The sequence below is a fragment of the Modestobacter sp. SYSU DS0290 genome (genome assembly GCF_054050955.1).
In genome coordinates, this window is the sequence record NZ_JBJHAI010000001.1 from 169,598 (window position 1) to 623,651 (window position 454,054).

The following is a 454,054-nucleotide window of genomic DNA, read 5'->3' on the forward strand; positions in this document are numbered from 1 at the left end:
GAAGACCGCACTCAGCGTCGCCCCGCCCAGCGCAACGGGGACCAGCGCCGACCCGAGGAAGCCCAGCACCAGGACGTCGGCGCCCGAGAGCCGGACCGGGAGCGCCCGCCGCAGGGGGAACAGCGCCGCCAGCACCGCGAGCGTCATCAGCACCTGGGGCTCGAAGTACACGCCCACCTGGATCCCGACCCACACCGGCGCCGCGCAGAGCACGAGCAGCCAGCCGGCGAAGGCCAGCCGGGGCGCCCGGCGGAGCACGAGCATGCCCAGCACGGCGACGGCGGCGGCAGCCGCCATCCGGACGAGCGAGTCCACCTCCGCGCCGGCCAGGGCCAGCCCTCCGCTCACCGGGGCCCCCGCCCGCCGTCCGGATCGCCGCCGGGGCGTGCGGAGCGGCGCCGCAGGGCGAGCCGGGCGATGTCCAGCACCCCGCGCTCGTCGTCGCGGAACGGCCCGGGGGCGAGCCCCAGCAGGAGGAGGACCGCGGCGCCGGCCACCGCGGCGGCACCGAGCGCCGCCACCGGCGGGCCGGGCACGGCGAGGGTGGCCCCCCAGGAGGCGCTGCCGACCACCGCGGCCACCAGCACGATCCGGGCGCCGCCGGCGAGCAGGGCGGGCAACGGGATCGGCGCGTGCCGCGACAGCCACCAGAAGGACAGCGGCCAGGTCAGCGCGGGCGCGAGGGCGAACCCGGCGGCGACCCCGGTCAGCCCGAACCCGCTGCCCACCACGATGCACGCGATGCGCACCGAGGTCTCGAACAGCGAGAAGCGCACGAGCTGCCCGGTCAGGCCGCGGGACAGGTACACCCAGTAGCCGACGAACGCCAGCGTCTGGAACCCGCCCCCGAGCGCGAGCAGCCGCAGCAGCGGGGTCACCTCGTCCCACTGCGGGCCGAGGAACACCGCCGTCACCGGGTCGGCGGCGCCGGCCACCGCCCCCATCCCGACCACGAGGGTGTAGCCGAGCGCGAGCTGACCCCGCCGCAGGTAGGTCGCGTAGCGCTCCGGGTCCTCCTGCAGGGAGGACAGCACCGGCAGGGCCACCTGGGTGGTGGGCGCCCGCAGCTGGCCCAGCGGGACCATGAGCAGCTGGAACGCGCGGTTGTACAGCCCCAGCGCGCCGGCGCCGAAGCGGCCGCCGATCAGCAGCGAGTCGACGTTCTTGCCCGCGTAGCCGATCAGCTCGATGCCGACCATGTTCCAGCCGAAGCGGAGCAGCCCCCCCATGTCGGTCCGCCGGTCCGGCCGGCGCGGGAGCCACCGCCCGGCGGAGACGACGAGCAGCATCACCACCAGGTACTGCACCAGCTGCTGCACGACCAGGGCCCAGTACCCGGCCCCCAGCAGCGCCGCGGACACCGCGGCCAGCAGCGCCACGACCGGCGCCGCCACGTCGGCGACGGCGAGCCGGGCGAACTGCAGCCGGCGGGTCAGGTCGGCGCGGTACTGGGTGGTCAGGCCGTTGAGCAGGAACACCGGCGCCAGCGCCCGGGCCATGTCGGTGAGCTCGGGCTGGCCGTAGGCGGCCGCCAGCAGGGGCGCCACGGCGACGGTGGTGGCGCTGAGCAGCAGGCCGACGGCGGTGTTGATCCAGAACAGGTTGCTGCGCTGCTGCGCCGAGAGCGACCGCGCCTGCACCGCCGCCGTGGAGAGCCCAAGGTCGCGGAAGACGTCCGCGACGCCGATCACCGCCATCACCATCGCCAGCAGGCCGTAGTCCCGCGGTGCGAGGAGCCGGGCGAGGACGACGACGGACAGCACCTGCACGCCGATGCGCAGGCCCTGGGCGGTGAGGGCCACGGCGGCGCCACGGGCGGCGCGACCGCCCAGCGCGCGGCCGTCCACCGCGGCGACCGGGCCGGTGGGGCCGGCCGGTTCCGCCGGGCCCGCGGGGCCGGTGGGGCCGTCGCCGGGCGGGTGGAGGAGTGCTGACACCTGCTCCTCCGTCGCGATAGGGCCTGCCCGGGCACACCGGGACACGCCCCAGGCCGGACCATGCAAGCACGGTGCGGCAGGCGGGCAGCCCGTTCCGGACGGGAAGACCCCCGGAAGGGGGAAGCCCCGCGCGGCCCCGGCGGGGAGGATCGCTGGCGGGATCCGCGTCGCCGCCCGGCGGCCCCGACCACCCGTCAACGCCCCCCGTCGCGGGGGCACCCGGAGGAGCAACGTGTCGTCACGGCCACAGGGCCCGTTCGTGGTGCTGCAGTCCTTCCCGCAGCCGAGACCGACGACCAACCCCTACCTGGTGATGCTCGGCCGCAGCCTGGCGGCGCTGCCCGACGTCGAGCTCTGGACGTTCAGCCGGGCCCGGGCGCTGTTCGGCTCGTACGACGTCTTCCACGTGCACTGGCCCGAGACGCTGGTCACCGGTTCGACGCCGCTCCGGAAGCTGGTCCGCCAGCTGTTCTTCGTGCTGCTGCTGCTCCGGCTGAGCCTCACCCGCACCCCGCTGGTGCGCACGGTGCACAACCTGGACCTGCCCCAGGGCATCTCCCGGCGGGAGGTGCTGCTGCTGCGCTGGGCCGAACGCCGGACGGCGCTGCGGATCGCCCTCAACGAGTCGACGCCGGTGGCCGGGCCGGCACCGGTGGTGACGATCGTGCACGGGCACTACCGGGACTGGTTCGCCCCGCACCAGCGGGCGGAGGCGGTCCGGGGACGGCTGGCCTTCGTCGGGCTGATCCGCCGGTACAAGAACGTCGACGGTCTGGTCGCCGCGTTCGCCGAGACCGCTGCCGCGGCGGAGGGCCTGACCCTCCGGGTCGCCGGTCAGCCCTCCACCGACGACCTCGCCGAGGCCCTGCGCAGCGCGGCCGCCCGGGACGACCGGCTCTCGCTGGCGCTGACGTTCCTCGACGACGCCGAGCTGGTCACCGAGATCACCGGCGCGGAGCTCGTGGTGCTCCCCTACCGGGAGATGCACAACTCCGGCGGGGTCCTGGCCGCGCTGTCCCTGGACCGCCCGGTGCTCGTCCCCGACAACCCCGTCAACCGGCGGCTGGCGGAGGAGGTCGGGCCGGGCTGGGTGCACCGCTACCGGGGCAGCCTCACCGGTGCGCACCTGCTGGACGCCCTGGCGGCACTCCGGGCGACGCCACCGGCCCGGAGGCCGGACCTGCACCGCCGTGACTGGGACGCCACCGGTCGGGCGCACCTGGCCGCCTACCGCCAGGCCGTGCAGGCCGTCCGGTCCCGCCGGTCCTGACCGCCGGCCGTCCGGCCGGAGACACTCAGCGGCCGGGCGCGCTCAGCGGCTGAACCGGGGCGCCTTCACCAGGTCGCCGCTGGCCAGCGCGTCCCCCAGCGACCGGGCGGACAGCGACCGCTGGGCCAGGCCGCGCAGCACCCGGTCGACGAGATCGCCGCGGTCCACGACCGGCGGCGGGCCGTCGTCCACGCCGTCGTCCGGGCCGGCGATCCCGTCGTGCGCCAGCAGGACGGCACCGGCGGTCGACCCCGACAGGGCCTTCGCCACCCGTTCCTCCTGCGGGACGTCCCGCCAGTCCCAGGTCGTGGCCCCCCACATGACGGGCACCAGGCCGGCGCTGCGCACGGCCAGCCAGGACTGCGGCGTCTGCCGGCCGTAGGGCGGGCGGAACCACCGGACGGCGCGGCCCGTGCGGTCCTCGAGCGCGGCACGGCCGGCGCGGGTGCGCCGCGCGACCTCGGTGGCCCGGAAGTCCGGCAGCGGGCGGTGGTCCACCCCGTGCAGGCCGATCTCGTGGCCGGCCGCGACGACCTCGTCGAGCAGTCCCCCGTGCCGGGCCACCCTGGTCAGCAGCACGAAGAACGTCGCCGTCGCGCCGTGCTGGGCCAGCGCGGCGAGCACCCGGTCGGTCCCCCCGGGCTCCGGGCCGTCGTCGAAGGTCAGCACGACGTGCGGGGCGGCGGTGCGGACGCCGACGACCGACCCCGCGGGCGCGGCGAGGCGGTGGACCAGCCGGCCGGCCGCGCTCACGCCCGCACCGTCGACCACAGTGCCCAGCGTCGCTCACCGGCTCGGGCGTACTCCTGGTAGACCAGCCCGAGGGCACCGCCGACCATGCCGGCGCCGCGCAACAGCGTGCGCAGCCCCCGGGCCTGGTGCCGGGGCGAGCGCAGCAGCAGCCCCGCGCTCCAGCGGGCGGCGCCGCCGGCCACCCGGGTCGCACCGCGGGCGCAGCCCCGGGCCCGTGCCCGCAGCCGGTCCGCCCGGCCGTCGGCCAGCCGCAGGTCGGTCAGGGTGGTCGCGTTGCCGTGGCTCCAGGCGCGGGTCAGCACCCAGCGCCGGGTCATCCGCTCGGCCGGCACCTGGTCCACGACGACGGCCTCGTCGCACCAGACCATCGCGGCGCCGGCCCGGGCCAGGGACCGGCTGAACAGGGTGTCCTCGGCGCCGCCGAGCCCGAGGCCGGCGTCGAAGCGGACGCCGTGCGCGCGGACCTGACGGAGGTCCAGCAGCAGGTTGCCGGTGGCGGCGGTCCCGATCGCGGTGCCGGTGGGCAGGCTGCGCCGGCGGAAGAACTCCCCGGCGCGCAGCCACGGGTCCAGTTCGCCCTGGTACTCGGCCAGCACCCGCCCGGACACCGCGGCCGCCCGGCTCCGGTCCCACGTCGCCAGCAGCAGCTCCAGCCAGCGGTCCTGCGGCAGCTCGTCGTCGTCGATGAAGGCCAGCAGCGCCGACCCGGCGGCCTCGTCCAGCGCGCGGTTGCGCACGGCGGCGATGCCCGGGCGGGGCTCGGTCACGTAGCGCACCCCCGACGCCGCCCACGCCGCGGCGACGGCGGCGGCGGACCCGTCGGGGTCGTTGTCGACCACGAGCACCTCGACCGGGTGCCGGCCACCGGACCCGGCGGTCACCGCACGGGCCTGTTCCAGCAGCACCGGCAGCAGGGCGCGCAGGTCGTCCGGCCGCCGGAAGGTGGGCACGGCCACCGTGACGGGCAACGGGCGTTCGTCGGGCACGACCGTCATTCGACCACCGCGGACGCGCGAAGGCGTCCCCCGAAGGGGCTGGTCCGCCGCGCTCACCGGCGAGCGGACAGCGCGGCGACCGCGGCGACGACCTCCGCGCCGTACCGGCCCGGTGCGTGCCGCGCGCGGGCGGTGCCGGCGTCGGCGGTCGCGACCGCCCGCAGCTGGGACCAGCGAGCGGCCACGGACTCCAGCGCATCGGCCCAGGCGTCCACCGCCGCCGGCTCGACGACGGTCACGCAGCCGTACCCCGTGGTCGCCTCGCGGAGACCGTCGATCGAGCTGACCACCACCGGTCGCGCCGCGAGGACGCCCTCCACGGCGGTGTTGCCGAAGGACTCGTCGGTCTGCGACGGCACGAGCACGACGTCGGCGTCGGCGGTCATCGCCCAGATGTCGCGGTGGAAGCCGAGGAAGCGGACCTGCCCGGTCAGCCCGAGGGCGTCCACGGACTCCCGCAGCTCCCGCTCGTACCACTCGTAGCCCGCGAAGACCGCGCCGACCAGCGTCAGGTGCGCCTCGACCCCGCGGTCGCGCAGCGCGGCGAGCGCCGCGACGGCCACGTGTGGGCCCTTCCGCGGCGAGAGGCGGCCCACGTAGAGCAGCTGGAGCGGGCCGGTCAGCTCGGCACGCGGCGGGACCAGCACCGGGGGGCCGGCGACCGCGTTGCGGACGACCACGGTGCGGTCGAGGAGACCCGGCTGGACCTCACCGAGGACGTCGCGGGTGGTCGTGCTGTTGACGACCACCGTGCGGGCCAGCCGCAGCGGGAGCGCCATCGCCGTGCGGACCGCCCGCGGGGTCGACCGCTCCGCCTCGTGCACGTGGACCAGCACCGGGCGGCGGGCGAGCCGGCCGAGCACCGTCCAGGACGGGATGGTCACGGTGTTGACGTACACCCCGCCGCGGCCGTGCCGGCGGACCAGCCGCAGGGCCCGGGGCAGCGAGCGCACCGTGTCGGCCACCAGGCGCAGCAGGCCGGCCGGCCGCAGGGCCGATCGGCGCAGCACCGGCATCGGGCAGCAGACCACCTGCGCGCCCCGGGCCTCGAGCTCGGTGACCAGCGGGCCCGGCCCGGGGACGACGACGGTGACCGGGCGGGTCCGGGCCAGGGCCCCGACGGACTCCAGGAGCACCCGGTCCGAGCCGTAGAGCTCGGCGCCGGGGTGGGCGACGAGCACCGGCGCGGGCCCCGGGGTGGGCCGCCGCCCGCCGGCCGGGCCGGTGACGAGCGCCCGCAGGGCGATCAGCAGGCCGGCCAGGCTGCCGCGGACCGCGGCCAGCAGCGGCCCCGGTGACTCCACCAGCTGCCGGCGGCCGCCCCGCAGGAGGATGTCCCAGCTCTCGGCCGGGGTGCGCAGCACCCAGGCGAGGACCCTGCGGCGGGGCAGGTTCCGGGCGGCGAAGACCAGCCGGTTGCGGCAGTTGTACCGGTAGTACAGGTCGGACTTGGCGGTCCCGCTGCGCTCGCCCTGGGTGCCGCCCTCGTCGTGCACGGCGACCAGGTCCTCGCGCACGACCAGCCGGCCCCCGACGGCCAGCACGCGCGTGCTGAGCTCGACGTCCTCCCAGTAGAGGAAGTAGTCGTCGGCGAACCCGCCGGTCCGGTCGACCAGCTCTGCGTGCAGCACGAAGCAGGCGCCGGTCAGCCACTCCTGGACCGGCCCGCGCAGCGGGGTGCCGCTCTGCGGGGACCGGATCCGGCCGGAGGCCAGTGAGAGCAGCGAGCCGGCGAAGACGGTGCGGCCGGTGGAGTCGGTGATCCGGGGGGCGATCATCGCCAGGGGGTCGGCGAGGCTGGCCCGGCGCAGCTGGTCCAGCACCTCCGGGGAGACCACGGCGTCCGGGTTCAGGCAGCAGAAGGTGGTGCAGCCCAGCTCCCGGGCCCGCGCGATGCCGGCGTTGCTCCCCACGCCGAACCCGCGGTTGCCGGGCAGCTCGACCAGCGTCCAGCCCAGCTCGCCGGTCAGCTCGCGCACCGCGTCCCGCTCGGCGACGGTGCTCGCGTTGTCCACGACCACCACCCGCACGTGCGGGCCGAGCGGGCCGGCCGCGCCCAGGTTGCGGCGGATCAGCGCGGCGGAGGCGTAGTTGACCACCACGACGCCGAGCAGCCCGCCGTCCGCCGGCCGGCCCGTTGCCGGGGCGGTCACCCTTCGACCGGCGCGGTCCCGGCCCGGCCCGCCCACAGGTTGTCGATGCGCACGGTCGAGGCGGTGGTCGCCGAGCCGGAGACGTACGCCTGGAGGAACAGGGCCCCGGTCCGCGCCGAGCCCGGGGTGGCGTCCACCGCGGTCAGCGTCCACTCCACCGGCTCCTCCGCCGTCGCCGACCACACCTTGGCGCGCAGCGAGGTGGTGTCGGTGCCGCTGGCGTCGAAGCGGACCCGCAGCACCTCACCCGGCACGTAGGTGCCCGGCAGCAGGCGCCCGTTCAGCACCGTCTCGACCCCGTCGACGACCCGGATCAGCATGACGTCCACCGTGCCATCGGCGTGGAACCACAGCTTCACGCGGTGGTCGCTGGACCCTGCGCGCTGGGTGGCCAGGCTGAGGTAGGTGCCGCCACCGGTCGGCACCGTCGGCAGGGTGACGTCGACCTGCACGGCCACCTGCTGCTCGGCGAAGCTGCCCAGCAGCGCGGTCGCGCTCTGTCCGGCAGCGGCGCTCAGCTGGCCGGCGCCGTCGGTCACCGAGACCGTCCCCGGTGTCCCGGTCGTCGTCCACGCGCCGCCGCTGTCGGCCGTGCCCCACCCGGAGGGCACCTCCCGGTCGAAGCTGTCCGCGGCGAGGGGGGCCGGCGCCTCCGGGGTCCCCGGCTCCGGAGCCGCTGCCACGGTCACGTCGTGCGCCACCGTGCCGGTCGCACCGGCGCCGTCGGTGACCGTCAGCCGGACGGTGTGGGTCCCGGCCGCGGTGTAGGTGTGGGTCACCGTCGCGCCGGTGCCGGTGGTGCCGTCGCCGAAGTCCCAGGCGTGGGCGGCGACCGCGCCGTCCGGGTCGGCGGAGGCGGTGCCGTCCAGCGTGACCGTCAGCCCGGCGACGGACGAGGTGAACGACGCCGACGGCGCCTGGTTCTCCGCCACCGGCGGCTCCTCCCCGGCCGGCGGCTCCTCCCCGGCCGGCGGCTCCTCCCCGGCCGGCGGCTCCTCGCCGGTCCGCGGCGAGGTGACCGCCAGGTCGTCCACGGAGACCCGCATCTCGGCGGTGGCCGAGCCGGACTGGTAGATCGACACGCCCACCCCGCCGGGCCGCTGCAGCGCCGCGGCGGTGTCGGTGGCGCTGACCTGCCAGTCCGCCGGCTCGGCCGTCCCGGTCGCCCAGGCCTTCGCCGCCAGCGTGGTGGTGCCGGTGCCGGTCAGGTCGAGGCGCACCTGCAGCGGCGTGCCGGCCGTGTAGGTCAGGCCGGGCACCGTCACCGAGCGCAGCTCGGTCTGCGTGCCCGAGTCCACGCGCATCAGGGTCAGCACGACGAAGCCCTGGGAGCTGAACCGCGTCACCACCCGGTAGTCGGTGGAGCCGACGTGGCGGCCGACCACCGAGGCGTAGGTGCCGCCACCGGTGGCGGCCCGGTCCAGCGAGAGGGACGTGCGGATCGAGACGTCGCCGGCCGAGACCGAGTCCAGGAAGGCCGCCGTCGTCTGACCGGCCGGCACCTGGAGCACCGCGGTCCCGCCGGAGACCGAGGTGCGCGCCGTCGGGCTGGTCGTCCACGCGCCGCCGAGATCGGCGGCGCCGAGGCCCGCGGCGACCGAGCGCCCGAAGGCGTCCGTGGCGACGGACACCGTGGCGACCGGAACGGTCACCGTGACCGTCTGCACCCGCCGGGCCGTCGCGCCGTCGTCGTCGGTGACGGTCAGCGCCACCTCGTACGCGCCGGCGGCGGTGTAGGTGTGCGAGGTCGTCGCACCGGTGCCGCTGGTGCCGTCACCGAAGTCCCAGGCGTAGGAGGCCACCGTGCCGTCGGCGTCGGTGGAGCCGGTGGCGTCGAGCGTGACGGCCAGGCCGGAGACGGCCGAGGCGAAGGCCGCGACCGGTGCCTCGTTCGCCGGCGCCGGCGGTTGCCAGCCGGGCACCGGTGCGGTGCCGGCCGGGCCGGCCCAGACGTCGTCCACCCCGACCGTGGCCACGCTGGTGGCCGAGCCGGACTGGTAGATCGACACGCCCACGCCCCCGGCACGCTGCAGCGCCGCGGCGGTGTCCGTCGCCGTCACCTGCCAGGTGGCGGGCTCGGCGGAGCCGCTCAGCCACGCCTTGGCCCCCAGCGCGGTGGAGTCGGAGCCGCTGGCGTCCAGCCGCACGACGAGCCGGTCGCCGGCGGTGTAGCGCAGGCCCGGGACGGTGACCGTCCGGAGGTCGGTCTGGACCCCGGCCTCGACCCGCATCAGGGTGAGCACCACGGAGCCGTCGGCGGCGAACCGCGTGACCACCCGGTGGTCGGTCGAGCCGACGTGGCGGGCCACCAGGGAGGCGTAGACGCCACCCCCGGTCGGGGCCCGGTCCAGGGAGAAGGTCGTCTGCACCGCGGTGTCGCGGACGGAGACGGCGTCCAGCCACGCGGCGGTGGTCTGACCCGCCGGCACCTGCAGCCGGGCGAGGCCCTCGGACACCCGGGTCGCGGCCGTCGAGGAGACCGTCCACGCTCCGCCGACCGTGGCGGAGCCGAGGCCGGCCGACGTCGTGCGGCCGAAGGAGTCCGCGGCGAGCACCACCGGGGTGGCCACGGTCACCGGGCGCACCACGGTGCCGGTGGCCCCGTCGTCGTCGGTGACGGTGAGCCGGACCTGGTAGGTGCCGTCCGCGGCGTAGGTGTGCGTGGCCGTGGCGCCGGTGCCGGTGGCCCCGTCACCGAAGTCCCAGGCGTGGGCGGCGACCGTGCCGTCGGCGTCGGTGGAGCCGGTGCCGTCGAAGGAGACGCCCAGGCCGGCGACCGTGCTCGTGAAGGCCGCCTGCGGCGCCTGGTTCGGCGGCGGAGCGGTCACCGTCACGCGGCTGGTGTGCGTGGCCGTGGCACCCCGGTCGTCGGTCACGGTGAGGGTGACGTCGTAGGTGCCCGGCGCCGCGTACGTGTGGCTGGGGGTCACCCCGCCGCCGGTGGCACCGTCACCGAAGGCCCAGGCGTAGGAGGCCACGGTGCCGTCCCGGTCCGTGGAGCCCGAGGCGTCGAACGACGCCGTCAGGTCACGGACGTCGACGGCGTAGGCGGCCGTCGGCGCGAGGTTCGGTGCCGTGCCCGTCGCACCCAGGGTGTGGTGGGCGGCGACCACGTCGGCAGGCAGGACCGTGGGGTACACGGCGACCTCGTCGACCAGGCCGGCGAAGTAGCTCGCGCCGCTCCAGCTGCTGTCGCCGCCGATCCGCCAGTAGCCGCGGTAGGGCTCGGCGCTCGTGGCGTCGGTCCGCGAGCCGACGAGCGTGCCGTCGACGTACAGCGCCATCCCGGTGGAGCCCAGCGAGGCCACGACGTGGTGCCACTTGCCGTCGTTGTAGGCCGCCGAGCTGGTGACCACCCGCTCGACACCGGGGTAGACGCCGAAGTTCAGGCGCCCGCGGGTGTCCATGTAGACGTGCCGGTCGTAGCTGCGGCTCGCGCCGCTCGACGAGCTGCCGAAGCCGACGATCTTGCCGCCCGACCTGGTCGTGGTCTGGAACCACGCCTCGACCGTGAAGGTGTTCGGGCCCTGGACGGCGGTGGTCGTGGCGGCCAGGCCGCTGCTCTGGCCGTTGAACCGGTAGGCGGTGTCCGCGTCGCGGGTGAGGGCGCCCTTCTGGCCGCGCGTCACACCAGAGCCGACCCGCAGGTCAGCGGCGCCGACGTGGTCGAACCCGGCGCTGCCGGAGGTTTCGCCCAGCGGCCAGTACGACTGGGCACCGTCCGCCCGCACGGTGTCCGCGTACGGCCGGGGGGTGCTGGTGCCGCCGGTGGCGACGTCGACCGTCGTCCAGCCGGAGGTGACCGTGTTGCCGGCGGCGTCCGACGCCGTCACCAGGTAGCGGTGGCTCCCGGCGGCCAGGCCGGTGTCCACGTGGCCAAGGGTCGGCACGTCCCACCAGAGCGACGGGGCGGTCGTCTCGTACACCGGAGTGGTCGTGTTGCCGTCCCGGTACAGGCGGTAGACCAGGTGGTGGTCGTCGCGGTCGACCAGCCCCTGCCAGGTGACGCGCACGGTCCCGGCGGACAGGACCTTGGTGGTCGGGGTGAAGCCGGAGGTCTGCTTCGGTCCGATCGCGTTCGGCGCGATGCTGGGGACGGCGAACCGGACCAGCCCCTGCTGGTAGCTGGAGTTGACCGCGGGGAACTCACCGCCGTAGACGACGTACTCGCTGTTGCCGGCCACGCTCCAGCCCGCCTGGCCCTGCCCGGTGTAGCTGCCCGAGTAGAAGGTGGGCGACCAGGCCAGCAGCGAGGGCGCGGGCAGGCCGAGGAGGTTGTCGTTGGCGATGGTCGGCCGGGTCACCTTCCCGGTGGCCACCAGGCTGACCGCGGTGCCGTACATGTGGATCCGCGGGTTCTGCTCCACGAACGCGCCGATCCCCTCGCACGTGTGCGAGTGGCCGGCCGCGTAGAGGGCGCCGCCCATGGGGAAGCTCGAGTACGTGTCACCGTGGCAGTTGTTGATCCACTGGACCTCGCCACCTTCGGCGGTGGCGGCGAACGAGCCCTCGAGGTTGCCCGGCCCGTAGAAGTCGTAGGCGGTGCCGTAGACGTTCGTGCCGTCGGTGCTCAGGCTGTAGACGGCGGAGTTGACGCCCTGGTTGGTGAGCAGCCGGCCGATGGCGAAGGGCCGGGTCGCACCGGTCGAGGCGTCCAGGGCCCCGACGCCGGTGGACTTGACGCCGTTCAGGGTGTCGAACCGGCCGGCGGCCACGACCTGCTTGCCGCCGTGGGTCAGCACCAGCGCCATGACCGTGTTGCTCGTCGCCCGGTTGCCGTCGTCGTTGCCGTCGGTCGGCCCGGTGCCGGGCACCGGCGCCCAGGGCAGCAGGGAGCCGTCGGCGGCCGAGACGGCCGCCAGCCGGCTGCGCGCCGCGGAGCCGACCGCGTTGAACCAGCCACCGGCGTAGACCGTCTCGTTCGTCGCCGCGATCGCGGTCACCTGGCTGTTGAAGGCCGGCCGGAAGTCGCCGACCAGCTGGCCGGTCGCGGTGCTGTAGGCGGCGATCCGGTCGCGCGGCTGACCGTCGGCCTGGGTGAAGTCGCCGCCGACGTAGATCCGGGACCCGTCGGGCGAGGCCGTCACCACGAGGGCCTGAGCGTTCAGGCTCGGCGCGAAGGAGGTGATGAGCTCACCGGTGCGGATGTCGTAGGCGAGCAGGTTGTTGCGGGGCGTCTCCTGCTGACCGGCGGCGGCACCCGCCGGGCGTGCGCTGGTGAACTTGCCCGCCACGTAGACGGTGTTGCCGACCACCACCTGGGACCAGGCGACGCCGTTGATCTGCACCGTGGGCAGCGCGTCGGCGGTCACCGTGGCCGGGTCGGCCGCGGTGGGCGCGGGGAGGGCCACGGTGGTCGCGGCGGAGGCGGCGCCGGGCGCCACCAGGCCGCCCACCACACCGGTGAAGAGGAAGAGGCTGAGCAGTCCGGCCAGGACGGACCTGGACGTCACCGCGCGTGGTGCAGACATGGGGTTCCTCGCTCGCCGAGTGTGATGACGCAGGCCGTGCCGGCCAGCACGAGAACACTAAGCGTGAGGAGAGGGGGGCAACCATCCCTCTATGCGGTGACCGAACGCAGTCGACGGGCCCCCGAACGGGCGGATCAGCCACAGATTGTGACTTCTTGTTTTCCCGCGATCGCTCTCGGTCACCGCCCGGCACTGTGCGCGCAGTAACGCCGACGGCCCCCTCGACCAAGGTCGAGGGGGCCGTCGGCGTAGCGGACGTGCTGGAGTGCGGTGCCTCAGCGGGCCGCGCCGCGGAACACCGCCACGGGTGCGCCGGGCCGGTGACCGACCTCGACCGTCACCATGTCCCGGGCCGCCACCGGCACGCTGAAGACGTACACGCCCTCCGCGGTGTCGCCGGGTGCCAGCGTGCCGGCGAACGGCGCGGCCGACGGGTCGCGGAGCGGCGAGGCGGGAGTCTCGTCCGCACCGGTGGAGAGGTTGACCGAGACGGCGTCGAGGTCCTGGGGGGCCTCCGTGCCGTTGCGGGCGCGGACGGTGACGCGCAGCGCCGGGCCGGCCACGTTGCCCACTCCCACTCCGGTGCCGTCGATGGCCTCCACGGACACCACGGAGAGCGTGACCTCGTCGACGACGACCGGCTCGTCCAGCTGCACCGCCGCCAGCGAGGGCGGCGGCGCGTCCAGGTCACCGGTCGCCTGGTCCCCTTCGGGGGTGGCCACCGGCGCCTCGCTCGCGGCCGGGCCCTCGGTGGCCGGCGCCGACGAGCTCGCCGCGGCGCCGGACGAGGGGGCCGCGGTGGCGGTGCCGGCGGCCGCGCCACCGGACTCCCCGGAACCGCGGCCGAGCACCAGCGCCAGCACGACGGCGGCCACGACGACCACCACCCCGGCGGCGAGCGCCGCCCGCCGGCGGGTGGCGCGGTCCCGCGCCCCGGCGTCCGGGCCGTCGGTGGGTGCGTTCTCCGTCATCACGGCAACCTCGACATCTCACGGAACCAGCGGACCGAGGCGGCCGCCAGGTAGCCGGTCATGGCCAGGAACAGGACTGCGTAGCCGGCCAGGAAGAACGGGCCCGCACCGGCCAGCAGGAACACCCAGCACAGCGACCCGTAGTCGGTGGGGAGCACCACCAGCGACCGCAGCACGCTCGCCCGTTCCCCGGTCGGCTGCGCCCGGGTGGTCACACCGTGCTGGGCGCGCAGCGCCTCGTTGAGCATGATGCCGAAGAAGAAGACCGCGGCGACCACGCAGAACGCCAGCGGCAGCAGCAGCAGCGGGCCGCGCTCGAACCACTCGAAGCGGTACCAACCGATCAGGACGGCCAGGTGCAGGCTCGAGGTCTTCAGCGCGTCGACCATGTGGTCCAGCCACTCACCCGCCGGCGACCCACCGCCCCGCAGCCGGGCCAGCTGACCGTCGGCGGAGTCGAAGGCGTAGCCGACGGCCAGGCAGGAGCTGACCAGCAGGCCCATCCACCCCGAGGGCGGCAGCAGCGCCAGCGCGGCGATCCCCGAGAAGGTGAACAGCGCGCTGATGCCGGTGACCGCGTTCGGGGTCAGCCGGGCGTGGAAGGCGAGCGCGGCCAGCAGCCGGCCGAGCTTGCGGTTGACGAACCGCGAGTAGGCCGGTGCGCCCTTGGCGCCCTTCTGCGCCGAGCCCAGCCGGTGGAGCGTCTCCCGCAGCGTCTCCTCGCCCGGCCGGGGCCGGGCGGCCGGGGCCGGCGTCGTCGCCGGGCGGTCCAGGATCCCGCTCATGCCCCGGCCGACCGGACGGAGGGCGCATCGGCGGCCGCGGGGGCGGACGAGCGCTTCGAGTACTCGTCCGATGTGCGGGGGCCCGGCGACACCGCCGGCCGCGGCGGGGCGGGGACGGGCTCACCCGGGGTCGCGGCCGGGCCGAGCCGGAGCCGCCGGCCGCTGGGCCGCGACCGCGGGAAGTCCCGGGCCGCCAGCCGCTGGCACAGCGCCTCGTAGGCGGCGGCCACGTGGTCCCAGTCGTAGCGCACCGACAGCAGCCGGGCGCGCTTGCCGCGGCGTCGCGTGCCGGGGACGTCGGCCTCGGCCGCGGCGAGCGCCGCGGCGACGTCGCCGGCGGTCCGGAAGTACTGACCGCTGGTCTCCAGCACCTCGCGGTTGAAGGAGACGTCGTAGGCGATGGTGGCCGCGCCGGCGCCGATGGCGCGCAGCAGCGAGGGGTTGGTCCCGCCCACCGAGTGCCCGTGCAGGTAGGTGTGGCAGTGCCGGTAGAGCTGGTCGAGCAGCTCCTGGTCCCAGACGCCACCCAGGAACCGCACCCGGTCGTCGGCGAGTGCGTGCACGCGGCGGGTGTAGTCGTCGGCGTAGGGGGCCGAGCCCACGACGACCAACGGCAGGCGGGCGTCGCTGCGCCGGTACCCGTCGACGATGACGTCGACGTGGTTCTCCGGCTCGAAGCGGGCGACGACCAGGTGGAAGCCACCGGGGGTGAGGCCGGCGGCGGCGAGCTTGTCGGCGGCCGGGTCGTCGAGCTTCGGGGCGCCGTAGGCGATCTGCTCGGTGGGCGCGGAGAACTCGTCCCGGTAGTAGTCGGCGATGCCCTGCGCGTCGGCGATCAGCGCGTCGGACCAGCGGACCGACAGCGCCTCGACGACGCGGTAGTAGCGCTTCCCGACCCCACCCCACTTGGCGCGCTGCCACTCCAGGCCGTCCACGTGGGTGGCGACCGGGATCCGGGCGGCGCGCAGCAGCGGCAGCCAGGGCGCGTTCGCCGCGTTGAACACCACCGCGGCGTCCACCCGGTGGGCGAGCAGGTGGGCCACCGACAGCCCGGTGTGGCTCAGCGTCTCCAGCGAGCGCCGGCGCAGCGCCGGCAGGTGCACCAGGCGCATGCCCAGGTGCGTGGCCGGGCGCGGCTGGTCGGCCGCCGTCCGGCAGTAGACGACGACGTCGTGGCCGGCGTCGGCCAGCCGGCGGCCGACCTCCTCGACGGCGGTCTCGAAGCCGCCGTACCGGGCCGGGACGCCGCGGGTCCCCACCAGCGCGATGCGGAGCGGGTCCGACCTCCTGGATGGCATGGTCTGCGGCTCCGTTTCTCCCCGTGCTGCTGCTGACGCCCCTCGTCGAGGACGCCGCGTCCCGGTCCGGGACGGGCCCGGACGCGGAGGCCGGTGCCTGGGACCGGCCGTTCCTGGTCCGACCATCCCCCGACGGGGCGCCGGAGTCGCCTTCTGCGACGCCACCGTCACCCGGAGGGAGGAAGGGGCCGGCGGGGTTCCCGTCACCCGACCGGGTCCGCCGCGGCGGTCAGTACGCCCCGCTGGCGGAGACCACCGCGCGGGCGGTCTTCCAGAGGATCTGGGCGTCCAGCGCCAGCGACCAGTTCTCCACGTAGCGCAGGTCCAGCCGGACCGCCTCCTCCCAGGAGAGGTCGCTGCGGCCGGAGATCTGCCACAGGCCGGTGAGCCCGGGCCGGACCAGCAGGCGCCGGCTCACCGAGGAGTCGTAGCGGGCGACCTCCTCCGGCAGCGGCGGCCTCGGCCCGACCAGCGACATCGACCCGGTGAGCACGTTGACCAGCTGCGGGAGCTCGTCCAGCGAGAGGCGGCGCAGCCACCGGCCGACCGGGGTGACGCGGGGGTCCGAGCGCATCTTGAACAGCAGGCCGTCGGCGTCGTTGCCGTCGGAGAGCCCGGCGACCTGCCGGTGTGCGCCGTCGACCATGCTGCGGAACTTGAGCATGGTGAACTCGGCGCCCCCGACGCCCACCCGCTGCTGGCGGAAGAAGACCGGGCCGGGGCCGGAGAGCCGCACGGCCACCGCGAGGACGGCGAACACCGGGGCGAGCGCCACCAGGGCGGTCAGCGCGACCGAACGGTCCAGGGCGCCCTTGACCACCCGCCGCCAGCCCTCGAACCGGGGCTGTTCCACCGCGAGCAGCGGCAGGCCCTCGAAGGGGCGGATGTGCAGCCGGGGACCGGCCACCTCGACCAGGCCGGGGGCGACGAGCAGCTCCAGGCCGGTGCCCTCGAGCTGCCAGGACAGCGACCGCAGGTACTGGGCGGCGGTCTCCGAGGCAGAGGTCACCGCGATGGTGTCGGCACCGGTCCGGACGGCGGTCGCCACCACCTCGTCCAGCCCGGCGACGGGCAGGTCGACGGCCTGGGCCACCCGGCCGCGGTCGGCCGGGGTGACGCACAGGGCGACGACGTCCAGCCCGGCGTGGCGGGTGGTGCGCAGCCGGTCGACCAGCTCCAGGGCGGCGCCGCCGCGGCCCACGACGACGACCCGCTTGACGCACTCCCCGCGCATGCGGCGGCGGTGCAGCACCCGACGGGCGGCGTACCGCAGGACGAGGGTCGCCAGGGTCAGCAGCGGGACGGCGATGACGACCAGCGCCCGGCTCAGCTCGAGCGCGGCGGCGTAGCTGACGAAGCCGAGGCCGGCGAGCAGCAGCAGGCCGGCGCGACCGATGCGGCGGAACTCGTCGCTGCCCACGCCGAGGACCCGCTCGTGGTGCGCCCCGGTGGCACCCAGCAGCAGGGGCCAGACGACCACCAGCGACAGGCAGGCCCACCAGAGCGCGCCGCCGGCGACGCCCTCCCGGGCGACCAGCACGGCGGTGCCGGCGACGGCGGCCAGCGCTGCCTCGAGCCCCACCAGGCCGAGCCGGTGCCGGCGGACCCAGGCGGTCCCGGGGCGGTCGGCCCGCGGGGCGACCGCGAGCCGGGGGACGCGCGCGTCGCCGTTCCCGCGGGGCGCCGGCACGAGGGCCTCGCCGGCCTCCGTGGACTCGGTGCGCAGCAGCAGCATCGTTCCCCCTCAGACGGTCGTCTCGCTCACCCAGCGTGTGGGCGCTGCCGGCGGAACCGCACCGATCGGGTGTGGGTGACCGAGGAGCGGCCTCTGCAGCAACGCACAGTGACGATCACAGGACGTCACGGCCGGCAGCAATCGAGCGGGGGGACGTTCACCCGTTGGGACGCCGGAGTCACCCGTCTGCACCGGCGGGTGGTGACCGGTGGTTCAGCTGCGGGGGTGCACCACGTTCTGCGCGGCCTCCAGGCCGCGCTCCAGGAGCAGCTCGGTGGCGTCGGCGGCCTCCGCGACCAGCAGGTCGAGCGTCTTGCGCTCGGTGGCGGAGAAGTCCTTGAGGACGAAGTCGGCGGGGTCCTGACGCCCGGGCGGGCGGCCGATCCCGACGCGGACGCGCAGGTAGTCCCTGGTGCCGGTGGCGCGGGTGATGGAGCGCAGCCCGTTGTGGCCGCCCTCTCCCCCACCCCGCTTGAGCCGCACCGCCTCGAACGCGATGTCCAGCTCGTCGTGGACGACGACGAGGTCGGTGGCGGGGAGGTGGTGGTAGTCCAGCAGGCCGCGCACGGGGCTGCCGGACTCGTTCATGTAGGTCAGCGGCACGGCGAGGACGACCCGGCGGCCGGCCAGGCGGCCCTCACCGGACATCGCCCGCGAGCGGGGTCCCTTGCCGGCCGACAGCTTCACCCCGGCCCGCGCGGCCAGCTCGGCGAGCACCATGGCGCCCACGTTGTGCCGGTTGCCGGCGTAGCCGGGGCCGGGGTTGCCCAGCCCGACGACGAGGAAGGGCCCCTCGGAGACGGGAGACGCCGCAGGGGCGCCGGCAGCGCCGGCGCCCCTGCGGGTCGTGCTCTCGGTCAGCGGTTGCCTCAGTCGTCGCTGGACTTCTCGGCGGAGTCCATCGACTCGCCGCTGCCCTGGTCCAGGGGCTCGGGGACGACGTCGCCCTCGGGCGCCTCGGTCGCGTCGCTGCCCAGGTCGGCCTCGAGCTCGGCCGCGGACGGCGCACCCAGGAAGCCGATGACGAGCGCCTCGGGGTCGGTGATCAGCGTGGCCCCGGCGGGCAGCGTCAGGTCGGCGGCGGTGATGTTCTCGCCGGCGCCGCGGCCGGTGATGTCGACCTCGATCGACTCGGGGAGGTTCGTCGCGTCGGCCTCGAGGGAGACGGCGTTCAGCTGGTGGTTGCTGATCGCGTCGGGGGCCGCCTGGCCGGTGATGAGCACCGGCACGTCGACGGTGACCTTCTCGCCCCGGCGGACGACCACCAGGTCGACGTGCTCGTGCACGCGGGTCACCGGGTCGCGCTGCACGGCCTTGATCAGCGCGAGCTGCTCCTTGCCGTCCAGCGCGACGGAGATCAGCGCGTTGGTGCCGCCGTTGCGGAGCACCGCGGCGAACTCGAGCGCCGGCAGGGACAGGTGGACGACGTCCTGGCCGTGCCCGTAGAGGACGGCGGGGACGCGCCCGGCCCGGCGGGTGCGGCGGGCGCTGCCCTTGCCGAACTCGGTGCGGGGCTCGGCGACGAGACGGAAGTCGGCCACGGTGGTGTGCTCCTCAACAGGTGGATCGGGTCTGTGTGCTCAGCGCACGAGCGCGGCACACCCCGGAGGGCACACGCACGTCGATCACGGAGTCGGAGAACCGCTCCCTCGCCGGGCAACGGGAGCCAGGCTACACGCCGGGGACCATGACCCTGGAGCCGGGGACGGACGAACGTGACCAGCGCCCAACGGCTCAGCTCAGGTCGGGCACGGCTCCAGGCCGCGGTGCGATCCAGAGGATCGCCGACTAGCTAGCCCCACCGAACAGGCTCGTCACCGAGCCGTCCTCGAAGACCTCCTTGATCGCCCGGCCGAGCAGCGGGGCGATGGAGAGCACGGTGAGCTTGTCGAACTGGCGGGCCGGCTCGATGGGCAGCGTGTTGGTGACGATGACCTCGCTGACCCGGCTGTTCTTGAGCCGGTCGACGGCCGGACCGGAGAGCACCCCGTGCGTGGCGGCGATGATCACGTCCGCCGCGCCGGAGTCGAACAGCGTCTCGGCGGCCTTCGCGATGGTGCCGCCGGTGTCGATCATGTCGTCGACCAGGATGCAGACCCGGCCCTCGACCTCACCGACGACGCGGTTGGCGACGACCTCGTTGGGGCGGGTGACGTCCCGGGTCTTGTGGATGAAGGCCAGCGGGGTGCCGCCGAGCTTGTCGCTCCACCGCTCGGAGACGCGGACGCGTCCGGAGTCCGGGGAGACCACGGTGAGGTCGCAGTGCCCCCACTTGCGCTTGACCTCCTCGATGAGGAGGTCCATGGCGAACAGGTGGTCGACCGGCCCGTCGAAGAAGCCCTGGATCTGCGCGGTGTGCAGGTCGACGGTCATCAGCCGGTCGGCGCCGGCGGTCTTGAACATGTCGGCGACCAGCCGCGCGGAGATGGGCTCGCGGCCGCGGTGCTTCTTGTCCTGGCGGGCGTACGGGAAGAACGGCGCCACGACGGTGATCCGCTTGGCCGAGGCGCGCTTGAGCGCGTCGACCATGATCAGCTGCTCCATGAGCCAGGTGTTGATCGGCGCCGTGTGGCTCTGCACCACGAAGGCGTCGCACCCGCGCACCGACTCCTCGAACCGCACGAACAGCTCGCCGTTGGCGAACTCGTAGGCCGCGGTCGGGGTGGGGGTGACGCCCAGGTGCCCGGCGATCTCGTCGGTCAGCTCCGGGTACGCACGCCCGGAGAAGAGCATCAGGCTCTTGTTGGTGGTCTGCCGGATGGCGCTCATTGCCCCGCCCCTACTGGTCGGCCCCCGAGGCAGCGGACGGGGTGGTGCCCTCGTCCGTCGTCGGGATCGGTCCTGCGCCCGCCGCGTCCGCGGCCGGTGCTGCTGCTCGCTGCGCCGCTTCCGCGGCCTGCGCCGCGGGGGAACCCGGACGCCTGCGACTCACCCAGCCTGCCACATTCCGCTGAGTGGCCCGGGCCACGCCCATGGCACCCGGGGGGACGTCGCCGGTGATCACGGACCCGGCGGCGGTGTAGGCCCCGTCCCCGACCGTGACCGGCGCCACGAGCATCGTGTCCGAGCCGATCCGGACGTGGTCGCCCACGGTGGTGTGGTGCTTGGCGACGCCGTCGTAGTTCACGAACACGGTGGCGGCCCCGATGTTGGTGCCCTCGCCGATCGTCGCGTCGCCCACGTAGGACAGGTGCGGCACCTTGGACCCCGCCCCGACCTGCACGTTCTTCGTCTCCACGTACGCACCCACCTTCGCCCCGCGGGCCAGCGAGGTGCCCGGGCGGAGGTAGCTGAACGGGCCGACGGTCGCGTCGGGGCCGATCTCCGCGAGCTGGACGTGCGACCGGACCACCGAGGCGCCCTCGCCGACCTCGGTGTCGACGAGCGTGCTGTCCGGCCCGACGACCGCACCGGCGGCGACGCGGGTGGCCCCCAGCAGCTGGGTGCCCGGGTGCAGCACCGCTTCGGGGCCGACCTCGACGGTGACGTCGACCCAGGTGGTCAGCGGGTCGACGACGACGACGCCGGCCCGCATCAGCCGGTCGAGCACCCGGTCGTTGAGGGTGCGGCGGCGTGCGGCCAGCTCACGCTGGTCGTTGCAGCCGAGGGTGTCGGCCGGGTCGTCGGCCCGGTGCCCGGCGACCGGCCGGCCGTCGGCGACCAGCAGGCCGAGGACGTCGGTGAGGTACTGCTCCCCCTGCTGGTTGGCCGACCCGACGCGGGTCAGCGCCTCCCGGACGGCGGCGGCGTCGCCCACGTAGACGCCGGCGTTGACCTCGACGATGGCCCGCTGGGCGGCGTCGGCGTCCTTCTCCTCGACGATGGCGCGCACGGCGCCGTCGTCGTCCCGGAGGATCCGCCCGAGACCGGTCGGGTCGTCGACCTCGGCGGTGAGCACGGTGAGCACGGCCCTGGAGGCGCGGTGGGCGGCGACCAGCCCGGTGAGGGTCTCCGGGCGCACCAGCGGGGCGTCGCCGGTGAGGATGACCACCGAGCCGGTCAGCTCGGGGAGGGCGTCGAGGGCGACGGCGGCGGCGTGGCCGGAGCCACGCTGCTCCTCCTGCACGACCGGCCGGGCCAGCGGGGCCGTCCGCGCCAGGTGCTCCTCGACGGCCTCGCGCCCGGAGCCGACGACGACGACGGTCTGCGCGGCGCCCAGCGGCTCGGCCGCGGCCAGCACGTGCCCGAGCAGGCTGCGTCCGCCGATCTCGTGCAGCACCTTCGGCGTGCGCGAGCGCATCCGGGTGCCCTGCCCGGCGGCGAGGACGATGACCGTGTCGACTGCGGCAAGGGGGGCGGACGGGCTCACGGGTCTCCTCGGCGGGGTGCGGTGGTCGGCGCTGGCTGGGGGACTCGGACTCGAACCGAGACTTCCCGGCTCCAAAGGCCGGCGGGCTGCCGATTACCCCATCCCCCATCCGCCCGGGCCTCCGCGGAGCCCCGGGCGGGTGGCGCGGCCGGCGGTCGCGAGCGACCGGGGCCGCCCTGAGCGTAGGGCCGCGCCCCCATCGGGGCATCCACCACCGCCCGGCGCCCGCCGTGCGCGCGGACCCGGGTGGCCGCCCCCCACCGGCGCGACCCGGGCACGATGGGGCCATGAGCACCCCGGGACCGGCGGCCGGCAGCGCACCGACCGGGGGCGGCGCAGGCCGCCCCCGGGTGCGGATGACCGGTGCCCAGCGGCGCCGGCAGCTGCTCGACGTGGGCCGTGAGCTGTTCGCCGAGCGCGGCTACGAGGCCACCTCCATCGAGGAGATCGCCGCCCGCGCCGACGTCTCCAAGCCGGTGGTCTACGAGCACTTCGGTGGCAAGGAGGGGCTCTACGCCGTCGTCGTCGACCGGGAGATGCAGCAGCTGCTGGACCGGTTCAACTCCGCCCTGTCGATCGGTGGGCACCCGCGCGCGCTGACCGAGCGGGCTGCGCTGGTGCTGCTGGACTACATCGAGGCGGAGACCGACGGCTTCCGGGTGCTGGTGCGCGACTCCCCCGTCGCCGGCACGCGGGGCAGCTTCTCCTCGCTGATCAGCGAGGTCGCCAGCAAGGTGGAGCACATCCTGGGGGAGAACTTCGCGCTGCGCGGCTACGACCCGCGATTCGCCGAGCTCTACAGCCAGGCGCTCGTCGGCATGGTCGCGCTGACCGGCCAGTGGTGGCTGGACACCCGCTCACCGGACAAGCGCGAGGTGGCGGCCCACCTGGTGAACCTGGCCTACCACGGGCTGTCCCACCTCGACCCGGAGCCGCGGCTCGTCGACCGCCGCTGAGGCGGACGGGGCCTTCACCCGACCAGGCGCGCACCGTGGACCGGCCCGTGCACCGCCCGGACCGTCCGGAACACCCCGGCCCCGGCCAGCTCCGCAGCCAGCCGGACGGCGGCGTCGGAGCCCTCGGCGAGCGCGGCGACGGTCGGGCCCGAGCCGCTGACCAGCGCGGCGCGGGCGCCGGCCCCGGTGGCGGCGCGCAGTGCCCGGCCGAGCTCGGGGCGCAGCCGCAGCGCGGGGGCCTGCAGGTCGTTGGCGAGCACCGCGGCCAGCGCCGAGGGCGGCCCGCTGCGCAGGGCGGCGATCACCGGCTCGGTGCCGGCGTCCGCGCCACCGGGCGGCAGGGCACCGGACTCCCGCATGGCGTCGAGCTCGCGGTAGACGGTCGGCGTGGACAGGCCGTCCCCGGCGATGCCGAGCACCCAGTCCCAGCGGCGCCGGGCCAGCACCGGGGACAGCTGCTCCCCCCGCCCAGTGCCCAGCGCGACGCCGCCGAGCAGGCTGAAGGGGACGTCGCTGCCGAGCTCGGCGGCGAGCCGGGCCAGGTCCCCGCGGGTCGCGCGGGTGCCCCACAGCGCGTCCAGCGCGACCAGCGCGGCGGCGGCGTCGGCGCTGCCCCCGGCCAGGCCGGCCGCGGCCGGGATCGACTTGTCGATCTCCAGGTGGGCGTCGGGCCGCACCCCGGCGTGCCGGGCCAGCAGCTCGGCGGCCTGCCACACCAGGTTGCCCCGGTCGGTGGGCACGCTGCCCGCACCGGCCCCGGCCGCACTGCCCTCCCCGCGCACGCTCAGCGACAGCCCGTCGCCGGGACGCACCGTCACGGTGTCGAACAGCGAGACGGCGAGGAAGACCGTCTCCAGCTCGTGGAAGCCGTCCGGGCGCAGCGGCCCGACACCCAGGTGGACGTTGATCTTGGCCGGCGCCCGTGCGCTCACCGCACCGTTGCCGGCGATCCGGCCGGGCCCGCCGGCGGTCGCGTTGCTCACCGGAGCACCCTGCACGTCGACGCCGGCACGCGCTACCCGCCCGCCGGGTCGGTCGCCGCCAGCCGGGCGAACTGCTCGACGGAGAGCTGCTCACCGCGGGTGGTGGGGTCGATGCCCGCGGCCCGCAACCGCTGCTCGGCGGCGGCCGGGCTGCCCGCCCAGCGGGCCAGCGCCGCCCGCAGGCCCTTGCGCCGGGTGGCGAAGGCGGCGTCGACGGCGGCGAAGGTGGCGGCCCGGTCGCCGGGCGGGTGCGGGCGGCGAGCCAGGGCCACCAGCCCGGAGTCGACGTTGGGCACCGGCCAGAAGACCGGCCGCGGCACGTTGCCCGCCCGGCGGACGTCGGCATACCAGGCGGCCTTGACGCTGGGCACCCCGTAGGCGGGGCTGCCGGGCCCGGCGGCGAGCCGGTCGGCCACCTCGGCCTGCACCAGCACCAGGGCGGTGCGCAGCGACGGCAGCAGCTCCAGCAGGTGCAGCAGCACCGGCACGGCCACGTTGTAGGGCAGGTTGGCCACCAGCGCGGTGGGCGCCGGGCCGGGCAGCTCGGTGACCCGCAGGGCGTCGGCGGTCACCACGGTGAGCCGGTCGGCCAGGTGCGGCGCCCGGTCGGCGACCGTGCGCGGCAGCTGGTCGGCCAACCGGGGGTCGATCTCCACCGCGGTGACGTGCGCGCACGCGCCGAGCAGCCCCAGGGTCAGCGAGCCCAGGCCGGGGCCGACCTCCAGGACGACGTCGTCGTCGGTGAGGTCGGCGGTCCGCACGATCCGCCGGATGGTGTTGGCGTCGTGCAGGAAGTTCTGGCCGAGGGTCTTGGTCGGGCGCAGGTCGAGCTGCTGGGCCAGCTCGCGGATGGCGGCCGGGCCCAGCAGCCCGTCGGACTGCTCCGGGGTGGCGCTCAGCGGAGGCCGAGCTTGCGGGTGCAGCTGGGCCAGGCACCCCAGCCCTGCGAGGCCTGGACCCGCTCGGCGACGGCGATCTGCTCCTCGCGGCTGGCCTGGTGGGGCATGCCCGTGCCGCCGTTGGCCCGCCACGTGCCGGGATTGAACTGGAGGCCGCCGTAGTAGCCGTTGCCCGTGTTGGCAGCCCAGTTGCCGCCGGCCTCGCACTTGGCGAGCGCGTCCCAGACCCCGCCACCGGCGACCGCCGGAGCGGCCGGCTTCTCCTTGGTGCCGACGGTGACCAGCTGGTCGACCGGGGCCTTGGTGACGACGGAGGACACCTGCTCGCGACCGGTCTCCGCCCCGTCGGTGACGGTGACCCGCCAGGTGACGGTCCGCTCGCCGGGCACGCCCTGCTGGGTCACGGTCTTCTCACCGGTGAACGCGTCGGCGTCCGGGGTCTCCACGGTGGCGAAGTCGACCGGCTGCACCTCGGCGACCTCGGCGACCTGCACCCGGGTCACCTGCAGCACCATGGCGTCCAGCAGCGGCTGGGTCGGGTAGAGCGAGATGCGGTCGGTCGCCGACAGGGCGATCCCCTGCTCGGCGAGCAGGTCACCGGCGGTCGCGGCGGTGGTGGTGACGGTCCGCCGCTGCCCGTCGGCGACGAGCGTGACGTCCTTGCTGGTGGTGATCGCCAGGTCCATGCCGTCCAGCGGCACGCGCTCGCTGCGGGAGGCCGAGAGGACCAGGTTGTCGGAGCGGAAGCCGAGCTCGGTCAGCGCACCGTCGACCGAGAGGGCCGTGGTGTGCACCTCGCTGCGCACCCCGTCGACCGTCAGCGTCAGCGGGCGGGCCCGGTTGAGCACGACGGTGTCGCCGTCGTGCACCGCCGAGTCGGCCGTCGGCAGGACCACGTCGTGCGCGGCCGGCGTCAGCCCCTCGTCGGCGAGCACCTCACCGGCGGTGCCGGCGTAGGTGCTGATCTCCCGGGACTGGCCGTCGATGGTGAGGGTCACCGACTTCTGGGCGAGGTAGAAGGCAGCGGAGCCGCCCACCAGGCCCAGCAGGACCAGGGCGAACAGGCTGACTCGGAGCGATCGGCGCACAACACATCCAGGTTCACAGGACCCGGGCAGGGGAACCGGGCAGCAGGCGGTGGGCTCCACCGGAGGGTGGCGCCCGGGACCATGCGGACCCGTCGTCGTCGTGGCCCCCGGTCTCCCGGGACGGTGGACGACCACCTGGGCGTTCCCCACCCCGGCTGTCGGTCACGACACGATAACGAACGGGCTCGCTGACACAACCGTGCTGGAACAGCAGATCACCGTGTCGACACGTCGCTTCGCAGGCACGCCGACACGAGCCGTGACACTGGACGGCGTGTCGGCGGGTCGTCCACGGACCGGCGGCGTGGGCAAGCGCACAGGCCTGCCCGCCCCAGGAGGGTCAGGCCAGCGCCGGGGAGCGCTGCTGGACCGGCCGCAGCCAGGTGACCAGGAACCCGGCCACCGCCAGCCCGGCCACCAGGGTGGAGAAGCCACCGGCCACCAGCGCCACCGGCACCAGCCCCCCGGCGTCGGAGGTGACCCGGTCGTCGAGGTCGATGGCCGCCCGCAGCAGCAGCACCCCGGCCGGCAGCAGGGCGAGCACGCTGGCCGCCGAGACCACCAGGTGCGCTGTCCAGGTGCGCTGGGCCTCGTCGACCGGCACGTCGGCCCCCTCGGCGGGCAGCGACCGCAGCAGCACCCGCAGCAGCGCGACCTCGGCCAGCAGCCAGCCGACGAGCGGGACGGCCAGAGCCGCCGCCAGGACCGGTGCCGTGAGGTCGTCGCGCAGCAGCAGGGCGGTCACCACCTCGCCGGCCACGACGCCGCGCATCGTCCACAGCAGCCACGGGGAGATCTGGTCGGACCGGTGCGGACGGCGGGCCGGGGTGGCGTCGGCCCAGCGCGGGCGCGGGCGGGTGGCCTCGGCCAGCAGCACGCCGGCCAGCAGCCCGACGGCCAGCACCGGCACCCAGAGGAAGACCGACGCCTCGGCGAGCAGCACGACCGAGGCGACCACCCCGGCGATGCCGAGCACCAGCCCCAGCCGGCGCAGCCGGCGGCCGTGGGCCGCCTGGCGCTGCAGCTCCGCTGCCGTCCCGGCGCTCACCGGGACGAACGCGACGGCGGCCGCCGCGACGGCCCGCCGGCCGGCGGCGTGCACCCACGCCCGGACGAGCAGCGCAGCGGGTGCCATCAGGGCGATGAAGAGCACGACGGCGATGAGGCGACCCACGCGTCCAGTGTCCCCCGGATCGGCGGCAGGGGGGGTCCTTCGACTACCAGGGGCCGAAGACCCGCTCCGCGGTGGCGGTGAGGGCGCCGCACAGCTGCTCGAGGTCGGTGCCGGTGACCTCGGCCAGCGCCCGCACCGTGTGCGGCACCAGCCGTGCGGCGTTGGGCCGGCCGCGCAGCGGCACCGGGGTGAGGAACGGCGCGTCCGTCTCGACCAGCAGCTGGTCGCGCGGGGTCAGCGCGGCGGCCTCCCGCAGGTACCCGGCGCTGCCGAACGTGAGCGTCCCGGCGAAGGAGAGGACGTAGCCGCGGTCGATGCACTGCCGGGCGAAGGCCGCGTCGCCGGAGAAGCAGTGCAGCACCGTGTGCTCGGGCGCCCCCTCCTCCTCCAGCACCCGCAGCACGTGCTCGTGCGCGTCGCGGTCGTGGATGACCAGGGCGATGCCGTGCCGCTTGGCGATGTCGATGTGCGCCCGGAAGGAGGCCTCCTGGGCCGCCCAGCCGTCCTCGCCGGTGCGGTAGCGGTCCAGGCCCGTCTCCCCCACCGCCCGCACCCGCGGCTGCGCCGCGAGCCGGTCGATCTCGGCCAGCGCCGCCTCGGTGGCCGCGCCGGCCCCGGCGTCGTTGGGGTGCAGCGCGACGGCGGCGAGCACCTCCGGACGGCGGGCGGCGAGCTCGGCCGACCAGCGGGAGGAGGCGACGTCGACGCCGACCTGGACCAGCCGGGGCACACCGACGGCGACGGCCGCGTCGACCGCCTCGTCGACCTCCGCCTCGGTGGGTGCGCGGTCCTCGCCACCGACGGCGATGTCGAAGTGGGTGTGGCTGTCGACCGCCGGGGCCGGCAGTGGCTCCGGGAACGGCGGCGGCTCACCCCGCCGGTTGGCCCGGGACGCGGCCGAGCGGCTCATGCCTCCCCGTTCGCCGAGCCGCCCTGGCCGCCCTCCTCGAGCCGCCGGAGCTCCTCCTCCACGATCGAGTCGTCGAGCTTGGTGAAGACCGGCTTCGGCGGGGCGAGGGGGGTGCCCGACGGCGGCAGCGGGGTGGACGCCCAGACGGCCTGGCCGGCGGCGTAGTCGCCGGTGATGACCGGGTACGGCGCCCCGTCGTCCAGGTCCTCGGTCTCCACCACGCTCGGCGCGACCGACCAGCTGCCCGTGCCCCCGAGCAGCTCGTGCACCTGCTGCGCGGAGTGCGGGAGGAACGGCGTCAGCAGCGCGTTGCAGTCCTTGATCGCCTGCAGCGCGGTGTGCAGCACGGTGTCCCGGCGGGCCGGGTCCTCCTTGAGCTTCCACGGCGCCTGGTCCGACAGGTACCGGTTGGCCTCGGTGACCACCCGCATCGCCTCGGTGGCGGCCGCCTTCTGCCGGTTGCGCCCCAGCAGCTCGCCGATCGGGGCGAACGCGCCGGAGGTGGTGGCCAGCAGTGCCCGGTCGGCGTCGGTCAGCTCACCGGGGGTGGGGACGGCGCCGACGTTCTTCGCCGCCATCGACACCGTGCGGTTGACCAGGTTGCCCCAGCCGGCGACCAGCTCGTCGTTGTTGCGGCGCAGGAACTCCGCCCAGGTGAAGTCGGTGTCCTGGTTCTCCGGGCCGGCGACGGCGATGAAGTAGCGCAGCGCGTCGGCGTCGTAGCGGGACAGGAAGTCCCGGACGTAGATCACCACGTTGCGCGAGGAGGAGAACTTGCGCCCCTCCATGGTGAGGAACTCGCTGGAGACCACCTCGGTGGGCAGGTTGAGCCGCCCGTAGGAGCCCGGCGTCCCGCCCTTGTCACCCTCGCCGTTGTAGCCGAGCAGCTGGGCCGGCCAGATCTCGGAGTGGAAGACGATGTTGTCCTTGCCCATGAAGTAGTAGGCGTCGGCGTCCGGCGACTGCCACCACTGCCGCCAGGCCTCGGGGTCCCCGGAGCGGCGGGCCCACTCGATGGACGCCGACAGGTAGCCGACCACGGCGTCGAACCACACGTAGATCCGCTTGTCGTTGCGGTCGCGCCAGCCCTCCAGCGGCACCGGCACGCCCCAGTCGATGTCCCGGGTGTAGCTGCGCGGCTTGAGGTCCTCCAGCAGGTTGACGCTGAAGTTGAGCACGTTGGGCCGCCAGCTCGCGCGGGTCGCCAGCCAGTCACCCAGCGCCCGGGTGAACGCCGGCAGGTCGAGGAAGTAGTGCTCGCTCTCGACGAACTTCGGGGTCTCGCCGTTGATCCGGCTGACCGGGTTGACCAGGTCCGTCGGGTCGAGCTGGTTGCCGCAGTTGTCGCACTGGTCGCCGCGGGCACCGTCGTAGCCGCAGATCGGGCAGGTGCCCTCGATGTAGCGGTCGGGCAGGGTCCGCCCGGTCGACGGGCTGATCGCGCCCAGCGTCGTCTGCGGGAAGACGTAGCCGTTCTTCAGCAGCCCCAGGAAGATCTCCTGGCTCACCGCGCGGTGGTTGGCCGTCGTCGTCCGGGTGAAGAGGTCGTAGCTCAGCCCGAGGCTGGCCAGGTCGTTCACGATCACCCGGTTGTTGCGGTCGGCGATCTCCCGCGGGGTGATCCCCTCGGCGTCGGCGGCGACCGTGATCGGCGTCCCGTGCTCGTCGGTGCCGCTGACCATCAGCACCTGGTCACCGCTCATCCGGTGGAACCGGCTGAACACGTCCGAGGGGACGCCGAAGCCGGAGACGTGGCCGATGTGCCGCGGGCCGTTGGCGTAGGGCCACGCGACGGCGGTGAGGATGTGCCGATCAGTCACGGCACGAGGGTACGGGGAGGTCAGGGGGCGTCGACGACGGCGGCGGTGCTGGGCGCCGGGACCTCCGCGGCCGGGGCGCCCAGGAGGGCGACGGCGGTGAGCGCCAGGCCGATGCAGGCGACGGTGACCAGGCGGACCTGGCGGTGCTCCACGACGGGGGCGGCGCGCCGTGCCGGGCGGGGGCGTCCACCGGCGGCGACCCAGGCCGCGGCCGACGGGCTGGTGGCCAGCAGCAGCTTCCCGGTCGGGACGCCCAGGGCGACCAGCGCCAGGCCGGGCAGGGGCAGGCCCCCGGCAACGGTGAGCTCGGCACCCAGCAGACCGGCGCCGCCGAGCACCGCCAGCAGCGCGATCTCCGCGCAGCTGACGCCGACCAGCAGGCCGCGGCCCGCGCCGTCGACCAGGCTGGCCCCGCCACCGGCGGCGAGCACCACCCAGCCGGCCAGCACCAGCAGGCTGACCGCCACCAGGGCCCCCGAGGGCCGGATGCCGGTGCCGAAGACGCCGTCCAGCCCGGCCAGGCCGAGCGCGAGCAGGCCGAGCGCCTGCACCACCGCCAGCAGCCCCGCGGCGGCCACGGTGGCGGGCAGCCGGAGCGGGCGTGCCGCGGCCGGCGCCGACGGGCCGGCGACCGGGCGGGGGACGTCGAGGACTGCGCTGGTCACGGGGGATCGCTCCTGGCCGGGGACGGGTGTCACCGCTCAGGTCGTCCTGCCCCGGCGGGCGCCCGAGGACCGCGGACGGGCACCTCACCCGCAGGGGTGAGGCGCTGGTGCAGGGCTCGCTGGGCAGCGCCGGGCAGGAGCGGTGATCATCGACCTGGGAACGGGCCCGGGTCCCGGCAGGCGCCACCCCCCGTCCCACGACCACGAGGAGAACCGTGAGCGACACCCAGACCAGCCACGCGCGCCCGACCGGTGCCCCGCCGGCGGCGACGCTCCCGGAGACGGTCCGTCCACGACCGGCCGGGGCACCGCGGCTGCCCCGGGAGACGACGCGGGACACCCCCGACCCGGTCGTCGACTGCGCCGTCTACGTGCGGGGCGAGCGGCACGACGTCCCGCCCGAGCGGGCGCTCGAGGTGGCCCGCGAGCAGGGCGGGTACGTGTGGCTGGGGCTGTTCGAGCCCACCGAGGAGGAGCTCACCACGATCGGTGAGCACTACGGCCTGCACCCGCTCGCCGTGGAGGACGCCGTCTACGCCCACCAGCGCCCCAAGCTGGAGCGGTACGAGGACGCGCTGTTCATGGTGCTGAAGACGGCGCGGTACGTGGAGCACGACGAACTGACCGCCACCAGCGAGGTGGTGATGACCGGCGAGATCATGGTGTTCGTCGGCGCCGACCACGTGATCACCGTCCGGCACGGCAACCACAGCGAGCTCAGCCAGCTGCGCAAGGCGCTGGAGCAGCAGCCGGACCTGCTCTGCCACGGCCCGGCCGCCGTCCTCTACGCCATCGCCGACCACGTCGTCGACGACTTCGTCGAGGTGGCCGAGGCGGTCGAGGACGACGTCGAGGAGCTCGAGGTCTCGGTGTTCAGCCCGGCCCGGACCGACGACACCCCGCGCATCTACCAGCTCAAGCGCGAGCTGATGCAGCTGCGCCGGGCGGTCAGCCCGCTGGAGCTGCCGCTGTCCACGCTGACGGACCGGCCGCTGGAGCTGGTGCCCGAGGGCATGCGCTCGTACTTCCGCGACGTGCAGGACAACGCGCTGCGCACCCGGGACCAGGTCACCGGGCTCGACGAGCTGCTGTCGAACATCCTGCAGGCGGCGCTGGCCCGGATCTCGGTCGCGCAGAACGAGGACATGCGGAAGATCTCGGCCTGGGCCGGCATCATCGCCACCCCGACCCTCATCGCCGGCGTCTACGGGATGAACTTCCACTACATGCCCGAGCTGGACGAGGTGTGGGGCTACCCGGCGGCGCTGCTGCTGATGGTCGCCGTCTGCTTCGGCCTGTACCGCGGCTTCAAGCGCAGCGGCTGGATCTGACCTTCCCGCTTCTCGCCTCGTTCACTCCGCCGTTGTGCGCTGATCGTCGGCCCGCCGCTGCCGGACCGACGACCAGCGCACAACGGACGGCCTCTGTGGACGGTGACGGCGGGACCCCGGCCGGGACCGGCAGGGTGCTGCGGTGCTGCCCGTCCCCGAACACCTCCGTTCCGTCCCGTTCCGCGGCTCCGCGGCCGTCCGGGACGGCGCCCTGACCCCTGCGCAGTTGCGGAGGCGCTGCTGGGTCCGCCTCTTCCCCGACGTCTACGTGCACCGGGACGTCGAGGTCACGCACGAGCTGCGGGCTCGCGCGGCCGGCGCCCTGCTGTTCCCCGACGACGTGGTCACCGGCGTCAGCGCGGCCGTCCTGTGGGGTGTCCCGCTCGCGAACGCGGTCGACGACGTGGAGGTCACCCGCTGGCGCGGCAGCCACCCGGTACGCGTGCCGGGGCTGCACGTACGGCGCGCGGAGCTCGAGGACCGGACCGTGGTCTGGGACCGCGGCGTCCACGTGACGACGCCTGAGGCGACCGCCGTCCGGCTGGCTGCGGCGCTTCCGCTGGACGACGCCGTCATCGCGGTCGACCAGCTGGTGGTGGCCGGCGCCCAGCTGGACGAGGTGCGCTGGCAGGCCGGCATCGCGACGGGCCCCGGCTGCCGTCGTGCGCGGCGGGCGGTGGCGCTGGCCGACGGGCTGGCCGGCTCGCCGCAGGAGACGCGGGTGCGGCTGCTGATCGGCCGCAGTCCGCTCCCCGTCCCGGTCGCCCAGTTCGAGGTCCGGCACGACGGCCGGTTCGTGGCGCGGGTGGACTTCGCCTGGCCGGCACAGCGCCTGGCCCTGGAGTACGACGGGCTCTGGCACGCCGAGCCGGGCCAGTTCGCCCGCGACCGCGAACGGCTCAACCGGCTACGGGAGGCGGGCTGGCGGGTGGTGTTCGTGACCGCGGCGGACCTGCGGTGTCCCGAGCGGCTGGTCGCCCGCATCGCCGCTGCCCTCGCCGTTGTGCGGTGATCGTCGGTCCGGGCACGACGAACTGACGATCAGCGCACAACGGCGCACGGGGTCAGGAGGACTTGGCCGCGACCACGGCGTCGTAGACGACCCGGCGGGGCATCCCGGTGCGCTCGACGACAGCGCGGATGGCGTCCTTGCGGGTGGCCCCGGCGGCCTCCTCGGCGGCGACCTCGGCCGCCAGCTCCGCCGGCTCCAGCGACATCGGCCCGGCGACCGCACCGGCCACCACGAGGGTGATCTCCCCGCGCACGCCCTCGGCGGCCCACGCGGCCAGCTCCCCCAGCCCGCCGCGGCGGACCTCCTCGTGGGTCTTGGTCAGCTCCCGGCAGACGGCGGCCGGCCGGTCGGTACCGAAGGCCCCCACCGCGTCGGTGAGCGCGTCGGCCAGCCGGTGCGGGGACTCGTAGAAGACCATCGTCCGCTGCTCGGTGGCCAGCGCGGCCAGCGTCGAGCGCCGCTCGCCGCCCTTGCGCGGCAGGAAGCCCTCGAAGGTGAACCGGTCGCAGGGCAGCCCGGAGACGGCCAGGGCGGTGACGACGGCGGAGGGCCCGGGCACCGACGTGACCTCGATGCCGGCCTCGATGGCGGCGCGCACCAGCGTGTACCCGGGGTCGGAGACCGACGGCATGCCGGCGTCGGTGATCAGCAGCACGGTGCGGCCCTCGGTCATGGTGGCCACCAGCCCGGGCAGCCGGGCCCGCTCCACGGACTCGTGGAAGGTGACCACCTTCCCGCTGATGGTCACCTCGAGGTCCTTGGCCAGCCGGTGCAGGCGCCGGGTGTCCTCGACCGCCAGGACGTCGGCCTCGGCCATCGCCTGCCGCAGCCGCGGGCCGACGTCGCCGGGCTGGCCCAGCGGCGCGCCGCCGAGCACGAGTCGTCCAGTCACGGTGTCGAGCCTGTCACGCCCGGGCCCACCGGCCCGCCTGCAGGGGCCCGGCGCGAGCGGGCGAGTGCCGGGGGGCGGGCGGGTCCTTTGTCTACCCTGACCCGCATGGCGGTGCTGGCCCCGGAGCGGACCGAGTCGGCACCGGTGGACCCGGCCCCGGCGCGCCGGCGCATCCGTCCGCCGCGGCCGCGCCGGCAGGCGGTCCCCGCACTGCCCGGCGACCGCGTGCTGGCCGCGGTGCTCACCGCGCTGCTGGGCGTGGCCACGCTGATCTCCCGGCTGTGGGGCATCACCTACCCCCAGGACCTGGTGTTCGACGAGGCCTACTACCCGCCGGAGGGCGCCGAGCTGCTGGAGCTCGGCTACGAGTACAACCGCGGCTACACGTTCATCGTCCACCCGCCGCTGGGCAAGTGGCTGATCGCGGTGGGCGAGCAGCTCTTCGGCTACGACTCCCTCGGCTGGCGGTTCCCCAGCGCCGTCGCCGGGACGATCGCCGTCGTCGTGCTGGCCCGGCTGACCCGGCGGCTGACCGGGTCCACGCTGCTGGGCCTGGTCGCCGGCCTGCTGCTGGCCCTGGACGGGTTCTCCTTCACCCTCAGCCGGATCGGCCTGCTCGACGTCTTCCTGCAGGTCTTCGTGGTCTCCGCGGTCGCCTGCCTGGTGGTCGACCGCGACCGGGTGGCCCAGCGGGTCCGCGACGGCGCCGACCGGGTGACCGCGACCGGGTTCCGGCTCGGGCCGCGGGGCTGGCGGATCGCCGCGGGCGTGCTGTTCGGCTGCGCCTGCGGGGTGAAGTGGAGCGGCGTGTGGTTCCTGGCCGCCTTCGCCGTCCTGTCGCTGTGGTGGGACCGGGCGGCCTGGCGCGAGGCGGGCGCGGCGCGGCCGACGCTCGCCGCGCTGCGCCGCGGGCTGCCCGGCGCCACCTGGGCGCTGGCGGTCGTGCCGGTGCTCACCTACCTGGCCACCTTCACCGGCTGGTTCCGCGGCGAGAACGCGCAGGGCCGGCACTGGGCCGAGCAGAACCCGGACACCGACTGGCCGTTCGTCCCGGGCGCGCTGCGGGCGCTGTGGCACATGCACGGCGAGTGGCTGACGTTCCACAACGGGCTGTCCAGCCCGCACCCGTGGGAGTCCGGGCCGTGGTCGTGGATCGTCGACGGCCGGCCGATCCTGCTGTGGAACCCGCAGGGGCTCACCGACGCCGACGGCGGCCAGGTGGTCCGGTACATCCTCATGCTCGGCACGCCGACGCTGTGGTGGCTGTTCCTGCCGGCGACGCTGTGGCTGCTCTGGCGGATCGTCGCCCGCCACGACCGCGCCGCGGGGGTCGCCGCGGCCGGGATCGCCGCCGGGTGGCTGACCTGGTTCATCAACACCGACCGGACGATGTTCATCTTCTACATGGCCCCGGCGGTGCCGTTCTTCGTGCTGGCGGTGACGCTGGTGCTGCAGGACGTGCTGGGTCGCCCCGGCGCGGGGACGTTCCGCCGGCAACTGGGCCTGGGCGCGGTGTCCCTCTACCTCGCGGTGGTGGTGATGACGTTCGTCTTCTTCCACCCGGTGCTCACCGGCTCACCGCTGTCGCACCCGGAGTGGCTGCAGCGGATGTGGTTCCCCTCCTGGTTCTAGGAGCCGCCCGGCGCTGCTCCCCCTGACGTGGGACGGACCAGCCCCGGGAGGACGACGAGACCGGGCTGGCCGCCGAGGCCGCCACCGGCCCCGAGGACCAGGAGGGGTCCGGGCCGCCGCCGCGGGCTGCCCGGCCGACCTCCGCGGCACCGCCCGCGCCCCTGGTCCTGCCTGGGGAACGTAACAGGCCGGGCCCCTGATGGGACCCGGCCTGGGTGGTGGAGCTGAGGGGATTTGAACCCCTGACCCCCTCGATGCGAACGAGGTGCGCTACCGGTCTGCGCCACAGCCCCGTGGTGCGGGAACGAGGTTACCTCCCGCTCCCGCCGGCGCTGCCACGGGGGGTTGGCCCTCCTGCAGGGGCCCGCTGCGAGCCTGCGAGCAGTGGGGGGCAGGAGGGTCCTTCTTCAGCCGTTCGCGACCCGGCGCGGCTGGTAGACGTCGACGTCGGCGAAGCCGATGTCGTCGTCGTCCAGGCCCACGACCGCGCTGTGCTGCCAGCCGGCGGGCGCGGGGGTGCGGGCGGCGACGACCCGGCCGGGGCGCAGCGGGTGCACCGGGGCCAGCGGCAGGCTGGGGTGCTGCGCCGCCGGACCCTGCGGGGGGACGACGGTCGCGGCCGGACGGGCGTCGTCCCAGCCGGCGGCGGGACGGGCGCTCGGGTGGGCCGCCGGACGCGGCGCCGGTCGGCGCACCGGCCGGGAGGCGGCGCGGGCCGCGCGGCGGGCCGCGGCACGGCGCTCCCGCTGGGCGGCGGCGCGGGTCACCATCAGGTAGCCGACGACGGCGACGTCCAGCAGCACCTGAGGCGCCCACATCCAGCTGCGCCAGGCCAGCGCGCCCACGAGCGCCACCAGCGCGAGCGCGACCAGACCCGCCAGCGTGCGGCGGCGCAGCGCGTGCACGTCGACCTGCAGCTCACCGCTGCTGCGCAGCAGGGCGCGGTCGATGGACACCCGCTCGGTCTCGGCGTGGACCACCGGGTCCACCGCCCGCCGGCGCTGGAGAGTGCGCCCCGCGTCAGGAGCCGCCGTCCTGCCGGAGCCGTCGCCCCGGGTGACCACCATCGGCACCAGGACCACGAACCACAACACGACGAGAGCGGCCAGCAGTACGCCTGATCCCATCACGAACACCCCGATCCATCCCTGGCACCACGACACGACCCCGATCCCTGGGGCCACACGAGTCACATCAGTCACTCGCGTGAGTCAAGGTAAGGGCGCGGTCTGCCGATGAACGGGACGTTCACCGGTGTGTCGGCGCGATGCCTGCGCACACCGGCGTGTCGGCGTCCCCGGCGGATCTCGGACCGGTAACGCTGCGGCGCCGGCCGATCACGTCCGGTCGATGCCCGACCCCTGGTGGGGAGCGTCCGGAACGCGGGAGCGCCAGCGGCCGAGCACCCCGGCCGGCGCCTCCTCGGCGAGCAGTGCGTAGGCCAGGTGGTCCCGCCAGGCGCCGTCGATGTCCAGGTAGCGGCGGAGCAGCCCCTCCTGCCGGAACCCGAGCCGTTCCACCAGCCGCCGGCTGGGCCGGTTCTCCGGGCGGATGTCGGCCTGCAGCCGGTGGAGCCCCACCGGGCCGAACGCGTGGTCGCAGACCAGCGCCACCGCGAGCGAGGCGACCCCGCGCCCGGCGACGGAGCGGTCGACCCAGTAGCCCAGGTGCCCCGAGCGCAGCGCGCCGCGCACGATGTTGTCCACCGTCACCTGACCGACCAGCCGCCCCTGCCAGCGGATCGCGAACGGCAGCGAGCTGCCCGTCCGGGCCCGCCGCCCGGCGATCCGCCGCGTGGCCCGGTAGGCCGCCGGGGTGTGCCGCTGCGACCAGGGCACCTCCGACGTCGGCTCCCACGGCGCCAGCCACTGCTCGTTGTCCAACCGCAGCCGGGCCCAGGCTGCGGCGTCGGCGCGCCGCAGCGGGTGCAGCTCGACCGCACCCCAGGCCAGCCGCGCCGGCCAGCCCGGGTGCGGGACCGGGTCCAGCTCAGCCGCCCAGCAGCATGGGCATGACGGTCACCAGCCCGCCGGCGGCGACCTCGGTGACGTCCTCGTCCACGACGATCAGGCAGTTGGCCTTGGCCATCCGGGCGAGCATCGCCTGGTCGCCGTCGCCGATCGGCTCGACCACGTAGCCGCCGTCGGGGTGGCGCATGACCTGGCCGTGCAGGTACTGGCGGTAGCCCAGCGGGGAGAGCAGCTGCTGCGCGGAGACCGCCTGGACGGTGCGGCGGAACAGCTGCCGCTTGCCCAGCATGAGGCGGATCGCCGGGCGCACGAACACCTCGAAGGCGACCAGCGCGGCGACCGGCTCCCCCGGCACGCAGATCACCGGCACGTCGTTGGGCCCGAGCTTGCCGAAGGCGTGCACCGGGCCGGGGTGCATGGCGACCTGGGTGAACGCCAGCCCACCGAGCTCGGCGAGCGCCTCCTGCAGCAGGTCGGGGCCGGCGTTGGCGAAGGTGCCGGCGATGAGCACGACGTCGCTGCGCAGCGTCTGCCCCTCGATCAGCTCGACCATCCGGCGCCGGTCCTGGGGCAGGATGCCGGCACGGTAGGCCTCGGCCCCGGCGTCCCGGGCCGCGGCGGCCAGGGCGTAGCTGTTGACGTCGACCACCCGGCCGGGTGCCGGCGGGGTGCCCACGTCGACCAGTTCCTCACCGGCGGAGAGCACCGAGATCCGCGGCCGCGGGCGCACCGCGACCCGCTCGCGGCCGACCGCGGCCAGCAGGCTGATCTGGGCCGGGCCGATCGGGGTGCCGACCTGCACCGCGACGTCACCCGGGGCGACGTCGTCGCCGACCCGGCGCACGTAGCTGCCGGGCGCCAGGGCGGCGAACACCCGGACCCGGGCGACGCCCTGGTCGGTCCAGGCGGCCGGGACGACGACGTCGGCACCGGCGGGCAGCATCGCGCCCACGGCCACCCGCACCGCCAGCCCGGCGGAGATCGCCGGGGCCCCGGCCGATCCGGCCTCGGTGTCCCCGACGACCGCGAGGTCGACCGGCTCCTCCACGGTGGCGGCGGCGATGTCGACCGACCGCACCGCGTACCCGTCCAGACCGGCCTGGTCGAACGCCGGCAGCGCCAGCTCGCTGGCCACGAGCTCGGCGCAGAGCAACCCCTGCGCGTCGAGCACCGCCAGCTCGATCGGGTCCGGCTGGGGCACGGCACCGAGGATCACGTCGAGGTGGTGCTCCACCGTGCGCAGCCGCACCCCGGAGACGTCGACCGACCCGGTGTCGGCCTGCGGGTCGGGGGTGCGGTCCCCGGTGGCGATCGCCGGGGAGGGCACCCGGTCGGAGGTGAACACCGACCGGTCGACCTGCACGGTGTCCCGGCTCGGCGCCCGCGGACCGCTGCCGGGGCCGATCAGCTGGGTGTCCCGCGGTGCGGTCACGCCCACCGCCCCGGTCACCGGTCCGCCCGCCTCCCGGGTCCCAGCGGCCAACCAGCCTCGGGTGTCGTCCTCGCTCATCCCCACCACCGTCGTCCGACCGTCGTCGGTCATCTCCCGCCGGCCGGAGTGCCCGGCCGGGCCGCCGCTCGACGGACTGCTCCTGACGATGGTGCCCTCTGCGGGGTCCGGTCAGGCGGGCGACGCGCCCTCGGCGGGCAGGTCGGCGACGAACTCACGCAGCCAGGGCCCGAATGCCGGGCCGAGATCCGCGCGCTCGGAGGCCAGCCGGACGACGGCCTTGAGGTAGTCCAGCTTGTCCCCGGTGTCGTAGCGGCGGCCGGAGAAGACGACGCCGTGCACCGGGACGCCGTCCTCGACCAGCTTCAGCAGCGCGTCGGTCAGCTGGATCTCCCCGCCCCGGCCGGGCGGGGTGTCGCGGATGGCCGGGAAGACCTCCGGCGGGAGCACGTACCGGCCGATGATCGCCAGCGAGCTGGGCGCCTCGTCGGCCGGGGGCTTCTCCACCATGCCGGTCACCCGGAACACCTGGTCGCCGGCGGCGTCGCCGGACACCTGCGCGTCCTCGACAGCGACCGCGCCGTACTTGGAGATGTTCTCGGCCCCGACGTCCAGCAGGGCGATCACCGCGCCGCCGTGCTCGGCCTGGACGGCGAGCATCTGCTCCAGCAGGTGGTCCCGGGCGTCGATGATGTCGTCGCCGAGGAGCACGGCGAAGGGCTCGTTCCCGACGAAGCCGTCGGCCTGCAGCACGGCATGACCCAGGCCCTTGGCCTCGCCCTGGCGGACGAAGAAGACCTGGGCGACGTCGGTGGACTCGGCGACGGCGTCCAGCCGGCCCTGGTCTCCCTTGGCCTCCAGCGCCCGCTCCAGCTCCGGGGTCCGGTCGAAGTGGTCCTCGATGGCGCCCTTGTTGCGGCCGGTGACCATGAGCACCTGGCCCAGGCCGGCGCGGGCCGCCTCCTCGACGATGTACTGCACGGCCGGGCGGTCGACGACCGGCAGCAGCTCCTTGGGCACCGACTTGGTCGCGGGGAGGAACCGGGTCCCCATCCCGGCGACCGGGATGACGGCCTTCGTCGTGGTCGGGCGCTCGGCAGACTGGCTCGGCATGCGGGCCACCCTAACGAGCCTGCTCGCGCGGTCGACTCCCCCGAGGTGGTGAAGCGGGACGCGACGGTGCGCACACGTCACCGGGCACATGCCGGAGCACCCGCCACCGGGCACCCGGGCGTGCACGCGCGCGGACCGTGAGAGAAGGTGACCTCCGTCTCCGGGCGCCCAGCCCGTAAGAGCACCGCCCTGGAGGTCCCGTGTCACCCGAGATCATCTCGATCATCGCGCTGGTGGTGATCTTCGCGATCGCCACCGTCCTGCCGATCAACATGGGTGCGCTGGCGTTCGTCGCCGCGTTCGGGGTCGGCACCCTCGCGGTGGGCATGACCACCGACGACATCATCGCCGGCTTCCCCGGCGAGCTGGTGCTGACGCTCATCGGCGTCACCTACCTGTTCGCCATCGCGCAGAACAACGGCACCGTCGACCTGCTGGTCCGGGGCGCCGTGCGGCTCGTCGGCGGGCACGTGGCGGCGATCCCCTGGGTCATGTTCTTCGTCACCGCGGTGCTCACCGCCATCGGTGCGCTCTCCCCCGCGGCCGTGGCGATCATCGCGCCGATCGCGCTCGGGTTCGCCGCGCGGTACGACATCAGCCCCCTGCTGATGGGGATGATGGTCGTCCACGGCGCCCAGGGCGGCGGCTTCTCACCGATCAGCGTCTACGGCGTCACCGTCAACGACATCGTCGACCGGTCCGACCTCGAGGGCAGCCCCCTCGCGGTCTTCCTCGGCGCGCTGCTGTTCAACATCGCGATCGCCCTGGTGCTGTTCTTCGTGCTGGGTGGCCGCACGCTCCTCGGCCGCAGGGTCGCCGCCGGGCCCGTACCGCACACCGAGCACGCCCACGGCACCGTCGTCCGCGGGCACGGGGCCGCCCCCGGGCCGGGCGTGGGCGGCGACGACGACGAACACGTGCACCCCGACCAGCCCGGGCCGATCCGGGTCGAGCAGGTCCTCACACTGGTCGGCCTGGCGGCGCTCGCCGTCCTGGCGCTGGTCTTCAAGCTCGACATCGGCTTCGTCTCCATCACCGTCGCCGTGGTCCTGGCGCTGTTCTCCGCGCAGAAGCACAAGGGCGCCGTCGCGCAGATCAGCTGGTCGACCGTCCTGCTCATCGCCGGCGTGCTGACGTTCGTCTTCGTGCTGGAGGAGGCGGGCACCATCGACTACGTCGGCGACGCGGTCATCGGCCTGGGCGCACCCCTGCTGATCGCCCTGCTGCTGGCCTACATCGGCGGCGTGGTCTCGGCGTTCGCCTCGTCGACGGCGATCATCGGCGTCGCCATCTCCCTCGCCGTGCCGTTCCTGCTCGCCGGGGACATCGGGGCGGTGGGCGTCGTGGTCGCCGTGTCGGTGGCCTCGACGATCGTCGACGTCAGCCCGTTCTCCACCAACGGCGCGCTCGTCCTGGCGAACGCCCAGGACGTCGACCGCGACCGCTTCTACAAGCAGATGCTCGGCTACTCCGGGATCGTCGTCGCCGCCGGGCCGCTGCTGGCCTGGCTGGTCTTCGTCGTCCCGGGCTGGCTGTGACCCCTCGCAGACCCGCACCCAGGAGAGGACGACCGTGACCGGACAGCTGGAGGGCGTGCTCGTCGTCGACCTGACCCGGGCGCTGGCCGGGCCGCACGCCGGGATGATGCTCGGCGACCTGGGCGCCCGGGTGATCAAGGTGGAGAACCCCGGCAGCGGGGACGACAGCCGCGGCTGGGGCCCGCCGTTCGTGGAGACCGGCGAGGGGCGGGAGTCCACCTACTTCTTCTCCGCCAACCGGAACAAGGAGTCGATCACCCTCGACCTCAAGGACGACGGCGACAAGGCGGTGCTCACCGAGCTGCTGCGCCGGGCCGACGTGCTGCTGGAGAACTTCCGGCCGGGCACGCTGGCCCGCCTGGGGTTCGGCACCGACGTGCTCGCCGAGCTGAACCCGCGGCTGGTGCAGCTGTCGATCAGCGGGTTCGGGCACGACGGGCCCGAGGGGCAGCGGGCCGGCTACGACCAGATCGCCCAGGGCGAGGCCGGGCTGATGTCGCTGACCGGCCCGGGCCCGGAGGACCCGCAGAAGGTCGGCGTGCCGATCGGCGACCTGCTCGCCGGGATGTACGGCGCCTACGGAGTGCTGGCCGCGCTGTACGAGCGGGAGCGCACCGGCCGCGGCCAGGTGGTGCGCACCTCGCTGCTCGCCTCGGTCGTCGGCGTGCACGCCTTCCAGGGGACGGCGCACACGGTGGCCGGCCGGGTGCCCCGCGCCCAGGGCAACCACCACCCCTCGATCGCCCCGTACGGGCTCTTCCGGTGCGCCGGTGGCAGCGTGCAGCTGTCCTGCGGCAGCGAGGGGCTGTGGCGACGGCTGTGCGCCGAGTTCGGGCTGGACCCGGCGGCGCCGGGGATGGCCACCAACGGCGAACGGGTCGAGCACCGCGAGCAGGTGATCGAGCTGCTGGAGGGTGCCTTCGCCGAGATCCCCGCCGCCGAGCTGCTCGCCCGGCTGGACGCCGCCGGGGTGCCGGCGGGCAAGGTGCGCACCCTCGACGAGGTCTACGCCTGGGACCAGGTCGAGTCCCAGGGGCTGAAGGTCCGGGTCGAGCACGCGACCGCCGGCGAGCTGACGCTGCCCGGGCCGCCGCTGCGCTTCTTCGCCCCGGGCCCGGACGGCGAGACCGAGACCACCCGCCGCGACCACACCGCTCCCCCGGTGCTCGGCGCCGACGGCGACGCGATCCGGGCGTGGCTGGGCCTGCCGTGACCCGGCTGGACGCCCGCGCGCTGCGCGACCTGGTGCTCGATGCCGGGTCGTGGCGCAACTGGGACACCCCCGTGCAGCCACGGGACGCCGACGACGACTACGCCCGCGACCTCGCCCGCGCCGCCGAACGCACCGGGCAGGACGAGGCGGTGGTGACCGGCGAGGGGCTGCTGCGCGGACGGCGGGTGGCCGTGGTCGCCGGGGAGTTCGGCTTCCTGGCCGGCTCCATCGGCGTCGCCACCGCCGAGCGGCTGATGACCGCCGTCGAGCGGGCCACCGCCGAGGGCCTGCCGCTGCTGGCGGCCCCGGTGTCCGGCGGCACCCGGATGCAGGAGGGCACGGTCGCCTTCCTGCAGATGATCGGCATTACCCAGGCGATCGCCCGGCACAAGGAGGCCGGGCTCCCCTACCTGGTCTACCTGCGCGACCCCACGTTCGGCGGGGTGCTCGCCTCCTGGGGCTCCCTGGGGCACGTGACGATCGCCGAACCGGGGGCAGCGATCGGCTTCCTCGGCCCGCGGGTGTTCTCCGCGCTCTACGGCGAGGCGTTCCCGGAGGGCGTGCAGACCTCGGAGAACCTCGCCGCGCACGGCGTGATCGACGGCGTCGTGCCGCACGAGGAGGTCGCGGAGGTGGCCGACCGGGCGCTGCGGGTGCTCGCGGCCCGGGAGACCTGGCACCGCGGCGCGTCGGTCGAGGGCACGGTCGACGGCGACGGAACCGACGCCGACGACCCGGAGGACGGCCGCACCGCCTGGCAGGTGGTCACCGCCTCCCGGCGCACCGACCGGCCCGGTGTCCGGCAGCTGCTGCGCACCGCGGCGACCGACGTCGTCACGCTGTCGGGCACCGGCGCCGGGGAGAAGGACCCCGGGCTGCTGCTGGCGCTGGCCCGCTTCGGCGGGGCCCCGTGCGTGGTGCTCGGGCAGGACCGGCGCGGGCAGTCGCTGACCGCGCCGCTGGGGCCGGCGGCGCTGCGGGAGGCCCGGCGGGGCATGCGGCTGGCCGCCGAGCTGCGGCTGCCGCTGCTCACGCTGATCGACACCCCCGGCGCCGCGCTGTCGGCGGCGGCCGAGGAGGGCGGGCTGGCCGGGGAGATCGCCCGCTGCCTGCAGGACCTCGTGATGCTGCCCGCCCCCACGCTCACCGTGCTGCTGGGGCAGGGCACCGGCGGCGGCGCGCTGGCCCTCGTGCCGGCCGACCGCGTGCTGGCCACGGCCAACGGCTGGCTGGGTCCGCTGCCGCCCGAGGGCGCCTCGGCGATCGTGCACCGCACCGTCGACCGGGCCGACGAGCTGGCCGCCTCGCAGGGCGTGCGGGCCACCGACCTCTGGCGGGCCGGGATCGTCGACCGGGTCGTGCCCGAGCGGCCCGACGCCGCCGACGAGCCGGTGGAGTTCTGCCGGCGCCTGGGCCGGGTGCTCGCCGAGGAGCTCGCCGGGCTGCTGGGCCGGGACGACGTCGAGCGGATGCGCAGCCGCACCCGCCGGTACCGCCACCTCGGCCGCTGACGGAGGACCCCACTCCCCCTGCAACGGGGCCACCGTCGTACCCCCGGGCCAGGATGGCCGGCGTGGACCAGCGACCGATCCGCCGGATCAAGCCCGACCGCACCGCGCCACCCACCGCCGAGCAGCGGGCGCGCTGGCCGCTGACCGTGCCGGCGGTGGCCCAGCTGGTCGACGAGGGGCTGGAGCTGCCTGCCGGGGCGCTGGTGCTGGTCGGCGAGAACGGGTCGGGGAAGTCGACGGTGATGGAGCTGCTCGCGGTCACCCTGGGGCTGAACCCGGAGGGCGGCTCGGCGAACGTCCGGCACCGCACCCGGCCCAGCGAACCGGAGTCGCTGGGGCTGCTGGTCGAGCGCAGCCCGGGCGCCTCGCGCTGGGGCTACTTCCTGCGCGAGGAGACGCTGCACGGTCTCTACAGCTACCTGGAGTCGGTCGGCGGCGGCCCCGCCCTCCACGAGCTGTCCCACGGCGAGGCGTTCCTCGAGGTGCTCACCAGCCGGGCGAGCGGCCAGGGCACGTACCTGCTGGACGAGCCGGACGCCGCGCTGTCCTTCGGCGGCAGCCTGGCCCTGGTCGCGCACCTGCTGGCGCTGCTCGACCGGGGCGCGCAGGTGGTCATCGCCACCCACTCCCCCGTCGTCGCGGCGCTGCCCGGCGCCACGTTGCTGGAGGTCGGCGAGTGGGGCATGCGGCCGGCGGTCTGGTCCGAGCTGGAGCTCACCGCGAGCTGGCGGCAGTTCCTCGCCGGCCCCGAGCCGTTCCTGCGCCACCTGCGCTGACCCGCCACCGCACCAGCTGTGACGCGGCCCACTGTCCCGGGTCGGGTGTCCGGCGTGGACGGCGCGGGCACCCGCGGCGCATCATTGGCAGTCGCCGGGGTCGAGTGCCAGCCCGGCCACGAGACGAGGAGCTCACAGCACCGTGCCCACCTACCAGTACGTCTGCACCAACCCCGAGGTCAAGCACGAGTTCGAGCGCGTGCAGTCCTTCAGCGACCCCGCGGTCACGACCTGCCCCGAGTGCGAGGCACCGGTGCGCAAGGTCTACGGCTCGGTCGGTGTGGTGTTCAAGGGCTCGGGCTTCTACCGCACCGACAGCCGCTCCGGGAACGGCAGCAAGGACGCCGGCACCAGCTCCTCGAGCACCTCGACGGCGAAGAGCGGCGACTCCAGTTCCAGTTCCAGCTCGACGAGCAGCTCCAGCTCCAGCAGCAGCTCCTCGGGGTCGAGCAGCACCTCCGGCTCGGGCAGCAAGGCCGCCAGCTGAGCTGACGCCGGCCGGCCCCCGCCGACCGTCGTCCACAACCGGCCCCTCCGTCCCCAGGCCCCGGCACGACGGCGACAACCGCTCGCGCCGGGGCGACGCTGGGCCGGTGATCCGCCTCCGCCGCCCACGCTCCCCCGCACACCTGGTCCGCCAGGTGGCCGCCGCCGCGCTCGCCGGGCTGGCCCTGGTGCTCGCCCTGCAGCCGGCACCGACGCCCCCGGCCGGGCCGGTCACCGTGCCGGTCGTGGTCGCGGCTGCCGACCTGCCGGCCGGCACGGCGCTGACCGCCGATGCGCTCACCGTCGCCCGGCTGCCCGACACCGCGGCGCCCGCCGGCGCCGCCGCCGGGCCAGACGCGCTAGCCGGGCAGGTGCTCGCGTCCCCGGTGCGCGCCGGGGAGCCGGTCACCGACGTCCGGCTGGTCGGGCCCGGGCTGTGGTCGGCGGTCCCCGCCGGCCAGGTCGCCGCCCCGGTGCGGCTGGCCGACCTCGCGGTGGCCACCCTGCTGCGCCCGGGTGACCGGGTCGACGTGCTGGCCACCGTCGACCGGGGCGACCCGACCGAGCCGACGGTCGAGGTGGTGACCACGGGAGCCCTGGTGCTCACCACCCCCGCCCCGGCGGACGACGGCCCGGCCCCGGGCGCCGGCGGCGGCCTGCTGGTCCTGGCCGTCACCACGGACACCGCGGCGCGGCTGGCCGCCACCGCGGCCACCGGCACGCTCACGGTTACCCTCGGCCGGCCGTGAGCGCGGGGCCGCCACGGGCGCCCGCCCGACCGAGGGGTGCACCGATGCTGAGGGGCTTCAAGGACTTCCTGCTGCGCGGGAACGTCGTCGACCTGGCCGTCGCGGTGGTGATCGGCGCCGCGTTCACCGCGGTCGTCAACGCCTTCGGCGACTCGTTCCTCACCCCGTTGCTCGGCCTGCTGGGCGGCGGCGGGGAGCTCGGCGGCGAGGTCGTCATCGACGGGCAGCGCTTCACCTGGGGTGCGTTCCTCAGCCAGGTGATCTCGTTCCTGCTGACCGCCGCGGTGCTGTACTTCGTCGTGCTGCTGCCGATGCGCGCGCTGGTCGAGCGGCGCGAGCGCGGCGAGGAACCGGGGCCGGCCGCCCCTACCGACGTGGAGCTGCTCACCGAGATCCGCGACCTGCTCCGCGCCCAGCAGGGCACCAGCACGTCCGGGACGGCGACGCCGGCCGAGGGTCGCTGAGGCTCAGTCGCTGCCCCAGTGCGGCGGGCGGTCCTCCAGGTACCGCCGGTCCGCGTCGTCGGGGTCGGTCAGCCGCTCGCCCCAGCCGATGTCGCTGTCGTCCGGTGCCCGCTCGGGCCGGGGCGGCTGCACGGCGGGGCGGCGGGGCTGGTCGTCGGGTCCGGTCACGCGACGAGGGTAGGTCGGCTCGATCAGCCGACCGGCTGCCCCAGGCCCTCGAGCACCTCGGCGCCGGGGAGGCCGGCCAGCACCGCGCCGGGCACCGCGAGCTTGCTCCCCCGGGTGCCCGAGCCGATCACCAGCAGGTCGCTGGCGGCCACCGCGGCGTCGACCAGCACCGGCCACCCGGCCGGCAGCCCCACCGGCGTGATGCCGCCGTAGGCCATGCCGCTCTCGGCGACGGCGACGTCCTGCGGGGCGAAGGAGACCTTGCGCGCGCCCAGGTGCCGGCGGACCAGCCCGTTCACGTCAGCGCGCGTGGTGGCCAGCACCAGGCAGGCGGCCAGCGTGGTCTCCCCCGCCCGCCGGGCGGCGACCACCACGCAGTTGGCCGAGGCGGCCAGCGGCACCTGGTAGGTGTCGGTGAAGTCGGCGGTGTCGGCCGCGCCGTCGTCGATCGCGGCGACCCACGCCGGGCCGGTCAGCGACGGGACGGCGGCGGCCACGGGGGCGGCCAGCAGCTCGGGGTGCTCGGCGGCGGGCAGCCAGCTCAGCGTGCCCAGGGACGGTGCGACGTCGGCCATGCCCCGATCGTGCGGCACGCCCCGCCCCGGCGAGCGGCCGGGGTGCTGCGGTCGGTGGCCGGACCACCGCTGTCGCGGGCCGGGCACCCGGGAGAGGATGCCGGTCATGATCGGTCAGCTGCACTCGGTGGTCATCGACGCACCCGACGCCCACGCCCTGGCGACCTTCTACGCGGGCCTGCTCGGCATGGAGGTGCACGGCTCCCCCGGGGACGACTGGGTCACCGTCACCGGCGCCGGGTACCGGATCTCCTTCCAGCAGGCCCCCGACCTGGTGCCGCCGGACTGGCCCGACCCGGCCCGCCCGCAGCAGTTCCACCTCGACATCCGGGTGGCCGACATCGATGCCGCGGAGCCACAGGTGCTCGAGCTCGGCGCGCGGCGGCTGCCCGGCGGCGGTGGCGACTTCCGCGTCTACGCCGACCCGGTGGGCCACCCGTTCTGCCTGGTCTGGGACGCCGCGTGACGCCGGACCTGAGCACCGCCAGCGCGTTCGTCGCCGCCAGCGGGCTGGAGCTCGCCGAGGTCAGCGGCAGCCGCGTCACCGGCTCGGTGGAGCTGGGGCCGCAGCACCACACGCCGTGGGGCGTGGTGCACGGCGGCGTCTACTGCACGCTCGTCGAGTCCGCCGCGAGCATCGGTGCCAGCCTCGCGGTCACCGAGCGCGGACAGTTCGCCGTCGGGGTGAACAACAACACCGACTTCCTGCGCCCGGTCACCGCCGGCCGGGTCGAGGTGCTGGCCGAACCGGTCCAGCAGGGGAAGACGCTGCAGCTGTGGCTGGTCACCCTCACCCGCGCCGACGACGGCAAGGTCGTCGCCCGCGGGCAGGTGCGGCTGCAGAACGTGCCGCTGCCGGCGGAGTGACCGCCTCCGCGGATCAGGCGGTCGCCGCCGCGGTCGCCGTCGCCCGGCAGCACGGCATCCGGGTCGAGGACCCCGCGCTGCTGTCCTGGGGGGTCAACGCGGTGGTGCACCTGCCTCCGGCGCCGCTGGTGGCCCGGGTCGCGGTCTACACGCCGCTGCTCCGCCCGCAGGTCCAGGAGCCGTTCGCCCGGGAGGTGGCGCTGGGGACGGCGCTGGCCGCGGCCGGGGCGGCGGTCGTCCCGCCGTCGGACCTGCTGCCACCGGGCCCGCACCAGCACGACGGACTGACCGTGTCGTTCTGGCGACATGTCGACGTGTCGCCGGATCGACCGACGGCCCAGGAGGCCGGCCGTGCGCTGGCCGAGCTGCACGAGGTGCTCGAGACCCTGCCGCCGTTGTGGACCGGCTCGCCGCTGGACCGGCCGCTGGCGGACCTGGCCGTCTTCCTCGACCGCGGCACGGAGCTGGGCGCCGACCCCGCGGTGCTGCAGCAGGCCGGCGACCTGCTGGCCGAGCTGCGGCCGCGGCTGAGCGGCGAGGAGATGACCCTGCACGGCGACACCCACCCCGGGAACCTGCTGGTCACTGCCGACGGGCTGCGCTGGACCGACCTGGAGGACACCTCCCGCGGCCCCCGGGCCTGGGACCTGGCCAGCCTGCGCAGCACCGCCCGCCTCGACGGCCGGGCCGCGCTGGACGCCATGCCCGACCCGGTGCACGACGCCGAGCTGGCGCCGTTCGTCTGGTTCCGGCAGCTCTACGCGAGCGCCTGGTGGTTCGTGCACGCGGCGCGCGAGCCGGCGGACCTGCCCGAGGCCCGCACCCGGCTGGCCGCCGCGATCGCGGAGGTCGGCGCCGGCCTCCGGTGAGCCCCGGTCAGCTCTTCTCGGCCGCGATCTGGATCAGGTTGCCGCACGTGTCGTCGAGCACGGCGGTGGTGACCACGCCCATGTCCGTCGGCGGCTGGGTGAACCGCACGCCCAGCGCGGTCAGCCGGTCGTACTCCGCGGCCACGTCCGCGACGAGGAAGGACGTGAACGGGATGCCGTCGGCGACGAGCGCCTGCTTGAACGGCCGCGCCGCCGGGTGCTCGTCGGGTTCGAGGGAGAGCTCGGTGCCGTCGGGGTCCTCGGGTGAGACGACGGTGAGCCAGGAGTGCTCCCCGAGCGGGATCTCCCGCTTCGGCACGAAGCCGAGCACGTCGGTGTAGAAGCGCAGCGCCTTGGCCTGGTCGTCGACCAGCACGCTCATGACGTTGATCCTCATGGGTCCTCCTCCGGGTGGGGACCCGTCCACCGCCGTGTCAGCTCGCGCAGCGGCGCCGGGTCGAGATGGTGGAACGTGTAGCGGCCCTCCCGCCTGGTCCGCACGAGACCGGCCGACGTCAGGACGCCGACGTGTTGCGAGACCGCCTGCCTGCTCGACCCCAGGCCGTGCTTCGTGGCGAGGCGGGCGCAGAGCTCGAACAGCGTCTGCCCGTCCCGGTCCGTGAGCTCGTCGAGGATCGCCCTGCGGGTGGGATCGGCGATCGCCTTGAACACGTCACCCACGGGACGAGACGTTAGGCAAGCAGCGACTTGCCTGTCAACGGGTCCTGGCGCCGCAGGCCCTCGGGGACTGCACCCGGGTCCAGCACCACCCGGAACAGTGCCCGCGGGTCCTGCAGGGTGGCCGGTGGCCGGGCCGCCGCACGGGGCACCACCGAGGTGAACCGGGCCGCGCGCCGGTGCGGCAGCAGCTCGCGGCCGGCGAAGGCGTAGTCGCCGACCACCTCACCGAGCAGCAGCCCGGCGCCGTGCTCGATCGGCAGGCCGACCAGGTCACCGGGGGCCACCTCGTCCAGGAAGGCCGACAGCTGCCGCAGGTCCTTGGCCGGACGGCGGCCGGACAGCTCCTTGGACAGCGCCCGCAGCTCGGCCGGTGACATCCCGGTCGCGTCGACGTCGACGCCGGACTGGGTGCCCAGCCCGACCACCCCGGTGGCCAGCGCGGCACCCAGCTCGTTGTGCGCCCGCGGTCGCACGACCCACACCGGCACGCCCTCGGGCGCGGGGACCGGCGGGACGTCGTCCGCGCCGGGCCACTTGTAGGGCAGGTCGTCGGGGTCGGCGGGGAAGCGCGCGCGGTAGAAGCCCGGGTCCTTGGCCAGCAGGTTCGACCGGTGCGACAGGTGCAGCTCCTCGTCCCCCACCCAGCTCGGCAGCAGCCCGGCCGCGGCCGCCTCGGCCTGGGTCATCCGCGCCGCGTCCGGGGCGAACTCGCTGATGAGCGTCTCGGTGCTGTCGGCGAAGCCACGTTCGCGCCAGACGCGCACCATCGCCAGCGCGTAGACGACCAGCCCCGCCGTGTGCCCGCGCCACATGGTGACGACCGGGTGGTTGGCCCAGCCGTAGTCGGGCAGTTCCAGGGCGCGCAGCACCTGCAGGCACTCCACCCGCTGCTTGCCGAGGCGGGGGTTGTCCAGGAGCCGGGCGGACTCGGTGAAGTCGGCGACCGGCAGGAAGGTCTGCATCACCGTCCATCCTCGGTCAGCCGGCCGCGGCCCGCCGGTTCAGCGGCCGTCGTCGATGCGCCCCACCCGGCGGCTCATCCCAGCCGGCGGGCCAGCTCGGGCAGGACGACGCCGAGGGGCGCGTCGACCCGGACGGTGGCCTTCGCGTCGCCGCGGGTGGCCCCGGAGTTGACGATCCCCACCGGGATGCCGCGCTTGGCCGCGGCGATGACGAACCGGTAACCGCTCATCACGGTCAACGACGAGCCCAGCACCAGCAGCGACCGGGCCTCGTCGACCAGCGCGAAGCAGGTGTCCACCCGGTCGCGCGGCACCGTCTCGCCGAAGAAGACGACGTCGGGCTTGAGCGGGCCGCCGCCGCAGGCCAGGCAGTCGACCATCACGAACCCCGCCAGCGCCTCGTCGGGCAGCTCGACGTCGCCGTCCGGATTCACCTCATCGGTGACCTCCGGCCGGAAGCCGGGGTTGACCGCGCGCAGCCGGGCGTCCAGTTCGGCCCGGTCGGCGACGTCGCCGCAGGCCAGGCAGATGGTCCGGTCCAGCCCGCCGTGCAGCTCCAGCACGTCGCGGGCACCGCCGGCCTGGTGCAGCCCGTCGACGTTCTGGGTGATGACCGGGCCCACCGCGCCGGCGGCCTGCAGAGCGGCGACGGCGACGTGGACGGCGTTGGGCCGCGCCCCGGCGATCTGCCGCCAGCCGATGTGGCTGCGCGCCCAGTAGCGGTGCCGGCCCCGCGGGTCCCCGGTGAAGGTCTGCCAGGTCATCGGGGTGTGCCGGCGCAGCGAGCCGGTGGCGCCGCGGTAGTCCGGGATGCCGGAGTCGGTGGACAGCCCGGCGCCGGAGAGCACCAGCACGCCGCCGTCGGTGAGCAGGCCGGTGAGCTCGTCGAGGCCGTCGACGGCCGGAGGTGCTGCGGTCACCGCACCATCGTCCCCGGCAGAGGCCCGGCGCGCCCGTGCCGCGGTGGCTCAGCCGGCGGTGGCCAGCACGCCGCCGTCGACCAGCAGCCCGGTGACGTCGTCGGCGTCGACCGCCGGGGCGAACAGCCAGCCCTGGGCGGTGCGACAGCCCAGCCGCAGCAGCGCGTCGCGCTGCGGCTCGGTCTCCACGCCCTCGGCGATCACCGCCAGGCCCGCGGCCTCGGACAGGGCGAGCACCGCGCGGACGATGCCGGTGCTCAGCCGGGCGTCGTCGCCGTCCGTCCCGAGCTCGGCGACGAAGGACCGGTCGATCTTGAGGGTGTCGACCGGCAGGTCGCGCAGGTGCGCCAGGTTGGAGTAGGAGACGCCGAAGTCGTCGAGGACCAGGCCCACCCCCGCGGCCCGCAGCCGGTGCAGCTCAGCGAGCTGGCCGGCGGTCTTCTCCAGGCTCTCGGTGACCTCCAGCCGCAGCGAGCCGGGAGGTACGCCGTGCCGCCGCACGGTGTCCAGCACCCGGTCCACGAACAGCGGGTCCTCCAGCTGGACCGCGGACAGGTTCACCGACGCCCGCAGGTGCTCGGCGTCGGGCAGGGCGCGCCAGCGGGCCAGCTCGTGGCAGGTCTGCTCGACCACCCAGTCGCCGATCGGGCCGATCGCGCCGGTCTCCTCGGCCAGCGGCACGAAGACGTCCGGCGGGACGTCGCCGACGCCGGGGCGCCGCCAGCGCAGCAGCGCCTCGACGCCCTCGAGCCGCCCGTTGGCCAGCGCGACCATCGGCTGGAAGACCACGCGGAGCTCCCCGCGGGCCAGCGCCCCCTGCACCTCCTGGCGCAGCGAGAGCCGCTGCACCGACCGCTGGGCGGCGGCGGCGTCGAAGACCTGCACCCGCCCGCGCCCGGCCCGCTTGGCCTCGTACATCGCGGCATCCGCGTCGCGCAGCAGGTCGCTGACCGCCGCCGGGCCGGCCCGGTCGCCGAGCGCACCGCCGACGCTGGCCCCGATCCGGACCAGCTCGTCGTCGAGGGAGAACGGCCGGCGCAGCGCGCCCAGCATCCGCTCCCCGACGGTGGCCAGCACGGTCCGGTCCGCGTCGTCGGCCAGCACCACGACGAACTCGTCCCCGCCGAGGCGGGCCAGCAGGTCGCCGGGGCGGAGGCACTCGCGCAGCCGGTCGGCCACCTGGCACAGCAGGTCGTCCCCGGCCTCGTGGCCCAGCCGGTCGTTGACCGCCTTGAACTCGTCGAGGTCGCAGAAGAGCACCCCCACCGGGCCGGTCCGCGGCCCGGCCAGCCGGTCGGCCAGCACCCGGCGCACCAGGGCCCGGTTGGCCAGGCCGGTGAGCGGGTCAGAGGTGGCCTGCAGCCGCAGCTCGTCCTCCAGCCGGCGGCGCTCGCCGACGAAGCGGGAGGACAGCACGGTGCTGTCGGCGTCGCCGGGGGCGACCGCCAGCCGGGTCTCCACCCAGGCCCAGTCATCGGTGCCCTGGCGCAGCCGGTGCTCGACGCTGCTCACGTCCGGGCAGGCGGCGAGCGCCTCCCGGACGGCGGTGCGGTCGTCGGGGTGCACCCGGTCCAGCCAGTCGGTGCCGACCAGCTCCGAGGGGCCGGCGCCCAGCCCGCGGGCGTAGGACGGGGACGCCCAGCGGACCGTGCCGGGCCGCTCGACGACGGCGACCATGTCGCTGATCGCGTCGGTGAGCACCCGCAGCCGGGACTCGCTGTCGGCCAGGGCGGAGTACAGCCGGGCGTTGACCAGGGCCGCGGCGACGTAGCCGGCCAGCAGGCAGGCGGCGTCCACCGCGGCGGAGGTGAAGGCCCCGGGCCGGGGGTCGACCGCGTACAGCAGCGCCACCGGCTCGGCGTCCACGACCACCGGGATGCACAGCAGTGCCCGGCCGTCACCCCGCAGGTGTGCGGGCAGCGCACCCGGGCCGGCGGCCATGTCGTGGATGACGTGCGGCTCACCGCGGCAGGCCGCCGGCCAGGCCCGCAGCTCCTGGACCGGGCGGGGCCACAGCGCGACGTCGCCATCCGGCCACGCCGCCCGGGCGGTGAGCGACGCGACGCCGTTCTCGACGGTGACCGCGCTCGTCCAGCGGGCGTCGCTGACGGTGGCGAGGATCCGTGCCGCCTCCTCCAGCAGCGGCTGGCGCGTGAGGTGGCGGGTGAGCCGCGAGCCCGCGGCGGCCAGCCGCTCGACCGTGCGCCGCCGGTCGGCGTCCTCCAGGGAGGAGCGCAGCCGCTGGGCGATGGCGCGCAGCATGAGCAGGTCGGCCGGGCCCAGGCCCGACGGGGTGGAGAACAGCAGGAGCAGCGCCGGCCCCGGCTGGTCGCCCATCGCCACCGGGACGAGCACCACCTGCTCAACGGCCACCCCCGCGACGACCGGCGGGCGGGCGCCGGGCGGGGGCGACCACGTCACCGGGGTGCGGGCTGTGAACAGGTCGGCGGCACCGGGCAGCTCCGGCAGGGCGATGGCGTGCTGGTCCCCGAAACCGCAGGCGGCGGCGACGTCCATCCCGTCGGGGCCGGTGCGCCCCCACAGCACGAGGTCGGCGGAGAAGACCTCCGACAGCGCCTCGACCGCCCGGGCGGCCAGCTGCTCGGGGTTCCCGCCCTGTCCGATGACGTCCAGCATGCGGACCAGGCCGGCGGAGTGCCGGTAGGCGTCCTGTGCGGCCGACTGCGCCTGGGCGATCATCGCCCACAGCTCGCCGGACTCCGGCTCGGCTGCTGCCGAGCTGCCTCGCCACCGCAGCCGGGGCGGGGCAGCGGGGTCGGCGGTCACAACGCCAGCGCGGTCAGGGTGGCGTTGTGCACGCCACCGGCGCCGCGGGAACGGGAGAACTCGCCGTAGGTGTAGAGCCCGAACGCGGTGGCCTCGCCCGCCGCGCGCTGCAGCCGGTCGATCTCCGCCACGACGTCGTCGCCGAGGATGGACTGCCGAGCTGCGCAGTCGAAGGTGAGCAGCACCCGCTCCTGTCCGGTGGTCAGCGCCTGGGCGGCGACGTCGTCGACGACCGAGAGCAGCACGTCCCGCTCGGCGCTCATCACCTGGACGGCGGCGAAGGTGGGCACGGGCTCGAAGCAGGTCAGGTCGCCGGACTCGGCGGTGAAGACCGCCCGGACCAGGTGCGACCCGTCGGGTTCGAGGACCCCGAGGGCGTAGGAGCTCTCGACGGCAGCCTCGCTGAGCCCGCGGCGCAGCAACTCGTCCCGATCGACGGCCTCGCCGTAGACGGCGGCACCGGGCCGGCCGCCGATCTCGTGGATGACGGCCTGCTCGGCGTGGGTGACCAGCTGTGGTGGCCCGATCGGGGCCCAGCCGTGCGCGGTGGCCACGTGCAGCGGGCGCGGGGAGGCGATCCACACCCCGACGGCGACGTCGGTACGGGCGGCGCCGTCGACGAGGACGCTGGTGCGGGTCAGCTGCCAGTCGTCACCGGCGGTCCCGCCGACGATCGGCACGCTGGCCCCGGCCGCCCGGTGCGCCCCCGCGACGACCGACTGCTGGCCGCCGACCAGGCCGTCGGTGAGCAGCAGCAGCGCGGCGTGCGGCAGGTCGTGGTCGCCGCTGGCGGCGCGCGCGGCGCGGACCACCTCGGCACCGACCTCGGTGGGCCGGGTGCTCATGCCCTCGGCCCAGCCGACCCCGAAGCGGTAGTCCCCACCGGCGAGGACCAGGACGGCGACGCCGGTGCCCGGGCCCGCGACCTGCGCGCCGGCGAAGTGCCCGCAGCTGGAGGCCCCGACGAGCGGGGCGTCGCCGGTCACCGAGCGGACACCGGCCAGCAGCTCGGTGAGGTCGTAGCGGACCGAGGTGTAGACCAGCACGAGAGCGGGGCTCCCCGACGGCAGCCCGGCGACCGCCGCCGCGGCGGCGGCGCGGCCGGCCTCGGTGGCGTCCGGGTCCGAGCTGAGCCCGGTGCCGTGTCGGAGAGCGTTCACGGGGGTGTTGTCGACAGGTGCCCCCGGCTCCCTGACGGGGGCCTCATCCCCAGGGGGGAGACCGCTCAGCCGGTGGTGACGGCCTGCTCCAGCCGGTCGAGCACCGCGGTGTGGATCCGGCCGAGCCCCTTGGGTGCGAAGGTCCGCTCGAAGAACCCGCCGACGCCGCCGGCGCCGGTCCAGGTGCTGGTCACCCGCACCGTGCTCACCCCGTCGTCGGCGCGGGAGACGCGCCAGGTGGTGACCATGCTGGAGTTCGCGTCGGTCTCCACCAGCGAGCCGTCGGGACCTTCGCTGACGGTGACGTCCTGCACCCGCGCCCGCTTGGACGTCGCCTGCAGCCGCCAGTGCGCGCGGGTGCCGGCACCGGTCCCGCCGGCGTCCACCCGGTACTCGCTGTACTGCTCGGGGAGGATCCGCGGGCGGGTGACGGCGTAGTCGGCGAGCGCGGCGCGCACCTGCTCGGCGGGCGCGCGGACGATCCGTTCGGTGGTGGCGACGACCTGACCCATGCCGGCCATCCTCCCCCGCCGGGGTCAGGCCCCGCCCAGGCCCTCCTCGTTGTTGAGGTACTGGCAGCGGAACCGGGCGCCGGCCATCGCCTCGGTGAAGCGGGCCTCCCACAGCGGGTCACGGGCCGGGAACGTCTCGAAGACCCGCTCCTCGAGCACCTCGGGCCGTCCGTCCGGGCCGGTGCAGGCCCGGCGCAGCAACACCCGGGTCACGCCGTCGACCTCGTCGTGGGCGGTCGTCCAGCGCGCCGCGGCGATCGCCTGGGCGCGCAGGGCCCGATCACGGTCGTTGAGCGCCGGGGGCCCGCCCGGGCCGCGCAGCGCCACCGCACCCAAGGCCACGATGACGCCGAGCAGGGCCAGCACCACGACGACCGCGATCACCGCACCCATCCCTGCACGGTAACCAGCCGCGGTGCCCGGTGCTCCTGCTCAGGCGGCCGTGCGTGGCGTCAGGCCAGCTCCTGCACCACGGGGCGGAGTTCGGTCACCAGCGCCGTCGGGTCCCGGAGCAGCCCCGGTGACACGAGGACGTGCGCGTCCGCCACCCGTCGCCACGTCCGACCGGCGACGGGGACCTCGTCGATGCGCAGGGTGAACGGCTCGGCCGGTCGTCCCAGGGCCAGCTCGACCTCCGCGACCAACTCCCCGAGGGGCAGCCGGCGGCCGATCATGTACTCGGCATGGTCGCGCCTGCCGTTGCTCGACCAGCGCACGGCGACGTCGAAGTGCTGCCGCAGCAGCCGTTGCACGGCCGGGGCTGCGTCGAACGCCGGGAAGTCGGGCGGCTGCAGCTCCACCACTGCCCCCGGCCCGGTGGTGAGGGCGCGAGACCACCATGCGTCCCAGTCCGCCCTGGTCCCGGCGGGGGCGGAGGCGGCTTCGCTGCGTGCGACCGGCGGTGAGACCCCGGGCAGGTCGGCCGGGCCGGTCTCGCTGACCAAGCCGGCGACGTCCCGGATGTACAGCGCGATGGCGAGCACCTGCGGATGGTCGACGACGATCTGCCAGCTCGGTCTCCCCGCTTCTCGCACACCGACTCCCTTCCGTCACCGCTGGTGACGCCTGGGCTGCTCGCGACCGCTCGCTGCCGAACCTAGTCGGCGGCGAGCTCGGGGACGACGACCTCGGCGACCCGCTTCTCCACCCGACGCTGGGTCTCGACGTCGAAGACCTGGGCGAACTTCTCCCGGGGGCGGTGCACCAGCGGGCCGATGTTGTCGCCCTTCCAGGTCTCGAAGTCCTTGATCAGCGCCTGCGCCGCCCCGGCCCGCCCGGCGACCATCGCCGGGTCGTACGGCAGGCCGACGTCGGCGCAGGCCGAGCGGAGGACCTGCTCGGGGTGCCGGGCCAGCTGCGCGTAGGACAGCACGGTGTGCCCGGGCCGGCCGCGGTGCTCGGCGGTGATCGCCGCGCACTCGGCCCACAGGTCGACCGCCTGGTCGGGGGTGTAACTGCTCCCCCACCCCGCGGAGACCGAGCACAGGCTGGCCGCGACGTCGGCGCCGTCCCGCACGATGTGCAGGAACCGGGCGCCGGGCACCAGCTGCTGGATGCGGTCGACCGCGTAGAGGTTGGCCGGGGTCTTCTCCACCCAGGTGGTCCGGCCCCGGGACCGGGTCACCTCCTCCGCCGTCGCCAGGAACGCCTCCGCCGTGGCCCGTCCCGTCGCGGGCTCCGGCCAGTGCATCCCCGGCCGGCCGAGGAAGCCGGCGATCCCCGGCAGGTCGCGCGCCAGGTCCGGCGCCACGAGGGCGTCGAGGTCGGCCGGGAGCCGGTAGAAGAAGTGGGTCTCCGGGAACGCCTGCACGGCCGGGTGGGCGGCGAGGAAGGACTGCAGCAGCGTCGTGCCCGAGCGCGGGCAGCCGAGGACGAACAACCGCGGCAGGGTCTCCGGTGGCACGGAGGGTGATGCTCCCGGCCCGCCGGGGCGGCCGCCAGGCGAGCTGATCCGGGCGGGGCGGTCAGGCCGTCGCGGCGAGCGCACCGCGGGAGCGGACGTCGACGGTCAGCACGCTGGGGATGCGGTGCAGCCGCGCCTCCAGCAGGTCGAGCTCGTCCGGGTCGGCGATGACGTCGAGCCGGACGCTCCACCGCCCGGCGCCGGCCTCCTCGGCGTCGCACCGGGTGAGGGTGTGGTTGCGACCGATCAGCAGGGTGAGGACGCGCTGGACGCCGGGCAGGTCGGCGACCAGGACGTGCAGGACGGCGGCGTTCGGGGTGTGGCTGTGGCGTGGGAACACGGGGATACCTCCGAGTCCACTGGACTCCGGTCGGCGGGGGGCGCCCTCGGGAGCAGAGCTCACGGACCCGCCGGCACGAGGGTCACCCGCCGGCGAGCCCGCAGGTAATCAGCAGCCCGGCCACGGCGGCAGCGTACGTCGCCGGACGACGCGGGGCCAGGCCCGCGGCCTCGCGTCGTGAGGTGCCCCCGGCAGGATTCGAACCTGCGGCACACGGTTTAGGAAACCGATGCTCTATCCCCTGAGCTACGGGGGCGGCGGCGTCCATCCTGGCATGCGGCCCGCCCGCGCCCGACGAGGCGCGGGGCCGGGACGGGCGAGGGGCCCGACGGCGTCGCCGTCGGGCCCCTCACTGTCGCCGCGGTGGACGCGGCGGACGATCAGCTCTGCAGGGAGTCCACGAAGTCCGGGTTCTCCTCGAGCCAGGCGTCGACGGCCTCGGCGTAACGGCCCTCGCCGTACTCGTTGACGACCATGTTCTCCAGCGAGCCGTACTGCTCGTCGGTCAGGGAGAAGTTCTCCATCATCGACGCGACGTCGGCGCACCGGTCGGAGAAGCCCTCGGTGGCCAGGGTGTGCAGCCCCTCGGCGTCACCCAGCGCACCCTGCGGGTCCTCGAGGTCCTTGACCGGGAACTCGCTGTTGGCCCAGAACGGCCGCCACAGCGTGACGACGATGTCCTCGTTGGCCTCGGTGGCCGACTGGAGCTCGGCCAGCATCGCCGTGGTCGAGGACTCGACCAGGGTGTAGTCGCCCTCCAGCCCGTAGGCCGGCATGACGCTCTCCTTCGTCGTCCGGGTCAGCCCGGCACCGGGCTCGATGCCGACGATCCGGCCGTCGAACATCTCGGCGTTGCCGGCCAGGTCCTCGATCGAGGAGATGTCGGTGTACTCGGGGACGGCGAAGGTCAGCTTCGCGCCGTCGTACCAGGCGCCGAGGTCCTCGAGCTGGTCGCCGTACTCGGCCATGTAGTCGGCGTGGGTGACCTCGGACCAGGCGGAGGGGTAGACGTCGACGTCGCCACCGGCCAGGCCGGCGTAGAGCGGCGCGGCGTCGGCGATCTCGGTCATCTCGACCTCGATGCCCTGCTCGTCGAGGATGCCGTCCCACAGCCAGGCGATGCTCAGCCCGTCGGTCCAGGACGGGATGAAGCCCAGGTCCACCGACTCGCAGGCCGCGCCGCTGGTGGCGCCGCCGTCCGCGCTGGCGTCGGTGTCGCTGTCCCCGCCGCAGGCGGTCGCGGTGAGGGCGACCGCGGCGAGGCCGGCGGCGATCCGGGTGGTGCGGGTGGTCAGGTGCTTGTTCATCTGTTCCTCTCGTACGGGTGCCGGTCGAGTGCCCCGGCACCACTGGTGCTCCGGTCCACGGAGGGCCGCCCACGGGGTGGGCGGCCCGTGCGGTCACCGGGCAGGTTCGGGTTGCGGCGTCTCGGAGTGCGCCGTGGGCTGCTGCGTCGTGGGCTGCTGAGCGGGGGGCTGCGCGGCGCGCGAGGTGGTGCTGCTCCCCCGCCCGAGGAAGGTGCGGAAGCCGGCCAACCGACCCCGCCGCTGGCCGAACGCCCCGGTCAACCGGTCCAGGTAGATGGCGAGGATGACCACGGCAAGGCCCGCCTCGGAGCCGAGGCCGATGTCCAGCCGGGAGATGCTGGTGATCACCAGGCCGCCCAGCCCACCGGCGCCCACGAATCCGGCGATCACGGCCATGGACAGCGCCAGCATGATCACCTGGTTGATGCCGGCCATGATCGTGGGCAGCGCCAGCGGCAGCTGCACCCGGCGCAGGATCTGCCCGGGTGGGCTGCCGAAGGCGTACCCGGCCTCGACGAGCTCCGGATCCACCTGCCGGATGCCCAGTTCCGTGAGCCGGACGCCGGGTGGCAGGGCGAAGATGATGGTCATCACGACGCCCGGGGCGATGCCGATCCCGAAGAACACCACGGCCGGGATCAGGTAGACCATCGCCGGCATCGTCTGCATGAAGTCGAGCACCGGCCTGGCGACGGCGCTGACCCGGTCGTTCTTGGCCGCGGCGATGCCGACCGGGACGGCGATCACCGTCGCGACGACGGTGGCGACCAGGATCAACGCCAGGGTCACCATCGCCTCCTCCCACAGCCCGACGCCGATGACCAGCAGCAGCCCGAGCAGTGACAGGAGGGCGAACCGCACCGACCGCACGATCCCGCCGAGCCCGGCCAGCAGCACGGCCAGCACGATCGGGGGCAGGAACAGCAGACCGTCGGCCAGCCCGTCCACGGCGCTCTCGGTCACCGAGCTCAAGGCGTCGAAGAACGGACCGAGGTGGTCGTCCACCCAGTCGAACCCGGTGGCGACCCAGTCGCCCAGCGGGATCCGCGGCAGCGGCCCCGTTCCGTCGTCGGTCGCCGCCAGCAGCGTCGGCTCAGCCACGGATGTCTCCCTTCGTCGCGCCGCCGGTCGACGGTTCCGGCGCTGTCGGCTCGGCCGCTCCGGTCCTGCCGCCGAGCGCGGCCAGCACCGCGGTGGGTGGCACCACGCCCAGCAGCCGGTTGGTGTCGTCGACCACGGCGACCGGCTGCTCGTCCTGGCCGGCGGACACGAGCAGGTCGGCGAGCCGCGTCTCCGGCCCGACGGTCACCGACGGGTGAACGGCACCGTTGAGGGCCGGCTGCCCGGCATCGACCGCGGCCTGGGCAGCCCGCAGGCCGACCGTCCCGGTCAGCTGGCCGAGCCCGTCGACCACCAGCGCCGCCGGGGCGTGGTGGGCGCGCATGGCGTCCAGCGCGGCCGCCGGGGAGGCGGTCCCGGGCACCACGACCGGGGCAGGCGCCATCACGTGCTCGGCGGTGAAGACCCGCCCGCGGTCGACGTCGGCCAGGAACGAGGCCACGTAGTCGTCGGCCGGCTGGTCCAGGATCTGCTCGGGGGTGCCGAGCTGGACCACGCGCCCGTCGCGCATCACCATCACGCGGTCACCCAGCCGCATCGCCTCGTTGAGGTCGTGGGTGATGAACACGATCGTCTTGCCCAGGCGGGACTGCAGGTCCAGCAGCTGGTCCTGCATCTCCCGGCGGATCAGCGGGTCCAGCGCGCTGAACGCCTCGTCCATGAGCAGCAGGTCGGTCTCCGCGGCGAGCGCGCGGGCCAGGCCGACCCGCTGCTTCATGCCGCCGGAGAGCTGGTCGGGTCGCGCGTCCGCCCGGTCGGCCAGCCCCACCTCGGCCAGCGCCTCGCGGGCCCGGGCGTGGCGGGTGCGGCGGTCGACACCGCGCACCTCGAGGGCGTAGGCGGCGTTGTCCAGCACGGAGCGGTGCGGGAAGAGCGCGAAGTGCTGGAAGACCATGCTCATCCGCTCCTGGCGCAGGCGGCGCACGCCGCGGGCGTCCAGGGAGGTCAGTTCGGCGTCCCCGATCGTCACCCGGCCGGCGGTCGGCTCCAGCAGTCCGTTGAGCATCCGGATCAAGGTCGACTTGCCGGAGCCGGAGAGCCCCATCACCACGAAGATCTCGCCCGGTTCGACGGTGAAGCCGACGTCGACGACGGCGGGGGTCGCCCCCCGCTCGCGGACCTCGGCGACGGATGCGCCGTCCTGGAGCCGCCGGACGGCGTCCTCGGGACGGCGTCCGAAGACCTTGTAGAGCCCCTCGGCATGAACTGCGGGCACGGTCACCTCTCGTCGTCGGGCGTGGACCGGCCAGGAGGCCGTGCGTTCGGTGGGGCGACTCTGCCCGCGGGGCCGGGCGGTCGGCGGGCTGCACCCGGTACCGCGTTCATCCGGCGGCGCCCACGGGTGCACCGCCACCGCTCCTCCGGTGACGACGTGAACCGTCTACGCGCAACGTCGGTGTCGGCCACGAACGCCGGGTGGGGCCACGTCCTGGCCGGACTCACCCGTGTCCAACTTGCCGGCCGACGCTAGCAGCGCGGAGGGGACGGAACGGCCCCAGCAGGCAACCAGCAACCATTCCGTCATGGGCTCGCAATGCGGCCGGCGGACGTCCACATGCCGCGATCGACCCCGGGACTCGCCCCTGGCCTGCCGGTTCGCCGGTTCCGGCCTCGGCGACGGCACGGGCGGCCCGTGATCCGTTCGTGACCCGGCGTCGTTCCGCGCCGCCGCTCAGCCTGCGCGGCGCCCGTCGCGGGAACGTCCCGGCCCCGCGACGCGTCGGAACAGGAGCGGGCGGCAACGCGCTGCGACCGTTACCTTGTCTCAGCACGTGCGAGCCCCCGGCAACGGCGCCGGTGGCGCGGGAGGTGGAGAGCAGATGGACATCACGGTGGTGGACGTCCCGGAGAAGGGGCGGTTCGAGATCCGCGAGGGCGAGCGCGTCGTCGGCCTGGCCAGCTACCACGTCGACGGCGGTTCGATGACCCTGCCGCACACCGAGATCGACCCCCAGATGGGCGGCCGCGGTCTGGGCACCCGCCTGGTGCACGACGTCCTGGTGGCCGCCCGGGACCGGCAGCTGACCGTGCTCCCCTACTGCTCGTTCGTCCGCAAGTACCTGGTCGAGCACCCCGACGAGCTCGACCTGGTCGCCGAGGACGACAGGCCGATGTTCGGCCTGGAGACCGCCGACCACTGAGCGCACTCGCGGCGTGACCCGGCGGTGACCCGCGGTCGTCCCTAGGCTCGGCCGGGTGCCGACCGCGCTGCTCTGGTTCCGCCGCGATCTCCGGCTGGGCGACCACCCGGCTCTGCTGGCGGCGCTCGACGCGGCCGGACCACGCGGCGACGTGGTGCCGGTGTTCGTCTTCGACGACCACCTCTACGGCCCGTCCGGCGAGCCTCGGCGCCGGTTCCTGCTCGACTGCCTGGCCGACCTGCGCCGGCAGACCGGTGGCGCCCTGGTGTTCCGCTCCGGCGCCCCGGCGCAGGTGGTGCCCGCGCTGGCCACCGAGGTCGGGGCCTCGACCGTGCACGTCACCGCCGACGCCGGGCCCTACGGCCGCCGCCGCGACGCCGCGGTCGAGCAGGCGCTGGGCGACGTGCCTCTGGTCCGCACCGGCTCCCCGTACGCCGTCGCCCCGGGCCGGGTGGTCAAGCGCGACGGGACGCCGTTCCGGGTGTTCTCCCCGTTCGCGCGCGCCTGGCGGGAGCACGGCTGGCACTCCCCCGCTGCCCGCCCGGACGACGTCCCGTGGGCCACCGGCGTCCGGTCCGCGGAGCCACCCCCGGCCCCGGACCTGGCCGGCGTCACCCTGCCGCCGGCCGGCGAGGCCGCGGCGACCGCGGCCTGGGACCGGTTCCGCGACGAGCGGCTGCTCGGCTACGCGGAGGGCCGGAACACCCCGGGGACGAACGGCACCAGCCGGCTCTCGGCCTACCTCAAGTACGGCTGCATCCACCCCCGCACGCTGCTGGCCGACCTCTCCACCGAGGACTCCGAGTCGGCGCGCAGCTACGCGAACGAGCTGGCCTGGCGGGACTTCTACGCCGACGTCCTCTGGCACCGGCCGGAGTCCGCGCGGGAGTACCTCAAGCCCGAGCTGCAGACGATGGGCTACGACTCCGGGCCGGACGCCGACGAGCTGGTCGCCGCCTGGCAGGCCGGGCGCACCGGGTTCCCGATCGTGGACGCCGGCATGCGGCAGCTGCTGGGCGAGGCCTACGTGCACAACCGGGTGCGGATGATCGTCGCCTCGTTCCTGGTCAAGGACCTGCACCAGGAGTGGACGCTCGGCGCCCGCTGGTTCATGCAGCACCTGGTCGACGGCGACCTGGCCAGCAACCAGCACGGCTGGCAGTGGGTCGCCGGCACCGGCACCGACGCCTCGCCGTACCACCGGGTGTTCAACCCGATCACGCAGGGCAAGAAGTTCGACCCCGACGGCACGTACGTGCGGCGCTGGGTGCCCGAGCTGCGCGACCTGGACGCGAAGCACGTGCACGAGCCGTGGACCGCACCCGGTGGCGTCCCGGCCGGCTACCCCGAGCCGGTCGTCGACCACGCCCACGAGCGCCAGGTCGCCCTGGACCGCTACGCCCGCGCCACCCGCCGCTGACCCGATCCCCGGGCTTTCTGCACCGAAAGCCCGGTGCTTCCTGTACCGAGAGCACGGGGCCCGCCGTGGCAGACGGTTCTCCCGCAGGTGAAGCTGGACGGCGTGATCGTGCGAGGTGCCCGTGCCTGAGGGCCACACCCTGTTCCGGCTGGCGAAGGAGCAGGACGAGCTGTTCGCCGGACGCCCGGTGCACGTCACCAGCCCGCAGGGCCGGTTCACCGCCGGCGCGGAGCTGCTCGACGGCCGGGTGCTCGACGAGGTGACCTCCTACGGCAAGCACCTGTTCGCCCGGTTCGGGCCGGACACCGTGCACGTGCACCTGGGCCTCTACGGGAAGTACACGACCGGCACCGGCACACCGCCGCCGCCGAAGGGCGCGTTGCGGATGCGCTGGGAGGGCGACGGCCCGGACGGCGCCGGGGTGTGGACCGACCTGCGCGGCGCCACCGTGTGCGAGGTGATCACCGAGCCGGAGGTCTCCGCGGTCCTCGGCCGGCTGGGCCCCGACCCACTGCGCCGCCGGTCGGACCCGGGGAAGGCCTTCGCCCGGATCAGCCGGTCGAGGACGCCGATCGGCGCGCTGCTGATGGACCAGGAGGTGCTGGCCGGGGTCGGCAACGTCTACCGCGCCGAGATCCTGTTCCGGCACCGGGTGAACCCGTTCCGGCTCGGCAAGGACGTCGACGAGGCCACCTGGACGGCGATGTGGGCCGATCTGGTGACGCTGATGAGGGCCGGCGTGCGCGAGGGGCGGATCGTCACCACCGAGCGAGCCGACCGGGAGCGCAGGCGCGGCCCGGCCGAGCTCGCCGACGCGCACTACGTCTACCGGCGCACCGGGCTGCCCTGCCGGATCGACGACACCGAGATCCGCACCCAGGAGATGGTCGGCCGCAACCTCTACTGGTGCCCCACCTGCCAGGCCGTCTAGCGGTTCAGGCCCGCCCGACCACGGTCAGGTGCACCGTGACGACGGCGTCCAGGTGGTGCTCCGGATGCGGGCACGCACCGGGACCATCCCCCCGCCGCAGGTGACCTCCAGGACGGCGGCCTCCGGGCCGGTCACCGGGCGCCGACCGGGCGCCAGTCGTCGGGCGGGTCCTCCCCCACCCGGCCGTCGACCGCCTCGCGCAGCAGGTCGGCGTGGCCGGTGTGCCGGCCGTACTCCTCGAGCAGGTCGCACAGCAGCCGGCGCAGGCTGATCCGCCGGCCGTCGGGCCACCCGGTGTGCACCAGCTGGTCCAGCCCGCCGTCGGCCAGCGCGGCCGCGACGCGCTCCCGGGACCGGGCGACGGCGTCGTCCCACAGTGCGTAGAGCTCGGCCGGGGTGCCCTCCCCGGCGCAGGTCTCCGCCCAGCCCTCGGCGGTGTCCCAGCGGCTCGGGTCCCAGGGCGCGCCGATCGGCGCCCCGCTGAGCCGGTGGGTGGAGTACAGCGCCTCCACCGCGGCCAGGTGGGACAGCAGGCCGCCGAGGCTCAGCGACGAGGCGCCGATCCGGGCGCGCAGACCGACGGCGTCGAGGCCGTCGGCCTTCCAGCGGAAGGTCGTCCGCAGCCGGTCGAGCGAGCCGAGCAGGTGCTCGACCTCGGTACCGGCCATCGGCGGCACCCAGGGCGGGTCGTCGGTCATGCCGACACCCTGCACCCGGGCACCGACGGTCACCAGGTCAGACGGCGCCCTTCTCCGGGTCGCCGGCCGGCAGCGGGCGCAGCACGCGCACGGCCAGCGGCTGGGCCAGGGAGTCGGAGATCGTCGCCATCATGGTGCGCAGCGCCTCACCCTGGCCGTGCGCGGCCATCGCCTCCTCGCTGGCCCAGCGCTCGACGAAGACGAAGCCCTCCTCGTCCTCCTGCACCGAGTACAGCTCGCACCCGGGCTCGGCGTGCACCTGCGGGACGGCGGCCAGCAGGGCCTCCCGGATGGCGTCCCGGGTGCCGGGCTTGGGGTGGACGGTGGCGACGATGACGAACGACACACGGACCTCCTGGGGTCGGGGGGGGCGGCGGCGCCGAGTGACCTGGCGCACGGCCGCCGGGAGGACGACGATGCCAGACGTGGCGGAGCCGAGCGGGACCGGACCGCGCCCGATGCGGGTGGCCGTCGTCGGCGCCGGCCCCGCGGGCATCTACACGGCCGAGGCGCTGGCCGCGCAGGACGACGTCCCGGTCGCCGTCGACCTGATCGACCGGCTGCCCACCCCGTTCGGGCTGGTCCGCCACGGCATCGCCCCGGACCACCGGAAGATGCGGGCGCTGCGCGAGACGCTGCACCACACGCTCGACCACGAGCGGGTGCGCTTCGTCGGCAACGTGGAGATCGGCGCCGACCTGCCGGTGGCCGAGCTGCGCCGGCACGTCGACGCCGTCGTCTACACCTACGGCGCGGCCGGCGACCGCGGGCTGGGCGTCCCCGGCGAGGAGCTTCCCGGCAGCCTCGCCGCCACCGACGTCGTCGCCTGGTACTGCGGCCACCCCGACGCCGACCGGGTGCGGGTCGAGGAGGTGGTGGCCCGGGCCCGGGACGTCGTCGTGGTCGGCGTGGGCAACGTGGCGCTCGACGTGGCCCGGGTGCTGGTCCGCTCCCCGGCCGAGCTCGACCCGACCGAGATGCCCCAGCACGTGCTCGACGCGCTCGCCGCCGCGCCCGTGGAACGGGTGACGGTGCTGGGTCGCCGCGGCCCGGCGCAGGCCACCTTCACCACCCAGGAGCTGCGGGAACTCGGGCACCTCGCCGCCGCCACCGTGCTCGTCGACCCCGCCGACCTCACCGACCCCGGCGACGACGCGCTGGCCGCCGACGACCGGCACGTGGCCCGCAACCTCGCGGTGCTGCACGAGTACGCCGGGCACACCGCCGAGCCCGGCCGGCCCGTCGTCCGGCTGCGCTTCCACGCCCGCCCGGTGCGCCTGCTGGGCACCGACCGGGTCACCGGCGTCGAGGTCGAGCGGACCACCGTCGCCGCCGACGGTCGGGCCACCGGCACTGGCGAGCTGGACGTCGTCCCGGCCGACCTGGTGGTCCGCTCGGTGGGCTACCGCGGGCACCCGCTGGCCGGGCTGCCGCTGGACGGCGGCACGGTGCCGCACGAGGCGGGCCGGGTGCTGCGCGAGGGGGTGGTCAGCCCGGGTGAGTACGTGGCCGGCTGGATCAAGCGCGGACCGACCGGCGTGGTGGGCACCAACAAGCACGACGCCCGGGAGACGGTGGCCGGCCTGCTCGCCGACGCCGCGGCGGGGCGGCTGCACACCGGCGGCGACCCCGACGACCTGGTGCGCACGCTGCTGGCCCGGGGGCTGCAGCCGGTGCTGCTGGCCGACTGGCGGGCGATCGACGCCGCCGAGATCGCGCTGGGCGCCACCCGCGGGCGGGACCGCACGACGCTGCACGAGCGCGAGGCGCTGCTGGCGGCGGTCCGGGCGGCCGCTGCGGCACGCTGACCGGGTGGCCGCCCGCATCTTCGCCGTCTCGTGCCTGCTGTACGCCGTCGTCGTCGGCGTGCTGGCGCTGACCCTGCCCGACATGGTGCCGCTGCACTTCGGCGCACGCGGTCAGGTGGACCGCACGGGTTCGCGTGCGGAGCTCCTGGTCGTCGCCGTCCTGGTCGGCGCGCTGATCGCCGGGGTCTGCGGTGGGTTCGCCCGGTGGTCCCGGCGGCTGCCGCTGGAGCTGGTCAACGTGCCGCACGCCGGGTACTGGAAGAGCCCCGAGCACGAGGCCGAGTTGCGCCGCCGGATCGCGAGCGACACCTGCTGGTTCGGCGCGGCCACGATGGTCTTCCTCTCCACGGCGTTCACCCTGATCGGGCGGGCCGCCATCGCCGGCACCGGGCTGGACGGCTGGTTCTTCGGCGCGCTGGCGCTCTTCGTCGCCGGCACGGCCGCCTGGTGCGTCTGGCTGTGGCTCCGGCGGTACCGGCCCCCAGGTCACGAGTAGCGGGGGTACGGCAGACTCGACGGCGTGACCGGTCCCACCACCGACCAGACGCCCGAGACCGACCCGGCGACCAAGCCCGCCACCACGACGATCTCCTTCGCCCGTGGCGCCCCGTCGACCGACATCGTCGACGTGCAGGGCCTCAAGGACGCCGCCGTCGCCGCGTTCGACGCCGACCCGGCCGGGATGACCGGCTACGGGACGGCGATCGGCTACGTGCCGCTGCGCAGGTGGATCGCCGAGCAGCACGGCGTGCCCGAGGACCACGTGCTGGTCACCAACGGGTCGATGCAGGCCGACGCGTTCCTCTTCGACGAGCTGGTCACCCCGGGTGCGGCGGTGGTCACCGAGCGGCCGACCTACGACCGCACCCTGCTGGGGCTGAAGAACCGCGGCGGCGACCTGCACCTGGTCACGCTGGAGGAGGACGGCGTCGCGGTCGACGAGATCGAGCAGCTGCTGCGCAGCGGCGTCCGGCCCGCGTTCGCGCACGTCATCCCGAACTTCCAGAACCCGGCCGGCTACACGCTGTCGCTGGAGAAGCGGCGCCGGCTGCTGGAGCTGGCCCACGAGTACGACTTCCTGGTGTTCGAGGACGACCCCTACGTCGACATCCGGTTCAGCGGCGAGCCGCTGCCGCGGATGCTGGAGCTCGACGGCGGCGCCGACAGCACGCACGTGGTGTACGCCTGCTCGTTCTCCAAGACCGTCTGCCCGGGCATCCGGGTGGGCTACCTGGTCGGGCCGCCGGCACTGATCGAGAAGATCCGGGTGCGGGCCACGAACACCTACATCGCGCCGAACATGGTCGCCCAGGGCACGGTCTTCCAGTTCGTCACCGGGCCGCGGTACGCCGGCGCGCTGGAGACGGTGAAGAAGGCGCTGGCCGAGCGGGTCGGCCTGCTGGACCGGGCGCTGCGCACGCACCTGCCGCAGGCCACCTTCCGCCGTCCCGACGGCGGCTACTTCCTGTGGGTGTCGCTGCCGGCCGGCGAGGGCCACGACGTCGCCCGGATCGCCACCGAGGCCGCGGCCCGCGGGGTGGCGATCGTGCCGGGCACCGACTTCCTGCTCGAGGGCGGGGAGAACGCGTTCCGGCTGGCCTTCTCCGCGGTGCAGCCCGGCGACGTCGAGGAGGGCGTCCGCCGCCTGGCCGAGGCCATCGAGGCCGCCCGCCGCTGACAACGGCCCCGGGGCGGGCTTCCTGTACGGAAAGCCCGCCCCGGGGGTGTGTCATCCGGAGTTGCGCAGGGCGGTGGCGACGCCGTTGATCGCCAGCTGGATGCAGCGGCGGACCAGCTCGTCGTCGTCCCCGGCCCGCCGGCGGCGCAGCATCTCCACCTGCAGGTGGTGCAGCGGCTCCAGGTAGGGGAACCGGTTGCGGATCGACCGGGCCAGCGCCGGGTTGTCCGCCAGCAGCCGGTCGTCGCCGGTGATCGCCAGCAGCATCCGCACGGTCCGCTCGTGCTCGGCGGTGATCTGCCCGAACACCAGGTCGCGCAGCTCCGCGTCGGGCACCAGGGACGCGTACCGGGCGGCGAGCTCCAGGTCGGTCTTGGCCAGCACCATGCCCATGTTGGACAGCACGGTGCGGAAGAACGGCCAGCGCCGGTGCAGGTCCTGCAGCCGGGCGAGGCGCTCGGGGTCGCCGTCCACCCAGGACTCCAGGGCGGAGCCGGTGCCGTACCAGCCGGGCAGCATGATCCGGGTCTGGGACCAGCTGAACACCCACGGGATCGCGCGCAGGTCGGTGATCTTGTCGCCGGCCTTGCGGGACGGCGGGCGGCTGCCGATGTTCAGCTCGGCCAGCTCCCGGATCGGGGTGGCCGCGCGGAACCACTCGACGAAGCCCGGGGTCTCGTGCACCAGCGCGCTGTAGGCCCGGCGGGCCCGCTCGGCGAGGTCGTCGAGCAGCGCGTAGGTCTCCTCGGCGTCGTCGTCCAGGCCCTCGGTGTCCAGCAGCGTCGACTCCAGCGTGGCCGCGACCAGCGCCTCCAGGTTGCGGCGGGCGAGGTCGGGGGTGGAGTACTTGGCCGCGATCACCTCGCCCTGCTCGGTGATCCGCAACTGGCCGGCGACCGAGCCGGGCGGCTGTGCCTTGATCGCCTCGTAGCTGGGGCCACCGCCGCGCCCCACGGTGCCGCCGCGGCCGTGGAACAACCGCAGCCGGATGCCGTTGGCCCGCGCCACCTCGACCAGGGCCAGCTCGGCCCGGTACAGCGCCCAGTTGGCGGCCAGGTAGCCGCCGTCCTTGTTGCTGTCGGAGTAGCCGAGCATGACCTCCTGCTGGTCGCCCCGGTTGGCCACCAGCGCCCGGTACAGCGGCTGGTCGAGCATCGCGGTCAGCGTGGCGCCGGCGGCCTGCAGGTCGTCGATCGTCTCGAACAGCGGCGAGATCCCCACCGAGCAGCGCGGGCCGTCCGCACCGTCGGGGTCGAGCAGGCCCACCTCCTTGAGCAGGACGGCGACCTCGAGCACGTCGCTGACCGACTCGCACATGCTGATCACGTAGTTCGGGATGGTGCGCGGGCCGAGCAGCGCCACCTGCTCGGCGGCGGCGACCAGCAGGTCCAGCTCGCCGCGGGCCAGCTCGGAGAGCTCGGCGTCCCGGCGCACCAGCGGCCGGCGCATCCGCAGCTCACCGGTCAGCAGCTCGACCCGCTGCTGCTCGTCGAGGGCGGAGTAGTCCTCGCAGACGCCCGCCCAGGCCAGCAGCTCGCCGAGCACCTCCTCGTGCACCGAGGAGTTCTGCCGCATGTCCAGCCCGCACAGGTGGAAGCCGAAGACCTCCACCGCGTCGCGCAGCCGGGCCAGCCGGTCGTCGGCCAGCGCGCCCGCGCCGTGGCTGCGCAGCGACGTGTCCAGGGTCGTCAGGTCGGCCAGCAGCTCCTCCGGCGCGGCGTAGGGGTCGAGCACGATCTCCGGCTGCTGGCCGGGCACCGAACCGAGCACCCGCAGCGCGGTCGCCGCCAGCCGCCCGTGCATCCCGCGCAGCGCCCGGCGGTAGGGCTCGTCGGCGCGGAACGGGGAGTCGTCCCGGGCGGCGTCGGCCAGCGCGTACACCTCCGGCGTCGGGCGGACCAGCCGGTCGGACATCGACAGCTCGGCGCCCAGCGCGAGCAGCTCGGCCAGGTGGTGCTCCAGCGCCGTCGCCGCCTGCCGGGTGGTGGCCCGGCGGACGGCGTCGGCGGTGACGAAGGGGTTGCCGTCGCGGTCCCCGCCGATCCACGAGCCCGGCTGGAGCATCGGCTCGCGCAGCAGGTCGGCGTCGGGCCACCGCTCGCGCAGCGCGTGGCGCAGCTCGGTGTTGATCGCCGGGACGACGTCGAACAGCGACAGCTCGTAGTAGCGCAGCGCCTCGTCGATCTCGTCGGCCAGCCGCAGCCGGCTCAGCCGCAGCAACGCCGTCTGCCAGAGCGTGAGCACCTCGCGGGAGAGCCGGGCCGACCACGCCGGGTCGTCGGCGTCCCGGTGCCGGATCAGCTCGCTGACCTGCCGCTGGACCTGGGAGATGGTGCGCCGGCGGGTCTCGGTCGGGTGCGCGGTGACCACCGGGACGACCAGGGCACCGGCCAGCTCCCGCGCCACCGTGGCGCCGTCCAGGCCGGCCTGGTCGAGCAGCTCCAGCGACGCCGCCAGACTGCCCTTCTGCGGCGGGGAGCCCTCGCGCCGGTGGTGCCGGCGACGCCGCTCGTGGTGCACGTCCTCGGCGATGTTGGCCAGCAGCGAGAAGTGGCTGAAGGCCCGGACGACGTGGTTGGCGCTGCGCGGGTCCAGCCTGGCCAGCCGGTCGGCGAGCTGGGAGCGGTCCCGCTCGTCGCGGCGGATCTCGAACGCCTCGACGCGGGTGGACTCCACCAGCTCGAGCACCTCCGGGCCGGCCTGCTCGGCGATCACCTCACCGAGCACCCGGCCCAGCAGCCGGATGTCGTCACGGAGCTGGACCTCGTCGGTGCGGTCGTCGGGCAGGGCCGATGCTCCCGGGGTGCGGAGGTCGGCGACGTCGACAGTGGCTTCGGACACGGGACGAGTATCCGGGGTGGGTGTGTCCGGCGGGTGACGGGGCACGATCACCGCATGACCGGACTGACCGCCACGGCCGCCGACCCGACCCCCGCCGAGCACGGGGAGGGCCCCGTCTGGGACGCCGCCCGCGGCGAACTGCTGTGGGTCGACATCACCGCCGGCCTGGTCCGCCGCGGCCGGGTGGCCGGCGACGGCACGGTCGCCGAGCTGGCCGCGCACCGCGGCGGGGACACCGTCGGCGTCGTCGTCCCGGCCGCCGACGGTGGGTGGCTGCTCGGCGCCGGTGGCGGGTTCACCCACCTCTCCCCCGAGGGCGAGGCGCGGGTGCTGCTGGAGCTGTCCGCGGAGGGCGGCTCGACCGAGGCCGGTGGCACCCGGATGAACGACGGCGCCTGCGACCGCGCCGGCCGCTTCTACGCCGGCACGATGGCCTTCGACGAGCGCGCGGGCGCCGGCACGCTCTACCGGGTCGACCTCGACGGCACGGTGTCCGTGGCGCTGCCGGGGCTCACGATCTCCAACGGCCTGGGCTGGTCGCCCGACGACCGCACCGCCTACCTGTCCGACTCCGGCGACTCGGTCGTGTGGGCCTTCGACTACGACCTGGAGACCGGCGCCCTGACCGGGCGCCGGGAGTTCCTGCGGTTCGACGGCTCGACCGGCGTCGCCGACGGGCTGGTCGTCGACGACGAGGGCTGCGTGTGGACGGCGATGTGGGGCGGGCGCGCGGTGCGCCGCTGGTCCCCCGACGGCGAGCTGCTCACCGTCGTCGACGTCCCCACGGAGAACGCCACGAGCTGCTGCTTCGCCGGGCCGGAGCGGGACGTGCTGGTGATCAGCACCTCCGCGCACGGGCTGGACTACGCCGCCCGCACCGCGCAGCCGGGGGCCGGGCGGCTGTTCACCGCCCGGCCCGGGGTGAGCGGCCCGGCGGCGTACCCCTACCGCGGCCCGCTCACCGGCCTGCGCGAGGCCTGAGCCCCCGGCGGCCACGCCGCCGGGGGCCCGGGCTCACACGCGCTCGGCCTTGAGGGCCTCGCGCATGCTGACCTTGCCGCTGGTGCGCAGCAGCGCGCCGGAGTAGATCCGGCCGCCGATCCGCACCACCGCGGCGATCGCCAGCAGCATCAGCACGACGGCGACCGCCACCTCCCACCACGCGGCCTCCCCGGCGGCCATCCGCACCGGCATCACCATCGGCGAGAGGCCGGGGACGAACGAGGTGACCGTGGCCAGCGTGCTGGCCGGGTCCTGCGCCGCCTGGATGGCGATGACGAAGCCGGCCACCAGCAGGATCGTCGTCGGGGTGATCACCGTGCCCAGGTCCTCCTGCCGGCTGACCAGCGAGGCGGCCGCGGCGAAGACCGAGGCGTAGAAGGCGTAGCCGAGCACGAACCAGGCGATCACGGTGACCACCGGCCCGATGACGTCGCCGGGCAGCTCGACGACGTCGAAGGCCAGCGCCCCGACCACGCCGATGACCGCGACCAGCAGGATCTGCGCCAGCCCGAGCAGGCCCAGCCCGATCACCTTCCCGGCGAGCAGCTGCCAGGGCCGCATGGTGGCCAGCAGCAGCTCGACCACCCGGCTGGACTTCTCCTCGACCACGCCCTGGGCCACGAACTGCCCGAACAGGATGATCAGGCTGTAGAGCACGACCACGCCGACCAGCGCCACGATCGTGGCGGCCAGCCGGTCGTCGGCATCGGCGTCCAGCGAGACCAGCTCCACCTCCGGCCCCGGCTGGAGCTGCACCCCGGCCTGGTCGAGCTGGGTGGCCATCGCCAGGTTGGTCAGGGCGGCCTGGACCAGGGCCCGGGTGTCCTCACCGCCGCTGTCGACCAGCAGCTCGGGCTGCTGCCCCGACGGGCCCAGCAGCGCACCGTCGACGTCCTCGTCCTCCACCGCCGCCCGGGCGGCGTCCTCGTCGTCGAACTCGACGACGGTGACGTCGGTGCCCAGTGCATCCCCCTGGGACTCCAGGGCGGCGGTGACCGCCGGGTCGCCGCCGACGACGCCGATGCGCGACTCGTCGCCGCCGCTGTTGATGACCACCTGGAAGACCAGCATGCCGACGATCAGCACGATCAGGACGGCGGAGCCGATCAGGAAGTTTCTGTCGCGGATCCGGGTCGAGACCTCCCGGGCGGCGACCAGGCGGACCAGCGCCGCCGGGCTCTGCGGGCGGGTCTCGTGCCGCACCGGGGCGCTCACGCCGCCACCGCCACGGGGGTCGCCGGGCTGCTGACCGCATCGCGGAACAGCTCGACCAGGGTGGGTTCGCGCCAGGCGAAGTGGTTCACCCGCCCGGTGGCGACCGCGGCGTGCAGCACCTGCTGGTCGTCGGCGTCGTGCGCCAGCTCCAGCACCGTGTCGCCGCGGCTCTCCGAGACCACCCGGACCCCGGGCAGGCCGGCGGCCCAGCCGGTGGGGGCGTCGGGGACGACGACGCGCAGCTGCCGGCCCTGGGCCGAGGCGCGCAGCTCGGCGACGGTGCCGGTGGCGACCATCGAGCCGCGGGCCAGGATGCCGACGGCGTCGCAGAGCCGCTCGACGAGGTCCAGCTGGTGGCTGGAGAAGACGACGGGCACGCCGCGACGGCACTGGTCGAGCAGCGCCTCGGCGAGCGAGTCGACACCGACCGGGTCCAGGCCGGAGAACGGCTCGTCGAGGATCAGCACGTCCGGCTCGCTGACCAGCGCGGCGGCCAGCTGGACCCGCTGCTGGTTGCCCAGCGACAGCTTCTCCACCGGGTCGGCCAACCGCTCCCCCAGGCCCAGGCGCTCGCCCCACTCACCGGCCGCGCGGCCGGCGGCGCCGGCGTCCATGCCGTGCAGCCGGGCGAAGTAGGCGAGCTGCTCGCGCACCTTCATCTTCGGGTAGAGGCCGCGTTCCTCCGGCATGTAGCCGATCCGGCGGCGGACCGCCTCGTCGACCGGGGAGCCGTTCCAGCGCACCTCCCCGGCGTCGGCCCGGGCCAGGCCCATGGCGATGCGCATCGTGGTGGTCTTGCCGGCACCGTTGGACCCGCAGAACCCGAACATCTGGCCGGGTGCGACGGTGAAGCTCACCCCCTTGAGCACCTGGTTCTCGCCGTAGGCCTTGACCAGGCCGTCGATCTCGAGCACTGACCCTCCGGTCGTCGTCGCCACCCGGGGCAGGACCGCACCAGGCTGACTTTCCGTCCCGGAAAGAGTGGCGGACGACTTTCCGATCCGTCAAGTGAACAGCTGGGTGTGTCGCCCAACCGCCGCGACCGTAGCGACGTCCCGCGCTGCGGGACAGCACCGTTTCCGGTGTCATCGGGGCATGACGACGGAGAGCCACCCCGCGGAACCGCCGCAGGGCGTGGGGCTGGCCGGGCTCCGCGAGGCCGCCGCGGGCTGCCGCGCCTGCGAGTTGTGGGAGCCCGCCACCCAGACCGTGTTCGGCGAGGGCCCGGAGACCGCCCGCGTGGTGTTGGTCGGCGAGCAGCCCGGTGACCAGGAGGACCGCAGGGGTGAGCCGTTCGTCGGCCCGGCCGGGCGCCTGCTGGACAAGGCCCTGGTCGAGGCGGGGATCGACCGCCGCGACGCCTACGTCACCAACTCGGTGAAGCACTTCCGGTTCACGCCCACCCCCAAGCGCCGGATCCACCAGTCACCGGGGCCGGAGCACCTGGCCGCCTGCCGGCCGTGGCTGGAGGCGGAGTTCGCCGTGCTGCAGCCGGAGGTCGTCGTCTGCCTGGGCGCCGTGGCCGCCAAGGCGCTGATCTCCCCGTCGTTCCGGATCACCCGCGAGCACGGGCAGCTGATGCCGTGGACCCCGCCGGGCACGGAGCCGGTGCCCGAGGCCGACCAGGACGAGGACGCCCCGCACCAGACCTGGATCATCGCCACGACCCACCCCTCCGCCGTCCTGCGCACCCCGGACGAGGGCCGGCAGGCCGCCTACGACGCACTCGTCGCCGACCTGGAGGTGGTCGCCGCCGCCCTCGCCTGACGCGCCAGTGCGCGAGGAGGTCAGCCGCGCTCGGGTTCGGGGAACCGGGCGCCGGCGGGCAGCTCGGCGCCGTCCTCGACGTGCGCCCGCCGGCCGACGAGGGTGATCTCGCCGTCGCCGCCGACCGTGGCCCGCTCCCCCACGACGACGTCGTCGTCGAGCACCGCACGGGTCACGGTCGCCCCGGCGCGCACCCGGGCGCCGGGCAGCAGCACCGAGTCGATCACGGTGGCCCCCGGCTCCACGACCACGCCCGGGGACAGCACCGATCCGCGCACCTCCCCGGCCACCCGGGTGCCGCCGGAGACCAGGCTGCCCTCCACCGCCGCGCCGTCGAGCACCCGCGCGGCGCTGTGCCGGCCGCCGCGGGTGTGCACCGGCCAGCTCGCCTCGTCCAGGTCGATCGGCGGCTCCGGGGACAGGAAGTCGCGGTGCGCCTGCCAGTAGGCCTCGACCGTGCCCACGTCCCGCCAGTAGCCCGGCAGCGAGTAGGCCCTGGCCAGCCCGTCCCGGGTCTGCGCGGGCAGCAGGTGGGTGCCGAGGTCCTCCAGCCCCTCCTCACCCACCTCGTCGTCGAGCGCCTCGAGGCGGTCCAGGGTCGCGTCCGGGCTGAAGACGAAGACCTCGTTGGTGGCGGTGGTGGTGGCCGGCTCGTCGGGCTTGTAGGCGTAGTCGGTCACCCGGTCGCCGTCGGTCTGCACGATCCCGTACCGGCTGGCGTCGTCGGCGGCGACCTCGGTGGTCACCATGGTCACCTCGGCGCCGGACTCGAGGTGGGCGTCGACGACGGCGCGGTAGTCGAGCTTGTAGACGGCGTCGGAGCTGACCACCACCAGTGCGTCGGCGCCGAACTCCCGGATGAGCTCGGCCTGCCGCCACAGCCCGTCGGCGGTGCCCTCGGTGAAGCCCGCGCGCTCGCTGGTGGCCTGGAACGGCGGCAGCACCAGCAGCCCGCCGGTGGTCCGGTCCAGGTCCCAGGGGCGGCCGCTGGCCAGGTGCTTGGACAGCGACGTCGGCTGGTACTGCACCGACACCCAGACATCGGGGATCTGCGAGTGCTCGCAGTTGGACAGCGGGAAGTCGATGAGCCGGTAGACCCCGGCGAACGGGACGGCGGGCTTGGCCCGGGTCTCGGTGAGCAGCTCCAGCCGGCCCCCCTGGCCGCCGGCGAGCACGAGGACGAGGACCTTCGGGAGCGGCATGCACCCCTGCTACCCGCCGGCGCGGCCGCGCACGCCCGTCGGGACTCCCGGCGTCGGCCGTCCGGGCACTCAGTCGTCGGCGCGCTCGGCCATCCGGGCGCGCGCCTGCGCCGCGACCTCGTCCGCCCGCGAGGCCCGGAAGAACCAGAACGACGGGACGGCGACGGCGACCACGGCCATCGCGACCACGATCACCACGCCGCCGGAGACCATCGCCGCGGTCACCCCGACGCTGCTGGCCATGACGCCGGCGCGCAGGTCGCCCAGCCGCGGGCCGCCGGCGACGACCACGATGAACACCCCCTGCATCCGCCCGCGCATCTCGTCCGGCGCCGCCGTCTGCAGCATCGAGGAGCGCAGCACCGCGCTGACCATGTCCCCGGCGCCCGCGACGGCCAGGCAGAACACCGCCAACCACAGCGTGCTGGCCAGCCCGAACCCGATGATCGCCACGCCCCAGACCGCGATCGCGGCCAGCACGACGGCGCCCTGCCGGTCGACCCGGCTCACCCAGCCCGAGGTCAGGCCCATCAGCAGCGAGCCGATCGACACCCCGGCGAAGAGCCACCCCAGGCTGTTGGCGTCCGTGGCGTAGGTGGTCTGCGACAGCTCCGGGAAGACCGCCTGCGGCCAGGCGAACAGCATCGCGATCACGTCGACGACGAAGGTCATCAGCAGCACGGGCTGGGTGCGCAGGAAGGCGAACCCCTCCCCCACCCCGCGCACCGCGGCGCCCAGCCGCAGCGGGCCGGACACCCCCTCGGGGGGCAGCGGCGGCAGCCCGCGCAGCAGCAGCACGGCGGCGACGAAGCCGATCGCGTCGACCGTGTAGACGATCGACAGGTCGCCCAGGCCGATCAGCAGCCCGGCCAGCAGCGGGCCGACGATCACCCCGGCCTGCCGGACGGTCATCGCCAGCGCGTTGGCCGCGGCGACGCCGTCCGCACCGACCAGGGCGGGGATGACGGCGCTGCGGGCGGGCTGGTTGACCGCCGCGAACGCCGACACGGCGGCGGCCAGCACCCACAGCACCCACAGGTGACCGTCGCCGGGCAGCAGCGCCTGGACCGCCAGCAGCGCGCTGGTCACCGCGGCACCGATCGAGCTGATCAGCATCAACCGGCGGCGGTCCATCGCGTCGGCGATCGCCCCGCCCAGCAGGCCGAAGACCACCAGCGGCACGAGCGCGACCACCGACGTCAGGCCGACCATCAGCGACGAGCCGGTCAGGCTGTAGACCTGGTACGGGACGGCGACCAGCGTCATCTGCTGGCCGAGCATGGTCACCGCGACGCCGCCGAACACCCGGCGGTAGGCGCGGTTGCGCAGCGGCGTGGTGTCGATCGCCCAGCCCCGGCGGCGCGGCACCGGCGTCGGCTCCTCGACGCCCAGCCCGCCCTCGACCGGGTCGACCGGCGTCAACGCCTCGCCGGCATCCCCGCCTGTTCGGCCCCGCTGCAGGGGCCCGCGGCCAGCCTGCGAGTCGCGGGGGCCAGGCCCCGGCGCAGGGGCCCGCGCCGAGCTCGCGAGGTGTGGGGGGCGGCGGGGTCCTTCACCCTTCATGGGGCGAGGCGCTGCAGGACCCAGCCGCCGCCTTCCTCGTCGTCCCGCACGAAGACCAGCCGGTCGTGCAGCCGGTCGTGGCCGCCCTGCCAGAACTCCACCCGCGAGGGCACCACCCGGTAGCCACCCCAGCTCGGCGGCCGCGGCACCGGCCCGCCCGCGGTCTCGGCGTCCAGCAGCCGCATCCGCTCGACCAGCTCGTCCCGGGAGTCGACGACGGTCGACTGCACCGAGGCGACGGCGGCCAGCTGCGCGCCGCGCGGGCGGGGGTCCCACAGCGCGTCGGAGGCGGTGTCCCCGATCCGCTCGACGGTGCCGGTGACCCGGACCTGCCGCTGCTGGACGTGCCACGGGAAGACGACGGCGGCCCGCGGGTTGACCGCCAGCTGCGCGCCCTTCGCCGAGGCGTAGTTGGTGCCGAAGACGAAGCCGCCGTCGTCGTAGCCCTTCATCAGCACGATCCGCGCGTCGGGCACGCCGTCGGCGTCGGCGGTGGCCACCACCATCGCGTTGGGCTCGGGCAGCTCGGCGGCCACCGCGTGGGCGAACCAGCGGTCGAACTGCTCGACCCAGGTGGGGGCCACGGTCTCCTCGGAGAGCCCCTGGGCGTCGTAGTCCCTGCGCATGCGGATCAGGTCGGGCACGCCGCCATGCTGTCACCGTTGCGCCACGCACCGCTGGGCGACCGGGTGCCCGGCTGCACCGCGAGCACCCGGCACGGCCTAGGTTGTGGACCGACCTGCACCGGCGTCCACCCCCACCCGCGCGCAAGGGAGCATGCGAGATGGCTGACGACTTCGTCCCCGGCCTGGAAGGCGTCGTCGCCTTCGAGACCACGATCGCCGAGCCGGACAAGGACGGCGGCGCGCTGCGCTACCGCGGCGTGGACATCGAGGACCTGGTCGGGCAGGTCACCTTCGGCAACGTCTGGGCCCTGCTGGTCGACGGCCGGTTCGGCCCCGGCCTGCCGCCGGCGGAGCCGTTCCCCATCCCGGTGCACACCGGCGACGTCCGGGTCGACGTCCAGGCCGCGCTCGCGATGCTCACCCCGATCTGGGGCTACCGACCGCTGCTGGACATCTCCGCCGAGGAGGCCCGCGACGAGCTGGCCCGCGCCGCGGTCATGGCGCTGTCCTACGTCGCGCAGTCCGCCCGCGGCATCGGCGTCCCGGCCGTGCCGCAGAAGCGGGTCGACGAGGCCTCGACGATCGTCGAGCGGTTCATGGTCCGCTGGCGCGGCGAGCCCGACCCCCGCCACGTCGCCGCCGTCGACGCCTACTGGACCTCCGCGGCCGAGCACGGCATGAACGCCTCCACCTTCACCGCCCGGGTGATCGCCTCCACCGGCGCCGACGTCGCCGCCTCGCTCTCCGGCGCGATCGGGGCGATGTCCGGCCCGCTGCACGGCGGCGCCCCGTCGCGGGTGCTGCACATGCTCGACGGGGTCGAGCAGTCGGGGAACGCCGAGGCCTACGTCAAGGACCTGCTGGACCGCAAGGAACGGCTGATGGGCTTCGGCCACCGGGTCTACCGGGCGGAGGACCCCCGGGCCCGGGTGCTGCGCCGCACCGCCGAGGAGCTGGGCGCCCCGCGCTTCGAGGCCGCCCTGGCCCTGGAGCAGGCGGCGCTGAAGGAGCTTCGCGAGCGGCGGCCGGACCGGCCGATCGAGACCAACGTCGAGTTCTGGGCGGCGATCGTGCTCGACTTCGCCGAGGTGCCCAGCCACATGTTCACCTCGATGTTCACCTGCGCGCGCACCGCGGGGTGGTGCGCGCACATCCTGGAGCAGAAGAACACCGGCCGGCTGGTGCGCCCCTCGGCCCGCTACGTCGGCCCGGACCCCCGCAAGCCGCAGGACGTCGAGGGCTGGGACACCATCGAGCCCCTGACCACCCCCGCCTGAGAGAGGATCCCGGTGCCCCCCGCCACTCGCGAGCTCGCAGCGGGCCCCTGCACCGGAGCCACGCCGTCAACCGGAGGACGACCACGATGAGCATCCAGATCCCGACCGAGCTGCTGCCGAAGGACGGGCGCTTCGGATGCGGGCCGTCGAAGGTCCGGCCGGAGGCGCTGCAGGCGCTGGCGACCGTCGGCGCGGGCCTGATGGGCACCTCCCACCGGCAGGCGCCGGTGAAGGGGCTGGTCAAGCGGGTGCGCGAGGGGCTCACCCAGCTGTTCGACCTGCCCGAGGGCTACTCGGTGGTGCTCGGCAACGGCGGGTCGACGGCGTTCTGGGACGCCGCCACCATCGGGCTGGTGCGCCGCAAGAGCGCGCACGGCAGCTACGGCGAGTTCTCCGCCAAGTTCGCCTCCGCGATCGCCGAGGCCCCCTTCCTCGACGCCCCCACCATCGCCAAGGCCGCGCCGGGTGAGCTGGCGCTGCCGGCCGCCGAGGCCGGGGTCGACGTCTACGGCTGGGCGCACAACGAGACCTCCACCGGCGTGATGGCCCCGGTCGTCCGCCCGGCCGGGGCCGACGACGACGCGCTGGTGCTCATCGACGCCACCTCCGGCGCCGGTGGCCTGCCGGTCGACGTGCAGCAGGCCGACGTCTACTACTTCGCCCCGCAGAAGTCCTTCGCCAGCGACGGCGGCCTGTGGATCGCGCTGATGTCCGCCGCGGCGCTGGAGCGGGTCGCGGAGATCAAGGCCTCGGGCCGCTGGATCCCCGGCTTCCTGGACCTGTCCATCGCGGTGGACAACTCGAGCAAGGACCAGACCTACAACACCCCGGCGGTCGCCACGCTGTTCCTGCTGGCCGACCAGATCGAGTGGATGCTCGGCCTCGGCGGCCTCTCCGGGGCGGTGGCGCGCAGCCAGGAGTCCTCGAGCCGGCTGTACGGCTGGGCGGAGCAGACGGCCTACACGACGCCGTTCGTCGCGGACCCCGACCACCGCTCCCTCGTGGTCGGCACCGTCGACTTCGACGAGTCGGTCGACGCGGCGCTGGTGGCGAAGACCCTGCGGGCCAACGGCGTCGTCGACGTCGAGCCCTACCGGAAGCTCGGCCGGAACCAGCTGCGGGTGGGCATGTTCCCGGCGGTCGACCCCGACGACGTCAGCGCGCTGACCGCCTGCATCGACCACGTCGTCGGCCGCCTGTAGTCACCCGGGCAGCACCCAGGTGTCCTTGCTGCCGGCGTCCTCGTCGGCCAGCAGGGCGTCCTCGTCGGCCGCGACGCAGGTGAGCGGGGCGGGCAGCACCTGGGTGCTGCCGCCGGCGACGGCGAACACCCGCAGGCCCGCGCGCCGCGGCCGGACCACCCCGTCGACGACGGTGGGCACCGTGGAGGGCTCGACCGGCTCCCGGACGACGAAGCGGTGCGGCGCGGCCACCACCTCGGCGTGCAGCTCGGCCAGCTCGGCGGCCGAGCACCGCGGCCCGTGCACCACGCCCTGCCCGCCGTAGCCGTCGACCGGGACCACCACCAGCTCGTGCAGCCGGTCCCGGACCCGGGCCAGGTGCGCGTCCTCGGCCAGCGACCAGGTGGGCACGCCGGGCAGCACCGGTTCCTCGCCCAGGTAGAAGCGGATCAGCTCGGGCACGTACCGGTGCAGCGCCGGGTCGTCGGCGACGCCGTTGCCCGGCACGTTGGCCAGGGTCAGCCGGCCGGCCCGCACCGCCTGCCCGATCAGCACGCCCAGCGGCGGCCCCCCGGCGGTCAGGTGGCCGGCGAGCTCGCTCTCCTCGACCCGCCGGTACAGGACGTCGACCGGCACCCGCTCCCCGCGCAGCTGGACGGCGACCCCGCCGGCCGGCGTGGCCCACAGGGTGTCCGGGGTGGCCAGCGGCACGCCCATCGCCTCGGCGAGCAGTCGGTGCTCGAACCAGCTGCTGCTGCCCGGCCCGTCGCTGAGCACCGCCAGCCGGGGGGTGCCGCTGCACGCCGGCGGGGCGGCGTCGGCCAGGGCGGCGCGCAGCAGTGCCACGGCTCCGGCCGGGTCGGCCAGTCCCCGCGCCTCGGCGTCGGCGTAGAGACCGGGCAGGGCGGCCCGCCCGCTGTCCCGGCCGGCCAGCGCATGGCCGATGCCGACCGGCATGCGCAGGTCATCGGCGAGCACCACCCAGCCATCGGGCCCCTGCACCAGGTCGCACGCGACCACGGTGGCCCGGGGCCGGGTGGGGGTGCCGAGGTCCACGGCCTCGGGACGGTGACCGGGGCTGGCGGTCACCAGCCGGGCGGGCACCACCCCGGCGCGCACCACCTCCGGGCCGGCGTCCGGGTCGCTGCGGCGCCGGCCGGCCGGGCGGTACACGTCGGCGAGGAAGGCGTTGAGCGCCCGGGCGCGCTGCTCGACCCCGCGCGCGAGGTGCGCCCAGTCGGCGGCGGGGAGCAGCCGTGGCACCGGGCACAGCGGCAGCGGGCGTTCGGTGAGCCGCCCGTCCAGCCAGCTGCCCACGACGACGCCCCGCATCCGGCGTTCCTCCGCGACCGAGGCCACGGTGGTGGCGATCCCCCCGCTGCCCAGCTCGTCCAGTACGCGCGCCACCGGAGCCCACTCGGGGCGCACCCGGCCGGACTCGTCGACCGCCTCGTCGGCGGCCGACCCGGGGTAGCGCGCGAAGACACCCGCGGTCTCGCTCATCGCCGGTCGTCTCCTGCGGGGTGGACCGGGGGGCGGACCGGCGGCTGGCTCACAACCAGCGATCGAACCACTCGGTCACCCGCTCCGACAGGTGCAGCACGTTCTCCCGCCCCACGATCGTGTGACCCTCCCCCCGGAAGAGGAGCAGCTCCGCGGGGGCGTTGCGCGCCGCGAGCGCCTGGTGGGCCTGCACCGACTCCGCCACCGGCACGTTGGTGTCCCGGTCGCCGTGGGTGAGCAGCACCGGGGCGCGGAGCCGGTCGAGCATCGTCATCGGTGAGATCGCGGCGAGCATGTCCCGGTCGGCGACCGGGTCGCCGTACTCGGTGACCGACGCCGCCGCCATCCACGGCTCGGTGCCCGCGAAGAAGGTCCGCAGGTCGCTCATCCCGGCCAGCGTCACGCCGGTGGCGAACAGCTCAGGCCAGCGGGTCAGCGCGACCAGCGTCAGGTAGCCGCCGTAGGACCAGCCGTACGCCCCGACGCGCCCGGGGAGCGCGATTCCGCTGGTGACCAGGTGGTCGACGGTGGCCGGGACGTCGGCGAAGGACGCCTCGCGGGCGTACCGGTCGTCGGCGGCCATGAAGGCGTGCCCCCGGCCACCCGAGCCCCGGACGTTCGGTGCGAAGACGGTGAGCCCCGCCGCGACCAGCGACTGCGCGAGCGGCGAGAACGCCGGCCGCTCCTGCCCCTCGGGGCCACCGTGGAAGCTGACCACGGTGCGGTTGGGGCCCTGCACGTCCCGCGGGGTGTACAGCCACCCGTCGAGCTCGGTGCCGTCGGACGAGCGGTACTCGCAGCGCACCGGGGTGACCAGCAGGCGCGGGTCCGGCCGGCGGGGCGTGGAGGGCAGCGGCGCGGGCAGCTCCCCCTCGTCGTCCAGGGACACCCGGTAGAGCGCGCGGGGCGCCGTCGGACCGGTCAGCTCGGCGAGCAGCGTCCGCCCGTCGGCCGCCAGCGACCAGCCGGGCATGACCGGCTGCGGCAGCGGCACCGACCGGACCAGCCCGCCGTCGGCGACCCGGCGGATCTCCAGCTCGGTGACGCCGGCGACGTTCCACACGCAGATCACCGTGCCGTCGAGGCGGACCGCGTAGGCGTCCAGGTCGGCGTCGGGCCGGGCGATGAGCACCTCGGCCTCCCCGGGCACGCGCTCCTCCCCGTGCAGCGGCACCCGCAGCAGCGCCGTCCGGTCGCTGCGGGGCAGGCCCGGCCGGGCCGGCAGCGCGGCCCGCAGGAAGACCCCCGCACCGTCGAGGGCGAACCGGCCGTCCTCGCTGGCCGCCCCACCGGGCGCCCCGAGCGGGACGACCCGCCGCTGCACGCCGGAGGCGATGTCGACGATCACCACGTGCCGGTGTCCCCGGGGCCCGCGCCGGGCCAGCAGGGTGCGCTCGTCGGCGGCGACGGCGGTGACCGCGAGGAACCCGCCACGGGCCAGCGTGCGGTGCGCCCCGCTGACCACGTCGACCAGCACCACGTCGGCGTCGGGGCCGTCGCCCGGGGCGATCGAGCAGACGTAGTGGCCCGGTTGCAGCGTCCAGCCGCCGGCGAACACCGTCGCGCGCGGGTCCTCCCCGGCGACCAGGTGCCGGTCGGTGCCGTCCGGGCGCACCGCCCAGAGCTCGGCGCAGATCGAGCCGCCCGGGCTGACCAGGTAGGCCAGCCACTCGCCGTCCGGCGACCAGGCGACCGAGACGACCTCCTCGTCGGCGGCCGAGAGCACCGCCGGCGGGGTGTGCTGGTCGAGCGCGGCCACCTCCAGCCGGGGCAGCCCGGAGCGGTCGCTGACGTAGGCGATCCGGTCACCCGACGGTGCCAGCGCCGGCGTCCAGGCCCCGGAGGCGCCGGCGATCTCGGCGATCGCCAGCCGCACGGCGGTGGAGAGGCCGGTCCGGCGCAGCACGTCGGTCAAGGCGTCTCCTCGTCAGCGTCGGTCATGGACCCGGCCTCGGTCGGCGGCCGGCCCCGGGGGGCGTCGGAGAGTGGAGCAGACACCGGCGGCGCGGCCTTCCGCACCACGCCGCGAGCTCCCTCACACGCCGGTCAGCGGATCCCGTGCCGCTGCAGCCACAGTTCCAGCAGCCCCACCTGCCACAGCTGGTTGGCGCCCAGCGTGGTGCGGTGCGCGTTCGGGTCGGCGAGCAGCCGGTCGACGTGCTCGGGGCGGAACAGGCCCCGCTCCCGGGCCTCCGGTGCGTGCAGCGCCGCGCGCACCGTCTCCAGGTAGTCCCCGTGCAGGTCGATGATCGCCGGCACCGGGAAGTAGCCCTTGGGCCGGTCGATGACGTCGGCCGGGATCACCTTCCGGGCGGCGTCCTTGAGCACGCCCTTCCCACCGTGGGCGAGCTTCAGCTCCGGCGGGACGGCGGCGGCGAGCTCGGCGAACTCGTGGTCGAGGAACGGCACGCGGGCCTCCAGGCCCCAGGCCATCGTCATGTTGTCCACGCGCTTGACCGGGTCGTCGACGAGCATGACCGTGGAGTCCAGCCGCAGCGCCTTGTCCAGCGCCGTGTCCGCGCCGGGCCGGGCGAAGTGCTCGGCGACCAGCTGCCGGCTGACGTCGTCCGCGGTGAGCCACTGCGGGGAGAGCACCTGGGCCAGCCGGCTGTGCGGCTGGTCGACGAAGTGCCGGGTGTAGACGTCGAGGGCCTGGTCGGCGGGGACGTCGGCCAGCGGCGGGTACCAGTCGTAGCCGGCCATCACCTCGTCGGCGCCCTGGCCGCTCTGCACCACCTTCACGTGCTGGCTCACCTGCTGGGAGAGCAGGTAGAAGGCGACGGCGTCGTGGCTGACCTGCGGCTCGCTCATCGCCGCGATCGCCCCGTCGAGCCCGGCGTGCACGTCGGCGCTGGGGATCATCAGCCGGTGGTGGTCGGTCTCGAAGGTCTTCGCGACGACGTCGGAGTAGACGAACTCGTCACCCGAGCGCTCCCCCACCGCCTCGAAGCCGATGGAGAAGGTGGCCAGGCCCTTCTGGCCCTCCTCGGCGAGCAGGCCGACGACCAGGCTGGAGTCGATCCCGCCGGAGAGCAGCACCCCGACCGGGACGTCGGCGACCATCCGCCGGCGGACGGCGACCCGCAGCGACTCCAGCACCCGCTCCTGCCACTCGACCGGGTGCAGTCCGGCGAGCTCGGGACGCCGCTCGTGCACCGGGCGCCAGTACTCCCAGTCGGTCTCGGTGCCGTCGGGGAAGTAGGTGCGCACGGTCGCCGGCGGCAGCTTCCCGACCCCGGCCAGGATCGTGCGCGGCGCGGGGACGACGGCGTGGAAGGACATGTAGTGGTGCAGCGCCACCGGGTCGATCGTGGTGTCGACCCCGCCGGCGCGGACCAGGGCGGGCAGCGACGAGGCGAACCGCAGCCGGCCCGGGCCCCGGCTCAGGTACAGCGGCTTGATCCCGAAGCGGTCGCGCGCCATGACCACGCGCCCGGTGTCCCGCTCGACGACGACGAAGGCGAACATGCCGAGGAAGCGCTCGACGCACTCGCGGCCCCACCGGTGGTAGGCCTTGAGCACGACCTCGGTGTCGGAGGTGGAGAAGAACCGGTAACCGGCGGCCTGCAGCTCGGCGCGCAGCTCCTTGTAGTTGTAGATGATCCCGTTGAAGACCATCGTCAGCCCGAGCTCGGCGTCCACCATCGGCTGCGCCGCGGCGTCGGTCAGGTCGATGATCTTCAGCCGCCGGTGGCCCAGCGCGACCGGACCGGCCTGCCAGCCGCCGGAGCCGTCCGGTCCCCGTCGCTGCAGCTGGTCGCACATCGCGGCCACCGCCGCCATGTCGGCCACACCGCCGTCGAACCGGACCTCACCGGAGATGCCGCACACGTGCTCCCCTTCCGCTCGTCGCGGAGGCGCCGCACCGCGCCGTCCGTCTGACCACCATCCCCCGCGGGTGTTTCCTGCACATGACCCGGCCGGGGCTCGGCGAACGCCGAAGGGTCCATTCTGGTCGAGCCGTGGCCAGCCTGCGACCGCACCGTCGCGCTCGGTCGAGGGAACGGCGGCCCCCGTTGTCGAGGCGACGCGCCGGACCGGGCGTGTCCGTGGCGCGGGTCGCCCGGGCGGCCGATAGCGTTGTCCTGGTCCGTTCCCCCGGACCCGCACCGGACCCTGCTGGAGGTCGCCCCTCATGCGCGCACTGCGCCTCGTGGCGCTCTCCGACGACGGCAAGCACCTGGTGCTCGCCGCCGCCGCGGCCCTCCCCGCCGACACGTCGGCCCCGCCGGAGGACGGCGAGCGGTTCGAGCTGCCCATCGACGACCGCCTGCGGGCGGTGCTGGGCGAGGACTCCCGGCGCCCCGGGCAGACCGCGATCGACCTGGGCGACCAGCTGCCGCCGCGGGTGATCCAGGCCCGCATCCGGGCCGGGGAGTCCCCGGAGGAGGTCGCGCAGGCCTCGGGCACCCGGGTCGAGCGGATCATGCGCTTCGCCTACCCGGTGCTGCAGGAGCGGGCGCGGGTCGCCGAGCAGGCCCGCGAGGCGCGGGTGCGGCTGTCCGACGGCACCCCCGGCGTCCCGCTGGAGCACTTCATGTCCGAGCGGCTGCGGCTGCTGGGCACCGACGTCGACGCCATCCGCTGGGACGCCCACCGCACCGAGGACGGCTCGTGGCAGGTGCGCGCCGACTGGAGCGCGGGTGAGAAGTCCGGCAGCACTCGCTGGCGCTATGACATCCCGGCCAAGTCGGTCGCCCCGGTCGACGCCACCACCACCGACTTCGCCGAGGGCACGCGGCTGGTCCGGGTCGTCCCCGACGTCCCGGCCGGGCTGCCCGCCACGCCGGCTCCCCGCCGCGGGATCTCCGTGGTCCGCGCCGGCGAGGAGGCGGAACCGGTCCCCGCCGAGCCCCACCCCGCCGACGACGCAGCGGTCGACGCCGACGGCGACGCCGGCTCCCCCGCCGCCGGGACGGCCGTGGCCGCTCCCGGGGCCGCGCCGGTCGCCGCCGACGAGATCGACCCGGACACCCAGGACACCGTGGTGCTCGGCCGGCTCGCCGACCGCGACGGCGGGCACGAGTTCGAGGACGAGAACGACCCGCGCGCCCGGATCCCCGCCTGGGAGGACATCGTCTTCGGCGTCCGCCGGCGCCGCTGAAGAAGGACCTCCCTGCAGGGGCCGTAAACCGGTCGGAACTGTCCGTCTCCGGGCATAGCCTGCGCTGGCCATGACCGAGACCCCCGCGCCCGCCGACCCCGAGCGGGGGCGGCTCACCGCGCTCACCCGGCTGTGGCCCTTCGCGCGCCCCTACCGCCGGCTGATCGCGCTGACCTTCGCGGCGGCGCTGCTGGCCAGCCTGACCCAGCTGGTGGTCCCGCTGGTGGTGCGCGCCATCGTGGAGGGCCCCATCGCCGAGGGCGACCGCGGGGCGCTGGTCCCGCTGCTGGCCCTGACCCTGCTGTTCGGGCTCGCCGAGGCCGCGCTGTTCTTCCTGCGCCGCTGGGCGATGAACGTCAGCAGCCTGCAGATCGAGCGCGACCTGCGCGACACGCTGTACCAGCGACTGCAACGGCTCCCCGTCGCCTTCCACGAGGGCTGGTCCTCGGGGCAGCTGCTCTCCCGCGCCACCTCCGACGTCTCCACCATCCGGCGGTTCGTCGGGTTCGGGGCGGTCTTCCTGCTGGTCAACCTGATCACCTGCGTCGTCGTCGGCGCCCTGCTGGTGGCCATCCACTGGCCGCTGGGCCTGGCCGTGCTGGCCACCAGCGCGCCGCTGGTGGTCCTCGGGATGCGGTGGGAGAAGCGCTACAACACCGAGTCGCGCCTGGTGCAGGACGAGCAGGGCGAGCTGGCCACCGACGTCGAGGAGGCCGTGCAGGGCATCCGGGTGGTCCGGTCGCTGGGCCGCAGCGGCCTGGTCTTCGGCCGCTACGACCGCAAGGCGGTGCGGCTGCGCGACCTGCAGCTGGGCAAGGTCCGCACGCTGGCGCTGATCTGGTGCCTGTTCGAGTTCCACCCGCAGGTCACCCTCGCGCTGATCCTGGTCGGCGGCGCCCTGGCGGTGAGCAGCGGCGCCATGACCGCCGGTGCGCTGATCGGGTTCGTCGCGCTCTTCACCGTGCTGCTCTGGCCGATCCTCTCCCTCGGCTTCCTGCTCGCCCAGGCCCAGGAGGCCGCCAGCGCCTGCGACCGCGTCGGCGAGCTGCTCGACGCGCCGCTGACGGTCACCGACCGCCCCGGCGTGCGGCCGCAGCCGGTGGGCACGCCGGCCCGGCTGCGCTTCGAGCACGTCTCCTTCCGCTTCCCCGGCACCGGCGAGCCGGTGCTGCGCGACGTCGACCTCGACGTCGCCCCCGGGGAGACGGTCGCGCTGGTGGGCGCGACCGGGTCGGGCAAGACGACGGCGACGGCGCTGGTCGCCCGCCTGTACGACGTCACCGGTGGCCGGGTGACCCTCGACGGCTCCGACGTGCGCGACCTGCCGCTGGCGCAGCTGCGCAGCGTGGTGGCGACGGCGTTCGAGGAGGCCACGCTCTTCTCGATGAGCGTGCGGGAGAACGTCACGCTCGGCCGGCCCGGCGCCGGGGACGCCGAGGTCGAGGAGGCCCTGCGGATCGCGCAGGCCGGGTTCGTGCACGACCTGCCCTGGGGGCTGGACACCCGGATCGGCGAGCAGGGGCTGTCCCTGTCCGGCGGCCAGCGGCAACGCCTCGCGCTGGCCCGCGCCGTGCTCGGCCGGCCGTCGGTGCTGGTGCTCGACGACCCCCTGTCCGCCCTCGACGTGCACACCGAGGCGCTGGTCGAACGGGCGCTGCGCGAGGTGCTCGCCGAGACGACGGCGCTGGTGGTCGCCCACCGGGCGTCGACGGTGCTGCTGGCCGACCGGGTGGCGCTGCTCGAGCACGGCCGGATCACCGCGGTGGGGCCGCACAGCGAGCTGCTGGCCACCGTGCCGGCCTACCGCGACCTGCTCTCCTCGGCGCCGGAGCTGGCCGGGGCCGGCGAGGGAGGTGCCCGGTGACCACCCCGGGCACGGGGGCGGCCGCCACGACCTCCCCCGGCGGGGCGCCGGCGGACGCGCACGCCGACTGGCGCGGCGTCGCCGCGGAGGACGCCGGCGAGCTGAGCAGCTCGGCCAGCACCTTCCTGCGCGGTCGCTCCCGCCGGCTGCTGGGTGAGCTGCTGCGGCCGCACCGCCGGGCGCTGTGGGCGTTGCTGGCGGTCATCGTGGCGCAGAACGTCGCGTGGCTGGCCGGCCCGCTGCTCATCGGCATCGGCATCGACGTCGCGGTGCCGGCGCTGCAGGACGGCGACCCCTGGCCGCTGGTCTGGACCACCGCCGCGATGGTCGGCGCGGCCTGCGCCGACGCCGGGCTGCGCTACCTGTTCCTCACCGGCTCGGGCCGGGTCGGCCAGGCGGTGCTGCTCACCCTGCGCCGCCGGGTGTTCACCCACGTGCAGCACCTGCCGCTGTCGTTCCACGAGCGCTACACCTCGGGCAAGACGATCAGCCGGCTGACCAGTGACGTGGAGGCCCTGGCCGAGCTGCTCGACGAGGGCCTGGACGGGCTGCTCACCGCGCTGTTCAGCATCGTCGGCATCGGCATCGTCCTGCTGGTGCTCGACCTGCCCCTCGGGCTGGTCGCACTGCTCGGCTTCCCCGCGCTGTTCCTCATCGGCCGCTGGTTCCAGCGCAACTCGACCATCGCCTACCGCCGCACCCGGGAGACCGTCGCCGCGCTGATCGTGCAGTTCACCGAGACCTTCGGCGGCATCCGGGCGGTCCAGGCGTTCCGCCGCGAGCCGCGCAACGACGAGCTGCACACCGAGCTGAACGAGGCCAACCGGCGCGCCCACCACCACGCCTTCTGGCTGATCGCCGTCTTCGTCCCGGCGGTCACCACGGTGGCCAACCTGGTCACCGTGGGCGTGCTCGGGCTGGGCGCGCTGCGGGTGATGGACGGCGACCTGCGGGTCGGTGTCCTGCTGTCCTTCCTGCTCTTCCTGCGCCGGTTCTTCGACCCGCTGCAGGACATCGCGATGTTCTACAACAGCTACCAGTCGGCCAGCGCCGCGCTGGAGAAGCTGTCCGGGGTGCTGGAGGAGCGCTCCACGGTGCCCGAGCCGGCCGACCCCACGCCGCTCCCCTCCCCCGCCGGGGAACTGGTCTTCGACGGGGTGCGGTTCGGCTACGGCGCGGCCACCGTGCTCCCGGAGCTCGACCTGACCCTCCCGGCCGGGCAGACGGTGGCCCTGGTCGGTGCCACCGGCGCCGGGAAGTCGACCCTGGCGCGGCTGGCCGCCCGGTTCTACGACCCGGTCGCCGGGCAGGTGCCCGTGGACGGGGTGCCGCTGGACCGGCTGGCCGACGCCGACCTGCGCCGCGCGGTGGTGATGGTGACCCAGGAGAGCTTCCTGTTCTCCGGCTCGATCGCCGACAACATCGCCTTCGGCCGCCCGGACGCCACCCGCGCCGAGGTGGAGGCGGCCGCCCGGGCGATCGGCGCCGACACCTTCATCCGCGCGCTGCCCGAGGGGTACGACACCGACGTGCGCAAGCGCGGCGGCCGCCTGTCGGCCGGTCAGCGGCAGCTGGTCAGCTTCGCCCGGGCCTTCCTCGCCGACCCCGCCGTGCTGGTGCTCGACGAGGCCACCAGCTCCCTCGACGTGCCGAGCGAGCGGCTGGTGCAGCGCGCCCTGCAGACCCTGCTGGCCGACCGGACCGCGCTGATCATCGCCCACCGGCTCTCCACCGTGGAGATCGCCGACCGGGTGCTGGTGATGGAGGCCGGCCGGGTGGTCGAGGACGGCGCTCCCGCCGAGCTGGTCTCCGGCACCGGCCGGTTCGCCGGCCTGCACCGCGCCTGGGCCGACAGCCTGGCATGACCGCGGGCCCGGCCGGAACACGCCGTCCCCGGAGGTCGTTCCGGTGGTGAACGGTTCGTCGTCCGCGGTGGACGCACGGGTGCCCGGATCCTCCGGACGCCGCCGCCACCGGACCGACCCGGAACGGAGGAAGACGTGTCAGCTTCGGTCTCGATGCCGCTCGGCGGCGTGCAGGTGGGGTCCTACGACGACTACCAGCAGGCCCAGCGCGCGGTGGACCACCTCTCCGACCAGAAGTTCCCGGTGGAGAACGTGACGATCATCGGCAGCGACCTGCGGCTGGTGGAGAAGGTCACCGGGCGGCTCACCTGGGGCCGGGCCATCGGCGCGGGCGCGGCCAGCGGCGCCTGGTTCGGTCTGTTCGTCGGCCTGCTGCTGGGCATCTTCGCCCCCGACGGCAGCAGCTGGGTCGGCTCGGTGCTCACCGGCCTGCTGATCGGCCTGGTCTTCGGCGCCGTGTTCGCGGCGGTGGGCTACGCGGCCACCGGCGGCCGGCGTGACTTCACCAGCACCAGCCAGACGGTGGCCGGTCGCTACGACGTGATGTGCCACCCGCAGTTCGCCGAGCAGGCCCGCGCGGAGCTCGCGCGACTCTCCCTGCGCGGCTGAGCCTCAGCGGGACGGCGGCCGGGGAGCCGCCGTCCCGACGGGCGGGTCAGCTGCCGCCCAGGCCGATCCCGCCGCGCTGCCCCTGCGCGTCGGCGCCGCGGTAGGCGTCGACGTCGCCGCGCACCGCACCCCGGCTCACGCCCCCGGAGATGTCGCCGCGCACCCGGGCCCCGCGGGCCCTGGTGCGCCGGTCCATCCACCACGCGCCGCCCAGCAGCACGACCAGCACCAGCCCGGTGACCACCCAGAACGTCATGGCGGAACGGTAGTGGTCCGGATCACCGTTGACCAGCGCCTCGGCGGGCCGGTCAGCGCAGCGCCGCGAAGGCGATCGCCGCCGCCGCGGCCACACCCAGGGAGTCCACGCCGCTGCGCATCGGGATCCGGGCCCGCACCTGCGCCGCCGCCTGGGCCTCCGCGGTGAGCCCGGGGCCCTCCGCGCCGAGCAGCACCGCGGTGCGCGGGTGCGCGACCGGGTCCACCTCGGCGAGGTCGACCGCGTCCGGCGCGGGCGTGAGGGCGACCGTGCGGTAGCCCGCGGCGTGCAGCTGCGCCAGGCCGGCCGGCCAGTCCGGCAGCACCGCGAAGGGCAGCGACAGCACGTGCCCCATCGAGACCCGCACTGCACGCCGGTAGAGCGGGTCGGCGCAGCGGGGGTCCAGCAGCAGCCCGTCGACGCCCAGCGCCACCGCCGAGCGGGCGATCGAGCCGAGGTTCTCGTGGTCGTTGAGCGCCTCGAGCACCGCCAGCCGCCGCGGCGCCGCCGGGTCCGGGCCGGCGAGCAGCTCCGCCAGCGGCGTCGGTGCACGGCGGTCCGCGGAGGCCAGCACGCCGCGGGTCAGCCGGAACCCGATGACCTCCGAGAGCACCCACTTGTCGGCCTCGAACGCCGCGACGCCGTCCGGGAGGTCGAGTGCGGCGACCCGGCCGGGCACCCCGAAGACCGCGCGCACCCGGTACGGCGAGGCGAGCAGCCGCTCCACGGCGGGGACGCCCTCGACGATCACCGGCCCGGTGCCCCGTTCGGTGCCGGGGCGGCGGTCGCCGGCCACGAGGTCACGGAAGTCGGCCACCCGCTCGTCGGCCGGGTCGGTGATCAGCACGGGCTCGACGGACACGGCGCCGATCATCCCTGCCGCCGTCCAGCGGCGATCAGGTGACCTGATCGTGCGTGCTCCTGGCTCCCGCTGGGAGGTGAGCCAGGAGCACGCACGGTGAGCTGAGCTGATCCCGGGGCGGGCCCCAGCGGGCGGGACTGCGCCCCGCCCCGCAGGATCGCCGCGTGGACTCCCTGAGCACCGTGGTCATCGGCGCGGGCATCTCGGGCATCGCCTGCGCCCGGGCCCTCGCGGCAGCCGGCCGGCCGGTGCGGGTGCTCGACCGCGGGCGCCGGCCGGGCGGGCGGATGGGCGGGCGCACCCTGCACGGGCGCCCGGTCGACCTGGGCGCCTCCTACCTCACCGCCGGGGAGGACTCCCCGCTCCGCCCCGTCGTCGACGACTGGGTGCGCCGCGGGCTGGCCCACCCGTGGACCGACACCTTCGCCGTCGCCGGTCCCGGCGGGATCGAGCGGACCACCACCGGGCCGGTGCGCTACGGCACCCCCGGCGGCCTGCGCAGCCTCGTCGCCGACCTGGCCGAGGGGCTGGACGTGGTCACCGAGCGCACGGTGACGGCGGTGGGCAGCGGCGACATCCCCACGGTGGACGGCGACCCGGTGGCCGCCGCCGTGCTGGCGGTGCCCGACCCGCAGGCGGCCCGGCTGCTGGCCGAGGGCGACCCGGTGCGGGCCCGGCTGGACGCCGACGGCTGGCGCCCCGCGATCGCGGTCGCCCTCGGCTGGCCGGAGCGGCGCTGGCCGGCCGACCTGCACGGCGTATTCGTGCACGACCACGCCGACCTGGAGTGGGTGGCCGACGACGGCGCCCGGCGCGGCGACGGCGCCCCGGTGCTGGTCGCGCACACGACCGCGGAGCTGGCCGCCGGTCACCTGGACGACCCGGCGGGCGTGGTCCCGGCGGTGGTCGCCGCCGTCCGGCAGCTCCTCGGCGTCACCGGCGATCCGCAGTGGACCCATGCGCACCGGTGGGCGACCGCCCGGCCGGGCACCCCGCGCGAGGAGCCGTTCCTGCTCGCCGACGGCGTCGGGGTGTGCGGCGACGGCTGGTCGGCACCGCCGAGGGTGGAGAGCGCCTTCCGGTCCGGCACCGAGCTGGGCCGGGCCCTGGTCACGGTCACGGCGCGCTGACCGGGCGCTGGGACCCCCTCTCCCGGGGGAGGCCGCCGGTGCCGGGCCTGCGGTCGTGCGGCGATCGGGCCGATGCTCCCCCGGTGTCGAGCCGCACTCCACCTGAGGCCGGGGGAAGCCGTGCCCGGTGGGGCGTCTTCCCGCGGCTCGCCGTGGGCATGGCACTGCTCGGCCTCGCCGTCGGCGCGGTGTTCCCGCTGTTCGCCGAGCTCCTGGGCGTGCCGGCCCGGTACGCCGGCGCCCCCTCGTTCCGCACCGCCTGCCTGGCTGCCGGGCTGGTCCTCGGCGGCGCCAACTGGCTGCTGGTGCGGGCGGTGCTCGGCCGCCGGCTGCGGGTGCTCGCCGACCGGCTGACCGCCGTGGCCCGGACCGTCGGTGACCCGGTGGCCGGCGGCGGTGACACCACGAGACTGAGCCTGCCGGTCGAGTCGGCCGACGACCTGGGGACGACGGTCACGGCGTTCAACGCCTTGCTGACCGCCCTGGAGCGCGAGCGCCGCTTCCGGTCGGTGGTGCACGCGACCAGTGACGTGATGGCCCTGCTCGACGCAGCCGGGGAGGTCGCGTTCGTCTCCGACTCGGTCACCGACGTGCTCGGCTGGGCGCGGGAGGACGTCGTCGGCCGCAACGTGCGGCAGCTGCTGCACGCCGAGGACGGCGACCTGTTCACCCCCGAGGGGCACCTGGTCATCCGCGACCAGGACCGGTCGCAGGTGTTCGTGGTGCAGGCCCTGCACCGGGACGGTGGCTGGCGGCACCTGGAGGTCAGCTCCTCCGACCGCCGGGACGACCCGGTGATCGATGGTGTGCTGCTGACCGCCCGTGACGTCACCGAGCGGCTGGAGCTGCAGCGCCGGCTCTCCTTCCAGGCCACGCACGACGACCTGACCGGCCTGCCGAACCGGGCCGCGGTGCTCGACCGGGCCGACGCCCTCCTCGCGGACCCCCGCGGCCGGGGCCGGCTGGCCGTGGTCTTCCTGGACCTCGACGGGTTCAAGGAGGTCAACGACACCCTCGGCCACGGGCACGGCGACCAGCTGCTGGCCCAGGTCGGGCCCCGGCTGCGGCCGGTGGTGCGCGACGGCGACCTGGTGGGCCGCCTCGGTGGGGACGAGTTCGCCGTCCTGATGCCGGGGGTGAGCCCGGCGGAGGCGGTGTCGGCCGCGACCCGGCTGCGGGCGGCGCTGCAGCAGCCGTTCCCGGTGGAAGGCCACCAGCTGGACGTCGACGCGAGCCTCGGCATCGCGGTCTCCGGCCCCGACGCGGCCGACACCGAGACGCTGTTCCGGCAGGCCGACATCGCGATGTACCGGGCCAAGGCCGGCCGCACGGGGGTCGCGCTCTTCGGGGCTTGACGCCACCGGCCGCCGGTGCTGAACTCAACACGCGTTGAGTTCAGCAGTCGTTGAGTTCTGGGAGCCGGTATGGACGCCGCCGTGACCGTCACCGACCTCGTCGTGCACCGGGGGGACCGCCGGGTGCTGCACGGGCTGGGCTTCGCCGCGCCACCCGGTCAGGTCACCGGGCTGCTGGGCCCCAGCGGCAGTGGGAAGACGACGCTCCTGCGCGCCGTCGTCGGGGTGCAGCGGACCACCTCGGGACGGGTCACCGTGCTCGGCGAGCCGGCCGGGGCCCGGGCGCTGCGCAGCCGGGTCGGCTACGTCACCCAGGCGCCCAGCGTCTACCCGGACCTGACCGTGCGGGAGAACGTCCACCACTTCGCGGCGCTCGCCGGGCGGGCCGGAGCCGACGCCGACGCCGCGCTGACCGACGTCGGCCTGGGCACGGCGGCCCGCCAGCTGGTCGGTGACCTCTCCGGCGGGCAGCGCGGCCGCGTCTCGCTGGCCTGCGCCCTGGTCGCCCGGCCGGACCTGCTGGTCCTCGACGAGCCCACCGTCGGGCTGGACCCGGTCCTCCGGGTCGAGCTGTGGGAGCTGTTCCACGGCCTCGCCGCCGGCGGGACGACGCTGCTGGTCTCCAGCCACGTGATGGACGAGGCCGGCCGCTGCGACCGCCTGCTGCTGCTGCGCGACGGGCGGCTGCTCAGCGACTCCACGCCCGCACAGCTGCGCGCCGAGGCCGGCACCGACGACCTGGAGCAGGCGTTCCTGACCCTGATCCGGCAGACCGGGCAGGTGGCGGCGTGACCGCCCCGCTGCACCCCGCGCTGGCCGGGGCCACCGCCGCCCGGGTGCTGCGACAGCTGCGTCACGACCACCGCACGGTGGCGATGCTGCTGGTGCTGCCCAGCGCCCTGCTGGGCCTGCTGTACCTGGTCTACGCCGACGTGCCCGCCGTCCCCGGGCAGCCGGACACCTTCGACCGGGTGGGGCTGACCATGCTCGGCGTCCTGCCGTTCGTGGTGATGTTCCTGGTCACCAGCATCGCGATGCTGCGGGAACGCACCACCGGCACCCTCGAACGGCTGCTCACCACCCCGCTGTCCCGCGGTGACCTGCTGGCCGGCTACGGCGCCGCGTTCGGGTTGGCCGCAGCGGCACAGGCGGCGGTGACGGTGACCGTCGCGACCACGCTGTACGACCTGGACGTCGCCGGTCCGGCCGTCCTGGTCGTGCTGATCGCCGTCGTCGACGCCGTGCTCGGTGTCGCCCTCGGCCTGCTGGCCAGCGCCTTCGCCCGCAGCGAGTTCCAGGCGGTGCAGTTCATGCCGGTGGTCGTGCTGCCGCAGTTCTTCCTGTGCGGGCTGCTCGTGCCGCGCGAGCAGCTGGCCGGCTGGCTGCAGCCGGTGAGCGACGCCTTGCCGCTCACCCACGCCGTCGACGCGCTGCGGGAGGTGGGCGGCTCCGCCCTCGCCACGGGCACGATGTGGACCGACGTCGCCGTCGTGGCCGGCGCCGCGCTGCTCGCCCTCGGGCTGGCGGCGACCACGCTGCGGAGGAGGACCAGTTGAGCGACCCCGCACCCCGCCGCCGGTCCACCGGACGGCGCCCGGGCAACCCCGGCACCCGGGAGGCGGTGCTCGCCGCGGCGCGCGACGCCTTCGCCGAACGGGGGTTCGACGCCGCCTCGATCCGGTCGATCGCCACCGCCGCCGGGGTCGACCCCGCGCTGGTGCACCACTACTTCGGCAGCAAGGACAAGCTCTTCCTCGCCGCGGTCGAGGCGCCGGCCGACCCGGCGGAGCTGCTGCCCGAGGTGCTGGCCGGCGGGACGGCGGAGCTCGGGGCGAACGTCGTCCGGATGCTGCTGCGGGTCTGGGACGGCCCGGCGCGCGTCGGCGGCCTGGCCCTGGTCCGCTCGGCGGTGAGCAACGAGTGGACGGCCCGGTTGCTGCGCGAGTTCCTCACCGCCCAGGTGCTCCGCCGGGTGCTGGGCACGCTGGACCTGCCACCGGCCGAGGCGGAGGCGCGCGGCGCGCTGGCCGCCTCGCAGCTGGTCGGGGTCGTGATGACCCGCTACGTGCTGCGGATCGAGCCGCTGGCCTCCGCGGGACCCGAGGAGCTGGTGGCCGCGATCGGGCCCACGGTCCAGCGGTACCTCACCGGGGACGTGCAGCTGCCGGGGAACGGGCCGGGCAGCGCCTAGGCTCCCGCCCTGATGAGCGAGTCGGGCGCGGCGGCGGTCTGCCGGGGCGTGGTCAAGACCTACCGGACGGCGACCGAGTCGGTCACCGCGCTGGACGGCGTCAGCCTGGAGATCCCGCGCGGCCGGGTGACCGTGGTGGTCGGGCCGTCCGGGTCGGGCAAGTCCTCGCTGCTGCGGCTGATCGCCTGCATCGACTCCCCCGACGACGGCCAGGTGCTGGTCGCCGGGCAGCGGGTGGACCGGCTGCGCCCGCGGGCCCGGCGGCGGCTGCGCCAGCGCCAGGTCGCCTACCTGTTCCAGCGGCCCGGGGAGAACCTGCTCCCCTACCTCGACGCCCTCGCCCAGGTGCGGCTGGCCGCCCAGCTGCGCGGTGCCCCGGTGACCGACGCGGAGGCGACCGCCCTGCTGGACCGGCTGGGGCTGGGCGGCCGCGCCGACCACCGCCCCGCGCAGCTCTCCGGCGGTGAGCAGCAGCGGCTCGCGGTCGCCTGCGGGGTGGTCGGCGGCCCGGCGCTGGTGGTCGCCGACGAGCCCACCGCCGAGCTGGACACCGCCGCGGCCGAGCGGGTGCTCGCCGCGATGGAGGAGCTGGCCGCGGGTGGGGTGGGGTTCGTCGTCTCCTCGCACGACCCGCGGGTGATGGCGGTCGCCGACGGGTTCATCCGGCTCGACCACGGCAGGCTGGTGACCGCGTGAGCCGCGGCGGGTTCACCGGCACCGGGCTGGCCAAGCGGTACCGGCGGGGTGCGGAGACCGTGGCCGCGCTGGCCGGGGTCGACCTGTCGGTGGCCGCCGGGGAGTTCGTCGCACTGGTCGGCCCCTCGGGATCGGGCAAGTCGACGCTGCTGGCCCTGCTCTGCGGCTGGGAGACCGCCGACGCCGGGGAGCTGGCCTACGCCGGTGACCTGGCCGGCCGGCGCCCGGACACCCTCGGCTGGCCGGAGCTCGCCCTGGTGCCGCAGGCGCTCGGGCTGGTCGCCGACCTCAGCCTCGCCGACAACGTGCTGCTGCCCGCCCGGCTGCGCGGCACGCTGGCCGCCGACCAGCCGCGGGCCGCCGGCCTGCTGGCCGGCTTCGGCCTGGGCCACCTGGCCGACCGGTACCCGCACCAGGCCTCCCTCGGTGAGCAGCAGCGGGTCGCCGTCGCCCGGGCGCTGCTGCTGCGCCCGGCGGTGCTGCTGGCCGACGAGCCCACCGCCCACCAGGACCGCGGCCACGCCGACCGGCTGCTGGACGCCGTCCGGGCCGCCGCCGACGACGGCGCCGCCGTGCTGGTCGCCACGCACGACGAGATCGCCTGGTCCCGTGCGGACCGGGTGCTGTCGATGCGCGACGGGGTCGTGACCGAGGGGGCCCGCCCGTGAGCCGGCCGCCGCTGTGGCGGCTCGCGCCGTGGACCCGGGCGCCGCTGCTGGGGCTGCGCTCCCCCGCCGCCGTGGTCGCCGTCCTGGTGACCACCGCGATCCTGGCCTGCGCGGTCGCCTCCGCGCCGTTGTTCCTCTCCTCCGCCCGCTCCGCGGCGCTGCAGCAGCAGCTCGCGCAGCGCTGCGCCGAGGTCGGCTGGGGGCAGACCGGGGTCGAGTCGGTGCTCGCCGACCCCGACGACGGCACGCCGCTGTACGGCACCGACGGGCAGCGGCCCCCCGTCGACCAGGCGCTGCTCGACGCCTGGGCCGAGCGCGGGCGCACCGCCGTGCCCGCGCTGGGCACCGCGCTCATCGGCCAGTCCGGCGTCCAGGCGATCCCCCTGCTGCTGGCCGGGCCGGACGGCGAGCCGCTCAGCACCCTCGTGACCGCGCTGTACCGGCCCGACCTGGCGGGACACATCGAGCTGCTCGACGGCGACACGGGCGCCCCCGGGCTGCTCCTGCCGCGGACCGTGGCCGACGGTGACGACCTCGCCGTCGGCGACCAGCTCACCGCCGGCGGCGCCCTCTTCCCGGTCGCGGGGGTCTACACCGACCTGGCCGACACCCCGGACGACCCGTACTGGTGCGACTACGAGCTGCTGTTCCTCAACGAGGCCTCGGCCAACAGCGCGCCCCCGCCGGTGGTGCTGGCCACCGACGAGGAGACCTTCTACCGGCTGGCCACCGCCACCGTCGGTGCCCGCCGGCTGCAGCAGGTCCAGGTCGACCCGGGCACCCTGTCGGTCACCGACGCCGAGCAGCTGCTGACCGAGCAGGCGGAGGTGCAGGCCGTCGCCGACGCCGAGATCGCCCGCCTCGGGCCACAGGCGGCCGGGCCGGTGGTCAACGACCGGATGCCCGACGCGATCGAGCGGGCCCGGCTGATCGAGCGCGGCCTGCGCGGGCCGGTGATCCCGGTGGCGGTGGCCGGGGCCCTGCTGGCGCTGGTGCTGGTCGCCGCCGCCGGCAGCTTCTGGGCCGACCGACGCGTCACCGAGGTGCGGCTGCTCGCCGCCCGCGGCGTGGGCCCGGTGCCGCTGGCCGGCAAGGCCGCGCTCGAGCTCGGGGTGCCCGCGCTGGCCGGCGCGGCGCTCGGCTGGGCGGCGTCCCGGCTGCTCGTGGCCCGGCTCGGCCCGGCCGACGACCTGGACCCCGCGGCCACCACCGCGGCGCTCTGGGCCGGCGTGGCTGCGTTCGTCGTCGGGCTGGCCGCCGCCTCACTGGTCGCCGGGCTGCGCGCCCGCGGCACCGCCGAGCGGCCGCTGGGCGCCGCTCCCCGGTGGCCGGCCCGGGTGCCGTGGGAGGTGGCGCTGCTGCTGGCCGCGGCCTGGTGCTGGCTGCTGCTCGAGGGCCGCGAGGCCGTCGTCGACGAGGCCGGCGTCGCCCAGGTCAACGGGCTGCTCGTGGCCTTCCCGCTGCTGGCGATCGCCGGCGCCGCGGCGCTGCTCGCCCGGCTGCTCAGCGCCGGCCTGCCCCGGCTGCGGCGCTGGGCGGGGCGCCGCTCCCCCGCCGTCTTCCTCGCCGTCAACCGGCTCGGCGCCGCCCGGCTGACCACCACCACCCTGCTGGTCGCGGTCACCCTGCCGGTCGCCGTCCTGGGCTACACCGCCACCCTGACGGCGAGCGCGCAGACCACCCTGGAGGCGAAGGTGGGCGTGCAGATCGGCGCGGACGCCGCGGTCACCTCGCTCTCCCGGTTCGGCTCCACCCCGGCCATCGACACGGCGGGCACGCTGGTCGAGCGCTACGAGGCCGACGCCGTGGGCCCCGACGGGTCGCGCACCGACGTCCAGGTGCTCGGCGTCGACCCGGACACCTTCGCCGGCACCGCCTTCTGGGACGACTCGTTCGCCGACCGTCCGCTGGCCGACCTGCTGGCCGAGCTGACCGGCCCGACCGTCGACGGCCGGCTGCCGGTGGTCGCCGCCGGCCTGCCCGCCGGCGACGACCCCGGGCTGCGGCTGGGCCGGATGGAGCTGCCCGTGCAGGTCGTGGCCACCGCGCAGGTGCTGCCCGGCCGGCGGATCGCCGGCCCGGTCGTGCTGGTGGCCGCCGACCGGCTGCCCGACGTCCCCCGGGAGGCCGGCGCGGAGCGGCGGGGCGAGATCTGGACGAACGGCGACCCGGATGCCGCGGTCACCGCCCTGGTCGACGCCGGGGGCGCGCGCCACCGCACCCTCACCCCGCCGCTGGTGCTCAACACCGCGAACTTCCTCGGCATCACCTGGACCTTCGGCTACCTGTCGGCGCTGGCGGTCTTCGTCGGCGTGATCGCCGTCGGCGGGCTGCTGCTGTACCTGGAGGCCCGCTCCCGCACCCGGGTGTCGGGCTACGTGATGGCCCGCCGGCTCGGGCTGACCCGGGCGGCGCACCTGCGGTCGCTGCTCGTCGAGCTCGCCGGCGTGGCGCTGGCCGGAGTGCTGCTGGGCGCCGTGCTCGCCGCGGGCGCCATCGCGCTGGTGTACCGGCGGCTCGACGTCGACCTGCTGCGCCCGCCCACCCCGCTGCTCGACGTCCCGTGGACGGCGGCGGCCGCGACGGCCGTGGTCGTGCTGGTGGTGGCCGGGCTGGCGGCGCTCTACGCCCAGCGCGCCGCCGACCGGGCCGACCCCGCCACCGTGCTGCGCCAGTAGAAGGACCACCCTGCTCCCCAGCCCTCGCTCCGCTCGGCCCGGGCCCCTGCAGGATGGCCGTTCCATCCGCTAGCGGGGGGCGCGGGCGAGCTGGCGGCTCTGCGCGACCAGCCGGCCGGTGGAGTCCCAGATCCGGTAGTCCTCGTCCAGCCAGCCACCGGCGATCTCCCCGGCGCGGGCCTCCACCAGGCACCAGCCCGGCGCCGGCAGCGCGCGCAGGAGCACCTGCAGCTGCACCGTCGGGGCCCACCCGAACCGGCCCAGCGCCCAGCTGGTGGGCGGCAGCGCGTCGGCGAAGGCGACCAGCGCCAGCGGGTCCGGTTCCCGGTCGTCGGTGAAGCGCAGCCAGGCCCGCAGCACCGGCTCGGTCCCCGGCTGCCCCAACGCCCAGCCGGCGCTCGCCGGGTCCAGCCGGACGTCGATCCGGTGCACCAGCCCCGGCACCTGGATCTGCGGCGGCGCCAGGTGCGCGTGCTCGGCGATCGACAGGCACTGCTCGACCGGGGCGATCACCGGCCGCGGGGCGACCACCGACGGCGCCTCGTCGCCCAGGGTCGCCGTCGTCGCCTGCACGGTGATCGCCGGGCCGGCGTCGTCGGCGAGCACCACCTGGCTGTGCGCCACGGTGCGTCCGGCCGGGCCGGGGACGACGGTGAGCGACGCGGGGCCGGCGGCGGGCGCACGCAGGTAGCTGGCCGACAGCGCCACCGGGTGCGGGTGCGGCGACTCGAGCACCGCGGCCCGGGCAGCGACCGAGAGCAGGTAGCCGCCGTTGAGGATCCCGCCGCCGACGTCCCAGCCGGGGTCCAGCTCGGCGGTCAGGCCGCCGGCCTCGGTGCGGGCCACGGCGGTGGCGGCGTCGAACGCGGTGGCGGGCTGGTCTGTCTGCGTCACGCCGGACAGCGTGCCAGGCGTCCGGCGTCCCGGGTCAGCGGGCGACCGGCCAGGCGGTGACCCGCTCGTAGCGCGGCGACGGGCCGAGGTGGCTGCGCCACAGCACCACCTCGGTCACCGGCCACCCCGGTCCCCGGTGTCCCCGCAGCCGGTCGGGGAGGTCGCCGTCGGCGGGCTGCCCGGGGCGCCACCGGCCCACGGTCAGGTGCGGCCGGAACGGCCGGTCCTCCACGGGCAGGCCGACGCCGCGGGCGGCACCGGCGAGCCGGTCGGCCAGCACGGTCAGCGGCGCCACGTCGCCGGTGACCCCGACCCAGCAGACGGCGGGACGGCGCCGTGAGCCGAACCGCCCGCCCTCGGCCAGCGCCAGTGACATCGCCGGCGCCGCCGCGACGGCCGGCCCGACCGCGTCGAGCAGCGGCGGCAGCGCTCCGGCGGGCACCTGCCCGAGGAACACCAGGGTCAGGTGCCAGCGCTCCGGTGGCGTCCAGCGCGGCGCCCCCGGCGCCTCGCGCAGCGGCCGCAGCGCCCGGTCCAGCTCCGCCACGGCGTCCGGTGGTGGATCGACGGCGAGGAACAGCCGGCCCGCCGAGCCCGCGGTGGCCGGGCGGGTCAGCGGCCGACCACCAGCCCGGCGGCCTCCAGGGCACCGATCAGCCGGATCCGCTCCAGCTCGCGGTGCTCGGGGGGCACCGCGGCCAGCTGGTGGTCGACCTGCAGCAGGCCCGCGGCCTCGATGAGCACGTCGTCGTAGGCGGCCAGCAGTCCGCGCCGGCGGGCCATCGGCATTCCCCCGGGCACCATCGCCAGCTCGCGGGTCAGCCGCCGGACATCGGCCGCAACGGCCTCCAGCGGACGGCGGGCGGGCATGCCCGGATCGGTGGCGGGGCCGGCTCGCCGGCGGGCCGAGGAGCCGGCGGGGTGGGTGGCGGGACGCCGCGTGGGCGGCCGCGGTGGTGCCTGGCGGCGGGCGAGTTCGCGGGCCTGGGCCCGGCGGCGGGCCGCGCGTCGGTGCTGCAGCTCCCCGGTCGCCCAGCGGACGAGGAGGAGGATCACCAGCACGGCGACGGCGAGGAGCACGGTGAGCACGCCGAGGCGCATCAGCGACGTCCCGACGTCTGCAGAGCCCGACCCTCCCGACGGCACGTCGAAACGGTACGACGGTGTCGCCAAGACCACAACGTGACCAGGTCAGCGCAGCCGGTGAGCTGCCGTCCGAACCGGATCTCAGTGGCCCGGATCCCTCGCCACCTGCTCACCGGGCACCTCCCTGTCGGCCGCCTCGGCCAGCGCGGCGGCCGGGGCGGGCACCGGACGCCGGGCGGCGACGTGCAGCTGCGCGCGCGGCGGGCGGACGCGCAGCTCCAGCCGCACCCGCCGGCCCCGGGCCAGCAGCACCCCGGCGACGACCGCGGCCGCCACGCAGGCCAGCCCACCCGCGATGAAGCCCCAGCGGGCGCCGAGGTGCTCGGACACCCAGCCGATCACCGGTGCCCCCACCGGGGTGCCGCCCATGAAGCAGGTGAAGTACAGCGCCAGGATCCGGCCCCGCATCTCGGGTGCGACACCGAGCTGCACGAAGCTGTTGCTGGCCACGCTGAACACCAGCGCGGCGGCACCGGTCGGCACGAGCAGCACGGCGAACGAGGTCTCGGTCGGCATCAGGCCGGCCACGACGAGGAGCACGCCGAAGGCGCCGGAGGAGACCACCAGGAACCGCTGCAGCGGCCGGGTGCTGCGCCGGGTGGACAGCAGCGCCCCGGACAGCGAGCCGACGGCGTAGCAGGTGGAGAGGAAGCCGAAGGCGGCGGCGCCGAGCCCGTACTCCTCGCGGGCCATCAGCGCGATGGTGATCTGGGTGTTGAAGCCGAAGGTGCCGGCCACGAACGCCAGCGCCATGGCCAGGATCAGGTCGGGATGGCGGCGGGTGTAGCCGAGCGCCTCGCGCAGCTGCCCGCGGGACCGGGCCACCGGTGCGCTCCGGCGCAGCTCGCTGCCGCGCATGGCCAGCAGCGCGGTGATGGTCACCGCGAAGCTCGCGGCGTTGACCAGGAACGCCGGCGCGGTGTCGCCGCCGGAGATGCCGATCAGCGAACCGGCCACCGCCGGTCCGACGAGCCGAGCACCGTTGAAGACGGTGGAGTTCAGGCTGACCGCGTTGGCCAGCCGCTCGGGGCCGACCATCTCCGAGACGAACGACTGGCGGACCGGCATGTCCAGCGAGGACGCCACGCCCAGCGCGCCGGCGAGGAGGTAGACGTGCCAGAGCGCGATCGCGTCGGTGACCACCAGCAGGCCGAGCCCGAGGGCGAGCACCCCCATGACCGCCTGCGTGATCGTCAGGACCCGGCGCTTGTCGTACCGGTCGGCCAGCACCCCGCCGTAGAAGCTGAACAGCAGGGTGGGGGCGAACTGCAACGCGGTGGTGATGCCCAGCGCCACACCGCTGCCGCCGGACAGCTGCAGGACCAGCCAGTCCTGGCCGATCCGCTGCATCCAGGTGCCGGTGAGGCTGACCAGGTTCGCCGAGGCGTACAGCCGGAAGTTGCGGACCTGCAGGGCCGCGAACATTCCCGCCCGTCCCGGTGCGGCTGCCTCAGGCGTGGACGTCACCCACTGGCGAGCTCGTCCATGATCGCCGCGGCCTCGCGCAGCGTGGCGCGCTCCTCGGCCGTCAGCTGCTGGAGCTGCCCGGTCAGCCACGCCTCGCGGGCCCGCACCTCGTCGTCGAGCAGCTCCTCGGCGGCCGGCGTGAGCCCGATGACCACCTGGCGGCCGTCCGTGGGGTGCGGGGTGCGGGTGACCAGCCCCTTGCCCTCCAGCGCGACGACCACCCGGGTCATCGACGGCGGCTGCACCCGCTCGTGCGCCGCCAGCTCCCCCGGGCTCATCGCACCGTGCCGCTTCAGCGTGGACAGCGCGGCCAGGTGGGTGAGCGTCACCGAGGTGTCGACCCGCTGGTTGCGCAGCCGCCGGGAGAACCGCATGACGGCCAGCCGCAGGTCGTGGGCGAGCGCCGCGGTGTCCAGCGTCGTCCGAGCCACGTCACCAGCTTAACCGAGGTGCGAAGCGTGCCTAACGATCCGGCCCCGGCCGGACACGTCAGAGCAGCTGCTGGATCGGCTCCAGCGCGAAGTAGACGACGAACACCGCCGCCACCACCCACATCAGCGGGTGCACCTCACGACGCCGGCCGGTGACCACCCGCAGCAGCACGTAGCTGACCACGCCGGCCCCGATGCCGATGGTGATGGAGTAGGTGAACGGCATGAGCGCGATCGTCAGGAACGCGGGGATGACCAGCGACATGTCGTCCCAGGTCAGCTCGCGGATCTGACTGATCAGCATCGCGCCGACGATCACCAGCACCGGCGCGGCTGCCTCCGACGGCACGACCTGCACCAGCGGGGTGAAGAAGGCCGCGACCAGGAAGACCAGGCCGGTGACCACGCTGGCCAGCCCGGTGCGGGCGCCGTCGCCGACGCCCGCGGCGCTCTCGATGTAGGTGGTGTTCGACGAGACGCTGGAGGCGCCGCCCGCGGCCGCGGCGAGCGAGTCGACCAGCAGCACCGGCTGCGAGCGCGGCAGGTTGCGGTCCTCGTCGAGCAGGTCGCCCTCGGCGCCGACGGCGGTGACCGTGCCGACCGTGTCGAAGAAGTCGGCGATCATGATCGAGAAGACGATGAGCAGCGCGGCGACGACGCCGATCCGGGAGAAGCCGCCGAACAGCGAGAACTGGCCGACCAGCGACAGGTCGGGCAGGTCGAACCAGGAGTCCGGCCAGCGGGGCACCTGCAGCGCCCAGCCCCGCGGGTTGCTCGCACCGTCGGCACCGGTGCGCGGCCCGACCTCGGCGATCGCCTCGACGACCACCGCGAACACGGTGGTGACGACGATGCCGATCAGCAGAGCGCCCCGGGTGCGGCGCACCACCAGCACGCTGGTGACCAGCAGGCCGACGACGAAGGTCAGCAGCGGCCAGCCGGCCAGCTGGCCCCCCACGCCGAAGCTGATCAGCGCACCCTCCCCCGGCCGGACCACGCCGGCGTCGGCCAGGCCGACGATGGTGAGGAAGAAGCCGATGCCGACGGCGATGGAGACCTTCAACTGGGTCGGGATCGCGGTGAACACGGCCCGGCGGAACCCGGTGAGCACCAGCACGGCGATCAGCAGGCCCTCGAGCACGACCAGGCCCATGACCTCCGGCCAGGACAGCTGGGTGGCGGCGTAGACCGCGACGATCGCGTTGATCCCGAGCCCGGTGGCCAGCCCCAGCGGGTACTTGCCGAACACGCCCATCGCGATGGTCAGCACGCCGGCGACGACGGCGGTGGTCGCGGCCACTGCGGTGAACGGCAAGGTGTTCCCGTTCACGTCTACGCCGGACAGGATGATCGGGTTCAGCACCACGATGTAGGCCATCGTGAAGAAGGTGGTCAGCCCACCGCGGACCTCCCGGCCCACGGTGGAGCGCCGGGCGCTGATCTCGAAGTACCGGTCCAGGCCGTTGCGCGGCTTGACCCGCGGCCCCGGGCTGCGGCGCGCCGAGGAGCCCTCCGACGTGCCGAGGACCGCCTTGCCGTCGGCCGCGTCGGCCGCTTGCGGACCGGACGCGGGCGTGCGGGCGGGACGTGACCGATCGGGCATGGGGGACCCCCGGGGACGCGGGCCGGCGCGGCGCGGCAGGGCGACGGCGCACCTGGCGGACCGCCCGGTGCAGCTGGCAACGAGCGGCGACAGCGTGCCACACCCGGGCCGCGGGTGAGCAGGGGCGGCGCTGTGAGCGGCCGCGCGGCCCCTACGCTCGGGGCGTGCCCGCACCCACGCGCCCGTCCCCGCCGCCGCTGAAGGTCGACACCGCCCGCGTCGTCCTGATCGGGACCGCGCTGTGGGCGGTGGCGCTGGTGGTGCTGCTCCTGCTCGGCGACCGGGTCGACCGGGTCTGGACCTGGACCTGCGTGGCCGCCATCGTCCTCGCCGGCCTCGGCCTGGGCGTCATGCGCTGGCAGGGCCAGCGCTAGATGACGTCGAAGTCGGCGGTGTCGTAGCGGGCGGTGTTGGTGACCTCCACCGGGTCACCACCGGTCCGGTCGAGGGTGGCCTGGCTGTGCGCACCACACCCGTAGTCGACGGTCACCACGCGCCCGTCGGCCGGGGCGTAGGCGTTGCTGCACGCCCCGAACGACAGCCGCATCGACCCGGCCAACGGGATCCAGAAGCCGCAGGTGCCGCAGGGTCCGGGTGCATGCCGGGCCATCGCCGAGCGCGGGCCGAAGTCACCCTCCCGCCAGCGGTCGGCGGCCTTCCTGCGCCCGTGCGGGGAGAGCACTCGCTCACGCCCCAGCCCCAGCTCCTCGGCGACCACGCGCCCGGCCGGGTCGTCGGCGGTGTCGTCGTCGGCCAGGTAGGACGGCACCAGCCGCTCGTCGTCCTCCGTGGCGGGCAGCACGTCACCCACGGACATGTCGCCGGGCCGCAGCCGCTCGTGCCAGGGCACCCAGGCCGGCGCGAGCAGCGCCGAGTCACCGGGCAGCAGGACCACCTCGTCGACGGTCACCTCGTCGTCACCGGGGACGCGGGCGACGGTGACGGCCCAGTGCCAGCCGACGTAGCCGGGCAGCGTCGCGGCGAAGCTGTGGGTCAGGACCGCGCCGAGCACCTCCGCCGGCGGCTCCTCCCCGGCGGCGAGCGGTTCGGCCAGCAGCGGTTCGACGTGGACGCCGAGGTGGTCGCCGACCACGGTGGCGTCAGCGGCGACCTCGACGGCGGCGGCCCGGGCCAGGTCGACCGCGGCGGCCAGCACCTCGTCCGGCTGGGGACCATGGGCAGCGGCGTACGCGGAGTCGGACACGCAACCATTGTCCCGGATGACCGCCCCGGCGCACCCCACCGCACCTCCGCCGCACCGTTCCCGCCGGTCGCACAGGTGGCTGCGGCACGATGGGGCCGTGCCCGCCGCCTCCGGATCCCGCCCCTGGCGCGGCCGGCGCCGCTCGCGCAGCGAGCCCGAGCACGGGGTGGAGACCTCCCCGATGGGCATCCGCCGCCAGCAGACCGCACCGATGCCGGTGGCCACCGCCCGGCCCCCGGGTGACGACACCCCGACCGCCGTCCGCCCCACCCCGGCCCCGCCGCCCACCTGGCAGCAGACCCGGCCGGCGCCCCCGCCACCCGCGGCCACGCCGCCCCCTCTCCCCCCGCCCGCGGGCGCCACGGCCGCACCGCCCACCGCCGCACCGCCCACGGCCGGCACGCACCCGGCCAAGCTCACCGTGACCCGGGTCGCGGCCGCGCGGAGCCGGGAGCTGACCGCGGCGACGGTGCGGCGGGTCCGCGCCGCCGGCCGCGCCGACGGCGCCGGGCAGACCGGCCTGTCGAACCTGGTCTGGGTCAACGCCCTGCACGTGGCCGGAGACGCGATGATCATGGTCTCGCTCGCCGGCACGCTGTTCTTCTCCGCGGCCACCACCGACGCGCAGCGCTGGAACGTGGCCCTGTACCTGCTGGTCACGATGGCGCCGTTCGCGCTGGTCGCCCCGGTGATCGGCCCCGCGCTGGACCGGCTGCAGCACGGCCGCCGCTGGGCGCTGGCCGCCAGCCTGGGCGGCCGGGCGGCGCTGGCGGTGCTCATGGCCGCCCACCACGACGACCTGGCGCTCTACCCGGCGGCGCTGGGCGTGCTGGTGCTGAGCAAGTCCTTCAACGTGCTGCGCGCGGCCGTCGTCCCGCGGGTGCTGCCGGAGGCGCTGTCCCTCACCTCCGCCAACGCCCGGCTGTCGGTGTTCGGCCTGGCCGCCGGTGGCGTGCTGGGGGCCCTCGGCGCGGGCATCGCCTCCCTGCTCGGGTTCGCCTGGGAGCTGGGGGCCACTGCCGCCGTCTTCGTCGTCGCCGCGGTGCTGGCGGTGCGGCTGCCGCCGCACGTCGACGTCGCCGTCGGTGAGCAGCCGGCCGACGTGCTGCGGACGACGCCGATCCGGCTGCCCGGCCGCGACCGGCGGCCGGTGGTCCCGCACGTGGCCACCGCGCTGCGCGCCACCGCCGCGCTGCGCGGGCTCGCCGGGTTCCTCACCATCTTCTCCGCGTTCCTGGTGCAGGCCACCGTCGACGGCGGCTGGCAGGCGACCGCCGCGCTGGGCGCCATCGCCGCCGCGGCGGGGGCCGGCAGCTTCCTCGGCACCGCGGTGGGCTCCCGGCTGCGCACCGCCAGCCCGGACCGGGTCGTGCTGGTGGCCGCGGGGATCGCCGCCGCGATCACCGCACTGGCCGCCGCGCTGTTCAGCCTGCCGATGGCCGCGCTGGTCGCCGGGGTGGCCGCGGTGACCAACGCGCTGGGCAAGGTGGCCCTGGACGCGATCATCCAGCGGGAGGTGCCCGACGCGCTGCGCGCCTCGGCGTTCGCCCGCTCGGAGACCTGGCTGCAGCTGGCCTGGGTGCTCGGCGGCGCACTGGGCATCCTCCTGCCCACCACCGGCTGGCTGGGGTTCGCCGTGGCCTCGGGGCTGCTGGTGCTCGCCGTCGGCCTGACCCTGTGGAGCCTGCGCACCCGCGACGAGGGGGCCGGCGGCCGGGCCGCCGGCGAGGAGGCATGGACGTGAGCACGGCACGCGGCGCGACCGCGGTGGCACTGCTGGGTGGGCTGGTGGTGCTCTCCGGCTGCGGCGACCGGTCCACCGGCGACCCGGTGCCGACGGTCGCCGTCGAGGTGGGCCCGCAGCAGGTGACGCTGGACCCCACGCAGTACTGCCGCGACGGCGAGGGCGAGCGCTACGAGGTCACCCCGCCGATCCTGGAGGTCTCCCCGGACACCCCCGTCACCCTGGAGGTGCCCGAGGCCGTCGCCGAGGCCGGCTGGAGCGTCCAGGTCTTCGACGAGCGGCTGGAGGAGCAGCTCGGCGAGGTCGACGTCGACGCCGGGCAGGCCGTGTTCGACGGGATCAACACCTCCGACGTCGTCCCGCCGACGTACTACCTGGTGGTGGTCCAGCGCCGCGACCCCGACGCATGCGAGGGGCTGTGGTCGGGCGCCTGGCCGGTCGGCTTCATCCGGGCCGGCGAGGGCGCCGCGGCGGCCACCGAGGCGCCGCCCGTCGGCTGACGGCCCCCGACACCCGGGCGACGCCCTGCGTTCACCAGTCCGACCAATGTGGTCGTGTTCCGACCACTTCGGTTGACTTCCGACCACATCGGTCGATACTGACGTCATGACGCTTCCACCCCGGCAGACGCGCCAGCAGGTCGATGAGCACATCGTCGACCGCGCCGCGGCGCTGTTCGCCCAGCGCGGCTTCGCCAACACGTCGGTCCAGGCGATCGCCGACGCCGTCGGCTTCTCCAAGGCCGGCCTGCTGCACCACTTCCCCAGCAAGGAGGCGCTGTACGCCGCCGCCGAGTCGCTCACCCAAGCCCGGCTCGGGACGATCCTCGAGCGGGTCAGCCACCTGCCGGTGGGCCCCGAGCGGGACCGCCTGGGGCTGGAGGAGCTCGTCGACTGGGCCCTGGCCAACCCCGGCCAGGCTGCGCTCGGGCTGAGCTTCGTCGTCACCGACCTCACCGGTGGGGGCCCGTTCAACCGGCCCGCCGAGGATGCGGACGGCGTGCCGATCCTGCTGGTCTTCGGGGTCACCCCGTCCAGCGGTCAGGTGGACCCGGACCGGGTGATCCGCGTGGTCAGCGCGCTGAGCGCCGTGCTCGTCGTCCCGCTGATCGCGCACTCCACCGGAGGCCCGGTGGCCGGCTGGAAGAGGCACGTCGTCGCCGCGTCGTTCGACGCGCTCGGTCACCCCCGCGGCGACGTCGGCACTCGGGCCCCGTCCGACCCGGAAGCGGGCTGATCCCCGTGGCGCGCCTGCTGTCCCGGCTGGGTGCGGCTGCCCACCGGCACCGGCTCGCCGTCGTCCTCGGCTGGCTGCTGGTCCTCGTCGGGGCCGGAGTCGCCGCGGCCACTCTGCAGGGGAGCACGACCAGGACGTTCTCCATCCCCGGCCAGGAGTCGACGGAGGCCCTCGAGCGGATCGAGCGCGCGTTCGGCCAGGATCGGGACGACGCGACCGCCCAGGTCGTCGTCCGGGCGCCCGACGGCCAGACGCTGACCGCTCCGGAGAACGCCGCGGCCCTGGCCGAGCTGCTCGGGACCCTCGGCCGGCTGGACGGCGTGGCGTCGGTGACCGACCCGCTGGCCGCGCCGTCCGGCGCGCTCTCCGCCGACCAGCGCACCGCGTCCAGCACCGTCACCTACCGGGTCGGCCCGGAGGAGCTCACCGGCCCCCAGCGCGACGCACTGATGGACGCGTTGCGCGACGCCCGCGGTTCGGGGTTGACCGTGGAGGCCGCTGGCGAGGCCACCCAGCCGGTCGAGGGGGAGAACCCCGGTGAGGCGATCGGGGTGCTGGTCGCACTGCTCGTGCTGGTCGTGACCTACGGCGCGCTGGCGGTCGCCGGGATGAACCTGTTCACCGCACTGGTCGGGGTGGGAGTCGGCGTTCTGGGCATCCAGGTCGCCACCGGTTTCCTCACCCTCACCTCCACCACCCCGGCCCTCGCCACGATGCTGGGCCTGGCCGTCGGCATCGACTACGCGCTGTTCATCGTCAGCCGCTTCCGGCACGAGCTGCGCCGCGGCCTCCCCGTCGGCCCGGCCATCGCCACCGCCGTGGGCACCGCCGGCTCGGCGGTGGTCACCGCCGGGGTCAGCGTCGTCATCGCACTCGTCGGCCTGTCCGTGTCCGGCATCCCCTTCATCGCCCAGATGGGCCTCGCGGCGGCGGGCACCGTCGTCGTCGCCGTACTGGTCGCCCTCACGCTGGTGCCTGCGATGCTCGCGTTCCTGGGCCGCCGTGCGCTGCCCCGCAAGGAGCGGCGCGCCCCGGCCGACCTCGACGCCGACGGCGAGCCGAGGCCGCTGCGCCGGGAGCGCGGCTTCTTCCTCGCTTGGATCACGGGGGTCACCCGGCACCCGCTGCCCGCGATCCTGCTGAGCGTGCTCGTCCTGGGCGCGTTGAGCCTCCCGCTGATCTCCCTTCGGACGACGCTGGTGCCCGCGCCGGCCGAGGGCTCCACCCAGGCCCGGGCCGAGCAGCTGCTCACCGACGCCTTCGGCGAGGGCTCCACCGGGCCGCTCACCGTGCTCTTCGAGGGCGCCGGAGCCCCGGGGGCCGCAACGGCCGCCGTCGACGAGATCGCCGGCCTCGCCGACGTCGCCGCGGTCACCCCGCCGGTGCCCGGCGGCGACGGCACCGCCGCGCTGGTCACGGTCGTCCCGGCGTCCGGTCCGCGTTCGCCTGCGACCGAGGCGCTGGTGGACACCCTCCGCGATCAGCTGACCGACAGCGGCGCAGTGCAGGTCTCGGTCACGGGGCAGACCGCCGTCGGCGTGGACGTCGCCTCCACGGTGAACGGCGCGCTGCCGGTCTACCTGGCCCTCGTCGTCGGCCTGGCCTTCGTGCTGCTCGTGCTGGTCTTCCGGTCGCTGCTGGTGCCGCTCGTCGGCGTGCTCGGCTTCCTGCTCTCCGTCGGCGCTGCACTGGGCAGCACGGTCGCGGTCTTCCAGTGGGGCTGGTTGGCCGACCCACTCGGGGTGCAGGTGATCGGACCACTGATCAGCCTGACCCCGATCCTGATGGTCGGCATCCTGTTCGGGCTGGCGATGGACTACCAGGTGTTCCTCGTGGCCCGGATGCACGAGGCGCACACCCAGGGGCAGCCGGCCGTCACGGCGGTCCGCACCGGCTTCCGGCAGGCCGCACCGGTGGTGGTGGCCGCCGCGACGATCATGTTCGCGGTGTTCGCCGGGTTCCTGCCCAGTGACGACGCGACGTTGCAGAGCGTCGCGTTCGCCCTGGCCAGCGGCATCCTGTTCGACGCCTTCGTGGTCCGGATGGTGCTGGTCCCGGCCGGCCTGGCACTGCTGGGCGAGCGCTCGTGGTGGCTCCCACGCCAGCTGCGGTGGCTGCCCGCGTTGGACGTCGAGGGTCGGGCCCTCACCGGTCCGGGGAGCCCGGCCCCGGCCGACCGGATCAGGGCCGGCACGCACTGACCCCTGGCCCGGCTCGCGCCCCGGTCCGCTCCCGGCTCGCCCTCGCCGCGGGGCTCCCGCGGCTGCCGTCAGGCGTCGAGGTCGTCGGCGACGGCGCGCAGCACGGTGGCGACCTTCCGGGACACCTGCTTGTCCGGGTACCGGCCGCGCCGCAGGCTGGAGGAGGTGCCGTCCAGCAGCTTGATCAGGTCCTCGATGATCGGCACCAGGGTGTCGGGGTCCTTGCGGTGCCCGGCGACCGCGGAGGGCAGCGGGTCGAGCACCTGCACCTGCAGGGCCTGGTCACCGCGGCGTCCCTGGACGATGCCGAACTCCACGCGCTGGCCGGGCTTGAGCTCGGTGGTGCCGGCGGGCAGCGCGTCCTTGTGCACGAACACGTCCGGCCCGCCGTCGTGGGCGAGGAAGCCGAAGCCCTTCTCCGCGTTGAACCACTTCACCTTGCCGCTGGGCACGTCGATCCCTCAGTCAGTCGATCATTCGTCGTCGGGCCGGCTCACCGGGCCGGCGGTCCGCACGGCCGGCTCCCGGCCGCGACCTCCAGATTAGTCGCGGCGCGGCCGCCGGGCCGCCGACTTCCGCTCCCCTGCGGCCCCGGACCGCTGCGGCCGCGGGCCCTTCGCCGGGCGGGGGTCGACCGGGAGCGCCCGTGCGCCGGCACCGGCCGGCGGGCACCATGCCAGGGGTGATCCGCTCGGTGCGGTGCTGGCACTGCTGGCCGCCGCCGTCCGGCTGGTCACCACGGTGGTGGCCGGGCTGATCGCCCTGCACGCCGTCTTCGTCTTCTTCGCGGCGGACCCGGCCAACCCGCTGGTCGAGTTCGCCGCCGAGCTCCGGCACTCCCTCGGCGGCCTCACCGTCGGCCTGTTCACCCCGGCCGACCCGCGCCTGGCCGAGACGGTGAACGCGCTGGTCGCGGCGGCGCTGTGGGCGATCGCCGGAGGTCTGGTCAGCCGGACGCTGACCGGGTTGCTGCCGCGCGCCGCGAGCCGGGTCTGACGCCCGCCCGCGCTACCGCCCGAACGGGCGGCAGCGCGGAACGGATCAGCGCCGGTTCTCGGGCAGCTGCACGCCGGCCCGGTTGGGGCGGTCCTGCGGGTGCGCGTAGCGCAGCCGCTCGGCCGGCAGCGGGAAGGAGTGGTCCTCGCCGAACGGGGACAGGCCGCCGGCCATCTCGCTGACCAGCTCGGTCACCGGCGGCTCGCCCTCGGAGCCGGCGCCCCAGGTGGGCTCGACCAGGTGGGCGTGCTTGTCGTTGCGCTTGGCCATGTCGCCTCCGTGTGCGGTGCGGCCGGTCGGGACGCCGGCGCGGTTCCCGCTCATCTTCCCGTGTCGCGGGTCCGGGACACGCACCGCGTTCCGTGGTGTCGCACCAGGGGGTGGATCAGCGCTCGGTCACCCGGGCCCCGTAGACCGTGCCGGCGCCGTCCGCGGTGAGCACCCACTCCTGCGCCGACACCCGGGCCGCGGCGACCTCGGCGTCGGCCAGTCGCTGCACGGCGCGGGTGCGCCAGATCGCCGTGGAGAGCAGCCGCAGCCGCAGCGGCTCGTCGGTCAGGTCGTCGTACCCGACGGGGTCGATCTGCAGCGTCGCGGGTCCGGCGATCCGCAGCACCCCGGCCCGCCAGCCGGTGCCGGCCAGCGCACGGGTCCACCGCCGGGTGCGCACCAGCGCCCCCGCGCCCACGACGACGCCGGCCAGACCCGCGGCCACCAGGGCGACGGCGGCCAGCCCGGCGAACGGCGGCCGCTCCCCGCCGTCCCGGGCGATCCGGACCAGCGCCGCCGCGAGCAGGCAGCCCAGGACGACGGCGACCACGCCGCCACCGAGCCAGCGGAGCGCCCCGGCGCGGTGGGCGGCCAGGGCCGTGCGGGTCTGCGGATCGTCCAGGGCGGCCACCCCGGCATGGTGACAGGGCACTCGTGGCAGAGCAGGCACACCGGCTCGGGACGTAACGTGGGCCGGATGTCTCCGGACCAGCCGCCCGCCACGCTCGCCGCCTGGCTGCGCACCCGCACCGACGAGCAGCTGGGCGCCCTGCTGGCCGCCCGGCCCGACGTGGCCCGTCCCGCGCCCTCCGACGTCGTCGGCCTGGCCACCCGGCTGGCGGTGCCGGTCTCGGTCGACCGCGCGCTGGACGAGCTGGACGCCGCGACGCTGCAGGTGCTGGACGCGGTGCTGCTCTCCCCCACCGACGGCGTGACACGCGGCGAGCTCGCCGGCCTGCTGCCCGACGTCCCCGACGAGGTGGTCGACGCCGCGGTCGGGACGCTCACCACCCGGGCGCTGCTGTGGGGTGACGAGGAGCTGCACGCCCCCGAGCCGGTCCGCCGTGCGGTGCGCTACCCGGCGGGGCTGGGCCGGCGGGCGGCCGACCTGCGGGTGCCGCTGACCCGCGACCTGCCAACGGCGCTGGCCGAGCTGGACGACGACGAGCGCGCGGTGCTCGAGCGCCTCGCCGGCGACCGGCCGGTCGGCCACCTGCCCGACACCACCGCCGGCGGGCCTCCCTCCCCCGCCCGCCGGCTGCTGCAGGCGGGCCTGCTGGCGCGCATCGACGCGGTCAACGTCGAGCTCCCCAGGGAGATCGGCCTGCTGCTGCGCGGCGACCGCCCGTTCGGTCCGCCCCGGCTGCGCCCGGAGCCGCCGGTCGTCCAGCGCGACCCCGCCGTCGTCGACCGGCAGGCCGCGGGTGCGGCGCTGGAGGTGCTGGGCCGGGTCGCCGACCTGCTCACCGCGCTGGAGGAGGAGCCCGCCGGGCTGCTGCGCAGCGGTGGGCTGGGTGTCCGCGACCAGAAGCGGCTGGCCAAGGAGCTGCGGGTCGGCGAGGCCGACGTCGCCTTCCTGGTCGAGCTGGCGCACGTCGCCGGCCTGCTGGACGTCGGCGGCGCGCAGCGCGACGAGTGGCTGCCCACGCGGCTCTACGACGCCTGGCGCGAGCAGGACCTCCCCGACCGCTGGGCCGCGCTGGCCGACGGGTGGCTGACGAGCACCCGGCTGATCTCCCTGGTCGGGCAGCGGGACGTGGCCGGCAAGGCGGTCAACGTGCTCTCCCCCGACGTCGTCCGGCAGACCGCGCCGGTGCTGCGCCGCTCGGCGCTGGCCGTGCTGGCCGAGTTCCCGCCCGGGCGCGGGCTGGTCGCCGACGAGCTGGTCGCGCTGCTGCGCTGGCGCACCCCGCGGCGGGCCGACCGGCTGGCCCCGGTGCCGGCGCTGCTGGCCGAGGCCGAGCGGCTGGGGATCGCTGCCGGCGGCGTGCTGAGCACCGGTGGGCGCGGCCTGCTCACCCGCGGGGAGGACGCCGCGGCCGACGGGATGCGCGGGCTGCTGCCCGAGCCGCTGGACCACGTGCTCGCCCAGCCCGACCTCTCGCTCATCGCCCCCGGCCCGCTGATCGCCGAGCTCGCCGCGACCCTGGCCGTCGTCGCCGACGTGGAGTCCTCCGGCGGGGCGACGGTCTACCGGGTCAGCGACGGGAGCATCCGCCGCGCGCTGGACGCCGGCTGGTCGGCCACCGACCTGCACGACCTGTTCACCCGCGTCTCGCGCACCCCGGTGCCGCAGGCGCTGGACTACCTCGTCGACGACGTCGCCCGCCAGCACGGCCGGCTGCGGGTCGGCGCCATCGAGTGCTACGTGCGCTCGGACGACCACGGCCTGGTGTCCCAGGTGCTCAGCGACCGGCGGACGGCGAACGCCGAGCTGCGCCGCCTCGCACCCGGGGTGCTGGTCAGCGGCCTGCCGCCGGAAGAGGTGCTCACCGTGCTGCGCACGGCCGGGTACGCGCCGGCCGGGGAGAACGCCGGCGGCGCGGTGCTCACCCGGCCCGCCCAGCCGCCGCGCGCGGCCGGACGGCGCCCCGGCGGCTCGGCACCGGTGGCCCCGCGGGTCCTGTCCCCCGACGAGGTCGCGGCGACGGTGCGGGAGATCCGCGCCGGCGACGCTGCCCTCGCCGCCCGTCGCACCGAACCGGTGCGCCAGGTCCCGGGCGTCACGACGGCGAGCACGCTGGAGCTGCTGTCGCAGGCGGTGCGCGAGGGCGTGCCGGTGTGGCTGGGCTACGTCGACGCGCAGGGCTCGGGCAGCCAGCGGATGGTGCAGCCGGTGTCGCTGGCCGGGGGCTTCCTGCAGGGCTTCGACGAGGGGCGCGGGGAGACCCGCACGTTCGCCGTCCACCGGATCACCTCGGTAGCCCTGGCCGGCCCGGAGGATGCCGCGGGTTGATCCCCCACGCGCCAACCGGTTTCGCCGTCCGACCTCCGGCGGGAAGATCACGTGACCGCCCGGCGTTGCGCGGGACAGTTGGTGAGCGCAACCGGCCTGCCCGCCCGGGTCGACCGGCTGCGCCCGGAGGCGAGGAGCGTGGTCATGGCGGGACGTCCGACGGTCGCGGATCGACTGGCGGGAGCACTGGGCGCGGTGCTGGGGACGAGCGAGCTGCCGATCCGGCTGCGCGGCTGGGACGGCTCGCTGGCCGGTCCCCCGGGTGCCCCGGTGATCGCCGTCCGGTCCCGGCGGGCACTGCGCCGGCTGCTGTGGTCGCCCGGCCAGCTCGGACTGGGCCGGGCGTACGTCGCCGGGGAGATCGACGTGGAGGGCGACGTCTTCGCCACCTTCGCCGCACTGAGCTCCGCCGGCCGGCTGGCCGAGACCGGCCCAGACAGCCCGACGACGCTGCGGGAGCGGCTGGCACTGCTCGGCACCGCGCTGCGGCTGGGCGTGATCGGCCCCGAGCCCGCACCCCCGGCCGAGGAGGCCGACCTGGGCCGCGCCGGACGGCGCCACTCCCGGACCCGGGACGCCGCCGCGATCAGCCACCACTACGACGTCGGGAACGACTTCTACGAGCTGGTGCTCGGCCCGTCGATGGTCTACTCCTGCGCGGTCTGGGAGTCCCCCGACGTCGGCCTGGACGCCGCCCAGGAGGCGAAGCTCGACCTGGTCTGCCGCAAGCTCGGGCTGCGACCGGGCATGCGCCTGCTCGACGTCGGGTGCGGATGGGGCTCGATGGCGATCCACGCCGCCCAGCGGTACGGCGTGGACGTCGTCGGCATCACGCTGTCGGAGGAGCAGGCGCGCCTGGCCCGCAAGCGGGCAGCCGAGGCCGGGCTCACCGACCGCATCGACATCCGGGTCCAGGACTACCGGACGGTGGACGACGGGCCGTTCGACGCGATCAGCTCCATCGGCATGGCCGAGCACGTCGGCCGGGAGCAGATGCCGGCGTACGTCGCCCAGCTGCACAGCCTGCTCCGGCCCGGCGGGCGGCTGCTCAACCACGCGATCTCCTGGAACGCCGGGACGGCGACCTGGAACCCGGACACCTTCATCGCCCGCTACGTCTTCCCCGACGGCGAACTGCTGGGGCTCGGCGAGATGGTCGGCCTGCTGGAGTCCCGCGACCTTGAGGTGATCGACGTGGAGCCGCTGCGGCAGCACTATGCGCTCACGTTGCGCGCCTGGGTGCAGCGCCTCGAGGAGCACTGGGACGCCGCCGTCGCCACCACCAGCGAGGGCCGGGCGCGGGTCTGGCGGCTCTACATGGCCGCCAGCGCGCTGGCCTTCGAGAAGGGCGACATGGGCGTCAACCAGGTCCTGCTGCAGCGGACCGGCGGCGACCAGCCGCCGCTGCGCCGCACCGACTGGCTGTGAGCGCGTCCGGCCGGCCCGGTCAGCCGTGGTGGACGGCCTCGACGTTGTGCCCGTCGGGGTCGCGCAGGAAGACGGCGTAGTAGCCGGGGTGGTACTCCGGCCACTCGCGCGGCGCGTGCAGCACCTCGGCACCCGCCGCGCGGGCGGCGTCGTGCACCGCGTCGACGGCGGCCCGGTCGGGCGCGGCGAAGGCCACGTGCAGCTCCCGCGTCTCCGCGCCGCCGGCGGGGCTCAGCCAGAAGTCGGGCTGGCCGCCGGGTCCGCAGAGGCCGACGACGGACTGGGCGCCGGCCGGGAAGCGCACCGCCTCCCGCAGGCCGATGGGCGCGAACGCCCGCAGGTAGAACGCGACGGCCGCCTCGACGTCGGCGACCTGGACCCCCAGGTGGTCGAGCATGCCGGGGACCGTAGCGGCGCGGGTCGCCGCGACGGGACGGTTTCGTCGTCACTCGCGAGAACTGTCGTACCTCGTACGTACGTTCGATGCATGCCGACGGCGACCGCAGGTTCTGCTCCGCCCGCGTCGCCCGTCAACGTGGTGATCGATCTGCACCCGGCGCCGCGGCAGGCACTGCCGCCGGTCTCGGCCTGGCCCGACGACCTGCTCGCGGCCCGGCTGCAGGGCATCCAGCGCCAGCGGGCGGTGTCCACCGCGGAGGAAGCCGAGCTGATCCTGGCCCTGGCCGGACAGCGGTCCGCCTCGGCGGACCCGGCTCCGGACCATCCCGGTGCCCGCCGGGCGGGGTGGACCGCGCAGCCGGCCGAGGGGGAGGTGAGCGAGTTCTGCACCGCTGAGCTGGCCACCGTGCTCAACGTCGGCCGGGGAACGGCGGCGGTGCGGTTGACCCGGGCGCTGGTGTGGCAGCGGAAGCTGCCGGCGACCTTCGCCGCGCTGAAGGCCGGGGAGATCGACGAGCGGCGCGCGCAGCAGCTGGCCGACGTGCTGCAGCACACCACCGCCGAGGTCGCCGGCCGGGTCGAAGAGGCGCTGCTGGGTGAGGCCACCGACCTGTCGGTGGCGCGGCTGGGCAAGCGCGCCACCGAGCTGATGCTCGAGTTGGACGCCGCGGCGGCCGAGGAGGCCCGGAGCGAGGCGGAGAAGACCGCCGACGTGCACCTGTACCCCTCGGCGTGTGACGGGCGGGCGGTGCTGGCCGCGGACCTGCCCACCGACGAGGCCGCCGAGTGCGCCGACCTCATCGACCAGCTCGCGCGGATGCTCAAGGCCGACGGTGACCAGCGCCCCATCGGGCAGCTGCGGACGCACGTGCTGTCGGCGCTGGTCCGCCGCCCCGCCGACCACGGCCTCCCCACCGTCGCCGCGAACGTGACGGTCACGGCCGCGCTCGAGGCGCTGGACGGCGGGGCCGCGTCGGGTGAGGTGAGCGGGCTGCCGATCACCGCCGCCCACCTGCGCGACCTGCTCACCCGCGTCGGCGCTCTCGGCCTCACCACTCCCGACGGCGGCACGCTCAGCTACGCGATCACCGGCCCCGACGGGCAACTGCTCGCCACCACCACCCCCGCGGAACTGGCGCGGCTCGCCAGGCGCGGCTGCCCGCAGCACCCCGACGACGGCGACGGCGGGCCGTGCGAATGCACCGTGCTCGGGCCACCACCGCCCACCACCAGCTACCGGCCCACCGACCGGCAACGCGCTTTCCTCACCGCCCGCGACCGGCGCTGCCGGTTCCCCAACTGCGGCCAACGCATCGGCAGCAACGACCTCGACCACGTCGTCCCGCACGCCGAGCGCGGCGCCACCGACTGCGCCAACCTCTGCTGCCTGTGCCGGTCCCACCACCGCCTGAAGACCTGCGCCCCCGGCTGGCACTTCACCATGACCGGCGACGGCGTGTTGACGGTGACCACCCCGAGCGGGGTCATCCGCACCACCCGACCACCCGGCCGGCAACCAGCCCGGCGCAGGCCGCCGGAACCTCCACCACCGCCCCCAGCCGACGACCCGCCGCCGTTCTGAGGCCCCATCGGCATGTCGATGTGTCGACATGCCGACGGGGGCGCCGGTCACCGACGGACCACCGTCGGGAATCCGGGGGACGGCACGTCGGCATCCTGGGAGGGTCGGCGGTGTGAACGCCGCCTCGTTCGTGCCCGCCACGGAGCTCTCCGCTGCCTTCTACCGGGAGGCGGTGGCACCACTGCTCGCCGGACGACCGCACGCAGCAGCTCTGCTGGGCTGGGGCTGGGCAGGCACTGCCACCGATCGGCGGCATCGACCAGGTCACCGACCACGCCGACGTGCTCAGCACGCCCGCGCACTACCGGCGCCTCGCCCCGCTGTGGGGCGGTCGCTGACCACGGCGCCCAGCCGGTGTCCCGCGCTCGGTCGCCGATCCCGGGGCCGTCGCCCGGAAGCAGTCGCCCCTCCCCGGCGTTACCTTGGGCAGTCCGGCGCGCACCTCTTGCGCCGACGTCCCCTCTCCCAGTGAAGGATGCGTGCGCGTGAGCGACGGCCCCCTCATCGTCCAGTCGGACAAGACCCTGCTGCTGGAGGTCGACCACCCGCTGGCCAAGGAGTGCCGGGCGGCGATCGCGCCGTTCGCCGAGCTGGAGCGGTCCCCGGAGCACGTGCACACCTACCGGGTGACCCCGCTGGCGCTGTGGAACGCGCGCGCCGCCGGGCACGACGCCGAGCAGGTCGTCGACGCGCTGGTCCGCTACTCGCGGTACCCGGTGCCGCACGCGCTGCTGGTCGACATCGCCGACACGATGGACCGCTACGGCCGGCTCACCCTGGCCAACAACCCGGTGCACGGGCTGGTGCTCACCAGCACCGACAAGGCCGTGCTGGAGGAGGTCGTCCGCAGCAAGCGGGTGGCCCCGATGCTCGGTCAGCGGATCGACGCCGACTCGATCGTCGTCCACCCCTCCGAGCGCGGCCGGCTGAAGCAGGCGCTGCTGAAGGTGGGCTGGCCGGCCGAGGACCTCGCCGGCTACGTCGACGGCCAGGCGCACCCGATCTTCCTCGACCAGGACGGCTGGAATCTCCGCGACTACCAGCAGGAGGCGGTCGAGGGCTTCTGGGCCGGCGGCTCGGGCGTCGTCGTCCTGCCCTGCGGCGCCGGGAAGACCCTGGTCGGCGCCGCGGCGATGGCCGAGGCGAAGGCCACCACGCTCATCCTGGTGACCAACACCGTCTCCGGTCGGCAGTGGAAGCGCGAACTGATCGCCCGCACCTCCCTGACCGAGGAGGAGATCGGCGAGTACTCCGGTGAGCGCAAGGAGATCCGCCCGGTCACCATCGCCACCTACCAGGTGATCACCACCCGCCGGAAGGGCGAGTACCGGCACCTGGACCTGTTCGACGCCCAGGACTGGGGCCTGATCGTCTACGACGAGGTCCACCTCCTCCCCGCGCCGATCTTCCGGCTCACCGCCGACCTGCAGTCCCGCCGCCGCCTGGGGCTGACCGCGACGCTGGTGCGCGAGGACGGCCGCGAGGACGACGTCTTCTCCCTCATCGGCCCCAAGCGGTACGACGCCCCGTGGCGCGACATCGAGGCGCAGGGCTACATCGCCCCGGCCGAGTGCATCGAGGTGCGGGTCAGCCTGGACGACGAGGAGCGGATGACCTACGCGGTCGCCGAGCCCGAGGAGCGGTACCGGATCGCGGCCACCGCCCACTCGAAGCTGCCGGTGATCCGCCGGGTGCTCGAGCGGCACCCCGAGGAGCAGAAGCTGGTCATCGGCGCCTACCTCGACCAGCTCGACGAGCTCGGTGCGGCGCTCGACGCCCCCGTCATCCAGGGGTCGACGACGAACAAGGAGCGGGAACGGCTGTTCCAGGCGTTCCGCACCGGCGAGATCAAGACGCTGGTCGTCTCCAAGGTCGCGAACTTCTCCATCGACCTGCCCGAGGCCGCCGTCGCCGTCCAGGTGTCGGGCACCTTCGGGTCGCGGCAGGAGGAGGCCCAGCGCCTCGGCCGGGTGCTGCGACCCAAGGCCGACGGCCGCCAGGCGCACTTCTACACCGTGGTCAGCCGCGACACCCTCGACAGCGAGTACGCCGCTCACCGGCAGCGGTTCCTCGCCGAGCAGGGCTACGCGTACACGATCGTGGACGCCGCCGACCTGGCCGGCCCCGGCGAGGTCAACGGCCCCGACTGGGTGGACCAGCCCGCCGACTGACGACCGGGCTCCCGGTCAGCGTCGACCGGCCAGCCAGGCGCCCAGCGTGGTGGCGAGGTGCGCCGGCTGGTCGAGGTGGACCAGGTGTCCGGCGTCCGGGATCAGGACGAGTTCGGCGCCGGGGATGTCGCCTGCCAGGCGGTGTGCCCGGTCGGCCGGGATCCAGGTGTCCTCGGTTCCCCACACCACGCTCACCGGCAGGTCCAACGAACCGTAGAGCGGCTCCAGGACTTCGGTGAACACCTCGTCGGCCTGCGCGATCTGGCGGTAGAACGCCGCTTGCCCCGCGGGGGTCGTCCAGGGCGCCACGAGGGCATCGAGCTGCGCCTCGGTGAGCCCGCGGTGACTGGCACCGGCGATGTAGGCACGCACCGCTCCCGCGTGCACAGCGGCCGGCAGCGCGGCGAAGACGTCGGCGTGGTCGTGCACCAGGCGGAAGAACGGCGAGCCCCACGGGGCCAGCGCCACCACGTCGACCAGGGCCAGGGATGCGTAGCGGGCACCGTGCAGCAGGTGCGCCCGCAAGGCGACCGCCCCGCCGAAGTCGTGCGCGACGACGTGCGGCCCCCCGTCGCCGGTGCCTGGCCCGTCGGTCTCGGGCGAGAGCTCCCAGTGGCGCAGCAGGTCAGCGAGCAACTCGCCCTGGACGTCGAGGGAGACGGCGTGCTCGGGGTCCATGGACGAGGCGCCGTAACCGGGCATGTCCCACAGGTGCACCGTGTAGTCCCCGGCCAGCGCCCGCGCGTACGGGGCCCACAACCACGACGACCACGGGGTGCCGTGGCAGAAGACCACCGCCGGGCCGGTGCCGAACCGGGTCCAGCGCACGCGCCGCCCCCGCCAGTCGAGGACCTGGTCGAGCTCCACGCCCGCAGCCTCTCAGCCGCCGATCGGTTCGCGAGCAGCGGGGCGGGACGACCGGGGCGCCCGCGCCGGCCTGGTTCGGCCGGCCCCGCCGTTCAGCCGCGCAGCACAGTGGCCAGCCGGGTCATGCCCTCGGCGATCCGGTCGGGCGTGTGCGTGGTGAACGACAGCCGCAGCGTCGACCGGTCCGGCGTCCCGGCGTAGAACGACGCACCGGGCACGAAGGCGACGTCAGCCGCCAGCGCCTGCGGCAGGAGCTCGGCGGTGTCGACGCCGCCGGGCAGCCGCACCCAGACGAACATCCCGCCGTCCGGCTCGCTCCAGGTGCTCCCGTCCGGCACCGTCACAGGCAGCGCGGCCACCATCGCGTCCCGACGCTGGCGGTAGGCCCGCCGCAGCGTCTGCAGATGTGTCTCGACGTCGGCGGCCGCGAACCAGGCCGCCGCGGCGGCCTGGTCGACCGTCGAGGTGTGCAGGTCGGCCGCCTGCTTGGCGACGGTCAGCGCCGGCAGCAACCGGGCCGGTGCCCGCAGCCAACCCAGCCGCAGCCCCGGCGCGGCGATCTTGGAGAAGCTGCCCAGGTGGACGACGTGCTCGTCGGCGCCCGGCTGCGCGGCCAGCGGCGCCACGTCCTCGCCCCGGTAGCGCAGCTCCCCGTAGGGGTCGTCCTCCACCAGCCAGACGCCGTGCCGCGCGGTCAGCTCGACGACCTCGGCGCGGCGGCGCTCGGGCATCGTGCGGCCGGTCGGGTTGGCGAACGTCGGCACCAGGTACACCAGCGCCGGCCGCTCCCGGCGAATGGTCTCCGCCAGCGCGCCCGGGTCGATGCCGTGCTCGTCGGCGGCGACCGGGACGACCCGGGCCCCGGCGAGCTGGAAGCACTGCAGCGCGGCCAGGTAGGTGGGGTCCTCGACCAGCACGACGGCGCCGGGGTCGAGCAGCGCCGCGGCCACCAGGCTCAGCCCCTGCTGCGACCCGGAGGTGACCAGCAGGTCGTCGACCGAGCTCAGCATCCCGCGGGCGGTCAGCCGGGCGGCCACCCGCGCCCGCAGCTGCCGGTCGCCCTCGGTCGGCGCGTACTGCAGGGCGCGGCGGGCGTACGGCCCCCACAGCACGCTGTCGTAGGCCGCCCGGACGCCGTCCAGGTCGAACAGCTCGGGCGCGGGCAGACCACCGGCGAAGGAGATGACGCCCGGCCGGTCGAGCAGCGCGAGCAGCTCACGGACCGGCGAGCTGGCGACCCCGGTGAGCCGCTGGGCGAGCGGCGGGAACGGACGGGACAGGACGGCAGAGGACACGAGAACTCCAGGAGGCCAGACACGGGCACCGGCGCACGGGGAGGCGCGGTGGGGGCGGCGCCGGGCAGCGGGGGGTGTCCCGCTGGGGGCCGGGCCGAACGGGCCTCCTGGTCGAGGGGCCACGACCAGCCTACGTCGTGGCGGGCAGATCCGTCAGCGAGAGCGACATGAGCACCTCGTCGCGCCGGTCGTCGGGGGTGATCTGCAGGGCCCCGGGCCAGCAGCCGGTCACCCGCCAGCCGAACCGCGCGTAGAACCCCTCCAGGCCCATGCCGCCGCGCACCTCCAGCCGCAACGAGTCCAGCCCCAGGTCGTCGCCGGCGTGCCGGGCGAGTTCGGTCAGCAACGCCCGGGCCACCCCGGTGCCGCGCGCGGCGACCGAGGTCATCACCCGGGTCACCCGTCCCCAGTGGGCGAGCACCGGGCCGGCGTTCGTGGTGAGCAGCAGCCAGCCGGCCACCGCGCCGTCCCGCTCGGCGACGAGCAGGTGGCCCGGCCCCAGCGTCGCCACCGTCTCCTCCACCACTGGCCGGACGACGACGTCGGTGACCGGCAGCTGCTGGGCGAACCCGACCGCTCCCCCGGCGTTGGCGACGTCCCGCCAGACCGCGGTCAGCTCCGCGCGCAGGGCGTCGTCCACCTCCCCCGGCGAGGTGTACCAGCGCAGCGCGGGCTCGGCGGTCACGCGCGGCAGCCTGACAGCCCGCACGGTTGCCTGCCGCACCGGGTTTGCCACGCGGACGCGCGGGGGCATCGGCGGGCCATGGACGCGGAGATCTCCGTGCGCGTGGACGGCGAGCAGCACCGGCTGACCGTCGACACCCGCACCACGCTGCTCGACCTGATGCGCGAGCGGCTGGGCAACACCAGCCCGAAGAAGGGCTGCGACCACGGCCAGTGCGGCGCCTGCACGGTCCTGGTCGACGGCCAGCGGTCGCTGAGCTGCCTGGCCCTGGCGGTCGCCCACGACGGCGCGGAGGTCACCACCGCCGATGGCCTCGCGCCGGCGGGCGAGCTGCACCCGGTGCAGCGGGCCTTCCTGGAGCGCGACGCCTTCCAGTGCGGCTACTGCACCCCCGGCCAGGTGTGCTCGGCCGTCGGGGTGATCGAGGAGTTCGAGCGCGGCTGGCCCAGCCACGTCACGGAGGACCTCACGGCCGACCCGGAGATGACGCACGACGAGGTCGCCGAGCGGATGAGCGGCAACCTCTGCCGCTGCGCGGCCTACGTGAACATCACCCCCGCCGTCCAGGAAGCCGCAGGCCGGTGAAGCCCTTCGCCTACGCCCACCCGGCCGACGTCGCCGAGGCGGTGCGGGACGTCGCCGCCGAGCCCAACGCCGTCTTCCTCGCCGGCGGCACCAACCTCGTCGACCACCTCAAGCTCGGCGTCGCCCGCCCCGACCTGGTCGTCGACGTCCGCACCCTCACCTCCCGCGAGATCACCGACCTCCCCGGCGGCGGGCTGCGGCTGGGCGCGGCATCGACCAACAGCGAGGTGGCCGCCGACCGACGGGTCCGCGAGCGGTACACCGTCCTCGCCCAGGCGCTGCTGGCCGGCGCCACCGGCCAGCTGCGCAACATGGCGACCACCGGCGGCAACCCGCTGCAGCGCACCCGCTGCGTGTACTTCTCCGACGTCACCACCCCGTGCAACAAGCGCGAGCCCGGGGCCGGCTGCTCCGCGGTGAACGGCTACACCCGCTACCACGCCGTGCTCGGGACGACGGCCGCGCTGCCCGACCCTGCCGCGCCCGACACCTGCATCGCCACCCATCCCTCGGACATGGCCGTGGCGCTGGCTGCGCTCGACGCCCGGGTCCACGTGCTCGGCCCGGCCGGTGAGCGCACCATCCCGTTCACCGAGCTGCACCGGCTGCCCGGCGACGACCCGTCGACCGACACCGTCCTCCAGCACGGCGAGCTGATCACCGCGATCGACCTGCCGCCCCTCCCGGACGGCGCCCGCTCCGCCTACCGCAAGGTCCGCGACCGCGCGTCCTACGCCTTCGCGCTGGTCAGCGTGGCGGCGGTGGTCGCGGGAGACGACGTGCGCATCGCCCTCGGCGGGGTCGCGCACAAGCCCTGGCGGGCCACCCGCGCCGAGGAGGTCCTCCGCGGGCAGTCGCTCACCGATGACGCCGTCCGCGCCGCCATGGACGCCGAGCTCGCCACCGCCCAGCCGCAGCCCGGCGTCGACGGCGGCAACGGCTTCAAGATCCCGCTGCTCACCCGCACGGTGACCGCCACCCTGCGCCAGCTGACGGAGGCGACCCGATGACCGATCTGCTGGAGCCGCGCGCGATCGGGCAGGCGCTGGTCCGGCGCGACGGCGTGGACAAGGTGCGCGGCACCGCCACCTACGCCTACGAGACGCCGGTCGAGCACCCCGCCTACTGCCACCCGGTCACCGCCACGATCGCCCGCGGACGGATCACCGCGGTGGACACCGCCGCCGCCGAGGCACTGGACGGCGTGCTGCTGGTCCTCACCTCGGCCAACGCCGAGCGGCTGGCCAGCACCGAGGACGCCGAGTACGCCGTCCTGCAGGGCGACGAGGTCGGCTTCCGGGGGCAGCCGGTCGGACTGGTGGTCGCCGAGACCTCCGAGCTGGCCCGGCAGGCCGCCGACTCGGTCGTCGTGACCTACGCCGAGCAGCCGCACGACACGGTGCTGTCGGTCGACCGGCCGGACCTCTACGCCCCGGAGAAGGTCAACGCCGGCCACGAGACCGACACCGCCGAGGGCGACGTCGCCGCCGCCATGGCCGCTGCCGAGGTGACGCTGGCGCGGACCTACGAGACGGCCATGTACCACAACAACCCGATCGAGCCGCACGCCACGACCGCGCTGTGGGACCCGGGCGCCGACGTCCCGCTGACCCTCTGGGACTCCACCCAGGGCGTGCACCCCGACCGGGCCGCGGTGTCGAAGGTCTTCGGGCTCGAGCAGGAGCAGGTGCGCGTCGTCTGCCCGTACGTCGGCGGCGGGTTCGGCTCCAAGGGGCAGCCGCACGCCAACGTCATGCTCGCCACGATGGCCGCCCGCGCACTGCCCGGCCGGCCGGTGAAGCTGGCGCTCACCCGGCAGCAGATGTTCACCCTGGCCGGTTACCGCACGCCGACGATCCAGCAGGTCCAGCTGGCCGCCGACCGCTCCGGGCAGCTGCAGGCGATCGCGGTCGACGTGGTGGAGCAGACCTCGCGGATCAAGGAGTTCGCCGAGCAGACCGGCGTCCCGGCCCGGATGATGTACGCCTCCCCCAACCGGCGCACCACCCACCGGCTGGCCGCGCTCGACGTCCCGGTGCCCTCGTGGATGCGCGCCCCCGGGGAGTGCCCGGGGATGTTCGGCCCCGAGGTGGCGATGGACGAGCTCGCCGAGGAGCTCGGTATCGACCCGGTCGAGCTGCGCATCCGCAACGAACCCGAGGTCGACCCGGAGACCGGCAAGCCCTGGTCCAGCCGCAGCCTGGTGCGGTGCCTGCGCGAGGGCGCCGAGCGGTTCGGCTGGGCCGACCGCCCCCGGGAGCGGCGCGAGGGCGACTGGCTGGTCGGCTACGGGGTGGCCTCGTCGGTCTACCCGACCATGCGGCAGGCCACGTCGACGGCCAGCATCCGCTTCGAGGGCGGCCGGTACGTCGCCGAGATCGGCGCCGCCGACCTCGGCACCGGCGCCTGGACGATCCTGCCGCAGATCACCGCCGACGCCCTCGGGGTCGACGTGGCCGACGTCGACGTCCGGATCGGCGACACCCGCTACCCGACCGCCTCGGTGGCCGGCGGCTCGTCGGGCACGAACACCTGGGGGTCGGCGCTGGTGGTCGCGGCGCGGGAGTTCCGCACCACGTTCGGCGGGACCCCCAGCGACGGCGACGAGGCCAGTGGTGACGTCGACCAGGCGGCCCAGGACGACACCCACTCCCCCTACGCGTTCGGCGCCCAGTTCGTGGAGGCGCGGGTGAACGCCGACACCGGGGAGATCCGGCTGCCGCGCATGCTCGGTGTCTTCGGCGTCGGCCGGGTCATCAACCCGCGGACGGCGCGCTCGCAGCTGATCGGCGGGATGACCATGGGCATGTCCATGGCGCTGCACGAGACCAGCGTCTTCGACACCAGGGTCGGCCAGGTCGCCAACCACGACCTCGCCGAGTACCACATCTCGGTCAACGCCGACGTCGGCGAGATCGAGGCGGTGTGGCTCGACGAGCACGACCCCTACGTCAACGCCATGGGCAGCAAGGGCATCGGCGAGATCGGCATCGTCGGGACGGCAGCCGCCGTGGTCAACGCCGTGCACGCCGCCACCGGTGTCCGGGTGCGCAAGCTGCCGGTCACCCTGGACAAGCTGCTCCCTGCCCTCCCCTGAGGGCAGCAATGGCCTGTCCGCCCTCAGGTGGGAGGGGTGTGACGGGAGGGTCCGCCCCGAGGATGAGGATGACCACACGCCGCGCCCTTGACAGCGCGAACGTGCAGGTCAGCGGCTCGATGGTCGACCTGTATACGTCGGGACGGCGGGGGCGCGCCGGAGGCACCCAGTTGGGCGTGTTGCCCCGCCGCCGTCCAGAATGACTCCCGACATGGCGACTGCAACACAGGCGGCGGCCCGGGCCCCGCAGACGACCAGCCGACCGCTCCGGGCCTGGCAGCAGGCGGCCCTCGGGAAGTACGAGGAGGAGTCCCCCAAGGACTTCCTGGTCACCGCGACCCCGGGCGCGGGGAAGACCACCTTCGCGCTGACCCTGGCCGCCCGGCTGCTGTCCCGCCGCGAGGTGGCCCGGGTGATCGTGGTCTGCCCGACCGACCACCTGCGCCTGCAGTGGGCCGACGCCGCCGACGCGATGGGCATCGCGCTCGACCCCAACCTGACCAACGCGGTCGGCCCGGTGCGCGCCGGCACCCAGGGCTACGTGACCACCTACGCGCAGGTGGCCGGCAAGCCGATGCTGCACGCCGCCCGCGCCACCAGCGTCAAGACGCTGGTGATCCTGGACGAGGTGCACCACGCCGGCGACGGCCTGTCCTGGGGTGAGGCGGTGGAGGAGGCCTACGGGCGTGCCGCGCGCCGGCTGTGCCTGACCGGGACGCCGTTCCGCACCAAGGTCGACGAGCGGATCCCCTTCGTGAAGTACGTGGAGGACGGCTTCGAGGGCCAGGGCGGCCTGATGTCGATGGCCGACTTCACCTACGGCTACAAGGAGGCACTGGCCGACAACGTCGTCCGCCCGGTCGTCTTCGCCGCCTACACCGGCACCTCGCGCTGGCGGAACTCCGCCGGCGAGGTGGTCGCTGCCTCGCTGAGCGAGGCCGGCACCCGCTCGGTGGAGATGCAGGCCTGGCGCACCGCACTGGACCCCAAGGGCCAGTGGGTGCCGCACGTGATCGCCGCGATGGACGACCGGATCACCCACCTCCGCGAGGAAGGCGGGATGCCGGACGCTGCCGGGCTGGTGCTGGCCAGCGACCAGGACGACGCCCGTGAGTACGCCAAGATCGTGCGCCGGGTGACCGGAAAGGCGCCGGAGCTGATCCTCTCCGACGACCCGAAGGCGTCGAAGAAGATCGAGAAGTTCAACAAGGGCGGCGCCCGGATCGCGGTCTGCGTGCGGATGGTCTCCGAGGGCGTCGACGTGCCGCGCGCCGCCGTCCTGGCCTGGATGACCTCCTACCGGACGCCGCTGTTCTTCGCCCAGGCCGTCGGCCGCGTGGTCCGCGCCCGGGCGCCGCACGAGTCGGCCACCGTCTTCCTGCCCGCCGTCCGACCGCTGCTGACCCTGGCCGCCGGCATGGAGGAGCAGCGCAACCACGTCATCCCGCCGCCGAAGACCCAGCCCGACCAGGAGCTGGAGACCCTCGACCTGCCCGAGCGGGAGCCGCGCGAGGGCGCGGCCAAGGAGTGGGAGGCCCTGGAGGCCGACGCCCGCTTCGCGCACGTGCTGCACAGCGGGACGGCGCACACCGGCTCCGGCGGCGTGACCACCGTGGTCGAGCCCGCGGACGAGGAGTTCCTCGGCATCCCCGGGCTGCTCACCCCTGAGCAGACCGCGTCCCTGCTGGCCAAGCGGGACGACGAGCTGCGGCTGCGCGTGGAGGCCGCCCGGCGGCTGTCCGACGACGCCGACAGCTTCATGGTCGTCGAGGACCACCCGGAGGAGGACGAGGCCGGCCGCTCCTGGCGCGACGCCGCCGAGCTGCGCCGGGAGATCAACCGGCTGGTCAACCGGATCGCGGCGAAGACCGGCCAGCCACAGGCGGTGGTGCACACCCAGCTGCGCCAGTCGGTGCCCGGCCCGCCATCGGCATCGGCCTCGGTCGACGTCCTCCGCGCCCGCCGCGAGCGCCTCCGCACCATGCTCTGAGACGCACACCGCGGCCCTGCCGTCGAGGGCTGCTACGTGCCAGCGTCGAGGTGTCTCTGCACCACTCCTTCCAGTTCCCGTTCCGCCTTCTCCACGTCGGGCACGCGCACGAGCAGGAAGGAAGGTGAGAGCTTCACTGCCCCCGGCTCTCCCCGGAGCACCACGCTCAGGCAGGGAAAGGTGGCCCACCTGTTCCACTCCGGCCATCGGTCGCCCCAGACCAGCCGGATCTCCTGGATGTCGGCCCACGGGTAGTCCCGCAGCAGCTTGCCGCCTCGGCGGACGAACAGACCCGAGTCGTCGTGGGAAACGACGACTCGAGCGGGCACGAGCCACCAGATCAGCGCGCGCACGCATGCAGTGGCCACGCACACCGCAGCGACGAGGATGGCGACCTGCAAACCGAGGGTCGACCCGCTGACCCAGGCCACGAAACCGGCCACCAGCACCGCCCCAGCGATGGCGCCGAAGGCCAGAAAGGGCCGCCACACTTCTCGCGTCACGGGTTCGATGATGGGCTCCTCACTTCCCCCGAGCCTCATCTCGCTCGACTGCCGATGCGGTCGATTGCGGCTCCGGCAGCGATCCCGTGCAACTGACTGGATGTCCATGAGGTCGCCCTCCATGCCCGTCCCGGTCGACTGGCCACTGGAAACGGTCGTGTGGATGCTCGCACGGCGGAGACGTGGGCGCGGCGAAAGTCCCTGCTCACTGCGCCGGTGACGCGGCCGCCGCCGACCACTCCCGCCGCGGACCAAGCGGCCTCGCTGACTCGGCCTTGCCGGGCGCACGCCGCCACGTGAACGAGCCAGCGAACCGGTGGCGCACACCCGGCTGCGCCAGTCGGTGCCCGGCCCGCCGTCGGCGTCCGCGTCGGTCGACGTCCTCCGCGCCCGCCGCGAACGTCTGCGGACCATGCTCTGACGGCCGGCTGGACCGGGTCGCGCAACGACCAGGCGTCCGCGCGTGAGGCGTTCACGTTGCTCCGTCAACCAAACAACTGGCTGGTCAACGATGAACTGAGGGCTCCGCGAGTAACGAGAGTGCGTCAGTCCGGCGCCGGCTCCTCTTGCCAGGCATCGAGGGCGTCGTCCCTGGTGACCATCCGACCCCGGCCCAACTCGGTCGCGTAGCGACCGATGTCCCGTCGGCTCGACAGCCATGACAGCGGCACTCCCTGGAGGTCCTCCGGACTGTCCACCGTCCCGCACAGGACGGACCAGTCGTCATCGCTGTGGTGGACGACCACGCGCACGGGCTCTACTCCACGGAGGACCCACACGCTCACCACCACCCGCGCCGGTTCGAACACGTGGTCATGGGGCTCGACCGAGACGTTCACGCTGTCACCCTCCACACCCATCAACCCGCCTACGCTCCGGCGCGCAGGTCCCGAGCCGTGGTGGCTCACCGTCGTGCCGCCGCAGGACGAGGTCAAGCTGCCACTCCCGCACCGCCTCGACGACTCAGATCGTGGGATGTCCTGGGTGCGCCGCCCGCGACCCACCCTGAGCCGCAGGACCAGGGGCGGATCCGGGCCTTCCCCGATGCCGGGCGGCCGCCGGCGCGCGCAGGCTGGTGTCATGACCGAGACAGCCCCCACCGCGACCCCGCAGACCGAGATCCCGCAGTTCCAGGCCCCGCACACCGAGAGCCCGCAGGGCCCCGCCGACCGCCCGCCGCTGCGGCGGAACCGCAGCCGCCTGATGGTCGGTGGCGTGGCCGCCGGCCTGGCCGAGCACACCGGCATCGACGCGCTGCTGTGGCGGATCGGGTTCGTCGCGCTGGTGTTCGCCGGCGGCGCCGGGTTCTGGCTCTACCTGGCCCTGTGGCTGCTCATGCCCACCGCCCCCGCCGGGCCCGACGACCGCACGAACGTGCTGGACGAGTGGGTCGGGCGGCTCCGCCGGGTGGTCGTCCGGCGCTGAGCGAGCCCCTCAGCCGAGCAGGCCGCGGGCGGCGGCGAGGGCCACCGCCTCGGCGCGGCCGGAGGCGCCGAGCTTGGCCAGGATGTTGCTGACGTGCACAGAGGCGGTCTTCTCGCTGATGTAGAGCTCCGCGCCGATCTGCCGGTTCGTCCGCCCCTGCGCGACCAGCGCCAGCACCTCGGTCTCCCGGGGCGTGAAGACGGCGCCGGGCTCGACCGCGCGCACGCCCGGCAGCTCGAGCCGGCTGCGGCGGGCCAGCGCCTCGACCGCCGTCCGCAGCGGCTCGGCGCCCAGCCGCACCGCCACCTCGTGCGCCGCGGCCAGCTCGGCGGCCGCCCCCGCCCGGTCGTCGCCGTCCAGCCGGGCCTCGGCCAGCCGCAGCCGGGAGCGCGCCTGCTCGTACACGTGCCCCAGACCGCCGAACTCCTCGACCGCCCGCCGCCACAGCTCCACCGCGGCTGCACCGCGCACCCGCGCCAGCTCGGCGTCCAGTCGCGTTCGCCATGCCCGCGCCTCGATGCCCACCGGGTACGGCACGTCGGCCGCCGAGCGGCCGATCTCGGCCAGCCCGGCCGCGTCCGCCACCCAGCGGGCCACCGCCGGCTCGTCCCCGGCCCGCCGGGCCGCGGCCGCCGCGTCACCCACTGCCGCCAGCGCGGTGGCGACCAGCCGCACCGACGCGAGCCGCTCCTCACCCCACAGCTCCCGCAGCCGGCGGTCGGCGGAGCGGGCCCGCTCGACCGCCCGCGCCGCGTCGCCGTCCTGACCGGCCAGCTCGATCTCCGCCGCCACCGTGGCCAGCATCAGCAGCACGTGGTTGTCCCAGCGGGCCGCCGGTCCCTGCGCCCAAGTCAGCCGTTCCCTGGCCCCCGGGTCACCCCGGCCGACCAGCACCAGCAGCCCGTCGGCGCGCACGTGCGCGGCCATGTCGGGCACCCGGGCCAGCGCGTCGGCAGCAGCCAGGCTGCCGTCCCAGTCGCCCAGCACGTACCGGGCCAGCACCTCCAGGTGCCGCAGCTCGGCGCCGTAGAACGACCACTCCACGCCCAGCGTCCTGGCCCGGGCCAGCCCCTCGGTGGCGTGGGTGAGGGTCTCGGGCAGCTCACCGGCGTCGTAGGCGGTGATCGCCTGGCTGAACCACACCCGCACCTCCACGTCGGCGTCGCCGGACCGGGCCGCCCGCGCCCGGGCCTCCGCGAACCGGGCCTGCACCGCCGCCCGGTCGCCGGCACCCGGCCCGCGGGCGAGGGAGACGGCGGTGTCGGCCCACGCGCTGTCCAGGCCCAGGGCATCGGCCGCCGCCAGCGCCTCCTCGGCCGCGGCGTCCGCCTCCTCGACCAGGCCCAGGGAGTAGCTGGTGCGGGCGTGCGTGGCCGCTGCCCAGGTGCGCACCGCCGACGGCGGCTGCGCCGGGACCAACGCCATCGCCGCGGCGCTCTCCCGGTGGGCCTCGGCCGCCTCCTCGATCCGGCCCAGCACCTGCGCCAGCGTGTAGTGCACCCGCGCCCGCGCCTCGGGGTCGCCGTCGGACCCGAGCTGCTCCCCGGCCGAGCGCAGCAGCGCCACCGCCCGGTGCAGGTCACCGACCGCCCGGGCCGCCGCCGCGGTGTCCAGCAGCACCGCCTCTTGCGGGGAACCGGTGCGATCGGCGGCGTCGGGCACCGCCGCCCACAACGCGAGCACCGCCTCCAGGTGCTGCAGCTGCTCGGCGGGGGCGCCCACCCGACGGGCAGCGGCCGCTGCGTCCAGCGAGGCGCTCAGGGCACCGGGCAGGTCGTTGCTCTCCCGCAGGTGGTGGGCGCGCTCGGCCGCCGTCCCCGCCTCCGGCCGGGCGGCCAGCTCGGCCGCGACGGCGGCGTGCAGCCGCACCCGCTCACCGGGGAGCAGGTCGGCCAGCACCGCCTCCCGCAGCAGCGCGTGCCGGAACCGGTAGCGGCCGTCGTCGGAGACGACCAGCAGGTGGTGGTGCACCGCCTCGGCCAGCGCGGCCTCCAGCTCGGCCGGCGACTGCCCGCCCACTGCGGCGACCAGCTCGTGCCGCACCGAGCGTCCGGCGACGGCGGCCACCCGCAACGTCCGCTGCGCGGCGGGGCCGAGCTGCTCGACCCGGGCCAGCAGGACGTCGGACAGCCCGCCGGGCAGCGCCTCCCCCGTCAGCCCCGCCGCGACCAGCTCCTCGGCGTAGAAGGCGTTGCCCTCGGCGCGGGCGACGACGTCCTCGACGGTCGCCGCCGGCAGGTCGGCGGCGGCGAGCCGGCGCACCAGGGCCGCCACCTCGGCGTCCGGCAGCGGCTCCAGCGGCAGCCGCTCGACCCCGGGCAGCCGGACCAGCTCGGCCAGCAGCGGGCGCAGCGGGTGCCGGCGGTGCAGGTCGTCGGCGCGGTAGGAGGCGACGACGGCGACCCGCTCGTCGACCAGCCGGGCCAGCAGGTAGCGCAGCAGGTCGCGGCTGGAGCGGTCGGCCCAGTGCAGGTCCTCCAGCACGACCAGCACCGGCCGCTCGGTGGCCAGCTCGCCCAGCAGCGCGGCCACCGACTCGAACAGCTGGAGCCGGCCGTCGTCCTCCGGTGGGCGCAGGGCGCGGTGCGGCGACGGCTGCCCGAGCTCCGCGGCGGCACGTTCGGGCAGCACTCCGCCGCCGAGCAGGCCGGCCAGCACCGGGTGGCGGGCCAGCACCGGCGCCAGCTGCGGGTCGGCGGCCACCGGCCGCAGCAGGTCGACGAAGGGGAGGTAGGGCAGGCCGACGTCGCCCAGGTCGACGCAGTGCCCGGTCAGCACCCGGACGCCGCGCCCGGCCGCCCGGCGGGAGAGCTCGTCGAGCAGCCGGGTCTTGCCGACCCCGGCGTCCCCGGCGACCAGCACCCCGGACGGGCGCCCCCCGGCGGCCGCGTCGACGCGCGCCAGCAGCCGACCGAGCTCCGCCACCCGGCCGACCAGCGGCCCCTCGTCCCAGCGCGGCACGGCGGTGATCGTGGCACGGACCACCGACGCGACGATGTCCGTGCGGTTCAGTGCGCCCGCCGCCGGCGCGTGGTCCACGGGCCACGGCGGCCGCCGCGCGCGGCGGACCTGGCCACCAGCTCGCGGCGCCAGGCCAGCTCGGCCTCCAGGGCGGGGTTGGGGTAGCGCGTCATGACCGTCTCCTCGTGTCGTCCGTGGGTGGACGAGGAGGACGGTCGTCGTGAGGGAGGGCCCCGGGCATCGGGCGATCGGGCAGTTCCGCGGCACCCGGCTCCCTGAGGCCCCTCAGGCTCGCGGCCGAGGGGCCTCAGCGGGGGTCACTGCACGGTGTAGGAGGCGTCCGCGGAGACGTCGCCGTCCGCGTCGTCGGTGTCCGGGATGCGCTGGTCGATCGTGGGGTCGAACTCGCCGTCCTCGTCGGTGTCGCCGTAGAGGACCGCCTGCAGGTCGGTGTCCTCGGTCAGCGCCGGGTCCAGCGGGACCTCGACGTCGGTCGCCTCGCCGGCCTCCACCGCGGTCGAGCCGAGCGCCTCACCCACGGCCTCGTCGTCCCCGTCGTCGACGAGGATCGCGACGAACCCGTCGACGGTTAGCGCGACCCGGGCGACGGTGACCGAGCTGCCGTCCCCGGACTGGTCCTCGAACTCCACCTCCGAGATCAGGGCGCCCGATGCCCGGCCGGTCTCCGTCGGTGCGGCGGAGTCGGACCCGCCCTCGTCGGCGAACGTGGTGCCGACGGCGGGGGTGGGCTCCGCCTCGGGGTCCGCACCGCAGGCGGTCAGAGCGAGGACGGCGGCAGCGGGCAGGGCGAGCAGCGCAGGTCGTCTCATGCCCTCTGACTGCCCATTCCCGGCGCCGGCCCACACACCGGGATCGGCGCGCGCGGCAGGACCCGGATGGGGAAGACTGCCAGGCACCGGGCGGTTGTCCGGGAGAGCTTGGTGCACCCCCGCCGTCGTGGGCAGCATCCCCACCGGGCCGGTCCCTGACGGACGCGGCCGGACGACGTGTGTGAGAGGACGACAGTGCCCGAGAACGGCGCGAACGACCTGACCCCGACCGTGTTCGTGCTCTACGGCGCGACCGGTGACCTGGCCCGCCGGATGGTGCTGCCGGCGTTCTTCCAGTTGGCGCAGCACGGCCTGCTCCCCGACGAGTGGCGCCTGATCGGCAGCGGCCGCGGCGAGCGCACCGACGAGGAGTTCGTCGACCACGTCCGCGACTCGCTGACCGAGTTCGGCCCCTCCCCCGACGAGGGTCCGTGGGAGGAGTTCTCGTCCCGGCTGCGCTTCGCCGGCGGCGGGTTCACCGAGGACGACCCCGGCCAGCTGCTCGACGTCGTCGCCAAGGCCCGCGCCGAGATCGGCGAGGACGCCCAGGTCGTCCACTACCTGTCGCTGCCGCCGAAGGCGTTCACCGGCTACACGAAGGCGATCGGCGCGCACGGGCTGGCCGAGGGCGCCCGGGTGGTCTACGAGAAGCCGTTCGGCGACTCCCCGGAGGGCTTCCGGGAGCTGGACGACGTCGTGCACTCGGTCCTCGACGAGGAGCAGGTCTTCCGGATCGACCACTTCCTGGGCAAGGAGGGCACCCAGGACCTGCACGCCCTCCGGTTCGCCAACGGGCTGTTCGAGCACGTCTGGAGCCGCGAGCACGTCGCCCAGGTGCAGATCGACGTCCCCGAGGACCTCGACGTCGCCGACCGCGCCGACTTCTACGACGCCACCGGCGCGACCCTGGACATGCTGGTGACCCACCTGTTCCAGGTCGCCGCCGAGGTCGCGATGGAGCCGCCGGTCAGCTTCTCGGCCGACGACATCCTCGCCGCCCGCGAGTCGGTGCTGTCGAAGTTCCGGCCGCTGGCCCCCGAGGACGTCGTCCTCGGGCAGTTCGACGGCTACCGCGAGCTGGACGGCGTCCCGGACGACAGCGACACCGACACGTTCGTCGCCGCCCGGCTCTGCATCGACTCCGGCCGCTGGCGCGGGGTGCCGTTCCTGCTGCGCACCGGCAAGCGGCTGGCCGCCAAGCAGCAGCGGGTCAGCCTGATCCTGCACCGCCCGAAGGGGCCGGTGGACGACGTGCCGGCCAACGGCAACGTGGTCTCCCTGTCGCTGGCCGGCGCCGGCTCGGTGGACATCGACGTCATGGCCAAGAGGCCGGGGCCGGACCTGGCGATGGCCCCGGCGCGGGTCTCGCTGGACCTGTCGAAGATCCCCGGCGGTGAGCCGCTGCCGCCCTACGTCTCGCTGATCCACGACGTGCTGGTCGGTGACCGGTCGCTGTTCACCACCAGCGAGGGGCTGGCCCAGACCTGGCGGGCGCTGCAGCCGGTCCTCGACGCACGGCCCGAGGTGCACTCCTACGCACCCGGCTCCTGGGGCCCTTCGGCGGCCAACGCGCTGGCCGGCGAACACGGCTGGCTGCTCGGCCAGACCGAGTAGCAGGACCCCCGCCTGAACGCGGAACGGCCCCCGACCGTGTGGTCGGGGGCCGTTCTGCGTCGGGGTCCGGACCGGACGCTGGTCGCCTCGCGGCGTTTTGCACATCTGAGGCTCCAGACCCCCGACCGAGGTCGGAGCGGTAGTCCCCAGCGGCAGTTATCAAGTGGAGCCCGGGGACACAGGTCGCCCGGCCCGGACGTCCACCACCGTACCCGCGCCCCCGACCCCCATGCGCGTGGCGATCACCTCAGTTGAGGCCGCGCGCGTCCTGCTTCAGCGCGGTGTCCACGGTCAGCGCGCTGGCCAGCACCAGGCTCGCCAGCGGGTCGGGCAGCCGCTGGTGCACCTGGACGACGTAGTCGTCGGCGGTGGTGAACAGCGTGCGGGCCAGGCCCTCCCAGGTCTTGGTGATCCGGGCGACCTCGGTGCCGGCGGCGTCGGTGACCGCGAAGTCCCAGGCCCGCCAGTTCTCCGCCTGGATCGCGCCCACCAGCCGGTCGGCCACCACCAGGTCGAACCGGATGTGCCCGAGGACGTTCGCCTGGAGCACCTCGCCGACCGGCGCGCCGTCGGGCCGGGAGACCAGCAGCCGCGACCGCATCAGCTTCGCCGGGCGGGTGAGCAGCAGCACCGGACCGGCGGCGTCACGCACCTCGAGGGTGTGGGTGAGGAACTGGTCCCAGCGCGACAGCAGCCGGAACGCCTTCCGCAGGCTGCTCTGCCCGACCTGCGTGACGGCGCCGACCTGCTGGCCGCCGCCGTCGAGCAGCGCGTACTCGTTGGTGAGTTCGACCAGCTTGGCGCGCTGCTGGACGACCAGCACCGGCTGCTCCAGCAGCACCGACCGCGGGTGCCCGGGCTGGGCGTGGGTCGTCCAGGCACCGCCGTCCCACCAGCGCAGGCCGCCACCCCCGGCCGGGTCGGGGTACCAGCCCGGCGGCGGAGGAGGTGGCTGCGTCACGCCCGCACGCTAGCCAGCGCGGGTGCCAGACTCGGGGACGTGGCGGGCATCGGGTTCGACGAGTGGGCGGCGCTGGCCGGGGACTCCCCGACCTCGCGCACCGAGTGGGCCGCCGTCGTCGGCGCCTGGGGCGAGCCACACCGCAGCTACCACGACCTCGCCCACCTGGTCGCCGTCCTGGGGGTGGTCGGCCAGCTTGCCGGGCACGCGGACGACCCGGCCGCCGTCCGGCTGGCCGCCTGGTACCACGACGTCGCCTACGACCCCACCCGCACCGACAACGAGGAGGTCAGCGCCGCACGGGCCCGGATCGGCCTGCTCGGGCTGGTGCCGGAGGCGACCGTCGCAGAGGTCGAGCGGCTGGTGCTGCTGACCGCCGGCCACGACCCGGCCGAGGACGACGCGAACGGCGCCGTGCTGTGCGACGCCGACCTCGCCGTGCTCGCCAGCCCGCCGGGGTCCTACGCCGCCTACGCCTCCGCGGTGCGCGCGGAGTACGGCCACCTCTCCGACGCCGAGTTCACCGCCGGGCGGATCGCGGTGCTCGAGCAGCTGCTGGAGCTGCCCACGCTCTACCGGCTGCCCGAGGTGGCGGCCGACTGGGAGCCCCGCGCGCGGGCCAACCTGACCGCCGAGCTCACCCTGCTGCGCGCGCGTTCTTCCTGACCCGCAACCCGGCCGCCAGCAGCCGGGACAGCAGCTCCCGGCAGCTCACCGGCTCGGCGCCGGCCGCGACCGCCCGGGCGTACAGCTCCTCCGGGACGTCGTAGTGGTCGCCCTGGAACGCCCGGCGCGGGATGTCCAGGTGCGCGGCGACGAAGGCGTGCAGTTCGTCGTAGCCGGTGTCGCTGACCAGGTGCGACCAGCGCCGCCCGCGCCACGGCCAGACGGGGGTGTCGATGAGCAGCGCCACCGGCACAGTCTGCCCCGGCTACGGTCAGTGCGTGACTGAGGAGATCCGTTGGGGAGTCGTCGGGCCGGGCCGCATCGCGGAGAAGGTGGTCGAGGACTTCGCCGTCGTCGACGGGGCGCGCGCGGTCGCGGTCGCCTCCCGGTCGCTGGACCGGGCGCAGGACTTCGCCCGCCGGCACGGGCTGGAGCGCGCGCACGGCTCGTACGCGGAGATCCTCGCCGACCCGGACGTCGACGTCCTGTACGTCGCCACCCCGCACCCGCAGCACCACGCGGTGGCCCTCGGTGCGATCCAGGCGGGCAAGGCGCTGCTGGTGGAGAAGGCGTTCACCGCCACCCTCGCCGGCGCCCGCGAGGTGGTCGACGCCGCCCGCGCCGCAGAGGTGTTCGTCATGGAGGCGATGTGGACCCGCTTCCAGCCGGCCGTCGTCCGGATGCGGGAGCTGATCGCCGACGGCGCGATCGGTGAGGTGCGCTCGGTGCAGGCCGACCTCGGGGTGGCCCGCGAGTTCGACCCCGCCGACCGGCTGTTCGCCCGCGAGCTCGGCGGCGGCGCGCTGCTCGACCTCGGCGTCTACGTCGTCTCCTTCGCCCAGCACCTGCTCGGCGCGCCGGACACCGTGGCCGCCACCGGCTCGACGTTCGCCACCGGCGTGGACGCCGAGGCCTCCCTGCTGCTCGGGTACGCCGACGGCCGCTCGGCGACGCTGACCACCTCGCTGCGCAACGCGCTGCCCGGGCAGGCCCGGGTCTTCGGGACGGCGGGCTGGATCGACGTGCTCCCCCGCTTCCACCACCCGCAGACGATCGTGCTGCACCGCGCCGACGCCGACCCGGAGGAGATCACCCTCCCCCAGACCGGCAGCGGCTACAGCCACGAGCTGGCCGAGGTCACCGGGTGCCTGCAGGCGGGCCGCGCCGAGAGCGCCGTCATGCCGCTGGCCGACACGCTCGCGGTGATGGACGTGCTGGAGCAGGCCGCCGGTCAGCTCGGGGTGGCCTTCGCCGAGGACCGCGCCGTCCTCTGACGCGGCGGCGGCGGGGGCGGCCAGGCCGCGCCGCTCGCCTGGTCCATGGTGGGGACCCGGGTGTGCGCGCCCCCGCCGGCCCGGACGGCCTCGGCGAAGGTGACCGCGTCCCGGGTCGCCGCGCCGCCGGGGTCGTTGTTGAAGTACACCAGGACGTCGTCCCCGCCGTAGGTCTCCTGCAGCCGCTGCGCCCACGCCTGCAGCGTCTCCGGCCGGTAGTCCCAGCCCTCGGCTCCGGTGTGCAGGCGCAGGTAGCCCCACTCGGCGGTCCGCCACAGCGGGGTGATCGGCTGCTCGCCCCGGTCGGCCCAGCACAGCGCCGCCCCGTACCGCTCCAGCAGGCCGCGGACCTCGTCGGTCCACCAGCTCTCGTGCCGCGGCTCGACGGCGACCCGGGTGCCGGCGGGGAACTGGCCCAGGCACTCGTTGAGCAGGTCGACGTCGGCCTGGAGGGTGGGCGGCAGCTGCAGCAGGACGGCGTCCAGCCGGTCCCCCAGCCCGGCGACCCGGTCCATCAGCCGCGCCACCGGCTCGGCGGGCTCGCGCAGCCGCTTGAGGTGGGTGAGGAACCGGCTGGCCTTGACCGCCCAGCGGTAGTCCGGCGGGGTGCGCTCCCGCCAGCGCTCGAACGTCTGGCGCTCGGGCAGCCGGTAGAAGGCGTTGTTGCTCTCGACGGTGGCGAAGTGCTCCGCGTGGTGCTCCAGCCACAGCCGCTGGGCGAGCTTCGGCGGGTAGAAGCGCCCGCGCCAGTCGCGGTACTGCCACCCCGACGTCCCGATGATCACCGTCACCCGAGCCGCCTACCCTGCCCGCGCTCCGCCCATCCGCCGGTGTCCCCGACGGGGTGGCGGTCGCTGACCTGCCGTGCCGAGCGACTCCCCTGCCCGGCTCCTGGGCCGCCGCCTCGACACCCGCGGCCACCAGGCGCCGGCCGACCGGTGCCGTGCGGAGCCGACCACCGCGAGCCGCGAGTCGATACGAAACGACTCGTTACCCATTGTTGACGTGCTGTGACCTTCCATACACTCCGCGCCACCTTCGTGACGCCACGGGAGTTGTCATGGACCTGCAGGTTCTGCGCTCGTTCGTCTCTGTCGCCGACACCCGCTCCATCAGCCAGACCGCCCAGCAACTGCACTTCTGCCCGTCCACCATCAGCCACCACATCCGCCAGCTCGAAGCGGCCCTGCACGCCACGTTGCTGCGGCGGGACCCCCTCCCGGTGACCCTGACCCCCATGGGCCTGGTCCTGCTCCCCTACGCCCGGGCGATCGTCGGTCTGCTCGACGAGGTCGGCGGCCCGCCGCTCCTGCCCGGAACCGACCCAGAGGAGTCCCGTGAGCACCGTCGCCGAGGCACCCCACCGCCCCCTCCTGCTGCTGGACACCGTCCGCAAGACCTACGCGACCGAGGGTGGCGAGGTGCGCGCCCTGGCCGGGGTGACGCTGCGCGTCGACCCAGGTGAGTACGTCGCCGTCGTGGGGCCCAGCGGGTCGGGCAAGTCCACCCTGCTCGCGGTCGTCGCCGGGCTGGTCGAGCCCGACCCCGGGTCACGGATCGAGGTGTGCGGCCGGTCCTGGACCGACACCACCGGCCGGACCCGGAGCCTGCACCGCCGCCGTTCGCTGGGCTTCGTCCACCAGGGTCTGAACCTGGTCAGCTTCCTCAGCGTCGCCGAGAACGTGATGCTGCCGCTGCTGCTGGAGGGCCGCCGCCCCGCCGCCGCGCGCCACGACGCCGACCAAGGGCTGGGCCGGTTCGCCCTGGTCGACCTCGGCCCCCGGATGCCGGCCCACCTCTCGGGGGGGCAGCAGCAGCGGGTGGCCGTGGCCCGCGCGCTCGTCGCCCGTCAGCCGCTGCTGCTCGCCGACGAGCCCACGGGCGCCCTGGACACGACCAGCAGCCGCCAGGTGTTCGCGACCATCGCCGAGCACGCCCGTGGGGGTGGCGGCGCCCTGGTCGTCTCCCACGACCCGCTGGTCACCGAGTACGCCAGCCGGGTCATCACGGTGCACGACGGCGTGCTGAGCGAGGCCTGACGTGCTGGCGTGCTGGTGGCTGGTCACCCGGCGCCTGGTCCGGCACCGGGCCAGGTTGCTGCTGGTCCTCTCGCTGGCGATCAGCGTCCCCACCGGCGTCGCCGTCCTCGGCGCCGTCGTGTCCGCGAGCGCGGCGCCGGCGCCCGGTGAGCTCAACGCCCGGCTGCTGAGCGGGTCCGCCGCCCGGGTGCAGGCCGACGACCCGGCGGGCGCCGAGCGGGTGATCGCGGCCGCCCGGGCACACGGGGTCACACCTGTGCGGGAGTTCCTGAGCACCCCCGTCGTGTTGACGGGGCCCAGCGCCGCGGTCTCGGTCCAGCTGCAGGTCGGCGCGCAGCTGCCCGCCGAGCCGGGTGCCCGGCTGCAGCTGCTGGCCGGCGACTGGCCGACCACCGCCGGCGACGCGTGCCTCACCGAGCCGGCGGCCGCCGTCGCCGACATCGGCGTCGGGGACCTGGTGGACAGCCGGGCGGGCCGGCTGAGGGTCACGTGCGTGGTGCGGGACCGCACCGAGTTCGGCAGCCGTGCCGCGCTCGCGCTCGGTGCGATCGACGCCGCCCGACCGGAGACCGAGGACGCCCGCCGCGCGACGCATCACCTGCTGTTCGCGGGTGACGACGGGACCGGGCAGCAGCCGCTGCTGGAGTTCTCCGACGACCTTGCCCATCAGGGCTGGACCGTGCTGCTCGCCGGCGGCAACGCCGACACCGTCCGGGCCGACGACGGGGAGGCGCTGTCGCTCCTCCGGACGCTCAGCTGGATCCTCCTGCCAGTGGTCGTCCTGACATCGGTGCTGGTGCTCGTCCAGGCCGTGCGCCGGTCGCAGCGGGATCTCCACCTGCTCCGACTGGTGGGCTGGACGCCCCGGCTCAGCGCGCTGCTCGCCGGGGCACTGGTGCTTCTCCCGGTGTCCGCCGCCCTCCTCGCCGGCGGGGGGCTGGGGCTGGTCGGCGCGGTGGTCAGCCGCGACACCTGGCAGCGGCTGCTGGGCGCCCAGTGGTACGCGGTCCGCGCCGACCCCGCCGTGCTGGCTGCGCTCGCGGTGGTCGTGATCGTCGTCCCGGTGCTGGTGACGGCGACCTGGGCGGGCCGCTCGATGGACACCCGCCCGGCCGCGACGACCCCGGTGAGCGGGACGCTCCACCGATTGCTGCGGCCCGTCGCGATCGGGGCCGTGCTCACCACGGCGGCGATCGTGGTGACCGGGCAGTGGACCTTCCTGCTCCTGGCCGCCGTCCTCGCAGCCCCAGCGGTCGTGCCCCCGCTCGCGAGGCTCGGCCGGAGGGTGCCGCGGCCGGTCGGCGCACCCGGCCGTGGATCGGTGGCCGGGTTGCTGCGCCGCGGCCACTCCACCCACTCCCCGGGCACGGTCCTCGGCACCGCCCTGCTCGTCGCCGCCGTGCTCGCCTTCCCGACCACCGCCGTCCTGATGATCGGCGGCATCGAGGGTGAGACCCGCACGGGCACCTCGCTGGTGCCGCGACCGAGCTCGGCGGTCTACGTCGGGCACGCGCCGCTCACCGCCACCGACGCCCGGAGCGCCGCCGACGCGGTGGGTGCCCGGCTCTCCTCCTGGCAGTCGCTGGCCATCGTGCAGCCGGCACCGGACGGCGCGGAGGTGCTCACCTCGCCGGCGGTCCCGGCGCTGGCCCGCACCGTCTGCACCGGTACCACTGCCGACGACCGGTGCGAGCGGGTGCTGCGCGGGGTGGGCGTCGCCGATCCGGTGGCCCTCGAGTCACTGCTGGGCCGGCGGCTCTCCGCAGCCGAGCAGCGGAGCTACGCCGCCGGGCAGGCGATGGTGCTGGACGCTGGCCTGATCAGCGATGGAGCGATCCCGCTGATCCCCGCCGGGGACCTCTTCGTCTCCTCCGGGACGATCACGTCGTTCCCGGCGGAGTCGGCGGCCTTCGGCCCCGGCACGTCCCCGACCTCGTCGCTGCCGGCCGTGTTCGTCGCTCCCACCGCGCTGACCGGGTCCGGGAACGGGCCGGAGGCGGGGCTGACGTTGGTCGCCGCCGACACCAGCTACCTGTTCGAGCTGCAGGGACCGGTGACCTCCGCCCAGGAGCGCGAGCTGCGCCGGACGATCGTCAGCAGGGTCGAGGTCAGCGGCGACGACGAGTTCCTGCTCACCCGCCTGGACGCTGCCCGGATCAGCGTGCTGCGCCAGGTGCTCGACCGCTTCCCCCTCGCGACCCTGGTGCTCGCGACCGCGCTGGGCGCCCTCGCCTGCTCGATGCTCGCCCGGGACGCGGCCCGCGACCGGAGCGTCCTGGCCGCCCTCGGGGTGACCGGGTCGACGACGGCCGCCTGGTTCGGCTCCACCCTGGCGTCGGCCAGCGCGCTGGGGGTGGCAGCCGCCGCAGCGGTGTCCTTCCCCGCCGCCTGGGTCCTGGTGCGCATGGAGGTCCACCACGGGCTGCCGGGATCGGCTCCCCTCTCGGTCTCGTTCCTGCTCCTGGTGCCGGTGGTCATGGCCGGCGTCGGATGGCTGTGGGGACGACGCAGCGCAGGCGTCGGCGAGGGTGGGGTCACGGCCCTGGACACCGGCGACACCTGACCGACCCCCGCCGAGGTCATCTCGGGGCACCGCCGACACCCCGCGCGGGGACGGCTCCGGACGCCGGGGAGCACCGGCGCCGGGCGAACGCCGACAGGGGCGGCCCCGCCGAAGCGGGACCGCCCCTGCCGGGCAGTGCTGGTGGTGCAGGTGACGCGATGGAACGGCTACGTCGCAGGGACCCGCGGCGCGCGGAGCGCGTCGTGGGGGGCGACGTGGTCCTTCGTCAGAAGTCCATGCCGCCCATGCCGCCGTCGCCACCCGGCATGGCCGGAGCGGACTTCTCCGGCTTGTCGGCGATGACGGCCTCGGTGGTGAGGAAGAGCGCCGCGATGGAGGCGGCGTTCTGCAGCGCCGACCGGGTCACCTTGGCCGGGTCGATGATGCCGGCGGCGATCAGGTCCACGTACTCGCCGGTGGCGGCGTTGAGGCCGTGCCCGGTCTCGGAGTTGCGGACCTTCTCCGCCACGACGCCACCCTCGAGGCCGGCGTTGACGGCGATCTGCTTCAGCGGGGCCTCGAGCGCGACGCGCACGATGTTGGCACCGGTGGCCTCGTCACCCTCGAGGTCGAGCTTCTCGAACGCGACGGCGGTGGCCTGCGCCAGGGCGACGCCACCACCGGCGACGATGCCCTCCTCGACGGCGGCCTTGGCGTTGCGCACCGCGTCCTCGATGCGGTGCTTGCGCTCCTTGAGCTCGACCTCGGTCGCGGCGCCGGCCTTGATGACGGCGACGCCACCGGCCAGCTTGGCCAGGCGCTCCTGCAGCTTCTCGCGGTCGTAGTCGGAGTCCGACTTCTCGATCTCGGCGCGGATCTGGTTGACCCGACCCTGGATCTGGTCGGCGTCGCCGGAGCCCTCGATGATCGTCGTCTCGTCCTTGGTGGTGACGACGCGACGGGCGCGGCCCAGCAGGGAGATGTCGGCGTTGTCGAGCTTGAGGCCGACCTCCTCGCTGATGACCTGGCCACCGGTGAGGATGGCGATGTCGGCGAGCATGGCCTTGCGCCGGTCACCGAAGCCGGGGGCCTTGACGGCGACCGACTTGAAGGTGCCGCGGATCTTGTTGACCACCAGGGTCGCCAGGGCCTCGCCCTCGACGTCCTCGGCGATGATCGCCAGCGGCTTGCCGGACTGCATGACCTTCTCCAGCAGCGGGAGCAGGTCCTTGACCGAGGAGATCTTGCCGTTGACGACCAGGATGTACGGGTCGTCGAGCACGGTCTCCATGCGGTCGGTGTCGGTGACGAAGTACGCCGACAGGTGCCCCTTGTCGAAGCGCATGCCCTCGGTGAGCTCGAGCTCCAGGCCGAAGGTGTTGCTCTCCTCGACGGTGATGACACCTTCCTTGCCGACCTTGTCCATCGCCTCGGCGATGAGCTCACCGATGGCGGTGTCGGCGGCGGAGATCGAGGCGGTGGCCGCGATCTGCTCCTTGGTCTCGACGTCCTTGGCGGTCGAGAGGAGGTACTCGGAGACCGAGGCGACGGCCTTCTCGATGCCCTTCTTCAGGGCCATCGGGTTGGCGCCGGCGGCCACGTTGCGCAGCCCCTCGCGGACGAGGGCCTGGGCGAGCACGGTGGCGGTGGTGGTGCCGTCACCCGCGACGTCGTCGGTCTTCTTCGCGACCTCCTTGACCAGCTCGGCCCCGATCTTCTCCCACGGGTCCTCGAGCTCGATCTCCTTCGCGATGCTGACACCGTCGTTGGTGATCGTGGGGGCGCCCCACTTCTTCTCCAGCACGACGTTCCGGCCACGGGGGCCGAGGGTCACCTTGACGGCGTCGGCGAGGGTGTTCATCCCTCGCTCGAGGCCGCGGCGCGCCTCTTCGTTGAACGCGATCATCTTGGCCATGTGGTGATGTCCTCCGAGCGAATCGCTGCAGGGTCCGGTCCGGTGCCCGCGACGGACGACACCAGCACGTGGACGCTCCTACGGCCCACCGCCGGTGCCTCACCGTTCCCGACCTGGTTGGCACTCGACAGGCGTGAGTGCCAATCAGGAGTCTGGCACTCGACCTGTGCGAGTGCAAGAACAGGGTCGGCGGAGAACTCTTCCGGGGATCCTCCCGGGCACCCCCCCGAACGCAGCGAGGCCCGGCCCCCGACGGGGACCGGGCCTCGTGTGCCGGGTGGATCAGACGCTCTGGACCGCGTCGGCCTGCGGACCCTTCTCACCCTGGACGACCTCGAAGGAGACCCGCTGGCCCTCCTCGAGGCTCTTGTAGCCGTCCATCTGGATCGCCGAGTAGTGGACGAAGACGTCCTGGCCGCCGTCGACGGCGATGAAGCCGAAGCCCTTCTCGGCGTTGAACCACTTCACGGTGCCCTGTGCCACGTGTGCTCCCACGTTCGTGCGTGCGGTCAACTCCCCCTGCGTCCGGGGGGTCGGGTCTCGCTCTTCCGCCCGTCGAACACGAACGTGGAACTCGAACCGCGCGGAACGGTACAGGACAGAAGCACGCAGGTCACCGGTCAGTTGCACCCGTGCCGGCCAGGTGTGGTAACGCTTCTGTGACGGTCGGCCTCAGGAGATGAGGCCGGCCTCCCGGAGCGACGTCAGCGACGGCGTGACGCGGTGCGTGGGGCCGACGACGGGGGCGAGCGGGTCCAGCGTCTTGAGCCCCTCGCCGGTGTTGAGCACGACGGTCTCCTTCGCCGGGTCCAGCCGGCCGTTCTCGACCAGCTGGCGCAGCACCGCCGTCGTCACCCCGCCCGCGGTCTCGGCGAAGACCCCCGTGGTGCGGGCCAGGTCGCGGATGCCCTGCACGATCTCCGCGTCACCGACCCGGCCGACCGACCCGCCGGTGCGCCGGATGGCGTCCAGCGCGTAGGGGCCGTCGGCGGGGTTGCCGATGTTCAGCGACTTGGCGATGCCGGTGGGCTTCACCGGCTTCACGACGTCCCAGCCGTTGTCGAAGGCGGTGGCGATCGGGTCGCACCCGGCGGACTGGGCGCCGAAGACGGTCCACTCGGTGTCCGCGACGATCCCGGCGGCCACCAGCTCCCGCCAGGCCTTGTCGACCTTGGTCAGCAGCGAGCCGGACGCCATCGGGATGACCACCTGGGCCGGGATCCGCCAGCCGAGCTGCTCGGCGATCTCGTAGCCCATCGTCTTGGAGCCCTCGGCGTAGTACGGCCGGACGTTCTGGTTGACGAAGGCGGCGTCCTCGAACTCGTCGGTCTCGGCGAGCTCGCTGGTCAGCCGGTTGACGTCGTCGTAGGAGCCGTCGACGGCGACCAGCGCCTGCCCGTAGACCGCCGACTGGACGATCTTGCCCGGCTCCAGGTCGCTGGGGACGAAGACGAAGGAGGGCCAGCCGTTGCGGGCGGCGTGCGCGGCCACCGAGTTGGCCAGGTTGCCGGTCGAGGCGCAGGCGATCTTGGTGTAGCCGAAGCCCTTGGCCGCGGTGGCGGCGAGGCTCACCACCCGGTCCTTGAACGAGTGGGTGGGGTTGGCCGAGTCGTCCTTCACCCACAGCCCACCGGTGAGGCCGAGCTCGGCGGCCAGCCGGTCGGCGCGGACCAGCGGCGTCATCCCCGGGTCGAGGGTGACGCGGGACGCCGGGTCCTGGCCCACCGGCAGCAGCGCCGCGTAGCGCCAGATGTTCTGCGGGCCGGCCTCGATCTGCTCGCGGGTGACCCCGGCGAGCAGCTCCTTGTCATAGTCGACCTCGAGCGGGCCGAAGCACTCGGCGCAGGCGTGCTCGGCGATCAGCCCGAAGGTGGCGCCGCAGTTGCGGCAGACCAGGCCCTTGGCCGGGTTGGGGGCGATCTGCCCACCCGCCGACGAGTCCGCCTGGAGAGAACCGGGAGCGGTCAGTGTCATGCGACGACTACCTCCTCATCTTCCCCGCGTCGGGCCGTCGAGCCGCGCGGGACGGAATTGGCACCTCCTCGTCGCACGAGTGCGGCGAGCGGTTGCCGGGGCTTCGTCGGGCCGTGTCCCTCTGCCCCTCTGGATGAGTGGAACGCACCGGACTCTACCCGGGCGGCGGCGGGGCCGGTGCGACCGACAAGATGACCGGGTGTCCGCACGCATCGTCTACACCGACCTGGACGGCACGATGGTCGGCCCGCGGGGGTCGTTCTGGCACACCGCCGGCCGGGACCTGACCGACTCCCCCGCCGCCGCCCTGCTGGAGCTGCACCGGGCCGGGGTGGCGCTGGTGCTCGTCTCCGGCCGCACCTCCGCCCAGCTGCTGGAGGCCGCGCGGATCTTCGCCGCCGACGGCGCGATCGCCGAGCTGGGCTCGCTGGTCAGCTGGGGCGGTGGCGGGGAGAGCCACCTGCTCGCCGGGGAGCTGCCGGAGCGGTACGCCGGCCGGACGCCGATGGACGTGCTCGCCGAGCTGGGCGTGGTCGACGCGCTGCTCGCCGAGCACCCCGGCCGGCTGGAGTGGCACGAGCCCTGGCACACCACCCACTCCGCCGACGCCCTGCTGCGCGGCCGGGTCGACACCGCCGCCGTCGACGGCTGGCTGGCCGAGCGCGGCTGGGGCTGGCTGACCATGAACGACAACGGCGCCGTCCCCGCGGCACCGCGGATGCGGCTGGACGAGGCCGCCCTGCCGCCGCACGTCTACCACCTGATGCCGCGCGGCATCTCCAAGGGCGCGGCCATCACCTGGGACCTGGCCCGGCGCGGCCTGACCGCCGACGACGCGGTGGCGATCGGCGACAGCGTCAGCGACCTGGAGATGGCCCCCGCCGTCGGCCGGCTGTGGATCACCGCCAACGGGGCCGCCGTCGACGGGATGACCGAACGGCTGGCCGCCCTGCCCAACGTCTCGGTCACCGACGCCGCGATGGGCGAGGGCTGGGCCCAGGCGGTGCGCGCCTCGCTCTGATCGCGCGGAGTTCGACCAGGTTCCCTGATCACTTCCGGCCCGTCAGCTGGTGACGTCCTTGCGGGCGAAGTGGTGGAAGGCGAGCGCGGTGAACAGCGCCGACCAGACCAGCCCCTGGACGACGCCGCGGAACAGGTCACCGGAGTCGACCGGGGTCTGCAGCAGGTCGGTCCAGGCGTAGTTGAACGCGGTGGGGAACCAGTCGCGGATCGCCCCCAGCTGCTCGACCTGCTCCAGGACGGCGAAGACGATCGTGGTGAACACCGACCCGCCGACCGCGGCCAGCGGGGCGTCGGTCACCGTCGACAGCCAGAAGGCCAGCGAGCCGACGACCAGCAGGTGCACGGTCAGGTAGCCGAGCATCCCGGCCAGGCGCAGGTACCCCGTCCCCTGGTCCAGCGCCACCCCGACCGGGGTCTGCACGTCGCCGAAGCCGAAGGCGATCCCGCCGGCGACCACCGCCACCGCGACGAGCAGCAGCATCGAGCCGACCGACATGACCAGCGCGGCCAGCCACTTCTGCCGGAGCAACCGCATCCGCGGGACCGGCGTCGCCAGGGCGTACCGCAGCGACCCCCACGAGGCCTCGCTGGCCACGGTGTCCCCGAAGAACAGCGCGAAGACCACGACCAGGAAGAACCCGGTGGTCGCGAAGAGCACGAACAGGGTCAGGTTCAGCCCACTGGCGGAGGCGACGTCGACCAGGTTGACCCGGCTGTTCTCCTCCGCCTCCTCGGTGCCGCCCAGCTGCAGCGCGCCGATCAGGATCAGCGGCAGCGCCGCCATCAGCGCGACGACGCCGAGGGTGCGGCGGCGCTTGAACTGGCGGCGCAGCTCGACGCCGAGCCGCAGGGTGCGCCCGGGCCGGTACCCCGGCGCCGCGCCCGTGGTCTCCACGGTGCTCATGAGCTCTCCCCCACCAGTGACAGGAACGCGTCCTCCAGCCGGCGGCGCGGCGTGAGCTGGTCGACCGCCACGCCGGCCTGCACCAGGGCGGCGAGCGCGGCCGCCCGGCTGGTCGGCCCGAGGTCGACCACCAAGCCCTCGTCCGTGCGCTCCACCGGCCCCGTCCCCGGCAGCTCCGCCAGCACCTGCGCCGCACGCTCCGGATCGGCGTCGTCGGCGAGCCCGATGAGCACCGAGCCACCGGTGCCGACGATCTCCTCGACCGTGCCCTGGGCGATCTTCTGGCCCTTGGCCATGACGACGACGTGGCTGCAGGTCTGCTCGATCTCGCTCAGCAGGTGGCTGGAGACGATGACCGTGCGGCCGGTCTCGGCGTAGGAGCGCAGCACGTCGCGCATCGCGTGGATCTGCGGCGGGTCCAGCCCGTTGGTCGGTTCGTCGAGCACCAGCAGGTCGGGCAGGCCGAGCATCGCCTGGGCGATCGCCACCCGCTGCCGCATGCCCTGGCTGTAGCTGCGCACCGGCTTGTCCAGCGCCGCGCCCAGGCCGGCGACCTCGATCGCCTCGTCCATGTGCGCGTCGACCGGCGGCCGGCCGGTGGCCGCCCAGTAGAGGGTGAGGTTGTCGCGGCCGGACAGGTGCGGCTGCAGTCCGGTGCCCTCGACGAAGGAGCCCAACCGGGACAGCACCGGGGCGCCGGGGCCGGCGGCGTGGCCGAACACCTCGATCCGCCCCTCGGTGGGCTGGATGAGACCCATCAGCATCCGCAGCGACGTCGTCTTGCCCGCGCCGTTGGGGCCGAGCAGCCCGAGCACCTGGCCGCGGCGCACCTCGAAGGAGAGGTCCCGGACGGCGACGAAACCGTCCTTGTAGGCCTTCGTGACCCCAGTGAACCGCAGCGGCACGTCCTCGCCGTCGGCCGCGGGGGTGTCCGCCCGGCGCCGGCGCCGGCCCCAGAGCACCGCGACGAGCCAGCCGAGCAGGCCGAGGGCGGCGACCACGCCGAGCAGCACCCACCAGCGGGCCGTGCCGGCCGTGGCCTGCACCTGCCCGGCAGCCTCGGGCACCGCCAGCGCCGCACCGTCGGCCAGCCCGACGGTGTACACCGAGGCGTCGGCCGGCAGCGCGTACCCCTGGTCGGTGGAGGAGACGACGACGCGCATGGTGTGGCCGGCCTCGAACCGGTGCACGATCCCCGGCAGGGTGACCGCCACCTCGGTGGGCGCGGCGGGATCGGTGGCGAGGTCGGTCAGCGCGAGCGGCGAGACCAGCCCGGCGGGCAGCGTGGTGGTGCCGTCGGGGCCGACGTCGTAGAGCTTGGCGAACAGCGTGGCCTCCCCGGTGGGCGAGGAGACGGCGAGCCGCACCTGCGGAGCACCGACAACCTCGACCGCCTCGTCGAGCTCGGGGCCGGCGAAGGCGGCGAACTGACCGGGCACCTCCAGGGTGCCGCCGCTCAGCGCGGCGCCGATGCCACCGAGCCCGGGGACGGTGGTCAACGCCGCGGGGCTGCCGCCGGCCGGGGTCACCACCGGCTGGGTGCCGCCCTCGAGCGCGACGTCGAGGCGGGTCACCGGGTCACCGGTCAGGCCGGGGTACTCGTCCGCCTCGACGGTGCGCGAGCCGCCCTGCACCCGGCCGACGCCGCTCCCCAGCCCGGTGGGCGCCGGGTACTCGAAGCCGGCGGTGTCCACGGTGCCGTTGCGCAGGTGGGCGTCGAACCAGCCGGCCACCTGGTCGCGCAGGTCGGCGGTCACCCGGTCCGAGGCGCCGGCGTCGTGGCCGCCGTCGTACCAGGTGACCTGCACGGGGGTGCCGTTGGCGGCGATCCCGCGGGCGTTGGCGTCGGCCTCGCCGAGGCCGAACAGCGAGTCCTGGGTGCCCTGGACCAGCAGCGTCGGAGCGGTGATCCGGTCGAGCACGCCCGCCGGGCTGCTGCGCTCGAGGACGGCGGCGACCTCCGGGGTGAGCGTGCCGCTGCTGGCCGCCTCCTGGTAGGCGGCGCAGATCTCCGGGCGGAAGCGACCGCAGGTCAGCGCCTGCGCGACGGCGGCCTGGTCGGCACCGGCGAGCTCGCCCGACGGGCCGTTCCCGGCCGGCGGGCCGTCACCGCTGGGCGCCGCTCCCATGCCGAAGAACAGCCCGGCCCACAGCCGCTTGAAGACGCCGGTGTCGGTGGTGCGCGGGGTGGCCGCGGGGGTCCCGGCGTCCTCGACGATCCCCGAGGCGTCGGGGAAGAGGGCGGTGGTGAGCGAGTTCCAGGTGATCTGCGGGGCGATCGCGTCGACCCGCTGGTCGTAGGCGGCCGCCAGCAGGCTCAGCGCCCCGCCGTAGGAGGCGCCGGCCACGCCCACCCGGGGGTCGCCGGCCGCGTCGAGCAGCACGTCGTCCCGCTCGGCCAGCCGGTCGAGCAGGGTGCTGACGTCGGCGACCTCGTAGCGCGGATCGTCCAGGCCGATCTGCCCGGTGCTCGCACCGAAGCCACGGGCGGACCAGGTGAGGACGACGTAGCCCCGCCCGGCGAGGTCGCGGGCGTCGTCGGCCACCGACTGCTTGCTGCCGCCGAAGCCGTGGGCGAGCAGCACCGCCGGCGCCGGGTCGTCCGCGGTCGCGGTGGCCGGGAGGAAGAGCGTCGTGTCCAGCTCGACGGCGTCGGCGCCGCTGCCGGAGGGGATCCGGGCGTCCTCGGTGCGCACGTCCGCCGCGGCCCGCGCGGGGCTGCCGGAGTCCGCGACCAGCACGGCGACCACGGCGCCGAAGGTCAGCAGGAGGACGAGGAGGGCGGTGATGGGGGCGGTCGCCGCCGGCCGTGCGTCGAGACGCGGGCCGGGGCGCGCCGGCCCGGGAGCTGAGCGCACGTGGGCGGCAACGCGCGAGCGGCCCGGGTGGTTCCGGCCGCCGGGTTTTCTCAGGGCCGCCAGTTCCCGGTGGCGACGACGACCAGGCCCGGCGCCGGCTGGCCGGGGACCTCGAAGAAGCGCGCGGCAGGGCCGGTGAGGTCGGGGAACTGCTCGATGAGCTGGCTCGCCGCCTCCTCCTGCACCGGATCGCCGGCGGTGAAGTAGACGGTGGTGACGGCGATGTCCGAGCCCGGGTAGGCGCCGGTGCCGGTGACCTCCCAGCCGCCGCCGGAGAACTGCTCGCCGAGGTCGCCGGCCAGGCCGTTGATGGCCGTGCTGTTGAGCACGGTGATCGGGGCGCGGACCGGCCCCATCGGCACCTCCGGCGGGCTGGGGACGACCTGCTCGGCCACCGGGGGCGCCGGCGCCACGGAGGACGGGGCGCCGGCGGGCGCGGAGCTGGCCACCGGGGTCTGCGCGGAGGTCTCCTGCGTGCCCGGAGTGGCGAACGACCAGACGCTGAGCACGGTGAGCGCGACCAGCACGACGGCGAGCGCGCCCAGCGCCGCGCGCCGGGGCAACCGGCGGGTGACGCCGCCGGCCTCGTCGGGCGCCGCCTCGACCGAGCCGGAGCGGGTCGCGCCGGCTGCCTTCTCCGCCTTGCGGCGAGCGGCGTCGGCGGCCTGGCGTTCGGCCCGCTGGGCCGCGCGACCGCCGAGGGTGGCGGCCACCTCGGGCACCGGCACGGAGGCCCCGGCCTCCTCCAGCGCCTCACGGCGACGGCGGGACTCGGCGAGCCGGTCCATGCCGGCGGGCTCGGGGTCGGGCTCGAACCGGGCGGGTGCCACCGGCTCGGCAGCCGGGCGGGCGGGTGCCGAGGCGGCACCCCAGGCGGACTCGGCCGGTGCCGAGCCGGACACCCGCTGGGTGGCGTCCGGAGGCAGCGGGGCGGCTGCGGGCCGGCGGGAGGGGCGACCGGCGTCGACCCGCTGGGTGGCGTCGGCGGGGACCGGCGCCCGACCGGGCACGGCGGCGGCCGGCATGGCGGGCACGCGGCTGGTGGCGGGCGCGGGGACCTCACGCGGGATCGGCGGCACGCCGGGACGCCCGGCGACGACGGGCGCGCCACCGACGGCGGTGACCGGTCCGGTGTCGGCCACCGGCGGCGGGACGTCGGTGCGCCGGCGACCGGCTCCCGCCGGCGCGACGGGACCGGGCCGCTCCGGCGGACGGCGGACGGCGGTGTCCTCGGGCGTGGGCAGCTGGCCCCCGCGACGCCGTTCGGCCCGGCTCTGCCGGGGCATGGTCATCGCCCCGTCGGTATCCGTCGGCAGCTGGGCAGCCGCCTCGGGCCGCGAGTCGGCACGCCGTCGGCCGATCGCCACGCCGGTCTCCGGCTGGTTGTCGTCACCGTTCGACGCCGCATGCCTCCCCACGGTGAGTGAGGCTAGACGGCTCAGCCCTCGGTGCCCAGGACATCGCCGTGGTGTGCCCGCTGTCGCACCGCACGCATCCTGCGCAACCGCCGTACCAGCAGCGGATCGGCGGCCAACGCCTCCGGGCGGTCGACCAGCGCGTTGAGCAGCTGGTAGTACCGGGTGGCGGAGAGCCCGAACCGGTCGCGGATGGCGGCCTCCTTGGCGCCGGCGTAGCGCCACCAGTGCCGCTCGAAGGCCAGCACCTCGCGGTCACGCTCGGCCAGGCCGACCGGCACGGCACCCGCTCCCGCCTCGGCGTCGACCTCGGCAGGTGCCGAGGGGACGGCGGACGCGGTCTCGGTGCTCATCGGTGCTGCCTCCGGGGGTCGGGCGCCGTCGGCGCCGGTGGTCGATCGGGCTCGACGGTAGCGCCGGGCACCGACAGTCCGGGGCACCCGGGCGGGTGCCTGCGCGTCCGGTCAGAGACCGGCGGGCATGGGCGCGGCGGAGGCGCGTCGCGCCGCTCGGGCGGCCCGCAGGCTGTCCGCGGTGAAGACGGCCAGTGCCACCCAGACGATGGCGAAGCCGGCGAGCCGGGCCGGCGGCATCGGCTCGCCGTAGACGAAGACGCCGATCGACAGCTGCATGAGCGGGGTGACGTACTGCAGCAGGCCGACGGTCGACAGCGGCACCCGCCGGGTCGCCGCGGCGAAGAGCAGCAGCGGGACGGCGGTGGCCAGCCCCGAGCTCACGAGCAGGAGCACGTGGCCGGTACCGGCGTGGCCGAACGCGGCCTCCCCGTCGGCCTCCAGGAACCCGATGACCACCAGCGCCGGCACGAACACCACGGCCGTCTCGACGAGCAGGCCCGGCGCCGCCTCGACCCGCACCAGCTTCTTCATCAGGCCGTACAGGCCGAAGCTCGCGGCCAGGGCGAGCGCGATCCACGGCGGGTGGCCGTAGTCGACGGTGAGCACGACGACAGCGAGGCCGGCGATGCCGACCGCCACCCACTGCAGCCGGCGCAGCCGCTCCCGGAACACCAGCACGCCGAGGACGACGCTGACCAGCGGGTTGATGAAGTAGCCCAGCGACGCCTCGACCACGTGCCCGGAGTTCACCGCGTAGACGTAGACCAGCCAGTTCACCGCGATCAGCGCGGCGGCGGCGGCCAGCACCAGCAGCGCCCGCCGGTCCCCCACGGTCCGCCGGACCTGGGACCAACCGCGGCGCACGCTCAGCAGCAGGGCGACGAACAGCAGCGACCAGACGACCCGGTGGGCGACGATCTCCAGCCCGCCGGCCGGTTCCAGCAGCGGGAAGTAGAGCGGGAACACGCCCCACAGGCAGTAGGCCCCCAGGCCGGTCAGGACCCCGACCCGACGTTCGTCCACCGGCGCACCGTACGCCGCCCCGGGGCCGGGTTGCGCGCGGCAACCGGCGGTGGGACCCGTCGGCGGCCGCCGCCCCGTCGGCCTACCGTGGGCATGTGCCTGCGGGACGCCCCAACCCGGCCCAGTGGCTCTGGTACGCGTACGGCGGCGGGCTGCCGCCGCACCTGGCCGACTGGGTGCTGGCCGACACCACCGGGCCCACCTGGGTGGTGCGCCACCTCGTGCGCGCGCTGGTCCAGCTGGCCCCGGTGCTCGTGCTGTGCCTGCTGCTGCCGCCGGTGCCCCTGGGCATCCGGGTCACGGCGGCGGTCGGCGGCCTGGTGATCGGCGGCATGTTCGCCGTCGCCTACATGACCGAGACCACCGAGCACCGGGCGGTGAAGGCGGGCTGGCCGCCCGGGACGACGGCGCGCCTGCGCGCCGAGCGGGTGGAGCGGGACCGCCTCGAGCGCCGCGCCCGGTACCGGTCCGGGGGCGCCGGCAGCTTCGACTGACGGGGTCCCCGGGACCCGGCCGGGGAGGATGTCGCCGTGGACCCCTGCTTCTCCCGCCGTGCCCTGCTCGTCGCCGGGGGCGCCGGCCTGGGCCTGGCCGCACTGACCGCCTGCGCCGGCACCGACGTCCCCGAGGTGACCGGGGCCTCGACGGGCAGCCGCCTGGTGGGGCTGGGTGAGATCCCCGTCGGCGGCAGCTACGAGTTGTCGGTGAACGGGCAGCGGATCGTGCTGACCCGCCCGGCCGACGACGTCCTGGTCGCGTTCGACGCAGCGTGCACGCACCAGGGCTGCGCCGTCCGCCCGGCCGAGGACGAGCGGCTGGCCTGCCCCTGCCACGGCTCGGTGTTCGACCCCGCCACCGGGGAGGCGCTGGCCGGGCCGGCGACCGAGCCGCTGGCCCCGGTGGCGGTGCGGGTGTCCGGCGAGGACGTCGTGCTCGCCTGAGGAGGCTCAGTCCTCGACGCGGAAGCCGATCTTCATGGTGACCTGGAAGTAGGCGACATCGCCGTCGACGACCTGGCCGCGGATCTCCTGGGTCTGGAACCACTCGATGTGGCGCACCGTCTCCGACGCCTTGCGGACGGCGGTGCGGATGGCGTCGTCGACGCTGGTGGTGGAGCTGCCGACGATCTCGCTCAGCCGGTAGACGTGGTCGCTCACGACGGGACTCTCCTCGCAGGGGTGCTGCCCGGGTGGCAGCGGTCGCACCGACCCTGGCACGCGACCGCGCACCCCGCGACCGGGCGCCCCCGGGCGGATGGAGCCCCATGTCCGGATTGAACGGACGACCTTTCGCTTACAAGGCGAGTGCTCTACCACTGAGCTAATGGGGCGGGCCGAGGCCGGCGTCGAGGCTACCGGCCGACCCCGCTCCCCCGGACACCCGCGCTGCCGGGCCGCCGGACCGGGGAGAGGATCGGGCCATGACGAACCCGGTGGTGGCGGTCCTCGGTACGGGCGTGATGGGTGCGGGCATGGTGCGCTCGCTGCGGCGGGCCGGGGTACCGGTGCGGATGTGGAACCGGGCCGCCGGGAAGGCGCAGGCGCTGACCGGCACCGGCGCCGAGGCGTTCGGCTCCCCCGCCGAGGCGGTCGCCGGGGCCGACGTCGTCCTCACCATGCTCTTCGACGCCGACGCCGCCATCGAGGTGGTCCGGCAGACCGCGGCGCCGGCCGGCACCGTCTGGCTGCAGTGCTCGACGGTCGGGGTGGAGGGCGCCGACCGGATCGCCGAGGTCGCCGGTGAGCTCGGCCTGGTACTGGTCGACTGCCCGGTGCTGGGCACCCGGCAGCCCGCCGAGCAGGGGCAGCTGGTCATGCTCGCCTCCGGCCCCGACGAGCAGCGCGAGCGGCTGGCACCACTCCTGGACGCGATGGGCCGCAAGACGGTGTGGGCGGGCGAGGCCGGCGCCGGCAGCCGGCTGAAGATGGCGTGCAACGCCTGGCTGATCTCGATCAGCGTGGGCACCGCGCAGTCGGTGGCCCTGGCCCGCGGGCTCGGGGTCGACCCGCAGCTGTTCCTCGACGCCGTCGACGGCGGGCCGATGGACACCCCTTACGCCAAGCTCAAGGCGGGCAACATGCTCTCCGGAGAGCACCCGGTGAGCTTCGGCCTCACCGGCGCCACCAAGGACGCCCGGCTGATCCGCTCCGCGCTGCAGCTGGCCGGGGTGCCCGACCAGTTCGACGCCGCCGCGGTCGCGCTGATGGAGCGGGCGATCGAGCGGCTGCCCGACCCCGGTGCGGTCGACCTGAGCGCGCTGATCGAGGGGTTCGCGCCCGACGGCGGCTGAGCAGGGGTCCGGGCAGCGGCGCCTCAGGCGGCGTCGGAGCCGGCGGCCGGGTCGCCGGAGACGTAGGCCGCCGGGTCGCTGTCGACGGTGGCCCCCTCGGCCAGCCAGCGGGCGAACCCGGCCGGGTCGCGCCGCTCCAGCTCGTCGAGCGCCTCCTGCCGGCGGCGGACCAGCTCCTGCCGGGCGCGCGGCTCGCGCACCTGCGTGAGCGCCGCGGAGGTGCGCACCCACTCGCGGCCCAGCGCCGGCACGCTCATCGCCCGCGCCCAGGCCCCGGCCGGGTAGAGCGGGACGACGTCGGCCAGCCCTGCCGGGGTGGGCGGCACGGACCGTCGGGCGCGGTCCCGGCGGCGGGCGGACAGCAGCAACCGGACCACCAGCCAGGCGAGCCCGCAGCCGGCCAGCAGGGTGGTCACCGTCCCCCCGGCGAGCACCGCGCTGCCGCTGAGCACCAGCAGCACGCCGACCGTGCCGACGGCCGTGCGCCACGCCGCCTCGGCCACCTGGTGCCCGGACCGCCGCGGCACCGCGTCCCGGGCCACGGCCACGGCCACGCACGCGCTGACGACGGCGGCGAGGGCCACCGCGATCAGCCCGGAGCCGCGCAGGGCGACGCCCCCGACGGCGGCCAGCACGGCGCCGAGGCCGATCAGCAGGGCGAGTCCGATGCGGACGGGCAGGGCACGACGGGGCACCGGGACCTCCGGGCGGGGCGGTGACGGACAGGACACCGACGGGCGGGGCGGGGGCGGGCCCCGCGGACCGGGGATTCCCCGGACCGGGCCGGTTCACGCGCTCCCGATCGGCCCCCGGCGTGGCGCGCCGCACCCGGACGGCACGATGGCCCCCCGTGGACGGCTCGGTGGTGGACCTCGGACCGGGGCTGGCGGTCGCCGTCGTCGCCCTGACGGCGCTGGCCGCGGTCGCCGGGCGGCTGTCCGGCCTCGGTCAGGAGCGGCCGGTCCTGGTGGCCGCGGTGCGGGCGACCGCGCAGCTGGCGGCCGTCTCGGTGGTCCTGGTGGCGGTCGTCTCCTCGCTGTGGCTGTCCTCGGCGTTCGTGCTGCTCATGGTGGGGGTCGCCGGGGTGACCGCCGCCGGCCGGATCACCGGTCGCCCGCTGCGCTCCCCCGGCGCTGCGCACCGGGTGCGCGCCGCGGTGCTGGCGATCGTGGCCGGTGCGGCGCCCGTCGTCGCGCTGGTGCTGGCCAGCGGCGCGGTGCCGCTGCGCGGGGAGGCGGTCATCCCGGTCGCCGGCATCGTCATCGGCGGTGCGATGACCGCGACCTCGCTGGCCGGCCGCCGGCTGCAGGACGAGCTCGACCAGCGGCGCGGGGAGGTCGAGGCGGCGCTGTCGGTCGGGCTGCTCCCCCGGGACGCCGTCCTGGAGGTGGCCCGCCCGGTGGCCGCCACCGCGCTGGTGCCCGCGTTGGACCAGACCCGGACCGTCGGGCTGGTCACGCTGCCCGGCGCCTTCGTCGGCGTCCTGCTGGGTGGTGGGAGCGCCCTGGAGGCCGGCGCCGCCCAGCTGCTGGTGCTGGCCGGCCTGCTGGCCGCGGAGGCGATCGCCGTCTGGGTGACCCTCGAGCTGGTGGCCCGCGGCGACCTCCACGCGTGAACCGGCGCTTCCAGGGAACTCACAGCCCACCACCAGCCTCGGCGCAGAGGCGGGTCGCACAGTGGTGTCATCGCGGCGGGGAGGTCCTGCCGCGAGGTGGGAGGACCAGCACCGATGACTGAGCAGAACCGCCCGGCCGACGAGACCGCGTCGGACCGCACCGCGACCGCCGGGAGCGCCGCCGGCGGCTGGCCGGCCGCGGCTCCGCAGGGTCCGGCCACCCCGCAGACCGCCCCCGCCGGCCAGGCGGCGGCTCCCGGCTGGCAGGCGCCCACGGCGCCGGCTCCCGGCTGGCAGGCCCCGGCTGCCGGCGCCCCGTTCGGCGCCGAGCGGCAGCAGACCCAGCAGTTCGCCGCCCCCGCCGGCGGCCACCGCCCCTGGCCGCCGGCCGGCTGGGGCGCGCAGCACACCGCGCAGCAGCCCGTGAACGGCGGCCAGCCCGGCGCCCTGCCGCCGGCGTTCGCCCCGCCCGCCGCGGCCAAGCCGGCCGGCCGCTGGAAGATGGGCCTGGCCGGTCTGGTCGCCGGTGCGCTGATCGGCGGCGGCGCCGGCGCCGGCGTGGTCGCGCTGACCGACGACGGCGGCTCGGCCACGCCGGGCACGGCGAGCGCCCAGAGCGTCACCATCACCGACCCCGAGCGGGCGACGACGGCCACCGCCGCGGCGGCCAAGGCCGCGCCGAGCGTGGTGACCCTCTACGTCAGCGCCGGCTCCGGCTCGGGTTCCGGTTCGGGCGTCGTCCTCTCCGAGGACGGCTACGTGCTGACCAACAACCACGTGGTCTCCCTCGACGGCGCGGGCGGGAACGCGACGGTGCAGGTCCGCACCAGCGACGGCACGCTCTACGACGCCACCGTGGTGGGCACCGACCCGTCCTCGGACCTGGCCGTGGTGCGGCTGACCGACGCCAGCGGGCTGACCCCGGCCGGGTTCGCCGACTCCGACGAGGTGCAGGTCGGCGACCTCGCGGTGGCCATCGGCGCCCCGCTGGGGCTGTCCAACACGGTCACCGACGGCATCATCAGCGCGACCAACCGCGCCGTGCAGACCGGCTCGACCCAGGACGAGAGCACGGTGATCGACGCGATCCAGACCGATGCGGCGATCAACCCCGGCAACTCCGGTGGCGCGCTGGTCGACGCGGCGGGTGAGGTGATCGGCATCAACACCGCCATCGCCACCGTGCCCAGCAACGGCATGCCCGGCCAGGAGAGCCAGAGCGGCAACATCGGCGTGGGCTTCGCCATCCCGTCGAACACCGCGCAGCGGATCGCCCAGCAGATCATCGAGACCGGCTCGGCCAGCCACGCGCTGCTCGGCGTCACCGCCCGCACCGCGGCGGCCAACGGCTCCCCCGTCGGCACCGGCGCCCAGCTGGTCGACGTCAACCCCGGCAGCCCGGCGGCCGACGCCGAGCTGCGCTCCGGGGACGTGATCACCGCCGTGGGCAACCGGCCGATCACCACCTCCACCGAGTTGACCGCGGCGATCCGCTCCGCGGAGCCCGGGGACACGGTCACCCTGACCGTGCGCCGCGGCTCGGACAGCCAGCGGGTCGAGGTCACCCTCGACGAGACCAGCTGACCGGTCGCACCCCCACCCGACGACAGGGACCCCGCAGCCGCACCCCGCGGCTGCGGGGTCCTCGTCGTTGCTCCTAGGCTCGTGCGGGTGCCGGGCCCGCAGCAGTCACCGTCCCTGGCCGTTCCCCTCGCCGGAGCGCTGGACGACCCCCAGCGGGCCGCCGACCTGCGGAGGATGAAGCGGCTGGCCACCGGCTTGTTCGGGGTCGCCGCCGCCGTCTTCCTGGCCTGCGTGCTGCTCGGCGAGGACGCCGGGGCCTGGGTCGGCTACGTCCGGGCGACCGCGGAGGCCTCCATGGTCGGCGCGCTCGCCGACTGGTTCGCGGTGACCGCGCTCTTCCGGCACCCGCTGCGGCTGCCGATCCCGCACACCGCGATCATCCCGCGCAAGAAGGACCAGATCGGCACCAGCCTGGGCGCCTTCGTGCAGGAGAACTTCCTGACCCGGGCGGTGGTCGAGGAGCGGCTGGCCACCGTCGACGTCCCCGGCCGGCTCGGTGCGTTCCTGGCCTCGCCGGGCCGTGCGGAGCGGCTCGCCGGCGACGCCGGCGCGGCGCTGGGCGCACTCACCGACCTGCTCAAGGACGACGAGCTGCAGCCGGCCGTCGCGGGCTTCGTCGACCGGAAGCTCCGGGAGACCCCGGCCGCCCCCGCCGTCGCGCGGGGCCTGGAGCTGATGGTCGACGGTGACCGGCACCAGGAGGTGCTCTCCGCGGCGCTGACCGGGCTGGCGAACTTCCTGGCGGACAACCGGCTGGTGTTCCGCGCGCGGCTGGGCGACGCCTCCCCGGCCTGGGTGCCGGACTGGGTCGACGACCGGGTGTTCGACCGGGTCTTCGACCTGCTGCAGGGCTTCCTCGCCGAGGTGGGCGCCGACCCGCGGCACGAGCTGCGGCGCAGCTACGACCAGCGGCTGCGGGCGTACGTGCACCGGCTGCGCACCGACCCGGCGGCCGCGGCCCGGGTGGAGCAGTTCAAGGAGGAGCTGCTCGACCACCCGGCGGTGCGCACCTGGTCCGGGTCGCTGTGGACGACGGCGAAGACCGCGGTCCTCACCGCCGCCGCCGACCCGGACTCCGAGCTGCGCGCCCGGGTGGTCGGCCTGATCCGCTCCGGCGCCGGGGTGCTGCAGACCGACCCGACGGTCCGGGAGCTGGTGCAGCGGCAGTCGGTGCGTGCCGCCGGCTACGTGGTGGAACGGTTCGCCGGCGACGCGGCGGACCTGGTCGGGACCACGGTGGCCCGCTGGGACACCGAGGAGACCAGCCGCCGCATCGAGCTGCAGGTCGGGCGCGACCTGCAGTGGATCCGGGTCAACGGCACCGTCGTCGGTGGCCTGGCCGGGCTGGTCATCTACACCGTCGCCCAGCTGCTCGGCTGAGCGCCGCCACTACCGCCGGGCGGTGGCGGCGGCGAACAGCGCGATGCCGGCGGCGACGCTGACGTTCAGCGACTCGGTCTCCCGGGCGATCGGGATGGAGACGACGACGTCGCAGCGCTCGCGGACCAGCCGGGACAGCCCGGCGCCCTCGGCACCCACCACCAGCGCGACCGGGTCGGCCAGCCCGTCGTACTCGTGGATGCTCATGTCCCCGTCGGCGGCCAGGCCGACGGTCTGCAGGCCGGCGTCCTGGTAGGAGGCCAGGCTGCGGGCCAGGTTGGTGGCCCGGGCGACCTGCAGCCGCGCGGCGGCGCCGGCGCTGGTCCGCCAGGCCGAACCGGTCATGCCGACCGCCCGGCGCTGCGGGATGACCACGCCGTGCGCGTCGAACGCCGCGGCCGAGCGGATGATCGCGCCCAGGTTGCGCGGGTCGGTCACCCCGTCCAGCGCCACCAGCAGCGGCGGGCGGCCGGAGTCCCGGGCGATGTCGAGCAGGTCGTCGGGGTGCGCGTAGTCGTAGGGCGGCACCATCAGGCCGATGCCCTGGTGCAGCGCCCCGTCGCTCATCCGGTCGAACTCGGGCCGGCCGACCTCCATCAGCGGCAGCCCGCGGTCGGCGGCCAGCTGCACCGACTCGGCGATCCGCTCGTCGGTGGCGGCACCACCCCGGGAGTCGCCGGTGACCACGTAGAGCGCCGTCGCCGGGATCTGCGCGCGCAGCGCCTCCAGCACCGGGTTGCGGCCCAGCAGCAGCTCCGGCGCCTCCTCGTTGCGGCGCTGCACCCGGGCCCGGTTGTCCTGCCGGGCAGCAGCGGCCTTGGCCTTCTTGTAGGCCGGGTGGTGCGGCCGCGCGGCGGCCGGCGGGGTGGCGCCCCGGCCGGCCAGCGACCGGCGGTTCTTGCCGCCCGTCCCGGTCGTGGCGGTCTTCTTGCCGGCTCCGCTGCTGCGGCCCCGGCGCTGGCTGTTGCCGGCCATCAGGTCGTCAGCTCCCATCGCGTGCCCTGGGGGGTGTCCTCGACCTGCACGCCCAGGGCGCCGAGCTGGTCACGGATGGCGTCGGCGGCCGCGTAGTCCTTGCGGGCGCGGGCCGCGGTGCGCTGCTCGAGCGCGAGGTGGACCAGGCCGTCGGTGACCTCGACCAGGCGCCGGTCGCCGGCGTCGGCCCACTGCGGGTCGAGCGGGTCCAGCCCCAGCACGGCGAGGCCGGCCCGGACCGGGCCCAGCAGCTCGGCGACCCGGTCGTCGTCGCCGTCGGTGAGGGCGGTGTTGCCCGCGCGCACCTGCTCGTGCAGGTGGGCGACGGCCGCCGGGGTGCCCAGGTCGTCGTCCATCGCGGCGGCGAACTCGGGGGTGGGCTCCTGCTTGCCGCTGTCGGCCCCGACCCGCTCGGCCGCCTTGCGGACGAAGGACTCGATCCGCCGGTAGGCGACCCCGGCCTCCTCCAGCGCCGCGTCGGTGAACTCGATCGTCGACCGGTAGTGCGGGGCGACCAGGTAGTAGCGCAGCTCCACCGGGCGGACCCGCCGGACGACCTCGTCGACCAGCGCGGTGTTGCCCAGCGACTTGCTCATCTTCTCGCCGCCCATGGTCACCCAGGCGTTGTGCAGCCAGTACCGGGCGAACCCGTCGCCGGCGGCCTGGGACTGGGCGCGCTCGTTCTCGTGGTGCGGGAAGCGCAGGTCCAGCCCGCCACCGTGCACGTCGAACTCCGCCCCCAGGTACTTCTCGGCCATGGCCGAGCACTCCAGGTGCCAGCCGGGGCGCCCGCGCCCCCAGGGCGTCGGCCAGGAGGCGGTGTCCGGCTCGCCCGGCTTGGCCGACTTCCACAGCGCGAAGTCGCGGGGGTCGCGCTTGCGCTCGTCGGTGTCGGTGTCCGCCGCCGGCTGCAGGTCGCCGAGCTTCTGGCCGGTCAGCTCGCCGTAGCCGGGGAAGGACCGGACGTCGAAGTAGACGTCGCCGTCGACGGTGTAGGCGTGCCCGCGCTCGATGAGCCGCTCGATCAGCTCGACCATCTCCGGCACGTGCCCGGTCGCCCGCGGCTCGTAGGTGGGCGGCAGGGTGCCCAGCACCTCGTAGGCACGGGTGGCCGCCCGCTCGTTCTCGTACGCCCAGGCCCACCACGGGACGCCGGCCGACGCGGCCTTGGTGAGGATCTTGTCGTCGACGTCGGTGACGTTGCGGACGTAGGTGACCTCGTTGCCCCCGTGCTCCAGCCAGCGGCGGAGCACGTCGAAGGCGACGGCGAAGCGGATGTGCCCGATGTGCGGCGGGCCCTGCACGGTCAGGCCACAGACGTACATGGAGACCTGTCCTGCACGCAGGGGCGTGAAGTCACGCACGGCACGCGCGGCCGTGTCGTACAGGCGGAGGCTCACCCGGTCGATCCTACGGGCGCCGGCGAGACGCTCCGGACCACGAGCGCAGTGGCCACCGCGGCCCGCCCCTCACCGCGCCCGGTCAGCCCGAGGCCGTCGGTGGTGGTGGCGGTCAGGCCGACCGGTGCGCCGAGCGCCGCGGAGAGCACGGCCTCGGCCTCGGCCCGCCGCTGCGACACCTTCGGGGTGTTGCCGATCAGCTGCACGCTGGCGTTGCCGACCGCCCAGCCGGCCTCGGCGAGCACCGCACGGACGTGCTCGAGCACGGCGGCGCCCCGGGCGCCGGACCAGCGCGGGTCGTCGGTGCCCAGCAGGCCGCCGATGTCGCCCAGGCCCGCGGCGGAGAGGACGGCGTCGGTGAGCGCGTGGGCGACGACGTCGCCGTCGGAGTGCCCGGCGCAGCCGTCGGCGCCCGGCCACTCCAGCCCGGCCAGCCAGCACGGCCGGCCGGCCTCGATCGGGTGCACGTCGGTGCCGATGCCGACGCGGGGCAGGTCGGTCACAGCTGCAGCTCCGCGAGGGCGAGGTCGTGCGCCACGGTGATCTTGGCAGCCCGCTCGTCCCCGGCGACCGTGCGCACCGGGATGCCGGCGGCGCGCACCACCGAGGCGTCATCGGTGAACTCCGCCGCCGCCCCGGCCGTCCGCGCGTACGCCTCGACCAGGGTGTCGCCGTCGAACCCCTGCGGCGTCTGCACGCGGCGCAGCGGTGGGCGCGGGACGTCGGCGGCGACCACGCCGTCGTCGTCGACCACGACCGTGGTGTCCACGACCGGGAGCACCGGGACGACGGCGCGGGCGCCGGCGGCCAGGGCGGCCAGCACCCGCGCGACGACGTCGGGCGGGGTGAGCGGGCGGGCCGCGTCGTGCACCAGCACCGCGGTGCGCCCCCGGTCGCCGGCCCGGGCGCGGGCGGCGGCCAGCGCGGCCCGGACCGAGGCGGTGCGGGTGTCGCCACCGACCACCACGTGCACGTCAGCGGGGAGGACGGCGGCGAAGGCGGCCTGCTGCGGGCCGGGAACGGCGACGACGACCTCGTCGACCCCGCCGGCGCGCAGTGCGTCGACCGCCCAGCAGACCAGCGGCCGGCCACCGAGCGGGACCAGCGCCTTCGGCAGCTCTGCCCCCAGACGCAGACCACTCCCGGCCGCTGCGACGATGCCGACAGCGTGCACGGGAGTGGTCCGGGTGGTGCGGGGGTGGTGCTGGCTCAGGAGGCCAGCACCTCGTCGAGGAGGACCTCGGCCTTGTCCTCGTTGGTGCCCTCGGCGAGCGCGAGCTCGCTGACCAGGATCTGGCGGGCCTTGGACAGCATCCGCTTCTCGCCGGCGGAGAGGCCACGGTCCTTGTCGCGGCGCCACAGGTCGCGGACGACCTCGGCGACCTTGTTCACGTCACCGGAGGCCAGCTTCTCGAGGTTGGCCTTGTACCGACGCGACCAGTTGGTCGGCTCCTCGGTGTGGGGGGCGCGCAGCACCTCGAACACCCGGTTGAGCCCCTCCTGGCCGACGACGTCGCGAACGCCGACGATCTCGGCGTTGTCGGCCGGCACGCGGACGGTCAGGTCGCCCTGGGCGACCTTCAGCACGAGGTACGACTTCTCGACGCCCTTGATGGTGCGCTGCTCGATCGCCTCGATGAGCGCCGCGCCGTGGTGCGGGTAGACAACGGTCTCGCCAACAGTGAAGCCCATGTGGATGTGACCCCTTTCGCTCACCCCAGGTTACCACGGGAGAATGCCACCGGGCTCGGCAGAGTGCGACAAACGTGCAGGTCAGGGGCCTGAGCGAGGTCAGCCGGGGGTTGACAGGGAGGTGGTCGGTGTGCAGTCGGAGGACGTCGCGCGCCGCTCCGGACCGCTCGCGACCGCCGCGGCGCTGGCCCGCGCGACCCACCTCGGGCCGGCGCTGGCGGTCACCACCGTCGCCGTCCTGCTGGCGCTCGCCGCCGGTGTCCCCGCGGGGCGGACCGTGCTGGTCGGCGTGGCGGTGCTGGCCGGGCAGGCCTCGATCGGCTGGTGCAACGACTGGTTGGACGCCGACCGGGACCGGGCCGTCGGGCGCACCGACAAGCCCGTCGTTCAGGGCCTGCTCACCCCGGCGCTGCTGGGCCGGGCGACGTTCGTCGCCGTCGCCGTCGCGATCGGCACGTCCCTGGCCCTGGGCGTCGTGCCCGGGCTGCTGCTGCTCGTGCTGGTCGCCAGCGGGCTGGCCTACGACGCCGGCCTCAAGCGCACCGCGCTGTCACCACTCCCCTACCTGACCGGATTCGGCGCGCTCCCCGCCGGCGTGGTCGCCGCCGCTCCCGGCGCACCCGCCGCACCCTGGTGGCTGGTGGCCGCCGGGGCGGCGCTCGGCGGTGCGGCCCACGTCGCCAACGTGGCACCCGACGTCGACGACGACCTGGCCACCGGCGTCCGCGGCCTGCCGCACCGGGTCGGGCCGGTGCCCTCGGCGATCGCCGGCGCGCTGCTGCTCGGAGCGGCGTCACTGCTGCTGGTGCTCGGCCCCGCCGGTCCGCCGAGCGCGCTGGGCTGGCTGGCCTGCGTCGTCGCGGCCCCCGCCGTCGTGGTCGCGGCGATGGCCGGCAGCCCGCGGGCCCGGCGGCTGGCCTTCCCCGCGGTGATGCTGCTGACCGTGCTCGACGTCGTCCTGCTGCTCGCCGGCGGCGCGGCGCTCACCTAGAGCGCATGCGTGCCGCGCAGCTGCCCCTGCTCGACCACGGCCTCCAGGGCGCGCAGCCGGCCGAGCCCGGCCAGCGGCTGGCGCATCCACCGGTTGCCGGCCAGGTGGTCGGCGCGCAGACCGACAGCGGCTCGGCGAGTCGGCCCAGCGCCTCGGCGCGGGTGTCGGTCTGCAGGAACAGCGCCTGCTCACCGAGCTCGGCCGCCCGGCGCCGCGACTCGACCAGCAGCACCGGCTGGTCCGGCGCGTCGAGGAGGTGGCCGCCGAGCTGGTCGGCGGAGCACCAGCGCCGGGTGTCCGGCGCCTGAGCTGGGAAGTCGGCCGTGGCCGGGGCACCGGCAGCGCGCCCCCGCGGTGCGCGCGCACTCGCCACGGGCCTCACCTCCCAGCGGACATCGCGGGGGGACCGTTACGCTCACCGCGACTCGTGCCACCGGCGTCCTCGGTGGCCGGCACGTCTCCTGGAGGTCGACGCTGTGAACCGCCGCGCACTGCGCGCTGCCGCGCTGGGTGCCCTGCTGCTGTCCCCGGCCGCGCTCTCGGCCTGCAGCGCGGGGCAGGTGGCCCAGACCGCCACCCAGGAGCAGAACATCGGCGTCAACGCCGACGCCGACGGCGTCGTCCTGCGCGGCCTGCAGCTGCCCTACCCGACCGGTGGCGAGTACCCGGCCGGGGGTGACGCGCGGCTGATCGGCGCGATCATCAGCGAGGCCCAGACCGACGACACGCTGGTCTCGATCACCGGCCCGGACTTCACCGACGTCGAGGTCGTGGACCCCGCCGCCGAGGCGGTCGCCGCCGGCACCACCGGCGGCAGCTCGCTGGACGTCACCGTGCCCGCCGGCGAGATCGTCCACCTCGGCAACGGTGACGGGCCCGCGATCACCCTGCTCGGCCTCTCCGAGCCCCTCGGTGTCAGCCAGTACATCCCGGTGACGTTCACCTTCGAGGAGGCCGGCGAGGTCACCGTCGACGTCCCGGTGGGGATCCCGACCCGCGACCTGCCCCGTGGTGAGGGCTACGACTTCCACCACGAGGAAGAGGGTGGCGAGGGCGCCAGCGGCGGGGGCACCCACAGCGAGGGCTCCGGCGGCGCCCAGCCGACCGAGCCCGGGTCCGAGTCCTCCGAGTCCGCGGACGAGTGAGCCGCCGGCTCACCCGCTCCTCCCCCGTTCTGTCGTACCCCGCCGCCACCATGGCGGGGTGCCTCCCTCCGGCGTGAAGTCCGCCCGCCCCGCCCACCGCTGCTCCGAGTGCGGCCACACCTCCGCCAAGTGGGTCGGCCGCTGCCCCGAGTGCCAGGCGTGGGGCACCCTCCAGGAGGTCGGTGCGGTCGCCGCCCCGCTGCGGGCGGTCTCGGCCGGCCCGGTCAGCGCGAAGGCCCGGCCGATCGCGCAGGTCGAGCTCGCCGGCGCCCGCGCCGTGCCCACCGGCATCCCGGAGTTCGACCGGGTGCTCGGCGGCGGGCTGGTCCCCGGTGCGGTGCTGCTCGTCGCCGGTGAACCGGGCGTCGGGAAGTCCACGCTGCTGCTCGAGGTCGCCCACCGGGTCGCCGCCGCGAACGGCCCCACACTGGTCGTGTCGGGCGAGGAGTCCGCCGCGCAGGTGCGGCTGCGCGCCGAGCGGATCGGCGCGCTGCACGACGACCTCTACCTGGCCGCCGAGACCGAGCTGTCGGCGGTCCTCTCCCACGTCGAGGACGTCACCCCCTCGCTGCTGGTCCTCGACAGCGTGCAGACCGTGCGCTCGCCGGCGGTCGACGGCACCGACGGCGGGGCCAGCCAGGTCCGGGCGGTGGCCAGCGCGCTGACCGCCGTCGCCAAGACCCGCGGGATGACCACCATCCTGGTCGGCCACGTGACCAAGGACGGCGCCATCGCCGGGCCCCGCGCACTGGAGCACCTGGTCGACGTCGTCATCAGCTTCGACGGCGAACGGCACTCGACGCTGCGGATGATCCGGGCCACCAAGAACCGGTTCGGCCCGGCCGACGAGATCGGCTGCTTCGAGATCGGTGACGGCGGCGTGGTCGGTGTCCCCGACCCTTCGCACCTGTTCGTCTCCCGGCGCTCGGCCCCGGTGCCGGGCAGCTGCGTGACCGTGACCATGGAGGGCAGCCGGCCGCTGCTGGCCGAGGTGCAGTCGCTGGTGGCCACCAGCGGCGGTGGCGGCTCACCGCGGCGCGCGGTGAGCGGCCTGGACTCCCAGCGGGTGGCGATGGTCAACGCCGTCGTCGAGCGGCGGGGCGGCATCCGTCTCGGGGACGCCGACGTCTTCGCCGCCTCGGTGGGCGGGGTACGGATCATCGAGCCCGCCGCGGACCTCGCGCTCGCCCTGGCGATCGCCTCCGCCTCCAAGGACACCCCGTTGCCGCCAGGCCTGGTCGCCATCGGCGAGGTCGGGCTGTCCGGGGAGATCCGCCGGGTCGGCGGCACCGGCCGGCGGCTGGCCGAGGCCGCCCGGCAGGGGTACACCGCAGCGCTGGTGCCGGTCGACTCCGGGCCGGCCCCCAAGGGCATGCGGCTGATCGAGGTCCCCGACCTGGGCGGCGCCTTCGCACGCCTGTGGTGACCGAGCGTGCTGGAGACGCCGCCGGTCACCCGCAGGGAGGACCCGAGGTGACCGACCCAGGAGGGGAGCCGCGTAGGATCAGCGGCCGTATCGCCCGACCGTCAGGAGCGCTCGTGCCCCCCGCTGTGGACCCCGAGGCTGCGCTGCGGGAACTGCTCGGTCGGATCGCCCCGGGCACCGCGCTCCGGGACGGTCTGGAGCGGATCCTCGCCGGCCGCACCGGAGCCCTGATCGTGCTCGGCTACGACCGGGTGGTCGAGTCGCTGTGCACCGGCGGGTTCGCCCTGGACGTGGCGCTGTCGGCCACCCGGCTGCGCGAGCTGGCCAAGATGGACGGCGCGGTGATCGTCTCCTACGACGGCACCCGCATCGTGCGGGCCGGGGTGCACCTCATGCCCGACCCGACGATCCCCACCGAGGAGTCGGGCACCCGGCACCGCACCGCCGAGCGCGTGGCGCTGCAGACCGGGTTCCCGGTGATCTCGGTGAGCCAGTCGATGCACATCATCTCGGTGTACGTCACCGGCCGCCGCTACATCCTCGAGCACCCGACCACGATCCTGGCCCGCGCCAACCAGGCGCTGAGCGCCCTGGAGCGGTACAAGCTGCGGCTGGACGAGGTCGCCAGCACGCTGTCCGCCCTGGAGATCGAGGACCTGGTCACCGTTCGCGACGCCATGAGCGTCAGCCAGCGGCTGGAGATGGTCCGGCGGATCGCCGACGAGATCGAGGGCTTCGTCATCGAGCTCGGCACCGACGGCCGCCTGCTGGCCCTGCAGCTGGACGAGATGCTCGCCGGCGTCGAGGAGGACCGCGGCCTGCTCGTCCGCGACTACCTGCCCAGCGGCCGGCGCGGCCGTACCGGCGAGGAGGTCCTGAGCGACCTGCGAGCGCTGTCCGCCACCGAGCTGCTCGACCTGTCGGCGGTGGCCCGCTGCTACGGGCTGCCCACCTCCCCCGACGCCCTCGACTCCCCGGTCAGCCCGCGCGGGTACCGCCTGCTGGCCCGGGTGCCGCGGCTGCCCGCCGGGATCATCGACCGGCTGGTCACCCACTTCGGCGGACTGCAGAAGCTGCTGGCCGCGACCATCGAGGACCTGCTCGCCGTCGAGGGCGTCGGCGAGGCCCGCGCCCGCGGCATCCGTGAGGGCCTCTCCCGACTCGCCGAGACCTCGATCCTCGACCGCTACAGCTGAGCTGCCCCGCTGCCGGGGCGGCTCCTAGGTGAGGGTGAAGGCGGCGTCGGGGCTGGTCCGGGTGTCCAGCCGGCCGCGCAGCACGTAGTTCCCCGGCGGGGGCGGGGTCCGCTCAGTGGCGCAGTCAGGGCTGCTGGTGAGCCCGCCCCAGAGCACCGGGAAGGAGACCGACTCCCCCGGCTGGAGCGTGCGGTCGTCGGAGGTCGTCTCCGGGAAGCAGTCGTTGCTGCCCCACAGCCGGTTGCCGGCGCCGTCGAGCAGCACGATCTCCTGCAGCTGCTTGTCCAGGGTGCGCACGCACGGCACCTCCGACACGTTGCTCACCACGAGGTCGAAGGTGGGCTTGCTGCCGACCGGGGTGGTCGCCGGCTGGGGCCGGACCTCGACCGCGATCATCTCGTCGCTGCACCGGTCCCCCGGGGCCGGACCGGTCGGCTCCGGTGACGGCTCGTCGGCCGGCTCGTCCGGGGTGGGCGCCGCGGAGGGCACCTCCACCGCGGCCAGCGAGGGCGTCACCTGGTCCAGCAGGGGCGGGACGGCCGGTTCACCGTCGACCGACGCCTCGGCCCTGACCTCGGCGTCCTTCCCCGTGGTCGCCGCGACCGCCACCCAGCTGCCACCGCCCAGGACGCCCACGGCGCACCCGAGCACGAGCAGCCGCCGCCGCCAGTAGACGGCGGCGGGCAGGGGGCCGACCGGGTGGAGCACGTGACGACGCTAGCTCCCCGTCCGCGGCGGGGGTCGCGCGCCACGCCCGGACCGATCGCGCACCGAGGGCGCAGGTCGCACCGCAGTCATCGGCCCGCGACCCGACGGTGACGCTCCGTGGCGGACCGGTCCACCGCGTCCACCACCGGGCACACTGGACGCTCGTGAGCGCTCCCGCCGACAGCGACCGGTCCCCCGCCACCGACGGCCTCGAGCCGGTCGGGGAGACGATCGTCGACTGGTACGCCCGGGCCGCGCGCGACCTGCCGTGGCGGGCGCCGGGGACCGACCCGTGGGCGGTCCTGGTCAGCGAGGTGATGCTGCAGCAGACGCCGGTGGCCCGCGTGGAGCCCGTCTGGCGCGAGTGGCTGCGCCGCTGGCCCACTCCGGCGTCGCTCGCTGCCGAGAGCCCCGCCGAGGTCATCCGCGCCTGGGGGAAGCTCGGCTACCCGCGGCGGGCCCTGCGGCTGCGGGAGGCCGCGGTCGCGCTGACCGAACGGCACGGCGGCCAGGTGCCGGCCGACGTGCCCGAACTGGAGGCCCTGCCCGGCGTCGGCACGTACACCGCCCGGGCGGTGAGCTGCTTCGGCCACGGCCGGCGGCAGCCCGTCGTCGACACGAACGTCCGCCGGGTCGTGGCCCGGTTGGTGCACGGCCGCGCCGAGGCCGCACCGGCCCGCGCCACCGACCTCGGCGACATCGCCGCGTTGGCACCGGTCGACGACGCCCGCGCCGTCCGCTTCTCGGTGGCGGTGATGGAGCTCGGCGCGCTGGTCTGCGTGGCCGGGACGCCGCGGTGCCCCGCCTGCCCGGTGCGCGACCGCTGTGCCTGGCAGCTGGCCGGCTCCCCGGTCCATGACGGGCCACCCCGCCGGGTGCAGAAGTTCGCCGGCACCGACCGGCAGGTGCGCGGCCGGTTGCTGGACGTGCTGCGCGCCGCGCACGAGCCGGTGGAGGCCGATGCCCTGGTGCCGGCCTGGGACGACGCCGTCCAGCGCTCCCGCTGCCTGGACTCGCTGCTGGTCGACGGCCTGGTCGAGCAGACCGCCGACGGCAGGTTCCGGCTCCCCTCCTAGCGAGCGACGCGGCGCTCCCGGCCCCGCTGCAGGCCCCCACCGCGAGCGTGCGAGCGGTGGGGGGCAGCGGGGCCCTGCATGGCACAGGGGCCGCCTCCCGGCTGGGAGACGGCCCCTGTCGGGCCTCGTTCAGAGGCTCGCCCCGAGCGTGCGAGGGGTGAGGAGAACGAGGTCCTTCGTCAGTCGGCCTGCGCCGCCGCCGGCCCCTCGTCGTCGCCGTCGGCGCCGGAGAGCGCCACCGGCGGCGTGTCGGGCACGTCGATCGGCTTGGCCTCACCGCGGAAGGTGAAGGTCGACTTGGTCGGGTCGTCGGACTCGTCGACGTCGACCACCACGATCTGACCGCTGGTCAGCTCGCCGTAGAGGATCTTCTCCGACAGCGCGTCCTCGATCTCGCGCTGGATGGTCCGCCGCAGCGGGCGGGCACCCAGCACCGGGTCGAAGCCCCGGGCGGCCAGCAGCTTCTTCGCCGCCGGGGTGACCTCGATCGCCATGTCCTTGTTCTTCAGCTGCGTCTCCAGGCGGGCGAGCATGAGGTCCACGATGTGGATGATCTCGTCCTCGGTCAGCTGGTGGAACACGACGATGTCGTCGATGCGGTTGAGGAACTCCGGCCGGAAGTGCTGCTTGAGCTCCTCGTTGACCTTGAGCTTCATCCGCTCGTAGTTGCTCTGGTTGTCGTTCCCGGCCTGGAAGCCGAGGCCGACCGCCTTGGAGATGTCCCGCGTCCCGAGGTTGGTGGTCAGGATCAGGATCGTGTTCTTGAAGTCCACGATCCGGCCCTGACCGTCGGTCAGCCGGCCGTCCTCCAGCACCTGCAGCAGCGTGTTGAAGACATCGGCGTGCGCCTTCTCGATCTCGTCGAAGAGGACCACCGAGAACGGCTTGCGCCGCACCTTCTCGGTCAGCTGGCCACCCTCGTCGTAACCGACGTAGCCGGGAGGGGCACCGACGAGCCGCGACACGGTGAACTTGTCGTGGAACTCGCCCATGTCGATCTGGATGAGGGCGTCGTCCTCGCCGAAGAGGAACTGCGCGAGCGCCTTGGCCAGCTCGGTCTTACCGACACCCGAGGGGCCGGCGAAGATGAACGAGCCACCGGGGCGACGGGGGTCCTTGAGGCCCGCCCGCGTGCGCCGGATCGCCTGGCTGACGCTCTTGATGGCCTCTTCCTGGCCGATGATCCGCTTGTGGAGCTCGTCCTCCATGCGGAGCAGCCGGGAGGTCTCCTCCTCGGTGAGCTTGAAGACCGGGATGCCGGTCCAGTTGGCCAGCACCTCGGCGATCTGCTCGTCGTCGACCTCGGCGACGACGTCCATGTCGCCGGCCTTCCACGCCTTCTCCCGCTCGGCCTTCTCGCCCAGCAGCTGCTTCTCCTTGTCGCGGAGGGAGGCCGCCTTCTCGAAGTCCTGCGCGTCGATCGCCGACTCCTTCTCGCGGCGGACGCCGGCGATCCGGTCGTCGAACTCGCGGAGGTCCGGCGGGGCGGTCATCCGCTTGATCCGCATCCGGGCGCCGGCCTCGTCGATCAGGTCGATCGCCTTGTCCGGCAGGAAACGGTCGGAGATGTACCGGTCGGCCAGCGTCGCCGCGGCCACGAGGGCGCTGTCGGTGATGCTGATCCGGTGGTGCGCCTCGTAGCGGTCGCGCAGGCCCTTGAGGATCTCCACCGTGTGGGCGAGGGTCGGCTCGCTGACCTGGATGGGCTGGAAGCGGCGCTCGAGCGCGGCGTCCTTCTCCAGGTGCTTGCGGTACTCGTCCAGCGTGGTGGCGCCGATGGTCTGCAGCTCACCGCGGGCCAGCATCGGCTTGAGGATGCTGGCGGCGTCGATCGCGCCCTCGGCAGCGCCCGCCCCGACGAGGGTGTGGATCTCGTCGATGAACAGGATGATGTCGCCGCGGGTGCGGATCTCCTTGAGGACCTTCTTCAGCCGCTCCTCGAAGTCACCGCGGTAGCGGGAACCGGCGACGAGCGCCCCGAGGTCGAGGGTGTAGAGCTGCTTGTCCTTCAGCGTCTCGGGCACCTCGCCCTTGACGATGGCCTGGGCCAGCCCCTCGACGGCGGCGGTCTTGCCGACGCCGGGCTCACCGATCAGGACCGGGTTGTTCTTGGTCCGCCGCGACAGGACCTGCATGACCCGCTCGATCTCCTTGGCCCGCCCGATGACCGGGTCGAGCTTGGAGTCGCGGGCAGCCTGGGTCAGGTTGCGGCCGAACTGGTCGAGGACCAGCGAGGTCGACGGCGTGCCCTCGGCCGGGCCACCGGCGGCGGCCGGCTCCTTGCCCTGGTAGCCGGAGAGCAGCTGGATGACCTGCTGGCGGACCCGGTTGAGGTCGGCGCCGAGCTTCACCAGGACCTGGGCGGCGACGCCCTCGCCCTCGCGGATCAGGCCGAGCAGGATGTGCTCGGTGCCGATGTAGTTGTGGCCGAGCTGCAGCGCCTCGCGCAGGGACAGCTCGAGCACCTTCTTGGCGCGGGGGGTGAAGGGGATGTGGCCGGACGGGGCCTGCTGGCCCTGGCCGATGATCTCCTCCACCTGCTGCCGGACGCCCTCCAGCGAGATGCCGAGGGACTCCAGCGCCTTGGCAGCGACGCCCTCACCCTCGTGGATCAGACCCAGGAGGATGTGCTCGGTGCCGATGTAGTTGTGGTTGAGCATCCGGGCCTCTTCCTGGGCCAGGACGACCACCCGACGGGCTCGGTCGGTGAACCGTTCGAACATCTGCTGTATCTCCCTCTGACCGGCTGGACCTGCTGTGCTCGTGTCCCCGGCAGGGGACGGTGGACACCCGACGTACGTCGGCGCGCTGGGGCACCGGTCGTTCCACTGTAGTTCGCACCGCCCGACCTGCGCCGAGACGAGGCCGTCAGACCTGATCGGGGGCTCGTGAGAGTCAACTGTCGTCCCACTGACGGTGTTCCGCCGCCCCCGTGCCGCCGTTACGCCGTCAGCGGACGCCCCGAGCGGACAGGAGAGCCACCGTGATCCTCCCGAGAGTGCCGGACCCCCGGCTGGTGACGGTCCGCCGCGGCGGCACCCTCACCGACGCCGACCACCACCTGCTCGCCCTGTGGGCGGCGGCGTGCGCGGCGCACGTGCTCCCGTTGTTCGAGTCCGCCCGGCCGGAGGACCCGCGGCCCCGTCGGGCGATCGAGCACGCCCGCGCCTGGGTCCGCGGCGAGGTCCCGATGATGCAGGCGCGCGCCGCGGGCGGCCATGCCATGGGCGCGGCCCGGGACCTGCGCGGGGCGCCGCGGCACGCCGCCTACGCCGCCGGCCAGGCCGGCGCGGTGGCCCACGTCGCCGCGCACGACCTGGGCGCGGCCGCCTACGCGATCAAGGCCGCCCGTGCGGCCGCCCCGGCGGGCGCGGCGGAGGCCGCCGGACGACGCGAGTGCCGGTGGCAGCGCGACCAGCTCCCCGAGCCGGTCCGCGCGCTGGTCCTCGACGACCAGCGGCTGCGCAACGACATCTGCTGGTCGGTGTTCGACTGCTGAGCGCGCGGCCCGGCCCCGGGGACGCCGACGGCCCGGCGCCCCTCGAGGGGAGCCGGGCCGTGGTGAGGCGATGGAACGGCCCCGCTCCAGGGGCCCGCGCCGAGCTCGCGAGGCGTGGGGAGGAGCGGGGTCCTTCCTCAGTGAGCGGCTTCGAAGGCCTCGACGACGCTGGCCGGGATGCGGCCGCGGTCGCTGACCTCGTGGCCGTTCTTGCGGGCCCAGTCGCGGATGGCGCCGGCCTGCTCGCGGTCCATCCGGCCGCCGCCACCGGTCGCCCGGGAACGCCCGCCACCGGAGGCCCGGGTGCCACGGCTGCTCACCTTGCGCGCCGCCGAGACGTACTTGCCGAGCACGTCGCGCATCTCCGCGGCGTTCTTCTCCGACAGGTCGATCTCGTACGTCGTCCCGTCGAGGGCGAAGGTCACCGTCTCGTCAGCGGGAATGCTGTCGTCGAGGTCGTCACTGAGGATCACCTGGACCTTGCGAGCCATTGTTGTTCCACTCCTGTTGCGTCAGCCCCCGTGGCCAGTGCATTTTGCCGACCCGGAGGCCGACCCGGACCATTGCACCACATTGCCGGCCATTTCCACCAATCCGCCCACGCATTTCACGCGGATGTGTGGGAAAACGCAGGTCAGGAATGGATCGGCCGGACCAGCGGGAACAGGATCGTCTCCCGGATGCCGAGTCCGGTGAGCGTCATCATCAGCCGGTCGATGCCCATGCCCACACCGGCGGTGGGCGGCATGCCGTACTCGAGGGCCTCCAGGAAGTCCTCGTCGAGCACCATCGCCTCGGGGTCACCGGCCGCCGCCAGCAGCGCCTGCTGGGTGAACCGCTCGCGCTGGGCGACCGGGTCGACCAGCTCGGAGTAGCCGGTGCCCCGCTCGATGCCGCCGATGTAGAGGTCCCACTTCTCCGCCAACCCGGCCTCCGACCGGTGCGCGCGGGTCAGCGGTGAGGTGTCCAGCGGGTAGTCGACGACGAACGTCGGGCTCTGCAGGGTGTGCTGCACCAGCGCCTCGAAGATCTCCTCGACCACCTTGCCGGGCAGCCACGCCGGGTCGACGCCGACCTCGTGCCGCTCGGCGAGGGCGCGCAGGTGCTCGACCGGCGTCTGCGGGGTGACCTCCTCCCCCACCGCCTCGGAGACCAGCGAGTACAGCGGGCGCTGCGGCCACTCGCCGGAGAGGTCCAGTTCCGTGCCGTCGTGGTGCCGCGCGACATGGTCGCCGAACAACGCCGCACAGCATTCCTGGATGAGCTCGCGGGTGATCCGGGCACCGTCGGAGTAGTCGCCGTAGGCGGCGTAGAACTCGAGCATCGCGAACTCCGGGGAGTGCGAGGAGTCCGCTCCCTCGTTCCGGAAGTTCCGGTTGATCTCGAAGACCCGGTCCAGGCCACCGACGATGCAGCGCTTGAGGAACAACTCCGGCGCGATGCGCAGGTAGAGGTCCAGGTCGAAGGCGTTCATGTGCGTCCGGAAAGGACGCGCCGCCGCCCCGCCGTGCACGGTCTGCAGCATCGGCGTCTCGACCTCGAGGAAACCTCGTCCGACGAGCCCGGACCGCAGTGCGCTCATCACCGCGGCGCGTTCCTGCACCGTGCGCCGCGCCTCGTCCCGGACGATCAGGTCGACGTAGCGCCGGCGGACCCGGAGCTCCTCGCTCATCGGCTTGTGCGCCACCGGGAGCGGGCGCAGCGCCTTGGCGGCCAGCTGCCAGGAGTCGCCGAACACCGAGAGCTCGCCGCGGCGCGACGTCCCGACCTCGCCGGTGACCAGCACGTGGTCGCCGAGGTCCACGTCGGCCTTCCAGGCCGCCAGCAGCTCCTCGCCGACCCGGTCGATCGAGAGCATGACCTGCAGCTCGGTGTCGCCCTCGCGCAGCGTCGCGAAGCAGAGCTTGCCGGTGTTGCGGGAGAAGATCACCCGCCCGGTCACGCCGACCCGCTCGCCGGTCATCGTGTCCGGCGGCAGGTCCGGGTGCTCGGCGCGCACGTCGGCCAGGCTGGCCGTGCGGGCCACCGTGACGGGGTACGGGTCGACCCCGGCCTCGCGCAGCCGGTCCAGCTTGGCCCGCCGGACCCGCAGCTGCTCGGGGAGTTCGTCGTCGACGTTGCCGGGGGGTTCCTCGCTCACGGGGTCCCAGCCTACGGGCGGACCGCTCAGCGCTGGGCGGCACCGCCCTGGTGCCGCGCGAAGGCCAGCCGCAGACCCTGCACGGTGAGGTCTGGATCGCGTTCGGCGATCGACCGGCAGCTGTCGGCGACCAGCCGGTGCAGACCGCCGGTGGCCACCACCACCGGCGCCGCGCCGAACTGGGCCACCAGCTCCCCGGCGATCCGGTCGACCAGGCCGTCGACCAGCCCGGCGAAGCCCAGGACCAACCCGGACTGCAGCGCCGCCACGGTGTTCTTCCCGATCGCCTGGGCGGGCACGGTCAGCTCCACCGAGCGCAGCTGCGCCGCCCGGGTGGCCAGCGCGTCCAGGCTCACCTCGACGCCGGGGGCCAGCGCGCCGCCGAGGAACTGCCCGTCGGGGCCCACGGCATCGACGTTGGTCGAGGTGCCGAAGTCGACGACGACGACCGGCCGGCCGCTGCCGTCGGGCCGGCGGCCGTACAGCTCGTGCGCGGCCAGCGCCGTCACCACCCGGTCGGCGCCGACCTCCCGCGGGTTGTCCACGTGCAGCGGCACCCCGGTGCGCACCCCGGGCCCGATCAGGGTGACCGGGACGGCGAGGGAGTCCAGCAGCTGGCGCAGTGCCGGCAGCAGCGCGGGCACCGTGGAGCAGGCGGCCACACCGGTGACCTCGGTGTCGCGCAGCAGCCCCCGCCACAGGAACAGCAGCTCGTCGGCGGTGGCCCGCGACCGGGTGGTCACCCGCCAGCTCCCGACCCGGCGGTCGCCGTCGAACGTGGCCAGCACGGTGTGGCTGTTCCCGACGTCCACGGTGAGCAGCACGGTCAGCCCGCCCGCAGGTCGAGTGGTCGGAGATCGAGGGCGAGGTCGAGGATCGGCGCGGAGTGCGTGAGCGCGCCCACGGACAGGTAGTCGACGCCGGTGGCGGCGACCTCGGCGGCGACGGCGAGGGTGAGCCCGCCGGTGGCCTCCAGCTCGACGTCCCGGTCGCCCACCAGCGTGACGGCCTGCCGCAGCTGGTCGGGGGTCATGTTGTCCAACAGCAGGAAGTCCGCACCCGCGTCCAGGGCCTCGCCGACCTGCGCCACGGTGTCGCACTCGACCTGCACGGTCACCTTCGGCGCGCGCTCCCGCACCAGTGCCACGGCGGCGGCCACCGATCCGGCCGCGGCGACGTGGTTGTCCTTGACCATGGCGACGTCGTAGAGGCCCATCCGCTTGTTCGACCCGCCACCGCAGCGCACCGCGTACTTCTCCAGCGGACGCAACCCCGGGGTGGTCTTGCGGGTGTCCAGCACGGTGGCACCGGTGCCGGCCACCGCGTCGACCCAGGCGCGGGTGGCCGTGGCGATGCCGCTGGCCCGGCTGGCGATGTTCAGCGCGCTGCGTTCGGCGGCCAGCAGCGCCCGCACCGGGCCGCGCACGGTGAGCAGGACGTCGCCGCGGCGCACCCGGTCCCCGTCGGCGGCGGAGGCGGTCAGCGTCACGCCGGGGGCCAGCCGGGCGAAGACCCGGGCGGCCAGCGGCAGCCCGGCGACGACGCCGTCGGCGCGGGCCACCAGGTCGGCGGCGCCGTACCGGTCGCCGGGGACGGTCGCGGCGCTGGTGACGTCGTAGCCGACCGCCACGTCCGGCTGCCGGGGCAGCGGGGCGCCACCGGTCAGGTCCTCGGTCAGGGTCCGCTCGACCAGCTCCTCGACCCAGGCCGGGTCCAAGCCGGTGCCGGTCAGGTCGGTGGCACTCACCACTGCACCCCCGGGGGTGTGCCGACGGGACGGCGGGTCACCGTGACCCCGCCGTCGGCGTCCAGGCGCACGTCCAGGTGCACCCGCCAGTCGTCGTCGGCGTCGGGGTGGTCCTCGCGCCAGTGGCAGCCACGGGTCTCCTCGCGCGCGGTGGCCGCAGCGGTGATCGCGGTGGCCACGGTGAACAGGTCGGTGGTCTCCCAGCCGGGCACGCCGGGCTCGACGTCGTCCCCGGCGAGCTCGGCCAGGACGGCGATCCGCTCGCCGGCGGCGGCCAGGCCGGCGCCGCTGCGCAGGGCACCGACCTCGGCGGACATGGTGGCGGTCAGCGCACCTCGCACGTCGGCGTCCAGCAGGCCTGCTGCGCGGGGATCGACGCCGGCCGGCAGGCCGGGCACCGGCAGTTCGCGCGCCAGCGCCGCGCCGATCCGGCCGGCGAAGACCAGCCCCTCCAGCAGCGAGTTCGAGGCCAGCCGGTTCGCGCCGTGCACGCCGGTGCAGGCGACCTCCCCGCAGGCGTAGAGCCCCGGCACCGTCGTCCGCCCGGCCAGGTCGGTGACCAGGCCGCCGGAGGCGTAGTGCGCCGCCGGGGTCACCGGCACCAGGTCCGTCACCGGGTCGATCCCGGCCTCCCGGCAGCGGGCCACGATCGTCGGGAAGCGGGCGGCCAGCCCGGGCACCTGCCGGGCGTCGAGCCAGACGTGGTCGACGCCGTCGCGCAGCTGCACGCGGGTGATCGCCTTGGCGACGACGTCGCGGGGCGCCAGCTCGGCCAGCTCGTGCACGCCGACCAGGAACCGCTCCCCCGCGCCGTCGCGCAGCACCGCGCCCTCGCCGCGCAGCGCCTCGGAGACCAGCGGCTGCTGCCCCCGGGCGGCCGGACCCAGGTACAGGGCGGTCGGGTGGAACTGGACGAACTCCAGGTCGGTGGCGACCGCCCCGGCGCGCAGGCCCAGGGCCACGCCGTCGCCGGTGGAGACCGAGGGGTTGGTGGTCGAGGCGTAGACCTGGCCCATGCCGCCGGTGGCCAGCACGACGGCCCGCGCCCGCACCGCACCGACGCCGTCGGCGCTGCCCTCCCCCAGCACGTGCAGCGTCACCCCGCAGGCACGCCCGGCGGCGTCGGTGACGAGGTCGAGCACCATCGCGTGCTCGACCAGGGTGATGCCGGGGTCGGCGGCGACGGCCTGCACCAGCGACCGCTGCACCTCCGCGCCGGTGGCGTCGCCGCCGGCGTGCACGATCCGGTCGGTCGAGTGACCGCCCTCGCGGGTGAGCAGCAGCCGGCCGGTGGGGTCGCGGTCGAACGCCGCGCCCCAGCTGATCAGCTGGTGCAGCCGCTCCGGCCCCTCGGTGACCAGGGCCTGCACCGCGGCCGGCTCGCAGAGCCCCACGCCGGCGACCTCGGTGTCCCGGGCGTGCGCGGCGGGGGTGTCGGCCGGGTCCAGGACGGCGGCGATGCCACCCTGCGCCCAGCGGGTCGAGCCGTCGCCGACCTCCACCTTGGTGACGACGGCGACCGAGAGCCCGGCGGCGCGGGCGTGCAGCGCGACGCACAGCCCGGCGACCCCGGAGCCGACGACGCAGACGTCGGCGGTCAGCTCCCAGCCGGGGGCCGGCGCCGACAGCCGCAGCGGCAACCGGGTGGGCGCCCCCGCAGAAATGGCCATTTCTGCGGCAGCGGTCACCGGACGGGGACGCCGCGGTCGCTGCGCTGCTGGTCCGGCGCTCCCGGCACCGGGGCGGACGGGTCGGCGCCGAGCTCGACGACGCGGTTGGCGCCGTCGACGTGCACGACCTTCGGCAGGTACGACTTCACCTCGGTCTCGTCCATCAGGCCGTAGCTGATCAGGATGACCAGGTCGCCCGGGTGCACCAGGTGGGCGGCGGCGCCGTTGATCCCGATGACGCCGGACCCGCGCTCGCCGGGGATCACGTAGGTCTCCAGCCGGGCGCCGTTGGTGACGTCGACGATCGCCACCTGCTCGCCGGGCAGCAGGTCCGCGGCGTCCAGCAGGTCCTCGTCGATGGTCACCGAGCCGACGTAGTGCAGGTCGGCCTGGGTCACCGTGGCCCGGTGGATCTTGCTCTTGAGCATCGTGCGCATCATCAGCGGTACCCCAGTTCCACAGCGGTGTTGTCGATCAGGCGGGTGGTGCCGGCGCGGGCGGCGACCAGCAGCCGCGCGGGTCCGGCGACGGGCGCCGGTCCCAGATCTGGATCGGTCAGCTCCAGGTAGTCCTGGAGGAGGTCGGGGGCCGCGTCGAGCACCGTGCGGGCCGCGGCGAGCACCGCGTCGGCGCCCTGCGCCCCGGCGGCTGCCCCGGCGCGCAGTGCCGCGGACAACGCGGCGGCGGCGGCCCGCTGTTCCGGGGCGAGGTAGCGGTTGCGGGAGGAGAGCGCCATGCCGTCGGCCTCGCGGACGGTCGGGACGCCGACCACCTCCACCCCCAGCGCCAGCTCGGCCGCCATCGCCCGGATCAGCGTGAGCTGCTGGTAGTCCTTCTCGCCGAACACCGCGGCGTCCGGCCGGACCAGGCCAAAGAGCTTGGCGACGACGGTGAGCACACCGGCGAAGTGCCCGGGGCGGACGGCGCCCTCCAGCACCGAGCCCAGCGGGCCCGGGTGCACGGTCACGCCGACCGCGCCGGGCGGGTAGACCTCCTCGACCGGCGGGTGGAAGACGACGTCGGCCCCCTCCTCGGCCAGGGCGGCCAGGTCGGCGTCCCAGGTCCGCGGGTAGCGGTCGAAGTCCTCTCCGGGCCCGAACTGGGTCGGGTTGACGAACACCGAGACGACGACGCTGCCGCCGCGTTCGCGGGCGGCCCGGACCAGGGTGCGGTGCCCCTCGTGCAGCGCGCCCATGGTGGGCACCAGGACCACCGGGCCGGGCAGGTCGGCGCGCACCCGGCGCAGCTCGGCGGTGGTCTCGGCGACCACCGGCGCCCCGACGGACAGGCTCATCGGGTGGCCTCCTCGGCGGAGCCGTCCAGCAGGTCCAGCAGCGGGCCGGCCTCGTGCCGCTTGAGCCGGCCGGCGGCCAGCGCCCGCTCGGTGGTGCGCCGGGCCAGCGCCACGTAGGCCTCGACCGAGTCCGGCGCCCGCTCGGCGAGGGCCGCCAGGTGGTCGCGGACGGTGCCGACGTCGCCCCGGCTGACCGGGCCGGTGAGCCCCCGGTCGCCGCGGCGCAGGCCGTTGTCCAGCGCCGCGGTGAGCAGCGGCCCCAGCACCCGGGCGGGCGCGTCGACCCCGGCGGTGCGCAGCAGGTCGGCGGCCTCGGCGACCAGGGTGACCAGGTGGTTGGCGCCGGTGACCAGCGCCGCGTGGTAGAGCCGCCGGTCGGCCTCGGCCACCCAGAACGGCTCGCCGCCCATCTCCAGCACCAGCGTCTCGGCGACGGCCCGGTGCTCGGGCCGGCTGGTCACCCCGAACGGGCTGGCGGTCAGCCGCTGGGCGTCCTCGGGGCCGCCGGAGAAGGTCATCGCCGGGTGCAGCGCCAACGGCAGGACACCAGCCTGCTCGGCCGGCTCGAGCACGGCCAGGCCGTGCGCGCCGGAGGTGTGGAAGACCAGCTGCCCACGGCGCCAGCGGCCGGTCTCGGCCAGGCCGGCGACCAGTCCACGCAGCGTGTCGTCGGGAACCGCCAGCACCACCAGGTCGCTGGCGGCGACGACCTCGTCGGCCGGGCGGAGCGGCACCCCGGGCAGCAGCCGGGCGGCGCGCTCGCGGGTGGCGGCGGAGAGCCCGGAGGCGGCGACCACGTCGTGGCCGGCGGCGGCGAGCGCGGCACCGAGCACGGCGCCCACGCGGCCGGCGCCGAGAACGCCGACGCGGAGACGGGCAGGGGCCTCGGCGGCCGGGGCGAGCCCGGGGGCGGGCAGGACGGTCGGCGCGGCGTCTCCCGCGCGGGAGGGACGGATCGGCATCCCGGGTGCACCCTCTCGTTCCAGTCCCTCGCGGGTACCGGACTCAGGTCGCGTCGTCCCACGTCGTCGTGGGCCGGAGTCGTGCTGTGCGGTGGTGCTGGCCGTGCGGTGTTCCAGAGCACCCCGCCCGCTGCAACCGCCCGGAGGCGTGTCACGCAGGTGACGTGTCGGCATCGAGTCTGTCACCGTCCCGGCCCCGGGCAACGGCCGAGCCGTGTGTCCTGGCTCACCCGGGTGGTCCGGCCGGGTGAGCCGGTGCTGGTTACGTTGAGGCGCGCGCCGGCAGCGGAGCCGGCGCCGGAGCGGGAGGAGCACGGTGAGCAGCTTCGAGGGACGCACCGCACTGGTCACCGGCGCGAGCCGGGGCATCGGGCTCGCGATCGCCCAGGCACTGGTCGACCGGGGCGCCCGGGTGGTGGTCACCGCCCGCAAGCCGGAGGCGCTCGCCGAGGCGGTGGCGGCCCTGGGCGGGCCGGAGCATGCCGTGGGCGTCGCCGGGAACGCCGGGGACGCCGAGCACCGCGCCGCGGCCGTCCGCACCGCGCTCGACACCTTCGGCAGCCTCGACGTGCTGGTCGGCAACGTGGGGATCAACCCGGTCTACGGCCCGCTGATGGACGCTCCGCTGGACGCCGTCCGCAAGATCCTGGACACCAACGTCGTCGCCAGCCTGGGCCTGGTGCAGGAGGCCTGGCGGGCGTGGATGGCCGAGCACGGCGGCTCGGTGCTGCTCGTCGCCTCGGTGGCCGGGCTCCGGTCCAGCGAGGGCATCGCCGCCTACGGCGTCAGCAAGGCGGCGCTGATCAACCTGACCACGCAGCTGGCCGTGGAGCTGGGCCCGCGGGTGCGGGTGAACGCCGTCGCGCCGGCGGTGGTGCGGACGCGGTTCGCCGAGGCGCTGTTCACCGGGCGCGAGGAGGAGGTCACCGCGCAGTACCCGGCGGGGCGGCTGGGCGTGCCCGCGGACGTCGGCGAGGCCGCCGCCTACCTGCTCTCCGACGAGGCCGGCTGGGTCACCGGGCAGACGATGGTGCTCGACGGCGGCGCGCTCGCCCGCGGCCCCATCGGCTAGCGGTCACTCGCCGCGCAGCACCCGGGCCAGCACGTCGTCGCCGGCGTCCTCCTCGTCACGGTAGCGGCGACGACGGCGCCCGCTCGGGGCCGGGACGCCGCTCTCGGCGAGGATCTGCTCCAGCCGGGCGTGCCCCTGCGGTTCCGGGGTGGGCCGCGGTCCCGGGGTGTCGGAGGCCGCCGGGGACCAGTGCCCCGACGTCGCCGGCGCCTCGGGGGCCGCGGGGGTGGGCTCCCCGTCCTGCCACCAGGAGCCGCTGAGCTCACCGGTGCCGTAGGGGCCGCTGGCCCAGGAGCTCAGCTCGGGATCCCGGCTCAGCTCGGGATCCAGGATGGGTCCGGCCGTCGCACCGGCGTCCGGCTCGTCGCCCGGCGCCGCGCTGCGGCCGGTCAGCCAGGCGGGGGCCGACCAGGACTCCGCGTCCGCAGCGTCCCGGCCGTGCCGGCCGGCGGCGAGGGCGTCGTCGTCGGGCTCGGCGGCCCGGCGGTGCCGCCGGGGTGCGGGGGCCGCCGGCTGGTCGACCAGGGACTGCGCACTGAGCCACTCCCGCGGCGAGGGCGGCGGCGCGACGTCCCGCTCGGCGCGGACGGCCGGCGGCGGCGGGGGTGGGGTGGGCATCGGTGCGGGCGGGACGTCGGGCAGCGCCCGCCGGACCGGCTCCGCGTCGACCGTCGTGGGGAACCGGGTGTCCCAGCTCGAGGAGGCGGGCCCCATCGACGGCCAGCCGGACGACTCGCCGTCCAGGCTGCGCTGCTCGGGCAGCCCGGCGGCCGGCCCGCGCACCGACTGGGCGCGCATGACCATCCGCTCGATCAGCAGCTCCCCGGAGAGCTGCTCGGTCAGCTCCGCGCGCATCCGGCCCAGGTCGGCCCGCAGCTCACCCAGCGCGGCCAGTTCGGTGCGCACCTGTCCGAGCCCGCTGAGCTCGGCCCGCAGCGAACCGAGCGCGGCGACCTCCGAGCGCAGCTGCTCCAGCGCGGAGAGGTCCGCGCTCAGCCTGCTCACCGCCGCGAGCTCCTCCCGCACCCCGGTCAGCCCGGCCAGTTCGCCGCGGAGCTGGGCGAGCTCGGCGCGCATGGCCTGCTCGGCCTCCCGCCGCAGCCGGCCCTCCAGCTCCGCCTCGTGCTCGTGCCGGGCGGCGACCTCCCGGGCGAGCTCCAGCTCGTAGGCGTGCCGCAGCTCCGCCTCGCGGTCGGCCGCCGCGGGGTCCGCCGTCCCGGGGCCGCCCCCGCGGTTCCCCAGCAGCAGGCCGGCCGCCACCGCGGCCCAGCAGACCGCGAGCAGCAGCACCCGCAGGTACACCGGGTCGTCGGTGAGCACGACGGCGACGGTGACGAGCACCGCCAGGCCGACGGCGGCGCCTCCCCAGACGACGCGCCCGCGGGTCGCGCCACGGCTCGCCACCGGCTCGTCCAGCGCGGGCAGCGGGCGGACCGGTGCTGCGGTCGCCCCCGCCCGGGCAGCACCCGGGCGGGACGACGGAGGGACCGGCGGGCGCCCCGTGGCGGCAGGCCACCCGGGACCGCTGTCGTCCCGGCGACCTCCCATGCGCCCACCATAAGGCCACGGAGCGGCGTCGTGCGATCACGGCGCGGCGTCGGCGCCGGGTGCGGTGGCAGGCTGGGCGGATGACGCTGACCCTGCTGGACTGGCGACGCCGGGTGGCCGCCCTCTACGCGGCGGCGCGCACCGCCGAGGACCCCGAGGAGGGCTGGCGGAGCTGGCGGGCCGGGCGCGACGCGCTCTTCGCCGGGCACCCCGATTCACCGCTGCCGGCGGCCGCCCGCCCGGGTTTCGCCGGTCTGCCGTTCGCCGGGTACCACCCGGCGCTGCGCTTCGACGTCCGGGTGGACACCGACGTGGAGCCGGTGCGGCTGGGGGTGCCCACCACCGACGAGGGCGGGGTGGTGCTGCGCCGGGTCGGCCGGGTCACCCTCGGCGACGTCGGCCGGCTGGACCTGTGGTGGCTGGCCGGGTACGGCGGCGGGCTGTTCCTGCCGCTGCGCGACGCCAGCGCCGGCCGCTCGACCTACGGGGGCGGCCGCTACCTGCTGGACACGGTGAAGGGCGCCGACCTCGGCGGCGACGACGGGCGGCTGGTGGTCGACCTCAACTTCGCCTACCACCCGTCGTGCACCTTCGATCCCGCGTGGACCTGCCCGCTGGCGCCGGAGGGCAACCGGGTCGACGCCGAGGTCGCCGCCGGGGAGCAGTTGCCCCCCGGCGGCTGGTACTGAGGCGACGTGCTGGAACGGCCACCCTCCAGGGTCCCGCGCCGAGCGTGCGAGGCGTGGGGGGAGGGCGGTCGTCCTACTGGGCGAGGGCGCCGTCGGAGCTGAACACCAGGCCGAGGGAGACCTCACCCTGCTGGATGGCGGCCTTGGTCAGCGGGCCACCGGTGTCCAGCTCGCGGAAGCTGGCGAAGTCCAGCCCGTAGGTCTCCTCCAGGCCCGGCTGGCAGAAGGGCCGCTCCGGGCACTCGGTCGGGCCACCGAGCACCAGCGAGCCGTCGCCGCACGCCTCGGCCAGCTCCGACAGTGTGGTCACGCCGAGCTCGTCGGCGAAGGCCTGGGTGACGGCGAAGGCGTTCTGGTCGGCGGCCTCGGACGGCTCGCCGAACACCAGCCCGGCCTCGTCGGCCAGCGGCTGCAGCGCCGCGACCGTGGCGTCGACGTCGCCGGAGGCGACCTGCGTCTCCTCGTTGCCCTCGAGCGTCTCGGTGACGGTGGCCAGGTACTCCGGGAAGACCTGGATCTCCCCGCGCTGCAGGGCCGGCAGGTACAGCTCCCGGTTGCCCACCACCTGCACCGAGACGTCGAAGCCGGCCGCGCCGAGCACGTCGGCGTAGATGTTGGCGAGCACGGTGGACTCGGTGAAGTTGGCCGCGCCCACGGTGATCGGGCCGCTGCCCTGCTCCAGGCCCTCGGTCACGCCGGCGTGCCCGTCGACCCAGCCCTGGGCGACGTCCTCGGCGCTCTGCCGCTGCACGTCGACGGCGGCGTTCATCTCCACCAGGTCGTCGGTGGTCAGCTCGGCCGAGACGGCGTCCAGCGCCGGCAGCAGCGCCGGGTTGGCCGCGGCGGCCTCGGCGTTGACCGCCGGGACGATGTTGTCGGCGTTCTGCAACTGCTGGTCGTCCTCCAGCACGACCAGCTGGTCGCCGGGCACCGGGGCGCAGGCATCGCCGCTGGCCGAGCCACCGGCCTGCGAGCCGCCGCCGGTGCCGGACGAGCCGGACTCGCCGCAGGCCGCCGTGGCCAGCACGGCAGCAGCTGCCGCGGTGACGGCGAGATGGGTGAACGTACGGGGACGCGTGCGCATCGACTCCGCCTTCTGTGTCCCGTGGCGCCCCCTGGTGGACGGCCACGCGTGTCTGGCGGGAAGAACCCGCAGTGCACAACCCAACTCGCTCCGGGCCGCTCCCGCAACCGCCCGGGGGACCCGTTGCCGTTCCGTGACCGGGCTCAGAGCGGGGAGGTGGCCTGCACCCGGCGGCGCACCCGGAGCCGCGCCCACGGCAGCGACCGCTGTCCAGGGGTCAACGCCCAGGTCAGCGCGGCGAGCACCACCTCGGTGAGCACCGCGAGGGCGGCCACGAGCAGCGCACCGGCGAGCACGGCGCCGTAGTCCTGCTGGCCGAACCCGAGGTTGATGATCCGGCCCAGCCCGCCACCGGCGACCAGCGCGGCCAGCGTCGCCGTGGCGACCACCTGGACCGCAGCCGTGCGCACCCCGGTCATCAGCAGCGGGGTGGCGAGCGGCAGCTCGGCCCGCAGCAGCACCTGCCGCTCGCTCATCCCCATCGCCCGGGAGGCCTCCACCACGTCCCGGTCGACGCCGCGGAAGCCGATGTAGGTGTTGGTCAGCACCGGGGGGAACGCGAAGACGGCGAGCGCGATGGTGGTCGCCGTCGGTCCGAAGCCGATCGGGGTGACCGCGAAGAGCGTGAGCAGCGCGAGGGTCGGCACCGCGCGGCTGACGTTGGACAGCGCGACGGTGAACCCGCCGCCCCGGCCGGTGTGCCCCAGCAGCGCCCCCAGCGGCACGGCGAGCAACACCGCCGCGAGCACCGCGACGCCGGAGATCCGCAGGTGCTCGACCAGCAGGTCCAGGATCCCGCTGGGCCGCGTCCAGTTGTAGGGGTCGTTGAGGTACTGCAGGGCCTCCTGCCAGAGGTTCACGCCGCGGCCTGCCGAGCCCAGGGCGTGAGCAGCCGCTCGGCCGTGGCCAGCAGCAGGTCGGCGAGGAGCGCCAGCAGCACGCAGCCCACCGCACCGGTCACGATCTCCGCCCGGTAGAAGTTCGCGTTGAAGCCGCCGATGATCAGCTGCCCCAGACCCCCGTGCCCGACGATCACCCCCACGGTGACCAGCGCGACGGTGGAGACGGTGGCCACCCGCAGCCCGGCGACGAAGGACGGCAACGCCAGCGGCAGCTCGACCTGCCAGAACAGCCGCACCGACCCGTATCCCATGCCCTGCGCGGCCTCCCGCACGTCCGGCGGCACCGACCGGAGGCCGGCCAGGAAGTTCCGCACGAGGATGACCAGCGAGTACAGCACCAGCCCGACCAGCACCGTGGTGGACGTCAGGCCGGTGACCGGCGCGATGAAGGCGAACATCGCCAGCGACGGGATGGTGTAGATCAGCGTCGACAGCCCCAGCACCGGACCGGCCAGCCACCGGCTGCGCCGGGCGAGCAGCGCCAGCGGGAGGGCGATCAGGGCACCGAGCACGACCGCGGCGACGGTGAGCCGCACGTGCTCGCCGGCCAGGTCCACAATGGTGTCCCACTCACGGGTCACGTAGGAGGGGTCGAACCAGGGGTTCGGCGCCGCATCGACAGCGAGGACGACGTCGCTCGCCGCGCTCACCACCGGGCGCCTGCCAGGAAGGCCACCTCGTGAACGCTACTGCCCAGTCCGGACCCGCCGCAGGGTCCCGAGCCGAGCAGATCCGGCTCGAGGGCGTCGGCAAGCGCTACCCCGACGGCACCGTCGCCGTCCGCGCGCTGGACCTGACCTTCGCCGCGGGTGAGCTCAGCGTGCTCGTCGGCCCCTCCGGCTGCGGCAAGACGACCACGATGAAGATGATCAACCGGATCATCGAGCCCACCAGCGGGCGGATCCTGCTCGGCGACGACGACGTCACCGCCGTCGACCCGGTGCAGCTGCGCCGACGGATCGGCTACGTCATCCAGAACGTCGGCCTCTTCCCGCACCAGACCGTGCGGCGCAACGTCGCCACCGTCCCCCGGCTGCTCGGCTGGGACAAGCGCCGCACCCGCGACCGGGTGGAGGAGCTGCTCGAGCTCGTCGGGCTGGACCCGGCGACGTTCGGCGACCGCTACCCCCACCAGCTCTCCGGCGGGCAGCGCCAGCGGGCCGGGGTCGCCCGTGCGCTGGCCGCCGACCCCGGCGTCCTGCTGATGGACGAGCCGTTCTCCGCCGTCGATCCGATCGTCCGGGAGCGGCTGCAGACGGAGTTCCTGCGGCTGCAGGAGGCCGTCCGCAAGACCATCGTCTTCGTCACCCACGACATCGAGGAGGCGGTGCGGCTCGGCGACCGGATCGCGGTGATGAGCGCCGGCGGCACGGTCGAGCAGTTCGCCCCGCCCCCGGAGCTGCTCGGCTCCCCCGCCACCCCCTTCGTGGCGGACTTCGTCGGTGCCGACCGTGGCCTCAAGCGGCTGGCCGTCACCGGCATCGAGCTGGCCGACCTGGAGCAGCCGCCGGTGGTGCACGTCGACGACGGGCTGGCCGACGCCCGGGCCGCGCTGGCGCGCGCCGGAGCCCGCTGGGCCGTCGTGCTGGACGACGCCCAGCGGCTGCACGGATGGATCTCCACCGAGCGCGCGGCCGGGGCCGGGACGGTGCGCGACGCGGCCCGCCGGATGGAGGCCTGGGTGCCGGTCGACGCGACGCTGAAGACGGCGTTCTCGACCATGCTGCAGCTGGAGGCCGGCTGGGTCGCGGTGCTGGACGGCGACCGGTTCTGCGGCGTGCTCACGCCGGAGTCGCTGCACGCGGCGCTGCGCCGCTCGGTCGAGGGGTCCGTTCCCGAGGTCGCCGGCGCCGCCCTGGCCTGACGGCCCCGTCCAGAGGCTCACCCCGAGCCTGCGAGGGGTGCCGAGGACGGGGTCCTCCCTCAGGCCCGGGCGGCGCCCTCGTCGTCGGGGTCGGGCGGGATCCTGCAGACGTGCTCCAGCCACAGCGCGGCGGCCACCAGCCCGGCCCCGAGGACGACGCCGATCGCGCCGGTGACCGAGTCGCCGGCGGCGGCCCGCAGCCGGCCCAGGGCGGGCAGCGTGTGCAGCAGCAGCCCGCCCCACACCCCGGCGAAGACCGCCCCGACGTAGGCACTGGCCTGGGCGAGCACCGCGAGGCGGGCGACCAGCAGCGGCTCGACAGGGCGGATGGAGCCCGTCGGCGACGGCCGCCGCTCCCGCTGTGCGCTCAGCCGGGCCCGCAGCGCCCGGGCACCGAGCGCCTCCGCGACCGCGAGCACCCCCAGCGGGACCGGCAGCCACCAGGACAGCGCCGGCAGCGACCCGTAGGCGACCCGCACGACCAGCCAGGACGCCACGGCGATGCCGACGGCGAGGACGAGCAGGTCCCGGCGGCGCACCGGGCTCACGCCAGCTGCTCCCAGCGGACCACCGCGGCGACGTCGTCGGCCGGCAGCGCGGCGAGCAGGTCGGCCACCGCCCCGTGACCGGGCAGCTGGGCACCGGGGTCCAGCGCCAGCCAGGGCACCAGCACGAACGCCCGCTCGTGCGCCCGGGGGTGCGGGAGGGTCAGCTGCGGGTCGTCGGAGAGCACCGGGGCACCGTCGTCGCCGGTCACGGTGACGACGTCGACGTCCAGCGTGCGCGCGCCCCAGCGCACCTCGCGGGTGCGGCCGGCCGCCTGTTCCAGCTCGTGGGCCAGCGCAAGCCAGCCGGGGGCGTCCCGGTCGCCCCGCACGACGGCGATCGCGTTCAGGTAGGGCGGCTGCTCGACCGGCCCCCACGGCGGCGTCTCGTACAGCACCGAGCGGGCCACCAGCCCCTGCCCGGCCAGTGTCTCCACGGCGCGCCGCAGTGTGCCCGCGCGGTCGCCCAGGTTGGCGCCGAGGGAGAGGACGGCGCGGCTCACCGGCGGGTACGCCGGATGGCCAGGGTGACGTCGTCGGCGGGGACGCCGAGGTCGGCCTGCGGCTTGTGCACGGTGATCTCCACCGCCTGCACGAGCTCGTACCCGAGGCAGCGGTCGGCCAGCCGCTGGGCGAGGGTCTCCAGCAGGTCGACCGGCTCACCGACCAGCACCCCGTGCAGCTGCTGGGAGAGCTCGGCGTAGTTGACCGTCTTCGCGAGGTCGTCGGTCGCCGCCGCCGGCGCGGTGTCCAGCTCCAGCACGGCGTCCACCCGGAACGTCTGCCCGCGCTCGCGCTCCTCGGGGTAGACCCCGTGGAAGCCGTGCGCGGTGAGCCCGTGCACGGTGATCCGGTCGGGACTGGCCCCGCCCAGAGGCTCGCCGCGAGCTTGCGAGGGGTGAGGGGGACGGGGTCCTTGATCAGCCACGTGCGTTCCCTCCGCTCCGTGCGGCCTGCACCGCCGCCACCGTCCTGATCGCATCCAGCGACTGCACCGGGTCGTGCACCCGCACCCCCCACGCGCCGGCCTGGGCGGCGAGCACCGAGATCGCCGTCGTCGCCGCCTCCCGGCCCTCCGCCGGGCGCACGGCGCCGTCGGGGCCGGCCAGCAGCCGGCCCAGGAAGGTCTTGCGCGAGGCGCCCACCAGCACCGGCAGCCCGAGGGCGACCAGCCGGTCCAGCCCGGCCAGCAGCGCCCAGTTGTGCTCGGCCTTCTTCGCGAAGCCCAGCCCCGGGTCGAGCACCAGCTGCGCCGGGTCGACCCCGGCGGCGACGACGTCCTCCACCCGGGCGGTCAGCTCGGCGGTGACCTCGGTGACGACGTCGCCGTAGCGGGCCGCCGCGTACATCTCCCGGCTGTGCCCCCGCCAGTGCATCAGCACCCAGGGGACGCCCGTCTCGGCGACCAGCCGGGCCATGCCGGCGTCGGCCAGCCCCCCGCTGACGTCGTTGACCAGCACCGCCCCCGCGCCCAGTGCCGCCTCGGCGACCTCCGCCCGGGTGGTGTCCACGCTCACCCGGGCGCCGGCGTCGGCCAGCTCGCGGACCACCGGCAGCACCCGGCGGCACTCCTCCTCGGCGTCCACCCGGTCCGCGCCCGGCCGGGTCGACTCGCCGCCGACGTCGACGTAGTCCGCGCCGGCGGCGTGCATCCGCAGGCCGTGGGCGATCGCCGACCCCGTCTCGGCGAAGGTGCCGCCGTCGGAGAACGAGTCGGGCGTGACGTTCAGGACGCCCATCACCACGCACCGCCCCGGGCGGGGCAGGGCGAAGGACCCCGAGACACTCACCTGCCCAGGATGAGGCTCATCGCCTCGCTGCGGGTCGCCGCCTTCTCCCGGAAGATGCCGCGCACGGCCGACGTCATGGTCGTCGAGCCGGGCTTGCGGATGCCGCGCATCGACATGCAGAGGTGCTCGGCCTGGACCACCACGATGACGCCCCGCGGCTTGAGCACGTCGTAGAGCGCGTCGGCGACCTGGCGGGTGAGCCGCTCCTGCACCTGCGGACGCCGGGCGTAGACGTCGACCAGCCGGGCCAGCTTCGACAGGCCGGTCACCCGGCCGTCGGCGCCGGGGATGTAGCCGACGTGCGCGACCCCGTGGAAGGGCACCAGGTGGTGCTCGCAGGTCGAGTACATCGGGATGTCCTTGACCAGCACCAGCTCGTCGTGGTCCTCGTCGAACGTCGTGGACAGGACGTCGTAGGGATCCTGGTCGAGCCCCGCGAAGACCTCCGCGTAGGCCCGCGCGACCCGGGCCGGGGTGTCCACCAGGCCCGGCCGGTCCGGGTCCTCGCCGATGGCGAGCAGCAGCTCCCGGACGGCGGCCTCGGCCCGCGCGGAGTCGATCCGGCCCGGGCGCAGGTCGCCGACGACGTCGCCGGTGACCAGGTCCCGGCCGACCCCGTCGACCTCGTGCCCGCCCCCGGTCTCCCGGTCGCTCACCGGCCGGTGGCCGGGGCGCCCACGTCCCCGACCGGGTTCGGGGTGCCGGGCACCGAGCTGCCGTTGGCGTGCCCGTTCTGCGCCGCGGCCTGCTCGGCGGGGGTGAGCACCGGCCCGCGCTGGGACGGCGTCCGCTTGCCGAAGCCGTTGTACGGCGCCAGCGAGGGGCGCTTGGCGACCCCGGCGCAGATCCGCGCCATGTCCTCGCGGGAGAGGGTCTCCTTCTCCATCAGCTCGAGCACCAGCTGGTCGAGGGTGTCCCGGTACTCGACCAGGATCTCCCACGCCTCGTCGTGCGCGGCCTCGATGAGCGCCCGCACCTCGCCGTCGATGTCGGCGGCCACCGCGTCGGAGTAGTCCGGTCGCGACCCCATGTCCCGGCCCAGGAACGGCTCGGAGTCGGTGCTGCCGTACTTGACCGCGCCGAGCTTGGCGCTCATGCCGTACTGGGTGACCATCGAGCGGGCCAGCGAGGTGGCCTTCTCGATGTCGTTGCCGGCACCGGTGGTGGGCTCGTGGAAGACGAGCTCCTCGGCCGCCCGGCCACCCAGCGCGTAGGCCAGGGTGTCGATCATCTCCGAGCGGGTCTGGGTGTACCGGTCCTCGGTGGGCAGCACGAGCGTGTGCCCCAGCGAGCGGCCGCGCGGCAGGATGGTCACCTTGTGCACCGGGTCGGTGTTCGGCAGTGCGTGCGCCACCAGGGCGTGGCCGCCCTCGTGGTACGCGGTGACCTTCTTCTCCTTCTCGCTCATCGCCCGGGTCTTGCGCTCGGGTCCGGAGATGACCCGGTCGATCGCCTCCTCGAGAGCGGCGTCGGTGATCACCGTGCCGTTGTGGCGGGCGGTGAGCAGCGCGGCCTCGTTGAGCACGTTGGCCAGATCGGCCCCGGTGAAGCCGGGGGTGCGGCGGGCGACGGTCTCCAGGTCGACGTCCTCGGCCAGCGGCTTGCCGGTGGCGTGCACCTTCAGCACGGCGGTGCGGCCGGCCAGGTCGGGGCGGTCGACGGCGATCTGCCGGTCGAAGCGGCCCGGGCGCAGCAGCGCGGGATCCAGGACGTCCGGCCGGTTCGTGGCGGCGATCATGATGACCCCGCCCTTGACGTCGAAGCCGTCCATCTCGACGAGCATCTGGTTGAGGGTCTGCTCGCGCTCGTCGTGACCGCCGCCCATCCCGGCGCCACGCTGCCGGCCGACGGCGTCGATCTCGTCGACGAAGATGATCGCCGGGGCGTTCTCCTTGGCCTGGGTGAACAGGTCGCGGACCCGGCTGGCGCCGACGCCGACGAACATCTCGACGAAGTCCGAGCCGGAGATCGAGTAGAACGGCACGCCGGCCTCACCGGCGACCGCGCGGGCCAGCAGCGTCTTGCCGGTGCCGGGCGGGCCGAAGAGCAGCACGCCCTTGGGGATCTTGGCGCCGATCGCCTGGAACTTGACCGGGTTCTGCAGGAAGTCCTTGATCTCCCGCAGCTCCTCGATCGCCTCGTCGGCGCCGGCGACGTCGGAGAACGTCGTCTTCGGGGTGTCCTTGCTGACCACCTTGGCCTTGGACTTGCCGAAGGCCATCACGCCGCGGCCGCCACCCTGCATGGAGTTGAACAGCCAGAACAGCAGCAGCAGCAGGATCAGGAAGGGCAGGAAGCTGACCAGCAGGCTGGTGAGCAGGCTGGTCTGGGTGACCTCGGTGTCGAACTCGTCGTCGGCGTCGCGCAGCAGGCCGACCAGGTCCTCCTCGAGCGCCACCGGGTAGGAGGCGCTGACGGTGTCGCTGCCCTCCACCGGGTTCTCGAGGTCGAGGTCGACCGTCTGCTCGGTGGTGTTGATCGTCGCGGAGGTGACGTTGCCGCTCTCGATCTGGGCGAGGGCGGTCGACGTCGAGACCTCGTCGTAGCCACCGTTGCCGCGGAAGAGGCTGGAGCCCACGAAGGCCAGCGCGACCACGATGAGGACCCAGAACCAGACCGAGCGGAAGATCTTCTTGCGTTCCATACACCGATGCCGGGCCATCCGGGGCGCGCCCGGCCTGCCCGTCGACCCTCCTGATCGTCGCGGGACGCCGCACGCGGACGGAGGCGGCAGCCCGCCGCGGGGTGACGTCGTTGGCACGACGGTACACCGCCGTACCCGTACATCCGCTGGTCGCGACCCGGCCCCGCTGCAGGGGCCGCCGCGCGCGTGCGAGCGTCGGGGGCAGCGGGGTCTGCTAGGAGGAGTAGACCTCGGGCTTGAGGGTCCCGATGTAGGGCAGGTCCCGGTACCGCTCGGCGTAGTCCAGGCCGTAGCCGACGACGAACTCGTTGGGGATGTCGAACCCGATGTACTTCACCGGCACGTCGACCTTCACCGCGTCGGGCTTGCGCAGCAGGGTGCAGACCTCGAGGCTCGCCGGCCGCCGTCCGCCCAGGTTCTTCAGCAGCCAGGACAGGGTGAGGCCGGAGTCGATGATGTCCTCGAGCACCAGCACGTGCCGGTCGCTGATGTCGCGGTCGAGGTCCTTGAGGATGCGCACCACGCCCGAGGAGCTGGTGGAGCTGCCGTAGGAGGAGACGGCCATGAACTCCATCTGGGTGGGCAGCCGCAGCGCCCGGGCGAAGTCGGACATGAACATCACCGCACCCTTGAGCACCCCGACGAGCAGCACCTCCCGGCCGGCGTAGTCCGCGGCGATCGTCGCGGCCAGCTCCTCGATCTTCCCCTTGATCTGCTGCTCGGACAGGAGCACGTGGTCGATGTCGGGGCCGTAGCCGTGGTCGGGGCCCAACTGCCCGGCGCCCTGCGCTCCGGGGGTGGTCGGCTCGCTCACGGTCAGTGCTCCTCTGGGGGTTCGGCGGCGCGGGGGGTGGCGGTCCCGCGCTCGGCGCCGGACTGCAGCACCAGCCTGCCAGATGACCGCAGCACCCCCGTGCCGCCGGGTAGGTCGACCCGCCCCTGCCCCCGCCAGCGGGTGAGCAGCGCGTCGACCGCACGCAGGTGCACCGCCTGCAGGTCGGGCACGCCAGCGGCCCGTAGCCAGCCGCGCAGCACCCGCCGGCGCAGCGCGTCGGGCAGTGCGGCCACCGGCGCGGCCGGCAGCTCGCCGTCGACGACCAGCGCGGCGAGCCGGCCGTCGGCCAGCTCGTCCAGGGTGTCCAGGTCCTCCCGCAGCAGCCCGGCGGTGCGCGCCAGCGCCGGGGCGACCCCGCCGCCGAGCACCTCCTCCAGCAGCGGCAGCACCTCGGCCCGCAACCGGACCCGGGTGTAAGCCGGGTCGGCGTTCCACGGGTCGTCCCACACCGGCAGCCCCTGCTCGGCGCACGCCTGCCGGGCGGTGTCCCGCCGGACGCCGAGAAATGGCCGCCACCAGAGGACGCCGTCGGCGACCCGCTCGGCGACCATGCCGGCCACCGACCGCGGCCCCGACCCGCGGCCCAGCCCGAGCAGCACCGTCTCGGCCTGGTCGTCGAGGGTGTGGCCCAGCGCGATCCGGGCACCGAGCTCGCCGGCCACCCGGGTCAGGGCGCCGTAGCGGGCCGTGCGGGCGGCCGCCTCCGGGCCGCCGTCGTCCCCCACCTCGGCGCGGACGGTGCGCACCGGGTCGAGCCCCAGGCGCCGCAGCAGCTGCGCGGTGGCGTCCGCACGGCCGGCCGACCCCGGCTGGAGCCCGTGGTCGACGGTCACCCCGCCGACGCGGACGCCGGCGTCACGGGCCTCGAAGGCCAGCGCCGAGGCCAGCGCCACCGAGTCCGCTCCCCCACTGCAGGCGACCAGCACCGGGCGGTCCGAGCGGCGCAGCCCCGCACGCACGGCGTGCCGGACGACCGCGACCGCCGCCGGCGGCCCGGCCACCTCAGGCGGGAACGGCCGGGCGGCTGCCCAGCACGCGCTCCACCCAGCGGGCGGGGTCGGTGAGCTCCTCGACCAGCGGCAGGTTCTGCGGACCGGCCCAGACCTGGTTGAAGCCGTCCATGCCGGCCAGCTCGACCACCCCGGCGACGAACACCCGGCCGTCGGCGTACTGCTGCATCTTCTGCTCCAGCCCCAGCAGGCGGCGCAGCACCCGGTCGATGGGGCCCCGGCCCTTGCGGCGCTGGGCGAAGCGCTTGCGCAGCGTGCGCACCGAGGGCACGACGTCCGGCCCGACGCCGTCCATCACGAACTCGGCGTGCCCCTCGACCAGGCTCATCACCGCGGTCACCCGGTCCAGCACCGCCCGCTGCTCCGGACCGCGAACCAGCGCCATGAGCCCTTGCGGCGCGTCGTCGTCGGTGCCGCCGCGGACGGCGTCGGCGAGGCTGCGGGCCAGGTCGGTGAGCCGCTCCCGCAGCACGTCGGGGGTCAGGTCGGTGGCCGAGGCGAAGGCCTGCACCTGCTCCTCGAGGTAGGGCCGCAGCCAGGGGACGGCGGTGAACTGCAGCTGGTGGGTGACCTCGTGCAGGCACACCCACAGCCGGAAGTCGCTCGGGTCGACGCCCAGGCGCCGCTCGGTCTCGACGATGTTGGGTGCGACCAGCAGCAGCCGGCCCCCGGTGCCGAACACCTCGTACTGGCCCAGCACCCGCGTGCAGAGGAAGGCCAGCACGCCGCCGGCCTGGACGCCGGTGGCACGGGAGCCGATCGCGGTGGCCAGCGGCCCGGGGGCGGTGCCGCCCTGGGCGGCGCGCAGGCCGTCGGTGAGCGGGTCGAGCAGGGCGGCCATGCCGACGGCGTTGGCGTCGACCCAGCCGGGCCGGTCGACGACGGCGACCACCGGCTCCGGCCCGCCGGGCACCGGGTGCAGGCCGGTCAGCCCCTCGACGTGGGCGACGGCGGTCGCGGCGGCGCGGTGCAGCTCGGCGACGACGTCGGCGGCCTCCTCCCGGGAGGTCTCCGGGCCCGCCTTGGTCAGGCGGCGGGCGGTGCGGCCGGCGAGGTCCCAGTCGACGAGGGACGAGGGGCGGCTCATCGCCTCACCGTACGCCCGGAGGACCTGCTGCTCCCCACCACTCGCAAGCTCGCGGCGGGACCCGGCAGGAGGCCTAGCGGCAGCCGCAGTCGGCCAGGGCGGCGGCGACGTCGTCGAGGGCCGCCTCCGCCGCGGTGAGGCCGCCGGTGGCGCCGTCGGCGAGCACCGCGAACGCGAGCAGGCGGCCGTCGTCGGTGAGCACCGTGCCGGCCAGGTCGTGCACGCCCTGCAGGGTGCCGGTCTTCGCCCGCACCACGCCGGCGCCGCCCGCGTCCGTGCCCGCACGGTCGGCCAGGGTGCCGTCGTACCCGGCCACCGGGAGGCCGCTGAGCAGTCCGCCGGTGTCGGGGATGCTGCCGTCTGCGGCCCCGCGCAGCAGGTCGGTGAGCAGCCGGGCGGGCACCAGGTCGGCGCTGGAGAGGCCGCTGCCGTCGCTGAGCGCGACGCCGGTGGTGTCCAGGCCGGTGTCGGCGACCGCGTCGGTGACCGCCCGGGCGGCGCCGGCGAAGTCGGCCGGGAGCCCCCGGGCGATCGCCACGTGCCGGGCGAGGGACTCGGCCAGCAGGTTGTCCGACTCGGTGAGCGCCTGCTCCACCAGCCGCACCACCGGGGCCGAATCGACGCTGCCGAGGGTGCGGGCGCCGGCCGGCGCCTCCCCGAGCGCGACCGGTGCGTCGGGCGCGCCCAGCGCGGCGGCCAGCGCCCGGCCGGCGTCGGTGCCGGGCGCGCCGCTGCGCATCGGCCCGGCGGGGTCGACCCGAGCGCCGTCGACGGCGGTCGCGGTGACCGGCGCGGCGTAGGTGGAGGGGGCGTCGCCGGCCCCCCAGCCGGGTGCGGTGAGCGGGCCGGTGAACAGTGAGTTGTCGACCACCACCCGGGTGACCGGGGTGCCGCCCAGCGCCTGCTGCACCTCGGCGGCGAGCTCGGCCACGGTGGCCGCGCCCGGGTAGTTCTGCGACGGCTCGGTGGTCGACAGCGTGGGGTCTCCCCCGCCCACCAGCACGACCTCGCCGGGGGTGGCGCCGGCGACGACGGTCGTGGTGAGCGTCTCGGTCGGGCCGAGGGTGGTGAGTGCGGCCAGCGCGGTGAGCAGCTTCGCGGTGGAGGCGGGGGTGCCCGGGTCGGTGCCACCGAGGTCGAACAGCACCGAGCCCGTCGCGACGTCGACCACCTGGGCGGAGAGCCCGTTGCCCAGCGCGGGGTCGGCCAGCAGCGGTGTGAGCACCCCGCTGAGCACCGTGGGGTCGGGCACCGGGGCGCTGCCGGAGAGCTCGGTCAGCACGGGCGAGGGGTCGGTGAGGACCGGGAGGACGGCGTCGGGGACCTGCTCGGCGTCCTCGGCGAGGTCGCTGCCGCGGTTCCCGGTGAACTGCAGCACCAGGACCACGGCCGCCGCGGCGACCACGAGGACCAGCAGCGCGGCCAGCAGTGCCCTGCCCCGGCGGCCGCCGGCCCGGCGCTCGCTGCGGGTGGGAGGCACGGCGACCGAGGCCCCGGCGGGGGTATCGGGCGTGGGGGCCGGCCGCGGCGCCGGGGTGGGGCGCGGTCCGGGGGTGGGCCGGGCGCCGGTGGCCGGCTGCCCGGGCAGGCCCGCCAGCGGGGTGGCGAGCGGGGTGGCCGGGCCCGGCTGGCGCGGTCGCTCGGCCGCCGCCCGCTCGGCGGCGGCGCGCTCGGCGTCGGCACGCTCGGCGTCGGCACGCTCCTCCGCGGCGCGGGCCGCGGCCAGCCGGTCGGTCTCGGCCTGCTCGGCGGCGATCCGGTCGGCCTCCGCCTGCTCGGCGGCGATCCGGTCGGCCTCCGCCTGCTCTGCGGCGCGGCGGGCGTCCTCGCGCTCCGCCGCCCGGCGGGCCTCCGCCTCGTCGGCGGCACGGGCGGCTGCCTCCTCCTCGGCGACGCGGCGGGCGGCCGCCTCGGCGAGGACCGCCTGCTCCACCTCGGCCCGCTCGGCGGCCATCCGGTCGGCCTCGGCCTGCAGCGCGGCTGCGCGCTCGGCCTCGGCCTGCTCCACCGCCGCCTGTTCGGCAGCGGCCTGCGCCGCGGCGGCCTCCTGGATGGCGGCCTGCTCCGCCGCCCAGCGGCGCACCTCGGCCAGGTCCGCCTCGGCCTGGGCAGCGGCTGCTGCCGCCTCGTCCTCGGGGGTCTGCTGCGCGGCCTCCGCTGCTGCGGCCTCCTCGGCGGCGGCGCGCTCGGCGATCCAGCGCTTGACCTCGGCCAGGTCGGCCGCCGCCTGCTCCGCGGCGACCCGTCGCGCCTCCGCCTCCTCGGCGGCCTCGGCCGCGACCTGGTCGGCGGCCACCCGCTCCACGGCGGCGTCCTCCACCGCCTGCTGGGCCGCGGCGGCCTGCTCGACCCTGGTGGGCACCGGGTCGCCGTCCGCCGGCTCTCCGGCAGCCGGCGCGACGTCGTCCGCCGAGGCGACCGGCTGCTCGGTCGCCGGCTCCGCGGCGACGTCCTGCGGAACCGATTCGGGAGGTGTCTCACCCGAGGCCTGCGACCCCTGCGGGGTCGCGCCGTCACCCGCCTCCGGCGGCTGGTCCGACGGCTCGTCCTGAGGACTCGACGAGATCTCCCCCACCCCCCGGAGTGACCTCCGCCAACACGGCGGACGCTCGTACGCCACACTATCGGCGTGCAGTTCGACGTGACGGTAGAAATTCCCAAGGGCCAGCGGAACAAGTACGAGCTGGACCACGCCACCGGACGCATCCGCCTGGACCGGATGCTGTTCACCTCGACGCGGTACCCGGCGGACTACGGGTACATCGAGGAGACCCTCGGGATGGACGGTGACCCGCTGGACGCGCTCGTCCTGCTGGAGGAGCCGACCTTCCCCGGGTGCCTCATCACCTGCCGGGCCATCGGCATGTTCCGGATGACCGACGAGGCGGGTGGCGACGACAAGGTCCTCACCGTCCCGGCGACGGACCCGCGGATGGCCCACCTGCAGGACATCGGCGACGTCTCGGAGTTCGACCGGCTGGAGATCCAGCACTTCTTCGAGACCTACAAGGACCTCGAGCCGGGCAAGTCGGTCGAGGGTGCCGAGTGGGTCGGCCGCGCCGAGGCCGAGGCCGAGATCGAGGCCTCCCGCGCCCGGGCCCTCGAGGCCGGCGGCCACTGATCCCCGTCCACTCCTGACCCCGGCTCCGGCCGGATCGCCGAGCACGCACGCAGACGGCGGCGCACCCACCGGGTGTGCCGCCGTCTGCGTCTCGTGGCGCAGGACCGGACGACCGCCGGGAGCGGGGCGCGGGTGGGGTGCCGGGCGAACGACCGTCCCGGCGAGGGAGCTGGAGAGCCGCCTGTCGGAATCGAACCGACGACCTTCTCATTACGAGTGAGATGCTCTACCGACTGAGCTAAGGCGGCGGGCGTGCGTCGGAGAGCTTACGGCACCGGTGCACCGGCGCTGCGCAGCCCCCGGTGGGTCATCCCGGCAGCCGCAGCGCCACCGTCAGGGCCTCCACCGCGATCTGCGGCTTGACGTTCTGCTCCAGGGCCGTGCGGGCGGCCAGCACGGCGTCGATGCGCCGCAGCGCGCCGTCCGCGCCGATCCGCCGGGCCAGCTCCACCGCGTCGGCGCGCCGGTCCGGGTGCGCCAGCGGGACCCCCGGGTCGGCCGCTCCCCCGGCGGAGCTGACCACCAGCGCGTCCCGGTAGAGGGCGGCGAGATCGACCAGCGCGCGGTCCAGCGAGTCCCGGCCCAGCCGGGTCGCCCGGGACTTCTGCCGCTTCTCCAGCTCCTTGAGCTGACCGGCGCCCCGGCTGGCGGCCGCCACCCCGGGTCCGCGGGCCCCGACGCCGAGGCTGGCCTTCACCGCATCGGTCTCCGCGGCGTCGACCTCGGTCGTGGTCCGGTCGGACTCCTCCTTCGCCGCGGCCACCAGGTCGTCGGCGGCGTTGAGGCACGCGGCCAGCGAGACCAGCGACAGCGGGATGTCCAGGACCGCCTTGCGCGCCAGCCGGGCCGACTCCTCGCGGGCCAGGTGCCGGGCGCGGCCGACGTGCCCGCCTGCGGCCGCCGCCGACCAGGCGGCCAGCGCCGGGTCGATGCCGTCGCGGCGGGTGAGCACCTCCGCGACCGCGTCGACCCGCGGGGTGCGCAGCGCGACCACCCGGCACCGGGAGCGGATGGTGACCGGCACGTCGTCGGGGTGCAGCGAGGGGGCGCACAGCAGGAAGACCGTGCGCGGCGGCGGCTCCTCGAGCATCTTCAGCACGGTGTTCGACGCCTGCTCGGTCATCCGGTCGGCGTCCTCGACGACGACCACCTGCCACCGGCCCCGGGACGGCGCCCGGCCGGCGGTGCGGACGATCTGGCGCACCTCGGCGACCCCGATGGACAGGCCCTCGGGCACGACCCGGTGGACGTCGGCGTGGCTGCCGGCGAGCACCGTGCGGCACTCGTGGCAGGTGCCGTCACCGCCGGCGGGGCACTGGAGGGCGGCGGCGAACGCACGCGCAGCCACCGAGCGCCCCGAGCCGGGCGGGCCGGTGAACAGCCAGGCGTGCGTCATCGCCGCGGGGTTGGCGATCGCGGCCTGCAGCTCCGCGACGACCGCGGGCTGACCGACGACGTCGGCCCAGACCCCGGTAGCGCTCACGTGGTCACCTTGCCTCACTCAGTGCCGGCCCCGCTGCAGGGGCCCGCGCCGAGCGTGCGAGGCGTGGGGGGCAGCGGGGTCCTTCACGGGTGCAACTGGGGGGTGGCACCCGTCTGCACGCCGTGCTCGTTGCCCCGGCGACCCCGCGGCGTGGGGAGCTTGGCCGGCTGCTGCAGCGGCAGCCCCTCCAGCAGCACGCTAACCCGCCGGCGGATCGCGGCGGCCAGCTCGTCGGGCGACTGCCGGGCGTCGAGCACCAGGTAGCGGTCCGGCTCGGCCTCGGCCAGGGCGAGGAAGGTCTGCCGGACCCGCTGGTGGAACTCCAGCGACTCCGACTCCATCCGGTCGGCGGCTGCCCGGCCGCGGGCCCGGGCGAGCCCGATCTCCGGGGGCAGGTCCAGCAGCACGGTGAGGTCGGGCTGCAGGCCCTGGGTCGCCCAGCGGGAGATCGACCGGACGTCGTCCATCGGGATGGTGCGCCCCGCGCCCTGGTAGGCCAGCGAGCTGTCGACGAACCGGTCGGTGATGACCACCTCACCGGCGTCGAGCGCCGGCCGGAGGACGTCGTGCACGTGCTGCGCCCGGTCGGCGGCGTAGAGCAGCGCTTCCGAGCGCGGGGAGAGCCCGGAGCTGGCCGGGTCGAGCAGGATCGAGCGGATCCGCCCGCCGGACGGCGTCCCACCCGGCTCGAGGGTCGTGCGGGCGCCCAGGCCCTCCTCGGTCAGCCACTCGTGGAGGCGGCGCACCTGGGTGGACTTGCCGGCGCCCTCGCCGCCCTCGAAGGCGATGAGCACGCCGCCCCCGGCCAGCCGGCGGCGCGCGGTGGTGTCCCGGCGCAGCGCGGTGACCACGTCGGCGATCAGCGGCATCGGGCGACCGTCGTCCATCTGCCGGTAGGCGACCAGGCCGACGCCGACAGCGAGCAGGCCGGCGAGCAGGAGCATCAGCCGCTCCCCGGTCACCGTCAGCGCCACCGGCCCGAGGCTGACCGTGTGCCGGGCGATGAACCCCACCCCGAACGGTGCGACGGCGAGGGACAGGATGAGCGCCGCACGCACCAGGGACTGCACCAGCGCGAAGGTGCGCCCGCGGATCGCGTCCTCGACCTCGGTGCCCAGCAGGGTGAAGCCGGCCAGGTAGGCGATGCCGGCGAAGAAGCCCATGAGCACGACCAGGAAAAGCGCGAGCCACAGGGTGAAGGTCGAGGCCAGCAGCGCGACTGCGATGCCGGCACCGACGATCATGATCCCGAAGAGCCGTTCCCGGGGCAGGTCGCGGGCCACGCTCGGACCGACCGCGATGCCCAGCCCCAGCCCGACGAACACGGCACCGAACAGCAGGCCGTAGGCGGCGGTCCCGCCTCCCATGGACATGACGAACGCCTGCGCGGTGGCGATCACGACGCCTGCGGCGACGAACGCCCCGGTGATGCCGACGACCAGCCCGCGGACCAGGGGCGTGTGCCCGGCGAAGGAGAAGCCCTCCTTGAGCGACCTGAGGAAACCGTCGCCGGTGACCTGGGTGCCCTCGGCTCGTCGGCCGCTGATCGAGGGCAGGTTCCAGATGACGACCGCGGCGACCAGGAAGGTCAGCGCGTTGAGGTAGAGGGCCAGGTCGGCCTCGTCCACACCGGGGATGAGCTCGCTCAGTCCGCCCGCGGCGGTCAGGACCGCCATCACCACTCCGGCCAGCACCGGGGTGAGGCCGTAGGTGGTGACCAGGGAGAGCTGGTTGGCCGCCTCCAGCTGGTCCTTCCGGACCATGTTGGGGACCGCGGCGTCCTTGGCCGGGATCCAGAACAGGCTGATCGCCTCGATCAGGAACTGGGCGATGAACAGCCACACCAGGTCACCGACGAGCGGGATGGAGGCGAAGAGCCCGAAGCGCAGGACGTCGGAGACGACCATGGTCTTGCGCCGGTCGAAGCGGTCGGCGAAGGCGCCGGCCAGCGGGCCGAGCACGATGGCCGGCAGCAAGCGGAAGGCGAGGACGCCACCGACCGCGAAGTTGGCCGCGTAGCCGTCGAGCAGCGAGTAGGCGGTCGAGGAGATCGCGAGCAGGCCCAGCCAGTCGCCGAAGCTGGACAGCGCGGTGGACATCCAGAGCTTGCGGAAGTCGCGCACCCGCAGCACGGCGCGGATCCGGGAGCCGATGCCGACCGCGCCGTCCCCGCCCGCCTCGTCCCCGCTGCCGGCCGTCTCCTGGGCGGTGTCCCTGCCGGGCTCGGCCCCGGAGGCCTCGTGCTCGGCGCGCCAGGGGCGCTCGGGCAGCCCGGCCAGCGGCACCCCGGCGCCGTCGGGCGTCGGCGTGCCTGCCGCGGCGAGTCCGTCGGCGGGGACCGCACGCGGCTCGCCGGCGGCCGGCGGGCTGCCGACCACCCCGCCGGATCCGGCACCGGGCACGGCGGCGGGACCGGCACCCGGCCGGTGGTCTGCTGACGGCCCGTGCGCAGACGGCCCGTCCGGGTCGGAGCTGATCGAGACCCCCGGGGGTGAGAGGAGCGGGTGGCCGTCAGGCCACGGGCGGCGGGGTCACCGTACCGGTCGAGGACGACGGGACGGTCCGGTTCCGGACCCGGACGGGCGATCTCCCGCGCGTCAGCGCGGGGTGAGCCGGTACGCCCGCGTGGCGTAGGGCAGCTGGAGCACCGGCCGGCCGCGCGTGTCGGGGTGCCGGTCCAGCAGCTCCCGCACCCGGTCGAGGAACTCCGCCCGGTGGGCGGCGTCCATGGTGGCCGCGTAGCTGCGGGTGCCGATCCCGGCCACCACCTCCTCAGGGGTGACCTGCTGCCCGATCCCGGAGTCCGCGACCGCGACGTCGGCCGGCAGGGCGGTGGCGAACTGCTCGACGACCCCCTGGTCGGCCTCGTGCCCACGGGCCTCGGCGGCGAGCAGCCGCCCCAGCGCCGCGACCCACGGCACCCGCTCGTCGCGGGTGTTCCAGACGAAGCCGACCACCCCGCCGGGTCGGAGCACCCGGCGCAGCTCCGCCGCCGCCGGGCCGACGTCGAACCAGTGCGCGGCCTGCCCGGCGACGACGGCGTCGACGCTGGCGTCGGGCAGCGGGACCTGCTCGGCGCCCCCGAGGGCGGTGGCCACCCCGGGCAGCCGGGCGCGCAGCTGGTCGAGCATCCCCTCGCTCGGGTCGACGGCGACCACCTCGTGGCCAGCGGCCAGCAGGACGTCGGTGAGCAGCCCCGTGCCGGCGCCCAGGTCGAGCACCCGACGCGGCCGGTCACCGAGCAGGAAGGCGACCGCGTCGGGCGGGTAGGACGGGCGCAGCGCGGCGTACTCGGCGGCGACCGCGCCGAACGACGTCCGGCGCTGGTCCCAGCCCTCCACCGCGCTGCCCCGGCTCAGCTGGTCGCGGAGACCGGCTCGGCGACGTCGGCGGCTGCCGGAGCGGCCTTCTTCGTCGTCTTCTTCGCGGCCGCCTTGGCTGTCTTCTTCGCCGGCGCCTTCTTGGCCGCCGTCTTCTTCGCCGCCTTCTTCTTCACCGGCGCCCGCTCGCGGCGGTCGGCGAGCAGCTCGGCGGCACGCTCGAGGGTGATCGTCTCGACCTCGTCGCCCTTGCGCAGGCTGGCGTTGACCTCACCGTCGGTGACGTAGGGACCGAAGCGGCCCTCCCGTACCGTGACCAGCCCCTGGCTGACCGGGTCGGCGCCCAGCTCCTTGAGCGGGGCCTTCGCCGCGGCGCGGCCGCGCTGCTTGGGCTGGGCGAAGATCGCCAGCGCCTCGTCGAGGGTGATGGTGAAGAGCGCGTCCTCGCTCTCCAGCGACCGGGAGTCGGTGCCCTTCTTGATGTAGGGCCCGTAGCGGCCGTTGAGCGCCTGGATCTCCTCACCGTCGGCGTCCGTGCCGATCGTCCGCGGCAGGGTCAGCAACCGCAGCGCCTGCTCGAGGGTGACCGTCTCCGGCGTCATCGACTTGAACAGGCTCGCGGTGCGCGGCTGCTCCTTGCTGCCCTCGGGCACCAGCGTGGTGACGTAGGGGCCGTAGCGGCCGGCCTTCACCGCCACCGGGAACCCGGACTCCGGGTCGATGCCGAGCTCCCGGTCCGAGCTCGGGGCGTCGAGCAGCTCGGCGACCTTCTCGCTGGTCAGCTCGTCGGGGGCGATGTCCTCGGGGATGCTCACCCGGGCGCCGTCGTCGCCACCGGCCTGCAGGTACGGCCCGTAGCGGCCGACCCGGACGACCACCGGGTCGCCGTTGGGCGCCACCGCCCGCAGCGGGATGGAGTTGACGCCGCGGGCGTCGATCTCCTCCAGCCGCTGGCCGACGACGGACTTCAGCCCACCGGAGGCGCCGATCCCGCCGGCGTGCTGACCCTCGCCACCGAAGTAGAACTCGGTGAGCCAGTCGACCCGGCCGAGCTGGCCGGCGGCGATCTCGTCGAGCTCGCGTTCCAGCGAGGCGGTGAAGTCGTAGTCGACCAGCTGGCCGAAGTGCTGCTCGAGCAGGTTGACCACGGCGAAGGCGATGAAGGACGGCACCAGCGCCGAGCCCTTCTTCCAGACGTAGCCGCGGTCCTGGATCGTCTGCATGATCGACGCGTAGGTCGACGGCCGGCCGATCTCCAGCTCCTGCAGCCGCGCGGTGAGGCTCGGCTCGGTGTAGCGGGCCGGCGGGCTGGTGGTGTGCCCCTTGGGGTCCAGCTCCCGGGTGTCCAGCCGCTGCCCCCGTTCGACCCGGGGCAGCCGGCGCTCGCTGTCGTCGGCCTCGGCGTCGTCGTTGCCGGCCCCCTCGTCCTTGCCCTCGACGTAGGCGCGCAGGAAGCCGGGGAAGGTGATGGTCCGCCCGGAGGCGGTGAACTCGACGGCCTCGCCGGTGCTCGAGCTGCCGGCGAGCCGGATGCTCAGCGTCTTGCCCACGGCGTTGGCCATCTGGGAGGCGATGGTGCGCTGCCAGATCAGCTCGTAGAGCCGGAACTCGTCGCGGGCCAGCTGCCCGGCGAGCTGGCCGGGCGTGCGGAAGGAGTCACCGGCCGGGCGGATCGCCTCGTGCGCCTCCTGGGCGCCCTTCGCCTTGGTGGCGTAGCGGCGCGGCTCGGCCGGCACGTAGGCGTCGCCGTACAGCTCGGCAGCCTGCCGGCGGGCGGCGGTGATCGCCTCGTTGGACAGGTTGGTCGAGTCGGTCCGCATGTAGGTGATGTGGCCGTTCTCGTACAGCCGCTGGGCCACGCGCATCACCTGCGCGGAGGACCAGCCGAACTTGCGGCCGGCCTCCATCTGCAGGCTGGAGGTGATGAAGGGCGCGTAGGGCTTGCGGGTGTAGTCGCGCTCGTCGACCCGGCTGACGGTGACCGGCCGGCCCTCCAGCCGCGCGGCGAGGCCACGCGCGCCCGCCTCGTCGAGGTGGACGACGTCGCTGGTCACGCTGCCGGTGTCGGCGTCGAAGTCCTTGCCGGTGGCGACCCGGCTGTCGTCGACGGTGACCAGCCGGGCGCGCAGGGTCGTCGGCTCCCCCGCGTCGGCCTCCGCACGCCGCTCGGCGACCTCGAAGACGCCGTCCAGGCTCCAGTAGTCCGCGGCGGTGAACCGCATCCGCGCCCGCTCGCGCTCGACCACGATCCGGGTGGCGACCGACTGCACGCGGCCCGCCGACAGCTTCGGGAGGACCTTCTTCCACAGCACCGGGGAGACCTCGTAGCCGTAGAGCCGGTCGAGGATGCGGCGGGTCTCCTGGGCGTCGACCAGGGCGGTGTCCAGCTCGCGGGGGTTGGCCACGGCACGCGCGATCGCCTCGCGGGTGATCTCGTGGAACACCATCCGGCGGATCGGCACGGTGGGCTTCAGCGTGTCGATCAGGTGCCAGGCGATCGCCTCGCCCTCGCGGTCCTCATCGGTGGCCAGGTAGATCTCGCTGGCCTCCTTGACCAGCTGCTTCAGGCGGGTGACCTGCTGCTTGCGGTCGGGGCTGACCACGTAGAGCGGCTCGAACCCGTGGTCGACGTCCACCCCGAGGCGCGCCCAGGGCTCCCCCTTGTGCGCGGCCGGCACGTCGGCGGCGTTGCGTGGCAGGTCGCGGATGTGCCCCACGCTGGCCTCCACCACGTACTCGCCACCCAGGTACCCGGCGATCTTGTTCGCCTTGGTGGGCGACTCCACGATGACCAGTGGCCGGGATCCGGCGGCTGCAGCGCGCTTGCGCGGCGCACGGGCACCGGTGCTGGTGGCGGACTTCGTGGTCTTGGAGGGCGGCACGGGACTCCTGTCAGGGTGCTGGTGCAGGCGCCGGGCTCCCGCCCGGTGCACACGGGGCAGGCGGACCTGCACCCGTTCGGCAGGCGCCACGGTAGGCCACCACCCGGACACCCGGCCGGGCGGCGAGCCGATCCGGGCGCGCCGCTGCCCGGTCAACGGTCGGCGCGGGCTGCAGTTCCCGGGGAGCCGGGACCTCCGCGTGCGGACTCGACGCCGCCGGGTCACCGGGCCGGCCCGGCCCCGGCGACGACCGCGCCGACGGCGGCCAGGGTGGGGCGGTCCGGGTCGTGGTACTCGGTGTGCCCCTGGCCGGGATCGGTGGGCAGCGGGACGTCGCCGAACCCCAGGTCGGCCGGGCTGGGCCCGTAGTACCCGCTGAGGCTGACCAGGTCGACCGGCGTCCAGGCCCCGTAGACCTCCTCGGCCTCCAGCCGGGACGCCCGGCCCACCCCGGTGCCGGGGCTGCCCAGCAGGACGACGGCGTCCGCGGCGAGCCGGCCCGGCGCCCGCGCGGCCTGGCCGGTGACCAGGGTGCCGTAGCTGTGCGCCACGACCGTGGTGCGCGGCGCCGGCGGCGTGCCCGGGCCGCCACGGGCCGCGGCCAGCCCGTCCAGCGTCCGGTCCAGCACCCGCCCGGCGTGCACGGCGGTGACCGGCTGCAGCGCCCCGAGCAGCCCGGGGGTGCGGTACCCCAGCCAGGCCACTGCCGCCACGGCCAGCCCCGGCGCTGCACCGGTCGCGGCGGACAGCACGCCCGCGGCGGCGCCGACCAGGCCGTCGAGGTCGTCGGCGACCGTGGTGAGGATGCCGGGCACGAGGACCGCCACCGCCTGGGCAGCGTCCAGGTCACCGAGCGACAGCGCCGCCAGCCCCTGCGCCGGGTCGAGGACCAGCAGCTGCACCGGCACCGGGCCGGCGTCCGCGAGCTCCAGCTGCGCGGCGACCGCGGTGGCGGCCTGCCGGGCCTCGCCGGGCGGCAGGACGGCCAGCGCCGTCTGCAGCTGCGACCGGTTGGCCCGGTCGCGGGCCCAGGCCGGCAGCCCGTCGAGCGCGCCCACGGCACCGGGGTGGGCGGCGATCACGGCCAGCTGGACGGGAGCACTCAGCCCGGCCCACCAGTCGGCGGCGGCCAGCGGCCCGCCCCGGGGCGGCGCGGGGGCGGGGACCGGCGCCCCGGTCACCAGCTGCGGCAGGAGGTCGGGGAAGGCGACCGGCCCGGGAGCGGCGGCCAGGCCGGCCAGCGCATCGCCCGCCGCCACGGCGGCGGCGAGCGCCCGCTCCTCCGCGGCCCGCGCCTCCTCGGCCAGACCGGCGGCGAGCGCGGCGGCGCAGTCCGCGGCGGCCCTCCGGTCGGCGAGCGCCGCCGCCTGGTCCGGCGCCATCGCCGGGTGCGGGTGCGGGGGCAGCCCGGTGACCCGGCCGTCGTCGTCGAGCACCAGCCCGGCCCCGCCGGCGACGGCGAGCGCGCGGGCGGCGCACTCGGCCGCGTCGGTGGCGGCGCCGACCAGCCGGTGCAGCGCGGTCAGGGCGTCGTCGACGCGGGAGCCGACGCCGGTGGCCACCCCGGACAGCTCCACCAGGGCGCCGGCCGCCGCCGTCCCGGCCTCGCCCGACCAGCACTCGGCGCTGCCGAGCTGCCGCCCCACGGCGTCCAGCCTCGCCCGCCAGGGCGTCAGCCGGTCGGCGACCAGCGCGAGGGTGCCCACGCAGCCGCGCAGCTGGGGCAGGTCCCAGCGGGCCAGCTGCTGGAGCACGGGCGCGCTCACCGCGGCACCCGCGGGCCGCCGGGGAGGTCCGGCGGCGGGGCGGCGGCCAGCTGCCCGGCCAGTCCGGCGTCGGCCGCCCGGTAGGCGCTGATCGCGGCGTCGAGCGCCGCGGCCACCGCCGTCGTCCGGTCGGCGAGGGCGCCGGCCAGCTCCGCGCACCGGACCCCGGCCGTCGCCGCCGCCACCCCGACCGGGCCGGGCAGTGCCGTGGCCAGCGACCTCCCGGTGGCAGCGCCCAGCTCGGCGTCGTCCGCCAGCTCGGCACCCAGCCCGGACAGCTCGACGCGCAGCAGTCCGAGTGCGTCCAGCTGGACCGAGACCAGTCCGGACATCCGCCCTCCCTCGCTCGTGCGGCCCCGGTGGGGCCGGCTCGACGAGGGTGGGCGGCGGAGTGGGCGCGGCGGGCGCCGTCGTCCACACCCGACGGCGTCGTCCACATCAGGGGGCGCTGGCGCTCAGCGTGGACGAGGCGGTGTCGCTCTCCCCGCCGACGACGACCGAACGGCGCTTGCTGACCACCACGGCGGCGACGATGACGAGGGTGGCGCCCAGCGCGATGAGCACCCGCACCGTGGTGTTCTCCGCCTCCCCGACCGAGAGGGCGACGACGGCCGGGGCGATGAGCAGGGCCACCAGGTTCATCACCTTGATCAGCGGGTTGATGGCCGGCCCGGCGGTGTCCTTGAACGGGTCGCCCACGGTGTCGCCGATGACGGTGGCGGCGTGCGCCTCGCTGCCCTTCCCGCCGTGGGCACCGTCCTCCACCATCTTCTTGGCGTTGTCCCAGGCACCGCCGGAGTTGGCGAGGAAGACCGCCATCAGCGTGCCGGTGGCGATGGCCCCGACCAGGTAGGCGGCCAGCGGGCCGAACCCGAGGCCGAAGCCGACGGCGACCGGCGCGAGCACCGCCAGCAGCCCGGGGGTGGTCAGCTCACGCAGCGAGTCACGGGTGCAGATGTCGACGACGCGGCCGTAGTCGGGGCGCTCGGTGCCGGCCATGATCCCGGGGTGGGTGCGGAACTGCTCGCGCACCTCGAACACCACCCGCCCGGCCGCCCGGGAGACGGCGTTGATCGCCAGCCCGGAGAAGAGGAAGACGACGGCGGCGCCGATGACCGCCCCGACGACGTTGTTCGGGGAGACCAGGGTGAAGGCGTCACCCAGGGCTGTCCCGGCGTCGTCCAGCGCATCGACGATGCTCGCGTTGTAGGAGCCGAACAGCGCGGTGGCGGCCAGCACGGCGGTGGCGATCGCGATGCCCTTGGTGATCGCCTTGGTGGTGTTGCCGACCGCGTCGAGGTCGGTGAGCACCCGGGCGCCGTCCTCGTCGATGTCACCGGACATCTCCGCGATGCCCTGCGCGTTGTCGCTCACCGGCCCGAAGGTGTCCATCGAGACGATGACGCCTGCGGTGGTGAGCAGGCCGCAGCCGGCCAGCGCGACGGCATAGAGGGCGGCGGCCCCGCCGATGAGGAACGCCCCGTAGACCGCGGCGCCGATCAGCAGCGCCGCGTAGACCGCCGACTCCAGGCCCAGCGAGATGCCGGAGAGGATGACGGTGGCCGGGCCGGTCAGGGAGCTGCGGCCCACGTCCTTCACCGGGCGCCGGGAGGTCTCGGTGAAGTACCCGGTGAGCTGCTGGATCGCGGCGGCCAGCACGATCCCGACCAGCACCGACAGGAACCCGAGCACCTGCGGGCTGACCGGCACGGCCAGCCCGCCCGACAGGGCCGGCAGCACGGTGAAGGACGCGACCGCCACCAGCGCCAGCGAGACGGCCGCGGAGGTGAAGAAGCCCCGGTTGACCGGGGCCATCCAGGACCGGTCGCCCCTGCGGGGGTTGCTGGTCAGGATGCCGACCATGGAGGCGATCACCCCGATGGCCGCGACCACCAGGGGGAAGACCATGCCGACCGGGCCGAGGAAGACCTGGCCGAGGATGAGCGCGGCGACCAGCGTGACCGCGTAGGACTCGAACAGGTCGGCGGCCATGCCCGCGCAGTCACCGACGTTGTCGCCCACGTTGTCGGCGATGGTCGCGGCGTTGCGCGGGTCGTCCTCGGGGATGCCGGCCTCCACCTTGCCGACCAGGTCCGCGCCGACGTCGGCGGCCTTGGTGAAGATGCCACCACCGACCCGCATGAACATCGCCAGCAGGGCTCCGCCGAAGCCGAAGCCCTCGAGCACCACCGGGGCGGTCTCCTGGAACAGCAGCAGCGCCAGCGCGGCGCCGAACAGGCCCAGTCCGACGGTGATCATCCCGCAGACGCCGCCGGTGCGGTACGCGATGCGGAAGGCGGGGCGGTGCCCCCCGGCGGCCGCGGCGGCGGCGACCCGCACGTTCCCGCGGGTGGCCAGGGTCATGCCGATGAAGCCGACGCTGGCGGAGAAGGCTGCCCCGACGAGGAAGAACACCGCCCGGCCCACCCGGGTGCCCAGCCCGCCGTCGGTGACCGGCAGGAGCAGCAGCAGCAGGAACACGATGACCGCGAAGACCGCCAGCGTGCGGAACTGGCGACGCAGGAAGGCCACGGCTCCCTCCTGGATCGCCTTCGCGATCTCCTGCATCGACGCCGTGCCCTGGTCGGCGGCGAGCACCGCCCGGACCAGCCAGGCGGCGAAGGCCAGCGCGGCGAGGGAGACGAGGAGCACGGCCGCCACCAGGGCGAGGTCTCCTCCGGACAGGTCGGCGTCGGGCATGGGGGCCTCCGCGGCGAGGTGGGCGCGCACCGGCCGGCCACCCCCGGGCTCGCGCTCGGGGAGGGTCCCGGCGTGGCACGCACTGTGCCGCAGCCCGGTCGGTTCCACCAGAGCCTTCGTGATCTGGTGCACACTCCCGGCTGTTCGACCTGGTCGCCGGACGGGCGGGTTGCACCCCGGTGTGAGAGTGGGAGGCGTGACGTCGCTCCACCCCGCCCGACCCGCCGCGGACGACGGGGTCACCGCCGGGCCCGCAGCGCTGCCCGGTGACGAGCTGCTGGACTCGCTGCTGACCGGCACCCCGGAGGACGAGGACCCGGTCACCCACGTGCACCGGCTCGCCGCCCGCCCCAGCCGGGTGGCGGCATGGCCGGACTGGGTGGGCGCGGAGCTGCGCGACCGGCTCGCCTCCCGGGGCGTGGTCGCGCCCTTCAGCCACCAGGTGGCCGCTGCCGAGCTGGCCCGCAGCGGCTCGCACGTCGTCGTGGCGACCGGGACCGCCTCGGGCAAGTCGCTGGCGTACCAGCTGCCGGCGCTGACCGCGCTCGCCGAGGACGACCGGGCCTGCGTGCTCTACCTGGCCCCGACCAAGGCGCTGGCCCGCGACCAGCTGGCCTCGGTCGCGGCGCTGGCCGGCCCCTCGGTGCGGCCGGCCGCCTACGACGGGGACACCCCGGGCGAGGAGCGGGAGTGGGTGCGGCGGCACTCGCGGTGGATCGTCACCAACCCGGACATGCTGCACCGCGGGATCCTGCCGGCGCACCAGAAGTGGTCCAGCACGCTGCGCCGGGTCGCCTACGTCGTCATCGACGAGTGCCACGCCTACCGCGGCGTCTTCGGCTCGCACGTCGGGCACGTGCTGCGCAGGCTGCGCCGGGTCTGCCGCCGGTACGGCGCCGAACCGGTCTTCGTGCTGGCCTCGGCGACCGTCGCCGACCCCGCCGCGGCCGCCACCCGGCTGGTCGGCGCGCCCGTGACGGCGGTGACCGAGGACGGCTCCCCCCGGCCGGGCGCCACGTTCGCCCTGTGGGAGCCGCCGCTGACCGAACGGACCGGCGAGCAGGGCGCACCGCTGCGCCGGTCGGCGGCCGCGGACGCCGCGGGGTTGCTCGCCGACCTGGTGGAGCGCGACGCCCGGACGCTGGCGTTCGTGCGGTCCCGGCGCGGCGCGGAGACGGTGGCCGAGCAGGCCCGGGCGATCCTGCGGTCGCGCGGGCGGACCGACCTCGCCGGCAAGGTCGACTCCTACCGCGGCGGCTACCTGCCCGAGGAGCGGCGGGAGCTGGAGCGGGCGCTGTCCAGTGGCGACCTGCTGGGCGTGGCGACGACCAATGCCCTGGAGCTCGGCATCGACATCGCCGGCCTGGACGCGGTCGTGCTGGCCGGCTACCCGGGGACGCTGGCGTCGATGTGGCAGCAGGCGGGCCGGGCGGGGCGGGCGCAGCGGGAGTCGCTGGTCGTCTTCGTCGCCCGCGACGACCCGCTGGACCACTACCTCGCCCACCACCCCCGGGCGGTGTTCGGGCGGCCCGTCGAGGCGACCGTCACCGACCCCGCCAACCCGTACGTGCTCGGCCCACAGCTGTGCTGCGCGGCCGCCGAGCTGCCGCTGCGCGCCGAGGAGCTGGCCGACTTCGGTGGGCCGGTGGCCGAGGCGCAGATCGCCGAGCTCGTGGCCGCCGGGCAGCTGCGGACCCGCCCCACCGGCTGGTACTGGGCCGGGCGGGGGCGGCCGGACGTCGACATCCGCGGCAGCGGCGCGGCTCCGGTGTCGATCATCGAGCGGGACACCGGGCGGCTGCTGGGCACCGTCGACGGCGACGCCTCGCACGCCACGGTGCACACCGGCGCGCTGTACGTGCACCGCGGCGAGACCTTCGTGGTCGACGAGTTCGACGACGAGGACGCCTGCGCCGTCGTGCACGCCGAGAGCCCGGAGTGGACCACGGTCGCCCGGGACACGGTGGACCTGTCGATCGTCTCGATCGAGCGGACCCGCCGGCTGGGCGCGGTGACCGCGCACACCGGTGTGGTCGACGTGACCAACCAGGTGGTGGCCTACCAGCGCCGGCGACTGGGCACCGGGGAGGTGCTGGCGGAGTTCCCGCTGGACCTGCCGCCCCGGCAGCTGCGCACCCGGGCCGTCTGGCTGACCCTGGACGAGCGGGCCGTGGGCCGCGCCGACGTCGACGACGCCGCGCTGCCGGGCGCGCTACACGCCGCCGAGCACGCCTCGATCGGCATCCTGCCGCTGCTGGCCACCTGCGACCGCTGGGACCTCGGCGGCATCTCCACCGCGCTGCACCCGGACACCGGTGCGGCCACGATCGTCGTCTACGACGGCCACCCCGGCGGCGCCGGCTTCGCCGAGCGCGGCTACGCGGTGCTGCAGGAGTGGCTGCAGGCCACCCGGGCGACCGTGGCCAGCTGCGAGTGCGAGTCCGGCTGCCCCTCCTGCGTGCAGTCGCCCAAGTGCGGCAACGGCAACGACCCGCTGGACAAGCGCGGCGCCGTCCGGGTGCTCGACGTGGTGCTGGACGAGCTGACCGGCGCCCCCGAGCTGCCTGCCGGGGACGCCGCTGGCGGGGACCACGCCGACGAGCCGGACGCCCCGGCGGCGCTGGCCGCCGAGGCCCGGGTGGCGACGTCGACGGCGCATGCGCGGGCGGTCCGCCGCCGGGCGCGGCTGACCGCTCCGCCCACCACCGCGCCGGAGGACGACGCGCCCGGCCCGGCCGAGGGCGACGAGCCCTCCGGCCACCCGGCCGACGACCTCGTCTTCTGAGCCGGCCGGCCACGCCCCCCGGCCTCGCGGGCAGGCCTCAGCTCCTGCGCAGCGCCTCGCGCAGCGAGACCCGGCCACCGGAGCGGAGGACGGCGCCGGCGTAGACGCGGCCGGCGACGGCGAACGCCACGACCGCGGTCGCCAGCGCGACGACGAGCGCGAGGCCCAGCTGCCAGGCGGGCACCGGCTCGACGGCGAGGCGGGCCGGCATGACGAAGGTGGCGAGGACCGGCGCCACCGACGCCAGGTCGAGCCAGCGGGTCTCCGCGAAGTCGAACACGAGGTACGCGGCGGTGGCCATCGGGACCAGCGCCAGGCCCAGGGCGGGCTGCAGCGCACTGCTCAGGTCCTCCTGCCGTTCCACCCGCGCGGCGAGCCCGGCCATGAGCGTGGTGCAGGTGACGACGCCGAGCACGAGACCGACCACCCCGGCCGACAGGACTGCCCAGGACGCGCCTCGGACGCCGGGCAGCGCGCCGCTCAGGGCGAGCGCCCCCAGACCCGCGCCGAGCACCACCGCCAGCTGGGTGAGCCCGATGACGGTCGTGGCGAGGACCTTGCCGGCCAGCAGCTGCCACGGACGCACGCTGGTCAGCAGGATCTCCACGACGCGCGAGACCTTCTCCTGCATGACGTCGGTGGCCAGCGGGATGCCCCAGAGCAGGACGACCAGCACCGCTCCGGCGGCGGACCCGAGGCCCAGCACCACGTCGCCGATCGCGGGCCCCCCACCGACCGCGACCACGTCCATGGCGGCCTGCGCGGCACCGGCGTCGGCCGCGTCGGTGAGCAGCTCCGGGTCGACACCGGCCGCCCCGGCGACCTCGCGCAGCGAACGGTCCTGCAGGACCGCCTGCAGCAGCGCGCCCAGCTCGGGCGGCAGGGCGTCCCGGACCAGCACCCGGACGCCGTCGTCGGCGGTGAGCAGCACGGCGTCGGCCCCGCCGTCCTCGACCAGTGCCCGCCCGGCGGCCTCGTCGGCGACCTGCTCCACCGTGACGGCGGCGCCGCCCAGGGCCCCGGCCGAGGCGGCCAGGTCCGCCGTCGACGCCGTGTGCGCCAGCACCGGGACGTCGGCCCCGCCGCCCCTGGTGACCAGGGGCCCGGCGAGCGCCGTCAGCCCGAACAGCAACGTGCTGATCAGGAAGGCCTTCGTGAAGAACTTGGTGGCCAGCTCGCGGCGGAGGACGATCCGCACCCCGCCGACGCCTCGGACGCTGCGCGGGTCGACCGGCACCTCGGGCCGGACGGGGGTGTGGGTGCTCATGCCTTCTGCTCCTCCGGCTCGTGGTGGGCGGTACGGGCCCGGCGGGGCGCCTCGTCGACGACGCCGCGGTACACCTGCGCCAGCGACGGGCGCCAGGGCCGCAGCTCCCGCAGGGTGCCGCGGCGGCGGACCGCGTCCACCACCCGCTCGAGGTCCTGGTCACCCGGGAGGCACACCGTGACCGCGCCGTCCGGGGCCGGCGCGAGGCTGGCCCGGACGGCCGGCTCGAGATCGCCGACCCAGGTCGCGGGGTCGACGTCGCTGCGCAGCAGGAAGCGGTGGCCGTCGCCGCCGGTGAGCTCCGCGACGGACCCCTCGGCGACCAGGCTGCCCCCGTGCAGGACGGCGACCCGGTCGCACGTGCGCTCCACCAGGTCGAGCTGGTGGCTGGAGAAGACGACCGGGACACCGCGATCGGCCTCCTCTCGCAGCACCTCGGACATCACCTCGACCGCGAGGGGGTCCAGGCCCGAGAACGGTTCGTCGAGCACGAGCGCGTCGGGCCCGTGCACCAGCGCGGCCGCCAGCTGGACACGCTGCTGGTTGCCGAGGCTGAGGTCCTCGAGCGCACTGTCCCGGCGGGAGCCGACGCCGAGGCGCTCCAGCCAGTAGGACGCGGCCCGCTCGGCGTCCTGGCGCGCGAGGCCCCGCAGCTCGGCGAAGAACTGCAGCTGCTGGTGGACCCGCATGGTCGGGTACAGGCCACGCTCCTCGGGCATGTAGCCCATCCGTGCGCGCGCCGCCGCGTCGGCCGGCGCGCCGTCGACGGTCACGCGGCCGCGGTCCGCGGTGGCGACACCCAGCAGGATGCGCATCGAGGTCGTCTTGCCGGCACCGTTGCCGCCGACGTACCCGAGCACCTCGCCGCGGTGCACCTCCAGGCTGACGTCGTCGAGCACCTGGTGGGACCCGTAGCGCTTGCTGACGTGGTCGAGAGCCAGCACGGCTCCTCCTCGGCTGTGGGGGCTCCTGCGGTACGACCACCGTAGGTCGATCTGTTGTACAAACACAACACTCCGCAAGGGTCACCTATCGGTTCGTCTTGTCGTCTCGCCGATCCGCGGGTTAGCGTGCACACATGGCTGGACGGACGAAGCGCGACGAGGGGGCGCGTCCCATCCACAACCGGATCAACGTGGCCCGCGCCGAGGTCGGCATGTCACGCGTCGAACTCGCCCGCCTGGTCGGGGTGAACCCGCAGACGATCGGCGCGCTCGAGCGCGGCGACCACTACCCGAGCCTCCAGCTGGCGATGAGCATCTGCGAGGTCTTCGACCTCCCGGTCGAGGCGCTGTTCAGCCGGGAGCCGTTCCGCTCCATCACCGCCGCCTACCGCCGGACCGACCCGAGAGGTGACCAGTGACCACCCGGAGCGAGGCACCGCACCCAGCCGCCCGCCGCGCGACCGCCGCCGTCGTCGTGGGCGTCGCCGCATGGCTGGTGTTCCTGGTCCTGACGGTCTCCGCGCAGGCGTACTCCTGGGCGTGGGTGCTCAGCCTCGCCGTGATCGGCGCGGCCTGGGTGGGGGCCCGGGTGCTCGTCCGGGACATCGCCGAGCGGCGGGCCAGCGAGGTCGACGAGTACGAGCTCGCCCAGCGCAACACCGCCCGGAACGCCGGCTACGTCGCCGCGCTGCTCGCCGCACTCGTGCTCTACCTGGTGCTGTCGGTGGCCGGCGAGCTCGCCGAACGCGGCTCCGACCAGCTCCTGCTTCAGGCGCACCAGCTCGTGCTGGCCGCCTTCCTGCCCGCCGCCGCGGGCCCCACGTTCCTCGTGGCCTGGCGGCTGCGGGACCAGCCCGACCCCGGCGAGTAGCCGGGGCGGACCGACCGGCCTGCACCACGGCACATCCGCATGACGACCGAGGTCGACCCACTCGACGAAGGAGCGTCCCGCCATGAGCCCGCACCTCGCCATCCGTGACCTGACCCTGCCCGAGGCCCTGATGGCCTTCCTGCACGCCCGGAACGGGCGGCCCTACGAGTCGGTCCGGCCCGGAGCCCTCACCGCCGCCGCCGAGCTGGCCGAGCTGCTCGTCCTCGACCACGCCCGCATCGACGACCGGGACGGCGGCCGGCTCGTCGTCGACGCCCCCGCCACCGGCGACCGCACCTGGATCCGCGAGGTGACCGCCGAGCTGGTCGGTCACCCCACCGACGTCGCCACCTGGATCAAGCGGCGCGAGGGCGCACTGCCCACCCAGCAGGCGGAGGCCGCGGCCCGTGGCGTCCTGACGCAGGGCCGCAAGCGACTGGCCGGGCTGTTCCCCTACTCGACCAACACCGTCGACCGCGCAGTCCGGCAGCGGCTGGTCGACCACCTCACCGGTCCCGGCGCGGAGACCGACCCGCGCGCCGCCGTCCTCGCCCGGTTGCTGGTGAGGTCGCGGCTGCACCTGCGCAACGGGCTGACCGGGGACGTGCGGGCCCGCCTCGAGGAGGTCGCCGAGCGCGCCCCCTCGACCACGCCGGCACCGGCCGCCCTCAGCGCGGTCGACCTGGCGATGGTCACGGTCGTCTACACGACCGTGATCAACGACTGAGCACCCGGCAGCCTCCGCCCGGGGTCCGTCCCCGACGGCCGGCGCCGTCACCGCGGCCCCGTCTCCACCGGACCGGCGCGGGCCCGCCCCGGGGCATCGATCACACCCAGCGGACCGAGCCGGACCGGCACACTGACGTGCACCTCCACCACCGCACCGACGCCGACCGCGCACGAGGCCACCACGGCACCGTTGGCCGCCGCCACCTGGTCCGCGACGCTGCACGCCGCCGGGTCGCCCAGCACCGCGGCGCCCGCGGCGGCCAGCGCCGCGAGGTCGGCTGCCGCCGTCGCCCGGTGCCGTCCGACGACCGCCGCGCCGACCAGCACGGCGGCCACCCCGACCGCGGCCAGCAGCCCGGCGAGGGCGACCACCCAGATCGTGGCCGAGCCCCGTTCCGCCTCGGCGCCGCGGCTCGTCACGGTGCGCTCCCGCGGGCGGCGGGTTCGACCACGGCCGTGGCTGTCGCGGTGACGGTCACCCGCCACGGCACCGGGCCCAGGGGTGCGACCACCGCGGTGACCGTGACGGTCACCGCGTCGCCGCTGCTGCCCACGCCGACCACGGCGCCGTCGGGAGCGGCGGCACCGGCGATCCGCTGCACCACGACGGCCGGCTCACCGCGCGACGCCGCCCGGGCCCCCTCCCGGGCGGCGTCGACGCAGCGCAGCTGACCGGCGACCACGACCACCGCGGCGACCGCCCCCGCCAGCACGAACAGCAGCACCGGGAGGACGACCGCGGTCTCCGCGGTGACCATCCCGTCCTCGCGCTCCGGGCGGGAGCCGCGCCGCACCCGGACCACGGTCAGGACAGCGTGCTCAGCGCGGACTCGACCAGGTCACCGAGCGCGGCGAGCACCGACCCGCCGGTGACCACCTGGTAGAGCACCGCGGCGAACGCGCACGCCGCCACCGTGCCGACCGCGTACTCGGCGGTGCTCATCCCCTCCTCCCCCGGCTCCCGCAGCGCCGACCAGCGCCGGCGCAGCGCCGCCGCCACCCCTCCACCGGGCCGTCCCCCGTCGTCCTGCGCGCTCATCTCGCTCCCTCCCGCGAGCCGCCCCTCGGCCCGTCGACCCGACCCTCCCGGCGCGTCCGCCCGCCGCCCAGGTGGCAGGTGGAGTTGTGGAGAGGAGGTCCGGTTGTGGACACCGGCCGGCGAGCCGGGCACCGGCCGTGCCTCAGCCGAAGACGTCCGCGGCGATCCCCAGCACCAGGGGGACGACGCCCAGGCAAAGGAACGCCGGCAGGAAGCAGAGGCCGAGCGGGGCGAGCACCCACACCCCCGCCCGCCGGACGGCGGCGTCGACCCGGACCCGCTCCTCGCCGCGGAGGTCGACGGCCAGTCGCTGCAGCGCCGGGACCACGGACGAGCCGGACTCCCCAGCCCGCACCACCACCCGGGCCAGCGCGTCGACCGGTGATCCGACCCCGGCCCAGGCACGCTGCGGCGTCGCGCCCAGCCGGTGGAGCGCCGCCACCTGCTCCAGCCGGTCGCCCAACGGGCCGGGCACCGCCCCGGCGACCGCGGCCAGCGCCTCCCCCACCGGTGTCCCCGCGGCCAGGCACACCGCCAGGAGGTCGCAGGCCACCGGCAGGTCGGCGCGCTGCTGCGCGGTGTCGGTGCGTTCCGGGTCCGTTCCCGCCCGGCGCAGCACCCGGTCCAGCGCCACACCGGCCACCCCGGCCGCGACCGCGCCGGCCAGCCCGCCACCGAGCAGCGCGAAGACCGCCAGGGCACCCCCGGCCGCCTCGGCGCGGCGCCGCATCGGGCCGGGCGGGCTCCCGGCCGGCCGGCGCGACCGGCCGCCCGAGCCGTCCCCGGCTGGCCTGGCCAGCGCCCGGACCCGGGCCCGCCGGGCGGCGTCGGGCGGCACCCAGCACAGCAGCGCGGCCGCGAGCGCCACCGCGGCCGGCGCGGCGCCGGTCACCCGCGCACGACCCGGCCGACCAGCCGGGCCGACCAGGCCAGCCCGGCCACCTCCAGCCCCACCCCGACGACGAGCAGGACGGTGCCCGGCGTGGTGGTGGTCAGCACCCGCCACGGATCGGCCCCGACACCGGCGCCCATCAGCAGCCCGAGCACCGGCAGGCCCGCCAGCACGGTCGCGCTCGCCCGCGGCCCGGCCACCGCGGCGCGGAGCTCGGCCGCGGTGCGCAGCCGCGCCCGCAGGTCGTCCTCGACCGCACCGACGACGGCGGCGAGCGAGCACCCGGTGCGCAGGCTGAGCCGGACGGCCGCCGCCAGCCGCACCAGCGCCGGGCCGAGCGGGTCACCCGGCCGGAGCGGTGGCGGCTCGCCGAGCCGCAGCACCGGCTCCAGCGCCCGCGCCGTGACCCGGTCCGGGCAGCCGGCCGCCGCAGCACCGGCGGCCTCGGCGAGCGGGCGCCCGGAGCGGACCTCGGCGACCAGGACGCCCAGCGCCTCCGCCAGTGCGCGGGTGCGCCGTTCCTCCGCCTCCGCCTGCACCCGGCCGCGCACGACCCGCGCTGCGGCAGCAGCGCAGACCGCCGCCAGCGCTGCGACCACCGGCGTCGACAGCAGCAGTGCAGCGCTGCCCAGCACGACGGCCGGCCCGTACCGGACCGCCCACCGGTGCGCCGTCGTCCCGGGCCGGGGCAGGCGCCACCGCGGGCGAGACCCCGCCCCGAGCCGCTGCACCGCACCGGCCGCCGGCGGCCAGGCCAGCAGCGCCGCCGCCAGCACCACCAGGGCCGGCGCGCTCATCCGGGCACCCGGCAGCCGAGCAGGTCGGCCAGCTCCGTCCGCGCCGGACACCCCTCGCCGTCGGCCCGCCAGCCCGGCGCGACCTCGATCAGGTCGCCCCGCCGCCGGACGACGCCGAGCTCGTCGACGGCGCGCCCGGCCGGCCCGCGGCGGAGGTGGACGACCAGCCCGAGCGCGGCCGCCGCCTGGCTGTGCACCGCCGCCCGGTCCAGGCCCGCCGTGCTGCCGAGCGCCTCCAGCCGGGCGGGCAGGTCGGCCGCCCGGTTGACGTGCAGGGTGCCGCAGCCGCCGTCGTGACCGGTGTTCAGCGCGGCCAGCAGGTCGACCACCTCCCCGCCACGGACCTCGCCGACCACCAGCCGGTCCGGGCGCATCCGCAGCGCCTGCCGGACCAGGTCCCGCAGGGTGACCGCGCCGGCGCCCTCGACGTTGGGCGGCCGGGTCAGCAGGCGCACGACGTGCGGATGGCCGGGGGCGAGCTCGGGGGCGTCCTCGCACAGCACGATCCGCTCGGCGGGGTCCACCAGCCCCAGCAGCGCGGACAGCACGGTGGTCTTGCCGGTGCCGGTTCCGCCGGTGACCAGGAAGGCCGGCCGCCGGCGCACCGCCGCCCGCAGCAGGTCGGCGGCCGCGCCGGGGAAGGCGCCGCGCGCGTGCAGGTCGGCGAACGTGAGCACGGCCCGCCGCAGCACCCGGAGGGACAGGCAGGTGCTCCCGGCGGCGACCGGCGACAGCACCGCGTGCAGCCGGGTGCCGTCGGGCAGCCCGGCGTCGACCCAGGGTGCGGCGTCGTCCAGCCGCCGGCCCGCCGACGCGGCGAGCCGGACGGCGAGCCGACGCACCGCGGCCTCGTCGGCGAACCGGACGTCGGCGCGCTCCAGGCCACCGCCGCAGTCGACCCACACCTCGTCCGGCCCGTTGACCAGCACGTCGGTGACCCCCGGGCGGCGCAGCAGCGGTTCGAGCACCCCGGCGCCGGCCAGCTCGTCGGTGGCCAGCCGGACGGCGTCCAGCACCGCCCGGTCGCCGAGCAGGCCGCCGCTCTCCTCGCGGACCAGCGCGGCGACGGCTGCGGCCCCGGGTGCACCGGCAGCCGCGCCGCTGGCCAGCCGGGACCGGACCCGGTCGATGAGCGGGGTGGTCGCCGCGGCGGTCACGCCGCACGCCCGGGCAGCCGGCCGAGCAGCTGACGGCTGACCAGGCCCAGCGGGGCACGCGCGGCCACCGAGGGCGGCTCGCCGCGCTCGCTGCGCACCACGGCGGCCCGGTCGGTGCCCAGCTCGGCGAAGACCGGCCGGCCCGCCACGTCGGCGACCTCCGCCCGGGTGAGCCCTCCGGGCACCGGCCGGCTCACCAGCAGGGCGGCGGACCAGGCGCCGGCCGGCGCGCCCAGCAGCGTCCGGGCGGCAGCCGCGGCCCGGAGCCGGGCCGGCACGACCAGCACGGCGAGGTCGGCGGCGGCCAGCACCTGCTCGGTGGCGGCGTCGCGCGCGGGCAGGTCGACGACCACGCCCAGACCGCTGTCCCGCGACCCGCAGGCCACCGCCAGGAGCGCGTCGGGGGGCACCGGCTGCGGGTGGTCGCGGGAGGCGGACAGGACCGCGACGCCGTGCGCCTCGGGCAGAGCGGCCACCAGGGCCGCGCCGGACACCCGGCCGCTCAGCCCGGACAGCTCGGGCCAGCGGAGCCCGGGCGCACGCTCGGCACCCAGCAGCAGGTCCAGCCCGCCCGCCCAGCCGTCGCCGTCGACCAGCAGCACCTCGTCGGCTCCGGTGGCCGGCGCGGCCACGGCGAGGGCGGCCGCCAGCGTGCTCGCCCCGGCCCCGCCGCAGGCGCCGCCGACCACGGCCAGCCAGCCGGGCCGGGCGGGGGCGCGGACCGCCGCCGCGGCGCGCTCCAGCAACCACGCCTCGTCCCGGGGCAGCACCACCACCCGCTCGGCGCCCAGCTCCACCGCCGCGGCCCACACCTCGGGCGCGGGTTCGCTGCCGGTCACCACCAGCAGGCCCGGTCGCCGGGGCAGCGAGCGGACCGGTGCACTGTCGAGCAGGTCACCTCCGACCAGCACCAGCGGGGCGTCGCGGGCGGCGCGGCGCAGCGCCGGGCCGCCGCTGGTCAGCTCGGCGGTGGCACCGGCGGCGGCGAGCACCCCCAGCAGGTCGTCGAGGAGCGTCTCGTCGGTGCTGGCGACGACGGGGCGGCAGTCGGACGGGAGGGCGCCGGCGCGGCGCGGGGGAACAGGCACCGGACCAGCGCATCGGCACCGGAGCCGGGACGGAAGTCGCGGCGGCGAACTGTGGATGACCCCTCGGGGTGTGGACGGCGGTGCACCTGGACAGCAGGACTGCCGATCCCCTTACCGTGTGGGATGTGACCCGCGCTGCGGCGTTCTTCGACCTGGACAAGACGGTCATCGCGAAGTCCAGCACCCTGGCCTTCGGACGACCGTTCTTCCAGGGTGGGCTGATCAACCGTCGGGCGGTCCTCAAGGGCGCCTACGCGCAGTTCGTCTTCTCCCTCGCCGGCGCCGATGCCGACCAGATGGAGCGCATGCGCCGCCAGATCACCGCGATGACCACCGGGTGGGACGTCGCCGTGGTGCACGACATCGTCCGGGAGACGCTGCACGAGATCGTCGACCCGCTGATCTACGCCGAGGCCGCCGACCTGATCGAGGCGCACCGGGCCGCCGGCCGGGAGATCGTCATCGTCTCCAGCAGCGGGGCGGAGATGGTCGGCCCGATCGGCGAGATGCTCGGCGTCGACCGGGTGGTGGCCACCCGGATGGTGACCGTCGACGGCCGGTACACCGGCGAGATCGACTTCTACGCCTACGGGGAGCACAAGGCCGCCGCCATGCGGGAGATCGCCGCGGAACAGGGCTGGGACCTCGCGGACTGCTTCGCCTACAGCGACTCGGTCACCGACCTGCCGATGCTCGAGGCGGTCGGCCACCCCACGGCCGTCAACCCCGACCGGGGCCTGCGCCGGGCCGCCACCGAGCGCGGCTGGCCGGTGCTGGAGTTCACCCGCCCGGTGACGCTGCGCTCGCGCTTCGGCGGGCGGACGCCGGTCGTGACCGGGGTCGGGGTCGGCGTCAGCGCTGCGGTGGCGGGGCTGGCCTGGTACGCCCGCCGGCGGGCGCTGCGCGCGCTCTCGCCCGAGGCGGACGCACTGCCGCTGGCATCGCCGCCGGCCGGTCGCGGCCGGCGGCGCGGCGCCTGACGCCTGGCTCAGCGACCCGCCCGACCGCGCAGCTCCTCGAACGCACCGCGCAGCCGGCCGGCGCGCTCGGTCAGTTGATCCGCCACCTGGTCGGTCAGCGTCCGGACGGCGGAGACGGGCTGGAACGCCCGGGCGGCTGCGGTCAGCGACTCCTGCTCGCCGGGCGCCAGCTCCAGCTCCGCGGCGGCCACGTTCGACTCCAGCTGCTCGACGCTGGATGCCCCGGGGATCACCACGACCTGCGGCAGACCCAGCAGCCAGGCGAGCGCGACCTGGGCGGGCGTGGCGTCGTGCGCGTCGGCCACCTCGCGGAGCAGGTCCAGCAGCGGCTGGGCACGCTGCAGGTTCTCGCTGCCGAACAGCGGGTTCATCGCCCGGACGCCGCCGGGGCGGTGGTCGGCGGAGTACCGGCCGCCGAGCAGTCCCTGGGCCAGCGGGCTGTAGGCGATCACGACGCGCTGCTCGCGCTCGGCGAAGGGGACCATGTCCGCGAGTGGGCCGGAGTGGGCCAGGGAGAACTGCACCTGGTTGCTGACCACCGGGGAACCGAGCGCCCGGTCGGCGGCCTGCCAGCGCGCCAGCGAGTAGTTGGAGACCCCGACCGCGCCGATCAGGCCCTCCTCCTGCAGGGTCCGCAGCCCGGGCATGGTCACCGAGTCGGGCACCACGGGGTTGGCCTGGTGCACCTGGTAGAGCGGGATCCGGTCCAGCTGCAGCCGGGCGGCGCTCCCGGTCGCCCGGTTGCGCACCACGGGCGGGAACGGTGCGACGGGGAAGACCTTGCTGGCCACCACGACCTCGTTCCGCCGCTCCCCCAGCGCCTCGGCGAGGATCCGCTCGCTGCGGCCGAAGCCGTAGACCTCGGCGGTGTCGAAGAACGTGACGCCCAGGTCCAGGGCACGCCGGACGATGTCGGCGGCCGCCCCGCCGGCGTAGGCGTCGCCGTAGCCCCACTCCCGGGAGCCGAACTGCCAGGTGCCCAGCCCGATCCGGCTGACCCGTCCGAGCCCGGCGACGTCGAGGAAGCGCATCGGTCCAGTGTCGCGGTCACCACGGCCGGGCACCACCGGACCGGCCGACGGCGCCGTCAGCCGCGCAGCAGGCTCTCGCAGATCGCCAGGCCCTCGGTGGCCCCGAGCTCGGTGGCCCGGCAGCAGTGCACCAGCCAGCCGGCGACGCCGTCCGGACCGCCGGAGCGGTACCCCGCCACCGCGGCCGCGTACGCCGCGGCGCCCAGCTCGGCGAAGCCCACCTCGGGCACCGAGACCGCCTTCGGGTCCAGCCCCCGGGTGATGCCGACCAGCCGTCCGGCGGCGCGGGCCACCACGCCGTCCTGGGTGCCGAACGGACTGAGCGCGACCAGCTCGCCGTGCACGATCGCGGCGAGCACCACCGCCGGCACCGTCGTCGCCCCGGTGACCAGGGAGAAGAGCGCACCCAGCCGGGCGCCGGCCGCGCCGCTGGGCCGGCCGAGCTGCTCGCGGTCGGTGAGGTCGGCCGCGGCCAGCACGTGCAGCCGGGCCAGCACCTGGCCCGGCGCACGCTCCCAGGTCTCCACCATCGACCCCAGCCCCACCGACACCCGCAGCGAGCCCTGCACGACCGGGTCGCTCACCTCCCCGGCGCGGACGGCGGGCAGCGGGACGTCGACGCCCTCCAGCGCCGCCGACGCCCGGGCCCCGCGCAGCGCCGACTCGGCGCTCACCCCCGCCGACTCCCGCCGCAGCACCCGGTGGCCGAGCAGCCGGTCGACCGCGGCCCGGGCGCCCTCCGCCGCAGCGGTCACCCCCGGCAGCTCGAGCAGCGGGGCCAGCGGATCGGGGCCGGTCGGGCGGGTGGCGGGCGCGGCGGCGCGGCCGGCACCGGGGCGCAGCGGGATCGTCACGCCGACGACGGTACGAGTCACCCTCCGGCGCGGGTCAGAGCGGGCGGCCCACCGTGCGGTCGACGTGATCGGGGACGGCCACGCCCTCGTCGTCCCCGGTGGTGACCGTGCCGGTGGGCTCGAACATCAGGATCGACCCGCCGGGCGAGGAGGGCTTGTGCTCGGTGCCCCGCGGGACCACGAAGGTGTCGCCGCGCTCCAGCTGCACGGTCACCTCCGAGCCGTCGGGCTGCCGGACGGCGACGTCGAAGCGGCCGTCCAGGACGAGGAAGAACTCGTCGGTGTCCTCGTGGACGTGCCAGACGTGCTCACCGAGGGTGTGCGCGATCCGGACGTCGTAGTCGTTGACCCGGGCGACGATGCGTGGGCTGTAGACGTCGGTGAAGCCGGCGAGGGCGGCGGTGACGTTGACGGGTTCCGCGGGGGTCATGCCGCCAGGATGCCGCGCCCGGGGGCCGGGCGGGTGCCCCTAGGCTCCTGTGCGATGGCCGGCCCGCTGACTCTCCTCCTCGTCCGGCACGGCCAGAGCGAGTGGAACGCCGCCGGCCTGATGCAGGGCCAGACGCCGCACGTGCCGCTCACCGCCCTCGGGCACCAGCAGGCGGCGGCCGCCGCCGCCGAGCTGACCGCGCTCCGCACCGCCGGCACCGGACCGGGGGCCCTGGTCTCCAGCGACCTGCTGCGCGCGGTGCAGACCGCCGAGCACTGCGCCGCCGCCACCGGACTGCCGGTCACCACGACCCCGGAGCTGCGCGAGCAGGGCTACGGCGTGCTGGAGGGCCGCCCGTCCCGCGAGCTGTGGGACGTCGTCGACTGGACCGACGTGCACTGGTCCGCCGAGGGCGGGGAGAGCCTGGCGCAGCTGCACGCCCGGGTGGCGACCTTCCTCGCTCGGCTGGCCGCCGACCCACCGGCGGAGGTGGTCGCGCTGGTCACCCACGGCGACACGATCCGGGCCGCGCAGGCGGTCGCCGCCGGGCTGGGACCGGCGGAGATGCCGGTGGTCACCCCGCACAACGGCACGGTGACCCGGCTGGAGCTGGCCCGATGAGCCGGGTGCTGGTGCTGGGCGGCTCGCGCTCGGGCAAGTCGGCGCACGCCGAGCAGCTGCTGGACGACTGGGCCGAGGTCACCTACCTGGCCACCTCGTCGAGCGTGCCGGACGACGCGGAGTGGGCGGCACGGGTCGCCGCCCACCGGGCCCGCCGTCCGGCCGGGTGGACGACGGTGGAGACCACCGCCCCCTCGGAGCTGGTGCGCGCTGGCGCCGTCCTGGTCGACAGCGTGACCACCTGGGTGGCGGCGCTGATGGACGAGTCGGGCGTGTGGGATGCCGTCGACGGCGGCGGCGCGCACGCGGCCGGAGGGGCCGGCGACGCCGAGGCCGCGCTGGCCCGGCTCACCGACCGCTGCGACGCCCTGGTCAACAACTGGGTGATGACCCCGGCGCACGTGGTCGCGGTCAGCGACGAGGTCGGCCTGGGCGTGGTCCCCGAGACCCGCGCCGGGCGGCTCTTCCGCGACACCCTGGGCACGGTGAACCAGCGGCTGGCCGCCACCGCCGACGAGGTGTGGTTCGTCGTCGCGGGGCTGCCGCAGCGGCTGCGATGAGCCGCCGCTGGTGGTCCGGCCTGGTCGAGGCGTTCTCCCTGCTCAGCGCGGTGCGCACGCCGCCGGTCGACTCGGTGCGGGGCGCACTGCCCTGGGCCCCGCTGGTCGGGCTGGTGCTCGGCGGGGTGGCCACCGCGGTCGCCTGGGCCGGTGCGCAGGCCGCGAGCCCCCTGGTGGGTGCGGTGCTCGGGGTCGCCGTCCTGGCGCTGCTCACCCGCGGGCTGCACCTGGACGGGCTGGCCGACACCGCCGACGGGCTGGGCCCGCTGCGCGGGCGGGAGAAGGCGCTGGCGGTGATGCGCTCGGGCGACGTCGGCCCGTTCGGCGTCGCCACCCTCGTGCTCACTCTCCTGCTGCAGGTGGCGACCCTGGCCCAGCTGCTCACGCTGGACGGCGGCTGGCTCGCCCTGCCCGCCGCAACGGTGACCGCACGGCTGGCGATGGCCCGCACCGGGCTGCCGGGGGTACCGATCGCCGAGGGGTCCTCGCTGGGCCGGGCGGTGGCCGGCACCGTCTCCCGCGGGTGGCTGGCCGGGGCGGCGCTGCTCACCGCCGCGGCCGTGGCCGGGAGCGGATGGCTGCTGCGCGCAGACGCCCCCGTCGCCGCGCTCGTGCTGGTCGCCGCCGTCGCCGCCGGGCTGGGCTCGTCGGAGGCACTCCTCACCCGCGCCCGCACCCGGCTGGGTGGGGTCAACGGCGACGTGATGGGCGCGATGGGCGAGGTGGCCACGACGGCGACCCTGCTCACCGCGGCGCTGCTGCTGGCCTGACCCTCACCCCCCGGCGACGGACTGCACCACCATCACCTCCGCGCCGGCTGGGACGACCGTGGCCAGCCCGCGCAGCCGGCGCACCTCGTCACCGTCGACGTAGACGTTCACGTGCCGGCGCAGCGCCCCGGTCTCGTCCCGCACCCGCCGGTCGAACACCGGGTGCTCCGCGGCCAGCGCATCGAGCACCGCGGCCACCGTCGCGCCGGTGGGGAGGTCGAGCGGCACCGAGGACCGCCCGCCGGTGCAGTCCGCCAGCAGCCGCGGCAGCAGCACCCGCACGGTCACGGCAGCACCGCGGCGCGTACGCACAGCACGTCGGGCAGGTGGCCGGCGACCTGGGTGAACGACTCCCCCGCGTCGGCGCTGGCGTACACCTCCCCGCCCCGGGTGCCCAGGTAGACGCCCACCGGGTCACCGGCGTCCACGCAGGCGGCGTCGCGCAGCACCGCGTTGTACTCGTCGGTGGGCAGGCCGCCGTCCAGCCGCTGCCAGGTCTCCCCCGCGTCGTCGCTGCGGTGCACCGCCAGGCGCCCGTCCGGCGGGATCCGCTGCCCGTCGGCGACCAGCGGCACCACCCAGATCCGCCCACCCCGGCGCGGATCGGCCAGCATCACGAAGCCGAAGTCCGAGGGCAGCCCGTCGGCGATCGAGGTCCACGTGTCGCCGTCGTCGTCGGAGCGGTGCACGCCGTGGTGGTTCTGCGCGTACAGCCGCCGTGGATCGGCGGCGTCCCGGGCGATCTTGTGCACGCACTGGCCGAACTCCGGCGCCGGCCCAGGCAGGAAGTACGCCGAGATGCCCGCGTTGCGTGGCTGCCACGAGACCCCGCCGTCCCGCGTGCGGTAGACGCCGCCGGTGCTCATCGCGACGTGCACCGTGCCGTCGGGCCCGGGGACGACGGAGTGCGCCGCCGCCCCGCCGTAGCCGGCGCCCCACTCGGCGCGGTGCGGGTGGTCCCACAGCCCGTGGCACAGCTCGAAGTGCGCGCCGCCGTCCTCGGAGCGCCACACGGAGATCGGCTCGCAACCGGCCCACACCACCCCGGGCCGGTCGGCGGTGTCCGGGTGCAGCTGCCAGACCCGCTCGAGGGCGGTCCCGGCGTCGGCCGGGAACCGGATCGCGCCGGCCTCGGGCTCGGTCCAGGTCTGCCCGAGGTCGTCGGAGTGGAGGACGGTCGGGCCGAAGTGCTCCGAGCGGACGCCGAGCAGCACCCGGGTGCGGCCGTCGCGGGTGTCGATGCCGATGCTCGGCACCTCGGTCATCAGGAAGTGCGGTGCGGAGAGGGACCAGCTGCGCCGGTCGTCACTCGTCGCGAGCCAGAGCCCCTTGCGGGTGCCGATCGCCAGCAGAGTCGTCGCCATGCACCAGTAGACCGCCGGGCACCGACGAACTCATCGGCTAGCGGGCTGCCGATCGGTCCGCGGAACGTCGCGCCCACCACCGCTGCGCAGCGCCCTTGACGAGCCAGCCGAGCGAGAGCACGACCAGGATGATCCACAGCCGTGGCCAGCCGGTCGCCCGGTAGACCGCCTCCTGGACGACGTAGGTGACGGCGAACACCGCGGCGAACCAGCCCAGCTCGACCGCCGGACCCCCCGCCGCGCCACCAGAACGCTTGCCTCGATCAGCCATGCCCCACCCTCCCACCGCCCCGTTCCGCCGAGCTGGCCATCGTGGCGGACACGAGGGGTCAGGCGCGGGCCTGGGCGGGTGTCTCCCCGCCCTCCAGGTCACCCTCGGTGTCCAGGTAGGCCTGCTGCAGCTCCGCCAGCAGCGCCGGGTCGGGCTCGGCCCACATCTTCCGGTCCACCGCCTCCAGCAGCCGCTCGGCGATGGCGTGCAGCGCCCAGGGGTTCGACTGCTCCATGAACGCCCGGTTCTCCGGGTCGAGCACGTAGGTCTCGGTGAGCTTCTCGTACATCCAGTCGGCCACCACGCCGGTGGTGGCGTCGTAGCCGAACAGGTAGTCGACGGTCGCGGCCAGCTCGAAGGCGCCCTTGTAGCCGTGCCGGCGCATCGCGGCCAGCCACTTGGGGTTGACCACCCGGGCACGGAAGACCCGGGAGGTCTCCTCGGTCAGCGACCGGGTGCGCACCTGCTCGGGCCGGGTGGAGTCGCCGATGTAGGCCTCCGGCGCCTTGCCGGTGAGCGCGCGGACGGTGGCGACCATCCCGCCGTGGTACTGGAAGTAGTCGTCGGAGTCGGCGATGTCGTGCTCGCGGGTGTCGACGTTCTTCGCCGCCACCGCGATCCTCTTGTAGGCCGCCTCCATGTCCGGCCGGGCCTCGACGCCGTCCAGGTCGCGGCCGTAGGCGTAGCCGCCCCACACCGCGTACACCTCGGCGAGGTCGGCGTCGCCCCGCCAGTTGCGGGAGTCGATCAGCGACAGCAGCCCGGCCCCGTAGGCGCCCGGCTTGGAGCCGAAGACCCGGGCGGTGGCCCGCCGCCGGTCCCCGTGGGTCGCCTGGTCGGCGTCGACGTGGGCCTTCACGAAGTTCTCCTCGTCGGGCTCCTCCAGCGAGGCGACCAGGGTGACGGCGTCGTCGAGCATGGTGACCACGTGCGGGAAGGCGTCCCGGAAGAAGCCGGAGATGCGCACCGTGACGTCGATCCGCGGCCGGCCCAGCTCGTCGAGGTCGATCGGCTCCAGCGAGGTGACCCGCCGGGACGCCTCGTCCCACACCGGGCGGACGCCGAGCAGCGCGAGCACCTCGGCGACGTCGTCGCCGGCGGTGCGCATCGCCGAGGTGCCCCACACCGAGAGCCCCACCGAGCGCGGGAACTCCCCGTCGTGGTCGGCGCGGTACCGCTCGACCAGCGAGTCGGCCATCGCCTGCCCGGTCTCCCAGGCCAGCCGCGAGGGGACCGCGCGCGGGTCGACGGAGTAGAAGTTCCGCCCGGTCGGCAGCACGTTGACCAGCCCGCGCAGCGGCGACCCCGAGGGTCCGGCCGGCACGTACCCGCCGTCCAGGGCGTGCAGGGTCATGTCCAGCTCGTCGGTCGTGCGCGCCAGCCGGGGCACCACCTCGGCGACGGCGAACCGCAGCACCTCGGCCACGGCCTCGTCGTCGGAGCCGAGCACCTCGCGGACGACGGGGTCGACGGCGTCGGCGGTCCAGCCGGCGGCCTCCATGCCCTCGACGAGCGCCTCGGCCAGCGCCTCGACCCGGTCGGTCTCCTTGAGCCCGGCCGTGCCGTCCTCGGTCAGCCCCAGCGCCTGCCGCAGCCCGGGCAGCGCGACCTGGCCGCCCCAGATCTGCCGGGCGCGGAGCATGGCCAGCACCAGGTCGATCCGGTTCTGCCCGGTGGGCGGCGCGCCGAGCACGTGCAGGCCGTCGCGGATCTGGGAGTCCTTGACCTCGCAGAGCCAGCCGTCGACGTGCAGGATCATCTCGTCGAAGTGGTCGTCCTCGGGCCGTTCGTGCAGGCCCAGGTCGTGGTCGAGCTTGGCCGCCTGCATCAGCGTCCAGATCTGCTGCCGGACGGCGGGCAGCTTCGCCGGGTCCATCGCGGCGATGTTGGCGTGCTCGTCGAGCAGCTGCTCCAGCCGGGCGATATCGCCGTAGGAGTCGGCGCGGGCCATCGGCGGCACCATGTGGTCGACCAGGGTGGCGTGCGCCCGGCGCTTGGCCTGGGTGCCCTCGCCCGGGTCGTTGACCAGGAACGGGTACACCAGCGGCAGGTCGCCGATGGCGGCGTCGGGGGCGCACGCGGCCGACAGCCCGACGGTCTTGCCCGGCAGCCACTCCATGTTGCCGTGCTTGCCGACGTGCACCATCGCGTGGGCGCCGAAGACGCTGCGCAGCCACCAGTAGGCGGCGAGGTAGTGGTGCGAGGGCGGCAGGTCCGGGTCGTGGTAGATCGCGATCGGGTTGGCCCCGAAGCCACGCGGCGGCTGGACCATCACCACCACGTTCCCGGCGCGCAGCGCGGCGAAGACGATCGAGTCGTCGTCCACGTAGAGCGAGCCGGGCGCCTCCCCCCAGTGCTCGACCACCGCGTCGCGCAGCTCCTCGGGGAGGGTGGCGAAGTGGCGCCGGTACTCGGCGGCGGGGATGCGCACCGGGTTGCCGGACAGCTGCTCCTCGGTCAGCCAGTCCTCGTCCTGCCCGCCGGCGGCGATCAGCGCGTGCACCAGCGCGTCGCCGTCCAGATCGGCGACGCCGGGCAGCGCGTCGGGCCCGTCGAACGGGCCGACGTCGTACCCCTGGCCGTGCATCGCGGCGAGCAGCCGCACGGTGGAGGCCGGGGTGTCCAGGCCGACGGCGTTGCCGATCCGGGCGTGCTTGGTCGGGTAGGCGCTCAGCATGACCACGATGCGGCGCTCGGCCGGCGGGGTGTGCCGCAGCCGGGCGTGCGCCACCGCGGTGCCGGCGACCCGGGCGGCGCGCTCGGGGTCGGCGACGTAGGAGGTCAGCCCGTCGGCGTCGGTCTCCTTGAAGGAGAACGGCACGCTGATCAGCCGGCCGTCGAACTCCGGGATCGCCACCTGGTTGCCGACGTCGAGCGGGGAGAGCCCGTCGTCGTCGGCGGCCCACTCGGCGCGCGAGCGGGTCAGGCACAGCCCCTGGACGACGGGGACGTCCAGCGCCGCGAGCTGGCCGACGTCCCAGGCGCCGTCGTCCCCGCCGGCCTGCGCGGTCGCGGGCCGCGAGCCGCCGGCGGCGAGCACGGTGACCACCAGGGCGTCGGCGGTGCGGAGCACCTCGAGCAGGTCGTCGGGGACGCTGCGCAGGCTGGCGGTGAACACCGGCAGCGCACGTCCGCCGGCGTCCTCGATCGCGGTGCACAGGTCCTCGACGAAGCCGGTGTTCCCGGACAGCTGGTGCGCCCGGTAGTAGAGGACGGCGACGACCGGCCCCTCGGTCACGGTCGAGGAACGCTCCAGGACGCCCCACTCCGGTGCCACCGACGGCGGCTCGAAGCCCTCGCCGTCCAGCAGCACCGTGTCGGCGAGGAAGCGGTGCAGCTGGGTGAGGTTCTCCGGGCCGCCCTGCGCGAGGTAGCCGTGCGCCTCCGTGGCCACCCCCATCGGGACGGTGGAGAGCTCCATCAGCTCGGCGTCGGGCACCTGCTCGCCGCCCAGCACGAGCACGGGGACGCCGGAGGTCAGCAGCGGGCTGAGCATCTCCTCGTAGTGCCGGCGCACACCGAGGATGCGCACCACGACCAGGTCGCTGCCGGCGGCCAGTTCGGTCATGCCGTCGGCGCCGAGGCGGGACGGGTTGCCCAGCCGCCACGCGGCCGCGGCGGACCGGGCGCTCAGCAGGTCGGTGTCGCTGGTGGACAGGAGCGTGAACGTGCGCACAGATGCCTCCTCGGGGTCCGCGCCCCGGGTCGTCGGACACGGCAGCCGGAGTGTCTGGCTCGCCCCCGCCCAGCAGCGCGGCGAGGGGTCACAGTGGCGGGACCGCGCCGGACTCGCACCGGCTTCCTGCGCACTGCCGTGATGTGCGGCAGACGCTACCGGCACCCGGGGGCGGGCACGGGCAGCGGAACCCGCTGGACACCCCGGCGACGATGGCCCCCGTGCACCCCGAGGCCCCGGCGTACAGCGCGGACGTCGCCACCGCGTCCTGGATCCGGCCGCGGCTCGCCCCTGGCATCGGGCTCGTGGGCAGCGTCGTCCCCACCGGGTTCGAGGCGTACGCCCGGCTGCTGCACCCGGTGGACGTCGGCGACCGGCTGGTGCCCTGGCGCGAGGTCGCCGCGGCGACCGGCCGCACCGTGCACCCGCTGGTCCAGTGGCACCGGCTGGTCGGCTCCGACGACCCGCTGGACGGGCAGGGCGGCGACTGGACCGACGGCCGGCCCGAGGAGGGCAACCTCGACCCGCAGCACCTGACCGAACTGCTCGACGTCCTGGCCGGGCACACCACCACCCCGGACGAGTGCTGGTTCTGCCTCTGGGAGGGCTACGCCTGGGTGGACACGCGGCGGGGGGGTCATCGGCTACCACCCCAGCGCCGGGCGGTCCGAGCCCGAGCCTCCGGCGTTCACCCCCGAGGAGCTGGCCGGCCCGCGGGTGCGGCACCCGTTGGGCCGTGACCACCTGCTGCTGCGCGGACCGCTCGGCTCGGCCCGGTTCATCGGCGATCAGGTGACCGCCGAGTGGTTCATCCCTCAGTCCCCGAACCTGTGGTGGCCGGCCGACCGCTCCTGGTGCGTCGGGACGGAGATCGACTTCGACTCCACGCTGGTCGCCGGCAGCCGGGCACTCGTCGACGAGTTGCTGGCCCACCCGGTGCTCGAGGCACTGGAGGTGCACCCGGAGGGCTCGCTCACCTGGGACGCCGACGAGATCAACTGACGTGGCCGAGCCGACGTCAGTGCGTGCGGGCGACCCGGCGGCGGGTGAGCAGCCAGTGCAGGCCGACGCCGAGCGCCGCGCCGGTGCTGTTGGTGAGGACGTCGACCAGGGACGGGTACCGCGCCGGCAGGAACAGCGCCTGGCTGAGCTCGATCGCCACCGACCCGGCGACGCAGCCGAGCCACACCGCCCAGCGGGGCACGCGGGGCAGCGACCAGCACAGCAGCAGTGCCAGCGGGACGAACAGCAGCACGTTCCCACCGCGCTCGACGAGCCAGGCCGCGTCCGGCCAGGACAGGCCGGTGGCGTTCCGCACAGCGCGGGTGATCGGGCCGGAGAACCGGCCCATCGGGGTGGGGCGCAGCGTGACGAACGCCCCGAGTGCCAGGTAAGCGGCGAGCAGGCCGCGCGCCGCCCGCGGCCCTGGGCCGGGAGTACGGGCCGGCCGGTCCGCCACCGGGTGCTGCGTCAGCCGACGGAGACGAGGTCGATGACGAAGACCAGGGTCGACCCGCCGGGGATCGGCCCCTGGTCCTGCTCGCCGTACCCCAGCTCGCTGGGGATGGTGACCACGCGCCGGCCACCGACCTGCATCCCCTCGATGCCCTGCTCGAAGCCGTCGATGACCGCGCCCCGGCCGAGCGGCACCGGGAACGTGACGTCCTCCCCGCTCTCCCAGGAGGAGTCGAACTCCTCGCCGTTCTCGTAGAAGGCGCCGACGTACTTGACCTCGGCTGTCGTCCCCTCGGTCGCCTCGGCCCCGTCACCGACGACGACGTCGTCGATCACCAGCTCCGCGGGGGCCGGCTCCTCGGCGGCCGGGATGTCGGGGGCCTCGGAGAGGTCGCTGCTGATCCCGGGGGCCGCGCCGGCCGACTCGTCGTCACCGCCGCAGGCGGACAGCGACAGGCCGAGGGCGAGGAAGGCGGCGGGGACGGTGCGGCGGAGCATCGGCGGAGTTCTCCCGGGGCAGGCGGCCGCGCGGCGGATCCGCCCGCGGGGGCCGCGGGTCTGCACCCGTGGGTGCCGTCCCTAGCGACCGGCCCATCGTAGGTCGGGCGCGGGCCGGCGCCGGTGTTCGTGCAGACGTCACGCCGGGTGCCTGCGCCGTTCATCCGGACGAGCGGAGGCTGGAACGGCACGCCGCGCGCCGACCCCGAGGTGGTGAGCCGGTGGACCCCGTGAGTTCCTCCCGGATGACGATCGTCGCGGTGCTCTGCGCCACGACGTTCTTCCTGGCCCTGACCCTGCTCGAAGCCGTGCCGGAGATCCCGGTCGACATCGACGCCAAGCCCTTCTTCATCCCGGTTGCCCTCGCCGCCCTCGTCCCGCTGGGCCGGCCGGTGTTCGCGGTCGCCCTCGGCGCGATGGGCGGGGAGTTCCTCCGCGACATGCTCGAGGGGTACGAGATCGACGACGTCATCGGCGCCGTCGGCTACGTCGTCGCCTTCGCCGCGGCGGGGTACCTGGTCGGCGACCGGCCGCTCAGCAAGGTCCGGCTGACCGTCGCCGCGCTGGCGGCCGGCGCGCTGCACGCGGTGATCGAGGCCTCGTCGCTGGTGCTGTTCGACTCCGAGCTGTTCAGCATCGCGGTCTACAGCGCCATCGGGAACACCCTCGCCGACGGCCTGCTGCTCGGGGTCTTCCCGCTGCTCGGCCTGGTGCCGCTGCTGTACGGGCGGATCGACCGCTACCTGGGCTTCGAACCGCGCGGCCTGGCCCGGCACGCCGACCTGGTGCCCCAGGTCCCCCGGGCCCGGATCGAGCCGATGGAGGAGGCGACCCGATGAGCATCCGCGTGGCGGACCTGACGTTCCACTACCCGGCCAGCGACCTGCCGGCGCTCGACGGGGTGTCCCTGGACATCGCCCACGGCGAGGTGGTCGGCCTGGTCGGCCCACCCGGCGCCGGGAAGACCACCCTCTGCCTGGCCATGGCCGGCCTGGTGCCCGGGGTGACCGGTGGCCGGCTGACCGGCGAGGTCCACGTCGTCGGGGAGGACGGCGACGACGGCGCCCCCGCCGGCATCGTCTTCGAGGACCCAGGTGGCCAGCTCACCCAGCTCCGGGTGCTGTCGGAGGTGGCCGATCCGCTGCGCACCCGCGGCCTCACCCCCGCCGACGCCGAGACCGAGGCCCGGCGGCTGCTCGACTCCGTCGGCCTGCCCGGCGAGGAGCTCGCCCAGCGCTGGGTCTGGGAGCTCTCGGAAGGCCAGCAGGTGCTGCTCGCACTGGCCGCCACCCTCGCCACCCGCCCGCAGGTGCTGGTCCTGGACACCGTGATGGGCCACCTGGACCCGACCCACCGCGCCGAGCTGCTGCGCGTCGTCCGGGCGGAGTCCGGCCGGCGCACCGTCGTCCTCGTCGAGCAGGACGCCGGCGTGCTGCTCGACCTGGCCGCCCGGCTGGTGGTGCTCGCCGACGGCGCGGTGGTGGCCGACGGGCCGCTCGCCGAGCTCCTGGCCGACGACGACGTCCGGGCGCTCGCGGACCTGGACGCACCGCTCGCCCTGCGGGCGGCCCGGCGCCTGGAGCTCCCGGAGGCGCCGCTCACCACGGAGCACTTCACCGACCTGCTGCGCCGGACCCGGGTCCCGCACGCCCCGCCGTCACCGAACGGCGGCGCGACCGCCCCGGCGCCACCGTGGGCCGGGGAGCCGCCGCGGATCCAGGTGCGGGACGTCGACTTCGCCTACCCGGACCGTTCGCCGGCCCTCCGCGGGGTCTCGCTGCAGGTGTGCCCGGGTGAGGTGCACGCGGTGATGGGCCCGACCGGCGCGGGGAAGAGCACGCTGGTCCGGCTGCTGGCCGGGCTGCTGCGCCCGGTCGCCGGCCGCGTCGTCGTCGACGACCAGGACACCCGCGACGTGCACCCGGCCGACCTGGCGCTGCGGGTCGCCACCCTGCCGCAGGGCGCCGCGCAGAGCCTGTCCCGGCGCCGGGTGCGCGAGGAGATCGCGCTGTCGTTGCGCCGCCGCAAGCGGACCGGGGAGCTGGACGCCCGGGTCGAGATCGCCCGCCGGCTGGTCGGCCTGCCGGCCGACCTGCTCGACGCCGACCCGATCCTGCTGCCCAGCGCGCACCGGCGGCTGGTGGCGCTCGCGGCGGCACTCGTCGTCGAGCCGAGCGTCGTGGTGCTCGACGCGCCGTTCTCCGGGCTGGGCCCGGAGGCCCGGCACCGGCTGGTCGCCACGGTCCGGGAGCTGCGCCGCCGAGGCACCGCGGTGCTGCTCACCGAGCACGACGTGGACTCCGTCGCCGAGGTCGCCGACACCGTCACCGTGCTCGACCACGGGGCGATCGCGCTGCAGGGCCCGGTCCGGGAGGTGTTCGGCACCCGGCACCACGAGCAGCTCACCCTGCGGCGGCTGGACCTGCCGCAGGCCGGCGTGCTGGCCCGGTCGGTCGGGCTCGAGGCGCTCACCCTCGACGACCTGGTGACCGCGCTCTCGGCCGCACCGCCGTCGGCAGGCCCGCCGTCGGCGGCCACGGTGCCCGCGTCCGCCGTCCTGGGGAGGGACGCCTGATGGCCTCGCAGGTGCCCGTGCTCTACGTCAACCGGGACACCGTCGTCGACCGGCGGGACCCGCGGGTGAAGATGCTGCTGCTGGTGCTGCTGTTCGCCTTCGTCTTCATCGCCCCCGACCCGCAGTGGATGCTCGTCCCGGTGGTCGCCGGGCTGCTGACCGCGGTGCTGGCACACACCCCGTGGCGGTGGCTGCTGGCACTGTGGGCGATCCACATCCCGACCTTCGTCGCGCTGGTCCTCATCGGCGGCTGGGGCTCGGTGACCGCCGGGGACTGGGGCGGGCTGGCCGAAGCGGCCAGCGCCGAGCTGCGGCTCATCCTGGCCTGGACCGGCGCCATCCTGGTCAGCGTCAGCCTGTTCTCCGCGATCGACCCGGACGACACCGCCCGCGGGCTGCGGGGGATCGGGCTGCCGGCCCAGGCGGCGTTCGCCGTGGGGCTGTCCTACCGGCTGCTCTACACGACGCTGACCGAGGCGATCCAGACCAGCGACCACCTGCGGCTGCGCGGCATCCGGCTGGAGGTACGGCACCCCGTCCAGTTCATCCGCGACGCACTGCAGGTGTCCCTGCCGGTGCTGTTCGCGGTGGTGCGCCGCGGGCCGACGCTGATGGCGACCATGCGCATGCGCGGCTTCGCCAGCGATCCGCAGCTCGGCCGGCCCGGAGTTGCCGACGTCGCCCTGCTGGCCGTGGCGATCGGCGTGGTGGTCGCCGCGGGGCTGGCCCGCTGGGGTCCGCTCTCCGACGTGCTGACCTGATCCCGGGTCCAGGTCACGGGGTCCGGTCGGGAGGGGCGCGGCTTCGCCTGGCAGGACACCCGCCGGGCCACTAGCTTTCCGGCAACGTCCGTGACGGCTGGGGGTCCAGCAGTGTCCACATCGATCATCGTCGGGCTCGACGGCAGCGACGCCAGCGGACGGGCGGCGGACGCCGCCGCGGACGCGGCCCGCCGGCACGAACTGCGCATCGTGCTCGCCTGCGTCGTTCCCTGGTCGCCCTACTCGTTCTCCACGGCGGAGGAGAACGAACGGCGCGCGATCGAGAAGGAACGCGAGGCCAGGGCGGCCCGGGAACGGGTGCTGGACCCGGCGACCGCCCGGCTCACCGCCGCCGGCGACCTGGCAGTGGAGGGCGTCGTCCGGCACGGGCACCCCGCCGAGACGCTGGTCGCTCTCGCCCGCGAGCACGACGCCGCCTGGATCATCGTCGGCCGGGTCGGGCAGAGCCGGGTCCGCACGCTGCTGTTCGGCTCCACCCCCAGCAGCCTCATCCAGCTCTCCCCCGTCCCCGTCCTGGTGGTGCCGTGATGACGACCCCCTCCGCCGACGTGCTGGCCGCCTCCTTCGACGAGCAGGTCGACAACGTCTTCGCGCCGATCTCCGACGTCATCACCTCGATCGTCTTCTTCGCCGTCCCGCTGGACTTCATCGACGAGGGCGTGGAGCTGCCGCTGATCGTCGTCTGGCTCGTGGTGGCGGGGATCTTCTTCACCATCTACCTGCGCGGCTTCCAGTTCCGCGCGTTCGGGCACGCGATCAGGCTGGTCAAGGGCGACTACAACGACCCGAAGGACGCCGGGGAGGTCACCCACTTCCAGGCGCTGGCCACCGCCGTCTCCGGCACCGTCGGGCTGGGCAACATCGCCGGCGTCGCCGTCGCGATCTCCCTCGGCGGGCCGGGGGCCACCCTCTGGATGATCGTCGCCGGGCTGGTCGGCATGTGCACCAAGGGCGTCGAGTGCACGCTCGGGGTGAAGTACCGCAACGTCTACCCCGACGGCCGGGTCTCCGGCGGGCCGATGTACTACCTGAGCAAGGGCCTGGCCGAGAAGGGCATGGGCACGTTCGGCAAGGTCCTGGCCGTCGCGTTCTGCGTCTTCACCCTGGGCGGCGCAGTCGGCGGCGGCAACATGTTCCAGTCCAACCAGGCGTTCAGCCAGGCCCGGTCGGTGACCGGCGGCGAGGACGGCTGGCTGGGATTCGGCGCCGCGGGTGCGGTCTTCGGCCTGGTGCTCGCCCTGCTGGTCGGAGCGGTGATCATCGGCGGGATCCGCAGCATCGCCCGGGTCACCGACAAGATCGTCCCGTTCATGGCGGTCTTCTACGTGATCGCCTGCCTGGCCGTGCTGTTCTCCAACCTGACCGAGATCCCCGGCGCGCTGTGGGCGATCGTCTCGCAGGCGTTCAGCCCGGAGGCCGGGTTCGGCGGCATCGTCGGCGTGCTCATCCAGGGCTTCCGCCGGGCGGCGTTCAGCAACGAGGCCGGGCTGGGGTCCGCGGCCATCGCGCACTCCGCGGTGAAGACCCACGAGCCGGCGACCGAGGGGCACGTCGCGGTGCTCGAGCCGTTCGTCGACACCGTCGTCATCTGCACCATGACGGCGCTGGCGATCGTGATCACCGGCACCTACGCCGACGACGCGAGCGCAGCCGGCGTGCAGACCACCTCGGCGGCGTTCGCGACCGTCGCCTCCTGGTTCCCCTACGTGCTCGCGGTGGCGGTCATCCTCTTCGCCTACTCGACGATGCTCGCCTGGAGCTACTACGGGCTGAAGGCCGCGACGTACCTGTTCGGGGAGTCGATGGTCGTCGACCGCACGTGGAAGGTGATCTTCTGCGTCTTCGTCGTCATCGGCGCCTCGTCGACGCTGGACGCGGTGATCGGCTTCTCCGACAGCATGATCTTCGCGATGTCGCTGGCGAACATCATCGGGCTCTACATCATGGCCGGGGTGGTGAAGCGGGAGCTGTTCGGCTACCGGAAGCGGCTGGCCGAGGGCAAGGTGCTGCCCTTCGCGGAGCGGGGGGTCACCCGGCCCGCCCCCGGCGGCAGCACGGCCGCCAGCACGGGCCTGGACGGGACCAACCCGACCCTGCCCCCCACGGCCGACCCGCACTGACCGCGGCGGCGTCCCGGGTCCCCCGAGACGCAGCGGGGGCGCGTCCCGGGTGGGAACGCGCCCCCTCGGTGCGGTGCCTGGTCAGGCCGCGCCGAGCGCGTCGGCCATCCGGTGGTGGACGCGGGCCTCGTCCGCGCGGCTCTGCCGCTCCAGCGTGCGGGCGAGCGCGCGGCGGGCCCACCCGTTGGCCGGCGCGATCTCCACCAGGCGGGCCAGCGACTCCTCGGCGCGGGCCAGCTGGGCGGCGCCGTAGTAGCTGCGGGCGAGCAGCTCCAGCGCTGCCTGGTTGCCCGGTTCCGCGTCCACCACCGGCTCCAGCACGCGGGCGGCCTCGGTGGGCTGCCCCATGGCGAAGAACAGGTCGGCGCGCAGGTACTCGGAGTGCAGGTCGATCTCGAACGGCTGGGTCATGACGCTCCTTCCGGCCGGTCGAACACCGGGCCCCGGCCATCACTTCCCCACCACGCTGCGCACCGGATCCATCACGCCACGAACGAGATAGGGCGCATGGCCAACGTCATCTTCTCCATCTGCGCCGGCCTGGTGCTGCTCACCCTGGGCGCCTACGGCCGGGTCAGCGGCACCCTGCCCGAGGACTCGCCCTACCGGACCGGGCGACCGGCCACCGACGAGGACGACGACACCGGCCAGGAGCTGCCCACCAGCCCGGCGGAGGTCGCCGCCGAGCGGGCCATGCGCGACGCGGAGCTCGCCGTCGTGCAGCACCGGGCCACCCCGGAGCAGCAGCGCCGGGTGACCGCGATGGCCCAGGTGCGCACCCGCGCCGACCGCCGCCGCGTCTGGACGGAGATGGACGGTCGCGCCCTGCGGTGACCAGCCGCCCTGCCGGACAGGCCCCCGACTGTCCGGCAGGGCCCCGCATCCGGGGAAGTAGCCTCGCCCTCGCCATGTCCTCCCTCGCCGCGTCCTCCCCCGCCGCGTCCTCCGCGCAGACCACCGTCTCCCCGTCCGGCCCCGGGCCGGCGCGGGACCGGGCCGACGCCTGCCCCGGCGCCCTGCAGACCCATGCCGCCGCCGACGGTGAGCTGGCCCGGGTACGCGTCCCCGGCGGCGCGCTGACCGCGGGGCAGCTGCGCACGCTGGCCGCCGCCGCCCGCGACCTCGGCGACGGGCACCTGGAGCTGACCAGCCGCGGCAACCTCCAGCTGCGCGGCCTGGCTCCCGGCGCCGGGACCGAGCTGGGCGAGCGGCTGGCCGTGGTGGGGCTGCTGCCCAGCGACACCCACGAACGGGTGCGCAACGTGCTGGCCAGCGGGCTGTCCGGCCGGCGGGGCGGGCACCTCGACGTCCGCCCCTGGGTGCGGTCCTTCGATGCGGCACTGCTGGCCGACCCCGCGCTCGCCGAGCTGCCCGGCCGGTTCCTGGTCGCCTTCGACGACGGCCGCGGCGACGTCGCGGGGCTGGGCGCCGACGTCGCCCTGCTCGCGCTCGCCCCCGACGTCGTCGCCCTGCTGCTCGGCGGCACCGACTCCGGCGTCCGCGCGCGGCCCGGGGACGCCGTCGCCCTGGCCCTGGCCGCCAGCGCGGCCTTCCTCGCCGAGCGGGCCGCCCAGGGCAGGACGGCCTGGCGGCTGGCCGAGCTGACCGACGGCTGGGCGCGGGTCGCCGAGCGGCTCACCGGCCGGCGGCCGGAGGCACCGGGCCGTGAGCGGGTCAGCGCGCCGGTGACCGGCCCGGCCGGGGTGCTGACCCAGGACGACGGCCGCAGCGCGCTGGCCGTGGTCGTGCCGCTGGGCCGGCTCGCGGCCGACCAGGCGGAGCTGCTCGCCGACCTGGCCCCCCAGGTCGAGGTCACCCCCTGGCGCACCGTCGTCGTCCCCGACCTGGCCGACGCCGCCCCGGCCGTCGACGCGCTGACCGCCGCCGGCCTGGTCACCGAGCCGGCCAGCCCGTGGCGGCTGGTGACCACCTGCGCCGGGCGCCCGGGCTGCGCGAGGTCACTGGCCGACGTGCGGGCCGACGCCACCGCCGCCGTCGTCGCCGGCACGCTGCCGGCCGACGGCGCCCGGCAGCACTGGGCCGGCTGCGCGCGCCGCTGCGGCCGCCCCACCGGCCGCGTGGTCGACGTCGTGGCGACGCCGACCGGTTACCTCATCGAGAAGGACTGATGTACTCCTACGAGCACGACGGCGCCGAGATCTACCGGCAGTCCTTCGCCACGATCCGCGCCGAGGCCGACCTCTCCGGGCTGCCCGCCGACGTCGCCCAGGTGACCGTGCGGATGATCCACGCCTGCGGCCAGGTGGACCTGGTGCAGGACGTGGCCTGGTCCGACGACGTGGTCGCGAGGGCCCGGGAGGCGCTGCACGCCGGCGCCCCGGTGCTGTGCGACGCCCAGATGGTCGCCTCCGGGATCACCCGCCGGCGGCTGCCGGCGGACAACGACGTCGTCTGCACGCTCAACGACCCGCGCACTCCCGAGCTGGCCCGCGAGCTGGGCACCACCCGGACCGCCGCGGCCATGCACCTGTGGGGCGACCGGCTCGACGGCGCCGTCGTCGCGATCGGCAACGCCCCGACCGCGCTGTTCCACCTGCTGGAGATGGTCCGCGACGGGGCTCCCCGGCCGGCCGCGGTGATCGGCATCCCGGTGGGCTTCATCGGCGCCGTGGAGTCCAAGGAGGCGCTGGCCGCCTCGGACCTGGACTTCCTCGTCGTCCGCGGCCGTCGCGGTGGCAGCGCGATCACCGCCGCCGCGGTCAACGCGATCGCGAGCACCGCCGAATGAGGGCAGGAATGACCACTTCTGCCCTGGTGGGCCCGTCGTGACCGGGCGGCTGTACGGGGTCGGGCTGGGGCCCGGCGACCCGGAACTGGTGACGGTCAAGGCGGCCCGGCTGATCGGCGCCGCCGACGTCGTCGCCTTCCACGCCGCCCAGCACGGCCGGTCCGTGGCCCGCGGACTGGCCGCGCCGTACCTGCGCGCGGGCCAGGTCGAGGAGCTGCTGGTCTACCCGGTGACCACCGGGACCACCGACCACCCCGGCGGCTACCAGGGCGCGATCGACGAGTTCTACGAGGCCGCCGCCGCGCGACTGGCCGCCCACCTGGACGCCGGCCGCGACGTCGTCGTCCTGGCCGAGGGCGACCCGTTCTTCTACGGCTCCTACATGCACATGCACAAGCGGCTGGCCCACCGGTACCCGACCGAGGTGGTGCCCGGCGTGACCAGCGTCAGCGGTGCCGCCGCGGTGCTCGGCCGGCCGCTGGTGGAGCGGGACGAGGTGCTCACCGTGCTGCCCGGCACGCTGCCCGCCGACGAGCTCGCCGAGTGGCTGGCGACCACCGACTCGGCCGCGGTGCTGAAGCTGGGCCGCACCTTCACCAACGTCCGCGAGGCGTTCGACGCCGCCGGCGTGCTCGACCGGGCGTGGTACGTCGAGCGGGCCACCACCGACCGGCAGCGGGTCGCCCCGCTGGCCGAGGTCGACCCGGGGACCGTCCCCTACTTCTCCCTGGCGCTGCTGCCCAGCGAGCTGACCGGGCCGGGCAACCACCCCGACCGGGCCGAGGAGGACGAGCCGCGGCGCGGCGAGGTCGTGGTGGTGGGCCTGGGCCCCGGGCAGCGCAGCTGGACGACGCCGGAGGTCGCCGAGGCGCTGGCCGCGGCCGACGACCTGGTCGGCTACGGCCCCTACCTGGACCGGGTGCCGGCCAACCCGCGGCAGACCCGCCACCCCAGCGACAACCGGGTGGAGGCCGAGCGCGCCGCCGCCGCCCTGCAGCTGGCCAGGGACGGACGCCGGGTGGCCGTGGTCTCCAGCGGCGACCCGGGCGTCTTCGCGATGGCGGCCGCCGTGCTCGAGGTGGCGGCCGAGGGCTTCCCCGACGTCGAGGTGCGGGTGCTGCCCGGGCTCACCGCCGCGCAGGCGGTGGCCTCGAAGGTCGGCGCCCCACTCGGGCACGACTTCGCGGTGATCAGCCTCTCCGACGTCCTCAAGCCCTGGGACGTCGTGCTGACCCGGCTGCGGGCCGCCGCCTCGGCCGACCTCGTGCTGGCGCTGTACAACCCGCGCTCCAAGGCCCGGCCGCACCAGCTGGCCGAGGCGCAGAAGGCGCTGCTGGACGTCCGCGACCCGGACACCGTGGTGGTCGTCGGCCGGGACGTCGGCGGGCCGGAGGAGGCCGTGCGGGTGACCACCCTGGCCGGGCTCGACCCGGAGACGGTCGACATGCGCTGCCTGCTGCTGATCGGCTCCACCCAGACCCGGGTGACGCCGTCGGGCCAGGTCTTCACCAGCCGCCGCCACCCGGGCTGACCGTGCGCGCCGTCCTGCTGCTGGTCCTCGGGACGGTGCTGGTCGGCTGCGGCTCCCCCGGGCGGGCCTGCACGGAGGTGGGCGCGCTCACCGGCGTGGGCGTGGACACCGCCGCACTGGACCTCCCCGTCGGAACGACCGCGCACGTCTGCCTGGACGACGAGTGCACCGACGTCGAGCTGGGTGCGGACCCGGTCGACCGGGCCGACGTCTGGTGGGGCCGGCCGGTCCCGGACGTCGAGACGGTGCGGGTGTCCCTCTCGCTGCGCGACCCGGCCGGCACCGAGCTGTGGTCGGCCGGCGCGCCGGTCGACACCGGGATCGCGCTGCCGAACGGCCCCGGCTGCGGTGAGTGGACCGTGCTGCCCGGGCTGACCGCCACCCCCGACGGCCACCTGACCGGGTGACACGGGAACAGGACCGGCTGGTTGGGCCTTGCACCCGTTCGTGCCCCGAGGAACGCTCTCCCGCCCGGCTGCCTTCTGGTCGGTCGCCGTCCTGCTGATCCTGATGCTCGCCGCCTCGGGCGTCCCCTCCCCGCTGTACCGGGTGTACGCCGAGGAGTTCGGCTTCGGGTCGGGCACGCTGACCGTCGTCTTCGGCGTCTACGCATTCGCGCTGCTGCTGTCCCTGCTCGTCGTGGGCGGCCTGTCCGACCACGTCGGGCGGCGCCCGGTGCTGGCCGTGGCGCTGGTGGTCGAGGCGGCGTCGATGGTGCTGTTCTGGGCCGCCGACGGCGTCGGGTGGCTGCTGGTCGCCCGCGTCGTCCAGGGGTTCGCCACCGGGGCGCTGACCGCCGCGTTCGGCGCCGCCCTGCTGGACACCCAGCGCGCGGACCGGCCGCTGGGCCCGCTGGTCAACTCCGCGGGGCCGGGGCTGGGCCTCTCCCTCGGCGCGGTGGGCGCCGGGCTGGCGGTGCAGTTCGTGCCGGCCCCCACCGACTGGGTGTTCGGGGTGCTCACCGTGCTCTGCCTGGCCGCCGCGGCCTGGGTGCTGCTGCTGCCGGAGACCTCACCCCGGCGGCCGGGACTGGCCGCCTCCCTGGTGCCGAGCGTGCACGTCCCGGCGTCGCAGCGGCGGGCGTTCCTGCTGGTGCTCCCGTGCCTGATCGCCACCTGGTCGCTGGGTGGGCTCTACGCCTCCCTCAGCCCCTCGCTGGCCGCCACCGTCTTCGGGGTCACCGACCACGTCACCGGCGCGCTGCCGATCCTGGCGCTGAACGGCACCGGGGTGATCGGGTCGCTGACCATGCGGTCGCTCGCCCCGGCCCGGGGGATGACCGTGGGCGCCCTGGTGTTCGCCACCGGGGTCGCCGGCACGATCGCCGCCCTGTGGACGGGGTCGTTGGCCCTGTTCTTCGTGGCCGCGGTGGTGTCCGGGTTCGGCTTCGGCGGCGCGTTCCTGGGGGCGATGTCCACGGTGACCGCCGGCGTCGACCCCGGGCAGCGGGCGGCGCTGATCTCGGCGGTCTTCACCGTCAGCTACCTGGCCTTCAGCCTGCCGGCGATCGCCGCCGGGACCGCCGCGAACTCCGTGGGGCTGGCGCTCACCGCCGAGGTCTACGGCGCGGTGGTCATCGTGCTCGCGCTCACCGCCGTCGCCGGGCTCGCCCTGCACCGCCGACGCCCCGTCGTCCGCCCCGCGCCGGCTCCGGCACCGGCGGGGCAGCCGCAGCCGGAACCGGTCCACGACAGATGACGGTTGTCCCCGCCGGTGCGCGTCCGTAACTTCCGGTCCGTGCCTGCCGGGACCGCGATCACCCTGGGTTCGGTCACCGTGGAGGCCACCTCCCCGCGGGCGCTGGCGTCGTTCTGGGCCGAGCTCCTCGGCGGCGTCGTGGTCGGCGCCGAGACCGGCCACGTCTTCGTGTCCGCCCGGGAACCCGACGGCTTCGGCATGTTCTTCCAGGCCCGCACCGGCCCCCGTCCGGAGCGGCAGGGGCAGCACCTCGACCTCACCGTGCCGTGGGGGTGTCGCGAGGAGGAGGTCGCCCGGGCGGTCGGGCTGGGCGCCACCCACCGGTGGGACGTGCTCGACGAGGTGCCCTGGGTGCAGTGGTCGACGCTCGCCGACCCGGAGGGCAACCTGTTCTGCCTCGCCGAGCACCCGCCGTCCCGCCTGGCGCCGCCCGGCTGACCCCGCGTTCAGCCGGCGCCGGCGCGGCCGACGGCGGCGCAGAACCGGTCGTGGTCGGCCCGCGCCTCCCCCAGCGGCTCGAGCACCTCCGAGTCGGCGACCTCGGCCACCCGGTCGAGCAGCCGACGGCGGACCTGCCGCCCGCGCCGTCGCGCCCCGGCCCGCACCAGTGGCCTGGCCACCAGCGCGAGCAGCAGCCCCGCGACCAGCCCGCCGACCAGCAGCAGCGTCGGCAGCGGGATGCCCTCGACCCGCGGCAGCGGCACGACGTCGTCCAGCTGCAGCAGGCCGAGCCCGACCAGGCCGAGCAGCCAGAGCGCCCCGGCGAGGGCGACCAGCGCCAGCACCCACTGCAGCCCGCCGACGGCCCGCTGCCACAGCGGCGTCCGCTGCGGACCCAGGTCGGTGCCGGCCACCGCCCGGTCCAGCCGGTCGGCCAGCCGCTCCTGGGACAGCTCCGCGGTGCGCCGCAGCTCGTCACGCCACGCCTGCGGCAGCCCGTGGCCGGCCTCGTCGCGGGCCCGGCGCAGCGCCGCGCCCAGCGCCGCCTGCTGCACCGCGCCGGCCGGCGGCAGCGAGGTGCGGGCGGCCTCGGAGCCCAGGTGCAGCCGGCGCAGCGGGTCGGCGCGGAGCTTCGACGTCCAGCGCAGCACCGGCCAGCCGGTGTGCTCGGCGCCGCGGCGGCCGGCCGACTGCTCCACCGCCGTCACCACCGCGGGCACCCCGGCGGCGTCGGCCAGCGCGCCGACCAGCCCCTCCCGCTCGCTGCGGTCGCGGCTGCGGTCGGGTCCGGCGCCGGGCGCGCAGTGCGCGGCGAGCGCCGCGGCGGCGCCCCGGGCGTCGGCGGCGAGCCGGTCGGTGGCGGCGCGGCGGGCGCCGACCCGGCGGGCCAGCTCCGCCCGCAGCTCGGGCAGCCCGGCGCCGGTGCGGGCGGCGGTGGCCAGCAGTGGCGTGCCGGCCAGCCCCTCGGCGTCCAGCAGGCCGCGCAGGTCGGCCAGGCAGGCACGGGCAGCGGCCTCGTCGAGGCGGTCGACCTGATTGAGCACGACGACCAGCACCCCGGCGTGCCCGGCCAGCGGCGCGAGGTAGCGGGAGTGGACGGCGGCGTCGGCGTACTTCTGCGGGTCGAGCACCCAGACCAGCACGTCGACCAGCTGCACCAGCCGGTCGACCTCCAGGCGGTGCTCCACCCGCACGCTGTCGTGGTCGGGGAGGTCGAGCAGGACCAGCCCGTCCAGTGCGGGGTCACCCTGGTCGACGCGGTGCCGGCGGGGCACCTCCAGCCAGTCGAGCAGCCGGTCGGCGCCGTCGGCACCCCAGACGCTGGCGTGCGCGATGCCGGTGGTCGGCCGCCGCACGCCCGGCGTGCTCACCTCGCTGCCGCTCAGCGCGTTGAACAGCGTGGACTTGCCGCTGCCGGTGGCCCCGGCCAGCGCGACGACGGTGGCGTCGCCGAGCGCCTCCCGCGCCCCGGCCTTGGCCAGCAGCGACCGCGCGGCGCCGACCTCGGGCACCTCCAGCCGCCCCTCGGCGACCTCGACCGCCTCGCGCAGGGCGCCCAGCCGGTCGGCGAGTGAGGTCTCCCGCCGCCTCACGCGGCGGCCCCGCGGGCGGTCGCCAGCGCGGCGACGGCGGCGCGCAGCCGCTCGGCGGCCCCGGCCGCGGGGGCGGCGTCGGCCAGCAGCTCGTCGAAGCGGGCCTGCTCCGCGCGCAGCAGCACGTCGGCGCGGGCGTCGAGGTCGGCGCGGGCCCGGGCGGCGAGCTCCCGGACGGCGGCGTCGCCGAACACCGCCTCCAGCACCCGCTGGCCCAGCGCGGTGGTGCCCCCGGCGACGACCACCTCGGCGCCGGAGAGCCCAGCGGTGGAGGCGAACACCGCGACCATCACCACCGCACCGGCGCCGTTCACCCCCCACGACAGCAGCCGGGCCCGGGAGCGCTTGCCCGCGCCCTCCTCGCGCACCAGCTGCAGCACCGCGCCCTGCCAGTCCCGGACGGCGTCGGCCGCCGCACCGGTGAAACGCGGGGAGACGCCCTCCAGCTCGGCCTCCCGTCCGGCGAGCAGCGCCGGCCCACCGGGCAGCGACCGCCAGCTGGTGACCGTGCGCTCGGCGGCGGCGTCGGCCTCCGCGCGGAGCAGCAGCTCCACCCCGGACTCCAGCGCGCCCTGCAGCGAGTCGGCGGGGTTGGGCCGACCGGTCAGCGAGGCAGTGAGCCGGTCGCGCAGCCGGCCGACCTGGCCCTGCAGCGAGCGCATCCACTCCCCGGTGCCGACGAACTCCTGCCAGCGGGAGAGCACCTCTCCGCGCAGCAGGCTGCCGTTGCCCACGCCCTCGTCGACCGCAGCCCGGGCGCGGGCGTAGCTGGCGTCGGCCGCGGTCGCCAGGGCCTCGGCGGCGGTGGCCTGCTCGACCACGCCGGCCTCGACGGCGGTGACGCGCTCGTCCAGGCTGGCCAGCGCGCCGGCGAGGGTCTGCCGCACGACGGCGGCGCGCTGCTCGGCGTCGGCGGCGAGGCCGTGCAGCCACGCGCGCAGCGGGCCGACCTGCTCCTCGGGCAGGAACCCGTCGGTCAGCGGCCGCTCCTCCACGACGAACAGCCGGGCGGCGCCCAGCCCGCCACGCTCGAGCATCCCGGCGAGGTCACCGGCCACCTCGGTGGCCGCCTCCGGGGGCACCCGGTCCAGGACGACGGCGAGCGCGGTGCCCCGCTCCTGGGCGGTGCGCAGCAGGTCCCAGGGGACGGCGTCGGCGTAGCGGGCCGCGGTGGTCACGAACACCCACAGGTCGGCGGCGGCGAGCAGCTGGCCGGCGAGGTCGCGGTTGGCCTCCACCACCGAGTCGACGTCCGGGGCGTCGACCAGCGCCAGCCCGGCGGGCAGCCCGTCGTGAGTGACCAGCTGCAGGCCTCCCGGGCCGGCCTCGCCGCCGGTGGTGCGGGCCAGGCCGGGCAGCACCCGGTCGCCGGCGAACGCCGCCCGGTCGGCGGGGGCGCAGACCAGCACGGGCGCCCGGGTGGTGGGGCGCAGCACGCCGGGCGCGGTGACGTGCGCTCGCAGCAGGCTGTTGACCAGGGTCGACTTCCCGGCACCGGTCGAGCCGCCGACGACGGTGAGCAGCGGGGCGTCCAGGTCCCGCAGCCGGGGCAGCAGGTAGTCGTCGACCTGGTGCACGACCTCGGCAGCGGTGCGGGCGGCGGCGTCCCGGCCCGGGGTGGCCAGACCGAGCGGCGCGGCGGCGACCTCGTCGCGCAGCGCCTGCAGCGCGTCGGTCAGCGGGGGGCTGGTCACCGGCGGTATCTAGCCCGCCGGGGCACCGGTCACGCCTCCGCCTCCTGCACCGTGCGGGAGAGCAGGCAGAACTCGTTGCCCTCCGGGTCGGCGAGCACCGTCCAGGTCACGTCGTCCGCCTGACCGACGTCCACCCGGCGGGCGCCCAACGCGAGCAGCCGGGCCAGCTCGGCGGCGGTGCTCGACCCATCAGCGCGCAAGTCCAGGTGCAGGCGGTTCTTCACCGTCTTGGCCTCCGGGACGGCGAGGACGTCGATCTGCTGGCCGGCCCCGCCGCCGATGCTGATCACGTCGTCGTCCTGCTCGAGCACCGACCACCCCAGCACGGCACACCAGAAGTCGGCGATGATGCGGGGATCGCTGGCGTCGATGGCGAGGGCGGCGATGCGACTGGTCACGCCGGCATCCTGCCGGGGGAAACAACGGACCGAATCCGCCGCCACCTGACGTTCGTGGGCACCAGGCAGGCTGAACTGTCCAGCCTGCAGTGAGCAGGGTGTCGCTCCTTGTAATGCCTGCGCATGTAGTGGGTGACGGGCTTCGGAACGCGGCCCCCCACGAAAGGCGACACCGATGAGGAACCTGGACAGTCACGAGCTGGACGCCATGCTGCGCCACGCAGCGACGGCCCAGCGGACCCCCGCGGAAGAAGAGCGCATCTTCTCCGACGTGTGGTCGCGGGTGCAGACGTCCATCGATGAGGACTCGACGCCCGCCCGCGACGAGCTGCAGCAGCGGCGACTCAACCTCATCGGTGACCGGGAGGTCGCTGCGCGGCGACGTCGTCGCGCAGCGCGCGTGGCGTCGGTGACGCTGGCAGTGGTCGTGGCGGGGGCCGGGACGGCCGCGGCGGCGGAGTTTCTGTCCACCAGGACCGGCGAGCAGTCGACTGGCGCTGACGTGCAGATCGCAGGTCCCGGCGAGTTCCTCAACCAGGGCGGCACGGACCGGCGGCAGGTTTACGAGGAGGTGACCGCCGACATCGCTTTCGCGCCGGGCTATGAAGCCCAGCGTGACTATGCCTTGGAGTTCTTCCCCCACGAGAGCGACTCGGCCATCACTGAGAGCGCCCTGCGCTCCTTTGTCGCCGGCAATGCGATCTGCACTTGGGCCGACGCATGGGTGGCCGGCGACAATGCCGGGGACATCACGGCACGGGAGGCCGCGGCCGCGATGCTCACCGGGGTGGTCTCCTGGGAGCCGATCCAGACGTTCAACGAAACGCAGGGTGAGCCGGACCCGATGGATCCGAGCACCGGCGTCGACCCGAGCGCTGGAGGCTCGTACTACGGGTGGCTGCGCCCGTTGGTCCAGGCTGCCCAGTCCGGGGACCGCCAGGGAATCCTCGATGCGGTCGCGATCGCGCACCGGTGCTCTCCCGAAGTCCTTCCGGTCATCAGCACCGACCCCAACTACGCGGGTGCCCGATGAGCGACGAACGGGCCCGGTTCGAGGAGTTGTTCCAGGACACCCGGGGGCCGCTGCTGGCCTATCTCTCCCATCGGGCACCCATTGATGACGCGCCCGACCTGCTCGCCGAGGTCTACCTCATCGCCTGGCGGCGGCGAGCAGACCTGCCCGCCGGCGACGAGCGGCGACTGTGGCTGTTCGGGGTCGCTCGCCGACTGCTCGCCGAGCACCACCGGTCAGCGGCAGTGCGCACCGGGGTCGAAGGTGAGGCAGGCGAGGCCGCCAGCCGAGGACAGTCCGCCCACCGCGGAACGCGGGATGAAGCCGTCCACCGCGCCCTGGGCACGCTCAGCGACGTGGACCGCGACCTCATCACCCTCACCACCTGGGAGCGCCTGAGCCCAGCTGAGGCGGCCCAGGTCATCGGCATCACAGCGAACACCGCCCGGGTACGGCTCCACCGCGCTCGAGCGCGACTCGGCCGCCACCCAGCTCTTCAGTCACTGATCGAAGACGACCCCGATCCCGCCACATCCCCCAGCGCCTCCAGTGGTCGTCCGAACGGCCTCCACCCCGTGACCTGACCGACCTCCACTCCCTGCACCACGTATGCCTCGGGCCCGGCGTCCTCTGCGACGCCGGGCCCGACCCAGCTGAACCGTAGACCGTCCTACGAACAGCTCTCACCGCCGCGGCCGGGCTGACATCCGTAGTGCCGGTCGAAGCCCTCCACCACAGATGAGCCCGATCCAAGATCAGCGTGATTATCCCTAGATAAAGGGCGATATCTGCGGGTCGAGACGTGCTCCGGTCTGGGCTGCTTTTTCGGGACCGGCCAGTGGGTGGCTCTTGCGGAACAGCATCAATTGGGCGCCGGCGCCAGGTTCTGCGGTGACGCCGCTGAGGCTTGGCTACCGAGACTGCCGCGACTGAGGCAAGACAGGCCGCGAGCAACCGGCACGCCGACTCGCCCCCGCCATGCTGTCTCACTTCCTTGGAAGTGAGACACCTGCGCTCTCGCCAGTCCGACGAATCAAGTCCGCAAGTCGCGACCGTCTCAATGGTCGTCTCACAACGCCGTCTCAAGCCGACCGAATGCTCAGTACTTGTGAGACGTCACCGGGCAGCTGCCCTCGGCCGCCACCGACCTGGCCAAGCTCGGCCTGAGCGCGCTGTCCACCGCCGACCGGCAAGGCGACCACCCGCAGATCGCCATGAGCGGAGAAGCGAGAGCGGCCTGCTCGTCCCACACCCGATCGTCGATCGGGACGCCCGGAGGGAGACAGCAGCCGTAGCACGCAGCCGGGTACTAGACAGATGGACTGAGTAGGGGCACTGTCTACCCATGCCACCGGACGCCCCACCCAGCGAATGGCTCAGAGGGGTCTTGGAGCTGTGCGTCCTGCGGGTGATGGCCGAGGGCCCCACGTACGGGTACGCCATCGCCGCCGAGCTCGCCGCCGCAGGCTTCGGGGACATCAAGGGCGGCACCCTCTACCCGCTGCTGGCCCGCCTGGAGAAGAACGCCCTGGTCAGCGTCGAATGGCGGCCCGGTGAAGGCGGGCCAGGGCGCAAGTACTTCACCCTCACCGCTGCCGGCCGCGACCAGCTGGACGCCGGCCTCGCCCAGTGGCAGGTCTTCTCGGCCACGGTCTCCGGCCACCTCTCTCCCATCGGCACCGACCAGATGGCCTCACCAGCCGGATCCCGGACCTACTCGAGGAGCACCACATGAGCAGCTCGCTCCCTTCCCGCCCCTTCCCCCAGGAGGTCTGGGAGCGACCGTTCGTGAAGACCCACGACGCGTGGTGCGGCGACTTCGTCCGCGAGCTCCGACTCCGAGACGTCCCCGGCCCGGTGATCGGCGACCGCTTGGCAGAGGTCGAGACGCACTGCACCGAGACGGACGAGGCGCCCTCGGATGCCTTCGGCGACCCGACCGACTACGCAGCACGCCTCGACCACGACAGCGCCCCCGAACGCGTGCAGGGGGTCTGGACGGTCACCGTCACAGGCGCCGCCCAGGTCGTGGCCCTACTCGTCGGCACCTCAGCGTTCCCGGCCTGGGCCCGCGGAGAACCCCTCACCTACAACGTCGGCCAGGTCGCCTGCCTCGGGCTGTTCCTGCTCGTCACGCTGAGCCTGCCGCTGCTGCTGCGCCCAATGCTGCGTCGTCCCTGGACCATCGGCGGCCCCCTGTCCGCAGTGGTCTTCCTCGGACTCGGCGGCGCAGTCCTGTCCGGTCGCGCCGACCTACCGACCGTCGCCCGACTCCCCGCACCCGTCGTCGCGATCGGGCTCTTCGTGGCCGTCCTGGTCCTGGCGTGGATCGAGTACCGCGAGCTGGCCCGTGACATCGAGGGCGACCTCGTGACCTCCCCTCTCGACACACCCACCGGCCAGCCGGCGGCCACAGCTCGTCACAGGCGATGGGTCACCGTTGCGCCCGCCTACGTGGGCCCCGCCGCCTACCTCGTCTTCGCAGCCCTGGGTTGGCTGGCCGCCTGACCGCCCGCCGTCCCACCAGGCGACCGCGTCGGCCAGCAGCTCGCCGGCGCCGCGGACCCACGGCCCGCTCAGCCGGGGGTGCACCGCGCCCGCAGCACGGGCACGCCCGGCCCGGTCAGGTCGTCGCAGGACACCGCGCGACCGGCCATCGCCATGGTCAGCGCGAGGGTGGTGCCCGTGACCAGCGGCCCGTCGCCTGCGGTGAACGGGCCGTCGGTCGCTTCCAGGCGCAGCCCCCGGGCCGCGGTCCGGCTGTTCACGGCGAAGTCCCGGGCGGCGTAGAACCGCGCCACCGCGGTGACCACCGGCACCGGCGGCACACCGGGCTGGCCGAGCGGGCGGCGGACGTCCTGGGCGTGCACGACCACCTCACCGAGCCAGGCGGCGGTGTGCCCGGTCGGCGCGGTCGTGCTGGGCACGACCGCCCGGAACCGCGCCAGGGTGGCGGCGGGGTCGGCGCCCCGGTGCTCCGCCAACCGTCGGTCGTTGTGCACGTCGGTGTCGAAGCGCGCGGCCAGCATGCTGGCCAGCCAGCGACCGCGCCCGGTGCTGGCCGCGGCGTTCAGGTGGGCGACCACCTCCTCGACGGTCCACCGCAGGCACAGCGAGGGCTGGGCCCACTGCGCCGGCGTCAGGTCGGCCAGGTCATCCGCCAGCGCGGCACGTTCCGCGTGGACGGCTGCCCACAGGCCCTCGGTGGTGAGCGTGGGGTCGGGCACGGGGTCCTCTCGGTCGGATCGGTCGCGGTCGGAGCGGGGACCGCGAGCGGCCGCTGAAGTCATCGGTCTGACCGCCGGCTCGGCGCCCCGTCAGCGGCGAGGCGACCACGGACTGTGCACCCGCCGGAGACGCCCGCGCAGCCCCGGGACCGAGCAGTCCAGGAAGAAGAGGACCTCCCGCAGACCGGTCACCCTGAGGAACGTCAGCCGCCGCCGCTGACCGGGCGTCAGCGTGATGAACCTGATCCCGTCGGCTTCCGGCTGCTCACCCATGCCGCTCAGCCTGGCGTGGTGGCGGATCGGGGACAACCGCCTGCTGCCAGGGCGCCCCACGTCAGCACCAGGCCGCTGTCCGTCCCGACCGCATCGCGCAGGTTCGCGTCCGAGCCGTGGTGGGTGGCCGGATCCCGTGTGGCGGGCGTTCCCTGCCGGCGACCGGCGACCGCAGTTCAGCGCAGGACGACCAGGTCGGCGGACCCACCCCGCGACGAGCCGTCCCCGGTCTCCAGCGCGACGGACGCCGGTCCCGGGACGGCGCCCGCCGGGAGGGTGACGTCCAGCTGGTCGCTGAAGCGTTCACCACGACCGGTCAGCGCCCCGAGTGTCGTCACCGCGCCGTCCTGAACGAGGACGGCGGACGCAGTGGCCGGCCGCTCCTCCTCCAGTCCCCGACCGGTGTCGTCGCAGCCCTCGTGCAGCCACTCGACGGAGATCGTCACCTCCTCCCCCACCCGCGCCTCCGCTGGCGCGACGGACAGCTGGGGACCGGTACAGCCACCCGCGACCCCGGCACCGCCACCGCCGGTGCAGCCACCGGCCAGGACGAGCACGGCCGCGGCCGGCAGAACTCCCCGCACGTCGGCACCGTCCCCCGCACGGTCACGGCGGTCCAGGGTCCGGGCTGTGTCGTGACCGGATCGCGACCCGGTCAGACCCCGGCGAGCACCACGCCGTCGACCGACCGTTCCGTCCGGTCACGGTGCCCACCGAGTGACAGCTCAGCGGGCGAAGACCCGGGTGTGAACCCGCTCAGCTGACACTCGGCGGCGGATCGAGGCGGTCGAGCACCGCCGGGACGTCGGCCGGGGTGTCTGCCACCGCGGCCGCGCCCGCGGCGGCCAGCTCCCCCGGCGGTGCGGGGCCCCACCCGGCCCCGACGCAGGGCAGCCCGTGCACCCGCGCCCCGAGGACGTCGTGCGACCGGTCGCCCACCAGCACGGGCCGCTCCCCGTCCGGGTGCGCGGCGAGGGCGGCGGCGACCACCTGCTCCTTGTGCCGGACCCGCCCGTCCAGCGTCGCGCCGTGCACGCTCGCGAACCGCGGCAGCAGTCCGGTGTGCTCGAGGATGCGCAGCGCGAACGGCTCGGGCTTGCTGGTCGCCACCGCCAGCCGCGCACCGGCGTCGGTCAGCTCGGCCAGCAGCTCGGCGATGCCCGGGTAGACCGGCGCATCGAGGATCGCGCCGGCGGTGTAGTGCGCGCGGTAGGCGGCCACCGCCCGGTCGACGTCGTCCCCGCCGATGCCGAAGGCCGCAGCGAAGCCCTCCCAGAGCGGCGGCCCGACCATCGACCGCAGCTGCGCCTCGGTGGGCTCGGCCAGCCCGAGCTCGGCGGCGGCCACCCGGATCGAGGCCCAGATGCCCGGCGTGGAGTCGACCAGCGTGCCGTCCAGGTCGAAGAGCACCAACCTCACCGCAGCCACGCGAGCGCCTCCTCCACCGTCGCCACCGTCTCGACGCCGGGCGGCAGCGGCGGCCGGCGGACCAGCACCACCGGGATGCCCAGCTGCCGGGCGGCGACGAGCTTGGCCTCGGTGAGGTGCCCGCCGGAGTCCTTGGTGACGACGACGTCGACCGCGTGCTCGCGCATCAGCGCCAGCTCGTCGGCGACGCTGAAGGGCCCGCGGTCCAGCAGCAGCGTGGCGCCGGCCGGCAGCGGCTCGTCGGGCGGGTCGACCGAGCGGACCAGCACCCGCCCGGGCAGGCCGGCGAAGACCCCCACGCCCTGCCGGCCGGTGGTGAGGAAGACGCTGCGGTACCCGGCCACGGCCGCAGCGGCCTCGGTCGACGTGTCGACAAATCGCCAGGTGTCCCCCGGGCCGGGCGTCCACCCGGGGCGCTGCAGGCGCAGCAGCGGGGTGCCCTGCCGGGCCGCCGCCCGGGCGGCATTCGCGGTGATTCGCGCGGCGAAGGGGTGGGTGGCGTCGACGACGGCGCGCGGCGCGTGCTCGGCCAGCCACGCGGCCAGCCCGTCGGCGCCGCCGAACCCGCCGATCCGCACCGGCCCCTCCGGCAGCACCGGGTCCGCGACCCGCCCGGCCAGCGACGACAGCACGTCGACGCCCGCGGTGACCAGCGCGGCGGCCAGCCGTCGCGCCTCGCCGGTGCCGCCCAGCACCAACACCGGACCGGTCACCGGTGCACCATGTGCCCGTGAGCAGGGACGGTGCCAGCGGGCTGCGGCACGGCTGGACGACGGGCGCCTGCGCGACCGCGGCCACCACTGCCGCCTACACCGCGCTGCTCACCGGCGAGTTCCCCGACCCGGTCGAGATCTCCCTGCCGAACGACCGGCACCCCTCCTTCGCGCTGGCTCGCGAGGAGCTGGCACCGGACGCCGCCTGGGCGGCCGTGGTGAAGGACGCCGGGGACGACCCCGACGTCACCCACGGCGCGCTGGTCTCCGCCCGGGTCACCCTGGGCGAGCCCGGCAGCGGGGTGGTCTTCCGCGCCGGGGAGGGCGTGGGCACGGTCACCAAGCCCGGCCTGCCCCTGGCCGTCGGCGAACCGGCGATCAACCCGATGCCCCGGCAGTTCATCCGCGAGCACGTGGCCGCGGTGGCGCGGGGGCACGGCGGCACCGGCGACGTCGTCGTCGAGGTCGCCATCGAGGACGGCGCGGAGCTGGCACGGAGGACGTGGAACCCGCGGCTGGGCATCCTCGGCGGGCTGTCGGTGCTGGGGACCACGGGCGTCGTCGTCCCGTACTCGTGCTCGTCGTGGATCGACTCCATCCGCCGCGGCATCGACGTCGCCCGCGCCGCCGGGCGGGAGCACGTGGCCGGCTGCACCGGGTCGACCAGCGAGCGGGTCGCCCAGCAGCTGTACGGCCTGCCGGACGACGCACTGCTGGACATGGGCGACTTCGCCGGCGCCGTGCTCAAGTACCTGCGCCGCCACCCCGTGCCGCGGCTCACCGTGGCCGGCGGCATCGGCAAGCTCGCCAAGCTCGCCGAGGGGCACCTGGACCTGCACTCGGCCCGCTCGCAGGTGTCGTTCACCGCGCTGGCCCAGCTCGTCGCCGACGCCGGGGCCGCGCCGGAGCTGGTCGAGGGCGTGCGCGGCGCGAACACCGCGCTGGACGCGCTGCGCCAGTGCCAGGCCGCCGGGCTGCCGCTGGGCGACCTGGTCGCCGCCGGCGCCCGCCGGACGGCGGAGGGCGTGCTGCGCGGCGCCCCGGTGCAGGTGGACGTCGTGGTGATCGACCGCGCCGGCGTGGTCGTGGGCAGGGCCTAGGAGCGGCATCGCGTCGTCGAGTAGAGGTGGCTGTCGGGGAACTCCCCGGCGGTCAGCACCCGGCCGACGACGACGACGGCGGTGCGCTTCACCCCGGCGTCGGCGACCTGCTGCGCGATGTCGGCGAGCGTGCCGCGCAGCGTCAGCTCGTCGTCCCGGCTGGCCTTCGCGACCACCGCGACCGGGCAGTCGCCGCCGTAGTGCGCAGCCAGCTCGGGGGCGAGCTCGTCGATGCGCTGCACGGCCAGGTGCAGCACCAGCGTGGCGCCGGTGGCGGCGTAGGCGGCCAGCTCCTCCCCCGGTGGCATCGGCGTCGAGCGCGCCGACGTCCGGGTGAGGACGACGGTCTGCGCCACCCCCGGCACGGTCAGCTCCCGCTTCAGCGACGCCGCGGCCGCCGCGAACGCCGGCACCCCGGGGACGACGTCGTAGGGCACCCCGGCGGCGTCCAGCCGGCGCATCTGCTCGGCCATCGCGCTGTACACCGACGGGTCGCCGGAGTGCAGCCGGGCGACGTCGAGGCCCGCCTCGTGCGCGGCCACCAGCTCGGCGGTGATCTGGTCCAGGTCCAGGTCGGCGGTGTCGACCAGCCGGGCGCCGGCCGGCGCGGTGTCCAGCAGCTCCCGGGGCACGAGCGCGCCCGCGTACAGGCAGACCGGGCTCGCGGCGATGATCCGCGCCGCCCGCACGGTGACCAGGTCGGCGGCGCCGGGTCCGGCACCGATGAAGTGCACGGTCATCGCGTCACGCTCCAGATCGTCACGGGGAGGGCGGGGCGGAAGGTGGTGAAGCCGCCGACCGGCTGGGCGTGCGCCACCGACAGCCGGGTCAGTTCCCCGCCGACCCGGGCCCGCCACTGGGCGACCAGCGCCTCGCTCTCCAGGGTCACCGCGTTCACCACCAGCCGGCCGCCCGGGCGCAGCGCGGCCCAGCAGGCGTCCAGCACGCCGGGCACGGTGGCCCCGCCGCCCACGAAGACGGCGTCAGGGTCGGGCAGCCCGGCCAGCGCCTCCGGTGCCCGGCCGCGCACCACCTCGAGCCCGGGGACGCCGAGCCGGGCCGCGTTCCGCGCGACGCGGTCGGCCCGTCCGGGCTCGGCCTCCACCGCCACCGCCCGGGACGCGGGGTGCACCCGCATCCACTCGATGCCGATGGAGCCGGCGCCGGCGCCGACGTCCCACAGCAGCTGGCCGGGCAGCGGCGCCAGCCGCGCCAGCGTGACCGCCCGGACGTCGCGCTTGGTCAGCTGCCCGTCGGACTCGTAGGCATGGTCGGGCAGGCCCGGCACGGTCGGCAGCGGCACGGTGCCCGGGTCGGCGACCACCTCGACGGCGGTGACCACCAGCGGGTCGGTCTCCGGGTGCGGCCACCCGGCGGCCGTGCCGGTGAACCGCCGCTCGGCGGGGCCGCCGAGCTGGGCGAGGGCCGTGAGCCGGCTGGCGCCGTACCCCGCCCCGGCGAGCAGGGCGGCGAGGTCCGCCGGCGTCCGGGTGTCCGAGCCGAGCACCAGCAGCCGCCGGCCGGGCGTGGCGTGCGGAAGGACCAGCGAGACCGGCCGGCCGACGACGGGGACGACGGTGGTCTCCTCCACCGCCCAGCCCAGCCGGGCGCAGGCCAGGGTCACCGACGACGGGTGCGGCACCACCTCGACGGCGTCCGCGCCGAACTGCCGGACCAGCGAGCTGCCGACGCCGGAGAGCATCGGGTCGCCGCTGGCGAGCACGACGACCCCCCGGCCGGGGTGGTCGGTGAGCAGCGCGGCGAGCGCCGGCGCCATCGGCGAAGGCCACGGCACCCGCTCGGCGTCGACCGACGGCGGCACCAGGTCGAGCTGCCGTGCGCTGCCGCGCAGCACCTGGGCGGACTCGATCACCCGCCGGGCGGCCGGCGACAGCCCGTCCCAGCCGTCCGCCCCGATCCCGACGACGGTGACGGTCCAGCTCATGCGCCCACCTCACCCGCCCCGCCTTCCACGCTCTTCGCGCGCTTCCCCCGTGCTGCAGCGCGTGGAAGGGGTCCGAAGAGCGTGGAAGGCGCGGTTCGGAGCCGTCCGGCGACCGTCGTCACGCGGGGAGCTCGCCCTCCGGGCCCGCCGACTCCGCCAGCAGCCGCTCGCGCAGCTCCTCGGGCAGCAGGTCGACGTAGACGGTGCCGTTCAGGTGGTCGACCTCGTGCTGGAGGCAGCGCGCGGCCATCCCGGTCGCCTCGATCGAGGTGGGGTCGCCGTGCACGTCGACGCCGTCCACCCGGGCCCGGAAGGCGCGCGGCAGCTCGGCGTACGGGCCGGGCACCGACAGGCACCCCTCCTCGGTGGTCTCCGTCGCCGGCTCGCCCTCGAGCGGCGCCAGGATCGTCAGCTCCGGGTTCACCACGTAGCCGGCGACGTCCTCGCCGTGGGCATCGGGGCAGTCGATGACGAAGACCCGCGCGTCGACGCCGATCTGGTTCGCCGCGAGCCCCACGCCGTCGGCGGCCTGCATGCTGGCGAACATGTCCAGCACCAGGTGCCGCAGCGCCCGGTCGAACACGGTGACCGGGGCGCAGCGGCGGTGCAGCACGGGGTTGCTGCCGTAGGTGACGATCGGCCGGGCGACGCCGTCGTAACGGCCGGGCAGGCGCATGACCGTCGATCCTAGGGATGCGGCCTCCCTACAGTGGCGCCGATGTCCCCCAGCCGTGCCACCGCCGTCGGGCTCGCGCTGGGTTCGGCCGCCGACCTGCTGCTCGCCGACCCGCGCCGCTTCCACCCGGTCGCCGGCTTCGGCCGTGCGGCGGGCGCGCTGGAGCGCCGGGTCTGGCGCGACGACCGCGCCACCGGCGTCGCGTACAGCGCCGTCTGCGTCGGGACGGCGACCGCGCTGGGCGCCGCCCTGGCCCGGGTGACGAGCGGGCGCCCGGCCGCCCGGACGGCGGTCACCGCGCTGGCCACCTGGGCGGTCCTGGGTGGCACCTCGCTGGACCGGGCGGCGGCCACGATGGCGCAGCACCTGGACGCCGGGGACCTGCCGGCCGCCCGCGGCCACCTGCCCACCCTGGCCGGACGCGACCCCGCGGGCCTGGCCGAGGCCGAGCTGGTCCGGGCCACCGTGGAGTCGGTCGCGGAGAACACCTCCGATGCCGCCGTCGCGCCGCTGTTCTGGGGCGCGGTGGCCGGACTGCCGGGGCTGCTCGGCTACCGGGCGGCGAACACCCTGGACGCGATGGTCGGGTACCGGTCGGCCCGGTACGAGCGCTTCGGCTGGGCGTCGGCCCGGCTGGACGACGTCCTCAACTGGGTGCCGGCCCGGCTCACCGCCGCCCTCACCGTGGCCGCCGCGCCGGTCACGGGCGGGTCGGCCGCCGGCGCGTGGCGGTCCTGGCGGCGGGACGGCGCCGCGCACCCCAGCCCGAACGCCGGCCGGTGCGAGGCCGCGCTGGCCGGCGCCCTGGGGCTGCGGCTGGGCGGGCGGAACGTGTACGGCAGCCGGGTCGAGGAGCGGCCCACCCTGGGGGACGGTCAGCCCCCGGTCCGCGCGGACATCCGCCGTGCGGCCCGGCTCTCCCGCGTGGTGTGGACGGCCGCCGCCGGCCTGGCCCTCCTCAGCCGGGCCGCGATCAGCCGGCTCCGCCGGGGACCGCGCGCCTGACGCGGCTGCACCGGGTGCCGGGGCAGGACGCCGCGCGGCTCGGGCGGGACGGGGAAGCCGGCCGGGTCGGTGCGCGGGTGGCTGGCCGGTGGGTCGGCGGGGCCGAGGCCGCCGCGCAGCGTGACCAGCAGCGTGTGCCCGGCCAGCGCACCGAGCGCGAGGAACGTGACGATCAGAACGGCGAGACCGACATCTGGGTTCATGGACTGACCGTGGCATCGTCGAGCCTGGTGCGAAGCGGTCCAATCCGGCATGGTGGCGTCATGCCACCCGCCGTCGAGCAGTCCACTCCGGCGCAGGAGCTGGCCACTCTGGTCGGACCGGTCACCGCGCTGCCGACCCCCCGCTACGCCGGGCTGGCCCGGCGGATCCGCGACCTGGTCGACGGCGGCCGGCTCACCGCCGGCTCGCGACTGCCCGCCGAACGGGACCTGGCCACCGCGCTGGCCACCAGCCGGGTGACCGTCGCCTCGGCCTACCGGGTGCTGCGCGAGGAGGGCTGGGCCCGCACCCGGCACGGCTCGGGCACCGTCCTGGAACCCCCCGGCGGCACCCCCGCCCGCGACTGGCTGCCCACCGACGCCCCCGGCCACATCGACCTGGCCCACGCGGCGCCCGCGGCGACCTCCCAGCTGGAGCCCGCCTACCGGGCGGCGCTGGCGCGGCTGCCCGCGCTCACCGCCGGGCACGGCTACGCCCCCGGCGGGCTGCCCGAGCTGCGGGCTGCGATCGCCGAGCGGTTCACCGCCCGCGGGCTGCCCACCGACCCGGAGCAGGTCGTGGTCACCGCCGGGGTGGGCGACGCCGCCGCCGTCGTCGCCGAGGCGCTGCTGGAGCCCGGCGACCGGGTGCTGGTCGAGCACCCCAGCTACCCCGGCGCGCTGCGCGTCGTCGAGGGCGCCGGTGCCCGGTTGGTGCCGGTGACCGTCGACGCGGAACGCCCCGACGCCCTGGTCGAGGCCGCGCACCTGGCGGCCCGGCAGAGCGGTCCGCGGCTGGCCTACCTGATGCCCGACTTCACCAACCCGACGGGCGCGCGGATGTCAGCAGCCGGCCGGCGCCGGCTGGCCGCCACGCTGTGGCAGCAGGGCGTGCTCACCGTGGTCGACGAGGTGTGCGCCGAGCTGTACCTGGACGACGGCCCGCTCCCGCCGTATGCCGCCGGGCTGCCCGACGCCGCCACGGTCACCCTCGGCGGGCTGGCCAAGGCGGTCTGGGGCGGGCTCCGGATCGGCTGGCTGCGCACCGACGCCGCCCTGGCCACCCGCCTGGCCGGTGTGCTCGGCCGCCGTCAGCTCTCCGTCGGCCTGCTCGACCAGCTGGCCGCCACCGTGCTGGTGCGCGACCTGGACGCCGTGCTCGCCGAGCGCCGCGACCAGCTGCGCACCCAGCGCGCCGCGCTGCTGGCCGCCCTGTCCGAGCTGCTGCCGGAGTGGCGGGTGCACCCTCCGGGCGGCGGGCTGTCGGTCTGGTGCGCCCTGCCGCCGGGGCTCAGCTCGGCCGCGCTGGCCGCCGCCGCCGCACCGCGCGGCGTGCTGCTGGCCGAGGGGCGGGTCTTCGGCACCGGGCACGCCTTCGACGACCACGTCCGGCTGCCCTTCACCCGGCCGGCCGCGGAGCTGCGCTCCGCCGTCGAGGTGCTGGCCGGCCTCGCCGGTGAGCTGCGCAGCGACCTCGGCCGGACACCGGCGCCGCGCACCGTCGTCTGACCAGCGCCATCTCATCGTGCGGGCGCCCTCACTCCAGGTCATGACGTCACCGGGGGATCCGGCCCCACCTCCTCGACTCCCCGTGCGTGGAACGGCGCAGATCGGTAACTTCCCCAGCGTGGTCGCCCATCCGGGGCGATGGGCGTTCCCAGTCGAGAACACGGCGCGCGGAGGCCCCGCCGGGAGAACCCCGGCGCACTGTCGAGATCGGTCGGAGTCGATGCCCTCCACCACCACGGCCGCCGCCCCCTCCGGGACCCCGGCGGTCCCCCGCCCGGCCCCCGCCGCGCACCCCCCGCTCCCGACCGCCCCGGCTCCCGGCCGGCTGACCGGGCGCTTCCGGGGGGACCTGGTCACCGGGCAGTGGTGGTGGTCACCCGAGCTGTTCGCGCTGCACGGCCTGGACCCGGCCGCCGTCCGGCCGTCGGCCCAGCTGCTGCTCGCGCAGGTGCACCGCGACGACCGGCCGGCGCTGCGCGAGGCGCTCGGGGCCGCCGGCGTGACCGGCGCGCCCTTCACCCGGGAGCACCGGCTGATCCGCCCGGACGGGCAGCAGCGCCGGGCGCTGCTGGTCTGCGAGCCGGAGGCCGACCCCTCCGGCCGGGTCGTCGTCCTCGGCGGGCTCGTCGTCGACCTGACCGAGGAGCGGGCGCACCCGCCGGCGGCCGCCCCCGCCGACCCGGTGCACCGGCTGGAGACCGAGGTCGAGCAGCTGCGCACCGCGATGGCCAGCCGGGCAGCGATCGAGCAGGCCAAGGGCATCCTCATGCTGCTGATGGGCTGCGGTGACCAGGTCGCGTTCGACCTGCTCGCGCACATCTCCAGCCACACCCACCGGAAGGTGCGCGACGTCGCGCTGTCGATCATCGACTCGGCCAGCGGACGCCAGCCCCTGCCGGCCGACGTCCGGGAGATCCTGCACGACGCCTGCCCGCCCGGCCGCAGCGTCTGACCCCGGCAGCTGGTCCCTCGGCCCCCGCCCGTCCCGCCCCGGCGCTCGTCGGAGAAGATGCCGGGGCCGCTCGGCACCGGAGTCCCGGTCCGGGTGCGGGACGAACGAGGGGAGGCCGGCGCGTGTTCTACCTGTTCGCCCGGTTCGTGCTGCGGCCGCTGTTCATCGTGGCGTTCCGGCCCACCGTCGTGGGCCGGGAGAACGTGCCGGCCACGGGCCCGGTGATCCTGGCCAGCAACCACCTCTCCTTCATCGACAGCATCGCCATCCCGCTGATGGCCCCCCGCCGGGTCGGCTACCTGGCCAAGGCCGAGTACTGGCAGGGCTCGGGCATCGGGGGCTGGCTGACCCGGACGCTGTTCACCGCGCTGGGCGCGCTCCCGGTCGAGCGGGAGGCCTCCCGGGCGGCGCAGGCCGCGCTGGACACCGCGATGGGGGTCCTCCGCGCCGGTGGGGCGTTCGGCATCTACCCCGAGGGCACCCGGTCCCGGGACGGCCGGCTGGCCCGCGGCAAGACCGGGGTGGCCTGGCTGGCGCTCACCGCCGACTGCCCGGTGGTCCCGGTCGCCGTGCACGGCACCGACCGGGTGCAGCCGATCGACGCGCGGTGGCCGCGTCCGCACCGGATCCGGGTCACCTTCGGCGAGCCGCTGGTCTTCCCCGAGCACCGCGGCATGGCCGGCAAGGGCCGGGCGCGCCGGGAGGTCACCGACCGGGTGATGGAGGCGATCGCCGAGCTCTCCGGCCAGGAGAAGGCCGGCTGGGGCACCACGCCGACCGCTGCATGAGGGGCGCACTGCTGGTCGCCGGCACCACCTCGGACGCCGGCAAGTCCGTGGTCACCGCCGGCATCTGCCGCTGGCTGGTGCGCCAGGGGGTGTCGGTCGCCCCGTTCAAGGCGCAGAACATGAGCAACAACTCCATGGTCACCGCCGACGGCGCGGAGATCGGCCGGGCGCAGGTGATGCAGGCCGCGGCCGCCCGGGTGGAGCCCGAGGCGGCGATGAACCCGGTGCTGCTCAAGCCGGGCGGGGAGAACGCCAGCCAGGTCGTCGTCCTGGGGAAGCCGGTCGCCGACGTCACCGCGCTGTCCTACCGGCCGATGAAGGCCGCGCTGCTGGATCAGGCGCTCGCCTGCCTGGCCGACCTGCGGTCCCGGTTCGACGTCGTGGTCTGCGAGGGCGCCGGCTCCCCCACCGAGATCAACCTGCGCGCCGACGACATCGCCAACATGGGCCTGGCCACCGCCGCGCAGCTGCCGGTGGTCGTGGTCGGCGACATCGACCGCGGCGGGGTCTTCGCCGCGCTGTACGGCACGGTGGCGCTCATGCCGCCGGCCGACCAGCGGCTGGTGGCCGGCTTCCTGGTGAACAAGTTCCGCGGCGACGCCCGGCTGCTCACCCCGGGGCTCGACCAGCTGCGCGACCTCACCGGCCGGCCGGTGCTCGGGGTGCTGCCCTTCCGCACCGGCCTGCACCTGGACGTCGAGGACTCCCTCGGCGTCGACGCGGTCCGCGGCCCGGCGCTGCCGCCGCACGGCGAGGACGTGCTGCGGGTGTCGGTGGCCCGGCTGCCGCGGCTGTCGAACTTCACCGACCTCGACGCGCTCGCCGCCGAGCCCGGTGTGCTGGTGCGCTACGCCACCCGCCCCGAGGAGCTGGCCGACGCCGACCTGGTGGTGCTGCCCGGCACCCGGTCCACCGTGGCCGACCTGCAATGGCTGCGGGAGACCGGGCTGGCCGACGCCGTCGCCCGCCGCGCCGCCGCGGGCCGCCCGGTGCTCGGCATCTGCGGCGGCCACCAGATGCTCGCCCGCACGATCAGCGACGACGTGGAGTCCCGGGCCGGCGTCGTCCCCGGGCTGGGCCTGCTGCCCACCGACGTCACCTTCGCCCGGGAGAAGACCCTCGGCCGGCCGTCCGGGACGGCGTGGGGCCAGCCGGTGCGCGGCTACGAGATCCACCACGGCACCGCGGTCGTGGACGACGGCGCCGAGCCGTTCCTGGACGGCGCCCGGGCCGGCGCGGTCTTCGGGACGACGTGGCACGGCGCGCTGGAGTCCGACGGCTTCCGCCGGGCCTTCCTCACCGAGGTCGCCGCGATCGCCGGCCGCCGGTTCACCGTCGCGCCGGACACCGACTTCGCCGCCGTCCGCGAGGCCCGGCTGGACGCCCTGGGCGACCTGATCGCCGAGCACGCCGACACCGACGCGCTGTGGCGGCTGGTCGAGTCCGGCCCGCCTGCGGGGTTGCCCGTGCTGGCGAGCGGGCTCAGCCCGCGCTGACCCGGGCCCGGACGTCGTCGGGCCAGGGCACCGGCCGGCCGTCGGTGGTCACCACGTAGGTCGACCGCACGGTGCAGCAGGGCCGCTCGCCGACGCGGACCGTGAACCGCAGCGTCACGCTCGTCGTGCCCAGCCGCTCGAGGTCGGCGTCCACGGCCACCACGTCGCCGTGCCGGACCGGGGCCGTCCACTCCAGCGCGCTGGCCCGCACGTAGTACTCGACCCCGGCCGCGTTCAGCGCCGTCCAGTCGACGCCGGCGGCCCGCCACCAGGCTCCCAGCGCCTCATCCGCCCAGGTCAGGTAGTGGCCGTTGAAGACGACGCCCTGCCGGTCGCACTCGGCGAAGCGGACGGGGGCACTCCACACCTCGGGCACGGGAGGTCAAGCTACCGTCGGGGCGTGGACAGCAGCATCGCCGGGACCGCCCGCTCCGACCAGGAGGTGCTCGCCGGCTACCGCCCGCCCAGTCAGCTGGTGCTGGACAAGGAGATCGACCGGATCGACCGGCACTGCGCGGCGTTCATCGGGCTGTCCCCCTTCGCCACGCTCTCCACCGCCGGCGCCGACGGCTGGCCGGAGATCAGCCCGCGCGGCGGTGACCCGGGGTTCGTGCACGTGCTCGACGAGCACCGGCTCGCGCTGCCCGACCGCACCGGCAACAACCGCGTCGACAGCCTGCGCAACCTGACCGAGAACCCGCGGGCCGCGCTGCTGTTCTTCGTGCCCGGCGCGGAGGAGACGCTCAAGGTGTTCGGGACGACGTCGCTGGTCGGCCCGGACGACCTCGGCATCGACCTGACCGAGTTCGGCCGGGCGCCCCGCTCGGTGCTGGTGGTCCAGGTGCAGCGGGTCTACTTCCAGTGCGGCAAGGCGGTCATGCGCTCGGGGCTGTGGGACCCCAGCACGCACGTCGACCGGTCGACGATGACGCCGTTCGGCGAGGTGCTGCGGGAGCACTGCCGGCTGGAGATCCCGCTGCCCGACGACGCGACGATCCGCGCGGAGCTCGCCCAGGAGCTGTAGTCCCGGCTCGCCGGCCGGTCAGCCGGCGAGCTCCTCCCGCTCGGCTCTGCGGGCGGCGACCGCCCGCTGGGCGAGCAGCCGGATCCGGTCGGCGCGGGCCCGGCGTTCCGGTCGGTAGCGGGCGTCCTCGACCAGCTGCCACGCGGCCAGCGCACTGGCCCGGACCTGACCGGGACCCGCGACGTTGACCGGCTGCACCGGCTGGGCTGTGGTCATCACATGCCCCTCTCCCCCACTGGCGGCTGATGGTCAGCGCCGTCGTCCTGTAGTGGCCCATCGTTGGCCGTTCCAACCGTCGATGGCGCCGCTTTGCGGTCGTCCAGGCACCGTTCGTCAGCAGAATCACACCCCTGTGGTTCGGGCGGAACGACCGACGCGACGTTTTCGCCCGCCCGGCGGCGTGTCCTCGTGAGGCACGCCGCGTGGTCGGTCGCCTACGGTCCGGACATGGCGAGCAGATGGCGCGGAGCGCTGGGCCGGCTGGCGACGGCGGTGCGGACGGCCAGTCCCCCGCGCACTGCCCGGCCGGCGACCCCGAGCGCGGTGACCGACCACGACGGGCCGCTGGAGCTGGACTACCGGCCGCGGGACGACGGCCGCCCCGACCCGGGGGAGATCGTCTGGGCGTGGGTCCCCTTCGAGGAGGCCGACGGCCGCGGCAAGGACCGCCCGGTGCTGGTGGTCGGCCGGGACGGCGAGGCCCTGCTGGGCCTGATGCTGACCAGCCGGGACCACGATCGGGACGCCGCCGACGAGGCCCGGCACGGCCGGCACTGGGTCGACATCGGCAGCGGTTCCTGGGACCGGCGGGGCCGGCCCAGCGAGGTGCGCGTCGACCGGGTGCTGCGCCTGGCCGCGGACGACGTCCGCCGCGAGGGGGCCACCCTGGACCGGGCCCGGTTCGACCTGGTCGCCGCCGAGGTCCGCCGGCTGCGCGGGCGCTGACCGGTCAGTCGGTCGAGGGCTCGTTCTCGTGCGCGGACACCCGCGACCGCAGGTGGTAGACGCCGGCGCCCGCGGTCAGGCTCTGCAGGTCGTACCGGTGCACGACCTTCGGCCCGCCGTGCAGGTGGACGTGGGTGACGGTGGGCAGCGGGTCGCCGTGGCGGGCCTCGCGGACCTCCACCCGGCCGTCGAGCGGGCCACCGACGAACAGCAGCACGGCGTCGCTCTCCGCCGGTTCAACGGTGTCCTGGGACAGCGGTCCTCCTCCGATCGGCTCGCGCACCCGGACCAGGGTAGGCGCCTCGGGCCACCCCTCAGCCCTGGCGCGGCCGCAGCACCCGGGCCAGCAGCGGGGCGGTGAAGAGCATCACGAACAACCGCAGCACCTGGACGGCGAGGACGAACGTCGCATCGGCCCCGCTGCCGCTGGCGGTGGCCAGCACCGCGTACAGCCCACCCGGGGTGGTGGCCAGGTAGCCCTCCAGGCGGCTGACCCCGGCCGTCGCCGACAGCAGCAGCCCCAGCCCGGCGCAGGCGGCGATGACGCCGACGATCAGCGCCAGCGCCAGCGGCAGCGCCCGGCCGACCACCCGCAGGCTCGGCCGGGTGAGCCCGATGCCCACCTGCAGCCCGATCGCCAGGAAGGCGACCGCCTGCACCGCCGCCGGCACCCCGGCGCCCTGCGAGACGCCGGTCAGGTCCAGCGCGGCCGCGACGAGCAGCGGCCCGAGCAGCGCACCGACCGGGATGCGGGCCACGCGGCCGAGCACCAGCCCGGCCGCTCCGCAGAACGCGGTGAAGAGCAACCCCGCAGCCCAGCCCGGGCCGTCGTCGACCGGCGCCGCCCCGCCGCCCGGCGAGGCGCCGTAGACCGTGGTCGCCACCACCGGCATCGCCACCACGATCACCAGCACCCGCAGGTACTGCAGCACCCCGACCAGCTGGGCGTCGGCGCCGAGGTCGCGGGCCATCGCGGTGATCCCGGAGGCCCCGCCGGCGACCATCGCGAAGGCCCCGGTCACCGCGCTGATCCCGCGCTGCAGGCGCATCAGCTGCCCGGCGGCCAGGCTGACCAGCAGGGTCGCCACGGTGATCGAGAGCACCGGCAGCCAGTGCTCGGCGACGACCCGGAGGGTCTCCGGCTGCACCAGCGCACCGGCCGAGACCCCGATCAGCGCCTGCGCCCCGGTCAGCGCCGGTCGCGGCAGCACCAGCTGGGTGCGGCCGATCAGCGCCCGGCCCAGGCCCGCGGCCAGCCCGCCGAACAACGCCGGGGAGGGGACGGAGAGCAGGTCCATGACCAGCGCCAGCAGCACCGCGGCGAGGAGGACGACCGCCCAGTCGGCCAGCAACCACCGTCGTCCCCGCGCCACGCGGTGCACTCTGCCGTAGCGGCCTCCCGGCCCCTCAGAGGTTGGCGATGCGGCGGAGCTCGGCGACGTGCGCGTCGAAGGCGGCCCGGCCGGCCCTGGTCAGCGCCAGGCTGGTGCGCTGGCGGGAGGCGATCGTCGCCTTGCGCACCTGCACGTAGCCCGCCTCCTCCAGCTGCTTGACGTGCTTGGAGAGCACCGAGTCGCTCACCTGCACCGCGTCCCGGACGGTCGCGAAGTCCATCAGGTCGACGGCGGCGAGCAGCCCGCAGATCTGCAGCCGCGGCGGAGCGTGCACGACCGCATCGAACCGCGGCTCGACGGCGGTCACCGGCCCTCGCGGAGGCCGGCGACGTAGATCCGGGTGACCCAGCGGCTGAGCAGCCCCGCCGACGCCCCCAGCACCGCGGCCACCACGACCATGGCACCACGCAGGTCGAGCAGGAACTCGGCGGCGGCACCGACGCCGTACAGCCCCAGGAAGCCGATCGCCCACCAGCGCGTGGCCCGTTGGACCCGCCCCTGGACCGGCCCCACCTTCCGGGCGTCCCACCAGACCCCGGTGATCCGCCGGTACGCCGCCATCAGCCCCGCGCACCCGGCGAGGAAGATCACCAGCGCCCCGACGATGACCCAGGTGCTCCGGGACGAGTAGCTGCCGAAGAAGCCGAAGAGGAGCAAGCCCAGGGCGACGTCGTACCACCACGGCTGCATCAGGCGGTCGGCCACCGCGGCCCGGTCGGACTGCAGCGCGGCGAGCTGCGCGGCCGCCTGGTCACGGGTGGCCAGCGGCCCGTCCCCGTCGAGCGGACCGCCGGTCACCGCCGGCCCCGCAGCTCGGCGGCGTAGGCCCGGCTCCAGCGCCGGCCGAAGAGGGTGACCGCGACGCCGAGGACGGCGCCGGCCACGACCATCGCCCAGCGCTGGCCGTACCCCTCGGCGAGCACCAGGGCCCCGAGCAGCACGGGCAGGTAGATCGCGCACCACAGCACCATGGACCGGCCGTCGATGTTCACCCAGACGCCGGTGATCCGCTTGTACGCGGACACCATCGCGCCGAGGCCGCCGAAGAAGACGACCAGCGCCGGGAACGTGACCCAGGGTGAGTCGAACGCGTAGGAGGACAGGAAGCCGAACAGCAGCAGCCCGAGCGACGCGTCGTACCACCCCGGAGGCACGACGCGGTCGGCCAGCGCGTCGCGGTCGGCCTGCAGCGCAGCGAGCTGGGCGACCGCTGCGTCGCGGTCGATCCCGTTGCTTTCCATACCGGAAAGAGTGGCGTATCACTTTCCACTTCGTCAAGAGACACGCCCCTGGTCCCGCCCCGGGCAGCCGTGGTCGAATGACGCTCCAACTGCGACGGCAGTGGAGGAAGCCCGGTGCGACTCCGGCGCGGTCCCGCCACTGTGACCCGGTCCAGGCCGGGGAGTCAGGAACTCCCGCCGTCGCTTCCTGCCACCTCCGGGCGTGGACACCCGGGGAGAGGACCTGTGGTCTCTTCATGACCTATCCCTTCGGCGCCGTCGTCGGCATGGACGACATGCGGCTGGCCCTGCTCCTCAACGCCGTCTCCCCCGCCGTCGGCGGCGTGCTGGTGCGCGGCGAGAAGGGCACCGCGAAGTCGACGACGGTGCGCGCCCTGGCCGCCGTCCTGCCGCCGGTCGACGTCGTCGCCGGCTGCCGCTTCGCCTGCGACCCCGCCGCCCCCGACCCGGAGTGCCCGGACGGTCCGCACGACGCCGCCGCCCCGGGGCAGACCCGCCCGGCCCGGCTGGTCGAGCTGCCGGTCGGCGCCTCGGAGGACCGCGTCGTCGGTGCCCTGGACCTCGAGCGGGCGCTCACCGAGGGCGTCAAGGCGTTCGAACCCGGCCTGCTGGCCGCGGCCAACCGCGGCGTCCTGTACGTGGACGAGGTCAACCTGCTGCACGACCACCTGGTCGACCTGCTCCTGGACGCCGCCGCCATGGGCCGCGCGTACGTCGAGCGCGAGGGTGTCTCGGTGCGGCACGCGGCTCGCTTCCTGCTGGTCGGCACGATGAACCCCGAGGAGGGCGAGCTCCGCCCGCAGCTGCTCGACCGGTTCGGGCTCACCGTCGAGGTCGCCGCCCCCCGCGACCCGGGCGAGCGCGCCGAGGTGGTGCGCCGCCGGTTCGCCCACGACGCCGACCCGGCCGGATTCGCCGACGCCTGGGCCGCCGCCGAGCAGGACCTCGCCCGGCGGATCGCCGCCGCCCGCGAGCTGCTGCCCCGGGTGGTGCTCAGCGACGCCGCCCTCCAGCAGGTCACCGCCGTCTGCGCCGCGTTCGACGTCGACGGGCTGCGCGCCGACCTGGTCACCGCCCGTGCCGCGATCGCCCACGCCGCCTGGGCCGGCCGCACCGAGGTCACCGAGGACGACGTCCGGGTCGCCGCCCGGCTCGCCCTCCCGCACCGCCGCCGGCGCAACCCGTTCGACGCCCCCGGACTGGACGAGGAGACGCTGGAGCAGGCGCTGTCGGACTCCCGCCCCGACTCCCCGCCCGACGAGGACCCCACCCCGCCCGAGGGCACCGACCCGACCGACGGGGGCCCGGACGGCGGTGGCGACGGCGGCGGCGACGGCGGCACACCCCCGCCCCCCACCGGCGGGCCCTCCCCGGACGCGGTCTCCCGGGAGCAACCGTCCGCGGATGTCCGCGAAGAACCGCAGGGTGAGCCGACGACGGCGCCGCGGGGTGAGGGCGGCGGGCACACCGACGCCGCACCCGCCCCGGAGAAGGCCGCCGTCGCGCCGTCCGACCCGTTCCGCACGAAGCGCCTGGAGGTGCCCGGCATCGGCGCGGGCGCAGCCGGACGGCGGTCCCGGGCGCGCAGCGAGCGCGGCCGCGTGGTCGGCTCCCGCACGCCCGAGGGCACCGTGACCAAGCTGCACCTGGTCGACACGGTCGTCGCCGCTGCCCCGCACCAGCGGGCGCGCGGGCGCACCGGCCGCGGGCTGCGCATCGAGCGCGGCGACCTGCGCCAGGCCACGCTCGAGGGCCGCGAGGGCAACCTCGTCCTGTTCGTCGTCGACGCCAGCGGCTCGATGGGCGCCCGTTCCCGGATGGCCGCGGTCAAGGGCGCCGTCCTCTCGCTGCTGATGGACGCCTACCAGCGGCGGGACAAGGTCGGGCTGATCACCTTCCGCGGCGGGGCGGCCGACCTGGCGCTGCCGCCGACCTGGTCGGTCGAGGCCGCCGCCGCCCGGCTGACCGCCCTGCCCACCGGCGGGCGGACCCCGCTGGCCGCCGGGCTGCTCAAGGCCCACGAGACGCTGGCACTGGAGCGGGTCCGGGACCCGCAGCGCCGGCCGCTGCTGGTCGTCGTCACCGACGGCCGGGCCACCGGCGCCCGCGGTGGCGACCACCTCGGTGACGCCCGCCGGGCGGCCGGGCTGCTGGCGACCGCCGACGTCGCGAGCGTCGTCGTCGACTGCGAGTCCGGGCCGGTGCGGCTGGGGCTGGCGGCGTCCCTGGGCGCCCGACTCGGCGCGCAGACGCTGCGGCTGGAGGAGCTGGGCGCCGAGGCGCTCTCCGGCGTCGTCCGCTCGGTGCGAGAGGCCGCCTGACATGCCGCAGGGACAGGTCGCGGTCGTACCGCAGGACGGACTGAGCACCCGGCAGCGCCGCAACCGGCCGCTGCTGGCGGTGCACACCGGCGAGATGAAGGGCAAGTCCACCGCCGCCTTCGGGATGGCGATGCGGGCGTGGAACCAGGGCTGGTCGATCGCGGTCTACCAGTTCGTCAAGAGCGCCAAGTGGAAGGTCGGCGAGGAGAACGCGCTGACCGCACTGGGCCGGCTGCACCAGACCACCGGCGAGGGCGGCCCGGTCGTCTGGCACAAGATGGGCTCGGGCTGGTCGTGGTCGCGCAAGCACGGCGAGGAGACCGACCACGCCGCCGACGCCGCCGAGGGCTGGGCCCAGATCAAGCGCGACCTCGCCGCCGAGGCGCACCGCTTCTACGTGCTCGACGAGTTCACCTACCCGCTGAAGTGGGGCTGGGTGGACGTCGAGGACGTCGTCGAGACGCTGACGAACCGCCCGGGGAGCCAGCACGTCGTCGTCACCGGGCGCGACGCCCCGCCGGCGCTGGTCGAGGCCGCCGACCTGGTCGTGGAGATGACCAAGGTCAAGCACCCGATGGACGCCGGCCAGAAGGGCCAGCGGGGGATCGAGTGGTGAGCCGCCCGGCCCCGTCCCCCGTCCAGTGCGGAGTTGTGGTCGCCCGCCCCCGCGTGTCCGTGCGTGTCGGCGACCAGAAGTGCGCACTCGGCGCGTGGGCTCGCCGATGAGCACCCGCATCCCGCGGATCGTCGTCGCCGCGCCGTCGTCGAACGCCGGCAAGACGTCGATCACCACCGGCCTGATCGCCGCGCTGACCGCCCGCGGGCTCACCGTGAGCCCGCACAAGGTCGGCCCCGACTACATCGACCCGGGCTACCACGGGCTGGCCGCCGGCCGCCCGGGCCGCAACCTCGACCCGTGGCTGGTCGGCGACGAGCGGATCACCCCGCTGTTCCTGCACGGCTCCCGCGGCGCCGACGTCGCGGTGGTCGAGGGCGTCATGGGCCTGTTCGACGGCGCTGCGCACGCCAGCGTGGAGCCCGGCTACGGGTCGACGGCGCAGCTGGCCACCCACCTGCGGGCGCCGGTGGTGCTCGTCGTCGACGCCGCCTCGCAGGCGCGCAGCGTGGCGGCGCTGGTGCACGGGTTCGCCACCTTCGACCCGTCGGTGCGCATCGGCGGCGTCGTCCTCAACCGGGTCGGCACCGACCGGCACGAGGCGATCCTCCGCGAGGCGCTCGGCGCGGCCGGCGTGCCGGTGCTGGGCGCGGTCCGGCGGATCGAGGACCTGCACACGCCCTCCCGGCACCTGGGCCTGGTGCCCGCGGCCGAGCGGTCGGCCGAGGCGGTCCGCACCGTCCGGGCGCTGGGCGCGGTGGTCGAGGCATCGGTCGACCTGGACGCCGTCCTGCGACTGGCCCGCACCGCCCCGGACCTGGCCGGCGAGCCGTGGGACCCGGCCGCGGAGGTCACCCGGGTCGCGGGCCGGCCGGTGGTCGCCGTCGCCGGTGGCCCGGCGTTCACCTTCGGCTACGCCGAGACCGCCGAGCTGCTCACCGCCGCCGGCGCCGAGGTGGTGACCGTCGACCCGCTGCGGGACGACGCGCTGCCCGAGGGCACCCGGGCGCTGGTGGTCGGCGGCGGCTTCCCCGAGGTGCACGCCGGCGCGCTGAGCGCCAACGTCGGCCTGCGGACGGCGATCGCCGACCTCGCCGCCCGCGGCGGTCCGATCGCCGCGGAGTGCGCGGGGCTGCTGTACCTGTCCCGGGAGCTGGACGGTGAGCCGATGTGCGGCGTCCTGCCGACGACGACGGCGATGCACCCGCGGCTGACCCTGGGCTACCGGGCCGCGGTCGCGCTGACCGACAGCGTGCTGGCCCCGGCCGGCACCCGGGTGCGCGGGCACGAGTTCCACCGCACCACCGCGGGCCCGACCGCGGGCCCGACCCCGGCCTGGCAGTGGAGCGCCGACGGGCCGGAGGGCTTCGTCAGCGGGAACGTGCACGCGTCCTACCTGCACCTGAACTGGGCCGGATCACCCGGGATGGCCACCCGCTTCGTCGCCGCCGCCGCGCGGCTCCCCCAGGAGGTCGGCCGTGCACATCGCTGAGGGGTTCCTCCCCGAGACCCACGCGCTGGGCTGGACCCTCGCCGCAGCCCCGTTCGTGGTGCACGGCGCCCGCGCGGTGGTGAAGGAGGTCCGTGAGCACCCGGAGTCGACGCTGCTGCTCGGCGCGGCCGGCGCGTTCACCTTCGTGCTGAGCGCGATCAAGCTGCCCTCCTTCAACGGCAGCTCCAGCCACCCGACCGGCACCGGCCTGGGCGCCGTCCTGTTCCGGCCGCCGGTGATGGCGCTGCTCGGCACGGTCGTGCTGCTGTTCCAGGCGCTGCTGCTCGCCCACGGCGGGCTGACCACGCTGGGTGCCAACGCGTTCTCCATGGCGGTGGTCGGGCCGTGGGTCGGCTACGGGGCCTACCGGCTGGTGCGCGGCTGCGGCGGCGGGCTGCTGGTCGGTGTCTTCGCCGCGATGGCGCTGGCCGACCTGGCCACCTACGTGACGACGTCGCTGCAGCTCGCGCTGGCCTTCCCGGACGCGGAGAGCGGGCTGGCCGGTGCGGCGCTGAAGTACCTGGGCGTCTTCGCGGTCACCCAGCTGCCGCTGGCGATCGGCGAGGGCCTGCTCGGCGTCCTGCTGTTCCGGGTGCTCACCGTCAACGCCCGCCCCGAGCTCGAACGCCTCGGCGTCCTCCGCCCCGAACCGGAGCCCGACCCCGTGCCCCACCAGGACGGCGTGGCCCGGGAGGGGCTCCGATGAGGCGGCACCTGGTCACCGCGCTGCTCGTGCTGGCCGTGATCGCGCTGTTCGCCGCCCCGCTGCTGCTGGACCGGGAGAGCGAGTACGCCGGCACCGACAGCCAGGCGACCGAGCTGGTGCAGGAGTCCGACCCGGACTACGAGCCGTGGTTCGAGTCGGTGTTCTCCCCCGGCTCCTCGGAGATCGAGTCCGGGCTGTTCGCGCTGCAGGCCGCGCTGGGCGGCGGGGTGCTCGGGTACGTGCTCGGCCGGCTGCGCGGCCGGCGGACGGCGCACCGGGCGGCAGAGAGCCCCACCCCGGGCCCGTGACCGGGCTCGCGATCGACGACGCCGCCTGGGCCAGCGCCTGGCGGCGGCGGTCCCCGGCCGACAAGCTGCTGCTGTCGGGCGGGCTGGTGCTCAGCGCCCTGGTGCTGCCGGTGTGGCCGGGCAGCGTGCTGGTCGGGCTGGCCGCCGTCGTCCTGGCGCTCGGCCCGGCCCGGGTGCCGGCGCGGACGTTCGGCCGGGCCATCCGGCTGCCGCTGGCGTTCATCACCATCGGGGCACTGACCGCGGTCGTGCAGATCGGCGACGGCGGCCTGGGCTGGGCCCCGGACGCCGCTGCGCGGGCCGGCGGGCTGGTCGGGCACGCCCTGGCCGGCAGCGCCGCGGTGCTGCTGCTGGCGACCACCACGCCGATGTCGGACCTGCTGCCCGCGCTGCAGCGGTTGCGGGTGCCGGCCGCGGTGGTGGAGGTCGCCTCGGTCACCTACCGCCTGCTGTTCGTGCTGCTGACCAGCCTGACCACCATCCGGGAGGCGCAGACCGCGCGGATGGGCCACTCCACCGTGCGCCGGTCCTACCGCTCCAGCGGGGTGCTCGCCGCCGCCGTGCTGACCCGCTCCTGGGACCGCGCCCGGCGGCTGCAGGACGGGCTGGCCGGCCGGGGCATGGAGACCGGCCTGCGGGTGCTGCCCGAGACGCTGCCGGGCTCCCGCCGGTTCGAGGCGCTCACCGTCGCCGGGCTGGCCGCGCTGGTCACCGTCGGGGTGCTCGCATGAGTCACCTGACCCTGGCCGCGGCCGGGCTCACCGTGGGCTACGACCGCCGCCGGCCGGTGCTCGACGGCGCCTCGCTCACCGTCCCGGCGGGCCGGCGGCTGGCCGTGCTGGGCGCCAACGGCTCGGGGAAGACGACGCTGCTGCGCTGCCTGTCCGGTGCGCTGGAGCCCGCCCGCGGCCGGGTCACCCTGGACGGCGCCGAGCTGCACCACACCCGGAAGGGGCTGCGCGCGCACCGGCAGGCGGTGCAGCTGGTGCTGCAGGACCCCGACGACCAGCTGTTCAGCGCCTCCGTCGCCCAGGACGTCTCCTTCGGCCCGGTGAACCTGGGCCTGGCCGAGGACGAGGTGCGCGCCCGGGTGGCCGAGGCGCTGGAGCTGCTCGCGGTCACCCATCTGGCCGAGCGGCCCACCCACCAGCTGTCCTACGGGGAGCGCAAGCGGGTGGCGATGGCCGGCGCGGTGGCGATGCGCCCCTGCGTGCTCCTGCTGGACGAGCCGACCGCCGGGCTCGACCCGACCGCGGTCGGCGAGGCGCTGGCCGCCCTCGCCCGGCTGCAGGAGGCCGACTCGACGGTGGTGATGAGCACCCACGACGTCGACCTGGCGCTGCGCTGGGCCGACGAGGTCGCCGTCGTCGTCGACGGCCGGGTGGTGCAGGGGGCGCCGGAGACCGTGCTGGGCGACGACGCGCTGCTCGCCCGGGCCCGGCTCGACCGGCCCTGGGCGCTCACCGTGGGCGCCCGCCTGCGCGCGCTGGGGCTGCTGCCCGACGGCGCCCTGCCCCGCGACGCCGACGCCCTGCTCGCCGCGCTGCCCGACTCCCCCGGCGTCCGGGCGTGATCACCGTGGGCCTCGGGGCCCGGAGCGGGGTGACCGCCGACGAGGTGCTGGCCGCGGTCGACGCGGTCCTCCCGCCGGACGCCGGACCCGTCGTGCTGGCCACCCTCGACGCCCGGGCCGCGGAGCCCGGGCTGCGCGAGGCCGCCGCCCGCCGGGGCTGGCCGCTGACCGGGCACCCCGCGTCGGCGCTGGCGGCGGTGCCCGTGCCGGCGCCCTCGGCGCGGGTGGCCGCCGCGGTGGGCACCGGCTCGGTCGCCGAGGCCGCCGCGCTGCTCGGCGGCGGCCGGCTCGTCGTCGGCAAGACCGTGCACGGCCGGGTCACGGTCGCGGTCGCGACCGGCGACGACGTCGATCTCCGGCACCACGGGGACGCCGAGGTCGCCCCCGGGCTGGTCGACCTGGCGGTGAACGTGCGGGCCGACGCCCCGCCGGCCTGGCTGCGCGCAGTGCTGCACGAGGCGCTGGACGCCAGCGCCGGCTACCCCGACCAGGGTCCCGCCCGCGCCGCCGTCGCCGCCGCGCACGGGCGGCCCCCCACCGAGGTGCTGCTCACCGCCGGCGCGGCCGAGACCTTCACCCTGCTCGCCCGGGCGCTGCGCCCGCGCCGGGCCGTCGTCGTGCACCCCTCGTTCACCGAGCCGGAGGCGGCGCTGCGGGCGGCCGGGCACCCGGTCGAGCGCCTGCTGCTGTCCGCCCCGGCGTACCGGCTGAACCCCGCAGCGGTGCCGGCCGACGCCGACCTGGTGGTGCTCGGCAACCCCACCAACCCGACGTCGGTGCTGCACCCCGCCGACGCGGTCGCCGCGCTGGCCCGGCCCGGCCGGGTGCTGGTGGTCGACGAGGCGTTCGCCGACTCGGTGCCCGGCGAGCCGGCGTCCCTGGCGCACCGCACCGACCTGCCCGGTGTGCTCGTGGTGCGCAGCCTCACGAAGACGTGGGGGCTCGCCGGGCTGCGGATCGGCTACGCCCTCGGCCCGGCCGACCTGGTCGCGGCGCTGGCCGCGCAGCAGCCGCACTGGCCGGTCTCCACCCCGGCGCTGGCGGCGCTGGTCGCCTGCAGCACCGACCGCGCCCGGGCCGAGGCCGACGCCGTCGCCCGGCAGCTGACCGCGCACCGGCGGGAACTGCTGGCCGCCCTCCCGGCCGGGGTGGAGGTCGTCGGCGACCCCGCCTCGGCCTTCGTGCTGCTGCGCGTGCCCGGCGGCGCCCGGGTGCGCGCCCTGCTCCGGGAGGAGGGCTGGGCGGTGCGCCGCGGGGACACCTTCCCGGGGCTGACCGGCGACCATCTGCGGGTCGCCGTACGCGACCCGGGGACCTCCCGTGCGTTCGGCCAGGCGCTGGCTGCCATCCTTGAGCAGGTCACCGCCGACGTCGCCGCTGATCTGCCAACCCGCCCGGCCGCCCTGGCAGAGGAGACCGATGACCGCGACTGACCCCGCCCCGGCCGCCGTCTACCCGGTCGGGCTGCGCCTGGCCGGACGCCGTGTCGTGGTGGTCGGCGGCGGCCAGGTGGCCCACCGCCGGGTGGCCGGGCTGCTCGAGGCACGCGCCCTGGTCACCGTGGTGAGCCCCGAGGTCACCCCGGCACTGGAGGCCCTCGTCGCCCCGGGCTCGGTGACCTGGCACCCCCGCCGGTACGTGCGCGGCGACCTGGACGGCGCCTGGTACGCCGTCGCCGCGACCGACGACCCGGACGTCAACGCCGCGATCGCCGAGGAGGCCGAGCGGGCCCGGGTGTTCTGCGCCCGCGCCGACGACCGGTCGGCCTCCAGCGCCTGGACCCCCGCCGTCGGCCGGCAGGGCGACCTGGTGGTCGGCGTGCACGGCGGCGGCGACCCGCAGCGGGCCATCGGCGTCCGCGACGCGGTGCTGGCCGGGATCACCGACGGCTCCATCTCCGACCGCGCCGCCCGCACGGCCGAGGGCGCGCCGGGCAGCGTGGTGCTGGTGGGCGGCGGGCCGGGCGACCCGGGCCTGGTCACCGTCCGCGGCCGGCACGCGGTGGCGACCGCCGACGTCGTCGTCGCCGACCACCTCGCCCCGCAGGGCCTGCTCGCGACGCTGCCCGCCGGGGTCGAGGTGATCGACGCCTCCAAGCTGCCGCGCGGGCGGTCCATGGCCCAGGAGCAGATCAACGAGTTCCTGGTCTCCCGGGCGCGCGCCGGCAAGCGGGTGGTGCGCCTGAAGGGCGGCGACCCGTTCGTCTTCGGCCGCGGCTGGGAGGAGCTCGAGGCGTGCGCGGCCGCCGGGGTGCCGGTCGAGGTCGTGCCCGGGGTCACCAGCGCGATCGCCGTCCCGGGGCTCGCCGGGGTGCCGGTCACCCACCGCGGCATGACCCACGAGTTCGTCGTCGTCTCCGGGCACGTGCCGCCCGGACACCCGGCGTCGCTGGTGGACTGGGCCGCGCTGGGCCGGCTGCGCGGCACCGTCGTCGTCCTGATGGGCGTGGACACCGCGCCGCAGATCGCCGCCGCGCTGGTCGAGCACGGCCGTGACCCGCAGACGCCGGTCGCCGTGGTCGCCGACGGCGCCACCCCCGGCCAGCGCACCGTGCGCACCACCCTCGTCGGCCTCGGCCGGGCGATCGCCGACGAGGGCATCCGCCCGCCGGCGGTCTGGGTGGTCGGCGACGTCGTCGGCCTCGGCGCCCCGCCGGCCTGATCCGGCCGCGGCACACGCGGCGTGGCCGCAGAGGCACGCAGAAAGCACTAGTGCTGCCGATGTAGCACTCCTACTATCACCGCACCGAAGCGGTCAGAGGAGTGATGCACGTGCACGCGGTGTCCTCGTCCCCCCAGCCGGCCGGCTCGCCGGCTCCCGAACCGGTCATCCGGGTCCGCGACCTGCGGATGAGCTACGGGTCCACGCAGGTGCTCACCGGTGTCGACTTCGACGTCCACCCGGGCGAGGTGGTCTGCCTGCTCGGCCCGAACGGCGCCGGCAAGACCACCACCATCGAGGTGCTGGAGGGCTTCCGGCTGCCCTCGGCCGGCACCGTCGAGGTGCTCGGCGCCGACCCGGCCACCGGCGACGACGCCTGGCGCGCCCGGGTCGGGGTGGTGCTGCAGTCCTGGCGGGACCACCCCCGCTGGACGCCCCGCCGGCTGCTGTCCTACCTGGGCGGCTACTACGCCCCCTACGCGACCCCCGACCACCCACGCCCCTACGACGTGGAGTGGCTGCTCACCACCGTCGGCCTCACCGACGGCGCCGACCGGAAGATCGCCACCCTCTCCGGCGGCCAGCGCCGCCGCCTCGACGTCGCCGTCGGCATCATCGGCCGTCCGGAGCTGCTGTTCCTGGACGAGCCGACCGCCGGGTTCGACCCGGAGGCCCGGCGGGACTTCCACGACCTGGTGCACCGGCTGTCGGACCTGGAGGGCACCAGCATCCTGCTCACCACCCACGACCTGGGCGAGGCCGAACGCCTGGCCGACCGGATCCTGATCCTCAACGGAGGACGGATCGTCGCCGACGGCAGCCCGGACGCGCTCGCCCGGCAGGTCGCCGGCCGCGCCGAGGTGCGCTGGACCTGCGCCGGCGAGGTGTTCGTGCACGCCACCGAGGAGCCGGTGCCCTTCGTCCGGGAGCTGCTGACCCAGCACGGTGAGGAGGTGACCGACCTGGAGGTGCGCCGCGCCGGCCTGGAGGACACCTACCTGGCGATGGTGCACCGGGCCGAGGCGGCCCCCCGTTCCCCCGAGCTGGTGGCGGCGACCCGGTGAACGCCACCCGGCACGCGATCGGCCTCGGTCTGCGCCGCGGCTGGACGGAGTTCCTGCAGGGCCTGCGCAGCCCGCAGGACCAAGGCTTCTACCTGTTCATGGGCGGCCTCACGCTGGGCTGGCTGTGGATCCACCGGGACGACGAGGTCAGCGGCACCGGCCTGCTCTACCCGTCGTTCGCGCTGCCCAGCATCCTCGGCGGGCTGCTCGTGTTCGGCGTGGTCATCGGCCCGGCGTACGCGCTGGCCATGGAGCGGGAGGACGGCACGCTGCTGCGGCACAAGGCGCTCCCGGCCGGCATGCCCGGCTACGTCACCGGCCAGCTGACCCTGCAGTCCCTCAACCTGGTGCCGACGCTGCTGGTGCTGCTCGTGCCCAGCCTGCTGCTGTTCGACGACCTGATGCACCGGGGCGGGGCCGGCTGGGCCGTCACCGTCGGGCTGATCGCGGTCGCCCTGCTCGCGTTCCTGCCGTGGGGCATGGTCATCGGCTCGGTCGTGCCGAGCGTCCAGAAGGTGGGCACCTGGGGGATGCTGCCGACCCTGGTGCTGCTGGGGATCTCCGGGATCATCGTGCCGGTCCAGGCGCTGTGGGGCTGGGTGCAGGCCGTCGCCCAGGTCTTCCCGGTCTACTGGCTCGGCCACGGGCTGCGCTGGGCGTTCCTCCCCGACGACGCGGCGGTCGCCGAGCTCGGCGACGTCTGGCGCCCCGGGGTGGCCCTCCTCGTGCTCGCCGCGTGGGCCGTGGTGGGCTGTCTGCTCGCACCGCGGGTGCTGCGCCGGATGGCCCGGCGGCAGTCGGGCTCGCAGGTGCAGGCCGCGCGGGAGGCGGCGCTGCAGTGGGTCAGGTGACCGAGGGCGTCCACAACCGGATCGCGCTGCTGCGCGCCGAGCAGGGGGTGACCCGGCGGGAGCTGGCCGACGCCCTGGGGGTGCACTACCAGACCGTCGGCTACCTGGAGCGGGGCGAGTACAGCCCCAGCCTGGCCCTGGCGCTGCGCATCGCGGAGTTCTTCCGGGTGCCGGTCGAGGCGGTCTTCTCCCTGGCGCCGTTCCCCCGGGTCACCGACCTGCACCGGACGGCGGACGACGGGACGGCCTCCAGCGCGTGAGTGCCGGTGGTGGTGCCTGCACCACCACCGGCCGTCGTGCCAGCGGGATCGAGCCGGCGGGCCGGCGCGACGAGGGTCGGAGCCGTCCGTCGTCCGACCCCCAGGGAGTCACCGTGACCGGAACGACCCGCCCCTCCCCCGCCCGCCGCCGCACGTCCGTCGTCGCCGCCGGCACCGCGCTCAGCGGCCTGCTCGCCGCCGGGCTGCTCGCGCCGCCCGCCACCGCCGCCCCACCACGGCACGCCCCGGCCGGCGAGCTCCAGCGGGAGCTGGACGCCCTGGTCCGCGAGGACGGGTACCCCGGCGCCCTGGCCGCGGTCAGCGACGCCCGGGGCCGGGTCCGCGACCTGACCGCCGGCGTCGGCGACCTGGCCACCGGCGCGCCGGTGCCCCGGAACGGGGAGGTGCGCGTCGCCAGCAACACCAAGACGTTCACCGCGACCGTCGTGCTGCAGCTGGTCGGCGAGGGGCGGGTCGCCCTCGACGAGCCGGTCGAGACGTACCTGCCGGGGCTGGTCCGCGGCGAGGGGATCGACGGCCGGCAGATCACCGTGCGCCAGCTGCTGCAGCACACCAGCGGCATCCCCGACTACGACCACGTGCTGATCGAGGAGTGGCAGGGCAGCGGATACCACCGCTTCTACGAGCCGCACGACCTGCTGGCCGCCGGGCTGAGCCAGCCGGCGCTCTTCCCGCCCGGCGGCGGCTTCGAGTACTCCAACACCAACTACGTGCTGGCCGGGCTGCTCGTGCAGCGGGTGACCGGCCGGCCCGTCGGGGAGGAGATCACCCGGCGGGTCATCGAGCCGCTGCACCTGCGCGACACCTACTGGCCCGGCGAGGGCGAGCAGCAGCTGCGGGGCCGCCACCCGCACGTCTACTCCCCGCTCGAGCCGGAGGGCCCGCCGGTCGACGTGAGCGTCCTCGACCCGTCCCTGGGCTGGGCCGCCGGAGCGCTCGTCTCCACCCCGCGGGACCTGCTGCGCTTCAACTCCGCACTGGTCGGCGGCGAGCTGCTCAGCCCCCAGCTCCTGGCCGAGATGCAGCGGACGGTCCCCGCGGACGGCACGGTGCTGCGCGGCGCGGAGGAGTACGGGCTGGGGCTGCAGACCTACACGCTAAGCTGCGGCGGCGTCGCCTGGGGCCACGGCGGTGACCTGCCCGGGTCGCACACCCGCAACGCCGTCACCAGCGACGGGCGTGGCGCGGTCGTCGTGATCACCGGCGACCCGGCCACCGAGGAGCAGGCGATCCGGCTCGAGGAGACCATCGACACCGCGATCTGCGGCTGACCTCAGTCCGGCGGGAACCGGCTCGCGGCGTCCTCCAGCAGCACCTCGCGGTGCGCCGGGGGGCGCCGCGGGCACGCGGTGCAGGTGGCCTCGTGCGGCACCCGGTACAGCAGGCAGCAGGAGGCCCGGCGGGTGAAGCGGACCCCGGCGACGTCCGCGTAGCGCGGGGCGGGCAGCGGCGACCCGATCCCCGCGGCCAGCGGGCCGGCCAGGGCGGTGGCCGCCGCGACGTCGCCGGTGGCCCGACCGAGCGCGAGCAGCCGGTTGGCGATCGAGTCGGTCGCGATCGCCCACAGCGGCCGCTCCCGCAGCCCGCCGGCCGCAGCCACCGCGGCGACCACCGCCGCCAGCGAGGCGCGCAGCTCGCCGGCCGGGGCGTCGCCGGCGGCCGGGTCACCGGCGGTCGCCGCGACGGGCGCGTGCCCGCCGAGCAGGTGCAGCGTGGTGTCGGCGAGCCGGGCGGACACCGGCACCCCGGTGACCAGCCCGGCCAGGAACGGCCCGAGCAGCACGGTGGACGCCGAGTACCACCACACCGTGGCCAGCACCCGCCGGTCGTCGGTGCCCTGCCGGGGCGCCCGGGCCGCCAGCACCTCACCGGTCCAGGCCGGGTCGGCCAGCACGGTCGCGGGGACGGCGTCCGTCGAGGGCGGGGGTACCAGCCCGAGCCCCGCCGCACCGGGCAGCCGGGCGAACCGCGTCGTCCCGGCGTCCACCGCGACAGTCTGGCCCGGCCGGGTTCCCCCGCGACGTGCGGGGGAACCTGACGAGGAGGTGACCGGGGCCATAGGTTGTGCAGCAGAGACAGCGTCGCCTCGCCGGTGGGGCGACGCCCGGATCCGGAGGTGGCGCATGAGCGAGACCCAGACGAACGACGCCCAGGGCCTGTCCAGCCAGCTGCCCGAGGGTGGCTTCCCGCCACCGGAGGCGCTCGCCGCCTCCGCCAACGCGGGACCCGACGTCTACGAGCGGGCAGCAGCCGACCGGGTGGGCTTCTGGGAGGAGCAGGCCCGGCGGCTGGACTGGGCGCAGCCGTGGGAGCAGGCGCTGGACTGGAGCAACCCGCCGTTCGCGAAGTGGTTCGTCGGCGGGAAGCTCAACGTGGCGGCCAACTGCGTCGACCGGCACGTCGACGCCGGCCACGGCGCACAGGTCGCCTACCACTGGATCGGCGAGCCCGGCGACACCCGCACGATCACCTACGCGCAGCTCAAGGACGAGGTCTGCAAGACCGCCAACGCCCTGGTCGAACTGGGCGTGCAGGCCGGTGACCGGGTCGCGATCTACCTGCCGATGATCCCCGAGACGATCTTCACCATGCTGGCCTGCGCCCGCATCGGCGCCGTCCACATGGTCGTCTTCGGCGGCTTCTCCCCCGACGCGCTGGCCAGCCGGATCACCGACGCCGACGCGAAGGTCGTCGTCACCGCCGACGGCGGCTACCGCCGTGGCGCCCCCAGCGGTCTCAAGCCCAACGTCGACGAGGCGCTGACCAAGACCGACGGCGTCCGCAGCGTGCTGGTCGTGCGGCGCACCGGCCAGGACGTCGAGATGACCGAGGGCCGCGACATCTGGTGGTCCGACCTGGTCGAGCGGCAGTCGACCGAGCACACGGCCGAGGCGTTCGACGCCGAGCACCCGCTCTACATCATGTACACCTCGGGCACGACGGCGAAGCCCAAGGGGATCCTGCACACCTCCGGCGGCTACCTGACCCAGGTGAGCTACACGCACTGGGCGACCTTCGACCTCAAGCCGGACACCGACGTGTACTGGACCGCGGCCGACGTCGGCTGGGTCACCGGCCACAGCTACATCGTCTACGGCCCGCTGTCGAACCGCGCCACCTCGGTGATGTACGAGGGCACGCCGGAGACCCCGCACCGCGGGCGCTGGTGGGAGATCGTCCAGGAGTACGGGGTGACCATCCTGTACACGGCACCGACCACCATCCGCACCTTCATGAAGTGGGGCGAGGAGGTACCGGCCGGCTTCGACCTCTCCTCGCTGCGGCTGCTCGGGTCGGTCGGGGAGCCGATCAACCCCGAGGCCTGGCTCTGGTACCACAAGAACATCGGCGGTGGCCGCTGCCCGATCGTGGACACCTGGTGGCAGACCGAGACCGGCGGCCACATGATCACCCCGCTGCCCGGCGTCACGAAGCTCGTCCCCGGCTCCGCCCAGCACCCGTTCCCCGGCATCTCCGCCAAGGTCGTCGACGACGAGGGCAACGAGCTCGCCGACGACTCCACCGGCCTGCTGGTGCTCACCGAGCCGTGGCCGTCGATGCTGCGCACCATCTGGGGCGACGACGACCGGTACGTCGACACCTACTGGTCGCGCTTCGGCAAGAACGTCTACTTCGCCGGGGACGGCGCGAAGAAGGACGCCGACGGCAACATCTGGCTGCTCGGCCGGGTCGACGACGTGATGAACGTGTCCGGCCACCGGATCTCCACCACCGAGGTGGAGTCGGCCCTGGTCAGCCACCCGACCGTGGCCGAGGCGGCCGTCGTGGGCGCCACCGACCCGACCACCGGCCAGGGCATCGTCGCCTTCGTGATCCTGCGCGGGGACGCCGTCGACCGGGGTGAGGAGCTGGTCAAGGAGCTGCGGCTGCACGTCCGCAAGGAGATCGGCCCGATCGCCAGCCCGCGGCAGATCATGGTCGTGCAGGAGCTGCCCAAGACCCGCTCGGGCAAAATCATGCGCCGCCTGCTCCGCGACGTGGCCGAGAACCGCGAGCTGGGCGACGTCACCACCCTCACCGACTCCTCGGTGATGGACCTGATCAGCGCCAAGCTGCCCGCCAGCGGCTCGGACGACTGACGAGAGGACCCCGTCCTCCTCACCCCTCGCACGCTCGGAGTGAGCCCCGGGACGGGGCCCGGGGGCCGGGGCGCGCGGTCGACGCGCCCCGGCCCCACCCTCCCTGGTGACCCCGGACAGCGACGATCGCCCCGATGCGGCACGATCATCAGCAGTCCGACGCGCCGGGAGACCGCCTGGCGCCGATGAGGGAGGAGCCACCCGTGGCCCACAGTGCGCCGACGCACCCGCAGACGGGATCGACCGCCCGCTCCACCACCGAGCCCTCGGTCGGCACGCTGGCCAAGAACGCGATGACCGACGTCTCCACGCTGGTCCGCTCGGAGATCGAGCTGGCCAAGGCCGAGATCGGCGCCTCCGTCAAGCGCGGTGGAGCCGGGGCCGCGGCGTTCGCCGCCGCCGGTGTGATGCTCGCCTTCGCCGGGTTCTTCTTCTTCTTCTTCCTCGCCGAGCTGCTCGCCGTCTGGCTCCCCCGGTGGGCGGCGTTCCTCATCGTCTTCGCCCTCCTGGTCCTGGTGGCCGCCGTCGTCGCCCTGGTCGGCTGGCGGCTGGTGAAGAAGATCCAGAAGCCCGAGCGCACCATCGAGACGCTGCAGGACCTGCCCGACGTGATGCGCCGCGAGGCCCCCGGCCAGCGCACGCACGACCTGCCCACCGTCCGCGACGGCCAGGTCGTCCGGCAGGACGCGCACGCCCGCCTGCGCTGACCCGGTGACCGTCCCCGGCGAGGGGCCACCCGACGCCACGAGCGCACTGCTGCCCGGCCCCTGGTCGCACCGCGACGTCTCCGCCAACGGGGTCCGGCTGCACGCGGCCGAGGCGGGTGAGGGGCCGCTGGTCCTGCTGCTGCACGGCTTCCCGGAGTTCTGGTGGGCCTGGCGGGCCCAGCTCACCGGGCTCGCCGCAGCCGGGCTGCGGGTGGTCGCCCCCGACCTGCGGGGCTACGGGGCCAGCGACAAGCCACCCCGCGGCTACGACCTGCCCACCGCGGCGGCCGATGCCGCGGCTGTCGTCCGCTCCCTGGGCGAGACCGACGCCGTCGTCGTCGGCTCGGACTGGGGCGGGCTGGTCGGCTGGACGATGGCCGCCCTGCACCCGCGCACCGTCCGCCGCCTGGTGGTGGTCTCCGCCGCGCACCCCCGCCGGCTGCGGGCCGGGATGTCGAACGCCCGGCAACGCCGCGCGATGGCCTACGCCGTGCGCTTCCAGCTGCCCCGGCTGCCCGAGCAGCGCCTCACCCGCGCCGACGACGACCCGGTGGCCGACCTGATGCGCCGCTGGTCGGGGCCCTCCTGGGTGCACACCGCCGACTTCGCCGAGGCGGTCGCGCGCTACCGCTCCGCGGCCCGGATCCCGCAGGCCGCCTACGGTGCGATGGAGTACTACCGCTGGGCCGCCCGGTCGCAGCTGCGCCCGGACGGGCTGCGCTTCGCCCGGCGGATGGCCGCCCCCGTCACCGCGCCGACGCTGCAGGTGCACGGCGCCCTGGACCCGCACGTCCTGCCGGCCACGGCGCGCGGGTCGGACCGGTACGTGGCCGGGGCCTACCGCTGGCTCGAGCTGCCCGGGGTCGGGCACTTCCCGCACGAGGAGGCCCCGGACGAGGTCACCGCCGCGATCGCGGACTGGGCCTGGTCCTGAGGGCCGGGGGGTCCTGCTACTCGCAGGCGCCCGTGTCGACCGGCGCGACCGCCCGCTGCCCCTGGGCAGCCGCGGTCTCGACCTGCTCGGCGGTCAGCGCGTAGCCGGTGTCCGGGTCGTCGATCGCCGAGGCGAAGACCACCCCGAGCACCGAGCCGTCGGGCGCCAGCAGCGGGCCACCGGAGTTGCCCGAGCGCACCTGCCCGTACAGGGCGTAGACGTCCCGCTCGACGGTGCGCACCGCCCGGAAGTCCGGCCCGCTGATCGGTCCGCGGTCGCGCACCCGCGCCGGGCCGACGTAGAGGTCCCCGCCGCCGGGGTAGCCCATGACGATGGCGTCGTCACCGGTGTCGGCCGGCGCCGGGGTGAAGCGCAGCGGCACCTGCGGCAGGCCCGGGACGGCGAGCACGGCGACGTCGGTCTCCTCGTCGACGTACACCGGGGTGGCCTCGTAGGACTGGCCCTCGGCGTTGACCGTGGGCCGGCTGACCCCGGCCAGGACGTGGGCGTTGGTCATCACCCGCTGGTCGGCGTAGACGAAGCCCGACCCGTCGATCTGCCGGGAGCACGAGCCGGCGATCCCCCGGATCTGCACCACCGACCCCCGCACCTGCGTGACGACCGGGCTGGCCAGCAGCGCCTGGTCCGGAGCCGGGACGTCGCGCGCCTGGGTCGGGGTGAGCGGGTCCAGGACGTCGGGCAGCCCCTGCCGGTCGACGGCGTCGCGCAGCGACTCGTAGAGCGCCCGCACCCGCTCGGGGACGGCGCGGTCGACCGACTGCACCAGGGTCGACTCGCGCACCTGCGAGGCCACCCCGGGGAACGGGGAGCTGGCCAGCGGGATGGCCACCATCCACGCCACCAGCAGCACCGCCACGGCGGAGACCACCGCGCCGGCGATCGAGTCGACGACCTTCGCCGGCTCCCAGGTGACCCGGGTGCGCACCGCACGCCCCACCACCCCGGCCAGCAGCTGGCCGAGCAGGGCGCCGGCGAGGACGACGACCAGCGCGACGAACACCCGGGTGACCGAGGAGCTGGCCAGCTCGTCGGCGATCGGCCCGGACAGCTGGGCGCCGAGCACCGCGCCGCCGAAGAACCCCACGAACGAGGTCGCCGACACGATCAGCCCCTGCCGGAACCCGGAGAGCGCGAAGACCATCGCCAGGACGATCAACGCGAGGTCGACCAGGCTCACGGAGCGCGCACCGTCATCGTCCCGACCTGGCCGAGCGCGATGTGGAAGCTGCACTCGAAGGGGTAGTCGCCCGGCTCGGTCACCTCGAACTCGATGGTGTCCTCCTCGCCGGGGGCGAGCACCGGGATGGCCGGCTCGATCGGCGCGGGGCCGGTGTCCGGGGTGAAGCGGAAGTTGTGCGTCAGCTGGTCGGCCTCGTTGCGCACGGTCACCCGCACGGTGCCCGGCTCGACGGTGAAGGTGTCCGGCGTGAAGACGTAGTCGTCGCCGGTCGTGAGGGTGATCTCCTGGACGCCGTCGGCCGTGGTGGTCACCGTGCCGACGTCGCCGCCGGTGGTGCGGGTGGCCTCCGGCAGGGTCGGCGTCTGGTTGGAGCAGGCGGTCAGGACCGGCCCGAGCAGGGCGAGGACGACCAGCAGCACGGCTGCCGGTCCGCGGGTGCTCCGCCGCGCTCGCACGCGGGCCTGGGCTGCGCTCATCGTCCCGGCACGGTACGCGGACCGCCTGTGCGCCCGCTGTCGTCGGCCACCGTCGGCGCGGCGCGGCCGGCGGGCTGCTCGTCGAGCACCTCGACGTCCGCCGGGTCCCCGGCGTCCGGACGGACCGGCGCCGGAGGGACGGCGAGCGGCCGGACGTCGCGCTCGTCCCAGGGGCGGGCCAGGCCGGCGGCCTCCAGGACGGCGTCCAGCAGTGCGGCAGTGAAGCCCCAGACGACCATCCCGGCGACGTCGAACGCCGGGCCGACGTAGCCGCTGGGATGCCCCACCCGGAACCGGTTGGCCGGGTCGGCCAGCTCCGCCAGCGGCACCCGGGCCACCCGGGCGACCTCGTAGGGGTCGCCCACCGTCACGTCCCGCGGGTCGTCCCACCAGCCGACCACCGGGACGACGAGGTTGTCCGACGGGCCGAGGAACAGCGCCGGCAGGGTGGCCAGCACCCGGACCCCGGCCGGGTCGACGCCGGCCTCCTCGTGCGCCTCGCGCAGCGCGGTGGCCACCGGGTAGTCCTCCCCCGGGTCGGCGCCGCCGCCGGGGAAGGCCGGCTGGCCGGCGTGCCGGCGCAGGTGCGCGGCCTTCTCGATCAGCAGCACGTCCGGCCCGCCGGGGCCCTCGCCGAACAGCAGCAGCACCGCCGACCGGCGGGCGCTGGCCGAGCGGGCGGACCGGGGGTCGTGCCGGTGCCACAGCGACAGCTCCCCGGCCGCGGCGACGAGCCGGCGGACGTGCTCGGGGAGGTCGGCCAGCTCCTCGGGCGCGGCGTTCACAGCTGCACGCCCAGGTGCTCCGCGACCAGCTCCTCGAACTCGGCGAGCGAGTGCACCGGCCCGATCTGCACGTGCGCCACCGACCCGTCGGCGGCGAGGAACAGCGTGTGCGGGAGGTTGGGCAGCCCCAGGGACGCCATCACCTCGCCGTCCTCGTCGAAGGCCGTCGGCAGCGTGACCCCGGCGTCGTCGGCGAAGGCCGCCCCTGCGGCGGCCCGGTCCCTGCTGTCGATGCTGAGCACCCGCAGCCGGTCGCCGACGGTGTCGGCCAGCTCCTGCACCAGCGGCAGCTCCTCGCGGCAGGGACCGCACCAGCTGGCCCAGAGGTTGACCACGGCGGGAGTGCCCTGCGCCCGGCCGAGGTCGAGGCTGCCCCCGGTGAAGCACGGGAAGGACAGCCCGGTCAGCTCGCCGTCGGGCGCCCGGTCCGCCGGCTGCTCGGGGCACGCGGCCAGGTCGGTCTGCACGTCGGGGACCGCGTCGGACGACGACGGCGCAGCCCCCGGCGGGTCGGCGTCATCGGCGGAGCAGCCGGCCAGCAGCACCAGCCCGGTCGTGACCGCCACGAGGAGGCGGCGGGTCACTCGGTGTCCGAGGCGGCCGGGGTCTTCACGAGCTTCTCCGCGACCTGCGGGTCGACCGGCCCGACGCCGTAGGACGGGCACCAGGACGCCAGACCGCAGGCGCCGCAGGCCGGCTTCTTGGCGTGGCACACCCGCCGGCCGTGGAAGATCACCCGGTGGGAGAAGATCGTCCACTCCTTCTTCGGGATCAGCTCGGCGATCTCGGTCTCGACCTTGACCGGGTCCTCCTCTCCGGTCCAGCCGAACCGGCGCACCAGCCGGCCGAAGTGGGTGTCGACGGTCAGCCCGGGCACCCCGAACGCGTTGCCGAGCACCACGTTCGCGGTCTTGCGGCCGACGCCGGGCAGCGTCACGAGGTCCTCCAACTTCGCCGGGACCTCGCCGTCGAACCGCTCGACCAGCGCCTGGCCCAGCCCGAGCACGGAGTTGGCCTTCGCCCGGAAGAACCCGGTGGGCTTGAGGATCTCCTCCAGCTCGGCCCGGTCGGCCCCGGCGTATGCGGCCGCCGTCGGGTAGCGGGCGAACAGCGTCGGCGTCACCTTGTTCACCGTCTTGTCCGTCGTCTGCGCGGACAAGACGGTGGCGACCAGCAGCTCCAGCGGGGTGGTGAAGTCCAGCTCGCAGTGCGCGTCGGGGTGGATCAGCGCCAGCTCACGGTTGATCCGCCGGGCCCGCCGGGTGCGGGCCAGCGGGCTCTCCTCCGGGTCGAACGGCGAGACGCCCAGCCGGGCGGCGCGGGCCGGGCGGCGGGGCGCGGCGGGCCGGGTGTAGGCCGGCGGGGTCACGGGCTCGGACACGCGACCGAGGGTAGGCGTCGGCACCGACGGCCACCGACCGTCATACTCGCTGACGGTGCGCCGCCCGGCATCCGGCCGGGTACGCCCCCCGACCGCACGACGGACGTCGTCTCTCCACCCGGGCCTCCCCGCCCGGAGACGCCGCCGAGGAGGTGCTCGTGGTCGCCCTCATCGTCATCCTGTTCCCGCCGCTGCTGATCGCGTTCCTGCTCGTCATGGAGCGGGTCGAGGAGCCGCTGCGCCGGCCGACGTCGCCACGCGAGGTCGAGGCGTTCCTCGACACGGCCACACCCGGCGAGGTGGGCACCCTCGCCGCCTCCGGCATCCGCCGGGCGATGAGCCGCTGGCGGGACCGCCGCCGGCGCCGCTCGCGGGCGGTCACCCCGCCGGCCCAGCCGGCGGTGCTGGACTTCGACAGCAGCCCGGCCGCGGCGGACCGCGACCCCGACTGAGCGGGCACCCGGTGGCCGCGCCGACGGTTGGACCCCACTCTGAGTGGGCAGGCCGGTGACCGACCGCACGGGTGAGCCTGGCCACAGGGCCTAGACTCTGCGGGAACGCGGGTCGCCACAGCTCCCGCGAGGACGTTGCGAGAGGTGCACGTGGACGAGGTACTTGCCCAGTCCGGGCTCTTCCAGGGGCTGTCGGAGGAGGCTGCCGAGCCGGTGGCCAGCGCGCTGGAGACGGTGACGCTGCCCCGTGGGCGCGTGGTCTTCAACGAGGGCGAGTCGGGCGACAGCCTCTACGTCGTGCTCTCCGGCAAGATCAAGCTGTCCCGGCGCGCGCCGGACGGCCGCGAGAACGTGCTGGCCGTCATGGGCCCGTCCGACCAGTTCGGTGAGCTGTCGGTCTTCGACCCGGGGCCGCGCACCGCGACCGCCACCGCGGTCACCGACGTCCGGCTGGCCAAGATGCCGAACACCATGCTGCGCCCGTGGATCACCGCGCACCCGGAGATCGGCGAGCAGCTGCTGCGCGTGCTGGCCCGCCGCCTGCGCCGCACCAACGACTCGGTCGCCGACCTCATCTTCACCGACGTGCCCGGCCGGGTGGCCAAGGCGCTGCTGCAGATGGCCGACCGCTTCGGCAGCCGGGAGAACGAGGGGCTGCGGGTCAAGCACGACCTCACCCAGGAGGAGCTGGCCCAGCTGGTCGGCGCCTCCCGCGAGACGGTGAACAAGGCGCTGGCCGACTTCGTGCACCGCGGCTGGATCCAGCTGCAGGGCAAGTCCGTCGTCGTCCTGGACGAGGAGCGGCTGCGCCGCCGCGCGCGCTGACCCCGCACCGCGACCTCGCTGAGGCCCCGCTCCCCCACGGGGAGCGGGGCCTCAGCGCGTTCCGGCCCACGCACCCGGCCCCACCGTCGCGCTCCCCCGATCCCGACGCAGGGGGCGGTGGTCAGGTCGCGGGGCGCACCATCGGGATGCGGGTGCCGTCGGGCAGCACCGCGACGAGGCCGCCCGGCCCGCGCACGAACCGCGGGCTGATCGGCACCACCGGGGCCGGCGGCGCCCCGGCGAACGCGGCCGCGGCATCCCCGAACGCGGCGAGCTGACCCAGGGTGTGGATCGTCGGCGGCAGCATCGGCCGGGTGCCCGCGGCGTGCTCGGCGAGCGCCGCCGCCGGCGTGGCCCAGCCGGCCTCGTCCGCCTCGCCGGAGACGTCCCGGGCCTCCTGCCCCACCGGCAGCAGCGCCAGGAAGAACTTGGTGTCGTACCGGCGGCGCTCGGCCGGCGGGGTGATCCAGTGCGCGAACGGGCGCAGCAGGTCCGCACGCACCGCCAGGCCCCGGGCCGCGAGCAACTCGGCCAGCGACAGCTCCCGGGCCACCAGCGCCCGGCGCTGCGCCTCCCAGTCCGCACCGGAGACGTCCGGGACGACGCCGCCCCCCTCCGGCGGGCCGGCCAGCAGGACGCCGGCCTCCTCGAAGGTCTCCCGGACGGCGGCGCACACCAGCTCCCGCGCCAGCCGCTCGGCGCAGCCCCAGGTGGCCGCCCACTCCGCCGGCGGCGGCCCGACCCACGCGGTGTGGACGTCCCCGTCCCGCTCGTCGACGCCGCCACCGGGGTAGGCGGTCATCCCCCCGGCAGCGGGCATGCCCCGGCTGCGGCGGAGCAGGTGGACCTCCAGCCCCGCTGCGCCGTCGCGGACCAGCAGCACGGTCGCCGCCTGGCGGACCGGCGCCGGCGCGGTCACCGCAGCTCGACGGTGAGTTCCACCTCGACCGGGGCGTTCATCGGCAGCTCGGCCACGCCGACGGCGCTGCGGGCGTGCTGGCCGGCGTCACCGAAGACCCGGCCGAGGAACTCGCTGGCGCCGTTGACCACGCGCGGCTGGGCGCTGAAGCCCTCGGCGCTGGCGACGTAGCCGACCACCCGCACGATCCGCGCCACGGCGTCCAGCCCGACCAGGTCGTCGACGGCGGCCAGCGCGTTGAGGGCGCACACCTTGGCGTCGGCCGCGGCGTCCTCGACGTCGACCGAGCCGCCGACCTTGCCGGTGCGGCGCAGCCCGCCGTCGACGAAGGGCAGCTGGCCGGAGGTGAAGACCAGCTGACCGGTGCGGATCGCCGGGACGTAGGCGGCGACCGGAGCGGCCACGGGGGGCAGCCGGACGCCGAGCTCGGCCAGCCGGGCGTGCCAGCTCTGCGGGGTGCTCATGCCGGGCTCAGCTGGTCGGGCGCTTGAGGTAGGCGACCAGCTGGTCGCCACCGCCGGGCCCCTGCAGGACGGTGACCAGCTCCCAGCCGTCGACACCCCACGAGTCCAGGATCGCCTTGGTGTTGTGGATCAGCAGCGGGATCGTGGCGTACTCCCAGGTACGGCGGGCTTCGCTCATGCCGCGACGCTAGCGCAGCCCCAACCGCCAGACGATGGAACGGCCCCCCTGCGGGGCCCCGGTGCGAGCCTGCGAGCGCTGGGGGGCAGGGGGGTCCTTCGACTCGTACGCTGATCCGGTGACGCCCGACCCCCGCTCCGTGCGCTGCCACGTCGTCACCGGCAAGGGCGGCACCGGGAAGACGACGGTCGCCGCCGCGCTCGCCCTGGCCCTGGCCGCCGACGGGCACCGCGTGCTGCTGGTGGAGACCGAGGGCCGCCAGGGCATCGCCCAGCTGTTCGACACCCCGCCGCTGCCCTACGAGGAGCGCCGGGTCGCCGTGGCGCGCGGCGGAGGCGAGGTGAAGGCGCTGGCCATCGACGTCGAGGCGGCGTTCCTGGAGTACCTCGACATGTTCTACAACCTCAAGCGGGCCGGCTACGCGCTGCGCAAGATGGGCGCCATCGACTTCGCGACCGCGATCGCCCCCGGCCTGCGCGACGTGCTGCTCACCGGGAAGATCAAGGAGGCGGTCACCCGCCGCGAGCACGGCCGGCCGGTGTACGACGCCGTCGTCGTCGACGCCCCGCCGACCGGGCGGATCACCCGCTTCCTCAACGTCACCAACGAGGTCGCCGGCCTGGCCCGCTCCGGTCCGATCAAGACCCAGAGCGACGGGGTCATGGCCGTGTTCCGGTCGCCGCAGACCGCCGTCCACCTGGTCACCCTGCTGGAGGACATGCCGGTGCAGGAGACCGCCGACGCCATCGGGGAGCTGCGCGCGGCCGGGCTGCCGGTGGGCTCGGTGATCGTCAACATGGCCAGCGAGCCGCTGCTGCCGGCCGAGGCGCTGACCCGGGCGGCCGACGGCGGGCTCAGCGCGGCCGACCTCAGGTCGGCGCTGGCCGCCGCGGACCTGCCCGGCGGCGAGCAGCTGGCCGAGGGGCTCGTCGCCGAGGCGGTGGAGCACGCCCGGCGGTGGACGGCGCAGGACGCGCTGCGCGACGACGTCGCGGCGCTGGGCCGGCCCACGGTCGAGCTGCCCCTGTCGGTGGGGCCGATCGACCTGGGCTGCCTGTTCGAGCTGGCCGCACGGCTCGAGGGCCACCTGACGGCGGAGGCGGCCGCGTGAGCGCCCCCCAGCACCGGGCGCCGGCGATGGACCTGGCCGCCCTGGTCCGCGACCCGGCCACCCGGATCGTGGTCTGCTGCGGCTCCGGCGGCGTGGGCAAGACGACGACGTCGGCGGCGCTGGCCCTGGCGGCGGCGGAGGCCGGCCGGCAGGTCGTCGTCCTCACCATCGACCCGGCCCGGCGGCTGGCCCAGTCGCTCGGCCTGGTCGAGCTGGACAACGAGCCCCGCAGGGTCGAGGTACCGGGTGCCGCCGGCGAGCTGAACGCGATGATGCTGGACATGAAGCGGACGTTCGACGACGTCGTGTCCGCGCACTCGACGCCCGAGCGGGCGCAGGTGATCTTCGAGAACCCCTTCTACCAGGCGCTGTCCTCCTCCTTCGCCGGCACGCAGGAGTACATGGCGATGGAGAAGCTGGGGCAGCTGCGCGCCAGCGACCGCTGGGACCTGGTGATCGTCGACACCCCGCCGTCCCGCTCGGCGCTGGACTTCCTGGACGCCCCGAACCGGATGAGCCGGTTCCTGGACGGCACGATGATCCGGCTGCTCACCGCGCCGGCCCGGGCCGGCGGGCGGGCCGGGGTCCGGCTGTTCGGCGCCGGCTTCAGCCTGTTCAGCCGGATCATCAGCAAGATCCTCGGTGGGCAGCTGCTCAACGACATCTCCGCGTTCGTCTCCGCGCTGGACACGATGTTCGGTGGCTTCCGGGAGCGGGCCACCGCCACCTACGAGCTGCTGCGCCAGCCGGGCACCGCGTTCGTCGTCGTCGCCGCACCGGAGCCCGACGCGCTGCGGGAGGCCTCCTACTTCGTCGACCGGCTCTCCACCGAGGGGATGCCGCTGGCCGGGCTGGTGCTCAACCGCACCCACCCGCCGGCGACCACCGGGCTGTCGGCGACCCGCGCCGAGGCCGCGGCCGAGGCGGTCGCCGAGGCGGGCGGGCCGGACGCCGCGCTGGCCGCCGGGGCGCTGCGGGTGCACGCCGAGCGGATGGCCCAGGCCACCCGGGAGCAGCGGCTGGCCGACCGGTTCACCAGCGCCCACCCGGAGGTGCCGGTGCGCACCGTGCCGGCCGCCGCCGGCGACGTGCACGACCTCGACGGGCTGCGCACGATGGCGGCCGCGCTGCTGGCCGACGAGGACGACACCGGCACCGGCACGCCCCGCAGCCGGGTGCTGCCGGTCCGCCGCCCGGCTGCCTGACCCGTCCGGCCGGGAGCCGCTCACCCGCCGAGGGCGTGACCGGAGCCGGCCGCTCCCCCTCCGCGTGGCGCCCGGGCGACGCTCTGCACCTCCAGGGCGCCCTCCGCCCAGGCCAGGAGCTGGTCGGCCGTGGCCCAGCCGCGGGTTCCTCCGTACCAGGTGAGCGCCACGCCCCAGCCCACCATGACCGTTCCGGCCAGCACCGGGTAGAGGAGGCCTCCGACCCCCTCCCCGTTCGCGAGGGAGACCCCGGTGGCGACCAGCCCGGCCACCAGCAGGCAGGCGGCCAGGACCAGCCAGCAGACGGTGAGGACCCGGACGGACGGCGGCCAGCCGATCCTGGCCACCAGCCGGCTGCCGGCCGGCTCGTGCGGCGCGATCCGCCCCCGCAGCACCGGCGTCCAGGAGTTCTGCCGGACGGTCCGGGGCAGGGCGCACACCCGGACCCGGCGGCGCCGCACCCGACCGACGAGGTCCACCGGTGCCGGGTCTCCACCCACCCAGGTCCGGCGGCGGCGCCAGGAGACGTCCACCGCGAGCCGTTCCTCGGCGATCTCCACCGGCAGCGCAGAGTGCAGCTCCAGGTGCTCGATCCGCCAGAGGTGGAACCAGGCGGAGAGCACTCGGCGATCGACGCGGTCCACGGCCGACCCATCGGTGGAGTCGGGGGTCACCGTCCCGCCCACCGGAGCAGCTGGACGACGGCGACGAGGACGGCGGCCGTGGCAGCGAAGACGAGGAACCCGGTCCCCGCGACCCGGTTGGCCGCCTCGGCCCGACGCTGGAAGACCGAACGGGGAGGACCGACGACGCGCCGGTTGAAGGCGACGACGTGGCGCCACCACGCCCTCGCCGCGACGAGGAGCACGCCGCCCACCACCAGCAGCACGATCCCTGCCAGCACCTGAGCTCCGATCTCCGACGGCGGACGTGGGCACGACCTGCCGCTGCCCGTGCGCCGGTACGGATGGTGTCGCACGGTAACCCGCGCGGGCCGGTCCGTGCTCGTGTCCCTGGGGTGCACGTGGTGTGCGGTGCGCGAGGTGACGACGTGCGTCCCCCGTTCGTGTCTGCGTCACCCAGGGACCTGGTCACGGTGGTGACGCACCGTTAGCGTCCGCCCGACCGTTCCGTCGGAGGGATGACACACCAGGCATGAGCACCGCACCCGAGCTCGAGCTCGACCGCAGCACCACGACCCCGCCTGCCTCGGCCGGCCTCGTCGGCACCGGCGCCGCCGTCCCCACCGTCGTCCCCGCCGCCGCCGACCTCCCCGTGGAGATTCCGGTCGACACCACCGGGCTCTCCGCCGACGACAGCGCCCGCACGAAGACCATCACCGCGGCGATCCGCCAGCGGTCGCAGGAGCTGCGGCGCGACCACCCGGTGCTGCGGCACCAGGACGCGCTCGGCCTGGCCGCCTTCGGCGTCGCGGTCGCCGGGTTCGTCGGCTCCGGCGCGCTCTACCTGACCGGCGTCCTGCCCTGGTACGTCACGCTGCTGCTGTCCGCGGCGTTCGCCGCGGTCGGCCACGAGGTCGAGCACGACCTGATCCACGCCCTCTACTTCCGCCGCCGCAAGGGCGTGCGCTACGCGCTGCTCTTCGGCGTCTGGGCGATCCGCCCGTACACGATCAACCCGGTCTACCGGATCCGCCTGCACCTGCGGCACCACGCCTACTCCGGCCTGCCCGACGACATCGAGGAGGTGTCGATCACCAACGGGAAGCCGTGGGGGCCGGTGCGGCTCTACAGCCTGCTCGACCCCTACGTGCCGGCGCTGATCCGGATCGTCACCACCCGGCCGAAGGACGCCGAGGATGCCCTCTGGCGGCGCACCATCCTCAAGGCCAGCATCGGGCTGACCCCGGTGGCGATCACCGTCTGGTACGGCTTCCTCGCGCTGCACGTGGCGACGTGGGCCGGCGCCGCCGTCCCGGCCGGGCTGCTGCACGCACTGACCGTGCTCACCGTCGTCTGGGTGGGGCCGAACGTCTGGCGCGGCTTCTGCCTGCACTTCATCAGCAGCAACATGCACTACCAGGGCGACGTCGAGCAGGGGAACGTGCTGCAGCAGACCCAGGTGTTCAACAAGTGGTACCTGGCGCCGTTCCAGGTCTTCTGCCTGAACTTCGGCAGCACCCACCCGATCCACCACTTCTACGTGGCCGACCCCTTCTACGTGCGGCAGCTGATGGAGCGGGACATCCACCCGGTGCTGGCCGCCAACGGCGTCCGGTTCAACGACATGGGCACCTTCGCCCGGGCCAACCGCTACCACTCCGCCTGACCTACCACTCCGCCTGACCTGCCCCGACGGCGACGCGCGGACGCCACGCCCGGCGTCCGCGCGTCGCCGGTCGAGGCCCCCACGGGCACGCCCCGGACAGGTACCTTGGCCGGCGATGTCCGAGTCTGCGAACCCCCGTCTGGGCGCCCTGGTCAAGCTGGCCGCGACGATCGTCGTGGCCGGTGCCCTGGTCGCCGCCCTGCTGCTGCCCTGGGTCGGCGGACCCGGGCTGGTCGCCCGCAACTCGGCGAGCCTGCTCGACGCGCTGCCGGTCGAGCTCACCGACGAGACGCCGAACGGCAACACCACGGTGCTCGCGGCCGACGGCTCGGTGATCACCCAGTTCTACGACCACAACCGGACGCCGGTCGCCCCCGACCAGATCTCCGACGTGATGAAGCAGGCGATCGTCGACATCGAGGACTCGCGCTTCTACGAGCACCGCGGGCTGGACGTCGAGGGCACCACCCGCGCGCTGATGAAGAACCTCGCCGCCGGCCGGGTGCTCGAGGGCGGGTCGACGCTCACCCAGCAGCTGGTGAAGCAGACGCTGGTCGAGACGGCGGAGACCCAGGAGGAGCGGGACGCGGCCCTGGACGAGACGGTGGGCCGCAAGCTGCGCGAGGCGCGGCTGGCCCTTGCCCTGGAGGAGGAGTACTCCAAGGACGAGATCCTCACCCGCTACCTGAACATCGCCTACTTCGGGCGCGGGGCGTACGGCATCCAGGCCGCGGCGCAGAAGTACTTCAGCATGGACGCCGTCGACCTGCAGCTGCCGCAGGCCGCGGTGCTCGCCGGCCTGGTGCAGACCCCCAAGCACAACCCGATCGAGTACCCGGAGCTCGCCCGGCAGCGGCGCGACCAGGTGCTCGACCGCATGCACCAGCTGGGCCACATCACCGACCAGGAGCTCGCCGACGTCAAGGCGTCCCCGATCCCGGTCGCCGAGGGCGCCAACCCGCCCAACGGCTGCGCCTCCGCGAGCATCGGTGGCTTCTTCTGCGACTACCTCTACGGCTACCTGACCCGATCGGTCGACGACGGTGGCCTCGGGCTGTCCGCGACGCAGATCGAGAACGGCGGCTGGACCATCCAGACCACCCTGCGGCCGGACATGCAGCGGGCCGGCGAGCAGGCGGTGCTGGACACCGTCCCCATGGGCGACGAGGCCGTCGGTGTCTTCGACGCGCTCGAGCCGGGGACCGGGCACGTGCTGGCGATGGCCGTGAACCGCCGGTTCGGCTGCAACGACCCGGCCGCCGGCTGCGAGTCGGTCAACTTCGCCGTCGTCCCGACGAAGGGCTCGGGGTCGACGTTCAAGACGTTCGTGGCCGCCGCCGCACTGGAGAAGGGCCTGCCGGCCAGCCACACCATCACCACCAGCGAGCCCTACACCAGCCGGGTCTACAAGAGCTACGACCCGGACACCAGGAAGATCGGGCCGGTCACGGTCGGGAACGTGGGCAGCTCGTACCCCAACACGCTGACCATGACCCAGGCGCTGTACATGTCCTCCAACACGTACTTCCTCGCGCTGGAGGACGCACTGGGCAAGATCGAGCCGGCCGTCGAGATGGCGCAGCGACTGGGCATGAACTTCGACTACTCGGTGACCCAGACCCCGGCTCAGAAGATCATCGACGAGAACCGGGCGTCGTTCGCCTACGGCACCGACGGGGTCAGCCCACTGGACCTGGCCAACGCCTACGCGACCCTCGCGGCGAGCGGGGTGCGGTGCGAGCCGACGCCGGTGCTGGCCATCACCCGGTCCAACGGGAAGCCGCTGACCGGTGAGGACGGGCAGCCCGTGGTCCGGGGCGAGCAGTGCGAGCAGGTCATCGAGCCCGGGATCGCCAACACGCTGAACCAGATGCTGCGCAAGGACGTCGAGCCGGGCAACCCCAAGCAGACCGCGCCGGCGGCCTACATCCCCGGTCACCAGATCGCCGGCAAGACCGGCACGGTCAACGACCAGGACTCGGTGACGTTCGTCGGCTCCACGCCGGAGTACACCGCCAGCGTCATGGTCTTCCGCCCGCTGGACACCCGGAGTGTCGGCGGGTACGGCGGCGGGAAGCCGGCCGGCATCTGGCACGACGCGATGCTGCCGATCCTGAGCAACCAGCCGACCGCGGAGTTCCCGCCGGCCGACCCGAAGTACGCCGGTCGCGGGGTGGACGCCGCACCGGTGGGTCCGCGGACGTCGTCCGACGACGGCCGGACCTCCGGCAACCGGAGCCAGGCCAACCGGGGTGGCGGCACCACGTCGACGCCGAGCACCCCGGCCCAGCCTCCTGCGCAGCCGTCCCAGCCGGCTCCTCCGCCGGCGGCCCCGCCCGCAGCCCCGCCCGCAGCCCCGCCCGCGGAGACCGGTGGGGCACCGACGAACTGATCGACCGGCGGGGCCGGGCCGGCGGGCCCGGCCCCGCCGTCGTCGGTGGGTGCGTCGCGGCCGGGCGGTCAGCCCAGCTGGCGGCGGACCTCGGCGGCCACCCGGCCGCCCTCGGCGCGGCCGGCGACCGCTCCCTGGACCGCGCCCATCACTTTGCCCATGTCCTTCATCCCCGACGCCCCGGTGCGGGTGATCACGTCGGCGACCAGCGCGGTCAGGTCGGCGTCCTCGAGCTGGGCGGGCAGGTACCCGGCGACGACGCCCTCCTCGGCCCGCTCCCGCTCGGCCTGCTCGGCGCGGCCGGCCCCGGCGTAGGCCTCGGCGGCCTCCCGCCGCTTCTTCGCCTCCCGGCGCAGCACCGCCTGCACCTCGTCGTCGGAGAGCTCGCGGGCCTCCTTGCCCGACACCTCCTCGGCGGAGACGGCGGCCAGCACCATCCGCAGGGTCGCGGTGCGCAGTTCGTCGCGGGCCTTCATCGCGGTGGTCAGGTCGGTGCGCAGTCGTTCCTTCAGCTCAGCCACGGCGCCGAGCCTGCCACCTGGGCCACCGCGACTGCGACGCAGTTCCCCTAGTCTCGGGGGATGCGCGCGATCACCGCCGTCCCGGCCGCCGTGCTCGCCACCGGCGCCGCCGCCGTCGCCTACGGAGGCCTGGTCGAGCGCACCCACTGGACGCTGCGCCGCTTCGACGTCCCGGTGCTGCCGCCCGGCGCCGCACCGCTGCGCGTGCTGCAGCTGTCCGACCTGCACATGACCAGCGGGCAGCGCAGCAAGCAGGAGTGGGTCGCCGGGCTGGCGGAGCTCCAGCCGGACCTGGTGGTCACCACCGGGGACAACCTCGCCGGGATGGACGCCGTCCCGGCGACCCTGCGCGCCCTCGACCCGCTGATGGACCTCCCCGGCGCGTTCGTGCTCGCCAGCAACGACTACTACGCGCCGCGGCCGAAGAACCCGCTGAAGTACTTCAAGACCGACCACAAGCGGGTGCACGGCGACGAGCTGCCCTGGCAGGAGCTGCGCGACGGGATGACCGGCCGCGGCTGGCTGGACCTCACCAACGACACCGGGTCGCTCACCGTCGCGGGCACCCGGATCGCCTTCGCCGGGGTCGACGACCCGCACCTGAAGCTCGACCGGTACGACGACGTCGCCGGGCCGGCGGACGACGCCGCTGACGTCCGGATCGGGCTGGTGCACTCCCCCGAACCACGGGTGCTCGACCGGTTCGCCGCCGACGGCTACGACCTGCTGCTGTGCGGGCACACCCACGGCGGCCAGCTGCGGGTGCCCCTCTACGGCGCCCTGGTCACCAACTGCGGCATCGACCGGGCGCGCGTGCGCTGGCTGCACCGATGGGCGGAGCCGACCCCGGCACACCCGACCGGCACCTGGCTGCACGTCTCCGCGGGCCTGGGCACGAGCCCCTACGCCCCGGTCCGCTTCGCCTGCCCGCCCGAGGCCACGCTGCTCACCCTCACCGCCCGGCCCGCCTGACGACGGCCGAGGTGCGTCGAGTACAGTTCTCGACGCACCTCGGGGTGTGGCGCAGCTTGGTAGCGCGCGTCGTTCGGGACGACGAGGCCGCAGGTTCAAATCCTGTCACCCCGACCAGTCACTCAGGGACCGCCGATCCGGCGGTCCCTGAGTGCGTTCAGGGCCGGTGACCGGACGTAGGTCACTCCCCGGCGCCGTTTCCGCCCGCCGGCGCGCGGGCACCGGCACCTGGTGACCGAATGGCTGCTCCTGCTGGCGGCCGTGCTGCTGACCGCGCTCACCGGGTTCTTCGTCGCGGCCGAGTTCTCCCTCACCACCGTCGACCGCGGCAAGGCCGAGGAGGCCGCCGAGGCCGGTGCGACGGGCGCCGCCGGCGTCGTCACGGCCCTGCGCGGCCTGTCCACCCAGCTGTCGGCAGCCCAGCTGGGCATCACGCTGACCACGCTGGTCGTCGGGTTCCTCGCCGAGCCGGCGCTGGGCGGGCTGCTGGAGCCGGTCCTCGAGGCCGCCGGGCTGCCGGAGAGCACCACGACGCCGATCGCGATCGCGCTGGCCATCTTCCTGGCCACCTTCCTGCAGATGATCATCGGCGAGCTGGGCCCCAAGAACCTGGCGATCGCCCGGCCGCTGCCGACCGCCTCGATCGTCGCCCCGGGCATGCGGCTGTTCACCACGGTGGCCGGCCCGGTGGTGCGCGGGCTCCAGGCCGTGGCCAACGCGATCGTGCGCCGGCTCGGGTTCGAGCCCCGCGAGGAGCTGGACGACACCCGGGACGCCGAGGGCCTGGCCGCCGTGGCCCGGCGTTCGGCCGAGGAAGGCGACCTGTCCCCCGTCGCCGCCCGGCTCCTGGCCCGCTCGCTCGGGCTCCGGGAGAAGTTCGCCACCGACGTCATGACCCCGCGCACGCGGCTGTGGACGTTGAGCTCGGCGGCGACCGCTGCCGACGTCATCGACGCCGCCATCCGGTCGGGCAACTCCCGCTTCCCGGTCTACGGCGCCGACCTCGACGAGGTCACCGGCGTGGTGCACGTCAAGCACGCGGTCTCCGTCCCCGCCGAGGAGCGGCTCCGGCGCACCGCCGGCGAGCTGGCCGAGCCGGTCCTCGCCGTCCCGTCGTCGCTCCGGCTGGACCCGTTGCTGGACCTGCTGCGCGAGCAGGGCCTGCAGCTGGCCCTGGTGGTCGACGAGTGGGGCGCCACCCACGGCATCGTCACGCTCGAGGACATCGTCGAGGAGCTGGTCGGGGAGATCGCCGACGAGACCGACCGGCCGCTGCGCCAGCTCCGCCGCGAGGCCCCGGACTGGCTGGTCTCCGGCCTGCTGCGCCCGGACGAGCTGCGCGAGCGCACCGGCATCACCGTGCCCGAGGGGCGTTACGAGACCGTCGCCGGGTTCGTGGTGGAGCAGCTCGCCCACCTCCCGGCGGTCGGCGAGTCGGTGGAGATCGAGGGCTGGCGGCTCACCGTCGACGAGGTCGAGGGCCGGCGCGTCGCCCGCCTGCGTGCCACCCCCACCCCGGACGACGCCCAGGTCGAGGACGTCGCCCGCCCGGCCGGCGCCACCGCCGTCCGCCCCGAGCGAGAGGTGGCCCAGGCGTGAGCGACGGGTTGAGCCTGCTGGTCCTGGTCGCCCTGCTGCTGGGCAACGCCTTCTTCGTCGCCGCCGAGTTCGCGCTCGTCTCGGCCCGCGCCGACCAGATCGAGCCACGCGCCGAGGCCGGCTCGGTGCGCGCGCAGAAGACGCTGACCGCCATGCGCAACGTCAGCCAGATGATGGCCGGCGCCCAGCTGGGCATCACGCTGTGCTCGCTGGGCCTGGGGGCGATCGGCGAACCCGCCGTGGCCCACCTGATCGAGGCGCCGCTGGCGGCCGCCGGGCTCCCGGAGGCCCTGCTCCACCCGATCGCGCTGGTGATCGCCCTCTCGCTGGTCACCGTGCTGCACATGGTGCTGGGCGAGATGGTGCCGAAGAACATCACCATCGCCGGCCCCGACCGCGCGGCGATCGCCCTCGGCCCGCCGCTGGCCGTGCTCGTGCGGGTGCTCAAGCCCCTCATCTGGTTCTTCAACACCGTCGCCAACGGCTTCGTGCGGCTGTTCGGCGTCACCCCCACCGACGAGGTCTCGGCCAGCTTCGACGCCGGCGAGATCCGCTCGATGATCACCCAGTCCCGGCGGGAGGGCCTGCTCGGCACCGAGGTGAGCGAGCTGGCCACCGGGGCACTGACCTTCGAGCAGAACGACACCCGGTCGGTGCTGCTGCCGCTGGAGGACCTGATCACGGTGCCGCGGGAGACCACGCCGCGCCAGCTGGAAGCGGTGGTGGCCGAACACGGCTTCTCCCGCTACCCGATGCGCCGGCCCGACGGCGCGCTCGCCGGCTACGTGCACGTCAAGGACGTGCTGGACGCCGGACCGTCGCACCGGGACCAGCCGGTGCCCGACAGCGCGGTCAAGGACTTCGTGGAGCTGTCCGCCGACGAGCCGCTGCCCGAGGTGCTGCAGTCGATGCGCCGCAGCGGGGCACACCTCGGCCGGGTCGTCGCCGACGGCCGGACGCTCGGCGTCGTCATGCTGGAGGACGTGCTCGAGCAGCTGATCGGCGACGTCCGGGACGCCGGCGTGGAGCCCGGGCCGGTGACGCGGGCCGGGGCGGGCGCCGGCGGGAGGTGAGCAGGGCGACGAGGGAAGATGGCCCGGTGACCGCCGAGCAGAACGCCCCCAGCCCCTCCCCCGCCCTGCCGCCGGAGGTCACCGCCCGCTGGCAGGCCCGGTTCCGTGCGCCGCGGATCAGCCTCCCGGACTGGGCCGAGGACGCCCCGCACCGCAACGTGTACGCCTCCGACGTCAGCGGCGTCGTCGAGCAGTACGCCTGGGACCGGGAGACCGACGTCCACCGGCAGGTGACCGACCGGCCCAACGGGACGCTGGCGGCCACGATCAGCCCGGACGGCGAGCGGATCTGGTGGTTCGCCGACACCGATGGCGACGAGTTCGGCGTGTGGCGTGTCCAGCCCTTCGCCGGTGGCGCGGACGAGGTCGCCGTCCCCGAGGTCGGACCGGCCTACCCCGCAGGCCTGGAGATCGGCCGCACCGTGGTCGCGATCGGCCGGTCCACCGACGACGGCAGCGAGCTGTGGATCGCGCCGTCCGGCGGCGCACCCGCGGTCTTCTACACCTCGGTGGACCCGGCGTCGGTCGACGCGCTGTCCCGCGACGACGCGCTGCTCGTCTACTCCCACTCCGAGCACGGCGACCCGCGCTACCCGGCGCTCCGGGTGCTGCGCACCGGCGACCTGTCGGTGGTCGCCGACAAGTGGGACGGCGAGGGCCGCGGCCTGCACGCACTGAGCTTCTCCCCCGTCGCCGGTGACCAACGCCTGCTGGTCGGGCACGAGCGGCGCGGTCGCGAGGAGCTGCTGATCTGGGACGTCGCGACCGACACCGAGACCGAGCTGACCCTGGACCTGCCCGGTGACGTCACCGCCGGCTGGTACCCCGACGGCTCGGCGCTGCTGGTCGGGCACGACCACGCCGCGCGCAGCGAGCTGTACCGCTACGACCTCGGTAGCGGCTCCCTGACCCAGCTGGAGACGCCGACCGGCGTCGTCCGGGGCGCCACCGTGCGCCCCGACGGCACCGTGGAGCTGGCCTGGTCCTCCGCGGCGCTCCCGCCGGTGATCCGCCGGGCCGACGGCCCGGTGGTGCTGGCTGCACCGGGTGAGGCACCCCCGGCCGCGTACCCGGTCGAGGACCGCTGGGTGCCCGGCCCGGGCGGGGACGTGCACGCCCTGCTGGTCCGGCCGGCCGGGGAGGGCCCGTTCGCCACGGCCTTCCTGGTGCACGGTGGGCCCGAGGCGCAGGACGACGACTCCTACCGCGCCCGGCGGGCCGCCTACGTCGACGCCGGCTACGCGGTGGTGCACGTGAACTACCGCGGCTCCACCGGCTACGGCAGCGAGTGGCGGGACGCCCTCACCGGCCGGCCGGGACTGACCGAGCTCGAGGACGTCGCCGCGGTCTACGACGCACTGGTCGCCGAGGGCGTCGTCGACCCCGCCCGGGCGATCCTGACCGGTGGCTCCTGGGGCGGCTTCCTCACCCTGCTCGGACTGGGCACCCAGCCGGAGCGGTGGGCCGCCGGCATCGCCGAGGTGCCGGTCGCGGACTACCTGGCGGCCTACGAGGACGAGATGGAGGGGCTGCGCGCCTACGACCGGGCGCTCTTCGGTGGTTCACCGGAGCAGGTGCGCGACGTGTACGTGCGGTCCTCGCCGATCACCTACGTGGACTCCGTCAGCGCGCCGGTGCTGGTGGTCGCCGGCGCGAACGACCCGCGCTGCCCGATCCGGCAGATCGACAACTACGTCGACGCGCTGGTCGAGAAGGGCAAGCCGCACGAGGTGTACCGCTTCGACGCCGGCCACGGCTCGCTGGTGATCGAGGAGACCATCCGCCAGGTCGAGGTCGCCCTCAGCTTCGCCCTGCGACACGTCACGCCGTAGGAGCCGTCGAGCCGTAGGAGCAACCACCTACGAGTCCGGACCGCGGCACCGCAGCGAAGCTGCTGGTGCTCGCCTGGCGCGGGGCCGGAGGCTCCCGCCGGGCGGGCACCCCGTGCCGCAGTCGCCGCTCGTCGCGGCGGCCGGAGGCTGCCCGACGAGCGGCGACGAAACGGCTCAGCGCACGCCGGGCACGGCTCCTGGCCGCGGTGTCACGCGGAGCGTGACGAAGCAATGAGCTCGGCGATCTGCACGGTGTTGAGGGCGGCGCCCTTGCGCAGGTTGTCGTTGCTGACGAACAGCGCCAGCCCGCGGTCGCCGTCCTGCCGGATCCGGCCGACGTAGCTGGGGTCGGTGCCGGCGGCCTGCAGCGGCGTCGGCACGTCGGCCAGCTGCACGCCAGGTGCGCCGGCCAGCAGCTCGGTCGCCCGGGCCACGGAGAGCTCACGCTCGAACTCGACGTTCAGCGACAGCGAGTGCCCGGTGAACACCGGCACCCGCACGCAGGTGCCGGAGACCCGCAGGTCGGGGATGCCGAGGATCTTGCGGCTCTCGTTGCGGAGCTTCTGCTCCTCGTCGGTCTCGAAGGAGCCGTCGTCGACGACCGAGCCGGCCATCGGCAGCACGTTGAACGCGATCGGCGCGACGTACTTGACCGGCGCGGGGAAGGTGACCGCGGAGCCGTCGTAGGCCAGCGCGTCGGCCTTGTCGACGACCGCCTTCACCTGGCCGTGCAGCTCCTCGACGCCGGCGACACCGCTGCCGGAGACCGCCTGGTAGGTGCTCGCCACGATGCGCACCAGCCCGGCCTCGTCGTGCAACGGCTTGAGCACCGGCATCGCGGCCATCGTGGTGCAGTTCGGGTTGGCGATGATCCGGCCCTCGGCGGCCAGCGCGATGTCCCCGGGGTTGACCTCGCTGCACACCAGCGGGATCGCCGGGTCGCGGCGGAACGCGGAGCTGTTGTCGATCACCGTGACGCCGGCGGCGGCGAACCGGGGGGCCTGGGCCCGCGAGGTCGTGGCACCGGCGGAGAACAGCGCCACGTCCAGCCCGGTCGGGTCGGCGGTGGCGGCGTCCTCGACGACGACCTCCCCGTCTCCCCAGGGCAGGGTGCGACCCGCCGAGCGGGCGGAGGCGAAGAACCGGATGGAGGCCAGCGGGAAGTCGCGCTCGGCCAGGATCGAGCGCATCGCCACGCCGACCTGACCGGTCGCGCCGACGATGCCCAGGTGCAGTGGGCGGCTCATCGTCCGGTCCCTCCGTAGACGACTGCCTCGGCCTGGTCCGAACCGAGGTCGAACGCGTCGTGCACCGCGCGGACGGCGAGGTCGACGTCGGTGTCGCGGCAGACCACGGAGATGCGGATCTCCGAGGTGCTGATCAGCTCCAGGTTCACCCCGGCGTCGGCGAGGGCGCCGAAGAACTTCGCCGAGACGCCCGGGTGGGAGCGCATGCCGGCGCCGACCAGGGAGACCTTGCCGATGTGCTGGTCGAAGCTGACGTCGGTGTAGCCGACGGTGTGCTTGACCCGCTCGAGCGCGGCCAGCGCGGTGGGCCCGTCGCTGACCGGCAGCGTGAAGGAGATGTCGGTCAGCTTGCTGGCCTGGGCCGAGACGTTCTGCACGATCATGTCGATGTTGACCTCGGCGTCGGCGAGCACGCGGAAGATCTGCGCTGCCTCACCCGGGCGGTCCGGCACCCCGGAGACGGTGATCTTGCCCTCGCTCCGGTCGTGCGCGACGCCGGTGATGATCGCCTGTTCCACGGTGAGGTCCTCCATCGAACCGGCCACGATCGTGCCGGGGAGCTGTGAGTAGGAGCTGCGCACGTGCACCGGGATGCCGTACCGGCGGGCGTACTCGACGCAGCGGAGCATGAGCACCTTGGCCCCGGAGGCGGCCAGCTCGAGCATCTCCTCGTAGGTGACGGTCTCCAGCCGCTTGGCGTTCGGCACGATCCGCGGGTCGGCGGTGAAGACGCCGTCGACGTCGGTGTAGATCTCGCAGACGTCGGCGTGCAACGCCGCCGCGACCGCCACCGCGGTGGTGTCCGACCCGCCGCGACCCAGGGTGGTGACGTCCTTGGTGTCCTGGCTGACGCCCTGGAACCCGGCGACGATGACGATCGAGCCGTCGTCGAGGGCGTCGCGCAGGCGCCCGGGGGTGACGTCGATGATCCGGGCCTTGCCGTGGCTGGAGGTGGTGATGACCCCCGCCTGCGACCCGGTGAACGACCGCGCCTCGTAGCCGTGCGTGGAGATGGCGATCGCCAGCAGCGCCATCGAGATCCGCTCGCCGGCGGTGAGCAGCATGTCCAGCTCGCGACCCGGCGGGTTCTCGGTGATCTGGCTGGCCTGGTCCAGCAGCTCGTCGGTCGTGTCGCCCATGGCGGACACCACCACGACGACGTCGTCGCCGTTCTTCTTCGCCTCGACGATCCGCTCGGCGACGCGCTTGACGCGCTCGGCGTTCGCGACGGAGGAGCCTCCGTACTTCTGCACGACCAGGGCCACGGTGCAAGGTTACCGGCGCGCCCAGGCGGGTCCGCGCCTGATCACCGGTTTGCCCCCCGGATGACCAGCAGGTGGGATCGAGGCCGTGACGGACGGAGACCGCTGGCTGCTGTCGGAGAGCGAGCGCGGGAACCCCGACGGCCGGTCCCGGCGGATGCGCCGCCGCGGCGAGTTCTGAGCGGGCCCACCGCCCGTCCGGCCCGCGGCCCCACCGAGCGGGCCCCTGCGCGAAGTCGTGCTCTGCCCACCCCCGGTGGGCAGAGCACGACTGCCGTCGGGGCAACGGTGGCCCGACGATGCTCGTGGTCTGCCCACTCCCGGTGGGCAGACCACGACTGCCGGCGGAGGAGCTCAGCGGGCCGCAGCCCCGTCGGTGGGACGACGTCCCGTCGCCGACCGGTCGGCCGGCGGGGTCAGGCGCGGGTGCCGCGGTGCAGGGCGACGACCCCGCCGGTCAGGTTGCGCCAGGCGACGTCGCCCCAGCCGGACTCCTGCAGCCAGGTCGCCAGCTCCGGCTGCGCCGGCCAGGCCCGGATCGACTCGGCCAGGTAGATGTAGGCCTCCGGGTTGCTGCTCACCGCCCGGGCGATGGAGGGCAGCGCGCGCATCAGGTACTCGGTGTAGACGGTGCGGAACGGCGCCCAGGTGGGCCGGGAGAACTCGCACACCACCAAGCGGCCGCCGGGGCGGGTGACCCGGCGGAACTCGCGCAGCGCCTGCCGCGGGTCGGCGACGTTGCGCAGCCCGAAGGAGATGACCACGCCGTCGACGCTCTCGTCGGCCAGCGGCAGCGCCATCGCGTCCCCAGCCACCTTCGGCACCGGTCGCGACGCCCCGGCGCGCAGCATCCCCTGGGAGAAGTCGCAGGCGATCGCGTGCACGCCCCCCGCCGCGAGCTCGACCGTGGAGACCGCCGTCCCGGCCGCGACGTCGAGCACCGTCGAGCCCGGGCGGGCGTCCAGCGCCTCGCGGGTGGCCCGCCGCCAGCCGCTGTCCAGCCCACCGGAGAGCACCGTGTTGGTCAGGTCGTAGCGCCCGGCGACCCGGTCGAACATCGCCGCGACGTCGGCCGGGCGCTTGTCCAGCCCGGCGCGCACGCCCACCCCGTCAGGTCGTCCACCGGTCGCCACCTCGGGGACGCTACCTGCGCGCCTCCTACCCTGGAGCGGTGAGCCCGGCCGCGACCTCCCCTCCCACCGCGGCCGTCGTCACCACCACCGCCCTGGGCACCCGGCGCACCCCACTGCTCACCCTGGTCCCCTCCGACGGCGCACTGGCCTGGGTCCGCCGCGGCGAGGGGCTGGTCGGCTGGGGGGAAGCCGACCGGCTGGAGGTCTCCGGCCCTGGCGCGCTGGCCACCGCCGCCGCCTGGTGGGCCGAGCGCTGCGCGCGCACCGAGGTGCACGACCCGGTCGGCGTCCCCGGCTCCGGGCCGGTGGTCTTCGCCTCCATCGCCTTCGACCCGGCGGCGTCCACGTCGGTCTTCGTCGTCCCCGAGGTCGTGGTGGGACGACGGGACGGCGCCACCTGGGTCACCGTCACCGGGGACGCCGGCGCCGAGGAGCGCGCGGTCGTGGAGACCTCGCCGGCGGTGACGACGACGTCGATCGGTCAGCTCCGCTACGCCGACGGCTCGCTGGACCCGGCGACCTGGTGCGCCGCCGTGGAGGCCGCGGTCGCCCGGATCGACGCCGGTGCGCTGGACAAGGTCGTGCTCGCCCGCGACCTGCTGGTCACCGCCGACGAGCCGATCGACCCCCGCCGGCTGCTGCTGCGCCTGGCCGAGCGCTTCCCCGAGTGCTGGACCTTCGCCGTCGACGACCTGCTCGGCGCCACTCCGGAGCTGCTGCTGCGCCGCACCGGCGACCAGCTGTCCGCCCGGGTGCTGGCCGGCACCGTCCCGCGCGGCGCCGGCGCGGAGGACGAGCGGCTCGCCGACGCGCTGCAGCACTCGGCGAAGGACCTCGCCGAGCACGGCTACGCCGTCCGTTCCCTGGTGGACGCGCTGCGCCCGTACTGCGACGACATGGACGTGCCGGCCGGCCCGTCGCTGCTCACCCTGCCGAACGTCCGCCACCTGGCCACCGACGTGCGCGGCACCCAGCGGGGGGACGCCGACCTGCTCGAGCTGGTCGAGGCGGTGCACCCGACGGCGGCGGTCTGCGGCACCCCCACGGACGACGCCGCGGCGCTGATCGGCGAGCTGGAGGGGATGGACCGCGGCCGCTACGCCGGCCCGGTCGGCTGGCTGGACGCCCGCGGCGACGGGGAGTTCGGGCTGGCCCTGCGCTGCGCCCAGCTGACCGGGGCGGAGGGCGGCCGGCAGGCCCGGCTGTTCGCCGGGTGCGGGATCGTCTCCGGCTCCGACGCCGCGGCCGAGCTCGCCGAAACCCAGGCGAAGTTCGCCGCCGTGCAGGCCGCACTGGAGGACTGAGCCCCGGATCGGGGCCTGCTCACCCGCCCGGGGGATCGGGCCTCCGGTCCGCTCGCCGCCGTGCCGAGGAGGTACGAAAGGACTCGGGCACCCGGAGGCGCGGCACGTGGACGGTCGGACGGCGGCGTTCTCGGCGCGCGGGCAGGTGGTGGGGCTCGGCGTGCTGAGCCTGGCCGCCGTCCTCGTGCTGGCGGCTGCCCTGGCCGAGGGCACGCCGCTGTCCGCCGTCAGCTTCCTGCTGGTCAGCACCGGAGCAGCCACCGCGGCGTGGGCGGGAGCCCGGCGGGGACCGCGCTCGCCGACCAGTCGGTGGCTCGCCGTGGCCCTGACCCTCAACGCACTCGGTGATCTGCTCTGGCAGCTGACCACCTCCCTGCACGGCAGCCCGCTGGACGTCTCGGTGGCCGACGTCGCCTACATCGCCTCCTACGTCGCGCTGGCCGCCGCACTGCTGAGGCTCGGCCAGGAGAGCGGACCCACCAGCCGCGCCCGCTTCCACTCCGTGCTGGACGGAACGGCGATGCTGATCATCGCCCTGCTGGTGGTCTGGCAGGCCTCGGTGCGGACGACGCTGTTCGACGCATCGATCCCCCTGGAGGCCCGGGTGATCTGGTCGGCCTACCCGATCCTGGACGCCGTGGCCCTGGGGCTGGTCGTCCGCGGGACGGTGCTCTACCGCCGGCTCGGCACCTCCACGCTGCTGCTCGCCCTCGGCTCGGCCGCGTGGCTGGGCTCGGACCTGGGTTGGCTGGTGATCGGGGAGGCGGACACCGCCAGCGGATGGCTGGACGCCGGCTGGCTGATCGGCTCCGTCCTGCTCGCCCTCTCGACCTGGTCGTCCCGCGGACACGCGGCGGTGACCCCCCGCGCACACCACGCTGTCGTGGGCCGCTGGCGGATGACCCTGGCCTTCCTGCCACTGCTGGTGCCCAGCCTCCTCGAGCTCGAGGCGTGGCTGGAGGGGGAGGACATCGACCCGCTGCCGGGACTGCTGGCCACCCTCGCCCTCACCGCGCTGGTCGTGATCCGGGCCCAGCGGCTGCTGACCGAGAGCGCCCGGTCCCGGGCGCTGGTCCGCACCCAGGCCCGCCGGTCGGAGGCGCTCGCGGTCAACTCCTCCGACGGCGTCGTGGTCGTCGACCCGGCCGGGCGGCTGGTGGCCGACTCCCGGTCGATGGCCGAGCTGCTCGGCCAGCCGGGCGTCGCCGGCGACTCGCTGCCGGCGATGCTCGCCACCATCGGCGTCGCCCCCGGCGACGTGCTCGCCGTGCTGGCCCGGGCCCGACAGCAGAAGGGCACGCCCTCGGAGCTGGAGCTGCAGGGCGGCCACCCCGGCGGCGGCACCGTCTGGCTGGGCGGCCGTGCCGTGGACCTGCTCGACGACCCGGACGTCGGCGGCATCGTGGTGAGCGTCTACGACATCACCGCCCGCAAGCTCGCCGAGCAGGAGCTGGCCCACCAGGCGTTCTACGACGCGCTGACCGGGCTGGCCAACCGCTCGCTCTTCCTGGACCACACCGAGCAGGCGCTGCGCCGCGCCGGCCGGTCCGACGCCCCGCCGATCGTGCTGTGCCTGGACCTGGACGGCTTCAAGGACGTCAACGACAGCCTCGGGCACCTGGCCGGCGACGAGCTGCTGCGCACCGTCGGGCGGCGGCTGCTGGCCGCCGTCCGCACCGCGGACACCGTCGCCCGGCTGGGCGGTGACGAGTTCGCCGTCCTGGTCGACGACACCCGCGGCGGGCTGCCCGCGGCCGCCGAGCTCGCCCAGCGGCTGCTGGACGTGATCGGGGAGCCGATCGACCTGGGGGGGCACCGGGTCGCGGTGGCCGCCAGCATCGGCATCGTCGCCGCCGAGGCGTCGGCGACCCCGCTGTCGCTGTTCCGGGACGCCGACATCGCGATGTACCGGGCCAAGGCCACCGGCCGGGCGCAGTGGGTGGTGTTCGACCCGGAGATGCGCGCGGCCGCCCTGGAGCGGATCGAGCTGGAGCGCCAGCTCGCCGGGGCGCTGGAGGCCGGGCAGCTGCGGTTGGTCTACCAACCCGTGGTCGACCTGGCCACCGAGCGGGTCGTCGGGTTCGAGGCGCTGCTGCGCTGGCACCACCCGGTGCTCGGCCCGATCGGACCGGACCGGTTCGTCCCGGTCGCCGAGGACTCCGGGCTGATCGTGCCGATCGGCCGCTGGGTGCTCGCCGAGGCCACCCGCACCGCCGCCCGCTGGCAGCGCGCCCATCCCCGCAGCACGCCGCTGTCGATGGCGGTCAACGTCTCCGCCCGCCAGCTGGCCGGTGGCACGCTGGTCGGGCACGTCGCCGAGGCGCTGTCCGACAGCGGCGTCGCCCCCTCCTCGCTCGTGCTGGAGGTCACCGAGACCGCACTGGTCACCGACCGGTCCGCGGTCGCCGAACGGCTCGCCGAGCTGCGCGCGCTGGGGACCCGCCTGGCGCTGGACGACTTCGGCACCGGCTACTCGTCGCTGAGCTGGCTGCGCCAGTTCGACGTCGACGTGCTCAAGATCGACCGCTCGTTCGTCAGCCTGCTCGACGGCTCCCCGGACGACGCGGCGATCGTGCACGGCCTGGTCCAGCTGGGCCGCACGCTGCGCCTGGAGGTGGTGGCCGAGGGGGTCGAGACCGCCGCCCAGCGCGACCGGCTGCGCGCCGAGCGCTGCGACCTGGCCCAGGGCTACCTGTTCGCCCGGCCGCTGGAGGAGACGGCCGCCGAACTGCTGCTGCTGGACGAGTCGGGCGCGATGCGCCCGGCGGTGCCCGGCGCCCGGGCCTGACCCGGGCGGTCAGCCCCGCCCGGCGCGCAGCACCGACGCCGCGGTGGCGCGCAGCTGCCCGGCCAGCTCGGCCTCGGCCGCGGCGTCGGTGCGGACCACGACGACCCGGGGCCCGCCCGCGCCCAGCGCCGCGACCAGCTGCTCGGGGTCGGTGACCGCGGTGGCCGCCCAGCCCAGTGACCGCGCGACCGCCACCAGGTCCCGCCCGTGCGGCGTGCCGAAGACCCGCCGGTAGCCCGCTGCGTACTGCGGCTGCCCGGGTTCGAGCTGGGCGAAGATGCCGCCGCCGTCGTTGTCCGGGACGACCACGGTGAGGTCCGGCTGCCGCTCCCCCTGGCCGGTGAGCAGCCCGGTCAGGTCGTGCAGGAACGTCAGGTCGCCCATCAGCGCGAACGCCGGTCCACCACCGGCCCCCTGGTGGGCCAGGGCGGCCCCGACGGCGGTGGAGATGGTCCCGTCGATCCCGGCGACGCCGCGGTTGGCCAGCACGGTCAACCCGGGCCGGGGCACCGCCAGCCGGTCGACGTCCCGGACCGGCGTGGAGGACCCCAGGACCAGCAGCGCCCCCGCCGGCAGGGTCGCGACCACGTCCCGGGCCAGCCGCGCCGCGGTCAGCGCACGGCCCGGCCGGTCGTCGAGCAGCGCGTCGACGGCGATGCCCACCCGCTCCGCGGCGGCCGACCACTCGGCCGCCCAGCCTCGCCCGGGGCGCTGGCCGCCCTCGCGCAGCGCGCTGCCGGGGTCCAGGTGCGCGCTGCCGACCAGGGCGCTCCCCCGGCCGGGATCGGCCCAGCGCGGCGCCGGGGCGTAGGTCTCGACGGTCACCTCCGGGTCGGCGAGGAGCGCGGAGACCGGCCGGGACAGCGTCGGGCGCCCCACCACCAGCACCCGGTCGGGCCGGTGCCCGGCCAGCCACTCCTGCGCGCCCAGCAGCAGCGCCGGTCCGCGGAGCGCCCCGGCGGCGCCCCACGCGCCGCTGCTGGGCTCGGCCAGCACCGGCCAGCCGCGCTGGTCGGCGAGGACGGCGGCGGCCCGCCCGACCGCCGAGGGTGCGTCCCCGGCGATCAGCAGCGTCCGCGCTCCCGCCGGGTCGGACCCGGTGAGCGGCGCCCCACGCCACGCCCGGCCGCCGGGCACCGCCGCCGTCCACGGCGCACCGTCCGGGCGGCCGGCGAACGGGCCGCTGGGCAGCGGCGGACGGGCGCCGGGGGTGACGTCGTCGGGCAGCAGCGGCTCGCGCAGCGCCAGGTTCAGGTGCACCGGGCCGGGGTCGCCGGACAGCTCCCCGCGGGCCACCAGCAGCGCCTTGGCCACCAGCGAGCGCCAGTAGCGGTTCTGCGGCACCTCGCGCCCGGCCTCGGGCACCCCGACGTCGGCGGCCCAGCGCACCGCGCGCCCGTAGAGACCGGGCTGCTCGATGGTCTGGTTGGCCCCGGTGGACCGCAGCTCCGGCGGCCGGTCGGCGGTCAGCGCCAGCAGCGGCACCCCGCTGGCGTCGGCCTCCAGCACTGCGGCGTGCAGGTGCGCGGTCGCCGTCCCGGAGGTGGTGAGCACCGGCACCGGCCGCCCGGCGGCCTTGGCCAGCCCCAGCGCCAGGAAGGCCGCCGTCCGCTCGTCGATGCGCACGTGCAGCCGCAGCCGGCCGGCGGTCTCCGCGTCGGCCAGGGCGAGCGCGACCGGCGCGGACCGGGAGCCGGGCGAGACGACCGCGTCGGTGACGCCGCCGCGGACCAGCTCGTCGACGAGCACCCGGGCGAAGGCGGTGGCCGGGTTCACGGCGTCTGCACCGCCGCGAGCCGGTCCCGCCAGCGCCGCTCGGTCGCCGGATCCGCCGCCGTCTCGGCCAGCCGGTCGGGCACCGGGCGGGTCACCGGCAGCGCGCCGTCGACCGGCAGCAGCGGCTCGCTGGCGACGTCGGCGGTGAACAGCGCGACCGTCGCCAGCCCGCAGGCGAACGGCAGCTCCGGCAGCGCCGCCGCCAGGGCGACGCCGGCGGCGATGCCCACCGAGCTCTCCAGCGCGGAGGAGACCACGCACGGCAGGCCGTGCGCCTCGGCCACCTCCAGGGCGGCCCGCACACCGCCCAGCGGCTGCACCTTCAGGACGACGACGTCCGCGGCCTCGGCCAGCGGCACCCGCCGGGGGTCCAGCGCCCGGCGGACCACCTCGTCGGCAGCGATCCGGACGTCGACCCGGCGGCGCAGCGCGGCCAGCTCCTCGACCGTGGGCACCGGCTGCTCGGCGTACTCCAGCCCCACCCGGCGGTCCAGCACCGTGAGCCGGTCGGCGGCGGTGTCGACGTCCCAGGCGGCGTTCGCGTCGACCCGGATCGCGCCGGCGGGGCCCAGCGCGTCGCGGACCGCTTCGACCCGGGCCAGGTCGTCGGCGATGGTCTGCCCGCGTTCGGCGACCTTGACCTTCGCGGTGCGGCAGCCGGAGGCGCGCACGATCTCGTGCGCGCGCTCGGGGCCGACCGCCGGCACCGTCACGTTCACCGGCACCGTGCCGCGCACCGGGTCGGGCCAGCCGAGCACCGCCGCCTCGTGCGCGCTGGCCCACCAGCGCCTGCTCTCGGCCACGTCGTAGTCCCAGAACGGGGAGAACTCGCCCCAGCCGGCCGGGCCGCGGACCAGCACGCCGTCGCGCGCGTCCAGGCCACGGAAGCGGTTGCGCAGCGGCACGCGGTAGACGTGCGCCTCCAGCGCCGTACCGGCGCCGCCGGCTGCCGGAGCGATCACCCGCCCAGCGTAGAGCGCGCCCCGGACGGTCGGGCGCCGCGCAGTACCGTGGCTCCTCGTGCCCCGGCAGCTGACCCTCGTGCCGGCGCCGTCGGCCACCGAGCCCGCCGCGGCGCTGGGCACCGTCTGGCCTGCGCTGCGCGCCGCGCTCCAGGGGGACGCCCCGCTGGCCGTGCTGCCCGCCGACCCCGGCCCGGCCGCCGCCGCCCGGCGGGTGCTGCACCCGGACGAGTCGCTGGAGCCGGGCACCGACCTGGTCGTGGTGACCTCCGGATCGACCGGTGACGGAAAGGGCGTGCTGCTGTCCGCCGCGGCGCTGGAGGCCTCGGCGCGCGCCACCCTGGCCCGGCTGGGTGGCCCGGGGAGCTGGCTGCTGGCGCTGCCGGTGTCCGCCGTCGGCGGGCTGCAGGTGCTGGTGCGCAGCGCACTGACCGGGCGGGAGCCGGCGGTGCTGGGCCGGGGCGAGTCGCTGGCCGCGGCCGCGGCCCGGCTGCCGGCCGGTGACCGCCGGTACACCTCGCTGGTGCCCACCCAGCTGCGCCGGTACCTGGCCGAGGAGCCCGAGGCGCTGGCGTCCTTCGACGCCGTGCTGGTCGGCGGCGCCGCTGCCGACGCCGCCCTGCTGGCCCGGGCGCGTGCCGCCGGCGTGCAGGTGCGCCAGACCTACGGCATGAGCGAGACCGCCGGTGGCTGCGTCTACGACGGACGGCCGCTCGACGGGGTCACCGCGCGCGTCCGGGACGGCGGGATCGAGCTGGCCGGGCCGGTGCTCGCGCACGGCTACCGGCTCGACCCCGCGGCGACCGCGGCGGCCTTCGCCGACGGCTGGTTCCGCACCCGGGACGCCGGCGCCCTCTCCTCCGACGGCGCCCTCACCGTCTCCGGCCGGCTGGACGACGTGGTGATCAGCGGCGGGGTCAACGTCTCCCCCCAGGCGGTGGAGGCGCGGCTGCGCGAGCACCCGTCGGTCGCCGACGCCGTCGTCACCGGGGTGCCCGACCCGGAGTGGGGGCAGCGGGTGGTCGCCGCCGTCGTCGCCGCCCCCGGGGCCGTCCCCCAGCTGGCCGACCTGCGGCCCTGGGTGGCCGAGCGGCTCGGCGCCGCTGCGGCGCCCAAGGACCTGCACCTGATCGACGCCGTCCCGACCCTGCACACCGGCAAGCCCGACCGCCGCGGTGTCGCACGCACGCTGAGAGGAACTGCCTGATGGCGACCCCCGCCCAGTGGCTGGAGGGCGCCCGCCCCCGCACCCTGCCCGCCGCGCTCGCGCCGGTGTTCGTCGGCTCCGGCGTGGCCGCCGCGCTCGACGGGTTCCGGCTCGCCCCCGCGCTGCTGGCGCTGCTCGTCGCGCTCGCCCTGCAGGTCGCGGTCAACTACGCCAACGACCACTCCGACGGCAAGCGCGGCACCGACGCCGACCGGGTGGGCCCGATGCGGCTGGTCGGCTCCGGCGCCGCCAGCGCCCGGCAGGTGCTGGTCGCCGCGATGATCGCCTTCGCCGTCGCCGCGGTGGCCGGCCTGGCGCTGGCCGCGCTGTCGAGCTGGTGGCTGGTCGCGGTCGGCGCGGTGAGCATCCTGGCCGCCTGGACCTACACCGGCGGCCCGATCCCCTACGGCTACCGGGCGCTGGGCGAGGTGTTCGTCTTCGTCTTCTTCGGCCTGGTCGCCGTCGTCGGGACGACGTTCGCCCAGACCAAGTCGCTGGACGGACTGGCGTTCGCGGCGGCGGTGCCGATCGGGCTGTGCTCGGTGGCGCTGCTGGTGGTCAACAACCTGCGCGACGTGCACGGCGACGCCGCCGTCGGCAAGCGCACGCTGGCGGTGCTGCTCGGCGAGGGGCGCACCCGGCTGTTCTTCACCGGGCTGCTCGTCGTCGTCTTCGCCGCGATCCTGCTCATCGGCCTGGCCCGGCCGTGGGCGCTGCTGGCCCTGCTCGCCGTGCCGCTGGCCGTGCCGCCGGTGCGCACCGTGCTCACCGGCGGCCGCGGGCCGGCGCTGATCGGCGCGCTGCAGGGCACCGGCCGGCTCACCCTCGCCGTCGGCGTGCTGCTGGCCGTCGGCCTGGCCCTCAGTTGAGGGGCGCACCCCGCGCGGGGACGGCGCCCGGCTTCGCCCTGCTGCTGCTGGCCGCGGTGCTCGCCGTGGGCACGCTGGCGCTGGCGTGGGGGCCCGCCCTCGGGGACGGCCGCAGCCAGGTCTGCCTCGACCGCGGAGCGCCGTACGCCCCGCCCTACGAGGGCTGGCGCGTCCACGCTGAGGGCTCCGCGCTCCCGCTGGGCGTCACCTGCACGTGGACCGACCCGGTCACCGGCGACGTCGTCCGCCAGGAGCCTGCCTGGACGCCCACGCTGCTCGCCGGCGCGAGCGCCGCAGCGGGCCTGGGCTGGATCGCGGTCGCCGGCGGGCGCCGCCGTCGTGGGGCCCGCTAGACCGAGGCGTCGTCCTCGCCGCGCAGCTGGGCGCGGAGCTGCTGCTTGCGCAGGCTCCGCCCGGCGATCGCCTCGGTGAGCCGGTCGCGGAGCGGGCGCAGCACCAGGTAGGCCACCGGCATGCCCAGCAGCAGCCCGAACAGCAACGCCGGGAAGCCGGGGAGCCCGAGCACCCAGATCAGCGTCACCAGCGCGGCGACGATCGCCAGCCGCGCGAACGTGTAGGCCAGCAGCCAGGGCAGCAGCGGCGGCGGCTCCGCCGGCCCGCCGGTCGGCCCCACCGGGTTCACCGGTGCCTGTGCGTCGTCAGCCACGACGTCCCTCCCACTTCGTCGAGAGCACCACCGTGGTGCGGGTACGGGCCACGCCCCTGATCCGGTTGATCGCGCTGATGGTGTCCTCCAGCGCCGGGATGTCTGCCACCCGCACCTTGAGCACGTAGCCCTCGCTGCCGGCCACCCGCCAGCAGTCCTCCACCGGGGGCAGCGCGGCCAGGGCCTCCTCCAGGCCGACGTCGTCGACCTGGTCGCTCTCGATCACCCCGACCAGCGCGGTGACGCCCAGGCCCACCGCGGCCGGGTCGACCACCGCGCGGTAGCCGGTGATCACCCCGGCGGCCTCCAGCTTGCCCACCCGCTCGTGCACCGAGGGCGCCGACAGCCCCACCTGCCGGGCGAGCTCGGCGTAGCTGGCCCGCCCGTTCGCCCCCAGCAGCGCGATCAGCTGCTCGTCCACCGCGTCGATGACGCCCCTCCGGTCCTGCCGTGGTCGCACCCGGCGCCTGAGGAGCCGCTGTGCCCGGTCTGTGGACCCGCACCCCGGGGCGCGAGATCACCGGGTACCAGTATCGGCGCGGTCGTACATTGGGTGCTGACGAGGGGGGTGGACCGATGGTCTTCCTGGTGATGCTGGTGATCGCTGCCGCGGTGGTCGTGCTCGTGATGCGGGCTGCCGCGGCTCAGGGCGGGGGTTCCGGCGGCTCGGGTGGGATCGGCCGGCCCGGTGCCGGACCACGACCGCCCCGGCCGCCCAGGGCGCAGCGCCCGACCCGGCCGGTGGCGCCCGACGACGACCCCGACTTCCTCCGGGAGCTCGAGCGCCGCACCCGGCGGGACGACGGCAGCCTGAGCTGACCCGACTCCCCCAGCAGACGACGCGAGCCGTCAGCCTCTCCGGAGGCTGACGGCTCGCGTCGTTGGTCGGGTGGTGCGTCAGGCCGCGGCGCGAGAGCCGCCGAACAGCCGGCGCCAGCCGGCCCGCCGCGGGACCGCCCGCTCGTCCGGCGCCTCGGCGCGGTCGCGGTCGCCCGCCCGGTCCAGGTCGCCGGGCCAGCCCAGCCCGGTGCCGTCGGCCGGGTCGCCCGGCCAGCCCAGCCCGCCCTGGCCGGCGGCGTGCCGGGGACCGGACGGCTCCGGCCGCTGCTCCAGCGCAGCCGCGACGAGCGGGTGCACCGACGCGCCCTCGGCCGCCACGTGCCTACCCACAGTGAACTCCACCGGGTTCAGTCATGACCCGAGGATGACATGACCGCAGGCCGACCCGCGAGCCGCCGTCGTTCCCCCCGGCCCGGTTTCACCCGATCGTGACGCTGGGTGACCAGTAGGTCAGCTGACCCCGCCGTAGCTGTGCAGCCCCGTCGACACCATGTTCACGTACAGCAGGTTGAACAGCACCACCGCGAAGCCGACGATGTTGATCCACGCCGCCGGGCGCCCCCGCCACCCCGACGTGGTCCGGGCGTGCAGGTAGGCGGCGTAGACCACCCAGGAGATGAACATCCACGTCTCCTTGGGGTCCCAGCCCCAGAAGCGACCCCAGGCGCTCTCCGCCCAGATCGCCCCGGCGATCAGCGCGAAGGTGTAGATCGGGAAGCCGAAGACGGCGGTGCGGTGCGCGGTGCGGTCGAGCGCCGCCGCCGAGGGGAGCCGGTCCAGCAGCGACGGCGCCGGCGTCTCGCCCGCCGCGGCCCGGGACTCCCGGCGGCTGCGGACCAGGAACAGCACGCTCGCCACGCCGCTGACCAGCAGGACGCCGGACCCCAGCACCGCACTGCTCACGTGCACCGCCAGCCAGCTGGACCGCAGCGCGGCGACCAGCGGGCCGGTCTCCACGTAGAGGAACAGCCCGATCAGCACCAGCGAGACGACGACCGGGCCCAGCACGAAGACGCCGATGTGCCGCAGCACCGGTGCCCGCACGGCGAGCACCGTGTAGGCGACGACCGCCACGAGCACCACCGCGGTGGCGAACTCGTACATGTTGCCCCAGGGCAGCCGGTCGGCCGCCATGCCGCGGGTGACCAGCACCCCGGCGTGGGTCAGCACGCCGGCGACCGTCAGCACCATCGCGATCAGGCCGAGGCGGCGCGCCCGACCGGGCTCGGACACCGTCTCGGCGCGGCCGGCCGGCGCGGCCGGACCGCTGCCCGCGGCGACCAGCTCCCGGTCCTCCGCCCGGGCCGACCGGCCGAAGGCGAGCTCGGCGCAGAACGCCACCACGGCCAGGGAGTACAGCCCCACCGTGACGGAGAACAGGGTGTCGGACAACGCGGCGAGCGTCTCGTCGATCACGACGGCGGGCCCTCTCTGTGGAGCACGCGGACCGGGAGGGTCAGCTGACCCCGCCGTAGCTGTGCAGCCCGGTGGAGACCAGGTTGACGAACAGCAGGTTGAAGATCATGACCACCAGGCCGACGATGTTGATCCACGCGGCGGGCCGGCCGCGCCAGCCGGACGTGGTCCGGGCGTGCAGGTAGGCGGCGTAGACCACCCAGGCGATGAACGCCCAGGTCTCCTTGGGGTCCCAGCCCCAGAACCGGCCCCAGGCGCTCTCCGCCCAGATCGCCCCGGCGATGACCGCGAACGTCCAGATCGGGAAGCCGAAGACGGCGGTGCGGTGCGCGGTGCGGTCCAGCGCCGCCGCCGAGGGGAGCCGGTCCAGCAGCGAGGGCGCCAGGACCTCCCCCGCCGCGGCCCGGGACTCTCGCCGGCTGCGCACCAGGTACAGGATGCTGGCGATCCCGCTGACGAAGAAGATCCCGAAGCCCAGCGTCGCGGTGCTCACGTGCACGGCCAGCCAGCTGGACCGCAGCGCGGCCACCAGCGGGCCGGTCTCCACGTAGAGGAACAGCCCGATCAGCACCAGCGAGACGACGACCGGCGCCATCACGAAGACGCCGATGTGCCGCAGGGCGGGTGCCCGCACCGCCAGCACCGCGTAGGCGACCACCGCCACGAGCACCACCGCGGTGGAGAACTCGTACATGTTGCCCCAGGGCAGCCGGTCGGCGGCCAGCCCGCGGGTGACCAGCACCCCGGCGTGGGTCAGCACGCCGGCGACGGTGAGGCCCATCGCGAGCAGCCCCAGACGCCGGGCCCGGCTCGGCTCGGGCGTGGTGCCCGGCCCCGGTGCGGCGTCGACCGGTGCGGCCGGGGCGTTGCCGGCCGCGACCAGCTCGCGGGCGCGGGCGGGCCGGCCGAAGGCCAGCTCGGCGCAGAACGCCACCACGGCCAGGGAGTACAGGCCGACGGTGATGGAGAAGAGCGTGTCGGACAACGCGGCGAGCGACTCGTCGATCACGACGGCGGTGCCTCTCTCTCGGAGAACGGGGGCTGTGCCGGAGCGGCCGCGGCCAGCGCGCGCCTGACGTCGTCGGCCAGCTCGGTGAACCGGGGACCGGTGTCGGCGCTGCCCCGGGTCAGCGACCCGATCGACAGCACCGTACCGCCGCCGTCGGCACCCGGGCCGACCCGGGCGAAGACCCGCTCACGGCGCACCAGGAGCATGCCCAGCAGGCCCACCAGCACCGCGATCGCCGCGCCGAGCACCCAGACCTGGCCGGGGTCGTGCGACAGCTGGAGCGCGGCGAACTGGCGGTAGCTGCTGAAGGTCACCACGGTGCCGTCGGGCAGCGTCGTCGACTCCCCCACCGCCAGGTTGGCCCGGCCGACCTCGGTGAGCCGGTCCTGGTCGATCAGTCTCTGGTCGAGCGTGTACACCGACTGCGGGAGCCCGGAGTCCAGGCCCAGGTAGCCGGAGTAGACGAAGATCGCGACCTGGGGGTCCAGCGGCCGCGGGTCGACCGAGGTGAGCAGCCGGTCCTGGACTTCCCCGGTCGGAGCGAAGTAGCCCTGGATCGCCAGCTGTTCGTCGATCCCGGCGCCGAGGTCGGGGAGCTTGAGCGCGCCCTCACTGCCCAACGTCGCCTGCTCCGTGGGCAGGAACGGCGCGCAGACGTCGGTGATCGGCTCGGCGCCGGGCACGGCGACCGAGAAGCACGGGCTGTACCCGTGGCCGGTCACGTACACCCGGTCGCCATCGGTCCGCAGCGGGTCGTTGACCCCGATCGTCGTCTGCTGGTCGGCGGCACCGCCGGCCGGACCGTAGGAGATGTCGGCGGTGTAGGAGGCGGCGGTCTGGTCCTCCTCGTAGGTGGCCTGGAAGTCGTCCAGGTCCACGCAGAGGTCGGACATCGAGCCGTTGTCGACCAGCGGGCCGGCGGAGTAGGTGTCGTACTGCTGGAAGCTGTTGCAGAAGCCGGAGCCCTCGGTGACCAGGATGCTGCCCTCGTAGCCCCACAGCTTCCCGCCGGCGAGGCCGAGCAGCAGCGCGAGCAGGGAGAGGTGGAACAGCACGTTGCCGGTCTCTCGCAGGTAGCCCTTCTCCGCCGACAGCTCCGGCCCCGACCTGCCCTCGCGGCGGACCACCCGGTAGCGGCGGACCCGCAGCTCCTCCTCCACCACGTCCAGCGCCGCCGGCCCGGTCAGCGTGGTGGGCAGCGTGGTGGACTCCGGCAGCCGGTGCAGGTGCCGCGGCGCCGACGGGGGTGGGGTGAACAGCGCGCGACCGTGCTCGACCGCCCGGGGCAGCACGCAGCCGATCAGCGAGATGAACAGCAGCAGGTAGATCGCGGCGAACCACGGCGAGCTGAAGACGTCGAACAGGAACAGCCGGTCCAGCCACGGCCCGAGCGTCGGGTGGTCGGCCAAGTACTGGTTGACGTTGGTCTGCGACAGCGACCGCTGCGGCAGCAGCGAGCCGGGGATCGCGGCCAGCGCCAGCAGGAACAGCAGGATCAGCGCGGTGCGCATCGCGGTGAGCTGGCGCCACCAGCGCAGCAGCCGGTTGGCCAGCCGGCGCCCGGCCGAGGGACGGGGCGGCGGGGCGGGGGTGGCGGCCGAGCGCGGCGGGGCGGTGATCGTCACAGCGGCGCGCTCTCGGCCAGGCCGGTGGCGGCCAGCCAGCCCTGCAGCCAGCGCATCATCTCGGTCCACGCGCCGGTGACCAGCAGCAGCCCGACCAGCACCAGGACGGCGCCGCCGAACCGGGTCACCGCGCGGGCGTGGGTCTTCAGGAAGGACATCGCGCCGACCGCCCAGCGGGCGCCGAGCGCGACGAGCACGAACGGCACGCCCAGGCCCAGGCAGTAGGCCAGGCCCAGCAGCGCGCCACGACCGGCGGTCGCCTCCTGGAAGGCGAGGTTCTGCACCGCCGACAGCGTCGGGCCCAGGCAGGGGGTCCAGCCCAGGCCGAAGACGACGCCGAGCAGCGGCGCCCCGGCCAGGCCGGCGGCCGGGCGGGTGTTCAGCCGGGCGGTGCGCTGCAGCACGGGCAGCCAGCCCAGGAAGCCCAGCCCGACGAGGATGGTGACCACGCCCATCACCCGGGTGATGACGTCGTTGTACTCCAGCAGCAGCCGGCCCAGGCTGCCGAAGGCGCTGCTCAGCGCCACGAAGACGACGGTGAAGCCGAGCACGAACAGGACGGCGCCGAGCACCATCCGGCGGCGGGGCGCGCGCTCGGTGGTCTCCGGCCGCACCACCGTGGCCACGCTGCCGTCCACCGCAGGCGCCGGGGCGGGGGTCGTCGCCCGAGCGCCGGTGCCGACCAGCCCGGTGACGTAGGAGAGGTAGCCGGGCACGAGCGGCAGCACGCACGGCGAGGCGAAGCTGATCAGCCCGGCCAGCGCGGACACCAGCGCCGCCACCAGCAGCGGGCCGTCGACGACCAGCTCCTTGACCGCGTCGACCACCTCAGGCCTCCCCGGTCAGCTGTGCCAGCACCGTGCGCAGGTCGTCCTGGCGCACCTCACCGGTGTACACCGCCGCGACGCGACCCTCGCGGTCGAGCACGATCGTCGAGGGGATCGCCGCCGCCGGGTAGTCGCGGAACGCCAGCGCGACCTCGCCGCGCGGGTCGAACAGGGACGGGAAGGTGATGTCCTTGCTCTCCAGGAACCGGGTGGCCAGCTGCTCGGTGTCCTTCACGTTCAGCCCGAGGAACTGCACGCCCTCGTCGGCGACCTCGGTGTAGACCTCCTGGAACTGCGGGGTCTCCACCCGGCAGGGGGCGCACCACGAGCCCCAGAAGTTCAGCACCGCGACGTCGCCGGCCAGCTCGGCGGAGGCCCACTCCCCGCCGTCGAGCAGCGTGCCGGAGAACTCCGGGGCGCTCTGCCGCTCGCCCTCCGGGATCACCTCGCCGGAGGGGGTGCTCTGCACGAACCGGAACTCGCCGCCGTTGTTCACGTCCACGGCGCCCTCCCCGGTCGCGCAGCCCGCCAGCAGCGCGCCGGTCAGCGCGAGCAGTGCGGCCAGGTGCCTACGCACCGGGCACCGCATCCGGGTCGGTGGCGCCGGCCGGCTCGGCATAGGAGATGCCGACCAGCCGGTCGCCGTCGTAGGTGAAGGAGGTCACGCTGGCCAGGCCGCACTCCCGCCGGCGCGGGTCGTGCAGGTAGCTGCGCCCCTCCAGGTGCAGCCGCAGCGTCCAGATCGGCAGCTGGTGGCTGACGCAGACCGCGGCGTGCCCCCGGGCGGCGTCCCGTGCGGTGGCGACGGCGCCGAGCATCCGGGCGGCGATCTCCCGGTACGGCTCACCCCACGACGGCTTCCACGGGTTGCGCAACCGCCACCAGTTGCCCGGGTGCTTGAGCGCGCCGTCGCCGACGCCGAAGGCCTTGCCCTCGAAGGAGTTGCCGGCCTCGATCAGCCGCTCGTCGGTGGCGATCGCCAGGCCCAGCGTCTCGCTGATCGGCTGCGCGGTCTGCTGCGCGCGCTCCAGCGGGCTGGCCACCAGGTGGGTCACGTCCCGGTCGGCGAACCAGGCGGCCGCGGTGCGGGCCATGCCCTCGCCGGCCTCGGACAGCCGGTAGCCGGGCAGCCGGCCGTAGAGGACGCCGGACGGGTTGTGCACCTCACCGTGCCGCATCACGTGCACGACGGTCGTCTCGGTCACGGCTGCAGCTCCTGGGCGTCGGTGGAGACCCGCGACGGCGCCGGGCCGCCGGCCGCGGCCGCGGCGGCCGAGGCGGCGGCGGGCAGCGCGGCGAGCACGTGCTCGACGGCCTCGTCGTCCAGGGCGGCGCTGACGAACCACGCCTCGAACGCCGACGGCGGCAGGTACACCCCGCGGGCGAGCATGGCGTGGAAGAAGGCGGTGTGCGCGGCGACGTCCTGGCTGCGGGCGTCGTCGTAGTCGCGCACCTGCCGCTCGTCGGGCACGAAGAACACCGAGAACATCGACCCGGCCTGCTGCACCCGGTGCGGCACGCCCGCGGCGAAGAGCGCGGCGCTGGCCGCGCCGCGCAGCGTGGCGGCGACCTCGTCGCAGTGCGCGTAGACCTCGTCGGTGCACAGCCGCAGCGTGGTGAGCCCGGCGGCGACGGCGACCGGGTTCCCGGCCAGCGTGCCCGCCTGGTAAACCGGCCCGGCCGGGGCGAGCTGCTCCATCACCTCGGCGCGGCCACCGAAGGCCGCGGCGGGCATGCCGCCGCCCATCACCTTGCCGAAGGTGAACAGGTCGGCGTCGACCGGGTCCAGGCCGTACCAGCCGGAGCGGGACACCCGGAAGCCGGTCATCACCTCGTCGACCAGCAGCAGTGCGCCGTGCGCCGCGGTGATCCGCCGCAGGTGCGCGTTGAACCCGTCCAGCGGCGGGACGACGCCCATGTTGCCCGGCGCGGCCTCGGTGACCACGACGGCGATCTGGTCACCGCGCTCGGCGAAGACCGCCTCGACCGCGGCGACGTCGTTGTAGGGCAGCACGATGGTGTCCGCGGCCGCGCCGGTGGTGACGCCGGGGGTGTCGGGCAGGCCGAGGGTGGCGACGCCGGAGCCGGCGGAGGCCAGCAGCGCGTCGACGTGGCCGTGGTAGCAGCCGGCGAACTTGACCACCAGCGGCCGGCCGGTGAACCCGCGGGCCAGCCGGAGGGCCGACAGCACCGCCTCGGTGCCGGAGTTGACCAGCCGCACCCGCTCGACCGGCGCGACCCGGCCGGCGATCTCCTCGGCCAGCTCGGCCTCGCCCGCGGTGGGCGTGCCGAAGGTGAAGCCGTTGCGGGCCGCGGCGGTGACGGCGGCGACCACCTCCGGGTGCGCGTGCCCCAGGATCATCGGCCCCCAGGAGGCCACCAGATCGACGTAGCGGCGGCCGTCGGCGTCGGTCAGCCACGGGCCGGAGGCCGAGGCCATGAAGCGGGGGGTGCCACCGACGGCACGGAAGGCGCGCACCGGGGAGTTGACCCCGCCCGGCGTCACCTGCCGGGCCCGGTCGAACAGCTGCGCCGACGCCGGCGCCTCGTACGGGTAGGGCTCGGTCACGGGTCCACTCTCCCAGGCGGATCTGTGGGCGCGCCGCCCCCGGGGTGCCCGGCGAGGATGGCGGCGGTCACAGCCTGCGGCGCGCGGGTCGGCACCAGCACGGTCCCCCCGTCGTTCCGGCGCAGCGGCAGCCCGGTGCGGCCCCGCGGCAGCGACCAGCCACCGCCCAGCACCGGGGCTCCGGCGTCCACCCCCGCCGTCCCGGCGAGCACCGCGCGCAGGTGGGCGGCGTCGACGTCGGCCAGCGGCAGCCGCTCGCGCCCGACGCTCAGGGCGGCGTCGGCGCCCCGCCCGCCGACCCGCACGGTCCACGCCCGGCGCGCCGACAGCGTCCCGGCGGCCACGACGCCCAGCACGAGGCCGGCGACGACGGCGACCACCCCGGCCGACAGGCCGGGCAGCACCGCGGCGAGCACCAGCAGCGCGGCCAGCACGGCGGCGGCCAGCCAGAACGGGCGCCACGAGCCCCCGGGCTCGACGTAGGTCGAGTCCGCCGGGGGCGGTGACGTGCTGGAACGGCCCCGCTGCAGGGACCCGGCACGAGCTTGCGAGTGTCGGGGGGCAGCGGGGCCCTTCATCAGCGCAGCCAGCGGGCGGCCTCGACCGCCCAGTAGGTGAGCACCGAGCCCGCGCCGGCCCGGCGGATGGCGGTCAGCGTCTCCAGGATGGCGCGCTCGCGGTCGACCCAGCCATTCGCCGCGGCCGCCTCGACCAGCGCGTACTCACCGCTCACCTGGTAGGCGCTCACCGGGACGTCGACGGCGTCGGCGACCCGGGCGACGATGTCCAGGTAGGGCAGCGCCGGCTTGACCATGACCGCGTCCGCGCCCTCCGCGAGGTCCTGCGCGACCTCGCGCAGCGCCTCGTCGGCGTTCGGCGGGTCCATCTGGTACGTCGACCGGTCCCCGAACTGCGGCGCGCCCTCGGCGGCCTCGCGGAACGGGCCGTAGAAGCCGGAGGCGTACTTGGCCGCGTAGGCGAGGATCGGCGTCTCGGTGAACGCGGCGCTGTCCAGCCCCGCCCGGATCGCCGCGACCTGGCCGTCCATCATCCCGCTGGGGGCGATCACGTGCGCCCCGGCCTGCGCCTGGGCGATCGCCACCGCGGCGTACCGGTCCAGGGTCGGGTCGTTGTCCACCACGCCCGCCGGGGTGACCACGCCGCAGTGCCCGTGGTCGGTGTACTCGCACAGGCACAGGTCGGCCATCAGGACCAGCTCGTCGCCCAGGTCGGCGCGCAGGTGCTGCAGGGCACGGTTCACCACGCCGTCGGCGGCGTCGGCCTGCGAGCCCACCGGGTCCTTGTCGGCCGGGATGCCGAAGAGCATCAGGCCGCTGATGCCGGCCTCGGCCGCCTCCGCGGCCGCCTTCCGCAGCGAGTCCTGGGTGTGCTGGACGACGCCGGGCATGGCGCTGATCGGCTGCGGCTCGGCGATGCCCTCCTTGACGAAGACGGGCAGCACGAGGTCGGCCGGGGCGAGCCGGGTCTGCGCGGTCCAGCGGCGCATCGCCGGGGTCGAGCGCAGCCGGCGGCCCCGGGCGAACCCGGGGTTGGCCCCGCCGGTCACTTCTCGGCCTCGGCCTCGGCCCGGCGGGCCTGCGCGAACTCGGCGAGCGCGTCGACCAGCGGTCCGACCGCGGCGGTCTCCGGCTGGACGTCGACCCGCAGGCCGAACTCGGTGGCGCTGCCGGCGGTGGCCGGGCCGATCACCGCGACGACGGTCTTGGCGTGCGGCTTGCCGGCGATGCCGACCAGGTTGCGCACCGTGCTCGAGGAGGTGAAGCAAACCGCGTCGAAGCCGCCGCCCTTGATCGCCTCGCGGACCGCCGCCGCCGGCGGGGCCGCCCGGACGGTGCGGTAGGCGGTGACGTCGTCGATCTCCCAGCCGCGCTCGACCAGGCCCGCGGCCAGGGTCTCGGTGGCGATGTCGGCGCGCGGCAGCAGCACCCGGTTGATCGGGTCGAAGACGTCGTCGTAGGGCGGGAAGTCGACCAGCAGGCCCTCGCTGGACTGGTCACCGGTCGGCACCAGCTCGGGCACGATGCCGAAGTCGCGCACGGCCTGGGCGGTCTGCTCGCCGACGCAGGCGACCTTGACCCCGGCGAACGCGCGGGCGTCCAGGCCCAGCTCGACGAACTTCTCCCGCACCGCGCGGACGGCGTTGGTGGAGGTGAACACGATCCAGCCGTACCGGCCGGTGACCAGGCCCTTGATCGCCCGGTCCATCTGCGCGGGGCTGCGCGGCGGCTCGACGGCGATGGTCGGCACCTCGACCGGGACGGCGCCGTAGGCACGCAGCCGGTCGCTCATCTCCCCGGCCTGCTCCTTGGTGCGCGGCACCAGCACCCGCCAGCCGAACAGCGGGCGGCTCTCCCACCAGGAGAGCTTGCCGCGCTTGTCGACGGCGGCGCCGACGGTCACCACGACCGCGCCGGTCAGAGCGTCCAGCCCGGCGGACTTCTCCGCCACCGCCGCCAGCTTGCCGGCCACGCTCTTCTGCGCGGTGCCGCTGCCCTCGGTGGTGACCAGCACGGGCGTGGAGCCGGACAGGCCGCCCTCGACCAGGCCGGCGGCCAGGGTGGGCAGCTGCTCGGCGGTCGCCTGCAGCACCAGCGTGGCGCCGGTGCCCGAGGCGGCGGCGGCCAGCGCGGTCAGATCGGCCGGGGCCTCGGTGCCCGGCCGCACGTCGGCGGTCACCGAGGTGCCGCCCAGCGGGACGCCGGCGTAGCCGGGCACCGCGGTGCTCACCGCGACGCCGGGGACGACGTCGAACGGGACGCTGGTGCGGGTGACGGCGAGCGCCTCCTTGACCACGGCGTCGCTGGTGAACGGGTCGCCGGCGACCAGCCGGACCACCACGTTGCCGTTCTTGGCCGCAGCCACGGCGCCCTTGGCGACGTCGGCCGGCTCGCCGCTGACCGGGGTCAGCTCGAGGTCCGGGTGCGCCTCGCGCACGGCCTCGGTGACGGCGGCCGAGACGTCCGGGTCGATCAGCACCGTGTCGGCGCCGGCGATCGCGGCGCTCGCCCGGGCGGTCAGCAGCTCCGGGTCACCGGGGCCGGCACCGACGAACACCACGGTGCCCTTGCTGCTGCCGTTCTGCTTGCGTGAGCGCGTCATCGCGTGCTCCTGTTCCTGCCCCCGGAGGGGGTCGCTGCGGGTGGTACGGGGCTGGAGGGGCGGGTGGGGACCCGCCCGGGATGGCGCGTCACCGGGGTGTCGCCATCAGCGCGGCGGCGCCGCGGTCGAGCAGCTCGGCGGCCAGCTGCCGGCCCAGGGCCTCGGCCTCGACCGCCGGGCCGGTGAGCGAGCCGCGGATGCCGTCGCTGCCGTCGATCGCGGTCACCGAGGCGCGGAGGTAGAGCTCGGCGGCGCCGTCCTCGCCCTCGGCCAGCTCGGCGGCGGCGGCCACCGGGGCGCTGCAACCGGCCTCCAGGGCCGCCAGCACGGCGCGTTCGGCGGCGACGCAGGCGCGGGTGGCCGGGTCCTCGAGCACGGCGAGCAGCTCCCGCACGCGGGTGTCCTCGGTCCGGCACTCGACGGCGAGCGCCCCCTGCGCGGGGGCGGGCAGCACCTGCAGCGGGTCGAGCACCTCGGTGACCGCGGCCAGCCGGTCGATCCGGGCCAGCCCGGCGCGGGCCAGCACGACGGCGTCCAGGTCGGCGTCCGGACCCAGGGCGCGCGCCATCCGGGTGTCGACGTTGCCGCGGATCGGCACGACGTCCAGGCCGAGGCCGAGCGCGCGCAGCTGGGCCATCCGGCGCGGGGCCCCGGTGCCCACGCGCGCACCGGGGGGCAGCTCCCCCAGGGTGAGGCCGTTGCGGGCGACGAGCGCGTCGCGGGCGTCCTCCCGCGGTGGGACGGCGGCCAGCGTGAGCCCCGGGGCCGGCGCGGTCGGCAGGTCCTTGTAGCTGTGCACCGCGACGTCGACCTCGCCGCGCAGCAGGGCCTCGCGCAGCGCCGTCACGAAGACACCGGTGCCGCCGAGCTGGCTGATCGCCTGCGTGGAGCGGTCGCCGTAGGTGCTCACGTGCACCAGCTCGACGGGCACGCCGGTGGCCGCGGTCAGCGCGTCGGCGACGTGGGAGGACTGGGTGAGCGCCAGCTGGCTGGCACGGGTGCCCAGCCGCAGCGGCGTGGCGGGCGCGGTCACGGGGCACCCCCGGTGCGCCGGTCGCGGGCGGCAGCGCCGCCGGCGCGGCCGTCGCGGCCGGCCTCGATCCGCGGGTCCAGCGCTGACAGCGGGGTGCCGGCGGGCAGTTGCGGGTCGACCGTGACCGCGTCGGAGAGGGTGGCCCGGTCGCCGTCGGTGGCCCCGGACAGGCCCAGCCCGAACAGCGCCCGCAGCGCGTCGGCGTAGTCGGTGCCGCCGGGGGCGCTGGCCAGCTCCTTCACCCGCACGGTCGGCTCGTGCAGCAGCTTGTCGACGACGCGGCGGACGGTGCGGGCGATCTCGCTGCGGGCCTTGGCGTCGAGGTCGGGCAGCCGGGTGGACAGCCGCAGCAGCTCGGCGTCGACGACCTCGGCGGCCTGGCTGCGCAGCGCGGAGACGGTGGGGGCGACCGCAGCGGCCTGCCGCTCGGCGCGCAGCAGCGAGGTCTCCAGCTCGACCAGTGCGTGGGCGGCGGCGATGTCGTCGGCCGCAACCGAGCCGGCCACCGGCTGCCCCGGGTGCGCGGCCCGCTCGCCCTGCAGCATCGCGAGGTCGACGACGTGCACGCCGGGCAGGCCGGCGACCGCGGGCTCGACGTCGCGGGGCAGGGCGAGGTCGACGACGACCATGCGCCGGTCGCCGCGGCCGGCCATCGCGGTGCGGACCAGCTCCTCACCGATCACCGTGCCGGTGGCGCCGGTGCAGGTGACCAGCACGTCGGCGGCGGCGAGCTCCTCGGGCAGCCGGTCCAGGTCGGCCTGCCGGCCGCCGACGGACTCCGCCAGCCGCGCGGCGCTGGCCGGGGTGCGGCTGCTGACGGTGACGGCGGCGCCGCGGCGGGCCAGCGTGGTGGCGGCGAGGGCGCCCATCGAGCCGGCGCCGACGACGAGCACCGGGCGGCCGGCGAGATCGCCGAGGACGTCGGTCGTGCGGTCCAGCGCGACCGACACCAGCGAGGCGCCGGCCTTGTCGATGCCGGTCTCGGCGTGCACCCGCTTCCCGACCCGCAGCGCGCGCTGGGCGATCGGGTGCAGCTCGCGCCCGACGGTGCCCTGCTCCTGCGCCAGGGCGTAGGCGCTGCGCAGCTGCCCGAGCACCTGGGTCTCCCCGACGACCATCGAGTCCAGGCCGGCGGCGACCGTGCACAGGTGGCCGATCGCCTGGTCCTCGTAGTAGACGGTGACGTAGGGCGAGAGCTCCTCGACCGTGGCGCCGGCGTGCCGGGCGAGCACCCGGCTGACGTCCGTGACGCCGCCGTGGAAGCGGTCGACCTCGGCGAAGACCTCGATGCGGTTGCAGGTGGCCAGCACCATCGCCTCGCTGACGTGGTCGCTGTCGACCAGCTCGTGCAGCGCCTTGACCGTGTCGTCGCCGCTCATGCTGACCTGCTCGAGCAGGGCGACCGGAGCGGTCTGGTGGCTGATGCCGACGGCCAGCAGGCTCATCTCGTGCTCCCCGCGGTGTGCAGCTCGGCCGCCGGCGACGGGACGTCGCTGCGCTGCTGGTCCAGGAAGGCGAGGACCTGCAGCTCCACGGACAGGTCGACCTTGCGGACGTCGACCCCCGCGGGCGCGGACAACGCCACCGGCGCGAAGTTCAAGATGCTCCTCACCCCGGCCGCGACGAGCCGGTCACAGACCGACTGCGCCACCTCGGCCGGTGTCGTGATGACCCCGATCGTGGCGGCGGTGGCACGCACCACCGCCTCGAGCTCTTCCACCGGGCGGACCGTGCACCCGCCCACCTGCGTCCCCACCGCTGCGGGGTCGCTGTCCAGCAGTCCGACGAACGTGAAGCCCCGGCTGGCGAAGCCGGTGTAGTCGGCCAGCGCCGAGCCGAGCCGGCCGAGCCCCACCAGCACGCACGGGCGGGACCGCTCGCCGCCCAGCGCCTCCGACAGCCGGGCGCGCAGGCCGGCCACCGAGTAGCCCACCCCCCGCACGCCGCAGGGCCCCAGGTGCGAGAGGTCCTTGCGGAGGCCGGCCGGGTTGACCCCGGCGGCGCTGGCCAGCTCACCGGAGGAGACGTGGCTGCGACCGTCGTCGGCGAGACCGGCCAGCACCCGCAGGTACACGGCCAGCCGGGCGACGGTGGCCTCCGGGATGTTCCGGGGCCGCGACTGGGTCACGGGCAGACTCCACAGCGATCCGAACGCGACCCGGCCGGGGCCGGACGTTCGGGAGACTCAGGGCAACAACACTTCTGGCACGACACTCGGGGCTGGGACACGCGGATGGCCTGGGCGCGTCAGCGCCCGGCCATCTCACGGTAACCGCTTGTGAAGGCCTGAACAAAGTCGCCGGCCCCGTCTGCGCAGGTCAGGGGGGTCGGCTGTGGCGGATGCCACGCCGTGTGCCACCCGGTCGGGTGCGGTCGGCGGCTCAGCCGACGCCGAGGTCGCGCCGCAGGCGCACGACGTCGACGGTGAAGTAGCTGTGCTCCCGGCCGTCGAGCAGCACGACCGGGACGCGGTCACCGAACTCGGCGCGCAGCTCCTCGTCGCCGTCGACGTCGACCAGCACCGGCGTCAGACCGGCCTCCCCGCCGATGCGGGTGAGCGTCTCCTCCGCCACGGTGCACAGGTGGCACCCGGTCCGGGTGAGCAGCTGCAGGCGTGCGGTCGGCTCAGTCACCGGCCTCCTCCCCTCCGGCGGCCCGCGCCGCCCGTTCCATGCCGAGCTCGCGGAGCCGGGCCCGGCTCACCTTGCCGGCCAGCGAGTGCGGCAGCCCGGGCACGACGTGCACCGCCACCGGGACCTTGAACCGGGCCAGCGAGGCTGCGGCGTGCGCGCGCAGCTCCGCCTCGCCGAGCTCGACGCCGGGCACCGCGACCACGACGGCGTGCACCGCCTCGCCGGTGCGCGGGTCGGGCAGCCCGATGACCGCGCTCTCGGCCACCCCCGGGTGCGTGCCGAGCACCCGCTCGACCTCGCCCGGGTACACGTTGAACCCGTTGACCAGGACCAGGTCGCGCCGGCGGTCGACCAGCACCAGGTCGCCGTCGGCGTCCCGGTAGGCGATGTCGCCGGTCGCGAGCCACCCCTGCGCGTCCGGCCCGTCGAAGCCGTCGGGCCAGTACCCGCTGAACAGGTTCGGGCCGCGGGCACAGATCTCGCCCGCCTCCTCCGGCTCGTCGTCGGCGTCGTCGGCCGGGTGGTCACCGGCCGTCGGGCCGCCGGCGGTGTCCCGCAGGACGAGCTCGATCCCGGGCAGCGGGCCCCCGATGCAGCCCGGCTTGGCGCGGCCGGTGACCAGCGTGCTGGCCAGCACCGGACCGGCCTCGGTCAGCCCGTACCCCTCCCACACGGTGACCGCGGCCCGCTCGCGCATCGCGGTGAGCACCGCCGGCGGCAGCGGGGCGGCACCGGAGCTGGCGGTACGGACGGCGGCGAAGCCGCGCCGCAGCACCGCGTCGGAGCCCGCCGCGTCGGCGGCCGCCAGCCAGGCCGCGTACATCGGCGGCGCGGCGGGGACGGCGGTGACCTCCTCCTCCGCCATCAACCGGAGGGTGGCCAGCGGGTCGAACTCCTCGACCAGCACCGCACAGGCACCGGTCGCGGCGGTGAGCCCCCAGCCGCTGGTGAAGCCGTAGACGTGGAACAGCGGGAGCGCCACCAGCACCCGGTCGCCCGGGCGCACCGGTGGTGGGTCCAGGGCCAGGCACTGCTGCTGGTTGGCCAGCAGGGCGGCGGAGGTCAGCATCGCGCCCTGCGGCCGGCCGGTGGTGCCGCTGGTGTAGGCCAGCAGCGCCAGCGCCGCCGGGTCCTCGGGGTCGGCGGGGGCCGGGCCGTCGTCGTCGGGCGGGCCGACCTGCACCGGCACGCCGGCGAGCTCCGGCCGCGGCGCCGCGGTGACCAGCAGTCGCGATCCGGAGTCCGTGAGCAGGTACGACACCTCGGGGTCGGTGTAGGCGGTGTTGACCGGGACGACGACCAGCCCGGCCCGGAGCGCACCGGTCACCGCCACCACCCAGTCGACCCCGTTGCGCAGCTGGACCGCCACCCGGTCGCCGGTGTCGAGCCCGTGCGCGCGGTAGCCCGCGGCGGCGCGGTCGACGAGCCCGTCGACCTCGGCCCAGGTCAGCCGCCGCGCGCCGTGCACCAGGGCCGGGGACCCACCGGAGGTGGCCGCCGCCCGGCGCACCAACGCCGCCAGCGACCCCACCGGCGCGGTCGCCGGGACGCCCTCTCCTGTCACACGGACCTCCCTGGACCCACAGACCGCCCCCGACCAGCGGCGACGGAGCCGCCGGGGCACGATGGTGTCATCCCGGTGGGCCGACCCGCAGCGGGTTCCACGTGCCGGGCGAGCCGGCCGGACCGGGGTGGAGGAGGAGCACGGCATGACCCGCCCGCGTCCTCCCGCGCCCCCGACGGCCCCGGCCGCCCCCACCGCCGGCGAGCGCGTGCGGCCGGTCCCCCGCCCCCGGCCCGGGCAGTGGCCGGCGCCCGCCCCCGCGGCCCCGCCCGCCGAGCCGGCCCCGCCCGCCGAGCCGACCGCCGCCCCCGCGGAGGCGGACGAGGTGTGGGAGTTCGTCCGCCGCGCGCAGCAGGGTGACGCCGAGGGCTTCGGCCTGCTGTACGACCGGTACGTCGACGTGGTCTACCGCTTCCTGCTGCTCCGGGTCGGCGACCGGGCGACGGCGGAGGACTTCACCAGCGAGACGTTCGTCCGGGCGCTGCGCCGGATCGACTCGCTCACCTTCCAGGGCCGCGACGTGGGTGCCTGGCTGGTCACGATCGCCCGCAACATCGTGTTGGACCACGTGAAGAGCAGCCGCCACCGGTTGGAGGTCACCACGGCGGACATGCACGACGCGGATCGGACGACCGAGGGCCCGGAGACGGCGGTCGTGCAGCGGCTGGCCCACGCGGAGCTCCTGGCCTGCATGCAGCAGCTGTCCGACGACCAGCGGGAGTGCCTGGAGCTGCGCTTCCTGCAGGACCTCACCGTCGCCGAGACGGCGGCCGCGATGGGCCGGAAGGACGGTGCGATCAAGGCGCTGCAGCACCGCGCGGTCCGCCGGCTCGCCGCGCTGTTGCCCCCGGGACTGCGGTGACGTGCGTGACCAGCTGGCTGCGCTGCGTAACGCCGGGGCCGGTCCCGTCGTTGAGCGGAGCGGGATGCCCCGCCGGTCGGCGACGCGGGACCCCGGTGGTCAGCGGAGGACGACGGTGACGGTGCAGCACGACGACGCGACGGGCTCCGCCCACCGTGCCGCCGGCCCGCCACCCACCGCGGAGGACCTGGTGCTGGCCCGGCTGGAGGGGCTGCCGGCCACGTACGCCGCGCACCCGGACCCGGCGTTCCGCACGGCCACCCGGACCCGGCTGGTGGCGATGGCCGCCGTCCGGGAGCCCGCACCCCGGCACCGGGGCCTGCTCCGCCGCGACCGGCGCACCGGCACCCCGGCGTGGCGGGGGCGCCTGACCGCCGGCCTCGCCGGGGCCACGCTCACCCTGACCGCACTCGGCGGCCTGCTGACCGCCGCCCAGGGCGCCGGCCCCGGTGACCTGCTCTACCAGGTGAAGCGCGGCGGCGAGGCGACCCAGCTGGTGCTCGCCGGCGACAGCACCCGCGGCTCGACGCTGCTGGACTTCGCCCGGACCCGGCTCGGGGAGCTGACCGAGCTGGCCGGCACCGCAGACGCCGGCCCGGTGGTCGAGACGTTGCGCACGATGGACCGGCAGACCAGCGAGGGCGCCGCCTGGCTCACCACCCGGGCGGTCGCCGCCGACGACGCCACCGGGCTGCGGACGCTCACCGCGTGGACGGCCGGTCAGCGCGCCGGGCTCGACGCGCTGGCCGACGAGGTCCCCACCGACGCCGCCGAGGCGCTGGCCTCTTCCCAGCAGCTGCTCTCCGCCGTCGCCGACCGCGCCGCGGCGCTGGACGGCGCGCTGGCCTGCAGCGGCGGACCGTCCGTCGCGGCCGGCGACGAGCTCGGCCCGCTGCCGGTCCCCTGCCGGCCCGGCCCGCCCGCGACGGGGAGCCCGGCTCCCGCCACGCCGCCGGCGCCCCCGGTCAGCTCGGTCGACGCACCGGCGGCACCGGGCGGCGTCGTCCCCCCGGCTGCGCCGCCCGCCCCGGCGACCACGCCGCCGCCCGTCCCGACCGCAGCCCCGGCTCCGGCGCCGGCCCCGTCACCCGATCCGTCACCTCCGGCGCCCGCACCCGAGGGTCAGCCGGTGCCGCCCGCGCCGGCCGCGCCCACCACGGCCGCACCGGACCGGCCGAGCACGGTCGTCGAGCTGCCGCCCGTGGTCCCGGGCCTGCGGGTGTGCCTGCCGCCGCTGATCTCCCTCAACTGCCGACCTGCCGCCGACTGAGCCGGCCGGCTCGCTAGGGTCGGGGGACCAGCGCAGTCCACACCGGGAGGTGACCCGTGGTCCGACTTCCCTTCCGGGGGCGGGCTGCGCGCCTCCCCGCCGGGGTGGACGACGAGGAGACCCGCGCGCTCGTCGCCGGCACCGCGTCGGCCGCGGCCGCCGAGACCACGCCCGCGCCCGTTCCTGACCCGGACCCGACCGGCGCGGCGTTCTTCGACGTCGACAACACGATGATGATGGGCGCCTCGCTGTTCTGGTTCGCCCGCGGGCTGGCCGCCCGCAAGTACTTCACCAGCCGCGACGTCGCCTCCTTCATCTGGCAACAGGCCAAGTTCCGCATCGCGGGCAGCGAGAGCAGCGTCGACATGCACACCGTGCGGGACAACGCGCTCGCCTTCGTCGCGGGCCGGCCGGTCGAGGAGATCATCCGGGCCAGCGAGGAGATCTACGACGAGCTGATGGCCGACCGCATCTGGTCGGGCACCCGGCTGCTGGCCCAGCAGCACCTCGACGCCGGGCAGCGGGTCTGGCTGGTCACCGCCACCCCGGTCGAGCTCGCCTCGATCATCGCCCACCGGCTCGGGCTCACCGGGGCCCTCGGCACCGTCGCGGAGGTCGTCGACGGCCGGTTCACCGGGCGGCTGGTCGGCGAGCTGATGCACGGCGACGCCAAGGCGCAGGCCGTCCGGGTGCTCGCCGAGCGGGAAGGGCTGGAACTGGCCCGCTGCACCGCCTACAGCGACTCCAGCAACGACCTGCCGATGCTCAGCCTGGTCGGCACAGCCGTCGCGGTGAACCCCGACTCCGAGCTGCGCGCCATCGCCCGGTCGCGCGGCTGGACGATCAAGGACTTCCGCACCGGGCGGAAGGCCGCCAGGATCGGCGTCCCGACGGTGGGTGCCGCCGCCGTCTCCGGTGGTGTCGTCGGCGGGCTGGTCGCGCTGCGCCGCCGCAACCGCTGGCCCTTCTAGCCCCCGGCGGTGGCGAGCCCGCCGTCGGCACCGTCCTCCCGCAGCGGGTCGAGCAGCATCAGCCGCAGCAGCATCTGCGCCCAGGCCGCCCGGACGGCGACCGGCTGGCCGGCGACCGCGTCGGTGGCGTGCACGCCGGCTCCCGGCAGCTCGCTCACCACCGCCTCGAAGGCCAGCCGGAAGAGCAGGTCCCGCGCCTGGTCCACCGACAGGCCGACGCCCAGCAGCGGCTCCAGCACCCAGCCCAGGCCGTTCTCGTCGAGCTCCGCCACGAACGGTCTTCGTGCCGACCACCCCGGTCGGATGCACCGCCGGGGAAGTGGTTTCGTGAGATGCCCCACGGTCGGGACGGCGCTCAGACCCCGTACTCGTCGGCCAGGAAGTCGCGTAGGAACCGGAAGCCGGCCAGCTGCGCCAGGTACGGCGCGGACGGTGCCCGGCCGTGCCGGGCCGCCTCCGCCATGTCGTCCTCGATCCACGCGACGACGGCCTCGGCGTGAGCCGCCAGCGCGGCCACCTGTTCTTGAGGGAGCGCCGGAGCAGCCGGCGGGAGCGGGCGCTCCGCCGGCTCCTGCCCAGCGCTCGCCATCAGCTGAACACGGACCGGCGCTGCAGGAGGAGCCGGTAGATGGAGTGCTGGATCGTCTCGCGGACCTGGTCGGTGAGGTTGAAGACCACCATCGGGTCGTCGGCCGCGGCCGGGCCGTACGAGGCGGTCTCGATCGGTTCACCGAAGGCGATGAACCACTTCGAGGGCAGTGGCACGGCGCCGAGCGGCCCGAGCAGCGGGAAGGTCGGGGTGATCGGGAAGTACGGCAGGCCGAGCAGCCGGGCGGCGGTCTTCGCGTTGCCGAGCATGGGGTAGATCTCCTCGGCGCCGACGATCGCGCACGGCACGATCGGCACCCCGGTGCGCAGCGCCGCGCTGACGAAGCCGCCCCGGCCGAACCGCTGCAGCGTGTACCGCTCGCTGAACGGCTTCCCCACCCCCTTGAAGCCCTCGGGGAAGACGCCCACCAGCTCGCCGGCGGACAGCAGCCGCTCGGCGTCCTCGTTGCAGGCCAGGGTGACGCCCAGCTTGCGGGCCAGCGCGCCGATGAAGGGGACCTGGAAGACGAGGTCGGCGCCGAGCAGGCGCAGCCGGCGCCCCGCCGGGTGCTGGTCGCGCAGTGCGACGGTCTCCATCAGCGCGTCGACCGGCACGGTGCCGGAGTGGTTGGCCACCACCAGCGCGCCACCGGTGTCCGGCACGTTCTCCAGGCCCTGCACCTCGACGCGGAACCAGCGCTCGAACCACGGCCGCAGCATCGGCAGGAACAGGTGGTCGGTCAGGTCCGGGTCGAAGCCGAACTCGTCGGTGTCGTACTCGCCGGTGAGCCGGCGCCGCAGGAAGTCCAGCCCACCGGCCACCTCCTCGTCCCAGGAGGGGCGGGACGGGGTCGGCGGCGGGACCGGCTGGTCGTCCGCGCGCAGCGGGATGACCCGGGCCTCAGGCATCGTGCACCGCCCGCAGGCCGGGCACCGACGGCGCGGACCGGTGGCGCGGGGTGACCACGGTGGCGGCGGCGGCCAGCCCCCCGGCGAACCGGGCCACGGCCGAGCGCGCCACACCGGTGACGCTCTCGACCAGCTCCGGGCGGACCACCGGGGGGAGGGTGCGGCCGTAGTCGGCCAGCGCCTCGGCGGTCGAGTAGTGCGGGGTGTACCCGAACTCCTCGCGCAGCACGCGGGTGTCGACCACCCGGCCGAAGTTGAGGAACCGCATCTGCTCCGGGGACCAGTCGACCAGCCCGGGCCGGCGGGTGAGCCGGCCGAGCGAGCCCATCGCGGCCTCGGGCAGGGGCAGCTGCACCCGGCCCAGCCGGCGGATCGCCTGGGAGAGCAGGACGGTGCCCGAGGCGCCGACGTTCACCGTGCCGGTGAACTCCCCGGTGGCCGCGCGGGCCAGCACCGCCACGGCGTCGTCCTCGTGGAGGAGCTGCACGCGGGCGTCGTACCCGAGGGCGGTGGGGATCACCGGCATCCGGAAGAAGCCCGACAGCAGGGAGTCGATCCGCGGGCCGATGAGGTTGGTGAAGCGCAGCACGGCCACGCCGACGTCGGGACGACGCCGGGCGAAGGAGCGGACGTAGCCCTCGACGTCCAGGCTGTCCTTGGCGAAGCCCCCACCGGGGACCCGCCGGGCCTGCATCGTCTCGGTGAAGACCGCCGGGTCGCGGGGGCTGGCCCCGTAGACCGCGCTGGTCGACTTCAGCACGAGCCGGCGCACCCGGGGCGACCGCTGGCAGGCGGCCAGCAGCTGCATGGAGCCGATGACGTTGAGCTCCTTCATCGACACCCGCCCACCGGCGCCCGCCGGGGTCGCGCTGATGTTCATGTGGACCACGGTGTCCACCGCAGCCGACTCGATGACCTTCCCGATCAACGGGTTGCGGATGTCGGCGCGGACGAACTCGGTCCGCCCGAGGCGGCGGAGCACCTCGGGGGCCGGGGGGACGGTGTCCACCCCGATGACCCGGTCGATGCCCGGGTCGGCTGCGAGCTCGGCCGCCAGCGCGCCGCCCAGCCACCGGCTCACACCGGTGACCAGGACGACCGCAGGCGGCACGAGCGTCAGCTCACTTCTTGTTGCGGCGCTGCACGCGGGTCTTCTTGAGCAGCTTGCGGTGCTTCTTCTTCGCCATCCGCTTGCGGCGCTTCTTGATGACCGAACCCATGTCCTGCTCCCGACGTCGTGGTCACGCGGCGCCGGGGGCGGTGACCGGGTGGCCACGCGGTTCCTGATCCGGGCACCGTGCGAGGTGTTCAGCTCCAGCGCGGGCCACCCCCCGGCCGGGGGGAGGCACCGCTCAGCGCACGAGACTACCCGGAGGTCCGGACCGGCCGCGCCGGTCCGGGTCGGCCAGGCCCCGTCCCGAGGCTCGCCCCGGGCGTGCGAGGGGCGAGGAGGACGAGGTCCCTGCTCAGGCGATGTCGGTGTAGGCGTCGCGCAGGTAGTCGTGCACGGCGCGCTCGGGCACCCGGAAGGAGCGACCGACGCGGACGGCGGAGAGCTCACCGCCGTGGACGAGGCGGTAGACGGTCATCTTGGAGACCCGCATCAGGGCGGCGACCTCGGCGACGGTCAGGAAGGCGACGGCGGCACGGGGGGCCGGGACGGCGGCCGGGCGGCCGACCGGGCCGGCGGCCGGGTGGGCAGCCGGGACGGGGCGCGACATGGCGGCGGCCGAGACGGGCCGGCCCATGGGACGCGGCGCCGGGACACCCGGGCGAGCGGTCTGCTGCAGCGGTGCGCGGTGGGGCATGGTCACGTCGATCATCTCCGGTCGTAGCACGAGTCGGGCCACCGGCTTCCCCACCGGCGGACGGGACACGCACGTGCTGGGAATGACCATATGGCGACCTGTGTGACAGAAGCGATGGGTGAAACGAACAGGCGGACCGGTCCGTCCTGGGCACAAGTGGACAGAGACACCGCGTGACACACCCGTCACGGCGTGTTGTCCCCAAGTCGACAGGTCCCTGCGCACCCGCTGTCCACAGAAACTGTGGAAAACCACAGTGATGTGATTCGCTCCGGGGGGTCCGGATGCCCCTGGTCCTGGGGACGCCCTGGGGAGCCGGTGTGGGGAGCGGGCGACCGGGTTGCGCACGCGCCGGCAGGCCGACGGCCACCCACCGGGAAGCACCGGTGGGCACATGTCGACAAGCCGACGTGTCGCCCGCCCGGGTTCAGTCCTGGGGGCGCCCCAGCTCCACGGAGCGGCGGTGGGCGGCCTCGATGGCCGCGATGAGGGCCGCCCGCACCCCGTGCCGCTCCAGCTCCCGGATCGCGGCGATCGTCGTCCCACCGGGGCTGGTGACCGCCTCACGCAGCTGCACCGGGTGCTCCCCGGAGTCGCGGAGCATCACCGCCGACCCGTAGGCGGTCTGCACGATGAGGTCCGCGGCCACCGACCGCGGCAGGCCCAGCAGGATGCCGGCGTCGATCATCGCCTCGACCAGGAAGAAGAAGTACGCCGGACCGCTGCCCGACAGCGCGGTCACCGCGTCCTGCTGGCCCTCCGGCACCCGCCGGACCTGGCCCACCGGCGCCAGCAGCGCCTCGGCCTCGTCCAGGTGCTCCTCGGTCGCGTGCGCCCCGGCAGAGAGCACGCTCATCCCGGCGTCGACCAGCGCGGGGGTGTTCGGCATGACCCGGACCACCGGGGTGCCGGCGGGCAGCGTCGACTCGATGCGCGCGGTGGGCACCCCGGCCGCGACGGAGACCACCAGGTGCTCGTCGGCGGTCACGTGCGGGGCGAGCAGGCCCAGCAGCGCGTCGACGTCCTGCGGCTTGACCGCCAGCAGCAGCACCCGGGCGCGTGCGGCGGCCTCGGCCAGGTCGACCGCGCCCACGCCGTACCGCGCGGTCAGTTCGGCGGCCCGTTGCGGGCTCCGCTCGACGACCCAGATGCCGTCCCCGCCACCCGCCCGGCGGACCAGCCCCGCCAGCAGCGCCTCGCCGATCTTCCCCCCGCCGACGATGGCCAGCCCGCGACGACTCCCAGTGATCATGCCCGCGACGGTAGCGCCCGGCCGGCGTGTGCCCCGGGCCGGCCGGGGTAGCCAGGCACCATGTCCGGAGAACTGAACGGCAAGCGGGTGGCCGTGCTGGCCACCGACGGTGTGGAGCAGGTCGAGCTCGAGCGTCCGTGGCAGGCCCTGGTCGACGCCGGCGCCCAGCCCCAGCTGGTCAGCCTGGAGGCCGGCTCGATCACGATGTACCAGCACATCGACAAGGGCGACAGCAAGGACGTCGACACCGTGGTGTCCCAGGCCGACCCCACCGGCTTCGACGCCCTGGTGCTGCCCGGCGGGGTCATCAACGGCGACTTCGTCCGGGCCGACGCCGACGCGGTCGCCTTCACCAAGGCGTTCTTCGACGCCGGCAAGCCGGTCGCCGCGATCTGCCACGCACCGTGGGTCCTCGCCGAGGCCGACGTCGTCCGGGGCCGCCGGATGACCTCGTGGCCCTCGCTGCAGACCGACCTGCGCAACGCCGGCGCGGAGTGGGTCGACGAGGAGGTCGTCGTCGACGGCAACCTGACCACCAGCCGCAAGCCCGACGACCTCGACGCGTTCAGCGCGACGCTGGTCCAGCAGTTCGCCGGCGCCTGAGTCCGCCGTCCTGACCCGGTCACGGTGACCGGGTCAGGACCCCGCGAGCAGCCCGGCAGCCGGTGCGATGACCAGCACGGTGCCGGCCAGCAGCAGTCCGGCCAGCAGCCGGAGGGCGAGCGGGCCCTGGCCCTGGCGTTCCCGCCAGGCGGCGACCCCGGCCACCAGGCCGGTGACGGCCAGCGGGGCGGCCACCAGCGCGGCGTAGGGCATCAGCTCCCACAGCAGCGTGAAGGCGAAGTAGAGCCCGATCCCGACCGCCAGGGCCACCACGAGCTCACCGACGAACCGGACCCAGGCCAGCGCACCCTGCCGGCCGGTCACCGGTTCGGCGTCGGCTTCGGCCTCGGCCCGGACCGCCGGCTGCGGCCCGGTGCGGTGCGCACCCGCCCGCCGCTCGCCGGTGGCCTGGGAGCTGGAGGTCTGCAGCGCCGGGATCGCCGCCGTCGACGGGCCACCGGGCACCTTCGCGGTGGGGGCCTGCTCGGCAGGTGCCCGGTCGGCAGCCGGCGACCTGCCGGCGGACGACCTGCCGGCCGACGACGTGCCGGCCGGGGCCGCCGGGGTGGCCGAGGTGGGCTCCTGGTCGACCGGTGCGGGGGCGTCGGTGTGGCGGCGGGCCGGGCCGGGGGCGGCCAGGTCACCCAGGCCGCTGGTCGGACGCCGGTCCTCGGCCGGCTCCCACACCGGGCGCGAGGGCGTGCCGCGGAGCGGAGCACCGTTGCGGGCCGCCTCGCCGGGGCGTGCGGGCTCCGCCCGCGGAGCAGGGGCGCGCCCCCCGGCGGGAGGAGCCGCTGCCGGCGCCGCAGCCCGGGCGGGGGACGGCCGGGCGGCAGGTGCCGGTGCCCCCGGGCGGCCGGGGGTCCCCGGCCGGGGCGCCTGCGCCCCGCGCCCGGCCGGTGCCGGCCGCGGGTCCGCGGCGACCGGCCGGCCGCTGGTGTCCACCGGTGCCGAGCGGCCCGTGGCCGCCTCGTCCGGGCCCCGGCGACGACGGCCCGGCCGGGTGCCCTGCTCGCTCTCCAGCCCGTGCTCGCGCAGGATCTCGGCCAGCGAGCGGACGCTGTACGAGTCCGACGGCTGCGACATCACGCTCCCTCCAGCGAGTCCAGGCGGCGGAGGATGACCCCCTCGCGCAGCGCCCACGGACAGATCCGCACGAACGGTACGTCCACGGCGCGCATCGCGGCCTGCGCCACGACGGCACCGGCCGGGACCTGGTGTGCGCGCTGCACCGAGACCCCCTGCAGCTCGGCCAGCGCACCGGCCTCGATCCGGGAGACGAACCCGAGGACCTGCTCCAGTCCGGTCACACTGAGTTCACGGGGCACCCGGAGCCCGGCGCCGTAGGGCGCGGCACCGGCGAGCCGGGCGAGGGTGCGGAAGGTCTTCGACGTGGCCGCCACCAGGTCGGGCGCGCCCGCGGCGCGCAGCTTGCGCCCCGCCGGCGCCAGCACCTCTGCGGCGTGCTCCTCCAGCCGCATCAGCGCAGCCAGGTCCGGACGCCCGCCGGTCTCGGCCTCGGGGAGGAAGCGGCGGGTCATCCGCCCGGCACCCAGTGGCACCGAGAGGGCGACGTCGGGGTCCTCGTCGAGCCCGCTGGCCAGCTCCAGCGACCCGCCGCCGATGTCGAGCACCAGCAGCCGGCCGGCGCTCCAGCCGAACCAGCGGCGGACGGCGAGGAACGTCAGCCGGGCCTCGTCCTCACCGCTGAGCACCTGCAGCTCGACCCCGGTCTGCTCGCGTACCCGGCGGAGGACGGCGGCGCCGTTGTCCGCGTCGCGGATGGCGGAGGTGACGAAGGCCAGCAGCTCGTCGCACCGCCGGTCGGCGGCCTGCCGCTTGGCCTTCTGCACCGCCGTGAGCAGGGCCTTCTCCCCCGCCTTGGAGAGCTTTCCGTCCGGGCCCACGTGCTCGGCCAGACGCAGCAGCCAGCGGTCGTCGTGCATCGGGGTCGGGTGCGCACCGCGGTGGGCGTCGACCACCAACAGGTGCACGGTGTTGGAGCCGACGTCGAGCACGCCCAGTCGCATGCGGGAGAGTCTGCCGGTTCACCCGGCACCTACGCTGCGCCGGTGGCACCGAGCACCCCGACCGACCCCCCGTCCGAGGTCCCGCTGGACTTCTCCCGGGAGTGGATCGAGTTCGTCGACCCGGCCGATCCCGAACACCTGGTGCGGGCCGACCTCACCTGGCTGACCAGCGCGTGGACCTGCGTCTTCGGCCGCGGCTGCGCCGGGGTGGTGGCCGGTCGCGCCGAGGACGGCTGCTGCAACCACGGCGCCTTCTTCACCGACACCGACGACCTGGAGCGGGTCGCCGCCGCGGTGGCCGACCTCACCCCGCTGGACTGGCAGCGGCACCCCGGGCACGCGCCGGCCCAGGAGGAGTGGACCGAGCCGGACACGCTGACCGAGCCCGAGCCCGGGGAGACCGCCGAGGAGGCGTTGCGCACCCGGGTCGTCGACGGTGCCTGCGTCTTCCTCAACCGACCCGGGCACCCCGGAGGCGCCGGCTGCGCGCTGCACGCGATGGCGCTGCGGCAGGGCCGGCACCCGCTGGAGACCAAGCCCGACGTGTGCTGGCAGCTGCCGGTCCGCCGGGAGCAGGAGTGGGTGGACCGCCCCGACGACACCCGGGTGCTGGTCTCGACCATCGGCGAGTTCGACCGCCGCGGCTGGGGCCCGGGCGGCCACGACCTGCACTGGTGGTGCACCGGCTCCCCCACCGCCCACGTGGCCGTCCAGCCGCTGGTCGAGACCTACGGCCCGGAGCTGACGGCGCTGCTGGGCGAGGCCGCCTACGCCGAGCTACGCCGGCTGACCGAGGCGCGCCTGGACGCCGGGCTCGTCGCCCCGCACCCGGCCAGCCCCCGGCCGGTGCCCGTCGAGCTGCACCGGCGCCGGCCCGACTGAGCCCGGCGCGACGCCGGCCCGGGTGGCCCGGAAGGTCTGCCGGTAGGCCCGCGGGGAGACGCCGCGACGGCGGCCGAACTGCTCCCGCAGGCCGGCCGCGGTGCCGAAGCCGACCAGCCGGGCGATCTCCTCCACCGGGGCGTCGCTGCCCTCCAGCAGCGACTCGGCCGCGGCCAGCCGCTGGGCCAGCAGCCAGGCGTGCGGCGTCGTCCCGGTGGTGGCCTTGAACCGGCGGGCGAAGCTGCGGGGGCTCATCAGCGCCCGGCGGGCGAGCACCTCGACGGTGATCTCCTCGGCCAGGTGGGCCCGCGCCCACTCCAGGACCACGCCGAGCAGGTCGTCCTCGTAGCGGGCCACCGGCTCGTCGATGAACTGCGCCTGGCCGCCGTCGCGGTGCGGGGGCACCACCATGTCCCGAGCCAGCGCGTTGGCCGCCGTCGCACCCCACTCCCGGCGGACCAGGTGGAGCATCGCGTCGATGCCGCTGGCCGTCCCGGCGCCGGTGATGATCCGACCGGCGTCCACGTAGAGGACCGCGGGATCGACCTGCACGCGGGGGAAGCGCGCGGCGAGCTCCCCGGCCATCCGCCAGTGCGTGGTGGCCCGGCGACCGTCGAGCAGGCCGGCGCGGGCGAGCACGAAAGCCCCCGAGCAGTGGCTGACCAGCTGGGCGCCGCGGTCGTGCGCGGCCACGAGGGCGGCGAGCAGCTCCGGCGGGGAGGGCTGGGCCAGGTCCTCCCAGGAGGTCACCAGGACGATGTCGGAGGCCGCCACCCGCTCCAGCCCGTGTTCCACGGTCAACCCGATGCCCGTGTCGGTCCGGACCGGCCCCGGCCGGACGGCGGCCAGCGCGAAGTCGAAGCGCGGCAGTCCCAGGTGCCGGCGGTCGTAGCCGAAGACCTCCGACGCGACGCCCAGCCCGAAGGAGCCCACCAGGCCGTCGGCGACGACGGCGCTCACCACCAGCGGACGGTCGGTCGCGATCACGGCGGCAGCATGGCAGGAAACCGGCGGTCCCGGTCATCCGTGCCACTCGTCCGGTCGACGCCGGCGGCCGAGGCTGCTGGCATGGTGCTGATCACGTGCCCCGCCACCCGCGCCACCGAGCTGGTGACCGACCGGCGTGTCCGGTCGGTGGCGGCTCGAGCTGCGCGGGCGCACGTCTCCGCGTAGCTTCGAACACATGAGCGAAGCGGACACCGGGCCCGACAGCCCGCGCAGCACCGAGAAGGACCCGTCGGACTGGGTGACCGGTGACGAGCCGGCCACCGGCGCGCAGAAGAGCTATCTGCACACCCTCGCGCGCGAGGCCGGGGAGGACGTCCCCGACGACATCAACAAGGCCGACGCGTCGAAGAAGATCGACGAGCTCCAGGACGAGACCGGCCGCGGCCAGTGACCCACCGGGCGGGGCCCGGAGGGTTCCCCCGGTGAGTCACTGGAGGTGAGGTACCGATACGGACGCCGCAGGCGGTCGTCCCGGGCGGCGGGCCCGCAGGGTCCACCCCCGGGACGACGGTCAACGGCTCAGCGCAACGTGCCCCGGCACCTGGCCGCGGTCGCGATCCGGAGGATCGCAGTCAGCTACGCCTCGAACTTGTAGCCCAGTCCGCGCACCGTGACCAGGTACTTGGGGTTGGCCGGATCGGGCTCGAGCTTGGCCCGCAGCCGCTTGACGTGGACGTCGAGGGTCTTGGTGTCCCCGACGTAGTCCGCACCCCACACCCGGTCGATCAGCTGGCCGCGGGTGAGCACCCGCCCGGCGTTGCGCAGCAGCAGCTCGAGCAGGTCGAACTCCTTGAGCGGGAGCGCGACCGGCTGCCCGTCGACGGCGACGACGTGCCGCTCGACGTCGAGCCGTACCGGGCCGGCCTCCAGCGCGGTGTCGACCACCGGTTCGGCGTCCGTGCCGCGGCGCAGCACGGCCCGCATCCGGGCGACCAGCTCGCGCGCCGAGTAGGGCTTGGTGACGTAGTCGTCGGCGCCCAGCTCCAGCCCGACGACCTTGTCGATCTCGGCGTCCTTGGCGGTGAGCATGATGATCGGCACCGTGCTCCTGGCCCGCAGCGAGCGGCAGACCTCGGTGCCGGAGAGCCCGGGCAGCATGAGGTCGAGCAGCACGATGTCGGCCCCGGCCCGGTCGAACTCGGCGAGCGCGTCCGTGCCGGTGGCGGCCACGACCGTGTCGTAGCCCTCTCGCCGCAGCATGTAGGACAGCGCGTCGCTGAAGGACTCCTCGTCCTCCACCACGAGCACTCGGGTCATGACCGTCCTCTCCTCGCGGCCCCTGCGGGGCCGTCGTCGTGGGTCCCGACCGGGACGTCGTCGACGTCCACGGGGCGGGAGGGGTGGAGCGGCGGCACGGGCGGCCGCTCGGGTGCTCCGTCGTCCAGGGGCTGGTCGACCCCGGCAGCGAGGGGGATGCGCAGGGTGAACGTCGACCCCAGGCCCTCCTCGCTCCACACGGTGACCGCGCCGCCGTGGTTGCTGGCGACGTGCTTGACGATGGCCAGGCCGAGCCCGGTGCCCCCGGTGGCGCTGGCCCGGGACTGGTCGACCCGGTAGAAGCGCTCGAAGACCCGGGAGCGGTCCGAGCGGGGGATGCCGATGCCGGAGTCGGTGACGGCGATCTCGGCGAACCCGGAGCGGGCCCGGGCGCCGACGGCGATGGTGGTCTCCGGGGGGCTGTAGGCGACGGCGTTGGCCAGCAGGTTGGTGAGCGCGGTGGCCAGCTGCGCCTCCACCCCGCGCACGACCAGCCCGGGCTGGGCGGCGACGGCGAGCTGGATGTCCTTGGCGGCGGCGGCCGCGCGGGTGCGGTCGACGGCCTCGGCGACGACGGTGCCGACGGCCACCGGCACCAGCTCGGGCATCGGCTCGGCCCCCTGCAGCCGGGACAGGTCGATGAGCTCGCGCACCAGGCGGGCGAGCCGGTCGGCCTCGTGGCTCATCCGGGCGGCGAAGCGCTGCACCGTCTCCGGGTCGTCGGCGGCGCCCTGGACCGCCTCGGCCAGCAGGGCGAGCGCGCCCACCGGGGTCTTCAGCTCGTGGCCGACGTTGGCGACGAAGTCCCGCCGGACGGCCTCGACGCGGCGGGCCTCGGTGACGTCCTGCAGCACCAGGGCCACCGGCCCGGTGCCGCTGAGCGGCGCGCTGCCCAGCCGGATGCCGTGCACGCCCACGGTGCGGGGGCCGGCGCCGACCAGGTCCCCGGGGAGTGCGACGTCGGCCCGGCGACTGCCGGCGGTCTGGGTCTCCCGGGCCACCTCGAGCAGCCCGGGCACGAGCAGCCGGCTGCCCCGGACGATGCCCAGTGCCCGCGCGGAGGGGTTGGCCAGCAGCACCGCGTCGTCGGGGCCGACCACGACGACGGCGGGGTCCATCAGGTCGACCAGCCGGCGGGCGAGCGCTGCCTCCTCGTCGGCGCGCGGGTCGACCTGGCCGCGCGGGCTCACCGCGCCCCCCTCGTCGACGGGACGGTGGCGGGCGCGGACCACGGTGAGCGCCAGCAGCAGGCCGGTCGCGAGGCCCGCCAGCAGGGCGACCAGCGGTTCCACGGTGCTGATGCTAGACAGGGAGGACCACTGCGCGGCCGGCCCCGGAGCACATCACCCGTCCGGGCGCGACAGTTCACCGCGGTGTGCCCGGCCGTTCACCTGGCGGTCCCCGGAACCCCGTGACACCGTCTCTAGGCTCGTGCGCACACGCGTTCGACGTCCGACACCGGACGTTCCGGACGGTGGGCGGGGACGCCACGCGCCGAGCGGCCGGGCCACCCGGGCCCGGACCTGGCGCGGCAACTGGACGGAGGAAGCGTGCTGCGGGAGAGCTACCGCGAGGAACTGGACGACATCAACGCCTGCCTGGTGGAGATGGCGAACTCGGTGGGGTCCGCGATGAGCACCGCGACCACCGCCCTGCTCGACGCCGACGTCGCACTCGCCGACCTGGTCATCGCCGGGGACGAGCGGATCGACTCGATGCGCGAGAGCATCGAGGAGCGCTGCTTCACCCTGCTGGCCCGGCAGCAGCCGGTCGCCACCGACCTGCGCACCATCACCGCGGCGATGCGGATCGTCGGTGACCTCGAGCGGATGGGCGACCTGGCCGAGCACGTCGCGAAGGTGGCGCGGATGCGCTTCCCGGAGCACGCGGTGCCGCAGGAGGTGCGCCCGGCCTTCCTGGAGGCCGGGCACGTGGCGGAGAGCCTGGTCGCCAAGGCCGGCACGGTCATCGCCAAGCGCGACGTGGCGGCCGCGGCGGAGCTGGAGGCCGATGACGACGTCATGGACCAGCTGCACAAGCAGATGTTCCGTGAGCTGTTGAGCAAGGACTGGCCGCACGGCATCGAGTCCGCGATCGACGTGACGCTGCTGGGCCGCTACTACGAGCGCTTCGCCGACCACGCGGTCAGCGTCGCCCGCCGGGTGGTCTACCTGGTCACCGGCGAGAACTCGATGGCCGTCGCGCACGACAGCTGAGCACGACGCGACGAGGCCCCGGAGGCACCGCCTCCGGGGCCTCGTCGCGTCCGGCGGCCCGGAATCCGGTTGCTCGTCCCCGGCGGACCGGGAGGCTGGCCGGGTGCCGTCCCTCCTGCCTCCCGGCCAGCCACCCTTCCGTGCGCTCGACACCCCGCGGGCGCCGACCCCCGCCGAGCAGCGGCTGCTGTCCGGGCTCGCCGCGGCCGGCCCGCCGGAGCTGGTCGCCCAGGCCGACGACGTCCTCGTCGTGGGCGTCTGCGCCTGCGGCTGCTCGTCGGTGCAGCTGGCGACGTCCGCGGCGCCGGTGCCGGAGGCGACGGTGGCCCGGCTGTCCAGGACCGGCCGGGACGACGTCCTCGCGGTGAGCTCGACCGGGCGCGGCCCGGACGGGCACGTGGTGAGCGTCGTGCTGCACGTGCTGGGGGGCCGGCTGGGCGAGCTGGAGGTGTTCGACGCCCATTCCGGGGAGGGGGTGGCCGTCGACCCGGCAGCCGTGACCGGGCTCAGCCACCCCGCGGTGGACTGAGCCCGGCCGGCGGCTACTTCTTGCCCTGGTTCTTGACCGCCTCGATCGCGGCGGCGGCGGCCGCGGGGTCGAGGTACTGGCCGCCCTTCTGCAGCGGGCGCAGGTCGGCGTCCAGGTCGTAGCGCAGCGGGACGCCGGTCGGGATGTTCAGGCCGACGACCTCCTCGTCGCCCATGCCGTCCAGGTGCTTCACCAGCGCGCGCAGGCTGTTGCCGTGCGCGGCGACCAGCACGGTCTTCCCCGACCGCAGGTCCGGCACGATCGCGTCGTACCAGTACGGCAGCATCCGGACGACGACGTCGGCCAGGCACTCGGTGGCCGGACGCACCTCCGGGGGCAGGAAGGCGTAGCGGGGGTCGCCGTCCTGGCTGAACTCGCTGCCGGCCTCGATCGGCGGCGGCGGGGTGTCGTAGGAGCGGCGCCAGGTCATGAACTGCTCCTCGCCGTACTGGGCGAGGGTGGCCGCCTTGTCCTTGCCCTGCAGCGCGCCGTAGTGGCGCTCGTTGAGCCGCCAGGAGCGGCGCACGTCGATCCACTGCCGGTCGGCCGCGGCCAGCGCCAGCTCGGCGGTGGTGATGGCCCGCTTGAGCAGCGAGGTGTGCAGGACGTCGGGCAGCAGGCCCTGCTCGGCCATCAGCCGGCCGCCGCGGGCCGCCTCATCGCGGCCCTTCTCCGACAGGGGGACGTCCACCCAGCCGGTGAACAGGTTGGCCTTGTTCCACTCGCTCTCGCCGTGGCGGAGCAGGACGAGGGTCGCAGCGGGGCTCGCGGTCTCAGTCACGCCGCCATCCTGCCCGACCGCGGGTCAGCGCGTGAGAAGTGGCCAGCACACCCACAGCTCGAACAGCGCGGGCGGCGCGAGCCCGACGAGCAGCCACGGGCTCCGGAACCGCCGTCCCGCGCCCCAGCGGACCGCCGCGACCATGCCCAGGCTGCACGCCACTGCGACCGAGCCCCACAGCACGAGCCCAGCGACGTCCGGGGCGATCAGCTGCACGACCAGCAGCTCGACCGCGCACAGCAGCAGGGGGTAGGCCAGCGCGGAGGCGGCAACCAGGCCGATCAGCGCCCGGCCCTGCCGGGCCGGCGCCGGCGTCTGGTCGACCATCGCCGCCACGCTAACCCCCGCAGGGGAGGATCGGCCCGTGCGTGCGACGGAGCGGTGGGCCGCGGAGCTGGCGGCGTGGGCGATCGACCCGGAGCTGCTGGCGGCGGCCCCCGAGTCCCCCTACGGCTTCCCGCCGGACCTCTTCGGCGCCGACCGCGGAGCGGAGGCCACCCTGGCCGCGGTCGGCGACGTCGACCCGGGCAGCGTGCTGGACGTCGGCTGCGGCGGCGGGGCGGCCAGCGTGCGGGCCGGCGCCGCCGAGCTGCTGGGCGTCGACGAGTCCGCCGAACTGCTGGCCCGGTTCACGACGGCGGCACTGGGCTCCCCGGCGAGGGCGGTGCGCACCTGGGTGGGGCGGTGGCCGGACGTCGCCGCACGGGTGCCGCCCGCCGACGTCGTGGTCTGCGCGAACGTCGTCTACAACGTGCCCGACGTCGCTGCGTTCGTGGCCGCGCTGACCGGGCATGCCCGCCGCCGGGTGGTGGTCGAGCTGACCGACGTCCACCCGTGGACGTCCCTGGGCGGGCTGTGGCGACACTTCCACGGCCAGGACCGGCCCGCCGGCCCGACGGCGGCGCTGTTCGGCGAGGTGCTGACGGACCTCGGCGTCGCCGCGGAGCAGGCGACGTGGCCACGGGCCGATCCGTGGCGCGACGCCCCCGCCGACGTCGTGCTGGCCTTCACCCGCCGGCGGCTGTGCCTGCCGGCGGAGCGCGAGCCGGAGGTGGCCGCGGCGATGAGCCGCTCCACCGACGACCGGCCGCGCACCGCGACCACCTTCTGGTGGCCCGGCGCGGCCTGAGGTCAGGCGGGCAGACGCCGGCCGGGCAGCCAGACGAGGACGACCACCGCGGCGATGACCGCACAGCCGGCGGTGCCGACGGCGGTCAGGTGCATCGCCCCGACGAAGGCCTCCCGGGCCGGCTCGACGACGGCGCCGACGCCGGACGCGGCCTCACCGCCGGCGGCCCGGGCGCGCTCGACCGCGGCCAGCGTCCCGATGATCGACTCGCTCGCCTGCTCCCGGGCTGCGGGCGGCAGCGCGTCGACGTCGTCGCCGAGCCGGGTGGCGTAGGCACCGGCCAGCACCGAGCCGAGGATCGCCACCCCGAGCGCGCCGCCCACCTGGCGCACCGCGTTGTTGACCGCCGCGCCCGCGCCGGCCTTCTCCCGCGGGACGACGGACATGATCGACTCGGTGGCCGGGGCCATCACCGAGCCCATGCCGATGCCCTGCAGCGCCAGCACGGAGAGCACCAGCCACAGCGGTGTGTCCGCGTCCAGCAGCTGGATCCCGGCGAAGGAGAGCGCGATGAGGGTGAAGCCGGTGGCGCACACGGCCTTCGCCCCGAAGCGCTCGGCGAGCACCGAGCTGCGCGGCGCCATCACCGCGATCCCCAGGGCGACCGGCACGAGGCTGGCCCCGCTGGCCAGTGGGGAGTACTCGCGCACGCCCTGCAGGTAGTAGACGAGGTAGAAGGTCGCGCCCTGCAGGGCGAAGAAGTTCAGCGTGAGGGCACCGGCGGCGGCGGAGAAGGCCGGGTTGCGGAAGAGGGTCACGTCCAGCGCCGGGTGGGTGGTGCGCCGCTGCCACCAGACGAAGAACGCCAGCAGCAGCGCCCCTCCGCCCAGCGGTGCCCAGGTCAGCGGGGCGCTCCAGCCGTCGCTGCCGCCGCGGATGATGCCGAAGACCAGCCCGGCCAGCGCCACGATGGACAGCAGCACGCCGGGCACGTCCAGCCGGCCGGGCGCGGGGTCCCGGGACTCCGGGACGACGAGCAGGATGCCCAGCACGCCGACCGCCGCGACCGGGACGCCGAGCAGGAACACCGCACCCCACCAGTAGTGCTCGAGCACCAGCCCGCCGGCCAGCGGCCCGCCGGCCACCGCGAGGCCGGAGGCGCCGGCCCAGAGCCCGATCGCCCGGCCCCGCTCGCCGGCCGGGAAGACGTTGGTGATCACCGCGAGCGTGGCGGGCTGCACCGCGGCGCCGCCGACCCCCATCACCGCGCGCCAGGCGATGAGCTCCAGCGCCGAGTCGCTGAACGCGGCGAGCACCGAGCCGACGGCGAAGATGGTCAGCCCGGCCAGCAGGACCTTGCGCCGGCCGAACCGGTCACCGAGCACGCCCCAGCTGAACAGCAGCCCGGCGAAGACCAGGATGTAGGAGTCGATCGCCCACTGGAGCTCGCCCTGGGTGGCGTCCAGCTCGCGCTGGAGCGTGGGCAGCGCGACGTTGAGGATGGTGTTGCCCATGATCACCATCAGCAGGCAGACGACCATGGTGGCGAGCACCCACCACCGCCGGTCGTAGCCGGCCGGCAGGGGCGTCGGCGTGGTCAGGGCGGGCCGGGTCACCCGGGCGGCCGACGGGTGGGGTCGGCGAAGGCGGCGAACGCCTCCAGGTTGCGCAGCGACTCCCCGCGCTTGACCCGCCACTCCCACTCGCGGCGGATCGAGCTGGCGAAGCCGATCTCCAGCATCGTGTTGAAGTGCTCGTCGGCATAGGTGAGCACCGATCCGAGGATGCGGTCGATCTCCTCGGGGTTCACCGCGTCGTGCCCGAGGGTGCCGGTGAGGTAGACGTCGCCGACGCTGTCGATGGAGTACGCGACCCCGTACATCCGGGCGTTGTGCTGCAGCAGCCAGGCCCACAGCTGCTCGCGGTTCTCGTCGGGCTGGCGGCAGACGAACGCCTCGACCCGGAACCCGTGCCCGCCGATGGTGAGCCCGACCAGCGTGCGCAGCTTCCGCACCCCGGGCAGGGTCACCACGAACCGCCCGGTACCCGGGTGCTCGTACTCCAGCTCCGCGGCGCGCAGCGCCCCCTCGACGACCTCGTCGAGCTCTGCCACGCTCCGCCGGCTCATCGCCCCGCCGTGCCCCCGGAGAGCAGCCGCACGGCCTCCGCGCCGCGCAGCCGGGCCAGCGGCGCCGACCGCCGGCTCATCTCCGCCATCGCCGCGGCGTAGCCGTCGACGAGGGAGTCGACGGTGCGGTCCCAGCTGAAGGCGGCGGCGTGCCGCCGGGCGCCGGCCGCCAGCAGCTCCCGGCGCTCGAGCACCCGGATGATCGCGCCGGCGTAGTCCTCCGGGTCGCGACCGGTGACCAGCAGCCCGGAGACGCCGTCGTCGACCGCGGTCGGCAGGCCACCGACCCGGGCGGCCACCACGGGCGTGCCGCAGGCCTGCGCCTCGAGGGCGACCAGCCCGAAGGACTCGTTGTGGCTGGGGACGACGGCGACGTCGGCGGCGCGGTAGTGGTCGGCCAGCTGCGCCGGCGGCTGCGGGGGCAGGAACCGGACGACGTCGGTGACGCCCAGGCGCACGGCCAGCTCCTGCAACCGCTGCGGCTCGGCCAGCCCGGACCCGCTGGGTGCGCCGACGACCAGCACCTGCAACCGCGAGCGCAGCGCCGGGTCGGCGGCGAGGATCCGGGCGGCGGCGTGCAGCAGCATGTCCGGGGCCTTGAGCGGCTGGATCCGGCCGACGAACAGCAGCACGACGGCGTCGTCCGGCACGCCGACCCGCTCGCGGGCGCTGCGCCGGGAGCCGGGCCGGAAGGTGCGCAGGTCGACCCCGGGGGGCACGACCAGCGTGCGGCGCGGGTCGGCGCCGTAGAAGTCGACGAGCTGGCGCGCCTCCTCGGCGGTGTTGGCGACCATCCGGTCGGCCTCGGCGACGACCTGCTCCTCGCCGATCACCCGGGCGCGCGGCTCGGGCTCGTCGCCCTCGGCGAGCGCGGCGTTCTTCACCTTGGCCAGGGTGTGCGCGGAGTGCACCAGCGGCACGCCCCAGCGGTCCCGGGCCAGCCAACCGACCTGGCCCGACAGCCAGTAGTGGGAGTGGACGACGTCGAAGTGCCCGGGCTCGTGCTGGGCCTCCTCGCGCAGCACGGCGGCGGTGAAGGCGCACATCTGGGCGGGCAGCTCGTTCTTGCCCAGCCCCTCGAACGGGCCGGCGCTGACGTGCCGGACGGTGACGCCCGGGCTCATCTCGACCACCGGCGGCTGCTCGCTGGAGGTGGCCCGGGTGAAGACGTCGACGGCGATGCCGCGCTCGGCCAGGCGGCGGGACACCTCGACCACGTAGACGTTCATGCCCCCGGCATCACCGGCCCCGGGCTGCTCCAGCGGGCTGGTGTGCACCGAGAGCGTGGCGACCCGGCGCGGGAGCACCGGCGCCGTGGCGTTCCGCCACCGGACCCCCGGGCGGCCGGGTCGGCGACCAGGCACGGTGCCACCTCCGCTCGGGCGTTCGCGGCGCCCGCCTCGGACACCCTGTCGGTGGTTCAGTGTGCAACAGGGCCAGGATGGGGTCATGTCCAGCCCCGCTGCCCCCTCCCCCGCACGAGTGCCCTTCCCCGGCTCGGGCCGGGTCGCCGTCGTCACCGGTGCGTCGAGCGGGATCGGCGCGGCGACCGCGGAGCGGCTGGCCGCCGAGGGCTTCGACGTCGTGCTGGCCGCGCGCCGGCTGGACCGGCTGACCGAGCTGGCCGCCCGGATCGGTGGGCGGGCCGCGCAGCTCGACGTGACCGACCCGGCGTCGGTGACGGCGCTGGCGGCGTCCCTGGACCGGGTCGACGTGCTGGTGAACAACGCCGGTGGCGCGTTCGACGCGAACCCGGTGGCCGAGGCCGACCTGGACTCCTGGGAGCGCACCTACGACGTCAACGTGCTGGGTCCGGTGCGGCTGACCAAGGCGCTGCTGCCGGCGCTGCAGGCGTCCGGTGCCGGTGACCTGGTGTTCGTCGGCTCGACCGCCGGGCTGGTCAGCTACGAGGGCGGCGCCAGCTACACCGCCGCCAAGCACGGGGTGCACACGCTGGCCGAGACGCTGCGCCTGGAGCTGGTGCACGACCCGGTGCGGGTCATCGAGATCGCGCCCGGGATGGTCAAGACCGAGGAGTTCTCGCTCAACCGCACCCGGAGCCAGGAGAAGGCCGACGCCGTCTACCGCGGGGTGCGCGAGCCGCTGGTGGCCGAGGACGTCGCCGACGTGATCGCCTGGGCGGTCACCCGGCCGCACCACGTGAACGTCGACCTGCTGGTCGTCCGGCCGCGCGCGCAGGCCGCCCAGCACAAGGTCGCCCGCGAGGACGGGTGACCGCTCAGCCGGCGGTGCTGGCGTGCCAGTCCAGGTGTGCGCGCTGGGTCTCGTAGGCGACGAGCGCGCCGCAGCGCCGGCAGACGGGCAGCCGGACCCCCCGCGAACTGCGCGTGAACCCCTCGATCACCGGCGCGCGACCGGTGCCGAGGTACGTCCGTGCCGTCTGCAGAGCCCCCATGGCCGGCATCGTCGCACTCGACCGGCCGAGCTGGCCGGCCGCTGGCTGGACCGCGCCTGCCGGTGGGTCCACCGCACTGGCGCCGTGAGGCCCTTTTTCCGGGCAGGTCGGTCCGGGACGCTGCGACCATGCCGAGCGAGCAGGTGACCGTCCGCCCCGCCGAGCCCGCCGACCACCCCGCGCTGCGGGCGCTTGCCGGGGAGCTGGCGACCGGGGTGGCGATCTGGCGGCCGGAGGCCGCGGCGCGGACCGCGGCGGAGGGCTGGGTGGCCGAAGCCTGTCGGGGATCGGGCGACGACCGTGCGCTGCTGGTGGCCTGCGACCCCGACGGCAGGGTCCTGGGCTTCGCCGGGGTGGCCGAGCAGCGGCACTTCACCGGGCAGGTGGACGCGTACCTCGGCGAGCTGGTCGTGGCACCGGCAGCCCGCCGCCGGGGGGTCGCCGTCCAGTTGGTCCGGGCTGCGGAGCACTGGGCCGGTTCCCGGGGCCTCGGCCGGCTCACGCTCGAGACGGGCGCCGCCAACGCCGCGGCCCGGGAGCTGTACTCGCGGCTCGGCTACCGCGAGGAGCAGGTCACGCTGACCCGGGTGCTCTCGTGAGCAGGCATCGGTCGTCTTCCCTGCCCGACGCGGTGCGCGCGAACGGCGCTCAGCTGACCAGCTTGAGTCCGATCACGCAGCCGACGATGCCGGCCAGCAGCAGCACCCGGACCACCGACACCGGCTCGGCGCCGGTCAGCATCGCCCAGCCGGCGGTCAGCGTGGCGCCGATGCCCACCCACACCGCGTAGGCCGTGCCCAGCGGCAGGGTGCGCATGGCGAACGCCAGCCCGCCCATGCTGCCGACCAGGGCGACGGCGAAGACCACGCTCGGCACCAGGCGGGTGAAGCCCTGCGACCGGTCGAGCGCGGTGGCCCAGACGGCCTCCAGCGCGCCGGAGACGACGAGGACGAGCCAGGCCATGACCACTCCCGGAACGCCGTCTTGTCGCTGTCCGGGTACGGCGCCGCTCGTCCGGGAGCTCCGCTGCGGGCTCGTCTCCAGACTCGCACGCGCCCGTCGAAGCGGCCAGCGGCGCACCGGTCAGACGGGTCACCCACGCACGTCGTGCTCTGTCCACCACCGGTGGGCAGAGCACGACGTTCCGCACCGGCACCTCCCCGGGCGCACGCTCTGCCGGTCACCGGACGGGGGTCGACGGACCACGCCGCCGAGGGCACCATCGCCGCATGCACGGGGACGGGCGTGAGACGAACCAGTACTCCCCGGCCGGCTCGGTCGGGAAGCTGGGCGAGCTGACCGGCGGCTGGGTCACCAACCCCCGCGGCCGACGGCGGGCGGTGCGGATGCTGCTGTGGCTGGCCGTCGCCCTCGCCGTGCTGACCGCGGCGGCGGTCGTGCTCGCCCTCCTGCTGGCCTGACCGTCGGTCAGGCGGCGTGGGCGAGGAGCAGCTCGTAGCCGGCCGCGACCTGGGCGGGGTCGGCGGAGGTGCCGGCGGACCCCGTCAACGCCTGGGCGGCCTCGACGTCGGCACGGAGCAGGTCGCCGCCGTTGAGCAGCCGGGAGATCAGCCCGGCGAGCGCGCCGTCGGCCTCGACCCGGGCCAGCCACGCCTGCATCGCCCCGGGGCCTCCCCCGGCCGGCACCGCGGGCGCGCGCAGCGTCTCGTAGAGCCCCCCGAGCCGCCGGGCCTCGTCCGGTCGCACGCTCACGGGCGCACCGGCTCGGGCACGAGGGTCACGCCGAACCGCTCCCGCACCGCGTCGACGACGCGCCCGGCGAAGGCCATCAGCTCCGCGGAGGTCGCGCCGGGCTCGGTGGTCAGCGCCAGGCTGTGCCGCGGCGACGTGCCGACCCGCCCGTCCCGGGTGCCCTTGCCGAAGCCGGCCGACTGCACCAGCCAGGCCGCCGACAGCTTGACCTGCTCCGCACCGTCGGCGCCGATCCCGGCCGGCCAGCTCGGGCAGCCGGGCACCGCAGCGGCCACCGGGACGATCGGGTTGGTGAAGAACGACCCGGCGCTGCGGGTGTCCGGGTCGGCCGGGTCCCAGACCATGCCCTTGCCGCGGCGCAGCCCGAGCACGGCCTCGCGGACGGCGGCCAGCGGCGCGGTCTCCCCCAGCTCGACGCCGAGGGCGCGGGCCAGCTCGGCGTAACTCACCGCACCCGAGTGCGGCGAGGGCCGCAGCGCCAAGGTGACCGCGAGGACGACGTGGGCCCCGGGCTGGGACTTGAACCGGCTCTCCCGGTAGCCGAAGCCGCACTCCTCGGGGGTGAACACCCGCTCGGCGCGGGCGGCGCGGTCCCAGGTGCGCACGGAGGTGATGAGCGCGGCGACCTCCTGGCCGTACGCGCCGACGTTCTGCACCGGGGTCGCGCCGGTCGAGCCGGGGATGCCCGACAGCGCCTCCAGACCGGCCAGCTGCTGCGCCACGGTGGCCGCGACCAGGTCGTCCCAGGGTTCGCCGGCCTCGACCTCCAGCTCCACCAGCTCACCGGCGTCGCGGCGGGTGGTCCCTCGGGTGCGGACCAGCACCACGTCACCGGGCCAGCCGGCGTCCGGGCCGATCAGGTTGGAGCCCCCACCGAGGACCAGCAGCGGGCGGCCGGCGTCGTCGGCGTCGCGGACGGCGGCGACCAGCTCCTCGCGCGTGGCGACCTCGACCAGCCGGTCGATCGGCCCCCCGACCCCCAGGGTGGTCAGCTCCGCGAAGCGGGCGTCGCGGCGTACCTGCACCGCACCACCGTAATCCGCAGCGCGGCTAACCTCGTCCACCGTGAGCGACCACACCCAGCGTGCGTCGCTGCCACCCGCCCGGAAGGCGCCCCGGCTGGCGGCCGGCCGGGCCCGGGCGATGGGCCTGCCCACCCGCGGCACCACCAACGCCAACCGGCTGCGCCGGGTCGACCGCTGGCTGGTCGCCACGCAGGTGGCGCGGCTGCGCGACGCCGCCCGCCCGCTCGTCGTCGACCTGGGCTACGGCGCGTCGGCGGTGACCACCCTCGAGCTGGCCGAGCGGCTGGCCCCCGAGGTGGCCGGGCTGGAGGTCGTCGGCCTGGAGATCGACCCCGAGCGGGTGGCCGCGGTCGCCGAGCACCGCGACCCGCCCCGGGTCGACTTCCGGGTGGGTGGCTTCGAGCTGGCCGGGCTGCAGCCGGTGCTGGTGCGGGCCTTCAACGTGCTGCGCCAGTACGACGAGGCGTCCGCGGCCCGCGCCTGGGACACCATGCGCGCTGCGCTGGCCCCCGGTGGACTGCTGGTCGAGGGCACCTGCGACGAGTGGGGACGGCGGGCGACCTGGGTGGCGCTGGACGAGGACGGCCCGCTGACCCTCACCCTGGCCGCCCGGGTCTCGGACCTGGAGCGCCCCTCGGACCTGGCCGAGCGGCTGCCCAAGGCGCTGATCCACCACAACGTGCCCGGCCAGCCGGTGCACCGGTTCCTGTCCGCCTTCGACGCCGCCTGGGCCGCGGCCGCCGGGCTGTCCACCTTCGGGCCGCGGCAGCGCTGGGCTGCCGCGGTGGAGGCGCTGGCCGCCGACGGCTGGCCGCTGGTCGCCCCGACCCGGCGGTGGAAGCACGGCGAGGTCACCGTCCGCTGGTCCGCGGTCGCGCCGTCGTGAGCCGGCGGGGACGCTCCCGGGACGACCGGCCTGCCCTCACCGCCCTGCCCGGGCCGGTCGAGGTCGGCGGCGGCACGGCGGAGCTGCTGGCCGACGCCGACCGGGACGGCGCCTGGGAGCTGCACCTGGACGGCGTGCCGCAGTCGCACGTCGACCTCGGCGACCCCAGCCACCTGGAGTTCGAGTACGTCCGCCGGATGGGGCACGTCGTCGACCTGGTCGCCCCGGCGGGTGCACCGCTGGACGTCGTCCACCTGGGCGGCGGGGCGCTGACCCTGGCCCGGTACGTGGCCGCGACCCGGCCCGGCTCCGCGCAGCGGGTGATGGAGCTCGACGAGCGGCTCACCGACCTGGTCCGTGCCCGCCTGCCGATGCCCCGGGGCGCGCGGGTCCGGGTGCGGGCGATCGACGCCCGCGCCGGCCTGGCCGCGCTGCCGGACGCAAGCGCCGACCTGGTGCTGGTCGACGTCTTCGCCGGCGCACGCACCCCGGCCCACCTGACCACGGTGGAGTTCGCCACCGACGTCGCCCGGGTGCTCCGCCCGGGGGGGACGACGGCGTGGAACGTCTCCGACGGCCCGCCGCTGCGGTTCGCCCGCACGGAGGCGGCGACGCTGGCCGCGGTGTTCGGGCACCTGGCGCTGGTCGCCGAGCCGAGCACGTTCAAGGGCCGCCGGTTCGGCAACCTGGTCGCCGTCGCCTCCGACGCCGAGCTGCCGGTGGCCGAGCTGACCCGCCGCTGCCTGGCCGACCCGATGCCCGCCCGGCTGGTCACCGGCGACCTGCTGCGCACCTTCGTCGGGCAGCAGGCGCCGGTCACCGACGCCGACGCGCAGCCGTCACCGGAGCCACCGGCCGGCGTCTTCGGTTGAGGCGTCCAGCCAGGGACGAGGAGCTGCACAGGTCACCCGGTGGCCCCTAGGGTCGGCGCATGACCGCTCCCGCGTCCCGCCGCCTGACCCGCGACTCTCGACACAAGGTGATCGCGGGGGTGTGCGCCGGCCTGGCCCGGCGCCTCGGCCTGTCCCGCAACGGACTGCGACTGGCGTTCGTCGTCAGCTGCGTGCTGCCGGGCCCGCAGTTCATCGCCTACCTGGTGCTGTGGGTGCTCATGCCGTCCGACCGCGAGTACTGACCCGCCGGGTCACCAGCTGTTGTTGTTGCCGCCCCGCCGGAGTTCGCGCACCGCGGGACGGACGTCGACCAGGTAGACGACGGCCGCGATCACCGCGGGCAGCCCGAACAGGTTCAGCGGCCCCTGCCACCAGATCACCAGCGCCGCGATGCCGGTGATCGCCATCCAGCCAGGTTTGGTGAGCTTGCCCGCCGCCACGAAGGCCGCCGTCGGGCGGACGATCGCGTCGACGAAGGCCCAGAGCGCGAGCGCCAGCGTGCCCAGACGGACCAGCTCGTAGACGAAGCCGTCGAAGCCCATGCCGCTGAGGATAGGCGTTCCGGCGGCATCCCCGGCGGGTCGACCCGCACCGCGACGGTGACCTGCCCCGGCCGGGTGAGACGGCGCCGCCCCGGCACCCGCGATCGACGTCGGGCGCCGGGGCGGCGTTCAGGTCTCCCTCAGCAGGGACCGGTCACTCGGCGTCGTCGCTCTTGGCCGGGACGGCGAGCGGGTCGGGCACCGGGGTGGTGCTGGCCGCGGCCGTGCCGCGCTTGGCGCCGGCCTTCTTCGCCGGGGCCTTCCGCGCCGCGGCCTTCTTCGCCGGCTTCCCGGCGGTCTCCGCCTCAGCGGCGTCGGCACCGGCCCGGACCCGGCGCTTGGTGGCGGCGGCGGCCTCGGCGGTCTCCTCGGCGACCGTGTCGAGCGCGTCGTCGGCGCGGGCGGCGGTCTTCTGCGCGACCGAGGTGACCTCGTTCGAGGCGGCGTCGACCGTCTCCTGCGCGGTGTCGGCGGCGTCGGCGACAGCGCCCTCGACCGTGTCGACGGTCTGCTCGGCGCGACCGGCGACCCACCGGAAGGTCGGGCCGACCAGCGTCGCGCCCCGGTCGGCGAGCTCGCCGATCGTGGTCAGCGCCTGGGTGCGGGCGGTCTCGACCAGCCCGGTGACCGTGCCGATGACCGTCTCCGGCCGCACGGTGGCGGCGGCGTCGGTCGCCGCGGTGCGGGCCTGGGCGGCGGCGACGCGGGCCTGCTGGGCCGCCGCGGCGGCCTGCTCGCGGGCCTGGCCGGCGCGGACGCGGGCCTCGGCGGCGGCCTGGGCGGCGCGGGCGCGGGCCAGCTCGGCCCGGGTCCGGGCCTCCTTGCCGGCCAGGTCGGCCTGCACCTGGGCCTCGCCGGGCAGCGCCTCGGCGCGCGAGCGCAGCCCGCCGACCACGGTGCGGGCCCGCTCGACGACGGTGTCGCCGGCGCCGAGGGCGGCCAGCAGGCCGGTGCGGCCGGTGCCGACGAGGGTCTCGCCGTAGTGCTTCAGGGTGTCGGTGCGGCTCATGCCGTCTCCTCCTGGGGTGACTGGGTGGGTGGCTGGGGCGGCGGGGTGGTCTCCGCCTGCTCGCGGGCGTGCTCCCGGGCGTAGGTCTCGTACAGCTCCAGGAGCACGGCCTTGTGCCGCTCGGAGAGCGCCGGGTCGGCCCGGATCGCTGCGACGGTGCCGGCGGTGCCCGACCGGCGGTCGAGGATGCCGGCCTGCTCGTAGAGGGTCTCGGCGGAGATCTTCAGGCCGCGGGCGATCTGGGACAGGATCTCCGCCGACGGCTTGCGCAGACCGCGCTCGACCTGGGACAGGTAGGGGTTGCTCACCCCGGCGGCCCGGGCCAGCTCGCGCAGTGACACCTGGGCGGCGCTGCGCTGGCTGCGGATGAACTCGCCCACGTGGGAGCCGACGTTGGCCGGCACGTGCCCGGCCTCCGCCGCGGCCGAGGCGACCGAGTCCCGGACAGCGCTCACCTGCTCGCGGACGAACTCCGTGGGTCGGGCCACGGTCCTACGGTAGCCAGGAGTGCTAGCTGTTGCAAGCGGTGCGCTAGCAGCTGCTCCGGCAGGGACGGGCCGGTCAGGCCAGCGAGGCCGCCGCCCGCACCTGGCCGACCACTCCCTCGCCACCGCTCACCGGCGCGAGCAGCCAGCGGGACAGTGTCTCGGCGGGCACCCCCAGCCGGAGCAGGCCGGCGGTCAGTGCGGGCAGCCGCCCGCGGTCACCGCCGTCGTCCAGCTTCAGCGCCACGGCGCCCGCGCCGGGCAGGGCGGCGACGTGCACACCGTCGGCACCGCCCTTCACCAGCAGACCGGGCACGCCCTGCATGAGCTCGGTGTCGTCACGGCCGGTACCCGCCACCAGCCACGGGTGGGCGCGCATCGCATCGGCGACCAGCCGGTCCGGCGCGCCCGGGTCGGCCTGGACCAGCGAGAGCACCCCGCGGGCCAGCCCGGTCAGCGACAGCGCGTGCTGCGGCGCACCGCAGCCGTCGACGACGACGGCGCTGACCGGCTCCCCGGACGCCTCGCCCAGCCGCGCCTCGATCGCCTGCTGCAGCGGGTGCTCCCGGTCCAGGTAGCCCTCGGTCGGCCAGCCGGCGGCCACGCAGGCCGAGAGCATCGCCGCGTGCTTGCCCGAGCAGTTCATCGCCAGCCGCTCGGGCGCCCGCCCGGCCACCAGCCACTGCGCCCGAGTGCCCTCGTGCTGGGGCAGCGCCGGCGGGCAGCCCAGGTCGTCGGGCCCCAGCCCGGCTCCGGCCAGCAGCTGGTCGGCGAGCTCCCGGTGCCCGTCCTCGCCGTTGTGCGACGCCGCACCGAGCGCCAGCTCCCGGTCGTCCCGCGGACGCCAGCCGGCCGCCAGCAGCGCGGTGGCCTGCACCGGCTTGTTCGCCGAGCGGGGCAGCACCGGCCGGCCGACGTCGCCCACCTCGTGCAGCGGGGCACCTGCGGCGTCCAGCACGACCAGCGCACCGCGGTGCACCGACTCCAGGAAGCCCGAGCGCCACACCTCGACCAGCACCGGCGAGTCCGGCCAGCCCGTCATCAGGCGCGGTGCCGCGACTCGTCGGCGAGCAGCTGCGCCACGTCGGCCAGGCCCTCCCGGTACCGCCGGCCCAGCTCCCCGGCCAGGGCGTCCATCACCTGCTGCACGCCGCGCCGGCGCTCGGACAGGCTGCGCTCTCCCGCGCCCAACGCGCGGGCCGCGTCCTCCAGCTGGTCGTCGGGCAGCGCCGGGACGTCGGAGAGGTCCACCCCGGGAGCCAGGCCGTTCACCCAGTGCTCGTGCTGCTCGGGCGCGGTCGGCTGCACCGTCTGGTGGCGGCCCAGGCCGTGCGCGGGGCCCCGGCCCTTCTCGGCGAGGATCTCCGGCAGCAGGTCGACCAGCGAACGGCCGTCGTGCTCGGCGCGGCGCTGCAGCTCCCGGCGGACGATGTCCAGCCGGCCCTGCAGCAGGCGGCGCGTGTAGGAGAGGTTGACCTCCGCCTGCTCGGCCTGCTGGCGCAGTGCGCGGACCTCGCTCATCGGCAGCTGCTCCACCCCGTCGAGGAAGGAGGGGTCGAGCAGCGCGTCGACGGCGGCGCCGCCGGCAGCGGTCGGGCTGGTCACGGGGAGACCTCCGCAGGTGTGGGACGGACCGGTTCGGGAACGGGGATGCCCAGCAGCTGCCGGGCCTGCACCGTGGACAGCGGCGGACGCTGGGCGATCCGGGCGAGCCCGGCCGCACGCGCCACCAGCTGGGCGTTGTCGCGCACCGGCTCGCCCGGTGCGTAGCTGAGGGTGTCCTCCATGCCGACGCGCAGGTGACCGCCGGCCGACAGCGCGGCCAGCATCACCGGCAGCGAGGTGCGCCCCACGCCGGTGGCGGCGAACGTGGCGCCGGGCGGGAGCGCGGGCAGGCAGGCGGCCAGCGCCGCGGTGGTCCCGGGCATCCCGCCGGGCACGCCCATCACCAGGTCGACGTGCACGTGCCCACCGTGCGGCAGGCCGTGCCGGTCGAGCAGGCGCGCCAGGGTGGCCAGGTGGCCGAGGTCGAACACCTCGAACTCGGGCACGATGCCGCGCTGCTGCATCTGGGTGTGCAGCTCGACGATCAGGTCCCACGGGTTGGCGAAGACGTCCCGGCCGAAGTTCACCGTGCCCAGTGACAGCGAGGCGGCGTCCGGCCCGGCGTCCAGCACCGCGAGGCGCGCCTCGGCCGGGTCGGTGACCGCCCCGCCGGTGGACAGCTGCACCACCAGGTCGGTGGCCTCCCGCACCGCGGCCACCACCTCGCGCACCCGCGGCAGGTCCAGCGTGGGCCGGGTGTCGGCGTCGCGGACGTGCAGGTGCAGGACGGCGGCGCCCAGCGCCTGGCAGTCCCGGGCGGTGGCGACGACCTCCTCCACCGTGACTGGGAGCGCCGGCACGTCGGCCTTGGCCGACTCCGCGCCGGTCGGGGCGAGGGTGATCAGCGTCCCCTCGACGCCGCCGGCAGTGCTCACGCCCGCATCGTCGCAGACCGCACGGCCTTCACCCGGTTGCGGGCCGCCGCCACGGCGGCGTCGACCTCCTGCGGCCCGTCGTCGGGGTCGATCACCGCAGCGGCCTCCCCGACGTGCAGCGTCGCGTCCGGGGCGACCGACTGCTTGACCAGCGCGAGCGCGATCACGCCCAGCTCGTGGTGGCGCACCACCGTGCCGACCCGGCCCACCTCGCGGCTGCCGGCGGTGACCGGGGTGCCGGGGGCGGGCAGCGTCTCGCTCATGCCGTCCAGGTGCAGCAGCACCAGCCGCCGCGGCGGGCGCCCCAGGTTGTGCACCCGGGCGACCGTCTCCTGCCCGCGGTAGCACCCCTTGTCCAGGTGGACGGCGGTGCGCAGCCAGGGCAGCTCGTTGGGGATGGTGCGGTGGTCGCTGTCGACGCCGGCCCGCGGCCGCCGGGCCTCCACCCGGAGCGCCTCGAACGCGTCCAGCCCCGCCGGCACGGCGCCGGCCGCGAACAGCTCGTCGGCGCGGGCGGCCAGCTGGGTGCGCGGCACGAGGAGGTCGACGACCGCGACGCTCCCGTCGCCGATCGCCGGCGACCGGCGGGCCCAGCCACCGGCGGGCAGCGGGACGACGGCGTGCTCGGCGGTCGGGACGGGCCAGCCGGCCGCGGTCAGCACCTCGTCGGCCCGCGGCCCGGCCAGGCTCAGCAGTGCCCAGGCGTCGGTGACCAGCGCCGGCTCCACGCGGAGCATGAACCGCATCTTCTGCAGCCAGTCGGCGAGCGCGGCGCCCGCGCCGGGCTCGGCGTCGGCCCAGGTGGTGCCGGCCAGCTCGGCGAGCACGACGTGGTGCTCCACGTGCCCGTTGGGCCCCAGGAACAGCGCCTCGGTGCCGGTGCCGTCGGCCAGCTCCCGCAGGTGCTGGGAGCTGAGGTCGTGCAGCCAGGAGAGCCGGTCGGCGCCGGTCACGGTCAGCACGTCGCGGTCGCTGCGGTCGACCAGGCCCGCGCCCTCGGCCAGGCGGCGCTGCTCGGGCAGCGGCTCGCCGTAGTGCGCGGCGACGGGGCCGGTGCCGCCGTCCGGGAGGGCGAGCGCGACGGCGCCCGGCCGGGACAGCAACGGGGAGGGGGTGGTCATGAGTGCTCCGTCCGGATCGTGTCGGCGCAGGTCCGGCAGGTGCCCGACAGCGCCACGTGGCCCACGTCCAGCGTGAAACCCAACTCGGCCCCCAGACGTTCCGCGGCGCCGTCGAGCACCGTCGGGTCGACCGAGCTGATCTCCCCGCAGGTCTGGCAGACCACGTGCACGTGCCGGTGCTGCTGGCCCGCGTGGTAGATCGGTGCGCCCTTGCCCAGGTGGGTGTGCCAGACCAGCCCGAGCTGCTCGAGCAGCTCCAGGGTCCGGTAGACCGTGGAGGTGTCCGGTGCCGCCCCGTCCGGGCCGGCCTCGGCCCGCAACCGGGAGCTGATGTCCTCGGGCGTGCCGTGCGAGAGCGCGGTGACGGCGGCGAGCACCCGCTGGCGCTGGGTGGTCAGCCGCAGCCCCCGGGCCCGCAGCTGCTCGGCCAGCGGCGCGGTGCTGGGTCCCCCGGAGGGACTGGGCTCCTCGGACACGCCACCCAGCCTAGGACCGCCGTACGGCAGGGTGGAGCCGTGACGAGCACGCGCGTGGCGGTCTGGCAGGACGGCGGGGCCCGGGTGGTCGACCCCACCCAGCCGGTGGTGACCGCGCTGGACCTCGGCCTGGGGCGCGGCGACGGCTGCTTCGAGTCGGTGCTGGTGACCGGCGGGGGCACCCCGCAGCTGGCCGGGCACCTGACCCGGCTGCGCCGTTCGGCCGCGCTGATGGAGCTCACGCACCCCGGCGACGACGCGGTGCGCGCGGTGATCGGGGCGCTCGTCGCGGGCTGGCCGGCCGAGGTCGACGGCGCCTGCCGGGTCTTCCTGACCCGCGGGCTCGGCGACGGCACCCCGCCCACGCTGCTCGCCCTGCTGGCCCCGGTGCCGGCGGAGACGCTGCGCCAGCGGGAGCAGGGGGTGGCGGTGGTGACCCTCACCCTGGGCCTCTCCGCCGACGTCCGGGCGAGCTCTCCCTGGCTGCTGGGCGGGGCGAAGACGCTCTCCTACGCGGTCAACATGGCCGCGCTCCGCGAGGCCCACCGGCGCGGCGCCGACGACGTCGTCTTCACCTCCCTCGAGGGGCAGCTGCTGGAGGGGCCGACCTCGACCGTCGTCTGGTCGGCCGGCGGGCGGCTGCACACCCCGCCACCGGAGACGGGCATCCTCGCCGGCACCACCCAGGCGCGGCTGTTCGCCGCCGCGGCGGCCGACGACTGGCCGACCGCGGTCACCAGCGGCACGGTCGCCGACCTGCACGCCGCCGACGCGGTCTGGCTGCTGTCCGGCATCCGGGGCGCCACGGCCGTCGTCCGGGTCGACGGCGTCGAGCGCGGGGACGCCGGCCTGACCGGGCGGGTGCGCGAGCTGCTCGCCCGCTGAGCGCCTCCGGACCGGAGTGATCCCGGTCCCCCGGTAGTGTGACCGGGAGGTGCGCCGGGAAGTCTGGTCGGCAGTCCTCTTCGCCGACCCCTGCACCCGGAGCCGCCTCCATGTCCAACGCCCCCTCCCGCGTCTTCTCCCGACGGTCCTGGGCGGAGACCAGCCGGATCGGCGAGGTCCTCCGGCAGGAGACCGTCGGCGGGGTGCTGCTCATGATCGGGGCGCTGCTCGCCCTGGTCTGGGCCAACAGCCCCTGGTCGGAGTCCTACGAGTCCCTGCGGGACCTGCGGGTCGGCCCCGAGTCGCTGCACCTGGACCTCACCCTGGGCACCTGGGCCGCCGACGGCCTGCTGGCGATCTTCTTCTTCGTCGCCGGTCTGGAGCTCAAGCGCGAGTTCGTCGCCGGCGACCTGCGCGACCCGCGCAAGGCCGCCCTCCCGGTCGCCGCCGCGGTCGGCGGCATGGTCGTCCCCGCCGTGCTGTACGCGGTGGTCAACCTCGGGGCGGGCGACGGCGCACTGTCGGGCTGGGCCATCCCCACCGCGACCGACATCGCCTTCGCCCTCGCCGTGCTGGCGGTGATCAGCACCCACCTGCCCAGCGGCCTGCGGACCTTCCTGCTGACCCTGGCGATCGTCGACGACCTGCTGGCGATCACGATCATCGCGGTCTTCTACACCGCGAGCCTGGCGATCACGCCCCTGCTGCTGTCGCTCGTCCCGATCGCCCTCTTCGGTTTCCTGGTGCAGAAGCGGATCCGCTCCTGGTGGCTGCTGCTCCCCCTGGCCGCCGTGGCGTGGGTGCTGATGCACGAGTCCGGCGTCCACGCGACCGTGGCCGGCGTGCTGCTGGCCTTCACCGTGCCCGTGGTGCGCAGCCAGGCCGCCGGTGGCCCGTCGGCCGGTCCGGGGCTGGCCGAGCACCTCGAGCACCGGGTGCGGCCGATCTCCTCGGGCTTCGCCGTCCCGGTCTTCGCCTTCTTCTCCGCCGGGGTCACCGTCGGCGGCCTGTCCGGTCTCGGTTCGGCGCTCACCGACAGCGTCGCCATCGGGATCGTCGTCGGTCTGGTGGTCGGCAAGACCGTGGGCATCACCGGAGCGACCTGGCTGATGAGCCGGTTCACCCGCGCCGAGCTGGACCCGGAGCTGAGCTGGCTCGACGTCATCGGCCTGGCGATGCTCGGCGGCATCGGCTTCACCGTCTCCCTGCTGATCGGTGAGCTCGCGTTCGGCGAGGGCTCGCTGCGCGACGAGCACGTGAAGGTGGGCGTCCTCACCGGCACCCTGCTGGCCGCGCTGCTGGCCGGGGTCCTGCTGAAGATCCGCGACCGGCGCTACCGGCAGATGAGCGAGATGGAGTCGGTGGACGCGGACGCCGACGGCGTGCCCGACGTGTTCCAGCGCGACCCGGATACCCCCGACACGCCCCGCCCCGGCACCGCCGACCCCGACGGACGGACCCGTTCCGCCGACAGCTGAACGAAATGTCGTTGCCGAGCGCCGGGACCGGTCGTACCGTCTCAGGTACACGAGAGAGGAGGTGGTCCGAACATTGATGTCGTTCAGGACTCGTGAGGTGGCTGTCCGCTAGCCGCCGTCCAGATGGGCCGCCCGTTCAGGCACTGTCGAAGACCGGCAGGAACTGAACGACGGCAATCCCGCCCGTCCGTCGTACGGCGGCGAGCGAGAACCGGACAGTCACCCGACCCCCGGGCCGCCGACCGTTGTCCAGTCGGCCCGCGTGCAGCTCCCCGCTCCGGCGGGTTCCAGCGCCGCGGAGCAGCCCGGGGGTTGTCCGTTCCCTGGGAGACTCGACGCCGTGCAGTTCGCCGGGCGCGCGGTCGCGCTGGACACCACCGCCGGCCAGTGGCTTGCCGAGTCGGCCCGGAGCGCCCGCCCGGAGACCGTGGCGGCGCTGGTGCCCGCCGGCTTCCCGGCGCTGGCCCGGGTCTTCCACCCCGCCGTCCGCTACGTGGGTGACGACGACGTCGAGGTCCCCTGGTCCTCCGTCGCCGCCGCCAACGGCACCGCCGCCCACCCGCTGATGCAGTGGGGCTCGGTCACCGGGGCGATGGACTACTTCGAGAACGACGACCAGGCCCCGCTGTGGCACGGCGCCCCCGCCCGCGGCCACCTGCCGGTGCCGGTCGCCGAGCGCATGGTCGAGGTGCTCACCCGCTACACCCGCACCCCGGACGTCTGCTGGTTCGGCGTCGCCCTGGGCGGCGCCGTCCTCACCGACCACCCCACCCTGACCCTCCCCGAACGGGAGTACTGGCTGGTCAACGGGCCGATCACGCTGGCCGCGGAGAACTTCGCCGCCGAGCCCTACGAGCAGAGCGCCAACCTGTGGTGGCCGGCCGACCGGGCGTGGTGCGTGGCCACCGACATCGACCTGGTGACCACCTACGTCGGAGGCAGCGCGGCGTGCATCGCCGAACTGCTCGACGTCGCGGAGCTGGAGGCCGCCCCGGCTGCCGCCACCGACCGCACCACCTGGGACGCCGACGAGGTCAACCCCACCCCCGCCGACGCCCCCGACTGACGGAGGACCCCCTCCTCCCCACCCTTCGCGAGCTCAGGGCGGGCCCCTGGAAGGGGGCCTTACAGCTGGGCGAGCTCGGCTTCCAGGTCGTCCAGGCCGAGGCTGCCCTGGGAGAGGGCGGCCATGTGCCAGGCCTTCAGGTCGAAGTCGGCACCCCGGGCCTGCTGGGCGGCCGCCCGGCCCGCGAGCCAGGCCCGCTCGCCCAGCTTGTAGCTGATCGCCTGCCCGGGCATGCCGAGGTAGCGCACCAGCTCGCTGTCCAGGAACTCCGGGTCGCGGCCACAGTTCTCGCCGAAGAAGGCGCGGGCCAGCTCCGGGGTCCACGGCCGGCCGCGGTGCTCGGCGACCGCCCCCGTCGCGTCGTCGGGGATCGGCAGCTCCAGGTGCATGCCGATGTCGATCACCACGCGGACCGCACGCATCTGCTGGGCGTCCAGGTAGCCCAGCCGCGCGCCGGCGTCGCCCAGGAAGCCCAGCTCGTCCATCAGCCGCTCGGCGTAGAGCGCCCAGCCCTCCGCGTTGGCGCTGACCATGCCCAGCGAGGTCTGGTAGGTGGACAGCTCGCCGGAGACGTAGGCCCACTGGGCCAGCTGCAGGTGGTGGCCGGGAACGCCCTCGTGGTACCAGGTCGAGACCAGGTCCCACAGCGGGAAGCGGTCCTTGCCGAGGGTGGGCAGCCAGGTGCGGCCGGGGCGGGAGAAGTCCTGCGTGGGCCGGGTGTAGTACGGCGCCGCGGCGCTGCCCGGGGGCGCGATCATCGCCTCGACCCGGCGCACCGGCTCGGCGATGTCGAAGTGCACGCCGTCCAGGGCGTCCATCGCCTCGTCCATCATCGCCTGCAGCCGCTGCCGGACCGGCTCGACGCCCTCGACCGCCTCGCCGTGCTCGTTGAGCCAGCGCATCGCCTCCATCGGCGTGCCACCCGGCAGCACGAGCTCGGCCAGGGTGCGCTGCTCGGCGAGGATCCGCTGGTGCTCGGCCCAGCCCCAGGCGTAGGCCTCCTCCAGGCCGCCGTTCGCGCCGAGGTCGCTGCCGTTCCAGGACCGGGCGAAGCGGGCGTACCGCTCGCGGCCGACGGCGTCCGGCGTCCCCTCGGTCTGCGGGGCGTACTCGTCCCGGAGGAAGTCGCGGACCTCGGCGACGGCGGCGTCGGCGGCCTGCGCCGCGGCGTCCAGCTCGCCGCGCAGCTCGTCGGGCCCCGCGGCGACCAGCCCGGCGAAGTACGGCCCGGTCAGCCACTCGTCGAGCTGACCCACGACGGTGTGCACCTGCCGCGGCGCGGCGAACAGCCCGCGGGCCGCGCCCGCGGACAGCGATGCGCGGTAGCCGCGGTACGCCTCCGGCACCCGGGCCAGCCGCCGGCCCAGCACGGCCCAGTCCTCGGTGCTCTGGGTGGGCATGAGGGAGAAGACCTGCCGGATGGCGTGCACCGGCGAGAACAGGTTGGACACCGCGCGCAGGTGCTCGCCGGCCTCGTGCAGGTCCAGCGCGGCGGTCAGCCGCTCGCGCAGCAGCCGGGCGCACCGCCGCTCCACCGGGTCCTCGGCCAGCGCCGGGTCCTCGGCCAGCACCCGGTCGAGCTCGGTCAGGGTGCGCCGGATCAGCTCCGCCTCCGCCTCGGCACCGGCGGGGCTGGTGTCCGGCAGCCGGTCGTCGCCGGGCCGGGTGCCCAGCCCGGTGGCCACCAACGGGTCGAGGTCGGAGATCGCGTCGACGTAGGCGTCGGCGACCTGCCGCGGGGTGCGGGGCGCGGGACTGGTCACGGTCAGCGGATCCTCTCCAGGCGGGCGGACATGGTGGGCCGCAGCGGCTGGTCGCCGGCGGCCCGGTCGATGGCGTACATCAGCGCGCCGTCGACGATGCCGTAGAGCCGGGTGGCGCGGCTGGTGTCGGGGTGGTCGGGGGTGCGGGCCAGCACGTCGCTGACCAGCTCCCAGCTCGTCGTCGTCCGCGCCGTGCCGGCGTAGATCTCGACCAGGCCGGCGGGGGAGACGACGAGCAGCTCCACCTCGTCCTCGCCGCGCGGGCGCCAGAAGCCCGACTCCCGCTGGTCGGCGCCGACGACCTCGCCGTCGTCGCTGAGCCGCCAGGTGCGCGACTCGTAGAAGAGGAACCCCCGGCCGTCGTGGGCGAAGCGCGCCCACTGGCCGAAGCGGTGGTCCCCGCCGGACCCGGCGGCCTGCCCCTCGCCGTGCCACTCCCCCAGCAGCGGGAGCAGGGACAGCAGCTCGTGCGCGACCTCCGGGCCCTCGCGGACGTCGACGGTGTCGGGCACCGGCAGCTCGGTCGGCCCGTGGGCCGGCTGCTCGGGCAGGCCGGGCGGGGTGGGGGCGGTCATCGGGCGCGCTCCGGACGCTCGCGGCGCGTCAGCCGCCACGCGGACGCGGCGCAGCCGACGGCGGTCAGCGCGGTGCACGCCACCAGGAACCAGGCGGAGAACAGACCCATGGGGCCACGCTATCCGCGCGCTCCCACCGCGGCGCCCGCGGCCCCACCCTGGGCCGTCGACCAGCTCTGCACCGTCGCGCGGACGACGTCGTCCCACGGCGTCGCGGCCACCCCGAACACCGCCGTCGTCTCCGCCGCGTCCAGGACGTACTCCTGGTCCCACTGGTGCCGGATGGCCACGATCTCCCGCATCAGCGGGACGGCGAGCCCGGCGGCGCGCAGCACCGGCCAGGGTGTGCCGCTGACCTTCGCCGGCGGTGCGCCCAGGGCCTGGGCCAGGTCGGTCAGCGCCTGCCGCTGGGTCCGCGGCGCCGGGCTGGGCACGTGCCACGCCCGCCCCCAGGACCGGTCGTCGGCACCGAGGGCGATCAGGGTGGCCGCGGCGTCGGGCACGTTGGTCCAGCTGCGCGGGACGTCGGGGTCGCCGATGACCCAGGCCCGCCGGCCGCGGCGCAGGGTGTCCAGCTGGCGGATCAGGTGCGACTGGGCGGCGGGGACGCCGGGCCCGACGAAGTCCGACGCCCGGGCCTCGGTGGCCCGCAGCCGGCCGGCCTGCTGCGCGGCGAGCGCATCGGCCCACATCTGCGCCCGCAGCCGCCCCTTCACGTCGGTGGCGGCCAGCGGGGTCTGCGGCGTCATCGGGCCGGACGGGCGGCCGTACCCGTAGAGGTTGCCCATGATCACCAGGCCGGCGCCGGAGCGCTCGGCCGCGGTCAGCAGCGCGGTGGCGAGCGGCGGCCAGTCCCGGGACCAGGTCGTGTAGTTCGGCGGGTTGACCGCGTTGTAGAGCACGTCTGCCCGGCCGACCGCACGCACCAGCGCCTCGGCGTCAGCGGCGTCCACGGCCGTGTGGCGCACCGCCTCGGTGCTGGTGCCACCGCTGCGCGAGAGGACGACCACCTCGTGACCCTGCTCCGCCAGCAGCCGGGCCGTCGTCGAACCGACCGGGCCCTTGCCGACCACCACGTGTCGCGCCATGTCTCCTCCAGGGAGTTCGTACGAGAGCGGTGCTCTCGTTGGCGCCGACGATGCTCCGCCCGCCGGATCCTGTCAAGAGCACCGCTCTCGTTTGCGATCGGCGCTCTCGGAAGGGCACGATGGCCGCGTGCCGCCGACCGCCCGTGACCGTGCCCGTGCCGAGCTGACCGAGGAGATCACCGCACTGGCCCGCGCCCAGCTGGCCACCGTCGGCGCCGCCGGTCTCTCCCTGCGGGCCGTCGCCCGTGAGCTGGGCATGGTCTCCTCGGCGGTCTACCGCTACTTCCCCAGCCGCGACGAGCTGCTGACCCGGCTGATCATCGACGGGTACAACGCCCTCGGCGAGGCTGCCGAGCGGGCCGACGACCCGGCTGAGCCGCCGCTGACCCGATGGCTCGGGGTCTGCCGCGCCGTGCGCCGCTGGGCGCTGGCCCGCCCCCACGAGTACGCCCTGCTCTACGGCTCCCCGGTGCCCGGCTACCGGGCGCCGCGGGACACCGTCCCGGCGGCCGCCCGGGTCGGCGCCGTCCTGGGCCGGGTCCTGGGCGACGCCGCCCGGGCCGGGGCACTGCCCCCCGCGGCCGGCCGGCCGGCCGGCACGATCAGCCCCGAGGTCACCGCGGTGCTGGGCGGAGAGCACCCGGCACTGGACGACACCGTGCGCGCCCGGGCGCTGCGCGCCTGGAGCGGGTTGTTCGGCACGATCAGCTTCGAGCTGTTCGGCCACTTCGTCGGCTCGGTGACCGACGCGGACACGTTCTTCGACGACGGGATGCGCGACCTCGCCGGACTCCTCGGCATCCGGGCGGACCAGGCCGCCGCGGGGTGACCGCCTGCACGAGGCGGCGAGGAGACGACAGCGCCCGCCCCGGCCGGAGCCGGGACGGGCGCTGATCAGCGGTCCTCAGGAGATGGCGAGGGTGGTCTCGGTGAGCCCGACCTCAGCGTCGACCGTGCGCTCCGCGCGGCCCACCGGGGCCAGCGTGCGCAGGGTCCACGTGCCCGGCGCGGCGAAGAACCGGAACTCGCCCTCCGGGCTGGTCACCACCTCGGCGGTGAACTCGCCCGTGGCGTCCAGCAGGCGCACGTAGGCGCCGGCCACCGGGGAGCCGTCGTGCCAGACCGAACCCTGGATCACCGTCTGGGTGGTCAGGTCGACGCCGGCCAGGCCGCCACCCTGCTTGGGTGCTCCGCACATGTCAGCAGCTCACTTCTCGATCGGGACGCCGACCAGGGAGCCGTACTCGACCCAGCTGCCGTCGTAGTTCTTGACGTCGTTCTTGCCGAGCAGCTCGCGGAGCACGAACCAGGTGTGGCTCGACCGCTCGCCGATCCGGCAGTAGGCGATGGTCGGCTTGCTCTCGTCGAAGCCCTGCTCGGCGTAGAGCGCGGCCAGCTGCTCGTCGCTCTTGAACGTGCCGTCCTCGTTGGCCGCCTTGCTCCACGGGATGTTCATCGCGGTGGGGACGTGGCCGCCCTTCTGCGCCATCTCCTGCGGGAGGTGCGCCGGCGCCAGGATCTTGCCGGAGAACTCGTCGGGCGAACGGACGTCGATGATGTTCTTGCTGCCGATCGAGGCGACGACCTCGTCGCGGAAGGCGCGGATCGACAGGTCGGGCTCGCTGGCCTGGTACTGCGTCGCCGGGCGCTCGACCGGGTCCTTGGACAGCGGGCGCCCGTCGAGCTCCCACTTCTTGCGGCCGCCGTCGATCAGCTTCACGTCGCGGTGGCCGTAGAGCTTGAAGTACCAGTACGCGTAGGCGGCGAACCAGTTGTTGTTGCCGCCGTACAGCACCACGGTGTCGTCGTTGGCGATGCCGCGGGAGGACAGCAGCTGCTCGAAGGCCTCGCGGCCGACGAAGTCGCGGCGCAGCGGGTCCTGCAGGTCGGTCTTCCAGTCCAGCTTGACGGCGCCCTCGAGGTGGCCGTTGTCGTAGGCGCTGGTGTCCTCGTCGACCTCGACGAAGACGATCCCGGGGGCGCCGAGGTGCTCCTGCGCCCAGTCGGCGGTGACGAGCACGTCGCTACGGCTCATGAGTCCTGTTCCTCCATCGGTTGGTGGATGGTGCGCGATCTGCGGTGCGTTCGCGGGGCCGGTACCCACTCGACCGCCGGCACACGGGCTCGGGCGGGAGGGGACGGCGGGGGGCCGGAGGGGCGGTGGTTCCTCAGCAGGCCGGACAGAGGCAGCTGCCGACGCGGCACAGGTCGACTGTGCGTCGCGAGGTCAGCAGGGTGCCCACGGCTGCCGAGGGTAACGGATCACCGGACGCCTGGGGCATGGGCGTCGACCAGGGCGGTCAGCTCCTGCGGGCGAGGCGCCCCCGAGAGCCGCGCGACCACCGCCCCGGACCGGTCCAGCGCGATGAGCGTCGGCGTCACCCGCACCTCCAGCGCGCGCACGGCGTCCAGGTGGCTCTCGGCGTCGACGTGCACGTGCCGCAGCCCCGGCCGGGTGGTCGTCAGCTGCTGCAGCCGGGCGCGGGTGGCACGGCACGGCCCGCAGAAGGCGGTGGAGAACTGGACGACGGTGAGGTCGGCCTCCGACCAGCGGGCACCCAGCTCCGCCAGGACGGCGCGCGTCCGGTCGGTGTCGGTCACCTCGGGGGCAACAGCCCCCGGCGCCGGCGGCATTCCACCGCCGGGTCGGCCAGGTGGGCCGGTCAGCCGCGCAGCACGGTGTCGTTCGCCTCCACCTGCACGTGGACGCCGTCGTCCTGCGCGTCCACCCCGGTCAGCTGCAGGCCGAAGGGCAGCTCGGGCACGGTGTAGCGGAAGTCGAGCAGGTCGGTGGCCCGGTCGACGGCGAAGCCCGGGACGTCGATGCCGACGGCCGACGCCTGCGCGACGTCGACCACCAGGTCCTGGCCGTCGAGAGAGACCGTCCCGGTCGCGCTGACCGGGAACTCCACCCCGAGGACGTCCAGGGTGCGGGTGATCTCCAGCCGGTCACCGCCGGCCGGGCGCAGCGCGGTGTCCCCACCCAGCTGCTGGCTCAGCAGCGCGTAGGACAGCGTCGCCGTCCCGTCGACCCGGTCGACCGGGATCTCCTGCACCGAGCCGGAGACGACGTCGGAGAGCGGGACCTGCACACCGGAGAGCGAGACCTCCGCGCTCGTGCCGGCCGGCTGACCCAGCTGCTCGGCGGTCAGCTGGATGCGCACCCGGTCGTACTCCCCGGCGACCGCCTGGGTCAGGAACGGGAACCCGGTGATGTCGACCTCCGGCTCGCCCGAGAGGCCACCGCGCTCGGCGAGCTGACCGGCCACCTGGTCCTCGGCGACGGCCACGCCCACCCGATCGGCCACCACGAGCAGGCCGGCCAGCAGCAGGACGAGCACCAGCAGGGTCCGCACGGCGCTCAGCCCGTGGCGTAGAGGGTCAGCGCGTACGCGAACGGCGACGCGGCGGCGAAGGGCAGCACGGCCTGCACGACGGGGAGCGCCCAGCTCGGCTCCGCGCGCTCGACCACGACGTAGGAGGCGCCCACCGCGGTCAGCGCGGCCACCCCGGCCAGGGCAGCTCCGAAGAACACGTCCCAGAGGTGCTCGACCAGCGGCCCCCCGTCGCCGGCCAGCAGGGCGGCCGCGACCCCGGCAGCCACGGCGAGCACCAGGCCGACGAGCCCGCGGGGCACGCCGGTGGCCAGCTGCGGCCGGGGCAGCACCAGGTCGACCAGGTGGCCGACCACCAGCGCCGCCGCCACCACGAGCGCCGCGGTGGTGGCCGCCTGCGGGCCGTCGTCGACGCGGGCGACGCCCAGGTGCACCGCGAGGGCGCACAGCGAGCAGAGCAGGAGCAGCACCCCGGCCAGCGAGGCCACCAGGTACTCCCGCGGTGCACGGCGGGTCATCTGGTGGACGACGGCGGCGAGGAAGCCCAGCCCCAGGACGACCAGCAGCGCGTCCAGCTCCGGGCGCTCGGGCAGCAGCAGCGCGACGTCGGCCCCCGCGGCGGCCAGCACGCCGAGCAGCACCGACCCGGCCGCCCCGCGGATGCCGGTGGCCACCACCCAGCCGGCGACCAGGGCCAGCTGGAGCACCGCGACCGCGGCGATCCGGCCCGGCCCGTCGAACAGGGCCGGGAGCCCGGCCAGCAACCCGGCCGCCACGAGCACTCCTGCGGCGGCCGGGAGGTGGTGGCGGGGCCGCGACTGCTGCGACGACGGCAGCGCGTCGGGCGCGGCGGAGATCACCGGTCGATCGTCCCAGAGGTCGCCGTCCCCACGGGGACGGCCCGGGCCGACGTGTCGTCGGCACCCACGGCCGCGACCGCCCAGCGGCCGATCCGCTCGGCGAGCGGCGCGGTCACGCCGTTCTCCGCGTGACCCATGCCCCGTTCCACCCAGACGGTGGCGGCCGGGCCGGCCGCCTGCGCCAGGCTCCGGAAGTGCTCCAGCGGGAAGTACTCGTCCCGGTCCCCGTGCACCAGCAGCAGGGGCACCGGCGCGATGGCGGCGGCCACCCGGACCGGCGCGAGCGGCAGCTGGGCCCACGGCACACCGAGCCGGATCCGGAGCAGCGGCGCGACCAGCCGGCGGCCCAGGGTGGTCTCCAGCAGCCAGTGCACCCGGCGCATCGGCGGGGTGTCCCGGACGTACCAGCGGCTCACGGCGCTCACGCTGACCACGGCGTCCGGGCGGTGCGCCCCCAGCGCGGCCTGCCGGAGGGCCACACCCCCGCCCATCGAGAAGCCGACGGTGACCACCGACCCGGCGCCGGCCGCCCGAGCGGCGCGGACTGCGGCGTCGACGTCGCCGACCTCGGGATCGCCACCGACGGTGGTGACCCCTCCGGAGCGGCCGTGCCCCCGGAAGTCGACGGCCCGCACGTCCCCGAACGCGCGCAACCAGCCGACCAGCCGGCGGAACGGTTCCGCGTCGACGGAGTTGCCGAACCCGTGGGCCAGGACGAAGGTGGGCCGCCCCGCCGGGGCCCCGGGCAGGGCGGGTGCGGAGAAGCCGGACAGCTGCACGCCGTCGTCCGTGCGGAGCCGCAGCAGCGCGCCGTCGCTCGGAAGGGTGGATCGGCGCCGCACGTCCGCTATCCTGCCTGCTCACCTCGACATCGGCGTCGACGGCCCGCCAGATGGCAGCACGGTGAGGAGACCGCCATGCGACTCGTGCTCATGACCTCGGCCCGGCAGCCGACGACCGAGGTGCTGCCGGCCCTCGGGCTGCTCGCCCACCAGGTGCGCGTCGTCGCCCCGGAGCTGTCCAGCCTGCTCGACGGCGACGCCGGCGACGTGGTGCTGGTCGACGCCCGCCACGACCTGGTCTCCGCCCGCACGCTGTGCTCGCTGCTCGCCTCCACCGGCGTCGCGGCGTCGCTGGTCGCCGTCCTCTCCGAGGGCGGCCTGGTGGCGCTCTCCGCCGACTGGGGCGTCGACGACGTGGTGCTCGACACCGCCGGCCCGGCCGAGGTCGACGCGCGGCTGAAGTGGGCCACCGCCCGGCGGCTGGCCGCGGCCACCCCGGTCGACGGCGGCGACGGCGGGGTGACCAAGGCCGGCGAGCTGGTCATCGACGAGCACAGCTACTCCGCCAAGCTCCGCGGCCGGCCGCTCGACCTGACCTACAAGGAGTTCGAGCTCCTCAAGTACCTCGCGCAGCACCCGGGCCGGGTGTTCTCCCGCGCCCAGCTGCTGCAGGAGATCTGGGGCTACGACTACTTCGGGGGCACCCGCACCGTCGACGTCCACGTGCGCCGCCTCCGGGCCAAGCTCGGCACCGAGCACGAGGCGCTGATCGGCACCGTGCGCAACGTCGGCTACAAGCTCGACCAGCAGGTCGCCGACGCCACCGCCGCGGCCGGCCGGGCCACCACCGACACCGGCTCGCCGGTCTCCTGAGCGGCGTGGCCGACCCGCTCCGGATCACCGACGCCGACCGCCTCCCCCCGGACGCCGTCCCCGAGGTCCGGGCGCTGCTGCAGACGGCGCTGACCGCCGACGGCGTCCGCCCCGTCTCGGAGGAGGCCGAGCTGCGGCTGCAGCACGGCGGTCCGGTCGGTGGCCGCGACGTCGTCGTCCGGGTGGCCGACGGCCCCCTCGCCGGCTACGCCCGGCTCGAGGCGGCGCCCGGCGAGGCGGAGGCCGAGGCCGAGCTGGTGGTGGCACCGGGCGCCCGCCGGCGCGGCATCGGCACCGCCCTGCTGGCCCACCTGGAGACGCTGGCCGGCGACCGCCCGCTGCGGGTGTGGGCGCACGGCGAGCGGCCCGGGTCGGCCGAGCTGGCCGGGTCCCGCGGCTACGAGCGGGCCCGGGTGCTGCTCCAGATGCGCCGCCCGCTGGCCGACGTCGACCCCGACCCGCGGCCGGCGCTGCCACCGGGTGTCACGGTGCGCACCTTCCGCCCGGGCACCGACGAGGCCGCCTGGCTGCACGTGAACGCCCGCGCCTTCGCCACCCACCCCGAGCAGGGCCGCTGGACCACCGAGGACGTCGCGCTGCGCGAGGCCGAGCCGTGGTTCGACCCGAACGGCTTCTTCCTGGCCTGGGAGGGCGACCCCGACGACGGCGGCCGGCTGCTCGGCTCGCACTGGACGAAGGTGCACCCGGCCGGGGAGGCCGGGCCCGACCCGGTGGGCGAGATCTACGTGCTGGGCATCGACCCCGACGCACAGGGCATGCGGCTGGGCCGCGCGCTCACCGACCTGGGGCTGGCCCACCTGCGGCGGCTGGGGCTCAGCTCGGTGCTGCTCTACGTGGAGGAGGACAACACCGCAGCGGTGCGCCTGTACGAGCGCAGCGGGTTCGTCCGGCACGCGGTCGACGTCGCCTGGCGGCGGGGCTCCGACCGCTCCTGAGCGCTGCCCGGCGACAGCGCTCGGAGAGTGAGCCAGGCCACGCATTACCGTAACGAAGCGATAACGGCCACCTCGCCACGGGCTCGTTCACCCGTTCGACGTACAGCGTCCGTCATGTCGTGGTCCAACCCTCGGTTTGCGTTCACCGGGCGTTCACCGAGCCACCCGGATCCGTCCACCTGGGCTGCTTAGCGTGCTCTCACGTTCGAACCGCACTGCCCGGCTACGACGCCCGGGCAACCTCCAGTCGAAAGGCACTGAGTTGAAGCTCAGCACGACGACGCGCGCCACGGCGCTGTCCGCAGCGCTCGCCGCCACCCTCGCCCTCGCCGCCTGTGGCGCCTCGAACGAGGGCGGTGGCACCGACGGCGGCACTGCCAGCGAGCAGCTCAGCGGCACCCTGGTCGGCGCCGGCGCCAGCAGCCAGGAAGCTGCCATGCAGGGCTGGCGGGCCGGCTACAACAGCGTGCAGCCCGACGTCACGGTCAACTACGACCCGATCGGCTCCGGCGGTGGCCGCGAGCAGTTCCTGAACGGCGGCACCGACTTCGCCGGGTCCGACGCCGCGCTCGACGAGGAGGAGCTCGCGCTCGCCGAGGAGCGCTGCGGGGCCTCCGGCATCTTCGAGATGCCGAACTACATCTCGCCGATCGCGGTCGTCTACAACCTCGAGGGCGTCGACGAGCTGAACCTCTCGCCCGAGGTCCTGGCCGGGATCTTCAACCAGCAGATCACCACCTGGAACGACCCGGCGATCGCGGCCGACAACCCCGACGCCGAGCTCCCGGACACGGCCATCACCCCGGTGAACCGCTCCGACGAGTCGGGCACCACCGAGAACTTCACCGAGTACCTGGTCGCCGCCGCCGGCGACGCGTGGCCGCACGAGGCCAGCGGTGACTGGCCGGTCTCCGGCGGGGAGGCCGCCCAGGGCACCTCCGGCGTCATCCAGGCCGTCGGCGCCGGCGACGGCACCATCGGCTACGCCGACCTGAGCCAGGCCGGCGACCTGGGTGTGGCCAGCATCGGTGTCGGCGAGGAGTTCGTCGCACCGACCGCCGAGGCCGCGGCCGCCGTGGTCGAGAACTCCGAGACGCTGGAGGGCCGGGGCGAGTACGACTTCGCCATCGAGCTGGCCCGCGACACGACCGAGTCGGGCAACTACCCGATCGTGCTGGTCAGCTACCACGTCGGCTGCATCGAGTACGACAACCAGGAGACCGCCGACCTGGTCAAGGACTTCATCGGCTACGTGATCAGCGAGGACGGCCAGCAGGCGGCGGCCGAGGCCGCCGGCAGCGCGCCGATCTCTGACACGCTGCGCGAGCAGGCGCAGACCGCGGTCGACGCCATCACGGCCGGCAGCTGATCGACCCGTTCCACAGCGCGGTGCGGCGGCCCGGAGTGTCCTCTCGGACACCCCGGGCCGCCGTGGCGCGTGACGGCACCACCTCCCACGACCGAGCGGCACGAGAACCCCGGAGCGATCGGTGACGACCACCAGCGCACCACCCACAGAGCAGCAGAAGTCCAAGCGCCGGCCCGGCGACCGCGTCTTCGCCGGTAGCGCCAGGGGCGCCGGGATCCTGATCCTGGTCATCCTGGCCGGGGTAGCCGTCTTCCTCGTCGCGGAGGCGCTCCCGGCCATCACCGCGCCCGCCGAGGAGATCCCGGGCGACGCCGGCCTGGCCTCCTACATCGGCCCGCTGATCTTCGGCACCCTGCTCTCCGCGGCGATCGCGCTGCTGGTGGCCACCCCCCTGGCGGTGGCCATCGCGCTGTTCATCACCTTCTACGCACCGCGCCGGCTGGCCGCCGGCCTGGGCTACGTCGTCGACCTGCTCGCCGCCGTGCCGAGCATCGTCTACGGCTTCTGGGGCATCGCCTGGCTCGCTCCGCGCCTGGTGCCCTTCTACCAGTGGCTGGAGGAGAACCTGGGCTTCCTCCCGTTCTTCGCCGGCCCCGCCTCGGTCACCGGCCGCACCATGCTGACCATCGGGCTGGTGCTGGGCGTGATGATCCTGCCGATCATCAGCGCCATCTCCCGCGAGGTGTTCAGCCAGGTGCCGACGCTGCACACCGAGGCCGCTCTCGCCCTCGGCGCCACCCGCTGGGAGATGATCAAGATGGCGGTCATGCCCTACGGCAAGTCCGGGATCATCGGCGGGGCGATGCTCGGCCTCGGCCGTGCGCTCGGTGAGACCATGGCCGTGGCGATCATCCTGTCCGGCTCGGCCGCCGGGATCACCTGGGCGCTCATCTCCGCCGCCAACCCGCAGACCATCGCGGCGAACATCGCGCTGGAGTTCCCCGAGTCCACCGGCATCGCGGTGAACACGCTGATCGCCAGCGGGCTGGCGCTGTTCGTGATCACCCTCCTGGTCAACATGCTCGCCCGCTGGGTCGTCAACCGCCGGGCCGACTTCTCCGGAGCCAACTGATGAGCACCTCGACCCAGCAGCCGAGCACCGGATCGGACACCGCAGCCCCGCCCCGGGCGTCCTTGGGCGGCCACGAGAAGCAGTCGCCGTGGGTGCCCTGGGCGATCTTCGGCGCCGCCGCCGTCCTCGCCCTGGCGATCGGGCTGCTGACCAGCTGGAACATCGTGCTGTTCGTCATCTACACCGTCGTGCTGGGCACGCTGGGCGTGTACCTGTTCTCCCGGGCCACCGAGGGCCGGCGCAAGGCGACCGACCGGCTGGTCACCTGTCTGGTGGTCTGCGCGTTCGGCATCGCCCTGGTGCCGCTCCTCTCACTGGTCTACGAGGTCATCCGACGCGGCGCCGAGCGGTTCGACCTGGAGTTCCTCACCGCGTCGCTGCAGGGCGTCATCGGCGAGGGCGGCGGCGCCTACCACGCCCTCATGGGCACCCTGATCATCACGGCGCTGGCCACGCTGATCTCGGTGCCGATCGGCCTGATGACCGCGATCTACCTGGTCGAGTACGGCACGGGCCGGCTCAAGCGGTCGATCACCTTCTTCGTCGACGTCATGACCGGCATCCCCTCGATCGTCGCCGGCCTGTTCGCCTACGCCCTCTTCGTGCTGGTCTTCGGGCCGGGGATCCGGCTCGGCATCATGGGCGCCGTCGCGCTCTCGGTGCTGATGATCCCGGTGGTCGTGCGCTCCTGCGAGGAGGTGCTCAAGCTGGTCCCCAACGAGCTGCGCGAGGCCGCCTACGCCCTCGGGGTGCCCAAGTGGCGCACCATCGTGAAGGTGGTCATCCCCACCGCGATCGCCGGGCTCGGCACGGGCATCACCCTGGCCATCGCCCGGGTGGCCGGCGAGACCGCGCCGCTGCTCATCACCGTGGGCATCACCAACGCCATGAACTTCAACCCGTTCGACGGGCGCATGGCCACGCTGCCGGTGTACGCCTACTACCAGCTCACCCAGCCGGGCGTGCCGCCGGAGAACGCGATCGCCCGGGCCTGGACGGCAGCCCTTCTGCTCATCATCCTGGTCATGGGCCTCAACGTCGTCGCTCGCCTGATCAGCCGCTTCTTCGCACCCAAGACCGGTCGCTGACCGACCCGATCCGGAGGATCTCCCTGTGGCCAAGCGCATCGACGTCTCCGACCTCGACATCTACTACGGCAACTTCAAGGCCGTCGAGGGCGTCAACCTCTCCATCGAGCCGCGCAGCATCACCGCGCTGATCGGCCCCTCCGGCTGCGGCAAGTCGACCTTCCTGCGGTCGCTCAACCGCATGCACGAGGTGATCCCCGGCGCCCGCGTCGAGGGCAAGGTGGTCATCGAGGGGCAGGACCTGTACGGCGGTGACGTCGACCCGGTCGACGTCCGGCGCCAGATCGGCATGGTCTTCCAGCGGCCCAACCCCTTTCCGACCATGTCCATCTACGACAACGTCGTGGCGGGCGTGCGGCTGAACAGCAAGAAGCTGAAGAAGTCCGACATGGACGACCTCGTCGAGCGCTCGCTGAAGGGCGCCAACCTCTGGGCCGAGGTGTCGGATCGGCTGGACCGGCCGGGCTCGGGCCTGTCCGGTGGCCAGCAGCAGCGGCTCTGCATCGCCCGCGCGATCGCCATCGAGCCGGAGGTGCTGCTGATGGACGAGCCGTGCTCGGCGCTGGACCCGATCTCCACCCTGGCCGTCGAGGACCTGATGATGGAGCTGAAGGAGCGCTTCACCATCGTCATCGTCACGCACAACATGCAGCAGGCCGCGCGGGTCAGCGAGACCACCGGCTTCTTCAACCTCAACGGCGTCGGCCAGCCGGGCCGTCTCATCGAGTACAACCCCACCGAGAAGATCTTCAGCAACCCCGACCAGAAGGCGACCGAGGACTACATCTCCGGCCGCTTCGGGTGATCCCGGCCTGATCTCCGTCGCCGCCCCCGGCGCAGCGCCCACTGGGTGCCGCGCCGGGGGCGGTGTCGTGTCCGGGGGTCCGTCGACCCGTCGACCACGCCGTCGTGCGCTGATCGTCGGTTGCCCGGGCCGGAACCGACGACGGGCGCACAACGGGTGGGGGCGGGGTCAGCCGCAGTCGGCGGTGCCCTCCGGTGCCGGCGCCGGGGCTGCCGACGCCGGCACCGGGGTGCCCAGCGCGACCGGCACGACGCCGGTGAAGTCCGGGCCGACCACCAGCTGCACCGCGCCACCCACCTGCTCGGTCTCCACCAGCACGGCCCCGGGGACGGCGGCGGCCACCGTGCGGGCCGGCTCCAGGGACGCGGCCCCGTACCGGACGACGGTCCGGTCGACCGCGGCCGGCTCGACGGCCCGGGCACCGACCCGGAAGCCCTGCGCGGCCAGCCCGTCGGCAGCCTCCGCCGTCCGCTGACCACCGGTGGCGTCCAGCACGTCGACGGTGACCCCGGCCGGCTCGACGGTGACGGTCGTCCCCTCGGGAACCGGGTCGGACTCCACCGGCGCCGGCAGGGCGTCCGCCGGCGCAGCGCCGACCGCACCGTCCTCGGCCGCACCGTCCCCGGCCGGGACCTCCTCGACCGCCGGCAGCCGGCCGGTGTCGATGACGGCGTCGAACAGCTGCCGGGTGGCGGCAGCGTCGACCACGACCGCCGCCTGGTCACTGCCCGCGGGCACGTACCCGATCCGGCTCACCGGCAGGGCGGCGCGCTCGACCACGTCGCCGCCCCGCTCGGCGAAGGTGGCCCCGAAGGAGCGCACGTCGCCGAGCGTGGTGTCCCCGTCGACGGTCAGCGCGTCCGAGGCGCGGGTGAGGAACCGGGTGAGGGTCATCGGGTCGCCGAGGGTGCTGCCGGCCACGGCGGTGCCCAGGGTGGCGGCGAGCAGGCGCTCCTGCCGCTGGGCCGCCGCATCCCCGGTGACGTCGTGGCCGTCGCCCCCCGGGCTGAGGTAACCGGTGGCCTGCCCGCCGGTCAGCTCGTGCTCCCCGGCGGGGAGGGCGAGCGCGGCGTCGGTGGTCGGCGCGGGCAGGCACACCGCCACCTCGTCCAGCGCGTCGACCAGTTCCGGCAGCCGGGCCGCGTCCAGCTGGAGGTAGTGGTCGATGCGCAAGCCGGACACCTGCTGCACCGCCCGCACCAGGCAGGCCGGCCCGCCGTCGAGCAGCGCTGCCGCGAAGGACTCGGTGACCGCCTCCCGCACCTCGCCGTCGGCGTCCCGGCAGGTGGGTGTGTCGGTGAGCGCGGTGGGCGGCACGGAGACCAGCACCGCCGAGCGGCCGTCGCCGCTGACGTGCGCGACCAGCGTGCTCACCGCGGAAGGACCGGTCCGGCCGGGCAGGTCGGTGCCGACGACGAGGTAGGTGCGCGAGGTCTCCTGCAGCTGCGGGGCGAGCACCTCCGGCCCGTCGGTCACCAGCGCGTCGACGCGGTCCATGCTGACGTCGGCGTAGAAGTACAGCCCCACGTAGAAGGTGAGCACGGTGGCGAGCAGGGCCGCGACCGCGACGCCGGCGCGCACCAGGCGACGGCGCCCCGGGCCGGCGGGTGCCCGGCGGCGGGTCGGTGCAGCGGGCTCGGCCGCCTCCCGGTCGACGGGGGCGTCCCGGCCGGGGATCGGCGGGACGGGCAGGCTGCGCCGTACCCCGGGGACCGGGACGGAGGGTTGGGCGGGCAGCGGTGGCCGGGCCGGCACCGCGCGCTCGGGAGGCGCCGTCGACCGGGACGCCGGCGGCCCCGGCGGACCGACCGGCACGACCAGCTCGGGCTCCTGCTCAGCGGGCCGTACGGGGGCGGCGGACTGCGGCGGGGGAGGCGGCGGCGGGGCAGGCCGCGGCGGCACGGACTGCGGCGGGGCGGGCCGCGGTGGTGCGGTCTCCGGCGGCGCGGGCGGCGGCGGAGCGGTGGGCCGCGAGGCGCCGGCCGGACGGGCGTCGGCAGGCCGCGGTGTCGCGGGGCTCGCCGGGACCGGTCGCGGCGGTGCGGTCGGGACGGACCGCGCTGCGGGCGGCGGTACCGGCTGGGCACCGGTCTCCGGCGTGCCGGGGCGCCGGACGTGCGGGGTCGGCCGGGACGGCGGGGCCGGCGGGTGTGACCCGGGGGCGGCCGGCTGGAACCAGGTGGCCGGCCGGGGGTCGCCGGTGCTCGCGGGCTCGGCCGGCAGCGCGGGCTGCCAACCGGTCGGCAGCACCGGCGACGAGGACTGGGCCGGGCGGGGCGGGTCCGGCGTCCGGGACGGCGTCGCGCCGTCAGCGCCCGCGTCACCGACGGCGGGCGTCGAGCCGGTGGCCTCGGCCGCCTCCCGCCGATCCGCCCTCCGCCGGCGCACCCCGGCCCCGTTGCGGGCCAGCAGCTCCTCGACGGTGAGCGGTGCCGCCGGGCCGGCCGTGCCGCGGGGGCCGGGGGACGACGGCCGGGACGGTGACCGGTCACCGTCGGGGCCGCGTCGCCTGGGGTCGTCCGCCACCGGTCTGGGCACTCCATGGTCGTGGTCCTGCGGCACCGCGTCCGGGCCGCCTGCTCGCTCCCGCGCCGGCCGGTGACCGGTCGAGCACGGACCGTTCCACGATACGGGTGACCGGCGCGATCACGGCCGGACGCGCGGGTGATCCGCAGCCCAGTCGGCCCGCCGGGGCGGCGCCGAGGCCGTCCTTCGACCGGCGAGGTGCCGGGACGCTCAGTAGCGTCGCACGGGTGAGGACGCCGTGAAGCTGCCCATCCCCGGGCCGTCGGACCTGCTGGGCGCGGTCGACGGGCTGCGCGAGGGCATCAGTCAGGGGCTCGCACTGCTGCCGCGGGTGATCGGCGCGGTCGGGCAGGCCGAGCAGCTGCTCATCCGGGCCAACGGCCTGCTCGACCGCGCCGAGCAGGCCGTCCAGCGTGCCGAGGTGGCGATGGCGAACATCGATGCCACCCGGTCGCACGCCGACGCGGCGATCGCCGGCATGGAGGCGACCCGGCGGAGTGCCGATGCCGCGATCGCCGGCATGGACGGCACCCGCCAGGTCGCGGATGCCGCGATCGCCGCGGTGGACGACACCCGGCAGAACGCAGATGTCGCGATCGCCGCCGTCGCCACCACCCAGCAACGCGCCGACGACGCCATCGCCGCCGTCGCCACCACCCAGCAACGCGCCGACGACGCCATCACCGCCGTCGCCACCACCCAGCAACGCGCCGACGACGCGGTCGCGGCCGCCGGGCGCACCACCGAGCTGGCCGGCCAGCTGGTGACCGCGGCCGGCGGCACCACCGCGGACGCCGACGGCCTGCTGCGGCGGGCCGAGGCGCTGCTGACGGCCTTCGCCCCGCTGCTGGACGCCTACCGGCCGGCGCTGCAGGACATGGCCCCCGTCGTCACCCGGCTCGCCGAGGAGCTGGACGAGTCGGAGGTGCAGGCGCTGGTCCACCTGGTCGACCGTCTCCCCGCGCTGGTGACGCACCTGGACGAGGACGTGCTCCCGGTGCTGGTCACCCTCGGCGACGTGGCCCCTGACGTGCACCAGCTGCTGGACACCGTCCTGGACATGCGCCAGGTGGTGAAGGGCTTCCCGGGGTCGAAGATCTTCCGCCGGCGTGGGGCCGAGGAGATCGCCGAGGAGGAGGCCGCCGGGTCCGAGGACGACTGAGACGGACCGGGCCGGCACCGTCCCGCGAGGGGGCGGTGCCGGCCCGGGCCAGCCGTGCGGAGCGGCTCAGGTCTCGGTGGGGTACCCCAGCGCCCGGACCACGTCGCCGATCCGCTCGTAGACCTCGCCGGCCGGCAGCTTGGTCAGCTCGTCGGCGACGGCGTCCGGCGCCCGGTGGTCGCGGGCAGCCTCCACCAGGTCCCCGCCGGTCGCCGGGAAGTCGGCGCGGTCCAGCCAGCGCGCCAGCTCGGCCCGGGCGACGACCGCGTCGGAGGTCATCCCCTGCGGCACTCCCCCGGTCAGCGTGCCGGCCGGGTCGGCGTCGATGTCGGGCTGGTCCTCCCCGACCGGCTCGACGTCTCGCCACTCCTCCGAGCGGGTCGCCCGCTCGGCCTTCATCATCCCCTGCACCTCGTGCTCGAGCTCCTCGTCCAGGCGCGGGTTGTGCTTGGTGCTCCGGCTCGAAGCGGCGTCGAAGCCTGCGGTCTCGCTCACGTCTCCTCCTCCTCGCACGGCCCGTGGGCCGCGACTGTCAGTCCTTCTCGAGTGCGCCGGGCTTGTGGACGGCGGTCCCGCCGCTCTTCTCGCTCTGCACCTCGTACTGCGGGTCGGCCTCGCTGGCCCGCACCGTCCGGCCGGCGGCCTTCGTGTCCGAGGTGATCTCGCGCTCGACCGTGCCCTCTGCCTCACCGCCGTGGCTCTTCCACCTCACGTGGTCGCCCTTGCTGAACTCCCCGGCCATCCCGGCCTCCTCTGCGCGGTGGGTCCTCCGGCTCGGCACCCGTCGTGCGGGGGTGCCTGCCCGGGCCGGCGGCGCCGCACACATCGGCAGCACACCCGCGTCCGCGGCGCAGTGCGGGGCCACCCCGGGACTCACCCCATCGAGGGAGGTCACCCGACCAGGGAGTGCTGCGCGGAAGATCGTCACGTAGCGTGCTCGTTCGACGGGGTGCCCGGAGCGTCTGCCCTGACCAGCGCGATGCACTGGTCACCGTGCGTGAGCACCTCGTCCGTGATCGCCGGCCCGGCTGGTCCCTTTCCCCCGGGGCCGGTCGGGTCGGCCCGCCTAGGCTGGCCGACCGTGAGCGCCCCCGCCGACCCGCACCCCGCCAGCAGCGCACCGGACGCCCGCCCGGTCGACGTCCTCACCGTCACCACCGTGCGCGACGTGACACCTGCCGTCCGGCGGGTCACGCTGACGGCGCCCGCGCCGGTCGTCGCCGCGGCCGGACCCACGCTCTCCCTGCTGGTGCCCCGCGTGGACGACCCCGCTCCGCACTGGCCGCAGGTGGCCCGGGACGGGCGGATCGTCTGGCCCCAGGGCAGCCACGGGGTGAGCCTGCGCAGCTACACCTCGCGCCGGCAGGACCCGGCCGCCGGCGAGGTCGACGTCGACTTCGTGCTCCACGGCGACGGACCGGCCGCCTCCTGGGCCGCCGCCGCCACCCCCGGTGCACTGCTCGGGGTGGCCAGCGCCGCACCGCTGGGCTCCGCGCCCGCCGGGTGGCTGCTGCTGGCCGGCGACGAGACGGCGATCCCGGCGATCAGCCGGGTGCTGGCCGACTCCGCTCCGGACACGAGCGGGGTCGCCCTGCTCGAGGTGGCCGGGCCGGAGGAGGAGCAGGAGCTGCCCGCCCCCGCCGGGGTGGAGGTCCGCTGGCTGCACCGCGGCGGCACGGAACCGGGGCTCAGCACACTGCTGGCCGACGCCGTCGCGGCCGTCCCCCGCCCCGACGGGGACGACGTCTTCGCCTGGGTGGCGGCCGAGTCCGCGGCTGTCCGGGCGATCCGGGCCGATCTGCGGGGCCGCTGGGGGCTGCGCCGCGGGCAGCACCACGCGATCGGCTACTGGCGCCGTGGCCGCGCCATGTCACCCACCTCGTGAGCCGACACTCCCAGCGTCCTCACAGGTACCGTCCAGGGCGGACGCAGCCGCACGTACGAGGCTGACGCCATGACCTCGGCCGGACCGGTTCCATCGGGAGGGACAGTGCCCGCCAGCAGCTCGACCGCCACCGCGCCGGAGGCCCGGCTGCTCGTGGTCGACGACGAGCCGAACATCCGCGAGCTGCTGTCGGCCAGCCTGCGCTTCGCCGGGTTCGAGGTGGCCACCGCCGCCGACGGTCAGCAGGCACTGGCGATGGCCGAGGAGTTCCGCCCCGACCTGCTGGTGCTCGACGTGATGATGCCCGGGCTCGACGGCTTCGGCGTCGTCCGGCGGATGCGGCAGAACGGCACGCACACCCCGGTGCTCTTCCTGACCGCCCGCGACGCCGGCGAGGACAAGGTCACCGGCCTCACCCTCGGCGCCGACGACTACGTGACCAAGCCGTTCAGCCTCGACGAGGTGCTCGCCCGGATCCGGGCGGTCCTGCGCCGCGCGCAGGGCGCCCAGCGGGTCGCGGAGTCGCCCAAGCTGACCTTCGCCGACATCGAGCTCGACGAGGAGTCGCACGAGGTCATCAAGGACGGGAAGCTGGTCAGCCTCTCCCCGACGGAGTTCAAGCTGCTGCGCTACCTGATGACCAACGCCGGCCGGGTGCTGTCGAAGGCACAGATCCTCGACCACGTGTGGAACTACGACTTCAACGGCGAGGCCAACGTCGTGGAGTCCTACATCTCCTACCTGCGCCGGAAGATCGACACCACCGAGCCCCGGCTGCTGCACACCCTGCGCGGCGTGGGCTACTCGCTGCGACTGCCCCGCGGCGCCTGAACGCGTGACGAGCACCCCGACCGAGGGGGCGTCGGGGGGCCCGAGCTCCGCCGGCACGCTCACCTCCGGGCCGGACGACGACACGGCCGACGCGGCGGCGTCGGCGACCCCGGCCGCGCCGCCGGAGCGGGCGCCGCGGATCCCGCTGCGGGTCACCATGGTCGCGCTGCTGGTGGTGCTGGTCGCCGCCGCGCTGACCGCGACCGGCTTCGCCGCCACCTCCCTGCTCCGCGAGTACCTGATCGACCAGCAGGACGACGAGCTGCGGGCCGGCATCGCCGACCTGGCCTCCCGCAACCCCGGGTACCTCGAGCAGGCCTGCAGCCAGCCCCGGCTGGCGTTCGTCGGCAGCTACGTGGCCTGCGCCGGGTCCGACGGGCAGCTCCGGGAGTTCACCACGGAGCGGGCCGTGGAGACCCTGCCGGACCTCCGCGGCCTGACCGCCACCACCAGCGCGGAGTACGGCACCGACCCGTTCACCGTGCCCTCGACCGACCACAGCACCTCCTGGCGGGTCATGGTCGCCCCGATCACCCCGGAGCTGGCGGTCGTCGTCGGCGCCGACCTGGCCGACGACCGCGACGTCCTGCGCCGGCTGGTCGTCATCGAGTTCGTCGTCGGGCTGACGGTGCTCGTCGTCCTCGGTGTCACCGGGTACCTGCTGGTGCGCAACAGCCTGCGCCCGCTCGAGGAGGTGGAGGACACCGCCCGCGCCATCGCCGGTGGTGACCTGTCCCGCCGGGTACCCGCCGGCGACGACCGCACCGAGGTCGGCCGGCTCTCGACCGCGCTCAACGGCATGCTGGGGCGGATCGAGAGCTCCTTCCGCGCCCAGCAGTCCTCCGAGGAGCAGGCCCGGGCATCCGAGGCGCGGATGCGCCGGTTCGTCGCCGACGCCAGCCACGAGCTCCGCACCCCGCTGACCTCGATCCGCGGCTTCGCGGAGCTGCACCGCCAGGGCGCGGTCCGCGGCCCGGAGGACACCGGACGGCTGATGCAGCGCATCGAGTCCGAGGCGACCCGGATGGGCTCGCTGGTCGAGGACCTGCTGCAGCTGGCCCGGCTGGACCAGCAGCGCCCGCTGTCCCTGGGCCCGGTCGACCTGGCCCAGGTGGCCGGCGACGCGGTCCACGACGCCCGCGCCGTCCAGCCGGAGCGCTCGGTGAGCCTGCACCTGGACGACTCGCTGACCGACGCCCCGGTGGTGCGCGGTGACGAGGCCCGGCTGCGGCAGGTGGTGGGCAACCTGGTCACCAACGCCCTGACCCACACGCCGGTCGACGCCCGGGTCACCGTGCGGGTCGCCGAGGACGCCGAGGACCCGGACTCCGTCGTGCTGGCCGTCTCCGACGACGGCCCCGGTCTGGCCCGGGCCGACGCCGACCGGGTGTTCGAGCGCTTCTACCGGGCCGATGCCTCCCGCACCCGGGCCGCCGGGGGCACCGGGCTGGGGCTGTCCATCGTCGCCTCGCTGGTGGCCGCCCACGGCGGCCACGTGGACCTGACCACCGCCCCCGGCGAGGGGGCCACCTTCGCCGTCCGGCTGCCCCGCTCGGGCCCGCAGGAGGCGGCGTCCGAGGACCCGGGCGGCCCCGCGGAGGAGCCGGGGGCCTGACCGCCCGGGCCATGCCGGACACTGGTCCCGGGAATCCTCATCACTCCGATGGGGTTGCCCCACAAGTGACGCCGTTCCCTGACGGCGCACGTGCCCCTGCCTGCCGTCCCCGGGAGCTCGACAGCGTGACGCCGCTCGACTCACTGACCGACCACCGGCTCACCCAGCTGCAGACGCTGGAGGCCGAGTCCATCCACGTCATGCGTGAGGTGGCCGCGGAGTCCGAGCGCCCGGTGCTGCTCTTCTCCGGCGGCAAGGACTCCATCGTCATGCTGGAGCTCGCCCGCAAGGCGTTCGCCCCGGCGCGCATCCCCTTCCCGGTGATGCACGTCGACACCGGGCTGAACTTCCCCGAGGTGCTGGAGTTCCGCGACAAGCGGGTCGCCGAGCTGGGCGTGGAGCTCGTGGTCGCCTCGGTGCCCGACGCGATCGCCGCCGGCACGGTGCGCGAGGAGCCCAACGGCTCGCGCAACCGGATCCAGACCCCGGTGCTGCTGGACGCCGTGGAGCAGCACGGCTTCACCGCGCTGTTCGGCGGTGCCCGCCGCGACGAGGACAAGGCCCGGGCCAAGGAGCGGATGTTCTCCTTCCGCGACGAGTTCGGCCAGTGGGACCCGAAGAACCAGCGCCCCGAGCTGTGGGACCTCTACAACGGCCGCATCCACCTCGGCGAGTCGATCCGGGTGTTCCCGCTGTCCAACTGGACCGAGCTGGACATCTGGGGCTACATCGCCCAGGAGGAGATCGCCATCCCGCCGCTGTACCTGGCGCGTGAGCGGGACGTCGTCGACCGGCAGGGGATGCTCTACGCGGTCAACGAGTTCATCACCCCGCGCGAGGGTGAGCAGGTGCTGCGCGAGAGCGTCCGCTACCGGACCGTCGGCGACGCGAACCTGACCGCTGCGGTCCGCTCGACCGCCACCTCGGTCGAGGAGGTCATCGCCGAGATCGCGGTGACCCGGCTGACCGAGCGCGGCGCCACCCGCGGGGACGACAAGGTCAGCGACGCCGCCATGGAGGACCGCAAGAAGGAGGGGTACTTCTGATGAGCGCTCTCTCCCAGGCGGCCGCCGAGCTGGCCACCGCCCGCAGGGACATCCTGCGGATCGCCACCGCCGGCTCGGTCGACGACGGCAAGAGCACCCTGATCGGGCGCCTGCTGTTCGACAGCAAGGCGGTGTTCGAGGACCAGTACGCGGCGATCGAGCGGGCCAGCCGCGGCGACTACGTGGACCTGGCGCTGCTCACCGACGGGCTGCGGGCCGAGCGCGAGCAGGGCATCACCATCGACGTCGCCTACCGGTACTTCTCCACCCCGCGGCGCACCTTCATCCTCGCCGACACCCCCGGGCACGTGCAGTACACCCGGAACATGGTCACCGGCGCCTCGACCGCGGACCTGGCGATCGTGCTGGTCGACGCCCGCAAGGGCATGGTCGAGCAGAGCCGCCGGCACGCGTTCCTCGCCTCCCTGCTGCGGGTTCCGCACCTGGTGGTCGCGGTGAACAAGATGGACCTCGTCGACTGGTCCGAGGCCGTCTACGAGGGCATCCGCGAGGAGTTCACCGCCTTCGCCACCAAGCTCGACGTCCCCGACGTGACCGTCGTCCCGATCTCGGCGCTGCAGGGCGACAACGTGGTCACCCGCTCGGCGAACATGCCCTGGTACGAGGGCACCTCGCTGCTGCACCACCTCGAGCACGTGCACGTCGCCAGCGACCGGAACCTCGTCGACACCCGGTTCCCGGTGCAGTACGTCATCCGCCCGCAGTCCGACGCGTTCCACGACTACCGGGGCTACGCCGGCCGGGTCGCCGGCGGGGTGCTGCGCCCCGGCGACGAGGTGCAGGTGCTGCCCAGCGGGCTGACCACCACGATCGCCGGCATCGACGGCCCCGACGGCCCGGTCGACGCGGCCTTCCCACCCATGTCGGTCACCGTCCGGCTCGCCGACGACCTCGACGTCTCCCGCGGCGACCTCATCTGCCGGCCGCACAACGCCCCGCAGGTCACGCAGGACCTCGACGCGATGGTCTGCTGGATGTCCGACCAGCCGCTGCAGGCCCGGCAGCGGCTGACCGTCAAGCACACCACCCGCTCGGTGCGCGCGATGGTCAAGGACGTGCAGTACCGGCTGGACGTGAACTCGCTGCACCGCGACCCGGAGGCGGCCAGTCTCGGGCTCAACGACATCGGCCGGGTCACGCTGCGCAGCACTCAGCCGCTGTTCGTCGACGACTACCACCGCAATCGGGCGACCGGTCGGTTCATCCTCATCGACGAGGCCACCAACGCCACCGTCGGCGCCGGGATGCTCAGCCCCGCCCGCTGACGAAGGGCAGGAACGGCCATCTCCGCCCTCAGGGGACGGCCTGCTCCAGGGCTCGGCGGGTGAGCAGCCGGGCCAGGTGCCGGCGGTAGTCGGCGTCGGCGTGCATGTCCGCCGACGGCGAGAGCCCCTGGTCGGCCAGCTCGGCCGCCTCGGCGATCGACGCCCCGGCGGCCAGCGCCTCCTCGGTCGCGGTGGCCCGGACGACGGCACCGGCCATGTTCGCCAGCGCCACCCGCCCCTGCACCGCCGCGGCCGCGACGATCGGCCAGTCGTTCTCCCGGCGGGTGAACTTCTGGTACCCCCAGCCCGCTGTGCCGGTGCGCGGCACCCGCAGCTCCACCACGAGCTCGTCGGGCTCCAGCGCGGTCTCGAAGAACCCGAGCCAGAACCCGGTCACCGGGATCTCCCGCCGGCCGGCCGGCCCCTGCACCACCACCGTCCCGCCCAGTGCCAGCAGCGCCGTCGGCAGGTCCGAGGCCGGGTCGCTGTGCGCGACGGTGCCGCCGAGGGTGCCGCGGTGGCGCACCTGCGGGTCGCCGACCCGGCCGGCGACGTGCGGCAGCAGCGGGACCTCGGCGCCGGCGACCGCGGAGCGCTGCAGCTCGAAGTGCCGGGTGCCCGCCCCGATCGCCACCTCCTCCCCCTCGACCCGCACGTAGGACAGGTCGGGGATGCCGCTGATGTCGACCAGCACGGCGGGCACGGCCAGCCGCAGCTTCATCAGCGGCAGCAGCGAGTGGCCGCCGGCCAGCACCTTCGCGTCGTCGCCGTGCTCGACCAGCGCGTCCAGCGCCTCCTCGACCGACCGGGCGCGGACCAGGTCGAACGGGGCGGGGATCACGGCACCCGGCCGGCGGCGGGGCCGGCCTGCGCCGCGGTCTGCACCGCGCGCACGATGTTGTGGTAGCCGGTGCACCGGCAGAGGTTGCCCTCCAGTCCCTCGCGGACCTCCCGGTCGCTGGGGTCGGGGTTGTCGGCCAGCACGCCGATCGCGGCCAGCACCATGCCCGGGGTGCAGAAGCCGCACTGCAGGCCGTGCTCGGCCCGGAAGGCGGCCTGCACCGGGTGCAGCTCGCCGTCCGGCCCGGCCAGCCCCTCCAGGGTGGTCACCTGCGCCCCGTCGGCCTGCACGGCGAGCACGGTGCAGCTCTTCACCGTCAGGCCGTCGACGACGACGGTGCAGGCTCCGCAGGACGTCGAGTCGCAGCCGATGTTGGTGGCGGTCAGCCCGCAGGTCTCCCGCAGGTAGTGCGCGAGCAGCAGCCGCGGCTCCACCTCGTCGGTGCGCCGCTGCCCGTTGACGGTGATCGTGACCTGCATCAGTTGCCTCCCTGGCCAGCGGCCTGCCGGATCGCACGCCACACCCGCATGGGCGTGGTCGGCATGTCGACGTGCCGGACGCCGAGGTGGGCGACGGCGTCGATGACGGCGTTCTGCGTCGCCGGGGTGGAGCCGATGGTCCCGGCCTCACCGATGCCCTTGGCGCCCAGCGGGTTCACCGGGGTGGGCGTGGCCATCTCCACCAGCTCGAAGCTGGGCAGCTCGGTCGCCGAGACGAAGGGGTAGTCCGCCAGGGTCGAGGTGGTCGGGTTGCCGTCGGCGTCGTAGCGGACCTCCTCGAGCAGCGCCTGCGCGATGCCCTGGGCGAGGCCGCCGTGCCGCTGCCCGTCGGCGAGCAGCGGGTTGAGGATGGTCCCGGCGTCGTCGACGGCCACCACCCGCACCACCTCGGCCTTGCCCGACTCGACGTCGACCTCGATGACGACGACGTGCGCGCCGAACGGGAACGTGGGCGCCGCGGCGCTGAAGGTGGTGCGCACCAGCAGCTGCTCGTCGGCGGCGAGCTCGGCGAAGCTCACCCCGGTGCCGGGGGCCCCGCGGACGGCGAGCCCGGCGATGCCGAGGTCGACGACGAGGTCGGTCGGATCGACCTCCAGCCGCTCGGCCGCCCGGGCGCGGGCGACCTCGACCAGCTCCCCGGCGGCCTGGTGCACCGCGGCGCCACCCTGCTGGAGGCTGCGCGACCCCATCGTGCCGCCGCCCCTGGGCACCAGGTCGGTGTCGCCGTGCAGCACGGTGATCTTCTCGACCGGGATGCCGAGCTGGTCGCTGGCGATCATCGCCCAGGCGGTGGCGTGGCCCTGTCCGTGCGGGGAGGTGCCGGTGAGCACGGTCGCGGTGCCGTCGGGGTGCACCTCGATGCTGGCGTCCTCGGTCGGCGCGCCGGACTCCCCGCCGGCGCCGGTGATCTCCACGTACACCGACAGCCCGATGCCCAGCTGGCGGACCTCACCGGCCGCCCGGCGGCGGGCCTGCTCGGCCCGCAGCTCCGCGTAGCCGGCGGCGTCGAGGGCCTTCTCCAGCGCGGCGGCGTAGTCGCCGTTGTCGTAGGTCGCGCCCGTCGCCGTGGTGTGCGGCGTGTCGAACGGCGGGAGGAGGTTGATCCGGCGGACCTCGGCCGGGTCCATGCCGATCTCGCTCGCGAACAGGTCGACCGCCCGCTCCACCGCCGCGGTCGCCTCCGGCCGCCCGGCCCCGCGGTAGGCCCCGATCGAGGTCGTGGTCGTGGCCAGCACCCGGGCCTGGGCGTGCACCCGCGGGAAGGCGTAGACGCCCGGGGCCATCATCATCGTCAGCGTGGGCAGGACGACGCCCAGGCGCGGGTAGGCGCCGGCGTCCTGGTCGATGACGAGGCTGTACGCCTCGACGGTGCCGTCGCGGCGACCGCCGATGGTGACCACCTGGTCCTGGCCGCGGCCGTGCAGCATCCCGACCAGGTTCTCCGAGCGGGTCTCCGCCCACCGCACGGGGCGGCCGGTGAGCTTGGCCAGCTGCGCGACCAGCGCGAACTCCGGGTCGGCGCCGATCTTGGCACCGAAGCCCCCGCCGACGGCGGGGGTGATCAGGTGCACCAGCGCCGGGTCCAGGCCCAGCCAGCCGGCGATCTCCGCCTGTGCGAGCTGGGCGCCCTGGTTGGAGCACCAGAGGGTGACCCGGCCGTCCTCGCCCCAGGCGGCGGAGGCCGCCCGGGTCTCCAGCGGCACCGGCGCGACGCGCTGGTTGACGATCCGCTGCCGGACGACGACCTCGCAGCCGGCGAAGAAGTCGTCCGGGACGGGCTCGCCGAAGGAGGCGATGACGTTGGTGCCGACCTCGGGGAAGAGCACCACCTCGTCGGTGGCCGCGGCCGCCGTCCCGACGACGGCCGGCAGCGGGTCGATGTCGACGGCCACCAGCTCGGCGGCGTCCTCACCCTGGTAGCGCTCCTCGGTGAGGACGACGGCGATGACGTCACCGACGAAACGGACCACGTCCGCGGCCAGCCAGGGGCGGGTGAACGCCTCGTGGACGAAGGGGAACCCGGTCGGGATGGGCGCCAGGTCCGCCAGGTCGGCGGCGGTGACGACCGCGACGACGCCGGGGGCCTCCAGCGCGGCCGACGCGTCGACCGACAGCACGCGGCCGTGCGCCACGGTGGAGCGGACCAGGGTGGCGTGCAGGGCGCCGGTGAGCCGCTCGTCGGTGAGGTCGTCGGTGTAGACCGCCCCGCGGGTGAGGAAGAGCGGGTCCTCCGTGCGGACGACCCGGGTGCCGAGGATGCTCATGCGCCTGCCTTCGTCGACGGCGACGGGGACCGGCACACGGTGGCACATCATGTGAGCACCGCCACAGCGCACTACCGCCTGACGGGAGGGACCTGCGGCCCGGGGTGCCGACCGGCTGCGGGGCCCGGTGCGCCCGCAGCCGGTGCGCTCACTGCTGGGGTGCCTGCGAGGGGTCGCCGTCCCAGTCGCGGCCGGCGCGGTCGGCGTTCTCCGAGGCGCTGTCGGTGGAGCCGGCCACGGCCTCCACCATCTCCTCGTCGGTCAGCTCCTCGCCGGCCGGGTGCACGTTGCTGGGCTCGGTCATCTCGACTCCCGTCGTCCACTGGACTGCTGTCGAAGCGGCCCTCCCCGCTGCCCCAGGGGCGCAAACCCGGCGGTCATCCGGCGGGCGGCTCCCCGACGGCGGCCGGGACCAGCTCGAACCACACGCGCTTGCCACCCCGGTGGTCCTCCACGCCCCAGCGGTGCGCGATCGCGTCCACCAGCCGCATGCCGCGGCCGCGCTCGGCGTCGTGGTCGAGTTCGCGCACGATCGGGCGGACGGCGGACCCGTCCACGATCGCGACGCGCAGCCACGCGCCACCGAGGGTCAGCTCGAGGGTGAACGAGCCGCTCCCGGCGTGGTCGACGACGTTCGCCACCAGCTCGGTGACCAGCAGCTCGACGTCCTCCCGGTCCTGCGGGGCCTCCCAGGCGCGCAGCACGTCCCGGACCAGCCGGCGGACCAGGGGCACGCTGGTGGCGATCACGGGCAGGTCGACGCTGGCGGTGAAGGTGGACACGGGTTCTCGTCTCAGCCGTCGCGGATAGGTTGGGGACAACCGGATGGCCAACCATGACACTCGGCGGAGCGCTTCGCAACCCCCATTGCATGCAGGAGGGATTGCACGCATTGGCCATTGCACGCAACGGCCGTTCAGTCGGGTAGTGTGCAATCGAACGACGGGGCTCCGCCCTGCCGCACGAGCACCAGGAGATCACCGTGAGCGCCACCGACGTCCCGGCCGAGGACGACGCGACCCGCGCACTGTGCACGCTGATGGAGGAGCTGGAGGCGTGCACCACCCAACTGGAGCAGGCCCGCAAGCGGGCCGAGGTGCTGCTGGAGAACCGGCGGGCCGGCCACTCGTGGACCGAGATCGTCACCGACGAGGACCGGCCGCTGATCGTCGAGCAGCTCAGCAGCGTGCTGGCCACCCTGTCCACGGCCGGGGCCGACTGGCGCCGGGAGCAGGCCGCCGCGCTGCAGTCGGAGGACGTGAGCATCAACCGCATCGCGGCGATGTTCGGCGTCAGCCGGCAGCGGGTCTCTGCGCTGCTCAAGGACTCCGGGACCGCCGAGACCGACTGAGCGGCGCGGGACCGGGTCCGGCCTAGCCCAGGACCTGGTCGATGGCCTTGTAGATCCGCTGCTCGGAGACCGGCCGCCGGGTGCCGACCGCCTGGGCGAACAGCCCCACGCGCAGCTCCTCGACCATCCACCGCACCCGCGCCACCGGGTCGTCGGGCGCTCCGGTCGCCGGTACCTGCCGACGCAGCTGCTCGTACTCGGCGGTGACCGCGGCGACGGTGTCCATCAGCAGCGCGTCCCGGGCAGCGTTGGCCGGCAGCCGCTCCAGCCGGTACGCCATCGCGGTCAGGTAGCGAGTCAGGTCAGGCAGCCGGTTCCGGCCGGCCGCGGCGACGAAGCCCTTGTGCAGCAGCCCGCTCATCTGCCGGCGCAGGTCGGCGATCGCAGCCTCGGGCACCCGCCGCCCCGGTGCGGCGCCGATCGCGACGGCGACCTCCCTGGCCTGGGTGAGCACCGCCTCGACCCGGCGGACGGCGTCGCTGGTCAGCGGCAGCAGCTGGGCGCGAGCCGCCTCGACCAGCGCGGCGAAGGCCGCCTCGTCCCGCGGCGGGCCACCGGCTGCGGCGACCAGCTCGTCGGCCGCGGCGTCGGCGCAGTCGGCGACCAGGTCCGGGATCTCCCCGTCGGGGTTGAACTGCAGCGCCAGCCGGGTGCGCGGGCCGATCCCCTTGACCACCTGCCGCACCGGCGAACCGACCGCGAGCAGCAGCAGGCGCCGGGCACCGCGCCAGCTCAGCCGGGTCGCCTCGACCTCGGTGGCGACCACCCGGACCCCCACCGTGTCGCCCTCGTCGACCAGCGCGGGGAAGGCGGTCACGACGTGCCCACCCCGCTGGACCTCGACCGAGCGGGGCAGCTCCCCGAAGGTCCAGCTGGTCTGCCCGGTGCGCTCGTACGTCGACGCGGCCCGGGCCAGGCTGGCGCGGGCCTGCGGGGCGACCTGCGCCCGCAGTGCGGCGAGGTCCTTGCCGGTGGCCAGCGGCCGCTGCTGGTCGTCGAGCACCCGGAAGGTCGCCCGCAGGTGCGCCGGCACCTCCGCGGGCTGCCAGGCGTCCGGCGGGATGACCACCGAGGTGACCCGGCGCAGCTCCCGCTCCAGCGCGGGCAGGAGCGGCTCGGTCGGGTCGATGAGCGGCAGCACCTGCCGCACCCGGTCGGGGATGGGGACCAGCCCGCGGCGCAGCTGCTTGGGCAACGACCGCAGCAGCTCGGTGACCAGCTCCTCGCGCAGCCCCGGCACGGTGAACGCCAGCGACGCGCCGGAGGTCTGCGAGGCGACCGCGTCCAGCACGCCCAGCGGCACGTCGACGGTGACGCCGTCCCCGGCCGCCCCGGGGTCGAACGCGTACGACAGCGGCAGCGTCAGCCCCTGGGTCAGCTCGACCTGGTCGGGGTAGTCCTCGACCTGCACCTGCCCGGCCACCGCGGCGTTGGTCAGCATCTCCGGGGTGAAGGTCAGCAGGTCCGGCTGGCTCCGCCGGGCCTCCTTCCACCACCGGTCGAAGTGCCGGGTGGAGACGACGTCGGCCGGGACCCGCTCGTCGTAGAGCTCGAACACGGTCTCGTCGTCGACCCGGATGTCCCGGCGCCGGGCCCGCTCCTCCAGTTCGGCGACCCGTTCGATCGCCGCCTGGTTCTCCGCCCAGAACCGGTGGTGGGTCGTCCACTCCCCCTGTACCAGGGCGTGCCGGATGAACAGCTCCCGGGAGACCACCGGGTCGATCGAGCCGTACTGCACGCGCCGGCCCACGACCAGCGGCAGCCCGTAGAGGGTGACCCGCTCGGTGGCCACGACCGACCCGCGCTTGGCGTCCCAGCGGGGCTCGCTGTAGGTGCGCTTGACCAGGTGGTCGGCGAGCCGCTCGACCACCTCGGGGTCGATCCGGGCCACGGTGCGGGCGAAGAGCCGGCTCGTCTCGACCAGCTCGGCGGCGACCACCCAGCGCGGCGGCTTCTTCGCCAGCGGCGTGCCGGGGGCGATCACGAACCGGGTGTTGCGGGTGCCCAGGTACTCGCGGCCGGGGCGCCCGGGCTTGCCGTCGCGGTTCTTGGCCGGTTCGGCCTGCACGCCGACCTGGCTGAGCAGCCCGGCCAGCAGGGCGGCGTGCACGCCGCGCTCGTCGGGCGCCTCGGCAAGGGCCCCCGTGGTCATGCCCAGCCGGCGGGCGGTGCTGCGCAGCTGGCCGTGCAGGTCCTGCCACTCCCGGATGCGCAGGTAGTGCAGGAACTCCCGCTTCACGGTGCGGCGGAACTGGTTGCCCGACAGCTCGCCCTGCTGCTCCCCCAGGTACCGCCAGAGGTTGAGCAGAGCGAGGAAGTCGGAGTTCTCGTCGGCGAACCGGCGGTGCATCTCGTCGGCGGCCTGCTGGTGCTCGGCCGGGCGTTCCCGCACGTCCTGGACGGTGAGCCCGGCGGCGATGACCAGCACCTCCTCCAGCACCCCGCGCCGGTCGGCCTCCACCACCATCCGCGCGATGCGCGGGTCCAGCGGCAGGGCGGCCAGCGCCCGGCCGGTCTCGGTCAGCCGGCCCTCGCCGTCGAGGGCGGCGAGCTCCTCCAGCAGCGCGAGGCCGTCGGCGACCGCCCGGCGGTCCGGCGGGTCGATGAACGGGAAGTCGGCGACGTCGCCCAGCTCGAGCGAGGCCATCTGGAGCAGCACCGAAGCCAGGTTGGTGCGCAGGATCTCCGGGTCGGTGTACTCCGGCCGGGCGTCGTAGTCGTCCTCGCTGTACAGCCGGATCGCGATGCCCTCGCTGGTGCGGCCGCACCGCCCCGACCGCTGCCGGGCCGAGGCCTGGCTGATCGGCTCGATGGGCAGCCGCTGCACCTTGGTGCGATGGCTGTAGCGGGAGATCCGCGCGGTGCCCGGGTCGACGACGTACTTGATCCCGGGCACGGTCAGCGACGTCTCGGCGACGTTGGTGGCGAGCACGATCCGCCGGCCGGTGTGCGGCTGGAAGACCTTGTGCTGGTCGGCCGCGGACAGCCGCGAGTAGAGCGGCAGGACGTCGATGGGCGCACCGGACCGTTCCGTCACGCCACCCAGCGCCTCCGCGGTGTCCCGGATCTCCCGCTCGCCGGCGAGGAAGACCAGCACGTCACCGGGGCCCTCGGCGACCAGCTCGGTGCAGGCGTCGACGATGGCGCTCACCTGGTCGCGGTCGGGGTCGGCGTCCGGGTCGTCGGGGTCGACGACCGGCCGGTAGCGCACCTCCACCGGGTACGTGCGCCCACTGACCTCGACGACGGGCACCTCGGCGCCGTCCACGCTGAAGTGCTTGGCGATCCGGTCGACGTCGATCGTCGCGGAGGTGATGACCAGCTTGAGGTCGGGGCGGCGGGGCAGCAGCCGGGCCAGGTAGCCCAGCAGGAAGTCGATGTTGAGGCTCCGCTCGTGCGCCTCGTCGATGATGATCGTGTCGTACTGGCGGAGCATCCGGTCGCGCTGCACCTCGGCCAGCAGCACGCCGTCGGTCATCAGCTTGACCAGCGTCCGGTCGCCCACCTCGTCGGTGAAGCGCACCTTCCAGCCGACGACGTCGCCCAGCGGGGTGCCGATCTCCTCGGCGATCCGCTCGGCCACCGTGCGGGCGGCGATCCGCCGTGGCTGGGTGTGCCCGATCCGGCCGCGGACGCCCCGGCCGAGCTCGAGCAGGATCTTGGGCAGCTGGGTGGTCTTGCCCGAGCCGGTCTCCCCCGCGACGACGACGACCTGGTGGTCGCGGACGGCGGCGGCGATGTCGTCCCGCCGCTGACTCACCGGCAGTTCGTCGGGGTAGCCGAGCACCGGGACGGCGGCGCGCCGGGCGGCGATGCGGGCCTCGGCGGCGACGACGTCCTCGGCGATCCGCTCACGCTGGCGCGCGCGGGCGGCCGGGTCCTTGGTGCGGCGGGTGCCGTCGAGGCGCCGGCGGAGCCGGTGCTCGTCGGCGAGGGTCAGCGCGGACAGCCGCGAGCGCAGCTCGTCGTGCGGGGTGCTCACGGTCGTTCGGGGTTCCTCTCCGGTGCGGGCGCCCCCCAGCGTCCCATCTCCGGCCCGGACGTCGCCCGCATCACACTGCATGCTCGACGCAACTTGTTGCATGCATGGCGCAACGGTTTGTAGAGTGCAACTGTTCCTGGCGCAGCGCGGCGCCGTCCGCACCCCCGACGACGACCGGAGACGCCGTGACCGACCTCGCGTCCGCGACGGACCACACGCCGGCCGCCGAGACGCCGACGTCCCTCTCCGACGAGCTGGCCCGCCTGATGCGCGTCATGCACGCGCTCAAGGCCGCCGGCCCGACCGGCTCGACGGGCGGTGACGCGCGCGAGCGCGCCGCCCACGTGCTGCTGTTCCCGCTGACCCGCCTCGGCCCGCTGCGCCAGGGCGCGCTCGCCGAGCTGGTCCACGCCGACCCCTCCACCGTCAGCCGCCACGTCACCCTGCTCGTCGACACCGGCCTGGTGCGCCGGGTCGCCGACGAACAGGACGGCCGGGTCAGCCGGCTGGTCATCACCCCGGCCGGCGAGGCGGTCCTCGACCAGCTCCGGCAGGAGCGCGACGCGCTGCTGACCGAGGTGACCGCCGACTGGGCACCGGGCGAGCTGGCCGGGTTCACCGCCCAGCTGCGCCGGTTCGTGCAGGACCTCACCGACCACCTCCCCACCCTGGGCTCCGCCACCGGCGGCGCCGTGGACTCCCTCGAGAAGGACCGATGACCCAGACCAGCGACCGCGCGCCCGTGGCCGACCGTCGCGGTGCCCGCGCCGCCGCGGCGGCACCCGACGCCGCCGGGGTGTTCACCCACCGGCAGATCATGACGATCATGGGCGGCCTGCTGCTCGGCATGTTCCTCGCCGCGCTGGACCAGACCGTGGTCTCCACCGCCATCCGCACGATCGCCGACGACCTGAACGGCTACGACCTGCAGGCGTGGGCGACCACCGCCTTCCTGATCACCTCCACGATCACCACACCGCTGTACGGCAAGTTGAGCGACATGTACGGCCGCCGGCCGTTCTACCTGTTCGCCATCGCCGTCTTCGTGGTCGGCTCGGCGCTGTGCGGCCTCGCCGACACCATGTACCAGCTGGCCGCCTACCGAGCTGTCCAGGGCGTCGGCGCCGGTGGGCTGATGTCGCTGGCGCTGGCGATCATCGCCGACATCGTGCCGCCGCGGGAGCGCTCCAAGTACCAGGGCTACTTCATGGCCGTCTTCGGCACGTCCAGCGTGCTGGGACCGGTCATCGGCGGGTTCCTCTCCGGCCAGTCCTCGATCCTGGGCATCACCGGCTGGCGTTGGATCTTCTACGTGAACGTGCCGCTGGGCGCCCTGGCGCTCGTCGTCGTGTTCCGGGTGCTGCACCTGCCGCACACCCGCCGCGACCACCGGATCGACTGGCCGGGCGCCCTCGCGCTGGTGCTCTTCCTCGTCCCGCTGCTGATCGTCGCCGAGCAGGGCCGCACCTGGGGCTGGGGCAGCACCGGCGCGCTGACCTGCTACGCCCTCGCGGCCGTCGGGTTCGTGCTCTTCGTCCTCGCCGAGCGGGCCTACCGGGACGACGCCCTGCTGCCGCTGCGGATGTTCGCCAACCGCACCTTCGCGGTGAGCAGCCTCAGCAGCATCGTGCTGGGCGCCGGCATGTTCGGCGGCATCCTGCTGCTGCCCCAGTACCTGCAGATCGTGCAGGGCTCCAGCCCCACCGAGGCCGGGCTGGAGATGATCCCGCTGGTGCTGGGCATCATGGCCGGCTCGGTCATCGCCGGCCAGGTCATCGCCCGCACCGGCAAGTACAAGCTGTTCCCGCTGGTCGGCGTGGTCTTCATCGTCACCGCCCTGGTGTCGCTGTCGTTCATCGTCGGCGCGGACACCTCGGTGCTGGTGATGTTCCCGTTCATGACGCTGATGGGGCTGGGCCTGGGCTTCAACTTCCAGCCGGTCATCCTGGCGGTGCAGAACGCGGTCAGCCCGCGGGAGATCGGCGTCGCCACCTCGTCGGTGACGTTCTTCCGGCAGATGGGCGGCACCCTGGGGACGGCGGTCTTCCTCTCGGTGCTGTTCACCCGGCTGCCCACCGACATCGGCAGCGCGGTCTCCGACGCCGCCGCGGCCGACCCGGAACTGGCACCCCAGCTCCAGGCGGCCGCCGGCAACGCGACCGACCTGTCGGACACCTCGTTCATCCAGCAGCTCCCCAGCGCCGTGGCGCAGCCGTTCAAGACCGGCTTCTCCGACTCGATCGACCTGGTCTTCCTGATCGCGGCGGGCGTGGTCGCGCTGGGCTTCTTCGTGCTGCTCTTCCTGCCCCAGCTGGCCCTGCGCACCCAGTCGGGCATCCAGGCGCAGCAGACCGGCGCGGGCGAGGACGACCCGGCGCTGGCGAGCGCGCACGCCGCCGGGGCCGCGGCGCCGACGTCCACCCCGCCGCCGGTGGAGGACGCCGACCGCACCGACCGGCGGCTGCCCGAGGGCGGCGGCCGGCACGAGGCCGCCGAGGCCACCGAGGCCGACGACGACCGGGCCGAGGGCGGCCGGCACGAGGCGGCACCCGACCAGCCGACCGGGCTGGCCAGCCTGCCGGCCGACCACCTGCCCGACGGGGTGGCCCGACCGCGCGACTGAGGCCCACCGACGACGGCCCCCTCCCGCCACTGCGGGAGGGGGCCGTCGTCATCGGGCCCGCGGGCCGGTCAGGGCTGGAAGACCGCGCGCACACAGCCGTCGGTCTTGTCCTTGAACATCTGGTAGCCCCGCGGCGCCTCGCTCAGCGGCAGCACGTGGGTGGCCAGGTGCTCGGTGACCAGCTCGTCGCGGGCCATCCGCTCCAGCAGCTCCGGGATGTAGCGCTGGGCGTGCACCTGGGCTCCGCGCAGGGTCAGGCCCTTGTTCATCACCGCGCCCATCGGGAACTTGTCCACCATCGCGGCGAAGACACCGAGGCTGAAGACCGAGCCGCCCTTGCGGCAGGCCAGGATCGCCTCGCGCAGCGCGGTGGGCCGGTCGGTCTGCAGCCGCAGCTGCTGCTTGACCTGGTCGTAGATGCCCGGCGCGCCGGGGCTGTGCGCCTCCATGCCGACCGCCTCGATGCAGACGTCCGGACCGCGGCCGCCGGTGCGCTCCCGCAGCTCCGCCAGCACGTCGGTGCTGGTGTAGTCGACCGTCTCGGCGCCCACGTGCTCACGCACCTGGGCCAGCCGCTCGGGCACCCGGTCGATGACGACGACCTGCTCGGCGCCCAGCAGCATCGCCGCCCGGGCCGCCATCTGCCCGACCCCGCCGGCGCCCCACACCGCGACGACGTCCCCCGGCTTCGTGCCGGCCAGGTCGGCGCCCATCCAGCCGGTCGACGCGGCGTCGGAGGCGAACAGCGCCCGGGTGTCGGAGACGCCCTCCGGGACGACGAAGGTGCCGACGTCGGCGTAGGGCACCCGCATGAACTCCGCGTGGCTGCCGGCGTAGCCGCCCATCGCGTGGGAGTAGCCGAAGCAGCCACCGGGGCTCTGGCCCCACAGCCCTTCGGTGATCCCGGGGTTGGCGTTGCCGTTGTCGCAGAGCGAGTACTGCTCCTGCGTGCAGTACCAGCAGTTGCCGCAGGCGGCGAAGGGCGCGACGACGACCCGGTCACCGACCTTGCGGTCGCGCACCGCGGGACCGGCCTCGACGATCTCGCCGATGAACTCGTGGCCCAGCACGTCGCCGGCGCGCATGAACGGGATGTACCCGCCCAGCAGGTGCAGGTCCGAGCCGCAGGTGACCGACTGGCTGATCTTCAGGATGACGTCGTGGTCGTTGAGCAGCGTGGGCTCGGGGACCTCCTCGACGGAGACCTCGTTCACCCCGGTCCAGGTCGCAGCCTTCACAGCACACCCTCCTTGCCGGCCTGGGCCGTCATCCCGTCGAGCGCCTCGCCCTGCGGCGTCTGCTTGCGGTGGCCGTGCGGCTGTGGCTCGTTGCGCAGCACCTCGCCCACCTCGACCAGCTGCTTGGCCTGGCGCAGCGCGGAGCGCAGCTCGCCGATCTCCTCCTCGGTGACCGGGCCGCGGAAGCGGGCGGCCAGTTCGGCACCGCGGTCGCCCGGCGCGGGGGTCACCCGGACCTCCAGCCGGTCGCCGAAGGCCGCCAGCGGCGCGGGCGGTGTGGTGCGCAGGGCCTCGACGTCGGTCAGCACGGTCACCGCCCGCCAGCGCCGGGCCGCCGTCCGTGGGTCGTCGGTGACCGAGGTCTGACCGACCCCGGGCACCCGGAGGTGCTGCAGCTGCTTGAGCGCGCCGCTGCCGGCCTCGCCGGCCAGGCCGGTCGCGCGGGCCACGATCTTGGACAGGTCCATGACCGGCCCCGTACCCGAGCGGCCTGCACCGGACACCCGGCCTAGCCTGGCGGCACGGGCCCCGGCCCACCGACACCGCCGTCGCCAGGAGGAGCCCGTGCCCCCGTCGTCGATCCTGAGCGCCCGGGACCTGGAGTTCCTGCTGCACGAGTGGCTGCAGGTCGAGGCGCTGACGCAGCGCTCCCGCTACGCCGAGCACTCGCGGGAGACCTTCGACGCGGTGCTCGAGCTGGCCGCCGCGATCGCCACCGACCACTTCGCGCCGCACAACCGGGCGGCCGACGAGCACGAGCCGCACGTCGTCGACGGCAAGGTGGTGCTGATCCCGGAGGTGGCCGCGGCGCTGCGGGTGTTCGCCGACGCCGGGATGACCGCCGCGGCGCTGCCCGAGGAACTGGGCGGGCTGCAGCTGCCGGCGGTGGTGAACCAGGCGGTGCACGCGTGGTTCCAGGCGGCGAACATCGGCACCTCGGCCTACCCGTTCCTGACCATGGCGCATGCGAACCTGCTCGTCGCGCACGGCACGCCCGAGCAGGTGCAGACCTACGTGCCGCCGATGGCCGAGGGCCGCTGGTTCGGCACGATGGCGCTGAGCGAGCCGCAGGCCGGCTCGTCGCTGGCCGACATCACCACCCGCGCGGAACCGCAGGACGACGGCAGCTACCGGCTGACCGGCACCAAGATGTGGATCTCGGCCGGCGACCACGAGCTCACCGAGAACATCGTCCACCTGGTCCTGGCCAAGGCGCCCGGCGGCCCGCCCGGCGTGAAGGGCATCTCGCTGTTCCTGGTGCCCAAGTTCCTGGTGGACGACGAGGGCGGGCTGGGCGAGCGCAACGACGTCGTGCTCGCCGGCCTCAACCACAAGATGGGCTACCGCGGGACGACGAACACCCTGCTCAACTTCGGGGAGGGCGGGCACACGCCGGGTGGGCGGCCCGGCGCCGTCGGCTTCCTGGTCGGCGAGCTGCACCGCGGGCTGACCTACATGTTCACCATGATGAACGAGGCGCGGATCGGCGTCGGGATGGGCGCCACCGCGCTGGGGTACACCGGGTACCTGCACGCCCTGGAGTACGCCCGCACCCGCACGCAGGGCCGCCCGCTCGCCGGCAAGGACCCCGCCACTCCCCCGGTGCCGATCATCGAGCACCCCGACGTGCGGCGGATGCTGCTGGCGGCCAAGTCCTACGTCGAGGGCGGGCTCGCCCTGGGCCTCTACTGCGCGCGGCTGGTCGACGAGGAGCGGACGGCGGAGTCGGCGGCGGAACGCGCCCGGGCCCACCGGCTGCTGGAGGTGCTCACCCCGATCGCGAAGAGCTGGCCCTCGCAGTGGTGCCTGGCCGCGGACGACCTCGCCATCCAGGTGCTCGGCGGCGCCGGCTACACCCGGGACTTCCCGGTCGAGCAGTTCTACCGGGACAACCGGCTCAACCCGATCCACGAGGGCACCCACGGCATCCAGGCGCTGGACCTGCTCGGCCGCAAGGTGGTCGCCGACGGCGGCGCGGGCCTGGCGCTGCTGGGCGAGACCATCGCGGCGACCACGCACCGCGCGCGGGGCACCGAGTGGGCCGACCTCGCGGCCACCCTGGACGGACTGGTGCAGCGGATCGGCGCGGTCACCGGAGCGCTGTGGGCCGACGGCGACCCGGAGCGCGCGCTGGCCAACGCGACGGTGCACCTGGAGGCGGTCGGGCACGTGGTCGTCGGCTGGCTGTGGCTGGAGCAGGCGCTGGCCACCGAGGGGCGGGACGAGGAGGGGCGGGACGGCGCCTTCTACGCCGGCAAGCGGCAGGCGGCGCGGTTCTTCCAGCGGTGGGAGCTGCCGAAGGTGGGGCCCCAGCTGGAGCTGCTGGCCTCGCTGGACCGGACGGTGCTGGACACCCCGGCCGACTGGCTCTGAACACGACGACGGCGGCCTCCCAGCCGGGAGACCGCCGTCATGCGCGTGCGGGGAGGGACTAGAGGGTCGCCGTGGCGCGCGCGCCCTCGGGGGCCGCGTGCCGGGCCCGCGGGGCGGACGCCGCCCGCTTCTCCGCCTCCCACCGCGCCGTCGACTGGGTGCCCATCGCGATCACCAGGGCAGTCAGCACCAGGAAACCGACCAGGGTCACCGCCGGCCACAACACCATCTCGTCTGCTCCACGTTCCTCTCGGGGACCGCCGGGGGGAAGCCGACGGCAGCCGTTCTGGACGGATCGGTGCCCGCTTCACGGCCGGCGAACCGTACACGGAGTGACTTCTTCGTCCGATTCCGTGTGACGCTCGTCGCTGTCCGCCGTCCGGTGCGGCTGTGAACTGCACAGTTCCCGACTCGTTCACCGCGCATCCACCCGCTGCGAGACCCTCCGTGACCGGAATGGGCGCGCCGAGGCGTGACCGGCGCTCCGAGTGGGAACCGGAGCCCCGACACAGACCAGCGGCACACCGGAGGGCCTGATGGCCGGAGCACGAGCACGCAGCGCCCAGCAGGGCGCTGGGGGGGACACCTCCCCCCACGACCCGAACGTCGCGCGCGACATCGCGCCGGACGACGACAACATCACGCACGAGCGGGCCGACTTCGCCCCCACCGGCGCAGACCCGAAGCCCACCACCGGTGGCACGTTCAAGCGCTCGGTGAAGGAGTTCAGCGAGGACGGCCTGACCGACTGGGCCGCCTCGCTCACCTACTACGGCGTGCTCGCCCTCTTCCCGGCGATCACCGCACTCGCGTCGATCATCGGGTTGCTCACCACCCCGCAGCAGCTCACCGACGCGCTCACCGCCGTCGTCCCCGAGTCCGCCGCGGACACCCTGAACCCGGTGATCGAGCAGGTCGCGGGCAACACCGCCACGGCCGGGTTCGCCCTGGTCCTGGGGCTCGCCGGCGCCATCTGGTCGGCGTCGGGCTACGTCGGGGCCTTCACCCGGGCGGCCAACGTGGTCTACGAGACCCGCGAGGGCCGCAAGATCTGGAAGCTCAAGCCGCTGCAGCTGCTGATCACCCTGATCGGCATCCTCTTCGCCGCGCTGATCGTCGCGATGCTGGTGCTGAGCGGGCCGGTGGTCGACGCCATCGGGCAGGCCATCGGCCTGGGCGACACCGTGCTGACCATCTGGAGCTGGGCCAAGTGGCCGGTGATCCTCGTGCTGCTGGCGCTGATGATCGCCGTCCTCTACTACGCCACCCCGAACGCGAAGCTGCGCGGCTTCAAGTTCGTCAGCCCGGGCGCCGGCGTCGCCATCCTGGTGGCGGCCGTCGCCTCCGCCGCCTTCGCCTTCTACGTGGCGAACTTCAGCAGCTACAACGCCACCTACGGGGCGCTGGCCGGCGTGGTGATCTTCCTGATCTGGTTCTGGCTGATCAACCTCGCGCTGCTGTTCGGCATCGAGTTCGACTCCGAGGTGGAGCGGACCAAGGAGCTGAAGGCCGGCGTGCCGAGGGCGGACAAGGAGATCCAGCTGGACGCCCGGGACGAGCCGAAGCGTCAGCAGACCACCTGATCCACCCCGTTCGACCGTCGGGCCCGGCTCCTGCTCAGGAGCCGGGCCCGATGCGTCTCCGGCGAGCCCGCGGGAAACTGCACCAGCGACCCAGCGAGCTCCCCCCGGCGTCTCGTCGGCGGGGACCGGGCCGCGCTCCCCCGGTGAGCCTGTGACACGTGCGGCCGTGGTGATCAACGGCAGCGGGCGGCCGGGGTCGACCCGAACAGCGGGCCAGGCGACCGACGGTCAGCCGGCGGAACGGCGCATCGACCACATCTGGGCCGGCCGCTCGTACTGGCTCGCCGCCTCCCAGCTCAGCTGCGGCGGGCCGGTCTCGGTCCGGAAGCTGGTGGCCGCGAGCCTGGCCAGCTCCGGGTCGCGGGCCACCCGGGCGGCGAGCTCACGGGCCCGGTCCTCGACCGCGTCGTCGTCGTGGGTCTCCCAGGCCAGCCCCAGCCGCACCGCCGCCTCCCCGTCCAGCTCCTGGCCGAACAGCGCCAGCGCGGCGGCCGCCTCTCGTCCGACCACCCGGGAGAGCAGCACGAAGTGCCCCCCGCCGGGGTGCATCCCGCGCTTGAGGAAGCCGCACAGCAGCCGGGCGTCCCGGGCGACGATCCGCAGGTCGGCGGCGAGCAGCAGGTTCATCCCCGCCCCCACCGCCGAGCCGCGGACCGCGGCGATCGTCGGCGCCTGGACCCGGCCCAGCCGCAGGAACGAGTCGTAGATCGCGCTCATGTCGGCGTAGGCCCCCGGCTCGGCGGGGTCCCGCCCGGCGGCGGTGAGCGTCTGCACGTCACCGCCCGCGCAGAAGGACCGGCCGGCGCCGCGGACGACCAGGGCACCGACCTCCGGGCGGGCGTCGGCCTCGTCGAGGGCCGCGACCAGCTCCCCGGCCATCGCCGGGGTCAGCGCGTTGCGCCGCTGCGGGGCGTCGAGCGTGACGACGGCGACGCCGTCCTCGACCTCGAGCAGGACCTCACCGGACATGCGGCTCCTCTGGCTGGGCCGGCCGGCGCCGGCCGAACGCCACGATCAGACCACGCCGGCCGGTCGCCGGGTCAGCGGGCGGTGGGCGGCCCGTCGCCGCGGCGGGCCAGCGGCACCCGCTCGACCCAGCCGGCCGCCGCGGCCAGCGCCCGGCTGACCGTCTCACCGGCGGGGGTGAGGCGTTCCGGCGCGCGCTGCACCCCGGCGTCGACCAGGTCGCGGGTGCGGTCCAGCAGCGACAGCGGCAGGCCGGAGACGGCGTTGCCCGGCGGACGGCGCGAGACGGTGGGGTGGGGCCGGGTCGGGGAGACCCGACGAGCGACCTCCCACTGCAGACCGAGCCGTCGCAGCGCCTTGGCGTCGAGGGCCTCCTGCAGACGGGGGAACATGACGTCCTCCTCGTCGCGGACGTCCTCGTCGAGCACCTCGACCAGCCGGGCGAGCGTCTCCGCCCGACGGGGGTCGTCGTGGCCGAGCGTCTCCAGCCGGCTCACCAGTTCGTTGACCTCCTGGTGTTCCTCCTCGACCTGGCGGGTCAGCGCGTCGCCGTCGGGCAGCACGCGCCGGATGACCGGCCAGAGCACGGTCTCCTCGGCGAACGCGTGGCTGAACACGAGCCGGTCGATCTGGCGCAGCACCCGTTCCTGCTCCCGGCCGGTCGTGCCGTCCAGCTCCCCGAGCAGCCGGCCCAGCTCCTCGTGGTCCTTGCGCTGCCGGACGAGGACGCTGGTCGGGCCGCCGAGTTCGGCGACGGTCTGGTCGGCGATGGACCGGGCCATCGGTGCCTCCCGGGAGTCGGCTGAGTGCCGCGTTCGCGACCGGTCCGACATGCCCGGCAGCGGGTTGCACTACACCTGGGCGGGTGCCGGAACTGATCCGGCTCCCAGCGTTGCCACAGCTTCACCGCCTCCCTACGGTGACGACGGACACACGTTCTCGGAACTTCTCGGAACGCCGTGCCCGGGCAGCACCGCCCGCCCAGCCGTCCCTCACCGTGGAGCCGGACATGAGCTCAGCCGTCATCCGTCTACGCCCGCCCGCCCGGCGCGGCGCCGGTCAGCCCGGGAGGTGGCGGCGCTCCTCGCGTCGCGCGCTCCTGGTCGGCCTGGCGCTCGCCCTGACCGTGCCCACCGGCGCCACCTCGGCGTCGGCCACCCCCGCCTCCGCCGGCGCGCCCACCGTGGCACCGACCGACCCCGGCGCCTACATCGCCTACGCCGGTGGCCCCGGCCGCTTCCCGCTCGCCGTCCCCGGGAAGGCCGCCACCCTGGTGGTCGACCCGGGCGAGTTCGAGGGCGTCCGGCGCGTCGTCGGTGACCTGGCCGAGGACATCGCCCAGGTCACCGGGCAGACGCCGCGCGTCGTCACCGGTGCCGTCCCCGCCGAGCGCGAGGTCGTCATCGTCGGGACCATCGGCCGCAGCCCGCTGGTCGACTCGCTGGTGGCCGCGGGCAAGGTCGACGTCTCCGGCATCGCCGGGGAGTGGGAGACCTCGCTGCAGCAGGTCGTCGAGGACCCGATGCCCGGCGTCGAGCAGGCGCTGGTGATCGCCGGCAGCGACCAGCGCGGCACGATCTACGGCGCCTACGACGTCTCCCGGGGCATCGGCGTCTCGCCGTGGCAGTTCTGGAACGACGTCGTGCCCCAGCACCGGGAGACGGTCTACGTGCTCCCCGGCCGGCACACCCAGGGCACCCCGGACGTCAAGTACCGCGGCTTCTTCATCAACGACGAGAACCCGCAGCTGGGCCGCTGGGCTCCGCAGTTCTTCGGCCCGGGCAAGGCCGAGGGCTTCCCCAACGGCTTCAACGCCGAGTTCTACGGCCAGGTCTTCGAGACCATGCTGCGGCTGAAGGCCAACTACCTGTGGCCGGCCGTGTGGGGCCGTGCGTTCGCCGAGGACGACCCGGCCAACCACGAGACCGCCAGCCGCTACGGCGTGGTCATGGGCACCTCGCACGAGGCGCCGATGCTCCGCGGCATCGAGGAGTGGAACCGGCACGCGGTCCCGGCCAAGCGGGACGCGGAGGGCACCATCGTCGAGCCGGGCTCGGACCCCTACGGCGGCACCGGCGAGTGGAGCTTCCGCCGCAACCGCGCCGCGATCGAGGCCTACTGGCGCGAGGGCATCCAGCGGATGGTCGACCAGGACATCGAGGGCCTGGTCACCATCGGGATGCGCGGGAACGGCGACGTCGCCCTCGAGGACGGCGCCGGCATCGCGCTGATGGAGGACATCATCGCCACCCAGCGGCGGATCATCGAGGAGGTCACCGGCAAGCCGGCGGCCGAGACCCCGCAGGTGTGGACCCTCTACAAGGAGGTCCAGCGGTACTGGGACGAGGGCCTGCGCGCCCCCGAGGACGTCACGGTGATCATGACCGACGACAACTGGGGCAACATGCGCAAGCTGCCCCAGCCCTCCGACGCCCGACCCGGCGGGTTCGGTCTCTACTACCACTTCGACTACGTGGGCGACGGCCGCAACTACAAGTGGGTGGACACCACCCCGCTGCCGAACCTGTGGGAGCAGCTGGAGCAGTCGGCCAGCGCCGGCATCCGCGACCTGTGGGTCACCAACGTCGGTGACCTGAAGGGCAACGAGGTGCCCACGCAGTTCTTCCTCGACTACGCCTGGGACACCGAGCGCTGGGGTCTGGACCAGCTGCACGAGTGGGAGCGGCGCTTCGCCGTGGAGAACTTCGGGCCGACGTTCGCCGAGGACATCGCCGAGGTGCTGTACCAGTACGGCGTCCTGCAGTCCCGGCGGAAGCCGGAGCTGCTCAACCGGGCGATCAGCCTGGACGAGACCAAGGACCTGCGCACCGACCCCTCGGCCGTGCTCTACGACGACGAGGGCAACCCGTTCAGCCTCACCGCCTACCGGGAGATGGACCGGGTGACCGCCGACTGGCAGGCGCTGGCCGCGCAGGCCGACCGGCTGTCCAAGCGGGTGCTCCCCGCCCAGCGGGACACGTTCTTCCAGCTGGTCGGCTACCCGGTGCGGGCGACGGCCAACGTCTACGAGCTGCGCAACGCACAGTTCACCAACCTGCTCTACGCCGAGCAGGGCCGGGCGGCCACCAACCGCCTGGCCGACGAGGCCGAGGCACACTTCGCCGAGGACCTGGCGCTGGCCGACCGCTACAACACCGAGATCGCCGGCGGGAAGTGGCAGGACTTCCAGACCCAGCCGCACATCGGCTACGGCGACGTCGAGCGCTACGGGCCCAACGCCGGCTGGCAGCAGCCGGAGGAGAACCACGAGGCGCTGCCGGACGAGATCTACCCGGCGCTGCAGCGCATCGAGGTCCCGGCCGTCGCGGAGATGGGCGTGGCGATCGAGGGGTCGGAGCAGTCCTGGCCGGCGTCGTCCGAGCCCGCGGTGCTGCCGGTGTTCAGCCGGTACGCCGGCACCCCGGCGCCCTACGTCGAGGTGTTCAACAAGGGCACCCAGGCCTTCGACTACACGATCACGCCGGGTGCGCCGTGGGTGCACCTGGACAAGCCGCGCGGCCGGGTCACCGACCAGGTGCGGGCGGAGCTGATCGTGGAGTGGGGCCGCGCTCCGCAGGGGCGCACCGAGGTGCCGCTCACGATCACCGGCCCGGACGGCGCGCAGGTCGTCGTCACCGCGGTGATCGAGAAGCCGGACGTGCGGGGCGCGCAGGGCTTCGTCGAGGGCGGCGGGTACGTCTCGATGAACGCTGAGCACTTCAGCCGGGCCGTGGAGACCAACGGCGTCACCTGGACGACGATCCCGGACATCGGCCGGGACAGCGACGGGGTGAAGCCCTTCCCGCTGCGCACGCCGCGGCAGACCCCGGGTGGCGACAGCCCGCGCCTGGAGTACGAGATGCACCTGACCACCACCGGGCCGGTGGACGTGACGGCGTACCTCTCCCCGCGCAACGACGTGCTGCCGCCCGAGGGGTTGCAGTACGCGATCTCGATCGACGACGCGCCGCCGCAGGTGGTCGACATCATCGCCGAGACCGGCGCGAACGACACCACGATGAACCGGCAGTGGCAGCGCAACACCTCCGACAACGTCAACCGGACGACGACGCAGCACGTGATCGAGACCCCCGGTCACCACGTGCTCAAGTTCTGGATGGTCGACCCGACGGTGGTGCTGCAGAAGCTGGTGGTGGACACCGGCGGTGAGCTGCCGAGCTACCTGGGCCCGCCGGAGAGCCTGTGGGCCAGCAAGGGGCGCATCGCCGCTCGCTGATCGAGCAGCAGGACCGGGCAGCCCGGGTCGGCACCTCGCCGGCCCGGGCTGCCCGCCGTCTCAGGCCGTCCGCAGGCCGGTGACGAGGAAGCAGCTGCTGTCGCCGAACGGCTCGAGGTCGAACCCGAGCACGGAGAGGCACTCGGCGACGGCGGCGTTCATCGCCTGCTGGACCGCGACGGAGATCTCGGCGCCGTGCACCTGGTCCCGGCTCATCCGGTCGTGCTGGTGCCAGCTGACCAGCACCCCGGGACGCCCCGGCTCGGGGGTGAGGCACACCCCGCCGGAGGTCCCCTCACCCGCGCAGTCGTGCAGCGGCAGCCCGGCCTCGACCAGCACGGAGGCGACCTCGACCACCAGGGTCACCAGCTCGTCCTCGTCCGCCAGCGGGCTGTCCCACTCCGCGGGCAGCCGGTCGAGCTGGGTGCCCAGCTCGCTCAGCCACGCCTGCTCCCCGGGCAGCGGCCTCCGCACCAGCCGGCCGTCCGTGCGCAGCACCCCGTGCGCCGCCTGCGCCGACCCGGCGCGCCCGGCGGCCATCGCCGCCCAGTCGGCGTCGAGCCGGTCGGGGAACGGGCCGGCCAGGACCGCCTCCCCGGACCGGCCGGCCGACTGCTCCACCAGCCACCACGCCGTCGGTGCGGCCGGCGCGCCGGCCCGCGCACCGGCCGGGTGCGCGCTCACCCGGACGGCTGCGGCCTCGCGCTGCTCGGCCCCGGACTCCATCGGGACGGCGGCTGCGGCGACGGCGGCCGGGACGGTGTCGGCATCCTCGTGCCGCCGCTGCCCCTGGACCTGGTTGCGCTCGAACTCGTAGCGCGCGGTGGAGCTGGTGGCCAGCGCGATCACGAGCGCGGCGAGGAGGAAGAACCCGCCGACGGCGATGGCCGGCCACAGGAGCATCACGGCGCGGCCTCCACCGGGACCCGCGCCGGACAGGTCGTCCACGCCGCAGCGGTGCCGGGGACCGCGCCCCAGTCGGCGGCCCGCCGCGACCAGTGCTGGAGCCGGCCGCGCAGCCGCAGGCCGGACCCACGCAGGGTCCGGCGCGGCGACGGGGCGGCGTCGTCCGCCGCGTCGTCGTCGGCGGCGCTGAACAGCTCCAGCAGGGTCGCCAGGTCGGTCTGGACGTCCGCCGGGCGGGGCGACGTCCTGGTGGGCAGGTCGACGAACGTGGTCACGCGGGAGCTCCTCGGTGCTGGCTGCCGCGGCTGGGGAAGTGCCGCGGACGTGCCGAAAGGTAGGGCCCCCGGCCCCCTCCTCGCCGTGCTCCGCAGCGCCTTCCCGGACGCCGTCACCGGATCGTTGTGCAGAGCACCTCCGGAGTCGATGACCACCCTGCGGGGACCGCCTTGTCGACATGCGGCACCGCGCCGACCTGGGCTTTCGTCGGTCACCGACCGCTCCCGGGCCGGATCACGACGCCCCGCGCGGCGTGCCGCGCGCGCCGGTCAGGCCGGCGTCGGCAGCGGGAACAGCCGGCGCAGCACGTCGGAGAGGGTGACGACCCCCAGGACGTCCCCGCCGGCGGTGACGACCGCCAGGTGGTTGCGGGTCTCCCGCATCGCCGTGAGCCCGGTGTGCACGGTGGTGTCGGCCGCCAGGGTGAACACCGGCCGGGCGAACGACGCCGCCGGCGTGTCGTCGGTGGCGACGAGGGTGTCGCGGACGTGCACCACCCCGGTGGGCCGTGCCCCGTCCCCGAGCAGGATCCGCAGGTGGCCGGTGCGCCGGGTGGCCTCCCGCACGGCGGCGACGGTCGCCTCGGCGGGCACGGTGACCAGCGGCGCGTCCGTCGTGACCAGGTCCCGGACGGTCAGCTGCTCCAGGGCCAGGGCGCCGGCGATCTGCCTGGAGAAGCCGGCGTCCAGCGCGCCGACGTTCGCGGAGTGCTCCACCAGGTGGCGCAGCGCGTCGGGGCTGTGCCCGACGGCGAGCTCGTCGGCCGGTTGCACCCCCACCCGGCGGACCAGCCGGTTGGCGGCGGCGTTCAGCCCGCGCAGCAGGGGCCGGAACACCGCCATGAACGCCCGCATCGGTGCGGCGAGCAGGGTGGCGGAACGCTCCGGGTGCGCGATCGCCCACGACTTCGGCGCCATCTCACCGACCACCAGGTGGAGGAAGGTGACGATCACCAGTGCGAGCACGAAGCCGACGACGTCGGCGGCGACGAGCGGCAGCCCCCAGTCCTCGAACAGCGGCGTGAGCCAGTGGTGCACAGCGGGCTTGCTGACGGCGCCGAGCGCCAGGGTGGCCGCGGTGATGCCGAGCTGGGAGCCGGCCAGCAGCAGGGTCAGCTCCGCGGAGTTGCGCAGCGCCGCACGGGCCGACCGGCTGGTGGGCGCGGCCTCCTCGAGACGGTGCCGCTTGGCGGCCAGCGCCGCGAACTCGACCGCCACGAAGAACGCGGACAGCGCCACGATGACGACGGTCGCGGCGACGACGACCCACGGGTCGCTCATCGGGTGCCCTCCTCGGCGGGTGCGGGGGAACCCTCGGTGCGATCGGGCAGCTCCAGGCGGACCCGGCTGGGGACGTGCCGCTCGACCGCGAGCACCTCGACGTGCAGGTGCCGGGGCGCGGGGTCGTCGGCGAGGACGAGGTCGGCCGGATCCGGTGGCAGCTCGACGGTCAGGGTGGCCCCAGGTTCGGGCAGCGTGCCGGCGGCGGCGATGACCAGGCCGGCGATCGTCTCGTAGTGCCCGCGCGGCAGGTCGACGGCGAGGGCGCGCTCGACCTCGTCGACGTGGACGTCACCGGCCATCTCCCACACGCCGTCGCCGTCCACGGGGACGTACCCGGGGGCGACGTCCGGATCGTGCTCGTCGGTGATCTCGCCCACCAGCTCCTCGGCGAGGTCCTCGAGGGTGATGATCCCGGCGAAGCCGCCGTACTCGTCGATGACGCAGGCCAGCTGGTTGCCCGAGTCGGCCAGCCGGCGCAGCGCATCCGGCAGCGGGGTGAAGGTGGACACCACCAGGGGTTCGCGGGCGATGACGGTCACGGCTGCGGTGTCCGGCTCCGGCGTGGTCAGCAGGTCGGCCAGGTGGACCACGCCGAGGACGTCGCCGGACCCGGGGGCGAGCACGGGGTAGCGGGAGTGGCCGTCGGTCATCAGCGCGCGCAGGTGGCCGAGGGTGTCGCCGTCGGAGACGGTGCCCACCCGCGGGCGGGGGATCATCGCGTGCTCGACCGCGCGCTCGGGGAAGTCGAGGATCCGGTCGACGAGCATCGACAGCTCGGCCGGCAGGTCACCGCTCTCCCGGGACTCCTCGACGATGTGCTCCAGGTCCCGGACGGTCGCGGCGTGCTCGACGTCGTGCACCGGCTCGATCCGCAGCGCCCGCAGCAGCAGGTTCGACGCCTGGTCGAACACCCAGATCAGCCAGCCGAACAGCTTCAGGTACGCGGTGGTGGAGGCGCTCAGCCAGCGGGCGACGGGCTCGGGACGGGCGATGGCGAGGTTCTTGGGGAACAGTTCGCCGAACAGCATCTGGACGACGGTGGAGAACAGCAGGGCGAGCACGGCGCCGATGCCGACGCTGACCGCGGTCGGGATGCCCACCCCGCCCAGCAGGCCGCCGAGGGACTGGCCGATCAGCGGCTCGGCGACGTACCCGACCAGCAGGCCGGTGACGGTGATGCCGAGCTGGGCGCCGGAGAGCATGAACGAGGTGCGGCGGGTGACGCCCAGTGCGCGCTGGGCGGCGGCGTCACCGCCCTCGGCCCGGGCGGCGAGCGTGGCCCGGTCGACCGCCATGTAGGCGAACTCCTGGGCCACGAAGTAGCCGGTGACCACGGTGATCCCGAGGACCACCAGGACGCCGAGCAGGAGGGTGAGCAGGTCGGTCACCGGCCACGCACCGCCTCACCGAGGGAAGGGGGCGTGGCCTGGGGACTGTGATACGGGCTCATGGCTCTCTTCTGCAGGGAAACCGCTCGGTCAGCCGATCAACGCGGTCCCCGCCGGGAGCGTTCCGCCGGCACGCTCGGAACGGGTGAGGGGTCGAGCCGAACTGGCCCCCGCTCGGCTCCTGATCGTCAACGGTGGTGGGCCCCGTGGGGATCGAACCCACAACCCGCGGATTAAAAGTCCGCTGCTCTGCCAGTTGAGCTAGAGGCCCGGTGGGTGCAGACAACCCTCCAGACAACTCACCAGACAACGCGTGAGACATCTCAGGCCGTCTGCGGCCCGCTGCGAGGCTACCGCCCGGCACCGAGCCGCTCGGGGCCGCAGCCGGGAGCCCTGTGGTGCTACTCCGCGATGTCGGCGGGTTCCAGCGGCTCAACGCCGAGGCCGACGGCGATCTCGCCGAACTGACTGAGGATGGCTGCCATCTCCTCCTGCATCTCGGCGATGAGCACCTCCGGGGCCGGCAGGCTGTCGGAGTCCTCCAGTGCGGCGTCCTCGAGCTAGGTGATGTCGAGGGTGACCTTGTCCCGGGCGATCAGTTCGTCGTAGCTGAACCGGCGAAACCGCTCGGACTCCAGCCGCTCGTCTCGCGCACCCGGCCAGTAGGCGGCGACGAAGTCGTCGAGATGCTCCCGGCGCAGCGGGTTGGTCTTCATCGTGAAGTGTTCGTGGTGCGGAAGTCGTGGATCCACAGCTCGCGCGTCCAGGGCGCGTCGGCGGCCGGCTTCTTGTCAAAGAACAGCACGTTGGCCTTCACGCCGCCGGCGTAGAAGATGCCGGTCGGCAGTCGCAGCATCGTGTGCAGGTCGCAGGTCTGCAGCAGCTTGCGCCGGATGGTCTCCCCGGCGCCGCCCTCGAACAGCACGTTGTCCGGCAGGACGACCGCGGTGCGATCGTCCGGGCGTGTGTCCGCGGTGAGGGTCGTGGCTGTGGCGGTGTCACCTCCTGTCGTGCCGGTCTGAGCCTCGCCGCCGGCACACGGGTGCCGCGGGGTGGTGCTATGCGCTGTGGTGATGTGAAGGTCCGAAGGGTCGGACCTGTTGCGGTCAGGCGTCCTGCCCGCCCCAGAGCGACCGTGCGAGCTCGCCGATGCCCGTCAATCGGGGTGCGCGGATCTCGGCGGTCGTTTCGTCGGCCCGGGCAAGGACACCTGCGAGGCGTCGCCACCCCCGTGAGGGACAGCCTGTTCCGCCGAAGGACACCCCCAGCCATGCGCGTCCTGATCCGGCCGTCGTGCCGACTCTCGGTCGACGTCATCTCGGTGACGGCGGGGGCCGCGGGTCCGGGGCTGGAGCTCGCTGACGAGTACGCCGACGACGATGAAGGCGGCGCCGACGATGGCGAGGCCGGGCAGCCGGTCGCCGGCGAGGCGACCGACGATGCCGCCCCACACCGGCTCGCCGGCGTAGATGACCGTGGCCCGGGTCGGTGACACCGACTGCTGGGCCCAGTTCATGGTGAGCTGGATGAGGCAGCTGGCGGCGCCGAGACCGATCGCGGCGGCGAGCCAGAGCCAGGAGAAGGACGGGACCGTCTCGCCGACAACGGGCATCATCGCTACCGACAGGGCGCCGCCGACGAGCAGCTGTACGACGGTGATCCGACCGAGATCGACGGTGCCGGCGAACAACCCGATGAGGACGATCTCCGCGGCGATGGCGACGGTGCTGACCAGCGTCAGGATCTCTCCGGTGCTCAGCGTCAGCCCCGCCGAACCGGGGTCGGCCAGCAGGACCAGCCCGGCGAACGCCAGCGCCACCCCAGCCCAGGCGGCGGGCTTGGGCGCGCGCCGGAACACAGCCCACTGCAGCAGCGGCACCAGCGGGACGTAGAGCGCGGTGAGGAACGCCGAGGTACTGCTGGGAATCGTCTGCAGCCCGATCGTCTGCAGCGCGTAGCCGCCGAAGATCGCAACTCCGATCGCCGCCCCGGCACCCAGCTCCCGCCGGGTTAGCCCGATCAGCGTCCGGCGAAAGATGACCAGGCTGATCGCGCCGGCGGCGAGGAAGCGCAGGCCGACGAAGAGCAGCGGCCCGCCATGCCGCATGGCGAGGTGGACGATGAGGAACGTCGCGCCCCACACGGCGGTGACGGCGATCAACGCCAGTTCCTGCCGGCTGAACCGGACACCCCAGCGGCGACGACGCCTCGTGTCCAGCACTGCGTTCACCCGTCGGCCGGCCAAGCGCGCCACAGGTGATCGGGGGCGTCGTCCCGGGGGTGGATCAGCACGGTGCACCTTCGTCGGCGCGGGTGATCAGCCGACGGTGGAAGGTGGCGTCCGGGCTGAGGGCGAGCAGGCCCTCAGTGAGCGCGTCGGCTGCGGCGTGTGCGTCGTCATCGGTGAGCGGGTCGAGCACGTCGAGGATGAACACGGCACTGGTGGTGGCGGTGGTGATGCCGGTACGGGTGCACTGCCGCCAGTTCCAGCGGCGGCAGGTGACGCCGACGTCATCGCGCCAGACGACCTCGCCGACCTCCGGGTGCTCGACGACCGCCTCGCCGCCGGCGATGGTGTCGAAGGCCTCGGTGCCGTCGGCGCGGACGAGTCGCGGCGGGCTGGCGTAGGCGGCGCGGTCCTCCCCACCGAAGGGCAGCATGGAGGCGATGGAGACGGCGTTGTAGACGTCGGTGATCCGGTCGATGCGCGGCAGGCCGCCGGGGTCGAGCCGGCGCATCAGCGCCTCCACGCTGGGCCGGGTGCGCTGCGGCTTGGCGCCGAAGGCCCGGTAGGCCTCCCGCCACGAGGCGAGGTGCGGCAACTCCTCGGGCTTGCGCCCGTCGAGCCGCTCCCGCGTGGTCGCCTCGGCGGCGGCGAGGACCTGCTCGCTCAGTTCGTCGCTGGGGCCGCCCTGCAGGCCCTCGGCGGTCAGCAGCACCACGCGGTAGTCCGGCCGCAGCGCGAACACGGCGTCGTCGACGGTGGCGGCGGCGAGCCACTGCTGGGGGTCGGTCATGAATGGCTCCCGGTGACGTGGGGCTGGAAGACGGTGAGGGCGAAGCGGGCGGGGCCGGCGGCGTCGGCGGGGGTGGCGTAGCCGTGGGCGACGTCGCCGGCGAAGGCCGCGGAGTCGCCCACGGTCAGCCGCTCGGTCCGGTCACCGACGCGCAGGTCGACCGCGCCGTCGAGGACGAGCAGCAGTTCCCGGGTGCCGGCGCTGTGCGCCTCGCTGGTGTTCGCATCGCCCGGCCGCAGCGTCCAGTCCCACAGCTCGACGACGTCGGGCGGCTGGGTGCCGGCGACCAGGACCGCCTGCCCGCCGTGGTCCCCGTGCCACAGCACCGGGGCCCGCCCGGCCGCGGTCACGGTGAGGGTGTGCGGGCGCTCGACGTCGACCAGGACGGGCAGCCCGACACCGAGGGCGTCGCTGATCCGCAGCAGCGTGGCGATGCTCGGGTTGCCCTCGCCGTGCTCGATGGTGATCACCATGCGGCGGCTGACCCCGGAGCGGTCGGCCAGCTCATCCAGCGTCCAGCCGCGGGCGGTCCGGTGCTGCCGAACTCGCTGCCCGATCACCTCGTTGACTGCGACCACTTCCGCCGTCATCTGTGCCGCCTCCCTTGCGTGGTCCCCACCGCACTCATCTACGCTGCCTCCTGTAGTGCAACATAGTGCATCAGGAGGTGCGGCGATGGCTGTGCAGGGGCACCGGTCGAGCGACGCGGGGCTGCGGGTGGAGACCCGGCTGGCGGTCCTCGGCCGCGGGGGCTCCGAGGCCGGGCGGCCGTTGAACGTCCCGATCATCCCAGCGTCGAACTTCCGCGCCGCACCGGACGGGGGCGCCGGCCACCGGGGTCATTCCTCACCTACCGCGATCTCGACGTGATCACCGGCGAGCCGTTCCAGTAGGTGCGGCGGGCCGTTCCTACTGGACCCCGTCGGCATCCCATCAACGCTCGAGCGGACCGTCCGAAGGCACACCGAAAGCGCAGATGGATGTAGTTCTCTGCATCACCAGAGGCCCGGGACGCGGAACGCGTCCCGGCACGAGGATGGGGACAGCCCTGCGCGGCCTCGCTCGCAGCGACGGATCGCGTCAGCGCCGCTTCGGATGCCACCTGGCTGCGACGACCAGCATGGCGACGAAGCTGCCGACGGCGACGAGGCCGAGGACGGCGGGGACCGTGCGGAGCCAGCTCCGCTCCCCGACCAGCTCCGGCCACACGGCGAATACGGCGTTCGGCACCAGCGCCACGCCGTAGGCCGTCTTCACCACCGAGGACAGCCGTCGCGCCCGGGCGGCCGGCGCGTCGTCCGCGACCTCCGGATCCGCCCAGGTGCGCTGGAGGAGGCCCAGACCGAGCAGCCCGCAGACGAAGGCGCCGAGGCCCAGCAGCAACCACGGCGAGTCACGCCCGGCGACGGACAGCAGGGCCACCACGAAGCCCGCGAAGCAGGCGAGCGCCGCCCCGCAGAGCACCAGGCCGTGCGCCGCCACGCGACCAGGGTGGGCAGGCCCACCCGCGTCGGGGCCCGGTCCACGGTCACCGTCGCGAGCCACGGAGGAGGTCGGCCCGCCGCTCCAGGTGGGCCGGGGTCAGCAGCACGAGGGCGGACAGCGCCAGGCCGAGGACGACGCCGATCCACCACCACGGTGAGACCGCCACGGTCAGGAAGACCGCCACGAGCGGCACGACGGCCGCCGACACCAGGGCGCTGCTCCGGTTCACCTGCAGCAGCGCCAGGCGGTGCTCGACGATCCGCAGCGCGGCGGCCCGCACGTCGTCGTCCTCGGGCACCGGACCCCGCCGCGCGGCGCGCTCGGCCTCGACCTGGTCCGGTTCCGGGGCGGACCCTGCGTCGGGCAGGAACTCCCGCGTCTGCCTCCAGGTCACGTACCCCACCATCGGGCCGCAGATCGCCGCGGTCACCACCCCCGCGCTCACGGTCGCCGCCGGGCTCATGTCCCGGACCACCCAGAAGACCGCGATGAGGAACGGTGCGAGCAGCACCGCCATGACCAGGCACACCTGCCACAACGGGGCGCGCAGCAGCCAGGCGTTCACCCCGGCATCCTCTCCTGCCGTCCGCCGGGGGCGCTCCAGGACGACGCGCCTCAGAAGACTGCGATGAACAGCAGGACGAGGAGCGCGGTCACCACGAGGCTGACCAGCAGGGACCCCAGGCAGCCGAGGCGGTTGGAGAAGAAGAAGAACATCCACCGCCGGTGCCCAGGGACGCCGGTCAGCACACCCGCCCGGGCAGCTCCGGCAGCTGCTCCCCCGGAGAGCGTCTCCCCCGCGCCGACCTGCACCTACACCTGCCCGCCGGCGACCCCACGCAGCCGACCAGGACCACCAGCAGTCCCCCGCCCAGCCGTACGGGCGCAGCGTGGGGCGGGGTCAGGCCCCGGCGGTCACTTCTGCACGTGCCGCTGCGGCAGCCGGGCGAAGGCGCGCCCGGCCTCGTAGCGGACCTCCATCTTCTCCTGGGCGACGGCCGACGGGCCGCGGCGCGGCTGGCCGTTCTCCAGGTCGAACGCCGAGCCGTGCCACGGGCAGACCAGGCAGGTGCTCCCGTGCACGTCCTCCAGCTCGCCCTCGGCCAGCGGGCCACCCACGTGCGCGCACGCGCCGACGAAGGCGTCGACCCGGGGGCCGCGCCGGACGACGGCGATCGGCACCGGGGTCCCCTGGCCCTCCCCGGTGCGCAGCGCGGGGCGCCCCTCGGGGAGGTCGTCGAGCGGGCCCAGGTCGATCCAGTCGGTGGTCATCTGCCGGGCGGTCGCCGTCGAGTGGTTCGCCCCGGACGCCTGCGCGTAGGACATGTGCCCGCCGATCGCCGCCGACCCGCTCGCCAGGCTCAGCCCGCTGTAGGCCAGCACCCGGCCGAGACCGCCCCGCCCCTTGGCCCGGGCGACCAGCGAACCGACGTAGAGACCGAGCGCCGCCACGTTCGCCATCGCGTGCACTGCGCCCAGGCGCCGCACGTCGTCGTCCTGCTCCGACCAGTCGGCCGCACCGGCCATGGCGGCCGGGACGCTGGCGGCGACCCCCGTGCCGATCAGCACGGTGGCCGCCGGCCGGGTCGCCGGCGCCAGGTCGAGGATGCCGGCGGAGGCCCAGGTGCCGACCGGCACCATGGCCAGGATCGGGTGCAGCGGGTGCCCCAGCCAGCTGCCGTGCAGCAGGTCCTTGACCCCCTGCGGCCGCAGCAGCCCGTTGACCGCCTTGCGGGCGGCCCCCAGCTGCTCGTCGAACGTCGACACCTCGGACAGGCGGTCCAGCACACCCAGCAGGCTCATGCGCCCTCCCCTACCCGCCAGCGCGCGCCGGAACCCGGGAGTCGGGGACAGCGGCGTGCAGACCCACGGTGAGCAGGCCGGCGACCACCGCACCGCCGCGTTCAGGGCCACGTCGACCGCAGCGCCGGGCTGCTCGCCCGCCTCCCGGGGCAGTGCGCGGAGCTCGGAGGGGATGCGGGTGGTCTCCCCAGGCTCCGGAGAGCGTGGGGTCGAACAGCCGGGGACGACGCTCCGCACCACGCATGGACCGGCGCCCGCGTGGGCACCTGCCGGACACCTGGCGCAGCGCCGAGAACTGACTGGCAGCGGGTCGGGTGACGGACCTCACGGAAAGTTGCAGAACGCACCGGGAATTCACATGCGCCACACGGGCTTCGTGCCCGAGCATGGGCCTGCGCCACCACCGGGTCCGGCGCCGCTCTCGAGAGGAACCCCGTGACCTGCCCGTCCCTGCTGCGCCGCTCCGCCATCAGCGGCGCCCACGAGGGACAGGCGCTGGTCGCGGCCGGCCGACGACGGGCCGCCGCCCTGCTGCGCGCGGCCGCCGTCCGCCTGCGCCAGGACGACACCGGCGCCCAGTTCGCCCGGTTCATGGTGGTCGGCGGGCTGTCCAGCGCGCTCTACGCGCTGCTGTTCGTGACCCTGGCGGGCCTCGGCGACCAGACCGCCAACCTCTCCGGCGCCATCGCCTCCACCCTGCTGGCCAACGAGCTGCACCGGCGGCTGACCTTCCACGCCGGCGGCCGGGTCTCCTGGTTCACCGCCCAGTGGGAGGGCGGCGGGCTGGCCGGCATCGGCCTGGTCGCCACCTCCCTCGCCCTGGCCGGCGTGCACGCCCTCGTCGGCGACATCGGCACCGTTCCGCAGCTGTGCCTGATCGCGGCGGTGACCGGGCTGATCGGGCTGATCCGGTTCATCGCCCTGCGCAGCTGGGTGTTCTCCGCCGCCGCCGAGCACCGCGAGTAGGGACCGGGCCCCTCGGGTAGCCGGGGGTCACTGGTTGATCTCGCAACCAGTCCGACCCGAGGAGTGCTCCATGGCGAAGATCGCCGTCGTCTACTACTCGTCCACCGGGAACACCCACCAGCTCGCCGCCGCGCTCGCCGAGGGCGCCTCGGACGCCGGGGCCGAGGTGCGGCTGCGCCGGGTGCCCGAGCTGGCCCCGGCCGAGGCCATCGCCTCCAACCCGCTGTGGCAGGCCCACGTCGACACGACCGCGGGCGAGGTCGAGGAGGCCACCCCGGCCGACATGGAGTGGGCCGACGGCTACGCGCTGGGCACCCCCACCCGTTTCGGGACCCCCGCCGCCCAGATGAAGCAGTTCATCGACACCCTCGGTGGGCTCTGGTTCACCGGGAAGCTCGCGAACAAGGGCGCCACGGCGTTCACCAGCGCGCAGAACGTCCACGGCGGCAACGAGTCGACGATCCTGACCCTGTTCAACGTCTTCTCCCACTTCGGCGCGGTGATCGTGCCCCCCGGCTACACCGACCCGCTGCTGTTCGCCGCCGGCGGCAACCCCTATGGCGTCTCGAACGCCTCCGGTGGCCAGTCCGCCACCGCCACCGAGGCCGAGCTCGCCGCCGCCCGCTACCAGGGACGCCGGCTGGCCGAGGTCACCGCCAAGCTCGTCGCCTGAGCCCGCTGCGGCGACCCGCCGATGCCGACGGGTCGCCGCAGCCCACCCCTGGTGCGCCCTACGCTCCGGGCATGCCGATCCAGCCCGCCCGCCGGACCAGCTCCACCGCCGCGGCGCTCGCCGCCGGAGCGCTGCTGCTCGCGCCGCTCACCGCCTGCAGCTTCAGCTCGGAGAACGTCTCCTGCGCCGACAACCGGTGCACGGTCACCCTCTCCGGCGAGGGCGCCACCGCCACGGTCCTCGGCACCGACATCGGCTTCGCCGGCGTCCAGGACGGTCAGGCCACCCTCTCGGTGGGCGACACCACGGTCTCCTGCGGCGAGGGCGACAGCGTGTCGGCCGGGCCACTCGCCCTCAGCTGCACCTCGGTGGACGGCGACTCGGTCGAGCTGACCGCCTCGCTGGGCTGACCCGGGCTCAGGGCGCCGTCGCGACGTCGACCACCAGCCGGGACGGGTCGCTCAACGCCGACACCCGGAACGGCAGCCGGCCGGACGTGCCGATCCAGGCCACCGACCGCCCCTCGAACGTCGCGTCGTAGACGACGCCCTCGACCGGCCCCGTCCCGCTCGCCACCGGGCCCCGGGCCAGCTCCTCGGCGCCGGTCTCGTAGGGGTAGCTCGTGCCGGTGAGGACGACCTGGAGGTACGCCTCACCCGGGACGTCGACCGGCGCACCGCTGCCCTGCGCCGTCGGGGCGTCCACGTACTCGACCTGCCAGCCGGGGGTGCCACTGCCGGCCAGCTCGAACACCACCCGCTCGAAGCCCTCGTGGTCACCGACCCGCACCGAGGTCACGGTCAGCCCCTCGGCCCCGGCCGGGTCGCCGGTGGCGGCACCGGTCCCGCTCGGGACGTCGGCGGGCTCGTCCGTGGGGACGCCGGCGCTCTGAGTTCCCGGGTCCGGCACCGCGCCCGTCGTGGTCGCCGGAGCGCCGGACGTCGTCCCACCGGAGGCGGCGGTGCCGGTGCCGGCCGACTCACCCTGCCCGCACCCACCGGCGAGCAGTGCGGCGGCCAGCAGGAGAACGGGGCTGGTGCTCCGGGACAGCGGGCGGGCGCGCACACCGGAATGCTGGCACGCCGCACAGCGGCACCGGAGATGCCACGCGGTCGCCGGACGGGCACCGGTGCGGGCGCGCGACAGGCCGTTCGACCCCCCGGCGCGGGACCCGCCCGAGGGGCATGTATGGTTCTCCATGCCTCCGGCGCTGATGAGCCCTCATCGTCTAGCGGTCCAGGACGCCGCCCTTTCAAGGCGGTAGCACGGGTTCGAACCCCGTTGGGGGCACGCAGGACCGAGCCGGGCGACCGGAGCGGAGCACGACCGAGAACAGCACGACACGCAAGGCCCTGTAGCGCAGTTGGTTAGCGCGCCGCCCTGTCACGGCGGAGGTCGCGGGTTCGAGTCCCGTCAGGGTCGCCATCCGGCGCCCGGCACCAGCCGGGTCCGGTGGGGGCAGGTAGCTCAGTCGGTACGAGCGCTCGCCTGAAAAGCGAGAGGTCGGCGGTTCGACCCCGCCCCTGCCCACCCACTCTCCCCTGGCCCGCGGGCCCGTCGCCGTCGGCGCAGTTGACAGCCACTTCCTGGCCCGATCACAGGGAACTCGCAGGATCTGGCGTCAGAGTTCGTGCATGACGACGAGCACCCCCTCGGCCCCCAGCTCCCGGGCCCAGCTCACCCGCCCCGACGGCAGCGCCCTCCGGGTGCTGGTCGTCGATGACGAGCCCTCCATCTGCGAGCTGCTGTCGATGGCGCTGCGCTACGAGGGCTGGGACGTGCGCACCGCACCCGACGGTGCCGAGGCGATCCGCACCGCCCGCGACTTCCGGCCCGACGCCGTCGTCCTGGACGTGATGCTGCCGGACATGGACGGCCTGGAGGTGCTGCGCCGGCTGCGCGCGGACACCCCGCTGGTCCCGGTGGTCTTCCTCACCGCCAAGGACGCCCTGGAGGACCGGATCGCCGGCCTGACCGCCGGCGGCGACGACTACGTCACCAAGCCGTTCAGCCTCGAGGAGGTCGCCGCCCGGCTGCGCGGCCTGCTGCGCCGCACCAGCCGGGTGGTCGCCGACGACGGCCTGCTGGTGGTCGGCGACCTCACCCTGGACGAGGAGAGCCACGAGGTCACCCGCGGCGGCGACGACATCCGGCTCACCGCCACCGAGTTCGAACTGCTGCGCTACCTGATGCGCAACCCCAAGCGGGTGCTCTCCAAGGCGCAGATCCTCGACCGGGTCTGGCAGTACGACTTCGGCGGCCAGGGCAACATCGTCGAGCTCTACATCTCCTACCTGCGCCGCAAGATCGACGCCGGCCGGGCGCCGATGATCCACACGCTCCGTGGCGCCGGGTACGTGATCAAGCCCGCTGCATGACACGCTGGCGCCGGTGAGCCCCGGCCCCTCCCGTCGCTCCCACCGCTCGCTGCGCACCCGGCTGCTGATCGCGTTCGTCGTCCCGCTGGTCGCGGTGCTGGCCCTGGTCGGCGTCGTCTCGGTCACCGCGCTGCGGGCGCAGCTGATCAGCCAGGTCGACACCCGGCTGGACGCGACCACCGACCGCTCCCGGGACTACTCACCTCCTCCGGGCGAGGGCCCGCCCCCGGAGCGGCCGGCCGGGGCCGCCTCCTGCGACGCGGCGGGCGGACCGGGCTTCCTGGGGGCCCGCGGCCAGGCCGAGGGCACGCTCGGCGCCGTCGTCGTCGCCGGTGAGTGCACCGTCTCGGGTGTCATCGGCCCCGCCGAGCAGACCGTGGAGCTGAGCACCGCCCAGGAGCAGGTGCTGGCCGCCCTGCCGCCGGACGGCGAGCCGGTGACCCGGGACCTGGGCGGGGACCTCGGCAACTACCGGCTGGTGGCCACGGAGATGCCCAGCGGCGACGTGCTGGTCTCCGGACTGCCGTTGCGCGGCACCGCCGACGCCGTCCGCTGGCTGGTCGCCGTGGAGCTGTTGGCCGGCCTGGTCGCCCTGCTGGCCGCGACCGGCGCCGCCGTGCTGGTCGTCCGCCGCACCCTGCGGCCGCTGGACCGGGTGGCGGCCACCGCCACCCGGGTCGCCGAGCTGCCGCTGGCCAGCGGTGAGGTGCGGCTGGCCGAGCGGGTGCCCCCGCAGGACACCGACCCGGGCACCGAGGTCGGCCAGGTGGGGACGGCGCTGAACCGGCTGCTCGACCACGTCGAGGGGTCGCTGGCCGCCCGCCAGGCGTCGGAGACGCAGGTGCGGCAGTTCGTCGCCGACGCCAGCCACGAGCTGCGCACGCCGCTGGCGTCGATCCGCGGCTACGCCGAGCTGGTGCGCCGCCGGGGCGGCGAGGTCCCGGCCGACGTCGGGCACGCGATGCGCCGGGTGGAGTCCGAGGCGGTGCGGATGACCGAGCTGGTCGAGGAGCTGCTGCTGCTGGCCCGGCTGGACGCCGACGCGGAGGCCGGGCGGGAGCTGGCCACCGAGGAGGTCGACCTGACCGCGCTGCTGGTCGACCTGGTCACCGACGCGCAGGTCGCCGGCCCGGGGCACCACTGGCAGGTGGAGCTGCCCGACGAGCCGGTGGTGGTGCCCGGCGACGCCGCCCGGCTGCACCAGGTGGTGGCCAACCTGCTCGCCAACGTGCGCGCCCACACCCCGGAGGGGACGACGGCGACCACCCGGCTGCGCACCGCGGACGGCTGGGCGGTGCTCAGCGTGGCCGACGACGGCCCGGGGGTGCCCACCGCCCTGCAGGAGCACGCCTTCGAGCGGTTCGCCCGCGGGGACGCGTCCCGGTCACGGGCCGCCGGCAGCACCGGGCTGGGGCTGGCGATCGTGCAGGCCGTGGTGACCGCCCACGGCGGCACGGTGCGGCTGAGCAGCGCGCCGGGAGCCACCGAGGTCACGGTGCGGCTGCCCGGCGTGACCACGGTGCCGGCGGCCTGACCCCGATTCAGACCGACAGCGCGTCGGCGGCGACCTGCTCGTAGACCTGGGCGTGCAGCCGCCGCACCGCCTCGGCCTGCTCGGTGCGCCACTGCCGGTCGACCCGGGGCGGCGCGGGCCGGGTCAGCGCGGCCACCACCGCGGAGTTCAGCGAGGCGGCGTCCAGGCCCGCGCGGGGCTCGTTGCCGTAGACGACGACGTCGGACCACTGCTGGGTGTGGTACCCGCCGCCGGGGACGACGGCGCGGGTGCCGGCGTCGCGGCAGAGCTCCACCCAGCTGTCGTGCGTGCCCGACCGACGGGGCAGCACCGACACGTGCAGCTCCTGCAGGTGGCGCACCCACGACGCCGGGTCCTCGGCCCAGCTGGACCGCAGCTCCAGCTCGCCGGCCTCGGCCAGGGCGGCGAGCTCGGGCAGCCGGGCGGCGACGTCGACGTCGGGATGGACGTCCACCCGCAGCCGCCCACCGCCGGAGACCGCACCGGACAGCGCGGCCCGCACCAGCTCGACCGGCTCGGCGATCTCCGGCTCGAGCCGGCCCAGGTGCACGCCGACCAGGCGGGTCTCCCGGCCGACGTCCGGGGTGGGCGCGGCCAGTGACGGGTGGGCGACGACGATCGCGGTGCGGGCGAACCGGTCGGCGATCTCGTCGGCCGCGCCGGGGGTCAGCGTGAGCACCACCTCGGCGGTGGTCAGCAGCGTGCGCAGATGCGCCTGGTGGCGCCCCGGGGTCGTCCCGGCCGGCGGTCGCAGGTCGTGCACGGTGACCACCAGCGGCACCCCCGCCCGCCGGACCGCCGTCGTCCAGCGGTCCATCTCGGGGATCGTGAGGTGCTCGTACCCGGCGTGCAGGTGCAGCACGTCGACCTCCCCGGCGTGCTCGGCGAGGTGGTCGGCGTCCAGCCACGGGCTCGGGGTGGTCTCCGGGCCGACCGGCACGACCGAGGTGGGGAGGACCGCCGCGACGTAGGGGCTGCGGGCGGGGACGCTCACCACCCGGGTCCCGGGCGCGCTCGGTCCAGCGGGCACTGCGGTCACGCGGTCGTACGCCTCCTGCGGTCGTGCACGGCGACAGGAGGGGTCCGGCGCTCCTCGACGGTCGGTGCGGTGGCCTCTCAGCCTGCCCGACGCCCTTACCCGCCGTGGTCGGGGGCGAACCCACAGCTCACCCCTACGGGGGACGGCCGTCCGCGCGGCTGACTGCGCAGGCGCCCCCGGGTCGGCTACGTTCCGCGCACTCCCCCGACCGTGGGGACGACCGGGGAGGCACGCGGGTGGACGAGCACGGCGAGGCGGCCGCGACGTCCCCGCCCCCGGCGACCGCCCCTGCCCGCCGCCGACGACGGGTCGACCCACGGCTGGCCGTCGCCGGGGTCCTGGTCGTGCTGCTGGCGATCGGCGCCGGCGTGATGCTGCTGCTGCGCGGCTCCCCGCTCACCGTCGACGGCCGCTACGTCATCGACCCGGCGGGGGTCCTCGCCGACGCCGATCACCGCCTCGCCGACTACGTCGACCAGCGCGCCGGGGCCCGCGGCGCGGACACCCGCTGCTGGTTCCAGCTGCTGGACGCCGACGACACCGAGATCGGCCGGGAGCTGCTGTGCGGGCCGGCGCTGTTCGTCGGCGGCGACCCCGGGCGCGGCTGGCTGCGGTTCCCGCTCACCGCCGTCCCCGCGGGCGGCGACGTCGGGTTGCGCGTCGCTGCCCTGCCCGCCGACCCCGAGCCGCAGGCCGCCGGCGACGCCGGCCTGCTGTTCCGGCCCGACGGAGGCACCCCGCCGCGGGGCACCGGCGGACTGCAGGTGCCGGAGGTGCCGCGCGCCGAGCCGGGGTTCACCGCCGCCGGCCCGTTCCCCGCGCTGCCCTGGACGGCGCCGGCCGGGCCCGCCCGGCTGTCCGGCCCCGCCGCGGCGGTGACGGTCACCGGGCTGGCCACGCCGGAGGTGGTGGGCAGCGGCGACGGCGCCCGCCGTCCCGCCGAGGGGCAGCGCTTCCTGGCCGTCCGCTACACGGTCGAGCCCGGCGAGGGCCGGTCCACCACCCCGCCCGTGCTCAGCTACCAGGTCGCCGGCGCCGCGCCGGTGCCGGTCGCGCCGGCACTGGTCGCCCCCGACACCACGGTGGAGGCCGTGGTCGCCGTCCCGGCGGACGCGACGCAGGCCGACCTGGTGGTCCTCGACGACGGGCTCGAGCAGCGGCTGTCGCTGCTGGACGGCGCCCCCGGTGCGGCGAACGTGCAGGTGCTGGCCCGGACCAACCGGACGGCGGAGGTGGGCGCCAGCCGGCAGGTCGAGGCGGCCTTCAGCGCGCCCGGCCGGGTGCCGGCGTCCTTCCCGGTCACCGTGCGGCTGAACGCGGCGACGCTGCAGTGGTTCGCCGGCACCGACGGTTCGGTGCGCCCCCGCGACCCGGCCCGCGCGTACCTGGTGCTGGACGTGACCATGGCGCTGCCCGAGGGTGATCCGGGCGCCGTCCCGGTCGAGCTGCTCACGCTGGTCCTGCCCGACGGCACCCGGCGCTCCGGCATCGACCTCAGCCGTGCTGCCGACCGGGTGCTGGCCGCCTTCGACGTCCCCGCCGGGTTCACCGCCGGGGAGGTCGTCGTCCGGGGGCGGACGGCGTTCCCCGACGGGCTGGTCGCCGACCTCGGCACCGACGGGGTGCGGTTCCCCGTCGAGATCCCGGCGGGCTGAGCTCAGTCCTGCGCGCGCAGCTCGGCGAGGATCGGCTTGGCGACGGCGAGGGCGTGGTTGGCGGCCGGGACCCCGGCGTAGACCGCGGTGTGCAGGCAGATCTCGGCGATCTCCTCGTCGGTCAGCCCGTTGTGCACCGCGGCCTTCACGTGCAGGGCGAACTCGTCCCAGTGCCGCAGGGCCGCGGTGATCGCCAGGGTGAGCATGCTGCGCTCCCGGCGCCCCAGCCCCGGCCGCTGCCACAGGTCGCCCCAGGCCACCCGGGTGATGAAGTCCTGGAAGTCGGCGGTGAGCGGGGTGACGCCGGCGACCGCGCGGTCGACGTGGGCGTCGCCGAGCACCTCCCGCCGCACCCGCATGCCGGCGGCGCGGCGCTGCTCGTCGGTCTCCAGCGGACCGGGCTCGGTCACAGTGCGCCTCCCGTGGCGTGCGCGATCAGCGCGTCGGACACCTGGGCCACCTGCTCCAGGTTGGCCAGGTGGGCGGCCGGGCTCAGGCTCAGCAGCTTGGCACCGGGCACCCCCTCGGCGATGACCCGCTGGTGCTCCGGCGGCACGGCGAGGTCGTCGGCGCCGGAGACCACCAGCGTGGGCGCGGTGATCCGGCCGAGGTCGGGGCGCTGGTCCATCCGGGCGATCGCGGCGCAGCAGCCCGCGTAGCCCTCGTCGTCGGCGGCCGCCACCATCGCCTGGAGCCGGGCCACCAGGTCGGGGTGGGCCGCGGCGTACGCCGGGGTGAGCCACCGGCTGACCACCGGCTCGGCGATGACCTCGGTGCCCTGGGCGCGCACGGTGCGCGCCCGCTCCTCCCAGCTCTCGGCGTTGCCGGTGTACGCCGAGCTGCACAGCACCGCCAGGGTCAGCAGCCGCTGCGGCTCGCGTACCGCCAGCCGCAGCCCGGTCATCCCGCCGATGGAGACCCCGGCGACGTGCGCGCGCTCCACCCCGAGCCGGTCCAGCAGCGCGACGACGTCGTCGGCGAGGTCGTCGATCGTCGCGTCGCCCCGCACGGACGGCGACCGGCCGTGGCCGCGGGTGTCGTAGCGGACCACCCGGAACCGCTCGGTCAGCGCCGGCACCTGCGGGTCCCACATGGACAGGTCCGACCCCAGCGAGTTGGACAGCAGCAGCACCGGCGCGTCGGCCGGGCCCTCCACGACGGCGTGCACCTCGACGGCGGTCACGGAGCTCCTCCCTGCCCGGCGGGGTCCGCCTGGGTCGCGATGGTGTGGGCGGCGAGGGCGGCGTCGACCTGCGCGCCGGCCTCCCCGACGTCGGGGGTCGTGTCGGCGACCAGCGCCGCGCCGTCCACGTCGGTCCGCTCGAGGACCACGTCGGTCAGCGGCCGGCCCTGCTCGGCAGCGGTACGAACCGCGGCGGCCGCGGCGTCGTGCGCCGGCCCGGCGCCTAGCGCGGGGGCGAGCGCCTCGGCCAGCGCACCGGCCAGCAGCGGGTCGGTGGCGGCGGCGACCGTCGCGGCCATCCGCCCGGTGTCCAGCCGCAGGCTGGCCAGGCTCTCGGCGAGCCAGGAGACCGCCGAGCCGACCGTGCCGAGCAGCTCGGTGAGGGTCGGCCACTCCGCGTGCCAGGTGCCCGCGCCCCGCTCGTGCTCCTGCTCCATGGCGGCCAACAGGGTGGCCACCAGCCCGGGCGCCCGCCGCGCGCAGGCCCGCGCGGAGATCGCGGCCACCGGGTTGTTCTTGTGCGGCATCGCCGACGAGCCGCCGCGACCCTCGGCGACCTCGGCGGCCTCGGCCACCTCCGTCTGCGCGAGCAGGACGACGTCGACGGCGATGGTCGCCACCACCCCGGCCGCCGCGCCCAGCACCCCGGCGACGTCGGCGATCGGCAGCCGGACGGTGGACCAGGGGACGTCGGTGGTTTGCAGCCCCAGCTCCTCGGCCAGCGCGGCCCGCAGGTCGACCCCGGACCCCGAGCTGGCCGCCAGGGTGCCGACCGCGCCGCCGTACTGCACCGGCAGCGTGGGCAGGACCGCGGCGATCCGGGCCCGCACGCCGTCGAGCCCGGCCAGCCAGCCGGCCGCCTTGAGCCCGACCGTGACCGGCAGTGCCTGCTGCAGCAGGGTCCGGCCCATCAGCACGTCGTCGCGGTGGTCGGTGGCCAGCCGGGCGCAGGCCGCGGCTGCGGCGGCCAGGTCGGCGTCGATCAGCTGCAGCCCGCGCCGGGCCAGCAGCACCGCCGCGGTGTCCACGACGTCCTGGCTGGTGGCGCCGACGTGCACCGCGCGCGCCGCGTGCGGGCCCACGGCGTCCTGCAGCGCCCGCACCAGCGGCGGCACCGGGTTGCCGGCGTCCCCGGCCCGCGCGGCGACGCGGGCCAGGTCGAGCCGGCCCGGGTCGGCGCACACCCGCCCGACCTCCTCGGCCGCGGTCTCCGCGACCAGCCCGACCCGGGCCGCCGCGCGGGCGAGCGCCGCCTCCACCTCGAGCAGGGCGACCAGCCAGGCGTCGCCGGGGCCGGCGTTCACCGGGCCGCGGGCGAAGGTGGCCGCCAGCAGGCCGGGCACGGGGAGTCCTGTCACCGGACCATCCTGGCGGGTGCCCGGTCGCCGCGGGCGGTCACACCGCGAAGAAGACGGTCTCGTCTTCTCCCTGCAGGTGGATGTCGAGGGTGTAGCCGTCCTCGCTCGGGGCCGCGACGAGCGTGGCGCGGGAGGCGTCGTCGGGCAGGCTCGCCAGGACGGCGTCCTCGGCGTTGGCCGCGGCCTCGTCGGCGAAGTAGATCCGGGTGACCACCCGGTCCAGCAGCCCGCGGGCGAAGACCGAGACGTCGACGTGCGGTGCCTGCAGGCCACCTGCCCCGTCCGGCACCCGGCCGGGCTTGAGCGTGCAGATCGCGTACTGGCCGCCGTCCCGGGTCTGCGACCGGCCGAAGCCGCGGAAGCCGGGGTGCTCCACCGCGCCGCGCGGGTCGTCGGGGTGCGCGAACCGGCCGTCGGGGTCGGCCTGCCAGGTCTCGACCATCGCGTCGGGCACGACGTCGCCGTTGCCGTCGAACACCCGGCCACGCAGCCAGATCGCCCCCGGGGTGCCCTCGGCGACCGCGAAGGGGCCGTCGGGCCAGGTCAGGCCGATCGCCAGGTAGGGGCCGACGGTGGCGCTGGGCGTGGTGCCGAACTGCAGCGGCTCGTCGAGGAAGCCGGAGCCCCGGCGGCCCGAGCGGGGCTGGCTGATCTCGGTGCTCTCCGGCACGTCCAGCGGATCGGGCAGCGTCACGCCACATCTCCATCGTCGTCGGTCTCGAACGGCGTCTGGTCACTGCCGCGCAGGACGATGTCCCACTCGAAGGCCAGCGCCCAGTTGTCCTGGGTCCGCTCGAGGGAGAACCGGCTGATCGCCCGGTGCCGGGCCTCGTCCGGGATGGCGTTGTAGATCGGGTCCTGCCCGAACAGCGGGTCGCCCGGGAAGTACATCTGGGTGACCAGCCGCTGGGTGAAGGCCCGGCCGAACAGGCTGAAGTGGATGTGCGCCGGCCGCCAGGCGTTGTGGTGGTTGCCCCACGGGTAGGCCCCGGGCTTGATGGTCAGGAACTCGTAGCGGCCCAGGTCGTCGGTGACCACGCGGCCCAGCCCGTCGAAGTGCGGGTCCAGCGGCGCCGGCCAGTTGTCCACGACGTGCCGGTAACGGCCCGCGGCGTTGGCCTGCCAGACCTCGACGAGGGCGTCGGGCACCGGGCGGCCGTCGCTGTCGAGCACCCGGCCGTAGACGATGATCCGCTGCCCCTGCGCCTCGCCGCCCAGCCGCACGGTGAGGTCGGCGTCGGCGGCGGTGACCCGGTCCTCGCCGAGCACCGGGCCGGTCACCTCGGTGAGCCGGTGCGGCAGGTCCACCGGCGTGCGCAGCGGCGCCCGCAGCGCGGTGCTCCTGTACCCGGGGTAGTCCAGCGGCGTGCGCCGCGCATCGGGTTCGCGCAGGTAACGCGGCAGGATCAGGGCGCTGTCCTCCGCGGGCCTCGGCGCCCGCGATGTGGTCCCGGTCATGCCGGGAAGGTACGGCCCAGGACTACCCTCGGACAGCCCAGACTTCCACTGAGCAGAACGGATGGCGCCGTGGCCGGAGGTGCAGCCGCTGCCGGCAGGTCGGTGACCTCCCGCGCCCTGGGCGTGCTCGACGCCTTCGACAGCGGACACCCGCGGCTCACCCTCTCCGAGGTGGCCGCCCGCTCGGGCACGCCGCTGACCACCGCCCACCGGCTGCTGGGCGAGCTGGTCGAGTGGGGCGCACTGGTCCGCCGTCCCGACGGCCGCTACGAGATCGGCCGGAAGCTCTGGGACCTGGGGCTCCTGGCGCCGGTGCAGCTGGAGCTGCGCCAGGTCGCGGCTCCCTTCCTGCTCGACGTGCACACCGCCACCCGGGACACCGTGCACCTCGCCGTCCGCGAGGGTCTGCGCGCGCTCTACGTCGAGCGGATCTCCGGGCGCGAGTCGGTGCCGGTCGTCAGCACCGTGGGCAGCCGGCTGCCGCTGCACGCCACCGGGGTCGGCAAGGTGCTGCTGGCCTGCGCGCCCGACGAGGTCGTCGACCGGGTGCTGCAGGAACTGAGCCGGGAGACCCGGTACACCGTCGTCGACCCCCGGGCCGTCACCCGGGAGCTGGGCGAGGTCCGCCGCCGCGGCTGGTCGCGCACGGCCGAGGAGATGTCCCTGGGCACCGCGTCCGTCGCCGTCCCGGTGACCGTCGACCGGCCCGCCGGCCCCGTCGTCGTCGCCGCGCTGGGCATCGTCGTCCCCACCCACCGCCGCGACCTGGCCCGGCTCGCGCCGGTGCTGCAGGTCGCCGCCCGGGGCATCGGGCGGGCGTTGGGGCAGACCGCCGAGTTCCGCTGAGCAGAAGCCTGGGTTCGGCCGGAGCCCGCGACGCAGGCCACACTCGGCGGCATGCGCACCCAGGTGGGGATCATCGGAGCCGGCCCCGCGGGACTGCTGCTGTCCCGGCTGCTGCAGCTGCAGGGCATCGACACCGTGGTGCTGGAGAACCGGTCCCGCTCCTACGTCGAGGCGCGCATCCGCGCGGGCATCCTGGAGGAGCACACGGTGCGCACGCTGGTCGACGCCGGCGTGGGTGACCGGCTGCAGCGCGAGGGCCTGCCGCACGACGGCATCCACCTGCAGCACCCCGGCACCCGTCACCACCTCGACTTCCCCGCGCTCTGCGGGCGCCGGGTGTGGGTCTACGGGCAGACCGAGGTCACCAAGGACCTGATCCGCGCCCAGCTGGATGACGGCCCGCCCCTGCTCTTCGAGGTCTCCGACGTCTCCCCCGAGGACGTCGACACCGACTCACCGCGCATCCGCTTCACCGACGCCGACGGGAACCCGCAGGTGCTCGAGTGCGACGTCGTCGCCGGCACGGACGGGTTCCACGGCGTCTCCCGCCCGGTGGTCACCGCTGGGACGGTCGGCCGCACCTGGGAGCGGACCTATCCGTACGCCTGGCTGGGCATCCTGGCCGACGTCGCGCCCAGCGAGGACGAGCTGGTCTACGCCTGGCACCCCGACGGCTTCGCCCTGCTGTCGATGCGCTCGCCGTCGGTGTCCCGCCTCTACCTGCAGGTCGACCCCACCGAGAAGATCGAGGACTGGTCCGACGATCGGATCTGGGATGCACTGTCCACCCGGTTCGCCCTCGACGGCTGGGAGCTGCAGACCGGCCCGGTCACCGAGAAGTCGATCCTGCCGATGCGCTCGTTCGTGAGCGCGCCGATGCGCCGTGGCCGGCTGTTCCTCGCCGGCGACGCCGCGCACATCGTGCCGCCCACCGGCGCCAAGGGGCTCAACCTCGCCGTCGCCGACGTCACCCTGCTGGCCCAGGCCCTGGTGCGGCTGCTGGCCGAGGGACGCACCGACCTGGTCGACGGCTACTCCGACCGCGCACTGGCCCGGGTCTGGCGGTGCACCCACTTCTCCTGGTGGATGACCTCGATGCTGCACCGCTCCGGCGACGACTTCGACGCCGAGCTCCAGCTGTCCCAGCTGCGCCGGGTCTGCTCCTCCGAGGCCGCGGCCCGCGAGCTGGCGGAGAACTACACCGGCCTCCCCGTCGAGGGGGGGGGGGGGGGGGGGGGGGGGGGGGGGGGGGGGGGGGGGGGGGGGGGGGGGGGGGGGGGGGGGGGGGGGGGGGGGGGGGGGGGGGGGGGGGGGGGGGGGGGGGGGGGGGGGG

General features: G+C 75.3%; 453 protein-coding genes, 10 tRNA genes, 1 pseudogene and 4 riboswitches (1 of these 468 only partly in view). Of the genes and pseudogenes, 190 read left to right on the plus strand and 274 right to left on the minus strand.

Annotation, left to right across the window (positions count from 1 at the left end):
* Both ACI795_RS00885 and ACI795_RS00890 read right to left on the minus strand, forming a co-directional pair.
* Positions 1-348, minus strand: the 5' end (the start) of a protein-coding gene (locus ACI795_RS00885; protein ID WP_457073140.1) for a hypothetical protein. It extends 1,035 nt beyond the left edge of the window; the window shows 348 of its 1,383 coding nt (coding positions 1-348); its start codon is at positions 346-348; its stop codon lies beyond the left edge, outside the window.
* The gene (locus ACI795_RS00890) at positions 345-1,937 is read right to left on the minus strand and encodes a lipopolysaccharide biosynthesis protein (RefSeq protein WP_457073141.1); all 1,593 of its coding nucleotides are present in this window, start codon (positions 1,935-1,937) and stop codon (positions 345-347) included. Before ACI795_RS00890 ends, ACI795_RS00885 begins: the two co-directional genes overlap by 4 nt.
* Before the next feature lie 232 nt (positions 1,938-2,169).
* On the opposite strand from ACI795_RS00890, the gene ACI795_RS00895 reads away from it, so the two are divergent.
* Entirely contained in the window at positions 2,170-3,207 is a 1,038-nt protein-coding gene (locus ACI795_RS00895; protein WP_457073143.1) for a glycosyltransferase, read from the plus strand.
* A 42-nt stretch (positions 3,208-3,249) separates the two neighbouring features.
* Here ACI795_RS00895 and ACI795_RS00900 read toward each other — a convergent pair whose 3' ends face one another.
* The 13 genes from ACI795_RS00900 to ACI795_RS00960 all read right to left on the minus strand — a co-directional run bounded on the left by ACI795_RS00900 (position 3,250) and on the right by ACI795_RS00960 (position 21,785).
* Complete coding sequence (locus ACI795_RS00900; protein WP_457073144.1) at positions 3,250-3,960, minus strand: polysaccharide deacetylase family protein; 711 nt, start codon at positions 3,958-3,960, stop codon at positions 3,250-3,252.
* Positions 3,957-4,946: a glycosyltransferase family 2 protein gene (locus tag ACI795_RS00905; RefSeq protein ID WP_457073146.1), complete on the minus strand. Its 990-nt coding sequence runs from the start codon at positions 4,944-4,946 to the stop codon at positions 3,957-3,959. Before ACI795_RS00905 ends, ACI795_RS00900 begins: the two co-directional genes overlap by 4 nt.
* Before the next feature lie 62 nt (positions 4,947-5,008).
* Positions 5,009-7,108: a glycosyltransferase gene (locus tag ACI795_RS00910; RefSeq protein WP_457073147.1), complete on the minus strand. Its 2,100-nt coding sequence runs from the start codon at positions 7,106-7,108 to the stop codon at positions 5,009-5,011.
* Positions 7,105-12,561 carry a PKD domain-containing protein gene (locus tag ACI795_RS00915; RefSeq protein ID WP_457073148.1) on the minus strand — a complete coding sequence of 1,819 codons (5,457 nt, stop codon included), beginning with the start codon at positions 12,559-12,561 and terminating at the stop codon, positions 7,105-7,107. Before ACI795_RS00915 ends, ACI795_RS00910 begins: the two co-directional genes overlap by 4 nt.
* Positions 12,562-12,854: 293 nt before the next feature.
* Complete coding sequence (locus tag ACI795_RS00920; protein WP_457073149.1) at positions 12,855-13,550, minus strand: hypothetical protein; 696 nt, start codon at positions 13,548-13,550, stop codon at positions 12,855-12,857.
* Positions 13,550-14,335: a CDP-alcohol phosphatidyltransferase family protein gene (locus tag ACI795_RS00925; RefSeq protein WP_457073150.1), complete on the minus strand. Its 786-nt coding sequence runs from the start codon at positions 14,333-14,335 to the stop codon at positions 13,550-13,552. Before ACI795_RS00925 ends, ACI795_RS00920 begins: the two co-directional genes overlap by 1 nt.
* Positions 14,332-15,633 carry a DUF1972 domain-containing protein gene (locus ACI795_RS00930; RefSeq protein WP_457073151.1) on the minus strand — a complete coding sequence of 434 codons (1,302 nt, stop codon included), beginning with the start codon at positions 15,631-15,633 and terminating at the stop codon, positions 14,332-14,334. Before ACI795_RS00930 ends, ACI795_RS00925 begins: the two co-directional genes overlap by 4 nt.
* A gap of 229 nt (positions 15,634-15,862) precedes the next feature.
* Positions 15,863-17,368: a sugar transferase gene (locus ACI795_RS00935; protein ID WP_457073152.1), complete on the minus strand. Its 1,506-nt coding sequence runs from the start codon at positions 17,366-17,368 to the stop codon at positions 15,863-15,865.
* 213 nt (positions 17,369-17,581) lie between these two features.
* Positions 17,582-18,229 carry an aminoacyl-tRNA hydrolase gene (gene pth / locus ACI795_RS00940; protein WP_457073764.1) on the minus strand — a complete coding sequence of 216 codons (648 nt, stop codon included), beginning with the start codon at positions 18,227-18,229 and terminating at the stop codon, positions 17,582-17,584.
* Positions 18,230-18,237: 8 nt separating this feature from the next.
* Complete coding sequence (locus ACI795_RS00945) at positions 18,238-18,909, minus strand: 50S ribosomal protein L25/general stress protein Ctc (RefSeq protein ID WP_457073154.1); 672 nt, start codon at positions 18,907-18,909, stop codon at positions 18,238-18,240.
* A 247-nt stretch (positions 18,910-19,156) separates the two neighbouring features.
* On the minus strand, positions 19,157-20,137 hold the full coding sequence (locus ACI795_RS00950) for a ribose-phosphate diphosphokinase (protein WP_457073156.1): 981 nt from the start codon (positions 20,135-20,137) through the stop codon (positions 19,157-19,159).
* Positions 20,138-20,147: 10 nt separating this feature from the next.
* A complete protein-coding gene (glmU, locus tag ACI795_RS00955; RefSeq protein ID WP_457073158.1) occupies positions 20,148-21,677 on the minus strand; it encodes a bifunctional UDP-N-acetylglucosamine diphosphorylase/glucosamine-1-phosphate N-acetyltransferase GlmU in 1,530 nt (509 codons plus the stop codon).
* A 32-nt stretch (positions 21,678-21,709) separates the two neighbouring features.
* Positions 21,710-21,785: transfer RNA gene (locus ACI795_RS00960), tRNA-Gln, on the minus strand.
* Between the two features lie 179 nt (positions 21,786-21,964).
* On the opposite strand from ACI795_RS00960, the gene ACI795_RS00965 reads away from it, so the two are divergent.
* Positions 21,965-22,633, plus strand: coding sequence for a TetR/AcrR family transcriptional regulator (locus ACI795_RS00965; RefSeq protein ID WP_457073159.1), 669 nt, complete (start codon positions 21,965-21,967; stop codon positions 22,631-22,633).
* 14 nt (positions 22,634-22,647) lie between these two features.
* Here ACI795_RS00965 and ACI795_RS00970 read toward each other — a convergent pair whose 3' ends face one another.
* The 7 genes from ACI795_RS00970 to ACI795_RS01000 all read right to left on the minus strand — a co-directional run bounded on the left by ACI795_RS00970 (position 22,648) and on the right by ACI795_RS01000 (position 30,172).
* The gene (locus ACI795_RS00970) at positions 22,648-23,616 is read right to left on the minus strand and encodes a 4-(cytidine 5'-diphospho)-2-C-methyl-D-erythritol kinase (RefSeq protein WP_457073160.1); all 969 of its coding nucleotides are present in this window, start codon (positions 23,614-23,616) and stop codon (positions 22,648-22,650) included.
* A 32-nt stretch (positions 23,617-23,648) separates the two neighbouring features.
* On the minus strand, positions 23,649-24,557 hold the full coding sequence (rsmA, locus tag ACI795_RS00975) for a 16S rRNA (adenine(1518)-N(6)/adenine(1519)-N(6))-dimethyltransferase RsmA (RefSeq protein WP_457073765.1): 909 nt from the start codon (positions 24,555-24,557) through the stop codon (positions 23,649-23,651).
* The gene (locus ACI795_RS00980; protein ID WP_457073161.1) at positions 24,512-25,603 is read right to left on the minus strand and encodes a ubiquitin-like domain-containing protein; all 1,092 of its coding nucleotides are present in this window, start codon (positions 25,601-25,603) and stop codon (positions 24,512-24,514) included. The genes rsmA and ACI795_RS00980 overlap by 46 nt, the downstream gene beginning before the upstream one ends.
* 340 nt (positions 25,604-25,943) lie before the next feature.
* Positions 25,944-26,777 (minus strand): hypothetical protein, encoded by an 834-nt coding sequence (locus ACI795_RS00985; RefSeq protein ID WP_457073162.1) that lies wholly within the window; start codon positions 26,775-26,777, stop codon positions 25,944-25,946.
* 43 nt (positions 26,778-26,820) lie between these two features.
* The gene (locus ACI795_RS00990; RefSeq protein ID WP_457073164.1) at positions 26,821-27,687 is read right to left on the minus strand and encodes a TatD family hydrolase; all 867 of its coding nucleotides are present in this window, start codon (positions 27,685-27,687) and stop codon (positions 26,821-26,823) included.
* Complete coding sequence (gene metG / locus ACI795_RS00995) at positions 27,684-29,507, minus strand: methionine--tRNA ligase (RefSeq protein WP_457073166.1); 1,824 nt, start codon at positions 29,505-29,507, stop codon at positions 27,684-27,686. Before metG ends, ACI795_RS00990 begins: the two co-directional genes overlap by 4 nt.
* A 20-nt stretch (positions 29,508-29,527) precedes the next feature.
* Positions 29,528-30,172: a hypothetical protein gene (locus ACI795_RS01000; protein WP_457073167.1), complete on the minus strand. Its 645-nt coding sequence runs from the start codon at positions 30,170-30,172 to the stop codon at positions 29,528-29,530.
* A gap of 215 nt (positions 30,173-30,387) precedes the next feature.
* Here ACI795_RS01000 and corA point away from each other — a divergent pair, with 215 nt between their 5' ends.
* The gene (gene corA, locus ACI795_RS01005; protein ID WP_457073169.1) at positions 30,388-31,503 is read left to right on the plus strand and encodes a magnesium/cobalt transporter CorA; all 1,116 of its coding nucleotides are present in this window, start codon (positions 30,388-30,390) and stop codon (positions 31,501-31,503) included.
* Between the two features lie 142 nt (positions 31,504-31,645).
* Positions 31,646-32,515 (plus strand): endonuclease domain-containing protein, encoded by an 870-nt coding sequence (locus tag ACI795_RS01010; RefSeq protein ID WP_457073171.1) that lies wholly within the window; start codon positions 31,646-31,648, stop codon positions 32,513-32,515.
* Positions 32,516-32,567: 52 nt separating this feature from the next.
* Here the strand turns inward: ACI795_RS01010 and rsmI are convergent, their stop codons facing one another.
* Positions 32,568-33,407: a 16S rRNA (cytidine(1402)-2'-O)-methyltransferase gene (rsmI, locus tag ACI795_RS01015; protein ID WP_457073173.1), complete on the minus strand. Its 840-nt coding sequence runs from the start codon at positions 33,405-33,407 to the stop codon at positions 32,568-32,570.
* Positions 33,408-33,512: 105 nt separating this feature from the next.
* Between rsmI and ACI795_RS01020 the strand changes: the two genes are divergently transcribed.
* Complete coding sequence (locus ACI795_RS01020; RefSeq protein WP_457073175.1) at positions 33,513-35,039, plus strand: dolichyl-phosphate-mannose--protein mannosyltransferase; 1,527 nt, start codon at positions 33,513-33,515, stop codon at positions 35,037-35,039.
* A gap of 216 nt (positions 35,040-35,255) precedes the next feature.
* Here the strand turns inward: ACI795_RS01020 and ACI795_RS01025 are convergent.
* The 5 genes from ACI795_RS01025 to ACI795_RS01045 form a co-directional block, all read right to left on the minus strand.
* A tRNA-Ala gene (locus tag ACI795_RS01025) sits at positions 35,256-35,332 on the minus strand.
* A gap of 114 nt (positions 35,333-35,446) precedes the next feature.
* Complete coding sequence (gene sepX / locus ACI795_RS01030; RefSeq protein ID WP_457073177.1) at positions 35,447-36,166, minus strand: divisome protein SepX/GlpR; 720 nt, start codon at positions 36,164-36,166, stop codon at positions 35,447-35,449.
* Between the two features lie 210 nt (positions 36,167-36,376).
* Positions 36,377-37,027 (minus strand): GNAT family N-acetyltransferase, encoded by a 651-nt coding sequence (locus ACI795_RS01035; protein WP_457073766.1) that lies wholly within the window; start codon positions 37,025-37,027, stop codon positions 36,377-36,379.
* 1 nt (position 37,028) lies between these two features.
* Positions 37,029-38,519, minus strand: coding sequence for a molybdotransferase-like divisome protein Glp (gene glp / locus ACI795_RS01040; protein ID WP_457073179.1), 1,491 nt, complete (start codon positions 38,517-38,519; stop codon positions 37,029-37,031).
* 111 nt (positions 38,520-38,630) lie between these two features.
* Complete coding sequence (locus ACI795_RS01045; protein WP_457073181.1) at positions 38,631-39,572, minus strand: UTP--glucose-1-phosphate uridylyltransferase; 942 nt, start codon at positions 39,570-39,572, stop codon at positions 38,631-38,633.
* 200 nt (positions 39,573-39,772) lie between these two features.
* On the opposite strand from ACI795_RS01045, the gene ACI795_RS01050 reads away from it, so the two are divergent.
* From ACI795_RS01050 to mscL, 7 genes are all read left to right on the plus strand, one after another.
* Complete coding sequence (locus tag ACI795_RS01050) at positions 39,773-41,110, plus strand: SLC13 family permease (RefSeq protein WP_457073183.1); 1,338 nt, start codon at positions 39,773-39,775, stop codon at positions 41,108-41,110.
* Between the two features lie 34 nt (positions 41,111-41,144).
* Positions 41,145-42,323, plus strand: a complete 1,179-nt coding sequence (locus ACI795_RS01055; RefSeq protein ID WP_457073184.1) for a CaiB/BaiF CoA transferase family protein — start codon at positions 41,145-41,147, stop codon at positions 42,321-42,323.
* Positions 42,305-43,834 carry a carboxyl transferase domain-containing protein gene (locus ACI795_RS01060; RefSeq protein WP_457073186.1) on the plus strand — a complete coding sequence of 510 codons (1,530 nt, stop codon included), beginning with the start codon at positions 42,305-42,307 and terminating at the stop codon, positions 43,832-43,834. Before ACI795_RS01055 ends, ACI795_RS01060 begins: the two co-directional genes overlap by 19 nt.
* 62 nt (positions 43,835-43,896) lie before the next feature.
* Positions 43,897-44,610: an AAA family ATPase gene (locus ACI795_RS01065; RefSeq protein WP_457073187.1), complete on the plus strand. Its 714-nt coding sequence runs from the start codon at positions 43,897-43,899 to the stop codon at positions 44,608-44,610.
* A 142-nt stretch (positions 44,611-44,752) separates the two neighbouring features.
* On the plus strand, positions 44,753-45,097 hold the full coding sequence (locus tag ACI795_RS01070; protein ID WP_457073189.1) for an FmdB family zinc ribbon protein: 345 nt from the start codon (positions 44,753-44,755) through the stop codon (positions 45,095-45,097).
* A gap of 106 nt (positions 45,098-45,203) precedes the next feature.
* Positions 45,204-45,845: a Flp pilus assembly protein CpaB gene (gene cpaB, locus ACI795_RS01075; RefSeq protein WP_457073191.1), complete on the plus strand. Its 642-nt coding sequence runs from the start codon at positions 45,204-45,206 to the stop codon at positions 45,843-45,845.
* Positions 45,846-45,889: 44 nt separating this feature from the next.
* Positions 45,890-46,309: a large conductance mechanosensitive channel protein MscL gene (mscL, locus tag ACI795_RS01080; protein WP_457073192.1), complete on the plus strand. Its 420-nt coding sequence runs from the start codon at positions 45,890-45,892 to the stop codon at positions 46,307-46,309.
* A 3-nt stretch (positions 46,310-46,312) separates the two neighbouring features.
* Here the strand turns inward: mscL and ACI795_RS01085 are convergent, their stop codons facing one another.
* On the minus strand, positions 46,313-46,477 hold the full coding sequence (locus ACI795_RS01085; RefSeq protein ID WP_457073193.1) for a hypothetical protein: 165 nt from the start codon (positions 46,475-46,477) through the stop codon (positions 46,313-46,315).
* A 23-nt stretch (positions 46,478-46,500) separates the two neighbouring features.
* Positions 46,501-47,052 carry a YbaK/EbsC family protein gene (locus tag ACI795_RS01090; protein ID WP_457073195.1) on the minus strand — a complete coding sequence of 184 codons (552 nt, stop codon included), beginning with the start codon at positions 47,050-47,052 and terminating at the stop codon, positions 46,501-46,503.
* A 106-nt stretch (positions 47,053-47,158) separates the two neighbouring features.
* Here ACI795_RS01090 and ACI795_RS01095 point away from each other — a divergent pair, with 106 nt between their 5' ends.
* The 3 genes from ACI795_RS01095 to ACI795_RS01105 are packed head-to-tail and all read left to right on the plus strand — an operon-like array spanning position 47,159 to position 48,788.
* Positions 47,159-47,518: a VOC family protein gene (locus ACI795_RS01095; protein ID WP_457073197.1), complete on the plus strand. Its 360-nt coding sequence runs from the start codon at positions 47,159-47,161 to the stop codon at positions 47,516-47,518.
* Positions 47,515-47,919 carry a PaaI family thioesterase gene (locus ACI795_RS01100; RefSeq protein ID WP_457073200.1) on the plus strand — a complete coding sequence of 135 codons (405 nt, stop codon included), beginning with the start codon at positions 47,515-47,517 and terminating at the stop codon, positions 47,917-47,919. Before ACI795_RS01095 ends, ACI795_RS01100 begins: the two co-directional genes overlap by 4 nt.
* Positions 47,916-48,788, plus strand: coding sequence for a phosphotransferase (locus tag ACI795_RS01105; protein WP_457073201.1), 873 nt, complete (start codon positions 47,916-47,918; stop codon positions 48,786-48,788). The genes ACI795_RS01100 and ACI795_RS01105 overlap by 4 nt, the downstream gene beginning before the upstream one ends.
* A 7-nt stretch (positions 48,789-48,795) precedes the next feature.
* On the opposite strand, the gene ACI795_RS01110 is transcribed toward ACI795_RS01105, so the two are convergent.
* The 15 genes from ACI795_RS01110 to ACI795_RS01180 all read right to left on the minus strand — a co-directional run bounded on the left by ACI795_RS01110 (position 48,796) and on the right by ACI795_RS01180 (position 61,695).
* Positions 48,796-49,185: a VOC family protein gene (locus ACI795_RS01110; protein WP_457073203.1), complete on the minus strand. Its 390-nt coding sequence runs from the start codon at positions 49,183-49,185 to the stop codon at positions 48,796-48,798.
* Positions 49,182-49,460, minus strand: a complete 279-nt coding sequence (locus tag ACI795_RS01115) for an ArsR/SmtB family transcription factor (RefSeq protein WP_457073204.1) — start codon at positions 49,458-49,460, stop codon at positions 49,182-49,184. Before ACI795_RS01115 ends, ACI795_RS01110 begins: the two co-directional genes overlap by 4 nt.
* Positions 49,461-49,480: 20 nt before the next feature.
* A complete protein-coding gene (locus ACI795_RS01120) occupies positions 49,481-50,431 on the minus strand; it encodes an MSMEG_6728 family protein (protein ID WP_457073767.1) in 951 nt (316 codons plus the stop codon).
* Positions 50,432-50,505: 74 nt separating this feature from the next.
* Positions 50,506-51,351 carry an NAD-dependent protein deacetylase gene (locus ACI795_RS01125; protein ID WP_457073206.1) on the minus strand — a complete coding sequence of 282 codons (846 nt, stop codon included), beginning with the start codon at positions 51,349-51,351 and terminating at the stop codon, positions 50,506-50,508.
* A 48-nt stretch (positions 51,352-51,399) separates the two neighbouring features.
* Positions 51,400-54,138: a putative bifunctional diguanylate cyclase/phosphodiesterase gene (locus tag ACI795_RS01130; protein WP_457073208.1), complete on the minus strand. Its 2,739-nt coding sequence runs from the start codon at positions 54,136-54,138 to the stop codon at positions 51,400-51,402.
* Entirely contained in the window at positions 54,135-55,298 is a 1,164-nt protein-coding gene (locus ACI795_RS01135) for an FIST signal transduction protein (protein ID WP_457073210.1), read from the minus strand. Before ACI795_RS01135 ends, ACI795_RS01130 begins: the two co-directional genes overlap by 4 nt.
* 65 nt (positions 55,299-55,363) lie before the next feature.
* Positions 55,364-55,810, minus strand: a complete 447-nt coding sequence (locus ACI795_RS01140; protein ID WP_457073212.1) for an SRPBCC family protein — start codon at positions 55,808-55,810, stop codon at positions 55,364-55,366.
* A 24-nt stretch (positions 55,811-55,834) separates the two neighbouring features.
* Positions 55,835-56,203, minus strand: coding sequence for a hypothetical protein (locus tag ACI795_RS01145; RefSeq protein WP_457073214.1), 369 nt, complete (start codon positions 56,201-56,203; stop codon positions 55,835-55,837).
* 59 nt (positions 56,204-56,262) lie between these two features.
* On the minus strand, positions 56,263-56,793 hold the full coding sequence (locus tag ACI795_RS01150; RefSeq protein ID WP_457073216.1) for a hypothetical protein: 531 nt from the start codon (positions 56,791-56,793) through the stop codon (positions 56,263-56,265).
* Between the two features lie 113 nt (positions 56,794-56,906).
* Positions 56,907-57,713 carry a sulfotransferase family protein gene (locus tag ACI795_RS01155; RefSeq protein ID WP_457073217.1) on the minus strand — a complete coding sequence of 269 codons (807 nt, stop codon included), beginning with the start codon at positions 57,711-57,713 and terminating at the stop codon, positions 56,907-56,909.
* A 61-nt stretch (positions 57,714-57,774) separates the two neighbouring features.
* Positions 57,775-58,053 carry a hypothetical protein gene (locus ACI795_RS01160; protein WP_457073218.1) on the minus strand — a complete coding sequence of 93 codons (279 nt, stop codon included), beginning with the start codon at positions 58,051-58,053 and terminating at the stop codon, positions 57,775-57,777.
* A 183-nt stretch (positions 58,054-58,236) separates the two neighbouring features.
* Positions 58,237-58,309, minus strand: a tRNA-Arg gene (locus ACI795_RS01165).
* 124 nt (positions 58,310-58,433) lie between these two features.
* Entirely contained in the window at positions 58,434-59,360 is a 927-nt protein-coding gene (locus ACI795_RS01170; protein WP_457073220.1) for a glycine betaine ABC transporter substrate-binding protein, read from the minus strand.
* Between the two features lie 93 nt (positions 59,361-59,453).
* A complete protein-coding gene (locus tag ACI795_RS01175) occupies positions 59,454-60,461 on the minus strand; it encodes an ABC transporter permease (RefSeq protein WP_457073221.1) in 1,008 nt (335 codons plus the stop codon).
* Positions 60,454-61,695 (minus strand): quaternary amine ABC transporter ATP-binding protein, encoded by a 1,242-nt coding sequence (locus ACI795_RS01180; protein WP_457073223.1) that lies wholly within the window; start codon positions 61,693-61,695, stop codon positions 60,454-60,456. The genes ACI795_RS01175 and ACI795_RS01180 overlap by 8 nt, the downstream gene beginning before the upstream one ends.
* Before the next feature lie 604 nt (positions 61,696-62,299).
* Between ACI795_RS01180 and ACI795_RS01185 the strand changes: the two genes are divergently transcribed.
* The 3 genes from ACI795_RS01185 (at position 62,300) to ACI795_RS01195 (ending at position 64,971) form a co-directional block, all read left to right on the plus strand.
* A complete protein-coding gene (locus ACI795_RS01185; protein ID WP_457073224.1) occupies positions 62,300-62,620 on the plus strand; it encodes a GNAT family N-acetyltransferase in 321 nt (106 codons plus the stop codon).
* Between the two features lie 55 nt (positions 62,621-62,675).
* Positions 62,676-64,040 (plus strand): cryptochrome/photolyase family protein, encoded by a 1,365-nt coding sequence (locus ACI795_RS01190; protein WP_457073226.1) that lies wholly within the window; start codon positions 62,676-62,678, stop codon positions 64,038-64,040.
* 121 nt (positions 64,041-64,161) lie between these two features.
* Entirely contained in the window at positions 64,162-64,971 is an 810-nt protein-coding gene (locus tag ACI795_RS01195; RefSeq protein ID WP_457073228.1) for an Fpg/Nei family DNA glycosylase, read from the plus strand.
* Positions 64,972-65,102: 131 nt separating this feature from the next.
* On the opposite strand, the gene ACI795_RS01200 is transcribed toward ACI795_RS01195, so the two are convergent.
* Positions 65,103-65,669 carry a mycothiol transferase gene (locus ACI795_RS01200; protein WP_457073229.1) on the minus strand — a complete coding sequence of 189 codons (567 nt, stop codon included), beginning with the start codon at positions 65,667-65,669 and terminating at the stop codon, positions 65,103-65,105.
* A gap of 37 nt (positions 65,670-65,706) precedes the next feature.
* The gene (locus ACI795_RS01205; RefSeq protein WP_457073231.1) at positions 65,707-66,015 is read right to left on the minus strand and encodes a putative quinol monooxygenase; all 309 of its coding nucleotides are present in this window, start codon (positions 66,013-66,015) and stop codon (positions 65,707-65,709) included.
* Between the two features lie 79 nt (positions 66,016-66,094).
* Here ACI795_RS01205 and ACI795_RS01210 point away from each other — a divergent pair, with 79 nt between their 5' ends.
* Genes ACI795_RS01210 through ACI795_RS01220 form a run of 3 tightly spaced genes read left to right on the plus strand, consistent with a single transcriptional unit; the run spans position 66,095 to position 69,155 of the window.
* Positions 66,095-67,477, plus strand: a complete 1,383-nt coding sequence (locus tag ACI795_RS01210) for an FAD-dependent oxidoreductase (RefSeq protein ID WP_457073233.1) — start codon at positions 66,095-66,097, stop codon at positions 67,475-67,477.
* A 4-nt stretch (positions 67,478-67,481) separates the two neighbouring features.
* Complete coding sequence (locus ACI795_RS01215) at positions 67,482-67,973, plus strand: DUF1648 domain-containing protein (RefSeq protein WP_457073234.1); 492 nt, start codon at positions 67,482-67,484, stop codon at positions 67,971-67,973.
* 24 nt (positions 67,974-67,997) lie between these two features.
* The gene (locus tag ACI795_RS01220; RefSeq protein WP_457073235.1) at positions 67,998-69,155 is read left to right on the plus strand and encodes an aminotransferase-like domain-containing protein; all 1,158 of its coding nucleotides are present in this window, start codon (positions 67,998-68,000) and stop codon (positions 69,153-69,155) included.
* A gap of 51 nt (positions 69,156-69,206) precedes the next feature.
* On the opposite strand, the gene ppc is transcribed toward ACI795_RS01220, so the two are convergent.
* Positions 69,207-71,996 (minus strand): phosphoenolpyruvate carboxylase, encoded by a 2,790-nt coding sequence (gene ppc, locus ACI795_RS01225; protein WP_457073237.1) that lies wholly within the window; start codon positions 71,994-71,996, stop codon positions 69,207-69,209.
* 54 nt (positions 71,997-72,050) lie between these two features.
* On the opposite strand from ppc, the gene ACI795_RS01230 reads away from it, so the two are divergent.
* Positions 72,051-72,977 carry an SMP-30/gluconolactonase/LRE family protein gene (locus tag ACI795_RS01230; protein ID WP_457073239.1) on the plus strand — a complete coding sequence of 309 codons (927 nt, stop codon included), beginning with the start codon at positions 72,051-72,053 and terminating at the stop codon, positions 72,975-72,977.
* Positions 72,978-73,010: 33 nt separating this feature from the next.
* Here the strand turns inward: ACI795_RS01230 and ACI795_RS01235 are convergent, their stop codons facing one another.
* Together ACI795_RS01235 and ACI795_RS01240 are read right to left on the minus strand one after the other, a co-directional pair.
* Positions 73,011-74,213, minus strand: a complete 1,203-nt coding sequence (locus ACI795_RS01235) for an ABC transporter permease (RefSeq protein ID WP_457073241.1) — start codon at positions 74,211-74,213, stop codon at positions 73,011-73,013.
* A complete protein-coding gene (locus tag ACI795_RS01240; protein WP_457073243.1) occupies positions 74,210-75,127 on the minus strand; it encodes an ABC transporter ATP-binding protein in 918 nt (305 codons plus the stop codon). The genes ACI795_RS01235 and ACI795_RS01240 overlap by 4 nt, the downstream gene beginning before the upstream one ends.
* 181 nt (positions 75,128-75,308) lie before the next feature.
* On the opposite strand from ACI795_RS01240, the gene ACI795_RS01245 reads away from it, so the two are divergent.
* Positions 75,309-75,980 (plus strand): UdgX family uracil-DNA binding protein, encoded by a 672-nt coding sequence (locus ACI795_RS01245; RefSeq protein WP_457073244.1) that lies wholly within the window; start codon positions 75,309-75,311, stop codon positions 75,978-75,980.
* Positions 75,981-76,000: 20 nt separating this feature from the next.
* Here the strand turns inward: ACI795_RS01245 and ACI795_RS01250 are convergent, their stop codons facing one another.
* The 3 genes from ACI795_RS01250 to pdxH all read right to left on the minus strand — a co-directional run bounded on the left by ACI795_RS01250 (position 76,001) and on the right by pdxH (position 79,389).
* Positions 76,001-77,182, minus strand: coding sequence for a glucose-1-phosphate adenylyltransferase family protein (locus tag ACI795_RS01250; RefSeq protein ID WP_457073246.1), 1,182 nt, complete (start codon positions 77,180-77,182; stop codon positions 76,001-76,003).
* Between the two features lie 69 nt (positions 77,183-77,251).
* The gene (locus ACI795_RS01255) at positions 77,252-78,604 is read right to left on the minus strand and encodes an MFS transporter (protein WP_457073248.1); all 1,353 of its coding nucleotides are present in this window, start codon (positions 78,602-78,604) and stop codon (positions 77,252-77,254) included.
* A 137-nt stretch (positions 78,605-78,741) separates the two neighbouring features.
* Positions 78,742-79,389, minus strand: a complete 648-nt coding sequence (gene pdxH, locus ACI795_RS01260) for a pyridoxamine 5'-phosphate oxidase (protein WP_457073250.1) — start codon at positions 79,387-79,389, stop codon at positions 78,742-78,744.
* 140 nt (positions 79,390-79,529) lie between these two features.
* Here pdxH and ACI795_RS01265 point away from each other — a divergent pair, with 140 nt between their 5' ends.
* Positions 79,530-80,648, plus strand: coding sequence for a citrate synthase 2 (locus ACI795_RS01265; RefSeq protein WP_457073252.1), 1,119 nt, complete (start codon positions 79,530-79,532; stop codon positions 80,646-80,648).
* An 86-nt stretch (positions 80,649-80,734) separates the two neighbouring features.
* Positions 80,735-81,850 (plus strand): phosphoserine transaminase, encoded by a 1,116-nt coding sequence (gene serC, locus ACI795_RS01270; protein WP_457073254.1) that lies wholly within the window; start codon positions 80,735-80,737, stop codon positions 81,848-81,850.
* Here the strand turns inward: serC and ACI795_RS01275 are convergent, their stop codons facing one another.
* The 3 genes from ACI795_RS01275 to ACI795_RS01285 all read right to left on the minus strand — a co-directional run bounded on the left by ACI795_RS01275 (position 81,851) and on the right by ACI795_RS01285 (position 87,163).
* Positions 81,851-83,332: a circularly permuted type 2 ATP-grasp protein gene (locus ACI795_RS01275; RefSeq protein ID WP_457073256.1), complete on the minus strand. Its 1,482-nt coding sequence runs from the start codon at positions 83,330-83,332 to the stop codon at positions 81,851-81,853.
* 49 nt (positions 83,333-83,381) lie between these two features.
* Positions 83,382-85,238, minus strand: coding sequence for a S9 family peptidase (locus tag ACI795_RS01280; protein WP_457073768.1), 1,857 nt, complete (start codon positions 85,236-85,238; stop codon positions 83,382-83,384).
* A gap of 140 nt (positions 85,239-85,378) precedes the next feature.
* Complete coding sequence (locus ACI795_RS01285) at positions 85,379-87,163, minus strand: N-acetylglutaminylglutamine amidotransferase (RefSeq protein WP_457073257.1); 1,785 nt, start codon at positions 87,161-87,163, stop codon at positions 85,379-85,381.
* A gap of 304 nt (positions 87,164-87,467) precedes the next feature.
* Between ACI795_RS01285 and sepH the strand changes: the two genes are divergently transcribed.
* The 4 genes from sepH to ACI795_RS01305 all read left to right on the plus strand — a co-directional run bounded on the left by sepH (position 87,468) and on the right by ACI795_RS01305 (position 92,774).
* Complete coding sequence (sepH, locus tag ACI795_RS01290; protein WP_457073259.1) at positions 87,468-88,436, plus strand: septation protein SepH; 969 nt, start codon at positions 87,468-87,470, stop codon at positions 88,434-88,436.
* 70 nt (positions 88,437-88,506) lie between these two features.
* Positions 88,507-90,300 carry an ABC transporter ATP-binding protein gene (locus ACI795_RS01295; protein ID WP_457073260.1) on the plus strand — a complete coding sequence of 598 codons (1,794 nt, stop codon included), beginning with the start codon at positions 88,507-88,509 and terminating at the stop codon, positions 90,298-90,300.
* Entirely contained in the window at positions 90,297-92,165 is a 1,869-nt protein-coding gene (locus ACI795_RS01300; protein WP_457073261.1) for an ABC transporter ATP-binding protein, read from the plus strand. Before ACI795_RS01295 ends, ACI795_RS01300 begins: the two co-directional genes overlap by 4 nt.
* 135 nt (positions 92,166-92,300) lie before the next feature.
* Positions 92,301-92,774: a general stress protein gene (locus ACI795_RS01305; RefSeq protein WP_457073262.1), complete on the plus strand. Its 474-nt coding sequence runs from the start codon at positions 92,301-92,303 to the stop codon at positions 92,772-92,774.
* Positions 92,775-92,820: 46 nt separating this feature from the next.
* Here the strand turns inward: ACI795_RS01305 and ACI795_RS01310 are convergent, their stop codons facing one another.
* Positions 92,821-93,030: a hypothetical protein gene (locus ACI795_RS01310; RefSeq protein WP_457073263.1), complete on the minus strand. Its 210-nt coding sequence runs from the start codon at positions 93,028-93,030 to the stop codon at positions 92,821-92,823.
* Positions 93,031-93,082: 52 nt separating this feature from the next.
* Positions 93,083-93,892 carry a TrmH family RNA methyltransferase gene (locus ACI795_RS01315; RefSeq protein ID WP_457073264.1) on the minus strand — a complete coding sequence of 270 codons (810 nt, stop codon included), beginning with the start codon at positions 93,890-93,892 and terminating at the stop codon, positions 93,083-93,085.
* A gap of 164 nt (positions 93,893-94,056) precedes the next feature.
* Between ACI795_RS01315 and ACI795_RS01320 the strand changes: the two genes are divergently transcribed.
* From ACI795_RS01320 to ACI795_RS01355, 8 genes are all read left to right on the plus strand, one after another.
* Positions 94,057-95,022, plus strand: a complete 966-nt coding sequence (locus tag ACI795_RS01320; RefSeq protein ID WP_457073266.1) for an NAD(P)/FAD-dependent oxidoreductase — start codon at positions 94,057-94,059, stop codon at positions 95,020-95,022.
* A gap of 158 nt (positions 95,023-95,180) precedes the next feature.
* Positions 95,181-96,377, plus strand: a complete 1,197-nt coding sequence (locus ACI795_RS01325) for a diguanylate cyclase domain-containing protein (RefSeq protein ID WP_457073267.1) — start codon at positions 95,181-95,183, stop codon at positions 96,375-96,377.
* A gap of 81 nt (positions 96,378-96,458) precedes the next feature.
* A complete protein-coding gene (locus ACI795_RS01330) occupies positions 96,459-97,169 on the plus strand; it encodes an ABC transporter ATP-binding protein (protein WP_457073268.1) in 711 nt (236 codons plus the stop codon).
* Complete coding sequence (locus tag ACI795_RS01335) at positions 97,166-97,933, plus strand: ABC transporter permease (RefSeq protein ID WP_457073269.1); 768 nt, start codon at positions 97,166-97,168, stop codon at positions 97,931-97,933. Before ACI795_RS01330 ends, ACI795_RS01335 begins: the two co-directional genes overlap by 4 nt.
* On the plus strand, positions 97,930-98,568 hold the full coding sequence (locus ACI795_RS01340; protein WP_457073271.1) for a TetR/AcrR family transcriptional regulator: 639 nt from the start codon (positions 97,930-97,932) through the stop codon (positions 98,566-98,568). The genes ACI795_RS01335 and ACI795_RS01340 overlap by 4 nt, the downstream gene beginning before the upstream one ends.
* A 12-nt stretch (positions 98,569-98,580) precedes the next feature.
* Positions 98,581-99,264 carry an ABC transporter ATP-binding protein gene (locus ACI795_RS01345; RefSeq protein WP_457073273.1) on the plus strand — a complete coding sequence of 228 codons (684 nt, stop codon included), beginning with the start codon at positions 98,581-98,583 and terminating at the stop codon, positions 99,262-99,264.
* Positions 99,261-99,932 (plus strand): ABC transporter ATP-binding protein, encoded by a 672-nt coding sequence (locus ACI795_RS01350; protein ID WP_457073274.1) that lies wholly within the window; start codon positions 99,261-99,263, stop codon positions 99,930-99,932. The genes ACI795_RS01345 and ACI795_RS01350 overlap by 4 nt, the downstream gene beginning before the upstream one ends.
* On the plus strand, positions 99,929-102,610 hold the full coding sequence (locus ACI795_RS01355; protein ID WP_457073275.1) for a hypothetical protein: 2,682 nt from the start codon (positions 99,929-99,931) through the stop codon (positions 102,608-102,610). The genes ACI795_RS01350 and ACI795_RS01355 overlap by 4 nt, the downstream gene beginning before the upstream one ends.
* A gap of 69 nt (positions 102,611-102,679) precedes the next feature.
* Here ACI795_RS01355 and ACI795_RS01360 read toward each other — a convergent pair whose 3' ends face one another.
* The 6 genes from ACI795_RS01360 to ACI795_RS01385 form a co-directional block, all read right to left on the minus strand.
* On the minus strand, positions 102,680-103,504 hold the full coding sequence (locus ACI795_RS01360; RefSeq protein ID WP_457073276.1) for an acyl-CoA thioesterase: 825 nt from the start codon (positions 103,502-103,504) through the stop codon (positions 102,680-102,682).
* Between the two features lie 34 nt (positions 103,505-103,538).
* A complete protein-coding gene (gene thpR, locus ACI795_RS01365; protein WP_457073769.1) occupies positions 103,539-104,120 on the minus strand; it encodes an RNA 2',3'-cyclic phosphodiesterase in 582 nt (193 codons plus the stop codon).
* Positions 104,117-104,650 (minus strand): hypothetical protein, encoded by a 534-nt coding sequence (locus ACI795_RS01370; RefSeq protein WP_457073277.1) that lies wholly within the window; start codon positions 104,648-104,650, stop codon positions 104,117-104,119. Before ACI795_RS01370 ends, thpR begins: the two co-directional genes overlap by 4 nt.
* A gap of 81 nt (positions 104,651-104,731) precedes the next feature.
* A complete protein-coding gene (locus ACI795_RS01375; RefSeq protein ID WP_457073278.1) occupies positions 104,732-106,075 on the minus strand; it encodes an MFS transporter in 1,344 nt (447 codons plus the stop codon).
* 38 nt (positions 106,076-106,113) lie between these two features.
* Entirely contained in the window at positions 106,114-106,548 is a 435-nt protein-coding gene (locus ACI795_RS01380) for a MarR family winged helix-turn-helix transcriptional regulator (RefSeq protein WP_457073279.1), read from the minus strand.
* Positions 106,549-106,606: 58 nt separating this feature from the next.
* A complete protein-coding gene (locus tag ACI795_RS01385) occupies positions 106,607-108,151 on the minus strand; it encodes an NCS2 family permease (protein ID WP_457073281.1) in 1,545 nt (514 codons plus the stop codon).
* 164 nt (positions 108,152-108,315) lie between these two features.
* Between ACI795_RS01385 and ACI795_RS01390 the strand changes: the two genes are divergently transcribed.
* The gene (locus tag ACI795_RS01390; protein WP_457073283.1) at positions 108,316-108,525 is read left to right on the plus strand and encodes a DUF2530 domain-containing protein; all 210 of its coding nucleotides are present in this window, start codon (positions 108,316-108,318) and stop codon (positions 108,523-108,525) included.
* Here ACI795_RS01390 and ACI795_RS01395 read toward each other — a convergent pair.
* Positions 108,522-109,355 carry a DUF3027 domain-containing protein gene (locus ACI795_RS01395; protein ID WP_457073285.1) on the minus strand — a complete coding sequence of 278 codons (834 nt, stop codon included), beginning with the start codon at positions 109,353-109,355 and terminating at the stop codon, positions 108,522-108,524. The two genes, ACI795_RS01390 and ACI795_RS01395, sit on opposite strands and share 4 nt — an antisense overlap.
* A 97-nt stretch (positions 109,356-109,452) precedes the next feature.
* On the opposite strand from ACI795_RS01395, the gene ACI795_RS01400 reads away from it, so the two are divergent.
* The 4 genes from ACI795_RS01400 to ACI795_RS01415 all read left to right on the plus strand — a co-directional run bounded on the left by ACI795_RS01400 (position 109,453) and on the right by ACI795_RS01415 (position 114,536).
* Positions 109,453-111,099 (plus strand): MFS transporter, encoded by a 1,647-nt coding sequence (locus ACI795_RS01400; protein WP_457073287.1) that lies wholly within the window; start codon positions 109,453-109,455, stop codon positions 111,097-111,099.
* Positions 111,090-111,599 (plus strand): DUF2771 family protein, encoded by a 510-nt coding sequence (locus tag ACI795_RS01405; RefSeq protein ID WP_457073288.1) that lies wholly within the window; start codon positions 111,090-111,092, stop codon positions 111,597-111,599. The genes ACI795_RS01400 and ACI795_RS01405 overlap by 10 nt, the downstream gene beginning before the upstream one ends.
* A gap of 106 nt (positions 111,600-111,705) precedes the next feature.
* Complete coding sequence (locus ACI795_RS01410) at positions 111,706-112,335, plus strand: TetR/AcrR family transcriptional regulator (RefSeq protein WP_457073289.1); 630 nt, start codon at positions 111,706-111,708, stop codon at positions 112,333-112,335.
* A 5-nt stretch (positions 112,336-112,340) separates the two neighbouring features.
* On the plus strand, positions 112,341-114,536 hold the full coding sequence (locus ACI795_RS01415; protein WP_457073292.1) for an MMPL family transporter: 2,196 nt from the start codon (positions 112,341-112,343) through the stop codon (positions 114,534-114,536).
* Positions 114,537-114,604: 68 nt separating this feature from the next.
* Here the strand turns inward: ACI795_RS01415 and ACI795_RS01420 are convergent, their stop codons facing one another.
* Positions 114,605-114,988 (minus strand): cold-shock protein, encoded by a 384-nt coding sequence (locus ACI795_RS01420; protein WP_457073294.1) that lies wholly within the window; start codon positions 114,986-114,988, stop codon positions 114,605-114,607.
* Positions 114,989-115,235: 247 nt separating this feature from the next.
* Here ACI795_RS01420 and ACI795_RS01425 point away from each other — a divergent pair, with 247 nt between their 5' ends.
* Positions 115,236-115,532 (plus strand): hypothetical protein, encoded by a 297-nt coding sequence (locus tag ACI795_RS01425; protein ID WP_457073295.1) that lies wholly within the window; start codon positions 115,236-115,238, stop codon positions 115,530-115,532.
* A 45-nt stretch (positions 115,533-115,577) separates the two neighbouring features.
* On the opposite strand, the gene ACI795_RS01430 is transcribed toward ACI795_RS01425, so the two are convergent.
* Both ACI795_RS01430 and ACI795_RS01435 read right to left on the minus strand, forming a co-directional pair.
* Positions 115,578-115,802 (minus strand): hypothetical protein, encoded by a 225-nt coding sequence (locus tag ACI795_RS01430; protein WP_457073298.1) that lies wholly within the window; start codon positions 115,800-115,802, stop codon positions 115,578-115,580.
* Between the two features lie 115 nt (positions 115,803-115,917).
* Positions 115,918-116,433, minus strand: a complete 516-nt coding sequence (locus ACI795_RS01435) for a hypothetical protein (protein ID WP_457073300.1) — start codon at positions 116,431-116,433, stop codon at positions 115,918-115,920.
* A 66-nt stretch (positions 116,434-116,499) separates the two neighbouring features.
* Here ACI795_RS01435 and ACI795_RS01440 point away from each other — a divergent pair, with 66 nt between their 5' ends.
* Together ACI795_RS01440 and ACI795_RS01445 are read left to right on the plus strand one after the other, a co-directional pair.
* Complete coding sequence (locus tag ACI795_RS01440; RefSeq protein ID WP_457073302.1) at positions 116,500-118,758, plus strand: helicase-associated domain-containing protein; 2,259 nt, start codon at positions 116,500-116,502, stop codon at positions 118,756-118,758.
* A gap of 81 nt (positions 118,759-118,839) precedes the next feature.
* A complete protein-coding gene (locus ACI795_RS01445; protein WP_457073304.1) occupies positions 118,840-120,186 on the plus strand; it encodes a class I SAM-dependent methyltransferase in 1,347 nt (448 codons plus the stop codon).
* A gap of 19 nt (positions 120,187-120,205) precedes the next feature.
* Here the strand turns inward: ACI795_RS01445 and ACI795_RS01450 are convergent, their stop codons facing one another.
* The gene (locus ACI795_RS01450; protein ID WP_457073306.1) at positions 120,206-120,583 is read right to left on the minus strand and encodes a VOC family protein; all 378 of its coding nucleotides are present in this window, start codon (positions 120,581-120,583) and stop codon (positions 120,206-120,208) included.
* Positions 120,584-120,724: 141 nt separating this feature from the next.
* Here ACI795_RS01450 and ACI795_RS01455 point away from each other — a divergent pair, with 141 nt between their 5' ends.
* Positions 120,725-122,167: a DUF222 domain-containing protein gene (locus ACI795_RS01455; RefSeq protein WP_457073308.1), complete on the plus strand. Its 1,443-nt coding sequence runs from the start codon at positions 120,725-120,727 to the stop codon at positions 122,165-122,167.
* Between the two features lie 485 nt (positions 122,168-122,652).
* A complete protein-coding gene (locus tag ACI795_RS01460) occupies positions 122,653-124,338 on the plus strand; it encodes a DNA repair helicase XPB (RefSeq protein WP_457073309.1) in 1,686 nt (561 codons plus the stop codon).
* Positions 124,339-124,353: 15 nt separating this feature from the next.
* On the opposite strand, the gene ACI795_RS01465 is transcribed toward ACI795_RS01460, so the two are convergent.
* The 3 genes from ACI795_RS01465 to ACI795_RS01475 all read right to left on the minus strand — a co-directional run bounded on the left by ACI795_RS01465 (position 124,354) and on the right by ACI795_RS01475 (position 127,185).
* Positions 124,354-125,205: an alpha/beta fold hydrolase gene (locus ACI795_RS01465; RefSeq protein ID WP_457073310.1), complete on the minus strand. Its 852-nt coding sequence runs from the start codon at positions 125,203-125,205 to the stop codon at positions 124,354-124,356.
* Positions 125,206-125,297: 92 nt separating this feature from the next.
* Positions 125,298-126,500 carry an aminotransferase-like domain-containing protein gene (locus ACI795_RS01470; RefSeq protein WP_457073312.1) on the minus strand — a complete coding sequence of 401 codons (1,203 nt, stop codon included), beginning with the start codon at positions 126,498-126,500 and terminating at the stop codon, positions 125,298-125,300.
* A gap of 130 nt (positions 126,501-126,630) precedes the next feature.
* Complete coding sequence (locus tag ACI795_RS01475) at positions 126,631-127,185, minus strand: N-acetyltransferase family protein (protein ID WP_457073313.1); 555 nt, start codon at positions 127,183-127,185, stop codon at positions 126,631-126,633.
* A 78-nt stretch (positions 127,186-127,263) separates the two neighbouring features.
* On the opposite strand from ACI795_RS01475, the gene ACI795_RS01480 reads away from it, so the two are divergent.
* The 4 genes from ACI795_RS01480 (at position 127,264) to ACI795_RS01495 (ending at position 132,857) form a co-directional block, all read left to right on the plus strand.
* On the plus strand, positions 127,264-127,770 hold the full coding sequence (locus ACI795_RS01480; RefSeq protein WP_457073314.1) for a 2Fe-2S iron-sulfur cluster-binding protein: 507 nt from the start codon (positions 127,264-127,266) through the stop codon (positions 127,768-127,770).
* Entirely contained in the window at positions 127,767-128,780 is a 1,014-nt protein-coding gene (locus tag ACI795_RS01485) for an FAD binding domain-containing protein (RefSeq protein ID WP_457073316.1), read from the plus strand. Before ACI795_RS01480 ends, ACI795_RS01485 begins: the two co-directional genes overlap by 4 nt.
* Positions 128,777-130,867: a xanthine dehydrogenase family protein molybdopterin-binding subunit gene (locus ACI795_RS01490; protein ID WP_457073317.1), complete on the plus strand. Its 2,091-nt coding sequence runs from the start codon at positions 128,777-128,779 to the stop codon at positions 130,865-130,867. Before ACI795_RS01485 ends, ACI795_RS01490 begins: the two co-directional genes overlap by 4 nt.
* Before the next feature lie 211 nt (positions 130,868-131,078).
* Positions 131,079-132,857, plus strand: a complete 1,779-nt coding sequence (locus tag ACI795_RS01495; RefSeq protein ID WP_457073319.1) for a DEAD/DEAH box helicase — start codon at positions 131,079-131,081, stop codon at positions 132,855-132,857.
* Between the two features lie 32 nt (positions 132,858-132,889).
* Here ACI795_RS01495 and ACI795_RS01500 read toward each other — a convergent pair whose 3' ends face one another.
* Both ACI795_RS01500 and ACI795_RS01505 read right to left on the minus strand, forming a co-directional pair.
* Complete coding sequence (locus ACI795_RS01500) at positions 132,890-133,360, minus strand: hypothetical protein (RefSeq protein WP_457073321.1); 471 nt, start codon at positions 133,358-133,360, stop codon at positions 132,890-132,892.
* Between the two features lie 545 nt (positions 133,361-133,905).
* Entirely contained in the window at positions 133,906-134,199 is a 294-nt protein-coding gene (locus tag ACI795_RS01505) for a hypothetical protein (RefSeq protein ID WP_457073323.1), read from the minus strand.
* 241 nt (positions 134,200-134,440) lie between these two features.
* On the opposite strand from ACI795_RS01505, the gene ACI795_RS01510 reads away from it, so the two are divergent.
* Positions 134,441-134,785: a PspC domain-containing protein gene (locus ACI795_RS01510; protein WP_457073325.1), complete on the plus strand. Its 345-nt coding sequence runs from the start codon at positions 134,441-134,443 to the stop codon at positions 134,783-134,785.
* A 9-nt stretch (positions 134,786-134,794) separates the two neighbouring features.
* On the opposite strand, the gene ACI795_RS01515 is transcribed toward ACI795_RS01510, so the two are convergent.
* The 3 genes from ACI795_RS01515 to ACI795_RS01525 all read right to left on the minus strand — a co-directional run bounded on the left by ACI795_RS01515 (position 134,795) and on the right by ACI795_RS01525 (position 138,576).
* On the minus strand, positions 134,795-137,770 hold the full coding sequence (locus tag ACI795_RS01515; RefSeq protein ID WP_457073326.1) for a helix-turn-helix transcriptional regulator: 2,976 nt from the start codon (positions 137,768-137,770) through the stop codon (positions 134,795-134,797).
* A gap of 23 nt (positions 137,771-137,793) precedes the next feature.
* The gene (locus ACI795_RS01520; protein ID WP_457073327.1) at positions 137,794-137,919 is read right to left on the minus strand and encodes a hypothetical protein; all 126 of its coding nucleotides are present in this window, start codon (positions 137,917-137,919) and stop codon (positions 137,794-137,796) included.
* A 144-nt stretch (positions 137,920-138,063) separates the two neighbouring features.
* Positions 138,064-138,576: a DUF7282 domain-containing protein gene (locus ACI795_RS01525; RefSeq protein WP_457073328.1), complete on the minus strand. Its 513-nt coding sequence runs from the start codon at positions 138,574-138,576 to the stop codon at positions 138,064-138,066.
* Between the two features lie 195 nt (positions 138,577-138,771).
* Between ACI795_RS01525 and ACI795_RS01530 the strand changes: the two genes are divergently transcribed.
* The gene (locus tag ACI795_RS01530; RefSeq protein ID WP_457073330.1) at positions 138,772-140,190 is read left to right on the plus strand and encodes a glucose-6-phosphate dehydrogenase; all 1,419 of its coding nucleotides are present in this window, start codon (positions 138,772-138,774) and stop codon (positions 140,188-140,190) included.
* Positions 140,191-140,437: 247 nt separating this feature from the next.
* Here ACI795_RS01530 and ACI795_RS01535 read toward each other — a convergent pair whose 3' ends face one another.
* A complete protein-coding gene (locus tag ACI795_RS01535) occupies positions 140,438-141,151 on the minus strand; it encodes a phospholipid scramblase-related protein (RefSeq protein WP_457073331.1) in 714 nt (237 codons plus the stop codon).
* A 39-nt stretch (positions 141,152-141,190) separates the two neighbouring features.
* Here ACI795_RS01535 and ACI795_RS01540 point away from each other — a divergent pair, with 39 nt between their 5' ends.
* A complete protein-coding gene (locus ACI795_RS01540) occupies positions 141,191-141,817 on the plus strand; it encodes an HD domain-containing protein (RefSeq protein ID WP_457073332.1) in 627 nt (208 codons plus the stop codon).
* Here the strand turns inward: ACI795_RS01540 and ACI795_RS01545 are convergent.
* Positions 141,789-142,064, minus strand: coding sequence for a DUF4031 domain-containing protein (locus tag ACI795_RS01545; RefSeq protein ID WP_457073333.1), 276 nt, complete (start codon positions 142,062-142,064; stop codon positions 141,789-141,791). The genes ACI795_RS01540 and ACI795_RS01545 overlap by 29 nt on opposite strands.
* 31 nt (positions 142,065-142,095) lie before the next feature.
* On the opposite strand from ACI795_RS01545, the gene ACI795_RS01550 reads away from it, so the two are divergent.
* On the plus strand, positions 142,096-143,091 hold the full coding sequence (locus ACI795_RS01550; RefSeq protein ID WP_457073336.1) for a Gfo/Idh/MocA family protein: 996 nt from the start codon (positions 142,096-142,098) through the stop codon (positions 143,089-143,091).
* Here the strand turns inward: ACI795_RS01550 and ACI795_RS01555 are convergent.
* Entirely contained in the window at positions 143,049-143,882 is an 834-nt protein-coding gene (locus ACI795_RS01555) for a DUF72 domain-containing protein (protein WP_457073337.1), read from the minus strand. The genes ACI795_RS01550 and ACI795_RS01555 overlap by 43 nt on opposite strands.
* 269 nt (positions 143,883-144,151) lie before the next feature.
* Here ACI795_RS01555 and ACI795_RS01560 point away from each other — a divergent pair.
* From ACI795_RS01560 to ACI795_RS01570, 3 genes and pseudogenes are all read left to right on the plus strand, one after another.
* A pseudogene (locus ACI795_RS01560) lies at positions 144,152-144,322 on the plus strand (helix-turn-helix domain-containing protein); the annotation flags it as partial.
* A gap of 106 nt (positions 144,323-144,428) precedes the next feature.
* Complete coding sequence (locus tag ACI795_RS01565) at positions 144,429-145,130, plus strand: ABC transporter ATP-binding protein (protein WP_457073339.1); 702 nt, start codon at positions 144,429-144,431, stop codon at positions 145,128-145,130.
* 1 nt (position 145,131) lies between these two features.
* A complete protein-coding gene (locus ACI795_RS01570) occupies positions 145,132-147,693 on the plus strand; it encodes a hypothetical protein (protein ID WP_457073341.1) in 2,562 nt (853 codons plus the stop codon).
* 226 nt (positions 147,694-147,919) lie between these two features.
* Here the strand turns inward: ACI795_RS01570 and groL are convergent, their stop codons facing one another.
* The 3 genes from groL to thrC form a co-directional block, all read right to left on the minus strand.
* Positions 147,920-149,548 (minus strand): chaperonin GroEL, encoded by a 1,629-nt coding sequence (gene groL, locus ACI795_RS01575; protein ID WP_457073342.1) that lies wholly within the window; start codon positions 149,546-149,548, stop codon positions 147,920-147,922.
* A gap of 282 nt (positions 149,549-149,830) precedes the next feature.
* Positions 149,831-150,031: a cold-shock protein gene (locus ACI795_RS01580; RefSeq protein ID WP_138733867.1), complete on the minus strand. Its 201-nt coding sequence runs from the start codon at positions 150,029-150,031 to the stop codon at positions 149,831-149,833.
* A gap of 189 nt (positions 150,032-150,220) precedes the next feature.
* A complete protein-coding gene (gene thrC, locus ACI795_RS01585; RefSeq protein ID WP_457073345.1) occupies positions 150,221-151,522 on the minus strand; it encodes a threonine synthase in 1,302 nt (433 codons plus the stop codon).
* 12 nt (positions 151,523-151,534) lie between these two features.
* Positions 151,535-151,662, minus strand: a riboswitch (SAM riboswitch).
* Between the two features lie 59 nt (positions 151,663-151,721).
* Between thrC and ACI795_RS01590 the strand changes: the two genes are divergently transcribed.
* Positions 151,722-152,543 carry an HAD hydrolase family protein gene (locus ACI795_RS01590; RefSeq protein WP_457073347.1) on the plus strand — a complete coding sequence of 274 codons (822 nt, stop codon included), beginning with the start codon at positions 151,722-151,724 and terminating at the stop codon, positions 152,541-152,543.
* Between the two features lie 42 nt (positions 152,544-152,585).
* Here the strand turns inward: ACI795_RS01590 and ACI795_RS01595 are convergent, their stop codons facing one another.
* From ACI795_RS01595 to rarD, 5 genes are all read right to left on the minus strand, one after another.
* Positions 152,586-153,449, minus strand: coding sequence for an ABC transporter permease (locus tag ACI795_RS01595; protein ID WP_457073349.1), 864 nt, complete (start codon positions 153,447-153,449; stop codon positions 152,586-152,588).
* On the minus strand, positions 153,446-156,307 hold the full coding sequence (locus ACI795_RS01600) for an alpha/beta fold hydrolase (RefSeq protein ID WP_457073351.1): 2,862 nt from the start codon (positions 156,305-156,307) through the stop codon (positions 153,446-153,448). The genes ACI795_RS01595 and ACI795_RS01600 overlap by 4 nt, the downstream gene beginning before the upstream one ends.
* A 50-nt stretch (positions 156,308-156,357) precedes the next feature.
* The gene (locus ACI795_RS01605) at positions 156,358-157,725 is read right to left on the minus strand and encodes a LytR C-terminal domain-containing protein (protein WP_457073352.1); all 1,368 of its coding nucleotides are present in this window, start codon (positions 157,723-157,725) and stop codon (positions 156,358-156,360) included.
* A 20-nt stretch (positions 157,726-157,745) separates the two neighbouring features.
* Positions 157,746-158,075, minus strand: coding sequence for a DUF3263 domain-containing protein (locus ACI795_RS01610; protein WP_457073353.1), 330 nt, complete (start codon positions 158,073-158,075; stop codon positions 157,746-157,748).
* A gap of 111 nt (positions 158,076-158,186) precedes the next feature.
* Positions 158,187-159,101 carry an EamA family transporter RarD gene (gene rarD / locus ACI795_RS01615; protein ID WP_457073355.1) on the minus strand — a complete coding sequence of 305 codons (915 nt, stop codon included), beginning with the start codon at positions 159,099-159,101 and terminating at the stop codon, positions 158,187-158,189.
* A 95-nt stretch (positions 159,102-159,196) separates the two neighbouring features.
* Between rarD and ACI795_RS01620 the strand changes: the two genes are divergently transcribed.
* Both ACI795_RS01620 and ACI795_RS01625 read left to right on the plus strand, forming a co-directional pair.
* Positions 159,197-159,595: a DUF5313 family protein gene (locus tag ACI795_RS01620; protein ID WP_457073357.1), complete on the plus strand. Its 399-nt coding sequence runs from the start codon at positions 159,197-159,199 to the stop codon at positions 159,593-159,595.
* Between the two features lie 36 nt (positions 159,596-159,631).
* Entirely contained in the window at positions 159,632-160,042 is a 411-nt protein-coding gene (locus ACI795_RS01625; RefSeq protein ID WP_457073359.1) for a Rieske (2Fe-2S) protein, read from the plus strand.
* 6 nt (positions 160,043-160,048) lie between these two features.
* On the opposite strand, the gene ACI795_RS01630 is transcribed toward ACI795_RS01625, so the two are convergent.
* Positions 160,049-160,258, minus strand: a complete 210-nt coding sequence (locus ACI795_RS01630; RefSeq protein WP_036334618.1) for a dodecin — start codon at positions 160,256-160,258, stop codon at positions 160,049-160,051.
* 98 nt (positions 160,259-160,356) lie between these two features.
* A tRNA-Thr gene (locus tag ACI795_RS01635) sits at positions 160,357-160,431 on the minus strand.
* A gap of 90 nt (positions 160,432-160,521) precedes the next feature.
* Between ACI795_RS01635 and ACI795_RS01640 the strand changes: the two genes are divergently transcribed.
* Entirely contained in the window at positions 160,522-161,391 is an 870-nt protein-coding gene (locus ACI795_RS01640; RefSeq protein ID WP_457073360.1) for an NAD(P)-dependent oxidoreductase, read from the plus strand.
* A 23-nt stretch (positions 161,392-161,414) separates the two neighbouring features.
* Here ACI795_RS01640 and ACI795_RS01645 read toward each other — a convergent pair whose 3' ends face one another.
* Complete coding sequence (locus tag ACI795_RS01645) at positions 161,415-162,086, minus strand: hypothetical protein (RefSeq protein WP_457073361.1); 672 nt, start codon at positions 162,084-162,086, stop codon at positions 161,415-161,417.
* A gap of 155 nt (positions 162,087-162,241) precedes the next feature.
* Here ACI795_RS01645 and ACI795_RS01650 point away from each other — a divergent pair, with 155 nt between their 5' ends.
* The 3 genes from ACI795_RS01650 to ACI795_RS01660 all read left to right on the plus strand — a co-directional run bounded on the left by ACI795_RS01650 (position 162,242) and on the right by ACI795_RS01660 (position 165,970).
* On the plus strand, positions 162,242-163,006 hold the full coding sequence (locus ACI795_RS01650) for an ABC transporter permease (protein ID WP_457073363.1): 765 nt from the start codon (positions 162,242-162,244) through the stop codon (positions 163,004-163,006).
* 114 nt (positions 163,007-163,120) lie between these two features.
* A complete protein-coding gene (locus ACI795_RS01655) occupies positions 163,121-164,590 on the plus strand; it encodes a S1C family serine protease (protein ID WP_457073364.1) in 1,470 nt (489 codons plus the stop codon).
* Positions 164,591-164,677: 87 nt separating this feature from the next.
* Positions 164,678-165,970 (plus strand): DUF445 domain-containing protein, encoded by a 1,293-nt coding sequence (locus ACI795_RS01660; protein ID WP_457073366.1) that lies wholly within the window; start codon positions 164,678-164,680, stop codon positions 165,968-165,970.
* A 9-nt stretch (positions 165,971-165,979) separates the two neighbouring features.
* On the opposite strand, the gene rlmB is transcribed toward ACI795_RS01660, so the two are convergent.
* Genes rlmB through ACI795_RS01685 form a run of 5 tightly spaced genes read right to left on the minus strand, consistent with a single transcriptional unit; the run spans position 165,980 to position 170,037 of the window.
* Positions 165,980-166,963: a 23S rRNA (guanosine(2251)-2'-O)-methyltransferase RlmB gene (gene rlmB, locus ACI795_RS01665; RefSeq protein WP_457073367.1), complete on the minus strand. Its 984-nt coding sequence runs from the start codon at positions 166,961-166,963 to the stop codon at positions 165,980-165,982.
* Complete coding sequence (cysS, locus tag ACI795_RS01670; protein WP_457073369.1) at positions 166,945-168,345, minus strand: cysteine--tRNA ligase; 1,401 nt, start codon at positions 168,343-168,345, stop codon at positions 166,945-166,947. The genes rlmB and cysS overlap by 19 nt, the downstream gene beginning before the upstream one ends.
* Entirely contained in the window at positions 168,342-168,848 is a 507-nt protein-coding gene (ispF, locus tag ACI795_RS01675) for a 2-C-methyl-D-erythritol 2,4-cyclodiphosphate synthase (protein WP_457073370.1), read from the minus strand. The genes cysS and ispF overlap by 4 nt, the downstream gene beginning before the upstream one ends.
* Positions 168,845-169,519, minus strand: coding sequence for a 2-C-methyl-D-erythritol 4-phosphate cytidylyltransferase (gene ispD, locus ACI795_RS01680; protein ID WP_457073372.1), 675 nt, complete (start codon positions 169,517-169,519; stop codon positions 168,845-168,847). Before ispD ends, ispF begins: the two co-directional genes overlap by 4 nt.
* Before the next feature lie 35 nt (positions 169,520-169,554).
* Positions 169,555-170,037, minus strand: coding sequence for a CarD family transcriptional regulator (locus ACI795_RS01685; RefSeq protein ID WP_153362320.1), 483 nt, complete (start codon positions 170,035-170,037; stop codon positions 169,555-169,557).
* A 130-nt stretch (positions 170,038-170,167) separates the two neighbouring features.
* Between ACI795_RS01685 and ACI795_RS01690 the strand changes: the two genes are divergently transcribed.
* The 4 genes from ACI795_RS01690 to disA all read left to right on the plus strand — a co-directional run bounded on the left by ACI795_RS01690 (position 170,168) and on the right by disA (position 174,795).
* Entirely contained in the window at positions 170,168-171,028 is an 861-nt protein-coding gene (locus ACI795_RS01690; RefSeq protein ID WP_457073373.1) for a UbiA family prenyltransferase, read from the plus strand.
* A 476-nt stretch (positions 171,029-171,504) separates the two neighbouring features.
* On the plus strand, positions 171,505-172,173 hold the full coding sequence (locus ACI795_RS01695; RefSeq protein ID WP_457073374.1) for a copper chaperone PCu(A)C: 669 nt from the start codon (positions 171,505-171,507) through the stop codon (positions 172,171-172,173).
* Positions 172,174-172,231: 58 nt separating this feature from the next.
* Positions 172,232-173,599 (plus strand): DNA repair protein RadA, encoded by a 1,368-nt coding sequence (gene radA / locus ACI795_RS01700; protein ID WP_457073375.1) that lies wholly within the window; start codon positions 172,232-172,234, stop codon positions 173,597-173,599.
* A 113-nt stretch (positions 173,600-173,712) separates the two neighbouring features.
* Positions 173,713-174,795 carry a DNA integrity scanning diadenylate cyclase DisA gene (disA, locus tag ACI795_RS01705; protein WP_457073376.1) on the plus strand — a complete coding sequence of 361 codons (1,083 nt, stop codon included), beginning with the start codon at positions 173,713-173,715 and terminating at the stop codon, positions 174,793-174,795.
* A gap of 24 nt (positions 174,796-174,819) precedes the next feature.
* Here disA and ACI795_RS01710 read toward each other — a convergent pair whose 3' ends face one another.
* Complete coding sequence (locus ACI795_RS01710) at positions 174,820-175,503, minus strand: MucR family transcriptional regulator (protein ID WP_457073377.1); 684 nt, start codon at positions 175,501-175,503, stop codon at positions 174,820-174,822.
* 164 nt (positions 175,504-175,667) lie between these two features.
* Here ACI795_RS01710 and ACI795_RS01715 point away from each other — a divergent pair, with 164 nt between their 5' ends.
* Entirely contained in the window at positions 175,668-176,579 is a 912-nt protein-coding gene (locus ACI795_RS01715; RefSeq protein WP_457073378.1) for an A/G-specific adenine glycosylase, read from the plus strand.
* Positions 176,580-176,758: 179 nt separating this feature from the next.
* Here ACI795_RS01715 and ACI795_RS01720 read toward each other — a convergent pair whose 3' ends face one another.
* Positions 176,759-179,302, minus strand: a complete 2,544-nt coding sequence (locus ACI795_RS01720; protein WP_457073380.1) for an ATP-dependent Clp protease ATP-binding subunit — start codon at positions 179,300-179,302, stop codon at positions 176,759-176,761.
* 260 nt (positions 179,303-179,562) lie between these two features.
* On the opposite strand from ACI795_RS01720, the gene ACI795_RS01725 reads away from it, so the two are divergent.
* The gene (locus tag ACI795_RS01725; RefSeq protein ID WP_457073381.1) at positions 179,563-180,078 is read left to right on the plus strand and encodes a putative immunity protein; all 516 of its coding nucleotides are present in this window, start codon (positions 179,563-179,565) and stop codon (positions 180,076-180,078) included.
* A gap of 137 nt (positions 180,079-180,215) precedes the next feature.
* On the opposite strand, the gene ACI795_RS01730 is transcribed toward ACI795_RS01725, so the two are convergent.
* From ACI795_RS01730 to ACI795_RS01765, 8 genes are all read right to left on the minus strand, one after another.
* The gene (locus tag ACI795_RS01730; protein ID WP_457073382.1) at positions 180,216-180,569 is read right to left on the minus strand and encodes a histone-like nucleoid-structuring protein Lsr2; all 354 of its coding nucleotides are present in this window, start codon (positions 180,567-180,569) and stop codon (positions 180,216-180,218) included.
* A 143-nt stretch (positions 180,570-180,712) separates the two neighbouring features.
* Positions 180,713-182,218 carry a lysine--tRNA ligase gene (gene lysS, locus ACI795_RS01735; RefSeq protein ID WP_457073383.1) on the minus strand — a complete coding sequence of 502 codons (1,506 nt, stop codon included), beginning with the start codon at positions 182,216-182,218 and terminating at the stop codon, positions 180,713-180,715.
* Positions 182,219-182,244: 26 nt separating this feature from the next.
* Positions 182,245-183,042 (minus strand): type III pantothenate kinase, encoded by a 798-nt coding sequence (locus ACI795_RS01740; protein WP_457073384.1) that lies wholly within the window; start codon positions 183,040-183,042, stop codon positions 182,245-182,247.
* 2 nt (positions 183,043-183,044) lie between these two features.
* Positions 183,045-183,965 (minus strand): carboxylating nicotinate-nucleotide diphosphorylase, encoded by a 921-nt coding sequence (gene nadC, locus ACI795_RS01745; protein WP_457073386.1) that lies wholly within the window; start codon positions 183,963-183,965, stop codon positions 183,045-183,047.
* Positions 183,962-185,635, minus strand: a complete 1,674-nt coding sequence (locus ACI795_RS01750; protein ID WP_457073387.1) for an L-aspartate oxidase — start codon at positions 185,633-185,635, stop codon at positions 183,962-183,964. Before ACI795_RS01750 ends, nadC begins: the two co-directional genes overlap by 4 nt.
* A gap of 14 nt (positions 185,636-185,649) precedes the next feature.
* On the minus strand, positions 185,650-186,063 hold the full coding sequence (panD, locus tag ACI795_RS01755; protein ID WP_457073389.1) for an aspartate 1-decarboxylase: 414 nt from the start codon (positions 186,061-186,063) through the stop codon (positions 185,650-185,652).
* Positions 186,064-186,074: 11 nt separating this feature from the next.
* On the minus strand, positions 186,075-186,929 hold the full coding sequence (panC, locus tag ACI795_RS01760) for a pantoate--beta-alanine ligase (protein ID WP_457073391.1): 855 nt from the start codon (positions 186,927-186,929) through the stop codon (positions 186,075-186,077).
* Positions 186,926-187,891 carry a Rossmann-like and DUF2520 domain-containing protein gene (locus ACI795_RS01765; RefSeq protein ID WP_457073392.1) on the minus strand — a complete coding sequence of 322 codons (966 nt, stop codon included), beginning with the start codon at positions 187,889-187,891 and terminating at the stop codon, positions 186,926-186,928. Before ACI795_RS01765 ends, panC begins: the two co-directional genes overlap by 4 nt.
* Before the next feature lie 316 nt (positions 187,892-188,207).
* Between ACI795_RS01765 and ACI795_RS01770 the strand changes: the two genes are divergently transcribed.
* Positions 188,208-188,963, plus strand: coding sequence for an SDR family oxidoreductase (locus ACI795_RS01770; protein WP_457073394.1), 756 nt, complete (start codon positions 188,208-188,210; stop codon positions 188,961-188,963).
* A gap of 3 nt (positions 188,964-188,966) precedes the next feature.
* Here the strand turns inward: ACI795_RS01770 and ACI795_RS01775 are convergent, their stop codons facing one another.
* A complete protein-coding gene (locus ACI795_RS01775; protein ID WP_457073396.1) occupies positions 188,967-190,367 on the minus strand; it encodes a DUF6779 domain-containing protein in 1,401 nt (466 codons plus the stop codon).
* 224 nt (positions 190,368-190,591) lie between these two features.
* On the opposite strand from ACI795_RS01775, the gene ACI795_RS01780 reads away from it, so the two are divergent.
* A complete protein-coding gene (locus ACI795_RS01780) occupies positions 190,592-191,200 on the plus strand; it encodes a DUF1684 domain-containing protein (RefSeq protein ID WP_457073397.1) in 609 nt (202 codons plus the stop codon).
* 73 nt (positions 191,201-191,273) lie between these two features.
* Here ACI795_RS01780 and ACI795_RS01785 read toward each other — a convergent pair whose 3' ends face one another.
* The 3 genes from ACI795_RS01785 to ACI795_RS01795 all read right to left on the minus strand — a co-directional run bounded on the left by ACI795_RS01785 (position 191,274) and on the right by ACI795_RS01795 (position 193,836).
* Positions 191,274-192,284, minus strand: a complete 1,011-nt coding sequence (locus tag ACI795_RS01785) for a glycine betaine ABC transporter substrate-binding protein (protein WP_457073398.1) — start codon at positions 192,282-192,284, stop codon at positions 191,274-191,276.
* A 143-nt stretch (positions 192,285-192,427) separates the two neighbouring features.
* Positions 192,428-193,144 (minus strand): ABC transporter permease, encoded by a 717-nt coding sequence (locus ACI795_RS01790; protein WP_457073399.1) that lies wholly within the window; start codon positions 193,142-193,144, stop codon positions 192,428-192,430.
* Positions 193,141-193,836 carry an ABC transporter permease gene (locus ACI795_RS01795; protein ID WP_457073401.1) on the minus strand — a complete coding sequence of 232 codons (696 nt, stop codon included), beginning with the start codon at positions 193,834-193,836 and terminating at the stop codon, positions 193,141-193,143. The genes ACI795_RS01790 and ACI795_RS01795 overlap by 4 nt, the downstream gene beginning before the upstream one ends.
* 29 nt (positions 193,837-193,865) lie before the next feature.
* On the opposite strand from ACI795_RS01795, the gene ACI795_RS01800 reads away from it, so the two are divergent.
* Positions 193,866-195,050 (plus strand): ABC transporter ATP-binding protein, encoded by a 1,185-nt coding sequence (locus ACI795_RS01800; protein WP_457073402.1) that lies wholly within the window; start codon positions 193,866-193,868, stop codon positions 195,048-195,050.
* Between the two features lie 59 nt (positions 195,051-195,109).
* On the opposite strand, the gene ACI795_RS01805 is transcribed toward ACI795_RS01800, so the two are convergent.
* The 10 genes from ACI795_RS01805 to dacB all read right to left on the minus strand — a co-directional run bounded on the left by ACI795_RS01805 (position 195,110) and on the right by dacB (position 205,323).
* Positions 195,110-195,598, minus strand: coding sequence for a DUF3180 domain-containing protein (locus ACI795_RS01805; protein ID WP_457073403.1), 489 nt, complete (start codon positions 195,596-195,598; stop codon positions 195,110-195,112).
* Positions 195,595-196,098, minus strand: a complete 504-nt coding sequence (folK, locus tag ACI795_RS01810; protein WP_457073404.1) for a 2-amino-4-hydroxy-6-hydroxymethyldihydropteridine diphosphokinase — start codon at positions 196,096-196,098, stop codon at positions 195,595-195,597. Before folK ends, ACI795_RS01805 begins: the two co-directional genes overlap by 4 nt.
* Positions 196,095-196,439: a dihydroneopterin aldolase gene (folB, locus tag ACI795_RS01815; RefSeq protein ID WP_457073406.1), complete on the minus strand. Its 345-nt coding sequence runs from the start codon at positions 196,437-196,439 to the stop codon at positions 196,095-196,097. The genes folK and folB overlap by 4 nt, the downstream gene beginning before the upstream one ends.
* A gap of 76 nt (positions 196,440-196,515) precedes the next feature.
* Positions 196,516-197,385: a dihydropteroate synthase gene (gene folP, locus ACI795_RS01820; protein WP_457073407.1), complete on the minus strand. Its 870-nt coding sequence runs from the start codon at positions 197,383-197,385 to the stop codon at positions 196,516-196,518.
* Positions 197,382-198,041, minus strand: a complete 660-nt coding sequence (folE, locus tag ACI795_RS01825; protein ID WP_457073409.1) for a GTP cyclohydrolase I FolE — start codon at positions 198,039-198,041, stop codon at positions 197,382-197,384. Before folE ends, folP begins: the two co-directional genes overlap by 4 nt.
* On the minus strand, positions 198,038-200,029 hold the full coding sequence (gene ftsH / locus ACI795_RS01830) for an ATP-dependent zinc metalloprotease FtsH (RefSeq protein ID WP_457073411.1): 1,992 nt from the start codon (positions 200,027-200,029) through the stop codon (positions 198,038-198,040). Before ftsH ends, folE begins: the two co-directional genes overlap by 4 nt.
* A 214-nt stretch (positions 200,030-200,243) precedes the next feature.
* On the minus strand, positions 200,244-200,843 hold the full coding sequence (hpt, locus tag ACI795_RS01835) for a hypoxanthine phosphoribosyltransferase (RefSeq protein WP_457073413.1): 600 nt from the start codon (positions 200,841-200,843) through the stop codon (positions 200,244-200,246).
* A gap of 2 nt (positions 200,844-200,845) precedes the next feature.
* On the minus strand, positions 200,846-201,865 hold the full coding sequence (gene tilS / locus ACI795_RS01840) for a tRNA lysidine(34) synthetase TilS (RefSeq protein ID WP_457073414.1): 1,020 nt from the start codon (positions 201,863-201,865) through the stop codon (positions 200,846-200,848).
* A gap of 1 nt (position 201,866) precedes the next feature.
* Entirely contained in the window at positions 201,867-202,961 is a 1,095-nt protein-coding gene (locus ACI795_RS01845) for a zinc-dependent metalloprotease (protein ID WP_457073415.1), read from the minus strand.
* Between the two features lie 73 nt (positions 202,962-203,034).
* On the minus strand, positions 203,035-205,323 hold the full coding sequence (dacB, locus tag ACI795_RS01850) for a D-alanyl-D-alanine carboxypeptidase/D-alanyl-D-alanine endopeptidase (protein WP_457073416.1): 2,289 nt from the start codon (positions 205,321-205,323) through the stop codon (positions 203,035-203,037).
* A 267-nt stretch (positions 205,324-205,590) separates the two neighbouring features.
* Here dacB and ACI795_RS01855 point away from each other — a divergent pair, with 267 nt between their 5' ends.
* Positions 205,591-206,082, plus strand: a complete 492-nt coding sequence (locus ACI795_RS01855) for an inorganic diphosphatase (protein WP_457073418.1) — start codon at positions 205,591-205,593, stop codon at positions 206,080-206,082.
* A gap of 175 nt (positions 206,083-206,257) precedes the next feature.
* Here ACI795_RS01855 and ACI795_RS01860 read toward each other — a convergent pair.
* From ACI795_RS01860 to ACI795_RS01895, 8 genes are all read right to left on the minus strand, one after another.
* Positions 206,258-206,330 (minus strand) — tRNA-Thr (locus tag ACI795_RS01860).
* A gap of 59 nt (positions 206,331-206,389) precedes the next feature.
* Positions 206,390-207,565, minus strand: coding sequence for a DNA polymerase III subunit delta' (locus tag ACI795_RS01865; protein ID WP_457073419.1), 1,176 nt, complete (start codon positions 207,563-207,565; stop codon positions 206,390-206,392).
* Between the two features lie 83 nt (positions 207,566-207,648).
* Positions 207,649-209,967, minus strand: coding sequence for a dTMP kinase (gene tmk / locus ACI795_RS01870; protein ID WP_457073421.1), 2,319 nt, complete (start codon positions 209,965-209,967; stop codon positions 207,649-207,651).
* Between the two features lie 195 nt (positions 209,968-210,162).
* Entirely contained in the window at positions 210,163-210,906 is a 744-nt protein-coding gene (locus tag ACI795_RS01875) for a class I SAM-dependent methyltransferase (RefSeq protein ID WP_457073422.1), read from the minus strand.
* 14 nt (positions 210,907-210,920) lie between these two features.
* Positions 210,921-213,767 (minus strand): type I DNA topoisomerase, encoded by a 2,847-nt coding sequence (gene topA, locus ACI795_RS01880; protein WP_457073423.1) that lies wholly within the window; start codon positions 213,765-213,767, stop codon positions 210,921-210,923.
* 221 nt (positions 213,768-213,988) lie between these two features.
* Positions 213,989-215,533: an alpha/beta hydrolase gene (locus ACI795_RS01885; protein ID WP_457073426.1), complete on the minus strand. Its 1,545-nt coding sequence runs from the start codon at positions 215,531-215,533 to the stop codon at positions 213,989-213,991.
* A complete protein-coding gene (locus ACI795_RS01890; RefSeq protein ID WP_457073427.1) occupies positions 215,530-215,865 on the minus strand; it encodes a hypothetical protein in 336 nt (111 codons plus the stop codon). Before ACI795_RS01890 ends, ACI795_RS01885 begins: the two co-directional genes overlap by 4 nt.
* 106 nt (positions 215,866-215,971) lie before the next feature.
* Positions 215,972-218,233 (minus strand): sodium-translocating pyrophosphatase, encoded by a 2,262-nt coding sequence (locus tag ACI795_RS01895; protein ID WP_457073428.1) that lies wholly within the window; start codon positions 218,231-218,233, stop codon positions 215,972-215,974.
* A gap of 196 nt (positions 218,234-218,429) precedes the next feature.
* On the opposite strand from ACI795_RS01895, the gene ACI795_RS01900 reads away from it, so the two are divergent.
* Positions 218,430-221,018, plus strand: coding sequence for a DEAD/DEAH box helicase (locus ACI795_RS01900; protein ID WP_457073429.1), 2,589 nt, complete (start codon positions 218,430-218,432; stop codon positions 221,016-221,018).
* Positions 221,019-221,055: 37 nt separating this feature from the next.
* On the opposite strand, the gene ACI795_RS01905 is transcribed toward ACI795_RS01900, so the two are convergent.
* Complete coding sequence (locus ACI795_RS01905; protein WP_457073430.1) at positions 221,056-222,285, minus strand: ABC transporter permease; 1,230 nt, start codon at positions 222,283-222,285, stop codon at positions 221,056-221,058.
* Positions 222,282-223,229 (minus strand): ABC transporter ATP-binding protein, encoded by a 948-nt coding sequence (locus tag ACI795_RS01910; protein ID WP_457073432.1) that lies wholly within the window; start codon positions 223,227-223,229, stop codon positions 222,282-222,284. The genes ACI795_RS01905 and ACI795_RS01910 overlap by 4 nt, the downstream gene beginning before the upstream one ends.
* Before the next feature lie 134 nt (positions 223,230-223,363).
* Between ACI795_RS01910 and ACI795_RS01915 the strand changes: the two genes are divergently transcribed.
* From ACI795_RS01915 to ACI795_RS01925, 3 genes are all read left to right on the plus strand, one after another.
* Positions 223,364-223,648, plus strand: coding sequence for a helix-turn-helix transcriptional regulator (locus ACI795_RS01915; RefSeq protein ID WP_457073434.1), 285 nt, complete (start codon positions 223,364-223,366; stop codon positions 223,646-223,648).
* Entirely contained in the window at positions 223,645-224,100 is a 456-nt protein-coding gene (locus ACI795_RS01920) for a hypothetical protein (RefSeq protein ID WP_457073435.1), read from the plus strand. Before ACI795_RS01915 ends, ACI795_RS01920 begins: the two co-directional genes overlap by 4 nt.
* Positions 224,101-224,182: 82 nt before the next feature.
* Complete coding sequence (locus ACI795_RS01925) at positions 224,183-224,827, plus strand: GPP34 family phosphoprotein (RefSeq protein WP_457073437.1); 645 nt, start codon at positions 224,183-224,185, stop codon at positions 224,825-224,827.
* Positions 224,828-224,874: 47 nt separating this feature from the next.
* Here the strand turns inward: ACI795_RS01925 and ACI795_RS01930 are convergent, their stop codons facing one another.
* The 7 genes from ACI795_RS01930 to ssd form a co-directional block, all read right to left on the minus strand.
* Positions 224,875-225,249 (minus strand): Rv3654c family TadE-like protein, encoded by a 375-nt coding sequence (locus tag ACI795_RS01930; RefSeq protein ID WP_457073439.1) that lies wholly within the window; start codon positions 225,247-225,249, stop codon positions 224,875-224,877.
* Positions 225,246-225,623, minus strand: coding sequence for a TadE family type IV pilus minor pilin (locus ACI795_RS01935; protein WP_457073441.1), 378 nt, complete (start codon positions 225,621-225,623; stop codon positions 225,246-225,248). Before ACI795_RS01935 ends, ACI795_RS01930 begins: the two co-directional genes overlap by 4 nt.
* Before the next feature lie 11 nt (positions 225,624-225,634).
* On the minus strand, positions 225,635-225,868 hold the full coding sequence (locus tag ACI795_RS01940; RefSeq protein WP_457073442.1) for a DUF4244 domain-containing protein: 234 nt from the start codon (positions 225,866-225,868) through the stop codon (positions 225,635-225,637).
* Positions 225,869-226,010: 142 nt separating this feature from the next.
* Entirely contained in the window at positions 226,011-226,760 is a 750-nt protein-coding gene (locus tag ACI795_RS01945) for a type II secretion system F family protein (RefSeq protein WP_457073443.1), read from the minus strand.
* Positions 226,757-227,557 (minus strand): type II secretion system F family protein, encoded by an 801-nt coding sequence (locus tag ACI795_RS01950; RefSeq protein WP_457073444.1) that lies wholly within the window; start codon positions 227,555-227,557, stop codon positions 226,757-226,759. Before ACI795_RS01950 ends, ACI795_RS01945 begins: the two co-directional genes overlap by 4 nt.
* Positions 227,554-228,714, minus strand: coding sequence for a TadA family conjugal transfer-associated ATPase (locus ACI795_RS01955; protein WP_457073447.1), 1,161 nt, complete (start codon positions 228,712-228,714; stop codon positions 227,554-227,556). Before ACI795_RS01955 ends, ACI795_RS01950 begins: the two co-directional genes overlap by 4 nt.
* Positions 228,711-229,802 (minus strand): septum site-determining protein Ssd, encoded by a 1,092-nt coding sequence (gene ssd, locus ACI795_RS01960; RefSeq protein ID WP_457073448.1) that lies wholly within the window; start codon positions 229,800-229,802, stop codon positions 228,711-228,713. The genes ACI795_RS01955 and ssd overlap by 4 nt, the downstream gene beginning before the upstream one ends.
* Positions 229,803-229,927: 125 nt before the next feature.
* Between ssd and ACI795_RS01965 the strand changes: the two genes are divergently transcribed.
* Positions 229,928-230,782 carry an HAD family hydrolase gene (locus tag ACI795_RS01965; protein WP_457073450.1) on the plus strand — a complete coding sequence of 285 codons (855 nt, stop codon included), beginning with the start codon at positions 229,928-229,930 and terminating at the stop codon, positions 230,780-230,782.
* 8 nt (positions 230,783-230,790) lie between these two features.
* Here the strand turns inward: ACI795_RS01965 and ACI795_RS01970 are convergent, their stop codons facing one another.
* Genes ACI795_RS01970 through ACI795_RS01980 form a run of 3 tightly spaced genes read right to left on the minus strand, consistent with a single transcriptional unit; the run spans position 230,791 to position 233,097 of the window.
* The gene (locus ACI795_RS01970) at positions 230,791-231,813 is read right to left on the minus strand and encodes an aldo/keto reductase (RefSeq protein ID WP_457073451.1); all 1,023 of its coding nucleotides are present in this window, start codon (positions 231,811-231,813) and stop codon (positions 230,791-230,793) included.
* Positions 231,814-231,869: 56 nt separating this feature from the next.
* Positions 231,870-232,667 (minus strand): oxidoreductase, encoded by a 798-nt coding sequence (locus ACI795_RS01975; protein WP_457073452.1) that lies wholly within the window; start codon positions 232,665-232,667, stop codon positions 231,870-231,872.
* 34 nt (positions 232,668-232,701) lie between these two features.
* On the minus strand, positions 232,702-233,097 hold the full coding sequence (locus ACI795_RS01980; RefSeq protein ID WP_457073453.1) for a cupin domain-containing protein: 396 nt from the start codon (positions 233,095-233,097) through the stop codon (positions 232,702-232,704).
* Between the two features lie 54 nt (positions 233,098-233,151).
* Here ACI795_RS01980 and ACI795_RS01985 point away from each other — a divergent pair, with 54 nt between their 5' ends.
* From ACI795_RS01985 to ACI795_RS01995, 3 genes are read left to right on the plus strand one after another with little or no spacing between them, the layout of a single operon-like run.
* On the plus strand, positions 233,152-233,718 hold the full coding sequence (locus ACI795_RS01985; RefSeq protein ID WP_457073455.1) for a histidine phosphatase family protein: 567 nt from the start codon (positions 233,152-233,154) through the stop codon (positions 233,716-233,718).
* The gene (cobU, locus tag ACI795_RS01990) at positions 233,715-234,278 is read left to right on the plus strand and encodes a bifunctional adenosylcobinamide kinase/adenosylcobinamide-phosphate guanylyltransferase (RefSeq protein WP_457073456.1); all 564 of its coding nucleotides are present in this window, start codon (positions 233,715-233,717) and stop codon (positions 234,276-234,278) included. Before ACI795_RS01985 ends, cobU begins: the two co-directional genes overlap by 4 nt.
* Complete coding sequence (locus ACI795_RS01995) at positions 234,275-235,048, plus strand: adenosylcobinamide-GDP ribazoletransferase (protein ID WP_457073458.1); 774 nt, start codon at positions 234,275-234,277, stop codon at positions 235,046-235,048. Before cobU ends, ACI795_RS01995 begins: the two co-directional genes overlap by 4 nt.
* Before the next feature lie 3 nt (positions 235,049-235,051).
* Here ACI795_RS01995 and ACI795_RS02000 read toward each other — a convergent pair whose 3' ends face one another.
* The 4 genes from ACI795_RS02000 to cobN are packed head-to-tail and all read right to left on the minus strand — an operon-like array spanning position 235,052 to position 240,359.
* Entirely contained in the window at positions 235,052-235,336 is a 285-nt protein-coding gene (locus tag ACI795_RS02000; protein ID WP_457073459.1) for a ubiquitin-like small modifier protein 1, read from the minus strand.
* Positions 235,333-236,412, minus strand: a complete 1,080-nt coding sequence (locus tag ACI795_RS02005) for a WD40/YVTN/BNR-like repeat-containing protein (protein ID WP_457073460.1) — start codon at positions 236,410-236,412, stop codon at positions 235,333-235,335. Before ACI795_RS02005 ends, ACI795_RS02000 begins: the two co-directional genes overlap by 4 nt.
* 37 nt (positions 236,413-236,449) lie before the next feature.
* A complete protein-coding gene (locus tag ACI795_RS02010) occupies positions 236,450-236,683 on the minus strand; it encodes a hypothetical protein (RefSeq protein WP_457073461.1) in 234 nt (77 codons plus the stop codon).
* A 58-nt stretch (positions 236,684-236,741) separates the two neighbouring features.
* A complete protein-coding gene (cobN, locus tag ACI795_RS02015) occupies positions 236,742-240,359 on the minus strand; it encodes a cobaltochelatase subunit CobN (RefSeq protein WP_457073463.1) in 3,618 nt (1,205 codons plus the stop codon).
* Between the two features lie 49 nt (positions 240,360-240,408).
* A riboswitch (cobalamin riboswitch) is annotated at positions 240,409-240,487 on the minus strand.
* A 93-nt stretch (positions 240,488-240,580) separates the two neighbouring features.
* Between cobN and ACI795_RS02020 the strand changes: the two genes are divergently transcribed.
* Together ACI795_RS02020 and ACI795_RS02025 are read left to right on the plus strand one after the other, a co-directional pair.
* Complete coding sequence (locus ACI795_RS02020; protein WP_457073465.1) at positions 240,581-241,099, plus strand: hypothetical protein; 519 nt, start codon at positions 240,581-240,583, stop codon at positions 241,097-241,099.
* The gene (locus ACI795_RS02025; RefSeq protein WP_457073467.1) at positions 241,089-241,361 is read left to right on the plus strand and encodes a hypothetical protein; all 273 of its coding nucleotides are present in this window, start codon (positions 241,089-241,091) and stop codon (positions 241,359-241,361) included. Before ACI795_RS02020 ends, ACI795_RS02025 begins: the two co-directional genes overlap by 11 nt.
* A 16-nt stretch (positions 241,362-241,377) precedes the next feature.
* Here ACI795_RS02025 and ACI795_RS02030 read toward each other — a convergent pair whose 3' ends face one another.
* Positions 241,378-241,818, minus strand: coding sequence for a VanZ family protein (locus ACI795_RS02030; RefSeq protein ID WP_457073468.1), 441 nt, complete (start codon positions 241,816-241,818; stop codon positions 241,378-241,380).
* 11 nt (positions 241,819-241,829) lie between these two features.
* Entirely contained in the window at positions 241,830-242,312 is a 483-nt protein-coding gene (locus ACI795_RS02035) for an FKBP-type peptidyl-prolyl cis-trans isomerase (protein WP_457073469.1), read from the minus strand.
* Positions 242,313-242,533: 221 nt separating this feature from the next.
* Between ACI795_RS02035 and ACI795_RS02040 the strand changes: the two genes are divergently transcribed.
* The 5 genes from ACI795_RS02040 (at position 242,534) to ACI795_RS02060 (ending at position 247,789) form a co-directional block, all read left to right on the plus strand.
* Positions 242,534-243,151: a hypothetical protein gene (locus ACI795_RS02040; protein ID WP_457073471.1), complete on the plus strand. Its 618-nt coding sequence runs from the start codon at positions 242,534-242,536 to the stop codon at positions 243,149-243,151.
* Positions 243,148-244,887: an ABC transporter ATP-binding protein gene (locus ACI795_RS02045; RefSeq protein ID WP_457073473.1), complete on the plus strand. Its 1,740-nt coding sequence runs from the start codon at positions 243,148-243,150 to the stop codon at positions 244,885-244,887. Before ACI795_RS02040 ends, ACI795_RS02045 begins: the two co-directional genes overlap by 4 nt.
* On the plus strand, positions 244,887-245,648 hold the full coding sequence (locus tag ACI795_RS02050; RefSeq protein ID WP_457073475.1) for an energy-coupling factor transporter transmembrane component T family protein: 762 nt from the start codon (positions 244,887-244,889) through the stop codon (positions 245,646-245,648). Before ACI795_RS02045 ends, ACI795_RS02050 begins: the two co-directional genes overlap by 1 nt.
* A gap of 111 nt (positions 245,649-245,759) precedes the next feature.
* A complete protein-coding gene (locus ACI795_RS02055) occupies positions 245,760-246,197 on the plus strand; it encodes a universal stress protein (protein WP_457073476.1) in 438 nt (145 codons plus the stop codon).
* On the plus strand, positions 246,197-247,789 hold the full coding sequence (locus ACI795_RS02060; protein ID WP_457073478.1) for an alanine/glycine:cation symporter family protein: 1,593 nt from the start codon (positions 246,197-246,199) through the stop codon (positions 247,787-247,789). Before ACI795_RS02055 ends, ACI795_RS02060 begins: the two co-directional genes overlap by 1 nt.
* Before the next feature lie 81 nt (positions 247,790-247,870).
* Here the strand turns inward: ACI795_RS02060 and ACI795_RS02065 are convergent, their stop codons facing one another.
* Complete coding sequence (locus ACI795_RS02065; RefSeq protein WP_457073479.1) at positions 247,871-248,200, minus strand: tetratricopeptide repeat protein; 330 nt, start codon at positions 248,198-248,200, stop codon at positions 247,871-247,873.
* 96 nt (positions 248,201-248,296) lie between these two features.
* Between ACI795_RS02065 and ACI795_RS02070 the strand changes: the two genes are divergently transcribed.
* The 7 genes from ACI795_RS02070 to ACI795_RS02100 all read left to right on the plus strand — a co-directional run bounded on the left by ACI795_RS02070 (position 248,297) and on the right by ACI795_RS02100 (position 254,205).
* Positions 248,297-248,623 carry a hypothetical protein gene (locus ACI795_RS02070; protein WP_457073480.1) on the plus strand — a complete coding sequence of 109 codons (327 nt, stop codon included), beginning with the start codon at positions 248,297-248,299 and terminating at the stop codon, positions 248,621-248,623.
* 74 nt (positions 248,624-248,697) lie between these two features.
* Complete coding sequence (locus ACI795_RS02075; protein ID WP_457073482.1) at positions 248,698-249,918, plus strand: precorrin-3B synthase; 1,221 nt, start codon at positions 248,698-248,700, stop codon at positions 249,916-249,918.
* A complete protein-coding gene (locus ACI795_RS02080) occupies positions 249,918-250,538 on the plus strand; it encodes a precorrin-8X methylmutase (RefSeq protein ID WP_457073483.1) in 621 nt (206 codons plus the stop codon). The genes ACI795_RS02075 and ACI795_RS02080 overlap by 1 nt, the downstream gene beginning before the upstream one ends.
* A 37-nt stretch (positions 250,539-250,575) precedes the next feature.
* Positions 250,576-252,069 (plus strand): precorrin-2 C(20)-methyltransferase, encoded by a 1,494-nt coding sequence (locus tag ACI795_RS02085; protein ID WP_457073484.1) that lies wholly within the window; start codon positions 250,576-250,578, stop codon positions 252,067-252,069.
* A 2-nt stretch (positions 252,070-252,071) separates the two neighbouring features.
* Positions 252,072-252,476 (plus strand): hypothetical protein, encoded by a 405-nt coding sequence (locus ACI795_RS02090; protein ID WP_457073485.1) that lies wholly within the window; start codon positions 252,072-252,074, stop codon positions 252,474-252,476.
* Between the two features lie 40 nt (positions 252,477-252,516).
* Positions 252,517-253,767 (plus strand): MFS transporter, encoded by a 1,251-nt coding sequence (locus ACI795_RS02095; protein WP_457073486.1) that lies wholly within the window; start codon positions 252,517-252,519, stop codon positions 253,765-253,767.
* 39 nt (positions 253,768-253,806) lie between these two features.
* Positions 253,807-254,205 carry a VOC family protein gene (locus ACI795_RS02100; protein ID WP_457073487.1) on the plus strand — a complete coding sequence of 133 codons (399 nt, stop codon included), beginning with the start codon at positions 253,807-253,809 and terminating at the stop codon, positions 254,203-254,205.
* Between the two features lie 8 nt (positions 254,206-254,213).
* Here ACI795_RS02100 and ACI795_RS02105 read toward each other — a convergent pair whose 3' ends face one another.
* Genes ACI795_RS02105 through ACI795_RS02115 form a run of 3 tightly spaced genes read right to left on the minus strand, consistent with a single transcriptional unit; the run spans position 254,214 to position 257,892 of the window.
* On the minus strand, positions 254,214-255,800 hold the full coding sequence (locus ACI795_RS02105) for a GTPase (RefSeq protein ID WP_457073488.1): 1,587 nt from the start codon (positions 255,798-255,800) through the stop codon (positions 254,214-254,216).
* Positions 255,797-257,494 carry an ABC transporter gene (locus tag ACI795_RS02110; protein ID WP_457073489.1) on the minus strand — a complete coding sequence of 566 codons (1,698 nt, stop codon included), beginning with the start codon at positions 257,492-257,494 and terminating at the stop codon, positions 255,797-255,799. Before ACI795_RS02110 ends, ACI795_RS02105 begins: the two co-directional genes overlap by 4 nt.
* 29 nt (positions 257,495-257,523) lie before the next feature.
* Positions 257,524-257,892, minus strand: a complete 369-nt coding sequence (locus tag ACI795_RS02115) for a VOC family protein (protein ID WP_457073490.1) — start codon at positions 257,890-257,892, stop codon at positions 257,524-257,526.
* A 175-nt stretch (positions 257,893-258,067) separates the two neighbouring features.
* Here ACI795_RS02115 and ACI795_RS02120 point away from each other — a divergent pair, with 175 nt between their 5' ends.
* The 4 genes from ACI795_RS02120 to ACI795_RS02135 all read left to right on the plus strand — a co-directional run bounded on the left by ACI795_RS02120 (position 258,068) and on the right by ACI795_RS02135 (position 261,412).
* A complete protein-coding gene (locus tag ACI795_RS02120) occupies positions 258,068-258,925 on the plus strand; it encodes a hypothetical protein (RefSeq protein WP_457073491.1) in 858 nt (285 codons plus the stop codon).
* Positions 258,922-259,488 carry an RNA polymerase sigma factor gene (locus ACI795_RS02125; RefSeq protein WP_457073493.1) on the plus strand — a complete coding sequence of 189 codons (567 nt, stop codon included), beginning with the start codon at positions 258,922-258,924 and terminating at the stop codon, positions 259,486-259,488. The genes ACI795_RS02120 and ACI795_RS02125 overlap by 4 nt, the downstream gene beginning before the upstream one ends.
* Before the next feature lie 803 nt (positions 259,489-260,291).
* Positions 260,292-260,639: a PadR family transcriptional regulator gene (locus ACI795_RS02130; RefSeq protein WP_457073494.1), complete on the plus strand. Its 348-nt coding sequence runs from the start codon at positions 260,292-260,294 to the stop codon at positions 260,637-260,639.
* A 53-nt stretch (positions 260,640-260,692) separates the two neighbouring features.
* Positions 260,693-261,412 (plus strand): hypothetical protein, encoded by a 720-nt coding sequence (locus ACI795_RS02135; RefSeq protein WP_457073496.1) that lies wholly within the window; start codon positions 260,693-260,695, stop codon positions 261,410-261,412.
* Between the two features lie 68 nt (positions 261,413-261,480).
* On the opposite strand, the gene ACI795_RS02140 is transcribed toward ACI795_RS02135, so the two are convergent.
* From ACI795_RS02140 to ACI795_RS02160, 5 genes are all read right to left on the minus strand, one after another.
* Positions 261,481-262,131, minus strand: coding sequence for a maleylpyruvate isomerase family mycothiol-dependent enzyme (locus tag ACI795_RS02140; protein ID WP_457073498.1), 651 nt, complete (start codon positions 262,129-262,131; stop codon positions 261,481-261,483).
* A gap of 90 nt (positions 262,132-262,221) precedes the next feature.
* Complete coding sequence (locus ACI795_RS02145; RefSeq protein ID WP_457073500.1) at positions 262,222-262,404, minus strand: hypothetical protein; 183 nt, start codon at positions 262,402-262,404, stop codon at positions 262,222-262,224.
* A 176-nt stretch (positions 262,405-262,580) separates the two neighbouring features.
* Entirely contained in the window at positions 262,581-262,988 is a 408-nt protein-coding gene (locus ACI795_RS02150) for a hypothetical protein (protein WP_457073501.1), read from the minus strand.
* A 172-nt stretch (positions 262,989-263,160) separates the two neighbouring features.
* Positions 263,161-263,832, minus strand: coding sequence for an HAD hydrolase-like protein (locus ACI795_RS02155; RefSeq protein ID WP_457073502.1), 672 nt, complete (start codon positions 263,830-263,832; stop codon positions 263,161-263,163).
* Positions 263,820-264,545, minus strand: coding sequence for a cobalt-precorrin-6A reductase (locus ACI795_RS02160; RefSeq protein WP_457073503.1), 726 nt, complete (start codon positions 264,543-264,545; stop codon positions 263,820-263,822). The genes ACI795_RS02155 and ACI795_RS02160 overlap by 13 nt, the downstream gene beginning before the upstream one ends.
* Before the next feature lie 17 nt (positions 264,546-264,562).
* Here ACI795_RS02160 and ACI795_RS02165 point away from each other — a divergent pair, with 17 nt between their 5' ends.
* Positions 264,563-265,645 (plus strand): cobalt-precorrin-5B (C(1))-methyltransferase, encoded by a 1,083-nt coding sequence (locus ACI795_RS02165; RefSeq protein ID WP_457073505.1) that lies wholly within the window; start codon positions 264,563-264,565, stop codon positions 265,643-265,645.
* Here ACI795_RS02165 and cobM read toward each other — a convergent pair.
* The 3 genes from cobM to def form a co-directional block, all read right to left on the minus strand.
* Complete coding sequence (gene cobM / locus ACI795_RS02170; RefSeq protein ID WP_457073506.1) at positions 265,642-266,385, minus strand: precorrin-4 C(11)-methyltransferase; 744 nt, start codon at positions 266,383-266,385, stop codon at positions 265,642-265,644. The two genes, ACI795_RS02165 and cobM, sit on opposite strands and share 4 nt — an antisense overlap.
* Positions 266,382-267,590, minus strand: a complete 1,209-nt coding sequence (gene cbiE, locus ACI795_RS02175; RefSeq protein ID WP_457073508.1) for a precorrin-6y C5,15-methyltransferase (decarboxylating) subunit CbiE — start codon at positions 267,588-267,590, stop codon at positions 266,382-266,384. The genes cobM and cbiE overlap by 4 nt, the downstream gene beginning before the upstream one ends.
* 118 nt (positions 267,591-267,708) lie before the next feature.
* Positions 267,709-268,266 (minus strand): peptide deformylase, encoded by a 558-nt coding sequence (gene def / locus ACI795_RS02180; RefSeq protein ID WP_457073510.1) that lies wholly within the window; start codon positions 268,264-268,266, stop codon positions 267,709-267,711.
* Positions 268,267-268,308: 42 nt separating this feature from the next.
* On the opposite strand from def, the gene ACI795_RS02185 reads away from it, so the two are divergent.
* The 5 genes from ACI795_RS02185 to ACI795_RS02205 all read left to right on the plus strand — a co-directional run bounded on the left by ACI795_RS02185 (position 268,309) and on the right by ACI795_RS02205 (position 274,216).
* A complete protein-coding gene (locus tag ACI795_RS02185) occupies positions 268,309-269,271 on the plus strand; it encodes a cobalamin biosynthesis protein (RefSeq protein ID WP_457073512.1) in 963 nt (320 codons plus the stop codon).
* Positions 269,272-269,534: 263 nt separating this feature from the next.
* On the plus strand, positions 269,535-270,980 hold the full coding sequence (gene yczR / locus ACI795_RS02190; RefSeq protein ID WP_457073514.1) for a MocR-like transcription factor YczR: 1,446 nt from the start codon (positions 269,535-269,537) through the stop codon (positions 270,978-270,980).
* Between the two features lie 220 nt (positions 270,981-271,200).
* Entirely contained in the window at positions 271,201-271,932 is a 732-nt protein-coding gene (locus tag ACI795_RS02195; protein ID WP_457073516.1) for a PAS and ANTAR domain-containing protein, read from the plus strand.
* A 122-nt stretch (positions 271,933-272,054) separates the two neighbouring features.
* Positions 272,055-272,720: a lysophospholipid acyltransferase family protein gene (locus ACI795_RS02200; RefSeq protein WP_457073518.1), complete on the plus strand. Its 666-nt coding sequence runs from the start codon at positions 272,055-272,057 to the stop codon at positions 272,718-272,720.
* Complete coding sequence (locus tag ACI795_RS02205; RefSeq protein ID WP_457073520.1) at positions 272,717-274,216, plus strand: cobyric acid synthase; 1,500 nt, start codon at positions 272,717-272,719, stop codon at positions 274,214-274,216. The genes ACI795_RS02200 and ACI795_RS02205 overlap by 4 nt, the downstream gene beginning before the upstream one ends.
* Here ACI795_RS02205 and ACI795_RS02210 read toward each other — a convergent pair.
* Positions 274,203-274,592 carry an acyl-CoA thioesterase gene (locus ACI795_RS02210; RefSeq protein WP_457073521.1) on the minus strand — a complete coding sequence of 130 codons (390 nt, stop codon included), beginning with the start codon at positions 274,590-274,592 and terminating at the stop codon, positions 274,203-274,205. The two genes, ACI795_RS02205 and ACI795_RS02210, sit on opposite strands and share 14 nt — an antisense overlap.
* Before the next feature lie 24 nt (positions 274,593-274,616).
* Between ACI795_RS02210 and ACI795_RS02215 the strand changes: the two genes are divergently transcribed.
* Positions 274,617-275,240 carry an MSMEG_1061 family FMN-dependent PPOX-type flavoprotein gene (locus ACI795_RS02215; RefSeq protein WP_457073523.1) on the plus strand — a complete coding sequence of 208 codons (624 nt, stop codon included), beginning with the start codon at positions 274,617-274,619 and terminating at the stop codon, positions 275,238-275,240.
* 18 nt (positions 275,241-275,258) lie between these two features.
* Here ACI795_RS02215 and ACI795_RS02220 read toward each other — a convergent pair whose 3' ends face one another.
* Entirely contained in the window at positions 275,259-275,456 is a 198-nt protein-coding gene (locus ACI795_RS02220; protein WP_457073524.1) for a hypothetical protein, read from the minus strand.
* A gap of 231 nt (positions 275,457-275,687) precedes the next feature.
* Between ACI795_RS02220 and ACI795_RS02225 the strand changes: the two genes are divergently transcribed.
* The gene (locus tag ACI795_RS02225; protein ID WP_457073525.1) at positions 275,688-276,185 is read left to right on the plus strand and encodes a type II toxin-antitoxin system PemK/MazF family toxin; all 498 of its coding nucleotides are present in this window, start codon (positions 275,688-275,690) and stop codon (positions 276,183-276,185) included.
* A gap of 4 nt (positions 276,186-276,189) precedes the next feature.
* Here the strand turns inward: ACI795_RS02225 and ACI795_RS02230 are convergent, their stop codons facing one another.
* From ACI795_RS02230 to ACI795_RS02250, 5 genes are read right to left on the minus strand one after another with little or no spacing between them, the layout of a single operon-like run.
* A complete protein-coding gene (locus tag ACI795_RS02230; protein ID WP_457073527.1) occupies positions 276,190-276,468 on the minus strand; it encodes a hypothetical protein in 279 nt (92 codons plus the stop codon).
* Between the two features lie 31 nt (positions 276,469-276,499).
* Positions 276,500-277,558, minus strand: a complete 1,059-nt coding sequence (locus ACI795_RS02235; protein ID WP_457073528.1) for an AbrB family transcriptional regulator — start codon at positions 277,556-277,558, stop codon at positions 276,500-276,502.
* A gap of 34 nt (positions 277,559-277,592) precedes the next feature.
* Positions 277,593-277,886 (minus strand): transcriptional regulator, encoded by a 294-nt coding sequence (locus ACI795_RS02240; RefSeq protein ID WP_457073530.1) that lies wholly within the window; start codon positions 277,884-277,886, stop codon positions 277,593-277,595.
* Positions 277,883-278,377, minus strand: coding sequence for a hypothetical protein (locus ACI795_RS02245; protein WP_457073531.1), 495 nt, complete (start codon positions 278,375-278,377; stop codon positions 277,883-277,885). The genes ACI795_RS02240 and ACI795_RS02245 overlap by 4 nt, the downstream gene beginning before the upstream one ends.
* Positions 278,374-278,820, minus strand: coding sequence for a hypothetical protein (locus ACI795_RS02250; RefSeq protein WP_457073533.1), 447 nt, complete (start codon positions 278,818-278,820; stop codon positions 278,374-278,376). Before ACI795_RS02250 ends, ACI795_RS02245 begins: the two co-directional genes overlap by 4 nt.
* 78 nt (positions 278,821-278,898) lie before the next feature.
* Positions 278,899-279,010: riboswitch (adenosylcobalamin (AdoCbl) riboswitch) on the plus strand.
* 46 nt (positions 279,011-279,056) lie between these two features.
* Between ACI795_RS02250 and ACI795_RS02255 the strand changes: the two genes are divergently transcribed.
* From ACI795_RS02255 to ACI795_RS02315, 13 genes are all read left to right on the plus strand, one after another.
* On the plus strand, positions 279,057-281,141 hold the full coding sequence (locus ACI795_RS02255; RefSeq protein WP_457073535.1) for a putative cobaltochelatase: 2,085 nt from the start codon (positions 279,057-279,059) through the stop codon (positions 281,139-281,141).
* Position 281,142: 1 nt separating this feature from the next.
* Complete coding sequence (gene cobO / locus ACI795_RS02260) at positions 281,143-281,757, plus strand: cob(I)yrinic acid a,c-diamide adenosyltransferase (RefSeq protein WP_457073536.1); 615 nt, start codon at positions 281,143-281,145, stop codon at positions 281,755-281,757.
* Positions 281,758-281,863: 106 nt separating this feature from the next.
* Positions 281,864-283,249 (plus strand): cobyrinate a,c-diamide synthase, encoded by a 1,386-nt coding sequence (locus ACI795_RS02265; RefSeq protein WP_457073538.1) that lies wholly within the window; start codon positions 281,864-281,866, stop codon positions 283,247-283,249.
* Positions 283,236-283,955 (plus strand): energy-coupling factor ABC transporter permease, encoded by a 720-nt coding sequence (locus tag ACI795_RS02270; RefSeq protein ID WP_457073540.1) that lies wholly within the window; start codon positions 283,236-283,238, stop codon positions 283,953-283,955. Before ACI795_RS02265 ends, ACI795_RS02270 begins: the two co-directional genes overlap by 14 nt.
* The gene (locus ACI795_RS02275; protein WP_457073542.1) at positions 283,952-284,263 is read left to right on the plus strand and encodes an energy-coupling factor ABC transporter substrate-binding protein; all 312 of its coding nucleotides are present in this window, start codon (positions 283,952-283,954) and stop codon (positions 284,261-284,263) included. Before ACI795_RS02270 ends, ACI795_RS02275 begins: the two co-directional genes overlap by 4 nt.
* On the plus strand, positions 284,260-284,994 hold the full coding sequence (gene cbiQ, locus ACI795_RS02280; RefSeq protein WP_457073543.1) for a cobalt ECF transporter T component CbiQ: 735 nt from the start codon (positions 284,260-284,262) through the stop codon (positions 284,992-284,994). The genes ACI795_RS02275 and cbiQ overlap by 4 nt, the downstream gene beginning before the upstream one ends.
* On the plus strand, positions 284,991-285,836 hold the full coding sequence (locus ACI795_RS02285) for an energy-coupling factor ABC transporter ATP-binding protein (protein WP_457073544.1): 846 nt from the start codon (positions 284,991-284,993) through the stop codon (positions 285,834-285,836). The genes cbiQ and ACI795_RS02285 overlap by 4 nt, the downstream gene beginning before the upstream one ends.
* Positions 285,833-287,269, plus strand: a complete 1,437-nt coding sequence (gene cobC / locus ACI795_RS02290; RefSeq protein ID WP_457073546.1) for an Rv2231c family pyridoxal phosphate-dependent protein CobC — start codon at positions 285,833-285,835, stop codon at positions 287,267-287,269. Before ACI795_RS02285 ends, cobC begins: the two co-directional genes overlap by 4 nt.
* The gene (gene cobA / locus ACI795_RS02295; RefSeq protein WP_457073547.1) at positions 287,256-288,497 is read left to right on the plus strand and encodes a uroporphyrinogen-III C-methyltransferase; all 1,242 of its coding nucleotides are present in this window, start codon (positions 287,256-287,258) and stop codon (positions 288,495-288,497) included. Before cobC ends, cobA begins: the two co-directional genes overlap by 14 nt.
* Before the next feature lie 119 nt (positions 288,498-288,616).
* Positions 288,617-289,561, plus strand: coding sequence for an ABC transporter ATP-binding protein (locus ACI795_RS02300; RefSeq protein ID WP_457073548.1), 945 nt, complete (start codon positions 288,617-288,619; stop codon positions 289,559-289,561).
* On the plus strand, positions 289,558-290,412 hold the full coding sequence (locus ACI795_RS02305; RefSeq protein ID WP_457073549.1) for an ABC transporter permease: 855 nt from the start codon (positions 289,558-289,560) through the stop codon (positions 290,410-290,412). The genes ACI795_RS02300 and ACI795_RS02305 overlap by 4 nt, the downstream gene beginning before the upstream one ends.
* Positions 290,409-290,672, plus strand: coding sequence for a helix-turn-helix transcriptional regulator (locus ACI795_RS02310; protein WP_457073551.1), 264 nt, complete (start codon positions 290,409-290,411; stop codon positions 290,670-290,672). Before ACI795_RS02305 ends, ACI795_RS02310 begins: the two co-directional genes overlap by 4 nt.
* A gap of 113 nt (positions 290,673-290,785) precedes the next feature.
* Positions 290,786-291,964, plus strand: coding sequence for a serine hydrolase domain-containing protein (locus ACI795_RS02315; protein ID WP_457073553.1), 1,179 nt, complete (start codon positions 290,786-290,788; stop codon positions 291,962-291,964).
* Between the two features lie 2 nt (positions 291,965-291,966).
* Here the strand turns inward: ACI795_RS02315 and ACI795_RS02320 are convergent, their stop codons facing one another.
* Entirely contained in the window at positions 291,967-292,680 is a 714-nt protein-coding gene (locus ACI795_RS02320) for a (2Fe-2S)-binding protein (protein WP_457073554.1), read from the minus strand.
* A 136-nt stretch (positions 292,681-292,816) separates the two neighbouring features.
* Here ACI795_RS02320 and acs point away from each other — a divergent pair, with 136 nt between their 5' ends.
* The 3 genes from acs to ACI795_RS02335 all read left to right on the plus strand — a co-directional run bounded on the left by acs (position 292,817) and on the right by ACI795_RS02335 (position 296,434).
* Complete coding sequence (gene acs / locus ACI795_RS02325) at positions 292,817-294,793, plus strand: acetate--CoA ligase (RefSeq protein WP_457073556.1); 1,977 nt, start codon at positions 292,817-292,819, stop codon at positions 294,791-294,793.
* A gap of 203 nt (positions 294,794-294,996) precedes the next feature.
* Positions 294,997-295,500, plus strand: a complete 504-nt coding sequence (locus ACI795_RS02330; protein WP_457073558.1) for a phage holin family protein — start codon at positions 294,997-294,999, stop codon at positions 295,498-295,500.
* Positions 295,501-295,504: 4 nt separating this feature from the next.
* The gene (locus ACI795_RS02335; protein ID WP_457073559.1) at positions 295,505-296,434 is read left to right on the plus strand and encodes an alpha/beta fold hydrolase; all 930 of its coding nucleotides are present in this window, start codon (positions 295,505-295,507) and stop codon (positions 296,432-296,434) included.
* A 16-nt stretch (positions 296,435-296,450) separates the two neighbouring features.
* Here ACI795_RS02335 and ACI795_RS02340 read toward each other — a convergent pair whose 3' ends face one another.
* Genes ACI795_RS02340 through nth form a run of 5 tightly spaced genes read right to left on the minus strand, consistent with a single transcriptional unit; the run spans position 296,451 to position 300,277 of the window.
* Entirely contained in the window at positions 296,451-297,632 is a 1,182-nt protein-coding gene (locus ACI795_RS02340; RefSeq protein WP_457073560.1) for a MarP family serine protease, read from the minus strand.
* The gene (locus tag ACI795_RS02345) at positions 297,629-298,111 is read right to left on the minus strand and encodes a plastocyanin/azurin family copper-binding protein (RefSeq protein WP_457073562.1); all 483 of its coding nucleotides are present in this window, start codon (positions 298,109-298,111) and stop codon (positions 297,629-297,631) included. Before ACI795_RS02345 ends, ACI795_RS02340 begins: the two co-directional genes overlap by 4 nt.
* Positions 298,108-298,896: an NUDIX hydrolase gene (locus ACI795_RS02350; RefSeq protein WP_457073564.1), complete on the minus strand. Its 789-nt coding sequence runs from the start codon at positions 298,894-298,896 to the stop codon at positions 298,108-298,110. The genes ACI795_RS02345 and ACI795_RS02350 overlap by 4 nt, the downstream gene beginning before the upstream one ends.
* Positions 298,893-299,480, minus strand: coding sequence for a TlpA family protein disulfide reductase (locus ACI795_RS02355; protein ID WP_457073565.1), 588 nt, complete (start codon positions 299,478-299,480; stop codon positions 298,893-298,895). The genes ACI795_RS02350 and ACI795_RS02355 overlap by 4 nt, the downstream gene beginning before the upstream one ends.
* Entirely contained in the window at positions 299,477-300,277 is an 801-nt protein-coding gene (gene nth, locus ACI795_RS02360) for an endonuclease III (RefSeq protein WP_457073566.1), read from the minus strand. Before nth ends, ACI795_RS02355 begins: the two co-directional genes overlap by 4 nt.
* Positions 300,278-300,435: 158 nt before the next feature.
* Between nth and ACI795_RS02365 the strand changes: the two genes are divergently transcribed.
* Positions 300,436-300,729, plus strand: coding sequence for a hypothetical protein (locus ACI795_RS02365; RefSeq protein WP_457073567.1), 294 nt, complete (start codon positions 300,436-300,438; stop codon positions 300,727-300,729).
* 150 nt (positions 300,730-300,879) lie between these two features.
* Positions 300,880-301,554, plus strand: coding sequence for a Crp/Fnr family transcriptional regulator (locus tag ACI795_RS02370; protein WP_457073568.1), 675 nt, complete (start codon positions 300,880-300,882; stop codon positions 301,552-301,554).
* Between the two features lie 121 nt (positions 301,555-301,675).
* On the opposite strand, the gene ACI795_RS02375 is transcribed toward ACI795_RS02370, so the two are convergent.
* The 3 genes from ACI795_RS02375 to ACI795_RS02385 are packed head-to-tail and all read right to left on the minus strand — an operon-like array spanning position 301,676 to position 303,115.
* On the minus strand, positions 301,676-302,473 hold the full coding sequence (locus ACI795_RS02375; RefSeq protein ID WP_457073569.1) for an NUDIX hydrolase: 798 nt from the start codon (positions 302,471-302,473) through the stop codon (positions 301,676-301,678).
* Positions 302,470-302,937, minus strand: coding sequence for a RidA family protein (locus ACI795_RS02380; protein ID WP_457073570.1), 468 nt, complete (start codon positions 302,935-302,937; stop codon positions 302,470-302,472). The genes ACI795_RS02375 and ACI795_RS02380 overlap by 4 nt, the downstream gene beginning before the upstream one ends.
* 7 nt (positions 302,938-302,944) lie before the next feature.
* Positions 302,945-303,115, minus strand: coding sequence for a hypothetical protein (locus tag ACI795_RS02385; RefSeq protein ID WP_166521355.1), 171 nt, complete (start codon positions 303,113-303,115; stop codon positions 302,945-302,947).
* Positions 303,116-303,233: 118 nt separating this feature from the next.
* On the opposite strand from ACI795_RS02385, the gene ACI795_RS02390 reads away from it, so the two are divergent.
* Both ACI795_RS02390 and ACI795_RS02395 read left to right on the plus strand, forming a co-directional pair.
* Positions 303,234-304,226: an ArsA-related P-loop ATPase gene (locus tag ACI795_RS02390; protein WP_457073572.1), complete on the plus strand. Its 993-nt coding sequence runs from the start codon at positions 303,234-303,236 to the stop codon at positions 304,224-304,226.
* Positions 304,223-305,431 (plus strand): ArsA family ATPase, encoded by a 1,209-nt coding sequence (locus ACI795_RS02395; protein ID WP_457073574.1) that lies wholly within the window; start codon positions 304,223-304,225, stop codon positions 305,429-305,431. The genes ACI795_RS02390 and ACI795_RS02395 overlap by 4 nt, the downstream gene beginning before the upstream one ends.
* 20 nt (positions 305,432-305,451) lie before the next feature.
* Here ACI795_RS02395 and ACI795_RS02400 read toward each other — a convergent pair whose 3' ends face one another.
* Entirely contained in the window at positions 305,452-306,075 is a 624-nt protein-coding gene (locus tag ACI795_RS02400) for a hypothetical protein (RefSeq protein ID WP_457073575.1), read from the minus strand.
* 26 nt (positions 306,076-306,101) lie between these two features.
* Entirely contained in the window at positions 306,102-306,335 is a 234-nt protein-coding gene (locus ACI795_RS02405) for a hypothetical protein (RefSeq protein WP_457073576.1), read from the minus strand.
* Between the two features lie 251 nt (positions 306,336-306,586).
* Between ACI795_RS02405 and ACI795_RS02410 the strand changes: the two genes are divergently transcribed.
* The gene (locus tag ACI795_RS02410) at positions 306,587-307,720 is read left to right on the plus strand and encodes a fatty acid desaturase (RefSeq protein ID WP_457073578.1); all 1,134 of its coding nucleotides are present in this window, start codon (positions 306,587-306,589) and stop codon (positions 307,718-307,720) included.
* Positions 307,721-307,835: 115 nt separating this feature from the next.
* The gene (locus ACI795_RS02415; protein ID WP_457073579.1) at positions 307,836-310,112 is read left to right on the plus strand and encodes a transglycosylase domain-containing protein; all 2,277 of its coding nucleotides are present in this window, start codon (positions 307,836-307,838) and stop codon (positions 310,110-310,112) included.
* Between the two features lie 68 nt (positions 310,113-310,180).
* Here ACI795_RS02415 and ACI795_RS02420 read toward each other — a convergent pair whose 3' ends face one another.
* Positions 310,181-310,633, minus strand: a complete 453-nt coding sequence (locus tag ACI795_RS02420; protein ID WP_457073581.1) for a GatB/YqeY domain-containing protein — start codon at positions 310,631-310,633, stop codon at positions 310,181-310,183.
* Between the two features lie 60 nt (positions 310,634-310,693).
* On the opposite strand from ACI795_RS02420, the gene ACI795_RS02425 reads away from it, so the two are divergent.
* The 5 genes from ACI795_RS02425 (at position 310,694) to ACI795_RS02445 (ending at position 316,109) form a co-directional block, all read left to right on the plus strand.
* Positions 310,694-311,605 carry a metallophosphoesterase gene (locus tag ACI795_RS02425; RefSeq protein ID WP_457073582.1) on the plus strand — a complete coding sequence of 304 codons (912 nt, stop codon included), beginning with the start codon at positions 310,694-310,696 and terminating at the stop codon, positions 311,603-311,605.
* 40 nt (positions 311,606-311,645) lie between these two features.
* Positions 311,646-311,722, plus strand: a tRNA-Pro gene (locus ACI795_RS02430).
* A gap of 114 nt (positions 311,723-311,836) precedes the next feature.
* Positions 311,837-313,204 carry a hemolysin family protein gene (locus ACI795_RS02435; RefSeq protein ID WP_457073584.1) on the plus strand — a complete coding sequence of 456 codons (1,368 nt, stop codon included), beginning with the start codon at positions 311,837-311,839 and terminating at the stop codon, positions 313,202-313,204.
* Positions 313,201-314,277, plus strand: a complete 1,077-nt coding sequence (locus tag ACI795_RS02440) for a hemolysin family protein (protein WP_457073586.1) — start codon at positions 313,201-313,203, stop codon at positions 314,275-314,277. The genes ACI795_RS02435 and ACI795_RS02440 overlap by 4 nt, the downstream gene beginning before the upstream one ends.
* A 26-nt stretch (positions 314,278-314,303) precedes the next feature.
* Positions 314,304-316,109 carry a prolyl oligopeptidase family serine peptidase gene (locus ACI795_RS02445; protein ID WP_457073587.1) on the plus strand — a complete coding sequence of 602 codons (1,806 nt, stop codon included), beginning with the start codon at positions 314,304-314,306 and terminating at the stop codon, positions 316,107-316,109.
* 209 nt (positions 316,110-316,318) lie between these two features.
* Here the strand turns inward: ACI795_RS02445 and ACI795_RS02450 are convergent, their stop codons facing one another.
* The 3 genes from ACI795_RS02450 to ACI795_RS02460 form a co-directional block, all read right to left on the minus strand.
* Complete coding sequence (locus ACI795_RS02450; RefSeq protein WP_457073588.1) at positions 316,319-317,356, minus strand: aspartate-semialdehyde dehydrogenase; 1,038 nt, start codon at positions 317,354-317,356, stop codon at positions 316,319-316,321.
* Positions 317,353-318,621, minus strand: a complete 1,269-nt coding sequence (locus ACI795_RS02455; protein WP_457073590.1) for an aspartate kinase — start codon at positions 318,619-318,621, stop codon at positions 317,353-317,355. Before ACI795_RS02455 ends, ACI795_RS02450 begins: the two co-directional genes overlap by 4 nt.
* A 413-nt stretch (positions 318,622-319,034) precedes the next feature.
* Complete coding sequence (locus ACI795_RS02460; protein WP_457073591.1) at positions 319,035-319,751, minus strand: demethylmenaquinone methyltransferase; 717 nt, start codon at positions 319,749-319,751, stop codon at positions 319,035-319,037.
* A gap of 38 nt (positions 319,752-319,789) precedes the next feature.
* On the opposite strand from ACI795_RS02460, the gene ACI795_RS02465 reads away from it, so the two are divergent.
* Together ACI795_RS02465 and ACI795_RS02470 are read left to right on the plus strand one after the other, a co-directional pair.
* Positions 319,790-321,055, plus strand: a complete 1,266-nt coding sequence (locus ACI795_RS02465) for an isochorismate synthase (protein WP_457073592.1) — start codon at positions 319,790-319,792, stop codon at positions 321,053-321,055.
* A gap of 106 nt (positions 321,056-321,161) precedes the next feature.
* Positions 321,162-323,843: a putative bifunctional diguanylate cyclase/phosphodiesterase gene (locus ACI795_RS02470; protein ID WP_457073594.1), complete on the plus strand. Its 2,682-nt coding sequence runs from the start codon at positions 321,162-321,164 to the stop codon at positions 323,841-323,843.
* 9 nt (positions 323,844-323,852) lie between these two features.
* Here ACI795_RS02470 and menD read toward each other — a convergent pair whose 3' ends face one another.
* On the minus strand, positions 323,853-325,619 hold the full coding sequence (menD, locus tag ACI795_RS02475) for a 2-succinyl-5-enolpyruvyl-6-hydroxy-3-cyclohexene-1-carboxylic-acid synthase (RefSeq protein WP_457073595.1): 1,767 nt from the start codon (positions 325,617-325,619) through the stop codon (positions 323,853-323,855).
* A complete protein-coding gene (locus ACI795_RS02480; protein WP_457073596.1) occupies positions 325,616-326,581 on the minus strand; it encodes an o-succinylbenzoate synthase in 966 nt (321 codons plus the stop codon). Before ACI795_RS02480 ends, menD begins: the two co-directional genes overlap by 4 nt.
* Positions 326,582-326,639: 58 nt before the next feature.
* On the opposite strand from ACI795_RS02480, the gene menE reads away from it, so the two are divergent.
* The 3 genes from menE to ACI795_RS02495 are packed head-to-tail and all read left to right on the plus strand — an operon-like array spanning position 326,640 to position 329,010.
* Positions 326,640-327,788 (plus strand): o-succinylbenzoate--CoA ligase, encoded by a 1,149-nt coding sequence (menE, locus tag ACI795_RS02485; protein ID WP_457073598.1) that lies wholly within the window; start codon positions 326,640-326,642, stop codon positions 327,786-327,788.
* Positions 327,788-328,657, plus strand: coding sequence for a 1,4-dihydroxy-2-naphthoate polyprenyltransferase (locus tag ACI795_RS02490; RefSeq protein ID WP_457073599.1), 870 nt, complete (start codon positions 327,788-327,790; stop codon positions 328,655-328,657). The genes menE and ACI795_RS02490 overlap by 1 nt, the downstream gene beginning before the upstream one ends.
* Entirely contained in the window at positions 328,654-329,010 is a 357-nt protein-coding gene (locus ACI795_RS02495) for a hypothetical protein (protein WP_457073600.1), read from the plus strand. Before ACI795_RS02490 ends, ACI795_RS02495 begins: the two co-directional genes overlap by 4 nt.
* Here ACI795_RS02495 and ACI795_RS02500 read toward each other — a convergent pair.
* Entirely contained in the window at positions 329,007-329,324 is a 318-nt protein-coding gene (locus tag ACI795_RS02500; protein ID WP_457073601.1) for a DUF4229 domain-containing protein, read from the minus strand. The genes ACI795_RS02495 and ACI795_RS02500 overlap by 4 nt on opposite strands.
* On the minus strand, positions 329,317-329,745 hold the full coding sequence (locus ACI795_RS02505) for an Lrp/AsnC family transcriptional regulator (protein ID WP_457073603.1): 429 nt from the start codon (positions 329,743-329,745) through the stop codon (positions 329,317-329,319). Before ACI795_RS02505 ends, ACI795_RS02500 begins: the two co-directional genes overlap by 8 nt.
* A gap of 155 nt (positions 329,746-329,900) precedes the next feature.
* Here ACI795_RS02505 and ACI795_RS02510 point away from each other — a divergent pair, with 155 nt between their 5' ends.
* On the plus strand, positions 329,901-330,143 hold the full coding sequence (locus ACI795_RS02510; protein ID WP_457073604.1) for a hypothetical protein: 243 nt from the start codon (positions 329,901-329,903) through the stop codon (positions 330,141-330,143).
* Positions 330,144-330,221: 78 nt separating this feature from the next.
* Here the strand turns inward: ACI795_RS02510 and ACI795_RS02515 are convergent, their stop codons facing one another.
* The 16 genes from ACI795_RS02515 to ACI795_RS02590 all read right to left on the minus strand — a co-directional run bounded on the left by ACI795_RS02515 (position 330,222) and on the right by ACI795_RS02590 (position 345,960).
* Entirely contained in the window at positions 330,222-330,494 is a 273-nt protein-coding gene (locus ACI795_RS02515; protein WP_457073605.1) for a hypothetical protein, read from the minus strand.
* Positions 330,495-330,614: 120 nt separating this feature from the next.
* A complete protein-coding gene (gene ccsB / locus ACI795_RS02520) occupies positions 330,615-331,580 on the minus strand; it encodes a c-type cytochrome biogenesis protein CcsB (RefSeq protein ID WP_457073606.1) in 966 nt (321 codons plus the stop codon).
* Between the two features lie 40 nt (positions 331,581-331,620).
* Positions 331,621-332,589, minus strand: coding sequence for a c-type cytochrome biogenesis protein CcsB (ccsB, locus tag ACI795_RS02525; RefSeq protein ID WP_457073608.1), 969 nt, complete (start codon positions 332,587-332,589; stop codon positions 331,621-331,623).
* Positions 332,586-334,214 (minus strand): cytochrome c biogenesis protein ResB, encoded by a 1,629-nt coding sequence (resB, locus tag ACI795_RS02530; RefSeq protein ID WP_457073609.1) that lies wholly within the window; start codon positions 334,212-334,214, stop codon positions 332,586-332,588. Before resB ends, ccsB (ACI795_RS02525) begins: the two co-directional genes overlap by 4 nt.
* Positions 334,211-335,041 carry a cytochrome c biogenesis CcdA family protein gene (locus ACI795_RS02535; RefSeq protein ID WP_457073611.1) on the minus strand — a complete coding sequence of 277 codons (831 nt, stop codon included), beginning with the start codon at positions 335,039-335,041 and terminating at the stop codon, positions 334,211-334,213. The genes resB and ACI795_RS02535 overlap by 4 nt, the downstream gene beginning before the upstream one ends.
* A 1-nt stretch (position 335,042) precedes the next feature.
* Complete coding sequence (locus ACI795_RS02540) at positions 335,043-335,618, minus strand: TlpA family protein disulfide reductase (RefSeq protein ID WP_457073612.1); 576 nt, start codon at positions 335,616-335,618, stop codon at positions 335,043-335,045.
* A complete protein-coding gene (locus tag ACI795_RS02545) occupies positions 335,611-336,246 on the minus strand; it encodes a histidine phosphatase family protein (RefSeq protein ID WP_457073614.1) in 636 nt (211 codons plus the stop codon). Before ACI795_RS02545 ends, ACI795_RS02540 begins: the two co-directional genes overlap by 8 nt.
* Positions 336,243-337,610, minus strand: coding sequence for a glutamate-1-semialdehyde 2,1-aminomutase (gene hemL / locus ACI795_RS02550; protein ID WP_457073616.1), 1,368 nt, complete (start codon positions 337,608-337,610; stop codon positions 336,243-336,245). Before hemL ends, ACI795_RS02545 begins: the two co-directional genes overlap by 4 nt.
* Positions 337,607-338,188: a hypothetical protein gene (locus ACI795_RS02555; protein WP_457073618.1), complete on the minus strand. Its 582-nt coding sequence runs from the start codon at positions 338,186-338,188 to the stop codon at positions 337,607-337,609. The genes hemL and ACI795_RS02555 overlap by 4 nt, the downstream gene beginning before the upstream one ends.
* Positions 338,188-339,177 (minus strand): porphobilinogen synthase, encoded by a 990-nt coding sequence (hemB, locus tag ACI795_RS02560; RefSeq protein WP_457073620.1) that lies wholly within the window; start codon positions 339,175-339,177, stop codon positions 338,188-338,190. Before hemB ends, ACI795_RS02555 begins: the two co-directional genes overlap by 1 nt.
* Positions 339,174-340,730 carry a uroporphyrinogen-III synthase gene (locus tag ACI795_RS02565; RefSeq protein ID WP_457073621.1) on the minus strand — a complete coding sequence of 519 codons (1,557 nt, stop codon included), beginning with the start codon at positions 340,728-340,730 and terminating at the stop codon, positions 339,174-339,176. The genes hemB and ACI795_RS02565 overlap by 4 nt, the downstream gene beginning before the upstream one ends.
* A gap of 88 nt (positions 340,731-340,818) precedes the next feature.
* Positions 340,819-341,763, minus strand: coding sequence for a hydroxymethylbilane synthase (gene hemC / locus ACI795_RS02570; RefSeq protein WP_457073623.1), 945 nt, complete (start codon positions 341,761-341,763; stop codon positions 340,819-340,821).
* Positions 341,760-343,208, minus strand: coding sequence for a glutamyl-tRNA reductase (locus tag ACI795_RS02575; protein WP_457073625.1), 1,449 nt, complete (start codon positions 343,206-343,208; stop codon positions 341,760-341,762). The genes hemC and ACI795_RS02575 overlap by 4 nt, the downstream gene beginning before the upstream one ends.
* A complete protein-coding gene (locus ACI795_RS02580) occupies positions 343,205-343,891 on the minus strand; it encodes a redox-sensing transcriptional repressor Rex (protein WP_457073627.1) in 687 nt (228 codons plus the stop codon). The genes ACI795_RS02575 and ACI795_RS02580 overlap by 4 nt, the downstream gene beginning before the upstream one ends.
* Before the next feature lie 253 nt (positions 343,892-344,144).
* Entirely contained in the window at positions 344,145-344,396 is a 252-nt protein-coding gene (locus ACI795_RS02585; protein ID WP_457073629.1) for a glutaredoxin family protein, read from the minus strand.
* Complete coding sequence (locus ACI795_RS02590) at positions 344,389-345,960, minus strand: AMP-binding protein (protein ID WP_457073631.1); 1,572 nt, start codon at positions 345,958-345,960, stop codon at positions 344,389-344,391. Before ACI795_RS02590 ends, ACI795_RS02585 begins: the two co-directional genes overlap by 8 nt.
* A gap of 145 nt (positions 345,961-346,105) precedes the next feature.
* Between ACI795_RS02590 and ACI795_RS02595 the strand changes: the two genes are divergently transcribed.
* From ACI795_RS02595 to ACI795_RS02605, 3 genes are all read left to right on the plus strand, one after another.
* Positions 346,106-346,822 carry a sigma-70 family RNA polymerase sigma factor gene (locus ACI795_RS02595; protein ID WP_457073633.1) on the plus strand — a complete coding sequence of 239 codons (717 nt, stop codon included), beginning with the start codon at positions 346,106-346,108 and terminating at the stop codon, positions 346,820-346,822.
* A gap of 115 nt (positions 346,823-346,937) precedes the next feature.
* Positions 346,938-348,092 (plus strand): DUF5667 domain-containing protein, encoded by a 1,155-nt coding sequence (locus tag ACI795_RS02600; RefSeq protein ID WP_457073634.1) that lies wholly within the window; start codon positions 346,938-346,940, stop codon positions 348,090-348,092.
* 56 nt (positions 348,093-348,148) lie between these two features.
* Complete coding sequence (locus ACI795_RS02605; protein WP_457073636.1) at positions 348,149-349,063, plus strand: HAD family hydrolase; 915 nt, start codon at positions 348,149-348,151, stop codon at positions 349,061-349,063.
* Here ACI795_RS02605 and ACI795_RS02610 read toward each other — a convergent pair.
* From ACI795_RS02610 to proC, 7 genes are all read right to left on the minus strand, one after another.
* Entirely contained in the window at positions 349,060-349,335 is a 276-nt protein-coding gene (locus ACI795_RS02610; RefSeq protein WP_457073638.1) for a hypothetical protein, read from the minus strand. The genes ACI795_RS02605 and ACI795_RS02610 overlap by 4 nt on opposite strands.
* 83 nt (positions 349,336-349,418) lie before the next feature.
* Positions 349,419-349,652, minus strand: a complete 234-nt coding sequence (locus ACI795_RS02615) for a hypothetical protein (RefSeq protein WP_457073640.1) — start codon at positions 349,650-349,652, stop codon at positions 349,419-349,421.
* Positions 349,652-350,560, minus strand: coding sequence for a lysophospholipid acyltransferase family protein (locus tag ACI795_RS02620; protein WP_457073642.1), 909 nt, complete (start codon positions 350,558-350,560; stop codon positions 349,652-349,654). Before ACI795_RS02620 ends, ACI795_RS02615 begins: the two co-directional genes overlap by 1 nt.
* Positions 350,553-351,671 (minus strand): NAD-dependent epimerase/dehydratase family protein, encoded by a 1,119-nt coding sequence (locus ACI795_RS02625; RefSeq protein WP_457073643.1) that lies wholly within the window; start codon positions 351,669-351,671, stop codon positions 350,553-350,555. Before ACI795_RS02625 ends, ACI795_RS02620 begins: the two co-directional genes overlap by 8 nt.
* A gap of 10 nt (positions 351,672-351,681) precedes the next feature.
* Positions 351,682-351,780, minus strand: a complete 99-nt coding sequence (locus ACI795_RS02630) for a 30S ribosomal protein bS22 (protein ID WP_012854759.1) — start codon at positions 351,778-351,780, stop codon at positions 351,682-351,684.
* Positions 351,781-352,026: 246 nt separating this feature from the next.
* Positions 352,027-352,368 (minus strand): helix-turn-helix domain-containing protein, encoded by a 342-nt coding sequence (locus ACI795_RS02635; protein ID WP_457073770.1) that lies wholly within the window; start codon positions 352,366-352,368, stop codon positions 352,027-352,029.
* Positions 352,369-352,795: 427 nt separating this feature from the next.
* The gene (gene proC, locus ACI795_RS02640) at positions 352,796-353,620 is read right to left on the minus strand and encodes a pyrroline-5-carboxylate reductase (protein ID WP_457073645.1); all 825 of its coding nucleotides are present in this window, start codon (positions 353,618-353,620) and stop codon (positions 352,796-352,798) included.
* A 60-nt stretch (positions 353,621-353,680) separates the two neighbouring features.
* Between proC and ACI795_RS02645 the strand changes: the two genes are divergently transcribed.
* Positions 353,681-354,223 carry a type 1 glutamine amidotransferase domain-containing protein gene (locus tag ACI795_RS02645; protein ID WP_457073647.1) on the plus strand — a complete coding sequence of 181 codons (543 nt, stop codon included), beginning with the start codon at positions 353,681-353,683 and terminating at the stop codon, positions 354,221-354,223.
* A 33-nt stretch (positions 354,224-354,256) separates the two neighbouring features.
* On the opposite strand, the gene ACI795_RS02650 is transcribed toward ACI795_RS02645, so the two are convergent.
* Both ACI795_RS02650 and ACI795_RS02655 read right to left on the minus strand, forming a co-directional pair.
* Complete coding sequence (locus tag ACI795_RS02650) at positions 354,257-355,309, minus strand: hypothetical protein (protein WP_457073649.1); 1,053 nt, start codon at positions 355,307-355,309, stop codon at positions 354,257-354,259.
* The gene (locus ACI795_RS02655; RefSeq protein WP_457073651.1) at positions 355,309-356,253 is read right to left on the minus strand and encodes a Ppx/GppA phosphatase family protein; all 945 of its coding nucleotides are present in this window, start codon (positions 356,251-356,253) and stop codon (positions 355,309-355,311) included. Before ACI795_RS02655 ends, ACI795_RS02650 begins: the two co-directional genes overlap by 1 nt.
* A gap of 42 nt (positions 356,254-356,295) precedes the next feature.
* Between ACI795_RS02655 and ACI795_RS02660 the strand changes: the two genes are divergently transcribed.
* The gene (locus ACI795_RS02660; protein WP_457073653.1) at positions 356,296-357,135 is read left to right on the plus strand and encodes a hypothetical protein; all 840 of its coding nucleotides are present in this window, start codon (positions 356,296-356,298) and stop codon (positions 357,133-357,135) included.
* On the opposite strand, the gene ACI795_RS02665 is transcribed toward ACI795_RS02660, so the two are convergent.
* A complete protein-coding gene (locus ACI795_RS02665) occupies positions 357,031-358,122 on the minus strand; it encodes a helix-turn-helix domain-containing protein (RefSeq protein WP_457073655.1) in 1,092 nt (363 codons plus the stop codon). The two genes, ACI795_RS02660 and ACI795_RS02665, sit on opposite strands and share 105 nt — an antisense overlap.
* Before the next feature lie 196 nt (positions 358,123-358,318).
* Between ACI795_RS02665 and ACI795_RS02670 the strand changes: the two genes are divergently transcribed.
* The gene (locus ACI795_RS02670) at positions 358,319-358,534 is read left to right on the plus strand and encodes a DUF3072 domain-containing protein (RefSeq protein WP_153358712.1); all 216 of its coding nucleotides are present in this window, start codon (positions 358,319-358,321) and stop codon (positions 358,532-358,534) included.
* Positions 358,535-358,719: 185 nt separating this feature from the next.
* Here the strand turns inward: ACI795_RS02670 and ACI795_RS02675 are convergent, their stop codons facing one another.
* Both ACI795_RS02675 and ACI795_RS02680 read right to left on the minus strand, forming a co-directional pair.
* The gene (locus ACI795_RS02675) at positions 358,720-359,400 is read right to left on the minus strand and encodes a winged helix-turn-helix domain-containing protein (protein WP_457073657.1); all 681 of its coding nucleotides are present in this window, start codon (positions 359,398-359,400) and stop codon (positions 358,720-358,722) included.
* On the minus strand, positions 359,397-360,692 hold the full coding sequence (locus ACI795_RS02680; protein ID WP_457073659.1) for a sensor histidine kinase: 1,296 nt from the start codon (positions 360,690-360,692) through the stop codon (positions 359,397-359,399). Before ACI795_RS02680 ends, ACI795_RS02675 begins: the two co-directional genes overlap by 4 nt.
* A 258-nt stretch (positions 360,693-360,950) precedes the next feature.
* On the opposite strand from ACI795_RS02680, the gene phoU reads away from it, so the two are divergent.
* Positions 360,951-361,616: a phosphate signaling complex protein PhoU gene (gene phoU, locus ACI795_RS02685; protein ID WP_457073661.1), complete on the plus strand. Its 666-nt coding sequence runs from the start codon at positions 360,951-360,953 to the stop codon at positions 361,614-361,616.
* A gap of 103 nt (positions 361,617-361,719) precedes the next feature.
* Positions 361,720-362,145, plus strand: a complete 426-nt coding sequence (locus ACI795_RS02690) for a hypothetical protein (protein WP_457073663.1) — start codon at positions 361,720-361,722, stop codon at positions 362,143-362,145.
* Positions 362,146-362,158: 13 nt separating this feature from the next.
* Here the strand turns inward: ACI795_RS02690 and ACI795_RS02695 are convergent, their stop codons facing one another.
* Together ACI795_RS02695 and ACI795_RS02700 are read right to left on the minus strand one after the other, a co-directional pair.
* Entirely contained in the window at positions 362,159-362,926 is a 768-nt protein-coding gene (locus ACI795_RS02695; RefSeq protein WP_457073665.1) for a phosphoglyceromutase, read from the minus strand.
* Between the two features lie 24 nt (positions 362,927-362,950).
* Positions 362,951-363,253, minus strand: coding sequence for a hypothetical protein (locus tag ACI795_RS02700; RefSeq protein ID WP_457073666.1), 303 nt, complete (start codon positions 363,251-363,253; stop codon positions 362,951-362,953).
* A 37-nt stretch (positions 363,254-363,290) separates the two neighbouring features.
* On the opposite strand from ACI795_RS02700, the gene ACI795_RS02705 reads away from it, so the two are divergent.
* Positions 363,291-364,055: a class I SAM-dependent methyltransferase gene (locus ACI795_RS02705; protein WP_457073667.1), complete on the plus strand. Its 765-nt coding sequence runs from the start codon at positions 363,291-363,293 to the stop codon at positions 364,053-364,055.
* 2 nt (positions 364,056-364,057) lie between these two features.
* Here the strand turns inward: ACI795_RS02705 and ACI795_RS02710 are convergent, their stop codons facing one another.
* Genes ACI795_RS02710 through mshA form a run of 3 tightly spaced genes read right to left on the minus strand, consistent with a single transcriptional unit; the run spans position 364,058 to position 367,487 of the window.
* Positions 364,058-365,611 carry an MFS transporter gene (locus ACI795_RS02710; protein ID WP_457073668.1) on the minus strand — a complete coding sequence of 518 codons (1,554 nt, stop codon included), beginning with the start codon at positions 365,609-365,611 and terminating at the stop codon, positions 364,058-364,060.
* Positions 365,608-366,108 (minus strand): YbjN domain-containing protein, encoded by a 501-nt coding sequence (locus tag ACI795_RS02715; protein WP_457073669.1) that lies wholly within the window; start codon positions 366,106-366,108, stop codon positions 365,608-365,610. Before ACI795_RS02715 ends, ACI795_RS02710 begins: the two co-directional genes overlap by 4 nt.
* A gap of 11 nt (positions 366,109-366,119) precedes the next feature.
* Complete coding sequence (mshA, locus tag ACI795_RS02720; RefSeq protein WP_457073670.1) at positions 366,120-367,487, minus strand: D-inositol-3-phosphate glycosyltransferase; 1,368 nt, start codon at positions 367,485-367,487, stop codon at positions 366,120-366,122.
* An 85-nt stretch (positions 367,488-367,572) separates the two neighbouring features.
* Between mshA and ACI795_RS02725 the strand changes: the two genes are divergently transcribed.
* Positions 367,573-368,358 carry an SDR family oxidoreductase gene (locus ACI795_RS02725; protein WP_457073671.1) on the plus strand — a complete coding sequence of 262 codons (786 nt, stop codon included), beginning with the start codon at positions 367,573-367,575 and terminating at the stop codon, positions 368,356-368,358.
* A gap of 4 nt (positions 368,359-368,362) precedes the next feature.
* Here the strand turns inward: ACI795_RS02725 and ACI795_RS02730 are convergent, their stop codons facing one another.
* Positions 368,363-368,539, minus strand: coding sequence for a hypothetical protein (locus ACI795_RS02730; RefSeq protein ID WP_457073672.1), 177 nt, complete (start codon positions 368,537-368,539; stop codon positions 368,363-368,365).
* 128 nt (positions 368,540-368,667) lie between these two features.
* Between ACI795_RS02730 and ACI795_RS02735 the strand changes: the two genes are divergently transcribed.
* Entirely contained in the window at positions 368,668-369,138 is a 471-nt protein-coding gene (locus ACI795_RS02735) for an N-acetyltransferase family protein (protein ID WP_457073673.1), read from the plus strand.
* 49 nt (positions 369,139-369,187) lie between these two features.
* Here ACI795_RS02735 and ACI795_RS02740 read toward each other — a convergent pair whose 3' ends face one another.
* A complete protein-coding gene (locus ACI795_RS02740) occupies positions 369,188-369,502 on the minus strand; it encodes a DMT family transporter (RefSeq protein ID WP_457073674.1) in 315 nt (104 codons plus the stop codon).
* A gap of 10 nt (positions 369,503-369,512) precedes the next feature.
* A riboswitch (guanidine-III (ykkC-III) riboswitch) is annotated at positions 369,513-369,578 on the minus strand.
* A gap of 190 nt (positions 369,579-369,768) precedes the next feature.
* Between ACI795_RS02740 and ACI795_RS02745 the strand changes: the two genes are divergently transcribed.
* A complete protein-coding gene (locus tag ACI795_RS02745) occupies positions 369,769-369,960 on the plus strand; it encodes a hypothetical protein (protein WP_457073675.1) in 192 nt (63 codons plus the stop codon).
* Between the two features lie 7 nt (positions 369,961-369,967).
* On the opposite strand, the gene ACI795_RS02750 is transcribed toward ACI795_RS02745, so the two are convergent.
* Both ACI795_RS02750 and ACI795_RS02755 read right to left on the minus strand, forming a co-directional pair.
* The gene (locus tag ACI795_RS02750; RefSeq protein WP_457073676.1) at positions 369,968-370,252 is read right to left on the minus strand and encodes a hypothetical protein; all 285 of its coding nucleotides are present in this window, start codon (positions 370,250-370,252) and stop codon (positions 369,968-369,970) included.
* Positions 370,249-371,277, minus strand: a complete 1,029-nt coding sequence (locus tag ACI795_RS02755) for a UDP-N-acetylmuramate dehydrogenase (RefSeq protein ID WP_457073677.1) — start codon at positions 371,275-371,277, stop codon at positions 370,249-370,251. The genes ACI795_RS02750 and ACI795_RS02755 overlap by 4 nt, the downstream gene beginning before the upstream one ends.
* A 40-nt stretch (positions 371,278-371,317) precedes the next feature.
* On the opposite strand from ACI795_RS02755, the gene ACI795_RS02760 reads away from it, so the two are divergent.
* Genes ACI795_RS02760 through ACI795_RS02770 form a run of 3 tightly spaced genes read left to right on the plus strand, consistent with a single transcriptional unit; the run spans position 371,318 to position 373,298 of the window.
* Positions 371,318-372,163, plus strand: coding sequence for a class I SAM-dependent methyltransferase (locus ACI795_RS02760; RefSeq protein WP_457073678.1), 846 nt, complete (start codon positions 371,318-371,320; stop codon positions 372,161-372,163).
* Entirely contained in the window at positions 372,160-373,035 is an 876-nt protein-coding gene (locus ACI795_RS02765) for a spermidine synthase (protein WP_457073679.1), read from the plus strand. Before ACI795_RS02760 ends, ACI795_RS02765 begins: the two co-directional genes overlap by 4 nt.
* A 59-nt stretch (positions 373,036-373,094) precedes the next feature.
* Complete coding sequence (locus ACI795_RS02770; protein ID WP_457073680.1) at positions 373,095-373,298, plus strand: PspC domain-containing protein; 204 nt, start codon at positions 373,095-373,097, stop codon at positions 373,296-373,298.
* A gap of 9 nt (positions 373,299-373,307) precedes the next feature.
* Here the strand turns inward: ACI795_RS02770 and ACI795_RS02775 are convergent, their stop codons facing one another.
* The 8 genes from ACI795_RS02775 to ACI795_RS02810 form a co-directional block, all read right to left on the minus strand.
* The gene (locus ACI795_RS02775) at positions 373,308-373,598 is read right to left on the minus strand and encodes a DUF2516 family protein (RefSeq protein WP_457073681.1); all 291 of its coding nucleotides are present in this window, start codon (positions 373,596-373,598) and stop codon (positions 373,308-373,310) included.
* 154 nt (positions 373,599-373,752) lie between these two features.
* Positions 373,753-374,607: a hypothetical protein gene (locus ACI795_RS02780; RefSeq protein WP_457073682.1), complete on the minus strand. Its 855-nt coding sequence runs from the start codon at positions 374,605-374,607 to the stop codon at positions 373,753-373,755.
* On the minus strand, positions 374,604-375,095 hold the full coding sequence (locus tag ACI795_RS02785) for a helix-turn-helix domain-containing protein (protein ID WP_457073683.1): 492 nt from the start codon (positions 375,093-375,095) through the stop codon (positions 374,604-374,606). The genes ACI795_RS02780 and ACI795_RS02785 overlap by 4 nt, the downstream gene beginning before the upstream one ends.
* A gap of 73 nt (positions 375,096-375,168) precedes the next feature.
* Positions 375,169-376,134 (minus strand): asparaginase, encoded by a 966-nt coding sequence (locus tag ACI795_RS02790; RefSeq protein WP_457073684.1) that lies wholly within the window; start codon positions 376,132-376,134, stop codon positions 375,169-375,171.
* On the minus strand, positions 376,134-376,697 hold the full coding sequence (locus ACI795_RS02795) for an RsiG family protein (RefSeq protein ID WP_457073685.1): 564 nt from the start codon (positions 376,695-376,697) through the stop codon (positions 376,134-376,136). Before ACI795_RS02795 ends, ACI795_RS02790 begins: the two co-directional genes overlap by 1 nt.
* Positions 376,694-377,572 carry a 3-keto-5-aminohexanoate cleavage protein gene (locus tag ACI795_RS02800; RefSeq protein ID WP_457073686.1) on the minus strand — a complete coding sequence of 293 codons (879 nt, stop codon included), beginning with the start codon at positions 377,570-377,572 and terminating at the stop codon, positions 376,694-376,696. Before ACI795_RS02800 ends, ACI795_RS02795 begins: the two co-directional genes overlap by 4 nt.
* Positions 377,569-378,693 carry a CAF17-like 4Fe-4S cluster assembly/insertion protein YgfZ gene (ygfZ, locus tag ACI795_RS02805; protein WP_457073687.1) on the minus strand — a complete coding sequence of 375 codons (1,125 nt, stop codon included), beginning with the start codon at positions 378,691-378,693 and terminating at the stop codon, positions 377,569-377,571. Before ygfZ ends, ACI795_RS02800 begins: the two co-directional genes overlap by 4 nt.
* The gene (locus ACI795_RS02810; RefSeq protein ID WP_457073688.1) at positions 378,690-379,169 is read right to left on the minus strand and encodes a Fur family transcriptional regulator; all 480 of its coding nucleotides are present in this window, start codon (positions 379,167-379,169) and stop codon (positions 378,690-378,692) included. The genes ygfZ and ACI795_RS02810 overlap by 4 nt, the downstream gene beginning before the upstream one ends.
* 39 nt (positions 379,170-379,208) lie before the next feature.
* On the opposite strand from ACI795_RS02810, the gene ACI795_RS02815 reads away from it, so the two are divergent.
* The 3 genes from ACI795_RS02815 (at position 379,209) to ACI795_RS02825 (ending at position 382,598) form a co-directional block, all read left to right on the plus strand.
* Positions 379,209-380,054, plus strand: a complete 846-nt coding sequence (locus ACI795_RS02815) for an aminotransferase class IV (RefSeq protein ID WP_457073689.1) — start codon at positions 379,209-379,211, stop codon at positions 380,052-380,054.
* A 110-nt stretch (positions 380,055-380,164) separates the two neighbouring features.
* Complete coding sequence (nhaA, locus tag ACI795_RS02820) at positions 380,165-381,532, plus strand: Na+/H+ antiporter NhaA (protein ID WP_457073690.1); 1,368 nt, start codon at positions 380,165-380,167, stop codon at positions 381,530-381,532.
* Between the two features lie 340 nt (positions 381,533-381,872).
* Complete coding sequence (locus tag ACI795_RS02825; protein WP_457073691.1) at positions 381,873-382,598, plus strand: hypothetical protein; 726 nt, start codon at positions 381,873-381,875, stop codon at positions 382,596-382,598.
* A 59-nt stretch (positions 382,599-382,657) separates the two neighbouring features.
* Here the strand turns inward: ACI795_RS02825 and ACI795_RS02830 are convergent, their stop codons facing one another.
* From ACI795_RS02830 to ACI795_RS02840, 3 genes are all read right to left on the minus strand, one after another.
* Positions 382,658-384,361, minus strand: a complete 1,704-nt coding sequence (locus ACI795_RS02830) for a DUF885 domain-containing protein (protein WP_457073692.1) — start codon at positions 384,359-384,361, stop codon at positions 382,658-382,660.
* Positions 384,362-384,363: 2 nt separating this feature from the next.
* Positions 384,364-384,936 (minus strand): FABP family protein, encoded by a 573-nt coding sequence (locus ACI795_RS02835; protein WP_457073693.1) that lies wholly within the window; start codon positions 384,934-384,936, stop codon positions 384,364-384,366.
* Between the two features lie 119 nt (positions 384,937-385,055).
* On the minus strand, positions 385,056-386,024 hold the full coding sequence (locus ACI795_RS02840; RefSeq protein ID WP_457073694.1) for an NAD-dependent epimerase/dehydratase family protein: 969 nt from the start codon (positions 386,022-386,024) through the stop codon (positions 385,056-385,058).
* 127 nt (positions 386,025-386,151) lie between these two features.
* Between ACI795_RS02840 and ACI795_RS02845 the strand changes: the two genes are divergently transcribed.
* The gene (locus ACI795_RS02845) at positions 386,152-386,853 is read left to right on the plus strand and encodes a TetR/AcrR family transcriptional regulator (RefSeq protein WP_457073695.1); all 702 of its coding nucleotides are present in this window, start codon (positions 386,152-386,154) and stop codon (positions 386,851-386,853) included.
* A 75-nt stretch (positions 386,854-386,928) separates the two neighbouring features.
* Here ACI795_RS02845 and ACI795_RS02850 read toward each other — a convergent pair whose 3' ends face one another.
* The 7 genes from ACI795_RS02850 to ACI795_RS02880 form a co-directional block, all read right to left on the minus strand.
* Entirely contained in the window at positions 386,929-387,222 is a 294-nt protein-coding gene (locus tag ACI795_RS02850; protein ID WP_457073696.1) for a DUF1416 domain-containing protein, read from the minus strand.
* Between the two features lie 9 nt (positions 387,223-387,231).
* Positions 387,232-388,059 carry a sulfurtransferase gene (locus tag ACI795_RS02855; protein WP_457073697.1) on the minus strand — a complete coding sequence of 276 codons (828 nt, stop codon included), beginning with the start codon at positions 388,057-388,059 and terminating at the stop codon, positions 387,232-387,234.
* 133 nt (positions 388,060-388,192) lie between these two features.
* Positions 388,193-388,306, minus strand: coding sequence for a putative leader peptide (locus ACI795_RS02860; protein ID WP_457073698.1), 114 nt, complete (start codon positions 388,304-388,306; stop codon positions 388,193-388,195).
* Positions 388,287-388,625 (minus strand): thioredoxin family protein, encoded by a 339-nt coding sequence (locus tag ACI795_RS02865; protein ID WP_457073699.1) that lies wholly within the window; start codon positions 388,623-388,625, stop codon positions 388,287-388,289. The genes ACI795_RS02860 and ACI795_RS02865 overlap by 20 nt, the downstream gene beginning before the upstream one ends.
* Before the next feature lie 62 nt (positions 388,626-388,687).
* Entirely contained in the window at positions 388,688-389,380 is a 693-nt protein-coding gene (locus ACI795_RS02870; protein ID WP_457073700.1) for an LmeA family phospholipid-binding protein, read from the minus strand.
* A 5-nt stretch (positions 389,381-389,385) separates the two neighbouring features.
* Positions 389,386-390,219 carry a hypothetical protein gene (locus ACI795_RS02875; RefSeq protein ID WP_457073701.1) on the minus strand — a complete coding sequence of 278 codons (834 nt, stop codon included), beginning with the start codon at positions 390,217-390,219 and terminating at the stop codon, positions 389,386-389,388.
* Positions 390,216-391,061 carry an alpha/beta hydrolase gene (locus ACI795_RS02880; RefSeq protein ID WP_457073702.1) on the minus strand — a complete coding sequence of 282 codons (846 nt, stop codon included), beginning with the start codon at positions 391,059-391,061 and terminating at the stop codon, positions 390,216-390,218. The genes ACI795_RS02875 and ACI795_RS02880 overlap by 4 nt, the downstream gene beginning before the upstream one ends.
* A 75-nt stretch (positions 391,062-391,136) precedes the next feature.
* Between ACI795_RS02880 and ACI795_RS02885 the strand changes: the two genes are divergently transcribed.
* From ACI795_RS02885 to pstB, 6 genes are all read left to right on the plus strand, one after another.
* Entirely contained in the window at positions 391,137-391,874 is a 738-nt protein-coding gene (locus ACI795_RS02885; RefSeq protein ID WP_457073703.1) for a winged helix-turn-helix transcriptional regulator, read from the plus strand.
* Positions 391,875-391,879: 5 nt separating this feature from the next.
* Entirely contained in the window at positions 391,880-392,830 is a 951-nt protein-coding gene (gene mshD, locus ACI795_RS02890) for a mycothiol synthase (RefSeq protein WP_457073704.1), read from the plus strand.
* A gap of 262 nt (positions 392,831-393,092) precedes the next feature.
* Positions 393,093-394,199, plus strand: a complete 1,107-nt coding sequence (pstS, locus tag ACI795_RS02895; RefSeq protein ID WP_457073705.1) for a phosphate ABC transporter substrate-binding protein PstS — start codon at positions 393,093-393,095, stop codon at positions 394,197-394,199.
* A gap of 121 nt (positions 394,200-394,320) precedes the next feature.
* Positions 394,321-395,271 carry a phosphate ABC transporter permease subunit PstC gene (gene pstC / locus ACI795_RS02900; protein WP_457073706.1) on the plus strand — a complete coding sequence of 317 codons (951 nt, stop codon included), beginning with the start codon at positions 394,321-394,323 and terminating at the stop codon, positions 395,269-395,271.
* Complete coding sequence (pstA, locus tag ACI795_RS02905) at positions 395,271-396,359, plus strand: phosphate ABC transporter permease PstA (RefSeq protein ID WP_457073707.1); 1,089 nt, start codon at positions 395,271-395,273, stop codon at positions 396,357-396,359. Before pstC ends, pstA begins: the two co-directional genes overlap by 1 nt.
* Positions 396,360-396,384: 25 nt before the next feature.
* Positions 396,385-397,164: a phosphate ABC transporter ATP-binding protein PstB gene (gene pstB / locus ACI795_RS02910; RefSeq protein WP_457073708.1), complete on the plus strand. Its 780-nt coding sequence runs from the start codon at positions 396,385-396,387 to the stop codon at positions 397,162-397,164.
* Between the two features lie 168 nt (positions 397,165-397,332).
* Here the strand turns inward: pstB and ACI795_RS02915 are convergent, their stop codons facing one another.
* On the minus strand, positions 397,333-398,745 hold the full coding sequence (locus ACI795_RS02915) for an LCP family protein (protein WP_457073709.1): 1,413 nt from the start codon (positions 398,743-398,745) through the stop codon (positions 397,333-397,335).
* A gap of 1,183 nt (positions 398,746-399,928) precedes the next feature.
* Here ACI795_RS02915 and ACI795_RS02920 point away from each other — a divergent pair.
* Positions 399,929-400,852, plus strand: a complete 924-nt coding sequence (locus ACI795_RS02920; protein ID WP_457073710.1) for a hypothetical protein — start codon at positions 399,929-399,931, stop codon at positions 400,850-400,852.
* A 66-nt stretch (positions 400,853-400,918) separates the two neighbouring features.
* On the opposite strand, the gene ACI795_RS02925 is transcribed toward ACI795_RS02920, so the two are convergent.
* Together ACI795_RS02925 and ACI795_RS02930 are read right to left on the minus strand one after the other, a co-directional pair.
* A complete protein-coding gene (locus ACI795_RS02925) occupies positions 400,919-401,347 on the minus strand; it encodes a DUF2795 domain-containing protein (RefSeq protein ID WP_457073711.1) in 429 nt (142 codons plus the stop codon).
* Positions 401,348-401,384: 37 nt separating this feature from the next.
* On the minus strand, positions 401,385-401,594 hold the full coding sequence (locus tag ACI795_RS02930) for a DUF2945 domain-containing protein (protein ID WP_457073712.1): 210 nt from the start codon (positions 401,592-401,594) through the stop codon (positions 401,385-401,387).
* 339 nt (positions 401,595-401,933) lie between these two features.
* Between ACI795_RS02930 and ACI795_RS02935 the strand changes: the two genes are divergently transcribed.
* From ACI795_RS02935 to ACI795_RS02955, 5 genes are all read left to right on the plus strand, one after another.
* Positions 401,934-402,737 carry a siderophore-interacting protein gene (locus tag ACI795_RS02935; protein ID WP_457073713.1) on the plus strand — a complete coding sequence of 268 codons (804 nt, stop codon included), beginning with the start codon at positions 401,934-401,936 and terminating at the stop codon, positions 402,735-402,737.
* Positions 402,738-402,842: 105 nt separating this feature from the next.
* A complete protein-coding gene (locus ACI795_RS02940; RefSeq protein ID WP_457073714.1) occupies positions 402,843-403,568 on the plus strand; it encodes a response regulator transcription factor in 726 nt (241 codons plus the stop codon).
* Positions 403,569-403,572: 4 nt separating this feature from the next.
* Positions 403,573-405,183 (plus strand): sensor histidine kinase, encoded by a 1,611-nt coding sequence (locus tag ACI795_RS02945; protein WP_457073715.1) that lies wholly within the window; start codon positions 403,573-403,575, stop codon positions 405,181-405,183.
* Positions 405,184-405,308: 125 nt separating this feature from the next.
* Positions 405,309-406,229 (plus strand): sulfate adenylyltransferase subunit CysD, encoded by a 921-nt coding sequence (gene cysD / locus ACI795_RS02950; protein WP_457073716.1) that lies wholly within the window; start codon positions 405,309-405,311, stop codon positions 406,227-406,229.
* Positions 406,229-407,515, plus strand: coding sequence for a sulfate adenylyltransferase subunit 1 (locus ACI795_RS02955; protein WP_457073717.1), 1,287 nt, complete (start codon positions 406,229-406,231; stop codon positions 407,513-407,515). Before cysD ends, ACI795_RS02955 begins: the two co-directional genes overlap by 1 nt.
* 28 nt (positions 407,516-407,543) lie before the next feature.
* Here ACI795_RS02955 and ACI795_RS02960 read toward each other — a convergent pair whose 3' ends face one another.
* From ACI795_RS02960 to ACI795_RS02980, 5 genes are all read right to left on the minus strand, one after another.
* On the minus strand, positions 407,544-408,356 hold the full coding sequence (locus tag ACI795_RS02960; protein WP_457073718.1) for an FAD binding domain-containing protein: 813 nt from the start codon (positions 408,354-408,356) through the stop codon (positions 407,544-407,546).
* The gene (locus ACI795_RS02965; RefSeq protein ID WP_457073719.1) at positions 408,353-408,835 is read right to left on the minus strand and encodes a (2Fe-2S)-binding protein; all 483 of its coding nucleotides are present in this window, start codon (positions 408,833-408,835) and stop codon (positions 408,353-408,355) included. Before ACI795_RS02965 ends, ACI795_RS02960 begins: the two co-directional genes overlap by 4 nt.
* A complete protein-coding gene (locus ACI795_RS02970) occupies positions 408,835-411,120 on the minus strand; it encodes a xanthine dehydrogenase family protein molybdopterin-binding subunit (RefSeq protein ID WP_457073720.1) in 2,286 nt (761 codons plus the stop codon). The genes ACI795_RS02965 and ACI795_RS02970 overlap by 1 nt, the downstream gene beginning before the upstream one ends.
* 148 nt (positions 411,121-411,268) lie before the next feature.
* Positions 411,269-411,424 carry a hypothetical protein gene (locus ACI795_RS02975; RefSeq protein ID WP_457073721.1) on the minus strand — a complete coding sequence of 52 codons (156 nt, stop codon included), beginning with the start codon at positions 411,422-411,424 and terminating at the stop codon, positions 411,269-411,271.
* Between the two features lie 73 nt (positions 411,425-411,497).
* Positions 411,498-411,902 (minus strand): ATP-binding protein, encoded by a 405-nt coding sequence (locus tag ACI795_RS02980; RefSeq protein ID WP_457073722.1) that lies wholly within the window; start codon positions 411,900-411,902, stop codon positions 411,498-411,500.
* Between the two features lie 200 nt (positions 411,903-412,102).
* Between ACI795_RS02980 and ACI795_RS02985 the strand changes: the two genes are divergently transcribed.
* Positions 412,103-412,471 carry a hypothetical protein gene (locus ACI795_RS02985; protein ID WP_457073723.1) on the plus strand — a complete coding sequence of 123 codons (369 nt, stop codon included), beginning with the start codon at positions 412,103-412,105 and terminating at the stop codon, positions 412,469-412,471.
* Between the two features lie 22 nt (positions 412,472-412,493).
* On the opposite strand, the gene hrpA is transcribed toward ACI795_RS02985, so the two are convergent.
* Positions 412,494-416,453, minus strand: a complete 3,960-nt coding sequence (hrpA, locus tag ACI795_RS02990) for an ATP-dependent RNA helicase HrpA (RefSeq protein WP_457073724.1) — start codon at positions 416,451-416,453, stop codon at positions 412,494-412,496.
* A 185-nt stretch (positions 416,454-416,638) separates the two neighbouring features.
* On the opposite strand from hrpA, the gene ACI795_RS02995 reads away from it, so the two are divergent.
* Positions 416,639-417,172 carry a MarR family winged helix-turn-helix transcriptional regulator gene (locus ACI795_RS02995; protein WP_457073725.1) on the plus strand — a complete coding sequence of 178 codons (534 nt, stop codon included), beginning with the start codon at positions 416,639-416,641 and terminating at the stop codon, positions 417,170-417,172.
* On the plus strand, positions 417,169-419,076 hold the full coding sequence (locus ACI795_RS03000) for an MDR family MFS transporter (RefSeq protein ID WP_457073726.1): 1,908 nt from the start codon (positions 417,169-417,171) through the stop codon (positions 419,074-419,076). The genes ACI795_RS02995 and ACI795_RS03000 overlap by 4 nt, the downstream gene beginning before the upstream one ends.
* Before the next feature lie 68 nt (positions 419,077-419,144).
* Here ACI795_RS03000 and ACI795_RS03005 read toward each other — a convergent pair whose 3' ends face one another.
* Both ACI795_RS03005 and ACI795_RS03010 read right to left on the minus strand, forming a co-directional pair.
* Positions 419,145-420,314: a zinc-dependent alcohol dehydrogenase gene (locus ACI795_RS03005; RefSeq protein WP_457073727.1), complete on the minus strand. Its 1,170-nt coding sequence runs from the start codon at positions 420,312-420,314 to the stop codon at positions 419,145-419,147.
* A complete protein-coding gene (locus ACI795_RS03010) occupies positions 420,311-420,781 on the minus strand; it encodes a hypothetical protein (RefSeq protein ID WP_457073728.1) in 471 nt (156 codons plus the stop codon). Before ACI795_RS03010 ends, ACI795_RS03005 begins: the two co-directional genes overlap by 4 nt.
* Before the next feature lie 97 nt (positions 420,782-420,878).
* Here ACI795_RS03010 and ACI795_RS03015 point away from each other — a divergent pair, with 97 nt between their 5' ends.
* Positions 420,879-422,687, plus strand: coding sequence for an acyl-CoA dehydrogenase (locus tag ACI795_RS03015; RefSeq protein ID WP_457073729.1), 1,809 nt, complete (start codon positions 420,879-420,881; stop codon positions 422,685-422,687).
* Positions 422,688-422,745: 58 nt separating this feature from the next.
* Here ACI795_RS03015 and ACI795_RS03020 read toward each other — a convergent pair whose 3' ends face one another.
* Positions 422,746-422,916, minus strand: coding sequence for a hypothetical protein (locus ACI795_RS03020; protein WP_457073730.1), 171 nt, complete (start codon positions 422,914-422,916; stop codon positions 422,746-422,748).
* 307 nt (positions 422,917-423,223) lie between these two features.
* On the opposite strand from ACI795_RS03020, the gene ACI795_RS03025 reads away from it, so the two are divergent.
* Entirely contained in the window at positions 423,224-424,270 is a 1,047-nt protein-coding gene (locus tag ACI795_RS03025; RefSeq protein WP_457073731.1) for a YihY/virulence factor BrkB family protein, read from the plus strand.
* Positions 424,271-424,498: 228 nt separating this feature from the next.
* On the opposite strand, the gene ACI795_RS03030 is transcribed toward ACI795_RS03025, so the two are convergent.
* Positions 424,499-425,239: an enoyl-CoA hydratase-related protein gene (locus ACI795_RS03030; protein ID WP_457073732.1), complete on the minus strand. Its 741-nt coding sequence runs from the start codon at positions 425,237-425,239 to the stop codon at positions 424,499-424,501.
* Positions 425,240-425,310: 71 nt separating this feature from the next.
* On the minus strand, positions 425,311-426,018 hold the full coding sequence (locus tag ACI795_RS03035) for a hemerythrin domain-containing protein (RefSeq protein WP_457073733.1): 708 nt from the start codon (positions 426,016-426,018) through the stop codon (positions 425,311-425,313).
* 227 nt (positions 426,019-426,245) lie between these two features.
* On the opposite strand from ACI795_RS03035, the gene ACI795_RS03040 reads away from it, so the two are divergent.
* Positions 426,246-429,473 (plus strand): glycosyl hydrolase 115 family protein, encoded by a 3,228-nt coding sequence (locus ACI795_RS03040; RefSeq protein ID WP_457073734.1) that lies wholly within the window; start codon positions 426,246-426,248, stop codon positions 429,471-429,473.
* A 60-nt stretch (positions 429,474-429,533) separates the two neighbouring features.
* On the opposite strand, the gene ACI795_RS03045 is transcribed toward ACI795_RS03040, so the two are convergent.
* The 14 genes from ACI795_RS03045 to ACI795_RS03110 form a co-directional block, all read right to left on the minus strand.
* Complete coding sequence (locus ACI795_RS03045) at positions 429,534-430,376, minus strand: hypothetical protein (RefSeq protein ID WP_457073771.1); 843 nt, start codon at positions 430,374-430,376, stop codon at positions 429,534-429,536.
* Positions 430,376-430,654: a hypothetical protein gene (locus tag ACI795_RS03050; protein WP_457073735.1), complete on the minus strand. Its 279-nt coding sequence runs from the start codon at positions 430,652-430,654 to the stop codon at positions 430,376-430,378. Before ACI795_RS03050 ends, ACI795_RS03045 begins: the two co-directional genes overlap by 1 nt.
* Before the next feature lie 270 nt (positions 430,655-430,924).
* Positions 430,925-431,935: a hemolysin family protein gene (locus ACI795_RS03055; protein WP_457073736.1), complete on the minus strand. Its 1,011-nt coding sequence runs from the start codon at positions 431,933-431,935 to the stop codon at positions 430,925-430,927.
* Positions 431,932-433,326 carry a hemolysin family protein gene (locus ACI795_RS03060; protein WP_457073737.1) on the minus strand — a complete coding sequence of 465 codons (1,395 nt, stop codon included), beginning with the start codon at positions 433,324-433,326 and terminating at the stop codon, positions 431,932-431,934. Before ACI795_RS03060 ends, ACI795_RS03055 begins: the two co-directional genes overlap by 4 nt.
* A 195-nt stretch (positions 433,327-433,521) precedes the next feature.
* A tRNA-Lys gene (locus ACI795_RS03065) sits at positions 433,522-433,597 on the minus strand.
* A gap of 289 nt (positions 433,598-433,886) precedes the next feature.
* Positions 433,887-434,042 (minus strand): hypothetical protein, encoded by a 156-nt coding sequence (locus ACI795_RS03070; RefSeq protein WP_457073738.1) that lies wholly within the window; start codon positions 434,040-434,042, stop codon positions 433,887-433,889.
* On the minus strand, positions 434,039-434,251 hold the full coding sequence (locus ACI795_RS03075) for an N-6 DNA methylase (RefSeq protein WP_457073739.1): 213 nt from the start codon (positions 434,249-434,251) through the stop codon (positions 434,039-434,041). Before ACI795_RS03075 ends, ACI795_RS03070 begins: the two co-directional genes overlap by 4 nt.
* 231 nt (positions 434,252-434,482) lie before the next feature.
* On the minus strand, positions 434,483-435,556 hold the full coding sequence (locus tag ACI795_RS03080) for a DMT family transporter (RefSeq protein WP_457073740.1): 1,074 nt from the start codon (positions 435,554-435,556) through the stop codon (positions 434,483-434,485).
* A gap of 55 nt (positions 435,557-435,611) precedes the next feature.
* On the minus strand, positions 435,612-436,343 hold the full coding sequence (locus ACI795_RS03085) for a B3/B4 domain-containing protein (RefSeq protein ID WP_457073741.1): 732 nt from the start codon (positions 436,341-436,343) through the stop codon (positions 435,612-435,614).
* Complete coding sequence (locus ACI795_RS03090) at positions 436,340-436,933, minus strand: helix-turn-helix domain-containing protein (protein WP_457073742.1); 594 nt, start codon at positions 436,931-436,933, stop codon at positions 436,340-436,342. Before ACI795_RS03090 ends, ACI795_RS03085 begins: the two co-directional genes overlap by 4 nt.
* 490 nt (positions 436,934-437,423) lie before the next feature.
* On the minus strand, positions 437,424-437,825 hold the full coding sequence (locus tag ACI795_RS03095; protein WP_457073743.1) for a hypothetical protein: 402 nt from the start codon (positions 437,823-437,825) through the stop codon (positions 437,424-437,426).
* Positions 437,826-437,871: 46 nt separating this feature from the next.
* Positions 437,872-438,393, minus strand: a complete 522-nt coding sequence (locus ACI795_RS03100; protein WP_457073744.1) for a hypothetical protein — start codon at positions 438,391-438,393, stop codon at positions 437,872-437,874.
* 50 nt (positions 438,394-438,443) lie between these two features.
* Positions 438,444-438,641 (minus strand): hypothetical protein, encoded by a 198-nt coding sequence (locus ACI795_RS03105; protein WP_457073745.1) that lies wholly within the window; start codon positions 438,639-438,641, stop codon positions 438,444-438,446.
* A gap of 102 nt (positions 438,642-438,743) precedes the next feature.
* Complete coding sequence (locus ACI795_RS03110) at positions 438,744-439,631, minus strand: Rieske 2Fe-2S domain-containing protein (RefSeq protein WP_457073746.1); 888 nt, start codon at positions 439,629-439,631, stop codon at positions 438,744-438,746.
* 435 nt (positions 439,632-440,066) lie between these two features.
* On the opposite strand from ACI795_RS03110, the gene ACI795_RS03115 reads away from it, so the two are divergent.
* From ACI795_RS03115 to ACI795_RS03125, 3 genes are all read left to right on the plus strand, one after another.
* Complete coding sequence (locus ACI795_RS03115; RefSeq protein WP_457073747.1) at positions 440,067-440,597, plus strand: GtrA family protein; 531 nt, start codon at positions 440,067-440,069, stop codon at positions 440,595-440,597.
* 70 nt (positions 440,598-440,667) lie between these two features.
* A complete protein-coding gene (wrbA, locus tag ACI795_RS03120; RefSeq protein WP_457073748.1) occupies positions 440,668-441,270 on the plus strand; it encodes an NAD(P)H:quinone oxidoreductase in 603 nt (200 codons plus the stop codon).
* A gap of 71 nt (positions 441,271-441,341) precedes the next feature.
* Positions 441,342-441,680: a hypothetical protein gene (locus ACI795_RS03125; protein ID WP_457073749.1), complete on the plus strand. Its 339-nt coding sequence runs from the start codon at positions 441,342-441,344 to the stop codon at positions 441,678-441,680.
* Positions 441,681-441,687: 7 nt separating this feature from the next.
* On the opposite strand, the gene ACI795_RS03130 is transcribed toward ACI795_RS03125, so the two are convergent.
* Entirely contained in the window at positions 441,688-442,335 is a 648-nt protein-coding gene (locus tag ACI795_RS03130) for an AMIN-like domain-containing (lipo)protein (protein WP_457073750.1), read from the minus strand.
* Between the two features lie 152 nt (positions 442,336-442,487).
* On the opposite strand from ACI795_RS03130, the gene ACI795_RS03135 reads away from it, so the two are divergent.
* From ACI795_RS03135 to ACI795_RS03155, 5 genes are all read left to right on the plus strand, one after another.
* Positions 442,488-442,560: transfer RNA gene (locus tag ACI795_RS03135), tRNA-Glu, on the plus strand.
* Positions 442,561-442,618: 58 nt separating this feature from the next.
* Positions 442,619-442,695: transfer RNA gene (locus ACI795_RS03140), tRNA-Asp, on the plus strand.
* Positions 442,696-442,726: 31 nt separating this feature from the next.
* A tRNA-Phe gene (locus ACI795_RS03145) sits at positions 442,727-442,800 on the plus strand.
* A 104-nt stretch (positions 442,801-442,904) separates the two neighbouring features.
* A complete protein-coding gene (locus ACI795_RS03150) occupies positions 442,905-443,648 on the plus strand; it encodes a response regulator transcription factor (protein WP_457073751.1) in 744 nt (247 codons plus the stop codon).
* A gap of 13 nt (positions 443,649-443,661) precedes the next feature.
* Entirely contained in the window at positions 443,662-445,182 is a 1,521-nt protein-coding gene (locus ACI795_RS03155; protein ID WP_457073752.1) for a sensor histidine kinase, read from the plus strand.
* Between the two features lie 7 nt (positions 445,183-445,189).
* Here the strand turns inward: ACI795_RS03155 and ACI795_RS03160 are convergent, their stop codons facing one another.
* A complete protein-coding gene (locus tag ACI795_RS03160; RefSeq protein WP_457073753.1) occupies positions 445,190-446,176 on the minus strand; it encodes a hypothetical protein in 987 nt (328 codons plus the stop codon).
* Positions 446,177-446,457: 281 nt separating this feature from the next.
* Between ACI795_RS03160 and ACI795_RS03165 the strand changes: the two genes are divergently transcribed.
* Entirely contained in the window at positions 446,458-447,876 is a 1,419-nt protein-coding gene (locus ACI795_RS03165) for a hypothetical protein (RefSeq protein ID WP_457073754.1), read from the plus strand.
* A 2-nt stretch (positions 447,877-447,878) separates the two neighbouring features.
* Here ACI795_RS03165 and pcaC read toward each other — a convergent pair whose 3' ends face one another.
* From pcaC to pcaH, 5 genes are read right to left on the minus strand one after another with little or no spacing between them, the layout of a single operon-like run.
* The gene (pcaC, locus tag ACI795_RS03170) at positions 447,879-448,286 is read right to left on the minus strand and encodes a 4-carboxymuconolactone decarboxylase (protein WP_457073755.1); all 408 of its coding nucleotides are present in this window, start codon (positions 448,284-448,286) and stop codon (positions 447,879-447,881) included.
* A complete protein-coding gene (gene pcaD, locus ACI795_RS03175) occupies positions 448,283-449,059 on the minus strand; it encodes a 3-oxoadipate enol-lactonase (RefSeq protein ID WP_457073756.1) in 777 nt (258 codons plus the stop codon). Before pcaD ends, pcaC begins: the two co-directional genes overlap by 4 nt.
* On the minus strand, positions 449,056-450,417 hold the full coding sequence (gene pcaB / locus ACI795_RS03180) for a 3-carboxy-cis,cis-muconate cycloisomerase (protein ID WP_457073757.1): 1,362 nt from the start codon (positions 450,415-450,417) through the stop codon (positions 449,056-449,058). Before pcaB ends, pcaD begins: the two co-directional genes overlap by 4 nt.
* Before the next feature lie 37 nt (positions 450,418-450,454).
* Positions 450,455-451,111 (minus strand): protocatechuate 3,4-dioxygenase subunit alpha, encoded by a 657-nt coding sequence (gene pcaG, locus ACI795_RS03185; RefSeq protein WP_457073758.1) that lies wholly within the window; start codon positions 451,109-451,111, stop codon positions 450,455-450,457.
* Positions 451,108-451,875, minus strand: a complete 768-nt coding sequence (gene pcaH / locus ACI795_RS03190; protein ID WP_457073759.1) for a protocatechuate 3,4-dioxygenase subunit beta — start codon at positions 451,873-451,875, stop codon at positions 451,108-451,110. The genes pcaG and pcaH overlap by 4 nt, the downstream gene beginning before the upstream one ends.
* A 69-nt stretch (positions 451,876-451,944) precedes the next feature.
* On the opposite strand from pcaH, the gene ACI795_RS03195 reads away from it, so the two are divergent.
* A complete protein-coding gene (locus ACI795_RS03195) occupies positions 451,945-452,721 on the plus strand; it encodes an IclR family transcriptional regulator (protein ID WP_457073760.1) in 777 nt (258 codons plus the stop codon).
* 51 nt (positions 452,722-452,772) lie between these two features.
* Positions 452,773-454,054 (plus strand): 4-hydroxybenzoate 3-monooxygenase (locus ACI795_RS03200; protein WP_457073761.1); only part of this gene is annotated, 1,282 nt, incomplete at its 3' end.

Excerpts from the sequence above, each read along its gene's own strand:
- ACI795_RS03090 (WP_457073742.1), bottom strand. The coding sequence starts at position 436,933 with ATGACGGCGGAAGTGGTCGCAGTCAACGAGGTGATCGGGCAGCGAGTT.
- ACI795_RS02770 (WP_457073680.1), top strand. The coding sequence starts at position 373,095 with ATGACCGCTCCCGCGTCCCGCCGCCTGACCCGCGACTCTCGACACAAG.
- ACI795_RS01245 (WP_457073244.1), top strand. The coding sequence starts at position 75,309 with ATGACGACGGAGAGCCACCCCGCGGAACCGCCGCAGGGCGTGGGGCTG.
- ACI795_RS01410 (WP_457073289.1), top strand. The coding sequence starts at position 111,706 with ATGACGCTTCCACCCCGGCAGACGCGCCAGCAGGTCGATGAGCACATC.
- ACI795_RS02735 (WP_457073673.1), top strand. The coding sequence starts at position 368,668 with ATGCCGAGCGAGCAGGTGACCGTCCGCCCCGCCGAGCCCGCCGACCAC.
- ACI795_RS01510 (WP_457073325.1), top strand. The coding sequence starts at position 134,441 with ATGACCGAGACAGCCCCCACCGCGACCCCGCAGACCGAGATCCCGCAG.
- ACI795_RS02850 (WP_457073696.1), bottom strand. The coding sequence starts at position 387,222 with ATGTGCGGAGCACCCAAGCAGGGTGGCGGCCTGGCCGGCGTCGACCTG.
- ACI795_RS02080 (WP_457073483.1), top strand. The coding sequence starts at position 249,918 with ATGTACTCCTACGAGCACGACGGCGCCGAGATCTACCGGCAGTCCTTC.
- ACI795_RS01325 (WP_457073267.1), top strand. The coding sequence starts at position 95,181 with ATGGCACTGCTCGGCCTCGCCGTCGGCGCGGTGTTCCCGCTGTTCGCC.
- ACI795_RS01520 (WP_457073327.1), bottom strand. The coding sequence starts at position 137,919 with ATGACGCGCTACCCCAACCCCGCCCTGGAGGCCGAGCTGGCCTGGCGC.
- ACI795_RS01685 (WP_153362320.1), bottom strand. The coding sequence starts at position 170,037 with ATGGGCTTCACTGTTGGCGAGACCGTTGTCTACCCGCACCACGGCGCG.
- ACI795_RS03020 (WP_457073730.1), bottom strand. The coding sequence starts at position 422,916 with ATGGTGTTGTGGCCGGCGGTGACCCTGGTCGGTTTCCTGGTGCTGACT.
- ACI795_RS02255 (WP_457073535.1), top strand. The coding sequence starts at position 279,057 with ATGACCTATCCCTTCGGCGCCGTCGTCGGCATGGACGACATGCGGCTG.
- ACI795_RS02975 (WP_457073721.1), bottom strand. The coding sequence starts at position 411,424 with ATGACCGAGCCCAGCAACGTGCACCCGGCCGGCGAGGAGCTGACCGAC.
- ACI795_RS01145 (WP_457073214.1), bottom strand. The coding sequence starts at position 56,203 with ATGGGTGCGGTGATCGCGGTCGTCGTGGTGCTGGCCCTGCTCGGCGTC.
- ACI795_RS02620 (WP_457073642.1), bottom strand. The coding sequence starts at position 350,560 with ATGCCTGAGGCCCGGGTCATCCCGCTGCGCGCGGACGACCAGCCGGTC.
- ACI795_RS03055 (WP_457073736.1), bottom strand. The coding sequence starts at position 431,935 with ATGAGCGACCCGTGGGTCGTCGTCGCCGCGACCGTCGTCATCGTGGCG.
- ACI795_RS02615 (WP_457073640.1), bottom strand. The coding sequence starts at position 349,652 with ATGGCGAGCGCTGGGCAGGAGCCGGCGGAGCGCCCGCTCCCGCCGGCT.
- ACI795_RS01375 (WP_457073278.1), bottom strand. The coding sequence starts at position 106,075 with ATGTTCGCGGCCCTGCAGGTCCGCAACTTCCGGCTGTACGCCTCGGCG.
- ACI795_RS02885 (WP_457073703.1), top strand. The coding sequence starts at position 391,137 with ATGCGACTCGTGCTCATGACCTCGGCCCGGCAGCCGACGACCGAGGTG.
- cobM (WP_457073506.1), bottom strand. The coding sequence starts at position 266,385 with ATGACCGTGCACTTCATCGGTGCCGGACCCGGCGCCGCCGACCTGGTC.
- ACI795_RS02700 (WP_457073666.1), bottom strand. The coding sequence starts at position 363,253 with ATGGTCGACCAGACGCCGGCGCCGGCCCGGCAGGGCCGGGCGCTGATC.
- ACI795_RS02410 (WP_457073578.1), top strand. The coding sequence starts at position 306,587 with ATGAGCACCGCACCCGAGCTCGAGCTCGACCGCAGCACCACGACCCCG.
- ACI795_RS01925 (WP_457073437.1), top strand. The coding sequence starts at position 224,183 with ATGAGCCCGCACCTCGCCATCCGTGACCTGACCCTGCCCGAGGCCCTG.
- ACI795_RS03110 (WP_457073746.1), bottom strand. The coding sequence starts at position 439,631 with ATGAGCCTGCTGGGTGTGCTGGACCGCCTGTCCGAGGTGTCGACGTTC.
- ACI795_RS01020 (WP_457073175.1), top strand. The coding sequence starts at position 33,513 with ATGGCGGTGCTGGCCCCGGAGCGGACCGAGTCGGCACCGGTGGACCCG.
- ACI795_RS02555 (WP_457073618.1), bottom strand. The coding sequence starts at position 338,188 with ATGAAGGGCCCCGCTGCCCCCCGACACTCGCAAGCTCGTGCCGGGTCC.
- pstA (WP_457073707.1), top strand. The coding sequence starts at position 395,271 with ATGAGCACCTCGACCCAGCAGCCGAGCACCGGATCGGACACCGCAGCC.
- ACI795_RS02575 (WP_457073625.1), bottom strand. The coding sequence starts at position 343,208 with ATGAGCCTGCTGGCCGTCGGCATCAGCCACCAGACCGCTCCGGTCGCC.
- ACI795_RS01495 (WP_457073319.1), top strand. The coding sequence starts at position 131,079 with ATGGCGACTGCAACACAGGCGGCGGCCCGGGCCCCGCAGACGACCAGC.
- ACI795_RS02225 (WP_457073525.1), top strand. The coding sequence starts at position 275,688 with ATGGCGAGCAGATGGCGCGGAGCGCTGGGCCGGCTGGCGACGGCGGTG.
- wrbA (WP_457073748.1), top strand. The coding sequence starts at position 440,668 with ATGGCGAAGATCGCCGTCGTCTACTACTCGTCCACCGGGAACACCCAC.
- ACI795_RS00965 (WP_457073159.1), top strand. The coding sequence starts at position 21,965 with ATGAGCACCCCGGGACCGGCGGCCGGCAGCGCACCGACCGGGGGCGGC.
- ACI795_RS02050 (WP_457073475.1), top strand. The coding sequence starts at position 244,887 with ATGGCCTCGCAGGTGCCCGTGCTCTACGTCAACCGGGACACCGTCGTC.
- serC (WP_457073254.1), top strand. The coding sequence starts at position 80,735 with ATGAGCATCCAGATCCCGACCGAGCTGCTGCCGAAGGACGGGCGCTTC.
- ACI795_RS01730 (WP_457073382.1), bottom strand. The coding sequence starts at position 180,569 with ATGGCTCGCAAGGTCCAGGTGATCCTCAGTGACGACCTCGACGACAGC.
- ACI795_RS02955 (WP_457073717.1), top strand. The coding sequence starts at position 406,229 with ATGAGCGCTCTCTCCCAGGCGGCCGCCGAGCTGGCCACCGCCCGCAGG.
- ACI795_RS01385 (WP_457073281.1), bottom strand. The coding sequence starts at position 108,151 with ATGCCCGATCGGTCACGTCCCGCCCGCACGCCCGCGTCCGGTCCGCAA.
- ACI795_RS03125 (WP_457073749.1), top strand. The coding sequence starts at position 441,342 with ATGCCGATCCAGCCCGCCCGCCGGACCAGCTCCACCGCCGCGGCGCTC.
- cobO (WP_457073536.1), top strand. The coding sequence starts at position 281,143 with ATGCCGCAGGGACAGGTCGCGGTCGTACCGCAGGACGGACTGAGCACC.
- ACI795_RS02965 (WP_457073719.1), bottom strand. The coding sequence starts at position 408,835 with ATGCAGGTCACGATCACCGTCAACGGGCAGCGGCGCACCGACGAGGTG.
- ACI795_RS02790 (WP_457073684.1), bottom strand. The coding sequence starts at position 376,134 with ATGACGGGCTGGCCGGACTCGCCGGTGCTGGTCGAGGTGTGGCGCTCG.
- cobA (WP_457073547.1), top strand. The coding sequence starts at position 287,256 with ATGACCGCGACTGACCCCGCCCCGGCCGCCGTCTACCCGGTCGGGCTG.
- ACI795_RS02855 (WP_457073697.1), bottom strand. The coding sequence starts at position 388,059 with ATGAGCCGTAGCGACGTGCTCGTCACCGCCGACTGGGCGCAGGAGCAC.
- groL (WP_457073342.1), bottom strand. The coding sequence starts at position 149,548 with ATGGCCAAGATGATCGCGTTCAACGAAGAGGCGCGCCGCGGCCTCGAG.
- ACI795_RS00935 (WP_457073152.1), bottom strand. The coding sequence starts at position 17,368 with ATGCTGCTGCTGCGCACCGAGTCCACGGAGGCCGGCGAGGCCCTCGTG.
- ACI795_RS02635 (WP_457073770.1), bottom strand. The coding sequence starts at position 352,368 with ATGCCCCACCGCGCACCGCTGCAGCAGACCGCTCGCCCGGGTGTCCCG.
- ACI795_RS02275 (WP_457073542.1), top strand. The coding sequence starts at position 283,952 with ATGAGGCGGCACCTGGTCACCGCGCTGCTCGTGCTGGCCGTGATCGCG.
- ACI795_RS02125 (WP_457073493.1), top strand. The coding sequence starts at position 258,922 with ATGAGCGACGAACGGGCCCGGTTCGAGGAGTTGTTCCAGGACACCCGG.
- ACI795_RS00930 (WP_457073151.1), bottom strand. The coding sequence starts at position 15,633 with ATGCCATCCAGGAGGTCGGACCCGCTCCGCATCGCGCTGGTGGGGACC.
- ACI795_RS01720 (WP_457073380.1), bottom strand. The coding sequence starts at position 179,302 with ATGTTCGAACGGTTCACCGACCGAGCCCGTCGGGTGGTCGTCCTGGCC.
- ACI795_RS01640 (WP_457073360.1), top strand. The coding sequence starts at position 160,522 with ATGACGAACCCGGTGGTGGCGGTCCTCGGTACGGGCGTGATGGGTGCG.
- ACI795_RS02775 (WP_457073681.1), bottom strand. The coding sequence starts at position 373,598 with ATGGGCTTCGACGGCTTCGTCTACGAGCTGGTCCGTCTGGGCACGCTG.
- ACI795_RS01950 (WP_457073444.1), bottom strand. The coding sequence starts at position 227,557 with ATGAGCGCGCCGGCCCTGGTGGTGCTGGCGGCGGCGCTGCTGGCCTGG.
- ACI795_RS01200 (WP_457073229.1), bottom strand. The coding sequence starts at position 65,669 with ATGACCGACGACCCGCCCTGGGTGCCGCCGATGGCCGGTACCGAGGTC.
- nhaA (WP_457073690.1), top strand. The coding sequence starts at position 380,165 with ATGTCCAACGCCCCCTCCCGCGTCTTCTCCCGACGGTCCTGGGCGGAG.
- ACI795_RS01655 (WP_457073364.1), top strand. The coding sequence starts at position 163,121 with ATGACTGAGCAGAACCGCCCGGCCGACGAGACCGCGTCGGACCGCACC.
- ACI795_RS01140 (WP_457073212.1), bottom strand. The coding sequence starts at position 55,810 with ATGGGTCAGGTCGTCGCCACCACCGAACGGATCGTCCGCGCGCCCGCC.
- ACI795_RS02005 (WP_457073460.1), bottom strand. The coding sequence starts at position 236,412 with ATGGCGACGACTCTGCTGGCGATCGGCACCCGCAAGGGGCTCTGGCTC.
- ygfZ (WP_457073687.1), bottom strand. The coding sequence starts at position 378,693 with ATGACCACCCCCTCCCCGTTGCTGTCCCGGCCGGGCGCCGTCGCGCTC.
- ACI795_RS02075 (WP_457073482.1), top strand. The coding sequence starts at position 248,698 with ATGTCCTCCCTCGCCGCGTCCTCCCCCGCCGCGTCCTCCGCGCAGACC.
- ACI795_RS01250 (WP_457073246.1), bottom strand. The coding sequence starts at position 77,182 with ATGCCGCTCCCGAAGGTCCTCGTCCTCGTGCTCGCCGGCGGCCAGGGG.
- ACI795_RS02740 (WP_457073674.1), bottom strand. The coding sequence starts at position 369,502 with ATGGCCTGGCTCGTCCTCGTCGTCTCCGGCGCGCTGGAGGCCGTCTGG.
- proC (WP_457073645.1), bottom strand. The coding sequence starts at position 353,620 with ATGATCACTGGGAGTCGTCGCGGGCTGGCCATCGTCGGCGGGGGGAAG.
- sepX (WP_457073177.1), bottom strand. The coding sequence starts at position 36,166 with ATGGGATCAGGCGTACTGCTGGCCGCTCTCGTCGTGTTGTGGTTCGTG.
- ACI795_RS02035 (WP_457073469.1), bottom strand. The coding sequence starts at position 242,312 with ATGCTCCGCCGCACCGTCCCCGCCGCCTTCCTCGCCCTCGGCCTGTCG.
- ACI795_RS01980 (WP_457073453.1), bottom strand. The coding sequence starts at position 233,097 with ATGACCCCCGCGGAACCCGTCAACGTCACCGCCGCCCTCGCCGGCTTC.
- ACI795_RS03045 (WP_457073771.1), bottom strand. The coding sequence starts at position 430,376 with ATGCTCCTGTGGCCGGCCATCGCCGTCGGCGGGTTCTTCCTCCTCGCC.
- panD (WP_457073389.1), bottom strand. The coding sequence starts at position 186,063 with ATGCTCAAGAGCAAGATCCACCGGGCCACGGTGACCCAGGCCGACCTG.
- ACI795_RS02565 (WP_457073621.1), bottom strand. The coding sequence starts at position 340,730 with ATGACGCGCTCACGCAAGCAGAACGGCAGCAGCAAGGGCACCGTGGTG.
- ACI795_RS01345 (WP_457073273.1), top strand. The coding sequence starts at position 98,581 with ATGAGCGAGTCGGGCGCGGCGGCGGTCTGCCGGGGCGTGGTCAAGACC.
- ACI795_RS02065 (WP_457073479.1), bottom strand. The coding sequence starts at position 248,200 with ATGACCCAGCCGTTCGAGATCGACCTGCACTCCGAGTACCTGCGCGCC.
- ACI795_RS02840 (WP_457073694.1), bottom strand. The coding sequence starts at position 386,024 with ATGGCGCGACACGTGGTGGTCGGCAAGGGCCCGGTCGGTTCGACGACG.
- ACI795_RS01765 (WP_457073392.1), bottom strand. The coding sequence starts at position 187,891 with ATGCCGATCCGTCCCTCCCGCGCGGGAGACGCCGCGCCGACCGTCCTG.
- ACI795_RS01170 (WP_457073220.1), bottom strand. The coding sequence starts at position 59,360 with ATGAACAAGCACCTGACCACCCGCACCACCCGGATCGCCGCCGGCCTC.
- ACI795_RS01450 (WP_457073306.1), bottom strand. The coding sequence starts at position 120,583 with ATGCTCGACCACCTGGGGGTCCAGGTCGCCGACGTCGAGGCGGCCGTC.
- ACI795_RS02970 (WP_457073720.1), bottom strand. The coding sequence starts at position 411,120 with ATGAGCATCCTCGGCACCCGGGTCGTCCGCACGGAGGACCCGCTCTTC.
- ACI795_RS01090 (WP_457073195.1), bottom strand. The coding sequence starts at position 47,052 with ATGGCCGACGTCGCACCGTCCCTGGGCACGCTGAGCTGGCTGCCCGCC.
- ACI795_RS01110 (WP_457073203.1), bottom strand. The coding sequence starts at position 49,185 with ATGAGGATCAACGTCATGAGCGTGCTGGTCGACGACCAGGCCAAGGCG.
- ACI795_RS00950 (WP_457073156.1), bottom strand. The coding sequence starts at position 20,137 with ATGAGCGCCATCCGGCAGACCACCAACAAGAGCCTGATGCTCTTCTCC.
- ACI795_RS01095 (WP_457073197.1), top strand. The coding sequence starts at position 47,159 with ATGATCGGTCAGCTGCACTCGGTGGTCATCGACGCACCCGACGCCCAC.
- cobU (WP_457073456.1), top strand. The coding sequence starts at position 233,715 with ATGAGCCGGGTGCTGGTGCTGGGCGGCTCGCGCTCGGGCAAGTCGGCG.
- ACI795_RS02655 (WP_457073651.1), bottom strand. The coding sequence starts at position 356,253 with ATGCGACTGGGCGTGCTCGACGTCGGCTCCAACACCGTGCACCTGTTG.
- ACI795_RS02060 (WP_457073478.1), top strand. The coding sequence starts at position 246,197 with ATGACGACCCCCTCCGCCGACGTGCTGGCCGCCTCCTTCGACGAGCAG.
- ACI795_RS01405 (WP_457073288.1), top strand. The coding sequence starts at position 111,090 with ATGGACGTGAGCACGGCACGCGGCGCGACCGCGGTGGCACTGCTGGGT.
- ACI795_RS01185 (WP_457073224.1), top strand. The coding sequence starts at position 62,300 with ATGGACATCACGGTGGTGGACGTCCCGGAGAAGGGGCGGTTCGAGATC.
- ACI795_RS00990 (WP_457073164.1), bottom strand. The coding sequence starts at position 27,687 with ATGAGCCGCTCGGCCGCGTCCCGGGCCAACCGGCGGGGTGAGCCGCCG.
- ACI795_RS02745 (WP_457073675.1), top strand. The coding sequence starts at position 369,769 with ATGCACGGGGACGGGCGTGAGACGAACCAGTACTCCCCGGCCGGCTCG.
- ACI795_RS02120 (WP_457073491.1), top strand. The coding sequence starts at position 258,068 with ATGAGGAACCTGGACAGTCACGAGCTGGACGCCATGCTGCGCCACGCA.
- ACI795_RS02425 (WP_457073582.1), top strand. The coding sequence starts at position 310,694 with ATGCGCGCGATCACCGCCGTCCCGGCCGCCGTGCTCGCCACCGGCGCC.
- ACI795_RS03085 (WP_457073741.1), bottom strand. The coding sequence starts at position 436,343 with ATGACCGACCCCCAGCAGTGGCTCGCCGCCGCCACCGTCGACGACGCC.
- ACI795_RS01230 (WP_457073239.1), top strand. The coding sequence starts at position 72,051 with ATGACCGGACTGACCGCCACGGCCGCCGACCCGACCCCCGCCGAGCAC.
- ACI795_RS03030 (WP_457073732.1), bottom strand. The coding sequence starts at position 425,239 with ATGTCCGGTGAGGTCCTGCTCGAGGTCGAGGACGGCGTCGCCGTCGTC.
- ACI795_RS01940 (WP_457073442.1), bottom strand. The coding sequence starts at position 225,868 with ATGAGCGCGCAGGACGACGGGGGACGGCCCGGTGGAGGGGTGGCGGCG.
- glp (WP_457073179.1), bottom strand. The coding sequence starts at position 38,519 with ATGAGCGAGGACGACACCCGAGGCTGGTTGGCCGCTGGGACCCGGGAG.
- ACI795_RS01970 (WP_457073451.1), bottom strand. The coding sequence starts at position 231,813 with ATGCGCTTCCTCGACGTCGCCGGGCTCGGACGGGTCAGCCGGATCGGG.
- ACI795_RS01310 (WP_457073263.1), bottom strand. The coding sequence starts at position 93,030 with ATGACGTTCTGGGTGGTCACCGGGCTGGTGCTGGTCGTGCTGCTGGGC.
- ACI795_RS03025 (WP_457073731.1), top strand. The coding sequence starts at position 423,224 with ATGGCCGGAGCACGAGCACGCAGCGCCCAGCAGGGCGCTGGGGGGGAC.
- ACI795_RS02630 (WP_012854759.1), bottom strand. The coding sequence starts at position 351,780 with ATGGGTTCGGTCATCAAGAAGCGCCGCAAGCGGATGGCGAAGAAGAAG.
- ACI795_RS01785 (WP_457073398.1), bottom strand. The coding sequence starts at position 192,284 with ATGCGCACGCGTCCCCGTACGTTCACCCATCTCGCCGTCACCGCGGCA.
- thrC (WP_457073345.1), bottom strand. The coding sequence starts at position 151,522 with ATGACACTGACCGCTCCCGGTTCTCTCCAGGCGGACTCGTCGGCGGGT.
- ACI795_RS01905 (WP_457073430.1), bottom strand. The coding sequence starts at position 222,285 with ATGAGCACCCACACCCCCGTCCGGCCCGAGGTGCCGGTCGACCCGCGC.
- ACI795_RS02250 (WP_457073533.1), bottom strand. The coding sequence starts at position 278,820 with ATGGAAAGCAACGGGATCGACCGCGACGCAGCGGTCGCCCAGCTCGCT.
- pcaH (WP_457073759.1), bottom strand. The coding sequence starts at position 451,875 with ATGACCGGGACCACATCGCGGGCGCCGAGGCCCGCGGAGGACAGCGCC.
- ACI795_RS01275 (WP_457073256.1), bottom strand. The coding sequence starts at position 83,332 with ATGAGCGAGACCGCGGGTGTCTTCGCGCGCTACCCCGGGTCGGCCGCC.
- ACI795_RS02185 (WP_457073512.1), top strand. The coding sequence starts at position 268,309 with ATGTCCCCCAGCCGTGCCACCGCCGTCGGGCTCGCGCTGGGTTCGGCC.
- ACI795_RS01595 (WP_457073349.1), bottom strand. The coding sequence starts at position 153,449 with ATGAGCACCGTGGAGACCACGGGCGCGGCGCCGGGGTACCGGCCCGGG.
- ACI795_RS00920 (WP_457073149.1), bottom strand. The coding sequence starts at position 13,550 with ATGACGGAGAACGCACCCACCGACGGCCCGGACGCCGGGGCGCGGGAC.
- ACI795_RS02510 (WP_457073604.1), top strand. The coding sequence starts at position 329,901 with ATGGTCTTCCTGGTGATGCTGGTGATCGCTGCCGCGGTGGTCGTGCTC.
- ACI795_RS00925 (WP_457073150.1), bottom strand. The coding sequence starts at position 14,335 with ATGAGCGGGATCCTGGACCGCCCGGCGACGACGCCGGCCCCGGCCGCC.
- ACI795_RS02285 (WP_457073544.1), top strand. The coding sequence starts at position 284,991 with ATGAGTCACCTGACCCTGGCCGCGGCCGGGCTCACCGTGGGCTACGAC.
- ACI795_RS02490 (WP_457073599.1), top strand. The coding sequence starts at position 327,788 with ATGGCGACCCCCGCCCAGTGGCTGGAGGGCGCCCGCCCCCGCACCCTG.
- acs (WP_457073556.1), top strand. The coding sequence starts at position 292,817 with ATGAGCGAGACCCAGACGAACGACGCCCAGGGCCTGTCCAGCCAGCTG.
- ACI795_RS01045 (WP_457073181.1), bottom strand. The coding sequence starts at position 39,572 with ATGCCGAGCCAGTCTGCCGAGCGCCCGACCACGACGAAGGCCGTCATC.
- ACI795_RS02010 (WP_457073461.1), bottom strand. The coding sequence starts at position 236,683 with ATGGCTGATCGAGGCAAGCGTTCTGGTGGCGCGGCGGGGGGTCCGGCG.
- sepH (WP_457073259.1), top strand. The coding sequence starts at position 87,468 with ATGCGCGCACTGCGCCTCGTGGCGCTCTCCGACGACGGCAAGCACCTG.
- ACI795_RS02675 (WP_457073657.1), bottom strand. The coding sequence starts at position 359,400 with ATGACCCGAGTGCTCGTGGTGGAGGACGAGGAGTCCTTCAGCGACGCG.
- ACI795_RS02045 (WP_457073473.1), top strand. The coding sequence starts at position 243,148 with ATGAGCATCCGCGTGGCGGACCTGACGTTCCACTACCCGGCCAGCGAC.
- ACI795_RS02930 (WP_457073712.1), bottom strand. The coding sequence starts at position 401,594 with ATGGCCGGGGAGTTCAGCAAGGGCGACCACGTGAGGTGGAAGAGCCAC.
- ACI795_RS02385 (WP_166521355.1), bottom strand. The coding sequence starts at position 303,115 with ATGAGCGAAGCCCGCCGTACCTGGGAGTACGCCACGATCCCGCTGCTG.
- ACI795_RS02220 (WP_457073524.1), bottom strand. The coding sequence starts at position 275,456 with ATGACCACAGCCCAGCCGGTGCAGCCGGTCAACGTCGCGGGTCCCGGT.
- ACI795_RS02070 (WP_457073480.1), top strand. The coding sequence starts at position 248,297 with ATGGCCAACGTCATCTTCTCCATCTGCGCCGGCCTGGTGCTGCTCACC.
- ftsH (WP_457073411.1), bottom strand. The coding sequence starts at position 200,029 with ATGGAACGCAAGAAGATCTTCCGCTCGGTCTGGTTCTGGGTCCTCATC.
- ACI795_RS03070 (WP_457073738.1), bottom strand. The coding sequence starts at position 434,042 with ATGAAGACCAACCCGCTGCGCCGGGAGCATCTCGACGACTTCGTCGCC.
- ACI795_RS01995 (WP_457073458.1), top strand. The coding sequence starts at position 234,275 with ATGAGCCGCCGCTGGTGGTCCGGCCTGGTCGAGGCGTTCTCCCTGCTC.
- ACI795_RS03010 (WP_457073728.1), bottom strand. The coding sequence starts at position 420,781 with ATGGACCTGTCCAAGATCGTGGCCCGCGCGACCGGCCTGGCCGGCGAG.
- ACI795_RS02265 (WP_457073538.1), top strand. The coding sequence starts at position 281,864 with ATGAGCACCCGCATCCCGCGGATCGTCGTCGCCGCGCCGTCGTCGAAC.
- ACI795_RS01480 (WP_457073314.1), top strand. The coding sequence starts at position 127,264 with ATGGACGCGGAGATCTCCGTGCGCGTGGACGGCGAGCAGCACCGGCTG.
- ACI795_RS02195 (WP_457073516.1), top strand. The coding sequence starts at position 271,201 with ATGCCCTCCACCACCACGGCCGCCGCCCCCTCCGGGACCCCGGCGGTC.
- ACI795_RS02725 (WP_457073671.1), top strand. The coding sequence starts at position 367,573 with ATGTCCAGCCCCGCTGCCCCCTCCCCCGCACGAGTGCCCTTCCCCGGC.
- ACI795_RS01120 (WP_457073767.1), bottom strand. The coding sequence starts at position 50,431 with ATGCAGACCTTCCTGCCGGTCGCCGACTTCACCGAGTCCGCCCGGCTC.
- mscL (WP_457073192.1), top strand. The coding sequence starts at position 45,890 with ATGCTGAGGGGCTTCAAGGACTTCCTGCTGCGCGGGAACGTCGTCGAC.
- ACI795_RS01525 (WP_457073328.1), bottom strand. The coding sequence starts at position 138,576 with ATGAGACGACCTGCGCTGCTCGCCCTGCCCGCTGCCGCCGTCCTCGCT.
- ACI795_RS02650 (WP_457073649.1), bottom strand. The coding sequence starts at position 355,309 with ATGTCGCAGCCGTCGGACTCGTACAGCGTCCGCTCGCTGGCCGAGATC.
- ACI795_RS01780 (WP_457073397.1), top strand. The coding sequence starts at position 190,592 with ATGACGCTGACCCTGCTGGACTGGCGACGCCGGGTGGCCGCCCTCTAC.
- ACI795_RS01490 (WP_457073317.1), top strand. The coding sequence starts at position 128,777 with ATGACCGATCTGCTGGAGCCGCGCGCGATCGGGCAGGCGCTGGTCCGG.
- ACI795_RS02860 (WP_457073698.1), bottom strand. The coding sequence starts at position 388,306 with ATGCCCCAGGCGTCCGGTGATCCGTTACCCTCGGCAGCCGTGGGCACC.
- ACI795_RS02380 (WP_457073570.1), bottom strand. The coding sequence starts at position 302,937 with ATGAGCACCCCGCAGAGCTGGCACGCCCGGCTGGCCGAGCTCGGCGTC.
- ACI795_RS01610 (WP_457073353.1), bottom strand. The coding sequence starts at position 158,075 with ATGAGCACCGAGACCGCGTCCGCCGTCCCCTCGGCACCTGCCGAGGTC.
- rlmB (WP_457073367.1), bottom strand. The coding sequence starts at position 166,963 with ATGGGAGCTGACGACCTGATGGCCGGCAACAGCCAGCGCCGGGGCCGC.
- ACI795_RS01295 (WP_457073260.1), top strand. The coding sequence starts at position 88,507 with ATGACCGAGACCCCCGCGCCCGCCGACCCCGAGCGGGGGCGGCTCACC.
- ACI795_RS02450 (WP_457073588.1), bottom strand. The coding sequence starts at position 317,356 with ATGAGCCGCCCACTGCACCTGGGCATCGTCGGCGCGACCGGTCAGGTC.
- ACI795_RS03000 (WP_457073726.1), top strand. The coding sequence starts at position 417,169 with ATGACCCAGACCAGCGACCGCGCGCCCGTGGCCGACCGTCGCGGTGCC.
- ACI795_RS01430 (WP_457073298.1), bottom strand. The coding sequence starts at position 115,802 with ATGGCCAAGCGCAACGACAAGCACGCCCACCTGGTCGAGCCCACCTGG.
- ACI795_RS02780 (WP_457073682.1), bottom strand. The coding sequence starts at position 374,607 with ATGAGCCGCACCGACACCCTGAAGCACTACGGCGAGACCCTCGTCGGC.
- cbiE (WP_457073508.1), bottom strand. The coding sequence starts at position 267,590 with ATGAGCTGGACCGTCACCGTCGTCGGGATCGGGGCGGACGGCTGGGAC.
- panC (WP_457073391.1), bottom strand. The coding sequence starts at position 186,929 with ATGAGCCTGTCCGTCGGGGCGCCGGTGGTCGCCGAGACCACCGCCGAG.
- ACI795_RS02415 (WP_457073579.1), top strand. The coding sequence starts at position 307,836 with ATGTCCGAGTCTGCGAACCCCCGTCTGGGCGCCCTGGTCAAGCTGGCC.
- ACI795_RS01915 (WP_457073434.1), top strand. The coding sequence starts at position 223,364 with ATGGCTGGACGGACGAAGCGCGACGAGGGGGCGCGTCCCATCCACAAC.
- ACI795_RS02345 (WP_457073562.1), bottom strand. The coding sequence starts at position 298,111 with ATGAGCGCAGCCCAGGCCCGCGTGCGAGCGCGGCGGAGCACCCGCGGA.
- ACI795_RS02645 (WP_457073647.1), top strand. The coding sequence starts at position 353,681 with ATGTCCGGAGAACTGAACGGCAAGCGGGTGGCCGTGCTGGCCACCGAC.
- ACI795_RS02670 (WP_153358712.1), top strand. The coding sequence starts at position 358,319 with ATGAGCGAAGCGGACACCGGGCCCGACAGCCCGCGCAGCACCGAGAAG.
- ACI795_RS01895 (WP_457073428.1), bottom strand. The coding sequence starts at position 218,233 with ATGCCCGACGCCGACCTGTCCGGAGGAGACCTCGCCCTGGTGGCGGCC.
- ACI795_RS02835 (WP_457073693.1), bottom strand. The coding sequence starts at position 384,936 with ATGACCGCCCCCACCCCGCCCGGCCTGCCCGAGCAGCCGGCCCACGGG.
- ACI795_RS01440 (WP_457073302.1), top strand. The coding sequence starts at position 116,500 with ATGTCTCCGGACCAGCCGCCCGCCACGCTCGCCGCCTGGCTGCGCACC.
- ACI795_RS01265 (WP_457073252.1), top strand. The coding sequence starts at position 79,530 with ATGGCTGACGACTTCGTCCCCGGCCTGGAAGGCGTCGTCGCCTTCGAG.
- ACI795_RS01750 (WP_457073387.1), bottom strand. The coding sequence starts at position 185,635 with ATGGCCATTTCTGCGGGGGCGCCCACCCGGTTGCCGCTGCGGCTGTCG.
- ACI795_RS02595 (WP_457073633.1), top strand. The coding sequence starts at position 346,106 with ATGACCCGCCCGCGTCCTCCCGCGCCCCCGACGGCCCCGGCCGCCCCC.
- ACI795_RS03035 (WP_457073733.1), bottom strand. The coding sequence starts at position 426,018 with ATGGCCCGGTCCATCGCCGACCAGACCGTCGCCGAACTCGGCGGCCCG.
- ACI795_RS02145 (WP_457073500.1), bottom strand. The coding sequence starts at position 262,404 with ATGGGTGAGCAGCCGGAAGCCGACGGGATCAGGTTCATCACGCTGACG.
- def (WP_457073510.1), bottom strand. The coding sequence starts at position 268,266 with ATGCGCCTGCCCGGCCGTTACGACGGCGTCGCCCGGCCGATCGTCACC.
- ACI795_RS01985 (WP_457073455.1), top strand. The coding sequence starts at position 233,152 with ATGGCCGGCCCGCTGACTCTCCTCCTCGTCCGGCACGGCCAGAGCGAG.
- yczR (WP_457073514.1), top strand. The coding sequence starts at position 269,535 with ATGCCACCCGCCGTCGAGCAGTCCACTCCGGCGCAGGAGCTGGCCACT.
- ACI795_RS01845 (WP_457073415.1), bottom strand. The coding sequence starts at position 202,961 with ATGAGCCGCCCCTCGTCCCTCGTCGACTGGGACCTCGCCGGCCGCACC.
- ACI795_RS03040 (WP_457073734.1), top strand. The coding sequence starts at position 426,246 with ATGAGCTCAGCCGTCATCCGTCTACGCCCGCCCGCCCGGCGCGGCGCC.
- ACI795_RS02205 (WP_457073520.1), top strand. The coding sequence starts at position 272,717 with ATGAGGGGCGCACTGCTGGTCGCCGGCACCACCTCGGACGCCGGCAAG.
- ACI795_RS01890 (WP_457073427.1), bottom strand. The coding sequence starts at position 215,865 with ATGTCCGGACTGGTCTCGGTCCAGCTGGACGCACTCGGACTGCTGCGC.
- ACI795_RS02730 (WP_457073672.1), bottom strand. The coding sequence starts at position 368,539 with ATGGGGGCTCTGCAGACGGCACGGACGTACCTCGGCACCGGTCGCGCG.
- ACI795_RS03150 (WP_457073751.1), top strand. The coding sequence starts at position 442,905 with ATGACGACGAGCACCCCCTCGGCCCCCAGCTCCCGGGCCCAGCTCACC.